Here is a 461,373-nt window from a genome sequence, read left to right as displayed (position 1 = left end):
CTGGGCGCTGCTGTGATCGCGGTAGCCATCGGTTGCAAAGCGCGAGGTATCGAGCACATAGCCCATCCCGGCCGCTTCACCCTGGGCCGATAGATCGGCCTTCCACATGCCGTAGCTGCCGGTCACCAGGCCGCCTTCAATGCTCGGCGCGCCCTTGCCGTCGGCAGTAAACATCTGGATCACCCCGCCGGCGTGATTGCCGTAGATCGACGACATCGGGCCGCGCATCACTTCGATACGCTCAGCCCGGTCAAGATTGAAAGTCGCCGCCTGTCCCTGGCCATCCGGCATCGACGCCGGAATGCCATCGGCCATCAACCGAATGCCACGTACGCCAAAGGCCGAACGTGCGCCAAAGCCGCGTGAGGAAATCTGCAGATCCTGGGCGTAGTTCTGGCGGTTTTGCACCGAAATGCCAGGCACCCCGGCCAGTGCCTCGGAGACATTGACCTTCGGCTGATCGGCACCGATTCTGGCCGCATCGACGACGTCGACCGCAGCAGACAGGTCGAACGTATTGTGTTCGATGCGGCTACCGGTCACAGCCACGGGATCAAGCGTCACATCGGCAGCCCAGGCTGTACCGAGCGAAAAAATCGGGGCTAATGCGGCGGCAATGCAGCTCAGACGGTGTTTCATGGCAGGTGTCTCGTCAATGTAGTTATAGGTCACATCATCGGCTGCCCGCGCCTGCACCGCGCCATCACATTCGCCAAAGCCACCTCATGAAAATCATGAGATGCCGGTGACAAGCAGAATCATCAACCGCTCGGCGATAATGCGGCTTGCTCATGGATCGACGTCACCGCGCCTGAAAGCCCCCTCACACGACTGCAACCAGCCTCTCTACGCCCCCCGCCCATCATGCTCACCATTCGACAAGCCCGCTTCCCGGATGAACACGACGACGTTATTTCGATTTTTCGCGAGTACGTCAAAAGTCCGACTGTCAGCCTCGATTTTCAGGATTACGAGACGGAGTTTGCAGGGCTGCCGGGCAAGTATGCGGCGCCGGAGGGGCGTCTTCTCCTGGCCCGCCAAGGGGATGCCGTTCTCGGCTGTGCCGCCCTGCGCCGGGTTGATGCGTCGACCTGCGAAATGAAACGGGTTTATGTCCGCCCATCGGCGAGAGGCCAACAACTCGGCCGTAAACTCGTCGAGCAGCTGATCGCCGAAGCCAGGCTGGCCGGTTATCGGCGCATCTGCCTCGACGTTTTACCGGAGTTCGTGGCGGCGCAGAAGCTTTACGAATCGCTCGGTTTTTCGGTCGCCGAACCAGTCAGCTTCAACCCGGTGCCCGGCACGCAATACCTGGCCTTAGCCCTGCAAGACCCGACATAAACCAAGTTCTGGCCGTTGCCAGAAAGTTTCGGCCATCAGGCTTCGATCAACCCGTTGCGCACGGCGACCAGCGTCAGTTCGGCGGCGTTCTGCAAATTGAGTTTTTGCTTGATATGGTAAAGATGCGTCCCGACGGTGCTCGGACTAAGGCAAAAATCGCTTGCCACGTCGTTGACCGAGCGCCCTTCGGCCAGTTTGAGGAAAACGGCCAGTTCCTTTTCGGTCAGGCTATCGACCGGATTGGCTGAACCGGAAAGCTGGGCCAGTGCAACGTTCTGCGCCAGCTCGGGATCAATGTAGCGTCGCCCGGCCGCAACCTGCCCGACCGCCCGCAGGAATTCTTCCGGCGCGGCACGCTTGCACAGGTAGCCACTTGCGCCAAGACGCAGGGCACGGACGGGAACGATGTCGTCGTGGTGCGCCGAAAGCATCAGCACCCGCGCTTTCGGCGCCCAGACGAGCAGCCGTTCGAGCGCAGCCAACCCGCCGATGCCGGGCATCGACACATCCATCACCACCAGATCGGGCGTGGACTCGGCATAGAGCCGGATGGCGCTCTCGCCGGTTTCCGCCTCACCGACCACTTCGGCCCCCGCCCCTTCGAGCAGCAAGCGAAAACCGAGGCGGACGATGGCGTGATCGTCGGCCAGCATGACGCGAATGCCGCGCAGATTGGAATTCATGATGCTTCCTCCATGATTTCGTGATGGGGCAGGCAAACCTGCAGACAAAAGCCGCCAGCCGCCGGCCGTGCCATCGTCAGCACGCCGCCGAGTTCGGCAATGCGCTCGGCCATGCCGGCCAGTCCGAAGCCGCAACCGGCTTGCGGTGAACGCCGGCCATCGCAACCGCGGCCGTTGTCGCTCAGCGACAGCCTGATCTGTCCGGCAACTTCGCCGAGCCGCAGCTCGACCTGGCTGGCCGCAGCATGGCGGGCAATGTTGGTCAGCCCTTCCTGGACGATACGGATCAGGGTTTGGGCCACGGCATCGCTCAACCGGGCGTGTTCAAGCTCGATCGTTGCGCGCAGTTCGATGTTTTCATGCTGCATGCGCCAGGCGACCAGCAGCCGTTCAAGGCCGGCTTCAAGCCCGGCGGCGGAGGCCGGCCGCAGGCGCTGGAGAATATTCCTGACGCCCTGCTGCATCTCGCCGGTCACGGCAACAATGCTTTCGGCCGGCAGCTTGAGTCCCGGCTGATCGCTGCTGCGCTGCACGATGGCGCCGGCCAGTGCGCGGACAGCGGTAATGCACTGGGCCAGTTCATCGTGCAACTCGCGGGCAATCAGCTGGCGCTCCTGCTGCAGGCGGCCCTGCATCTGCTCAGCCACTTCCTGTTCGGTTTCCAGCCGTACATTGTCGTTGACCGCAGCATTCAGGCGGTCGGCCATGCCGTTGAAGGCACGCGACAGGCGGCCCAGCTCCGGCGTGGCAAAAACCGGCAGGCGGGTATCGAAACGCCCCGACCCCGTCCTTTCCAGCGCGTGCATGACCTGGGCCAGCGGGCGCAGAGCGCGGTCGAGGGCGTAGCGGCTGATCAGGAACAAGCCAACGAGCAGCAGCACCGCCCAGGCGGCCATGCGCTGCAGATCGTCCCAGGCATCGATCACCGAACGCGAGGCATCGGGATAAAGCACCAGTTGCAGCTCGCCCAGCGCAACGCGATGCGCTTCGAACTCGGGCGTCAGCAGCCCGGCAAACCAGCCCGGCACCTGGCGCCCAGCCTTGTAGGTCGGGGCTGGCGAGCGGTAAAGCAGGCGCCCGTCGGCGGCGATCACTTCCAGTTCGTTGGCACGAATCCGGCCGAGCGGCTTGACCACGCCGAGGACGCGTTCGGGCAGTACGTCCGGCGGCAACTGACGCATTTCACCGACCGTCGCCCGCAGCCATTGTTCGGCCACCCGGCTGGCCGCCTCAACCTCTTCATGCGTCGCATTGCGCGCGCCGTGCGACCACAAGGCGGCGAGGACCAGCAGCAGGCTGGCCGCCAGCCCGGTAAAGACCAGGCCGACGCGGGTGTGAAGGCTGGGCCGGCGCATCATCAGTTGCCGAAGGCGTAGCGCAGGCCGATCCAGGCGGCACGCGGCGCGCCCGGCGCGACGAAAGTTTCGCGCCGCCAGTTGCCCGAATCGATCTGGAAGCTGCCGCCGGCGAAGGGGTTTTCAGCCAGCGCGGCAGCCGTCGCGTAACGCTTGTCGAAGACGTTGTTGACCTTGGCAAACATCTGCCAGCCGCCGCCCAGCCGGGCTTCGCCGTTCAGGTTGAGAATGGCGTAGCCGGCCGTCTTGCCCGGTCCGTCGAAAGTCCGGGTATTGCCCAGCGCATCGGTAAAGGTGCCGGACTGGTGCTGGTTGTTTTCATTGCCCCGGGCGTACTGACCGGAGAAGGCCTGGACATCGCCGCCGAGACGCAGCCAGTCGGTGGCTCGCCAGTTCAGGCCGAGCTTGGCGCTGTGCGTCGGCAGGCCGGGCAGACGGTCGCCCTTGCGCACTCTGATTTCATCATCCTGTCCGCCCGCCGTGCATTCCGGCGCGGTGCCGCGCGTACTGTTGTTTTCAGCCAGCAGGCAAGCGCCCGACTGGAAGGTGGCGTGCAGATAGCTGTAGTTGGCGAACCAGTCGACACGATTCTGGCGACCGTTCAAACCCAGTTCCAGACCCTGACGTTGCGTCTTGCCGAAATTGGTGAAGTAACCGGCGCTGGTCGAGGTGCCGACAAAGATGATGTCGTCGCTCGAAACGCTGCGGTAGACCCCGGCATTCCAGCCAATATCGCCGACCAGCTTGCCGCGCAGACCGGCTTCGACGGTTTGCGTGACGACCTGCTTGAGATAAGGGTCGGCCGCCATCGAGTTGGGCAAGGTGCAGGGATTGGCCGGGTCGGCACAACCCAGTTCGATCGGCGTCGGAACGCGGTTGCCCTGGCTGAAACCGGCGTAGGCATTGAGCGCCGGCACGATCTGCCAGCTCAGGCCGAGCGCCGGATTGAGCTTGCGGTAGCTGTGGTCGCCATCAAGATTCGGCGCGCTGCGGTCGAGTTCGTCGAAGGTCGTCACACGGCTCATGTTGTAACGGGCCGAGCCGGTCAGATGCAGATTGGGCAGCAGCGCATAGGTGTCGGTGGCAAACAGGCTGGCCGTGCGCGTCGTGCCGCGCAGCCGGTTCTGCTCCTGTTCGCTGGCGGGATCGGCAATGCCGCGCGTGGCGTCGATGAGGCCGAGTTGCTGGGTCTGGCGGAAGTTCATCCGGGCGTAGTCGAACGAAGTGCCGAGGGTCAGTTGATGCCGGGCGCTGTTCAGATTCCACTGCACGCCCAGGCCACTACCCTGCTGCCGGGTGCGCGTCCGGTTGTTGGCCCCCGACTCCTGGTTTGACACGCCGTCGAAGACACCGTCTTCGAACTCGTCATTGACGTCGCCGTTCAGCGTCCGCGTCGTGCTCCGCCGGTGATAGACGTTGCCGCTCAGGCTCTGGCTGTCGTTCAGCCACAGACGACCGCTGAGCGCCAGTTGGGTCATGTCGTTACGCGTCTGGTCGGGGTGGGTGAAAATCTGGTCGCGCCGCTCGGCGAACATCGAGAGCGGCAGCAGTCCGTTGCCGGTCATCTTGGTCACCGCCCGGCTCAGCGTCAGATCGGCCTCGCCGGCGGCGCTTTTATGCGACAGCTTGCCGAAAAACTGCTTGGCCTCGGATTTCGAGTAATCGCGCCAGCCGTCTTCCTTGAACCAGTCAGCCGCGACATACCAGCCGAGCGAGCCGGCGTTGCCGCCATGCTCGATCTCGACATTGCGCCGCCCGAAGCTGCCGCCGGACAGTTCGAGTTTGCTGCCCGGATGACTGAAGCCGCTCTTGGTGCGGATCGCCAGCGCACCGCCCAGCGTGTTCAAACCGAAAACCGGGTTGGAACCGGGCATCAGATCCATCCCGGCAATCGCCGAATGCGGCAGCAAATCCCAGTTGACCGTGTCACCGAACGGTTCGTTGATGCGCACGCCGTCGAGATAGACCGACAGGCCCTGCGCCGTGCCGAGCAGCGGCGAGGCGGTGAAACCGCGGTAATTCAGATCGGCCTGGAAAGGGTTGCCCTGAATCTCGTTGAGATTGACGCTGGGCAACTGGCGCAACATCGCCTCGGGCAGGTTCAGGCTCTCCTGCTCCTCCATCTGGCTGGCGCTGATCGACTGGACATTGGCCGGCAGGTGCAGGCGCGGCACGCCGACCCCGGAGAGCGGCGTACTGCCGACGACTTCAACGGTTTCGGCCTGGATTTCGCGGTCGACCGCGCCAGCATGACCAAAAGCGGCGCTCAGTGCGAGTGCCAGCAAAGTGGGCTTGTGATGTTGTCTCATGTTGTTTTTTTGAGTTTGTAGTTGATCGGGACGACGACTTGAATTTCGTTGGCTTCCAACGCTTCCGGCAGCGGCGGCAAGCCGGCCAGCGCTTCGAGCATGGCCAGCGCGTGCTGGTCGAGCACCTCGAAACCGCTGCTGCGGTCGACCTGCACACCGAGCAGATTTCCCTTGCGCGCGACTTTCAGGCGCAGCCGGACTTCACCTTCCCAGCCGCGCAGCGCGGCAACGCGCGGGTATTCCTGATGGCGGGCCAGCAGCTCACCGAGGCGACGGCGATAGGCATCGAGCACCTCGCTCTGCGGCTTGGCCGGCGCGACGACGACTTCGCGGCTGGCCACCGCTTCGCTCGGCGCCGCCACGGTCACTGCCGGCAGACGCGCGGCCTCGCTCGGTGCGGCGGGCGTCGCAACGGTGGACGGCCCGGCCGGCGCAATTGTCCGTACGCTGGATTTTTCAGGCGTATGGACGGGCACCTGCCGGACCTTCCTGGGGAGCACAGCCGCCGCCGGGGCTTGAGCCGGGGCGCTGGGTCCGGATTCTGGCGTGCTGACCGGGCGCAGCACGGCGATGATCGTCGGCAAGACGGGTGGAACGCTATGGCGCTGCCAGCTGACCAGTCCGAACAGCCCGGCATGGAAGAGCAGCGACAAGCCGAGCAAGGCGACAAATCGGCGACTCAACCCAGCCGGCACAACCGGCAGGCGCAGTTCCGGCGGAAAGTTGATCGCCATCGCCATCTCAGCGCCCTGCCCCGAGCGCATCCTGCTCCGCCGCCGGAAAGAGGTGGCCAACCGAGCGGCGGTATTCGCTGGCCGCCACCGGCAGATCGGCGAACTCGGCCGGCAGCGGCAGGGCCAGCACGTCGTTCATGTCCAGCCCGTCACGCGCTGCGGTCTGCATCGCGGCTTGCAGCCAGCGTAGCCAGGCGCGGGTCTGGCGAATCGGCGCGGCGTCGCGCGTCACTGCGCCGTGACCGGGGACCAGCACGCTGAAACCGGGTTCGCGGGTGATCTCCTCCAGCCGGTCGAGCGCGGCCAGCCAGTGGGTAATATCAGCGTGCGGCGTGGTCGCGGCGCGGCCGTTGAAAACCAGATCGCCGGCAAACAAAACGCCGCTTTTTTCATCGTAGACCGCGAGATCGGCCCCGGTGTGACCGTCCAGTCCGATCAGGCGCAGGCGGCGACCGGCGATTTCGCTGGTGCCGGCGGACAGTGCACGATTCGGCACGAGTACCTCGGTGCCTTTCATCCAGTCGCCGCTCATCCGGAACAGGTTTTCGGCAAAGGCGTTGCCCTCGGCCGAAATGCCCTCGATGGTCGCCGGCAGCGCGGCGATGGCTGTGCCGGCAAAGGCCTGGTTGCCGAGAAAATGGTCGGGATGGTGGTGGGTGTTGATGACCAGCGCCACCGGCTGCTCGCTGATTCGGGCAATCGCGCGGCGCATCTGCTCGCCGTAGCGCAGCGACGGGCCGCTGTCGATCACGACGATGCCGCCCGAGCCGGCGATGAAAGCGGTATTGACGATATTTCCGCCGTTGACCGTGGAAAAGTCCTCGTTGCGTCCGATGAAGACGTAAACCTGCTCAGCAACCGGCTGGGCCTGCAGGCCGTAGTCGAAATCGGCGGCCTCGGACGAGATGGCGAAGAGCGCCGCAGCGCAGGCGATCAGGCGCTTCATTGGGCGATCTGCGCCTTGAAGGTGTTGCCGTTGTTGTCGCGCCCGCGCGCTTCAACCGGCCCGCTGACTGCACCGCGATGCAGGGTGAACACCGGGTTCTCGGCGACCGGCTCGTAAGTCTGCAGGCGCATCAGGCGCTGGCCGGCGGCATCGCTCAATTCGATTTCTTCAAGGTGGAAGGCCGGCGTGCCAGCGACCAAGCCGGTATCCATCGGATGCACGATGCTCAAGCGGACGCGGCCGCTGTACGGGCCTTCCGACCACTGCCGGCCGCTGACCCTATTCAGTTTCTGCTGCCAGGCTTTCGAGGCCGAGGCGCCGGACGGTGCAGTGCAGCCGCCGCCCACCGTATTGACCCAGGTGCCGCCGACATGCCAGACGCCATCCGCCGTGCGCACGGCAGCGCGCACCGGTGTCGATTGTTGCAACTTGACGCGGAAACCGAGGTAGGCACCACTGGCTTCGGGGAAGAAACGCAGCACCTGGACGATCGGATTGAAATCGGCAAAAACCAGCACTTCCTGCACGCCGGGCAAGGCCGTGGCATCGATCGTCACCGGCACCTGCATCGGGTTCTCGGCGGTCGACGGAGCGATCACCTTGACGCGCGGATCGAACAGTACCGGCGCATTGCCCAGCAGGCTTTTCTGCATGTCGGCCCAGCGCGCCGAAGCGAGCGGATCACCGCTCTCTTTCAGCGCGGCGGCATCGGCCGGCGACATCAACGCGGCCAGCGCGATAGCGGCAATGGTCAAAGGAAATTTCATCGTGTCTCGCTCCTGTCGCCCTGCGGGCTGTTTGGGCAAGACTTGCGCAAAGGCCGTGCCAAAGCGCTAGCCATCGGCGGAAATGACCGTGCCAAGCGTGATTCGGCGTTTTTGCCTGAAAAATCGCGTCGACCGCAGCAGCGCGGTTGCGCAACTTTGGAGCAGTTGTGTTCATTTTGAACAGGCAGCCTGAACGCTGGCCCAAGCCGGCACAACGCCATCAAATACCCCTGAAAGGCCGGCCAGCGGGCCGATTCAAGCGGCCGGCACGGTCGTGGCACAGGGCTTGCAGATCGCCTGTCCGGCCAGGGGGGAAATTTCAGGGAATGGACGGTCTCCCCCGGTTTTCATGCCACGGCAGCGCGGCTGAACGCCCTTTGCCGTACAGCAGGAATCAATGCATAAACCAAGGAGACAAATCCATGCATCGTCACACCCGCCCCCAGCGGCGCACACTCGGCATCGCCCTGCTCATTGCAGCGGCCTTCGCCGGCAGCCCGGCCAGCGCTGAAGTTACTGACGCCGATATCCTCAATGATGCGAAGACCACCGGCGACGTCGTCAGCTTCGGCCTCGGCACGCAGGGCCAGCGTTTCACGCCGTCGACCCAGATCAACACCAAGACGGTGAAGAATCTGGTCCCGGCCTGGTCGATGTCCTTCGGCGGCGAAAAGCAGCGCGGCCAGGAATCGCAGCCGGTCATCCATAACGGCAAGATGTTCGTCACCGCTTCGTACAGCCGCCTTTTCGCGGTCGACGCGAAAACCGGCAAGAAATTGTGGAAGTACGAACACCGCCTGCCCGACGGCATCATGCCGTGCTGCGACGTGATCAACCGCGGTGCCGCCCTGTACGGCAACCTGGTCATTTTCGCCACGCTCGACGCCCAGCTGGTCGCCCTCAACCAGGACACCGGCAAGGTCGTCTGGAAGGAAAAGCTCGGCGACTACGCCGCTGGCTACTCCGCCACCGCCGCGCCGATTGTCGCCAAGGGCAAGCTGATCACCGGCATCTCCGGCGGTGAATTCGGTGCCGTCGGCCGCATCGACGCGCGCAACCCGCTGACCGGCAAGCTGATCTGGACGCGTCCGACGGTCGAAGGCCACATGGGCTACAGCTACGATGCCGACGGCAAGGCCATCGAAAACGGCATTTCCGGCACGACCAACGCCACCTGGGAAGGCGACCTGTGGAAAACCGGCGGCGCCGCCACCTGGAACGGCGCGACCTACGATCCGGAAACCAACCTGATCTTCGCCGGCACCGGCAACCCGGCCCCGTGGAACAGCCACCTGCGTCCGGGCGACAACCTGTTCTCGTCGTCCACCGTGGCGATCGACGCCGACACCGGCAAGATCACCTGGCACTACCAGAACACGCCGCACGACGGCTGGGACTTTGACGGGGTGAACGAATTCGTCTCCTTCGACTACAAGGACCCGAAGACCGGCAAGATCATCAAGGCCGGTGGCAAGGCCGACCGCAACGGCTTCTTCTTCGTCAACGACCGGACCAACGGCAAGCTGATCAACGCCTTCCCCTTCGTCAAGAAGATCACCTGGGCGAGCGGCTTCAACCTCGAAACCGGCCGTCCGAACTACATCGAAGAAGGCCGTCCGGGCGACCCGACGCAAGGTGTCGATGGCAAGAAGGGCAAGGTCGTCTTCTCCGCCCCGTCCTTCCTCGGCGGCAAGAACCAGCAGCAGATGGCCTACAGCCCGCAGACCGGCTTGTTCTACGTGCCAGCCAACGAGTGGTCGATGGACATCTGGAATGAGCCGGTGTCCTACAAGAAGGGCGCCGCTTACCTCGGCGCCGGCTTCACCATCAAGGCGCTGAACGAAGACCATATCGGCGTGCTGCGCGCGATGGATCCGCAGACCGGCAAGATCGTCTGGGAAAACAAGAACTACGCCCCGCTTTGGGGTGGCGTGCTGACCACCGCCGGCGGCCTGATTTTCTATGGCACCCCGGAAGGTTTCCTGAAGGGCGTCGATGCCAAGACCGGCAAGGAACTGTGGTCCTTCCAGACCGGTACCGGCATCGTTGCACCGCCGGTTAGCTGGGAACAGGATGGCGAGCAGATGATCGCCGTGACGACCGGCTGGGGCGGCGCTGTTCCGCTGTGGGGCGGCGACGTTGCCAAGCGTGTGAACTTCCTCGAACAGGGCGGTTCGGTTTGGGTGTTCAAGCTGCACAAGTAAGCAACAGTCTCTCCTGCGGGCGCTCCGGCGCCCGACCCCCACGGCGCGGCGGCTTCGGCCCCCGCGCCGTTTTTCATGGTTTTCAGGCAGTTGACCGGCGGAATGCATCAGCGCGCCACCGCCCGGGCTTCGACAAAGGCCTGGATCGCCCAGACCAGTTCCGGGCTGAGCACGTTTTTCCACGGCGGCATGTGCATGACGCCAACAATGGTTTTCCCGTTCGCCACCGTCTTGCTGAAATAGGCGTCGTTGTCGGCCAGGCAGGCGGCCTGCACTGCCGGCTCGCCGATGCGCCGGCAATAGCGGTTGAGCTGGCGCAGATCGGGGGCCGGGGCGCCGGCCGGATTGGCGTCGACGCCATGGCAGCGGGCGCAGGCTTGGTTGAAGGCGGATTGGCCGACTTCGATGGCCCGCGCATTGGCCCGATAGGGATTGGTCCTGACTTCGACGGCGAGGGGCGGCAGGCCGGATTGATCGACCACCGGGGCGACGGTGACTTCACCGGCGGCGGCCGCGAAGGCCAGGCAACCAGCCAGCAGCCCGAGGCTGCGCGAAAGAGAAAGCCGAAAACGAAGGCGCAGCATCATTGCCAGTCCTCCGTCGGGCAGCCGGTGCAGCCTTCGAAAAAGGCGTCGGGGAAAATGGTGTAGCGGCGATAGGCACCTGCGAGATTGGCATCTTTCAGATTGACCGTGACGAACTTGGCTTCCTGCAGATTGGCGTTGCTCAGCCGAGCCCCGGCGAACCAGGCGAAATTGAGCTTGGCCGCTTCAAGATTGGCGGCCGTGAGGTCGGCCCCGGAAAAGTCGGCCCGAAACAGGCGAGCGAATTCGAGATCGGCCCCCACCAGCCTGGCCTTGCGAAAGGTGGCGGTCGGGCCGCTGGCCTTGTTCAGGCGAGCCGCCGTCAGATCGGCCCCATCGAAAATGGCCCCGGCCAGATTGGCACCGCGCAGATCGACGCGGGCCATTTGGGCGCCGGTGAAGTCGGCGCCGGCCAGGTTCTTGCCGGCCAGGTTGGCGTGGCGCAGATCGGCACCGGGGCAGCGGGTATGCGGCCAGATGCCGCAGCCGTTGATGATCAGCGGCTCGATATTTTCCGGCGGCGCGGCGACGGCTGCGGTCGACAGGAAAAAAAGGGAAAAAATGAAATGTCGGGGCGTCATCGTTTTCTTTTCAAGAAGGTCTGCGTCGTTCCTGGAGCGGCGAGAACCCATACCGTTCGCGCTGCTGCTTGGCGACGGATGCCACAGGGAACCGGCATCCGTCGAGCACGACGCTTTCCTTGACGGTTTAGCGCTTGGCCATCTTCGGCAGCTTGAAGACCCACATCGAGCCACCCTGCGTCACCTGCTTGGTCAGGTCGGCCAGATCGCCGCCCCACAACGGCACGGCGCCGCCGTAGCCGGACTGAATGCCGATGTACTGCTCGCCATCCATTTCCCAGGTGATCGGCACCGAGACGACGCCGGAACCGGTCTGGAATTTCCACAGTTCCTTGCCGTTTTTCGCGTCGAAGGCCTTGACGTAGCCGTCCGAGGTGCCGGTGAACAACAGGCCGCCGGCGGTGGTCAGGGTGCCGGCCCAGAGCGGGAATTTCTCCTTGTGCTCCCAGGCGATCTTGCCGCTCTTCGGGTCGATGGCGCGCAGGATGCCAACGTGGTCGTCAAACAGCTTCTTGATACGGAAACCCTGGCCGAGGTAGGCCGAGCCGGCCTTGTAGGTCAGGTGCTCGGTCCAGTAGTCCATCGCCCAGTGGTTGGCCGGAATGTAGAACAGGCCGGTGTTCGGGCTGTAGGACATCGGGTGCCAGTTGGTACCGCCGAGGAAAGGCGGCGAGACGAAGACCGATTCGCCCTTTTCGGCGCCCGGCTTGGGGGCCGGCGGCCGGTTGTCCTTCTCGATCGGCCGGCCGGTCTTGAGGTCGAAGCCGGAGGCCCAGGTAATGCCATCGACAAACGGCCAGGCGCCGATCAGCGACGTCGGCTTGTTCGGGTAGCCGGCGCCGGTCGCCAGCTTTTCGCGGTCGGTGACGAAGAAGAAGCCGTTGCGGTCGGCGTGGGCCGAGGCCTTGACCAGCTTGCCGCTCTTCGGGTCCTTGTACTCGAAAAGGACCACCGAGTTGTTACCGGAGAAGTCCCAGGCATCGTTCGGCGTGTGCTGGTAGAAGCCCTTCAGTTCGCCGGTATTGGCGTCGACATAGGCCTGGCCGGAGGTGAACAGGCTGTCCCAGTTGCGCGGATCGTCGCCTTCCTTGGTCCGCTTCCAGGTATTCCACGGCGCCGGGTTGCCGGCCCCGATCACCACGGTGTTGGTTTCGACGTCGAAGCTGGCCGTCTGCCACGGGGCACCGCCACCGTGGTTCCAGGCATCAACCTTCTTGCCGTCCGGACCTTCCGGCCAGCTCGGCGCCTTGGCGTCGCCGGTGGTGACGCTGTCCTTGCCGTTCAGGCGGCCCATGTGACCTTCGACCAGCGGCCGCGCCCAGACTTCCTCGCCGGTATCCGGATCGCGCGCGAACAGCCAGCCGACCACCCCGAATTCGTCACCCGACGAACCGTGCACCAGCAGCACCTTGCCGCTCTTCTGATCTTTCACGACAAACGGCGCGCCGGTCATCGTGTAGCCAATCTTGTGGTCGCCGAATTTCTTCTTCCAGACGACCTTGCCGGTGTCCTTGTTGAGGGCGACGATGCTGGCGTCCAGCGTGCCGAAGAAAATCTTGTCGCCGTAAATGGCCGGACCGCGATTGACCACGTCGCAGCACGGGCGGATGTCGTCGGGCAGGCGGGCCTCGTATTCCCAGAGGCGTTTGCCGGTCTTGGCATCGATCGCGAAGATCCGCGAATAGGAACTGGTGGCATAGATGACGCCATCGTGCACCAGCGCCTGCCCTTCCTGGCCGCGCTGCTTTTCGCCGCCGAAGGAAAAGCTCCAGGCCGGGACCAGGGCTTCGACATTCTTCGTATTGACCTTGCTCAGCGTGCTGTGGCGCTGCGCCTTCAGGCCGAGGCCGTAGGAGAGCACGTCGCCGGGCGTCTTGTCGTCGTTCAGGATGTCCTCCCAGCTCACCTTGCTGCCGGCCATCGCCGGGGCACAAAGGGTGGCGGCCACGAGGGCGGCGAGGAGGGTCGGGCGGGGGTTGAACCGGGTTGCTTGCATTTTTTGTTTAGTCTCCAGATTGGTATCGTAACGTTCCCGATGCTGCGGGCCGGCCTGGCCATGGCGACAGGCGAGCCGAGTATAAAAAGCGGATTTGCCCGCCGTCCCGGGAGAAGCTCCCCGACAAACCGGGAAAAATTCCCGATCGCGTGCCCCTCGGTACGAAACCTGCTCTTACCTGCTCATTACAGACAAATGGACAGACGATGGATCTCAGGAGAAAACTGGTGGGCTATCTCGGCGCCCTGCTTGGCGGCCTGATGCTGATGGCGATCGTGATCCATCTGCATTCACTGCGCGCCGACCTTGATGCCGAGGTCAAGGCTTCGACCCAACTGGTCAAGGTGCTGCTCGCCGCCGGCCAGCCGGCGACCACTCAGGCCCAGTTGCAGGCGCTGTTGGACGAAGCGCCACTGCGCCACCTGAGCATCCAGCCCGGCCCCGGAGCTGACGCCGACGAGGGCAGCCGCAACGGGCTGAGCGCCCTGCTCGGCCTGGAGCCGCGTCACGAACCGGCGCAGACTATCCGGCTCGGCGAGCAGACCTTGCACATCGCGCCCAACCCGGCTTCCGAAATCGAAGAGCGCCTGGGCGACACTGTTCGACTTTGCATCACCCTGTTGTTCTATTCTGGAGCAACCCTGCTCGTTGCCTGGTGGGCAGCGCATCGCGCCCTGAGCCCGGTGCGCGAACTGGAAGCCGGCCTGCAGCGCCTGGCCCGCGGTGAAGCCGAAGCCGCCCTGCCCCCTTTCGCGCTGCGCGAGTTCAGCCGCGTTGCCGGCGCCATCGACGATCTGGCCGCCGCACTCAACGAAGGACGGGCCGCCCAGCGCCAGCTGGCCCGCCAGTTGATCGAGGTGCAGGAAGCCGAGCGCAAGACACTGGCAAGGGAATTGCATGACGAGATGGGGCAAACGCTGACCGCCATCGGCGTGACCGCCGCCTATCTCGAACGCCATGCCGGCCAGCTCGACGCCGGCCGGGTCGCCGAATGCGCGCAGGAGCTGCGCCGCGACGTCAAGACCAGCGGCGAGCAACTGCGCGGCATGCTCCGGCAGTTGCGGCCACATGGACTGGATAGCGGCGGGCTGGCCAGCGCGCTGCGCGAACTGGTCGGCAACTGGCAGCAGCGCGAGTGGTGCATCGATTTCCAGCTGGCGATGCCGCCGGTACTGCCGACGCTCAATGAGACAAGCAGCCTGGTGTTGTACCGAATCGTGCAGGAAGGGCTGACCAATGTCATCCGCCACAGCGGCGCCCGGCATTGCCGGGTGAGCATGCTTGTTGCGGCGGATGTATTGCAGTTGGTGATTGAAGATGATGGACAGGGACTGCCGGCAAGTACTCCCGCCCACCGTGGCGGCCTGCTCGGCATGACGGAACGGCTGGCCATGGTCGGCGGCCGGCTGGAAGTGAATGGCAAGCCGGGCAATGGCCTGCAGTTGCGGGCCAGCCTGCCGCTGACAAGCGAAGAACCCAAGGAGGAGCAACCGTGATCCGCATCATTCTTGTCGATGACCACGCTGTCGTCAGAACCGGCTACCGTCGCCTGCTCGACGCCGAGCCGGGGTTGCAGGTGGTCGGCGAAGCCGCCAGCGCCGACGAGGCCAACGCCCTCGTCCTGCGCACGACGGCCGATGTCGCGCTGGTCGATCTCAGCCTGCGCGGCAGCAGCGGCATCGAAGCCATCCGCGGCATGCTGGCCCGCTGCCCAACGCTGAAAGTGCTCGTCCTTTCCATGCACGAAGGCGCCGGCCACGTCACCCAGGCCCTGCGCAGCGGCGCCCTCGGCTACCTGACCAAATATTGCGAGCCGGGCGAGGTGATCGACGGCATCCGCCGCATTGCCGCCGGTAAACGCGTCTTTTCACCCGAAATTGCCCAGGTGCTGGCCGAAGAAGCGATCGACGGCGACGGCGCCCTCGCCCATCTGACGCCGCGCGAATTCGAAGTGCTGCGCATGCTGGTGCACGGCGAATCGGCCACCGGCATCGCCAGCTCGATGCACCTCAGCCCGAAAACCGTGCTCAACTACCTGACCCTGATCCGGCAAAAGCTCGACGCCGACAACGATTTCAAACTGCTCCACCTGGCCGCCCGCCACGGCCTGGTGGACATGAACCACGCGCTGGGCGCCTGAACCGCCCGCTTTCCAATGAAGACCGGAGACACTCCATGAAAAAAACCACCCTCAGATCCAGCCTGGCCGGATTACTCATGATCGCGTCCAGCGGGCTGGCCGGCGCAGCCGAGCATGCCACCCCGCGCGAAGCACAGGCGCTGTTCGACCAGGCTGTCAAATACCTGCAGGCCAACGGGCCTGAAAAATCATGGGCGGCCTTCAACAACAAGAAGGGCCCCTTCATCAAAAAAGACCTCTACGTCTATGTGATCGACCGCCAGGGCACGTATATCGCCAACGGCGCCGCACCGGACAGCCTGATCGGCCTGAAGGTGCTCGACAGCGTCGACGCCGCCGGCAACCCGCTGTTCCGCCAGATGATTGCCGTCACCGACAAGCAGCAGGAAGCGCGCATTCGCTACGTCTGGCTCAACCGCCAGAGCAACCACGTCGAGCCGAAGGTGGCCTGGCTGCACCGCGAAGGCGAATACATTCTCGGCGTCGGTTACTACGCGCCGCGGTCGACGGCTGAAAATGCCCGAAAACTGCTTGATGCGGCGAGCGCCCAGATCAAGAAGCAAGGCATGGCCAAGTCACTGGCCAGCTTCAACGACCCGCGCGGCCCGTTCGTGCATGACGATCTCTACGTTTTCGCGATCAATCTGGCGAGCGGAAAGTTCGAAGCGCACGGCATGAATCCGAAATGGACCGGGACCAACGCCAGTGACCTGCACGATGTCGAAGGTCACCCGCTGGTCAAGGAAATGCTCGAACAGGCCAAGACCACGGGCGAAGGCACCGTCGATTATGTCTGGCGCAACCCGGTCACCAACGCGGTCGAAAAGAAACGCACCTTCATCCGCCGTGAAAACGGCAGCCTGATCGGCGTGGGTTTCTACACCGAGTAAGGTTTGATCTGGCTGCACCGCGGACTTTTGCGGTCGACTGCCCGGCAGGGCAAAAAACAAAATGGCGCATCGTCCGGATGCGCCATTTTTCAATCGGCCGAGGCCGGCTCAGTCATGCGTCATTTGCTCTGACAGGCAGGCCAGCAGGACGGTGTAGAGCACGTCCGGGTCGATCGGCTTGGTCGTGAAGTAATCCATGCCCGCCGCCAGGCAGCGTGCCTTGTCCTCGGCGAAGGCATTGGCCGTCATGGCGACGATGGGCAGCGCCCTGCCGCCGGGCATCTGGCGGATGCGCCGGGTGGCTTCAAGGCCGTCCATGCGCGGCATCTGCATATCCATCAGCACGGCGTCGTAATGTTGCCGGCTGGCAAGCCTGACGGCTTCCTCGCCATCTTCGGCGCTATCGATGACCAGACCGACTTCATCGAGCAGGATCTGGGCAATCTCGCGATTGACCGGTTCATCTTCGGCCAGCAGGACGCGGCGACCGGCAAAGGCGGCTTTCAGACGTTCGCCGGCATCCGGCCGCTCCATCGGGCTGCTTTGATCCGGCAGCCGGTGCTTCTTGAGACGCACGGTCAGCCAGAACGTGCTGCCCTGCCCCGGCGTACTGCTGACACCGACCTCACCGCCCATCGCTTCGGCAATCTTGGCGGTAATCGCCAGCCCCAGGCCGGTGCCGCCGTATTTCCGGGTCGTCGAATTATCGGCCTGCTCAAAGGCTGAAAATAGCCGGGCCTGCGCTTCCGGTGGGATCCCGATGCCGGTATCGCCAACCTCGAAACGCAATACGACATGGTCCGCCTCTTCGGCCAGCACAGCCCCGCTCAGGCTGACGCTGCCTTGCTCGGTGAACTTGACGGCATTGCTGGCATAGTTGAGCAGGCCCTGCTGCAAGCGGGTCGGGTCGCCGAGCACGCTGGCCGGCAGATTGCCCGTCCGGACGACTAGTTGCAGCTGCTTTTCAGCCGCCCGCTCCTGCAGCATCGAGGCGACATTCTCGAACAGGCTGGCCGGACGGAATACCGTCTCTTCGAGGACCAGTTTGCCGGCTTCGATTTTCGACAGATCGAGCACCATGTTGATGATTTCAATCAGGTGCCGGCCAGCCGCTTCAAGCTTGTCGAGCCGGCCGATCTGCTCGGGCGGCAAACCGGCGCGGCGGATCAGGTGGGCCATGCCGCTGATCGCGTTGAGCGGCGTGCGGATTTCGTGGCTCATGTTGGCCAGGAAAGCGGTTTTGGCACGGCTGGCGACTTCGGCTGCTTCCTTGGCAATCGACAGGGCGGTTGTCCGTTCGCTGACCCGCGCTTCGAGATCGCTGTTCAGTTCGCGCAGCTCCTGTTCGATGCGGCGGAACTCGGTAATGTCTTCCAGCGCCCAGACCAGGAAGCGCTGGCCGCCCAGTTCAAGCGGCTGGACGATGATCCGGCAGAGCAGCAACTGGCCGTCGCCGCAACACAGCCAGGCTTCGGTCAGGACATTGCCACGCGCCACCTGGGCGACGACCGCCAGCCGCTCGGCCTCGGAATGCCAGATGCCGATTTCGCCGCCGGTACGCCCGATCACATCCTCGCGCTGGCGCTTGAACTGCTTGACCCAGGCTGGATTGATATCGGCAATGCGCGGTTCGCCCTCCAGCTTGCTGAACAGCATGGGAACCGGCGAGGCATTGAAGATGGCTTGCGCCTTTTGCTCGCGCTCCAGAATCGCGCTGGCCATGTGACCGATGTCGCTCGAAAGATGGTTGAACTCACTGATCCGGCCACGCGGCCAGGCCAGGATCTGCTCGCCCTGCGCCACCTGGTGCGCCTGTTCGACAATCCGGGTAAGCGGCCGCAACAGGCGGGAGGCGCCGTACACCGCGAGAAATGCGCCGATCAGCAGCGAGGCCAGAAAACCGCCACAGACGATGAACACCGTCATGCGAATTTCCGGGTGATCCAGCCCGGCCGCCTGCCGGGCGATGAATGACCAGCCAAGCGCGCTGGAGCGCGCACCGCCGACATAATAATCGCGCCCATCGAAGGTAAATTGCGTCGGTAGCGGCTTGCCGTCGAGCACCGCCTTGAGCAGCGGCGAGGAATACAGATTAAGGCTGCCGATCTGGCGCTGATTATCGGTATCGGCGAGCAGTTCACCGCGCTGGTCGATGACCCAGATCGAACGCTGCTGGCCGCCTTCCGTCTGCCGGACGACATTGACCAGGTACGACAGGGGCACCTCGGCGAGCAGCACCTTGCCCTGTTCCAGCGGCAGCGCCAGGCCGACGGTCACGACACCGGTCAGCGACGAAAGGTATTTATCGCTCCACACCGGCGTCTGGCGATTTTTGACATCGAGAAACATCGGTGCCGCAGAAAGATCGCTATCGAGCACCTCATCACGTAACTTGCCATACTGCGGCGCCAGCCCGGCGGCCATCACCCGCCCTTCCGGCGAAAGCAGGTAAAGAGCGCGAAAGGTCTGCCCATTGCCCACCGCCCGATTGACCAGGCTGCGCGTTGAACCGCCGCTCTGCAGCGCCTCGCCGATCAGGGCCAGCTGATCCTGCAGGGCGCCCATCTGCAATTCAATGCGCAAGGCCAGCTCATGAGCATCGCCCTCGGCGCGGGTGCGAATCTCGTACTCAAGCTGGGGAATGCGGTTGAGCAGGAAGATCGAACCGACGATCAGGAAAGTCAGCACCGAAGTTACGGCGAGCAGCCCGCCAAGGTAGGCGCGCAGCGGCCATTCGCGTTGTATCGCAGACGTCATTATTTGATCTGCACGAAGCGTCCACCGCGAATTTCGGTGAAGAACACCTGGCGAGCAGCATCGCCGTTGGCATCGAAGACGATGCTTTGCTGAGCGCCCCGGTAAGGACCGTACTTGAGCAAGGCCGTCTTGATGTCTTCATTGCCCTGGCGCTTTTGCATGGCTTCGATCACGACATTGGCCGTGTCGTAGGCCAGCAAGGAAAAAGAGCCGAATTCACGCTGAAAACGGGCCTTGAAGGCCGAGCGGAACGATTGGTAAGGGGGCCGCGGATCATCCCGATCGTAGGCATGGGCGATCAGCAGGCCGTCGACCGCATCGCCACCCATTTCGCTGAGCAGTTCGGCCGATGCGGCCCACTCGGTCGAACTGAGCGGCAAGGACGGCGCCAGCCGCCGCGCCTGCTGGCTCAAACGAGCGGTATCGAGCGAACTGGCGACGAAGAGCAAGGCACCCGGCTGGCTGGCCAGCAAGGGCTTGAGTACATCGGCAAAACTGGGCGATGCCGTGGAATCGAACCCTGCGCTGGCCGTCACCTTGCCACCCAGTTTTTCGAAATGACGGGTAAATTCCTCGACCCAGGTATTGGAATACGGCCCGTTCGATGCATCGAAGGCCAAGGCCACTCGCCGGACATGGCGTTCGAAAAGCACCTCGGCGTGCTGCCGCGCCGCTTCATGCGTCGTGCGGTTCACGCGAAAAAAATTATCGTCCTTGCCATAGAAGTCGGGCGAGGCAACGGTCGGGCTGATCATCACCAGGCCGGCCTGGCTCAGCATCGGCTGGACAACGACGGCCATCGAACTGGTTACCGGGCCAATCACGATATCCGGCCGCAGGGCGATCAACTCGTTGGCCGCCTTGATCGCCTGTTCACGATCCTGACCGTCATCGCGCACGACCAGCTCGATCATCCGGCCATGAATCCCGCCGGCCTGATTTTGCTGTTCGACCGCGAGGATCACGCCATTGCGGACGCTTTCACCAAAATCCGACCCCCGATCGGACAGGCCGGCCAGCAAGCCGATGCGAATCGGCTCCCTGGGCGCACAGCCGAGCAGAGCGAGGGCCAGCAGCAACGGGCTAGCGACCCTCAGAATGCTTCGTTTCATGGAAAACTCCCCGAACGCTATGACTTTAGTTTTAATTTATTTCCTGTTTTACCACTCGCCCCATAGAGGGTCAAATCATACTTTTTCCCCGAAAAATTGACGCGGCGCAGCATTTTTTCGGAAAAACCAGGCTTTTTGCTTTTTTTCAGCGGTCGACCGCGAAAAATTGAATCCTGCCCAAACCGTGTGCTCCAGATTTGAACAACTGTTGCGCATTTGATCGCTCACGACTTGTTCAGCAGCCTCAGTCAATTTCAGATAAATCAATTAATCCATTGATTTAAATGAATTAAAAAACATAGCTCAAACGCAGGCCAAGGCTGGCACACGGCATGCACTTATTCAGGCACGAGTCACGGCAGGTACCAATGCTCCAGTGAGAGCCACGACCTGCCGGTCTTGAATAAATCGTCCGCAAACATCATTCAAGAAACTGGAGACAAACATGCTTTATGCCGCCCCCGGCGCCGCTGGTGCCAAGATCGCCTACAAGGCCAAGTACGAAAACTTCATCAATGGCCAATGGGTCGCCCCGTTCAAGGGTGAGTACTTTGATGTCGTGACCCCGGTCAATGGCAAGGTTTACACCAAGGCTGCCCGCTCCACGGCCGAGGACGTTGAACTGGCGCTCGACGCCGCTCACGCTGCCTTCCCAAAATGGGGCAAGACCGATGCCGCAACACGCTCCAACATTCTGCTCAAGATCGCCGACCGCCTCGAAGCCAACCTCGAACTGCTGGCTTATGCCGAAACCGTCGATAACGGCAAGCCGATCCGCGAAACGCTGAACGCCGACATCCCGCTCGCCGTCGACCACTTCCGTTACTTCGCCGGCTGCCTGCGCTCGCAGGAAGGCGGCATCTCGGAAATCGACGAAAACACCATGGCTTATCACATCCACGAGCCGCTCGGCGTCGTCGGCCAGATCATCCCGTGGAACTTCCCGATCCTGATGGCCGCCTGGAAACTGGCCCCGGCCATCGGCGCCGGTAACTGCGTCGTGCTGAAGCCGGCCGAATCGACCCCGATTTCCATCCTGATCCTGGCCGAACTGATCGCCGACATCCTGCCGGCTGGCGTGCTGAACATCGTCAATGGCTTCGGTCGCGAAGCCGGCATGCCGCTCGCCACCAGCAAGCGCATCGCCAAGATTGCCTTCACCGGCTCGACCTCGACCGGCCGCGTCATCGCTCAGGCCGCCGCCAACAACCTGATTCCGGCAACGCTGGAACTGGGTGGCAAGTCGCCGAACATCTTCTTTGCCGACGTCATGGACAAGGATGATGCCTTCCTCGACAAGGCGATCGAAGGCATGGTGCTGTTTGCCTTCAACCAGGGCGAAGTCTGCACCTGCCCGAGCCGTGCGCTGATCCAGGAATCGATCTACGAGAAGTTCATGGAACGCGCCCTCAAGCGCGTCGCTGCGATCAAGCAAGGCAGCCCGCTCGACACCGACACGATGATGGGTGCCCAGGCGTCGCAGGAACAGATGACCAAGATCATGTCCTACCTGGACATCGGCAAGCAGGAAGGTGCCGAAGTGCTGATCGGCGGCGACCGCGCTCACCTCGGCGGCGACATCGAAGGAGGCTACTACATCCAGCCGACGCTGTTCAAGGGTCACAACAAGATGCGCATCTTCCAGGAAGAAATCTTCGGACCGGTGCTCGCCGTGACCACCTTCAAGGACGAAGCCGAAGCCCTGCAGATCGCCAACGACACCATCTACGGCCTCGGCGCCGGCGTCTGGAGCCGCAACGGCAATGTCGCCTACCGCATGGGTCGCGCCATCCAGGCCGGCCGCGTGTGGACCAACTGCTACCACGCCTACCCGGCACACGCCGCCTTCGGCGGCTACAAGGAATCCGGCATCGGGCGCGAGACCCACAAGGTCATGCTCGACCACTACCAGCAAACCAAGAACCTGCTTGTCTCCTACTCCGAGAACAAGCTGGGCTTCTTCTAACCGTTGTAGCTCCTCCCTGGCCCAGTTGCGGGCAACTCTTCGGGGGCGGGCAACCGCCCCCTTTTTTCAGGAGAAATCATGGTCGACCGCGTCATTGCCACACCCGCCACGCTCGAACTGATCGCCACACTGAAACAAAGCTACGGCCCGGCGCTGATGTTCCACCAGTCCGGTGGTTGTTGCGACAACAGTGCCGCCAACTGCTACCTGCCCACCGACCTGACCATCGGCCCTTACGACGTACATCTCGGCAATATCGGCGACGTACCCTTCTACATCAGCGCATCGCAGTACGAATACTGGAAGCACACGCAGCTGATCATCGATGTGATCGACGGCCAGGGCGGCACCTTCTCGCTCGAAGGCAACACCGGCAAAGCCTTTCATACTCGCTCGCGACTGTTTACCGATGATGAATGGGCCGAGTTGCAAGCCGCCGGCCTCGTTTAACCCAAGGATTTTCCATGAACAAAACCAGCCTTACCCTGCTCCCCCTGATCGCTGCAGCCGTCTTGTGCGTCACCAACCCGGTCCGCGCCAGCGAAGAAATCGTCAAGAAAGCCCGCTGCGTTGCCTGTCACACCGTCGATAGCAAGCGCGTCGGACCGGCCTACAAGGATGTTGCCGCCAAATACCGTAACGACAGCAGCGCCCCGGCCAAGCTGTTCGACAAAGTCCGGGCCGGCGGCAGCGGCAACTGGGGTGAAATCCCGATGCTGCCGCATGGTGCCGACAAGATCAGCGACGATGATCTGAAGGCCGCGATCAAATGGGTCTTGTCGCTCAGCTGAAGCACGGCGACCGGATCAGACGAACAAGTCAAACAAGAAGACCGGGGAGAACAGCACCCCGACTCGCCAGCCATGCCGCCGATCGACGGCAGAAGGTCGATTTTCCCGGCATGGCTGGACGATCAAATTAGCCGTTCGTGGCGCATTGCAGGTAAAGTTCACGCCCTTCGAATGTTACCGACAAGCCCCGCAATGAAAACCGCAAAACGTCGCACCAATTACCCAGCCCTCTCGATGGCTGCTGAAATCCAGGCTGTGCTGGATGCCGATATCGAGCGCCAGGGTTACAGCAACTATCCGCCAGCCATGGAAGCCTGGGCCGAATGGCTTTCCCGCTCGATCGCCTTTGAGCGCAAGCAGGCTACCGGCCGCTGAACGCCATACCTCCAGCTTGCACGCCGGCCTGTCCTCCAGAATGATGAAAGCTGCCTGAAAACGCAGGGTAATTTGCCCATCACGAATTGCACAGCAACGTAGCACCGGACAAGCACAATAGATTGCCTCGCAAGGCGGACAGCACCGATGCCTGTTTAGCCAGTCGGCTCCGGACTGGCGGATAGCAATCGCAACATCGCTACTCAGCGCCCTTGGCCAGATACAGCGCCACCGCGATCACCCCGGCGGCCAGCAGGCCGCTCCACAGCACGATGCCGATCGCCACGCCCCAACCGGCAACGCAGGGCAACAGCGCCAGGCCGAGTAGCCCCACGCCTATGCCGCGCCACCAGTGCAGCACGCCGGCCGCCGGCAAGTGCCGGAAGACCGCCTGGAAATGCCGCGTCATGCCCAGTGCCAGACCGGCCATGCCAGCGACGATCATCAACAAAGCCAGCACAAAGAGCAGTGTCATCGCCCGGTCTCCCTCCCGAAAAAGCGCCAGCCGATCAGCAGCAGCACGCCACCGAGCAGCACAGCAGTCAGATCGAAGCCCTGGCGCATGACATCCGGCCCACCGCCGGTGAACTGGTCGAGCGGCAGGATCAGCACAGCAAGCAAGCCGGCCAGCATGAACTGCTCACGCCACGCCACCCGGCCGCACCAGCCGGCGTGGGCCAGACTCAGCGCCCAGACCGCGAAAAAAGCGACGACTTCATAGCCGGCCCGGCCGTCGAGCACCACCGGCAGCAGCCGGTTGCTCCAGAAATAGCCAAGGCAGGCAAGCAGACCACCGCTGACCGAGGCGATACTGAATGCTTCCAACCAGCGCAGACTACGTGCATCGCCATGCCGCTGGCGGTACTTGCGCAAGAAGAGCACGGTACCGGCCGCCATCATCGCTGTACCGAGCAGGCCGGAAATAAAATACAGCCAGCGCAGCACCGAGCCGCCAAAATGCACGACATGCAGGCCGACCTGTGCCCGGTAGGCGTAGGCCATCGGATTCCAGTCCACCTGCTTGCCGAAGACTTCGCCAGTCACCGCATCGAAGGTGACGTGGTCGGCCACCGCCGAGAGCCGGTCATTGACGTGGCGATAAGCCTGAACCAGGCCGTTACGATCGGCGGGATTTCGGATCAGCAAGTTGCTGATCGTGCCCGCCCCGAGTTCGCGCTCGGCGGCAGCCAGGTGCTTGGCCAGCGGCAGCAACTGGCCCGCTTCGCCGCTCGCCTGGCGCTCGAATGATTTCAGCACCTCGGCCCGGTTGGCGCGCGGCTTGCCGTCGTAGAGCGCGTAGGTGGCAGCCGGCATGAAGGCTTCGGCGAGGATGACGACGCCGGTGTAGGTGATCATCAGCAGGAAGGGCAAGGTCGCGACGCCAACCAGGTTATGAACGTCGAGCCAGGCCCGGCGGCGGTTGGCACGCGGCCGCAGGGTGAAGAAGTCGCGCAGGATGCGGTGATGGATCAGGACGCCGGAAACCAGCGCTGCCAGCATGAAGATACCGACGGCGCCGACAATCCACTTGCCCGGCGTTTCGAGTAGCAACTCGGCGTGCAGGTCGGTGAAGAAATGGCCGCCCTTGGTTACCCGAACCTGCAGCGGCTGACCGCTGACCGCATCGAGGGTTTCTTCCTGCAGGGCGCGCGGGTTCTGGCCCCAGCCAATACCAATGCTCGGCGCCCGCTCAGTGGGTAGGCGCAGTCGCCAGACGGCAGCCTCGGCCCCGACCTGGCGCAGCCGGGCCTCGCCAAGAACGGCTGCGGTCGACTGTGAAAAATCGGCAAATTTCACTTCCGGCCGCATCCAGTGACTGATTTCCGGCTCAAAGACAGCCAGGCTGCCGGCAACGAAGATCGGCACCAGCAACCACGAAAAGACCATGCCGCCCCAGGCATGCAGCCCGAGCAACGCCTTGCCGAGCGCATTCATGCCAGCCGCCCGATCAAGGCAATGGCAGCAGCCCAGAGCAGCGGCCAGCCCAGCGCCCGCCAGGCCGATGGACTGACGAAGGCCCAGAGCAGGACGCCGACAAAAGGCAGCGGCGCCAGTTGGCCGGTCAGGTACCAGGCGGTGGCTTTTTCATACGGCAACCAACGACACAGCAGATAAAAAATCGCCCAGCACAGGGCGTAGCCACCGAGCGCGGCGGCCAGGATACGCAAGCACAGACGAGCCGTGTCAGCGGAAAATAAAGGCATGGAAATTCCCATTGAGCGTGCCGAAAAACGCAAAAGCCCCCGGCTGCAAAGCCGGAGGCTGTCACTATTGGAAAGGATCAGAACTTCCAGCTCAGGTCGAGGCGAACGTCGCGGCCCGGTTCGGCATAGCCGTAATAAACCGTGCTGCCGGTGTTGCTCAGGTAAGCGTAGGTCCCCTGATCGTAGTAAAACTTGTCGAACAAGTTGCGCACGCTGAAGGTGACACGCATACGGTCCTTGCCAAGCGGCAGCCAGTTGGCGTAGATGTCATGCACCGCGTAGCCGTCCTTCGACTTCTCGACCTTCGTCAAATCGGTGTATTTGTGCTCCTCGACCAGGCGGCTAGTCCAGCCGATATCCAGATTCCACGCAGCAATGTCATAGCCGGCATTGAAACTCCAGCTACGGCCGGTCGATACGCCGAGGCCATCGTTGGTTTCGCTCAGGTCGTAACCGTTCAGCTTGGGCTTGGCATGGGCCACACTGGCACCGACGCGGAATGCACCGCTGCGCCAGCCACCGCCCAGTTCGTAACCCTTCGAGACCATGTCGCCAACGTTGGTGATCGAAGTACCGCTGCCGGTCGTGATGAAATCCTCGATGTTCAGCCGGAAGATGGAACCTTTCAAGCTCCACGGGCCGCTACCGTAGTTGAAACCAAGCTCGTAGTTGTTGGCCTTTTCTTCTTTCAGGTTTGGATCGTTCTTCCAGTTCGTACTGTCGATGAAGAAAGCTTCCTTCAAGCCAGCCCCGCGCATCGTTCGCGATGCGGCAGCGCGGAAACTGAGCGCTTCGGTCGCCAGCCAGGTCAGACTGCCACTGGGACTCAGACCATTGCTCGAGAAGTTCTGATTGTGGTTATCGGTATAGCTGTACCAGTCGTAACGGGCGCCGGCACCGATGATGAACCGATCGGCAAGCGGCATGTTCCCCTCGACGAACAAACCGCTGACACCGCTTTTCTCGTTGCCGGTACTGGTCTTGTCAACCGCTCGGGAATTAATCGCGTGCGACTCGAAGCGGTGATGATTCAAGCCGTAACGGAAGGTCGCCCCACCCAGTTTCGAAGTCAGCAACAGATTGGCGCCCTGCGCATCGATCTGCTCACCCCAGGTGTAACCGGCCGGTTTGTTGAAGCGTGTTTGCGTTGTCGGCGTCGTCCGCTCGACCGTCATTTTGTCCGAAAAAACATTTAGTTCGACAGCCGGTGCGCTACCGCTGCCATCGTAGCGATAGGTCGCCGTCAGCGTATCGCGCTCGCTTTTCTGGGGCATTGCCGGACCATTATTGGCCCCCAGCCCCCACATGTTCGGCCGCAGGAAACGAACACCTTCATCTTGCACAGCCTGGTAGCCCACCGCCAGGCTATGCCCCGGCGCCATCCGCCAGTTAAATTTAGCCAAGCCACTCTTTTGTGTCGAGCCGCTGTTGACCTGCGTCTTGCCGTTGCCATCCTTGTAATCATCGGTATTGTTTTGATTGCCGGAAAGCAGGAAATCGAAATCGTCACCGGCCAACCCATATACCGAAGCACCGAAACGTTCACCGTCGTTCGACGAAACACCGCCGCGGATGATGCCGCCCAGCTTCTGGTCCGGGCGCAGCAGATCACGACCATCCTTGGTCGTCATGCGCAGCGAACCGGCCAGAGCCCCCGGTCCGGCACTGGCCGCCGAGCTGCCCCGATCCAGTTCAACCTGCTTGACCAGGTCAGGATCGATCATCAATCGCGATTGGTGATGGAAGGCCCGGCCGGTTTGTGGCGCACCGTCGAGCGTTGTACTCAACATCGTGTCTTCGACACCACGAACATAGACTTTCTGGGCAATCGCCGGCCCACCGCCCACGGTAACACCCGGCTCATCCTGCAGGACTTCACGCAAATTGCGGGCCGCCCGCTTGACGATAGCGTCGCTCAGGATCACTGAAGTTGCCTCCGGGACCATTTTTTCACTCACCACCATCGGGGCCAGTGTCTGCTCGTCGGCCGCCAATGCCGATAGCGAAAAAATCCCCAACAAGGCCAGAGTGACCGGCTTGATACGCGACACATCATTTCCTACTGACTGCATGCAGAACCCCTCTGAAAAGCAAACGCCGATAAATACCCACCGGTCAGTTGCGAATAGTTTTCATTTGTAACAAAGGGCGCTAGTATCGCAAAAACCTTCAAATCATTTGTTTGCGAGAACAACAAAGATGTTTGCCGCCAAGAAAATTTACCCGCCTCCATTCAATCCAGAACAGCCGGCTTCATTACCATCAAGCTCGGTGATCGATCTGGCCGCGCTGAGCCAACGGATCGGCCGAGGCCATCAGGCGGAGAGCAAGGTACAAGCAGCCGACGCTGCCGTACTTGAAGGCAGCTTTTCCCTGGACCGGCTGCGCGAAGGGTTTTTTCTACATTGCACGAATGTCACCCATCTGCACGACATGACGGTTCACTTTCCATTACTCCAGCCCGGGATCAAGGTTCTGCTCAAACTGGAGGGGAATGCCGAAGTCAGTTTCGGCGGCACGCCGCTGCCGCTCGATGCCGGCCAAGGCAGCAGCGCAACACCGCGCGGCGCTATCGTCACATTGAGCCAAACGGAGGATTTCGAACGACGCAGCCGGGCCGGCACTCGCGAGCGCATGGTAGTCATCACGCTAACTGCCGACTGGTTTGCCTCAGCCGGGATTGACCCGGAACCGTTCAAGCCCCATCTGTCGATCCGCGATTGGCAGCCCTCGGCCCGCGCCATCGGGATTGCCGAACAATTGGTTCGACCAAGTTCATTTACCGGCCCAATGCACGCTCTTTACCAGGAAAGCCGTGCCCTCGAACTGGTTGCCGAAGCCCTCGCCCAGGCCGACAGCCAGCCACGGGAGGCTCCGGCCGGACTACGTCCGGGTGAATACCAGAGAATCTGCCGCCTACAGCAATTTCTCGATAGCGGAGCGGCCAACCATCTTGATCTGGCGGCCATCGCCCTGGAAATGGGCTGCAATCCGAACACGCTGCAGCAACAGTTTCGCCTGGCCTTCGGCCAGACCATCTTCGACTACCGGCGCCAACGTCGGCTTCAACGTGCGGCCGCCGAATTGCAGCGAAGCGGCATCAGCGTTGCCCGTGCCGCTGAAATTGCCGGCTACAGCAGCCAGGCCAACTTTTCGACAGCCTTCCGGCGCCATTTCGGTGTGGCGCCAAAACAAGTGCGCCTGAAAATCTGATGGCGCACTTAGTATCCAGGGGCAAATGAACAATCGCTCCAGGCTGGAGCAGGTGTTCATTTATGGAGCAGTCTTTCGGGCAACATGCGCGCCAGCGTTCCGTCGCGCATCAGTGCATGCTTGATTGCTCCGGCAATATGCAACGCGATCAAGCCAGCCATCGACCAGACGAAAACCAGGTGCAGTTGCTTGAAAATGCCATTCAGTACCTCGTCCTGCCAGAACAGCCGCGGCGTTTCGATGCCGAAAAACTTGATGGCATAAGGCGTGAAGGAGGAGGCCAGATAGCCGGCCAGCGGCGCAAGCAACAGACAGGCATAGAGTGCGTGGTGCGTCGCTGTCGCCAGATAGGCTTCACGCCCCTGAGCCAGCGCCGGCGGCGGTGGATTGCGGCGGCGCCAGAAAAGACGCACGGCGAGCACCTGCCAGGCCAGCAGGCCAAGCGACTTGTGCAAGCCATACGCCGCGCTGCGTTCGGCGCCCTTGGGCAGGTCGGTCATCGTCCAGCCCAGCCACAACAGCCAGGCAATCAGGATCGCCTGCGCCCAATGCAGCGCCATGGCCTGCCAGCTATAACGTTGGATACTCATTGGATGGTCACTCCCCAGGGCAATTCGCCAACTTCGACATCCCGCAAGCGGGTGAAACTGGCGGTATCGATGACCGACAGGCTGTTCGACCGCCCGTTGGCGACATACAGCTTGCTGCCGTCCGGCGTCAGCGCCATATTCCACGGCCGCTTGCCGACTTCCACCGTAGCCACCACCGCATGGCTCGCCACATCGATCGCCATCACGCTGGGATCACGCCCATTGGAAACGAAAATCCGCTTTCCATCGGGGTGGACCGCGACACCGTTGGGATATTGGCCGGCGACGATTTCAGCCAGCACGCGTTGCTCGACGACATCGATCGCATAAACCTTGCCGGCCAGTTCGCTGGCCACATAGGCCCGACGCCCATCGGGCAGAAAAGTGATGCCACGCGGCCGTTTGCCAACCGCGATGCTGGCCACCTGACGCCGCGCCGCGACATCGATCACATCGACCTGTTCCGCTTCTTCGGCACTGACGTAGAGCCAGCGGCCATCCGGGCTGAATACGGCATGCTCCGGATTCTTGCCGTGCACCTTGATGCGCGCCATTTCCTTGCCCTGCGGTGCGCTCAGCAAAACAACGCTGTTATCGTCCTCGACCGCCACGGCGAGCAGCTTGCCGTCACGCGAAAGACTGACGCCTTCGGGCGAATCGCCGACCCGAACCGTGCGTTCCAGCTGGCCGGAACGCTTGTCGACAATCAGCAGACTGCCGGTCTTGCCGTCCGTCAGGTAGAGCCGCTGCGCATCGCCGGCAATACCGCGCGGTCGCTGGCCGATGGGAATATCACGCAGACGCTGGTCATCGGCCGTATCGATCAGGCTGATGCTGGCTGATTTTTCATTCGGCACATAAGCCAGCGGACCGGCCTGCGCAGCAGAGCACAAGACGAGCAGCCAGACGGCCACGGGAAGCAAACGAAGAGTCATGGCAACCTCAGGCAGGCAGATGGGAAATGCCGTGGCGCTTGAAAATCGCTGCCACAGTACCGTTGCGCTTCAATTCGGCCAGGGCGCCGCCGACAGCCTCGGCCAGCGCCTGCTCTTCAGCCTTGACCGCCATGCCGAGCGGCCAGCCTTCGATCTTCAACTCGGCCATCTTCGGCGTTTCAAGCACCAGCCGGGAATTGCCTTTCAGCGCCCCTTCCAGTTCACCGCGCGGGGCGAGAACCGCCGCCACCTGTCCAGCCGCCAGCGCTTTCGCCGCCTCGCCGACGTTGCTGAAATGCACCACGTTTTCGCGCAAACGGCCGTTCAGCACGCTGAGCAGGAAAGAATCGGCCAACGATGCCGTTTCAACCCCGATTTTTTCGCGGGTAAACACTTCCAGCGCCATCGCCGCCGAACCGGACAGCGCCTGAATCCGCGCCGGATCACGCGCCAGCGCCAGCGTTTCACGGTGATACGCACCAAAGATACGCACCTTGTCGTTGGCCTTGGCCAGATGCTCGTCGACCGGCACATGCATCATCACATCGGCCGGCTGGGTACCGAGGTAATGCCCTTTCCAGACCATGTTACGCAGGTCGTCGTTCATGTCCTCGTCTGCATTGAAACCGACGATTTCCGGCGCCAGGCCAAGTTTTTCAGCGATCGCCCGGGCGATATCGGCATCGATCCCCTTGCCGCCGGCCTGACCATAAGGCGGAAAGTCGTTGTAAATGGCGATCCGCAGCCGACCGCGCTGACGTATCGTTTCGAGGCCATCGGCGCGCGCCGTAACGGCGGCAGCAAGCGGCAAGGCGGCCAGCGCCTTGAGCCAGAGGCGGCGATCAGTCTTCATGGACAGTTTCCAGCCAGGTACGAATCGCCCACATGGCCTCCTGGCTCAGCGTGCCTTCGAACGGCGGCATGTAAACACGGCCGTCGCGCACCGCACCCTTGCGGATGCGCTGCAGGAAAACTTCATCGCCTTCGTCGCCCAGCGGCAGGAAACGCAGATCCGGCGCAATGCCGCCGGAAATGGCACCGAGGCCATGGCAGCGGGCGCAATTCTGGTTGAACGCGGAGTCGCCGATACGAATCGCCGTCTTGTCTTTGCGATACGGATTGCTCGGCAGAAAATCAGCACCCAGATTCTTCAGGCCGGTCGTATCGACGGCCTGCGGAACCACATCACCGTGGGCAAAAACCTGGGGCGCCGCAGCGCCGATAGCCAGAACGACGGCCAGGGCCGCGAAATGTCGCAAATTCTTTTTCACAATGTCTCCTTTATTAATGACTGGGAAGCTCCCCTGTACCGGGCAATCTGCAAGGCCTGTGCCAGGTCGCCAAAAAAGTCATCAATTGGCTGCCAATGAACGAAAATGGAGCAACAGGGTCAGAACAGCGCATTGGAAAGATGGCTTGGCACGTCAATTGCTGTACTGTTGTTGAACAGCTTTGAGCACATTGCTGACAAAATAGTCAGGTGCATCGTTATGAAACAAAAAATACAAAAAGCAGACTTTGGGACACCGGAGGAGAGATGGGACAAGTACAACTTCCGGCTGAGACGCATGATTTGCGCTTGCGTCAGGCCAGGCAGCTATTTTTCGAACAAGGCAGCGTGCCCGACGGGCTGGTGACGCAACAGATCGTCCGTTCGTGGGAACGTTGCCGACGCTTCGGCCTGACTGAAAACAATGCCCTGCCGATTGTCGAGGCACTCGACCGGATGGCTCTGAAAACCGAACAGGATCGCAACCGCTACCTGCTGCAACAGGGCCGGCCGATCATGGAACATGTTTTCGAGCACATCCGCGAATCCGGCAGCATGGTCATCCTGGCCGACGCCAACGGGCTGCTCCTGGAAACCGTCGGCGATGCCGAGTTTCTCGACCGGGCCGACCGCGTCGCGCTGGCTGCCGGTGCGTCGTGGGACGAAAACCAGCGCGGCACCAACGCCATCGGCACGACATTGCTCGAAGAAACGCCGATTGAAGTGCTGGGTGGCGAACACTTCCTTGAAAGCAATGGTTTCCTGACCTGCTGCGCCAGCCCGATCTTCGGGCCGGATGGCCGACTGATCGGCGTCCTCGACATTTCCGGCGATTACCGCGCCCCACAGCGCCATACGCTGGGCCTGGTCCGGCTGTCTTCGCTGATTGTCGAAAAACGCCTGTTCGAATCGATCCACGCCCGCGACATCATCGTCTGCTTCCACGAGCGCGCCGATTACCTCGGCAGCCCAAAGGAAGGTCTCGCCGCAGTCTCGCCCGATGGCCAGGTGCTGGCAATCAACCGCAACGGCACCGACATCCTCGGCATCCGCCAGGTCGATGCCGTGCGCCGCGATTTCTCAATGGTTTTCGAGAGCAACCTGTCGGCACTGGTCGACCGCTTGCGCAACCACCCGCAGGCCAGTTGCGAAATCAAGGTCAATGGCCGCGCTCTGCACCTCCAATTGCGCGGCCAGTTGCCGCCACAGACGGTGGCCGGCCGGGTCTACGACGAAGCGCCGGCGATACGCCCTCCCCGGCGCGCCGAGACCGTTGCTCCGCCGAAGCTCACGCTCGACACCCTGAACACCGGCGATACCCGCCTGCAGGCTGCAATCGATCGTTCGCGGCGCATCCTCGGCCGCGACATTCCGATTCTGATTCAAGGCGAATCGGGGGCCGGCAAGGAAATGTTCGCCAAGGCCTTTCACAACAGCGGTCCGCGCCAGAGCGAGCCGTTTGTCGCACTCAACTGCGCCTCCATTCCGGAAACCCTGATCGAATCGGAACTCTTCGGTTACCAGGGCGGCGCTTTCACCGGCGCCCGCAAGGAAGGCGCACCGGGCAAGATCCAGCAGGCCCACGGCGGCACCCTCTTCCTCGACGAAATCGGCGACATGCCGCTCAATCTGCAAGCCCGGCTGCTGCGCGTGCTGCAGGAACGCTGCGTCACGCCGCTTGGCAGCACGCGCTCGATCCAGGTCGACATCTCGCTGGTCTGCGCCACGCACCGCAAGCTGCGCGAAGAAGTCGCCCGCGGCACTTTCCGCGAAGACCTGTACTACCGGCTGAACGGCATGTGCGTCACGCTGCCGGCCCTGCGCGAACGAACCGACATTCGCCAGATGGTCAGCAAGATTGCCGCTGCCGAATGTAGCGGCCGGGCGCCGGTCAAGTTTTCCGAAGACGCCCTGCGGGCTATCGAGCAATACACCTGGCCGGGCAACATCCGCCAGTTGTTCAACGTTATCCGGGTCGGCATTGCCTTGCTCGACGACGACGAAATCCTGATCACCCCCAGCCATTTGCCGGAGGAATTGTTCGAGCAGGAATACAGCAAGCCAAGCCCGGCAGCTTCAGTCAGCCAACCCAGTCCGACCGCCCCGGTCGAGCAAGGCGCAGGCAGTCTTGAAGAAATCGGCCGCCTCGCTGCGCAACGTACCCTTGAAGCAGCCGGCGGCAACATCTCCGCGGCGGCCCGGCAACTGGGAATCAGCCGCAACACCCTGTATCGCAAGCTCGGCCGGCTTTAAACCCGGCTCACGGGAGGCGCAGCGAAGCAACCGGACAAGCAGCTTCGCTGCTGCCCTGCGTTTACAGCGGGGCCAGCCCGTGACGCTGGCGCGCCCGGTTGCAGGCGGCATGCTCGACATCGAATTCGCGGCAAGGCGAGGGTCGACCGTGGTAAATGGTGCAATTCACCTGCTGGCCGATCTCGCCGGCCAGCGCGACGCAGCGCGGGGCGGCACTATCGGTGCCGCACATGCGGACCATGTTCGGCGTCAGCCTGACAGTCATGTTGACGGGAACGCCGCCATCCCATGCGAAATTGCCACCGGCCAGTTCAGCCGGATGAAAATCGACGCGAAACGCGGCGCAGCAGGCGCCACAGCTCTGGCAAACACTCATTTCAGCGAAACCCGGCAGCGCCATAGTTCGTGACCGGAAGCGAGATATTTTTTCTCGAACGGCGTCATCGGGTCAGCCGTCTGCCACGGCTCGGCGACGACCGGCTGGCCGGTCAGCTGGGTCAGCGCCAAGGCCATTTCCTCGATATAGATGCGCCAGTTGCTGCGGCACTCGATTTCGCCGCCCAGCTCGCGCCAGACGGGAAAAACGGCATGGCCCTGCCAGCGCCGGGCGAGATGCCCGATTTTCGGCCAGGGGTTGGGATAAAGATTGTAGTGGCGCGCCAGACGCACGCCGTTCTCGGCCAGAAGACGCCAGAAATCGACCAGATCAGCCCGGATCAGCACGGCATTGGCCGGCATCGGCAGCGGTTTGCCGCGACTGATGCGGTCGACCGACTGATCGACGCCAAAAACAAAATGATCGGGATAAGTCTCGGCAATGCGTTGCGTACTCCAGCCGACGCCGCAACCGGCATCGAGGATCAGCGGCGCATCCGGCCGCCAGGCATCATGTGCCGCCATCGCCGCAGCGTAGGCTGCGCGGTTGTAGTCGAGAATCGGCTTGCGAAACGGGTGCGCCATGTGGCGGGCGAGCAGCGCTTCGAGATCGCGGTGCGGGCCTTCCTGGGCGCTGCTGATGAAGCGCGAGTTGCCTGTGCTTTCAGGGTTCATCCGAGGAGCGGCCTTTCTTTTAAAACACCGGCCGCAATCAGTGCCGTATCGATATCGGCTGCCTCCTTGATTGGACGCAGCACGTCGTACAGTGCACCGGCTTCAGGGTAGTTGCGCCGGAGCAAGGCCAGCCATTGCTTGATCCGTCCGCCGGCGTGGCCCGGCACGACTTTCTGGCGCACGCCGAGCCAGTAGGCGGCAACGCCGGGCTGGACTTCTTCCCAGCCGCCAACCCGATCACCGCGCACACGTCGCGCCAGCAAGGGATCGGCAATCGCCCCGCGCCCGATCATGATGTCCTGGCAACCCGTCGCCGCCTGGCAATTACGGAAATCCTCGACGGTCCACACCTCACCGTTGGCAATCAGCGGAATACCGATCGCGTTGCGCACGGTATCGATCCATTCCCAACGCGCTGGCGGCCGGTAGCCGTCGACCTTGGTCCGGCCATGCACGATCAGTTCGTCGATACCGCCGGCCTCAAGCGCCTGGGCGCATTCGACGGCCTTGCTGGTGTCGTTGATGCCGAGCCGCATTTTGGCCGTAAACGGGATGTCGACCGGGACAACCGCCCGCACCGCAGAAACAATGGCATGGAGCAGTTCCGGCTCGCCCAGCAAGGCGGCACCACCGCGATGCCGATTGACCGTCGGCGCCGGGCAGCCGAAATTGATATCGATCCCGGCCGGATTGAGCGTCACCAGACGGGCCGCGTTTTCGGCCATGAAGTGCGGGTCGGAGCCGAGCAACTGGACGCGCATCGGCGTCCCGGCCTGGGTCTTGCCGTCGTTGAGCAGTTCCGGACAAATCCGCTGGTAGGTCTTGACCGGCAGCAGGCTGTTGGAAACCCGGACAAATTCGCAGATGCCCCAGTCGTAGCCCCCGATATCGGTCAGCACGCCGCGCAGCAGATTGTCGGCGAGCCCCTCCATCGGGGCGAGAATAATACGGGACATGAAAGGTAATCCGGGCAAGGCGCTGAAGAGTCGCGCATTATAATCCGCCCCATGCTGCGCTTAGTCCTCGATACCAACGTCGTCCTCGATCTCTTCCACTGGGCCAACCTCGATGCCGTGCCGATCATGGCCGCACTGGAGGCCGGCCGGATCGAATGCTTCGCCGACGAGCGAACAATGGACGAACTTCAGCGGGTGCTGACCTACCCGCAACTCAAACTTACGCCGGACATGATCGTCGAGCGTTATCAACGCTACAGCGCGCTGATAACGCTCGTCCCGCCCGGCGAAGCCCCGCCGCTGCCGCGCTGCAAGGATCGCGACGATCAGAAATTCCTCGAACTTACTGCCCGCTGTGGCGCCGACATCCTGGTCAGCAAGGACAAGGCCCTGCTCAGGCTACGCGGTCGAACCAAGCTGGGTTTCCGGATCATGAAACCGGATGCAGCCTCGGCCTGCCTGGTGGCCTGAGAATCCGGATGGATGCTTGTCCGCACTGTGCAGCACAAAGCATCAGCCTCAGCGCAAAAATCAGCTCTGACCCGGCCAGCCCGGCCCGCTGCCCAGCTTGCCAGGGCAATAGTTACGTGGCCAACAAGGTCTCGACCAGCATCAGCCTCGGCATCGTCCTGCTCGGCTGCGCCTGGGGCCTGATCGCCGCACTGGCCAACTCCCCGCTACCGCTTTACGCCATCATGCCGAGCGCCGCCTGGTTTTTTTACCGCACCTGGCGAAGCGCCGAACTGCTGCCCATCGATAGCGACACAGTGGAAAAGCATAGACGCACCCGCCAAACGCTAACGCTACTCGCATTCCTGCTCAGTTTTTTCATGTAAAAAAGTCCGCACGCAGCGGACTTTTTTACAACGGCAAAACAGCTGCCGATTTATCGCCAGGCATCAACCAGTTCGCTGACGCTTGCCGACTGCACTTCGCTGCGCTGAGCCAGCCACTCGCGAACGGCAGTACGGTCTTCCTCAGTGGCATCGGCGCGTGTATCGCGACAAACGAAACCATACGAGAAGCTGCCGCCATACATCAGCTTGCGCACTTCGATGACCTGACCGACAAATGCATCGAGGAAAGCATCCTGAGCGGCATCGGACAAACCCTCGACAAACTGGATTTCGACCGTAAAACCGAGTTCCTTGTATTCCCCGAGATGGAGCTTCTTGCGCTGGCGATGGTTATGGCGTGTGGTCATGGATACTCCTAGGCTGGGCCGCGAGGGTACAGTAAACAGTGCCTTGATGGAAATTAATAGGACCCGCCAAGTACAGCTTTGATAACGCGGCTGGTGTAAGCGACTTCCAAAGGGGGCCAGGGCAAATCCGAACAAATTCAGAAAAACTGCTCCGGAAACACTTTTGACTCCAATGCGTCTCCGGTTATCCGAAAAAAATCATCGTCAGATCATGGGCTCAGCCCTGTTTACGATGAGCATCTCAACCTCTCCGCACAATCTGCACAATAACCGTAGAGGGTCAGATTGTGCTGGGCCAGATGAAATCCATTATCTGCTGCAATTTTCAATTGACGCTTTTCGATCAAACTGTCATCGAACTCTTTAACGCGGCCACATTGCAGGCAAACCAGATGGTCGTGATGCCCACCATTATTGATCTCATAAACTGATTTTATCCCGTCGAATACTTGTCGTGTAATTGCTCCTGCGCCATCAAGCTGGGACAAAATACGGTAGACAGTGGCTCGACCAATATCCTCCCCCTGTTCAGTCAACAGGCGAAATACCTCCTCTGCACAAAGGTGGCTTCCGGCATTATTACGAAACAAGTCCAGGACCATTGTTCGTGGATGGGTTACCTTCAAGCCCAAACGACGCAGTTCTTTTTCTGAATTGATTGCTGTCTCCCCCATGAAGGACGGCCTCGCTTTTTAAATTAAATTTTCTTCCCAAGTTCGTTAACCACACGCCCGAAACTGGTCACGCCGCTGGTCTTGACGAACATGCACGGTTTTCCCGTCCGTTTGCAGTGTTCTTTTACCCGCCAGTAAGCATTGTGGCTGATGCACCCCGCTTGGCAGATCACGATATCGGCAGCAGCAACCACGCCATCGATACGATGCATACTCTCTTCAAGGCCGCCATCGTGATGCATGAAACGCCCCCCAGACTGCTCGACCATTTCCCGATACGAATGCACCGCACCCGAACGCCCGCCGACACAAAGTACGCACTTTCCTGACAAATGGGTTTCTGGAATGGCTGACAGGGCATCATCCTCCCGCGTCAGAGAATCAATTGTTTCCTCTGCATACTTGGCAAAATCACGCAATCGACCAACCTCCTGCGCCAACTCCTCGGCCAACTGCTTCGATTTTCTGGCGCGCACCTCGCTCTCAGCCAGACGCTGGACGAGTGTCCGGTGCAACTCCGTATCCGGCACCATGGTTTCACGCAGCAAGGCCGACTCTCTTGATGCATGCGTAGCGCACGCTTCCTTGGCCACCAAATCCGCCCGCAACCGGGCGATCATCTGGGCCGCTTCATTGGCCTGGGCCGCCCGTTTCTTCCGCAATGCCTCGATATCGGCCTGCGCAGCATCAAGTCGCCGGCACAAGTCGGCATTCTCCAGTTGTAGTGCCTTCATCGCTTTCTGGTCAGTACGGACATGGGAACCCAATTGGTGCTGGATCATGTGGATATCGGCATATATCTCCTGCTCCAATTGCTCACTGCAGGCCGGATGCGTCCAGCACACCCAGAGTGCCATGGGAATATCCCGACCCTCCTTGCAAGCCGCGCGCCATGCTGCACGCAGATCGGCATCGGTCTTGAATATGGCGTATCGACGAACCATCAACTCGCAACGCTTCTCCAGTGTTTTATGCAAGATTTCAGACAGACGGCTCCGCTCCTCGCAATTCCCTACTGCAGTCGTGTGCAGCACAAAGTCCGAAGCATCGCCGGGAAGGTGCATCACCTTGTTCATCAACCGCCGCAATTCGTCGCAATCAAAGCAGACACCGATTACTGGACAATGAAATTTATGCGGGATTTCCCATAGTTTTCGTCGACGGGAACTACTGACCTTCGGCGTCGGCAATTTGAGCGGCAAGGCAACAGCATCAAGAAAAATTGAATTACCACCGCCAAACACACCACCGGCGACATGAAAAGGAAAATCAGACATCGCTATCTCCAGTGACTCGACCGTCAGGAACGTACGATTGCAATATGTTCAAGCTCTCGCAAGCAAAGCTCCTGCACCAAGACATCGCGTTCACTCGACAGCCGGGTATATTCAGCATGCGCTGCTTCGATCGTTCGCTCCAGCGCTCGAACTTGATGTGTAACGCTATCGAATCCCTCTTTTTCAGTATTGAGTTGTATCAACCGGCATCCCAACTCAACAATGGCCACACTCGACTCAAAACGAGCAAGCTGCTGACGATAGCCAGAACAAAGCGCGGAAAGACGATTGACTTCGCTGTTAAGCGCTGCAATTTGCCGAGTACTTTCCCAGGCGCTACGGCGAAGACGCGTCCGGCTTTCACGCAAGGCACAGCGCAAATCCTGTATTTCTTCAGCCGCGCTCCGACATTTCTCCGGCGATGAAATCGTCTGTACGGCTGGCGCTGCACCACCAGCGCAATCGTGAAGAGAACGCTCCTTAAGCGGCGCAAGCATCGCGACACTCCAATCCGGTTTCAAGCCGACGACTGGCACGTTCGCACAAAGTACGCACCTCCTCATCGAGATCTTCGAATTCAACCAACCGATCCAACAGCCGTATGGCATGCCGGGCCGAATGCTGACAACCGGTTTCCTGATGAATGAGCAATTGGCTCAAAACGCCCGCCCAGAAGCTGTTGGTTGGCATGATGGCCCCCTCAAAAAAAACTCAAGGCCAGCCAAAGCAGACCGGCCGCAATGGCAAGGTTGGTGTAGAGGCTGTCCGGCAAATACCGGCGCACAGGCAAAACAAATCTGACCCACCACGGAGAGCTCGAACAGAGCGGCTGCCTAACTGGAATCTGCATGATGCCTCCAGAACAAGAATTGTCGGGATGGCTGGCTACCGGGATGGATTGGCTGGCGGAGTATTGAGAATGATTCTCATAAAAAACATTGGCATTGTCAACAGAATAGGAATCATTATTATTTGCGAGGCAGTAAATTGCCTTTTCCAACCTCCTGAATCTCACAGCAAGATCACCGGCAGTCTTGATCTTGACGTAGATCCGGCAAATACCAGTTTGCCTCGATGTCACCGGCCAATCCGGCAGCCAAATTTCCGACTTGCATTTTCCATGCTCATAAATGATAATGAATCTTATTCTCAATGCCGTAATGCACCACGCTGCACATCATTGACAACCCAGATCAGGAGTCATGCCCATGCAAACCACAAAACAGATGCTTCGCGCCCCGTTTCTCGGACGACAAAACAGCGGCATCAAAGCTGCGCACGCCAGTGATGCCGACAACGCACACTACTCGCCGCAAGGTCCGGTTATTCATGTTTCAACGGGTATTGCCAAAACCTACACCAGCCATGAATTGTTTGGCTCCTGCAACGAGTTGGCAATCGCTCATCGTGGCGAGCGCTATTCGTTGCGCATCACCAGCCTCGGCAAACTGATTCTTACAAAGTAGAAAAAAACCGCTAAAACACTTGCATATCGTATTGAGAATCATTATTATCTATTCAATCAAATACACACAAGGAATTTGAAGCGTGGAAGCCCTTGATCGCCCGGCGGCACTTGAAGCCGCCAACGCCACGGTGCTCGCCAAACTGCACGACCTCTATCGTGAAGCCTTCTCGCATGATGGCTTTGCCGAGTTGAAGGTGGAGATGCGAATCCTCCGCCGCGGCCAAAAAGAAGTCATCCTGCATTGCGGCAAACAGTATCGCTACGTTATCGATTACGCGCCGGTCAACTAACGGCGCAAATGCATCAAAGCTTCCGGCCGGGGTGAGCCTGGCGGATGGCACAAGTAACAGGCTGGCGACGAGGGGTCGCAGCGAAATTATCCGGAATCGTCCGGAATCTTCGTAAACAACCTGGTGCAGGAGTCCACGGGGGAGTGGATCCGAGACCATCCGTTAGGAAACATTACCCATGTTGAACAAGCTGCTGGCCATGACCAAGGCCGAACTGAAGTCCAAAATCCAGTCCATCGACGAATCCGCAATCAAGGGCCGCGCCCTGCGCCGCCAACTGGCCGGCATGAAGAAAAAAGAAGGCGGCTTCACGCTGCTCGAACTGCTGGTCGTCGTCGCCATCCTGGCCGCCATCGCCGGCACCGCCACCATCATGCTGCAGGATACCGACCGCAAGGGCGCTGCCGCTGCCCACGTCGCGATGATGGATGAGCTGTCGAAGGGTATTCAGACCTTCCGCGTGCTGAACGCCGGTCAATATCCGGATAATTTCGATTCCCTGCTAGGCAATGCCGCCAATAATCTGACCGGCGCGACTGCTGCGACCAGTATTCTCAGCACCGACCTGTTGGGTAATTTGACGCTGGGCGCCTTTAATGCGGCTGACGTTGTTGCGCTGAATGAAGTTGGCATCAAAAAAGCTCGCGTTATCGACCCGGCAGCAGTTCCGGCCGATGCGGCAGCGGGTGATTGCGCAACTACTGCAGCAATCAAGGCATTGCTGGTCAGCAAGAAGAGCAATGTCACGCCGCAAAATATCTTCCGTCCGGCTGCGGCCAACGGTTGTGGTCATACCGGTGATGCTGCCAACTTTGCAGCGGCAGATGCTGTGTACTTCTGGAATACGGCAGGTAATGCCCGTGTTAACGCCGGGGCTGCCGACCGCCTGATCGCTTTTGGTGTCGGCCCGGACAGTTCGCTGTTCAACCCAAGCCTGATTGGTGCTTTGTCGAATACTCCGGTTTATCGCCATGTCGGCAATACCGAGTACAACCGTTTCATCGTCTTGTGGAACACCGGCACTGCTACCACTCCGGCTGGCCAGGCTACCTTCCAAGCCATTATCGACGGTGCCGGCGATACCAAAGACGAAGAACTGGGTGAAGTCGACAACATCCGCAAGACCTAATCACGGACTAGTCTGACCTGAGTTTCACCGGAGCGGGCGACTGACCCCGTTTGCTCCACCCGGAGGGCGCCGTTCACACGCCGGCGCCCTCCACCTTTCCCCGAATCAAGAATCGAGAATTTCCATGGCGCTGTCCAAGGCAGGTGATCTGCGCGACCGCGGTTTTACGCTGGTCGAATTACTGGTGGTTTGCGGCATTCTGGCCACGCTGGCTTATACCGCTTGGGGTAGCTATACCGGTATCCAGGAAGGTGCCGATGACGACATCGCCCGCGCTGAATTGCAGCGCTTGGCCGACGGTCTGAAACGATTCAAGGCCGATACCGGCTACTACCCGGGGCAAGGTCCGTTCATTCTTGCCGCTCCGGGGACGATTGAGGCGACCAATGGAAACGGCTTCAACTGCACGCCGCTGGGCGGTATCCTGCGGAGTTGGGCGGCCCCCGATACTGATGCCGACAAGGATGCCTGGCATGCATCGCCCACCAATCTCGCCTTGCTTTTTGAATCGCCGGCTTTGTGTGCCAATCACCCGCTGGCCTATCTGAACCGCTGGAACCCCGAGACCCGGCGCGGCTGGCATGGCCCTTACCTCGACATTGCTTCGCGCAAGTGGGTCGATCACGGTATCGATTTCAATGCCGATGTGGCCAATGCCGCCGGCCCTTATGCCGGCTCACCTTATGGTGCCGGCACCCCGCTGGCCGGCAGCAAGATTCTAGATATTCCTGCCTTTGGTGCCGGTACGCGCTTCCGCGCCGCCGGGCCGAGCGGCAGTAGTTGCGGCAGTCCGGAACTGACGGCTGGTACTTGCATGCTGGGCTGGCGCGAGATTCCGCGAGAAACACAGGGCTACGAAGCCGGCAAGCATGAATTGCGGGCGCATGCCCGTCCGTTCGCCGTCTTCGGTCTGGCCAATAACGACAGCCCGCGTGTCGTCTATTTCGGCCGCGATGGCAAATATGGTGGCCGCAACACGACCAATCCCTGTTTACCCAATGTCGCCGCCACGGATGGCGATGACGATGTGGTGCTCTGTCTGGCCCACTGATTCCAAGGAATTTCGATGCTTCCCCCCTTTTCCTTTTCTCCCGTCATGACCTTGGCCGGCATGGCCCTGGGTCTAGCCCTGGTTGGGCTCTCGCCGCTCAGCGGCGCAGCCGAGATGCCGGCGGAGCCGGTCAAATCCAGTCTCCAGGAGAACCCCGCCGCCTACAAGGATGTCAGCCTCAAGGATCTGGTTGCCAAGTCGCGTACCGATATTCCCGGTCAGCGCATCATCTTCGCCCCCTCGCCGATCAAGTTTCAGGCCACCCTGTCGGCCATGCCGGCACCGCAAAAGGCGGATTACCTGATGACGGCATTGTCGATGATGAAGGTATCCAACCCGCCTAAAGTCAGTCAGCGCATCGGCCTCGACTTCGGCGGCGACAAGGCCCTGGCAGCCTATATCGACGACAGCATCGCAGCCCGTCTGGCAAGTTCAGCCAAGATCGGCCAGACACTGACTTTCTACGCTTTCCACATCTACAACAACAATCGCGGCCCGGCGCTGCTGATTACCTCGTTTGGCAATTGAGCAATGCCGCGGCCGACTCTCCCCTACCCCTGGTCACGCGGTTTTACGCTGATCGAACTGCTGGTTGTCGTGGCCGTGCTGTCGGCAGCCTCATTACTTGCCTTCGGGGTTTTCTCCGAGGATCGGACGCAAATTCGCTACGACGATACCCGTCAGCGCCTGCAGGTGATTCGACGGGCCATTTTGGGGCAAAACGGACCGTCGACCGCCGCAGAAGCGAGTGCCGGCTTCGTCGCCGACAACGGGGCGCTGCCGACCGATCTGGTCACCCTGTTGCAAGCGGGTTCATTGCAGACGCGTGCGGTTCGCCCAGCGATCCTCGACCCAAAACCGGACGATGCGACTTGTGCCAACGATGGCAGCGCAGACGACATCACGCTGACCGACCCCGGCGCGCAACTGGTCAAGGGGCATGTCGGCGATTATCTGGGCGGGCTGGCGGTCAATGGACGATTCCGCGACGGCTGGGGCAATGTCTCCAGCACAGACGATGCCAGCAATTTTGGCTGGAGTACTGTATTCAACGGCACAGCCAAGACCTTGGCCATCACCAGCATGGGCATCGACAATGCTATCGGCGGGAGCGATTTTGCCACGGACTTCGGGTTGACCGCAGCAGCCAACGACTGGCTGCTGCCGATCAGTGGATGGAGCGTTCTTGTCAGGAATAGTCGCAGTAACGACATTCCCGCCAACAAGTTATCACTGAGCCTGCTGGTTTTCTTGAACAACACCAGCGGTGGCCAGTGGCTGCGCTACGCCACCGTATCGCTACCGTGCCTGGGGGCCGGGAGCGGTTGCGCCGCCAGCGCGGCTATTCCGTTTACCGATGGTTGCAAACCGGGCGAAAACGTCGCCAACAAAGGGCGTATTCCGCAAGGGCGTCACTTACTGGTACTGACCGATAACGGCACGGACGGCCTGCCCTGGACGGCTGATGACAAAGTTTCTGGGACAGCGCTGCTGCCAGCGCTTGTCAGCACACAGATCGATGCCATTGCCGGCCGCAACCTGCCGGCTGTTACCCTGGATATTCGATGAAGCGTCTGTTCGGTGGTTTGCACAAGCGCGGCGAGTTTCGGGAACCGGCAGAAAATTCATCGGCAGACGCCGCTTTCTGGCGCTCGGCAATCGATTCGCTGCGCGAAAGATTGGGTGCGAGTAGCACCACCTGGCTGCTGCTGACCTGGGATGTATCCGGTATGGAAGCTGCATTGATGCAAACCGGCAAGGACGGATCGAATTTCCTGGGCAAAGCTTCTTCGCGGCAGGGGCGCTTTGCCGCGGCACTCGACGAAGTCATGGCGCAACTGGCGAGCATCACGCCAATCCGTCCCAAGCGCGTCGCGCTGGCCGCCCGGCATGTTTTACCTGCCGTCGTCGATTTGCCGGTACATCCCGACAAACCGCGCCAGCCGGAACAGATGCGCGAATTGATCCAGGCCGATCTGGAACCGGTGCTGGCCGAATTCGGCAGTCTGTGGTCGATGGGCGCCTTGCTGCAGGCACGCGGCTATCTCTCGCCGGCCGACCGCGAACGCATCACGATGGAAGAAGCGGTACGCCGGCAGAGCCGGAGCAATCAGCTGCGCTATGGCGAAATTGCCATTGAACTGGCACTGATCGAACGTGACTTGCTGGATGAATGCCTGGACCAGCAAGTCGCCTTGCAGAATCTGGAGGCCTCGGTGATGGCCGGCTGGCGCGGCCGGATTGAGGACAAACAACCGCTGTGGCTGGTTTGCGGTGTCGGACAGACGACCTATCGCGAATGGCATGAGGCACTATCCCGGCGCGGCCTTTATCTTGCAGCCACATTACCGATTTCGTGGCTGGTCAGCGATCCGGCATCCATTGAGCCTATCGAGCCGGGTACCCGGCGCGATCAGCCGGTCCCTTCCATCGACCTGGAGATCCATGCGGAAGAGGTAGTGGCCGTATTGCGGCGCCGTGGCCGCGTCGTAGCAACGCGCAGCGAGGGAAGAATTGAACGGGCTCCGGCTGCCGACTGGGTGAACCGGATCATTGCCGACTGGACCGCAGAGTCGCGGGCCCAGATCGTCATTCATTTCATGGATGCGGCCGATGACGAATTCGGCGAACTGCTTGCCGATGCCCTGAATCTGACTACCGGACACCCATGCAGCATACGCAAGGCAGGTGAAGTACGTCTGGCAATCTGGCGAAATCTACTGCGCGAAGCCAATGCCCCCTTGTCGCAACTTCCCAGAATGGTAGCCGGCGAACTTCGCGGCTCCCTCTGGAAAGACCACGACATCCGCCGACTATTGGCACTGGGCATTGTGCTGATTGGCCTGGCGGCAACCGAAGGGGTGCAGCAGTACCGTCTCCATGGCCTGGAAAAGAAAATGGTCGACCATCAGCGCAAGGAAAAACAGCTCAGCAGCAATTCGCAAATGGAGGCCCAGGTTAACCAGAAATTGCTCGAACTGGGCAAGGGGCTGGAAACGACACGCCGCCAACTCGAACCTTTGCTCAACGACCGCTCGCGCCTGAACCGCATCATCTCGATGCGGGTTGATCTGCCCGACTTGCTCTACCTGCTGGCGCAGGCGGTGGGCAGCGATGCCGTGATGGAAGAAATCCATAACGACAACACGCACAGCGAAGGCTCAGCAATTCAGGTCATCGCCTGGTCGCCGAACTATACCGGCGCACAGGATTTTGTTAACCGGATGGCGGCACTGGCCCGTGAGAAGGGTTATGGCGTATCGCAGATGGAAATCAAGGAGCGCAAGGGGCGCGACAACCGTCGCGGCCATGAGGTGAAATTCTGGCTGCTGCTCGAAGACAGCGAACTGGAAGCTAACGAGCATCCTTCGGCTGTGCAGAATTCGGTACAGCAGCCCATGCCGGCCGGCACCGGAATTTCGTCGCAACCACCAGCACCGAGAGCGACGCCATGAGCCGGAATCTGACCGAATTACTTTCCCGCTGGCACGAGTGGCGCCGTAACTGGGAAAAATTACCGGCCAAGGATCGCAACCTGCGTACTGCAGCCGTCGCCTTCGTGCTGGTCGGACTCTATGCCGCCTTGCTTTGGCCGCTGTCCGGCAAGCAGATCAGCAAGCTTGAGTACGATCTCGAAAAAATGGCCGTGCGCGAAAAGAATGCGGCAAAAGCCGAGGCCAAGCCACTGATCCCGCCCCCCAACCTCGGCGGTAGAAACCAGCGCGATGCCGAGCTTGAGTTACAGGCAATCAAAAGCCAACTTGAAGATGTCACCCTCGAATTGCGCAAACTCAATGCCCGTTTTGTGCCGCTCGACGACAGCCTGGCGATGAATGCCTTGAAAAGCGGACTGACCAGCCTGGCTGAAGCCGGTGATATGGAAGTCATGGCCATCGAACATGTCTACAGCCGCAGCGAGGACAAGGACAAACCGCCTACGCCGCAAATGCTTCAGGAAGCAGCCAAAGGCAATCCGTTCAAGCGACCCTTGATCGTCGTCCATGCCCGCGCCAGCTTTCGCGGCCTGATGCAGTTCCTCGACGGCCTCAACCAGCTGCCTTATGTAGCAGCACCGGTCGGCAGCGACATCAAGGTCGAAGTCGAACGCAATCCACAAACCAACGCCCCCGTCCGCCAGTGGCTGGATGTACGTATCAAGTTCGCGGTATGAGCAATGACTCAAGCTTTCGGTAATTTCTGTCAATTGCTCGACCGGGTGGTCGAACACCAAGCCTCCGACCTCCATCTGGCCGAGGGGCGTGCTGCTTGCTGGCGACTGCACGGCAACCTGGCAGCCATTGATGATGTTCGCTGGACCCAGGCCATGCTGGACAGCCTGCTCGGTGAATTGCTCGGCGTGCAACAAGGGCGCGACCTGACCGAGAAAGGTACGGTCGACCTCGGTTTCACGGCAAAAAGCGGTGAGCGTTTCCGGATCAACATTTTCCGCTCACTGGGCCGCCCGGCCCTGGTTGCCCGCCACCTGCCTTCGCATTTTCTCAGCTTCAACGAATTGCGCCTGCCCGAGAGCGTTCGCCAACTCGCTTCGCTGACCGACGGTCTGGTGCTGGTTACCGGCATTACCGGCAGCGGCAAGAGCACAACACTGGCCACCATCATCAACGAGATCAACAGCAGTTTGCCAGTGCACATCTTGAGCATCGAAGACCCGGTGGAATTCGTACATACCCCCAATCAGGCAATCATCAGCCACCGTGAGCTGTACACCGACGTACCCGATTTCGCCAGCGCCGTGAAAGCCTCGCTGCGCGAAGACCCTGACGTCATCCTAGTCGGCGAATTGCGCGATACAGAAACCATGCGCGCCGCCCTGACTGCAGCCGAAACCGGTCACTTGGTCTTCTCGACACTGCACACGGCAGATACCAGCGGTGCCATCGAACGCTTCATTGGCGGATTCCCCGGCGACGAGCAGTCAGTCGTACGCCATCGCTTGGCACTGGTGCTCAAGGCTGTGGTGGCCCAGCAGTTATTGCCACAAAACGGCCGGCCTGGGCGCGTTGCGGCTGTCGAAGTGCTGCAGGTCACGCCGGCTGTCGCCAATCTGATCGCCTCAGGGCGCACGGCACAAATTTATTCGGCCATTGAATCGGGCCGCGAAGCCGGCATGCAGACTTTCGATCAGGCACTGGCCGGGCTTGCCCGCGACAGCCTGATCACCCTCGAAGATGGCCGCCGGCTGGCTCGCGACCCGAACGGCTTCGAACGCCTGATGCGGCAAGGGAGGAGCAACGGATGAGTACACTGAACGAAGCGACACTGATCAACGCCGGCTTGCAGGCCGAGTTGTTCGACCGTGACCTGGTCAATCGCCTGCGCGCCCAGGCCAGAGCGACGCGCATGACGCTGCTCGATGCCTTGTCACGCGAACTGGGTTTGCCGCGGACCGCCTTCTACCTGGCGCTGGCCCAGATCCACGGTCTTCCCTACGCCCAGTTGGAGCGATGGGAGCTTGACCTGGCTGCGGCCAGTCGCCTGCCTGGCACGCTGATCAAGCGTCACCCGATGGCACCGATGCGTACGCCGGAAGGCCATCTGGTCATTGTACTGAGCGACCCCAGTGACCAACTCGGCATTGAAACCGCAAAGCGCGTACTGACCGGCATCGAATTGAGCCTGGCCGTCGCCGACCCGGAGGCTCTGGCCCCGGTATTGGCTCGTTTTGCCCCAAGCGATGCGCGCGATAGTGCTGCCGAAGACCCGGTCGCCCTGTTCGACCGACTGCTACGCGATGCCGTTTTGCGCCGTGCATCCGACATCCACATCGAAAGTGAAAAAGAGGCTGTCAAAATCCGCCTGCGCGTCGATGGCCGCATGCAGGCCTGGGGCAGTTCGCTTGGCAAGGCGCTGGGCGAAGGCATGATTTCACGCATCAAGGTACTGTCCGGCATGGATATTGCCGAGTCGCGGGCGCCGCAGGATGGTGGACTGAATCACACGATCAACGAACAGCCGGTCGAAATGCGCGTCGCATCCGCTCCAACAAAATTCGGTGAACGGCTGACCTTGCGCATCATGAAAAGCGACCCTGGCCGGCAAACACTGGATTCGCTGGGAATGCCCTCATTCATGATCGAGCGCCTGCGCGAAGCGCTGGCCCACCCGCACGGCATCGTGCTGGTTACGGGGCCAACCGGTAGCGGCAAAAGTACGACGCTCTATGCGGTATTGCGAGAGCTCGACGCCAACGCGCTGAACATCCTGACAGCAGAAGATCCGGTAGAACAGGTAATCCCCGGCATTTCTCAGGTCCAGGTCGGCGGCAAAATCGGTTTTGCCGACGCCTTGCGCAGCTTCCTGCGCCACGACCCGGACGTCATCCTGGTGGGCGAAATACGCGATTTTGACACGGCAGACGTCGCCCTAAAGGCAGCGACCACCGGCCACATGGTGCTGTCTACGCTACACACCAACACGGCAGTCGGTGCGATCACCCGTCTCTCCGACATCGGCTGCGAACGCTTTCTGATCGGCGCCACGTTGCACGGCGTCATCGCCCAGCGTCTGGTTCGCATGCTCTGCCCGCACTGTCGGGACTCGCATCCGGCTACGGACGAGGAGCGAAGTTTGCTCAAGGTGCCGGATGGCGAAGCCTGCAATATTGCACAACCCTGCGGTTGTCCTCGCTGCCTGGGCACTGGCTATCGCGGCCGGATCGGTGTCTTCGAATCGCTCTGGCTGGACGGAGAACTAGCCGAGCGAATCGGTAATGACGCCAGCGAGCGCGAACTGATGCAGGCCGCCGGCAACTACTGGCGACTGGGTGACGATGCCCGGCAAAAAGTTCGCCAGAATCTGACCAGCCTGGCCGAAGTCCGGCCTTATCTGCGGATGAATGGGTAAGCTGCATGGCGACATTCAGCTATCTCGGCCTTAATGCGCAAGGCAAGGAGTTGCAGGGGCAATTGCAAGCAGCCGATCTCAACGAAGCGCGCACGCTGCTGCGTGGCCAGGGTCTGCGCATTCTTGAACTGCAGCAAGGCGATCTTGAAAAACGTTCGCTGCTCGACGCAATGCGTGCCTTCGGACGCTGGTTCCACAGCGGGCTCTCAGTACGCAACAGCGACATGATGTTGTTCTACCGCCAGATGCAATTGATGCTGCGGGCCGGTCACACCATTCTCGAAGCCCTGGAGGCGGCAGGCAAACTGGCCAGCCGGCCGCGGCTGACGATGCAACTTGAACGTTGTGCCGATCGTATTCGTTCCGGCAGCAGTTTTTCGGCGGCACTGGCCATGGAAAACTCAACCTTTCCGCGCATCGCCATCAAGCTGGCCGAAGCCGGTGAAGCATCAGGCGAGCTCGACTCGGTTTTTGACCGACTGGCTGCCTTGACCGAGCGCCGGGCCGACATTCGCCGGCAGTTGATGACAGCGCTGACCTATCCAAGCATCGTCATGCTGGCCGCAATTGGTGTGATTTCGTTCTTGGTCGGTTCTGTCGTACCGCGGTTTGCTGTGTTCCTGCAATCACGCGGCAAGAAAATTCCCTGGGCCGCCAAGACCATGATGGATATCGCTGACTGGCTCCAGCATTGGGGCGGATTATTGATCATGGGGATCGCCGGAACGATTGTCGGACTCGTCCTGGTACGCCGTTTTCCGATCATCTGCCTGACCATGGATCGTATTTTCCTGCACGTCCCCATCCTCGGCAGCACCCTGATGGCGGCAGCCATGGCACAAGCAACCTGGACTTTCGGCCTGCTCTTGAAAAGCCGCCTGACAGTGCTGGAAGCTCTGCGCTCGATTACGCAGATCGTCGGCAATAGCGCACTCTCATCGGCCCTCAATTCAGCCTGCGAACAGGTACTCGAAGGCCGCGCACTGGCTGTCGCCCTCGATCGTCAGCCTATCCCCCCTCTGGTTCGGCACATGGCTGCCGTCGGCGAGCGCAGCGGCGAAATGGAGAGCGTGATGGAAGCATTGGGCAAGCATTATCAGAAAGAACTGGATGCCCGCGTCAAGTTCCTGTCATCGATGATCGAGCCGGTATTGACGCTACTGATCGGCGGCATCGTCGGCTTTGTTTATTACGCTTTTTTTCAAGCCGTCCTGGCCGTATCGACCGGAGGCGGCTGAGTATATCCATGCCCCATCGTATCCCCCCAAACAAAGCCCCACACTTCGCCTGCGGTCTTCTGGTACTTGCCCTGAGCGCACCGGCATGGGCTCAGAACAAGGCGCTTGAGTTGTCGCGCGACAAGACTGTCGACCTGCAGCCGTCAATGCGCGAAAACCTCGTCACCATTGGCCGCTATGCCGAATCGGTCAACCGCCAAATCGGCAAGCTCTCAGGAGAGTCGGCTGCACCCGAAACGCAGCCGCTGGCGGAGTCGCCGGCGAGGCGTGAAATTCCGCCGGGGCGACGGATGGAGACAATGATCGACCCGTTCGAAGTCTCGCCACAATTACGCGATGGCCGTCGCTCACCGGGCAATTTCAGCGGCCTGCCGGTTGCCAGCAAGCTGGATATACAGCGTCAGGTCCAGGTCAAAGCGCTGCTGGTCACTGCACGTGGGCGCGGCGCTCAATTGCTCGTCCGCGGGCAGCAAGCCATCCTCGTCAAGGACGGCGACCTGGTCGACTTCGGCGATCTAGGTACCTTCACCATCCATGTCGGCGCTGTGGACGGCGTCACCCTGACCCATCCTGGCCTGCCCCAGGGCAACAAGATCACCTTACGATGAAAAGACTCCCCTACCCCCTGATCGTTTTCGCCGCCGGTCTGATCTCTTTTCCTGCATTTGCCGTTGAAGCGGCGAAGCCGGCGACGACTGCAAGCAAGTCATCGGCCCGTCCTGCCGGGGAAAAAAAACCGGTACCGGGCGCGCTCGGCACCTTCCAGCTATCCCAGATCCGTCTTGAAGATGTCGCACGCCTGTTGTCGCAGATCGGCAACGCGAATGTTGTCGTGACCAACAAAGTTTCAGATTTGATCGTTTCGCTCTATTTACACGACGCCAGTGTCGACGACATGGTACGTAATCTATGTCGTGCCGCCGGCGTCTGGTATCGCTTCGACTCAAGTTCAAAAACCTACGTGATCATGAGCAGCGAAGAGTACCAAAAGGACCTGGCCATCGTCCGCGACGAGAAAACGCAGGTATTTACGCTGCGCCATCACAACGTAGTTTCAACCGCCAATGCCATCAAGGCACTGTTCGGGGCACGCGTCGCACTCAGTAATCCGATCGAGGAAATGCCGCCAACGTCACTGGGCAGCGGTAACCGGACGTCTTCGGGCGGACGCGGCGGATCGGGCAACGCCTCCGGTAACCAGGCAAGGGGCGGTAGCAGCAATCAGGGGGGCAACAACAATGCCACGGGCAATGCTGGTGCGATAGGCAACACCGGCATGTTTGACTCGTCGCAGGGAGCAGGCAACCTTGGGCGCGCCGGCGGCAGCGCGCAAGGCGCCACCAATTACGATCCGACGACCGACCTCAATCGCATGAGCCAGGACAGGATCGCCGCTCAGACCAGGCTCGATGCCAACGGACAACCCTTGCTATCGGGGTCCGACATCCAGGAAATGGCTGCCCGGCAAGGACCGGCCATCCTGGTTACCTACAACAAGCTGAACAACTTGTTGATGGTACGAACCGGTGACGAACAGGCTCTCAAGGAAATTGGCAAGCTGGTATCCGACATGGACCAACCGCCCAAGCAAGTTTTGCTGGAGATGAAAATCCTTGAGGTGACGCTGGATGAAGGCTACCGCTCAGTGTTCGACATCGGGACCGGCAGCAAGGGAACGACCAATGGGCCTGGTGGCTGGGGTACGACCAACACTACCGGCATCACACCTCGCAACAGCCTGGGTTCGGGCTTGTTCGCCGTCGAGCAAAATGCCAACCTGATCTGGCAGATCATGAGTAGTTCATTGAGTTTGCGCCTGCAACTGCTGGCCAACGAGAACAAGCTGAAGGTTCTTTCTTCACCGATGCTGGTTGCCGCCAACAACCAGATAGCCCGGCTATTCATCGGCGATGAGCGCGTGCTGACGGTCGGTGCTTCATCGCAAAGCGTGACCGGGACAACTGGTGCGACCAATACGACGATCACCGTCGAGACCGAAAAACGCGATGTCGGCCAGAGCCTGGCGATCCTGCCGCGGATCAATGGCGACCATTCAATCAGCCTGACGGTCGACCAAGACAGTTCAACCGTCAAGATCGGCGATGCAACGATTCCGATCTCCACCGCCAGTGGCAACGTCATTTATTTCCCGATCGACACGGTCAACACCGCCAACCTGCAGGTTACGGCTCATGCCAAGCATGGCATGACAGTAGCCATTGGCGGCATGATCAAGGAAACCCTCACCCGGGACGACGAAAAGGTACCGGTGCTCGGCGATGTACCGGTGCTCGGCTTCTTCTTCAAGCGCGATGTCAGGGCCAAGATACGGACCCAAATCGTCCTGCTGATCACACCGACCATCATCGAGAATCCGGAAGACGGCGATAGCATCGCCGCTGCCAAGCGGCAGGATTTCAATGCTTTGACTGCGACCGTGCCAAATACGCCGATCATCCCCAAGCTGACCAACAATCCACCGGCACTTCCAGCCTCGACAATTGCCGGAGGCCAGGATGGAGATACCAGCTTCGCCGCACTGGCCAGGGCCGCAGCGACCGCCGTTCGTCAGAAAGACCCAACTGCCATACCACCTGAAGGCCTTCGCGCAGTACCACTCAACGACCATAATCGCCTGCAACTGGCTAACGGCATGGAAGCCAGGCCGAGTGCCAGTTGGCAACGCGACGGCCTCTATGTAACGGCCTTGCAGATCATCAACCCGGGAACGAAACCAGGGCAGCTGACGCCAACCCTAATCCGCGGGCGCTGGGCCGCGATGGTGCTGGAGCGCACCCAACTCGATGCCGCCCCCGGTACCGGATCGTGGACATGGGCTTATGCCATTTCCCGCCACCCATTCGAGCAAGCGGTTGAACGGCCGTGAGAATTGACTGTTTTACCTTGTCGACCGCGACAATCGTCCTGGTGTTTAGCCTGCCGGCACAGGCCGACCCGCTGGCCTCGGCGAGCATGGCTGTGTTCGATGCAGACGGGCCTCGTCATGTCGACCTCACCCCCACCGAGACCCCCGTCCTGACTGTATTTACACCGGATGGTGAACGCGAAGTAGCGCTGACAACGAGTTGGCCGGAAATCCAGGGAAGCGGTTACCTGAAGCTCTCATCCGGATATCGCCACGACAAGCTTCGGTACAACATTCCGGGCAACGGCGCCAATATCGCTTCCGAACTGACCTGGCATGTGCCTGCAAGCGAAATTCGTGTCGACGGTGACTGGACACATACCTCCGGCTTGACCATCAAGGGGCATCTGGCCTATGCCCAAGCCATCGCCGGTGGCGAGGTGCAGGACTCGGATTATCTTCTGAGCGATCGGCAAGGTGAGTTCTCCCGCTCTTATGCCAAACCGCAAGACAGCCGGATGTTCGATATCTCGCTCGGTGCCGGCTGGAAACTACCGCTGGGCAAAGGTAATTCGCTGACACCGATGCTCGGCCTGGCACGTTACGACAGCCTGTACCGCATGCGCGACGGACAGCAAGTCATATCGGCCTATGGTTTCACCACGCCCCTGGGCTCATTTCCGGGTTTGGACAGCAAGTACAACCCGGTCTGGAGCAGCGTCTGGCAAGGCCTTTCAGCCGAATTCGAACCGCTTGCCCAATTTGCCTTGCGCGCGACGATCAAACATCACTGGTTCGATTACCGGGCCGAAGCTGACTGGAATCTGCGGAGCGATCGTGCCCATCCGATCAGTTTCGTACATGAAGGCTACGGGCGCGGATGGGAAAACGAACTTGGTGCCGACTGGCGACTCTTCCAGTCACACCGCCTGACGCTGGATCTATCAATGCGGAAGTTCGAGTTGAAGGATGGCAAGCGAATCCTCTACCCCGCCAGTGGCGGAAGCATCGAAACCTCTCTCAACGAAGTCATTGCCGACAGTTGGTCGGCTCGCCTTGGCTATCGCCACGACTTCTGATCTTTCTCCCCCCTGTTTAAGGCATCCATGAAAGTATTCTCCACAAAAGACTTGCAGCGAGACAACCTCCGCTTGAAACCGGTCGCCTGGATACTTGCTGCACTCGTCGCAGCCCCGGCCAGTGCAGCCGATTTGCCTGAAAAGGAAAAGACGCTGGGTGAAATCGTTGTCGGCAACAAGCGGGAAAGCAGTGCCAAGCGCCCTTACCTGCGCAACGAAATTGCCCCGGTCGAAAGCTGCACAGTTGAAGAATTCACCAAATCCGGCGCCACCAATATTAACGAGGCACTCGACAAGCGGCCGGGGGTGGCGGTTCAGGTTGAATGCTCGATCTGTAACGCCCGGTTCATTTCACTGAATAACCTGCCCGGCCGATACACGACATTGCTGATCGACGGTGTGCCTCTGTTTTCCGCTGTCTCACAGGCTTACGGTCTGGATTCGGTCGGCCTGCGCGGACTGGAACGAATCGATCTGATGCGCGGAGCGGGTGCCTCCGGACTGACCCCGGATGCACTGGCTGGCACGGTCAATATGGTGACCCGGCGTCCAGTCAAGGATGAAGGCATGATCGAAATGGCTATCGGCCAATACGGCAGTCGCCGACTCGACGCCCAGGCCGCTAGCGCCGGCACGGCTGGCGCCGTAACCGCCAACATCCACACCAACCAGCATGATTCGGTCGATGGTGACGACAATGGTGTCTCTGAATATACCGGTTATTACCGCAAGTTGGGTGGTATCGGGTTTTTCGTCGACGATCTCGGCGGCTTCAAGCTCAAGGGGCGGATTGATGCAATCGACGAAAAGCGCAATGGTGGTGCTCTGGGCACCGATTACGATGCCATCAAAGCCAGCCGCAGCGGCAACCCTTTCAATTTTTCCAGGGGCGCCCATGCTTCGCCTTATGCCGACGGATGGGTTAATCCGGTCAACGGCAGCAAAGTCAGCTATACCGATGGCCGTACGGGGCTCTCCGAAATCATCTTCACCCAACGCCAATCGGCCTATGTCACTGGAGAAAAGCGCCTGGGCGAGGCGCTACTCAATGTTGCCGTCGGCTATGCCCGCCACGATCAGGACTCTTTTTACGAGGGCAACATCTACAAGGCGAAGCAGAACCAGGGTTACCTGATGGGCAGCCTCAAGGCCCCCCTCGCCGGAGGTGTGTGGACGGTGCTGGCCGATTGGCGCTACGAGGACCTACGTTCACAAGCGCGATTGCCGGATGGAACGCCGGCCAACGGCCTCGACAACTATACCTTCCGTACCCCGGGCCTGGGGGTGGGGGCTAACTATGCGTTGTTCGATGAGCAACTCGAAGTCGGTGTCAACTTGCGTGGTGAAAACCATAATGTTTATGGAACGCAACTGGCACCACGCGTCAACCTGCTGTGGCATCACAACGAACATGCCAATAGCCGCCTCTCGATGGGCCAGGGCTATCGCGCACCGACCAGCTATTTCGAACAGGATCACGGCATTCTCAAGACGCTGGTCATCAGGAACGAAACCGGTGGTGTCGAGAAATCGAAAAACCTGATGTACAGCTTCGACTGGCAGGATGGCGACTGGAAGTTTCTCGGCAACGCACACTACACGAAGCTCGACAAGCTGGCTTACCTCGATGTCGGCGCAACGGAATCAGTACTGAGAAGCGCCAGCGAATCCGTCAAGGTAAAAGGGCTGGACATGCAGTTGGGCTACCAGGTGAGCAAATCACTGGCAGCCAGCCTTGGACTCGAAGCGGCCCACTACGACTTCCCGGTCGGCACCCTCGCCTTCGCCCGGCCAGACCGTCGCATCTATCTCACCGCTGACTGGGACAGCGGCCCACTCGATATTTTCGTACGTGCCACCTGGACCGGTCCGCAGAATTTGAAAAAGTTCTACTACCGCGACGAGCAGCACTACAACTTCGACGGCAGTGCCAAACCGGACAAGAGCCCGGCTTTCTGGACCGTAGACACCCGCATCCAGTACGCCATCGACAAGCGCTGGGCAGTCTTCGCCGGGGCCGACAACATTTTCAACTTCAAGCAGAGCGACCACGACGGCATGTTGTGGGTCAATGCCGACGGTGCGGTCGATGTCACTCACATATGGGGACCGAACCGCGGACGTTTCGTCTATGGCGGCTTGCGCTTTGAAATCTAAGGGCCGGATACCCCTGCGCGCCCTATCAACCACCGAGGAAGACACATGAATGCTCCGCATCACCCGATCGATCAAACCATCCACAACGATCGTACTGCACTCGATGCCGCCCTTGCCGCGGTCAACAACGTTTTACTGGGCAAAAGCAATACCGTGAAACAGGCCATGGCCTGCCTGATTGCTCGTGGCCACCTGCTGCTTGAAGATCTGCCCGGCATGGGCAAAACGGTACTGGCCCATGCGTTGGCCAAAACACTGGGCCTGTCATTCAACCGAGTTCAGTTCACCAACGATCTTTTGCCGGGCGACCTGACTGGAGCGGCTATTTTCATCAAGGAACAGGGGCAATTTGTTTTCCACCCCGGCCCGATCTTCACACAATTGCTACTGGCCGATGAAATCAATCGCGCTTCGCCAAAAACCCAGTCAGCCTTGCTGGAAGCCATGGAAGAACGACAGGTATCAAGCGATGGCGCCACCCGTCCGCTGCCAGCGCCATTTTTCGTGATTGCCACCCAGAACCCGGTTGATCAGTTGTCCACCAACCCGCTACCCGAAGCCCAACTCGACCGTTTCCTGATGCGCATCTCGCTCGGTTATCCCGATGCTGCGGCTGAATTGGCCGTGCTGCGCGGAGAGGATCGCCGGAACATTCTTGAACGCCTTGCCCCCAGCCTGGACACAGCCAGCCTGCTCACCCTGCAACAGGCAGCGCGCGACATTCATGCCAGCGATGCACTACTCGCCTACATCCGTGCACTGGCTGAACACACCCGGCATGGTGCCGGGCTGGTCTACGGCCTGTCGCCCCGCGGCGCTCTGGCACTGCTGGCCGCCGGACGAGCCTGGGCAATGCTTGAAGGGCGCGATCATGTTCTACCAGGCGATATCCAGAGCATATTCCCATCGGTAGCGATGCACCGCCTGGGCCTAGGCGATGCCCGCCATGCCGAAGCTGCCGCAGCACAAATCATCGAGGCGGTGCCGCTGCCATGAGCCAGGCGCCTCGCCCAGCGAGCAGCCATCCTCCAGCTGCCGTTGATTCGCTCAAGCGGAAAGATAGACATGTCACACGCTTTCGCCACAGACCATTGCGACCGACGGCTGCCGGAATTTTCTGGCTAATGGCGGTTGCAGCCCTGATCGCCACCGCAGTCAATTACGGCAACAACCTGATTTTTGCCCTTGCCTTCCTGCTCTTGGCTGTCTGGCTGCAGTCCGGCTGGACGTGCTATCGGCATTTGGCCAGGCTTCACTGGCGTGCCAACCGCCCCATACCGGTTTTTGCGGGTGAAGCACTATGCCTCGATGGTCAACTAACGGGGGGCTGCCTGCGGGATGTCGAAGTATTCCTATCAACCAGCCACTCGACTGGCCAGCCCGAAATACTCGACTCAACGGGTGAAGCCTGCCTCGCAACGCTGTGGCCGACCGTGCAGCGGGGTGAAATCAGGATCGACACACTCAGCTTGCAGTCACGCTGGCCACTTGATCTGTGGCTGGCCAGCCGGTCCTTGCCACCGCTCATTGCCCTGGTCTATCCACATCCAGCCGGAAACACCGCCTTGCCGGACGGTCACCCGCGCAGCGCCCACCGGCAAGCAGCCAGCGACGACTTTCAGGGATTGCGCGCCTACGTCCCGGGCGATTCGCCACGACGCATCAATTGGCGGGTATTCGGACGACGCGACGAACTGGCGGTGAATCATTTCGACGGCGCGTCGGGTGGCCAGGCACTGTGGCTGACATGGGACGAGATGCCGGGTGACGGCGAACACCGTCTGGCCCAACTGACCCGCTGGGTACTTGCGGCCGACCATGCCGGCCGGGAATACGGCTTGCATCTTCCGGGTCAGTCTTTGCCGCCAGGCCGCGGCCGGTTGCATCGCGAAAAATGCCTGCGCCAGTTGGCAATCTTCAATACCACTGTCTTTTCAACGCCAAACCCATGACGACACATGCCACAACGGCTTCCCCAACCACCGGCGATGACGCCATCTTGCGCTGGCGCACGCGCGACACATCGCGCCACCTGATGCAAGGCTTCGCGGGGGCTTTCGCGATTGCCTGCTGCACCGGCCTGCTGCTTTGGCTGAATGTCGGCCACGGTAATTTCATCCAGCTTTTACTGCTCACACATCTCGCCGCCGGCACCCTGTCATTCCTCATGTTCGTGCCTTTCATCATTATTCACTGGCGTGACGGACGAGAGCCATTACGTCACCTGCTATGGCCTTTTCACCTCATTCCGGAATTGCAATGGGATGCATACGCCCGCAAACGCCTGATCGGCCATGCCTTGATGTGGCTGCTGGCACTCGTGCTACTCAGTGGCCTGCTTGTCTCCTTGCCGGCTATCGCCTATCTGGCCGGTCGGCCAGTCACTCTGCCCTATGGCGCCCACGTTAGTCTGCTGCGCCCGCATGCCTGGCTGACCGTGCCACTTCTCTTCAGCCTCATTTGGCACTTGCCAAAAAAGGTGCGCCCATGAAACTTGCCGCCCCTCTTCAACACTTGCTGCTGGTCGCGGCTGCGACGCTGGTCAGTGCCGTAGCTGCTTTTTTCATGCTGCATGAACCACAAAATCTTGCGGTCGACGGCCAAAAAGACCTGCCTTTCTACACCTTTCCTTTTGGCAAAAATCCCTTCGCTCCCGGTGAGTTGAAAACAACCGATCACGCTCTGGTCGACTGGCGCGGCATTCCCTCGGCACGCGATTGCGGCGAATGCCATAAACAGGAATTCATGGAATGGGTCACGTCGATTCACGCCGTTTCCGACAGCGACCGAATCTACGACACATCGGTACTGCAGAACACGTTGGCCGCCAAAGCTGCCGAAGCCCACGGACAGGAAAAAGGCCGCTGGTGCGAATCCTGCCACAACCCGCTGGGCATGCTCAGTGGCCAGGTAACGCCGGCCGCCAGTGTCCCTGATGTGGAAACGATGGAAGAAGGGACCAGTTGCATTATCTGCCACACCGCCGTCCATGCTGAGCCTCTGGCTGGCAATGGCGCGCTGACCATCAAGCTGAACCAGATTTTTCGCCATCTCAGCCCGGCGCTGATCATGGCCGCCCCTTCACGCCATGCCAAGGATATGCAGGCCAAACGCGATGCACCGCTAATGGGCAGCAGCGCATTGTGCGGTGCCTGCCACACCGAAATCCGGCCGACTACAGTTGCCGGCCAGGAACCGATGAACTTCCAGGATACTTATGATGAATGGCGACACTCGCCGTGGGCCGAAAAGGGTGTGCAATGCCAGGACTGTCACATGGCGCGCGACCCTGCCGCTGCGGTAGCGGCGCTGAAACGCGGCGACAAACCGCCCAAGGGCATTTCGCATCGTATTGTCGGCAATAACTACCTGCTCTCAAATCCTGATTTACCGGGCAATCTGATGGGCCATTTGCGCGGCGGCGCCCCAACCGGGGTCAACAAGATGTATAGCCGCGAGGAGTACGAAACCGAACAGCGCCGTACCCATCAACAGATCGTTGCCTTGCTCAGGGAAGCTGCTGAAATACAGCTTGAAAACGGGGTAGACCGCAGCAACAAGCCGATGTTGGGCGTTACCGTTGCCAACCGCGGAGCCGGCCATGCATTGCCGACCGGTCCGCTCGACCAGCGTTATATGTGGCTCGAAGTGGTGGTCAGCGACAGCAAGGGACGCAAGGTTTTCCATAGCGGTGCCTTTGACGGCAAAAAGGGGGAGGAGGCCCCGGACGCCGTACGTTGGGTCAAATTGCTGAAAGACAAAAACGGCAAGGATGATCGCCGCCATGTGCTTTTCGATACCGACCATCTTCATTACCCGCGCAAGCCGATTCCTGCCGGTGCCAGTGAACGGATCGACTACACCTTGCCGGCACTGCCACCTGGCCAGTACGCAGTCAACGTCCGACTATGGTACCGGCTGGCTTTCCAGGAGATTTTGCAAAACTTCGAAAGTCAGGGACAAGGCAAGGTCGAGGTCGTCATTCCACCACTGACCATGGCGGAAACCAATGGCCAATTACACATTCCCACGCCGCCGCACCCGGCCAAGGGAGAAAAGCCATGAACCGCTTATCGATACGCCGGCAACGAATCAACCTGCTCGGAGCTCTCGGCTGGCTGATTCCCCTAGCCGTCGCAATAACAGCCGTTCTCTGGCTGAATCACAGTCAGCCAACCGATCAGATGCGCAAGATTTCGAAGGCACGCGATGAAATCCGCGCTATTTCGGCTGCCTTGATTGCCCCGCGCCCAGGTGGTCAACGCATGCCCAACAGCCGCCAAGGTCTTGCTGTGCTGATCGAGGATGGCACGCTGCCGCATATTCCACATGACCCTTGGGGGCGTGCCTACCAATACCGCAATCCCGGCACCATTCGCGCCTGGGAACTCTACTCACTCGGCCCGGACGGCATTGAAAGCGCTGACGATATCGTCGGCTGGAACCTGTACGGAGGCCGTTGAACACAATGCATCTCAATCTTTCAACGCGTCCGGCCATCTGGTCGCCAAGCCTTTTGCCGCTAAGCCTGGTCATACTGGCACTCGTTGCCCATGCACCAGCCTTGCCGCCCGCAGCCTTTGCCGTATTTTTCATGGCACTGTCCAGCCGGCAGTTGCCCACGCAACGCTGGGTACCCGCGTTGCGACTCCTTGGGCTGGCTGCTTGCTATATCGTCTGCGGGCTGCTTTCCGGATGGCTGGACAGCACTACTCTGCGGATCAACCTGCTGCTCATTCTTGCCCTTAAATGGGCCGAGAGCCGTCATCAACGGGAGTTTGCCCTGCTTTCTGCCGCAGCCGTCGTTGCCGTTGCCATCGGGCTATTGCAGTGGAGTGAAGGAACGGGGCTTGTATTCGTCATCGGCTCAGCCCTCGGTTTGTTTGCTGCAGCCGGCTGGCGCTCGTCGATTGCTCCGGTCAACTTGCTGCGCACAGCCTCATTGCAGTTATTGGTCGCCTTGCCACTGGCTGGCATATTTTTCCTGTTTTTCCCGCGCATTCCCGGTCCGCTCTGGGATATCGGCCTGACATTCGGTTTGCCACTACCCGCCAGTATCGAAAAATCAAATCAAGGTCTGGGCATCTCGACCAAGCTCAAACCCGGTCAGACACAAACCGGTGCCAGCGACGGGCAAGCAGTACTGGTTGCCGAGTTCAAGGACTGGGTCCCCCCAACCAGCCTGCTTTATTGGCGCGGCCCGGTGTTCTACGATTTCGACGGTCAAGAATGGCAACTGGATGCCGACTACGCCGCCGGCAATGGGCGCCGGATCATGCAGCAGGGTTGGCGGCACAGTGCAGATTTCAAGAAAATTTTGCAGTCGACCGCGCAAGAGGTTCATTACAAGGTTCGCCTGACGCCACATAACGGACTGTGGCTCTACGGCCTCGACCTGCCTTCGCAATTGACCAGTGAATCCTTCATCGGGCCAGACTGGCAGGTGCTCTCGCACATGCCGGTTCAACAGGAAATGAGCTACGAGCTGACTTCCTGGCAGGAATGGACGGCCGGTGGCGAATTAACCGCTGCGCAGCGACAACGTGCCCTGGCTCTGCCCGAAGGCAGCAACCCGCAACTGCGCACCCTTGGTGCCGAAATGGCCAGTGCCGGCGAGGCTGATGCAATATCGCGCCAGGCCCTGGCCTCTCTGGCCCGCGGAGGTTACCGGGTACGCGACCGCTTCACGCCACCAGAGGGCGCCGATGCCCTCGATACCTTCTGGTTTCAAAGCAAGGAAGGTAATGCCGAATTTTTTGCCGCTTCGTTCGTTTTCCTGATGCGCTCGGCCGGCGTGCCGGCCCGGCTGGTCACCGGCTATCGTGGCGGCAAATTGATGGCCTTGACCGACTACGTCGTGGTCAAGCGCAGTCACGCGCATGCCTGGGTCGAAATCTGGGACGACAAAAAAGGCTGGCGACGCATCGACCCGGTCGATGTCATCGCCCCCGAACGCTTTACCGATGGACAACCCCAGCCCAAGCCAGTTACCCAGCCCCCTCCCCGACCGACACCTCCGGCCCCGGCGGGTAATGATCGTGCCGCACCTTCGCCAGTCGGTGGTTTTACTGCAACGGCAGCCTCCGGCAAAACGATGGCCGATCCCATGAAACTGCCAGACCTATCCGGCTGGCTTGGGCGCTGGGTTTTCCGTCTCGACGGAACGCAACAAAAGACACTGCTCGCCGGCAAGGGAGGGGGGGTTGCCTGGCTTTGGCTACTTGCTGCCGCTGCATTGGGCTGCGCACTATTGTTCGCAAGCAGCCTGTTGATTGCGCTCTGGCGGGAAAATCACCGCCTGCCTTTGCCTCAACGGGCCTGGAACAAGGCTTGCCGGCAACTTGCCCGGCACGGCCTGGTACCGGGAGCCAACGAATGTCCCGGCAATTTTTCCCGTCGGGTCAGCATCGCCCACCCGACCTGGGCAACGGCGATCTACACGCTTGCCGAGGCCTACACAGCCTGGCGCTACGGTCCTCAACCGGAAATGATCGCACCCCGTGTCCCTGCAGCTGCGCGCTTGATGATCAACCGAATTCTGGCGGGCTAGTCAGTGTCCCGCCATTTCCTGACTCCCGCTTTTCTTTTCCATCGACAGATCGCCATGCCACTTTTTCGCCTGTTCAACCTGCTCATTCTCGGCCTGACCTTGCTGGTCACGACCCCGCTCGTCAGTGCTGCCACCGATGGTGCTGCGGTCGTTGCCGAAATAACCCGGCGCGGAGATTCGGCAATAGACAGTTACGAGCCAAACAACCGCCTGCCCACGGCCACCGAATTTTCCAGTCTCTATTTTGAGGTTTTTGAAGGTGCCGGCATGGAGCTCGATCTCGGTCTTAAGTCCCCTGGACTGAAAAGCGAGCTGGAGGTTCAGTTCGGCATTGTTAATGGCAAAGCAATGCGCGGCGTCCCGGTTGACGACCTTAAAGCGTCCTGGTTGGATCTGCGCGGCAAACTGCAGGAGGCCGGCACCCTTTACGGCAAGGAAGAGGCCGACGGTTTTCTACCGGTTTTCATCAAATCATTGCTGATTCTGTTACGCGAAGGCGTGGAGGCCATGCTGGTGGTCGGAGCCCTGGCCGCCTATCTGCGCCGGGCCGGCGGTGGCGACCGGATCTGGGTGCTTTATGCCGGAGTCGGCATCGCAATTCCGCTGTCGCTACTCACTGGCTGGGCACTAACCGGTGCCTTGCAGGCTGCCGGTACCTCACGTGCCGTGGTCGAAGGGATCACCATGCTACTGGCCGCAGCGGTACTCTTTTACGTTAGTTTCTGGCTGTTTTCAAAGCGCGAGGCGCAGCGCTGGCAAGCGTGGATTGCCGGGCAGATTGACAGCGCACTGTCCCAAGGCTCGCTACTAGCCCTGGGAGGGGCTGCATGTCTGGCGGTCTATCGGGAGGGTGCTGAAACCGTACTGTTTTACCATGCGTTGGCAGCTGGCAGTTCAGGGAGCGGCGGTGCAATAGCGGCTGGAATTGGCGCAGCATCGACCATCTTGTTATTCATTTACCTGGCGCTTCGCCATCTTTCATTGCGACTGCCCTTCCAGTTGTTCTTTGTCGGCACAGCCGTGCTGCTCTATGGCCTGGCCATCGTTTTCATGGGGCAAGGCATCATCGAACTACAAGCCGCTGGCCATTTCGGCAGTCGGCACCTGCCTTGGGTTCCTCTGGTGCCATGGCTTGGCATTTCGCCCAGTTTGCAGGGAATCGCAGCACAAGGGGGCATGCTGCTACTCCCTGCAGCAGCCTGGGCTTGGCAACAGCGACGGGGATCCATGCGATGACAAGCGCCGATATTGCTGAAAAATTGCACGACCAGGCTCATCAATCGGCAAAAAACAAGGAAGAACGCCTGTTACCCATACCCGGCATCCGCGAAGTCCAGGCTGGCAAGCGACTGTTGCTGGCGATGACCACGGCGGGCATCTTTTCATTACTGGCCTGTGCGGCATTCTATCTTTTCGAGATGGAGCGCTTGACCAGCCGGCAACTTGCGGCGCTGGCCCACCATGCAGGCCAGACCATCCATGCTGCCGATCTAGGCTGGCAGCGTATGCTCAGCGTTGAATCCGGTGCCCGTCCTTCCGAGGTAGCCTTGTCGTGGCGAATAACTGACGGTCAGCAAATCAACCGGGTCGCCACCCTGAGACAAGCCAATGGCCAAAGCAAAATCCGCCTGATTCCGCTTGATAATGCCTGGCTTACCTCCGGTAGCCAGCCAGACTTACGCCTTTATCTGGTCTGGCGAAATCGTGTCGTTGCCTCCTCACTGGGTGAGGCCGGGGCCGGCGAGGCATCTGCTCTGGAGCCGGAAGTGATCGGCCGTATTGCACGCCAGGGAGCGCTGTTTGTCCAGGCACCGACACGCTGGGACAGTCAGGAAAACAGCCCGCTGCTGGTCGTTCAACAGCGTTTGTCGCTACCTTTCTCGTTAAGCGAGATTGCGTTGGCCGGATTATTCCTGTGGGGCATCTTAGCCGGCCTGATCTGGCTCACAGTCGGAATCTGGTTGAACAAAGCGCTCCTGCACATCCAGTTCCTCGCATATCACGACCCGCTAACCGGGCTGATCAACCGCGCCGCCTTGCGCATTGGCTTGACCCATATGTTGGCCGAAAGCCGCCGCAACCAGACACTGCTGGCAATTTTTTATCTCGACCTGGATCGTTTCAAGACGATCAACGACTCGCTGGGTCATGCAGTTGGCGACCTGGTGTTGAAAGAAACCGGGCAACGTTTGCTGGCCTGCGTGCGAGATACCGATTTTGTTGCCCGGCTTGGCGGGGACGAATTTATTGTGGTGGTTGGTGAGTTGAACGATCCGAATGATGCTGCAGCGATTGCTCGCAAGATTAACGGCAGCCTGGCCGAGCCGATCATCTTGCCCGAACATCACCTGCAGACGGGGTGCTCGATTGGCATCGCCATCCATCCTGGCTCAGCGATCGATCCGGACAGCTTGATAAAACAGGGTGATAGCGCCATGTATGCAGCCAAGCAGACAGAGCGAGGGGGTTACCATTTTTACGACGAAAGCTTGGGCGCCAAGGTAGAGCAGCATCTCTCGCTTGAATTGAAAATGCGCCGGGCAATGAGTGAAGGTAATTTTGAACTCCAGTACCAACCGGTTGTCTCCAACCAGAACGGCAATCGACTCAATGGTTTCGAAGCCCTGATCCGCTGGCCTCACAGCGACGGCCCGATCGCACCAGCAGAATTCATTCCACTGGCTGAGGAAACCGGCCTGATCGTACCGCTCGGCGACTGGGTGCTACGTCAGGCATGCAAACAGATGCAGGCATGGCATGAGCAATTTGACCCCGACAACAAGTTGTCGATTTCAGTCAATGTCTCAGTTCGTCAACTTCATGCCGGGAATTTTCCGGAACGGGTCGCCGAAGCGCTGGCCGAAAGTGGCTTGCCACCCAGTTCATTGATCCTGGAACTAACCGAGAGCCTCTATATCGATCGCCACTCCGCCATTCCCGATGCACTGCATCGACTCCGAAAAATGGGAGTCCGCCTGGCCATGGATGATTTCGGGACCGGCTATTCCGCATTGGCCAGCCTCTCTCGTCTGCCAATTAATCGCCTGAAAATAGACCGTTCATTCGTCCGCAACATTACCCGGATTCCGGAAGAGCTGGCGATCGCCCGAACCATCATTGCGATTGGCCAGCAACTGGGCCTGGAAATTGTCGCCGAGGGGGTCGAAACAACCGAGCAGGCTACGCTATTAAACGATAGCGGCTGTCATATTCTGCAGGGCTGGCTGTTTGGACGGCCTCTTGCGACCCAAGAAATCTCAACCATCCTGGATCAATTTCAATCCACCTAAGTTCGCGAGTGAGTATCTATGCGACGCCAACACACTTCGGACACAGCGCACTGATTTCGACCTCCGGACTTTCCAGACGATGCCCGGCTGCGGCCAGGCTGGTCGACAGCGCACTCATCACCGACTGCTCCTGCAATTCGGTCACCCCGCTGCATTTCGGACAGACCAGAAACAGACTGGGAATCTGATGCGAGGTGTGCCGGCAGGCCACAAAGAGATTCATCCGACCGATCTTGTGCGCCAGACCCTGCTCGATCAGGAAATCCAGTGCGCGATAGACGGTCGGCGGCGAAGCACCGGGGCGGGCTTCCTTGATCCGGGCCAGTAGATCGTAAGCCTTGACACCGGTCGGACTGCCGTAAAGCAGATCCAGCACCTCGCGGCGGATCGCCGTCAGGCTGGCACCTCGTGCGCGGCAGGCAGCTTCGGCCCGATCAAGGGCAGCGGCATTGCCACCATTTGATGGCTGACACTCAACGTCGGAAACAGGGGTGCTCATAAATTTTGCCTTGGTGGTGCAAATGCAATGTTATAACATTGCATTTCATGTATCCAGAAGCCTCTATGTTAACCCGACTGGAAAGCGTCTTTCGCGGTGCTGCTCCGGCACTCGATGATCCCCCCAAAAAAAATGACAAGCCAAGCCCACAAAATCGACCCTCGCCTTCCCGTTACCGTCCTGTCCGGCTTTCTCGGTGCCGGCAAGACCACCCTGCTCAACCATGTCCTTAATAATCGTCAGGGCTTGCGCGTCGCGGTCATCGTCAATGACATGTCCGAGGTCAACATCGACGCCCGGCTGGTTGCCGAAGGCGGTGCCGAATTGTCGCGCGCCGAGGAAAAGATGGTCGAGATGAGCAACGGCTGCATCTGCTGCACGCTGCGCGAAGACCTGCTGATCGAAATCGCCCGCCTGGCCAAGGAAAAACGCTTCGATTACCTGCTCATCGAATCGACCGGCATTGCCGAACCGCTGCCGGTCGCCGAGACCTTTACCTTCCGCGACGAGGACGGCACCAGCCTGTCGGATATTGCACGGCTGGACACCATGGTCACCGTCGTCGATGGTTTCAACTTTCTGCGCGACTACAGCTCGCAGGACTACATCGCCGACCGGGGCGAAAGCCTGGGCGAAGACGACCAGCGCACGGTGGTCAATCTGCTGGTCGAACAGGTCGAGTTCTGTGACGTCATTGTCCTCAACAAGACCGATCTCATGCCGCTGGAAGATGTCGCCCGTCTCGAAGCCATCCTGCAAACGCTCAATCCACGGGCCGATATCGTCCATGCCCGATTCAGCGAGGTGCCGCTCGAACGCATCCTGAACACCGGTCGCTTCGATTTCGAACAGGCGGCGGATGCGCCGGGCTGGCTGCAGGAGTTGCGCGGAGAGCACATTCCGGAAACCGAGGAATACGGCATTTCGAGCTTCGTCTATCACGCGCGCCGGCCTTTCCATCCGGCGGGCTTCCATCTCTGGATCAACCAGGAGTGGCCGGGCGTCATCCGCTCGAAAGGCTATTTCTGGCTGGCCTCACGCCCCGGCCTGGTCGGTAGCTGGTCGCAAGCCGGCCCGGTAACCCGGCACGAACTGGGCGGCTTGTGGTGGGTTGCCGTACCTGAGGCGGAATGGCCGCAGGACGAGGAAAACCGCCAGATCATCATGCAACGCTGGGCCGAGCCCTACGGCGATGCCCAGCAGGAACTGGTGATGATCGGCATCGAAATGAATGAAGCCGCCCTGCGCCAGGCCTTCGATGCCTGCCTGCTGAACGACGCCGAACTGGCCGCCGGGCCGGAAGCCTGGGGACGTTATGAAGACCCGTTTCCGCGCTGGGTCATCAATGAGGGGAATGAGGAGTAAGCGATGAAGGCTCAGGACATTGAATACCGTATCCCTGTCACCCTGCTCACCGGCTTTCTCGGCGCCGGCAAGACGACGCTGCTCAATCACCTGCTCAGCCAGCCGGAAATGGCCAAGGCGGCGGTGCTGATCAACGAATTCGGCAGTGTTGCGGTCGACCACCATTTAGTGAGCAAAATCGACGAAGACCTGATCATGCTCGACTCGGGCTGCATCTGCTGCACCGTGCGCGGCGATCTGACGCGCAGCCTGACCGATCTGTTCATGAAGAGCCTGCATCGAAAAATCGTCCCGATCAATCGCGTGGTCATCGAGACCACCGGCCTGGCCGACCCGGCCCCGGTGATCTTCACGCTGATGGAAGACTTTTTCATTGCCGAGCGCTTTCGTATCGACGGTGTCGTGACCGCCGTCGATACGACGCATGCCGCCGGGCAACTGGCGCAGCACCCCGAAGCGGTCAAGCAGGTGGCGATGGCCGACCGTCTGCTGCTCAGCAAGTGCGATCTGGCCGAAGGACCGGAGATCGAGCAACTCAGCCAGACCTTGCGCCGGATCAATCCGGCCGCAGCGCAGATTTATGTGCGCCGTGGCGAAGTTGCACTGGCCTCGATTACCGGCTGCGGCCTCTACGATCCGGGCAGCAAGACCCCGGATGTCGCCGGCTGGCTGGCCGAGGAGAAGGTCCGCGAGGAACGCCGCAAGGCGCACGAGCATCACCACCATCACCATCACGATGTCGACCGCCACGATGCCGAGGTCTACAGCTTCGCGCTGACTTTCGACCAACCGCTGCAATGGGTCTGTTTCGTCGACGCGATCAGCATGGTGCTGCAGGGCATGGGCGACCGCATCCTGCGCATCAAGGGCCTGCTCAATGTGATCGGCGATGACAAGCCGCGCGTTGTTCAATGCGTCCAGCACACCAACTACCCCTATACCCGACTCGATGAGTGGCCGGCTGAAGCGCCCTACAACGACAAGCGCAGCCGTCTGGTGTTCATCGTCCGCGGCATTGATCAACTCCTGATCGAAAAAGCCTTCGCCATGTTCTGCGGGGTGCTCGACGGCGAGCGCCGGGAAGCGCTAGTGGCCGAAGGGCGAATGAAATGAACATCCGCCTGCACAACACGCTGACCCGGCAGAAGGATATTTTTGTACCGGCCGATCCACAGCGCGTCACGATGTATGTCTGCGGCCCCACCGTCTACAACTACGTGCATATCGGTAACGCCCGCCCTGTGGTCGTTTTCGACGTGCTCTACCGGCTGCTGTCGCGGCATTTTCCGCAGGTGGTCTACGCCCGCAACATCACCGACGTGGACGACAAGATCAACGCCGCCGCTGCCGCCAACGGTGAGGCTATCCGCGTGCTGGCCGAGCGTTTTGCCGCCGCCTACCGCGCCGACATGACGCAGCTGAACGCCCTGGCACCGAGTATCGAACCCTGGGCGACCGACCATGTACCGCAGATGATCGCCTTGATCGAGCGCTTGATCGAGCGCGGCCATGCCTACGCCGCCGAAGGTCACGTCCTTTTTCACGTTCCGTCGTTGCCGGATTACGGCAAACTCTCCGGCCGCAACCGCGAGGACATGATTTCCGGTGCGCGGATCGAAGTCGCGCCCTACAAGCGCGACCCAGCTGATTTCGTGCTGTGGAAGCCGTCGACCGCGGCACAGCCGGGCTGGGACAGTCCCTGGGGCTTCGGCCGTCCCGGCTGGCACATCGAATGCACGGCGATGATCAACACCCACCTCGGGCCGTCGATCGACATTCACGGCGGTGGCCAGGACCTGATTTTTCCCCACCATGAAAACGAGATCGCCCAAGGCGAAGGAGCCCATGGTGGCCAGTACTGCCGCTACTGGTTGCACAACGGCTATGTCACGGTCGACGGCGAAAAGATGTCGAAATCGCTGGGCAACTTCCGCACCGTGCGCGACCTGCTGCAGCATTACCCGGGCGAAGTCATCCGCTACGCCTTGCTCGCCGGTCACTACCGCAAGCCGCTAGACTTTTCGCTGACCGCACTCGATCAGGCACGGGCAGCGCTCGACCGCCTGTACGGTAGCCTGCCAGCCACCGGCAGCGCGCCACCCAAAGTGCGTGCCGAAGCCGTCGAAGCGGCGCTGGCCGATGACCTGAACACGCCGCTGGCACTCGCCTGTCTGCACGAAACCGCCAGCGCCCTGCGTAAATGTACCGATCCGGACGAGCAATCACGCCTGCACGCCACGCTGCGTGACGGTGCCGACTTGCTCGGTCTGTTGCAAGCCGACCCATCCCAGTGGCGGCAGCAAGGGGGCATGGCGGCTGTGCAAACCAGCGGCCCGAGCCCCGAACACATCGAAACCCTGATTGCAGCCCGGCAAGCTGCCCGTGCAGCGCGTGATTTCGCCCGTGCCGATGCCCTGCGTCACGAACTCGCCGCGCAGGGCATCGGGATCGAGGACAAGGCGGCCGGCACCACCTGGCATCGCCTGCACGCGGAGCCCGTGGTATGACACGCCTGCTGACCCGTGGCCTCCAGTTGATCATTCGCGGCTATCAGTTGTTAATCAGCCCGCTGCTCGGCCCGCGCTGCCGGTTTCATCCCAGTTGCTCCCACTACGCCCAGGAAGCACTGCAAGTCCATGGCATGCGCCGTGGCGGCTGGCTGGCCCTGCGCCGTATCGGCCGCTGCCACCCCTGGCATCCCGGCGGGCTCGATCCCGTCCCGCCGGCCAGCACGGGCACCCCCACTGACAACATCAAGAGCCCCTAAAATATGCCCATCATCACGCTGCCCGATGGCAGCCAACGTACTTTTCCGCAAGCAGTCAGCATCGCCGAACTGGCTGCCGACATCGGCCCCGGTCTGGCCAAGGCCGCCCTGGCCGGCCGGGTCGATGGTCGGTTGGTTGACACCGCTTTTGTCCTCGACCGGGATACCAGCCTCAGCCTGATTAGCGCCCGCGACCCGGAAGGTGTGGAAATCCTCCGCCATTCTTGCGCCCATTTGCTGGCCATGGCCGTCAAACAGCTTTATCCGAGCGCCCAGGTCACCATTGGCCCGGTGATCGAGGATGGCTTTTTCTACGACTTCGCTTTCGAGCGCCCTTTCACCCCCGACGATCTGGCTCAGATCGAAGCCCGCATGCAGGCACTCGCCGCCGCCGATCTGCCGCTCAGCCGGCGCGAACTGCCGCGCGACGCAGCCATCGCCCATTTCGAGCAACTCGGCGAGTCCTACAAGGCCGAACTGATCCGCACCATCCCCGAAGGCGAAACCTTGTCGCTGTATGCCCAGGGCGATTTCGAAGACCTCTGTCGTGGCCCGCATGTGCCGAGCACCGGCAAGCTGCAGGCCTTCAAGCTGACCAAGGTGGCCGGCGCCTATTGGCGCGGCGATGCCAAAAACGCCATGCTGCAGCGTATCTACGGCACCTGCTGGCCGGATGCCAAGGCGCTCAAGGGCTATCTGACTCGCCTAGAAGAAGCCGGCAAGCGCGATCACCGCAAGCTCGGTGCCCAGCTTGACCTGTTCCATTTCGACGACTGCGCGCCCGGTTCGGTGTTCTGGCACCCGAAAGGCTGGACCCTGTTCCAGCAACTGATCGGCTACATGCGCACGCAGCAGGAGCGCGCCGATTATGTCGAGGTCAATACGCCCGACGTGATGGACCGCAGCCTGTGGGAAACTTCCGGCCACTGGTTCAACTACCGCGAGGCGATGTTCACGACGACCACCGAGGACGAGCGCGTCTTCGCCCTCAAGCCGATGAACTGCCCGGGCGCCGTTTCCCTCTTTGCTCAGGGGCTGAAAAGCTACCGCGACCTGCCGCTGCGCATGGCCGAATTCGGCAAGGTACATCGCTACGAACCGTCCGGCGCATTGCACGGTCTGCTGCGCGTGCGCCATTTCACCCAGGATGACGCGCACATCTTCTGCACACCGACCCAGATGCAGGACGAATGCGCGAGCACCATCGCCCTGGTCTTCGCCATCTACCGCGATTTCGGCTTCGACGATGTCGCCGTCAAGCTATCCACCCGACCGGCCAACCGCATCGGCAGCGACGACACCTGGGACCAGCTCGAAGGCGCGCTGTCCGGGGCGCTCGACCGGATGGGCATCGAATACCGGATCAATCCCGGCGAAGGCGCCTTCTACGGCCCGAAGCTGGAATTCGTGCTGCGCGACGCCATCGGCCGCGACTGGCAATGCGGCACGCTGCAGGTCGACCTCAACCTGCCCGAGCGCTTCGACATCAGCTACATCAGCGAACAGGGCGAACGCGAACGTCCCGTCATGTTGCACCGGGCGCTGTTCGGTTCACTGGAGCGCTTCACCGGCATCCTGATTGAGCATTACAGCGGCCTCTTTCCGCTCTGGCTGGCACCGCAGCAAGCCGTCGTGCTGAATATCAGCGAAGGGCAGGCCGACTATGCGCAAAGCGTGCTGAAAGTCTTGAAAAAGGCCGGGCTACGTGCCGCGATCGATCTGCGCAACGAAAAGATCGGCTACAAGATCCGTGAATACACACTGCAGAAAATGCCTTACCTGCTCGTCGTCGGCGACAAGGAAAAAGCCGAGGGTCGCGTCGCACTGCGCACGCGGGCCGGCGAAGACCTTGGCAGCTTGCCGCTGGCCGAAGTCATCGCCCGGCTGCGGCAGGAAGCGCAGCCGCCCGGCAGCGAGGCAGCATGCTGATCCGCAAACTGTTCAAGTTCGAGAACGCCCACATCGTGCGCGGCTGCAGCACGCGGCGTTGCTCGCATTCGATCCACGGCCACTCGTACAAAGTCGAACTACTGCTCGAAGCCCACGCGCTCGACCACGGCCAAATGGTCTACGACTTCGGCCTGCTGAAACACGGCCCGCGCACGCTGATCGATGCCTTCGACCACGCCGTCGCCCTCTGGTCGGGCGACGACCCGGACTACATCGCCGCCTGCCAGCGCTTTTCCGAGCGCTGGATTCTCATTCCCGTCTCGCCCAGTGCGGAGCAATTCTCACGGCTGTTCTTCTTGCTGATCGACCGCTTGCTGGACATGACCGAGAAGACCAACGGCGAGGCCGACGTGCGCCTGCACTCGGTCATCGTCCATGAAACCGAAACCGGCTACGCCCAGTGTTTTCGCGAAGATGCGGTCAACCCGAAAATGGGCCTGATTCTGCCAGGCGATATCGTATTTTCACCCGCCATACAGCAGGACTGGGCCGATGCTGCAGTGCGGAGTTTGCTGGAGCAGGCGCTTGATCAATCCGGTATCGACAAGCAGGTACAAATTGCCTCCTAGTCTGGTGACACGTATTATTCGTCCGTCCCGATACGTCTTTATTGATGCATCGGCACAAAAAACTGTCGACTCAGGCAATGACACAGCCCGACTGTTTTCAAAGGTGTCACCCCTTGCATCAGGTGCCTGTTTCGGTAACGAAACGGGTGAAACGGGAACGAGGTGCGCGATCAGCGATGATCGCAATGCCTCGGCTGCCCCCGCAACGGTAAGCCAGTGCGGCTACATCATGGTGAATCAACGATTCACCGGCCACTGCGCCATGACGTGGCGTCCAACCGGACGCGTGCGGATGGCGTGGGAAGGCGATGTAGCAAACCTGGCGAGCCCGGAGACCGGCCTGCTGCATTCCTGCTGTACGAGAAATCGGCACAGCGTATGCAATGGATCGTCTGCGGGGTTGCGGATGGTGACAGCGATGCGTCGACCATGGGTCGGTGCCGGTCATCTTTGCGCGTGCAGACGGTCAAGTTTAAGGATTTGACCATGCAAAGATATCTCCCTCGGGCAACAAATGCCTGTTTTCAACCGCGCAAATTGACGGCTACGGTGCTTGGTGCCATTGCTTTGTTGGCACCATCTGGCGTATTCGCAGATGATTCTGGGTCAGCACGTGCCAAGCAGGCAGCCTCCAACGTGGCCCCAGCCGAGCGTACTGCCGAGCTACCCACAGTGACGGTGAGTGCTGGCCAGAGCGAAATCAAGCGCATCTCCGCCGACACGTTGGATACCCGTTCTCTCGCCAACGTGCAGTCTGTTTTGCAGGACGTTCCGGGTGTCTCCTATTCACGTTCCGGCGGGCTAGGTGGCCAGATCGTGATGCGCGGGTTCAATTCAAATACGCCGCGCACCTTGCTGCTGGTTGATGGTGAGCGCTTTCGCGGGCGCAATACACTCGAATTCAACCTGATCGACCCCAACCAGATCGAGCGAATAGAGGTGTTACGCGGCCCAGGGTCAGCTTTCTACGGGCCGGATGCGATGGTTGGCGTAATTAACGTCATCACTCGCCGGGCCAAGGGTGATGTCAACGGCCCGCTTACGTTTACCCCTTTGCTCCGGGCGCTGGAGTACAACAGCGCCAGCGACATGAAATCGGTCCGGCTCGAAGGGCAGGCCATGGGCAATGGCCTGGATGCGCTGGTAGGCGTGAGCTACCGGACGGCAGGGAATTTTTCGTCGCCGGAAGGTACTGTTCCCAATAGCGATTTCACCGTTGGCCAGTTTGATTTGCGCGCCGGTTATCAACTTCAGCCCGGGCACCGCCTTGAATTGACGCTCAAGGCGGCCGATACGGAGAGCGGTCGAGCCGGCGGGATTGGCGGTGCACCTGGTTCGCCGCTGGTCGTCCAACGCGAAGACCCACTGCGTGAGCGCTATGCCCGCCTGGCTTATTCAGGTCGCCAGGAAGACTGGGGCGTGGAGCAACTCAACGCAAGCCTGTACGTGCGCAGCCTGTATTCGCGGCTGACGACGGAGAACCGCACGCAAAAAAACAAGCTGACGGTTTCCGAGAACATCGTCGACGGCCCCATCGTGTATGGCGGAAAACTCTCGGCACTGATGCCTCTTGGCCCGCATATGCTGACTTTCGGTACGGATTTTTTCCATGAAATGCGGAAAGGAGCTCAGTCCGGTTCGGAAGTCACAACGCTGAGCACGGGCAAGACAGTCATTACGCCCATCAGCCAGAACTCGCCGGATGCCGAACAGACCAATGTCGGGCTGTTCGCCCAACTCGATTATGTCTTCTCGGATGCGTGGTCGGCAAAGCTGGGGGGGCGAGCGGATTACGTAAAAAGCCGAACTGAAACCAGCCCCATCATTTCGCCGACACTGCAATCCGCTTATGAGCGCAACCGCGAGCGGACAGATCAGCCGCTGACCGGGGAGGTCAGCCTGGCCTACCACTGGAACGACAATCTCACGCTATGGAGCGGAGTCGGCACCTCGTTCCGCGTGCCATCGACTATCGAGAGCTTTGGTTCCAGTCGCCAGGGCACTGGCTACAACGTACCGAACCCCGAGTTGCGGCCCGAAGAGGGCAAGACGCTGGAAATAGGTACCCGCTACAGCGGGGCGGGCAAACGCCTGGACATCACCCTTTTCGATAGCCGTTACACCGATTTCATCGTCCGTGTGCCGATCACCTTTAATGGCCTTGCTTCCTTTCAAAACCAGAATGTGGGCAGCGCCCGGGTTCGTGGCATCGAGGTCGATGGCGGCTGGCAAATCAATCGGTCAGTTCAAGCCTATTTTGACCTTGCCTACCTGCGCGGCACGGACTCACAAACCAATCAGCCGCTGTCCTACCTGCCGCCGCTTAACGGACGTTTGGGCTTGCAGGCTGAGCTGGGTGGAAATGGGCAACTTGAACCCATCATGCGCTGGGCACGCGGCAAGCACGATGTCAACACAACGGCGGAAAGACCAACGGGCGGCTATGCGGTTTTTGACCTTTACTGGAGCAAGGATATGGGCCGCTGGTTGAATCGTGACGGGCGGACGGTTCTCAGCGTGGGGATCAGCAATGTTTTCGACCGCACTTATCGGCTGGCAACCACGGTTGAGGATATCCGCTATCCCATCTCGATGACCAACCCGTTACTCGAAACCGGGCGGGCATTCTCTGTCTCGCTGAAGTCGGATTTCTGACGCGATGAAGCCCGTAATCCTCATTCTTGGCAGCATTGCAATAATTCTGGTTTGGCTGGCATGGCGTCGTGACCCTGCGCTACTGAGCGGAGGTCTGCTCGAAGGCGGCAGGATGGCAGTTGATGTCTTGCCAATCATGCTCCTGACCTTTGTCATTGCCGGGCTGTTCACGCAACTTGTACCCAAGGAAGTTTTGCTGGACTGGATCGGTAACGAATCAGGCTGGCGCGGCATCGTTGTCGGCAGCATTGCCGGCATTCTGGCTCCTGGCGGGCCGATGACCATGTTTCCACTGGTCGGCTTGATCCAACAGGCAGGCGCTGGCATCGGCACCCTTGTAGCGCTGGTGACCGCCTGGTCGATGTGGGGCGTACGGATGATCCTGCTCGAATCAGCCTTGATCAGCCCCCGTTTTGCCTTATTCAAATTTCTGAGCTGCTTCTTTGTGCCCATGCTGGCCGGTTCCATCGCGCACCTGGCTTATGCGCGTTTTTGGAAATAACCCCAGTTTTCTTTCCCGATAGGAAAAACATGAACCCGAATTCTGAATTTTTGAAAAGCGTTGCCAACCTCGAAGTGCAGGTTGCAACAATTGCTTACTGCTGGGGTATTGATCTCGCCATGAAACGGATTGCTAAAGCGACGACCAATGACGCACTTCAGGCAACCCATCGCTGGTCACCCAAACCGGAAGCCCGTCGCTGGGATCCGCTGGAACTGGTTCGCCGACGGGACGCCTTACTCGTCCAGACTTATCCCGGTCTGGAGCAAGTGGAGGTGATCGACAAATTGGGCGACGTCACCACCAACCGCCTCGCCCTTGGGCACCACGGCACCGTCGAACCAAGCGCACAAGCCGGGAATGCCCGGATACTGGATTTCACCTGCCCCTTCATCGCCAATAGTGACAACCGTGCACGCATGCTCGTTGAGGCTGGCTACGACCTGATTCTGTTCGGCAAGCCCGGTAATCATCATTGTGAATTCGCCAAATCTGCTGCTGAGGCGGCTGGCCAGGTTGGTGTTATTGGAGAAATGGTAAGCGAGTTGCACGCACAGCTACAGGTGCCTGGACGCAACTGGGCCTGCCTGGGTCAGGTTACGGCCAATGTGGCGCTGTGGACTGCATTCATGAACGATCTGAATGCGCTGAAAATGCCGATTCATATTGTCGATACCGTATGCAGTGACAGTCATGACCGCCAGGCAGAGGGCTTACTCCTGGCCCAGCGCTGCGATGTCGTCATTCTGGTTAATGACCATGGTGGCTCGACACTCAGCATGTTTGAGACATGCCATGCAGCCAATCCAAACACCTTCCGTTTCGACCCGATGGCTGGGGAGGAACTCAATCCTGACTGGTTCGAGGAGGCTCATTCCGTTGCTGTTGTTGGCGGAATTCATGTGCCAAAGTGGATTCTCGACGAAGTTGGCGCGCGAGTTTCACGCCTGCGAAAAACTGAGGCTTAAGCGTGACAAGTCTCCACGCTTGTTCGGTAAGCCGAAACATATTGCCCCCTCTACTCAAAATCACCTGAACCATGATCCGCAAGAACCCGCGTGGCGACCTGCCGCAGATCCACGAATCCGCCTACGTCGACCAGACCGCCATCATCTGCGGCAAGGTCATCATCGAGGAAAACGTCTTCGTCGGCCCCTACGCCGTGATCCGTGCCGACGAGGTCAATGCCGAAGGCGGCCTGGAGCCGATCCGCATTCGCGCCCATTCCAACATCCAGGACGGCGTCGTCATCCATTCCAAGTCCGGCGCCCTGGTCGATATCGGTGAGCACACCTCGATTGCCCATCGCTCCATCGTCCATGGCCCCTGCGTGGTCGGCAACAACGTCTTCATCGGCTTCAACAGCGTGCTGTTCAACTGCACCGTCGGCGATGGCAGCGTCGTCCGCCACAACGCGGTGGTCGATGGCGCCCATCTGCCGGCGGGTTTCTATGTGCCATCCACCGAGCGCATCGGCCCGCGCACCGACCTCGCCGCCATGCCCCGCGTTACGGCGCAGGCCACGGAGTTTTCCGAGGACGTCGTGCGCACCAATCACGAGCTGGTGCAGGGCTACAAATGCCTGCAGAACGAATTTTGATCAATCAAACATAACTCGCCACTTAGGAAAGTCATGGACCACCCCAATTTCAAATACCGCGCTGTAACAATTGCCATTCTTGCCGCCTTCGCGCTGCCGGCTCATGCCCAGGAGGTGCAACTTCAGGAAGTCCAGGTCGTCGGCCGCAGCGAAGGCCGGCGCTATTACAGCGACGAAGCCGGCGTCGCCCGCGCCGAGACGCCGCTCCGCGAAGTGCCGCAGGCCGTGCGCGTCGTGCCGCGACAGGCCATTGACGACATCGGCGCGGTGCGGCTCGAAGAAGCCTACGATTACGTCAGCGGCGTCAATCGCCAGAACAGTTTCGGCGGCCTGTGGGACAACTTCTCGATTCGCGGTTTTGCGGGCGACCCGAACACCGGCGCCAATTTCCTGCGCAACGGCTTTGCCGGCAATCGCGGCTACAACGCGCCGCGCGACATGGCCAACGTCGAGCGTCTGGAAGTGATCAAAGGACCAGCCTCGGCGCTTTACGGCGGCAGTGAGCCGGGCGGCATCCTGAACATCGTGACCAAGAAGCCGCAGTTCAAGGCCGGCCATGCCGTGGAACTGTATGCGGGCAGCTACGACAGCTATCGAACACTGATCGATTCCACCGCCCCCCTTACCGACACGCTGGCCTATCGTCTGAACATGGCCTACGAGGACAAGGGCAGCTTCCGCGACCATATCGACAGCCAGCGCTACCTGATCGCGCCGTCCTTCACCTGGCTGCTGACCCCGAGCACGGTCGTCAATTACGACTTTGAGGCACTGCGCCAGAAAACACCGATGGATCGCGGCGTCATCGCTATCAACGGCAAGGTAGGCAGCATTCCGCGCGACCGTTTCCTGGGCGAACCGAACGATGGCGACGTGACCATCGACAACAAGACCCACAACCTGACCGTCGAGCACGAGTTTTCCAGCGACTGGAAGGCCAAAGCCGGCCTTGCCTACCGCACGACCAGCCTGGAGGGCTATTCGACCGAAGCCAGCCCGCGCACGGCGGGAAGCATCCGCTGGACGACGGCCGGTGCGCCGATCATCGAGCGTGAACGACGCTACCGGGACTACAGCTCTACCGACCTGTCTTTCCAGGGTGAAGTCCACGGCAAATTCGCCACCGGTTCGATCAAGCACGAGGTATTGGCAGGTATCGACAGCTACCGTTTTGAACTTGACCAGGTGATGAAGCGCGGACGGTCAACAAGCACCTACGGTCTGAATATCTACAACCCGGTCTATGGGCAAACGCCGCTTGCCTTGAACACGACGCCAACCAATACGCTGGAAACTCAGAACAACACAGGCTTTTTCCTGCAGGACCAAATCGCCTTCGCAACGGACTGGCGTTTGCTCGTTGGCTTGCGTCATGACCGTTTCCACCAGGAAATCGATAACCGCAGTAATGGCAAGCAGACCGAACAGGAGCATGGCGTTACGACGCCGCGCCTGGGCTTGACCTGGCTGGCGACGCCGACCCTGTCGGTTTACGCGCTGACCAGTGAATCTTTCCGGGCCAATAACAGCATCGATGCCGGCAACCAGGCCTTTGCGCCGGAGCGTGGCAAATCCAAAGAAATCGGTGTGAAGTACGAATCACTGGACAAGCGCTACGGCGGCACGATGTCAGTCTTCGAAATCGACAAAAAAAATGTGTTAACCAATGACCCGGCCAACGCAGGGTTCTCCATCGCCGCTGGCGAAGCGCGCAGCCGGGGCATTGAATTCGACTTCTCGGGCCAAGTGACCGACAAGGTGCGCGTTCTTGCCAACTACGCCTTCATTGACGCCGAGATCACCAAGGACAACAACGCTGCCCTGGTTGGTGCCCGCCTGATCAACGTGCCGAAGCAGAGCGGCAGTGCGCTGGCCATGTATGAGGACGGCTTCAGCGCCGGACGCTACGGCTTCGGGGCAGGCGCCACCTACGTCGGCAAGCGTGCCGGCAACTCGCTCGACAGCTTCGAACTGCCGAGCTACACGACGGTGCGCACGATGGCCTACTGGAAGCCGAACAAGACCCTGCGCTTCTCGCTGGATATCGACAACCTGTTCGACAAGACCTACTACGCCAGCTCCTACGACGTTTACTGGATTACGCCGGGTGCGCCGCGCACCGTCACGCTCGGTATGCAGGCCAAGTTCTGAGATGGCGCACACGATGATCGAGCTTTCTTCCTCCTCCAAGCCTCCCGTACTGGAAATTCGTGAGGTTGTGACGGGCTATGGCGCTGCCATGGTCCTGAACGGCTTGAGCCTTGCCATCCAGGCAGGCGAAATCCATGCCTTGCTCGGCGCCAACGGTGCCGGCAAGACGACCACGCTCAATCTGCTGCTTGGTTTTGTTCAGCCGCGTAGTGGTCAGGTGCGCGTCAATGGCGTCGACCCAGCTGCCAACCCCACAGCGGCACGGCGCCATGTGGCTTACATTCCGGAGAGTGTGGCGCTCTACGGGCACCTGAGCGCGCGCGAGAACATCGCCTACCTGCTGGATCTGGCAGAGCAGCACGCAGACGCCCAGGTCATCGCCGAGGCTCTGTCTGCCGCCGGCCTGGATAGCGCTGCGCACGACCGGCGCGTCTCGGGCTTTTCCAAAGGCATGCGGCAGAAGGTCGCCATTGCATTGGCGCTGGCACGCAATGTTCCGGCGCTGCTGCTGGACGAACCCACATCGGGCCTCGATCCTCAGGCGACAGCGGAATTCAACCGCTTGCTCAGTGCCCTGCGCGGTCAGGGCGTCGCAATCCTCATGGTCACGCACGATCTGCTGGGCGCGGCGGACATCGCTGACCGGATCGGCTTCCTGCGCGACGGGCGTCTGGTTGAGCAAGCCACAGCGGGCGCCGGTCCGGAGCGCTTCGACGTGCCGGCACTGCATCGCCACTACGTCAATGCCGAGGTCTCGCGATGAGCGCCGCGTTCCGCATTGCACGCGAAGAATGGCGACTGCTATGGCGGGACCGGGTCGCGGTCATGGGACTCGTACTGCTCCTGATGTTGACGGCAATGTCGGCGTTCACTGCCTGGGAGCAGCGCCAGGGGGCAGACGCGGAGCGCTCGCGCTACCAGGACCAGGCGGACCATGAGTTTGCAGCACAGCCTGACCGGCATCCTCACCGCATGGTCCACTATGGTCAATTTGCCTTCAGGCCAGTCAATCCGCTGGCATCCTTCGACGCCGGCATTGACCCGTATACCGGGCACACCCTCTATCTGGAAGGCCATCGCCAGAACAGCCCCAACTTCGGTGATGTCCGCCAATCATCCCTGATGCTGCGCTTCGGCCAATTGACGCCGGCCTTCGTGTTGCAAGTTCTGGCGCCGCTCCTCCTGATCTTCTTGGGGCACGCATCCGTGGCGCGCGAACGCGAGAGCGGCACCTTGCGATTGCTGGTCACTCAAGGCTTGCAACCCGGCCAGTTGGTGGCGGGGAAACTGCTGGTTCTGGCCGGGGTGGCGGCGCTGGCGCTGGCACCGGTGGTGCTGACGCTGCTCTGGATTGGCACGGCAACGTCGGCACCGCTCAGCCTGGCGCTGCTGTTGATCGGCGGCTACGGCATCTGGCTTTTTTTGTGGGCCGTTACCGTGGTGGGCATTTCAACGCTGGCGGCGCGCGGGCGAGACGCGCTGATCGTGCTGCTCGCACTGTGGGCCGTCAGCGTGGTACTGGTACCGCGCCTCGGGGCCGATCTGGTGGCGTGGTCGCAGCCGCTGCCGACACGATTTGAAACCGATATTTCCGTTGCCAGAGACCTCGCCGCCATGGGCGATAGCCACAACCCCGACGATCCCTACTTCAACAAGTTCCGCAAGAAGGTGTTGACGCAGTACGGCGTCAGCCGCGTCGAGGATCTTCCTGTGAACTACAAGGGCCTGCTGGGCATGGAAGGCGAACGACTGACCAGTGCGCTATTCAACCGATACGCCGACGCAAGTTTCTCCGCTCAAGAGCAACAGCTGCGGTATGTGGACGCCTTCTCGCTGGTCAGCCCCGTGATCGCCCTGCGTCGCGTCTCGATGATCGCTTCCGGTACCGACCTGCATTCATATAGAGGCTTTCTTGAGCAGGCCGAGCAACACCGCTACCAACTGATACAAGAGCTCAATCGCCTGCAGGCCGAAAAGCTCACCTATGCTGGCGACCGGTCCAGCGACAACCGCATCGGACGCGAGCACTGGCAAGACATTGCCGATTTTCGCTACGCAGCGGAGGCGCCTGCCGACACGCTGCGCCGTGCCTTGCCGATGGCCTGCGTGCTGCTGGCGTGGTTGGCTTCGCTCGTCGGCTTGCTGGTGCTGGTCTCACGCCGTCTCGGGAGGTCGACACGATGACCTGGCTAGCTCACGAATGGCGCCTGCTGTGGCGCTCACGCCTGGCCATGGCCGGCTTGTTGCTGTTGTTGATTCTGTCCACGCTGGCGGTCGGTTCTGGTCTGAGTGAAGTCTCCCGCCAGCAACAGACCATTGCCCGGTTGGCCGACCTGCAGCGGCAAGAATTGGCGACTCAGCAACCGAAACTCACGCACGAGGGCGATGCGGGAACAGTCGCTTACTACACTTTTCTAGGTACCTGGGATGAACCTTCGGACGCCGCATTCCTGGCGCTGGGCCTGCGCGATGCGGCACCCTACGTGCTGCGCGTGCGTGCGCTTGCGTTGCAGGCGCAATTGCACGACGGTGAAGTCTTCAACCCCGAACTGGCGCTGGCCGGGCGCTTCGATTTCGCCTTCGTGCTGGTCTATCTGGCCCCACTGATCCTGATCGCACTGCTCTACGATCTCGTTTCCGGCGAGCGGCACGCCGGCCGGCTGGCGACCCTGCTGGCTCTGCCAGGGGCGGCACGCGGCCTGTGGGTGCGACGGGCTGCCCTGCGCGCCGCCCTCGTCTTCGCTTGTCTTTGCCTGCCGATGCTGGGCGGTGCCTTGGCCAGCGGAATGTCGGCGGCCACGTGCGCCGTGGTACTGGTCACGGTGTTCACCTACGTCGCCTTCTGGAGCGGGCTGGCCCTGATCGTCGCGACGCGGGGCTACAGCTCGATTGCCAACGCCACGGCCCTGATGGGCTGCTGGGCAGTCCTGACGCTCGTGCTGCCTACGGTCGGCAATGCGGTTCTGGCGCAATCCGTACCTGTGTGCCAAGGCGTCGAGCTGATGCTGGCGCAACGCCAGGCGGTCCATGGTGCCTGGGACCTTCCCCGCGAGGACACCATGCAGCAGTTCTTTCGCACGCATCCGCAATGGCAACACACGGCGCCCTTGCCGGCAGGTTTTCACTGGAAGTGGTACTACGCCTTCCAACAACAAGGAGACGAGAGCGTTGCGCCGCAGGTGGCCGCCTACCGCGAGGGCCTGCTGGCGCGCCAGCGCTGGAGCAAACGCCTGGGCTGGTTGTTGCCCGGTGTCGGCGTTCAAGCCATTCTGCATCGCACGGCCGCCACCGATCTGCTGGCCCAACTCAGCTATCAGGATGCGATTGCAGCGTTTCATGCGCAGTTGCGTACTCACTACTACCCCTACCTGTTCAACGAAATCCACTTCGGAGCCGATGACTTTGCCCAATTGCCACGCTTCCAGCCAGCCCGGGCCGATGGGGTCGTACCCAGCGTTTCATTGTTGGCACTAACCCTTGTCGCAGGATTGGCTGCGATGCTCGGTATGTGTGCAGGTCGCCAAACGGAGAGGTGAAACGGGAATAGAACTCCTTCAGCATCCGAATAAAGTCGACCAGCACCTTGATGTCGGCATCCTTGCTGTAGCGTTGGGTGGCATCGGAACAGTCCCAAAGCATCGGGGTGTCAAACACTTCAATCGCGCCGTCGCTCTGTTCTCCCCCAGATACTCAATAGACATCTGAAGCTCAAGCGGATACCGTCAATCCTACCGCCAGTTACCGTCGGATACCAATGACTGTCACCGGACAAAGATGGACACAAAAAAGGCCGGAACCCTTGTTTTCACTAGGTGTTTCGGCCTCATTTGGACTGCTTTGGAACTATTTTTGGTGCTCTGGGCGAGACTCGAACTCGCACACCTTGCGGCACTACCCCCTCAAGATAGCGTGTCTACCAATTTCACCACCAGAGCAATTTGGTGCGTCCTGACGGGCTCGAACCGCCGACATTCTGCGTGTAAGGCAGACGCTCTACCAACTGAGCTAAGAACGCGAGGGGGCGCATTATAGCCTTGCCTACCCGTACCGAGTCAATACATTTTTTGATTTTATAAAACCACAAAAAAAATCCTCAAGTTCCCCTAAAACCTGCCGTTGATGAACTCGTGACTGCATCGTGCGTCTCGGGAGAGGATCATGGACATCAGCAACATCAACAGCAGTACTGTCAGCAGCCTGCGTAACAGCGACAGCGCAGCCGGCCGTATTGAACGCGAAGGCCGCAGCAGGGAGCAGGATGCGCCGGTACGCGCCCCCGAAAATAAAGCGGGACAACTGCTCAAGGCCCTGGAAAAAACACTGGATCAGTCAGGCCTGGCACCGGCGGCATCATCGCGCCCCCCGGTTGCGACCGAGACACAAGCCAATGATGCGGAAAGCGCAAGTTCAAGCACGGCCCAGAATGCCGGACAGGCCCTGCCCGAATTCATGAATGCACTCTTCCAGGCACTGAATGCGACCGGCAACAGCGCACAACGTGCCGAATCGAACGAAGCCACCGAAGACGGCGGCACCGTTTCCGCCTCGCGTCGAACGGATGCTTACAGCGATCTGGCCGGACGTTTGCAGAATCTCGCCCAGTCCCTGGGGACGCCGGCCGACAGCGGCAGCGGCACGACGGGAAGCAGCAAGACCGGCGATCTCGAAACTTCCTTTCGAAATCTGGCGCTTGCCCTGCAGGGCAAGACCAGTCCGGAAACGTCGCCCCAGAGCGCACCTGATTTGCAAAGTTTCCTCAAGACCCTGGCGCACAATCTGAACAGTACGGGCAGCAGGCTCGACAGTGCCGGCAATCTGGTCAACACCCAAGCATGAGCACTGTATTTTGGAGTATTTGCCATGAGTGAAATGAAATTGAATGCGCCGCTGCCCACACAGGGAACGCAAGCCCTGCGGCAAGGAATGGCGCCCACCGAAGAAAAGCGGATCACGGCCAGTGACAACGCGCGCCTGGCAGCCAACGAGGCGAGCAAGGAAGAGAAATCCGGCAAAACGAAGCAAACCCTGAATGCCAAGCCGAACGCCAAGGAATTGAAGCAGCTGACCGATGAGTTGCAACGCCGGGTCGGTGGGGCAGGTTCGCAGCTTGAGTTCTCGATCGACAAGGAAAGTGGCGAATCCGTCGTCAAGGTTCTCGATCGCCAGACCAAGGAAGTCATTCGCCAGATTCCTTCCGAGGAAATGCTGCGCATTGCACGCGGCCTGGATCGTTACAAGGAAGGCCTGCTGATCGACAGCCAGGCTTGAGCCCAACACAAAAGGCCCGCCGGCGCTGAATGCCGGCGGGCCTTTTTTATTTCAGACAGCCAGAAATTCAGCTTTCCCGACGACGGAAAACCCAGTGTTTTTCGTCCGACACATCCGGCGCATAGGTATAGCCGTCGCCATCGAAATCCTTCAGCCCTTCCGGATCACTCAGGCGATTCAGCACGGCATAGCGCGTCATCAGGCCACGCGCCCGCTTGGCGTAGAAACTGATGATCTTGTACTTGCCGTTCTTCCAGTCTTCAAAGACCGGCTGGATCAGGCGGCCGTTGATCTTGCGCCCGACCGCCGCCTTGAAATATTCCTCGGAAGCGAGGTTGACCGCGACAGGATGGGCCATGGCGGCCAGTTCGGCATTGATCGCGTCAAGCAACGTTTCACCCCAGAAGGCGTAGAGATCCTTGCCTGCCTTGTTGGCGAACTTGGTGCCCATTTCCAGCCGGTAGGGCTGGATCAGGTCGAGCGGCTTGAGAATGCCGTAGAGGCCGGACAGGATGCGCACCTGGCTTTGCGCAAAGTCGAGATCGGCGGCGCTCAGGGTCTTGGCGCTTAGACCGTCGTAAACATCACCATCGAAAGCAAGTACCGCCTGCTTGGCGTTGTCCGGAGAAAACGGCAGCGACCACTCGGCATAGCGGTTGAAATTGAGCAGCGCCAGCGGGTCGGATAGATCCATCAAATTGGCGATATCGGCCGGCGACAGTTTGCGCAACTGCGTGATCAGCGTCTCGGATTGTTTCAAGTAAGCCGGCAGCGTATGTGTGGCAACGTGCGGCGGCGTCTTGTAATCGAGCGATTTGGCGGGAGAAAGGAAGATCAGCATGAGGTGAATTTTGTGCATTGCGATACGCCGGATTTTACCGGCTGGTAAAATCCTGTCTTTGTATTTTCTGGAACACCCATGAAACGAACCCGCTTCGGCTCGCGTGACCGTCTTTCCCGCGATGCTGCAGAACTCCAGCGTCTGGCCACCGGTCTTTCCGAATCCGGCGGCAAGCTGGAAGACAGTTACTGGGAAGCCCAGCTTGCTGAAACCGTCGACAGCCTGCTCAAGAATGGCGCTGAAGACGACATCAATACTGCCCTGGATCGCCTGTTCGAAGCCAATCCGCGCGCCCATGACGAACTGGCCGACATGGTCGAGTCACGCGCCGAAACCGGACAACTCGAATTCAAGGGCATCGATTTCGACATCCAGCTTTTTGCCGCCCCGGTACTGGCCTGGTCGCGTTTTTCGATTCCCGCCTGTTCGCTGCCCAAAACCACGCTCGAAGCCCTGAAAGTACAACTCGGCGCCCACGTTTTCGGCGGCGATGTACGTATTGCGCTGGCCGACTTCCTGTTCAGCCCCGACCAGCTGCCGCGCAGTTTCTGCGACACCTGGCAACTGACCCGGACGCTGGGTCACGCCACGCTGGCCGGCGAGCATGTCACGGTCGACACGCAAGGTATGGCCGAAACCAACCGTTTCCTGTCTGACGTCCGTTACCTCGTCGGGGCCATCGCCATCCCGCGCGGCAAAGCGCTGTTCCGCTGGAACGAGAAGGATGGCACCAAGGAAGCCGCGCTCAAGGAGTGGATCAAGCAAGGCAGTCCGAACCTCGAACCGCTGCTCACCGGTTGTGCCTGGCAACCGCTGCTGGCCGACGCTTACCACGCCGCCTGCCGCAATGCCGACCGCCTGTCGCGCCCGTATTCGCTGAAAGCCTCGGTTGCCTTCCTGCAGACCATGCTCGGCCTGATGCCGGCTGACCTCCGCGCCGTCGTCGGCCCGTGCTACGACCGCCGGATGGAGGAATACCGCGTCGGCCTCGGCCCGAAGGACAAGGACGACACTTACCACGGCATCGTCTGGCCACTGCTCGGCGCTGAGGATGAAGCGACCGATGCGGCCGGCGAGATCGAAGCCGTGTTGCGCGAATGCGGCGTCAAGGACGTGCTTTTCCTCGACCACCATTTCCCGATGGAATTCTGCGACGACTGCGGCGCCCCGCTCTTCCCCAACCGGGACGCCGAGCTGGTGCACGCCGAAATGCCGGAGCAAGCCGGCGAAAGTTCGCAAGCGCTGCACTGATGAAAACATCGTCGAACCAGGATTGGCTGGCGCGCAGCCAGGCCGCCGTCTGGCACCCATGCACGCAGATGCAGCACCATGCGCAAACGGCCTCGCCGTCGCATCTGCCGCTTGTCCCGATTGCCCGCGGCAGCGGCGCCTGGCTCTACGATTTTGACGGCAAGCGCTACCTCGACGGCATCAGCTCGTGGTGGACCAACCTCTTCGGCCACGCCAATCCGCGCATCAACGCGGCGCTGAAAGACCAGCTGGAAACGCTGGAACACGTCATGCTGGCCGGCTTCACGCACCAGCCGGTGGTCGAGCTTTCCGAGCGTTTATCGGCGTTGACCGGGGGAACGCTCGGCCACGCCTTCTACGCCTCGGACGGTGCATCGGCGACCGAAATTGCGCTGAAGATGAGCTTTCATTACTGGCGCAATGTCGGCCGGCCGGAAAAAGCCGAATTCCTCTGCCTCGCCGGCAGCTACCACGGCGAAACCGTCGGCGCGCTGGCCGTCACCGATGTCGCACTGTTCAAGGATGCCTATGCCCCGCTGGTGCGCCATGCGGCGCACGTCCTGCCCTCACCCGATTTCCGTCTGGCCGAGCCGGGCGAAACGCCGGCCGACGTTGCCCGTCGCGCCGCCGCCGGCCTGGCCGACTGGCTGGAGAAAAACGGCACACGCACGGCCGCGCTGATCGTCGAACCGCTGGTCCAGGGTGCTGCCGGCATGGCGATGTACGCCCCGGAATACCTGCGCCTCGCTCGCCAGTTGTGCGACCAGCACGAAGTTCACCTGATCTGCGATGAAATCGCCGTCGGCTGCGGCCGCACCGGCACCTTCTTCGCGCATGAACAGGCGGAGATTGACGGCAAACCCATCCGGCCCGACCTGATGTGCCTGTCGAAAGGCATCTCCGGCGGTTATCTGCCGCTCTCCATCGTGCTGTCGAGCGACACGATCTACAACGCCTTTCTCGACGACTCGGTGGCTCGCGCCTTCCTGCACTCGCATTCCTACACCGGCAACGCGCTGGCCTGCCGGGCAGCGCTGGCGACGCTCGACATCTTTGCCGAAGACGACACTATCGCGGTCAACCGCCAGAAATCGGCCAAAATCGCCAACGCCCTCGCGCCGCTGGCGGACCATCCGCAAGTCCGCCATCTGCGCCAGCGCGGCATGATCGCCGCCTTCGACGTGATCAGCGACGATCCGCATTTTTCGCGCCGCTTCTACCGCGCCGCACTGCAGCGCGAAGCGCTGATCCGCCCGATGGGCAACACCATCTACCTGATGCCGCCGTACATCGTCAGCGACGAAGAAATCGCCCATCTCGGCGAGGCCGTTGCCGGCGCACTGGCTGCAACATTGGCCGGCTAAGGCAACAACACGCATCCGGCCAGACATCGTCCATGACCATTGCCTCCTTCACCCAGCTCGCCTGCCCGCTCGACGGCGCACCGCTGCATTGCCACGGCACCGCCTGGCGCTGCGCCTCCGGGCACAGTTTCGACATTGCCAGCCAGGGCCATACCAACCTGCTGCCGGTCCAGAACAAGCGCTCGCTCGATCCGGGCGACAGCAAGGAGATGGTCGCCGCCCGCCGCCGCTATCTCAATGCCGGCTACTACCAGCCAATTGCCGAACTGCTCAGCCGCGCCGTGCTCGACGAACTGCCACCGAACACGACGCTGAACTGCCTCGACGCCGGCAGCGGCGAAGGCTACTACCTGCGCCAACTGGCGGCGGCTGCCGAAAGCCAGGGCCAGTCGCTTGCCCTGCTCGGGCTGGATATCTCGAAATGGGCCGTGCTCACCGCCGCCAAGCAGGACAAGCGCCCTGGCTGGGTAGTCGGCAGCAACGCCAACCTGCCGGTGCTGCCGGCCACGCTGGATCGCGTGCTGTGCCTGTTCGGTTTCCCGGTCTACAACGAATTTGCCCGCGTTTTGAAACCCGGCGGCCAGTTGATCCAGATCGATGCCGGACCGGACCACCTGCGCGAACTGCGCGAAATCATTTACCCGCAACTCAAAGCCGAACGGCCGGCCGAAAATCTCGTCCCCGCCGGATTCAGCGCCCTGCCCGGTGACAGCGTGCGTTTTTCGCTGAGCATCAGCGGCCGGGAACCGATTGCCGACCTGCTGGCGATGACGCCGCACCTCTATCGGGCCAGCGCCGAAGGCCGTGCCCGTGCGGCAGCGCTGAGCGAACTGAGTTTCACCGTTGACGTCCGCCTGACGCGCTTCCGTCGCGAAATGGCCGGCTGATCGACCGATGCTGGATGTAAGCGACAATAGATAATGCCCCGGACATGGAACAAGCCACGATGATTGAATCCAGACTGCGCAGCGAAATCGGCGAACTGGCCGACCTTGGCCTGACCCGCCGCCGCCGCGTGCTGGCCTCGCCCTGCGGCCGAATGGCTACGGTCGACGGCCGGGAATTGCTCAATTTCGCCAGCAACGACTACCTCGGACTGGCGGGCAACAGCGCCATCGCCCAGGCCATGGCTGACGGCGCATTGCGCTGGGGTGCAGGCAGCGGCGCCTCGCACCTGGTCAGCGGCCATCTCGCACCGCACGAACAGATCGAACAGGAAATCGCCACTTTTCTCGGCTTTCCACGCGCCCTGACTTTCTCGACCGGCTATCTGGCCAACCTCGCCACCGTCCCGACACTGGCCGGACGCGGTGCCGCCGTCTTTGCCGACAAGCTCAATCACGCCTCACTGATCGACGCCGTGCAACTAGCCAAGGCACAAGGCGCCGAAAGCCACCGCTACGCGCACAACGATGTCACGGCGCTCGAACGACTGCTCACCGCCAGCAGTGCATCGACCAAGGTCATCGTGACCGATGCCGTGTTCAGCATGGATGGCGACCTGGCGCCGCTGCCGCTGATCCTCGAACTGGCCGAACGCCACGATGCCTGGCTGGTGATCGACGATGCACACGGTTTCGGCGTACTCGGCGCACACGGCAAAGGCAGTCTGGCGCACTTCAACCTGCCGGCCTCGCCACGCATCCTGCTGATGGGCACGCTCGGCAAGGCGGCCGGCGTCGGCGGCGCATTTGTCGCCGGCTCGGAGATCGCCATCGAATACCTGCTGCAACGCGCCCGCAGCTATATTTTCACGACGGCGGCACCACCGGCCATCGCTTGCGCACTGTCGGCCAGCCTGAACATCATTCGTCAGGGCGACGCACTGCGCACTCACCTGATGGCGCGCATCGGCCAGTTGCGCCAGGGCCTGCAAGGCCTGCCGTGGACGCTGCTGGCTTCGCCGACGGCGATTCAACCGCTCATCGTCGGCCAGAACGAAGCTGCACTGGCCCTGTCGAAAGCGCTCTGGGAACGCGGCCTGTGGACGCCGGCGATTCGTCCGCCCACCGTCCCGAAAGACACGGCGCGTCTGCGCATTTCGCTGTCGGCAGCCCACACGGCAGCCGATATCGAGCAACTGATCAACGCACTCAAGGAACTGGCATGACCGCTCCGCTTGTTTTCATTCCTGGCTGGTGCCTCGGCCGCGGCCCGCTCAATACTGCGGTCGACGCGCTTCACGGCCGCTTTTTCGACCTGCCCGGCTACGGCGATGCCCCGCTGATCGAAGATTTCGACGCCGCTGCCGCCGATGTCGCGGCTCGCCTGGCCCCCGGCAGCACGCTCTGCGGCTGGTCGCTCGGCGCGCAACTGGCACTCGCCGTTGCCGCACTGGCGCCGGAGAAGGTCGGCAAACTGGTGCTGGTCGCCGGCACCGCCTCTTTCGTCCAGCGCGATGCTTGGCCGCACGGCATGCCCCTGCCGATGCTGGCCGAATTCACCGCCGCCATCGCGGCCGATCCGGAAGCCATGCTGCCGCGCTTCGTCGGCGGCTTCAACCGCGGCGATGCCAAAGCCAAATCGGTCACCCACGACCTGCTTCAGCTGGCCGACCCGCGTCCGTCCGGCCAGGTGCTCGGCACCGGCCTGGCCTGGCTGCGCGACGTCGATCTGCGGCAAGCCGCCGGACAGGTCAAGGCACCGAGCCTGCTGCTCAACGGCTCGGCCGATCCGCTGATGCCACTACCGGCCGCCCAGGCCCTGAGCGCACTGATTCCCGGCGCCCGTCTTGAAGTGTTCAACGACTGCGCCCACGCGCCATTCATCTCGCAACCCGACGAATTCATCGCCCGGATATCGACCTTCCTGAATGACTGACTTTCCGCCACACGCAACGGACAAGCGCCCGCCCAAGCAGCGCATCCGCCAGTCCTTCGAACGCGCTGCCGCGACTTACGACAGCGCTGCCGACGTCCAGCGCCGCATCTGCTGCCGCCTCGCAGCCGGACTGCCGGTAGGACTCGCCCCCAACCGCCTGCTCGACGCAGGCTGCGGCACGGGTTATGCCCGCCACCTGCTTGAAACACGCTTTCCCGCTGCCGACTACATCGGACTCGACCTGTCACCCGGCATGCTGTCCCGGATCGATGCCGGCAAGTTGCGCATCGCCGGCGACCTGGAGCATCTGCCGCTGGCCGATGCCTGCGTTGATCTGTACTGGAGCAGCCTGGCCGTGCAATGGTGCGAACTGTCCCAAGCCCTGAGCGAAGCCCGGCGCGTACTGCGCCCCGGCGGCCGCATCGCACTGGCCAGTCTCGGCCCGAATACCTTCCACGAACTGCGCCTGGCCTTTGCCGGCGTCGATGAATATCGCCACACGCTGGCCTTCCATACGGTGGATGAAATCAAAAAACTGGCCCAAGCCAGCGGCCTTGTCGCGGTCGACGTGCAAAACAGCACGGAAATCGCCCATTACCCGGATTTCCGCAGCCTGCTCAAGGCCGTCAAGGCGATCGGCGCCAATCAACTGGGCGACGGCCGGCGCACCAGCCTGATGAGCCGCAGCAGCTTCAACCGCGCCGAAGCCGCTTTCGAAGCCAGCCGCACGCCAGCCGGACTCCCGCTGACCTACGACGTTCTCACCCTTTCCGCCCAGACATGAGCCAAGCCTACTTCCTGACCGGGACCGATACCGAAATCGGCAAGACCTTCATCACCTGCGCCCTGCTCCACAAGGCGGCGCAATCCGGCCTCAAGGCAGCCGGCCTGAAACCGGTCGCAGCCGGTACCGATGCGGCCGGTTTGAATGAAGACGTGGAGAACATCCGGGCCGCCAGTTCGCTCAAATTGCCGCTCAAGGTCGTCAATCCCTACTGTTTCAAGGCCGCCATTGCACCGCACATTGCCGCCGCAGAAGAAGCCGTCGAGATGGATTTTTCCGTGATCAAGACCGCTTGCCGCGAGGCCGGATCGCAGTCCGACCTGCTGATCGTCGAAGGTGTTGGCGGATTTCGCGTTCCGCTGGGTGTCGACCGCGACAGCGCCGATCTGGCCGTGGCGCTCGATCTGCCGATCATTTTTGTCGTCGGCATGCGTCTCGGCTGCATCAACCATGCCTTGCTGACGATTGATGCGATTGCGGCACGCGGCCTGAGCATCGCCGGTTGGGTTGCCAACCGGATCGACCCTGCCATGTCACGCTTCGACGAAAACCTGGCCACCCTGGAAAGGCTGATCCCGGCACCGCTGCTTGGTGTCGTGCCGCATGCACCGGTCGGCGGCGCTGCCGGCGCGGCGACTTTCCTGCGATTACCCGGCGACGCCTGATTCAGCCTGCAGGACGCCGGCAACCTCCAACAGACGGGCGCGCAGGGCGGCCACGTCGTCGGTCAGAACGGCCGTATTGCCGAACTTGGCTTTCTGCTCGATGGCAAATGCCATGGCGGCACCTGCGTCATCGGAAAATGTCGACAGCAGACCCTTGATCGTATGCGCTTCGCGCTGCAGGGTTTTTGCATCACTCGCAGCCATGGCGGCATCGAGCGCCGCGCAATTGTTGTCGACATCCTGCAAATACATGTCGAGCATCATTGCGAGAATATCCTGATCGCCCCCCAGCCGATCGAGAATGACGCGACGATCCAGTACAAATGCTTCAGCCACTATCTTTCTCCCGCTCGGCAATGCTTTATGCAATCTGTTGAGTGTAGCAGGCCGCAATGGCCGCCAGCAATTCGTCCAGCCTGATGGGTTTTGAAACATAACCATCCATGCCGCCGGCAAGGCAACGCTCGCGATCGCCGGCCATCGCATTCGCCGTCATCGCAATGATCGGCACATGCTTGCCGCTGCCGGCTTCGCGCCGCCGAATTTCTGCAGTCGCGGCCAGACCGTCCATGACCGGCATCTGAAGGTCCATCAGGATCACATCGAAATCCTGCCCGGCGGAGCGGTCGACCGCGACAGCACCGTTTTCCGCCACGCTCAGGCGATGACCTTGTTTGCGCAACAAGGCCAGGGCCAGTTTCTGATTGACCGGATTATCTTCGACCAGCAGGATATTCAGGCCATCCAGTGGCTGCACCGCGCTCGGCAACGATGCGTCGATACCTGCCACGTCCTTCGTTTTTTCAAGCATGCCGGCCAGCGTTTCAAACACCTCATCGCAAACCAGCGGCTTGGTCAGAAAAGCCGGCACGCCCAGTTCGCGACAACGCTGCGCATCGCGCCCGAATGTGGTCGCCGGAATCATCATCAGCACAGGCGGCGCAAAGGAAAGCTCGGCCAGGGCACCAAGCAGCGCAAAACCGTCTCCATCGGGCAGCGCCGAATCGAGCACGATCAGGCAAAACGGATCAGCCGCGTCAAATGCCTGACGCAGCGCCGCCGGCACCGCTTGTGTATGGTCAAACAGCGTTGTGCGGAATCCCCAGGCTTGCAGCATGCTGCCCATCGCTTCTCGCGTGGCCGCCAGATCATCGACAACCAGCACACGCCGCCCGTGGAATCCGGCCGGCAAAGCCTGTGCCGGCGGTGCGTTGCGTGGCTGCCCGGCGGTCAGGGTAAAGCTGAAATCGCTGCCCTGCCCTTCCGTGCTCTCGACCCAGATACGCCCGCCCATCAGGCTGACCAGCTTGCTGCAGATGGTCAGCCCCAGCCCGGTCCCACCGAAGCGGCGGGCCACCGATGAATCCGCCTGGGAAAAAGCTTCAAAAATTGTCTCCAGCTTGCCAGCCGGAATGCCGATGCCGGTATCGCTGACCGTAAACCGCAGGCTCAAACCGCCGTTCTCTTCGCCATCCAGACTGACCTTGAGCCGGATATGACCGCGATCGGTGAATTTGATGGCATTGCCCAGCAGATTGATGATCAGTTGCCGCAAACGTCCGGGATCACTTTCGATCCATGTCGGCACCGCCGGGTCGATATCGACGACCAGTTCGAGTTTTTTCTGCTCGCAGCGCAAACCGAGCGGCTTGACCACTTCGCGCAGCAAGGCCGGCAACGGGAAGCGAATCTGCTCGACGGTCATCTTGCCCGCCTCGATTTTGGAGAAATCGAGAATATCGTTGATCAACACCAGCAAGGCATCGGCCGATGAGCGGACCATTTCGAGGTATTGCCGCTGCTCGTCGTCCAGCCGTGTTTCCAGGGCCAGCGCGGTCATCCCGATGATGCCATTCATCGGCGTGCGAATTTCGTGGCTCATGTTGGCCAGGAAATCACTCTTCGCCCGATTGGCCGTTTCGGCAACATCACGGGCTTCGCGCAACTCTTCGGCCGCCAGCTTGCGGCCGGTGATGTCGTGGAACAGCCAGAGATGGCCGCGACAATCCTCCGGCTGCGGATGGAAGGGGAAAAGATAGATCGGGAAATATTCGAAAGCCAGGATCCGGCCATCGGCCAGTTGCAACTCGTGTTCGGTCGACAATTCGCCCGCCTCGACAATCCTGAGCGCATCCGCCAGAAACCGCGGGGCATCGAGGACGTTATCCCGACACGCTTCGAACAGTTCACGCGATGGCTTGCCGGCAATATCCATCGAGATATCGTCAATCCCGAAGAGGCCGAACAAAGCCTGATTGGCCATCACCGTCCGGTGCAGCTCATCCTCGACCAGCACTCCGGAATGCATGCTTTCAATCAAGGCCGAAAGACGCGAACTGGTCGACAGCAGATACTCTTCGTCCCGCTTGCGCAGCGTGATGTCCTGAAATGCAACGACCGTACCGGCAAACTGCTCGTTTTCAAAAAGCGGCACCGAGACCACCGAAATCGGGAAGACATGGCCATCGCGCGCGGTGAAGGCGTCGAATTCGGAACGGAAAGGATGGCATGCGGCAACCGGGGCATGCATCGGACATTCATCACGACTGAGCGGCAAGCCGGAAGCCGTCTTGAAATGGATCGCAGCGTGCAGATCCTGCCCCAGCAGCTCATCGCGCGACCAGCCAAGCAGCCGTTCGGCTTCGGCATTCATGAAGGTGCAACGCCCTTCGGCATCCGCCGCAACCACCCCTTCGCCGAGCGCATCGGTCAGGCTTTTCAGGAAGAGATTCTGCTTCTCGATGTGAGCCTCCTGATGCATCAGGCGAATCGAGACGCGATTCAAGGAAGCAACCAGGCTGCCAATTTCCAGATTGCCTTGGAAGTCCGGCAACTGTTTGCCGCGGTCAACATCGAGCCGGGCGGCAAATTGGGTTGCCGCCTCAAGTACCCGCATCGACCGGGCCAGCAGGAGCAACAGCAGCAAGACGGAAGCGACAATCGCCAGCGCGCCGGCAACCAGGCTGTCGCGCCACATGTGATTGCGCTGTTCGTCGAGCCGGGCCAGGCTGATTTCGATACGCACCCAGCCAGCCGCCCCTTCGCCCGGCAAAGGCTGCCAGACTACCTTCTGGCCGGCGATTTCCTGTTCATGGCCGGCACTGGCCGGCAAATCGAATGCCTTGTTGCTGATGTCGGAAAAAACCTGGCCATCGTCCTCTTTGCGAACGCCGGCCAGCGAACGTCCGTCCGGGCCGATGACATGGATCGCGCGGGCATCCGGGTAAGTGGCAATCGGGGAAAGCAGACGATTCAGTTCGCCGCGACTGGCCCGCGCAAGATCGACGGCAATGATTTCCGCCAGGCTGCGCGCCAGGACTTCGGTCTGGCGCGTCATCATCCGTTCGCCGCTCTCGCTCTGCTCATTCACCGTGTAGGCGGTGTACAGCGCGACGATAAGAACGAACAGCACGGCCACAACCAGCGCAATCTGGTGGCTGAAACGACGCAGGATCAACACAGGCGCTCCCTGGGCCTAGATCATCGGGACTTCTTCATCCCTGAAGCGCTGTCGGATATCGAGAATCTGATCCTTGCAGGCCAGGAAGGCTTCGACACACATCGGGTCAAAGTGCAAACCTCGCCCATCTTCGAGAAACTTGCAGGCATCCTCGATCGGCCAGGCTTTTTTGTAGGGCCGCTCGGAAGTCAGCGCATCGAACACATCGGCCACGGCAACGATGCGGCCGAAAATGGGAATTTTGTTCCCCTGCAATCCGTGCGGGTAGCCTGTTCCATCGAATTTTTCATGGTGCGAGATGGCGACCTCGGCCCCGGCCCGCAGGATCTCCGAGCCGCTGTCTTTGAGCAGTTCATAGCCGAGACGAGCATGCCCCTTCATGACTTCGAACTCCTCCGGCGTCAGCTTGCCCGGCTTGAGCAGGATGTAATCGGGAATGCCGATCTTGCCGACATCATGCATCGGTGCGGCTTCGAGAATCAGTTTCTGGGCATTGGCATCGAGCCCGAGAGCCCGGGCGATGACCTGCGAGTAGTGCGCCATCCGCTGAATATGGGCGCCGGTTTCCGGATCGCGGAATTCGGCTGCGCGCGACATGCGGAAAATCAGCTCTTTTTCACGATCGCGAATTTCACGGGTTTGTTCGTCCACCAGCGAAGCCAGATGCTCGGCGCGGTCAGCCAGGAACTTCTGGCCGCTGCGCAGCGAAAGCATGTTGCGGGCACGAGCTGAAAACTCGACACGGTCGATCGGCTTGGTCAGGAAATCGTTGGCACCGCCGAGCAAGGCTTCGTAGCGGATATCTTTCTGGTCATTCGCCGTGACCATCAAGACCGGGATTTCATTGCGCCCATGCAAGGCACGGAAGGCGTTGATGAATTTCAGGCCATCCATGTCCGGCATCATGTAATCGACAATCACCAGGTCGGGAATGTTTTCCCGGCACCAGTCGAGCGCCTTGAGCGGATTTTCGAAAAGAATGGGATTGCATTCCCCCAGCTTGAGCACCAGCGCCTTGATCAGGGTCAGGTTGATATCGCTGTCGTCGATGATCAGGACGGTGTGCATGGACGTACTCGCTCGCGCAATGAGGTGAAGAAGCGCAGTATATAATGCTCCGCCATGAAACTGCTTTTCGACCTTTTCCCCGTCATCCTCTTCTTTGTCGCCTTCAAGTATTCGGAAAAAAATCCCGAACTTGCGGCCAGCTGGGTAGCCTCGCTGCTCGGCTCTGCTGCGGTCGACATCAAGCAGGCCCCCATTTTGCTCGCCACGGTCGTCGTCATCGCGGCAACGGTCGCCCAGATTGCCTGGGTCTGGTTCAAGCACGGCAAAGTCGACAAGATGCTCTGGGTCAGCCTGGTGCTGGTCGGTGTCTTCGGCGGCATGACGCTGATTTTCCAGAACGAGAATTTCATCAAATGGAAACCGACCATTCTTTACTGGGTATTCGCTGGCAGCATGGCGTTTTCCGCGCTGGTCCTGAAGAAAAATGCGATCAAGGCGATGCTCGGCGAGCAAATGAAGCTGCCTGAAGCCGTCTGGGCCCGGGTCAATCTTTCGTGGGTCGCCTTTTTCTCCTTCATGGGCTGCCTGAACCTCTTTGTGGCCTTCAATTTCACGACCGATACCTGGGTCAATTTCAAGCTCTTCGGCGGCATGGGCCTGCTGTTTGTGTTCGTACTCGGCCAGGGCATGCTGCTTTCCAAATACGTTGAGGAAGAAAAATAATGCTTTACGTCATCATCGGTGAAGATCGCCCCGGCTCGCTCGACCAGCGCATGGCTGCCCGCCCGGCTCATCTCGAACGCCTGCATGCCCTGCAGGCCGAAGCCCGCCTGGTACTGGCCGGCCCCTGCCCGGCAATCGACTCGCCGGATCCAGGTCCGGCCGGCTTCTCCGGCAGCATCATCATTGCCGAATTCAGCTCGCTGGCGGCCGCACAAGGCTGGGCCGATGCCGACCCGTACATTGCGGCCGGCGTTTATGAGAAAGTCACCGTCAAACCTTTCAAGAAAGCCCTGCCGGCGTGAGCAGCGAAACCGTCGCACACCTGCGTGAACGGCTTGCCAGCTTGCAACCGCTGTCGATCGAGATCGAGGATGAATCGCATCGCCACGCCGGACACGCCGGTGCCAAAGATGGCGGACACTACCAAGTAACGATTGTTTCCAGTGCTTTTAGCGGGAAAAATACGGTTGCCCGGCATCGGCTGGTTTACGATGCGGCAGGTGATTTGATGCGCGGCCGTATTCATGCGCTCGGCATCCATGCTTTTGCACCGGGCGAAGTATAATTTTCCGGTTACCCCCTTCCACCCAAGGATCAACTACATGTTCAAGATTTCCCGTCTGGCTGCCCTGCTGATCGGTAGCGCCCTCATTTCCGCCCCGGCTTTTGCCGTTGAAAAGGGCAAACCGTTTGCCACGGTCAACGGCCAGCCGATCTCGCAAACCGTCTACGATGCTTTCTACGCCGAGCAAAAAACCCAGGGCGCTCCGGACGGAGCCGAGCTCCAGAATGCCGTCAAGGAAGAACTGGTCCGCCGCGAAGTCCTCGCCCAGGAAGCCAAGAAAAAGGGCCTCGACAAGAAGACCGACATCCAGGGTCAAATCGAACTGGCCAAGCAGGCCGTGCTGATCCGTGCCTACCTGTCGGATTACGTCCGTGCCAACCCGATCACCGAAGCCCAGCTCAAGGCTGAATACGACGGCATCAAGGCCAACCTCGGCAATACCGAATACAAGGCCCGCCACGTTCTGGTCGAAAAGGAAGATGAAGCCAAGGCCATCATCGCCAAGCTCGACAAGGGTGAAAAATTCTCCGAACTGGCCAAGCAATCCAAGGACCCAGGCTCCAAGGACAAGGGCGGCGACCTCGGCTGGAGCTCACCGAACTCCTACGTCAAGCCGTTTGCCGACGCACTGTCCAAGCTGAAGAAGGGTGAGTACACCAAGGCCCCGGTTCACTCCGACTTCGGTTATCACGTCATCCAGCTCGAAGACTCCCGTCCGCTGACCCCGCCTCCGTACGACCAGGTCAAGCCGCAGCTTCAGCAACGCGCCAGCCAGCAGCAGGTTGAAAACCTGGTCAAGGAACTGCGCAACAAGGCCAAGGTTAACTAAAACCGGCCCCGCCGGATCGATGCCCACCCGTGCGGTGGGCATTTTTTTGCCTGCTCTCCGGCGCGATACAAGACAAAACTCAAGCAAACTTGATCCATGTCCATGCCAAGCCACCATCCGAATCGCTATATTCGGCAACGATGAAATACCTTGGACTGGTCCTTTCGATACTCTGCTGCGCCTGCCTCAATAGCCAACTCATGGCCGCGCAGCCGCTCCAACCCTGGCTTGATACCGCGCTGCCCGGGACCAGCCTGCGCCTGCCTCCCGGCACCTACCAGGGGCCGGCAACCATCAACAAGCCGCTGACCCTGGAAGGCGACGGCAAGGTCATCATCGAAGCCGGCGGTCGCGGAACGGTACTCACCGTCAAAGCCGACTACGTCACATTGCGCGGCCTGACCCTGCGCGGCAGCGGCGATTCACACGATGCGATCGATGGTGGCCTGATGGCCGAAGGCAATCATTTGCTGATTGAAGATAACCGGATTGAGGATGTCCTGTTCGGCATCACCCTCCACCGCAGCAACGACAGCGTTATACGCCGCAACCGGGTGCGTTCGCGGCCAGTCGATTCTGCCGAACGCGGCGATGGCATACGCCTCTGGTACAGCACCGGCAATCGCATCGAAAACAACGACATCGCGCAGATTCGCGACATCACGGTGAGCAATTCACCCCGCAACCGGTTTACCGGCAATGTCGTCAAGGACAGCCGGCGCGCCTTGAATTTCCTGTTTGCCAATCGAACACTGGTTGAAAACAATCATTTCGAAAACAACTCGACCGGAATCATTGCACTCAACTCCGATGGCCTGATCATCCGCCGCAACCGGATCATTCACTCGATGGATGCCTCGGGGGCCGGCGTGGCGCTCAAGGAAACCTCCTCCGCCCTGATCGACAGCAACGAGATCGTGCACTGCGCCCACGGCATCATGGCCGATTCGCCGATGAACCCGATCAACCGGATCGTTTTCATCAACAACCTGATTGCCCACAACATTACCGGGATTTATTTCTACGGTGCCAAGGGGGGGCACATGGCGATCAACAATACGATTCGCAACAATCTCTGGCCCGTCAGCATCATCGGGGATGGCGATCCGATGAACGACACCTGGTGGGGCAACCTCTGGGACGACTACGAAGGATTTGATCTCAACGGCGACGGTTTCGGCGACAAGCCGCACGAACTGTACGCTTACGCCGACCGAATCTGGATGGACACGCCCGCCGCCAAGTTCTTCAGGAATTCGCCCGTTCTCGAATTACTCGACTTCCTGGAGCGACTGGCCCCGTTCTCGGCACCTTCGCTGATCCTGCGCGATACGGCGCCACGCATGAAAGCCTTACGCTAACCACTCCAGCATGTCTTCGATCAGATCGTCGACCGCCCCCAGCGACAGCTGAAAAAACTGACAGGCAGCAGAAGCGGCCTTGGCCCATTCATGTTCGCCATCGCCCTGATTGTGCAGACGGATGATGTGTTCGGCCAGGACGCAGATAGCGATCAGTCCGCGCGCATCATCGGAAACACGTCCGGGATTGGCAAGGACGCTGTAATCATGGTGGTGCAAAATGCCTTCCGAAACGAAATCCGGCAGATGCCAGCGACGGGCAAGGAAATAGCCGACAACCGCGTGATTGGTGCCTAGCGCCCTGTCTTCGACTTCGGTAAATTTCAATTCTTCCGTCGCGTTGGCTTCAGCCAATACTTCGCGACACTGCGGAAAGCGTTTCATGATCAGCGGAATCCCGCAATCATGAAACAGGCCGAAGGTATAGGCCACATCCGGCCGGACACAGCGCAACCGGCGAGCCAGTTCGGCTGAAAGATTGGCCGTCTGGGCCGATGATTCCCAGAAACGGTCCATCGAAATTCCCGAGGAATCCGACAGCGCGGCCTTCATCAGTTGCGACACCAGCAGATTGAATATCTGCTGGGTTCCCAGGACGTTGAGTGCCTGGAGAATCGACGTCAACTTATGCCCGCCCGAAAATGCCGGAGAATTGGCAATCCGCATCAACTGGCCGGAAAGCGCCACATCCTTGCTGACCAGACGAACGATATCCCGCTGGTCAGGCGCGTCCTTTTTCAATTCGGCATCCAGCGCAATCAGGACTGCCGGGCAAGGCGGAATATCGACACCCTGCAATAAAAGCTGCAACTGTTTTTCTTCGGAAACGGCGTTCATCGGGAAGCTCCTGAGCGGACGTTGAAGCTTACGCTGGGCCAGAAACCCTGAACATCAGACAAAAGTCATAACTGATACTCATCACCGCCGCCCTGCATCGCCATCTCGACCACTCGCTTCGACAGATGCGGCGCAAACAAGCCAATAAAATCATAATCGTAGCGCCGCAGATAGGTCCCGCGCCGCAAGGCCAGCCGGGTCGTGTTGGATTCGAACAAATGTGCAGCGTCAACCGCGACAAGGCCGCTGTCTCGTTGCGCATCGAATGCCAGCGCAGAAATGATGCCCAAGCCAAGCCCGAGGCTGACGTAGGTCTTGATCACATCGGCATCCAGCGCCGTGAGGGCGATGTTCGGCTGGGCAGAGATCCGCTCGAAAGCGCGATTGATCCGCGAACGTCCGGTAAATGCCGTGTCATAGGTAATCAACGGCCAGCGCACCAGTTCGTTGAGCGACAGCGGCACAGTCTTCAAAATGGGATGCGCCTCCGGGGCGATCACGCAATGGCTCCACTGCCGGACCGGCAATGTCACCAGCTGCGGGTACTGATCGAGCGACTCGGTTGCAATCCCGATATCGGCTTCACCGGCCGCCACCCATTCGGCGATCTGGGTTGGGCTGCCCTGGTGCATTTCCAGCTTGACGGTTGGATGCTGGGCGACAAAATCACGCACCACCACCGGCAAGGCGTAACGCGCCTGGGTGTGGGTTGCCGCCAGAATCAGTCGCCCGCTGTCGCCAGTAGCAAATTCGGCACTGGCCCGTTTGAGGTTTTCCGCCTCGCGCAAAATGCGTTCGGCAATCCCAAGCACCACCTTGCCGGGTTCGGTCACACCGGTAAAACGCTTGCCACTGCGTTCGAAGATGGAAATACCCAGCTCATCTTCAAGCAATTTGACCTGCTTCGAGATGCCTGGCTGCGAGGTGTACAGAGACTCGGCAGCCTCTGAAACATTGAGGCCCTGGCGCTGGATTTCAACGATGTAGCGAAGCTGCTGGAGTTTCATGGATAGACTAATAACTAAAATTTATAACAATCTAACTCAATATTCTTTTTGTTTCAAATCGCCCCCTGTACGATGCGCGCCATGGATATTCTTTACACCCTTTCCGGCTTTGCGGTCGGCGCGATTGTCGGCCTCACCGGTGTTGGCGGAGGCTCGCTGATGACGCCGCTGCTCGTGCTGGTGTTTGGCGTTCACCCGGCCACGGCGGTGGGCACCGATCTGCTTTATGCCGCCATGACCAAGGCCGGCGGCACCGTGGCACACGGTCGCAAGGGACATATCGACTGGACGATTACCAGCCGGCTGGCGCTCGGCAGCATTCCGGCTGCGGCGATCACCTTGTGGATTCTTTCGCAACTGCCCAAAGGTAGCAACGCGATAGGGGCAATCATTGCCAATGGTCTGGGTTTCGCGCTGCTGCTCACTGCCGTTGCCATCCTGTTTGGCCGCAAATTGCGCGATTACGCCGCGCAGCATGATGACTCGCCGCTGCGCCAGTGCTGCCTTGGCAAGATCACGGTGGCCGTCGGCGCGATTCTCGGTGTGCTGGTCACCATTTCTTCGGTTGGTGCCGGCGCACTGGGCGTTGCGGCCCTTTTCTTTCTTTATCCCAAACTTTCTCCGGTCAAGATTGTCGGATCGGATGTTGCCCATGCCGTACCGCTGACCCTGGTTGCCGGCCTCGGCCACTGGATGCTCGGCGGTGTCGATTGGGCACTGCTCGGCAGCCTGCTGCTTGGTTCACTGCCCGGAATCTGGCTTGGCACGCAAGTTTCTGCCAAGGTCCCGGAACACATTCTTCGCCGGATTCTGGCCTCCATGCTTGTCCTCATCGGCAGCAAGCTGGTCTTTGCTTAAGGAAATACCATGTACAAATACGATGCCATCGATCGCCAGCTCGTCAATGAGCGCGTGGCCCAGTTCCGTGATCAGGTTCGTCGCTGGAAAGCCGGCGAACTGGCCGATGACGAATTCCGTCCGCTGCGCCTGCAAAATGGCCTTTACATCCAGCGCCATGCGCCGATGTTCCGGGTTGCCGTGCCCTACGGCATGCTCAATTCTGCCCAGATGCGTACGCTGGCCAGCGTTGCACGCAAATACGATCGCGGTTACGGCCACTTCACGACGCGCCACAATCTGCAGCTGAACTGGCCGAAGATCGAGGATGTGCCGGAAATCATGGCCGAGCTGGCCGAAGTCGAGATGCATGCCATCCAGACCTCCGGCAACTGCCTGCGCAACATCACCACCGACCCGTTTGCCGGCGTTGCTGCCGATGAGGTGATCGACCCGCGCCCGCTGGCTGAAATCCTCCGCGAATGGACCACCTTCCATCCGGAATTTGCCTTCCTGCCGCGCAAGTTCAAGATCGCCATTTCCGGCACCCGGGAAGACCGCGCCGTCACCTGGTTCCACGATATCGGCCTGCACCTCAAGCAGCAGGATGGTCAGGTTGGCTTCAGCGTCATCGTCGGCGGCGGCCTCGGCCGGACACCGATCCGCGGCCAGATTGTTCGTGAATTCCTGCCCTGGCAGGACATTCTTTCCTACTGCGAAGCCATCCTGCGCGTGTACAACCGCTATGGCCGCCGCGACAATGCCTACAAGGCGCGCATCAAGATTCTCGTGCAGGCCCTGGGCATCGACGCTTTCCGCGAACAGGTCGAAGCTGAATGGGTGCATGGCAAAGGCGGCCCGATGACCATTCCGCAAGCAGAATATGATCGTGTGGCAGCGCATTTCACTGCGCCGGCATACGCCTCGTGTCCCGACTGCACCCTGCCGGATGAAAAAGCCTTCCTTCGCTGGGTAGACCGCAACACGCATGCGCACAAGGTCAACGGCTACAGCGCGGTGATCCTGTCGCTCAAGCAGCATGGCATCGCACCGGGCGACATCACTTCCGAACAAATGGAAATCGTTGCCGATCTGGCCGACCAGTACAGCTTCGGCGAACTGCGCGTCAGCCACGAACAAAATGTCATCCTGGCCGATGTCAGGAAATCCGACCTGTACGAAGTCTGGCAAAAAGCCAAGGCAGCCGGCCTGGCCACGCCGAACATCGGCTTACTGACCGGCATGATCTGCTGCCCAGGCGGCGATTTCTGCGACCTGGCCAACGCCAAGTCGATCCCTATCGCCAACGCCATCCAGGCTCGGTTTGACGATCTCGACTACCTGTTCGACATCGGCGAGATCGACCTCAATATCTCAGGCTGCATGAATGCCTGCGGTCACCACCACGTTGGTCACATCGGCGTGCTCGGCGTCGACAAGAATGACTCCGAGTTCTACCAGGTGACCCTCGGCGGCCGCCAGGGCAACGATGCCAAGTTGGGCAAGGTGATCGGCCCGTCTTTCGCCGCTGATGAAATGCCGGATGTTGTCGAGAAAATCATCCAGGTTTACCTTGAGAACCGCCACGAAGATGAGCGTTTCCTCGACACCTTTGATCGCATCGGCATCGACCCGTTCAAGAACCGCGTTTACGAAGGCCGCGCGCATGGCAAGGCCAAGGCTGCACAAAAGGAGACCGCATAATGGCCCAACTGATCAAGGATTCGGCACAAGTCACGGTCGACACCTGGACAACACTCGAATTGGCCGAAGGTGAAACACCGGAAACCGTTGCCCTGCCTGCCGGCGAAATCATTTTCCCGTTCGCCGTATGGCAAGCACGCCAGGCCGAAATCATCGCGACCCACGAGCGCATCGGTCTGTTGATCCAACCCGACGAACGCATCGAAGACGTCAGCGAAGCGTTGAGCCATTTCGCGCTGATCGCCGTCAACTTCCCGAAATTTGTCGATGGTCGCGGCTATTCGACAGCCAGCCTGCTGCGCCAGCGCTACAACTACCAAGGTGAATTGCGTGCCGTCGGCGATGTCTTGCATGACCAACTGTTCTTCATGAAGCGCGTCGGTTTCGACAGCTACGCGCTGAAGGACGGCAAGAATGCAATCTACGCACTGGAAGCGGCATTCACCCCGTTCAGCGACGCTTACCAAGGCTCGACCAACCAGCCGCAACCATTTTTCCGCCGTCGTCACTGAGAGCCCGCCATGACGCCCAGCCTGCTCAACATCACCCCGGAACTGACCGCCAGCGTCGCGGCCAAGACGACCGCAGCACAGTCGCTACTGGCCGACATCGCCGGCAACTGGTCGCCGGCCACCTTCGCCAACAGCCTCGGGGCTGAAGACATGGTGCTGACCGACCTGATTGCAAAATCCGGCCTGCCGATTGAAATCTTCAGTCTCGACACCGGTCGTCTGCCGCTCGAAACCTATGACCTGATGGCTGCGGTCGACCAGCATTACGGGCTGAAACTGAAGGTTTATTTCCCGCAAAGCAGCGCCGTCGAGACATATGTCCGGACCAACGGCATCAATGCTTTCTACCAGTCGATCGAACTACGCAAAGCCTGCTGTTTTGCCCGCAAGGTCGAACCGTTGCAACGTGCCCTGGCCGGCAAGAAAGCCTGGATCACCGGCCTGCGCGCCCAGCAGGCTGCCACTCGCGTCGGTCTGCCAAACCGTGAATACGACGAAGGCAACAAGCTGGAGAAATTCAACCCGCTGGCCGACTGGACCGAAAAGGAAGTCTGGACCTATATCAAACAGAATGCCGTGCCGTACAACGCGCTGCACGACAAATTCTACCCAAGCATCGGCTGCGCTCCATGTACCCGCGCCATCAGCCTTGGCGAGGATGTACGCTCCGGCCGCTGGTGGTGGGAATCGCCTGAGCTGAAGGAATGCGGCCTGCACATCAAGGCGGCAAGCTGATCTGAAAAAGACCGGGCCGCACGCGTGGCTCGGCCGCCTGGCTGCAAAACTTTATGCAAGGCGTGTATCGGTGCTACGATACCGTACGCATAGACCAGACGAGACATACCGTGCCAGGGAACACAAGCCGGACAAGCGCCGCACAGACAGGCCAGAAATGGCTCAGCCGCGCATTGTGCGCCAGCTTTGTGCTGACGACGCTTCAGTTGATTGCCCCGGCCGACGCGGTAGCCGAGCCCGGCACGATACAAGACCGGTTCGAGTTCAGCGGCTTCGGGACACTCGGCATCGCACGCAGCGATACCAACGATGCCCGCTTCGTCCGCGACCAGACCCAACCCAGGGGCATCGGAAAATCCCCCAACGCCAAGCTGGATTCATTGCTCGGTCTGCAAGCCTACTTCCGGGCGACCGACTCGCTCGAACTGGTCGCCCAGGCGATCAGTCGTTACGGCGCCCAGGATGATTTCCGCCCCGAATTGTCGTGGGCCTTTGCCAAATACAGCATCACCCCGAACCTCACGCTGCGTGGCGGGCGGATGGGAACCGAGTTCTACATGCTGGCCGACTCCCGGCACGTCGGCTACTCCTACCTGACAGTACGCCCCCAGGTCGACTTCTTTGGGGCGCTGGCCTTTCATCACGTCGACGGCGCTGATTTGACCGGCACCGTTGCGCTGGGCGACGGGATCGTCAAAGGCAAGGTTTTTGCCGGCCGGGCCAACGAAGTTACACCGATCGGCAGCGAATTCTTCAGCCTGCGCGGCAATCCGATGGCCGGTGGCTACCTCGACTACCAGCAAGGCAATTGGCAATGGCGAGCCACTTTTGCCCAGATGACATTCAAGCACGACCTGCCTCGCCCAGTCGCCGATCTACGTGCCGCCCTGCTCGCAACGGGTATCGCCAGCGCAGCCAGTGCCGCAGAACAAATTGCACTGGAAGACACCCGCTCACGCTTTTACTCGGTGGGAGGCGTCTACGATCGCGGCCCGCTCCAGGTCCAGGCAATGCTCAGCCGGATTCGCCATGAAAGCGCCAGTTATCAGGATTCGCAGTCAGGCTATGTACTGGCCGGCTATCGACTCGGCCAGGTCACGCCGTTCGGCGGCTATTCCTGGACGCGCTCGAAAGCGAAGGAAGTCAGCTCGGGCCTGCCCAACTTTGTCCCTGCCTTTGCCCAGATCAATGACGGGCTGGCAGGTTCGCTGGCCCGCGTTCACACCGATCAGAAAACCTACACGCTGGGTGCCCGCTGGGATTTCCGCCAGAACATGGCCCTGAAAAGCCAGCTCGACATGATTCGCGGCAAACCGGATTCGATTTTCCTCTACCCGACAAGCAATCCCGGGGCTTTTGATGGAAAACTGAATATTTTCAGCCTTGCCCTCGATTTTGTCTTCTGACCATGGGCTACCTGCCGCGACTTCTCCTGCTGCTGCACATCGCCCTTGCTTCCGGCGGGGCTCAGGCTGATCTCGTCGTCGTCACCAGCCAGAAAAGCGGCATTGAGTATTTGAGTCGCCAGGAAGTGGTCAATCTGTACATGGGACGTTTGCGCACCAATACGGCAGGCAATACAGCTACGCCACTCGATCTTGCGGTCGACACCCCGGAACGGGTCGAATTCTATCGCCTGCTGGTTAACAAGGAAGCTGCGGACATCAAGGCATACTGGTCGCGGCTGGTTTTCTCCGGCGGCGCCCGCCCGCCTCAATCGGCAGAGAACATTGACGAACTGATCCGGATGATCAGCCAGACCCCCGGCCTGGTAGGCTACTTGCCACGCAAGCAGCTGGATAACCGGCTCAAGGTCATCTACGAGTTTTCAGTTTCGCCCTGAGTCCGTTGCAGTTCGGCAGAAAAAGCCATCAGTTCGACCTCAGCACGCTGCCAGCCTGCTTCGATTTCCCGCACGAGCGCACTGACCTGCGGGGTATCACCGCACTTTGCCGCACCTTCAAGTTGATTCAGCAATTCTCCCAGCCTGGCGGCGCCCATACTCTTCGAAGAAGACTTCATCCGGTGCGCCGTGCGGGCCAGCAGTTCGAGATCCCCGGCCAATAACGCTGGGCCGAGTTCCGCTACGCCGGATGCCGTCGACCCGAGGAAATTTTGCACGAAGCGCAATATCTTCACCGTATCGTTTTTAACCAGTTTGCGGATCGCCGCCGTATCGACCTCGGTAATATAAGGGGCCACGGATTGCGGCAACATCTCCAATGCCGTGGCCGCAAGCGGTGCATCGGACACCCGCTTGACCCATTTCATCACAATCCTGAAAAACTGGACGGGATCGACCGGTTTGCTGATGAAATCATTCATCCCGGCAGCAAAACACTCGTCACGATCCTCGGTTCGGGCATTGGCCGTCATCGCAATGATCGGCAGATCGGCAAACAAGGGGTTTTGACGGATACGATGGGTCGCCTCGATGCCGTCAAGTTCCGGCATGCGAACATCCATCAGTACACAATCGAAATGCATCCGTTCCAACAACGCCAGGGCCTGCAAGCCATTGCTGGCCGCCGAAACCTTGACGCCGTATTCCTCAAGCAATTCAATCGCGATTTGCTGGTTGATCAAGTTGTCTTCGGCAAGCAGGATGTGCATGCCGGAAAGATGAATCTCGTTCCCTCCGAGCCATGTCGAATCTGCCGTTTCACTTGCCACGGCATCATCCGGGGCGATTCCCAGACGCAGGGTTGCCCAGAAAGTACTGCCGCAACCAGGCGTACTTTCAACACCGACCTCGCCGCCCATCAGATCGGCCAGTTCGCGACAAATAGCCAGCCCCAAGCCCGTCCCGCCAAATTTTCGCGTTGTCGAGATATCAGCCTGTTCGAACGATGCAAAAAGACGTTTCATCTGCTCAGCAGACAGGCCGATCCCGGTATCGCTGACCGTAAAGCGGAGGCAGCAAACCTGCTCGTCTTTGCTGACCAGCCTGGCCGACAGCCTGATCGTCCCCTTGTCGGTGAATTTGATGGCGTTGTTCAGATAATTGATCAGTATCTGGCCAACCCTGAGTTCATCGCCATTCAGGCAAGCCGGAATGTCGCGGTCGACATCGACTTCAAGCTGCAATCCCTTTTCATCAGCCCGCAATGAAGCAACCCCCTCAAGGCGCCGGATCATGTTCGGCAGGCTGAAAGGCACATTTTCGAGCGTCAATTTACCCGCTTCGATCTTGGCCACATCGAGCACATCGTTGACCAGATCAAGCAAGTGGCTGCCGGAAACCCTGATTTTTTCGAGGTAATCACGCTGTTTCGCGGTCAACCCGGTTTTCAATGCCAAATGAGCCATACCCACCACAGCATTGATCGGGGTACGAATTTCATGGCTCATGTTGGCCAGAAAATCGCCTTTCGCCCGGTTGGCCCGCTCGGCCTGCTGGCGAGCCAGCGCCAGATGCGCCGTCAAATCATTGATATCCCCGACCAGACGACCTATCTCGGTTGTTTCGTGGCCTTCGGGCACGCTCAGGACGCCGCCATCTTCCTCCTTGCTCATCTGGTGCAGACGATCCGACATGTGCTTCATCGGAAAGACTATCCAGCGCAATGCGGCATAAATGGCCGCCACCGTAATGGCAATCAGCTGGAGCAGCAGGACGGAACCGGTATACAGCAACTCCTCATTGTTCAGGCGTTTCAGCTCGCTGAGATTCGGCTCGATCAACATCTCGCCAACGGCTAGTTCCGGGTCGAATGGCGAGAATATTTTCCGGCTGATGCCTGTTTTGCGCACTTTGTCGGCATCGAGCAGCGCCGGACCACGGGAAAGGTTGGTCAGCTCGCCGGAAGTAGACAGGATGACCACGCCCTGGACAATCGTGTTCTTCAGCAAGCCCTGGGCAATATCCTTGGCCAGTCCGTGATCTTCAACGAAACAGGCGGCGCTGGTTGTGCTGGCAACCGTGTCGATCAGCCCCTGCAGACGCTGGGCCACTTCTCCACGCGTCCGTTCAAAAGCCAGGTAGCCAACCAGAGCCATCAGCAGCACGCCGGCAAGAAGGGCAAAGCCGATCACGGCCTTGGCGGCCTGGAAAGCAATGCCTCGTTTGACTGGAGCGATCATCTAGCCTCTCGTGCCTTGTCTCTCTGCCACGGTAAAAGAATCAAACGCAGCGTTGACCGTGACATTCATAGTTCATTTGTCATTCTGGCACGTTTTCCGATTCGTGCCTGTCATTTATCAAAGGCATCTCCGGGGCAGCTTTTGCTGCCTGAACAGCGCGCCAACAAACCTCCCTACTGTCACAAAAACTTTACCGGGCAGCACTTTGCTGCATTGCAGCAAAGTGGTAGTCTCTCACCTTATAAAAACCCGTATCAAGCGAGTAACAGCATGAGTGAAATTGACCTCAAACGATTTTTTCTTGAACAAGTTCGCCTGTTCGAAAACTTCCCGGCCGACAAGGTCGAGGAAATCGTCATCAAGTCCCGCCTGGCGACTTACGAAGGCAACGAAGCGATCCTCGAAACCGGTGATGAAGGGCGTTTCATCGGCGTCATGATCAGCGGCCATGCCGAAATCTCGATGACCGACAATACCGGCACACGCGCCGTCATCAGCCAGCTTGAAACCGGCGATGTTTTCGGCGTGATGTCGCTGCTCACCGGCGACCGCATCGTTGCCGACGTGATCGCCGGCAACCGCTGCTTCGTGCTGATGATTCCGCAGGAAGTTTTCAACGCCTACATCCTGACCAACCCCAAGGCCGTCGGCTACCTCTCGCGCCTGCTGGCCGACCGGACGCGTGCCATGTCGGTTGATCTGGTCACCGCCCAGGCCCGTGCCGTCACCAAGTCAGCCGACCCCTACTCGCTGTCGCTGAACACGAATACGCCGGGCAAGGTTGTCGTGCTCAACGTCGGCATCAGCCAGATTCACTTCGGCATTTACGATACGCACGAAAGCGGCGCCGATGTGCACGGCATCATCGATAACGCCGACAAGCAGATGGCCCATGTGACGGTCATGGTCGGCACGCAGGTCAAGACGGCCGAGCACACGCCGTTCAAACTGTCCGACCTGTTCAAGGTGATGCAGGAAACCACCGCCCTGCTCGGCAGCGCCTTCACCTTCCACCCGGAAGACGTGACGGCCATTGGCCACCGCGTCGTCCATGGCGGCAACAGGTTCTCCAGCTCGGTCGTCGTGACACCAGCGGTAATCAGCGACATCGAGGAGCTGGCGATTTTCGCTCCACTGCACAACCCGGTGAACGTGGCCGGCATCCGCGTTGCGCTCAAGCAATTCCCGACCATTCCGCACGTCGCCGTATTCGACACGGCTTTCCACCAGACGCTGCCGCCGTACGCCTACCTTTACGGTCTACCGTACGATTTGTACAAAAAAGACGGCATCCGTCGCTACGGTTTCCACGGCACCTCGCACCGCTACGTTTCGCTCAAGGCGGCCGAAGTCGTCAAGCGTCCGCTCGGCGAACTGGAAATCGTCTCCTGCCACCTCGGCATCGGTGCCTCGCTGTGTGCCATCGACCACGGCCGTTCGGTCGATACCACGATGGGCATGACCCCGACCGATGGCCTGATCATGCCGAGCCGTTGCGGCAGCATCGATCCGGCGGTGATGATTCACCTGATGGAACATCACAAGATTCCGGCCGATCAGCTGTCCAGCATGATCAACACCGAAAGCGGCCTGAAGGGCATTTCCGGCATTTCGAGCGACATCCACGAAATCGAGGCTGCGGCGCATGAAGGCCACCACCGCGCCCTCCTCGCCCACAAAGCCTTCTGCTACCAGGTACGCAAGAATATCGGCGGCTATGTCGCTGCCATGGGCGGTATCGACGTCCTCGCCTTTACCGGTGACATCGGCGAAAGCAGTGCCACCGTGCGCAGCCTGGCTTGCCAGGGCCTGAGCTACATGGGCATCAAGCTCGACGAGGAAAAGAACCGCAATCTCGGCAAAATCAACGGCCATGCCGTCATTTCAGCCGACGATTCTCCGGTCACCATCCTTGTCGTGGCCAATGACGACGAGCGTCTGGTCGCTTGGGAAACCTTGCGCGCCATCGAACGCAACCAGTTGCTGCTCGAAGCCAAGGCCGAACACGACCTACCGATTCCGGTCGAGATTTCCGCTCACCACGTCCATCTGTCGCAAGCCGATGTCGAAAAGCTGTTCGGCCCGGGCCACCAACTGACCCCCAAGCACGAGTTGTCGCAGCCAGGTCAGTACGCCTGCGCCGAGCAGGTTCATCTGGTTGGCCCGAAGGGGCGTATCGCCAATGTCCGCGTGCTTGGTCCGACCCGCAAGGAAACCCAGGTCGAAATTGCCATGACCGAGCAGTTCAAGGTCGGCATCCAGCCGCCGATCCGTCAGTCCGGCGACCTGGTCAACACGCCGGGAATCACGCTGGAAGGCCCCTACGGCAGCAGCACGATCGAACGTGGCGTCATTTGTGCCCAGCGCCACATCCATATGTCGCCGGAAGATGCCATGCGCTTCCGCGTGCGTGACAACTACGTCGTCCGCGTTCGTGTCGAAGGCGAGCGCGAGCTGATCTTCGGCGACGTCGTGGTCCGTGTAAACCCGGCTTTCCGCCTGGCGATGCACATCGATACCGACGAAGGCAATGCCGCCAACATCCGTACCGGCATGCTCGGCTACATCGAGGAAATCCAGAGTCGTCACTGATCGACCTGAAGATTCCTGAAGCAAAAATCAAATGACCGGCCAAGGCCGGTCATTTTTTTTGGCGCACCGGATTGCATTCAGGCTATGCCAAAAGCAGTAGAATCCACCTGTGCAGCTAAATCAGAAAAACATGAAACAGGGTGGAACAGCGTGAGCAGTAGCGGACGAACCCCCGCGCGGAACCTTCGCCGGCTTTTACTGGCCGGTCTGCTATGTTCCAACGCCCTGGTCATTTTCCTGTCGGCCTACTCGATCCAGCAAAGCCGGGAGCAGTACGAACAACGTGCCGAGGCACTGACGCAGACAGTTGCCAGCGCCCTGGAACAAAGCCTTTCGAACAGTATCGACAAGATTGACCTGGCCTTGCGCACGGTCGCCGATGAACTGGAACGGCAACTGACGACCGGGCGTCTCGATGAGGCGGCGATGAATGCCTTCATGGCCCGGCAAAAACAGCGTCTGCCAGAGCTGGAAGCTTTTCGCGTCGCAGATGCCCAGGGCTTCGTGATCCTCGGCGATGGTGTCGACAAAAATGCACGTATCAGCTGGGTTGACCGCGACTATTTCATGCATCACCGGGAACACACGGACCGTCAGCTATTCATTTCCAAGCCGGTCTTTGGCCGCGTGGCAAAAAAATACATCGTCGGTTTCGCCCAACGCTACAACTACCCTGATGGCCGCTTTGCCGGTGTCATCTCGGCGCCGATTGCGATTGATCATTTCGACAGGATCCTCTCGCATTACGACGTCGGTCCGCACGGCACGATCATTGTCCGCGACGCCAACCTTGGCCTGATCAGCCGCAAGCCGGCCATTCCCGATCACCCTGCGGGAAAAATCGGCAATACAACCATTTCTGCTGATGCACGGGCTCTTTTCGAGTCTGGAGTCAGCACGGCAACCTTCCACACCACCGCCAGCGGTGACGGGTTTCAACGGACCATTTCGTTCAGTCGACTGAGCAATGCACCGATCATCGCCATCGTCGGCGCTGCCAGCGAGGACTACCTTGGCAACTGGTACGCCGAGGCATACAAGACAGCCACGCTGGCCGCCGGTTTCCTGCTGCTCTCACTGACTCTGGGGGCTGCCCTGCTGCGCCTGCTTGGCCAGGCGGAAAAACGCCAGCAGGCGCTGGCCGAACGAGAAGACCAGCTCAAGACAGTGATCGAAGCCGTGCCCGATGCCATCCAGTTCAAGGATGGCGAAGGACGTTGGCTGGTTGCCAACAGCGTTTGTCTGAAACTGTTCGGTCTGCAGGATAGCGCCTGGCTCGGCCTGACCGACCGCGAAATCGGCCAGCGCCAGCCGCATCTGGCCGCCACCCTGACGGCCTGCGAAGTGAGCGATGCCACTGCCTGGGCTAACGGTGGAGTGACACGCCACGAAGACATCATGCACGACGAACTGACTGGTTTGCTGCATTTCGAGGTCATCAAGGTGCCGCTTTTTGATGAAAATGGGAAGCGCCGGGCAATAATCGCGGTGAGCCGCGACATTTCCGAACGCAAGCGCAACGAGGTGGAACTCGAAAACCATCGTCGCCATCTGGAAGAGCTCGTTCTTGAGCGAACAGCGGCCTTGATGGAAACCGAAGCCCGGACTACCCACATCCTCAATTCAAGTGCCGATGGGCTTTACGGCATCGACCGCAAGGGTTCGATCACCTTCATCAACCAGGCAGCCTGCAATTTGCTGGGCTATCGGGCCGAGGATGCGATCGGGCGCGATGCCCACTCCCTGTTCCATCACAGTCGCCCGGACGGCACGCCCTATCCGCCGCATGAGTGCCCAGGCCGGAATACGCTGACCCTGGGTCAGAGTGTCCGGGTCGATGATGAAGTTTACTGGCACGCCGACGGCCACCCCATCCCGGTAATGTACGCAACGCACCCGATCCTGCTGGATCATGAAATCACCGGCTCGGTCACCAGCATGGTCGATATCAGCCAGCAACGCGCCACCGCCGAGGCACGCGAACGCGCCCTGCTGGCCGCCGAAAACCTGGCACGGGCAAAGAGTGATTTCCTGGCCAACATGAGTCACGAAATCCGCACCCCGCTGAACGGTGTGCTCGGTTTTGCCGAAATCGGCCAGCGCCACAGCCACAACCCCGAACGTTCGGCCGATGCGTTCAGCAAGATACTGGCCTCCGGCAAACGCTTGCTCGGTGTGATCAACGACATTCTGGATTTCTCCAAGATCGAAGCCGGCAAACTGCGCATCGAACAAACCACCGTCGTCATCAGCGAAGTCATCGAACACGCGGTTGAACTGGTGCGCGACCGGGCCCAAGCCAAGCAGATCAAGCTCGATGTCGAACTGGCCGACAATCTGCCAGCCACCTGCCTCGGCGACTCATTGCGTACCGGACAAGTCCTGCTCAACCTGCTCTCGAATGCCGTCAAATTCACCGAAACCGGCAATGTCACCTTGCATGCCCGGCGTGAGGCCGAGCAACTCCTGTTCACCATTACCGATACCGGCATCGGGATGGATGACGCTCAGCTGGGACAGCTTTTCGATCCCTTCCAGCAAGCCGATGCATCAGCCAGCCGACGTTTTGGTGGAACAGGTCTCGGCCTGGCCATCTGCAAACGCATCCTGGAATTGATGGGCGGCGAAATAGCGGTCGAAAGCCAGTTGGGGCGAGGAACGACCGTTCGGGTCAGCCTGCCGTTCCTGCCTGCCGGCCTGATCGCACCGAGCGCGCCAGCAACATCGGCCAGCCAGCACCCGGCCACCAAGCCGCTCGCCGGCCTCCGCATCCTGCTGGCAGAAGACGATGTGATCAACCAGAAAGTGCTGATGGCCAACCTGATCGACAATGGCGCGCACGTCACCCTGGCAAATAACGGCAAAGAAGCCGTCGACCGCGTCATTGCCACCGGACGCAGCGCTTTCGACATTGTCCTGATGGACATTCAGATGCCGGAAATGGATGGCTACGAAGCGGCCCGACGCATACAGGAACTGGCTCCGGAGTTGCCGATCATCGCCCAGACGGCTCACGCCATGAGCGATGAACGTGAAAAATGCTTTGCGGCCGGCATGGTCAACCACATTGCCAAGCCGATCAAGCTGGATGAACTGCTCCGCCTGATCGTCCAGCACATCCAGACCGACTGACCCCTGGCCAGCCCGATGCGCCCGAGATCCGCCCCGAATTACCTGGCCGGCTATCCGCCGGCACTTGCCGAATCGATCATTGAATTGATCGAAACAAACCGGCTGGCCGCCATCTTGCGCTCAAAATACCCGGCAGCGCACGGCGCACGAACCGACAAGGCGCTGTACGACTACGTCCTGGCCTTGAAAAACGAATTTCTGAAAAATGCGCCGCAACTCAGCAAGGTCGCTTACGACAGCACGCTGAAAGTCATCCAGCAAGCGCTGGGCACACACACCACCATCGCCCGGATCCAAGGCGGCAAGCTCAAGGCCAAACGCGAGATTCGCATCGCCAGCATTTTTCGCGAGATGCCCGAGGCATTCCTGCGCATGATCGTCGTACATGAACTGGCGCACCTCAAGGAACGTGAGCACGACAAGGCTTTTTACCAGCTATGCCGGCACATGGAAGCCGACTACCACCAGCTTGAGCTGGAACTGCGGGCTTACCTGGCCTACCTTGCCGCCGGCGGCAAAGCCCTGTGGTCGCCTGCTGCGGTCGACGTGCCGTAAACGGTCAATCCTTGCGGCGACGGGCCGGCATCGGTTTGCGCTGGCGCTGGCCGGGACGGCTCTTCGAGGTATCGACCGACTTGGGTTTGGGCACCAGCAGGTTCTTGGCCGTACTCGCCGCCGCAGCCTTTTGCACGACCAGTGCAGCGGCAACCTCTTCGGGGGCGACGATAACCGGCGGCTGATCGGCCGGCATCGCGTAGACCGAAAGCTCATCCTTGATGAGGAACAGGCGCTCGGCCGCCTCGGCCTTGCGTGGCAAACCGGCGATGATTTTTTCAGCCGCTTCGCTCAGCCGGTAAGCACCATCAACCGCCTGAATCAGGCCATGGCGCGACAGGCGTTCGAAGGCCTCGATCAGTTTGGTATCGGCCGGCACGGCCTCCTGGATCAGATCGACCGCAGCCATGATGTCGACCAGACCGGCCGGTCGCCGTTTGGCAGACAGACCCAGCGCAAGGAGAAGCAGAGCATCGACATCGTGAACCGGGTGCATGGATAACCTTTGAATAAGCAGAATTGCGCCGCGCGACCGATTGTCGGCAGCGGATCAGGGCCGGAGTGTACCTGTTTGCCAGCCGATCAGGAGAACTTGTTCCGATGCGCTTCGACAGCCTTGAGGCGGGCCGCCTTGAGACGCTCCAGAACCGGCCCGGACAGGTCGTCGCCCGGATCGGGAACCTGATTCAGGGCATGCGCTTCCAGTGCTTTCAGCCGGGCAATCAGCAAACGCAGGCGGACGTAAGGCGAGAGCGCCGGTGCATCGTCGGCTTCGTCGGCATCCGAAATCAGTTTGGGGCGACTGTAGGAGCGGTGGAAATCGAGTTCATCCGGACCGCCCTGGAAATCATCATTCGGATTGTAGGAGTGGCCGGGCAAGCCGGGCTCGCCACTCTTGCTGTCGGCCACCAGAATCTGGGCCTGACGCCGTTCGGTCCGGCTCAGCATCATCACCGGCAAAGATTTTTTCTTGACCAGACGTTGTTTCCTGACCGCGGCCGAGCTATCCGGCTGGATCACCTCGATGACCGGCATCGGCGCCGGAATGGCTGAAATGGTCACGCCGGGGGCAGCCTCGGGCAGCGCGGCAACCGACGAGATTTCGTCGACGGCAACGTCGAGGGCATGAATTTCCAGCGGAGAGAAAGCGGCAAATACCGCGACCCATATCCAGCGCATGATGATCAAACGAACGGCAATCAATTCAGGAACAGGGAGACATTATATTGCACCGCACAAAATACTGATCGATTTACCGCCCTTGAGCCGGCGAAAATAAATGTTAAGAAAGCCTTAATCGTGCCTCGCTAGACTCGGCGGCATCTCCCAACCGAGTCGTTTCATGCCTGCTTTCCGAATGCTTCTACCGCTGCTTCTCAGCCTGTTGTCGCCTGCCTCAGGGGCAAGCGAAGGGATGACGCTGAATGTGCTGCAAATAAAATCGCTCGGCCTGGAAAGCGTGCTGGCCGGCCAGGATGCAGGCACCGGCGGCGGCACGTTGCCGGCACGCGTCATGGTGCCGAACAGTCAGATGCGGGTAATCACGGCGCCGGTTGGCGGCATGATCGAAATGCTCGCCGTGGCACCGGGAGAAACGGTGCGGCGCGGCCAGGTCGTCGCTCACCTGGCCAGCCCGCAGGCACTCGAACTGCAGCGCGATGCCTTGCAGTCAGGCAGTCAGTCGGCGCTGCTGCAACAAAATCTCAAACGGGACGAACAGCTGTTTGCCGAAGGCCTGATCGCCGAATCGCGCCTGCAAGCGACCCGCAGCGCAGCCAGCCAGGCCGCAGCCCAGGCCAGCGAACGACGCCAGGGGCTGGCGCTGGCCGGGGTGGCGCCGGGCAAATTGGGCGGTCCGCTGGCGTTGACCGCAGCAATCGATGGCGTCGTGCTGGAACAAGGCGTCCAGTTGGGGCAGCGCGTCGACAACGCGGCCTTGATCTACCGCATCGCTCGCCTGTCGCCTCTCTGGCTCGAAATACAGGCACCGCTGGCGCTGGCCGAAACGCTCAGGCCAGGAACGCCGGTCAAGCTTGGCGGCAGCACACTGCAAGGCAAGCTGGTGGCGATTGGCCGGGCGGTTGATCCGGCCAGCCAGACCGTCCTGCTGCGGGCTGAAGTCAGCCAGGGAGCCGACAGTCTGCGCCCCGGCCAGATGCTTGAAGTGGTCGTTGCCACACCGACCGGCAGCTTGCAGCGCCTGCCCGCTTCGGCTTTGGTTCGCCATCAGGGCAAGACGCTGGTTTTCATCCAGAGCGCGACGAATGAAAAAGGCAGCACCTTTACGCCACGTCCGGTACGCGTCGTCAGCCAGGGGGGCGGTAGCTTTGTTGCCGAGGGGGTAGCCGCCGGCGAACGCATCGTCAGCCAGGGCGTTTCCGGCCTGAAAGCGATGTTGACCGGGGTAGGCGCCGAATAATGCTCGCCGCACTGATCCGTTTCTCGCTGACCCAGCGCCTGCTGCTGCTCGTACTGACAGCCATTCTTGCCGCCGCCGGTATCCAGGCTTTTGCCGATTTGCCGATCGATGCTTTCCCGGATGTCTCGACCACCCAGGTCAAGATCATTCTGAAAGCACCGGGCATGACGCCGGAAGAAGTCGAAACGCGCATTGCCGTACCGGTTGAACAGGAATTGCTCGGCATTCCGCAGCAGCGTTTGCTGCGGTCGACATCGAAATATGCGCTGACCGACATCACCCTCGATTTTGCGGATGGCACCGATATTTACTGGGCTCGCCAGCAGGTCGGCGAACGACTGGCTGCGGCAATCGGTAATCTGCCGCCCGGTGTCAGCGGCGGCATGGCGCCGATCACCACGCCGCTCGGCGAAATGTTCATGTTCACCATCGAAGGCGATTTACCGCTGGCCGAACGGCGCGCCCTGCTCGACTGGGTGATCCGCCCGCAACTGCGCACCGTACCCGGCGTGGCTGACGTCAATAGCCTGGGCGGCGAAGTCCGCACTTTCGAAGTTGCCCCGAATCCGCAATTGCTTGCCGCACGCGACATCGGCCTCAAGGATCTTCAGGCCGTACTGGAAGCGAACAATCGCAATGATGGTGCGGGCCGCCTGAATGATGGCGAAGAAGCCTTGCTGGTTCGGGCCGAAGGAGCCATCCGCCAGCTCAATGACGTGCGGGCGATTGTTGTCCAGGCCAAAAACGGCCACGTCGTCCGGGTCGGCGATGTCGCCGAGGTTCGCCTTGGCGCCCTGACCCGCTACGGCGCCGTGACGCACAATGGCCAGGGCGAGACGGTGCAAGGGCTGGTTCTCGGTTTGCGCGGCGCCAATGCCCGTGCCGTTGTCGCCGGCGTCAAGCAGCGTCTGGCCGAAATCGCGCCCAGCCTGCCGCAGGGCGTCAGCATCGATGTGTTTTATGACCGCAGCAACCTGGTCGACCGCGCTGTCGGCACGGTATCGAAAGCCCTGCTCGAAGCGATTGTGCTGGTCGTCGTGCTGCTCCTCGCCTTTCTCGGCAACCTGCGGGCAGCCTTGGTCGTTGCACTGATGTTGCCACTTTCGGCCCTGGCCACCTTCATCCTGATGCGCCTTTCCGGCCTCTCGGCCAACCTGATGAGCCTTGGCGGACTGGCCATCGCCATCGGCATGCTGGTCGATGCAGCCGTCGTCGTCGTCGAAAATGTCGAAAGCCAGCTGGCCGACGCCCCGGACAATCTGCCAACACTGCACCTGATCTACCGGGCCGCCCGTGAAGTGGCCGCGCCGGTCACTTCGGGCATCGTCATCATCATCATCGTTTTCCTGCCACTGCTCACGCTGCAAGGCCTGGAAGGCAAGATGTTCGGCCCGGTTGCGCTGACCATCGTCTTTGCGTTATCCGCCTCGCTGCTGCTTTCGCTGACGGTGGTGCCGGTGCTCGCCTCCTACTTGATCAAACGCGGCGTGCATCACGAACCCTGGCTGGTCGGCAAGCTGGACGCCATTTACGACCGAGTGCTGGCCAGTGCGCTGCTGCACAGCCGGCGCTTCATTCTGGCGGCGCTCCTCGCACTGGCCGGTGCAGCAGGCGCTTTCCTGCTGCTCGGCAAGAGTTTCATGCCGACGATGGATGAAGGCGACATCATCATGCAGCTGGAAAAACTGCCATCAATCGGCCTGGAGCAAACGCTCAACATCGACAGCCGCGTCCAGCAGGCAATTCTCGCCCAGGTGCCGGAAGTCAAAGCCATCGTGGCCCGCGCCGGCTCAGACGAACTCGGCCTCGACCCAATGGGCCTCAACCAGACCGACACCTTCATGGTGCTCAAGCCACGCGAAACCTGGCGCAACCCCGATCCGGCCTGGCTGGCCGATCAGTTGCGGGCGGTGATGGCCGATTTTCCCGGCATCGGCTTTTCGTTTACCCAACCGATCGACATGCGCGTCGCCGAAATGCTGACCGGCGTTCGCGGCGACCTGGCGATCAAGATCTACGGCCCCGACCTGGCGACACTCAATCGTCTGGCCGGCGAAGTCGAGGCGAGCGTCAAGAAAGTCAGCGGCGCCGAAGATACCTTCACGCTGCGCAATGACGGCGTGCAGTACATGAATCTTGCGGTCGACCGGCTGGCAGCCGGCCGTTTCGGGCTCAATGTCGATGCGATCCAGAATGACCTGAAAGCCCTGCTCGAAGGCCGCACCGTCGGCACGGTGATCGAACAGGGACGACGGATCCCGGTCGTGTTGCGCGGCCCGGCCGACTTACGCAACTCGCCGGCCGATTTCGCGGCGCTCCGCCTCAGCCTGCCGGACGGCGGCAGCGTGCCCCTGCCGGCGATCACCAAACTTGAGCGAATCGACGGTCCGGTCAAGGTCGACCGCGAAAATGCCCAGCGCTATGTGGTCGTCCAATCCAATGTCCGGGGACGCGACCTGGTCGGCTTTGTCGATGCCGCCAGGCAGGCGGTGGCCGGCGAGGTCAAGCTGCCACCCGGCTACCGGCTGGCCTGGGGAGGCCAGTTCGAAAACCAGCAACGGGCCGCGGCCCGGCTGGCCGTGGTCGTCCCCGTCGCCTTGCTGCTGATTTTCTTCCTGCTCTTCTCGACCTTCGGATCGGTTCGCCAGGCCTTGCTCGTCCTGTCCAATGTGCCTTTCGCGATGATTGGCGGCATCTTCGGCCTGCTCATTTCCGGCGAATACCTGTCCGTACCGGCCTCGGTCGGCTTCATCGCCCTGCTCGGCATCGCCGTGCTCAACGGCGTCGTCATGGTGACCTACTTCAACCAGTTGCTGGCCCGTGGCATGGCGATAGGCGAGGTCGTCGTCGAAGGCGCCAAGCGTCGCCTGCGACCGGTCATGATGACGGCCAGCATCGCCGCCTTCGGCCTGGTGCCGATGCTCTTCGCCAGCGGCCCCGGCTCGGAAGTCCAGCGACCGCTGGCCATTGTCGTCATTGGCGGGCTGCTCACCTCGACAGCACTGACACTCGTGCTGCTGCCGATTCTTTTCCGCCGCTTCGGTCTCAAGCCGCCGATCGCTTTCCTGGACCCCAAGCATGCCTGATTTCCTGCTCTCACTGACCACCCCGGACGATGTCGCCCAGCACGTCGAAGACTTGCTGCTCAGCCGGCCCGACCTGGTACGCGGTTTTACTTCGGGCCGGGTCAATGGACACGGGGCGGCCATTCAGCTGGTTGAAGCGGCCGAACTGGTCAGTGGCCATTCACCGCGCATACAAATCCAGACGGTCGGCCCGGAATCGGACATGCACGCAGTGCTGGCGCTGATCAAGCAGGCTTTGCCGCAGGCCAATGTGTTTTACTGGCTGCTCCCGGTCGTGGCCATGGGGCGTTTATGAAATATCTGTTTCCTGTCCTGATGGCACTTTCCGGCACTACGCTGGCTGCCGAAATGCTACCCAACCTGCCGCCAACCACAGCCGTCATCCAGGTATTGCGTGCGCAGCCCCTGGTGCAAGCGGCAGATAGCCAGATTCAAGTCGAAACGGCCAACCGCAAGCGTCTGGAAGCCGGCAATCACGAATGGTCGCTGCGTCTTGGCGGGCAACAACGCAAGGCCACCCCCAACGGCAGCCCGAACGAACGCTTCACCGAATGGAATGCCGCTCTGGAAAGTCCCTTGCGCCTGCCCGGCAAGGCGGCACTGGATGCCGAAATCGGCAATCTCGGTGTCAGCCTGGCCGAAACAGCGCATGGCGACACGCTGCATGAAAGCAGTCGGAATCTGCTCAAAGCATGGTTTGTCTGGCTACGCGAAACGGCAAGTGCGACCCAGTGGCGCGAGCAATCCGCCTTGCTCGACCAGCAAGGCAAGGCGCTCAAGCGCCGCTTGCAACTGGGCGATACCAGCCGGCTTGAACAAATCCAGGCCGAGGCCGCGCAAGCACAGGCACAAGCCCAACTGGCCCAGGCCCGCACCCGCCAGCGCAATGCCCATGAAGACCTGCGCCGCCGCTTTCCCGGTCTACCGCTCCAGGAGCAGGAAATCATCACCGCGCCGGAAGCGATCGACGGTACGGCCGAGACGTGGATCAATGCCATTCTGGAGCACAACCACGAACTCGCACTGGCGCGTGGTGAAGCCCAGCGCGCCCAGAGCCTGGCCGGACGCAGCAGCCGCGAACGGGTGCCCGACCCGACCGTGGGCGTGCAGTTTTCACGCGAGCGCAGTGGTGAGGAAAACGTCATGGGCGCCTACATTTCAATTCCCTTGCCCGGCTCTGCCCGCCTGGCCGCAAGCGATGCGAGCCGGGCCCAGGTCGCCGTGGCCAGCAGTCGCGAAGCGGCCGTCAGGCAACGCATCGAAGCCGAAGCAGTCCAGCTTCATGCAACGGCTGTCGCAGCCATCGACAGCTGGCAAGCAAGCCGGATTGCGGCCGAGCAGCTGACCCGTGCCGCCGAGATGACGGCGCGCAGTTATCAGCTTGGCGAAGGAAGCCTGAGCGAGTTGCTGGCCAGTCGCCGGCTGGCCAACGAGGCCGTACTGGCCGCTCGCCTGATGCAGCTCGAGGCGCTCGAACTGCGCTACCGTTTAATGCTCGATGCCCACCGGCTCTGGGATTTCGACTAGGCTGAAGCGACCAGCCCCATGTCTTTCAGGACTTCGTGGGCCGAACGGAAGGCGTCGATCGCCAAGGGCATGCCGCAGTAGATGGCGGCATGCAGCAATACTTCCTGAATTTCTTCCGGCGTTGCGCCATTATTGACGGCACCGCGCACATGGCCCTTGATTTCAGTCGCCCGGCCCAGCGCCGTCAGCATTGAGAGCGTCAGCAGGCTGCGGGTTTTCAGATCGAGTCCGTCGCGGCACCAGGTCGTTCCCCAGGCGTTGCGCGTCACGAACTCCTGCAACGGTGCCGTAAAGGCATCGACATTGGCAAAAGCCTTGTCGACAAAGGCCTCGCCCATGACCTGCTTGCGTCGCTGCAAACCCCGCTCGAACTGCTCGTCCCGACTCATCGTTTTCCTCCGGAAGTCATCGATTTCCGGCCTGATTGCCGGTCGACCGCGATTTGAACATGGATTGAGCCGCACGAAAACCGCTCATCACCCAATCAATATTCATCCGAAATATTCCGTCCCACAGCGCAGGGCGGTGGGATATTCTTTACCCTGCACGGCCACGATCAAAATAAAAACGGAGACAAGCATGACGCTGGGAATGATTTCGCCAACCGGAACAACACCTGCCCCACAGGAAAACCACCTGAACTTCGCGATTACCCTGATGGAACACTTGGTCGTCCCCACCTTCGTTCTTGATGCCGATTGCCGCGTGGTCATCTGGAACCGTGCCTGCGAACGCCTGACCGGCCTGCCGGCCAGCCAGGTGATCGGCACGCGGGAACACTGGCGCGCCTTCTACGACAGCCCGCGGCCCTGTCTGGCCGATCTGGTGGCCAGCGCCGATTACACCCGGATCGAACATCTCTACAGCCTGCACGACGATCCGTCACAACCGTCTTTCGGCGTCCATGCCGAAAACTGGTGCATCATGCCGCAACTCGGCCAGCGCCTTTACCTCGCCGTCGATGCCGGCCCCGTTTACGACGAGAGCGGACGCCTGATCGCCGTTGTCGAAACCTTGCGCGACATTACCGAAAAACATCTCGCCCAGAACAAGATTGCCGAACAGGCCGGCATCCTCAAGGCGCACTACGACGAGCACCAGCGCGAGGCCGACCTGGCGCGCCGCATCCTCGCCCATCAGATCAGGACCGACCTGATGGCGGAAACCGGCATCAGGCACTCGGTCACGCCGGCCACACAGTTTTCCGGTGACATGATTCTTGCCGCCCGCTCACCACGCGGCAAGCTCTACGCCACCTTGGCCGATGCCACCGGGCATGGCCTGGCCGCGGCGGTCAGCGTGCTGCCGATGGTGCAGGAGTTCTATCGCCTGGTTGAACTCGACCACCCGCTGATCAGCATGGTCGAATCGATCAACTTCATGCTAGTCAATTCGCTGCCACTCGGTCGCTTCGTGGCCGCCAGTTTCATCTGTATCGATGAAACGACACAAGGCGGTGAAATCTGGGTCGGCGGCATGCCGGATGCGCTGCTTCTCGATGTCTCCGGCGAGGTGCTCCAACGGTTCACGTCGAAAAACCTGCCACTCGGCGTCAGCGCCGCCAGCGAAACGCTGAGCCTTCCGGAAACCTTCGACTGCGCCAGCATCGCACACCTGGTCCTGGTATCGGATGGCGTGATCGAGGCAAGCAGTCCGGGCGGGACGCTGTTCAATGAAATCAGCCTGCTTTCAGCCCTCGCCCAGGCACCGTCGTCCGATGCGATGATTGCCTCGATCCACCAGGCGCTGGCCGCCCATTTGCACGGCGGTGCCGCCCACGACGACATGTCGGTCCTGATCATCGATTGCCCGTCCCACCAGCGAGTGCCGCACTGAAGAAGCAAAGCGCGAAAAACGGCCGGCGCGCAGCGTCGACCGCGTTAATCCTGCCTTAAGCTCGCCTAATCCAGCGTTAAGACTGGCCGCCTAGACTCCATTCAAGACAAATTGAAAGGAGTCTTCCAATGCGAACCCACATCGCCCTTTGCCTGCTTGCCGTCAGCAGCATCACGCTGGCAGAAACCCCGCCACAGATTCGCCAGGCCTATACGGCTGAAGCGATGGCTACCGACAAGAATTTCTCGGCTTCGGCCAAACGCGGTGAAACCCTGTTCCGCCAGCGTTTCGCGATCAATGACAAGATGCCGGCGTGCACGACTTGCCACACCGACAACCCGGCCGCCACCGGCAAACATGCGATCACCGGCAAGGACATCAAACCCCTGGCTGCACAAGCCAATACGGAACGCTTCAGCGACCCGGCCAAGGTTGAAAAATGGTTTGGCCGCAACTGTCGGGAAGTGGTCGGACGGCTCTGCACGCCGGCCGAAAAAGCCGATGTCGTGGCTTACCTCAGCGAGGTACGTTGAAATGAAAAGCCGACTTTCCACTCTCCTCCTGATCGTCGCCCTGCCGGCCATGGCCGACAGCCTGCCTTTGCCGAAGGACACGCCAGCCAGCTACCGTAGCGAATGCGGCAGTTGCCACCTGCCGTTTCATCCCGCCCTGCTCGCTGCAAGCGACTGGCAGCAGACGTTGAATCAGCTCGACCAGCATTTTGGCAGCGATGCCGCGGTCGACCGCAAGACTCGGCAGGAAATCAGCCCGTTCCTCGAACGCTACGCCGGCGACCCGGCGCGCCTGGGCTGGGCCGGCAATCCGCCGCGGCTCACCCAGACCAGCCGCTTTATCCGCAAGCACCGCGAAATCCCGGCCAAAACCTGGAACGATCCACGCATCAAGTCGGCCACCAATTGCGAAGCCTGTCACCGCAATGCCGCCAGCGGTCGATTCAGCGAACACGAAATCAGCATTCCGGGCCAGGGGAAGTAAGCCATGCCAAAGATCCTCGTCTGGGACTGGCCGGTTCGCATCGGCCACTGGTTGATGGCCACCGGTTTCGGCCTGGCCTGGCTGACGGCCGAAAGCGAAACCTTCCGGCTGGTCCATGTCATCTCGGGGGCGACCGTTTTCGCCATCGCCACCTTCCGCCTGATCTGGGGGGTGGTCGGTACGCGTTACGCCCGCTTCGGCGATTTCGTATTCGGCCCGCAGACTGTCCGGCGCTATCTGGCATCGCTGCGCCACGGCCAGCCGGAACACCGGACAGGCCACAACCCGGCCGGTGGCTGGGCCATCATCGCCCTGCTCGGCCTTGGCATCCTGACCAGCACAAGCGGCTGGGCGATCTACAACGATGTCGGCGGCCATCTGCTTGAAGAATTGCACGAAGGGCTGGCGGCAACCCTGCTGACGGTCGTCGTCATCCATCTGGCGGGCGTCATTTCTGGCAGCCTGCTACATGGTGAAAACCTGGTTCGGTCGATGATCACCGGCTGGAAAAACGGCCAGCCGGGTGAGGCGATTGCTTCAAGCCGCCCGCTCGCCGCCCTCCTGCTGCTGATCTGGATAGCACTGGCCGGCTGGCTCGTCATCAACTGATAGAATCGTTCCCCATGCGCATACTCCTCGTTGAAGACGACCTCCAATTGGGTGACGGTTTGACCGTCGGCCTGCGTCAATCCGGTTTTGCGGTCGACTGGGTGCGCGATGGCGAAATGGCCGATCTGGCCCTGAGCACGGAAACCTTCGATCTCCTCGTCCTCGATCTCGGCCTGCCCAAACTGTCCGGCATGGAAGTGCTCAAGCGCTTGCGCGGCCGCAGCCAGATGCTGCCGGTGCTGATCCTGACGGCGCGTGATGCAACCGGCGACAAAGTCCTCGGGCTCGATGCCGGAGCCGACGATTACCTGGTCAAGCCGATCGATCTCGATGAACTGGCCGCCCGCATCCGTGCCCTGACGCGACGCACCGCCGGCCGTGCCGCCCCCTTGCTGACGCACGGCGATCTGGCGCTCGACCCGGCGGCACATACCGTCACGCTGGCCGGCCAGATCGTCGAACTGTCGTCCCGCGAGTTCTCGCTGCTGCAGATGTTGCTCGAAAATACCGGCCGCGTACTCAGCCGCAGCCAGCTCGAACAGTCGGTCTACGGCTGGCACGACGAGCCGGAAAGCAACGCCCTCGAAGTGCATATTCACCATCTGCGCAAGAAGCTGGGCAGTCACCTGATCCGCACGCTGCGCGGCGTCGGCTACACCATCGCCAAGCCATGACCACGCTCTGGTTCTCACTGCGCCGCCGTTTGCTCGGCCTGTTGCTCGGCGGCGTTTCAGCCGCCTGGCTGGCCACCATGGTGTTCAGCTATGTCGATGCCCACCACGAAGTCGACGAGCTGTTCGACGCCCAACTTGCCCAGGCGGCGCAAGCCCTGCTCGCCCTGGCCAGCCATGAGGATGGCGAGGATATCCAGGATATCGGCGATGCGGCCCACAAATACCAGCGCCGCTTGCGTTTCCAGATCTGGCGCAGCGACGGCATCCTGCTGCTGCATTCGAATAATGCCCCGCAAGCACCGTTGACCGCAGCACCCGGCTTTTCGGAAACACACGACGATGACGGCCACTGGCGTCATTTCAGCCAGTGGAACAGCCAGCACAGCCTGCAGGTACAGGTCAGTGAAGATCACCACATCCGCGACGACCTGATCGGTCACATCACCTGGCGCCTGATTTTCCCCGCCCTTTTCGGTCTGCCGCTGATCGGCCTGTGGGTCTGGCTGGCCACCCGCCATGGCCTGGCGTCGCTGGACGACATTGCCAGCCAGATTGCCAGCCGGGAACCGCAGCAATTGCAGCCTTTGACCCCGGCCTCGGCGCCGGTCGAATTGAAGCCGATTCTTGTCGCGCTCAATGGCCTGTTCCAGCGTGTCGAAGCAACGCTCGACGCCGAACGGCGCTTCACCGCCGATGCCGCCCACGAATTGCGCACGCCGCTCGCCGCACTGCAGGCGCAACTGCAAGTCACCCAGCGCGCCCGCAACGATGTCGAACGCCAGCAATCCCTTGAGCAGTTGCAGGTTGGTCTGAGCCGCTCGGTTCACCTGATCGAGCAAATGCTCCAGCTGGCCCGGCTCGATCCCGAATCCGGTCTGCCCACGCCCCAAACCGTCGATCTCGCACCACTGGCCGAAGCCGTCTGCGCCGAGCTGGGGACGCAAATTCTGGATCGCGACCTCGATTTCGAACTGGACGCCTTGCCGGGCAGCCGGGTTACCGGCCAGCCGGAATGGTTGCGCGTCCTGATTCGCAACCTGGTCGACAACGCGATTCGCTACACCCCGGCCGGCGGACGCATTCGCGTCACCCTGCACCGCGACGGACAACAGATTCTGTTCGCCGTGACCGACAGCGGCCCGGGCATTCCGCTGGCCGAGCGCGAGGCCGTGCTGCGTCGCTTCCATCGGCTGAACCAGAGCGACCAGCCGGGCAGCGGACTCGGTCTGTCGATTGTCCTGCGCATTGCCGAACTGCATGCGGCGCCGCTTGCGCTGGATGATGCGCCGGAGGGCGGGCTGCGCGTCAGTCTGCGCTTTGCTGCGGTCAACGGCTGAAAATCTGTAAAAATGGCCGGGTATAGATTCCGGCCATCAAAATCATGTCAGAAACGCAAGCCAACAACCCGCTGCACGGCATCACCCTGGAAATGATCCTCAACCAGCTGGTTGCCCATTACGGCTGGGAGAAGCTCGGTCAGGAAATTGAAATCCGCTGCTTCAACCTTGATCCGAGCATTGCCTCCAGCCTGAAATTCCTCCGCCGCACGCCCTGGGCGCGCGAGCGGGTCGAGTCGCTCTACGTTCACATGCTGAACGTCAAGGCCCGCCAGAACTGAAGCTCAGGCCTCGGGCCTGCCGCCATCGGTATCGGTGATCGAATGGCCTTCCTCGTCGGCGGCCTGCAACAACCAGCACAGATCGCTGCCCTGCACGGGCATCGGAATCATCTGGTTCTTGCGCCAGCGAAAAACCGGCCCGAACGGAATGTAACGGGCCAGCACATCACCCTGCGGGCTGACGCCAAAAAACGGCCACGGTGAAGTTACCGCGTTTTTCAATTGTTCATTGGTCATGCTTGTCGCTCCCAGGCGCACTTCGCCTGTCTCTCAGTGTGCGCCGGATCAAGCCGGACAGGCAAGCCCGCCCGGCCCAGGTGCCACCCGGCTTAACGGGCGATTTCCAGCAACTCGACTTCGAAAATCAACGGCGCATCCGGCGGAATCGTTCCCGGAATGCCACGGCTGCCATAAGCCAGGTTGGATGGGCAAAGCAGCTTGGCCTTGCCGCCGATTTTCAACTTCTGCACACCCTCGGTCCAGCACGGGATAACCCGGTTCAGCGGAAAAGTGGCCGGCTGGCCGCGACGGTAGGAACTGTCAAATTCGGTGCCGTTTTCCAGTGTACCGCGGTAATGCACACGGACCGTGTCGGTCGCCTTGGGGCTGGCGCCCTCGCCTTCCTTGAGCAGGGTGATGACGATACCGGAGGCGGTCTTTTCCTCTTTCGGCGTCGCCTGAGCCGACAGCGAAACAGCGAGAAGCAGCGCAGCGGCGCCGGTGGTAAGCATTTTTTGCATGAACAGGCCTTTAGGCGATGGTAATCAGTGGGGCCGTACGGTAACGCGATTCGCCCTTTGAGCTCAAGCCATGCAAATCAAACATCCGGCGAAAAAGATTTTGATATTTATAGACAACCGGTCTAATATTTTCCAATGCCTTCATCTCCCCCACTTCCGCGCCGTCCGCGTGGCCGCCCCGCTCGCAACGGCATTGGTTTTGCCGATACCCGGACGCTGCTCATCCGGCGGGCGATCGAAATGCTCACCGAACGCGGCGTCAGCGCAACGGCCCTGGATGACATCCTGAAATCGGCCCAGGTTCCGAAAGGCTCGTTCTATCACTACTTCGCCAGCAAGGACGAGTTCGTCGCCGCCGCGCTGGATGCCTATGCCGACTACTTCGCCGACAAGCTCGACCGGCACTTTCTGGATGTCACCCGCTCTCCACTGGCCCGTCTCGCCGCCTTCGTCGACGACGCCTGCCACGGCGTGGCGCGACACGATTTTTGCCGCGGCTGCCTGGTCGGCAATCTCGGCCAGGAAGTCAGTACGCTGGACGACAAGCTGCGCCGGAGGCTGGAAGCGATTTTCAACGACTGGGAACAGCGCCTCGGCACCTGCCTGTCGGCCGCCGTGGATGCCGGAGAACTGGCCGCCGGCAGCGATTGTCCGGCACTGGCCCATGCCTTCTGGGTCGGCTGGGAGGGCGCCATCCTGCGCGCCCGATTGCTGCGGTCAACTGCTCCAATGCAGGCTTTTTTCAAACTGTTCCAGGCCGCGCTGCCCCGGCCCTGAAACCCCCTATTCACCTCAAGGAGAAACACCATGTTCAAAGGCATTCTGATCACCAAGGATGACGCCGGCTACCGCGCGGAAGTACAACAGATCGACGAAGCCGTCTTGCCGGATGGCGATGTCACCGTGCGTGTCGAATGGTCCACGCTGAATTACAAGGATGGCCTGGCGATTACCGGAAAATCGCCCGTCGTGCGCCGTTTCCCGATGATCCCGGGAATCGATTTCGCCGGGACGGTGACACAGAGCAGCCACCCGGACTGGCAAGCGGGCGACAAGGTCATCCTCAACGGCTGGGGCGTGGGCGAAACCCACTGCGGCGGACTGGCTGAGGTAGCACGCGTCAAGGGCGACTGGCTGGTCCCCTTGCCGAAAGCCTTCACGACGCGTCAAGCCATGGCGATCGGCACTGCCGGCTATACCGCGATGCTCTGTGTCCTGGCCCTGGAAAAGCACGGCATCAAGCCGGAGGACGGTGAAATTCTGGTCACCGGTGCGAACGGCGGCGTCGGCAGCGTGGCCATCGCCCTGCTCGCCCGGCTGGGCTATACGGTCGTTGCCTCAACCGGCCGGCCGGCCGAGGCGGAACACCTGAAAGCGCTCGGTGCCGAAACCCTCATCGAACGCAGCGAACTGGCCGCACCGGGCAAGCCGATTGGCAAGGAACGCTGGGCCGGGGTGGTCGATACAGTCGGCAGCCACACGCTGGCCAATGCCTGTGCCACGACGAAATACCGCGGTGCAGTCGCTGCCTGCGGACTGGCGGGCGGCATGGATTTTCCGGCCACCGTGGCTCCTTTCATCCTGCGCGGCGTAACGCTCTACGGTATTGATAGCGTCATGGCACCGCGTTCTGTTCGCCAGGAAGCCTGGGACCGACTGGCTCGCGACCTTGATATTGGCAAGCTCAACAGCGTCACACGTGAAATCGGGCTGGCTGAAGCCATCCAGGTCGGGGCCGAATTGCTCGACGGCAAGGTACGCGGCCGTGTCGTGGTCAACCTCGCCCAATAGGCAATTTTGAAAACCGGTCCGGGAGTGGGCCGGTTTTTCAGTTTCAAGCAGGTGAGCGCGGAAGCACCATGACGAATTCGGTGCCTTGCCCTTCGTGGCTCGTCACCCGGATCGTGCCGCCCAACACCTTGCTGACCACACCAAAGACGACATGCAGACCGAGTCCGGTCCCGCCTCGCCCCATGCGTGTGGTGTAGAAGGGATCGAAGATCCGGCCGACACGGTCGGCCGGAATGCCCTTGCCGTCATCCCTGACGCTGATCGCCACCTGGTCAGTAGAAAAAGCTTCGGCAACAATTTTGATCCGTCCTTCATGCCGTCCGTCAAAACCGTGAATCACGGCATTGTTGATCAGATTGGCCAGCGCCTGACCCAGGGGGCCGGGATAACTGTCGAGCATCAAGCCGGAAGGAACATCCGTCTCGACAATGAATGGCGTACGTTTCAGGGTTGGTTTCAGGGTCAGCAAAATTTCGTCGACCACCTCGGCGACCTCGAAAGCCCGGCGTTGCGAACTGGTCTGATCGACAGCCACCTGCTTGAAGCTGGTCACCAGTTCAGCCGCACGACGCATATTACGTTCGGCAATATCGCTCCCGGCATCGACACCCGCGACAAATTCATCAAGGACGGAACGACGCAATCCCGCCGCACTGGCCTGGCGGAACTGGCCGAGATTGTCGCGCATGGTGGATACCGCCATCAGGCCATTGCCGATTGGCGTGTTCAACTCATGGGCGATGCCGGCCACCAGATTCCCCAGCGAAGCCAGCTTCTCGGACTGGACAAGCTGCTCCTGCGTGGCTTTCAGGTTTTCGACCGTCGCCTCCAACTCATCATTGGCCTGCGACAACTCCTCCGTACGTTGCATCACCCGCTCTTCAAGCTCGCTGTTGAGCAAGCGTATCTCGGATTCGATGCGGCGCTGCTCGGTAATATCGGTCGCCATCATCAGCATCAGCCGATCATCGCCGACCTCGGCCACCATCGATGAAATCCGGCACAACAGGTGCTGACCGTTGCCCGTCACCAAGTCGGCCTCGATATCGTCAACGCGGCCATCTTCGAGCAAGTGCGCGAGAAAATCGACACGCAGCGCAGGATCGGCCCACAAACCGATTTCCAGGCCACATTTCCCGATCACATCAGCCCGCTGACGGGCAAACTGTCTTTCCCAGGCCGCATTGACGGTCACAATGGAAAATCCGTTATTGATATCGGACACGGACATCGGCGCCGGGGAAGCGTTGTAAATCGCCTCCAGCTTCTTTTCACTGCGTTTCAACGCACGTTCAACCTGCTTGCCGTGCGTGATATCGACATCCATGCAGACAAAAATCGAGGCCCCGTTTTCTCCTGGAATTTCAAAAGTACTGGCCAGCACCATGACAACGCGCCCCGATTTATGGCGCAAGGGATATTCCGACAAAGGCAGGGGCTTGCCCGACTGCCTGATTTCAGCCAGGCCATCCATGAATGCCCGGACCTGATCGGCATCCATGTACAGCAGTGTATGGTCGGTAATGCTCTTACCCACCACCTCTTCCGCCGTGAATCCGTACATCACCTCGGAAGCCTTGTTCCAGTACAGAATCCGGCCGCTTGCGTCATACCATTGCACGGCAACCGACGGCGTTCCCTCCAGCGTCGCCCGAAGCCGCTCTTCGCTGCGCTCGGTATCGTATTCCCGCGAGCGGATCACCGAAACCATGCTGGCCAGGTCGTTCGATAACTGATTCAGCTCGGCAACCGTCCCTTTCTTGGGCCAGGCGGACAGGTAATCCCCCGCACTGGCCGCATGGGTGCGGGCGATCAGGGCGTTGAGCGGACGAACCATGCGTGCCGACCAGAGCGGCGCGAGAATCAGGCTGATCAGCAATGCACCAAAAAACCCACCGATGACCAGCACGATGACCACCCGGTAACTCGGATTTGCCCAGCCCCCCGGCATCGCACTGACCACCACCCATTCCAGCTTGGCTGACTGGACGCCGCCGAGCACCATGCTGCGCCCCATGAACAACTCGTCATCCGAAACCTCGCGGCCGGAAAGCACCGTCTTGAACAACGGAAAACCGCTGAAATCGATGAATCGCCCCGGTGGATTGCTCGCCCTGGACGAAGAAGCCAACCATTGGCCATTACGATCGATGATCGTGGTCAACGGCCATTCTTCCTGGGTCGACTCCTTCAAAACGCTGAGGATGTGCTCGGCCGACACTTCGGCGACCAGGGTCCGCTCACCGGCAGAAAGCGCAATTCCCACCGTGTTCTTGCCGCCCAGGGCCGAGAGATATTTATCGCTCCAGATGGGTCGTGCCGCCTCCCCGTTCGCCTTGGCAATCCGGGCCAAGCGAAATACCCGGTTGCGTGAAAAATCAGCTCCGCGTAACTCGCCTGCAACCGCCGCATGCCGGGGTGGCAGGCTGATCGATTCGACAATGCCGTCGCCCGCCACCACAAAGACGGCTTCAAATCGTTCGCCGTTCCCGACGATCGCATCGGTGTAGCGTCGCAACTCATCGCGCGACAGAGTCGGTGCCATGTTGGCCAGCGGATACAGCTCAGCTTCGATGCCGCTGGTCACGAAATCGATCAACCGCGAGGTGTTTCTGGCCTTTTCGAGCATCGATGCCCGGGTTTGCCCATCCAGTTGAGGCAATCGATAAACCAGGATGCCACTGCCGATGATCCCGAAAGTCAGCATCACGCTGACGATCATCAATGTAATCAGCCAGGTTCTCAGGCGATATTCAGGAGCGCCGGATGAGTTGCGGTTATTTGACAATCGAAAGTCGGCCATTATTTACCACGGTCATATAGGTTGCGCGCTGAGCATCGCCATAACGATCAAATTGCCATTTTTGTTGCAAACCATCGAACGTCGTACCTGACAGCAGAACAGCTTTCAATGCAGCGCCACCCTGACCTGAAGACTGAGTCAGCCCGCCCAGCGTGGCACGCGTCGCATCGTAGGCTGCAACACTGGCAAAACCCGGTTCCTGCTTGAAGCGCGCCCGGAAAGTATCGGCAAATTTCCGATAGCCGGGCGAACTGTCCGAACGATCAAAAAACTGGGTCAGCGTCACACCTTCCACCGTTCTCCCGCCCAGTTCGATGAAATGCTCGGTCGCCGCCCACGGAGATGTCGTCACAGGCAAATTGAGGCCACGGTTACGCACAATCTGGATCAATCTGACCGTATCAACCGCATTCGAGATAAAAAGAAAGGCATCCGGCCGGGCATCGATCAATTGCTGGACCGCATGGCCATAGCCCTGTTCATCGCCGGAAGTAAACGTCGCCTCGGCAACAACCTGTCCGCCCAGCCCGGTAAAGTCACGCCGGTACTGTGCCGCCCAGTCAGCACTGAACGCCCGGTTGCTCAAATCGTAGGCAATGGCCAGACGACGGGCGCCTCGATCGAAGAGATGGCGTGAACTGATTCGGGTGTTTTCTGAGATCGGTGGTGCCACCTTGAAAAACAGGTCGTCCTTTCCGGAAAGCGACGTGGCCGTGACCGTCGGGCTGACAGTCACAATGCCGGCACGTTCGATCGCCGGCAGAATGGTCTCGGCAACGGAACTGGTCATGGGTCCGATAATCGCCGAAACGCCCGCAGCGACGAGGGCATCAACCGCATTCAGCGCGCTTTCCTGCTGCTGGGCATCATCCTGAACGATCAACTCGACCTTGCGCCCATTGACCCCACCCAAGCCGTTGATTTCCTCAACAGCAAGCAAGGCACCGCTACGCCCGGCTTCTCCGAGATCGGCTACTCGCCCGGAAAGCCCACCCAAATACCCGATTTTCAGAGGCTCTGGCGGCGCACAGCCAAAGAGCATGAGCGACAAAACAAAACATGCAGAGAATTGCCTCGATCCCATTTCTCCTCCCGGCCCCCATCCCTCTGGCTAGTCACGATCCAAGACATGACTTGAAACTTACTGAAACACGATTACCGAAAGCATGCGAATCACACAAACATGGCATAAGTCATTGAGCTGACGAAACTTTACATATCTGCGCCACATTGTATATAGTCGATCCACTCTTGCAAGGCACACCGGCAAGCTTCCAGATGAATTGATTCAGCAAGCAGGGAGTCGCAAATGCACCTCCAGATCAAACAAAAACTGGTTCTTCTTGTCGTGCTGGCCTTGTTTGCCTTGCTCAGCGTCGGCACTTTCGCATTTATTCAGGCCAGCAAGCTCAACACCGCACTAACCGGTGCCATCGAGCGTCACGCACTCATTGTCGATGCGGTCGACAAGGCACGAGCCGGGCAAGTGCACTTCAAGACGCAAGTCCAGGAGTGGAAAAACATTCTGCTGCGGGGCAAGAATGCAGAAGCCTTTGCCAAGCACATGCAAGGCTTTGACGGCGAAGAAAAGAAGGTCCGGGAGTTGCTGGCACAGGTACGCACCACAGCAAGCAAGCTCGGCATTGCCGAACGACTCAAGATTGATGACGTCATCGCCAATTTCGACAAGCTGGGGCCCAATTACCGCGAAGCGATCAAACAATATGATCGTAGCCAAATCGACCCCGCCAGCACGATTGACAAACTGGTTCACGGCCTGGACCGCGCGCCAACCAAGGCAATCGACGATCTGGTCATCGAGATGCAAAAAATCTCCACCGAATTCAATGCCAACGAGGCGATCCAGGCAGACGAAGTATTTTCTGCAGTGAAAGTCGGACTGGTCAGCTTCTCATTCGGTGCGATGGTGATTCTGGTTGTACTGGCCGTTTTCTTCATCCGCTCGATCACACACCCCTTGAGTGCGCTGGAAAATACGATGAGCCACATTGCTGCCAGCGGCGATCTGACGCAAAGAGCCGAAATAGTTCATCAGGATGAAATCGGTCGCATGGCCTCTGCGTTCAACATCATGATGACGCAGTTGCAGAAGATCATCGGCGAGGTGAACGGGGCCAGCCAGATGGTCAGCAGCGCCTCCGAGAATTTGGCGGAATCTTCGCGGGCCCTGGCTAATGTTTCGGAACAACAGTCCAACGCGGTAGCGAGCAGTGCGGCAGCCATCGAAGAATTGACGGTCGCCATCACCTCGGTTTCCGAAACAGCGGCAGATGTCCATCAACAGACCCAGGAAAGTGTCGACCAAACCGTTCATGGCTCCCAAAAAGTCTCTCATTTAGTCGGTGAGATAGAACACATCCAGCAAAACATGAATGACATTTCACGTACCGTTCATGAGTTTGTCCGAAGCACCAGGATCATCACCGACATGACCAAGGAAGTCAGGGATATTGCCGACCAGACCAATTTGCTGGCACTCAATGCAGCCATCGAGGCTGCCCGCGCAGGTGAGGCCGGCCGTGGATTTGCCGTTGTTGCAGACGAAGTCCGCAAACTGGCTGAAAAATCAGGCAAATCTGCGGTCGAGATTGATACGGTGACACAGCAGATCATGTTGCAATCGGATGCCGTTCAGACGGCCATCCAGGCTGGGGAGCAGTCGATTTCAGCCAGCACCAGGCTTGCTGCAGAAGTTGAGAGCGTACTCGACCACTCACGCAGCTCCGTCGAGCAGTCGCGTTCCGGCGTGACCGAAATCAACGATTCGGTCACCGAGCAAAAAATTGCCTCGACCGATATCGCCCAGAGCATGGAAAGAATCGCCAACATGGTCGAGGAAAACAATGCTGCAGCCCAAAGCATCAGTCGCTCGACCAGCGAACTCCGGGAATTGTCGCAAAACCTGTCGTTGACCGTAGCAGGCTTCCGTGTCGCCTGAAGCAGGCAAAATATTTTCAGGTTGAAGTTGTTACAGCCAAGTTGAGCAAACAATGGCCGCTGGCAACAAAGCGGCCATTATCTTGAGTACCTTGGGCCGACTTATTCCTATTCGAAATAACACAATGCGCACTTGTTCTTAATCGAATATTAAGGACTTGCTACAATAGCGCCCATTCGACAATCCCCGCGGATTACCCAAGCAATGACCCAACGTTCCACCCTCTCCCATCTCGACTGGCTCGAAGCCGAAGCCATCCACATCATGCGTGAAGTGGCCGGCCAGTGTTCCAACCCGGTGCTGCTCTTCTCCGGCGGCAAGGACTCGATCTGCATGCTGCGCCTGGCCGAAAAGGCTTTCCGCCCGGGCAAGTTCCCCTTCCCGCTGATGCACATCGACACCGGCCACAACTACAAGGAAGTCGTTGCCTTCCGCGACAAGCGTGCGGCTGAACTCGGCGAACGCCTGATCGTCCGCTCCGTCGAAGATTCGATGAAGCGCGGCACGGTCGTCCTCAAGCATGAAGGCGAGTCGCGCAACAAGCACCAGTCGGTGACGCTGCTCGAAGCCATCGAGGAATTCGGCTTCGACGCCTGCATCGGCGGCGCCCGTCGCGACGAGGAAAAGGCCCGTGCCAAGGAACGCATCTTCAGCTTCCGCGACGAATTCGGCCAATGGGACCCGAAGAACCAGCGCCCGGAACTGTGGAGCCTGTACAACGCCCGCAGCCACAAGGGCGAGAACATCCGCGCCTTCCCGATCTCGAACTGGACCGAAATGGACGTCTGGCAATACATCGAGCGCGAAGGCCTCGAACTGCCGTCGATCTACTTTGCGCACAAGCGCCCGATCGTCATGCGCCAGGGCGCCATCGTGCCGGTCAACGTACCGCTGGTCGACGGCGGCATTGCCAATCCATCCAGGGACGGTGAAGAAATCATCGACCTGCAGGTTCGTTTCCGCACCGTCGGCGACATTTCCTGCACGGCGCCGGTCGAATCCGATGCCGACGACGTCAGCAAAATTGTTTTCGAAACCGCCACCACCACCATCACCGAGCGCGGCGCTACCCGTCTGGACGACCAGACCAGCGACGCCTCCATGGAACAACGCAAGAAAGAGGGTTATTTCTGATGAGCGCCCATCAAGTTGAAGATCATGGCCTGCTGCGCTTCCTGACCTGCGGCAGCGTCGATGACGGCAAGAGCACGCTGATCGGCCGCCTGCTGTACGACACCAAGACCATCCTGGCCGACACGCTGTCGGCCATCGCCAAGACCTCCGAAAAGCGCGGCCTCGGCGCTGTCGACCTGTCGCTACTCACCGACGGCCTGCAAGCCGAGCGCGAGCAAGGCATCACCATCGACGTCGCCTACCGCTATTTCTCGACCGGCACCCGCAAGTACATCATTGCCGACGCACCCGGCCACGAGCAGTACACCCGCAACATGGTGACCGCGGCCTCCACGGCCAACCTCGCCATCATCCTGATCGATGCACGCAAGGGCGTCCTGACCCAGACCCGCCGCCACTCCAAGCTGGCCGCATTGGTCGGTATTCCGCATCTGATCGTCGCGATCAACAAGATGGACCTGGCCGATTATTCGCAGGAAACCTACGAGCGCATCAAGGCCGAATACCTCGAATTCGCCGCCAAGGTCGGCATCGAAGATATCCGCTTCATCCCGCTCTCGGCACTCAATGGCGACATGATCGTCGACCGTGGCGACAAGCTGAACTGGTACGAAGGCCCGACCCTGCTTGAAATGCTCGAAGCCGCCCCGGCCGCGCACACCGAGCACACCGAGAAGTTCCGCTTCCCGGTGCAGTACGTCTGCCGCCCGCAGGATTCGGCCAACCCGGAACTGCACGACTACCGCGGCTTCATGGGCCGTGTCGAAGCCGGTTCAATCAAGGTCGGCGATGCCGTCACCGTTTTGCCTTCCGGCCGCGAGTCGACCGTGAAAGCGGTTCAACTGGGTGGCGTCGATATCGGTGAAGCCTTCTGCGAACAATCGATCACGCTGCTGCTGGCCGACGAAATCGACACCTCGCGCGGCGACATGATCGTCAAGTCGAACGAAGTGCCGGCCGCAGTCAAGCAGATCGAAGCCACCGTCTGCTGGATGGCCGAACAGCCGATGGACCGCGCCCGCACCTACCTGATCCGCCACACGACGCGCGACTCGAAAGCCAAGCTGGCCGCCATCGACCATCGTCTGGATGTGAACACCCTGGAAAAAGTCCCGGCCGAAAAGCTGGCGATGAACGACATCGCTCAAGTCACCTTCAAGCTGGCCCAGCCGCTTTTCGCCGATCCCTATCTGGAAAACCGTGGGACCGGCGCTTTCATCATCATCGATGAGAGCAACAACAATACGGTGGGCGCGGGGATGATTCTCTGACCCCTGGCGGGCAAACGCGCCAAACAAAAAGCCTCCGGAATCCCCGGAGGCTTTTTTACGTTGACGACACAATCAGCCGTCGGCGCAACTACAAATCGTAATTCAGCTGGAACCAGTAAGTCCGGCCATCCATGCGCAGCGAATCCTGGGGATAGCCACTGTCGGGGCGCCAGTCGAAAGGCGAAACGGCATCGTATTTCTTGTCGAACAGATTGCGGATGCTGAACGAGGAGGACAGTCCATACCATTTCCGCTCACTGGAAAAAGTCAGGTTAGCCAGCGCCACACCCGGCAGGCGCTGCCGTTCGAGGGTCTGGCGGGCGCCCATGTACTGCGCCTCGATACCCGTCCGCAAGGCATTCGCAACGATGGGGAATGTCAGATTGAACTTGCCCAGCAAATTGGGGGAATTGACGGCATCTTCGCCATTCACATCCTTGGAGCTCTGGAAAGCCACGCTGCTGCGCAGACGGGTTCCGTTTTCCCAAGAGCTTTCGAATTCCAGTTCAACGCCTCGGGTATAGCTCGAACCGGCATCGACGTAATCGTTCAACGCATTGTTGAATACCATCTGCCGGGTCCGGTGATAGCGATACATCGAGCCGGTCAGGCGGGTTTGGGGCGACAGATCGTGCTGCACAACCAGCTCACTGGCCGTGACGAATTCCGGCGCAGCGGCGGCACCGTAGAAAGAGCGTTCATAGGCGTGCGGCATGCGGAAAGCTTCGCTCCAGGAGGCTTTCACGGTCGTACTCAGGCTGGGATGATAAATCGCGGCGAGGCGCGGGCTCCAGTTGCCGGCCAGATCGCTGGCGTTATCGTGGCGCGCGCCCACATTGAGCGACCATCGATCATTGATCCGAAATTCGTCGGTCAGGTAAAAGCTGGTTGTCCGCCGTGCATACATTTCCTCGCTTTCCCGCACGGTCACCCGCGACGGGGAAAGGTAGCTCCAGTGAAAGCGCTGGCGAAAATCATTGCGATACTCGAAGCCAAAAACGATTGAATGGCTGGCGAACCAGTTGGCAACAAATTTCTGATCGATACCCCACCAGTCGGCATCGAACTGGCGACGCCCGAATTTCTCACCGTCGCTGAAATCGGCAAACTGGCGAAAACCGTCGTAAGCGTAGTGTCCGTAGTAAAAACGCGAAGCGGAATGCAGCTTGTGGGCCAGGTCGGTTTCGTAACGCGCATTCAGGAAGGCGTTGGTATCCTGCACGGTAAAGGGCGTATTAAATGCGGTATAGGCATTCGGATTGGTCGGCACCGTCTTTTTCCGGTCCACATAAGCCGCTTCGACCGTCCAGCCTTCATAGGAAAACTTGCCGAACAGACGGTTGTTGTGCTCCGCATCGACATTCTGCGCCATGCCGTTGTTGGTGGCCGGCGTATCGTAGGCCGGGAAATACAGGCTCTGGCCGCGCGCATCAAGCGCCGAGGCCGACAACAGCAGATCCGCCCCGTTGTCGAAATACTTGCCGTAGGTCACGCGCTGTTTCCGCCCGCCGTAACTGGCGACTTCGCCGGACAACTGGGTGGCGTTGAAATCGCGTCCATGCCGGGTCACAACGTTGATGATGCCGAGCAAGGCATTATTGCCGTAAGTCACCGAGCCGGTGCCCGGCACGTACTCGACGCGCTCGACCAGTTCGAGATCGATCAGTCCGCCTTCGTCGATATAAGCCTGATTGAACAGGCTGTCCTGAGTCGCATAGCCGTCGATCAGCAGCATCACCCGGCCGGCGTAATCCTCCGGAGCACCAAAGCCACGCCCGCCCATGTATTGATAGCGGCGGTCGTTGGTCGTGTACAAGCCACGCATGCTGTTGATCACATCGGCCAGCGTCCGGTAACCGTAAGCCCGGATATCGGCAGCCGTGACAATCGCCACAGCCGACGGGGAATCACTGACCTGACGGGCAATTTTCGATGCCCAGACTACTTCCTGCTGGGTCAGTTGTTCGAGCGTCAGATCGGCCAGTGCGCCGGCCGAATCAGTCGCCTGGAGCGAACCGGAAGCCAGTAACAGAAGCATGCCCAGCACGCTCAGCCGGCATGGTTTTTCGCGGTTCGCTCGCAACTGCCCGGACATCACGCGCAACTCCGGCAGGACAGAACGAAGCTGACTGAACTCATATTTCTGACACGAAGTGGAAAAGTCTGAAATTCGACGACATGGCCGATCATAGCAAGAAGATCGGGAACCTGCTGAGCGACATCCTTGTCGACGAGGAAAACACCGCAAGCCGGCGTCTTCCTGGCCACAAAGCAGCCGCTTCAGGCTAGGATTCAGTCACGCGGCATTCAACAGGAATCGACGATGACCACTCCGATACGCAAATCAGTTCTCATGGTGCTGCTCGCCCTATCGATTGACGCGGGTGCCGAGGTTTACAAGTGCCGGCTGCCCGATGGCCAGATGGAAATCACCAACGCCCCCTGCCCGAAGGGAAGCGGCACCGTCACGGTTCGCCCGGATGAAAAAGTATCCGAGGCCGACCGCCTGCAAGCCGAACGTGAAGTTGAGCGTATGCGTCTTCAGGCGGACCGCATGGAAGCCGCGCAACGCACGGCCGAAACCGAGCGGATCGCAGCGCAAAAGCGGAACACTGCGGTCAACGCACCATCGGCGACCGAAACGAGAACGGTCGAAGAATGCCTGCACGATGTCGGACAGCTGGCGCTGGATCCCCACCAGCGTGCCGAACAGGAAGCGGCCTGCCGCGCCGGTGGACGGACCAGCCAGCCGGTTTATGTCCCGGTGCCGGTGTATGCCGGCAATCCGATCAGCGTCTGCATTGAAAATGTATTGCGACTGAAACTGCCGCCCGCCGAACAAAGCCAGCGACTGGCCCAGTGCCAGGGCCACCTGGCGCCCCCGCCGCCGACAATCAGCCAGCCGGCACAGCCGGTTCAACCGAAACCGACGGCCCCGGCACCGGTCGAAAGTTCGCGGGTGATTTGCCCGCCCAACAACAAGAACTGCGTGCGCTGATCAGGCGACTTCGTGCTTTTCGCCGTCCTTGCTCTGGCTGCCCAGCGTCAATTCGCTGTTCTCGCTGAGCGCGAAGAAAAAGGCATCGACCGCTTTCGGTTCGCCGGAAGCGGCAAAAGTCGTCTGGCCGCATTCGCACTGGCCGACCCAGATCGCTTCGATGCCGCGCAAACCACGCGTATCGACCGGATGAATCGTCGTCACATCGGCGCCGCAACCGTTGCAGACCAGTTTTTCCGGGCGCGTCGCCTCGATCTTGGCCTGCGCCTTTGCAATGCGTTCGGCCTGGCTGCCGCGTAGTTTTGCCTGTCCCATCGAATTCCCCGGAATAATCGCTCAAAACGCGGAGGATAGCCGCCCGCGCCCGGGCTGTCGAATGCTTCGCCTTCTGTGGCACACTCGGCGATGCTTCGGGCATGACCGCCCCTGACCAAAGAATTCGCCGATGAAAACACGCTCAATCCTTCTCGCCAGCCTGCTGCTGGCCAGCACCGCCAGCCAGGCCGCCAGCATCCAGCAATTCATGCCGCAGGGCAAAGTGGCCGACCAGACACGTGTCACCGTGCGTTTCAATACAGCGATGACCAAGCTCGGTGAAACCGGGGGCGCCGCGCCGTTCAGCATCGACTGCCAGAACATTGCCGGCGAAGGCCGCTGGATCGACGAGCGAAGCTGGGCCTGGCAAATGAGCCGGGCGCTGCAACCCGGCGAACGTTGCGTTTTTGCCCTGAAAAGCGGGTTGACCGCAGCAAACGGCGAAGCGGTCAGCGGCAAGAACCGCTTCGAATTTTTCGGCGCCGCCCCGCGTCCCTGGGCGATTCGCCCGGCGCCCGGTTCGGGCATCGAGGAAGACCAGGCTTTCGTCATCAACGGCGGCGGCCCGCTCAATGTGAAATCGCTCGAAAATAACCTGTGGTGCGAGGCTGATGGCGTCGGCCAGCGCATCCCGGCCCGTCCGGTCAGCCAGGCCATCCGCAACGAAGTCCTCAACCAGATCGGCGGACTGGGTTCGGCCCCCATCGTCGTCACCTGCGCCGAACGTCTGCCGGCCGGCAGCAAAATGAAACTGGTCTGGGGCAAAGGTATTCAGGCGGCCAACGGCACGCCGGGCGAAAAGGATGAAAGCTTCGTGTACAAGGTGCGCGAACCGTTCAAGGCGACGCTGAGTTGCGAACGCGAAAAAGCCGGTGCGCCCTGCTCGCCGCTCTCGGCCATCAGCCTGACTTTCAATGCGCCGTTCGAGGCCAGGTTTTTAAGCAAATTCCGCCTGTTGACCGCGGAAGGCCCGCGCAGCCCGGTCGATCCGAACAAGGACAGCAGCCATCAGGAGCCAAGCTTCCAGTCGATCAGCTTCGCCGGCCCCTTGCCGCAGAATGCCGATCTGACCTTAGAAATCCCATCCGGCTTCAAGGATGAAACGGGTCGCCCTTTAAGCAATGCGGCCAGTTTTCCGCTCAAGACGCGAACCGGCAGCCTGCCGCCTTTGGCCAAGTTTCCCGGCAGTTTCGGCATCATCGAGCTAAAGGAAGGCGGCCTCTTGCCGGTCACGCTGCGCAACGTCGAAGCCAGCCTGAAAACGAAGCAACTCGCCCTGCCCGGCAGTCACCGTTTCAGCGAGCAGCGGCTGACCGAAGATGCCGACGTGATCGCTGCGATGCTGGCATTGCAAAAATTCGAGCAGCAGACGCAGCAGGTCAAACTCAATGTCGACGGTGAAATGCGCACCATCACCGACCCGTATTACGCCCGCGAACTGCCCTTCCTTGCCAGGCGCAACGGCGTCACCCGCCAGGAACTGCCCAAGCCGGGCGGCAGCAACGAATTCGAGGTGGTCGGCATTCCGCTCGCCAAGCCGGGTTACCACATTGTCGAGATCGAGAGCCAGTTGCTCGGCAAGGCGCTGCTCGCCACGCCCAAGCCGATGTATGTCCGGACTGCCGCGCTGGTCACCAACATGGCGGTACATCTGAAGACCGGCAAGGACAATGCACTGGTCTGGGTGACCGCGCTCGACAGCGGCAAGCCGGTGGCCGATGCCGAGGTGCGCGTTTCCGGCTGCGACGGCAAGTCGCTGTGGCAGGGCAAGACCGACAGCCTGGGCCGGGCGGCGATCAATCAGCGGCTGGAAAACAGGAATTGCCGCGACGCCTACTTCCTGTTTGCCAGCGCCCGCCTGAATGGCGATTACAGTTTTGTCCGCTCAGACTGGAACGAAGGCATTGAGCCGTGGCGCTTTGGCGTCGAAACCTGGGGCGAGACCGGTGATTTCAAGATACACAGCATTGTCGACCGCAGCCTTTTCCGCCTCGGCCAGACGGTGTCGATGAAACATCTGGCGCGCAGCCGCAATAGCCGGGGTTTCCAGTTGCCCGAAGCGGCCGGACTGCCGACCAAGCTGGTCATCCGCCACCGCGAAAGCGGCACCGAATTCAGCCAGCCGGTCCAGTGGGATGCGCAGGCTTCCGCGGTCAACAGCTGGAAAGTGCCCGAATCGGCCAAGCTCGGCACCTATGAGATTGCCCTGAGCGGCGGCAAGCGTGGCGAAATCTACAGCGGTGAAATTCGCGTTGCCGACTTCCGCCTGCCGGTGTTTACCGGCAGCGTGCAAGGCGTTCCAAGCCGCCAGATCGCCCCCGCCAAGGTGCCGCTGGCGCTCGGCCTGTCCTTCCTCAACGGCGGCCCGGCCAAGAACGCCGAAGTTCAGGTTTCCGCCACGCTGCGCCCACGCTGGCCGACCTACAAGAATTACGAGGCTTACAATTTTCATATCGATTTCGACGATGCGGCGATGGCCGCCTTCAAGGTCGACGCCGGCCGCGAAGAAGAAAGCCTGATTCTCGACAAGCAGGCGCTCAAGCTCGACAAGGCCGGCGCCGGCAAGCTCGATGTGGTGCTGCCCGGCAAGCCGAAAGGCCCAAGCGAGGTCTATGCCGAAATGAGCTTTGCCGATCCGAACGGTGAAATCCAGACCCTGCGCGGCCTGGTCGAACTGTGGCCGGCCGGTGTGACGCTCGGTATCAAGGTGGCCGACTGGGCCTCGGCCGGTGGCAAGAACCGGGTTGAAGTCGTCGTCCTCGACACGGCCGGCAAGCCGCTCGCCGGGCAGGCGGTCAGCGTCAAAGGCAAGCGCCGGATCGACACCAGCCATCGCCGGCGCATCGTCGGCGGCTTCTACGCTTACGAAAACAATGCGGAATACAAGGATATCGGCGACGTCTGCAGCGGCACCACCGATAGTCGCGGTCTACTGCTCTGCGAGCCGAAATCCGGCGAATCCGGTTCGGTCTACCTGCTGGCCGAAACGAAGGACGCGGCAGGCAATATCGCCCGCGCCAGCACCAGCTACTGGGTGACCGGCGCCGGCGATCTGTGGTTCTCCGCCGGCAACCAGGACCGGATCGACGTCATTCCGGAAAAGAAGGCATGGAAACCGGGTGAAACCGCCCGCTTCCAGGTGCGCACGCCTTTCCGTGAGGCAACGGCGCTGATCTCGGTCGAGGCCGGCGGCGTGATCGACACTTTCGTCCAGCCGCTATCGCGCTTCAAACCGACGATTGAACTGCCGGTCAAGGCCGAATGGGGGCCGAATGTCTTCGTCTCGGTGCTCGCCGTGCGCGGCCGCGTCGAGCCGCTGAAATGGTATTCGCTGTTCCAGTGGGGCTGGCGCGAACCGGTCGCCTGGTTCAAGGAATGGTGGAACCCGGAACAACCAACCGCCATGGTCGACCTGGCCAAACCGGCCTATCGTCTCGGACTGGCCGAAATCGCCGTCGGCACCGAAGGCTTCAAACTCAAGGTGGATATCAGCAGCGACAAGACCGACTACCGTCCGCGCGAAGAAGCGACGGTGAAGATCAAGGTCACGACGCCGGATGGCAAACCTGCCCCGGCCGGCACCGAAGTCGCCTTCGCCGCGGTCGATCAGGCGCTGCTTGAACTGCGCTCGAACGATAGCTGGAACCTGCTCGACGCGATGCTGCAAAAACGCGGCTACGAGGTGGAAACCGCCACCGCCCAGTCGCAGGTCATCGGCAAGCGCCACTTCGGCAAGAAAGCCCTGCCACCGGGTGGCGGTGGCGGTCGTGCGCCGGCCCGCGAACTGTTCGACACCCTGCTCAAATGGCAGCCACGCGTCGTCCTCGACGCCAATGGCAGTGCCACACTCAAGGTGACGATGAACGACTCGCTGAGCGAATTCAAGCTGGTCGGCGTGGCCACCGCGGGTGCCAGTCTGTTCGGTACGGGCAGCAGCAGCGTCAAGACCCGGCAGGACTTGCAGATCATCTCCGGCCTGCCGCCGCTGGTCCGCGAAGGTGACAGTTTCAAGGCGATGCTGACGCTGCGCAACGGCACGGCGCGCAAGATGGTCATTGCGGTCAACGGCAAAAACGGGGCCAATTCGCTGACCGAGCAAAAACTGACGCTCGAACCGGAAGGGGCCGGCGAACTGAGCTGGCCGCTCAAGGCCGGCGAAGGGATCAGCAGCCAGCAGTGGGAATTCAGCGCCAGGGAAGAAGGCGGCAACGCCCAGGACACGCTGCGTATCACGCAGCAAATCGCGCCCGCCGTGCCGGTCACCGTGCAACAGGCGACGTTCACCCGCATCGCCGGCAGTTTTGCCGTACCAGTCATGCAGCCGGCCGGCGCCCTGCCCGGCAAGGGCGGGCTGGAAATCAGCCTGTCGCCCAAACTGGCGACGCCGCCGCCCGGCCTGACGCGCTTCTTCGAGGAATATCCGTTCAGTTGCCTGGAGCAGAAAACCTCGGTGGCCATCGGCCTGCATGACGAAAAACGCTGGCAGGCGATTGCCGAAACCCTGCCCGGTTATCTCGACCACAACGGGCTGGCCGCTTACTTCCCCGGCAGCAGCGGCAGCACCACGCTGACAGCTTATCTGCTCGATCTGGTCACGCTGGCCGGCTTCACGCTGCCCGAAGACAGCCGCCAGCGCATGCTGCAAGGCCTGACCGCCTACGTCGAAGGGCGCATCAAGACCGGCGAATGGGCACCGTCCTACGCCGGCGACCCGCTGCTGCAACGCCGTCTGAACGCTTTGCAGGCACTGACCCGTCAAGGCCTGCAGCCGATCCGGGCGGCAGCCGCACTGGAAATCGACCCGCTGCGCCTGTCGACCGCAGCATTGATCGACTGGACGCTGATCGTGCGCCGCCTGGCTGAACTACCGCAACGCGACAAAAAACTGGCCGAAGCCAAGCAGGAACTGCGCAACCGCCTGAGCTACGCCGGCAGCCGCCTGGTATTCACCACCGAACGCGACGACTACAGCTGGTGGCTGATGCTCAACGCCGACGCCAACGCTTTCCGGCTGATCGAAGCCATGCTCGACGATGCCGAATGGAAGGACGATTTACCGCGTCTGCTGCAAGGCGCCATGGAACGCCAGGTGCGCGGCCGCTGGCTGACCACCACGGCCAACGCCTGGGCACGCGTCACGCTCGACCGCTTTGCGCAGAAGTTCGAGCGCGAGACGGTCAGCGGGACTACCGTCGCCACACTCGGCAAGGCACGCACAGAACTTGACTGGAAAAAAGCGGCCGGCGAAACGTTCAAGCCACTTGCCTTGCCCTGGCCAGCAGCACCGGCCAAGGACGACAAGCTGGACATCCGTCACGACGGCAGCGGCAAGCCTTGGGCCACAGTTCAGGTACTCGCCGCGATTCCAGACGGACCGGCGCGCAACGCCGGTTACCGGATCACGCGCAAGGTGACGCCGACCCAGGAAAAGAGCGCCGGCAAGATCAGTCGCGGCGACCTCTGGCGCGTCACGCTGACGGTCGATGCCGACAACGACATGAGCTGGGTGGCGCTGACCGATCCGATTCCCGCCGGCGCCAAGATCGTCGGCGATGGAGACGGACGCGATTCGGCCATCGCCGGCCTCGGCGAAAACCAGCAGCAGCGCGGCATTTCACCCACCTACGTCGAACGCAGCTTCAGCGCCTACCGGGCTTATTACGCGATGCTGCCGAAAGGCCGTTTCAGCATCGAATACACCGTGCGCCTGAACAACGCCGGCAATTTTGCCTTGCCGCCTAGCCGGGTCGAAGCGATGTATGCCCCCGATGTGTTCGGTGAGTTGCCGAACGGACGCGTCGTAGTGGGCGACTGAACTTCCTCCGTCTGCCCGGCCGATCTCCCGAACTGCCCGCCCGAAGGGCGGTTCGGGCCATGCGAATATCCCTTAGGTCGTATTGAGCAAGATTTTTCTTGTCGGTATCATGCGCGCACCACAAGGAATCGCCATGAAAACATCCCACTACGACACACTTCAGGTCAGCACGCGGGCCAGCACTGAAATCATCGACGCCGCCTACCAGCGACTCAAGCCCAGCCTGACTGAAGCAGCCAGGAATGGCGATTTTGAAGCACGCAACCAGCTGCTTTTCCTTGAAGAAGCCTACAGCGTGCTGGTTTCGCCCGAGAAGCGTGCCGCTTACGATGCCGCCCAGTCTCCTGCCCCGGCCCAGGCACCGGCCTACCAGCGCACTTACGCCTATGAAGCGGCCAGCAGCGCGCCAAGCGGCATGTTCGCTTCGGGCACGGCACGGCTGGTGCTCGGGCTTGGCCTGTGCGCGGCAGTTTTCTCGGTTTACAAATTCATGGGCCAAAGCGGTCAGCAGAAAAACCAGGCCAGCCAGATCGAAGCCAGCGCCCAGCGCGGCACCGGCGAAGTGCGCAACGATGCCTACCGGGCCGAAAATGAACGCATGCTCGTCCAGGGGGCGGTGCACAACCAGGGCAAGCAGATCGACAACTCCTACAATATTGCCGACCGTGAAGCCGAACGTCGCCAACGCGAACTCGACTACCGGGCCAATGCCGATGCCCAGGTGCTCGACATGCAGCGCCGCCGGCTGGAAGCGCAACAACAGCAACAGCAATGGCAGCAGGAGCAGTACGAAAAGGATCGCAAACTGCGCGAAGCGAAAATCGCAGCCGATGCACCGAAGAAGCAGCTGTGCAATATGTACGCCCTGAGCGGCAACACACGCGACGCCCGCGCCGCCGGTTGCTACTACTGAGCGCCACGGCCGGCTAGCGGCCGGCCGCCGCCTGACGCCAGGGCATCTGGCCGAACGTATCGACCAGGAAATCGATCATCGCCCGGACCTTGGGCGAAACGTGCCGACCACCGGGATACGTGGCATATAGCGGTACCGGCTCGACGTGGTGCCAGTCAGTCAGAATCGGGACCAGCGCCCCGCTGCGCAAGGCTTCTCCGGCAACGATATCGGTCAGCCGGGTAATCCCGACACCGGCCAGTGCCAGCTGGAGAACGGTTTCCGTATTGTTGGCAACCACATTGCCGCCAATGTGCACCACGCGCACGCCGTCATCGGTATCGAAAGGCCAGCGCCGCAAGGCAGGCAAACTGGTGATCCACAGACAGTTGTGCTGCTGCAGGTCATCCGGCGTACGCGGTGTGCCACAGCGCGCCAGATAAGCCGGTGCGGCACAAATCACCCGCTCGACATTACAGATCCGCCGGGCGATGGCAGAAGAATCGTCCAACGCACCGATGCGCACGATCAGATCAAAATGGTCTTCGCCCGGCCCCGGCAACTGATCGCTGATCGTCAGTTCCAGTTCGACATCGGGATAAGCCTCAAGAAACAGGGGAATGGCCGGCGTCAGTTGGTGCATGCCAAAGGCGGAGCCACAATGCAGGCGCAGCAGGCCGCGCGGATATTGACCGGCCTGGGCGATTTCCGCCTCTGCTTCATCGATCGCACTCAAGATCGGTCGGGCGCGATTGAAAAAAGCTTCGCCCTCCGCCGTCATTTGCTGGCGCCGCGTACTCCGTGTCAGCAAACGCACGCCCAGTCGGTCCTCCAGCCGGCTGACCAGCTTCGAAAGCGCCGAAGGCGTCAGTCCCATCTCACGTGCCGCCGGGGTAAATCCGCCCAGTTCAACGGCACGGACAAAAGCCGTCATTTCCGCAGTTCGATCCATGGCTTGATTATGGACCAAATTTCACAGATGTTTTTCCATTTCAATGGATTGTTGCTTGGCAGATTGGTAATTAGAGTAGCGGCCTGTTAATGCTGCATCGCAACACCGAAAGGAAACATCATGCGAATCATCGATATTCAACGCATCGAACGCGAAGCCCGCGCCCTGCGCGCCCAGGAAATCCAGCGCCTGCAAGGCCTGTTCGCCGAGCGCCTGAGCCTCTACGCGGTACTGATGGGTCACAGCCTGCTGGCGCTGGCCACAAGCATCGGCGAAATCATTCGTCCGGCGTTTTCGTGGAATCCGCAAGCAGATGTCCGGCGCCCGCGCATTGCCCTGAGCAAACGCCTGAATCGTCGGCTGCGCGCACTGTTTGCCTGGAATCCACGGCGCGGCGCCTGCTGAGCTTTTGCCGCAACGCAGCTCAAGTCGCCGCCTGGGTGCGGCGGCACAACGGCCCGGCTAGCGGGTCTCGTCCACAATCTGGATCAGCTTTTCCTCGACTTCGGTCAGCACTCGGGCCAAAACCGGGTTTTCATCCGGACGCTCGGTAAGCGACGCCGGCCGGACGATCCCCAGCTTGGTCGCGCCGTCTTCGGTAAATACCGTAATCCGCCAAGGCAGGGTGAGTGCCAGCCGGATGTCGATGGCCAGTATTTTTTCCATCTGGCGGTAATTGCACACGTCAAAAACCTGGCACTCCTCGTCCAGGTCGATTTCCTTGCGACGCAGCATCTCGCCCGTATCCTGCACATTCAGGATGACAAAGCCCAGACGCTGAACGACCGGCGGCAAATCGAAGGTGGCTTCGTAGAATGACTTGCTGCTTTCGACGATATAAAACACGCGCTTTCCTTGTGACAAAAACCAGAACAAGGGCGAATGATAGGGCCTGCGAAACATTCACGCTCGCCCCTTGCCTATAATGATGTCGCCCCCAGCCACGGAAAACGCCATGCTCGCCAGCCTGCAGACCTGTTTCGAACTGCCCGACCACGCCGCACTTGCGGCCATGAGTCACGTTCTTATCGCACTCCCGGCCAGCACCGACATTCCCGAAGACTGCCCCGAGCGCGCCCTGCTGCTCTCCACCCTTGCCCGCCGCCGGCTCGACCCCGAAGCGCTGGCCGACGAACCGGTCATGGCCAACTCGGCCGAAGGCGGCTTGCGTGTCTGGCTGATGCTCGACCGCAAGCAATCGACCTTCGCCAACCACAGCCTGCTGTGCGATGGCATGACGATTCTGCTCGACGAGGAGCCTGCTGCGGTCGACCTGCTGATTTGCAGCAAAACCGGCGATGCCGACTGGATGGCGGAACAGGCCGGCTATGTCGCGCTGGCCAACGGCACGCCGCTGCCCAACCAGAAAAAGAAGGATGCACCGCGCCGCCTCGAACAATTGAACATCCGGGGCGTCAAGCCACTCCCCGAACGCCCGCGTTCGCTGGCCGAAGGCAATCTGCTGGCCCGCACCCTGATTGCACTGCCGCCCAACAGCCTGACGCCCAGCGCCTACCGGACACGAATCGCCACGCTGGCCAACGAAAACGCCTGGCAAGTCGAGGAATTCGATCTCTCCCGCTTGCGGACCATGGGCGCCGGCGCCTTTGTCTCGGTCGCCCAGGGCAGCGAAGCCAACGACGCGGCGATTGTCCGCATTTCCTTCATCTCCCCGCAGCCGCAAGGCCACATCGCGCTGGTCGGCAAGGGAATCTGCTTCGATACCGGCGGCCACAATCTCAAATCGGCTGAGACCATGATCGGCATGCACGAAGACATGGCCGGCTCGGCCACCGTCCTCGGCATCCTGCTTGCCGCCACCAGGCTGGCACTGCCGCTGCGCATCGATGCCTGGCTGGCATTGGCCAGCAACGATATCTCGCCGCGTGCCAGCCGCCAGGGCGACGTCGTCACGGCGCTCGACGGCACGACCATCGAAATCGTGCATACGGATGCCGAAGGCCGCATGGTCCTGGCCGACACGCTGGCGCTGGCTGGGCGCAGCGAACCGGATCTGATGGTTGATTTCGGCACGCTGACCTACACCATGATCCAGGCCCTCGGCTGCCGCTATTCGGGCGTCTTTGCCAGCAGCGACGAACTCGCCGGCCTCGCCGTTCAAGCCGGCAGCCGCAGCGGCGAACGCGTCGCCTGCTTCCCGATGGACGACGATTACGAAGAAGCCCTCGACAGCACGCAGGCCGACATCTGCCAGTGCAGCCTCGACGACGATGCCCCGGACCACATTCACGCCGCACTTTTCCTCAAGCGCTTCGTCGGCGAACTCCCCTGGCTGCATGTCGATCTGTCGGCCGCCAGTTGTGACGACGGCCTCGGCGCCATTGCCACCGACCAGACCGGATTCGGCGTCGCCTGGGGCGTTCAGCTATTGCAGGATTGGCTGCAAACGAGCCGTTGACCGCGACAAACCGCGCCGCTTGCATCAACCCGAACCACCACAGCCGGACAAGCCGGTACGTTAAACTCTTCCATCAGGCACATCCTGCGCCGACTCAGCGAATACCCCCATGCCCCAGACCCTGACGCCCTACACCGACACCACCGCCGCCGAGCAAGTCCTCGACGAAACAAAAACCTGGCTGGAACGCGCCGTGATCGGGCTGAATCTCTGTCCGTTCGCCAAAAGCGTTTTCGTCAAAAAGCAGGTTCGGTACGCGTTGACCGCAGCAAGTACGGCTGACGAATTGCTCGCCGAGCTGGAGCGCGAATTGACCCGTCTGGCCGAAACCGATCCGGCCGAACTGGATACCACGTTGCTGATCCACCCGCTGGCGATGACCGATTTTCTCGACTATCACTTTTTTCTCGCCGAGGTCGATGCACTGAACCGCAACCTCGGCTACGACGGTGTTTTCCAGATCGCCAGCCTGCACCCGCAGTACGAGTTTTCCGGCAGCGAACCGGACGACATCGCCAATTTCACCAACCGCTCGCCTTACCCGACCCTGCATCTTCTGCGCGAAAGCAGCATCGACCGGGCCGTTGCTGCCTTTCCCGATGCGGCGGACATTTTTGAACGCAATATCGAAACCATGGAACGGCTCGGCCACGCCGGCTGGAAAAAACTCTGGCTAAGCTGAGCGTCCGGCAACCATCCGGTCGCGCCCGGCCAGCTCGGGAAACAACCTGATCCAGCCAGCCGCTACCAGCAAGGTGCCGACACCGCCGAAAACCACCGAGCCAACGGCACCGAACAAGGCCGCAGTGGCTCCCGACTCGAATTCGCCAAGCTGGTTGGATGCCCCGATGAAAATCGAATTAACGGCAGAAACCCGGCCGCGAATTTCATTCGGCGTTTCCAGCTGAACCAGCGTCAGGCGCATCACGACGCTGATGTTATCGGCCGCTCCGCTGAACACCAGCGCGCCGAGCGACAGCCAGAACGAATTCGACAGGCCGAAAACCACCGTCGCCAGCCCGAATATGCCGACCGAACCAAACAGCCAGCGACCGACCCGGCGCTGAATCGGCCAGCGCAGCAAGGCCAGCGACATGAGCAAGGCCCCGACTGCCGGGGCGGCGCGCAACAGGCCCAAACCTTCCGGCCCGACATGCAGGATGTCGCGGGCAAAAATCGGCAGCAGCGCCGTCGCCCCGCCGAGCAGCACGGCAAACAGGTCGAGCGAGGTGGCACCGAGCAGCAGCTTGTTGTTCCAGACAAACTCGACGCCGGCCAGGATGCTGCGCAAGCCGGGCGGTTCAGTCGAAGGCTGGTGCGCTTCGTGCACACCGAACATCAAGCTGAAAGCAACCATCAGCAAGCCGGCCGAAGCGGCATAAACCACTGTCGCCCCGCCGACATACAACAAACCGCCCAAAGCCGGGCCGCAGATAACGGCAGCCTGCATGCCGGTCGAGCCAAGCGTCACGGCACGTTCGAGCAGATGCACCGGCACCAGCATCGGAATCAGCGCCTGCTGGGTCGGCATCTGGAAGGCACGCGCCGCACCGAGCACGACAGACAGCAGCAAAATCAGCTCGCGCGACATGAACCCGCCTTGCGTACCGCCGACCAGCAACAAGGCCACCGAGGCCTGCACCAGCATGCACACGGCAAAAATCCGGCCGCGCCGCCAGCGGTCGACCAAATGGCCGGCCGGCAAGGTCAGCAGCAGGGCGGGAACAAACTGGAACAGCCCGACCAGACCGAGATCCCAGGCGCTTCCGGTGATGTCGTACATCTGCCAGGCCAGGGCAACCATCAGCATTTGCTGGGCAAAAACACCGGCCAAACGGGCCAGCCAGAAAAACATGAATTGCCGCTGGGCGAACAGTTCGGTCAGTGTGGGACGGGTCATCGGCGAAGCATAGCAAACCGGGCTGCGCCCGAAGCGATGGGGCGGGTTAAAATACGCCCCCCATTAAGCGCCCCCACGGATAGACACCATGCTGCGCCTGACAGAGATCAAGCTCCCGCTCAAGAAATACACCGACGACGATCTGCGTAACGCCATCGTCGAACGCCTGGCCATTGCCCCGGTCGACCTGCTGAATTTCACGGTTTTCCGCCGTGGTTACGATGCCCGCAAACGCAGCAACATCCTCTTCGTGTTCACGCTCGATGTCGAACTGAAGGACGAAGCTGCCGTCGTCAAGCGCCTCAAGGCGGCCAATAACGACGCCCACATCGGCCCGACACCGGACACCCGCTACAAATTCGTCACCCAGGCGCCAGCCAACCTGCCGAGCCGCCCGATCGTCATCGGCACCGGCCCCTGCGGCCTGCTGGCCGGGCTGATCCTGGCCCAGATGGGTTTTCGCCCGATCATCCTCGAACGCGGCAAGGCGGTGCGCGAGCGGACCAAGGACACCTGGGGCCTGTGGCGCAACCACAAGCTGAACCCGGAATCGAACGTCCAGTTCGGCGAAGGCGGCGCCGGCACTTTCTCGGATGGCAAGCTGTACAGCCAGATCAAGGACCCGCAGCACCACGGTCGCAAGGTGCTGGAAGAATTCGTCAAGGCCGGCGCGCCGGAAGAGATCATCTACGTCAGCAAGCCGCACATCGGCACCTTCCGGCTGGTCAAGATGGTCGAGGCGATGCGCACGACGATTACCGAACTGGGCGGTGAAATCCGCTTCGGCAGCAAGGTCGACCGCGTCATCATCGAGAACGGTCAAGTCGAAGGCGTCGAACTGGCCGGCGGCGAAACGATTGCCAGCCAGCATGTCGTGCTGGCGATCGGCCACAGCGCCCGCGACACTTTCCAGATGCTGCACGAGCAGGGCGTTTATATCGAAGCCAAGCCCTTCTCGATCGGCTTCCGCGTCGAACACCCGCAGGCGCTGATCGACAAGGCGCGTTTCGGCCCGAATGCTGGTAACGAACTGCTCGGCGCGGCCGACTACAAGCTGGTCCATCACTGCGCCAACGGCCGTTCGGCCTACAGTTTCTGCATGTGTCCCGGTGGTCAGGTGGTCGCGGCAACGTCCGAAGAAGGCCGCGTCGTGACCAACGGCATGAGCCAGTATTCGCGTGCCGAGCGCAATGCCAATGCGGCGCTCGTGGTGAACGTCAATCCCGAGGATTTCCCCGGTGATTTCAAGATCAATCCGCTGGCCGGCATCGATTTTCAGCGCCAGTGGGAGTCGGCCGCTTTCGTTGCCGGTGGCAGCAGCTATGCCGCGCCGGCCCAGCGTATCGGCGATTTTCTGGCTGGCCGGCCGTCGACCGCGCTGGGCGAGGTCGATCCGTCCTACCAGCCCGGCGTGCACATGACCGATCTGTCGAGTTGCGTGCCGCCTTACGTGATCGAAGCGCTGCGTGAGGCGATTCCGGCTTTCGAGAAGCAGATTCGCGGTTTCGCGATGGCCGATGCGGTGCTGACCGGCGTCGAGACGCGCACCTCGTCGCCGATCCGCATCACGCGCAATGCCGAGTGCCAGAGCCTGAACACGCGCGGCCTTTACCCGGCCGGCGAAGGTGCCGGTTACGCCGGCGGCATCCTGTCTGCTGCGGTCGACGGCATCAAGGTGGCCGAACAGGTGGCCTTGAGCATCGTCGGCCAGAAATCCGCCGGCTAAGCCCCCGGACAGGCCAGCGTCGGGTGCCGGCGTTTATCGGACAAGACCTGCCCCCGCCGGCCCGGCCAATTCGGCCAATTCGGCCAATTCGGTCGATCCTGTCCGGGCTGCGGGCGGCCCCCCTGCGGCTGGTGCTGCTGTTGGCACTCCCGCTGCCGGCGCTGGCCCTGCCCGGTTTTGCCGAGGTCAAGGCCGGCTACCGAACATCCGATGCCACGCTGCTGGCCCGCGACGGTCAGCCGCTGCACCGCTTGCGGCTCGACAAGTCGGTTCGTCGCCTGGACTGGACGCCACTCAAGGAAATCTCGCCGGCCCTGCTGCGCGCGGTGATTGTTTCCGAAGACAAACGCTTCATGGAGCACGACGGGATCGACTGGCAGGCGGCCGGCAAGGCGGCGTGGACCAACTTCTGGGGCGGCCGGACACGCGGCGCCAGCACGCTGACCATGCAACTGGCCGGACTGCTCGACGAAGATGGCCAACGGCGCGGTCGACGCAGCTTTTTGGGCAAAATCAGCCAGTCGACCGCAGCACTACGCCTGGAAGGTTTCTGGCGCAAACAGGAGATTGCCGAGGCCTATCTCAACCTGGTCAGCTTCCGCGGCGAACTGGTCGGGGTCGGGGCCATGAGCCGCCAACTGTTCGGCAAATGGCCGCACGGCCTCGACGAACGCGAAGCGGCCCTGGCCGCTGCCCTGCTCCGCTCGCCCAATGCCGCGCCGGCACTGGTCGTCAAACGCGCCTGCAATCTGCTCAAGGAAATGAACCGGGCCGGGGAATGCGAGGGACTCGACGGTTTTGCCACGCAGGCGCTGAGCGGAAATCTCCGATCGACCGAGGTCGACCGCAGCGAACTGCCGCAAAGCGCGCCCCATCTCGCCCGCAAACTGCTCAAACAGCCCGGCGAGCAAATTCGCTCAAGCCTCGATGCCGATTTGCAGCAATTTGCCGGCGATGCCTTGCGCCGCCACCTCACGGCACTGCGCCGGCAGAATGTGGAAGATGGCGCCGTGCTGGTGCTCGACAACGCCAGCGGTGAAATTCTCGCCTGGGTTGGATCAAGCGGCGATCTCTCCGGGGCCGCCGAGGTTGATGGGGTCACGGCGCTGCGCCAGGCCGGCTCGACGCTGAAACCTTTTCTCTACGCCCTGGCTTTCGAACGCCGCAACCTGACGCCGGCCTCGCTGCTTGAGGACGCGCCGCTGACGCTCGATGCCGGCAACGGCCTCTACGCCCCGCAAAACTACGAACCAGATTACAAAGGCTGGGTCTCGGTCCGCCGGGCCTTGGGCGGTTCGCTCAACGTCCCGGCGGTCAAGACACTGGTTCGCCTCGGGCCGGAACGCTTTCATCAGCGACTCAAGCAAACCGGCTTCGCAAGCCTGAAGGAGAGCGGCGACTGGTACGGCTACAGCCTGGCGCTCGGCTCGGCCGATGTTTCCTTGCTGATGCTGGCCAATGCCTACCGCACGTTGGCCAATGCCGGCCAGTGGGGGCCGCTGCGCGCCACGCCGGGCAAGACAGCCAGTCCGCCCCCCTGCCAGCGCGAAGGGTGCAGCGGCGTGTTCAACGCACCGGTTCGCGCGGTCTACAGCCCGGCCAGCAGTTTTTTGATCGGCCACATCCTGTCCGACCGCAGCGCCCGGGCCGGCACCTTCGGGCTGGAGTCGTGGCTGGCAACGCCCTACTGGACAGCCGCCAAGACCGGCACCAGCAAGGACATGCGCGACAACTGGTGCGCCGGCTGGTCACGCCGCTACACCGTCGCCGTCTGGGTCGGCAATGCCGGCGGCAGCCCGATGCACGATGTTTCCGGTGTCAGCGGCGCGGCGCCGGTCTGGCGCGAGGTGATGGACTGGCTGCATCGCGGCGATGCCCGGCACGGCCGCTCAAAAATCGACAGCCGCCCACCATCGCCACCGCCCGGTGTGGTCAGTCGCTCCATCCGCTTTGAGCCACCGCGCGAACCGGCACGCGAGGAGTGGTTCATGGCCGGCACCGAAAGCAGCCTGATCCGTGCGGCCGACAACCGTGCACTGGCCCGTATCGCCTACCCGGCCGAGGGCAGCATCATCGCGCTCGACCCGGATATTCCACCGCAGCACCAGCGCATCCCGCTGCGTCTCTCAGCCCCTGCTGGCAACCACTGGCGCTGGCAACTCGATGCACAACCGCTCGGCCCGGCCGACCGCCTCAAGCACTGGCTGCCGCAACCCGGCAAACACCGGCTGACCCTGCACGACGCGCAAAACGCCCTGATCGACAGCGTCACCTTCGAAGTCCGGGCCCTGCGCAGCCGTCGCTGAAGCAGCCGTATCGACCAATATAAAACATGAACAAATTTGTAGAATAATCTACATTTTATTAAACTAACTTCCATGAACACATGGATTGCACTGATCACCAGCCTGCCCACCGAAAACGCCACGGCACGCATGCGCGCCTGGCGCAGCCTCAAAGCCTCCGGTGCTGCGGTTCTCCGGGATGGCGTCTACCTGATGCCGGAGCGACCGGATTGCCGGGCAACGCTGAACACGGTTGCTACGGAAATTCGTGAGGCGGCAGGAAGCGCGCTGATGACTCGCCTTGACGAGCCCGACAATGGCAATTTCATCGCGCTGTTCGACCGCAGCGCCGATTTTGCGAGCCTGCAGAGCGACATTGCGCTGGCCCATGACGGACTGAATGCAGGCTCAGCCAACGAGATCCAGAAGCAGGCGCGCAAACTGCGCAAAGCGTTCACCCATCTGGCAGCGATTGATTTTTTCCCCGGCGAAGCCCAGAAACAGGTCGACGAATCATTGCGCCAACTCGAACAACGGACAGCCCGCTCCTTGTCGCCCGATGAACCGCATCCGGTCGATCAAGCCATCGTCCGCTTGAGTCGGCAGGATTACCAGGGACGGCTCTGGGCAACCCGGCAACGCCCCTGGGTCGACCGGCTGGCCTGTGCCTGGTTGATCCGTCGGCTCATCGACCCGCATGCCGAAATCCGCTGGCTGGCGACACCGGCGGATTGCCCCGCCGAGGCGCTGGGCTTCGATTTCGACGGTGCCCGGTTCACGCATGCCGGCGCCCGTGTCAGCTTCGAAGTGCTGCTGGCCAGCTTCGATCTGCAAACACCGGCCCTGCAACGACTAGGGGCCTTGGTCCATTTTCTTGACGTGGGCGGCATACAGCCGCCGGAAGCCGCCGGCATCGAAAGCATACTGGCCGGTTTGCGCGACACCATTCCCGACGACGATCGGCTTCTGGCCATCGCCAGCAACATTTTCGACGGATTGCTCAGCACCTTCGAGAAAGACCGGCCATCATGACCTCGCCCCTGACCGACAACAACGACCCGCATGCAATGCAAGCCGCCGAGGTCAGCCTCTGGCAAGCCTTCATGTTCTGGCTGAAGCTTGGCTTCATCAGCTTTGGTGGCCCGGCCGGGCAGATCGCCATCATGCACCAGGAGCTGGTCGAGCACCGCCGCTGGATATCGGAACGCCGTTTCCTGCACGCGCTCAACTATTGCATGGTGCTGCCGGGGCCGGAGGCCCAACAGTTGGCCACCTACATTGGCTGGCTGATGCACCGCACCTGGGGCGGCATTATTGCCGGCGGCCTGTTCGTGCTGCCTTCGCTGTTCATCCTGATCGGCTTGTCATGGGTCTATATCGCCTTCGGCGACATGCCGCTGGTCGCCGGCCTGTTCTACGGCATCAAGCCAGCCGTCACCGCCATCGTCGTTCAGGCGGCACACCGTATTGGCTCGCGCGCCTTGAAAAACAATGTGCTGTGGGCCATTGCCGCAGCCTCCTTTGTCGCCATCTTTGCCCTCAATGTCCCGTTCCCGGCCATCGTCGCAGTTGCCGCAGCGATTGGTTACTGCGGTGGACGCATCGCACCGGGCAAATTCCAGGCCGGCGGCGGACATGGCCAGAGCCATAAATCCTTCGGCCGGGCGTTGATCGACAACGATACGCCAACCCCGGAACATGCCTTGTTCGCCTGGCACAAGATGATCAAGGTTGCACTGATCGGCTGCCTCCTGTGGCTGGTCCCGATGGGCATGCTGACGGCCGCTTGCGGTTGGGAACACACCCTGACGCAGATGGGCTGGTTTTTCACCAAGGCAGCGCTACTGACCTTCGGTGGCGCTTATGCCGTGCTGCCTTACGTCTATCAAGGGGCGGTCGGTGGCTATGGCTGGTTGTCCCCAACCCAGATGATCGACGGTCTGGCACTCGGCGAAACGACGCCAGGACCGTTGATCATGGTCGTCACTTTCGTCGGCTTCATCGGAGGCTACCAAAGTGCAGAAATGCGCGCCGCATTCGGCCCGGACGGCCTGTTTCTGGCCGGCGCCGTCGCCGCCACGCTGGTCACCTGGTTCACCTTCCTGCCGTCCTTCGTATTCATCCTGATGGGTGGCCCATTCATCGAAACGACCCACAACGACCTGAAATTCACCGCACCGCTAACAGCCATTACTGCTGCAGTGGTCGGCGTCATCCTGAACCTGGCCTTGTTCTTCGGTTATCACGTCCTATGGCCGAAGGGGTTCGAAGGTTCGTTTGAGTGGGTATCAGCACTGATTGCGCTGGCTGCCGCAATTGCCCTGCTCCGCTTCAAGGCGAACGTCATTCATGTAATTGCCGGCTGCGCCGTGATCGGCTTTGCACTGAAAACACTGGGGTATTGAAACGGAGCCTCAGCCAGCGAAATATTGCGGGAGTTGACTGTCCAATCTCATCACAACTGGCCGCAGAATATCTGTGTAGTGAGTAGAAGCAATCAGGCAAGAATCGGCCACAAGCAGACGTTCTGTACGAGCCCGGGATACAATTCCAAATCACTATCTTTGGCAATAGATATGCGTTCCTTTTTTGTATTCACGTACCTCCTCATGTCTCTTGCACAAGCACAAGCCACCAGACTTGAGGATTTAATCGAAACAGAAGGACCTTTAGAGGAACTTATTCTTAGGGCCGAGGCTGGCGAAACCAACGCACAATTGAAGCTTGGAGTACGTTATCTCGACGGTAAAGATGTCGAGCAAAATTCTCTTACAGCTATTACTTGGCTGGAACGCGCATCACAGCAAGGTAGTGCTCAAGCGATGTTCACTCTGGGTAATATTTACTATTTTGGACTACAAGGTTTACAAGAAAACCGAACGAAAGCTTTAAGTTGGTATGAGAAAGCTGCAAAGGTCGGTCATCCGGAAGCGGCTTTTAGGCGTGCAAAATTAGGCCATTCTTTTGAAGCATTGAGTTGGTTTCTTATAGCGGCAAACGCGGGACATGCCTCAGCACAATATGAAGCAGGTATGGCTTACTACCAGGGGAGGGGCACATCGACAAACTACCCTGAGGCTGCCCGGTGGCTTAAAGCTAGTGCTCAACAACAGTCCCCGGAGGCAAGTTTTGCTCTTGGGATGCTGTACCGGTTTGGTCAGGGGGTGCCACAAGATTACAGGGAGGCTTTTTCCCTATTTCAAACAGCTACAAAACTTGGGCATCAGGAAGCAATACTGCAAGCTGGTTTGGCCACGCAATCTGGCAGGGGGACACCACAGGACAGATTTGCTGCTTTCAAAATTATTCGGACGTTGGCGAAGACAGGGCACCTTGAGTCAATCATCGAATTGGCAAATTGCTATGAAAAAGGACTCGGAGTCAAAAAAATGCCCTTTGTTGCACATTCTGTCTATAACTATTTAGCAACAAAGTATCCTTATTACCAGCTGGTTGTTGACAAGAGGTCAGCATTAACAACAACGCTTTCAAGTTCTGATATAAATAAGAGTCAGGACCTGACACGCTATATGCTGAAAGTAGAGAATGTAGTCGATGCACTTGACATCGCCCTCCTAGACAAACCAACTCCAATAAAGAGGCACTCGCTTTAGTGCCTTTTTTTTGGGATGCATAGTTTCCGAATTCCTGATTGGCAGTTTTGGATCGATTTAAGCCAACCAAGTCGAATGCAATCCGGCACTCAACAGAACGCAACTTCACATCCGCCACCCCGGCAGCCAGACCAAGGCGACCAAAGGGCGCTCACCGGCTGGCCATCAAGCGCAGGCCCAGTCCGACAAAAATTATGCCGCTCAGGCGATCCATCGCTACGCCGACACGCGGGCTGGCATTGACCCACTGGCCGACCGCCCCGGAGAAGTAGCCCAGCAAGCCAAAAATGACTGCTGCTTGCAGGGTGAAGAGAATGCCCAGCGTCGCCATCTGGACGGTCACACTGCCATTGGCCGGGACAACGAACTGGGGCAGGAATGACAGGAAAAACAGGATGACTTTCGGGTTGATCACGTTGGCCAGAATGCCTTTCAGAAACAGCGCCCCGGATGTCTTTCGATCACTGCCATCACCCTTGATGCTTGCGCCCCCTGCACTGCGCAGCGCATTGATACCGAGCCACACCAGATAAAGCCCGCCGCAAATCTTGAGCACGCTGAAAGCCTCGACGGAAGAGGCGATCAACGCGCTGACGCCGACAACCGCCAGCAGAGTGTGACTGAGGCACCCCAGCGCACAGCCCAATCCGAAGGCAATCCCTTCCCGGCGCCCCTGGGACATGCCGATGCTCAAGACCATCAGGTTATCCGGGCCCGGCGCAAGGGTAATCAAGGAGGCGGCCAACAGGAAACCGAAAAGCTGTTCGACGGATAGCATGGATAACTCGGCACGAATGAATCCGGCCAGTGTAACGTTTCTTCTCTTGGCGCAGGATCAAGTCCCGAAACGCTTATTGGCCGCCCGCCACAAGTTTGCGCTTACAGCTCGTAACCGAAGGAGCGAATGATGCCTCTCGCTTTTTCGCCCTTCAGATAGCCGATCAACGCCACGGCTCCCGGATTGTTGCGGCCCTTGTTCAACAGCACCGCATCCTGGCGAATCGGCGAGTAATGCCTGGCTGGTACGATCCACGCCGAGCCGCCCGTCAGGGTGCCATCCTTGAAGACCTGCGAGAGTGCGACAAAGCCGAGTTCGGCGTTGCCCGTGCTGACGAACTGATGGGTCTGGGTAATATTTTCCCCCTGGACCACCCTGGCTTGCACCTTGTCGGCAAGCCCCATGGCTTTCAGGGTTTCCATCGCGGCAGCGCCGTAAGGTGCCGTTTTTGGATTGGCCAGCGCAATGTGCCTGAAATTCCCTTTGGCCAGAACATCCCCCTGGCTATCGACATAACCGGGGGCGGCAGACCAAAGCACAAGCTTCCCGATCGCGTAGGTAAAACGAGTTCCCTTGACGGCCTGGGCTTCGTTTTCGAGCTTGGCCGGGGTCTCGTCGTCAGCCGACAAGAACACTTCGAAGGGCGCGCCATTGGTGATCTGGGCGTAGAACTTTCCGGTTGCACCGAAGGCCAGCGTCACCTTGTGCCCCGTATCCTTCTCGAATTCGCTGGCAATTTTCTGCATGGGAGCAGTGAAATTGGCTGCTACGGCAAGCGAAACTTCCTCGGCCGTGGCTGCTTGAGCCATCAGAAAAGTCGCCGCCAGGACTGACAGGGTTGAGTAAAAACGGATCATGGCTGTTTTTTCCTTACGAAACATTCAGGCCGGCACCCCAAGGATGACGCTCGATGCCTTGAAGACAGCGATTGCATCGACACCGACCGCCAGTTCGAGACGGGTGACACTTTCATTGGTCACCATCGCCGTGATGCTGGTGCCGCCGGGCAGCTCGATCAGCACTTCGGTGTTGACGGCCCCGGGATGCAGGCGGGAAACCTTGCCGGCCAGCTGGTTGCGCGCCGAGAGTCGCAAGCCGGCGTGCGGTGACATGACCATGACCGACGGCGCCTTGATCAGCGCGTAAACCTCGGATCCCGCGGTCAACGCCAGATTTTGGGTACTTTCGCTGGTGATGGTAGCCACCAGGCGTTCGCCACCGGGCAGTTCGACGTCAATCTCGTCATTGACCGCCCCGAATTTGATGGCAGCGACAGTGCCGAGGAACTGATTGCGGGCGCTGGTTTTCATGCTGAGTCTCCTGATCATAATAAAGTCATCGACGAGGCCTTGGGCCTGTGCGCTGAGTTGCTCGATAAAGCGTTTGTGCTCTTCCTCGATATGGCGGAAATTGGTGATCAGTTGCCGACCGCGCTCGGTCAGCCGCGTCGATCCGCCGCCCTTGCCGCCTGTCGTACGCTCGACGAGTGATTCTCCGGCCAGCGAATTCATCTGGTCGATGGCATCCCAGGCCGCTTTGTAGCTCATCTTCATCGCCTTGGCGGCCTTGGTGATCGACCCCAGTTCGGCAACCAGGGCCAGCAGTTGCACCCGGCCATGCCCGCCGAAACTATGCTCACCGACCGACATCCAGAGGCTGCCCTTCAGGGCAATAGCTTGTGCGTCATCCATCATGCTCAATTCCCTGAAAAACAAGTTCGATACGAATCACATTCCCCGCAGGCATGGCCCACACGGGTTCATGCCTTGCGCATGATGAACTGCCTCCGGTGTTTCGTTATATATAAAATAATATAACGAAATCCAGCCAAAATAACGCCAAGCCGCCATCAATCGATCCCGATCAACGCTCGGCCGCAGCCTGGGTGCTGGATGCAATTGCCCTGACCAGTCGCTGCACGCACGCTGCGATCATGCCTTCCTCAAGGTTTCCGTAGCCGAGCACAAGCCCGTTACAACGCAGCGGCGCTCGCGTGTAGTCACCCAGCGCGCGAACGCCCAGCCCCAAACCCGCCGCATGCCTGACCACGTCGGCGTCGCGTATCTCGTTCGGCAACCACATCACCAGATGCAGTCCGGCTTCACCGCCCGAGAGTTCGAGGGATGGCCCGAAGGCATCGCGCAGCGCCGTGCGCAATGCAATTTGTCGCGCCGCATAACGTGTGCGCATGCGACGTAAATGCAGGGTGTAGTAGCCACGCAGGATGAAATCCGCCAGTGCGCGCTGTTCGACCCCCTGCCCGGCACGCGTCGCCTGACCGGTGGCCCAGGCAAAGTCGGCAGCCACGGCACGCGGCAGCACGAGATAGCCGAGACGCAGGCCGGGGTACAGCGTCTTGCTGAACGTACCGACGTACACAACAGGAGCATCCGCTTGCAAGCCGAACAATGCAGGTGGTGCCGGGCCGGCACGACGAAATTCACTGTCGTAATCATCCTCGATGATCCACGCACCGATGCGCTGCGCACACTCGATCAATGCCAGGCGGCGGGCCAGCGACATGACGCGACCGGTGGGATACTGGTGCGATGGCGTGATCGTGATCAGGCGGGGAGGATGCTCGTCCCAGTCCTTCTCGTCGGGAGCCAACCCTTCGGCATCGACCGGAATGTCATGCACACGCAGCCCGGCCAGACCGAATGCGACACGGGCGGCAAGATAACCGGGGTTCTCGGCCCAAACGATATCGCCGTGATCGCCGAGCAGTCGGGCGCAGAGGTCGAGAGCCGCCTGCGTTCCACTGGTAATGACGATTTGCGCGGCGTCGACCGCGAAACCGCGAACTGTGGTGAGATGGCCGGCCAGCGCGGCACGCAATACCGGATCACCGCCATGCGCCGCATAGCCCAACTGGCGCCAACCGGCGTCATGCCACGCACGCTCAAGACAGGCGCGCCAACGGCGGAAGGGAAAAGCGCCATAGTCCGGCGCACCGGGCGCAAAGGGCAGCACCGCAGCTTCACGCGCCGGTTCGGGTTGCAATGCGGCAGCAGCGCGGCGGGAGAGTTGCAGCGCGGTGGCAGGCGCCGCCGGACTATCCGTCGAGGCAAGGCCCCGGAGCGGAAACGAGGCCACACGCGTTCCCTGGCAATCGGCCAGCAGACATCCCTCGGCAAGCAGTTGCTCGTAGGCAAACAGCACGGTGTTGCGCGCAATGTTCAACGACGCAGCCAGGCTTCGACTGGCCGGCAGACGCGTGCCCGACACGAGTTGGCCCGACAGGATGGCGTCACGCAAACGGTGATAAATCACGCGTTGGCGCGACATGCGTTCGGGCAAAGGCGGGGCAAGCAGCCAGTCAAGCTCCATCGTGGCTCCATAAATAAGCAGAATCGTGGCACTGCAAAAGGTACCACGATCTCCTTAGAGTACGGCCATCGACACCTCTTGGAGCACTACCATCATGACTGACAAATCGACAGCCCCTTCGCCACGCACCCGCATCCGTCGCAAACCCGAGCGCGCAAACTACGACACCGACACCATCGCAGCCATCGTCGATGCCGCGTTGATGTGCAACGTTGCCTTCCAGATCGATGGATCGGTACACGCCATTCCCACGCTCCACTGGCGCGATGGCCAATACTTGTACATCCACGGCGCCAAGGCGTCACGCATGCTCAAGGCACTGACCGAAGGCGAGGCCTGCCTCACCATCGCGCTGGCCGATGGCCTGGTACTGGCACGTTCAGCCTTGCACCACTCGATGAACTACCGCTCGGTGGTGATTTATGGACGTTTTGAAGCCGTCACCGAGCCGCTGGAAAAACAACGCAGCCTGCAAGCGCTGATCGATGGCCTGTATCCCGAGCGGTGGGAGACGCTGCGCCCAATCAGCGACAAGGAACTGAACGCCACCAGTGTGTTGCGGATAGCGCTGGACGAAGCCTCGGCCAAGGTGCGCAACTGGGGCGTGAAGGACGACGAAGAGGATCTGGCCTGGCCTGTCTGGGCCGGGGTGATCCCGTTGCACACTCGGCCTGGCACACCGCTTGTGGAGCCGGACAGCAAGGTCGGCGCAGTTCCCGCCACCCGCTTTGACTGGCGGAGCGAAAACTCATTTGAATCCGAATGAATGCTCAGGCTTTTGGCGTATCGGTGGCTGAGGAATCTGCCGTTGGGTCCGGGGCATCCTCGATGCCCCAGTCGCCCCACAGGTACCAGTCGTCGCCCAGCATTTCAGCCGGATGCTGGGTACGTCCCGAACCATTTCCACACTGCAGATCCTTGGTCGGGCAATATTTATCGCACCCCCAACAAATACGTTCAGGGTGTTTGGGATGCAGGGGAAATTTCTTGGCCATCGAACGCTTTGAATATCCGGCAGAAGAGACTTTCAATCGATACAGCAATACTAGACCGGCCAGGCGGCAAAAGATTTGATGCCCAGCACAAAACAGAACGCACCCAGCGCTTAACCATTAGCGTATATATAACTCATTGATGTACTTAGCTGAGTCACAATCGTGACTGACGGCACAACGATGGGAAGAAAAAAAAATGGACCTTCAAAAAAAATTCAGCAATCGCGAGCTGGAAAAAATAGTCGAAGAAGCGGGTATTTACATGTGCGCTTGCCCCGGGCAGGTTGCCAGTGAAATTCGCGGACTACGCAGCCTGATTCGTTATCAGCGGGACTGCATCCAGAATGGGAAAACACAGGAAATAGTCCATCGGACTATCGAGGCATCCGCCAAGGAAGCGCACACCGTGATGGAGAGCTGCCTCGAACAGGTGCTGGCGTTAGAAGGCTGGGACCGTGAAACGCTCAAGATGCCAGCGGGCCTTCGCAAATTGAGGGATGACCTGATCAACGAGGCCGAGTAGAAATTCTGTATCGTCACAAATTCGACACGGCCTTGACCAAAGGACATCGCCAGCCTTGACAGCATTGTGCCGCGCACAACCTTCAGGGTTTGACCACCACGCTTGCCAAGGATTTTTGCCATGCCGCATCACCGACGCCTGATTTTTCTGGTTGCCCTGGCCATGACGGCTTTTGCCGCCAATTCGCTGCTCTGCCGACTGGCGCTGAAAACAAGCGGAATCGATGCCGGCAGCTTTACCGGCTTGCGCCTGGCCAGCGGGGCGCTGGTACTCTGGCTGATCGTCCGCTGGCGCGGACCGGCCGGTCCGGCTGGCGGCAGTTGGGCGGCCGCGACGGCGCTCTTCATCTACGCTGCCGGTTTTTCTTATGCCTACATCCAGTTGCCGACCGCGACCGGCGCCTTGCTGCTGTTCGGGGCCGTGCAGGTGACGATGATTGGCGTCGGCCTGTGGCGCGGCGAGCGTTTGCAGGGCTGGCAAATGGCCGGACTGGGGCTGGCCGTCAGCGGCCTGCTGGCGCTGCTGACCCCGGGACTCAGCGCACCGCCCCCCGATAGCGCAGCCCTGATGCTGAGCGCCGGCGTAGCCTGGGGAATTTACTCCCTGCTCGGCAAGCGGCTGGGCAACCCGACACTGGCGACGGCCGGCAACTTTCTGCGCACCCTGCCGTTTGCCGCCCTGCTCAGCCTGGCCACACTGCCGCTGGCCCGCCTCGACAGCGCTGGCGTGATCTATGCCCTGGCCTCGGGCGGCCTTGCTTCCGGCCTCGGCTACGCACTGTGGTACGCCGTATTACCGAGCCTGGCCGCAACCCACGCGGCCACCGTGCAACTGAGCGTGCCGGTGCTCGCCGCCCTTGGCGGCATCCTTTTTCTCGGCGAGACGGTCAGTTGGTCCCTGGCCCTGAGTTCGGCAGCGATTCTCGGCGGCATTGCACTGGTCATCGGCGGCAAGGAGCGCCCGCGCTGAACCGAAACGGGCTGCGCGGCCTGCCTGCCTTGTGGCACACTGCCGGCCATGCATGCACTTCCTCACCTTTCCGCGGTCGACTGGCTTTCGCTGGCCATTTTCTTTGGCAGCTGGGCCGGTTACGGCTGGTTTTCCGAACATAGCCGCTGGGGCGCCAAGGGGCTGATCGGCACCAGCCGGAACTTTCGCCTGCAATGGGCTTACCAGATGCTGGCCCGCGATACGCGGGTGATGGATTCAACGCTGATCGGCAATTTGATGACCAGCGTTTCCTTTTATGCCAACACGACGATCTACATCATCGCCGGCATGGTGGCGGCACTGGGCGCCGCCGACAAGCTGATCAGCGTCACCGCCGAACTGCCTTTCGGTGGCGCGGGCAATCGTGAATTGCTTGAAATCAAGCTGATGTTGCTGCTCGCCAGCTTTGTATTTGCCTACTTCAAATTCACCTGGTCGCTGCGCCAGTTCAATCTGCTCTCGATCCTGGTTGGCGCCGCGCCGATGGGGCAGCAAGGCGACCCCAAAATCGATGCTTACGCACAGCGAGTTGCTGGTGCCAACAATCTGGCCGGCGACGACTTCAATCGCGGCATCCGCGCCTACTATTTCGGGCTGGCCGGCTCGGGCTGGCTGCTCCACCCAGCTCTGCTCGGTGCGCTGGCCATCGGCGTCCTGATCATTCTCTACCGCCGCGATTACGCCTCGCCGGCCCTGGCCGTACTACGCGACTAGGCCGGCAACGCCGTGAATTCAAAAACCCATCTGGCCGGCATCGGCTTCGGTCTGCTGGCCTACGGCATCTGGGGCTTTTTCCCGCTCTTCTTTCGCCAGCTGGCGCATGTTTCGCCGATGGACGTACTGTCGAACCGCGCTGTCTGGGCCTGCCTGTTTGTCGGCCTGCTGCTGTCGCTGCGCGGCAACTGGGGCAAGGTCCGCGCCGTTTTCCGCCAACCCAGACAGTTCGCCATGCTCGCCCTGGCCGCCCTGCTGGTCGGCAGCAACTGGCTGGTTTTCCTGTGGGCCGTGGCCAACCAGCAAGTCGTTGCCTCCAGCCTCGGCTATTTTCTGACGCCGCTGGTCAATGTGCTGCTCGGCCTCGCTGTCCTCAAGGAAAGACTGAACCGGCTGGAGTGGATTTCAGTCGGACTGGCACTGGCCGCCATTGCCAATGAAATCATCACGCTCGGCAGCCTGCCCTGGGTCTCGTTGATTCTGGCCGCCACCTTCGGCACCTACGGGCTGGTGCGCAAGCAAGTGCCGGTCGATGCCTTGTCTGGTCTATGGCTCGAAACCCTGGCGATGCTGCCGGTCTGCCTGCTGTATGCCCTGTGGCAAAGCCAGCAGGGCCACAGCGTTTTTGTCACGGCGGACACGTCGACCGCGCTATTGCTGGTTGGCGCCGGGATTCTGACTGCGCTGCCGCTGATGGCTTTCGCCGCCGCAACACAACGACTCGACCTGGCCACGGTCGGCATGCTGATGTACATCAACCCGACAATGCAATTCTTCACCGCCGTCTGGGTATTCGGCGAGCCGATGCAAAGTGCGCGGCTGGTCAGTTTCGGCCTGATCTGGATCGGCCTGTTTTTCTTCAGTTGGAGCGCCTGGCAGAAATACAGGAATCTCGGCTGATGTCGCCCCGCCTGATCTACGCCATCGTCTTCATCGAGGGATTCTGCTCGCTCGGCGCCGAAGTCATTGCGCTGCGCCGGCTGCTTCCACACATCGGCAGTTCGATCATTGTCACCGCGCCGACCATCGGCTTCTTCCTGCTTGCGCTGGCCCTCGGCTACGCCGCCGGAGCGCGCGTAACCGGCAACTACAGCGCCATCGTCGGGCGCAATTTCCTGATTGCGGCACTGCTGGCCGGACTGGGCCTGGCCAGTATCAGTGTCGATGGGCTGTTTGCCCACCTGCAACCGGTCCTCGTCGCTTACCTGTTTTTCATCGGCGGCATCCTCTGCCCGCTCGCCTGGCTGCTTGGCCAGACCGTCCCGATCCTGACCAACTTGATGCAGCACGCCCGAACCGGCGAAGCCAGCGGCACAGCACTTTACTGGTCTACGCTCGGCTCCTTTCTCGGCTCGCTCAGCCTGTCGCTGCTCGTCATGCAATGGCTCGGCGTCTCTGCCGCCATCCTGGCCTGTACGCTGTGCCTGCTGATCGGCGCCGGGCTGCTCGAACGGGGAAATCCGAAATTTGCCCTGGCAACGGCGTTGACCGCGGCACTCGCCATCGGCTTCAACATGCAGCAGGCCGTCACCGCCGACACCGCCTATGCCGATTACACGATCAGCCCGGTCGACCTGCCAAAACAGCAGAATCCGCGCGCTTTCTGGGTCAACCAGTCGGCCGCCTCGCTGATCGACGACAGCGAACCGCCCAACTACACGCGCTATATCCGACATCTGCGCCAGATCCTGCTCGACGATCTGGGCTTCAGGGACAAACGCATCCTCGTCCTCGGCGCCGGCGGTTTCACGTTGTCGCACCGTGAGCCGCTCAACCACTACACCTACGTCGATATCGACCCGGCGATCCGCGAAATTGCCGAAAAACACTTCCTGCACGAAGCCGCGCGCGGCGAGTTCATCGTGGACGATGCCCGACGCTTCATCGCCACGACAGACCAGCGTTTCGATGCCGTCGTGGTCGACGTTTTCAGTTCGCACACCTCGATCCCAAGCCACCTCGTAACCCAGGAATTCTGGCGCGCGACACGCCGCGTCATGGCGCCGGATGGCGTATTGCTGGCCAACCTGATCCTCGACGGCAAGCTGGAAACACCGTACGCCCGCAATCTGCTGGCGACCATCGAACATGTTTTCGGACGTTGCGCGGTCGACGTGCTGCACAAGGCAAAAACGCTGGCGAACGTTGAACTTACTTGCTTTGCCTCCAGCCAGCCGATTGCCACCGGCATTTATGCTGACGAAAAGAACCGGGCCGACCTCGACCGCCTCCGCTGAACCACCCGAAACAAGGGAAATCGCCAATTGACGCGCCCGGCAAGGCTCATGGATACTTAGCCAACGCCTCCATGACTCACCCTGTTTTCGGCCCGTGAAAGGTGTTCACCGTGACGATCTGCTTTCTGACTGCACAGCGACTGGTTCGCCCACTCTTCGCCGCGGCGCTGCTGATCTGTTCGCTTGGCACCAGCGCTGCCGGCCCTGATTGCTCGCGCAGCTACACGCTCGCCCTGCACGACCACGGCCTGCTCTATTCGGCCGACACCAATAGCGGCATCGACAAGGATTTTTCCGACGAACTGATCCGGCGCAGCGGCTGCAAAGTCACGGTCAGCCTGATGCCACGTGCCCGAATCTGGCAACTGATCGAATCCGGCGCCCTCGATTTCAGCCTCTCCGGCATCACCAACCCGGAGCGCAAGCGCTTCGCCGGTTTTGCCTGGTATTTCACCAACAAATATTACCTGCTGGTTCGCAAGGACAGCGGGGTTCGGACGCTGGCCGATTTTGAACGCAACGACAAGCTTCAACTCGGCATCATCCGCAGTTTCCGCTACAGCGAAACGGCCAACGGCCTGGTCGACCGCCTGCTCGAAGCCCGGCGCGTCACGCAAGCCGGCGGACTGTCTCCGCTGTATCAAACCTTGATGCTCAACCACATTCAGGGAATGATCATCGAACCTTTCGATTATCCGGCACTCGAAGAACGCAATATCCGCGACCAGAGCCAGATCATCGAATTCCCCGACCCGCCCGTCCTGCATGGCCTGATCATGTCGAACAAGGCACTTTCTGCGGCAGAACAGGCGCAGTGGAAAGCCCTGGTCGATGCGATGCGGGCCGATGGCAGCGTCCGGAAAATATTCGAAAAATACTTCAAGGCCGACCTGGCCGCCGCCTTGGTCAATTTCTGAAGCCACCATGCGTTCCTGGCGCCTGATCCTCTTACCTTGGCTGATACTGGTTGCGACGCTCGGCACCACCTGGCTGAGCTGGAACCACGAACAGCAGGCCGCCGACAAGGAATTACGCTCGCGCTTTGATTTTGCCCTGCGCGATGCCGGCAGCCGGATCGAACAACGCATGGCCGCCTACGAACAGATGCTGCGCGGCGTCCAGGGCTTGATCGCCGCAACCGGCACGATCAATCGCCGGGTATTTCGCGACTATGTCGATGCCCTGCGCCTGGATGCCAATTTCTCCGGCGTCCAGACCATCGGGATTGCCGAACAGGTCACCGCCGCCCGCAAGGAAAGCCATATTGCCGCGATGCGCCGGGCCGGATTTACCAATTACCGCATCGAACCGGACGGCGCGCGCGACATGTACACCCCGGTCATCCAGCGCGAACCCTATATCGGACGCAACCAGATCAACCCCGGGTTCGATCCCTGGTCAGACCCGGTCCGCCGTGAAGCACTGGTCAGAGCGCGCGACTCGGGCACGGCAGCCATTTCCGGCAAGGTCAGGCTGGCGGTGGACAACGATACCGATGTCCAGCCCGGCTTCATCATGTACATCCCGATCTACGCCCCCAACCAGCCGACCGAAAGCGTCGATCAACGCCGGGCCGCCCTGATCGGCTGGGTTTTTGCCTCATTCCGGCTGAACGACCTGATGGCCAGCCTTTATGGCGAACAAGCGGCGGGACTTTCCCTGACCCTGCACGATGGCGTGATTGCCACCGATGCCACCCTGCTTTTCCGTTCCGGACAACCCGACCGCCCCCCGCAAAACAGCGCACTCAAGGCACAGGAATATCTAGTCATCGCCGGCCACAGCTGGACGTTGAGCATGAGTGCCAGCGAGCAATTCAAAAATCATTTCGGGCGCGATGCGGCGAAATTGATTGCGCTGGCCGGCATTTCGCTCAGTTTCCTGCTGACGCTGCTGGCCTGGCTGCTCGCCAGCGGCAAGGCGCGCGCCGTCGCCCTGGCCGCAGCAATGACCGATGAATTGCGTAAAAGCGAGCGGCGCTGGGCCTTTGCCCTTGAAGGCGCGGGTGACGGCGTGTGGGACTGGAACCTGAGCAGTCGCCAGGCCCTGACATCGCAACGCTGGGATGAAATCCTCGGATGCCCGCCCGGCAGGGCTCACAGCATCGATGAATGGACCGAGCGCATGGCGCCGGATGAACGGACGAGCGTCATGGCGGCGATCGATCAGTGCCTGTCCGGCCCGCCAGTCCGGAATGCCACCTGCGTCATCGAACACCGGATTCGCTGCGATGACGGAACGTGGAAATGGATTCTGTTCCGCGGCATGGTGGCCGAACGCGACGCCGATGGAACGCCGCTGCGGATGATCGGCACGATTTCCGACATCAGCCAGCGCAAGGCCAGTGAAGAACGCATCCGCCACATGGCCCAGCACGATGCGCTGACCGACTTGCCCAACCGGGCCTTGTTCAGCGACCGCCTGCAACTGGAGCTTGAGCGCGCCAAGCGGCACGGCGAGCAAGTTGGGCTGATTTTTCTCGATCTCGACAATTTCAAGCCGATCAATGACCATTTTGGCCATGCCGTCGGCGACCGCGTGCTGCAAACCGTGGCCCTGCGCCTGAAAGAATCGATCCGCGCCTCCGACACCGCCGGCCGGATTGGTGGCGACGAGTTCATCATCCTGCTACCCAGCCTGAGCCACCCGAATGATGCCGCTGCCCTGGCCGAAAAAATTCGCTTGGCCTTGCGTCAGCCTTTCGCGGTCGACGGCTTTGAAATGCGGATTTCCTGCAGTCTCGGCGTCGCGGTTTTCCCCGAGGATGGCGAGGATGAAGTCACGCTGACCAAGCATGCCGACCAGGCACTCTATCGCGCCAAGGAAAATGGTCGGGACGGCGTCGAGCTGGCAGCCAACCGCAACCACTGAATCAGCAGCGGCGCAACGCCATGTGCGTCGAAATCATCTGCGGAATCTGACGGACCATTTCGCTGTCGAGCTTGCAACCCAGCAGCAGGTGCAACAAACCGCTGGTAAAAGCCCAGGTGTCGCGTGCGGTGGTCGCCGGATCGAGTCCGGCGCGTAGCGCTCCCTTGTCGGCCGCCCGGAAATAAACCCGCTGAATACGTTCGAGATATTCAAGCGCCGGACGATTGGCTTCAACCTGGACCCCGGCAAACTCGGCGACATACTCGCAGCGCAGGATCATGATTTCAAAAACTTCGCGGACAACCGGACAATCTTCAAGCACGCGAAAGAATTCAATCTGCGATGCCTCGATCGCATCCAGTGGATTTTCGTAGTTCTCCGAAAACAGGATCGCGTCGATCCGCTCGTGCATCGGCACGAACACATCTTCGCGCATGGCAAAGAACAACTCCGCTTTGTCCTTGAAATGCCAGTAGACCGCACCACGCGTCACCCCGGCCGCTTGAGCGATCTTCTCCAGAGTCGACCGACCAACCCCATGCTGATGAAAAACGGCACGCGCTGCATCGATAATTTGTTTGCGGGTTTTTTCAGCTTCTTCCTTGGTTTTACGGACCATTTTTTTCTCCCTGCAGCACTATTTCAGCTAGGCTTGCTCAAATCTTAAGCCATACCAGCATGACTATCGAAACATTTACATACATCCCTGAATGTATATAATAAGCGAAAACAACGTTTGGAGTAATCCCCATGAATGTCGCAAACCTGCCACGCCGTAGCACTCTTTCGCTCATCATCAGCGCCGCACTCGGTGCCGCCGTGCTGGTCGGCTGCTCCGACAACAAAGCCCCGGCCGCCCCGCCGCGTGGCCCGCTGCCTGTCACCGTGCTGGAAGTGCAACCGCAGCGTGTACCCAGTTCGATCGAGATCATGGCCCAGACCGAAGGCGCACGCGAAACCGAAGTCCGTGCCCGCGTCGGTGGCATCCTGGTCAAGCGCCTTTATCAGGAAGGCGAAACCGTCAAGGCCGGCCAGCCGCTTTTCCAGATCGATCGTTCAACTTATGAAATCGCCCTGGCCGATGCCAAGGCCAAGGCCGAGCAATCTGCCCGTGAAATGAACCGCCTGAAAGGCCTGATCGAAGCCAAGGCCATCAGCCAGAAAGATTACGATGACGCCGTTTCGGCCAATGCAATTGCCCAGACCGCACTGCGTCAGGCTGAGCTGAATCTGTCGTGGACGACCGTGACTGCCCCGGTCAGCGGCACAACCGGCCGTGCTGCCAAGTCGGAAGGCAACCTGATCAGCATCGGTGCCGATAGCCTGTTGACCTCGATTTACCAGATGAATCCGCTGTGGGTCCGCTTCAGCCTTGGTGAAAGCGATCTGGCCAAGTTCCCGAACAGCCGCCTGACGAGCAAGAACGTGACCGGTGTTGAGCTGATCCTGCCGAATGGCGAGGTTTATCCGAATCCGGGCAAGCTGAATTTCCTGGCCAGTAATATCGATACTACGCTCGGCACCCAGCAACTGCGTGCCGAATTCGACAATGCCGACAATCAGTTGCTGCCCGGCCAGTTCGTCCGCATTCGCCTGCTCACCGGCGAACGCGACGGCGTCTTCCTCGTTCCGCAACCAGCCGTGATCCAGACCGAACAAGGTCCGATCGTCATGCTGGCCGGCGCCGAAGACAAGGTTGCTCCGCGTCCGGTTCAGCTCGGCGAATGGCGCGGCAAGGACTGGATCGTCCTCGGCGGCCTGAAGGCTGGCGACAAGGTGATTGTCGACAACCTGATGAAGCTGCGTCCAGGCGCACCGGTAGCACCGCATGGCCCGGGTGAAAAGCCGGGCGCACCGGCCCCGGCGGCTGCTCCTGCCAAGGAAGCACCGGCTGCTGCCGCCCCGGCGAAGAAAGACTAAGGAGCAGTCATGTCCAGATTTTTCATCAACCGACCCATTTTTGCTTCGGTCATCTCGATCATCATCGTGATTGCCGGCCTGGTTGCTTCGCAGGTATTGCCGATTGCGCAGTATCCGCAAATCGCACCGCCCACCGTCCTGATCACCGCCACCTACCCGGGTGCCTCGGCCGAAACATTGGCCCGCACCGTCGCCGCCCCGATTGAAGAACAGCTCAACGGGGTCGAGAACCTGAGTTACTTCACCTCGTCGGCTGCGGCAAACGGTGTCGTGACGATCACGGCGACCTTCGATGTCGGGACCAATGTCGACATTGCCTCGGTCAACGTCAATAACCGGGTCAAAGCGGCCGAGCCGCGTCTGCCGGAAGAAGTTCGCCGTAACGGGGTGATTGTCCAGAAGCGTTCGAACGACATTCTCCAGGTGGTTGCACTAGAGTCGGACAAGGGCAAATACAACACCCTCTTCCTGTCCAATTACGCCAGCCTGAACATCGTCGATGAATTGAAGCGGGTCAAGGGCGTCGGTGACGTCACGATTTTCGGCGCCCAGGATTACTCGATGCGCGTCTGGCTGAAGCCGGACCGCATGGCGCAACTGGGTTTGACGACCAGCGACGTGTCGACCGCGATCAAGGCGCAGAATGCCCAGAATGCAGCCGGCAAGATCGGCCAGGAGCCGGCGCCGGGTGACCAGATGCTGGTCTATACCGTAACCGCCAAGGGCCGCCTGCTGACACCGGAAGAGTTCGGCAATATCGTCATTCGTGCCAGCGGCCCGAGCGGCGTGCTGCGCTTGAAAGACATCGCCAATATCGAACTCGGTGCCTACAGCTACGACCAGCAGGTCACGCTCGACGGCCAGCCGACCATCGCCATGGGTGTTTTCCTGCAGACCGGCGCCAATGCGCTGGAAGTGGCCGAAAAGGTCACCAAGCGGATGGACGAACTGAAGAAGAAATTCCCGGAAGGCATGGGTTATGTCATTCCGTTCGACACGACACGCTTCGTCTCGGCCTCGATCAATGAAGTGGTCAAGACGCTGATCGAAGCCATGGTGCTCGTTCTGGCCGTGGTCTACATCTTCCTGCAAAGCTGGCGCGCCACGCTGATCCCGATGGTTGCCGTGCCGATTTCGCTGATCGGCACCTTCGCCGGCCTGTGGCTGTTTGGTTTCTCGATCAATACGCTGACCTTGTTCGCGATGGTCCTGGCCATTGGTATCGTGGTCGATGATGCGATCGTCGTGCTTGAAAACGTTGAACGCCTGATGGCCGAAGAAAAGCTGCCCCCCCGGGAAGCGGCCATTCGCGCCATGCAGGAAGTTTCCGGCGCGCTGATCGCCATCGTGCTGGTGCTCTGTGCGGTATTCATCCCGGTCGCTTTCCTCGGCGGCATTGCCGGTCAGCTGTACAAGCAGTTTGCCGTGACCGTGGCCGTCGCCGTGGTGCTTTCCGGCGTCGTCGCACTAACCCTGACGCCAGCGCTGTGCGCCCTGCTGCTCAAGGCCCAGCACACGGAAAACAAGCTGTTCGCCCCCTTCAACCGGGCCTTCGAGCGTTTCACCGAAAGCTATACCAAAACGGTCGGCCTGACGCTGCGCCACGGCATCATCGGCACGCTGATTTTTGCCCTGGTGATCGGGTCGACCGCGCTGTTCTTCCGCATCATTCCGGGCAGCTTCGTTCCCTCGGAAGATCAGGGCTACCTGATTTCCGCACTGATGCTGCCGGACGGTGCAACCTTGAAGCGCACCCAGAAAATGGGTGAGAACATGCGTCAAATGGTGGCCAGCGACCCGGCCGTCAAGCACACCTTCGTCGTTTCGGGCTTCGACCTGATCGGCGGCGGCAACAAGCCGAATGCCGGCACCATGTTCATTCCGCTCAAGGACTGGAGCGACCGCGAAGCCAAGGCGCAGGATCTGGCCGGCAAGTTCATGGGCATGGGTATGATGCAGTCGGATGGCATGGGCCTGGTCTTCAACCCGCCCCCGATCATGGGCCTGGGTACTGCCGGTGGTTTCGAAGTCTATGTCCAGAATCGCGTCGATGGCGATGCAGCCAAGCTGAACGAAGTCACGCAGGCCTTCATGGCCGCCTTGCAGACGCACCCCGAGTTCACCCGGGTCAGCACCTTCTTCCGCCCGACGGTACCGCAGCTTTTCGTCGAAGTGGACGAACCCAAGGCGCTGGCGCTCGGCATTCCGCTGGCCAGCATCTACGAAACCCTGCAGAGCACGATGGGTGCCCTCTACGTCAATGACTTCAACAAGGCCGGCCGTGTCTATCGCGTTCAGCTCCAGGCGGAACAGAATTACCGCATGAAGCCGGACGATCTGGGCAAGGTCTATGTGCGCAGCACGACCAGCAATGCGATGATTCCGCTGTCGGTCGTCAGCAAGATCAAGAACGTCGTCGGTCCGGAACAGGTCGAGCGCTTCAACGGTTTTGTTGCAGCCAAGGTGATGGGCGACAGTAAGCCGGGCGTCAGCTCGGGCGATGCGATCCGTATTGTCGAAGAAGTTGCCGCCGAAGCACTGCCCAGCGGTTATGAAATCGCCTGGACCGGCCAGGCCTTCCAGGAAAAGCGCAGTTCCGGCTCGTCGCTGCAGGCATTCGGCTTCGCCATCATCATGGTTTTCCTGATTCTGGCCGCCCAGTACGAAAAGTGGTCGCTGCCCATCGCCGTCGTGATGGCCGTCCCCTTCGCCCTGATGGGTGCCCTGACGGCGATCTGGCTGCGTGGCATGCCGAACGACATCTACTTCCAGATCGGTCTGGTCGTGCTGATTGGCCTGGCGTCCAAAAATGCCATTCTGATCGTCGAGTTCGCCGCCCAGAAATACGCTGAAGGCATGAGCGCGGCAGAAGCGGCACTCGAAGCGGCCCGTCTGCGTCTGCGTCCGATCATCATGACCTCGCTGGCCTTCGTGCTCGGCGTCTTCCCGCTGGTCAAGGCCAGTGGTGCCGGCGCCTCGGCCCGTCAATCGATGGGTACCGGTGTTTTCGGCGGGATGCTCGCGGCCACATTCATCGCTACCATTTTCGTCCCCCTCTTCTTCAAGTGGCTGGAACGCGGCAAGCAGATTTCGCCCTCCCACCTGACCGAAGAACCGAACGTTGCCAAGGAAGAACAGGCATGAAATTGATTTCCACTCCCCTCGCCCTGGCCATCAGCCTGGCACTGAGCGGTTGCGCCATCGGCCCGGACTACCTGCGCCCGAGCAGCCTGCTGCCTTCTGTTTTCAGCAAAGCCTCGCCGGAACCGGTCAGCCTGCCGGAATCGACCATCGTTGATACTGCCTGGTGGCAGCGTTTCGGTGACAGCACCTTGAACAGCCTGGTTGAACAGTCGCTCGAACAGAACGCCAATGTACGTACGGCCGTCGCCCGCCTGGAACAGGCCGAAGCGGCCGCTCGCGAAGCCGGCGCGGCATTCCTGCCGGAAATCGATGGGCAAGCCAGCGGCAGCAACAACAAATTGAGTACCAAAACGGCCACCTGGTCGGCCAATTCACCCAAAATCGTGCATTCGCGGGGTGCTTCTCTGACCACGTCCTACGAGCTGGATGTCTGGGGCCGTGTCCGGCGCAGCAATGAGGCGGCACGAGCCAGCCTGCTGGCCAGCCGCTATTCGCGCGATTCCATCCGGTTGACCGTGGCAGGCCAGGTGAGCAGCAATTACCTCGCGCTGCGCGCCGCCGATGCTGAAATCGCCATCACCACCGCCTCGCTGGAAAGCCGTCAGGAAAGCCTGAAGCTGGTCAAGACGCGCGTCGATGCCGGTCTGGTTTCGCCGCTCGACCAATATCAGGCTGAGGGGGCGCTCTCGGCAATGCAGGCGCAGATCGCCGACCTGCGTCGTCAGCGCGCCTTGTTTGCCCATCAACTGGCCTTGCTGAGCGGCAATCCTGAGTTGGAAATTCCTGCCGGTGACCTGCGCCAGTTGCCGATGCCGCCGATTCCGCCGGAAGGTTTGCCTTCGGCACTGGTCGAAGGCCGACCGGATGTCCGCCAGGCAGAAGAAAACCTGATTGCCGCCAATGCCGGCATCGGCATTGCAAAAGCCGGTTACTTCCCCCGCTTTTCGCTGACCGGCAGCCTGGGCAGCGAAAGCAAGAGCCTGTCCGACCTGTTCGGTGCAGGTGCAGGCACCTGGTCGCTCGGGCTTGGCCTGCTCATGCCGGTGATCGACTTTGGCCGCACCTCTGCCCGCGTAGACCAAGCGGCAGCAATCAACAAGCAGTCCCTGATCAGCTATCAGAACACCTTGCAGACCGCATTCAAGGAGGTCCGCGATGCCCTGGTCAGCCTGCGTGAAAATGCCGACAGCGACAACGCGCAGACCCGTCGCGTCGAAAGTACGGAAAAGGCACTGGATCTGGCCCAACGACGCTATGCCGCGGGCTACTCCGGCTATCTGGAAGTACTCGATGCGCAGCGCAGCAACAACGATGCCCAACTGGCCATGATCGCTACCCGTCAGGCTCGCCTGGCGTCTGCCGTTGATCTGTTCAAGGCCATCGGTGGCGGCTGGAAGGATGACGCGGCGAACAGTCGCTGAATCCGGACACCCCGGTCGATTCGCCGCCTGTTTCGCGGTCGACCGGGCCAATCGGCCCAAAACCGGGACGCTTTCAGTTCACCCGAAAAGGCAAGAACTCGGAATTGATCCGGTCATAGACGCCATTCCGCTTGATCTTGTCGATCGCCTCATCGAGCGGTCCCTTCAGATCAGCCCGGCGCAGATTGATGCCATAACAGGCCAGACCATCCAGCTCGGCCACCTGCATCACCCTGGGCGTCAGCCCAAGCTTCAGAAAACGCGGGTCCTTTTGCAGGTTGAGGAGGGTCATCAAAGGTGCAATGACGGCCTGTGCGACACCGGCCCCCAGCTGATCAACCATCTGGATATCGGTATGCGCCCCAACCACATCCCAGCCCCGTACCCGGGCATAACTTTCCTGCGCCGACCCTTTGAAGGCAGCAACCCGCATTCCGGGCTGGCCGGGTTCGGCCCCGGCACGCGCCAGCCAGACAGTCACCGAGCGATAGACAGGTTTGGTAAAAGCGATTTTTTGACGGCGCTCCGGCGTGTTGAGCAAACCGACTGCCGCAATATCGAAATGCCCGGCGGCGAGATCATCCACCAGATAATCGAGCCGGGTGACGATCAATTCGCAACGCACACTCAACTCGGCGCACAGTGCCTGCGCAATCTTGATGCTGAAACCGGTTAGCTGGCCGTTGCCATCGCGATAAGCCAACGGCGGCGCATCCTCCAGCACGCCAATCCGCAGCGCAGATGCGACCTCAGCCCTGGCTGCCGGCAATGAAAGCAGCGGCAGCAAAGAAATCAGAAAGAAGCGGACAAACCGACCGGGAGTCATCTATCGCTAAGGTCATAGGGGGATGAGCCGAGTATATCCCGGATATTTCCTGCCGCCTATCGCGATTCGAAATCTGGAAGAACACCAACAGGAAACGTATCAATTACCCCGACGCAGCCCCAGCGCCTCATTCATCACCAACGCCCCCAGCACCAGTGAGCCCCCCAGCAGAACGGGGCTTGAAGGCTGCTCGCCCGCCCCCAGCCAAGCCCAGGCCACGCCAAAGATGACTTCGAGGAGCGCCAGCAAGGCAATTTCCGGCGCCGGCAACTGGCGACTAAGACGAACCATCAGCAGACAGGGAATAGCCAACTGAAAGACCCCCAGCAGAGCCAACCAACCCAGATCGTGCAAGGAGGTATCGAGCGGCCAGGCCACAGGCAAGGTTGCCGCGGCCGAGAGCAAGGCGCCGATAAAAACGGCAGGCAACATGTCCGGCGCCCCAGCCCCGCGGCGGCTGACGCGTTGCAAAAGCGTCAGGTTGACCGAGCCTGCCAGCGGCACAATTGCCGCAACCAGAACCCCGCCTTGAGAAACACCACTGACGGCTTGTCCACCAAACATCCAGACGATCCCCAGAGCCGCAATAAAGATTGCGGACCAGGTACGCATCGGCAACGCCTGCTTGAGAAAGAGACGCGAGAAGACGGCCGTGACCATCGGGCCCAGCGCCATGGTGAGCAAGACATTGGCGACCGTGGTCAAGGTCAAAGCCAGCATGAATGCCGTGAACATCAAGGCCCAGCAGACACCCGACATCCAGACAACGGGATTGGCACGCAGCAATTCGCGCCAGACCACCGGACCGCGCATTGCGCTCAAGGCAACGATCAATGCCAGGGCATTGAAGATGCTGCGCCAGAAAGTGACTTCAACCCCCTGGGCCGACTGGAGCTGCCGGGTAACCACGCCCGCAATACTCCATAACAGGGTGACCAGCACCATTAGCGCCACCGCACGGCGATGTGTCATCCGGCAGTGCCTGTCCAGCCAGCGATCATGGGCGGCGACGCCGTGCCTCATAGAGACATACGCCGGCTGCAACCGAAACATTCAGGCTCTCGACACTGCCGTGCATCGGAATACTGACCAGCTGATCACAGTTTTCGCGTGTCAGACGGCGCATCCCCTCGCCTTCCGCACCAAGCACCCAGGCCGTCGCAACAGGCCAGTCGGCCGCATAAAGATCGCTCGGTGCCTCGCCGGCTGTCCCGAGAACCCAGATCTCGCGTTCCTTGAGTTCCCGCAGCGTCCTGGCCAGATTGGTCACCATCACGTAGGGCACGCTCTCTGCCGCGCCACAGGCGGTCTTTGCTGCAACATCGGTCAGGCCGACGGCTCGGTCTTTCGGTGCGATCACGGCGTGGACACCGGCAGCGTCCGCAACGCGAAGACAGGCGCCGAGATTGCGCGGATCGGTAATGCCATCAAGAACCAGAAGAAATGCCGGTTCCTCCAGGGTATCCAGCACATCGTCGAGATGAGCCACTTTGCGGCTGCCTTCAACCCGTGCAATCACCCCCTGATGCTTTGCCCCCGGCGCCATGCCGTCAAGCCGCTTGCCATCACTACCGATAATCTTGATGCCTTGCAATTCGGCATGCTGCAACAAATCACGCACCCGCGCATCCTGCCGGGAAGCATCAATAATGATTTCCTTGAGCGATTCAGGATCATGGCGCAACTTGGCGGTTACGGCATGAAAGCCGTAAATCAGGCGGGAAGACATGGAAACTTTCGAGGTAATGGAAGGCTGATTTTAACGCGTGGCACTCGATTCAGTGCCGAGGATTGAATCGTCGGGCTACTTCTGACGAAGGACGGAGTCCTCGCGTTCAACCCAGCGAGCCAGAATATTGTCGTGCAGGGCCATATGATTATTCAGCCACTGCTCAAGCAGAACATCGAGCTGGCGAATACGTCCCACCGTATTGAGGGGGTCGAGCGCGGCAACGATCTCAAGCACTTTGCCGGAAATTGCTGCATGGTCTTCCATGTGGGCTTCGCAAATTTCGCGGTCAACGACCAGCAACAGGGAATCCCGCATGATTTGCGTTTCAACCTTGAAGTGATCGAGCACGAAGGCCAGCAAATCTCCCAGCATGCTGACCAATTGATCTTCACACTTGACCCGTGCTCCACCACCGCACCCGGTGCATGACCGGAAATTCCGGTGATCGATGCAAATTCGACGCAGGCCCTCGACACAAGCCAGCAGGTGCGCGTGACCGGCATCGAGGAGCGGGTGCCCGGTTTTCAGGTCAGCCGGCAACGCCTGACTTGACAAAAAAAATGGCAAATCGGCGCAGTCAGCACTGACCCCTGACTCTGCTTTCGCAAGAATCCGGGTCAATTGAATTTCCGCCATGCTGGACACCCATATCTCAGAATCTTGCTATTTTATCGTTTACCCCTAAAAAAAGAGCCTTTTCCTACAGTTATCACAACTTTTTACGTTAACCTGAACAGGCGATCAACAACGAGAAGACGCTTGATCAAGGAACACCAACGACGCTGGGGCGTGGATCAATGGGCCGCTTACCTGAGTGGGCACCCGTTGCCTTGCATGCCCAGATCGAAGATTCAGTTACTGGAACTCGAATCCAGCCAAGGCGAAAAACTTTCGCCGCTCGAACTGGCTGACATCGCCGCAGCCGATCCTTTTCTGTGCCTGCGCCTGCTGCGAGAAGCCGAAGGACGACGTGTCCAGCGCCTTGCCCACGAAACGACAACCCCACTTGCCGCCGTAATGCAGCTCGGCTCAGATACCTTCCGAAAATTGTTGATGGCCTGCCCGGAAACCAACGAAGCCAATCCAGGGCTGGCCGAATGCGAGGCACGCTCGCACCTTGCCAGTCGCCTGGCCTTGCGCTGGGGGAGTGCCAGAGCCGATATATCGCCAGATGAAATAGCCATGGCAGCCCTGCTGGCCGAAATAGGTGAACTGCTGCTGTGGTCATTTGCGCCGGAACTGCCGATGGCAGCTCAGGCAGCACTCCGCTCAGGCCACTCGCCTCGCTCGGTTCAAGCGCAGGTTGACAGCTGCGGCTTTCGCTTCAAGGATCTGACGCTGAAATGTGCTGCCATCTGGAATCTGCCATCGTTACTTCCCCAGCTGATTCGGGGCATTGAAAGCACCCGGGCCAATCTTGCACGAATCAGCATCGACGCCGCTCGCCATCTTTCAACAGAAGGCCCGGACAGCCCAGCCTTGCCGGCAGACATTGCCGAAGCCAAGCATGTCATTCCAGGCGCTTCACTGGAGTGGCTGACAGAACAACTCCCGGAACTGGACAGCGAACAGGTATCGCGGATTGCATTCAAAGCGTCGGATCTGATCGATCCGACGCACCTTTAACCAGCTTGCTACGGTCAACGCCGCTTGGCTGTCTTTTTTGTCGCCGGCTTGGCAACGGCCTTGCTTGACCGCTTGGGTGCCGCCTTGCCGGTTGATTTTGCTTTCGGCAACGCCTTGGCCGGACGTTTGGCCGGCGTCTCTGCCTGCGCCTTGCGTACCGGCTTGACCGAGGCCTTGAGCGGCGCCCGGGCGCTGACTTTCTGCCCTCCTCTCGCCACAGACTTGTGCCCGTTCGCTGGCTGACCCTCACGAATCAGGACAAAATCGATCTTGTTCGTTTCAAGATCAGCCCTGACCAGCTTGACCTTGACCCGGTCGCCAAGCCTGAAGCGCTCACCGGTCCGCTCACCCAGCATCTGATGCTTGATGTTGTCGAACTGGAAATAGTCCTGGCCCAGCTCTGAAACATGGACCAGCCCCTCGACATAGACTGCATCGAGCGCAACAAAAATACCAAAGGCAGTGACGGCCGAAATGGTCCCGTCGAACACCTCTCCGACACGCTCCTTCATATAGAAGCATTTCAGCCAGTTTTCGACATCGCGGGTTGCTTCATCAGCCCGCCGTTCGGTACCGGAACAATGCAGGCCGATATCCTCCCAGCTTTCATCCGGCACGTACTTTTCCTTGGCTAGTACCGCCTTGATCGCCCGATGCACCAGCAAATCCGGATAGCGCCGGATCGGCGAAGTGAAGTGGGTGTAGTGCTCGTAAGCCAGACCAAAGTGACCAACGTTGTCCGGGCTGTACATTGCCTGCCGCAACGAACGCAACATGACCGTTTGCAGCAGATGGAAATCCGGGCGCTGTTTCACTTTTTCAAGCAAGACAGCGTAATCCTTGGCGCGCGGATCGTCGCCCCCGCCCAGTGCCATACCAAACTCACCCAGGAAGGCTCGCAGGTTCTTGAGCTTTTCATCGCCCGGTGCTTCGTGAATGCGGTACAGGCAAACCTGCTTATTCGTGGCCAAAAAGTCCGAAGCGCAGACATTGGCTGCCAACATGCACTCTTCGATGATGCGATGCGCGTCATTACGGACAACCGGCACGATATTCTCGATCTTGCCCTGCTGATTGAACAGCATCTGCGTTTCGGTCGTTTCGAAATCGATGGCTCCGCGCAAACCACGCGCCTTGTGCAAGGCGGCATAAAGCTTGTACAGATTTTTCACCTGCGGCTGAATGGCGATATGAACCTCGCTCTCCGGCACCGCTTCACCTGACAACCATGACCAGACCTGGTTATAGGTCAGCCGGGCATGCGAACGGAAGACGGCCGGGTAAAAACGATATTCGCCTATTTTCCCGGCGGCGCTGATGTCCATATCGCAAACCATGGCCATTCGTTCAACATCGGGATTCAGCGAGCAAATACCGTTCGACAGCTTTTCCGGCAGCATGGGAATGACGCGACGTGGAAAATAAACCGAATTGCCCCGCTCCCTGGCCTCCTTGTCGAGCGCCATGCCTGGCCTGACGTAATGGGAGACATCGGCAATCGCTACAACCAGACGCCAGCCACGGCCTTTCTTTTCACAGAAGACAGCGTCATCGAAATCGCGCGCTGTTTCACCATCGATGGTTACCAGCGGCAATTCACGCAGATCTTCACGCCCCTTGATATCCGTTTTCTTGACCTTGTCAGGCAATGCCTTGTTTTCGGCCAGCACAGCCTTGGAAAACTCAAACGGCAGATCGTGCTTACGCAAGGCAATTTCGATCTCCATACCCGGATCGGCGTAATTGCCCAGGACTTCGATGATGCGACCAATCGGCTGCGAGAATTTACTCGGCTGCTCGATAATCTCAACCATCACCACCTGGCCTGACTCAGCCTTGATCTTGCCCTTCTTTTCGGGCGGCACCAGAATATCCTGGGCAATCCTCTTGTTCTCGGGGATGACAACAACCACGCCATGCTCAATCAGGACGCGACCGACAACGCGCGAATTGGCTCGTTCAGTCACCTCGACAATCGAGCCCTCCGGACGACCACGCCGGTCCAGGCCGGTAACCCGAACCAGGGCACGATCCCCATGGAGAACTTTGCCCATCTGGTGCTGATCGAGAAAGATATCGGCACCTCCATCATCCGGCACCAGAAAACCATAACCATCCTGATGCCCCTGAATTTTCCCCGGGGTCAAACTCGCCCGCTCGGGCAGGATGTAATCGCCTTTGCGATTGCGCAAAAGCTGCCCTTCACGTTCCATAGCACCCAGGCGCCGCAGAAACATTTCGCGCTCACTCGGTGCAATATCCAGCAACTCAACCAGGTCGTCGAACAACAAGGGGCGCCCCGCATCAGTCATCACTTGAGTGACGTACTCCCGGGATGGCAACGGAAAATCATAGCGTGCCGATTCACGCTCAAAAAATGGGTCTGACTTACGAATTTTTGAAAGTTTTTTTCTTGACATCAACTACTGTTCCTTTATAATTTCGGCTCTTCGCACCTGCCCAGGTGGCGGAATTGGTAGACGCACTAGTTTCAGGTACTAGCGGGTAACTCCGTGGGGGTTCGAGTCCCTTTCTGGGCACCAGTAATATTGATTGAAGGCCTTGTTCAAACAAGGCCTTTTTTCATTTCTGCTCAGGTTTCGTGGCACGGGAAAGATTGTCTCACACTCCTCCATCCTCACGACAAAAGAAAAGTTTTTGCCCGGAATAGTCGACCGCAGTACAAGCAAGACTTGCCCACTCTGAAAATCCATGTATAATCGCGGTCTTCACACCTGCCCAGGTGGCGGAATTGGTAGACGCACTAGTTTCAGGTACTAGCGGGTAACTCCGTGGGGGTTCGAGTCCCTTTCTGGGCACCAGTAATATTGATTGAAGGCCTTGTTCAAACAAGGCCTTTTTTCATTTCTGAGCACACTGACAGCAGCCTCACGAACATCCGAAGCGTTGCGTCCGAGTAACAATTACTCACACTTGCTTACGCAACAGCGGTCATCGAACTCTTTCATGCAGCGTTAATTGGCTATCGCAACCGATATTGCAGCCAATCATGAAAAAGACCATCGCCATTAGCCTTGCCTTCAGTCTCGTACTTGGCAGCGTCACCAGTGCCCATGCCGACTGGGGCCGACATGAACGTGATTACCGCCATGATCGCCATGACTACTACGGCCACCGCCACCAGGAGCATCGCAGAGGACCCGGCTGGGCCGGCCCGGCAGCCCTGCTGGCAATCACCGGACTGGCCATTGGTGCCGCAGCTTACAGTCAAGCCAATGCGGCACCGGTCTACGCCGCGCCGGCATACACCCCACCACCGCGCCCGGTTCAGATTCAACCGGAGACAGGTAGCTGGTATTACTGCGGCTCATCCGGCCAGTATTATCCGTATGTCCGCTACTGCCCGGAAGGATGGCAAGCCGTCATGCCTCCGCGCTAAAAAAAACGGGCCCATTGGGCCCGTTGACCGCAGCACTGACAAAAATCAGTTAAACGGATGCTGCTTCAGAATCGTTTCATCGCGCTCCGGGCCGGTTGAAACGATCGCAATCGGTACCTGGCAAAGCTGCTCAAGACGATTCAGATAATTCTGCGCATTGAGCGGCAAATCTTCCCAGCGCTTGACACCAAATGTCGTGTCGCTCCAACCCGGCATGGTTTCGTAGATAGGCTCGCAGCGGGCAACCTCATCAGCACCAATCGGCAAAAGGTCGATCACCTTGCCGTCGAGCTTGTAGCCGGTACAAATGTTGAGTTCCTTCATTCCATCCAGCACATCGAGCTTGGTGATGCACAGGCCAGTAAGGCCGTTGATTCGCCCAGAACGACGCAAAGCTGCCGCATCGAACCAACCACAACGGCGTTTGCGCCCGGTCACCGTGCCAAATTCTCGACCAACCTGAGACATCTGGTAACCCGGAACACCTTCGGTTTCAATATCAAGCTCACTCGGGAAGGGGCCTCCACCAACACGCGTACAGTACGCCTTGGTAATACCCAGTACGTAATGGAGCATGCCCGGCCCAACACCGGAGCCTGCAGACGCCTGACCCGCAACACAGTTCGATGAAGTAACGAACGGATAGGTGCCGTGATCGATATCCAGCAGCGTACCCTGCGCACCTTCGAACAACATGTTCTGACCAGCTTGATTCGCTTCATACAGTGCGGCAGAAACATCAGCCACCATCGGCTTGATATGCTCGGCATCGGCCAGAGCCTGCTCAAGCACAGCCTGGTAATCAACGGCTGGCGCCTTGAAATACTGGGTCAATACGAAATTGTGATACTCCAGGACTTCCTTGAGCTTCTCGGCAAAGCGCTCTGGATTGAACAGATCGTAAACACGCAGGCCACGACGCGAAACCTTATCTTCATAAGTCGGCCCAATCCCCTTGCCGGTCGTACCAATCTTCTTGTCTTCGGACTTGGCGCATTCGCGCGCCTTGTCGATGGCCGAATGGTACGGAAGAATAACGGGGCATCCCGGGCTGATTTTCAGGCGCGAACGAACGTCGATACCGCCTTTTTCCAACTCGGCGATTTCGGATAGCAGATGGTGAATATCAAGCACGACACCATTACCGATATAGCACTGCACTCCATCACGGACAATACCGGAGGGCACCAGATTCAGTTTGTAAACCTGCTCGCCAACGACCAGCGTATGACCGGCATTGTGTCCGCCCTGAAAGCGAACCACGCCCTGTGCATGATCCGTCAACCAGTCGACGATCTTGCCCTTACCCTCGTCGCCCCACTGGGTTCCCACCACGATGACATTCTTGGCCATTTTTATTAATCCTCTTGTATTGCTTCAATAATCCATTGCCCACCGACCTGGGCGAGTTTTCTGTCACAGAGCGGGCCTTCGCAGGCAGACTCACCCGGCAGCAACTCGACAACAATTTCGTCTTGTGCGCGCAAGGCTGCAATGTGGGCAGCCAGTACTTTGTCATGCGCTGCATAACTGGCCAGAATTGCCCCCTTGGATCCGCTTGGCGCGACGAGACGCGCAACCTCGCGCAAATCCATCGAAAATCCGGTTGCCGGACGTGCTCGCCCGAAAGTCTGGCCCGCGCCATCATAACGGCCACCCAGAGCAATGGCAGCCGGATAACCGGGGCAATATGCAGCGAAGACCACACCGTTATGGTAGTGATAGCCGCGCAAATCCGAGAGATCAATAGAGAACGGTAGCTCGGGCGCAGCCTCAAGAAGATACTGCAAACCATCAAGCGCCGCAGTAATTTCAGGCAATGCAGGCAGCTCTGCACGAGCACGAGCCAATGTTTCAGCTCCACCATAAAGCATCGGCAAAAGCTGTAGCGCTTCACGATAAGGTACAGGCACTTCGGCACACGCCTCGATCAAGCCGGGAATATCCTTTGATTGAAGCAGGCTAAGGACATTCTCCTCGGCCTGACGCGGCAATCCCGCAGCCTCAGCCAGCGCACGGAAAATACCGACATGCCCCAGATCAATCCGGCTGATTGACAAACTGATGCGATCAAACCCTGTCGCCATAAGACGGATGATGTCGAGATCGGCCTCGATACCGGCATATCCATACAATTCAGCACCGATCTGCAGCGGCTCCCGCCCCGCAGAAATACTCGCGGGCAATGTATGCAGAACGCTACCGCAATAGCTCAGGCGGGTGACGCCCTCGTGGTTAAGCAGATGCGCATCAATTCGAGCAGCCTGTGGCGTAATGTCGGCGCGCACACCCATCGTCCGTCCGGACAACTGATCAACCAGCTTGAATGTTCGCAAATTGAGATCCTGGCCTGCGCCAGTCAACAGCGAATCGAGATACTCAAGCATCGGCGGCATGACGTACTCAAAACCGTGAGTACGAAAATGATCGAGCACGCTGCGACGAAGGGATTCAATACGAGCAGCTTCAGCCGGCAAGGCATCGGCAAGGTATTCAGGTAACAACCAGTTCATGCAAAGACCATGAGCAGGACAAGGCCGATAATCATCGACGTGAGGCCGACAAAACGGACTTGTCCATCCGAGAATTGAATAAGGCGGCGAAAGGTTTCACGCCAAGCCGCCGGGGCGATAAAAGGCATTATGCCTTCAAGCACCAACATCAGTGCGAAGGCCAACAGCAAGGTCGACGTCATTTACCTTTGTCGTTCCCGCGGCCGATACTCTTCATGTACTTGAAGAAGTCGGAATTGGGCTCAACCACCATGACATCATTTTTACTCTTGAAGCTACCGCGGTAAGCCTCAAGACTGCGGTAAAACGCGTAAAACTCAGCATTCTGGCCAAAAGCCTGACCATAGATTGCCGTTGCCTTGGCATCGCCTTCACCCTTGATTTTCTGGGCGTCACGATAAGCGTCGGCAACGATGACTTCGCGCTGGCGATCCGCATCGGCACGAATTTTTTCTGCCTCGGCCGAACCTTCGGAGCGCAGCTCGTTAGCCACGCGCTTACGCTCGGCTTCCATCCGGCGATAAACCGCTTCGCTGACTTCGGTCGGCAGTTCAACACGCTTCAGACGGACATCGACAATCTGAACACCAATCTTGCGAGCATCGGCATCTGCTTTCTCGCGCATCTGGTCCATGATTCGCTCACGCTCACCGGAGATGACGTCATGCACCGTGCGCTTACCGAATTCCTCACGCAAACCAGCGTTGACCGTCTGATTCAGACGCGTCTTTGCCCGAGATTCATCTCCACCGACCGAAATGTAGTAAAGCTTGGGATCGATGATCCGCCACTTGATGTAGGAATCGACCAGGACATTTTTCTTTTCCGAAGTAATGAAGCGCTCCGGCTCGTTGTTATCCAGCGTGATGATCCGCTTTTCAAAGAACCGGACGTTCTGAATCAACGGGATCTTGAAACTCATGCCGGGCTCAGTGATGACCTGCTTAACCTCTCCCAACTGGAAGACAACAGCATACTGGCGTTGATCGACAGTAAAGATCGACATCGCCACCACGACAAAGAGGGTGGCAACGATCAAACCAAGAATATTGCTACGCGGGCTCATGGGCGGCTCTCCCGATCACGCGAACGCAACGGAGGTTCGCGTCGGGGTGGATTGTTCAATGAATTATCCAATTGCGGCGGCGCTTCATTGGATAAAGGGGCGATTGCCTTGGCACCAGACTGCTGGGCCGATGCAATTTCCGATGCACCGGCTTGCGACTGGACAAGCGGCACGGTTGCCTGCATCAGCTTGTCGAGCGGCAAATAGAGCAGATTACCCTGCCCCTTGGCATCAACCATGACCTTGCTGGTATTCGAGTAGATCTGTTGCATCGTTTCCAGATACATGCGCTGACGCGTCACTTCCGGTGCCTTGGCATATTCGGCCTGGACCTGCTTGAAGCGCGAAGCATCGCCCTCTGCCGTCGCGATAACGCGCTGGCGATGACCATTGGCCTCTTCCATCAAGCGCGCAGCCGTCCCCTTGGCTTTCGGAATGACGTCATTAGCGTAGGCCTGGCCCTCGTTTTTCTGCCGCTCACGATCCTGACCTGCCTTGACGGCATCATCAAAAGCGGACTGGACCTGCTCCGGCGGCTGAGCATTCTGCATCGTGACCTTGGAAATAAGGATGCCGCTCTTGTAGCGATCGAGAATATCCTGCATCAATTTGGCAGCCTGGGTCGCGATCTGCTCGCGCCCTTCGTAGAGCACGAAGTCCATCTTGCTCTTGCCGACGATTTCGCGCACAGCGGTTTCAGCCGCACCCATTACCGCTTCGTCAGGATGACGGTTGTTAAACAGATATTCGACCGGATCCTTCAGGATGTACTGGACAGCAAACTGGATGTTCACGATGTTTTCATCATCGGTCAGCATCAGTGCTTCCTTCAGCACCTTGTTGCGTTCGCTGCCACGATAGCCGATTTCAATCGTCCGTACGCCGGTCAGATTGACCAACTCATGTGACTGGATCGGATATGGAAGACGCCAGCGCAAGCCAGGCTCTGTCGCCTCCTTGTAGCTCCCGAACTGGAGCACGATACCGCGCTGCGAAGCATCGACAATGTAGAAACCGGAAGCCAGCCAGACAACTGCGACCAAACCGGCAATCAGGCTAAGCCCACCGCCGAGAAATTTGGGACTGAAGTCAAACTGCGGCATCCGTGGACCATCGCCACCGCCGCCATTGTTGTTGCCGCCCCCTTTCTTGCCAAACATATCGGAAAGCTTGCGGTTGAAGTCACGCCACAAATCTTCAAGATCAGGCGGACCATCGTTTGGCCGGCGTGGACCGCCGGATTTGTCACCGTCATTACCGCCACGGTTGCCCCACTGCGGGTCATTAAGCGACATGAAAATACCTAGGGTCGGAATCATGGATATTGGGGATTCAGCTTATGTAATCGTATTGTCGGGCTTCGAGCTCTGCTGCCGCCATTTCGTTCCGGCGACTTTCAGCTTTTGCCCGGGCATATCCGGCCAAGGATTCACGCAACAAATCCAGACCATCACCTGAGCGCGCACTGAGGCGAACGCGCGCGATATTACCATACTCGTCCTGCTCCACTCCCGGAGAGGCTTCGGTCAAGTCTATCTTGTTCCAGATAATAACCTGCCGTACATCACGGGCACCGATTTCCTCAAGAACCTTGTTGACCTCACTGATCTGCTCATCGCGCGCATGACTGGCACTATCCACGATATGCAACAGAAGGTCAGCATCGGTCGCCGCTTCGAGCGTCGCATGAAACGCATCGATCAAGGCGTGAGGCAAATCCCGAATAAAACCCACCGTATCGGAAACCACGATATTACCGGCGCCTTCAATCCACAGTTTGCGGGACGTGGTATCAAGCGTGGCAAATAACTGATTGGCCGCAAAAACACCTGCGTGGGTCAAGGCATTGAACAAGGTCGACTTGCCGGCATTGGTGTAGCCGACCAACGAAACACTCAGCACATCACCCCGCGAACGGGCCTTGCGCTGAACACCACGCTGACGGGTGAGGCGCGCCAGACGTTCCTTAAGCAACTTGACACGGTTTCCCAACAAACGACGATCAGTTTCCAGTTGTTTTTCGCCTGGGCCGCGCATGCCGATACCACCGCGCTGACGCTCCAGGTGAGTCCAGCCACGAACCAGGCGCGTCGAAAGATGCTCGAGCTGTGCCAGTTCGACCTGCAACTTCCCTTCGGCACTCGATGCCCGCAAGGCAAAAATATCAAGAATCAGGCTCGTTCGGTCAACAACCCGACATTTGAGTTCCCGCTCAAGATTGCGTTGCTGGGCCGGTGAAAGTTCATGGTTAAAGATAACCAGATCGGCATCGGCCGCTGCCAGCATTGCAGCCACTTCCTGGACCTTGCCTTTGCCGGCAAATAATTTGGGATCGGGGCTTTGCCGTCGGCCGCCAATTTCAGCGGCAACAATACCGCCCGCCGACTCCGCCAACAATCGGACCTCTTCCAGCTGATCCTCTAGATCAGCTTGTCCGAGATCCAGCTGAACGATGACCGCACGTTCGCCGCCAGCCGGCCGTTCATTCATGATTTTTTGTAGCTATCGGGAGAAACAGCCCGCCCGAAGGGCGGACTTGTCGACAGGCAGGAATTACTCTGCTGCCTGATCTTGCTGCAGGCTGACCGGACGAGCCGGGACAACCGTGGAGATGGCGTGCTTGTAAACCATCTGGGTGACGGTGTTCTTGAGCAGAACAACGTACTGGTCAAACGATTCAACCTGGCCCTGCAATTTGATCCCGTTGACCAGGTAAATCGAAACGGGAACGTGCTCGCGACGAAGAGCGTTGAGGAAGGGGTCTTGTAAAAGTTGCCCTTTGTTGCTCATGGTGTGGACTCCATGTGTGTTGTTATGAGGTGCCTAATGTACCGAAAATTACTTCAGCGTGGCGAAGAATTTGCTGATTACTTTTTATCCTTGTCAGCAAACGGATTTTTTGCCGTAACAAATTGAATCCGCAAAGGAGTTCCCTGCAATTTGAAGGCTTCGCGGAAAGTATGTTCGAGGTAACGACGATAACTGTCAGCGATCTGATCCACCGCATTGCCGTGCACCACGATAATCGGCGGATTGGATCCCCCCTGGTGCGCATAGCGCGGCTTGGGACGAAACACACCATGCTTCGGTGGCGCCTGCTTGGCAACGGCATCGGCCAGAACACGGGCCAGGCGCGGCGTCGACATCTTGGTCATGGCGGCGGCAAATGCACTATCAACCGAGCGGAAGACAGATTCCAGGCCGATATTTTCCTTGGCCGATACAAAATGGAATTTGGCAAAGCTGAGGAATTTCAGTTTGCGCTGCAGTGTTTCACGCGTTTGTTCGCGCGTGTAGGCATCGAGGCCATCCCACTTGTTGACCGCGACAACCAAGGCTCGGCCAGACTGCACGATGAAGTCGGCAATGTGCGCGTCCTGATCGGAAACGTCGGCCTGGGCATCGACCATCAAGATGACGACATTGGCATCTTCAATCGATTGCAGGGTTTTAACCACCGAAAATTTCTCGATCGACTCGAAAACCTTGCCGCGCTTGCGCATCCCGGCCGTATCAACCAGCACATACTGTTTGCCGCCACGCTCGAAATCAATTTCGATCGAATCGCGCGTCGTCCCCGGCGCATCAAAAGCGATGACCCGCTCTTCACCCAGCAGCGTATTGATCATTGTTGATTTGCCGACATTCGGACGACCGACGATGGCAACACGAATGGCGGACGATTGCTCTTCATGCTCATCCGGTTCAGGGAAGGCTTCAAGTGCCAGCTCGACCAAACCACGCACACCTTCGCCGTGTGCTGCCGAAATCGCATTCGGCTCACCCAGACCCAGCTCATGAAAATCCGCTTCGACCATGCCGGAATTCATGCCTTCGGCCTTGTTGACCGCGACAAACACCGGACGAGCCAGGCGGCGCAATTTATTGGCAATTTCCTTGTCGTGCGGCGTCAGGCCGGAGCGGCCATCAACAACAAAAATGACCGCATCGGCTTCTGCGATGGCCTGCTCGGTCTGGCGCGCCATTTCATGCAGGATGCCTTCTTTGACCAGCGGCTCGAAGCCCCCGGTATCAACAACCAGATAGGGCTTTGTCCCTAATTTGCCGTGACCGTAATGTCGATCACGCGTCAACCCGGGCATATCGGCAACGATAGCGTCGCGCGATTTGGTCAGGCGATTGAAAAGAGTGGATTTACCGACATTGGGTCGGCCCACGAGAACAATAGTAGGCTTCATTGAGGCTCGATCAGGCTCACGTTGCCGCCACTGGTTTGCACCAGAAAGCCGGAACCGAGCGGTTGTACGGAAGTACGGACAGGTGTGCCATCAGTTTTCTGACGGGCAACGAAACTGCCATCTTCGCGGGAAAGGAAGTGCACGATGCCTTCGGCGTCGGCCACTGCCACATTGCCGCGCCGAACAGCTGGCGCAGATACTCGGCGATTCAGCAATTTATCCTGTTTCCACAGGCTGCTGCCGGAAAGCCGGTCAAGTGCGTGGACCGCGCCACGCTCATCGGTTACGAAAAGATACCGACCATCAAGGGCCAAACCGGCAGCCGACGAAACGTCGCGCGACCAGATCATTGCGCCCCCCTGGCTCATGTCAAAGCAGGCAACTCGCCCTTGAAAGGCCACGGCACAAATCTGGGTGCCATCGATGACCGGCGTTGCCACAATATCGGCCACCCGATCAAGTTCGGTCGCGCCTTTCGGCAAGGCTACGGCGCCTTCCCAGACAGGCGCGCCGTTCTGGATAGCCAGGGCAACCAGTTTCCCACCAGGGAAACCGACAAAAATAAAACGGTCGGCAAAAATCGGGGCACCGGCGCTGCGGACCGACAAAGCCGGGGTGGATCGCTGATAAACCCACTTGCGCCCGCCATCGGCAGCATCCAGCAGGAAGACACGATTATCGCCGCTCTTTACAGCAACGCCCTCGGCACCGACGACGGGTGCGGCCAGAACTTCGCTCGACACCGGAGCACGCCACAACAGTTTCCCATCCTCTGCAGAGAAGGCCAGGACTTCACCCTTGGGCGTTCCAACGACAACCAGACGCTCGTTGGCACCGACACCGGCAGAAACCGGCTGACCTGCATTGATTTTCCAGACTGCCTTGCCGGCAACCAGCTTCTGGATGGCACCATCGCGCCCGGCCACATAAACTGCGTCGCCAACCACCGCTGGGGCAAAAGTGTAATCACCGGCCTTGCCGGCGCTGGCAGACCAGACTGTCCGCACATCCAGGCTGGCCACAATCGGCTTGAGTTCGGCCTTCTTGGGGCCGGCACTCGTGAACGGATTCAGCGAATCAACCGTATCGAAAATTGTCGCACAACCGGACAGCATGAATCCGGCAGCGGCCAGCAAGGACATCAGGCGCGGGGACATCAGGCGGCCTCACCCAGGCTGTCGAGCTTTTGTTGGAGCAACTCACGCGCAGGGCCCGGCTTTTCCTCTGTTTTTCCGAGAGCAGCCTTGTAAGCAGTCCGTGCATCGGACTTTTTGCCCTGAGCCGCAAGGACATCGCCCTTGAGTTCCTGGAAACGTGCGTCAAATGCTGGTGCATGGGCTACATCGAGGTTTTTCAACGCATCATCGTAGGCTTTTTCATCAAGCTGGATTGCGGCCAAACGCAGACGTGCCATGTCTTTCAGTTCATCCTTGGCATTGTCGGCAGCCCAGGACAATTGGGCAATCGCCGTCTTGTTGTCGCCCGCATCGAAAGACTGGCGGGCAGCCTGCAAAGCGCCCAGAGCGGCATAGCTGGTGCGACCGAATTTTTCAGCCAGTTCGCCTGCTGCTGCCTTGACTTTGGCTGTATCACGCACGGCAGCAGCTTGTTCGAGGACCGCATAAACTGCCGATGCTTCAGCCGTCTGTTTGCCCTGATACCAACTCCAGCCCCGCCAGCCGACTGCTGCAATTGCGATGGATGCCACTACGGCAGTGACCAGATTGCCATACATGTTCCACCAGGTTTTCAGGGTTTCAATCTGTTCCTGCTCTTCGAGGTCGTAATGCGCCATGAGCTTATTCCTCTTCGCTATCTTCGTCTGAATCGATCAACTGGCCGATGATGGCTTCTGCCAGATCATCGACCTTGAGTTTTTGCTGCGCAACACCTTCGGCACGCAACGATTTGAGTTGGGCTTCCCCGGTCAACGCTTCATCATCGCCAATAATGACAGCAAAACCGGCACCACTGCCATCGGCCTTTTTCATCTGCGACTTGAAGCTGCCGCCGCCGCAATGCAGCAGCACATCGATGCCCTGATCGCGCAACCCTTCCGCAACACGGAAAGCCAGACGACCGGCCGCCTCGCCCTGGTGCACCAGATAGACATCCGGCGCAGGTGCGGCTGGCTCACCACCGGAATCCTTGATCAAGGCAATCAGGCGTTCGATGCCCATGGCAAAACCGCAGGCTGGCGTCGGTTTGCCGCCCAGTTGCTCGACCAGGCCGTCGTAACGGCCGCCGGCACAGACCGTCCCCTGGGCACCAAGCTTGTCGGTGACCCATTCGAAAACAGTCAGGTTGTAATAATCGAGGCCGCGAACCAGGCGCGGATTCACCGTGAAAGCGATACCGGCATCACGCAGGATGCGCTGGACGCCTTCAAAATGGGCCAACGATTCAGCCCCGAGATAATCGATCAGCTTGGGTGCTGCGGCACAGAGTTCCTGCATGGCCGGATTCTTGGTATCGAGAATGCGCAGCGGATTAGTGTGCAGGCGACGCTTGGCATCTTCGTCGAGCAGTTCGGCATGGCCTTCGAAATAGGTGATCAGTGCCGCACGATGCAGAGCGCGCTCGGCTGGCTGGCCCAGGCTGTTGATCTGCAAAGCAATATCTTCCAGGCCGAGATCGGCCCACAGGCGAGCCCCCATCAGGATCATTTCGGCATCGATATCCGGCCCGGCAATACCGAAGGATTCGACACCCACCTGGTGGAACTGGCGATAACGCCCTTTCTGCGGCCGCTCGTGGCGGAACATCTGACCGATGTAGTAGAGGCGCTGCGTCTGGCGTGCAGCCAGATTGTGTTCGATCACGGCGCGGACACAACCAGCCGTACCTTCCGGACGCAGGGTCAGTGCTTCGCCGTTCAGGCCGTCGATGAAGGAATACATTTCCTTTTCAACGATATCGGTCACTTCGCCAATGGCACGCTTGAAGAGCGGCGTCGGCTCGACGATGGGCATGCGGATCGGGCGATAGCCATAGGCTTTCAGCCACGAACGGATGGTGTCCTCGAACAGCTCCCAAAAGGCGGCTTCGTCGGGCAGGATGTCGTTCATCCCACGCACGGCTTGCAATGTTTGACTCATGACTTCAGTTTCTTGGTGTAGGTGCGCTCGACATAGCGCTCGATGATTTGCTTGAATTCGTTGGCGATATTGTCGCCCTTGAGGGTGACCGTCTTCTCGCCATCTTCGTAAACCGGGGCCGAAGGGGCCTCGCCGGTACCCGGCAGGGAAATGCCGATATTGGCATGCTTCGACTCGCCCGGACCATTGACAATACAGCCCATGACGGCCAGCGTCATGTTTTCGGCACCGTCGTAGTGCAGCTTCCATTCCGGCATCTTGGCGCGCACGAAATCCTGCACCTCGCCGGCCAGTTCCTGGAAGAAGGTCGAGGTCGTCCGGCCGCAACCGGGACAGGCCGCAACCATTGGCGTGAAGGCCCGCAGACCCATGGTCTGCAGGATTTCCTGGGCGACGATGACTTCCTGCGAGCGAGAACCGCCCGGCTCCGGCGTCAGCGAAACGCGAATGGTGTCACCGATGCCTTCCTGCAGCAAAACAGACAATGCCGCGGTCGACGCGACAATCCCCTTGGATCCCATCCCGGCTTCGGTCAAGCCAAGATGCAGGGCGTAATTGGCCCGCAGCGACAATTCGCGGTAAATCGCAATCAGGTCCTGAACGCTGGACACCTTGCAGGAGAGAATGATTTTCTCCCCGGCCATGCCAACTTCCTCAGCCTTGGCTGCTGACTCCAGCGCCGAGGTCACCATCGCATGCCGCATCATCTGCGTTGCATCGAGCGGTTCGGCCTTGCGGCTGTTTTCATCCATGATGCGCGCCAGCAGCTCCTGGTCAAGGCTGCCCCAGTTCACGCCGATGCGCACCGGTTTGTCGTATTTGCAGGCCAACTCGACCATCTGGGCGAATTGCTCATCTTTTTTCTTGCCGAACCCGACATTCCCCGGATTGATCCGGTACTTGGCCAAGGCTTCGGCACAGGCAGGATGCTCGGTCAGCAAACGATGGCCGTTGTAATGGAAATCGCCAATCAACGGCACATTGCAATTCATCCGGTCCAGATGCTCGCGAATACGGGGAACTGCCGCCGCTGCTTCAAGCGTATTCACCGTAATACGCACCAGTTCGGAGCCTGCACGGGCCAACTCGGCACACTGGATGGCGGTAGCCAGATAGTCGGCGGTATCGGTATTGGTCATCGACTGGACGACAACCGGCGCATCGCCGCCTATTTTTACATGGCCAATCGCAGTCGACCGCGTCAAACGCTTGCTCAAAGCGGACATAACTTACTCCAGCACCAGACGGGCCACATCGCCACGGGTATGCGGGACCAGATCAATCAACTCTCCACGCCAGTAGAGCTTGACGCCCGGCGCGTAACCAATCACCAGAGAAAGTGGCCCCTGCCCTGCAACCTGACGCTCGGCACCACTGCCCGGACGCTGGGAAAAAATGATCCGGTCGTCACGATCACGGACCTCGACCCAGGATTCCTTATCAAAAACAAAACGCAACTGCGCCGCACCGGGAACCGGTGCTTTTTGCTCGCTGGCAACCGCAGCCACCGGCGCTGCGGCAGGAGCGGCAGGTGCAGGTGCAGGCGCAGCCACTTCGGCTGGCGCAGGCGGCACCGGCTCAGCTTGCGGATTCATGATTTGCTGCGGCGTCGAACCTGGCGGGAAAACCGGTTCCGGCGCAGATGCTGCAACCGGCGCAGGCGCTTCCTTGCGGGCAAAAGAATCGAGCAAACCCTGCGTACTTTCGCGCAGCGAAGACAAATCATTCGGCAACAGGAAGTAAACCAGCCCAGCCACGGCAACCAGGCCGATTCCAGAGAGAATGACGGCACGGTCACGACGTGAAATCGAGCCACCGGTCTGCGGCATCGAACCCAGACGGCCTTCAGGCACAGCCAGTGTCTTGGCCGGCTTTTCAAGAATGCTGTCGAGTTGCAGCATCAGCGGCCCCGCATCGACCTGAAGCAGCCGTGCGTAATTGCGCACAAAACCACGAATGAAGGTTTGGCCCGGCAAGCCTTGCCAATCACCATTTTCAAGCGCTTCAATCTGTCGCACGCCCAATTTCAGCGTCTGCGCCACATCGGGCAAGGCAAGACCACGGGCCAACCTTGCACTACGCAACTGCTGGCCGACACTGACCGTCGGCGGTGCCTCGACTTCAACATTGAGGACCGGAATTTCTCCCTCGTTAAGCTGCTCACTCATTAAAAATTACCTTTGAGGAATTCCTGATATTCGGGCGATGTCGGGTGACGACTACGCAATTGCGCCGCATAACTACCTTCGGCAACCCGATTGCCGAGCTTGCGCTCAAGGCGGACACCGAGCCACAAGGCTTCGGCGGAGGGTTGCCCCATCATTTTCAAAGAGTCGGTCAGATAAACCCGTGACTCTTCAAGATTTCCGCGCTGATAAAACAGACTGGCCAGCTGGAAACGGGCAGAAACAGCCTCGTCGCGAGCAAAACGCAGTGCTTGCAGCAAATAATTCTGTGCCCCGTCGAGATCACCGGCCTTGAGTGCGCACGTTCCGGCATTCGTATAAGCCCGGTCCGGTGTTTCGTAGAGGGAGCTCTTGAGGGCATTCAGGAAGTAGGCAATCGACTGCCGTTCCTTGCCCGTCTCGCACAGATACCAACCGTAGTTGTTATTGACTTCCGGGTCGTTCGGCGCAATCTCCAGCGCCCGCCTGAAATCGGCTTCGGCGCGGGCATATTCCTTGAGATTGGCATACACCAGGCCACGCACGCTGTAGGCCTGCACGTATCCCGAATCGGCTTCAAGAGCGATGCGCAACTCATCGAGTGCAACCGACATGTTGCCCCCCTGGAAATACATGGAGCCCAGTTCAGTATGGATTTTTGCCCGATTCTTGGGGTCGCTTGAACTTTGATTACGCGGATTGGAAGGCGCGTCAAAATTACTCTGTGCCTGCACCCCGAAGGCACACAAGATCAGCAGGCAGGTTCCGACCGCGTGCCGGGACAAAGAGAACAGTTTCACGCGCTTTCCTCCTTGATTCGAATAACACGTCCGGCCGTCCGCTTGGTCTTGTCCTGAACCTGGCCGGCCAACTGGCCGCATGCGGCGTCGATATCATCACCCCGCGTCTTGCGCGTCGTCGTAATGATGCCAGCCTGCATCAGGATATCGGCAAAGCGGCGCACCCGCTCAGCCGGGGAGCGCTTGAACGGCGACCCCGGAAAGGGGTTGAACGGAATCAGGTTGAACTTGCACGGCACATGCTTGACCAGCGCCAGCAATTCGCGGGCGTGGGCATCGCTGTCGTTGATGCCGTCGAGCATGACGTACTCGAAGGTGATGAAATCGCGCGGCGCTTTTTCCAGATAACGCTGGCAAGCCGCCATCAATTCCTTGAGCGGATATTTCTGGTTGATCGGCACCAGCTCATCGCGCAGCTTGTCATTCGGCGCGTGCAGCGAGACAGCCAGGGCGACCGGACATTCGTCGCGCAGTCGATCCATCACCGGCACCAGACCGGACGTGGAGACCGTGACGCGGCGACGCGACAGACCATAAGCGTTGTCGTCGAGCATCAGCTTCAGAGCGGCAACGGAATTCTCAAAATTGGCCAGCGGCTCGCCCATGCCCATCAGCACGACATTGGAAATGACCCGTTCGTCGCCGTGGACCGCGCCAAGCGCATTGTTGGCCTGCCATACCTGCCCGATGATTTCGGCCACCGTCAGGTTGCGGTTGAAACCTTGCTTGCCGGTTGAACAGAAGGCGCAATCGAGCGCACAACCAGCTTGAGTCGACACGCACAGCGTGCCGCGATCGTCTTCGGGAATGAACACCGTTTCGACGGCATTGTTGTTGCCGACATCGATCAGAAACTTGCGCGTGCCGTCATCCGACAGCTTGTCGGAGACGACGGCAGGCGGCGCCACGACCGCCATCACCTTGAGCTTCTCGCGAAGACTCTTGGCAATATCGGTCATGGCGTCGAAGTCCGCCACCCCGGAACGATGCATCCAGCGCAAAACCTGCTTGGCCCGGAAGGGTTTTTCACCCTGCTCGGCAAACCAGGCAGTCAGGCTTTCGCCATCGAAATCCAGCAGATTGACGGTCATCGATTACTGCTTAGCGGCCAGCGTAAACGTTCAGGCCCGGGAAGAAGAACGCAACTTCAACAGCGGCGGTTTCCGGAGCGTCAGAGCCGTGCACGGCGTTGGCATCGATCGACTCGGCGAAGTCAGCACGGATGGTGCCCGGCGCGGCTTCCTTCGGGTTGGTGGCACCCATCAGTTCGCGATTCTTGGCGATGGCGTTTTCGCCTTCGAGAACCTGAATCATGACCGGACCGGAGGTCATGAACTTGACCAGATCAGCAAAGAACGGGCGAGCCTTGTGCACGGCGTAGAACTGGCCGGCTTCCTGTTCGGACAACCAAACCATCTTGGAAGCAACGATCTTCAGACCGTTGGATTCAAAACGGGAATAAATCTTGCCAATAACGTTCTTGGCAACAGCATCGGGTTTGATGATGGAGAGGGCGAGTTCGATAGCCATTTAATTGCTCCGCAAAAGCTAGTCAGTTGAAAAACCGGTAATTTTAGCAGATAAGCGGCAGAAAAACCCGGCTCACTGACCGGCCGTTTTGCCGGCCTCAAGGCTGCGCAAGGGCTCACGCAAGGAAGCAAAATCACGTGGCGCGACGTACTGCAGCAATTCCTTGCCCTCCGTATCGACCACGACATCCAGACCACGCGTCGGATAGAGCAGATGCACCCGCTTTTCAGAAACAACAAGACGCTCGTCCGGCTGACCAAAACGCTGGACGATCGTTGCTTCGTCCAGATTGATCGTCGGCACCACGCTGATCGCCTTGATGCGCATGCTGCCGGCCGCAGCCAAGTCATCTGGATGAAGCGTGATCTTGCGTGTCGTACTTTCCATGTGCTTGGCCTTCAAGGCGCGTTCGCGCATGGCAGAAACCGCATCGGCCGGCAGGTCGACCGTGACAATCACCTTGGCCATGACAAAACCCAGCGAAACCTGGGCGTAGTAACCTTCGAGCATCCCGATTTCGTTTGGCTCGGCAACAATTGCCACCTCGATTTCGCTACCCAGCTGACGACGAACATCGGCCAGCGTGCTACTCCCTGGCTGCAGGCCGAAAACACGACTCCCGCCCTGACCATCCGTCTCGATTTGCCAGGGCAGATTGCTGTTCGGGTCGACTCCTTCCACCTTGCCGGCGGCCGGCAGGAAAAATGGAACAATCAGCGCAACAAGGACGAAGGCAATCAGCGAGAAGGCAAATTTCATGATCAGTCGATTCGGTTCGGGACGCCGGATTGTGCCACAGCAACCCTCTGCCCTCCGCGCCAATCAGCGGGCAGGCCGTACCACCGGATAGTCCTGCAGGTACTGGGCCGTCACGGCCGCCAGCATCTCCTGGATTCGCTCGCTGCTGCTCGCCACATCCCTGGCGGCCCGACCATCTGCTGAGCGGACGCGCAACTGACTGACCGCTGCATCGAGAAAAACCCACTGGTTTTTGGCCAGAACCAGCGCATCGCGGCTGGCTGACGAACTTTCGGCAGCCGATTCGATGGCGCTCAATCCTGCCGCAAACTCCTTGCGCGTCTGCTCGAGGTCGACCAGCAAGCCTTGCGACTGATCACCCGCCTGAACCTGCATGTAGAGTCGAGCCAAACGCTGGGCCAGCATGTTTTGCCGGGAAGAAAGATCGAGCAAGCGGCCAACCGGTGTTTCCGCCTCGGCCTCGATTTGCATCGCCAGCTTTCCGGCATGAATCGACAACTCTTCAGCCAATTGAGTAGCGCGCTCGGCATTGCTTCTCGACACTTGCCGGACAACAACCTGGCGCAGCTCTTGCCAAGCCGCATCGCAACGCCCGAAAGTTCGCTGAACACCGGGTTTTCTGGCATATCCGTCAAGCCGCCGAAGCTCGGCATCAACCAGAACGATGGCCGAGCCAATCTGGCGCTGGGCCGCAACTTCGCCAACCTTCAATCCAAGCTGCAAATACAGCTTGGCAATCCGCTGCGCCTGCATGCGGAGCGAGCCAGCGCTGGCAATATCGCGCGCAATCGGAGGGGCGTCTGCGGCATGTGACAACGAACTGCCCAATAAAGCCCAGCAGATGCCTGCGATAAGAACACACACAAAACGACCATTCATGACGACACCGCACCGGCAAAGGGCGGCAATTTGACCATGCAAGGATTACATTTTTGTGACACGGCAGGAAATCAGACCCATTCCGTCTGTCGACCGCAAGAGAGCCGACACAAAAAAGCCCCGGCCGCAGCCGGGGCTAAACGAGTCAATCGATGACTAGAGCATGCCCATGGTACGCGGCAACCACAAGGACAAGTCAGGCCAGTAGGTGACCACAACCAGGAAACCAAGCATCGACAACAGCCACGGCCAGACCGCGATGGTCAGCTCGGTAATCCCCATCTTGGTAATCCCGGAAGCCACGTAGAGATTGAGACCAACCGGCGGATGACACATGCCGACCTCCATGTTGACCACCATCAGGATGCCGAAATGCACCGGATGAATGCCAAGCGCCACCGCAACCGGGAAAAGGATGGGCGCGAAGATCAGCACGATCGACGACGGTTCCATGAAATTACCGGCCAGCAGCAGGATCACATTCACTGCGAGCAGGAAGGTGATGACGCCCAGGCCATTGCCCAGCATCCAGTCGGCCAGGGCCTGCGGGATGTTTTCATTGGTCATGATGAAGGAGAACAAGACGGCATTGGTGATGATGTAAAGCAGCATCGCCGACATGTTGGCCGAATTGAGCAGTACCTTCGGCACATCCTTCAGCCCCAGATCCTTGTAGATGAAAACGGCGCAAATAAAGGCGTAGACCGCGGACATTGCTGCCGCTTCGGTCGGCGTGAAGATGCCGGAGTAAATCCCACCCATCACGACGACGATCAGCAACAGCCCCCAGACGGAAGCCCGGAAGGCCTTCCAGCGCTCCCCCCAGGTCGCCTTCGGTTGACGCGGATAGTCGTACTTCTTGGCGCGATACCAGGTCACACCACCAAGCACGCCCGCCAGGGCCAGACCGGGAATCACCCCGGCCATGAACAGGGCGCCGACCGAGGTATTGGTTGCCACCGAGTACATCACCATGACAATGGATGGCGGAATCAGGATGCCGAGCGCCCCCGAGGTGGCAATGACGCCCGCCCCGAACTTGTTCGGAAAACCCGCCTTGACCATTGCCGGCAACAGGATCGAACCAATCGCCACCACCGTCGCCGGGCTGGAACCCGACACCGCAGCGAACAGCGCACAGGCCAGCACGCCAGCCAGACCGAGACCGCCATACCAGTGACCGACCATCGACGTGGCGAAATTGATCATCCGCTTGGCCACCCCGCCATGGGTCAGGAAATTCCCGGCCAGGATGAAGAAGGGAATGGCCATGATCTCAAACTTCTCGATGCCCGTGAACAACTTGAGTGCAACCGACTCAAGCGGCACCTGGGTCATCGTGAACAGGAAGCTGAGCACCGTCAGACCCAGCGAAATCGAGATCGGCATGCCGGTCAGCATGAGCACTGCCAGCAGGGTAAAAATCACAAGGGCGTTCATGATTGGTCGCTCCCTTTTTTGTCATTCTGGTGCTCACCAACCATCGGATGCTTGAGATCGTGCATGTGCAGATTGTCGTCCATGCCGTAAAGATTGACGTTAACCGGTGGTTTTTCATCCTCCAGACCATCGACATGGCCATGATCGTGATGCGGCAGCTCCCCGGTTCTCAGGAAGCTCCAGGTCACCTGCAGGAAGCGGAAACTCATCAGCGACGAGCCCAGCGGAATGGCGCTGTAAACGATCCAGGTCGGCCACTCAAGGTCAGGCGTCGTCGGCCCTTCGTAGTTGTCGCCGGTATCAATCCCGAAGAACTGGAAAATAGCGTAGTGCGCACCGTTTTCCCAGACAAAATTCGCGCCGAGGGTGGCCACGATGCCGGTGAAGGTCGCGCCGGCCAGCAGGCCGAAAACGATGAATTTCCCGCGTATCTTGTCATCGAGTCGATTGATCAGCACATCGACGCCAACGTGGATACCGGTCCGCACGCCATAAGCGGCGCCGAATTTCGCCATCCAGACGAACATGATGATGCACAGTTCCTGCGCCCAGCTGAAATTGAGCGTCAGCAGCCAATCCTGCAAGACAGGAATCTCGACGCCCGCCATATAACGGTGCGCCACCGAGATGAAGATGATGACGGTCGCCGCACCCATCAGCAGCGTGACCAGCAACTCTTCAAGATGATTGAGTGCCCTGTTCAACATAGGTTATTCCCCCATTCGTGACTCGGGGGCCTGCGCCCCCGATTTTGTTGCACTGGCGCTTAGAGACTGTCCGGCTTGAAGCCGGTGTCCTTGTAGACCGCTTGAATGACATCCTTGCCCACGCGGCCTTCCATCTTCTGATGGACCGGCACCAGGGCTTTCTTGAAAGCCAGGCGCTCTTCCTTGGTCGGCACGTAGACCGTCGTCTTGCCGCTCTTCTTGACTGCTTCGAGAGAGCTGTCGTTCTCAACCTTGGCGATCTGGTTGGCATAACGCGTAGCCTGCTCCATGGCATCTTCCAACTGCCCGCGCACATCGGCCGGCAAACCGTCCCAGAACTTCTTGTTCACGATGACGGCGTAACCCAGGTAACCATGCTCGGTCAGCGTCAGATGCTTCTGGACTTCATGCATTTTCTGGGTGTAGAGGTTGGAAATCGGGTTTTCCGTACCGTCGACCACGCCAGTCTGCAAAGCCTGATACACCTCGGAGAAAGCCATCACCTGCGGCAGACCGCCAAGCGCACGCACTTCCTCTTCGAGCACCTTGGAGGACTGAATGCGCAGTTTCTTGCCTTTCAGATCAGCCGGGGTCTTGATCGGCGTGTTCAGCGAGAAGGACTTGAAACCGTTGTCCCAATACCCCAGACCGCGAATACCCTTGGGTTCAAGCTTGGCCAGCAGTTGCTTGCCGACGGCGCCATTGGTCACCTTGCGCAGCGCATCGTAGTCACTGAAGATAAACGGCAAGTCGAAGACTTCGAATTCCTTGACACCCAGCGGGCCAAACTTGGCCAGCGACGGCGCCAGCATCTGGACGGCACCCAGTTGCAACGCCTCCATCTCTTCCTTGTCCTTGTACAAGGTTGAGTTGGCATAAACCTCAACCTTGACCTTGCCCTTGGTCAGTTCGCCAGCCTTCTTGGCAAACATTTCGGCGGCCTTGCCCTTCGGCGTATCGGCAGCCACAACGTGGCTGAACTTGATCACGATCGGCTGCTGGGCATAAGCGGCAATCGAGACCATACCGGCAAACAGCCCGATCATCAGTTTTGAAATTTTCATGTTTTTCTCCTCCAGGGGTTAACTAACGCTGCATTCAGATTTGCAACTGAGTGAAATTATTACTAAATAGATAACCGCCGCGTATTGTGGTTATCCACAACATCCTGCTGCCACGCAAATTTCAGGCATAAAAAAACCGCCGGACCAGCCGGCGGTTTTTCTGACGCTTGAATGTCTTAGTGGTGCTCGACAATCGGGCGCGGACTATGAGGAATCGGCGGGATATCGTTATCATCCAGCACCAGTTCGGGGTAGTCGGCCTCATCCTGCGTTTCACCATTAAGCACGGCATTGAGCTTTTCGGCATCCAGCGCCTTGCACCACTTGGCAACAACCAGCGTGGCTACGCTGTTACCAATGAAGTTGGTCAGCGCACGGGCTTCGGACATGAAACGGTCGATACCCAGAATCAGGGCCAGACCGGCCACTGGCACGGTACCGACGGCAGACAAGGTTGCCGCCAGAACGATGAAGCCACTCCCTGTAACGCCAGCGGCACCTTTTGAGGTGAGCAGCAAAATGACCAGCAAAGTGATCTGATGCTGCAAATCCAGGGGAGTGTTGGTTGCCTGGGCAATGAAGACGGCAGCCATCGTCAGATAGATCGAGGTGCCATCAAGATTGAAGGAGTAGCCGGTCGGTACAACCAGACCGACGACCGATTTTTCAGCGCCGGCATTTTCCATCTTGGCCATCAGACGCGGCAAAGCAGATTCCGAAGAAGAGGTGCCGAGCACCAGGAACAGCTCTTCCTTGATGTACTTGATCAGCTTGATGATCGAGAAGCCATGGAATGCAGCAATACTGCCCAGCACGCCAAAGATAAAGATCACGCAGGTCAGGTAGAAAGCACCCATCAGACTGGCCAGTTGGGTCAGGCTGCCGACACCATGCTTGCCGATGGTATAAGCCATCGCACCAAACGCACCGATCGGGGCCACTTTCATGATCACACCGACAATGCCGAACAGCACATGCGACAGTTTTTCGATCAATTCGAAAACCGGCTTGCCCCGCTCACCAAAGGCATGCATCGAGTAACCGAACAGGATCGAGAAAAACAGGACCTGCAGCATGTCGCCCTTGGCAAAAGCGTCAACCACGCTGGTCGGAATGATGTTCATCAGGAAGTCGGCGGTCGACTGCATCTGGCCCGGCGCAGCGTACTTGGCGATTCCCTTGGTATCGAGTGTCGAAGGATCGACATTCATGCCAACACCCGGCTGCCAGAAATTGACCACGATCAGGCCGATGATCAAGGCGATCGTGCTGACGACCTCAAAGTACAAAACGGCGAGACCACCCGTCTTGCCGACTTTTTTCATGTCTTCCATGCCGGCAATGCCGACCACGATGGTGCAGAAGATGATCGGTGCAATGATCATCTTGATCAGCTTGATGAAGCCATCGCCGAGCGGTTTCATCGCCGCACCGGTTTCGGGGTAGAAATGCCCCAGCGAAACACCAATGATGATCGCGATGATCACCTGAAAATATAGACTTTTATAAACCGCTTTTTTTGCCATGGAACCTAGCCCCTTTGGTGACAACCCTCGAATAACTCACGATTTTGCGGGCGCAAGTATCGTCAGATGCAACTCATTTCACCATTGTGGATATCCGTATTGTGGATACCCACAATAGGCAGCAAGACAAACTGCGTGGTGTACCATCTGCGCCATGAGTTCGACCACTCCGATCATTCCTCCCGGCACCCGGCGCCTGCGCATCCTGCTGGCGCTTCCGAAACTTGGCGTCGTCTTGCTTTTGGCTGCGGTTATCGCGCTGCTTTGGCTGCTCCAGCAAAATGAAATAGACGAGGAACGCACCAGCCTGATCAAGGATGTTCTCTGGCTCGAACAAAACGTCCGCTTTCATCTCAGCGGCACAGAAGAACAAATGCAGGAACTGGCCTCGGAATTAAGTATGGGGCCCGAGTCAAAGAAAACATTCCGGCTGCGTGCCGGACACATACTCAAAAACAACTCAGATGTTTCGCAAATACTGTGGTTCGACAAACGCCGCAATGTCGTCGATGCCATTCCGGCCGCCGGCCCGCCTGATGGGGAAATAGAATCATTCGGCCCACCCGTCACGCAAAAGGCATTCGAACTGGCCGCCCGGCTTGGCAAGCGCATTTACAGTGAACCATTCCTGTTGACCGGCAATACAGCGCACTTTGAAATTGCCGTGCCTATTTTCGTCGACCGCGAATTTGTCGGCGCACTGGTTGCTGTGTACAGCTTCGACACCTTGCTGGCCGATCTCGTGCCTTGGTGGTTTGCCGAAAAATATCAAGTCACCATCATCGATGACAACGATATCCAGTACGCCGCAAAATCGAATATTCAGGGCACGCCGAACATCAGCTACAACCTGCCGTTCGAACCCCCCGGCTACGGCCTGCAATTTCGCGTCACCAGCTACCAGACCGCTGCCAACCCCCTACAACGCCTGCTGGCCGGCGCCATTCTGCTCCTGGCTGGCGGCGTATTCTGGAGTCTCTGGCTGGTCCGCGACCTGATGAAAAAACGCTCGCGAGCCGAGGAAGCCCTCAGAGCCGAACACGCCTTTCGTACCGCCATGGAAAATTCACTGACGGTTGGCATGCGTGCGCGCGACCTGAAAGGCGAAGTCATCTACGTCAACCCGGCCTTCTGCAAGATCACCGGTTTCAGCAGCGAAGAGCTGGTCGGCAAGGTTCCGCCGATGCCCTACTGGGTCCCCGAGCAGATCGATGAAACGTTCGCTGTTCACCAGGCCGTCATGGCCGGCGAAGCCCCGCCCGACGGCTTTGAAATGACTTTCATGCGTAAAAGTGGCGAGCGTTTTCACGCACTGGTCTACGAAGCAAAATTGATTGACGGCAACGGTCTGCACACCGGCTGGATGGCATCCGTACTCGACGTTACCGAGCGCCGGCGGGCCGAAGAACTGGCCCGGCAACAACAAGAACAACTCCAGTTCACTGCCCGCCTGGTCACCATGGGCGAAATGGCGTCGACGCTGGCTCACGAACTGAATCAGCCACTTGCCGCCATTGCCAGCTACAACAGCGGCTGCCTGAATTTGCTCGAACGCCCCAATGTTGCGGCACAAGAAATCCGGCCCGCACTCGAAAAACTGGGCGTCCAGGCGCAACGAGCCGGCAAGATCATCCGCCGGGTCCATGACTTCGTACGCAAGAGCGAACCCAAGCGCGCGCCCTGTGCCGTCGGCGAAGTTATCGAAGACTGCCTCGGTTTTGTCGAGGCGGATGCCCGCAAGTACCACATCCGGATCGACTGCGAGATTCCCCGTCTCCCGCCTATCCCGGCAGACCGCCTGATGCTTGAACAGGTGCTGCTCAACCTGATCCGCAACGCCATGGAAGCCATGAGCGCCACCCCGGAACCATACCGAACCCTGCGCATTGCAACCGAACTCAGCGAAACCGAGCTGAGCGTCAGCGTCAGCGATCACGGCAGCGGCATCAGCCCCGAAATCCGCGACAAGCTATTCACCGCCTTCTTCACAACCAAGCCCGAAGGCATGGGTGTTGGCCTCTCGATCTGTCGCTCGATCATCGAATTTCATCGCGGTCGACTGTGGGCTGAAGACAATATTCAGTCACCCACAGGCACCGGTACGACATTTACGTTCACACTTTCCCTGGAAGCCGCATGAACACGCCCCAAGCCCATCTGGTCGATGACGACGAAGCCATTCTTGACGCGCTCGCCTGGTTACTTAAAACACGGGCCATTCCCTGCACCACCTACTCATCGGCCGAAGCCTTCCTTGCCGCCTGGAGCCCAAGCACGAATGGCTGCGTCGTACTCGACATGCGCATGTCCGGGATGAGCGGCCTCGATTGCTTTGATCAGTTGCGCGAACGCCAATCCACACTCCCTGTCATTTTCCTGACCGGCCACGGCGATGTTCCCCTGGCCGTCGCCACGCTGAAAAAAGGCGCTTTCGATTTCTTCGAAAAACCGCTGAACGACAACGAACTGGCGACGCGCATTGAACAAGCCATGGAGCTCGATGCACGGCAACGCGCAGCCAATGCCACGGTCGACTCGGTCAAAACCCGACTTTCCAGCCTGACAACACGCGAGCGCCAGATCATGGAACTGGTCCTGGCCGGTAAGTTCAACAAGGTCATCGCTGACGAACTGAATATCAGCATGCGCACCGTCGAAGTACATCGCGCCAACCTTTTCGACAAAATGCAGGTCAAGACCGCAGTCGAGCTGGCCAATTTGCTAAAACCCGGACAGTAACGCTTCCCTAAGCCCTTTTTTTTCGCTAGCATCTTGCCAAATTGACCCGCGCCCTCCCGGGCGCAAACCTGATATTCGTCACACCCCATCCCACGAGGCATTTAATGAGCGAGCACATCCATTACGTCACCGACGACACCTTTGAAGCCGAAGTGCTGCAGGCGCAGCAACCGGTTCTGGTCGACTACTGGGCAGAATGGTGCGGTCCGTGCAAGATGATTGCACCCATCCTCGACGAAATCGCCAACGAATACGCCGGCAAACTCAAGGTCACCAAGGTCAACATCGATGACAACCAGGCCACCCCGGCCAAGTTCGGCATCCGTGGCATCCCGACCCTGATGATCTTCAAGAACGGCAATGTCGAAGCAACCAAGGTTGGCGCACTGTCCAAGTCGCAACTTGCCGCATTTATTGACAGCAACCTGTAATCTCCGTAGTCTCCCGGCCTGAAGGTACGTTCTGTACCTTCAGGCAGACGTCTAGAGCCACCGGCCGGCGTCAATCACTCCCCTCTCCAGGAAAATCGCACCCCCTCCGGCCCGGATTCCGTCCGTCCCGCCCAGGTGCCACATATTCGCACACATGCAACTTTCCGAACTAAAGACGCATCACGTCAGCAAACTGCTCGACATGGCCACCGAGGCCGGCATCGAGAATGCCAACCGGATGCGCAAGCAAGAACTGATTTACGCCATCCTCAAGCACGAAGCCAAAAAGGGCGTCACCATCTACGGTGACGGCACCCTTGAAGTGCTCTCCGATGGTTTCGGCTTCCTTCGCTCGCCGGATACGTCATACCTGGCCAACACCGACGACATCTACGTTTCTCCCTCCCAGGTCCGTCGTTTCAACCTGCGGACCGGCGATACCATCGCCGGTGAAATCCGGACACCGAAAGACGGCGAACGCTATGTCGCACTGACCAAGCTTGAATCGATCAATGGTTTCCCGCCGGAAGCCAACAAGAACAAGATCATGTTCGAGAACCTGACGCCGCTGCATCCGACGCGTCATCTCAAGCTCGAACGCGACATCAAGTCCGAAGAAAACATCACCAGCCGCGTCATCGACATGATTGCCCCGATCGGCTGCGGCCAGCGCGGCCTGCTCGTCGCGCCGCCGAAGACCGGCAAGACGGTGATGCTGCAAAACATCGCGCACGCCATCACGGCCAACCATCCGGAAGTCGTGCTGATCGTGCTGCTGATCGATGAGCGCCCGGAAGAAGTGACCGAAATGACCCGCACCGTCAAGGGCGAAGTCGTTGCCTCGACCTTCGACGAACCGGCTTCACGCCACGTTGCAGTGGCCGAAATGGTCATCGAGAAGGCCAAGCGCCTGGTCGAACACAAGAAGGATGTCGTCATCCTGCTCGACTCGATCACCCGCCTTGCCCGCGCTTACAACACCGTCCAGCCGGCTTCCGGCAAGGTGCTGACCGGCGGTGTTGACGCCAATGCCCTGCAAAAGCCGAAGCGCTTTTTCGGTGCCGCGCGCAACATCGAGGAAGGCGGCTCGCTGACCATCCTCGCCACCGCGCTGATCGACACCGGCTCGCGTATGGACGAAGTGATCTACGAAGAATTCAAGGGTACCGGCAACTCGGAAATCCACCTCGACCGTCGCATGGCCGAGAAGCGGATGTACCCGGCGGTCAACGTCAACCGCTCCGGCACCCGCCGCGAAGAGCTGCTGCTCAAGCCGGACGTGCTGCAGAAGATGTGGGTCCTGCGCAAGCTCTGCTACCCGATGGACGATCTGGAAGCCATGGAATTCCTGCTCGACAAGGTCAAATCGACCAAAGGCAACCAGGAGTTTTTCGACGCCATGCGTCGCGGTTAAGCCCAGCAAAAACCATATCCCGATTTATATTGCAAGCGCGTGATTATTAGAGGATAATCACGCGTTTTCCAGGTCGGCCACATCCGCCGGTCGCGTAACGAAAGGACACAAAATGAAAGCCGCCATCCATCCTGAATACAATGATCTGAAGGTTTCCTGCTCCTGTGGCAGCAACTTCACGACCAAGTCGACCATGAAGAAAGACCTTCACGTCGAAGTTTGCTCGCTCTGCCACCCGTTCTACACCGGCAAGCAGAAGATCGTCGACACCGCCGGTCGCGTTGAAAAGTTCAACCAGAAGTTCGGCGCCATGCGCGGCAAGGCTGCTGCCTGATCGCTCTGAACAGGACGCAAAAAGGCAGCCATTCGGCTGCCTTTTTCATTTGTGCAAAAAATGCCTGATCACACCACACACCCGCTCTCACTGATCCGGCGTGGCATCAGCCTACCTCCGGCCGGCTGGGTGCTGGCTGCAATCCTGGCTTTTTATGTCTTGGCGGGCCTGTTTGGCCGCGACCCATGGAAAGGCGAAGACGCCATCCATATCGGCACGGCCTGGCACATGCTGTCCTACAGCGACTGGCTGTCGCCCGACCTGGCCGGTCGCGCTTTCCACGAACCCCCGCTCTATTACTGGAGCGCCGCACTGACCGGCAAGCTGTTCGGCTGGCTGTTGCCGCTGCATGAAGCCATGCGACTGGCCAGCGGCATCTGGGTCGCCCTCGCACTGACCGGCCTGTACTATGCCGGCCGCGAGTTATACGGCCAGGACAGTGCAGCGGCCAGTCCGCTGCTGCTGGCGGGTTGTGCCGGCCTGCTTTTCCATGCTCACGATGCCCAGCCGATGCTGATCGGCCTGGCGGCTTATGCCGGCACACTGGGCGCACTGGCGGCGATTGGCCGCCGTCCGCGACTGACCGGCGTTTTCTACGGCATCGCAATTGCTGGCTGCCTGCTGGGTACCGGTATCGCCCCAACACTCCCCCTGCTTGCCATCGCCCCGCTCGCCTGGTGGCTCTCGCCGGACCGCCCGAAAGCATTGCAGACGCTGCTTGTCGGCCTGGTCATTGCCGGGCTGCTCATATTGCCCTGGCCGGCCCTGTTGCTCTACTTTGAACCGGCCCGTTTTCATGGCTGGCTGGCCACCGAACTGGCTCCGCTGAAAACCCCATTTTCACCAGGCGGGGCCGGTCGCTTCCTCTCCATGCTGCCCTGGTTTGCCTTTCCTGCCCTGCCCCTGGCCGCCTGGACGCTATGGACCCGGCGCAAAGCCATCTCGGCCGCACCGCAATTGCTACCCCTGGTGTTTTTGCTGATCACGTTATTACTGCTCGCCCTGGCTTACCGCCCGCGTGAAATTCCCGCCTTGCTGATGCTGCCGCCACTCGCCCTGCTTGCCACACCGGGTGCGCTCACACTGCGCCGCGGGGCAGCCAATGCATTTGACTGGTTTGCGATGATGACCTTCAGCCTGTTTGTCGGGCTGGTCTGGCTTTGCTGGTCGGCCATGGCACTTGGCTGGCCAGCCAAACTGGCTACTCGCGTCACCATTCTGCGCCCCGGTTTTATCGGCCATCTCGACGGCTTCGCCTTGCTCATCGGCCTGGCTGCAACATTCTGGTGGGCCTGGCTGATCGTCACCGCACCGCGCTCCCCCTATCGCAGCCTGACACACTGGACACTGGGCTTCACGACTTTGTGGCTGCTGGCAACGACGCTGATTCTGCCGTGGTTCGACTACGGCAAAAGCTATCGCCCGGTTGCCCAGGCCATCGCCCGCGCCCTGCCGGATGATCATGGCTGCCTGGCCGAACGCGGCCTGACCGATGCCCAACGCGCTTCGCTCGCCTACTTCGTCGGCATTGAACCCGCATCATTCGATACGCCAGCCGGTAAATCCTGTGACTGGCTGCTTGTCGGAGGAGATACCAAACGCGAACTGGCCGCACCGGGAGGCCACTGGACCAAGGTATGGGAAGGCAGCCGTCCGGGTGACCGCAAGGAAAAATTCCGCTTGTTGCAGCGTTGACCGCAACCGAACACCCAAAAAAAATTCCCGCCGCAGCGGGAATCCTGATTTCAGCGAATGACGATCACTGGCCACCTTGCGGCTTGGCCAGGAAATGCTCGCGGTAATACTTCAACTCATCGATCGACTCGTAAATATCGGCCATCGCCGTATGTTTGCTCTTCTTCTTGAAGCCCTTGTAAATCTCGGGCTGCCAGCGCTTGCACAACTCTTTCAAAGTGCTGACATCAAGATTGCGATAGTGGAAAAAGTCTTCCAGGGTCGGCATGTAGCGCGCCATGAAACGGCGATCCTGGCCGATTGAATTGCCGCACATCGGGGAATTTCCCTTGGAGGAATACTTCTTCAGGAACTCCAGCGCGGCCTGCTCGACCTCGGCCTCATTCATGGTCGACGCCTTGACCTTGTCGATCAACCCGGAACGGCCGTGCGTCTTCTGGTTCCACTCATCCATCGCTGCCAGTCGCTCATCGGACTGATGCACCACCCACGAAGGCGACTCTGCGACCATTTCAAGCTCGGAATTGGTCACCACCATGGCCATTTCGATGATCCGGTCGCCATCCGGATTCAGACCGGTCATTTCCATATCCAGCCAGACGAGGTTGTTTGCATTCCCTGCCATATAATTGCCCGAATTCGTAAAAACCCAGATTTTCTCACAGCTTCGGCCTTCACTCAGTGACATCCCAATTTACCCTCCTGTTTCTTGCCGCCTTCACGCTGACCCTGTCGGCCCGCCTGTGGCTGACCCTGCGTCACATCCGCTTTGTCAGCGCCCACCGCACCAATGTACCGGGTGAGTTTGCCGAACGGATCAGCCTGCCGGCTCATCAAAAAGCAGCCGATTACACCGTCGACCGCAGCAAATTCAGTTTGCAGACCACGCTGGTTGATGCCGCCCTGCTCCTCGCCCTGACCCTGGGTGGCGGACTGGCATGGCTGCACGATTTCTGGACGAGCCGGCTGGATGGCCTGAGCTACGGGCTGGCCATCATTTTCAGCGTCATGCTTGTCTCGGCAATCATCGACCTGCCTTTTTCGCTTTATCGCCAGTTCGTCATCGAAGCCCGCCACGGCTTCAACCGGATGAGCCTCGGCCTGTTCTTCTCCGACCTGCTCAAGCAAAGCCTGATCGGCCTGCTGATCGGCACACCGGTGATCCTGGCCGTACTCTGGTTGATGACGGCCATGGGTAGTGCCTGGTGGTTTTACGTCTGGCTCTTCTGGTCCGCTTTCAATCTGCTGATCATGTTCATCTACCCGACCTGGATCGCGCCGCTGTTCAACAAATTCTCGCCGCTCGAAGATGGCGAGATGAAAACCCGGATCGAAGCCCTGCTGGCCCGTTGCGGCTTTCGCTCGAGCGGCCTGTTCGTGATGGACGGTTCGAAACGTTCAAGCCACGGCAACGCCTACTTCACCGGCTTCGGCAACAACAAGCGGATCGTCTTCTTCGACACCCTGCTGTCGCGCCTCGCACCGACCGAAGTCGAAGCCGTTCTGGCCCATGAACTGGGCCACTTTCGCAAACGCCACATCCTCCAGCGCATCGTACTGATGTTTGCCGTCTCGCTCGGCTTCCTCTGGCTGCTCGGACAACTGATCGACGCCGCCTGGTTCTACAACGGTCTCGGCGTACCGGCCCAAAATACGGCGCTGGCCCTGGTCCTGTTCTTCCTCGTCATCCCGGCCTTCACCTTTCCGCTGGCACCGCTCGGCAGCTACCTGTCGCGCCGCAACGAATTCGAAGCCGATGCCTACGCCGCCGAACACGCCAGTGCCGGCGACCTGGTCCGGGCACTGGTCAAACTGTACGAAGACAATGCCTCGACACTGACGCCCGACCCGCTGCACTCGCTGCTCTACGACTCGCACCCACCAGCCGCCCAGCGTATCGCCCACCTGCAAGGACACACAGCATGATGGAAGGTCGCGTCATTGCCGCCCACGGTCGTCAATATGTTGTCGAACTCCCCGATGGCACGCGCCTGCCTTGCGTGCCGCGCGGCAAGAAAAGTGAAGTCGTCTGCGGCGACCGGCTCGATATCGAGCGCACCTCCGACAATCAAGGCGTCATCGAAGGCATCCAGCCTCGCTCCAGCCTGCTGTACCGCTCGAACGAGCACAAACAGAAGCTGATCGCCGCCAATGTCGATCAACTGGTGGTGGTGGTGGCGACCGAACCGGCGTTTTCCGACGAGTTGCTGACGCGGGCGCTTCTGGCCGCCGAGAGCGAAGAAATTCGCCCGCTCATCGTTCTCAACAAATGCGATCTGAGCGACAAGCTCCCGGCCGCTCGTGAGCGCCTGAAAATATTTGCCGAGATCGGCTACCCCATTCTCGAACTCTCGGCCCTGGCACACGCCGAAGACCTCCGCCCATCGCTGCACGGCGTCACCAGCGTGCTGGTTGGCCAGTCCGGCATGGGCAAATCGACACTGGTCAACGCACTGGTCCCGGAAGCCAACGCCGCAACCCGTGAAATTTCACTGGCGCTGGATTCCGGCAAACACACGACAACGCACGCCACGCTTTACCACCTCGACAGCGAAAGCCACCTGATCGACTCCCCCGGCCTGCAGGAATTCGGCCTGGGCCACCTGGATCGCCAGGACATCGAATATGCCTTCCGCGAATTTCGGCCCTTCCTCGGCCAGTGCCGCTTCCGCGACTGCCAGCACAACCGCGAACCCGATTGCGCCCTGACTGCCGCGGTCAACGCCGGAAAAATCAACGAAAGGCGCTTTGCGGTTTATCACCGGCTGATGGGAACACTACGTCCAAGCTGAAAATTTCCGGCAAATCATCGGCGCAGAGATAAAGCAACTTCGATCAGTAGCAATATTGGCAGTTCAAGGTGATAATTCTGACAAAGTCGCCACTCTTGGCATGACTGGAGAAAACACATGGCCGCCAGGCAGCCGACCGTACTGATTGTCGATGACACACCGGAGAATCTCAGCGTTCTCGGTGAGCTGTTGCAACCGGCCTACCGCGTCCGTGCCGCCAACTCCGGCCGACGTGCGCTCCAGATTGCCCACGGTACGCCACAACCGGACCTCATCCTGCTTGATGTGATGATGCCGGAAATGGACGGCTACGATGTGCTTGCAGCACTGCGTACCGACCCCGAAACCCGCCACATTCCGGTCATTTTCGTCACCGCCATGGATGCGACCGAGGATGAGGAACACGGACTGGCCTGCGGCGCCGTCGACTACATCACCAAGCCGCTGCGCCCAGCCATTGTGCTGGCCCGGATCAGGACCCACCTTGAACTCAAGCAGGCACGCGATTTCCTGAAAGACCAGAACAGCTTTCTCGAAGCCGAAGTCTCGCGCCGGATGGGTGAAAACCAGCTGATCCAGCAAGTCAGTATCCACGCCCTGGCCCGACTGGCTGAAACGCGCGACCCTGAAACCGGCAATCACCTGCGCCGAACCCAGGAATATGTCCGCACCCTGGCCAACAGCCTGAAATACCACCCGCGCTTTGCCGGCTATCTTGATGACCGGACGATTGATGCGCTCGCCAAGTCGGCGCCTCTGCACGACATCGGCAAAGTCGGCATTCCCGACCATGTGCTGCTCAAACCGGGCAAACTGACGCCGGAAGAGTGGGAAATCATGAAAACGCATGCGATTCTGGGCAGTAATGCCATTGCCCAAGCAGAAAAAGATGCGGAAAAACCGGTTGAATTTCTTGCCATCGCCAAGGAAATTGCCCATTTCCATCATGAAAAATGGGACGGCAGCGGCTACCCGGAAGGGCTTTCCGGCGACAGGATTCCGATTGCGGCAAGATTGATGGCCCTGGCCGACGTATTCGATGCCCTGATCTGCCAGCGCGTCTACAAGCCGCCCATGCCTTACGAACAGGCACGGCAAATCATTCTTGACGGCAGCAGCAAGCATTTCGATCCTGATATCGTGACCGCATTCAATCAGGAATTCGAAAAATTCACGATGATCGCCAACACCTACGCGGAATAAACCCGCCGGACGAGCAAGGGATACGTGACAATGAACGAACGCCCGCTCAAGGGATCAAGTACAACCGGCGAGATATTGCTGGTCGTTGTGCCTTACGTTATTTTTTCTTCGCTCTGGATCCTCATTTCGGATCAGCTGGCCGAGCAACTCTTCCCTGACCCCAAGCAGCACGTCCTGGTCAACATCCTGAAAGGCTGGCTTTTCATCGCCGTCACGGCAAGCCTGCTTGTTCTGCTGATCCGGCGCCTGCTCGGGCGCAGCGAACGCCGCCAGCAAGGCGAACTGGCTGCCCGCGAGCTGGCCGACCGTGCCGCCGAGGAACTCGACGCCGAACGGGCCCAACTGCGCACCCTGCTCGATACGCTGCCCGATCTGATCTGGCTGAAAGACCCTGACGGGATTTATCTCAGCTGCAACAAGCGCTTCGAACAATTCTTCGGCGCTGACGAGGCGAGCATTATCGGAAAAACCGATTTTGACTTCGTCGACCGCGAACTGGCCGAGTTCTTCCGCGCCAACGACCAAGCCGCGCTGCACGCCAACGGCCCACGCAGCAATGAAGAATGGGTCAGCTTTGCCTGCGACGGCCATCGCGAATTACTCAATACGACCAAAGCCCCGATGCGCGATGGCGAAGGTCGCCTGGTCGGCGTTCTCGGCATCGGCCGCAACATGACCCAGATGCGCGAATTACAGGAGCGCTTTGAAGTTGCTTTCAACGCCAGCCCGGCGGCTGTTTCGCTGAGTACGGTGGAGGAAGGGATCTATCTTGAAGTCAATACACGCTACGCCGAGCTGATCGGCTGCAAGAGTGAAGGACTGATCGGCCGCAGCGCCCCCGAACTCAACCTCTGGCTCAACGCCGAGGAGCGCAACAACTGGCGCGCCGCACTGAAAGAAAGCGGCCGGATTCAGGATTACCAGACCGAATGGCTAAGGAGCGACGGGCGCACGATCTTCGTCAGTATTTCTGCCGAAATCGTCACCCTGAGCAATATTCCCTACGTGCTTGCCTTCATTCTCGACATCTCCGAACGCAAACGCGCCGAGGCAGCCGTTTCCGATTTGCAGAAGCGGCTGGCCACAGCCTTCCGGGCGGCACCGGTGGCTTCATGCATCACGCGCATGAGCGACGGCAAGCTGGTCGATGTCAATGAACGCCTGCTGCGCGAATATGGCTGGACGCGCGAAGAACTGCTCGGCAAGACGACCACGGAAGCGGGCCTTTGGGGTAGCCCGGAAGAGCGCCGTAAAATGGTCGAAATTCTCCGCCGCGACAAGCGCGTACTCAATTTCGACAGTGTCGGCATCGGCCGTGACGGACGCAAACGCCTGATTAGCCTGTCGGCCGAAATGGTCGACATGGAAGGCGTACCGCATCTGGTCGTTTATATCGATGACATTTCAGAGCGCCGGGCGGCTGAAGAAGCCCTGCGCGAGCGCGAGGAACTGTACCGCAGCATTGTGACGCACGCACCGGACGGCATTTGCCTGATCGATCCGGAAACGCTGGAATTCCTCGAAATCAACGAATCGGCAACGCGCAGCCTGGGCTACACCCGGGAAGAATTTGCCGGCAAGAACCTGCTCGACATTCAGGTCGACCTCGATGAAGCAGCCCTGCGCGGCTACCTGAAAGAAATCATCGTTCATGGCCGGCAGGTCTTTGAGAATCGCCACAGGCGCAAGGATGGCAGCATTCAGATCGCCCGCATCGGCGTCGCGGTCGTCGACGTTGGCGGCAAGCCGATGATCAGCTCGATCTGGCAGGACATCACGGTTCAAAAGCAGAATCAGCAGGAATTGGAAAATCATCGCAACCACCTTGAAATGCTGGTCAGCGAACGCACCGCTGAGCTGGCCGCTGCAAAAGAAGCTGCCGAACAGGCCAGCCAGGCAAAAACCACGTTCCTGGCCAACATGAGCCACGAAATCCGCACACCGATGAATGCCATCATCGGCCTGACGCATCTGGCCGAACGCAGCACACGAGACCAGAACCAGCTGCATCGCCTCAGCAAGGTCAGCGATGCGGCGCGCCACTTGCTGACGATCATCAACCAGATTCTTGATATTTCAAAAATCGAAGCCGGCAAGCTCGAACTCGAGCCACTTCATTTCAGCCTCAACCAGATCGTCGACCACAGCACCCAGATGATCATCGATCGCTTGCAGTCACGCGGTCTTGAATTCAACAAAACGATCGATCCGGCCTTGCCCGAAGTCTTGTTTGGCGACCCCTTGCGGATTCGCCAGATACTGCTCAACTACCTGACCAATGCGATCAAATTCACCGAGCGCGGGAGCATTTCGCTGAGCATCAGCCTGGTTGCCCAGACAGGCAACGACTTGCTCGTCCGCTTTGCCGTCAGCGACACCGGGATCGGCATTCCCGATGCCCACCAGGCTCGCATTTTCGATGCCTTCGAACAGGCGGACAGTTCGACGACACGGCGCTTTGGCGGCACCGGCCTCGGCCTGGCCATTGCCCGGCGGCTGGCAGAGTTGATGGGCGGTGAAACCGGCCTGAACAGTCGTGCCGGCCGGGGCAGCACGTTCTGGTTCACCGTGCGAGTGCAACGTGGACAATCCGGACAGCAGGAAAGCCTGCCCGCCTTGATGGACGATGCCGACCAGATTCTGGCCGACCACTTCCGGCAATCCCGCATCCTGCTGGCCGAGGACAACCCGATCAATCAGGAGGTCGCCCTCGACCTGCTGCGCAGCGTCGGCCTGCAAGCCGATCTCGCGGTCAACGGGGCAGAAGCCGTCGAAATGGTGGGGAAAAACGACTACGACCTGATCCTGATGGACATGCAAATGCCGGTGATGGATGGCATCACCGCGACGCGCCACATTCGCCAGCTACCGGTCGGTCACCGCATTCCGATTCTGGCCATGACCGCCAATGCCTTCGACGACGACCGAAACACCTGCCTCGCCGCAGGCATGAACGACCACATTCCGAAGCCGGTCAATCCGGACGTATTGTTTGCCGCACTGGCCCACTGGCTCTCAACCGACCTCACCTCACCGCCCCCGGAAGCGAGCAGCGCAGCCGTTGTCTTTGCACCCGCCACCCTGGCCGAGATTCCTGGTCTTGACTACGCTTTCGGCCTGAATGCCGTGCGTGGCCGGGTTGCCAGTTACGAGCGGCTGCTCGGCAAATTTGCCAGAAATCATACGGGCGATTTCGATCTGATTCGCCAGCACCTGCGTGATGGCAACATCGACGAAGCACGCCGGCTGGCACATTCCCTGAAGGGGGCCGCCGGCGCACTGGGGGCCGCCGAAATACAGAAAATAGCCGCCCAACTCGAAATGGCGATTCGCGACAAAATAGAAATGTCCGCCACCGAAGTCCTGCTCAAAAACACCGAACAAATCTACGGCACGCTCAGTCAGCAGTTGCACGCCCTGCTCGACACGGCTGCCCTACCCGACCCTGAACAGGCCCTGCCACAGCACCACGCCCGTCTGCTGGCCGATCTGCGCAAGCAACTGCACGAAGGGGAAATGAGCGCCCAGGAGTTGATCGAGCATCAGACCGAAACGCTGCGAGCGCTGTTCGGCCCACGTTTTCGCCTGTTCGAAGAAAAGGTTTCGGCCTTCGATTTCGAAGCTGCCCTGGCGCTGCTTGACGAAATCACGGGGAAAAACGCTTGACCAAGAACACCATCGACTCCGTTCCTATCGGCCGCTGGGCGCTGCCGGCACTGTTCGCCATTTGCAGCTTTCTGCTGATCGGCGGCATCCTGCTTTATCAAGCCGAACGCCAGTACCAGTTGCATCAGGTCGGTGCCCAGTTGCAGGCCATCAGCGAGCTCAAATCGGAGCAGATTACCAACTGGCGCAATGAACGCATCGCCGATGGCCAGGTCCTGGCCGAAAGCGAATATTTCATTGCTGCGGTCGACGCCTTCCTGCAGGGCAAAACCAATGCCGACAGCCTGCGCCGTCACATGACGTCGCTCAAAAACAACTATCGCTACAGCGACATCCTGCTGCTCGACGCCAACGGCGAAGCGCGGCTCAGCCTGAATGCACGGAATATCGCCATTCCCGACAGCATTCACCTGGTCCTGGAAGTTTCCCACCACATTCATCGCGCCACACTGAGCGACCTGCACATTGCCCCGGATAACGGTCAGGTGCATGCCGACGTGGTTGTTCCGCTACAGTCGGGAACGGGCAATTCGGCACGCCGGGTCGGTACGCTATTGATGCAGATCGACCCCAGTATCCATCTGTTTCCCATCTTGAACGCATGGCCGCACCCCAGCCTGAGTGCAGAAACCCTGCTGGTCAGGCGCGATGGCGACCATGTGCTGTTTCTCAACGAGTTACGCCAGCGCAGCGGTACCGCATTGCGCCTCAGGTTGCCCGACAGTCGCCAGGACATTCCCTCGGTGATGGCCGTCTTTGGCGGCGTTCGCGGCATTGTCGAAGGCATCGACTACGAAGGCAGCCCGGTCCTGGCCTCGATCCAGCCCGTCCCCGACACCAGTTGGTACATGGTGGCCAAGATCGCCAAGGATGAGGCGCTGGCCGAGTGGCAATACGCCTCGCGCCTGATCATTGCACTGACTGCCGGCCTGCTGCTCACCGCCTTGATCGCCAGTGCCTTCGTTTACCAAAGACGCGGTCTACGCCGCTACCGCATGCTGTTTGAAACCGAGGCCGCAACCCGTGCCGAACACCAGCGTTTCCAGGTTGCCTTCAACTCAAGCCCGCTCTGCGCCTCGATCACGCGGGTGAGCGATGGCCGGATTGTCGATGCCAACGATAATTTCCTGAGCAACTTCGGCTGGCGAAGAAGCGAAATGATCGGCCTGACTTCGATGGACGTCGGCCTCTGGCCAAATACTGAAATTCGCCAGACCTTTCTCGATTCGCTTGGCCCCGATGGACGGGTGATCAATCATGAAAGCATCTGGAAAGACCATGACGGCAAGATTCACCATGTCGAAATTTCCGCATCGCTGATCGACATTGCCGGCACGACACACATCCTCGCTTTTACCGCCGACGTCACCGAACGCCGCCTGGCACAAGCCGAGCTGGAACATTACCGGCGCCGTCTCGAAGCCATGGTCGACGAGCGGACTTACGAACTGGCCATTGCCAAGGAGCATGCCGAACGCGCCAGCCGGGCCAAGAGCTCCTTCCTGGCCAACATGAGCCACGAGATCAGGACACCACTCAATGCCGTGATCGGCCTGACGCACCTGCTGCTGCGCGACTCGGACGACCCTCACCAGCAGGAAAGGCTGGGCCGGATCACCGAGGCTGCACGTCATCTGCTCAGCGTGATCAATGACATTCTCGATATCTCGAAGATCGAAGCCGAGAAACTGGAGCTTGAAGAAACCGATTTCTCGACCCAGCAAGTCATCGATGAAACACTGAAGATGGTCGAATTCAAGGCGCGCGACAAAGGGCTCGCCTTGATTGCCGAAATTTCCCCCGATTTGCCGCCCGGCTTGCATGGCGATCCGCTGCGGGTGCAACAGATTCTGCTCAATTTCCTGACCAATGCCGTCAAATTTACCGAACGCGGCCACGTTCGCTTGCGGGTTCGCGTCGTCAGCCGGCAGGGCAGCGAAATCATGCTGCGCTGCGAAGTCGAGGACACCGGCGTCGGCATTCCGGCAACCATCCGGCCACGCCTGTTCAAACCCTTCGAGCAGGCAGACGACTCAACGACCCGCCACTTCGGTGGCACCGGACTGGGTCTGGCAATCTGCCGTCGGCTGGCCCAGAAAATGGGCGGTGAAGCAGGCGTTGACAGCACGCCTGGCGAAGGCAGCACCTTCTGGGTCACGCTCCGCCTGCAGCTTGCCAAACACGCCTTGATTGCCCGGAGCACCAAGGCCAACGACGATGGCGAAGCCGAGATTCGCGAGACACGCAGCAGCGCACGCATTCTGCTGGCCGAAGACAACCCGCTGAACCAGGAAGTGGCGCTCGACATGCTGGCGCATGCCGGCCTGATCGCCGACCTGGCCGAAGATGGCCAGCAAGCCGTCGCCATGGCCAGTGAAACCGATTACGACCTGATCCTGATGGACATCCAGATGCCGGTGATGAACGGACTGGAAGCGGCCCGAACCATTTTGGCCCTGCCCGGACGGTCGACCGCGACAATCGTCGCCATGACCGCCAATGCCTTTACCGAAGACCGGCTGGCCTGCCTCGCTGCCGGCATGGTCGATCACCTGGCCAAGCCGGTCGAACCGGCGGCACTGCACGATCTGCTGCTGCGCTGGCTGCCGGCCACCGAACTGTGCCCACCGGCAAGTGCAGTTACCCCGCCGCTTGAAGTCCACGTCGCCAGCGGCCCCGAGAAAATTGTCAGCCAACTGACCGCCCTGCCCGGCTTCGATATCGTCACGGGCCTCGCATCGCTGAACGGCAAGCCGGACAAATACGTCAAGCTGCTCGAACATTATCTGCAACATCACACGGATGTAGACCGCGCCATTCGCCAAGCGCTCGACAACGGCGATTACCCGGCCGTGCGTCACCAGGCACACACGCTGAAAGGGGCGGCAGCCGCACTTGGGCTGAGCGATACCCGCCAGGCGGCAGCCGAGCTGGAACAGGCGGTACGCCACGAAGAACCGTTGGCAAAACTGGAAACGCTGTTTGCTGACCTGAGCCTCCGGCATGCCGCGCAGCGCGAAGCACTGGCCGGCGTTCTCGGACAATCGCCCGTCGTCTCGAAAACGGCCGACCAGAACCCGGAAAACGCATTGCCTATCCTCCGGCAAATCGGCGCCCTGCTGGCCGAAGACAATATCCGCAGCATCGAACTTGCCCGCGACAATGAATCGCAACTGCGCAGCCTGCTCGGCAAGGATTACGCACGAATGATCGATCATCTCGAGACATTTGACTTCCCGGCAGCCCTGAAAATCTTCAAACATTATCTGGCGGCACACCCGGAACTGGCAGAGGAAGCAACAACATGGCACTGATGAACTGGAATGCCCACTTTGTCACCGGCATTTCCATCGTCGACGAGCAACACCAGCATCTGGTTCGCCTGATCAATCAAAGTGCGCCGGTTCTGGCGCTGTCCTATGCCCGCAACCCCGACAAGGCCGAATTACTGCTCGCCGAACTGACGCATTACGCGATCTATCACTTCCAGAGCGAGCATGAGCTGATGGCGCAACACGGCATCGACTCGCGGCACCACCTGCATCACCTGAAATCGCACGGGGAATTCGCTAGCACGGTGGCCGCCATGAAGGAAATGTACCAATGCGGTGAAGAAATCACCGGCGGCAAGCTGCTCAGTTTCCTGGCCAACTGGCTGGTTTTTCATATTCTGGGCGAAGATCAAGCCATGGCCCGCCAGATTCATGCCATCAGCAGAGGCATGAATCCGGTCGATGCCTACGACAGCGCCGAAGGCTATCGCAACGATCCGAAGCAGGAGGCGCTGACCCAGGCGCTGGTCGATCTCTACGCCTTGATGACCGAACAGAATCGCAGCCTGCTGGAGCTGAATCACGAACTGCGCGAGCACCGCGAACATCTGGCCGAACTGGTCAGCCAGCGTACGCACGAGCTGGAAATTGCCCGCGATGCGGCCGAAGCAGCCAATCGGGCGAAAAGCCGCTTCATCGCCAATCTATCGCACGAAATCCGTACGCCGATGAACAGCATCGTCAGCCTCGGCTGGATACTGCACGAAAAAATCATCGACCCGGAGCAGCGTGAAAAGCTCCAGCAAATGAGCGGTGCAACGCAGCAACTACTCAGCGTCATCAATGATCTGCTGGATATTTCACGCATCGAATCCGAACAACTGAAACTGGAGACGCTTGATTTTTCACCTCACCGGATGATCGAGCAGCTGATTGCCGACCACAAGGGGCGAGCCCTCCAGAAAGGCATCGACTTCCAGGTCAAGCTACCGGAAAAGCTGCCGCTGCTCTTGCATGGCGACCCGATCCGGATTGGTCAAATCATCGGCAATTTCGTCAGCAACGCCATCAAATTCACGAGTCAGGGCGAAGTCGCACTCAGCCTCCAGCAAAAACCGGGGCATCGGCCGGACCGCACGCTGCTGCACTTTGCCGTACGCGATAGCGGCAGCGGTATTGCCGACGAATTCCAGGAGCGTCTGTTCCAGCCATTTGAGCAAGGTGACGTCTCATCACGCCGAAAGCACGGTGGAACCGGCCTCGGGCTGGCCATCTGCAAACGCCTGAGCGACATGATGGGTGGAGAAATCGGGGTCAGCAGCAGACTCGGCGAAGGCAGCATTTTCTGGTTTGAAATCGAGTTGACCGTGATCGCCGCTGCCGCCGCTTCGCCGAACAGCAAAACGCCCGACCAGTCATCCGAGACGTCTGTTCCAGCGGCGATCAACTGGCAGCGCATCAACGAAGCACTACGTCGCCTTGAACGACTGCTGGCGGAAGACGACATTCAGGCGCTGACATTGTGGCGCGACATGGCGGATCAGTTTCACCCGGCGCTGGGTAGCGATGCCGTCCGTCTGGAAGGGGAAATCAAACGCTATGCCTTCGATGACGCCCTGCTCGTCACCCGGTCGATCCTGGCAAAACTGCCGAACGATCAGGTCGGCAAGGGCAAGCGGACAGACGCCTGAACCTCGTTGCCGCAACCGCGATAATCGAGCTGGTCAAAACTGACCATGGCCGACATGGCAATACCGCGTCCGTGCGTATCGAAAACACGCTCAGGGCTCATTTCAAGATAAGGCCGCCAGTCAAAACCGACGCCCTGGTCACGAATCAGGAAATGCACGGCCTGTTCGCTGCGACTGATTTGCAGCTCGGCAACGCGGTCGCGGTAAGCCGGCAAGGCCAGGCGGCGCCGGATTTCGGCATTCAGGTCGCCACTGTCGATCAGCGCCGATTTACCGGCATAACCGATCGCCAGGTTGCCATGCTCGATGGCGTTATCCATCAACTCCGACAAACCCAGCGCGACGCGGGCCGGCTCGGGGGCTGCATTGGCAACCAGCGCGGCCAGATTGCGCGCCTCTTCCGGCGTACGAAAGGCAAAGCGTCCTTCGATCAGGCTGGCCAGTGTCCTGTCCTGGGCCATGACCTGCTCGGCCAAGGCCTGGTAGCCCCGGTAGTCGCGCGTTGCAGCAGCCACGATAGCCAGCAGGGTGGAGGCTGAGAACGGTTTGATCAGATAGTAATAAGCGCCGGCCTGCAGCCCTTCAAGCACATCGCTTTCGCTGCCCATGGCGGTCTGCATGATGACCGGCACATGCATCATGTCCGGTCGCAACTTGAGGCGACGCAAGATTTCGATGCCATCCATGTCGGGCATCATACGATCCAGCAGGATGGCGCTGAAGCGCCCCGGACAAGCGTCGATCAATTGCCATGCGGCCGCGCCACTCCCGGCATCGGCCACGATGTAGCCGTTGTCTTGCAGATTATCGACCAGGATTTCCCGGCTGACCGGTTCATCATCGACAACCAGAATGCAAGGCGGCGTCATCGGCATGCTTCGTTCAGCGCCTTTGCAACCAGTCAGCCATGCCCAGACCGGCCTGTCGGCCGCTGGCCAGGCAGGCCGTCAGCAGATAGCCCCCGGTCGGCGCTTCCCAGTCGAGCATTTCGCCAGCGCAAAAGACACCGGGCATCTGGCGGAGCATCAGTTTTTCGTCCAAACCTTCGAAACGCACACCGCCCGCCGTGCTGATCGCTTCGTCAATCGGCCGCGTTGCCGTGACCGGCACAGGCAGGGCCTTGATCCCGGCGGCCAGCAGGTTTGGCGCGGTCAACGCGGCGGGCGGCAGCAATTCGCGCAGCAGCCCGGCCTTGACCCCTTCCAGCCCGATCCTGCGGCGCAGATGGTTGGCCAGCGAATCGCGACCCTGCGGACGCGACAGTTCGGCGCTCAAGCGTTCAAGCGAACGCCCGGGGGCCAGGTCAAGATGCAGGATCGCCTGCCCATCCCGCTCCAGCGCATCACGCAGCGGCGCCGAGAGGGCATAGATCAATCCGCCTTCAATGCCGCTGGCCGTGATGTTGAACTCGCCCTGCTGGGCGCAGGCAGCGACCGAAGCGACGACCGGCTTGACCGGCTGGCCGGCAAAACGACGGCTGAAATGATCGCTCCAGGCGACATCGAAGCCGCAATTGCTCGGGCGCAGTGGCGCGACATCGACACCGCGTGCAGCCAGCAGCGGCAGCCAGGCGCCATCGGAGCCGAGCTTGGCCCAACTGCCGCCGCCCAGCGCCAGGATCACCGCATCGGCAACGACATCGCACTCGCCATCGGGCGTCGAAAAACGCAGCTCACCATCCGCCGTCCAGCCCTGCCAGCGATGCCGGACATGGAAATGGACACCGGCCAGGCGCAGTCGATGCAGCCAGGCGCGCAACAACGGCGCAGCCTTCATTTCGGTAGGAAAAACCCGCCCCGAGGTACCGACAAATGTGTCGATGCCGAGGCGATGAATCCACTCACGCAGCGCCTGCGGATTGAAACCATCGATCAGGCGACCGACCTCCTGCTGACGCGCACCGTAACGACGGACAAAATCCGGCAGCGCTTCGGCATGCGTGATATTCATCCCGCCTTTGCCAGCCATCAGGAACTTGCGGCCGACGGAAGGCATGGCATCGAAAACGGCGATTTCCAGCCCGTCGACCGCAGCATCGGCCAGCACCTCGGCCGCCATCAGGCCGGCCGGGCCGCCGCCGATAATGGCAACGCGGCGCATCATTCGGCCTCCTTGACGATTTCGGCCAGGTTGTCCGGCAACGCTTCTTCGTCGAGTGGAATCACCGTGACAGCCACTTCCGGCTCGGCCCCGCCGCCACCGAGAATGATGCCGCGCAGGGGCGAAATGTCACCGAAATCACGGCCGATGGCGATGGTGATGTGCTCGGTATCCGGCAGCAGGTTGTTGGTCGGATCGAAATCAACCCAGTTGCCGGGAAAACCCGGCGCATAGACGGAAACCCAGGCATGCGAGGCATCGGCACCGATCAGGCGCGGCTTGCCGGGGGGCGGGCGGGTCAGTAGATAGCCGCTGACATAACGCGCCGGCAAACCCAGGGCACGCAGGCAGGCAATCATCAGATGGGCAAAATCCTGGCAGACGCCGCGTTTCTTTTCGAGCACTTCCATGACCGGCGTGGAGACCGTCGTCGCCTCTGGATCGAACTTGAATTCGCGGAAAATCTTGGCCATCAGGGCTTCGGCCCCGACCAGCACGGGCGTCTCCGGCGCAAAGCAATCGGCCGCGTACTCAGCCAGTTCATGCTTGATGCGGACATGGGCGCTTTCGAACAGGAAACGCGTCGCCGCAATGTCATCCGGGTCCGGCTCGGTCGCATCGTAAGCCAGGCGATCGCGCAAGATTTCCCACTCGACCGACTGCTCAAGGGCCTCGGGACGATGTGGCGTGACGGCCACACGCATCGACGAACGGATGCACAAATTTTCATGCGGGGCATGAAAGGCAATCCAGCTCACCGGGTTGCCGAAAGCATCCTGACCATCCCGCCGCCAGTTGGGCGGTGGATCGATTTCGATGCGCTGCTCTTCGATCTGCTGCCAGTCAAGAATGCGGGGCGAAAGATGCAGTTGCTGCTGCGACAACGATACCGGGCTGCCGTAGTCGTAACTTGTCTCGTGCAGGACATGATAGCGGACGGGTGAATCTGCCATGCTCACAGTGCCATGGTCTGCCGGCTGACATCGCCGACATGGGTGAAGTAGTGACGGCCAAGCCAGTCGGACAATTGAACGGCAGCCGCATCAAGCGCCTGCAACAGATCGGCCAGTTCATCGCAAGGAGAACCGCTGCGGCATTGGCTGAACGGCTGTTGCTCAAGGCGTTCGAGATCAAAGGCACGTAATTGGCCGAGTACCTCCGGCAAGCGGCTTTCGCTGTTTTCATCCAGTTCGCGCGCCATGCGGTCAAGATAACGCGCCAGCACGCTGGCCTGGAAAACAACGCCATGCGGATTGCTGTCGTCGAAAACCAGCAGATCGAGCACCGGCAACAACTCCGGCAGACGCGAATAGCGCGAACGATAGGTGATGATCGAGTCGGTCAGTTCGAGCAACCATTCCAGGCTGCCCGGCCCGCGGCTCGACTGCATGCGCAGGAAATGCGCCAGGCCGTTGCACAGGAAGGACATGCGTTCGAGGCGACGGCCGATGATCAGGAAACGCCAGCCGTCGTCGCGCGTCATGTTATCCATCGCGAAGCCGGTCAGCGATGACGATACGCCAAGCACCCGGTCAAGGAAGGCGATCGCCTCGGTCAAGGTCGGATGCGCCTTGAGCGCGGCCTGTTGCTCACGTTGCAGGCGATTCAGCGAATGCCAGTGATCGAGCGACAGACGTTCGCGCACATGGGTCGCCGACCACATCAGGCTGCGGATATTGCCGGCCAGGCTGCCCGGCTGGTTGGGGTCGTAAATCGCTTCAAGCAGCACATGTTCGCTGCCTTCGCGCACCTTCTCGTCCTCTTCCGGACTGGGCAGGATACCGAGATGCAGGGCCAGTTCCATGGCCGAGGCGACAGCCGGGGTTTTCGAACCACCGGATTCGACGACGCGGCTCAGGGCAACGCGCAACATCCGCGCACTATCGTCGAAACGCTCGGAATAACGACCGAGCCAGAACAGATTCTCGACGACACGCGAGGTCAGGTTGGCCCCGGCACGCACCAGATCGCGTACACCAACCGAAGGTTTGAGCAGGGTAAATTCGCTGACCGGGCCATCGGTCAGCACCCAGGCATCTTTCGAGGCACCGCCGCGCTGCATCGAGATGATCCGGGCATTGGCGCCGGTCGCAACCCGTGCCAGACCGCCCGGCATCACCGAGTAACCGTCCGGCGAGGCAACGGCGTAGGCGCGCAGGCCGACCGGTCGGGCCAGCAGGCGACGTTCGTGCGAGCGACTCCAGGTCGGCCCCTGTGACAGATTGACCATTTCCTGAGCGACGTAGGCATGCGGCCGGGCTTCGATGCGGCGCAACATTTCCTCGCGCTCCTTGCCCTTCAGCTCATGGCCGAAAACCGGGTCCATGCGCTGGGTCGGGTAAGTCGGCTTGATGACCAGGTCGTCAAAGTTTTCGCGAACGTATTCGAGGGCCGGTTTTTCGCCGCACCACCAGGTCGCGACGGAGGGCATGGCCAGTTCCTCGCCGAGCAGTTTGCGGCAGATGGCTGGCAGAAAGCCCATCAGCGCCCCCGAGGCCAGCAAGCCACTGCCCAGGGCATTGGCGATGACAACGCGGCCGGCACGGGCGACATTGAGCAAGCCGGGAATGCCCAGCGCCGAACCGCCGCGCAGTTCGAGCGGATCGCAATAATCGTCATCCTGGCGGCGCAACACGACGTGCACCCGCTTCAGGCCGCGCAGCGTCTTGAGATACAGCGTGTCGCCACGCACCGTCAGATCCTGCCCCTCGACCAGCGGGAAGCCAAGGTAACGTGCCAGGTAGGCATGTTCGAAATAGGTTTCGTTGTACGGTCCCGGCGTCAGCAAAACGATATGTGGCTGTTCGTCGCCGTCGACCGGGGCAAGCGCGGTCAGGCCATCCTGCTGGTCGTGGAAAAAATCGGCCAGATGCTGGACGCGCAGGTCGCGGAACATTTCCGGAAAGACATGCGAGACGACCAGCCGGTTTTCCAGCGCATAGCCGGCACCGGAAGGCGCTTGCGTACGGTCGGCGATGACCCACCATTTGCCATCCGGCGAGCGCGCCAGATCGACCGCATACTGGTGCAGCCAGACATCGCCCGGCGGCTTGATGCCCTGGCACGGCCAGAGATAACCGTGCTGGCCGTAAATCAGCGCCGGCGGCAGCATGCCTTCGTTGAGCAAACGCTGCGGGCCGTAGAGATCGGCCAGCATGGCATTGAGCAAGGTCGCCCGTTGTGCGACGGCGGCCGAAATCTCGGCCCATTCGTCCGGCGGGATGATCAGCGGCAGCGGATCAAGCGCCCAGGGACGATCCGCTCCGGACGGATCGGCGTAAACATTGTAAGTAACGCCGTTTTCCTGAATCCGCCGGTCGACAAAATCGAGGCGACGATGCATGTCCTCCGGCGCAATCCCGTCCAGATGCGAGAAAAATTTCTGCCAGTGCGGACGCACCTCGCCCTCCGCCGTGAGCATTTCATCGTAGCGGCGAGCGTTGTGCGGGTAAATTGCGAGGAGTGTACGGGCCATTCAGCCTGGGAAGCAGTGCGGGCGGGCCTTGACGGCCCTATCCTGCGACCATCGAGGCCGCAAACCCGCATTCGAGGGGTTAGAAACGGCGCAAGTCTAGCGTAAACGGGTGCTCGGCGCTGTGTTCCGGCGCCCGCACCTGAACCCGTCCGGGCGTGTGCCCAAAGCGGAAGAAACGGGCCAGACGACGACTTTCGGCTTCGAAGGCATTGACCGGGAAGGTATCGAAATTACGCCCGCCGGGATGCGCCACATGGTACTGACAACCACCGAGCGAACGCTGCATCCAGGTATCGACCAGATCGAACACCAGCGGGGCATGCACCCCAATCGTTGGATGCAGGCAGGACGCCGGCTGCCAGGCCCGGTAACGAACCCCGGCGACGAATTCGCCGTTGATGCCGGTCGGCTGTAGCGGTACGGCGACACCGTTGCAGGTCAGCTGGTAACGGTCCGGCGGCAAGCCGCGCAGTTTGACCTGGACGCGCTCGACCGAAGAATCGACGTAGCGCACGGTACCGCCCGGTGCGCCCTCCTCGCCCATGACATGCCAGGGCTCGAGCGCGTGGCGCAACTCGAACTCGATGCCCTTGACGGCAAAGTCGCCGTATTTCGGGAAACGGAATTCGAAATGCGGCGCAAACCATTCGGCCTTGAAGGGATAGCCGGCGGCGCTCATTTCTTCCATCACATCGCGGAAATCCTGCTCGGCGTAATGCGGCAGCATGAAGCGATCGTGCAACTCGGTGCCCCAGCGGGCCAGACGGGCCGGCTCGTAAGGCGTTTCCCAGAAACGCGCGATCATGGCGCGGAGCAACAACTGCTGGGCCAGCGACATGCGCGCGTGCGGCGGCATTTCGAAGGCGCGCAGTTCAAGCAGGCCAAGGCGACCGGTCGGGCCGTCCGGCGAGAAGAGTTTGTCGATGCAGAATTCTGAACGGTGCGTATTGCCGGTCACATCGGTCAGCAGATTGCGCAGGATGCGGTCGACCAGCCAGGGCGGCACATTTTGGCCAGCCGGCGGAATTTGCTTGAAGGCGATTTCCAGCTCGTAAAGGCTGTCGTTACGCGCCTCGTCGATACGCGGCGCCTGGCTGGTCGGCCCGATGAACAGCCCGGAGAACAGGTAGGACAGGCTGGGGTGATTGTGCCAGTAGGCGATCAGGCTCTTGAGCAGATCCGGCCGGCGGAGGAAAGGCGAATCGTTCGGTGTCGCGCCGCCGAGCACGAAGTGATTGCCGCCGCCGGTACCAGTGTGGCGCCCATCGACCATGAATTTCTCGCTGGTCAGCCGCGAATGGTGCGCGGCGTCGTACAGGTGCGTCGTCTGCTCGACCAGTTGGTCCCAGTTGCGCGAGGGATGAATATTCACTTCGATCACGCCGGGATCGGGTGTGACGCGGAAATTGGTCAGGCGCGGGTCGGACGGCGGCTCGTAACCTTCGATGATGACCGGCATGGCAAGGTCTTCCGCGGTCGACTCGACGGCGGCGAGCAATTCCAGATAATCCTCAAGACAGCCGGTTGGCGGCATGAAGATGTAGAGCCGGCCATTGCGCGCCTCGGCACACATCGCCAGACGCGTGATCCAGCCGGCCGATTCCTTGAAACCCGGGCGGCTGTCGCTGGCTCGCCCCTTGCCTGAAACGGCGGCGCTGCCCGGAACGACACGCTGTGCCGCGGCACCAAACTGGCGACGAATCTCGGCATGGCTGCGCAACGGGGCCAGCGGCTGGCTCGGGTCGACCGGATTGACGTAGGGGTAATCGCCCTGCGTTGCCCACGGTTGCGAATCGAGCGGCAAACGATAGCCCATTGGCGAATCACCCGGATGTAGATAGCAACGTTCGGCGCGCAAGAACCACGGCCCGGTCTGCCACTGCCCGGCCGCATTCTTCATGATCGGGAAAACGTGGCCGACGGTGTGCGTCAGGCCCTGGGTGAACACCTTCATCAGCCGTTCGCGCTCCAGCACATCGTCCAGCCGCGAATCAAAGGGATCGACGTTGCCCGGCAGGCGGCGCTCGCGCCACAGGTAGTAATAGCTGTCTTCAAAGGTCGGGAAGACGTGCTGCGGATCGAGTTCGAGCTTTTCGGCCACACGGCGCATGAACTGCACCGAATGAGCGCTGGTCGCACCGTAATCGAGCTTCTCGCTGGCGTAGAGCGTCGGCTTGTTCCACAGCGGCTCGCCGTCGGTCCGCCAGAAGCAGGACAGGCTCCAGCGCGGCAGTTGCTCGCCGGGATACCACTTGCCCTGGCCGAAATGCATCAGGCCGTGCGGTGCATACTTTTCACGCAGGCGATGGAAGAGATCAGCCGCCAGCAAACGCTTGGTCGGGCCCATCGCCGCCGTATTCCATTCTTCGCCATCCGGGTCGTCGACCGCGACAAAGGTCGGCTCGCCGCCCTGTGTCAGGCGGACATCCATGGCTTGCAGTTTTTCGTCGATCCGGTGGCCCAGCCCCTCGATTTCGACCCACTGTTCATCGGAATAAGGCTTGGTGACGCGTGGCGCTTCCCAGATGCGGGTCACCTGCATGCGATGCTCGAATTCGGTTTTGCATTCATCGATACCGCCGGTCACCGGGGCCGCCGAAGCCGGTTCGGGCGTGCAGGCCAACGGAACATGACCTTCGCCGGCAAACAGGCCAGAGGTTGGATCAAGACCGACCCAGCCGGCGCCCGGCAAATAAACCTCGCACCAGGCGTGCAGGTCAGTGAAATCGGCCTCCGGCCCGCTCGGCCCATCGAGCGATTTGACGTCTGCGGTCAACTGGATCAGATAGCCCGAAACGAAACGTGCGGCCAGGCCGAGGTGACGCAGTATCTGGACCAGCAACCAGGCTGAATCGCGGCACGAGCCGGTGCGCTTGGTCAGCGACTCTTCGGGCGTCTGGACGCCAGGTTCGAGACGGATCGTGTAGCCGATATCGGCCTGGACACGGGCGTTAAGGGCGACCAGGAAATCAACGCTCGGCGTTTTTTCAAGCGCAATACTGTCGACGTACTTCTTGAACAAGGGCGTTGCCGGCAACTTGTAGAGGTAAGGCGTCAGCTCGTGACGCTGCCAGTCCTCGTAGGCGAAGGGAATGTGTTCGGCGTGCGGCTCCAGGAAGAAATCGAAGGGATTGATCACCGACATTTCGGCGACCAGATCGACCTCGATACGGAATTCCTTCGTTTTTTCCGGAAAAACCAGGCGAGCCAGGTAATTGCCCTGCGGATCCTGCTGCCAGTTGATGAAATGCGTTTCCGGCCCGATTTTCAGCGAATACGACAAGATCCGGCTGCGCGAATGCGGACAAGGGCGCAGGCGAATGATTTGCGGACCCAGATTGACCAGGCGGTCGTAAGTGTAGTGAGTGACGTGATTCAGGGCGACGTGGATCGACACGGGCTTGCTCCGGAGAGAGGGATTACCTCCCTCAAAGCAAGACACGAACCAGCCTATAAGCCACTGATTTAATTGAGCCCAAATCAGGTTTTGCACCAATCCAAGGAGCATTTTACCGGGCAGCGCACCAAACACGGGCACCCCGCCACCCGGTACTCAGCCGATGAAGCGGGAAATATCGACGTCGTCCACCTGCTCCGGCTTGAGGAAGCGCTGGCCATAAAGCCGGTAGGCGCCGGAGGTCAGGAAAAGATCGAACAGCTCCGGATCAATGTGCTTGTCCTTCTTGAAGAAGGAAAGAATCTTGATCGCCTCGGACAAGGTCTTGCCCTTCTTGTAGGGTCGGTCCGATGCGGTCAACGCCTCGAAAATATCGGCAATTGCCATGATGCGCGACGGAATCGACAGGCTTCCGGCATCCAGCCGGCGCGGATAACCGGTGCCGATCATCGTTTCATGGTGAGTCCCGGCATATTCCGGAACACGGCGCAGATGTTTCGGGAAAGGCATCTGATCAAGCATGACGATCGTCTGCATGATGTGTTCGTTGATCTTGAAGCGCTCTTCTTCAGTCAGCGTTCCCTTGCCGATGGCCAGGTTGTAAAGCTCGCCGAAGTTGTAGAGATTCTCCGGCACGGTCACCTGGAAACCGTGCCTGGCGTCGAACGCTGCGCCGTGCAGACGCGGCACGACATGCCACGGCTTGTCGGCCAGCAAGGTTTCGACGGCGGGCGTTGCGACAGGCGCCAGTTCGGCATAGCGCATCAGTTCATCGTTGCTCAGACCGAGGCGATCATCGAAATGGCGCACCCAATGCCGGGCGCCGATCTGTTTGATGCGGTCGACGCGCTCTGCGGCCATGAATTCGCCGCCGACATTGCATTCGGCAACGAAGGCAAAATCATCGAGCAATTGCTGTTTGCGCTCGGCAAACTCGGCCGCCGCCCGGTTTTCCGGACAACCGGCCTGCAGCGCTTCGAGTTGCGCAATCCGGGCATCGCGCAGCAGCACCTCGAAGCGAGTACGAATTTCGTGAATCCGGTTGTAGATCGTTTCCAGCTTGGTGGCTTTGTCGACGACAAATTCCGGCGTTGTCACCTTGCCGCAATCGTGCAGCCAGGCACCGATCCTGAACTCACGCCACTCGTCATCCGTCTTGAAGCTGAACTCGGCCAGGCTGCCGGTCGTCGCCTCGCACGCTGCTTCGGCCAGCATCACGGCCAGTTCGGGCACCCGTTCGCAATGCCCGCCGGTATAAGCGCTCTTGGCGTCGATTGCGCCGGCGATGATCTTGATCAGCGAGTCCATCAGGACTTTCTGCGCCTCCAGCAAATTCTGGTTTTCCAGCGCGACAGCCGATTGGGCGGCCAGTGCCTCGACATAGCCGACGATGTCGGGATGGAAGGGGATCACCTCGCCGGTTTCCGGATCAAGCGCATTGAGCAACTGGATCAGACCGATCACCTCGCCTTCGCGCGGCGACAATGGCACGGTCAACATCGAAATCGTGCGGAATCCGGAATCCTCGCTGAATCGCCGGGTGCCGCTCAGATCAAACCGGGTTTCAGCGTAGACGTCGTCAATGATCACCGTCTGGTTACGCAAGGCGGCGTGGGTAACGACGTAGTGTTCGTTCGGGGCGCCGCTGAGCGGATCAAAGAGTGGAATTTCCTGCGCCGGCAGTGCATCGTCGCTGGTCCGCAAGGCAAAACGCAGCGTGTTCTGCTCGGTTTTAAGGTACAAGGTCGCCGCAGCACAGTGGGCGATATCGCGCGCACCGAACAGGATGTGCTTGAGCAGGACCGTGCGATCCTGCTCCCTGGAAAGCAACAAACCGTTATCAACCAGGCTGGCCAACTTGTTTTGCGCCTGTTCCAGAGCGGTTGTCCGCCGCCGGATCGCCTCCTGCATCACCACCTGGGCTTCGCCAAGCGCCTGTATTTCGTAGAGAAAGGTATCCGGCTGGTGCGGCTGGCCGGAGAAATCAAGCCGCTTGATCCGTTCCGAATCGCCGGCCATGGCAACCAGGGAGCGGGATACCTGCCGCGAACCGATCAGGGAAAGCGGCAACAGCAGGAGCAGCAGCAACCCGGAAACGATCAGCACATTGCGTTCGGCCCGCATGAACGGCTCTGAGAAATCGCTCAGCGGCGCCAAGACGACCACCCTGAAGGCCTGCCCCCCGAGAACCTCGGAGCGATATTCGGTGACCACGAATTTTTCGTTGGCCCGCCCCTCGCCCAGACGCATGACCGATGCCCCACCCAGACTGATGCCGCTCTGCAGGAAACCGAGATAGGGACTGCCAAGGCTGTCCGGCAGACTCAAGGCAGCCGGGGAAAGTGCGGAAAACCGCTCGCCCTTGCCATGAAAGGCAAGCAAGCGCCCGGCACTGTCCTGCATCAGGATGGCCGCATTGGGCGAAAGGCTCAGGCGAGAAAGAAAACCCTGCAAGGAGTGCAGGCTGAGATCGGTAGCCAGCACGCCAGCCTTTTCCGGCAAGGGCGTCGAGACAGTAATCCCCAGTTGACCGGTCGAGGCAAAAAGGTAGGGCTCGGTCAGCGCAATGCTGTTTCGCTGCAAGGCGCCGTTGTACCACGGACGAGCGGTCGGCAGGAAAATAGCCACGGCCTCGCGCCGTGACAGGTAGCGCCGGTTAGCATCCAGAAATTGCCAACTTTCCTGACGCCCGCCCTGCGCGCTGCGTGTGATGCGCCGGACCGCAAAGGCTGCTTGCTCAGGAGCGCCGACTGCCTGACGGATACGCGCTTCGTCGCGCATGGCAATGACTTGCAGGAATTCATCGTTGGCCAGGCCGAAATGGTGCGAGTAAAGACTGGTATCGGCTTCCAGCGAACTGATGAAGGTTGACACCATATCCCGCTGATTGAGCTGACCACGCGTCACGAACTGATCGAGCTCGGCACGAGCCTGAGTGGTGACGAAGCGCGCATTGTGATTCAACAACGTTTCCAGTTGCGTCGACGCCTGCCGGGCGATCAGGGAAAACTGCGTTACTGCGTTTTCCTCGGAGATATGCGAAAAACTGCCGACCAGGGTGGCCAGGAATGCCGCGGTCAACAAGCCGACAAGCAATGTTGTCGTGCCTAGAACCCAATTTTGAAAACTGATGTTGAATCGCGACAGGATCGACACTTTTGATTTTTTCTCACGGCAGAAATCAAGCAACCATCAAATTGCAACAAGAACAATCTGACTGAAAAACCACAATTTTCAGAAAAATAGCATTACCCAAAATAAATGTATAAATGAATTTACAATTCTCCGATCGAGAAAAGTCACCACTACGAATCAAGGCCCATCGCCCATGAACAAAATCCACGGCAGCCGCCTGGCGTTGCTTTTGCCCGTTCTGCCGGCGCTCTGCGGACTGCTGCTGCTGATTTTCGATCCCCTGCCCTTGCAGGCCCTGCGCAACAACCTGTTCGACCAGTATCAGCGCTGGTCGCCTCGCGAATACCAGGCTGCGCCTGTCCGCATCATCGATATCGACGACGACAGCTTGAGCCACTTGGGTCAATGGCCATGGCCGCGGACCCGCATGGCCGAGATGGTCGACCGGCTCAGCGAGGCCGGTGCGGCAGCCATTGTCTTTGATGTGATGTTTGCCGAAGCCGACCGGACTTCGCCACAAATTGTTTCGGCTCACTGGCCGCTGAACGAACGGCAAGCCCGGGAAATTGCCGCATTGCCGGATCACGACACGATATTTGCTAAACATATCGAACAAGCCAGTGTCGTACTCGGTTTCGCCACGACGCATAACAATTTCCCGGTCAACGCCGCGTCGACCGCAGCAACCGAGGCGACGCCCAAAGCGGCACGCTTTGTCTACGCCGGCGATCCGCCAGGCCACTGGCTGCATGCTTTCGACAATCCAATCAGGGCCTTGCCGGTTCTTGAACAGGCCGCACACGGCAACGGTGCCGTCAGCTTTGTGCCGGATAGCGACGGCGTGGTCAGGCGCGTCCCGCTGGTTCTCCAGATTGCCGGACAAGTCCAGCCCACACTGGCCAGCGAAGCCTTGCGCGTTGCCCAGGAGACGCACAACATCATTCTCAAATCAGCCGGCCATGGCGCCGGACTGACCCAGATACGAATTGGCGAGCAAATCATCCCGACCACTGCCCACGGCGAAATCTGGGTGCATTACAGCCGCCCGGTTCGCGAGCGCTACATCCCGGCCTGGGAGCTGTTCGACGAACGAATTCCGGTCGACAAACTGGCTGGGCACATCGTACTGATCGGCAGCTCGGCCCAGGGCCTGATGGACCTGCGCTTCAGTCCGCTCGGCCAGATCATTCCGGGGGTCGAAGCGCATGCCCAGGCACTCGAACAAGTCCTGACCGGCCATTTCCTGCAACGACCGGGCTGGGCCCGTGCCATCGAAGCCATCGTCTTGCTCGCCAGCAGCCTGCTCGTCGGCCTGCTTGCCCTGCGCATGCGCGTTCTTTATGCCGCTGCCGCCAGCCTGCTTCTGCTGAGCGCACTGCTCGGCGCAGGCTGGTATGCCTTTGCCGACCATCAACTGCTGCTCGATTCGGCCACCCCGGCGATCGGATTGATCCTGAGCTTTTTCCTGTGCAGCCTGTTTCAACACTTCACCAGCGAGCGTGAACAACGCTGGATCAAAACCGCCTTCACCCGCTACGTTTCACCCAACCGGGTATCGCATCTGATTGAACACCCCGACGCCATGGCTCTCGGCGGTCGACGCCAGGAATGCAGCTTCATTTTTACCGACCTGGCCGGATTTACCCATTTGATGGAAAGCATCGATCCAGCCGATGCGGTAGCGCTGCTCAACAACTACCTCGATGCAATGATTGCCATCGCCTTCCGTTACGAAGGCACCCTCGACCGGATTGTCGGAGACGCCGTCGCCATCATGTTTTCTGCCCCCGTGTTCCAGGCCGACCACCAGGCCCGCGCCCTGGCCTGCGCGCTGGAGATGCAGGCTTTTGCCAGCCACTACGCCAACGAGCAGCAAGCCCGGGGAATTGCCTTCGGCCAAACCCGGATCGGCGTGCATTCCGGCGAAGTCATCGTCGGCAACTTCGGTGGAAAAACGATGTTTGATTACCGGGCGCTCGGTGACGCGGTCAACACGGCATCGCGCCTGGAAAGCGTCAACAAGCACCTGGGGACGCGCATATGCTTGTCGGCCACGACGCTGGCCGGCTGCCCGAATGCCCGGACCAGGCCGGTCGGACGAATCATTCTGCTGGGCAAGAGCGAAGCACTGAGCGTCCATGAACCACTGGGTGCCGATCTTGCACCTTGCCAGGCACCGGAAGAGGCTTATCGAACCGCCTTTGCGGCGATGCAGCAGGAACGGCCGGAAGCGGCAGCGCTATTCAACCAGCTGGCAAGCGACTTCCCCGATGATCCTTTGGTCAGGCTGCATTCGAACCGCCTGAACCGTGGAGAAAGCGGCGACCTGATTGTGATGAACCAAAAATAAAGCCCGGTCGAAACCGGGCCTGGGTGCTTTGTCCTGCCGCCGTTTCAGCGCACAGAAACCTCGACGCGACGATTTCTCGGCTCTTGCGTATTGTCTGGCGTCTTGACCAGTTGGTTACGTTCGCCATGCGACTCAACCGTCAGTTCGCGAGCTTTCAAGCCTTTTTCCTTGAGCATTTCCGCCACGGCCTTGGCACGTTTCAGGGAAAGTGCCTCGTTGGTCTTGTCATTGCCCGCCGTATCGGTGTGACCAATGACTGAAATATCGGGGGCCGGGCGTGTGTTTGCATCCTCAAGAATCTTGGCAAGCAAGGCCAGCGACTCCTTGGTCAGCTTGATGCCGCCACTCTCGAAGTAGAGCAGGAAGTGCGCCGGCAATTTGGGGCGAGCCGCCATGGCATCGCCAAAATCCTTTTCGAGTTTGACCAGATCGACGGCAACCGGCGGTGCCGAACCATCGGCTGGAACAGCGTGGCGTGCAGTGCTGATGACCTGCTCACCCTTTTGTCCCTTGACGATAACCTGCCCCGTCGTACCATCCGGACTCTCCAGCAGGACAACATAGGATTTCGGGGCGCAGGCGGTCAGGGCAAGAATGCACGAACCGGCCAGAAAGCATTTGATAAGTTTGGTCGGCATGGCTTACTCCTCGACCTTGACCAGAAACTGGGTTCCCCGAACCCCGATCGAACCGCTGGGCGTCGCAATCGTCACGGCGTCCGGCTTGAGCTTGGCAATCACGCCGGACACATAATTCAGGCTGCCCTTGCCCAGCTTGCTGCCCATTTTCAATTTACCCTGGGCCGGTGCGTAGAGATATTCATCAACCGTCAATTCGCTGTCGGCGCCGAGCGACATCATGGTTTCATCCTTGAAAGTCACGCCCATGCTGCTTTTCGGGCCCGTCTTGAGCTTGCTGCCGAGCATGACCGGCGTGCCAACCTCGGCCTTGACCTGCTTGCCGGCCGTCGTGACGCTTGCCTCGCCTGTCACAGTTTTGACATAAGCAATCACCGCATCGTCTGCCCAGACAGAAAAAGCGGAAAACAGGATCAATACAAAAGCAAGAATATGCCGCATGGCATCCTCCATGGATTAGCAAACCAGCCGCCGGCCAAGCATCAACAGCTCGCGTATGGCAAACGGCATATTCAACAACAGCATGATTATGCACATTTCACATTGTTTCGCCATCAGATCAATTCGCCGGACAGGGCACAAGTCGCTCCGAGCCGCTAAAATTGGCTCATGAACGAAATCCGTATCGACCCCAGCCAGCACTCTCCTTTGGGCAAAGCCACGGCCTACCAGGCTGAATACGCCCCCGAACTGCTTTTCCCCATCCCACGCCAGATCAAGCGTGACGAGTTGGGTATCGGCCCCGGCCCCCTGCCCTTTGTCGGCGAAGACCTGTGGAATGCCTACGAACTTTCCTGGCTCAACCCGAAAGGCAAGCCGGTCGTCGCCCTCGCCACCTTCCGGGTCCCAGCTGACAGTCCATACCTGATCGAGTCGAAATCATTCAAGCTCTACCTCAATTCGCTCAACCAAACACGCTTCGATTCGACCGAAACGCTGGCCGCTACCCTGGCAAACGACCTCTCGGCCGCTGCCGGCGCGACAATCAGCGTCAAAATTGACGAACTGGGTAGTCGACCACAAGTCGAGGTCGGTTATCCGCAAGGCGAATTGCTCGACACCCTGGACATTGCCTGCGACAGTTACCAGCCGATGCCAGAAGCGCTTGCCACGGTCGACGGCCCGATTATTGAAGAAACGCTGTATTCGCACCTGCTCAAATCGAATTGCCTGGTCACCGGCCAGCCGGACTGGGCCATGGTCGTCATCCGCTATCGCGGCAAACCGATCGACCGCGCCGGCCTGTTGCGCTACATCATTTCCTTCCGCGGCCACAACGAGTTTCACGAACAGTGCGTCGAGCGCATTTATACCGACCTCGAGCGTCAATGCGCGCCACAGTCGCTGGCCGTCCATGCTCGCTACACCCGGCGCGGCGGACTGGACATCAACCCGTTCAGAAGCAGCGGCGAATTTCCGGCGCCGGGCAACCAGCGCGAAGTTCGCCAATAAAAAAGGGAGGTCGCGGTCGACCTCCCTTGTTATGTCAATTTGACTGGCTCAGGCGGCTTCAGCCATCGGCACCAGGAAATCCTTGCTGATCCCGTCACCCAGCGCGTAGATGCGGTCCATGAAATCGGTCAGCCACTTGTGCAAGCCTTCGGCCAGGATATCCTCGACCCGGGCGTAGTGCAGTTGGGCGTGCAGCAAGCCGGCCTGGCGCTGCGTTTCGCCGGAATGACTGTTGGCGATCAACTCAAGGTTCTTGACCACGCCATTCATGCAGAAATGCAGGGAGCGCGGCATGTCGTTGCGCAGGATCAATAGCTCGGTGACGCGTTCCGGCGTGATGACGTCGCGGTAAACCTTGCGATAGACCTCGAAAGCGGACACCGAACGGAGCAAAGCCCCCCACTGGTAAAAGTCGGTTGCCCCTTCGTCACCGTGCGGCCGCAGGACGTGATATTTGATATCGAGAATGCGCGCCGTATTGTCCGCCCGCTCCAGCAGCGTCCCCAGGCGAATGAAGTGGAAGGCTTCGTCCTGCAACAAGGTTCCGATCGTCACGCCGCGCGACAGCGAGGAGCGCATCTTGACCCAGTCGAAGAACTCGCCGATGCCGGCGTTGAGAATCTGCTCGAAACTCTTTTCGCGCGCCTCCAGCCAGGTTGAATTCAGCGTTTCCCACATTTCACTGGTCACCGTGCCACGCACGGCATGGGCATTCTCGCGTGCCAGGCGCAGGCAACTGTAGATCGACGAATAATTGTTCGGATCTGTGACCATGAAACGCAGCACATTTTCGGCGTTGACCGTGTCGTAATGCTCGGCATAGGCCGTTTCCAGACTGTTCAGCGCGATGATCGCATTCCAGTTCTGGTTGGCTGCATCGAGCGATTGCGGGACGAGCGACATTTGCCAGGTGACATCGAGCAAACGGGCGAGGTTCTCGGCCCGTTCGATATAGCGGGACATCCAGAACAGGTGGTCGGCAGTACGTGAAAGCATGATCAGTCCTCCAGAATCCAGGTGTCTTTGGTACCGCCACCCTGAGATGAATTGACGACGAGGGAGCCCTCGGTCAGCGCAACGCGCGTCAAGCCGCCCGGCACCATGTTCACGCACTGCCCGGAAGACAACACGAAGGGGCGCAGGTCGAGGTGACGCGGCGCCACACCGGCCTCGACGAAAGTCGGGCAATTGGACAAGGCGAGCGTCGGCTGCGCAATGTAGCCATCCGGTTTGGCGATCAGCAGCTGGCGGAAACGCTCGATTTCATCCTTGCTTGCGGCCGGACCGACCAGCATGCCGTAGCCACCGGCACCATGCACTTCCTTGACGACCAGCTTGGGCAGATTGGCCAGCACATAAGACAGCTCGTCCGGCTTGCGGCACATATAGGTCGGCACATTGTTCAGCGTCGGTTCTTCGCCGAGATAGAAGCGAATCATCTCCGGCACATAGGGGTAGATCGACTTGTCGTCAGCCACACCGGTCCCGATGGCATTGGCCAGCGTCACATTACCCGCCTGATAGGCACGCAGGATGCCGGGCACGCCGAGGGCGGAATCAGCCCGGAAAACGAGCGGATCAAGGAAGTCATCGTCGATTCGGCGATAGATCACATCGACACGCTGTGGACCCTGCGTCGTCTGCATGTAGACGACTTCATCCTTGACGAAGAGATCGCGCCCTTCAACCAGCTCGACGCCCATCTGCTGAGCCAGGAAAGTGTGTTCGAAATAGGCGCTGTTATACGCGCCGGGTGTCAGCACGACGACTGTCGGGTCGCTCACGCCATTCGGCGCCACGGCACGCAGTTTTTCGAGCAACAGGTCGGGATAATGCTGAACCGGGGCCACCTTGTGCTTGGCGAACAACTCGGGGAAGAGCCGCATCATCATCTTGCGGTCTTCGAGCATGTAGGAAACACCGGAAGGAACGCGCAGATTGTCTTCGAGTACGTAAAACTCGCCGGCGCCGGCCCGCACGATATCGACACCGGCAATGTGGGCATACACCCCCCCCGGCACATCGACGCCCTTCATGATCGGGCGATACTGGGCATTGTTCAGGATCTGCTCTGCAGGAATCTTGCCCGCCTTGAGGATTTCCTGATCATGGTAGATATCGTGCAGGAACATGTTCAGCGCCTTGACCCGCTGGCGCAGCCCTGCCTGCATGGCCTTCCATTCGGCCGAAGGAATGATGCGCGGAATGATGTCGAAGGGAATCAGCCGCTCTTTGCCGGCTTCTTCACCGTAGACCGCGAAAGTAATGCCGACCCGGTGGAAGGCCAGATCCGCCTCGGCCCGCTTTCGGGCAATACGCTCCGGCGGCGTCGCCTTCAGCCATTCATCGTAACCCTGATAGTGGGCTCGTACGCCACCATTGGCGTCGATCATTTCGTTGTAGAAGTTCATAGTGGGCTCTTCGCTGAGGATGCTCTCATTAGTGATTCAGCAGGTTCCATGCCACTGTCAAAAACATTGATAAATCAGTGCATTAGAATTCAAAGCCGGAGACTGATGCCCCATGGCAGTGCGCGCACAGATCAAACTGGTGCAAATAAAAAACCCGCCGGATCGCTCCGGCGGGTTTTGGGTAAAGCAGCTTACTGGAGCGATCAGGCGCGTTCGAAGATAACCGCGATACCTTGACCACCACCGATACACATCGTGACCAGTGCGTACTTGCCGCCGACGCGTTCCAGTTCGTACAGCGCCTTGGTGGCGATGAAAGCACCGGAACAACCGACCGGGTGGCCAAGCGCGATGGCGCCGCCGTTCGGGTTGGTCTTGGCCGGGTCGAGACCGAGCAGCTTGGAAACAGACAGAGCCTGAGCCGCGAAAGCTTCGTTCGACTCGATAACATCCATCTGGTCGAGCGTCAGGCCAGCCTTCTTCAGTGCCAGCTTGGTGGCCGGAACCGGACCTTCGCCCATCACATCGTTCGGCACGCCGGCAACAGCGTAGGAAGCGATACGAGCCATGGCCTTCTGACCGGCCTTGGCAGCCACGTCAGCAGCAGCCAACACGAAGAAGGCAGCGCCGTCGTTGATACCGGAAGCATTACCCGCGGTGACGGTACCGTCCTTCTTGAAAGCCGGCTTCATCTTGGCCAGGGATTCCAGGGTGGTACCGGCCTTGACGTATTCGTCGGTGTCAAACACCACTTCGCCCTTGCGGGTTTGCTTGACGATAGGCACGATCTGCGACTTGAAGTGGCCGGCAGCGATGGCGGCAGCAGCACGACGCTGCGATTCGACAGCGAAGGCATCCTGGGCTTCACGGGTAATACCGTGCTTGGCAGCCAGGTTTTCTGCGGTGATACCCATGTGGCCAACGCCAAACGGGTCAGTCAGCACGGCAACCATCGAGTCAACTGCCTTGGTGTCACCCATACGGGCGCCGGAACGCAGTGCCGGCATCAGGTAGGCGGCCTTGGACATGACTTCGACGCCACCGCCGATACCGTAGTCGGCATCACCCAGCATGACGTTCTGGGCGGTGGTGACAATGCCTTGCAGGCCGGAAGCGCACAGGCGGGAAACCTGCATGGCGACGGAGTCCATCGACAGACCGGCCTGGATGGAGGCGACGCGGGAAACGTAAGCGTAACGGGAGTCGGTCGGCATCGTCGTGCCAACGGTTACATAATTGATTTGCTGCGGATCAACGTTGGAACGGGCAACCGCTTCCTTCATGACGATACCGGCCAGTTCGGTCGATTCGAAATCAGCCAGGGCACCACCAAAAGAACCAATCGGGGAACGAACTGCACTCAGAACGACAACATCTCTGCTCATGTAAACCTCCTGAAAAGAATTATTCAGCCCACCAGACTGGCAAGCCCCAACAAAAACAGCAACAACATCCACAGCACCGTAGCTCGCCAGACGAGACCGACGGCACTTTGCATGAAATCCACATCGGCCGGATCACCCAGACCAAGTTCGGCACGGTCGGAAACCTCGCCGTCATCGACCACTGGCCGACCAAGCTGCACACCGAGCGCACCGGCACCGGCGGCCAGAACGATACCGAGATCACGGTCCGGCCACTGACCCGCCTGAGTACGCCAGCAATAAGCGGCATCCTCGAAATCGCCCACAATGGCGAAGGCTGCAGCAGTTGCGCGAACGGGCAACCACTCGATCATACCGAAAACCTGTCGTGAGAACACGGAGAAATCATTCCCTTCGACTAGATGGTTCTTCTTCCACTGGACATAAACGATGGCGGAGATACGGTAAAGAACCGCTCCGCACGGGCCTGGCAGCAAGACAAACCAGAGCAGCACGGCAAAAACGTGGCGATGCGAAGCGGCCAATGCGCCCTCGATCGACAATCGGGCAATATCTTCCGAGCCAAGACCATCCGTCGAGCGCCCCTGCCACTGGGCGAGCAGGCTGCGCGCCCGCTCAAGCTCACCCAACCGCAAAGCGAGCTGGATTTCAGTGTAATGGTGGCTGAACTGGCGAAAGCCCATTGTCAGGTAAAGCACACCCACATTGAAACCCAAAGCAAACAAGGGATTCAGTGAGTACAACAGGCCATAAAGCAGGGCAACCAGCCCGACCGGGAGCAAGACAGCCAGACACCAGGCCAGGACGCCGTGGCGATAAGCGCCGGCATTACAACGCGATTCGACAAAATCAGCCCACGCGGCAAGCGGGTCGGCAACCACGCGACGATAATGCAGGGGCTGTAGCTGTTCGATGAGGAAAACGGCGATCAGCGAGAGAAGGCTCATGGGGGACGAAAAATGCCGTATTCGGCTTATTTTCTTGTGCTAAAACGCCACGATACCACAAGCTCAGGCCGGATGCAGGCCAAGCCGGGCGGTCAGGGAGCGGATCATGCCGGCCGTAGCTCCCCAAATGAAATACTCTCCGTACGGCATGGCAAAAAAGTGACGCAAGGCCCCACGGTAGTGCAGAGAATGACGCTGATGATTGGCCGGGTCGAGTAAAAAGGCCAACGGCACCTCAAAGACCTCGGCAACTTCGAAAGGATCGGGGGCCAAATCGAATGGCGGTTGCACGAGGCCAACCACGGGAATAACCCTGAACCCTGTCCCTGTCCGATATTCCGGCAGGAATCCGAGGATTTCGATTTTCTCGCGCGTCAGCCCGATTTCTTCTTCCGTTTCTCGCAAGGCCGTATCGGCCGGCGACAAATCATCGTCTTCGACCCGTCCGCCAGGAAAGCTGATCTGCCCGGCATGATCCTTGAGATGAGCCGTGCGCTGGGTCAGCAGCACGGTGTAGCCGGTGGCATGCGTAACAATCGGCACAAGCACCGCCGCCGGGGTTAGCGGCTGATCCTCGGCGCCATCTTCGACAACGAAGTGACCAGACTGCGCCTCAGGCAGCAAACTGGCCCGCAAATGCTCTAGATCGACACTCATGCGCCCGGCAATTCATCCTCAATTTCAGCGTTGACCGCGGACAAGGCATCCTGCAGCGTTTCTTCCGACAGGCAGTTGATCGACGTCGCCAGCATATCGGCGGCCTCGACTGCACCCACCGGCAGACGCTTGCTGTCGAGCGAAGCAATCAGCGCGGCAGAGATACCGACAACGCGCAAAATAGCCTGTCGCTCTCTCATCAGCATTTCAAGCTCTTCGCGTAAAAGCGCTATTTCCTGATCACGTTGCGGCATTTTTCTCTCCTAGAATCGTTTTTTAAGTGTCATTGTCCCGCCGTCGCGCTGCATTTCCATCCGGTTGAGGAAACTCATGCCCAGCAGCGCCGGCTGCATGTCGTGCCCCATGACCACCGCATCGACGTTGTACAAGGTGATGTCACCGACACGCACCGTATCGAGTTTCAAGCGGGTGACGGTCGTCCGGCCGTTGGCCGTACTCACTGTCCCTTGCTCCCCGCGGCTCGTATCGAGCCCGATCCGGCGAGCATCGGAAGCGCCGATGGCGATCGACGTCGCCCCAGTATCCACCATAAAGCTGAGCGATGTGCCATTAACTTGCCCGGTGGTCACGAAATGACCACGGGCATCTGCCGTCAGGCTGACTCTGCCGGAACCATCGCCCAGATTGGCACCGACGGCATGCTGACCGATGCGCAGCGGCCGCTTTTTGCCACCGACTTCGACAATCGCCTGGTCTCCCTGGATAGCGATCAACTTGACGCCATCGAGCGATTGCCCAATGGCAACAGCCTGCGGCTCGCCACCATTGATCATCAACATCGCCTTGCTACCCATCAAGCCTGCCAGGCCCACATTCTGGGCTGACGCCAAGCCTGAAAAAAATAATAAAGCGCAGGCCAGCACCGTAGAATGACGCATCACTTTTCCCGACATTTGTCCTGCCATGAAACCTGTCGCCATCTTTCGCCACTCCCCAACTGAAGGTCCGGGCTATTTTGCCATATTCCTTGAACAGCAAGGGATTCCATGGACATTGATCGCCATTGATGAAGGCGAATCCGTCCCTGCTACGGTCGACGGCTTTTCCGGCCTGTGTTTCATGGGCGGCCCGATGAGCGTGAACGACGCCCTTCCCTGGATCACCCCCGTCTGCGAACTGATTCGCCAAGCCGTTGCAAGCAATATTCCGGTCCTCGGACACTGCCTGGGTGGGCAACTGATCAGCAAAGCACTGGGCGGCGCCGTGACACGCAATCCGGCCAAGGAAATCGGCTGGAGCGAAGCCTTTGCCTCGGACAGCGATATCGCCCGACACTGGCTGGGCCGTTTTGCCAGCGAGAAGAGCACCGTGTTCCATTGGCACGGAGAAACATTCAGCCTGCCGCCAGGGGCAACGCGCCTTTTATCGACGAATTACTGCACCAACCAGATGTTTGCTCTCGGCCCCCATCTCGGGATGCAGTGCCATGTTGAAATGACGCCGGAAATGATCGCCACCTGGTGTGATGACTGGGTCAATGAAATCATCGCCGCGGGTGATCAACCCAGCGTCCAGCCACCGGCAACCATACAGGCCGAAATCAGCCAGCGCCTGCCAAGCATGCGCCAACTGTCCGAACAGCTTTACTCGGTGTGGATCAAGGGGCTGTCTCGCCAGCCCGGCTAAAAGCAAAACGGGCAGCCTGGCTGCCCATTTTTACCTGCATTTCGCGGTCGACCGCGAAATGCAGCCTTAATCGCGGAAGTTGCCGTACTTGATCGGGAAGTCGGTAATCGACTTGGTGACCAGCGCGATACAACCCTGCAGATCATCCCGCTTGGCGCCCGTGACACGCACGGTATCGCCCTGAATGGCCGCCTGGACCTTGAGCTTGCCATCCTTGATCAGCTTGACGATCTTCTTGGCCAGATCGCTGTCGATCCCATCCTTGATCTTCATTTCCTGCTTGACCTTGTTGCCTGAAACACTGACCACCTTCTGGTGATCGAGGCGCTTGACGCTCTCTTTTTCCTTCTTTTCCATGGCCGGGAAAAGCAGGTCCTTGATCTGGTCCAACTGGAAATCGGAATCGCCCCACAGGGTGATGACCTTGTCCTTCTCGTTCAACTCGACCTTGGCCGAGGTGCCCTTGAAGTCATAACGATTGTCGATCTGGCGTGCAGTCACGTCGATGGCGTTCTTCAACGCCACCAGATCCGCCTCGGAGGTGAAGTCAAAGCTCGGCATGGCGCTTACCCGAAATGACAGACGTAGTGGTAAGCATCGCCTTCAGCGACGGAAATCTCGAAGGACGAGTTGCCCGGCACATTGAAGGATTGGCCTTCGCCCCAGGTCGTCCATTCGGTTTCGCCCTTGAGCTTGACCTTGCACGAACCACCGACGCCTTCCATGATTTCCGGCGCGCCGGTGTTGAAGGTCAGTGCGGACGGCAGGATCACGCCGACCGTCTTCTTCGTACCATCGGCCAGCACCACGGTGTGGCTGACACATTTGCCATCGAAATAAACATTGGCCTTCTTGACCACGGAAACGTTGTCGTATTGCGACATTTAAATACCCCAGAGTTTTTGAATGATGCCTTTGGCGACAAAACCGACCATGCCGAAAGCCAGCACGAAGAACAGGACAAACGTCCCGGTCTTGCCAGCCTTCGACTTCCAGGCGATCTCGCCAATGATGAAGAGCATGAACAGGATGAAAGCGGCAACACCCCAGGTTGAGCCGAAATCCGCAATCTGTTCTTCGGTCAGGCCAAAAAGAGTGCTGCCTTCCATCGCTTAGGCCTTCCCGTTCTTGGCGCGCAGGTTGGCGGCAATGCGCAGGCGCAGCGCGTTGAGCTTGATGAAACCGGCCGCATCCTTCTGGTCGTAGGCACCGGCATCGTCCTCGAAGGTGGCGATGGTCGGATCGAACAGCGAATCGGTCTTGGAATCACGGCCAACGACGATAACGTTGCCCTTGTACAGCTTGACGCGAACGAAGCCGTTGACGACGCTTTGCGTGTGGTCGATCAGCGTCTGCAGCGCGATGCGTTCCGGGCTCCACCAGTAGCCGTTGTACACCAGGCTGGCGTAACGCGGCATCAGGTCGTCCTTGAGGTGGGCGACTTCGCGGTCGAGACAGACGGATTCGATGGCACGGTGGGCACGCAGCATGATCGTACCGCCCGGGGTTTCGTAGCAGCCGCGCGACTTCATGCCGACGTAGCGGTTTTCGACCAGATCGAGACGGCCGATGCCATGCTGACCACCCAGCTTGTTCAGCGTGGCAAGCACCTGGGCCGGCGTCATGCGCTGACCGTTCAGGCCGACGATGTCACCCTTCTCGTATTCGATATCGAGGTATTCGGCCTTGTCCGGCGCAGCTTCCGGGGAAACCGTCCAGCGCCACATCGACTCTTCGGCTTCAGCCGCCGGGTTTTCCAGGTGACGACCTTCGTAGGAGATGTGCAGCAGGTTGGCGTCCATCGAGTACGGCGAACCGCCCTGCTTGTGCTTCATATCGACCGGAATGCCATGTTGTTCGGCATAGGCCATCAGCTTCTCACGGGACAGCAGATCCCACTCGCGCCACGGGGCGATGACTTTGATGCCCGGCTTCAGCGCGTAGGCGCCAAGCTCGAAACGAACCTGGTCGTTACCCTTGCCGGTTGCGCCGTGCGAAATGGCATCGGCACCGGTGGCATTGACGATCTCGATCAGACGCTTGGCGATCAGCGGACGGGCAATCGAGGTACCGAGCAGGTACTCGCCTTCATAGACCGTATTGCAACGGAACATCGGGAAGACGAAGTCGCGCACGAACTCTTCGCGCAGGTCGTCGATGAAGATGTTTTCCGGCTTGATGCCGAATTGCAGCGCCTTGGCGCGTGCCGGCTCAAGTTCTTCGCCCTGGCCAAGATCGGCGGTGAAAGTCACCACTTCACACTGGTAGGTATCCTGCAGCCATTTCAGGATCACGGAGGTATCGAGACCACCGGAATAGGCCAGCACTACTTTCTTGACGTCGCTCATTTCTGTTCCCTTACTTCGTTTCAATCCTGCCCAGGAGCAGGTATTCCATTAATGCTTTTTGTACGTGCAGACGATTTTCAGCCTCATCCCAGACCACGGATTGCGGCCCGTCAATCACTTCTGCAGTGACTTCCTCGCCACGGTGGGCCGGCAGGCAGTGCATGAACACCGCACCTTCGTTGGCGATGCGCATCATGTCGCCATCGACACACCAGTCGGCAAAAGCCTTCATGCGCGCTTCGTTTTCGGCCTCGAAGCCCATCGACGTCCACACATCGGTCGTCACCAAATCGGCTCCGCGACAGGCATCCATCGGGTCGGCAAAGACCTCGTAGTGCGCAGCATTGACGCCCTTGATCAGATCAGCCTGCAGCTCGTAGCCCGGCGGGGTCGATACATTGACCTTGAAATCAAGAACCTCAGCCGCCTGCAGCCAGGTGTTGCACATATTGTTGGCATCGCCCACCCAAGCCACCGTCTTGCCCTGAATGCAGCCACGATGCTCGATGTAGGTGTAAATATCGGCCAGGATCTGGCACGGATGGTATTCGTTGGTCAGGCCATTGATCACCGGCACGCGGGAATTGGCCGCGAAACGCTCGATGATTTCCTGCTCGAAGGTACGGATCATCACGATGTCGCTCATGCGCGAAATGACCTGTGCCGCATCCTCGACCGGTTCGCCGCGTCCCAACTGGGAATCACGCGTATTCAGGTAGATCGCAGCACCACCCAACTGGTGCATGCCGGCCTCGAACGACAGACGCGTCCGGGTGCTGGCCTTTTCGAAAATCATGACCAGCGTGCGGTCGCTCAGCGGCCAGTACTTCTGGTAGGACTTGAACTGGTTCTTGATGCAGCGCGTACGTTCGAAGACGTATTCGAGTTCGTCGCGCGAAAAATCGTTGAATTGCAGGAAATGTTTGATCGCCATAATCAGGCCGCCAGGAAGTCCTTGATGAGGGGAGCAACGCGGTCAACTAGCTCGCGCGCCTCTTTTTCGCCAAAAATCAGCGCCGGCAACAAGCGAACCACCTTGTCTGCCGTGACATTGAGCAGCACACCCGCTGCCATCGCTTTTTCAACCAGTTCGCCACAGGGGCGATCCAGTTCGATACCGATCATCAGGCCATGGCCCCGAATTTCCTGGACGCCCTTGCTGCCAGCCAGTGCTTCAGCCATCAATTGCCGAATCAGCCCGCCGATACGCTCGGCATTGACCATCAGTCCATCCTGCTCGATGGTATCGATCGTCGTCAGCGCCGCCGTACAAGCCAGTGGATTACCGCCGAAAGTGGAACCGTGGTTACCCGGCCCGAACAGGCCAGCCGCCTTGCCGCTGGCCATGCAGGCACCGATCGGCACTCCGGACCCCAGGCCCTTGGCCAGGGTTGCGATATCCGGCTGAATGCCGGCATGCTGATAGCCAAACCATTTGCCGGTCCGGGCCATGCCGCACTGGACTTCATCACAGATCAACAGCCAGCCTTGTTCGTCGCACAATTTGCGCAGGCCCTTCTGGTAATCCAGAGAAGCCAGATGAATGCCACCTTCGCCCTGAACGATTTCAAGCATCACGGCAACGATGTTCTTGTTGTGTTCGGCGACCGCCTTGACGGCATCCAGGTCATCGTAAGGCACACGCACGAAGCCTGACACCAGCGGTTCGAAACCGGCCTGGGCCTTGCGATTGCCGGTCGCGGAAAGAGTTGCCATGGTCCGGCCATGGAATGCCTTTTCCATCACGATGATGGTCGGCGATTCAATCCCCTTCTTGTGCCCGTAAAAACGGGCCAGTTTAATGGCCGCTTCATTAGCTTCGCAGCCGGAATTGCAGAAAAAGATCTCCTGCATGCCGGAAACTGCGGCGAGACGCTCAGAGAGTTGTTCCTGTTCGCGAATTTGATACAAATTTGAGGTATGCAGCAGGCGTCCAGCTTGTGCAGCAATCGCCGAAACAAGTTTCGGGTGCGCATGGCCCAGCGTGGAGACAGCAATCCCGGACAAAGCATCGAGATATTCCCGACCTTCGACATCGGTCATCCGGCAGCCTTCACCGTGACTGAAAGTCACCGGCAACCGGGCATAGGTATTCATGACGTGCGACATGGTCATCGACCCCAAAAACGAAAACGGCGGCCATCGCCGCCAGAACGACTACCTCTCAAACGGGGAATATTCCCGAAAGAGTTGCAGAAAGCTGAATGTTAAGTGAAAAATAGAGCCTTGTATAGAACGACCAGACCATGCGTATTGCCATATTCAACCAGAAAGGCGGCGTTGGAAAAACAACGACTGCACTCAATCTCGGCGCTGCGCTGAACCGTGCCGGCACGCCTCCGTTGCTGCTCGACCTTGACCCCCAGGGGCATCTTTCGAGCATTCACGGCCAGGCTCCAATGGAAGCCAATCGCAGCCTGTTTGCCTTTTATCAGGACCTGCGTGGACTCGACCAACTGGAACTTGACTGGGAGCACATCGGCCAACTAATCCCCGCACACCAGCAACTGATCAAGGTCGACTCGATCTTCGGCAAGGGCCCGGCCATTCTCAACAAGCTCAGACACGGCCTGGAACAGCTCGAAAGCACCACCGCTCCACGCCACTGCATCATTGATTGCTGCCCCTACATTGGGGTCCTGGCGCTCAATGCCATTTTTGCCTGCGACCGCCTTCTGATCCCGATCTCGACGGACTATCTGTCCTTGCAGGCAGCCGACCACATTACTCGCACCCTGCAGGTACTCGAACCCGTTCTCAAACGTCGCGTCGAGCGTCGTTACCTGCTAACCAGGTTTGACCGGCGGCGACGCATGAGTGACGATGTACGCAACAAATTGCGTGAGCGCTACGGCGCCGACGTTCTCGAAACGGTGATTGCAGAAAATGTCGCTGTCGCGGAGAGCCCATCCCTGAACCAGGATGTTTTCCGCCACAATGCATCAAGCCCGGGCGCCCATGACTATAAAAACCTGCTGGCTGAACTGGTCGACCGCGGCGATTTATAGCTCAGGCTGAAATGATCAGGTCAACGACATCCTCGTAATTCAGATGGTTGCCGCGACCGAGAACGCTGGACTGCACCAGCTGGCAATCCAGAATTTCGCAATCCTTGTACATTTGACGCAATTTACAGCCAGCCTCATCTTCCGACTTGCCAAAAATGGCAACATTTTCGACGATCGCCCCGGTGCGCGTACGGATGCGGAAGTGATATTTGGTAATCGAGGAAGCCAGCATAGAACCCCCATCAGATCAAAGCGATAGGGCCAGTATATGCAACCGTTTCTGGAAAAACAACGTATCGCATTCAGGGAAAAGAAGTTTTACCCCTCAAGATGGCAAGTACGCCACAGCCGGAAGGCTTCTGCTAGAATGCGGCAACCAGAGGTCGCAACGCCCGCTAACGCAGAGTAGAACAATGACAATACAAGAATCGACCACCTTCATCATTGTTGGCCTGACCAAACAGGGACGCAAATTCCGCCCCAGCGACTGGGCCGAACGACTCTGTGGCGTGATGTCAGCCTTCGGCGCAGAACGCAAGATGAAATACTCCCCTTACGTCGGCCCAGGTGACTACAACGGCGAAAAAGCTGTTTTCGTCGATGGCCGCCTCGGCGAAATCGAGCCGATGGCTTACCGCTTCATGCTCAATTTTGCCCAGGATAACGACCTGCAAATCATCGATGGCGTCTGCTCGCTGGAAGACAAGAAAAGCACCAGCTAAAACATCGCAAGATCCGGCAAATCCAACGTTAAAACACCAGAAACAAAAAAGGCACCCGAAGGTGCCATTTTTATTTCAACCACCAGCAGGATCAGGCTGCAGCAAGTGCCTTGATCTGTGCAGACAGGCGGCTCTTGGTACGAGAAGCCTTGTTCTTGTGGATGATTTTCTTGTCAGCGATGCGATCAAGCACGGCGACGGAGGTCTGGAAGACACCCTGAGCGGCGGCCTTGTCACCGGCTTCGATTGCCTGACGAACACGCTTGATCGCGGTACGCAGGGTCGAACGCAGGCTGGCGTTGTGGGAGCGCTGCTTGTCAGCTTGACGGGCGCGCTTGCGGGCTTGTGCGCTATTGGCCATAAAGTTTCCGAAAGACGGTGAAAAGTAAAACGAGGATTATAGAGTAAAACCGGATCGACAATCAAGCAAAAAATCACAGCTGGATGTTCGCATTGAAGTGATGCCAATCCATCCCGGACGAGAAAACCGCCCTCCCTCAACCAGCAAGCAATTCCTTCGGCAAGGGGAACGACACCCCCTCCTCGACACCCGCCAATTGCTCAACAGAGGCCCCGGTCAGCAGCTTGACGCGGTCTACCACGCGTTCGACGAGAATTTCCGGGGCGGAAGCGCCTGCGGTCACGCCAACCCGTGATTTGCCGAGCAGCCAATCGGCCGAAATTTCCTCCGGCCCATCGACCAGGTAGGCATCAACCCCACGAGCCAGTGCGACTTCCTTGAGACGACGGGAATTGGAGCTGTTCGGACTGCCGACAACGATCAGCATGTCACACTGCTCGGTCAGCGCCTTGACGGCATCCTGACGATTTTGCGTCGCGTAACAAATATCATCCTTTTTCGGCCCCTGAACCTCCGGGAACTGAGCCCTGAGGGCATCAATCACAACCGAGGCATCATCAACCGACAGGGTCGTCTGGGTCACAAAGGAAAGCTGCTCCGGTGAATTGACCTTGAGACGACGGACATCGTCCGCCGTTTCCACCAGATACATACCATCCTTGCTCTGCCCCATGGTTCCCTCGACTTCGGGATGCCCCTTGTGGCCGATCATGACCACCTCGCGGGCCTGGTGGCGCATCTTGCCGACCTCGACGTGCACCTTGGTGACCAAAGGACACGTTGCATCAAACACTTTGAGCCCGCGCGTTTCAGCCTCGTCGCGCACGGCCTTTGAAACACCATGGGCACTGAAAATCACCGTGCTGCCGGACGGCACTTCATTGAGCTCCTCGATGAATACGGCGCCTTTGGCGCGCAAGTCATCGCAGACGAACTTGTTATGCACGACTTCATGCCGCACATAGATCGGCGCACCAAATTTCTGAAGCGCCCGTTCGACAATGGCAATGGCCCGCTCGACACCAGCACAGAAGCCACGGGGATTGGCAAGAATGACCTGCATTTACATGATTCCGATAATTTCCACCTCGAAGCGGATCGTTTTTCCAGCCATCGGGTGATTGAAGTCGAACAAACCATGCGTTGCATCCAGCTCACGCAGGAAGCCCGCAAACGTGCCGCCGTTAGGGGCGGTGAATTCGACGACGGAATTCTCCTTGAGTTCCATTCCGGCCGGCAGACCGGCCCGCGCAATGCGCTCGACCAGACGCGGATTATGCTGGCCGAAAGCCTCATTCGGCTCCAGTTGGAAAACAAAGCGCTCATGCGCCGGCAGTCCGACAAGGACGGACTCCAGATTTTCTGCCAACTGGCCGCTACCCATCTGCAGGGTCGCCGGGCTCATGTCGAAAGTAGACAGGAACTCCTCACCCTCAAGCGTGGTAATGCGGTAGTGCAGCGTCAGGAAGCTATCGGAACGAACGGTAGTCATCAGGTGTTTTCCCCGGTTTTCTTGGCTGCTGCGGTCAACTGCTCGACCACCAGCAAAATGGCCCCGACCGTGATGGCCGAATCGGCAACGTTGAAGGCCGGCCAGTAATAGCCGGCAACGTGCCATTGAATGAAATCGACGACCGCACCAAAACGAACGCGATCAATCACATTGCCCAGCGCGCCGCCCATCACCAGAGCCAAAGCCAGCGAAAGCAATTTGAGTTCTGGATGCTTGCGGAGCTCCAAAGCGATCCAGCCGGATACGCCGAGCGCCAGCACGGTAAAAAACCAGCGCTGCCAACCCGGCTGATCCGCCAGAAAGCTGAATGCCGCCCCCGGATTCCAGGTCAGCACCCAGTTCCAGAACGGCGCGACGTAGATCGTCTGGCCGAACTGGATGCTGTCCAGCACGACCCACTTGCTCAACTGATCAAGGATGACCACCAGTATCGCCAAGGCATACCAGCGCTTGACATCAGGCACTGCGACGCACCTCGCCCTCGCCGTTCAGGTTGCTGACGCAACGCCCGCACAAGCCGGGATGCTCGACATCGGCACCGACATCCTCGCGGACGTGCCAGCAGCGCTCGCACTTGGCATGCGCCAGCGGTGTTGCCAGCACTTGTTCGGCCTCAGCCTGGACCACCGCGGTCGACGAGCAAATAAAGACAAATTTCAGATCGTCGCCCAAAGCGGACAACGCTTCGAATTTTTCGCCGGCACAATGAATTTCAACCGCAGCCTGAAGTGCCGAACCGATCTTGCCAGCTTCGCGCTGCGCTTCCAGCGCCTTGGTGACATCGGCCCGGGCCGTGCGAACCAAGGCCCACTTGGCCAGCAAACCGGCCTCGCCTTCCGGCTTCGGCAAGTCATGCCAGAGCTGGAACATCACGGAGTCGTCAGCCTCACCACCCAGCACCTGCCAGACCTCTTCAGCCGTAAAGGCGGTAATCGGCGCCAGCAGACGGACGAAACTCTGGGTGATGTGCCACAGCGCAGATTGCGCCGAGCGACGAGCCTGCGACTTGGGTGCCGTCGTGTACAGTCGATCCTTGAGAATGTCGAGATAGAAGCCGCCAAGGTCTTCCGAACAGAAGGTTTGCAGGGCCTGGACGACACGATGGAACTCGTAGCGGTCGTAATCGGCGCGGCAAGCATCCTGCAACTGACGGGTCAGGGCCAGCGCATAGCGATCGATTTCCAGCCACTCACCGACCGGCAGCATGTCGGCCGCCGGATCGAAGTCGGACACATTGGCCAGCAGGAAACGCAGCGTATTGCGGATGCGGCGGTAGCCTTCGACAACGCGCTTGAGGATTTCATCGGAAATGGTCAGTTCGCCGGAGTAATCGGTCGACGCCGTCCACAAACGCAGGATGTCAGCACCCATCTTGTCGGAAACCTGCTGCGGCGCAATGACGTTGCCCTTCGATTTGGACATTTTGTGGCCCTTGCCATCGACCACGAAACCGTGGGTCAGCAGCGCCTTGTACGGCGCGCGGCCATCAATTGCACAACCGGAGAGCAGCGAGGACTGGAACCAGCCGCGATGCTGGTCCGAACCTTCAAGATAGAGATCGGCGACGTAACCCAGATCGGCGGCATGCGTGCCGCGCAGCACATGCCAGTGCGTCGTGCCGGAGTCGAACCAGACGTCCAGCGTATCCTTCATCTTGTTGTACTGATCAGCCTCGGCGCCGAGCAACTCGGCCGGATCGAGACTGAACCAGGCTTCGATGCCAGCCTGCTCGACGCGCAGCGCGACCTGTTCGACCAGTTCAGCCGTACGCGGATGCGGCAAGCCGGTTTCCTTGTGCAGGAAGAACGGGATCGGCACGCCCCAGTTACGCTGGCGCGAGACGCACCAGTCCGGACGGGTCTTCATCATGCCTTCGAGGCGGGCACGGCCCCAGGCTGGGAAGAACTGGGTTTCATCAACGGCGCGCTCGGCAATCCAGCGCAGCGTCGGCTCGGATTCGCTCTTGCGGTTTTCCATGCCGATGAACCACTGCGTCGTGGCGCGGAAAATGATCGGCGTCTTGTGGCGCCAGCAGTGCGGGTAGCTGTGCTGGATTTTCTCTTGTTTGAGCAGTCGACCGCGCAATTCGAGTTCCTGCAGGACCAGCGGATTGGCTTGCCAGACGGTCAGACCGGCCAACGCACCAACCGACAGCGCCGGCGTGTTGCCGAGGAACTTGCCGTCGTTACCGACCGGGTTGTTCACCGGCAGGCCATATTTCCGGCCGATGTTGTAGTCGTCCACACCATGCGCCGGCGCCGTATGCACCAGGCCGGTACCGGCCTCGGTCGTCACGTGCGTACCGCAGATGATCGCCACGTCGCGTTCCTGGAACGGATGCTTGAGCAGAATCTGGTCGAGCTTGTCGCCGGTCGTCGAGGCAACCGTCGTACCTTCCAGCGCATAGCGCTTGAGCGCCGACTCAGCCAGTTCACGCACCAGGATCAGCGCGCCCTTTTCGGTTTCGATCAGGTCGTAGGTCAATTCCGGATGCACGCTGACCGCTTCGTTGGCCGGCAGCGTCCACGGCGTTGTCGTCCAGATCACGGCAAAAGCCGGGCCGCGCAAATGCGTCAGGCCAAAAGCCTTGGCCAGCTTTTCGGCATGATTGGCATGCACTTCGAAAGCCACATCGATCGCCGGCGAAGTCTTGTCTTCGTACTCGACTTCTGCCTCGGCCAGCGCCGAACCACAGTCCAGACACCAGTTCACCGGCTTCAGGCCCTGATACAAATAGCCTTGCTCGAGAATCTTGCCGAGCGCACGGATTTCACCGGCTTCGGCTGCGTAATTCATCGTCAGGTAAGGATTACCCCAGTCACCCAGCACACCAAGGCGGATGAAATCCTTTTTCTGGCGCTCGACCTGCTCGGCCGCATAGGCACGCGACAATTCGCGAACCTTGTCGGCCGGAATGGCCTTGCCATGCAGCTTTTCAATCTGATGTTCGATCGGCAGGCCGTGACAGTCCCAGCCCGGCACGTAAGGGGCATCAAAGCCGGACAAGGTTTTCGAGCGAACGATAATGTCCTTCAAAACCTTGTTGACCGCATGACCGATGTGAATATCGCCATTGGCATAAGGCGGACCATCGTGCAGCACGAAACGCGGCCGACCGGCGCTGATCTCGCGAATGCGCTGATAAAGCTTCTTTTCCTGCCACAGGGCAACCCATTGCGGCTCCCGCTTGGGCAGATCGCCACGCATCGGGAAAGCCGTATCCGGCAGGTTCAGGGTATCTTTGTAATCAGCCATTTTGCATGCTCACAGCTTGAAAAACGCCCGGGCTGCTGCGGCATCTGCCGCAATCTGTGCCTTCAGGGCGTCAAAATTGGGAAAACGTTGTTCGTTGCGCAACTTGTGCACAAAACGAACGGAAATATGCGTACCGTAGATATCACGGTCAAAATCAAACAAATGCACTTCCAGCAAAGGACGCGTTCCGCCCACCGTAGGGCGGATGCCCAGATTGGCAACCCCGCATAACGGAGCCTCACCCAGACCGCTCACCTGAACGGCAAACACGCCGGTCATCGGTAAGGGATTGTGGCGAATGCGAATATTGGCGGTTGCAAAACCGAGCTGGCGACCAATCTTGTCACCATGAGCCACCTGGCCATCAATGATATAAGGACGACCAAGCAGGCGGGCTGCGTGCGCCATATCCCCATCGGCCAGCGCACGCCGCACACCGGAACTGGACACGCGCTCACCGTCGACCATGACACTCTGCATCGACTCGACGGTAAAGCCGTAATGCAGGCCAGCAGCCTGGAGCAGCGAGAAATCGCCAACCCTGCCGCGCCCGAAACGGAAATCGTCGCCAATGATCAGGTGCTTGACCCGAAGCGCGCCAACCAGAACCTGTTCGATGAACTGATCTGCCGACAACGCCGCAAAAGCAGCGTTGAAGGGGCACACCATGACCTGTTGCACACCGGCGTCGGCCAGCAATTCAAGCTTTTCACGGAGCGTGGTCAAACGGGCGGGCGCCGACTGCGGCGCAAAAAACTCACGCGGGTGCGGCTCGAAAGTCAGCACCGCCGGCTGGACCTGAAATTTCCCAGCCGCAGCGAGCAGTTGCTCCATGAGCGCAGCATGCCCCAAGTGCACGCCATCGAAATTGCCAATGGCGAGAACAACTGGATCAGGAACGGGACGCGAGTAGCCGCGAAAGACGCGCATGGAATTGCTAGCGAAAAACGTTGGATTATAACGGTCTACGTCAAATAGCGGGGGTCCGGAAACTCATTAAATTTCAACCATTCAGGCCGAAATGTCATAAACATTTGGCTATAATCCTTCACCGCACTCAAGGCAAGCAGCACACAAAGCGTCATGCTTCAACTTATCGGCCATATTGTTAAAATTTCAGCACGCAGAGATCGCACCGAGATCAATGCTGCCATGGTCGACGCGCTGCTTAAGCTGTTTTCCCCCCGCCGCCTGACCATCCACCGTTGCTACATGACAAAACGGAAAATGGTTGTCTTTGCCTGCGCCGGGGTATCGCCCGAAGGCCGCTTTGTCCGCAACGCCTACCTTCCCGATCGCCACTACTGCCAACCGATCAGCAACAACCCCCTGCTGGCCCGCTGCGCCCGGGAAATGTCGGTCGTCATGGAAACGCAGCACAACGGTGATCACCGCCTGGTTTTCCCGGTAATGAGCCAAGACCACCCGTTATATATGGTGGACTTGGTCCTCTCGGATGACTTCCCCGCCGACCAACGCATCAGCCTGATGGGCTTGATCGAGTATTTCGGTAACCACATTGCACTGCTCGACTACGGTGAAGCAGATACGCTGACCGGCCTTTTGAGTCGCAAGACATTCGACAAGCACCTGTTCGAACTGCTCGGACAGGCCGACAGCGACGAAACCCGCTTCCTCGGAACACACAGCGACGAACCGCTTCGTCGCAAGAATTCGACCGACAGTTGCCACTGGCTGGCGGTTTGCGACATCGATCATTTCAAGCAGGTCAATGACAACTTCGGCCACCTGATCGGCGACGAAGTACTGATCATGATCGCGCAAGTCATGCGCCAATCCTTTCGCTTCGACGACCAACTCTTTCGTTTTGGTGGCGAAGAGTTTATTGCCTTGCTCCAACCGGCCAGCATGGAATCTGCCATCAGCACGCTGGAGCGTTTCAGGCAGGATGTCGAAGCCCAGCGATTCAGCCGCGTCGGTCATGTCACCGTCAGCATCGGCTTCAGCCAACTGCTGCCCAATGACACGCCAACCGATGTGATCGATCGCGCCGACGAGGCGCTTTATTACGCCAAGCAACACGGGCGTAACCGGATCGAAAGCTACGAAGCACTCATTTCTGGCGGCCAACTGACAGCCAGGGATCTCAACAAGGGTGAAGTCGAGTTGTTTTGAGCGCGCTCAACCCAACGAGGCCAGCTTCGATTTTGGCCCGGGGGGATGCTTGATGAAATACTGTCGAATACCCCTGACAATCGCCTCGGCCAACTTTTCCTGATAAGCATCGTCATTCAGCCGACGCTCTTCCTCGGGATTCGAAATAAAGGCCGTCTCAATCAGCGCAGACGGAATATCGGGGGCTTTGAGAACGGCAAAACCGGCCTGTTCAACATTGTTCTTGTGCAGGGTATTGATTGTTCCCAATTCGCCCAGCAAGTATTTGCCAAGTTTCATGCTGTCGTTGATCGTTGCCGTTTGCGACAAGTCGAGCAACGTCCGCGCCAGAAAGAGATCCTTCGCACCGAGATTGACACCACCGACCAGATCCGCCTCGTTTTCGCGCTGGGCCAACAAGCGGGCCTGCGTGCTCGACGCCCCCTTTTCGGACAGCACAAAAACCGACGAGCCTCGCGCATCCGGCTTGATCCAGGCATCGGCATGAATCGACAGGAACAGGTCTGACTGCACACGGCGAGCCTTCTGCACCCGCATCTGCAACGGCACAAAGAAGTCGGAATCGCGCGTCAGTACGGCACGCATGTTCGGCTCGGCATCGATCCGTGCCTTGAGGCGCTTGGCCACTTCGAGCGTAACGTTTTTCTCGTAAGACCCACCCTTGCCGACGGCACCGGGGTCTTCGCCACCATGACCGGGATCCAGGGTGATCGTCACCAAGCGATCGACAATCGGCTTGCCTGGTTTCTTGGTGGTATGCACCTCGGGAGCTTCCGGCACTTTTTCAGTGCGCTCTGCACGCTTCGACAAATCTTCGGCTGGTTTCTCTGCTGTCCGGAAATCCTGATCCATCTTCAGCGGCTCGACCGCATCCTTGCGCCCCTCGAGCAGGGCCATCAAGGGATCGGGCGGGTTCAGCGGATAGACATCAAGCACCAGTCGGTGACCATATTCGCCAACCGGCTTGACTTCAAAAACCTGCGGATTGACGCGGGTTTTGAGTTCCATGACCAGACGCACCACACCGGGCTTGAAGCGGCCGGCACGCAACAGCTTGATATAGGGATCGTCGGTAGCCACCTTGCGCGCCAGGCTATCCAGCACGCTATTGAACTCGACCCCTTCGATATCGACCACCAGACGATCCGGATTTTCCACCGTGAAATGGGTGTACTTGAGCGGGCCGTCGTGTTCCAGGGTAACGCGCGTGTAATCGGCAGCCGGCCAGATTCGCACCGCCAGCACCGAGGGCAGTTTGGCCGCGGCACCCGCCAGCGGCGAAACCGAGAGAATCAGCGAGGCGCCGGCATAACGGAGGAGTTGTCGTCGCCCCAGGCTGAGGTGAGCGCCTTTATACATTGCGCCCCTTCCGGTGTATCTGCCACGGCTTCGAGGACACGCCCGAAACCTGCATGATGAAGGCGCAGCCGCAGGTCTGGCGACGGAACGCAGCCTTCAGCACGCTCCGGCCACTCAACCAGGCAGACTGCATTTTCATTAAAGTATTCACTAAAGCCCGCATCGAGAAACTCCTCGGGTGACTCGAAACGATAAAAATCAAAGTGATATAAGTATAAGCTCGAAATTACGTAAACTTCAACCAGAGAATAGGTCGGGCTTTTGACCGGCCCCGCGTGGCCAAGCGCGCGGATCAGCGAGCGGGCCAAGGTTGTTTTACCGGCCCCAAGATCGCCTTCAAGAAAAACAACCCGCCCGCCACTCAGCAGAGGGGCAAGACATTCGCCCAATCGCTGGGTCGCAGGTTCGTCGGGCAATTGGAAAACAGCGGTAACATCGGGGCTATGCACGATCAGGACTCCAAAATCGATTACGCGGCACTCAAGGAAAAAATCCGTCAGGCCGGAGAAAAACTGGGCTTTGCCGTTGTCGGCGTGGCCCGCGCCGAAGTCAGCCAGGCCAGCGAGCACCTGCGCGCCTGGCTAGCTGCCGGCTGTCACGGCGAGATGAATTATATGGCTCGCCATGCCGATTTGCGCGCTGATCCGGCCGCACTCCAGCCGGGAACCCTGACAGTTGTCTCTGTCGCGGTCGACTACCTGCCACACGACAAAATGGCCGACGATCCGCAACAGGCCGCCATTTCGCGTTACGCCCAAGGCCGCGACTATCACAAGGTCGTGCGCAGCCGGCTGCAAAAAATGGCCGACGCCATTGCGACGCTTGCCGGCCCTTTCGGCTACCGCGTCTTTTCGGACTCGGCTCCGGTCATGGAAGTCCACTTTGCAACCCAGGCCGGCATCGGCTGGCGCGGCAAGCACACTTTGCTGCTTTCGAAGCAGGGCTCCTGGCGCTTTCTGGGGGAAATCTACTGCGACCTGCCGCTGCCGCCCGACGAGCCGATCAAGGATCATTGCGGCAGTTGCAACGCCTGCCTCGACGCCTGCCCGACACAGGCCATCATTGCGCCCTACAAAGTGGATGCCCGCCGCTGCATTTCGTACCTGACCATCGAACTGCCCGGCGCCATCCCGGCCGAGTTCCGTGATTTGATCGGCAACCGGATCTATGGTTGCGACGACTGCCAGACCTGCTGCCCATGGAATCGCTTCGCCCAACTCGGCGACAGCGAATTCCAGCCGCGCCACCGACTCGATTCGGCCAGCCTGATCGAACTGTTCGCCTGGACTGAAAGCCAGTTCAACGACCGTCTGGCCGGCAACCCGATTCGCCGCATCGGCCATGAACGCTGGTTGCGCAATATCGCCGTCGCACTGGGCAACGGCCCTGCCACGGTCGACGCCCTGAATGCCTTGAAAAGACGACAGGATGACGCCTCGCCGCTGGTCAGGGAACACATTGAATGGGCGCTGACCAAGCTGAAAAACAGGCCACAACCGGGCCAAGCCAGCATTAACCCGACGACGGCCGAGTGAAGAAATTCCCGGCCACGAAAATCAGTCAGCGAGCCACCGGGCGTGCTGGGTCGGCACACCATTCACTCCATGAGCCGGCATAGAGCCGGGAAGCGGTCAGCCCGGCAACCTCCATGGCCAGCAAATTATGGCAGGCAGAAACGCCGGAGCCACACTGATGCACCACCTGCTCCGGCACCACGCCATCCAGCATGGCCAACCACTCGGTACGCAATTCAGCCGCCGGCTTGTAGCGCCCATCAGCCTGCAAATTGTCCCGGAAAAAGCGGTTGACCGCGCCAGGGATGTGCCCACCGACCGGATCCATCGTCTCGTTTTCACCGCGAAAGCGATCAGGGCTGCGCGCATCGACCAGGCAGATCTGCGCCGCCTCAAGGCCGGCCGATACATATTGCGCATCAACCGGTGGCAAACCTTCGCCACGCACAAAATGCTTCGGCCGCAAAACCGGGCGCTCCGCATCCATCGCCCTGCCTGCCGCCAACCAGGATTGCAAACCACCATCGAGCAAAGCCACACGGTCATGCCCCAACCAGCGCAACAACCACCACAAGCGACCGGCAATCATGCCCTGTGCATCGTCATAAACCACCACCTGCGTGGCAGCATCGATCCCAATCTCACCCAGCCGCCGAACCAGGGCATCAACAGCCGGCAGCGGATGACGACCGTTAATACCGGTCATCGGCCCCGATAAATCACGGTCGCAGTGCAGAAAGACTGCGCCGGGGATATGCGACTCGACGTACGAGCGCTCACCGTAACCGGTATCAGCCAACTGATGACGGACATCGACGATCAACCACGCCGGATCATCGAGATGCGCCGCCAGCGTCGCGGCATCAACCAGCGCGGTGTAGCTCATTCAGCGTCGAGCCAGGCCTTGGCCTCATCGACATTGGCGAAGACTTCGACATCGGCATTGACGAAAGTCTGCGACAACCAGGCGCTCCAGGTAACCCACTGACTGTCGGTGACAACGGCTACGCGCTTGAAATCGTTGGCATGGGCGCGCGAAAACTTGATCTCTTCCAGTGCCACATCGATGGTCAGGTCAGCCATCTGGCTCAGGTCGAAGGAAAGGTCGACCGGACCTTCGAACTTGACTTTGTAATTGACGAGCTCTTCGAATTCCTTGTAATCGGCCAAAGTGAATTCACCGAAGACGGAAACGCTGACGCGGCTGGGTTGGTGGTCGATAACGATCATGATCAGACTCCCTTGTTGTTTGTCTCAGTTTAACGCCGTTTAATCCTGTTCCACCGGGCTGGCGCGGGAAAAATGCGTTGCCGCAATGCCCGACAGGATAATCAGTCCGATGGCGAACCAGGCCGACGCATCCATCACCTCGCCCCAGAAAACTGCACCGAACAGACTGGAAAAAATCACCGTGCTGTAGGCCAGCGCGGCGGACATCAAGGTCTTGCCACGCGTGTAGGCGCGCGTCATGGCCAACTGCGCCACCGTGGCAAAACTGGCAACACCAAGCAAAAGCAGGCCGCTACGCAGGTCGACAGCGTGCAGGCTGCTGAAATACAGCCAGATGCCGGCGCAAATCGACGACACCAGGGAAAAATAGAAAACGGTACGCGTTTCCGGCTCGCCACGTGCGCCAAGCTCGCGCACACTGAAATAAGCCATCCCGGCCACCACGCCGGAAGCCAGCCCGATCAGGCCACCGACCAGTTGATCGGCATTGAGCGTCGGCTTGAGCAGCAGCACGACACCCACCAAGCCGACCGCCAGCGCCCCGAGAATACCAAGGCGCATCTTCATGCCGGCCAGTGCCAGGTAAAGCGCCAGGAAAATGGCCGAGGTGTAGTTCAGCGTCACAGCGGTCGCCAGCGGCAACAGGGTAATCGCGTAGAAATAAGCAAACAGCGCGCTGAACCCAACGATGCCGCGGCTGATCTGCCAGCGCCAGTGCGGCGTGGCGAGCGGAACACGCTGCAGGCGGACCAGCCCGAACATCAGGATGAGCGAGATGAAGCTGCGGTAAAAGGTGATTTCAACCGCCGAATGCGTTTCAGCGGCAAATTTGACACACACCCCCATACAGGCGAACAGCAGGCTGGCGACCAGCATCCAGAGGGATTGCATGCGTGAATAGACTCAAATAAAAAAGGCATCGGATTCTACCCCGATGCCTGTGTCGACCGCGACGTTCAGCGCGTTTCGATGGCTGACTGCATGATCCGCCGATAGAACTCATGGAAGTGCTGCATGCCGTCTTCCATCGGGCTCTGGTACGGCCCGACCTCGCTGCGCCCTTCCTTCATCAGCGCGTAGCGGCCACGATCCATGCGTTCGCCGATATCGTCGTCCTCGATCGCCGTTTCCATATAGGCGGCGCGTTCGGCTTCGATAAAATCGCGCTCGAAATCGACGATTTCTTCCGGGTAATAGAACTCGACGACGTTCAGCGTCTTGTTAACACCTTGCGGGATCAGCGTCGACACGACCAGCACGTGCGGATACCACTCGACCATGATGTTCGGAAAATAGGTCAGCCAGATGGCCCCATGTTCCGGCGTCTTGCCTTCGGCACCGTAGATGTCACGGACCGCCTTCTGCCAGCGCTCGTAGGCCTTGGAGCCGGATTTCTGCAACGAAGTAATCCCGACACGCTGCACCGAATACCAGTCGCCGAATTGCCAGGTCAGGTCGTCGCAGGTGACGAAATTACCCAGCCCCGGGTGATACGGCGCAACGTGGTAATCCTCCAGATAGACCTCGATGAAGGTCTTCCAGTTGTAATTGCACTCGTGCATCTCGACGTGGTCGAGCTTGTAGCCGGTGAAATCGAGTTCCGGCGCAACCTTCATGCCGGCCAGGTCGGCATTGGCCGAACGCGGGCCTTTGAAGAGCAGCCCGTTCCAGTTTTCCAGCTTCGCCTTGTTCAGGTTGAGACAGGGGTTCTGGGGGAAATGCGGCGCCCCGATCAGTTGACCGCCGGTATCGTAAGTCCAGCGATGGATCGGACAGACAATCGGCCCGCTCAACGTGCCGGAGCCCTGCAGCATGATCGCCTGGCGATGCCGGCAGACGTTCGACATCTGCCAGTTGCCGGCATTCGGCCCCTCGTTGCCGCCGTTGAGCAGCATCTGGCCGTGATCTTTCCATTCGAGCGAACGATAATTGCCCGCTTCCGGCACCATCAGCTGGTGACCGACGTAACCCGGCCCGGCATCGAAGATGAGCTTTTTCTCCAGCTCAAAAATCTTTTCATCGAAATACCAATCGACCGGCAGTTGGGAAACTGCTGGGGCCAAACGGGACAAGGTGGCCACGTCGGACATTCCACGCCTCCAGCGGGTTGAAAAAACAGGATTTTACCCTTCCATCAATTTGACCAGAAGCCCCCAGATGGAGTATTTTCGCGTGTTTCCCTGAACCCCGTTGACATGGATCAATCCCCCATCGCCGGCATGAAATTCGAGACTGCCCTCAGTGAGCTCGAAAACATCGTTTCCAGCATGGAAGGCGGCAAGCTCGAACTTGAAGCCTCCATCGCCGCCTATCGCCGCGGCATGGCGCTGATGAAGCACTGCCAGACACAACTGAACGACGCCGACGAACAGATCCGCATCCTTGAAAATGGCGAGTTCAAGGACGTTGACCGCGACACGCTGGAAGCACCATGAACCCAAGCCCGTTTGCCGAATGGATGGCAGCCACCCAGGCCCGCGTCGAAACCGCCCTGGCCCGACACCTGCCCGGCGCCGAGAGCATTCCCGCCCGCCTGCATGAAGCGATGCGCTACGCCACGCTCGGCGGCGGCAAGCGCGTCCGTCCGCTGCTCGCTTTCGCAGCCGGCGAACTGAGCGGCGCCCAGCCTGAACAACTCGATACCGTGGCCTGCGCCGTCGAACTGATCCACGCCTATTCGCTGGTCCATGACGACCTGCCGTGCATGGACGACGATGTACTTCGTCGCGGTCGACCGACCTGCCACGTCGAATTCGACGAACCGACCGCCCTGCTGGTCGGCGACAGCCTGCAGACGCTGGCCTTCGAACTGCTCGCCAGCCAGCCGCTCGGCGACGCCCGCCAGCAACTCGAAATGATCAACCTGCTGGCCCACGCCAGCGGCTCACGCGGCATGGCCGGCGGCCAGGCGATTGATCTCGGCTCGGTCGGCAAGGCATTGAACCAGCCTGAACTCGAATTGATGCACGCGCTCAAGACCGGCGCCCTGATCCGCGCCGCCGTATTGCTCGGCGCCCTCGCCGGGCAGCCACTTTCGGCCGACGAACGGAGCAACCTCGACCGCTTTGCCAAGCGCGCCGGCCTGCTCTTCCAGGTGGTCGACGACATTCTCGACTGCACGGCGAGCACCGCTACGCTCGGCAAGACGGCCGGCAAGGACGAAGCGGCCGACAAGCCGACCTACGTCAGCCTGCTCGGCCTCGACGCCGCCCGCCAATACGCCGACGAACTGCGCAACGATGCACTGGAAGCACTGTCCATTTTCGGCGAACGCGCCGGCCGGCTGACCCAGCTCGCCGACTTCATCTGCCATCGGCAATTCTGAAATGACCGCCTTCTCCCTGCTTGAAAGCATCGACAGCCCGGCCGACCTGCGCCGCCTGGACCGCAAGCAATTGCCGCAACTGGCAACCGAACTGCGCGCCTTCCTGATCGACTCGGTCTCGCAGACCGGCGGCCACCTGTCGTCCAACCTCGGCACCATCGAATTGACGATTGCGCTGCATACCGTGTTCAACACCCCCGAAGACCGGCTGGTCTGGGACGTTGGCCACCAGTGCTACGCCCACAAGGTACTGACCGGGCGCCGCGCCGGCATGAGCACGCTGCGCATGCACCACGGCGTCTCGGGCTTCCCGAAGCGCAGCGAAAGCCCCTACGATACCTTCGGCGTTGGCCATTCATCGACCTCGATCTCCGCCGCACTGGGCATGGCGCTGGCTGCCAAGCTGAAAGGCGAGGATCGCAAGGCGGTGGCCATTATCGGTGACGGCGCAATGACCGCCGGCATGGTCTTCGAGGCGATGAACAATGCCGGCGTCGGCGATACCGACATGCTGGTCATCCTCAACGACAACGAAATGTCGATCTCGCCGCCGGTCGGCGCACTGAACAACATCCTGACTCGCCTGATGTCGGGCAAGACCTTCAATGTCGCCCGCTCGGCCGGTCGCCACATGCTCGGCTTTGCGCCGCCGCTGCTCGAACTGGCGCGCCGCGCCGAGGAGCACGTCAAGGGCATGATCGCCCCTGGTACGCTGTTCGAGGAATTCGGTTTCCATTACTACGGCCCGATCGACGGCCACGATCTCGATGCGCTGATCCCGACGCTGGAAAACCTGCGCGACCTCAAAGGCCCGAAGTTCCTCCACGTCATCACCAAGAAGGGCCAGGGCTACAAGCTGGCCGAAGCCGACCCCATCCTCTATCACGGCGTCGCCAAGTTCGCACCGGATGAAGGCATCAAGGCCGGCAAGGCTGGCAAGCTGACCTATACCCAGGTTTTCGGCGACTGGCTGTGCGATCAGGCCAAGGCCGATTCGCGCCTGATCGGCATCACCCCGGCGATGCGTGAAGGCTCCGGCCTGCTGCGCTTCTCCAGCGAATTCCCGGATCGCTACTACGATGTCGGCATCGCCGAGCAACACGCTGTCACCTTCGCGGCCGGTCTCGCCTGCGAAGGCCTGAAGCCGGTCGTGGCAATTTATTCAACCTTTTTGCAACGCGCTTACGATCAACTGATCCACGATGTCGCCCTGCAGAATTTACCGGTCATTTTCGCGGTCGACCGCGGCGGCCTGGTCGGTGCCGATGGCCCGACCCACCACGGCACCTTCGACCTGTCGTTTGTCACCTGCATCCCGAACATGGTCGTCATGGCGCCGGCCGACGAAAACGAATGTCGCCAGATGCTGTCGACTGCCTACAGCCTTGATTGCCCAAGCATGGTGCGCTACCCGCGCGGCGGCGGCACGGGCGCCACGCCCGGAAACGGCCTTGAGACACTCCCCCTTGGCAAAGGTGAAATCCGCCGCCAGGGCAAGGATATCGCCCTGCTCGCCTTCGGCAGCATGGTCCCGACCGCGCTCGCTGCCGGCGAAGAGCTGGATGCCACCGTGGCCAACATGCGCTTCATCAAGCCGCTCGACATCGACCTGATTGTCGAACTTGCCGGGAACCATTCGCTGCTTGTCAGTATCGAAGAGAACTCGGTCATCGGTGGCGCAGGCTCGGAAATCGAACGCGCCCTCGCCGAACGGGGCATCCGGATACCTTTCCTGCAACTCGGTCTGCCAGATCGCTTCATCGATCATGGCGAGCAAGGACAACTGCTGGCCGAACTGGGCCTCGACAAAAATGGCATTGTGCGCGCCATCCAAGCCCGCACCTCAACACAATAAATCAACGAAGAACAGCTTATGACAACCCCCACCCCGATTCCTGACGTTCAAAACTCTGCCGATACGCGCCAGATCGCAATCAACAAGGTCGGCATCAAGTCGATTCGCCACCCGGTCAAGGTCCAGGACAAATCTTCCGGCATCCAGCACACCATTGCCGTCTTCAATATGTACGTCGGGCTGCCGCACAACTTCAAGGGCACCCACATGTCGCGCTTCGTCGAGATTCTGAACAGCCACGAGCGCGAGATCTCGGTCGAGAACTTCCCGGCCATGCTCAGCGACATGGTGGTCAAGCTCGAAGCCGAAACCGGCCACATCGAAATGAACTTCCCGTTCTTCATCAACAAGACTGCCCCGGTTTCCGGCGTGCAGAGCCTGATGGACTACGATGTCACCTTTATCGGCGATATCTGCCACGGCAAGGTCAGCACCTCGGTCAAGGTTGTTGTACCGGTCACCAGCCTGTGCCCCTGCTCCAAGAAAATCTCCGAGTACGGCGCCCACAACCAGCGCTCGCACGTCACCGTAACAGCCCGGACCAACGACTTCATGTGGATTGAGGAAATCGCCCAACTGGTCGAACAGGAAGCCTCCTGCGAGCTTTACGGCCTGCTCAAGCGCCCGGATGAGAAATATGTCACCGAACGCGCCTACGACAATCCGAAATTCGTCGAAGACATGGTGCGCGACGTAGCGGCACGCCTCAATGCAGAAGCCCGGGTCGATGCCTACGTCGTCGAGTCGGAAAACTTCGAATCGATCCACAACCACTCGGCTTACGCCCTGATCGAGAAGGACAAAACGGCCGCTTAAAGCGGGTTACCGCGGTCAACCACCCGGATTTGAACAAATCCGGGCAAGGAAAAAGGGCGCCGAAGCGCTAATGCCGTTCACTTAGGTGAGCGGCATTTTTCATTTTGGGGCTTGTGGACAGTTCGCCGAATGGTTAACGTGGCGAACGATGTTGTCCAGCCAGCTCTCCATTACGACAGATGTCATGCCGACGATCGGATTCGATCGTCTGGCGGCTCATTTGCCGTATGAGTGGATTGAGCAGGCGCTCAGCGCGCATGGGGTGGCGAGTGTTCGCCGCCGTCGTTTGCCGGCGGAGCAAGTGGTCTGGCTGGTGATCGCCCTGGCGTTGTTTCGTCGCCAGTCGATGGAAGAAGTACTCAGCACCCTGGATCTGGCCTTGCCCGACACCCGAATCGAGGCGGTCTGCAAGAGTGCGATCACGCAGGCGCGGGCTCGCCTTGGCCAAGCCCCGCTGCAATGGTTGTTCGAGCAAACGGCCCAAGCCTGGTGCGCACAGGAGAAGGTCGCGAATCAGTGGAAGGGACTTTCGCTATGGGCGGTCGATGGCACCACCTTTCGGGTGCCGGACAGCCCCGAGAACCGCGAATTCTTTGGTGCCCAACGCTACGCCAGCGGCAAAGTGGCCTCCTATCCTCAGGTGCGTGCCGTCAGCCTGACGGCACTGCCCACCCATCTGGTCTCGGCCATCGAGTTTGGCCAATACGGCCAGAACGAAATGCTTTACGCCAAGGCGCTGATCGGTCGGATCGAGGACCATTCCCTGACCGTCTTCGACAAGGGCTTTGTTTCTGCGGAAATATTGTTGGGCTTGAGTGCTGCGGGCACCGAGCGGCATTACCTGATCCCCGCCAAGTCCAACACGCAATACGAAGTCCTGTCGGGAACGCCCGAGGATTGTCGGGTTCGTTTGCGTATATCTCCTCAAGCGCGCGTCAAGGTCCCTGATCTGCCCGAGGCCTGGGAGGCCCGTGCCATTCGAGTCGAGTCGGCCAATGGTCAAAGCCGGGTACTGCTGACCTCATTGTTCGATCGCCGCCGCATCAAAGCGCAGGATCTGGCGGACTGCTATCGCCGGCGCTGGGAAATTGAAACCAGCTACCGCGAGCTCAAGCAATCGATGCTGGGCGAAGCGCTGACCTTGCGCTCGCGTTTGCCCGAAGGGGTCAATCAGGAAATCTGGGGGGCCTTAATTGCCTACAACCTGATCAGACTTGAAATCGCCAAGGCGGCCACTGAAGCGCGCGTCGCTCCGACCGATCTGAGCTTCCTGCGCGCACTGCACATCATCCAGCACGAACTGATCTGGGCGGCGGGAATGAGTCCGGGGAAACTGCCGTCCCATCTGGCGCGCCTGCGTTTGCAGTTGCAGATGGCTATCGTGGAAAAACGACGGGGGCGAAAATGCCCCCGTGTCGTCAAAGCCAGACCGGCTCGTTACGCCGTTCGTCACCTAAAAGAGCCTTAACTGAACTGCATTAGCGCCGAAGCGCCCTTTTTTGCAATCTCAAACTGCTGATTAAGCAGCTGCGACCGGCTTTTCCTTGCGAACCAGCTTTTCCTTGATACGTGCAGACTTGCCCGAACGCTCACGGAGGTAGTACAGCTTGGCACGACGCACATCACCACGACGCTTGACTTCGATCGAAGCAACCAGCGGGGAATAGGTCTGGAAAGTACGCTCGACGCCTTCACCAGAAGAAATCTTGCGGACGGTGAAACCGGAGTTCAGACCGCGGTTACGCTTGGCGATAACAACGCCTTCGTAAGCCTGCAGACGCTCGCGGTTACCTTCCTTGACCTTGACTTGCACGACGACGGTGTCGCCTGGCGCAAATTCAGGAATGGTCTTGCCCAGACGGGCGATTTCTTCTTGCTCGAGTTGTTGAATCAGGTTCATGTGAGATCCTTAAATTTTATAAACACTTACTCACCGCATTGCTCCTCTCCGGAAATTTCCGTGAGTAGTTGCGTTTCTTCCGCAGACAAGCTGCGGTGCGCCAGCAAATCCGGCCGGCGCTTCCGGGTCCGCGCCAACGACTGCTTGAGTCGCCAGCGACGAATTTTTTTGTGGTCACCTGACAGCAAGACCTCCGGCACCGCCTCACCCTCATAGACCTCGGGGCGGGTGTAGTGCGGACAGTCAAGCAAACCACCGACAAACGAATCTTCGACCGCCGAAGCGGCATCACCCAGCACTCCCGGCAACTGGCGGACAACGGCATCAATCAAGGCCATCGCCGGCAACTCGCCACCGGAAAGCACAAAATCTCCGATCGAAATTTCTTCATCAACGCAACGCTCGATCAGACGCTCGTCAATTCCTTCATAGCGGCCGCAGAGAAGAATCACCCCTTCCCCGCCCTGCGCCAGCTGCATTACCCGCTCATGAGTCAGCGGAGCACCTTGCGGCGAGAGGTAAATGACCCTACTTTTCGCCAGTCCAGCCTCCTGCTGCTGCGCTTTTGCAGCCATGATCGCTTTTTCCAGCGGCCCAGGCTGCATCACCATGCCAGGCCCGCCACCAAAGGGACGATCATCCACCCGTCGCCAGGCATTTTCGGCAAAATCACGAGGATTCCAGCCCTGCCACACCCAGCGCTGCTCTTCAAGCGCCCGACGGGTAATACCGCACTGCGTCACGGCAGCAAACATCTCCGGAAACAGCGTGATGCAATCAAACCGGATCACCAGTCGATGCCCCACTCCACCCGAACAATCCCTGCCTCTTTTTCAACGGCTAGAACCACCGCGGAAACGAACGGCAAAAGACGCTCTACCTCGTCATCACCGACAACGCGCAGAACGTCATTGGCGCCGGTTTCGATCAGCCCGGCAACTTTACCGAGCTTTTCACCAGCACTATTCACCACTTCCAGGCCGATCAGATCGTCCCAGTAATACTCACCCTCTTCGGGAACCGGCAGTGCATCTTTCGTCGCACCAACCAGAACACCTTTCATGGATTCAGCGGCTGTACGATCATCGACACCATCGAGCAGCACAACCAAGCCATGGCCGTGGACTTTGAGGCCTTTCAGCCTGCATTCGCGCCACGGCTCACCTTCCCTGCAGATCCACCAGACAGGCATTTCAGCCCAGTCCAGCGGGTCATCGCCAAAGGCATGCAGCTTGAGCCAGCCGCGAATTCCGTAGGGGTCGGCAAGCCGCCCCAGGACAACGATCTCGCTGCTGGTCAAAGCGGATACGACTTAAGCAGCCTGCTGGGCAGCGTGTTGCTTGACCAGACGGGCAACGGTCGGCGACAGCTGGGCGCCGTTTTGCTGCCAGTAGGACAGACGATCAACGGCAATACGCAGGGACTCTGCATTACCGGAGGCAACAGGGTTGTAGAAACCGATGCGCTCGACGAAACGGCCATCACGGCGGTTACGGGAGTCGGTCACGACCATGTTGTAGAAGGGACGCTTCTTGGCGCCGCCACGGGCAAGACGGATAACAACCATGGTAATTCTTTCGTTGCTTGAAAAAAGACCCGAGATTATAGCGCTTTATCAAGGAAAAACAAGCCACTTAGAATACTGTCCGCGCATCGGAAAAATTACGCCGCCTGGCGCCTGATCAAAGGCAAAGCGAGGTTTTTTTGCTATTCTGCAGCGCACAATGAACAGCACACTGGAAAAATCCTTGCCCGTCACCGCTGAAGCCAACATCAAGAGCATTCTTGAATGGCTTGCGCTGGCGCACGGCCACCACGGCCCTGAATACATCGATCAACTACTGCGCCAACTGCTCCTGCTGCGTGAAACCCCAGTTCCCAACTCTCAGCGGACAAAATTGCTTGACCTGCTTTACGCCCAGGCCGAGCGCATTGTCTGTGCAGAATTGCCGCTATTGCACGAAGTGTCATTGCCGATTTCCCGGCGACTTCGTTTGCGTGTTCGACTCATCCTTGAGCTTCTTGAAATGCTCACCCAGGATTATTTCAACACGCTCTCCGAACTGTTCGACCCACTGAGCAGCGCACCATCACGCTCGCCACAAACCTCGCTACGCCGCGTCATGCATTGCATTGCATGGCAAATAAAGGTCAATCACCTGGTTGCCGCGCCGAGTTGCCTGGGTTTGTGGCAACAACTGCACGCAGCTTACGGCACGGCTCGCCGCCTTGGACTGGCCAACACACCGGAAACATCCAGCGCCCAGTCAATCGAGCGAATCTATCTTTCAATCCTGCTGGCAGCCATTGCCCAACCAGCATCGTTTTGCTCGGCCGAACTCGAGTTCATTGCCCAGTACATCGATCAAATCGACAAACTTCCAACGCTATCAGACCTCCCCCCTGAAGACAGCGAAAGTGTCTTCTGGATTGATCTCGACAAGGATATTCCTGCGCATGCGCTGATTCGCCGCTCACCGGGCGCCGAAACCCAGGCCCTGTACTTTTCCTGCAGAGCCATCGCAGAACACGCACTCGCCCGGCGCAAAGAACTCAACAAGGGACGCACAGCAGCCGAACTGGGCATTCCTGCTTTTGCCGACAATCATGCCGGACGCGGCGTTCTGCTCCGTCTGCATCACCTGTGGGGCCAACCGGCAAAACGACGCTTCCCGCGCCGCCGCCAATCCTACCGTGCAAACCTGTGCTCAGGTCTGGCACAACTCTGGTTGCTGAGCAAAGCTCCGGCCAGCGCAATCGAACACAGCGAATGGATGGTCACCAACGAAAGCCCGGAAGGCTATGCGTTGATGCATATCGCCGGCGACACTGAAAACCTCAGGGTTGGCGACATTATTGCCCTGCAGTCCCAGGATGAAGCCCCCGACAACAACCAGGCTTGGCGGATATGCATTATTCGCTGGGCCATATCAGAGAATCCCGAGCACATTGAACTGGGTCTGCAACTACTCGCATCCAGCGCAATTGCAGCGGAAATCTTCCTTCCCAAAACCCCCGACGCCGGAAAAATTGCAGCACTCATGCTGCCCGAGACGCCGCCACTGCGCCCCTATCCGGCACTTGTTGTGCCGACCGATACGCTCAAGGAAAACTCTGAAAGCATCATCGTCCTGATTGAAAATGCGAATCTGGAAATCCGCCAGGTCCGCACCACCCACATTGATGAACAAACCAGCAGCATTGAGGTTTTCAGCGTTTTGCCGGACGACTCACAGTAGCCGCGATCAATCCGCCAAAAAGCACGACGGCCCATGAAAGATGCAGCCAAATCAGAAACACCGGGAATGCTGCAAATGCCCCGTATATGTTTTTGAGCATCGCCGAACTGCCGAGATAAAACTCAAATATTTTCTGCATGCCAGAAAATGCGAGCGCTGCAAAAACACCGCCACAAAACGCTGCACGACGGGACACATCGGCATTCGGCACCGCGTAGTAGAGAAACGAAAAAAACAGGCCAAGCATCGCGACTGAAACACCTTTCAGTGCAATACGCCTCATCCAGGCCGGCTCATCGAACAAGCCCAGCGAACTGGTTACGGCAAAAGATACCGCCAGGGCGATCGCCCCAAGGATGAAAGGCCAGACCGCCATAACAAAGGCATAGAGACGTAAGCGCGCCAAAAATGGACGCGGCTCGACCAACCACAGATGATTGAAGGCGCGCTCTATCGTATTCATCAACAAAAATGCCGTAACGCCGAGGACAGCCAGGCCTGCCACGGTCAACTGCTGCGCCTTGTGCGAAAAGCTGCTGATGCTACCGGCAATCGTCCCCGCCGCACCTGCCGGCAACAAGGTTTCACGGATCAATAGATCAAGGCGTTTGGTCAACAGATCAAAGTATGGAATGGCCCCCGCCACCGACAAAACGACGGTAACCAGCGGAACAAGCGCCATCAACGTCGTAAAAGCCAGTGCCGAACTGGTCTGCAGCATGTTCTCATTCAGAAAACGCTGAAAGATACTGGCCGTCTTGCCCGGCCTGGCCTTGGTACGGCGATAACGAGAGTGCGTCGGCATGGGGCCGTATAATAGCCCACCATGCAAGATATCCTCGTTCTCTATTACAGCCACCGCGGGTCAGTTCGCAGCCTGGCGGAACGTATTGCCTGCGGCATCGAATCGGTGCCCGGCATGCAAGCCAGACTACGTACCGTACCGCGCGTCTCAACGGTCTGCGAAGCCAGTGAAACAGCCATTCCCGAGAGTGGCGCCCCTTACGTCGAAGCATGCGACATTGAAGAATGTGCCGGACTCGCCCTGGGCAGCCCGGTCCGTTTCGGCAACATGGCGGCCCCCATGAAATATTTCTGGGACGGCACGATTGCCGCTTGGCAAAATGGCTCCCTAGCCGGCAAACCAGCCTGTGTATTCACCTCGAGCAGCAGCCAGCACGGGGGCAATGAAACAACGCTGATCTCGATGATGCTGCCACTACTTCATCACGGCATGCTGCTGATGGGATTGCCCTTCACCGAAACCGATCTTTCATCCACCACAAGTGGCGGAACGCCTTACGGCCCAAGCCATATCGCAGGCCACGATGGCAATCCACGACTCTCCGAAACAGAAAGTCGCCTCGCCTTCGCCCAGGGAAAACGCCTGGCCATTCTTGTTCAAAAACTGAGTCGACCGTGACAGCATCCCGATATCAATTCATTGCCAGTACCAGCCTGATTGCCCTGATTTTTCTTTGTCTCGCCTGGGAAGCCTGGCTCACACCACTCAAGCCGGGCGGCTCATGGCTGATCCTCAAGGCCGTATTTCTTCTTGCACCACTGTTCGGCATCCTGCGCGGCAAACGTTACACCTACAAATGGGTGTCGCTATTCATCCAGTTCTACCTGCTGGAAGGACTAACCCGCTCAACCAGCGAACACGGCCTGTCACAATGGCTGGCTGCAGGCGAGACCGTGCTGGCGCTCATCCTGTTCACATCGACCATCCTTTACATCCGTGCGACACGCCCGGCCCCAGACGAAACAAAGGCCGCCCAGCAAAGCTGAAGCGGCCTTTGGCAGAGACTAAGGGCGATCAGACGTCGCCCTGAGCCTTGACCTTGTCCAGCGTCGAATGCAGCTTGTTCAATGCATTCAGGTAAGAACGGGCCGATGCGATAACGATATCCGTATCGGCGCCATTGCCATTGACGATACGCCCCCCCTTGGCCAGACGGGTCGTTACCTCACCCTGCGCATCAGTCCCGGTCGTGATCGCATTGACCGAATAAAGCAGCAATTCGGCACCGCTGCCGACAATCCCCTCGATTGCCTTGAATGTCGCATCAACCGGCCCGCCACCATCGGCCTCACCTGATTGCTCGACACCGCCGACACTCACGATCACCTTGGCGTGGGGCATTTCACCGGTTTCGGAACAGACCTTGGAATAAAGCAACTTAAAATGCTCTTGCTCCGGAGCGACCACATCATCGGAAACCAGTGCATGCAAATCCTCATCGAAGATTTCGTGCTTACGGTCGGCCAACTCCTTGAAGCGAGCAAAAGCTGCATTCAGCGCCTCATCCCCTTCAAGCTCAATCCCGAGCTCCAGCAGGCGACTCTTGAAGGCATTGCGCCCGGAATGTTTGCCAAGAACAAGCTTGTTCTGCGTCCAACCCACATCCTGCGCACGCAGGATCTCGTAGGTTTCGCGATGCTTGAGCACGCCGTCCTGGTGAATACCCGACTCATGCGCAAAGGCATTGGCACCGACGACCGCCTTGTTCGGCTGCACGGGATAACCCGTAATCTGGGAAATGAGCTTCGACGCAGGCACGATCTGGGTTGTCTCGATACGCGTCTCAACGGGAAACACATCGGCGCGCGTCCGCACGGCCATGACTATCTCTTCCAGCGCCGCATTCCCTGCTCGCTCGCCCAGACCATTGATCGTGCATTCGACCTGTCTTGCACCGGCCAGCACGGCAGCCAGTGAGTTGGAAACGGCAAGCCCCAGATCGTTATGGCAATGTACCGACCAGATCACCTTGTCAGAATTCGGCACCCGCTCAATCAGCTGACGCATTGTTTCAGCGTACTGCGAGGGGATGTTATAGCCAACGGTATCCGGCACATTGATCGTCGTGGCACCGGCCTTGATGACCGCATCGAAAATCCGGCACAGGAAATCGATATCAGAACGCCCGGCATCCTCGGCCGAGAACTCGACATCGTCGGTATATTCCCGCGCCCAGGCAATCGATTTGACTGCCTGCTCAACGACCTGATCAGGCGTCATGCGCAGCTTCTTTTCCATGTGGATCGGCGAGGTGGCGATAAACGTATGAATCCGCCTGGAACTGGCTGGCTTGATCGCTTCACCGGCACGGCGAATATCGTTTTCATTGGCCCGTGCCAACGAACAGATGGTTGAATCCTTGATCGCCTGGGCGATCGCATGGATGGAATCGAAATCACCAGGCGATGCAGCAGCAAAACCCGCCTCGATCACATCAACCCGCATTTTTTCAAGCTGGCGGGCAACGCGCAGCTTCTCTTCCTTGGTCATCGATGCACCGGGGCTCTGCTCACCGTCGCGCAAGGTCGTATCAAAAATTACCAGATGCTGCTTCATATTTTGCTCCGACAACTCAGGCAGTCTTGCGCTTGAACAAACCCAGCGCAGCCAGCACGTAGCCAGACAGACCGTAAAGGACAAAGAAACCGAACAAGGCGATTTCAGGACTATAGGCAACCAGCGCGAAGCCGAGAGCAATTGCTGCAATCACAAAAAACGGCACGCTCTTTTTCAGGTTGACGTCCTTGAAACTGTAATAACGGACATTCGACACCATGGTCACACCGGCAAAGATGGTCAAGCCACACGCCAGTGCACGCACATCGCTGCCTGCAACACCCGTGGTAATCATCACCCAGACCAAGCCGGCAACCAGTGCTGCAGCCGCCGGCGATGGCAAGCCTTGAAAGTAGCGCTTGTCCATCACCTCAAGGGTCGTATTGAAGCGTGCCAGACGCAAGGCCGCACCGGCGCAGTAAATGAAGGCAGCAATCCAGCCAAGGCGGCCGAGATCACGCAAAGCCCACTCGTAAACGACCAAGGCAGGCGCTGCACCAAAGCTGACCATATCTGAAAGAGAGTCATATTCGGCACCAAAAGCAGACTGGGTATTGGTCATGCGAGCCACCCGTCCGTCAAGCCCGTCAAGCACCATGGCAATGAAAATCGCCATGGCTGCACGCTCGAAATCCCCTTGCATCGCCTGAACGATGGCAAAGAAACCAGCAAAGAGCGCGGCAGTCGTAAATAAATTGGGCAGCACATAAATACCGCGCCGTTTGAGTTCGGGATTGAACAGGGCTTTACGGGGCTTGAGTTCGGTCATTGATCACTAAAATCCAGCCAAATGGGGAATTGAAGAATACACCCAATCACCCAAGGCACTTTCCGGAAATAACAAGGGCGGTGCGGAAAACCACACCGCCCGAAAGCGAAGACCGGGTCAGGCAAAAGCGCACTGTCCCGGCGAGCTGACAACCAGATTAGTTCTTGGTCTGGTCAACCAGCTTGTTCTTCTTGATCCACGGCATCATGTCGCGCAGCTGGCCACCGACCGTTTCGATCGGATGGACGGCGTTCAGGCGACGACGAGCCGTCATGCTCGGGTAGTTGGTACGACCTTCGAGGATGAACATCTTGGCATATTCACCGGTCTGGATGCGCTTCAGGGCGTTACGCATGGCAGCACGGGACTCTTCGTTGATGACTTCCGGACCGGTCACGTACTCACCGTACTCGGCGTTGTTCGAGATCGAGTAGTTCATGTTGGCGATGCCGCCTTCGTACATCAGGTCGACAATCAGCTTCAGTTCGTGCAGACACTCGAAGTAGGCCATTTCCGGAGCGTAACCAGCTTCAGTCAGGGTTTCAAAGCCCATCTTGACCAGTTCAACGGCACCACCACAAAGCACAGCCTGTTCGCCGAACAGGTCGGTTTCGGTTTCTTCGCGGAAATTGGTTTCGATCACGCCACCCTTGGTGCCGCCATTGGCAGCAGCGTAGGACAGAGCGATATCCTTGGCTTTACCGGACTTGTCCTGGTAAATGGCGATCAGGGAAGGCACGCCGCCACCCTTCAGGTACTCGGAACGCACGGTGTGGCCAGGGCCCTTTGGAGCAACCATGATCACGTCGAGGTCGGCACGCGGCACAACCTGGTTGTAATGCACATTGAAGCCGTGAGCAAAAGCCAAGGTAGCGCCCTGCTTGATGTTCGGCTCGATGTCGTTCTTGTAAACCTCAGGGATGTTCTCATCCGGCAACAAAATCATGACGACGTCAGCAGCAGCAACGGCAGCTGCAACTTCAGCAACCTTGAGGCCAGCGCCTTCGGCCTTGGACCAGGAAGCACCGCTCTTGCGCAGGCCAACCGTCACATTGACGCCGGAGTCGCGCAAGTTCTGTGCGTGGGCGTGACCTTGGGAGCCGTAGCCAACGATGGTGACGTTCTTACCCTTGATGAGGGAGAGATCAGCGTCCTTGTCGTAATAAACTTTCATGAAATCCTCTTTATATATAGATAGTTAGATCTTGAGAATGCGATCGCCACGACCAATGCCACAGACACCGGTACGGACGGTTTCGAGAATCAGGCCGGCATCAAGCGCGGCGATGAAGGAATCGAGCTTGGAGCTTGCCCCGGTCAACTCGATCACATAGGTCGATTCCGTAACATCGATGATGCGGCCACGGAAAATATCGGCCATACGCTTCATCTCTTCGCGGTCCTTGCCGGTTGCACGAACCTTGATCAACATCAGTTCGCGCTCGACGTGAGCAGCTTCGGAGAGATCGACCACCTTGACGACATCAACCAGCTTGTTGAGCTGCTTGGTGATCTGCTCGAGCACTTCGTCGGAGCCCGAGGTCAGGATAGTCATCCGGGACAGCGAGGGATCTTCCGTCGGTGCCACGGTCAGCGATTCAATATTGTAACCACGTGCAGAAAACAGGCCTGCAACGCGGGAAAGAGCACCTGACTCGTTTTCGATCAGGATGGAAATGATGTGTTTCAACATGTTTTTTTCCTTCCCCGCTTACAGATCTTCAGCGAGGATCATTTCGGTCAGGCCCTTGCCGGCAGCCACCATCGGGAAAACATTAGCCCCCGAATCGATGATGAAGTCGAGGAAAACCAGGTCATCCTTGTGTTCAACAAACGCCTTGCGCAGCGCCGGTTCGACATCCTCAGGGCGCTCGACCTTGATGCCGACGTGACCGTAGGACTCGGCCAGCTTGACGAAATCAGGCAGCGAGGTGACATAGGACTGCGAGTAGCGCTTGGAATAGAACATCTCCTGCCACTGACGCACCATGCCGAGCATGCCGTTATTCAGGTTGATGATCTTGATCGGGAAGCCATATTGCTTGCAGGTCGAGAGTTCCTGGATGCACATCTGGATCGAGCCCTCACCCGTCACACAGGCAACCTGTGCATCCGGATTGGCCATCAGCACACCCATGCCGTACGGCAGACCGACGCCCATGGTACCCAGGCCGCCCGAGTTGATCCAACGGCGTGGCTGGTCGAACTTGTAGTACTGCGCGGCAAACATCTGGTGCTGACCGACATCGGAAGTGATGAAGGCCTTGCCCTCGGTCACTTCGTAGAGTTTTTCGATGACAAATTGCGGCATGATGTTGCCCGTCTGCTTGTAACGCAACGAGTCGCGACCACGCCAGCCGTCGATCTGCTTCCACCAGTCCGCCACTTCTGGATTGGTTTTGAAGCTGCCATCCATCAACTTGAGAATTTCGTCGAGCACATCGGAAACATTGCCAACAATCGGCACATCGACCTTGACCCGCTTGGAGATCGACGATGGATCGATATCGATGTGAATGACGCGACGCTTTTCTTCACCGAAGTGCTCCGGATTACCGATCACGCGATCATCGAAACGAGCACCGACGGCGAGAATCACGTCGGAATAGTGCATTGCGTTATTGGCTTCGAAGGTGCCGTGCATGCCGAGCATGCCGACGAACTGCTTGTCGGTTGCCGGATAACCGCCCAGACCCATCAAGGTGTTGGTCACCGGGAAGTTAAGCTTGCGGGCCAGTTCGGTGAGCTTTTCGGCCGCATCGGACAGGATGACACCGCCGCCGGTATAAATAATCGGGCGCTTGGCTTCCTGCAGAATCTGCACAGCCTTCTTGATCTGGCCGAGATGGCCCTTGACGACCGGATTGTACGAGCGCATCTGGATCGACTTCGGATAGTCGAACTCGAACATCTGGGCCGTAATATCCTTTGGGATATCAACGACAACAGGGCCAGGACGACCGGTAGCGGCAATATGAAATGCCTTCTTGATCGTCACTGCCAGATCCTTGACATCCTTGACCAGGAAGTTGTGCTTGACGCAAGGCCGGGTAATACCGACGGTGTCGCACTCCTGGAAGGCATCCTGACCGATGTACTGGGTCGGCACCTGGCCACACAGCACAACCATCGGAATCGAATCCATATACGCGGTCGCAATCCCCGTCACCGTGTTGGTTACGCCAGGACCGGAAGTCACCAGCGCCACACCGACTTTCTGAGAGGAACGCGAATAGGCATCAGCCGCGTGCACGGCCGCCTGCTCATGGCGGACGAGAATGTGCTTGACCTGATCCTGCTTGAAAAGTGCATCGTAAATGTGCAAAACGGAACCACCCGGGTAACCGAAGACACAATCGACCTTTTCTTCCTGCAGGCACCTGATTACAATTTCTGCACCGCTGATCATCATTCTTGAGCCCAAAAAAGCTGTTGCCTAAAAGGGCGTAACCTTAATCGACCGCCCCTTTTCGGTCAAGGTTTGGCATCATAGCCACTTCTTGCTCAAGACAATTACTGGAAGAGACGACCCTGGCAACACCCCGAGAGTTATCAAGCTTTCTTGAATCCGTAGAACGCCGAGCCTTCAAGCAAGCCATGTTTGCAGTCCGCGAGGAAGAAGCAGCCCTGGATATCGTCCAGGACAGCATGCTCAAGCTCGCCGAAAAATACGGCGACCGTCCGGACGAAGAGTTTCCCATGCTCTTCCAGCGCATTCTGCAAAACACCATTCGTGATTATTACCGACGCAGCAAAGTCCGGTCGATGTGGACCACCCTTCTGTCGGCCTTCTCGTCAGACGATGACGATGATCACGACCCACTGGAAACGCTGGCGGCAGATGAAGATGATGCAGGACCGCGCACCCCTGAAAGCAAACTGCTGCAAGCGCAAACACTGAATGCGATTGACGACGAAATAAAAAAATTGCCGGCACGTCAACGGGAAGCCTTCCTGATGCGTTATTGGGAAGACATGGACGTAGCCGAGACCGCGGCTGCGATGGGCTGCTCAGAAGGCAGCGTAAAAACCCATTGCTCGCGCGCCACTCACGCGTTGGCAGCCGCCCTGTCGGCGAAAGGCATAAAACTATGAACGAAGAACGTTTCGCATCCCGTATCAGACAAGCGCTCAATCACGGCGCCAAGGACATCCCTCCTGCCGCCGCACGACGCCTGGAGGCTGCGCGCCATATCGCGCTATCCAGGCAAAAACAGCCTGTCGTCCAACTCAGCCTTGCTGGCACAGGCACATCCACGCTCAAGAACGGCGGACATAACGCTCCTTACCTGAAGCAAATATTGGCCATACTGGCTCTTCTGCTCGGCATGTGGATTTCTTTTTACTGGCACAGCGTCCAGTACATCACGGAACTGGAAGAGGTGGATAGCGCCCTGCTGTCTGACGACCTTCCGCCGGAAGCTTTCATGGACAACGATTTCTTCGAATGGCTCAAAGACGACACATCGGAGGAGTAATCCTCTGTTTGGCGCTAGCCTGCCCTATCCAGGCTGCCCCACCCACCACGGCAGTCATTGGCACCCCGCCGCAACCCGGCTGGGGCCAGTTGAATAACGAGCAAAAAAAGACGCTCGCACCACTCGCCAGCGAGTGGGACACAATGGAAAACATCCGGCGCAAAAAGTGGCTGGGGATCGCTGACCGCTACCCAAAAATGACGCCGGATGAGCAACAACGCATGCAGGACCGGATGCGGGAATGGGCGTCCCTCAAGCCCGAGCAAAGAGCAAAAGCCCGCGACACGTACAAAGACTTCAGCAGCCTCCCCCCCGAGCAGAAGCAGGTCATGAAACAAAAATGGGAGGCCTACGCCAACCTGCCACAAGATGAAAAACAGCGAGTTCGCGAAAGTGGGAAGTCGGCAAAATTACTGAATCCCCCGGTCGACCTCACAAAAACAGCGAATCCTGAGCAACCAGAAAATACGCCACAACCTGTGAGCGACCCTCAAAAACAATAAATGAACAACAAAATTCCCGGCCTGGGTCGTCGCCTCGCCAGCATGCTATATGAAAGTCTCGTTGTATTTGCAATATTGCTCATCGGATTTTTGATGCCGCAAATTGTTTTCTCAGGCTTTGGCTTCAGCGCGCCCCCCCAGTTTCTCTGGGTTCACGTCATCGCCCTGCTGATGTTTTATTTTGTGTGGTGCTGGCTGCACGGCGGGCAAACCTTACCCATGAAAACCTGGAAACTGCAGGTTGTGAATGCAAATGGCAGCCCGCTACGCCCGATGCAGGCAGTTCTGCGCTACCTGGCCGCCTGGCCGAGCATCCTGTTTTTTGGGGTCGGTATTTTTTGGGCTGTTTTTGATCGCGACAAACAGTTTCTGCACGACAGAATTGCAGGCAGCTGCATCATTGCGATTCCGCCACAAGCTTGACGCTAACGCCGCTCGACCCACCACAACATCCCCGCAGCGGCCAGCATGAACAAAGCTGATGGCGCGGTTGCACTGGCAAAGGGTGGCCAGGCGTTGATGATCCCCAGATTAGAGAAAAGTCCGTTCAGGGCGTAGAAAAGTATACCGAGCATGACGCCGGCGAATATTTTGAGACTAACCCCTCCGACGCGATCATGCGAATAGCCGAATGGCAAGGCCAAGGCCACCATGACCAGAGCGGCCAACGGATAGATGATTTTTTTCCAGATCGCAATTTCGTAACGTTCGGTCTGCTGCTTGTTTTCGGACAAATGCTGCCGGTAATTCAACAAGCCAAGCAGGGACATGCGCTCCGGGGAAACCATCAGCACCGACAGCAAGTCCGGGTTGACCGCGGAATGCCATTCCACCGTTTCACGACGCTCGACCCATGAGTTGTCAGCTTCAAGGACAGTCCGAACGACGCCACTCAGCAACCAGCGATCCGGCTGCTGAAAAACTGCATCCTCCGCTTCCATCACCGATTCCAGCGTATTGGCCGATGTGAACTTATAAATCCTGACGCCTTTCAGGCTGGAATCCGGCATTGCCTTGCGGATATTGATGAAGCTCCGCCCATCCTTGATCCACAATCCCGTTTCAAAACCTTGCTGAGCGATCACTTTGCTCAAGGCTCGCGCCCGTAGTTCCTGAGCGGTTCTCTCGGCAAAAGGCACCAACCCTTCGCCAACGAAAAGCGTCAGCAGTGCAAGCAAGCCGGCGACACGAAACAAAGTCATCAGCAAATCTTTGGTTGCCAGCCCCGAAGCGCGCAGAACCGTGATTTCAGAATGGCGCGCCAGCGTTGAGAGGGCGTAGAGACTGCCAATCAAGGTAGCAATCGGAATCAATTCGTAAATCAGCCCCGGCAGGCTGAGTGTGACAAAAAGCAGGGCATGGTTCAGTTGATAACCGCCCCGCCCAACGCTGCGCAACTCATTGATCAGATCGAAAAAACTGAACAGCGCGAGAAATGCCGCAAGCACCAGAAACACAGCCGCAAAAACTTCGCGCATCAAATAGCGCTGATACAAAGCGATACGGAACATCAGCTGTTTCTCCGCTGCCAGGGCATGCGAATGGCAATTCTGCGATAAAAGAGCAGGACCAGAGGCAGCAGCATGACGACATGCACGGCCCAAACGCCGATCCAGAAAGACAACTTACCTTGCGCCACCCAAGCCTGACTCACCGAAATCAGATTGCTGTAGATGGCATAGATCAGAATCGCGATCAACATGTTGGCCGAACGCCCGGCCCTCGGATTGACATACGACAGCGGAATTGCCAACAAGGCAAGAATCAGGGCCGAGACAGGCACGCCAATACGCCACAGCAACTCTCCGCGAGCCGGAGCACTGTCATCGAACAATAAATCCGTGATGGGCAGGCGATTTGGCGAACGATCGGCTGGCCTGGCCTCACCATCCTCGGTACGGACCTTGTAACGTTCGAACTCCATGACCTTGAACTCAGGCGTACCCGGCTCTACCTCGTAGCGACGACCATGTTCGAGAACAACAAATTTATCACCATTGGCAGCCACTTCCTGATGCCCGGCATCGGACATGACGACACCTAATTTCCCATCCTGGAAAGAGGCGACAAAAACATTGCCCATCTGGCTTGCGTCTTCCGTCACCGCCTCGACAAAAAAGACCCGCTGGCCGCGCTTTGCTTCACGAAAAGCCCCTGGAGCCACTTGCGAAACATCACTACGGGCAGAAAGCTTCTGCTTGTACTGTGCAGTGCTGTAGTTCGCCCACGGCGAAAGAAAGCCGGAGAGGGCGGCAATCGCCAGAACAATCGGCAAGGCAAATTTGAGCACCGGCGAAACCCATGCGGTTAATGAACGGCCACACGAGAACCAGACCACCATTTCCGAATCGCGATAGGCGCGCGACAAACTGAGCAGAATGGCGACAAACAGCGTCAGGGAAAGCAAAACCGGCATGAAGTTCAGCGCGGCAAACCCAAGCAGCGAAGCAACGGCTTCGGGCGCAATATGCCCACCCGCCGCATCTTTCAGCAAACGGATTAATTGTGTGGAAGTCAGGATGGCCAGCAAGGCAACACTAATGCCAGCAGCTGCCTGAGCGAACTCACGCCTGAGGGCGCGCTCAAATATCATGCTTTGACGAAACCGAAAAAATGCGGGGATAATCCCGCGGATACTGATATTTCCCTGAACAGGAGCAGCCTGTGGAATTTAGCATAAAAAATGGTAGCCCGGAAAAACAGCGCGGCAGCTGTGTTGTTGTCGGTGTTTTTGAACCCGGCAAGCTGACCTCTCCGGCAGCACTGCTCGACAAGGCAAGCAACGGTTTTATCGCCAAGATCATCCAGCGCGGCGACATGGAAGGCAAGCCAGGCAGCACACTTCTGCTCCACGACGTACCGGGTGTACTCAGCGAACGTATCCTGCTGGTTGGCCTGGGCAAGGAAAAGGATTTCCGCGACAAGGGGTTCACCAGCGCTCTCCGCAGCACATTCAAAAAGCTGAACGAGATCAGTTTGTCGGACGCAACCCTGTACCTGACTGAACTAGCCGTGAAAAAACGGAGTGTTGCCTGGTGCGTACGCCAAGCAGCAAGCATTGCGCTGGATACGACTTACAAATTCGAGCAATTCAAGACCCAAAAGAGCGAATCCCACCGCCAGCTGGAAAAGCTCAAAATCGGCATTGAGCGCCGCCGTGAACTCTCCGACGCCACGACGGGCCTGGAACAAGGCATCGCAATCGGGGAAGGCATGGCACTGGCCAAAAACCTCGGCAACCTTCCGCCCAATATCTGCCACCCCAGCTACCTGGCCGAGCAAGCCCAAGCCATGGCTGCAGAATTCAAGCTGGAATGCAGCGTTCTTGAGCGTGCTGACATGGAACAACTCGGCATGCACTCACTGCTCGCCGTGGCCAAAGGCTCGCACCAACCGCCCAAGCTGATCATCCTGAATTATCGAGGCGCCAAAAGCAGCCAGAAACCGATTGTTCTGGTTGGCAAGGGCGTCACTTTCGACACGGGCGGCATTTCTCTCAAGCCCGGTGCCGAGATGGATGAAATGAAGTACGACATGTGCGGTGCAGCCAGCGTCCTGGGGACACTTCACGCCGTCGCACGGATGGCCCTGCCGATCAACCTGACGGTGATCGTACCGGCCACTGAGAACATGCCGGGTGGTGCAGCCACCCGACCGGGCGACATTGTTACTTCGATGTCCGGCCAAACCATTGAAATTCTTAATACCGATGCCGAAGGTCGCCTGATTCTGTGCGACGCACTGACCTATGCCGAACGCTTCGAGCCGGAGACGGTGATCGATGTTGCCACGCTAACGGGGGCCTGCGTTGTCGCTCTCGGCAACATTGCCACCGGCCTGTTTGCCAACCAGGACGACCTGGCCCGCGAACTGCTGGACGCTGGCGACGAAGCTTTCGACCGTGCCTGGCACATGCCGCTTTGGGATGATTACCAGGACCTCCTGAAAAGCCCGTTCGCCGACATGGCCAACATTGGCGGGCGCTGGGGCGGTGCAATCAGTGCCGCCTGTTTCCTCTCGCGCTTCACCAAGAAGTTCACCTGGGCTCACCTCGATATCGCCGGTACCGCCTGGAAATCAGGCAGCGACAAAGGCGCAACCGGCCGCCCGGTCCCGCTGTTGACGCACTACCTGCTGCAACGCGCCGGAAAGCTCAATTGACCCAAGTCTTCTTTTATCACGGCGCAACCGACAAGATAGCCGCTGCCTGCGCGCTGCTCGGTGGCGCCTACGCCAAAAAGAAAGCCATGCTGGTCTACGCCACCGACAAGGAAATTGCCGGTGGTGTCGATCGCTGGCTGTGGACACACCCCGCACTCAGTTTCGTCCCGCACTGCCGGGCTGACTCGCCGCTGGCGGCAGAGACGCCGATCCTGATTACCGACCGGCTGGACAGCCCCGCCCAGCAGGAACGCCTGATGAACCTCAGCCACGACATCCCCCCCGGCTATGCGCGTTTTCAGAACCTGATCGAAGTGGTCGGGCAAAGCGATGAAGACCGTTCGGCGGCTCGTGAACGTGTCAGGTTTTACAAGGAACACGGCTGCGAAGTCCGCTACTTCGACCTGAGCGAACGTTAAGGAGCACAGCGTGCCCAGTCCCATCCTTGCCCGAGCCGACGCCCTGATGCAACGGCGTCGTGCCAATACACCGGAAGGCGAAGACGTTCCCATCCTGACCGATGCGATCGTCGAGGAAGATGACTTTCCCGTTCTGCTCGACATCGAGACGCCGGCAGACGTCGCATCGTCAGTTCTGGCAACGCAGGAAGACCCGCCGCCATCGATCGATGCGGCCATGCTTGACATCATCACGCACGAATTGACTCGGCGGATCAATGAGCGCCTTGCCGCTGAACTCCCAGGCATGATCGAGGCTACCGTCCGCGATTTCCTGGCCGAGCGGGAAGAACTGGCCAGACTCCAGCCTGCCGAGCCAGATCCCATCTGAACCGGGGCTATGCTCCGGTATAATTGTCGGTTTCCCCATTTCCGACAAGCCCATGGAACTCGCCAAAGCCTTCGAACCAGCCGATATTGAACGCCGCTGGTACCCCGAGTGGGAATCTCAAAATTACTTTGCTGCCGGCGTCGACCGCAGCAAGGCTCCTGACGAAAACTTCTGCATCCTGCTGCCGCCGCCCAATGTGACCGGCACGCTGCACATGGGCCACGGTTTCAACCAGACGATCATGGACGCGCTGACCCGCTATTACCGGATGCGCGGCCACAACACGCTGTGGCAGCCGGGCACCGACCACGCCGGCATCGCGACGCAGATCGTCGTTGAACGCCAGTTGGACGCCCAAGGCATTTCGCGCCACGACCTCGGCCGCGAGAAGTTCCTGGAAAAAGTCTGGGAATGGAAGGAATACTCCGGCAACACCATCACCAAGCAGATGCGCCGCATGGGCACCAGCCCAGACTGGAAGCGCGAACGCTTCACGATGGATGCCGGCCTCAACACGGTGGTCAACGAAACCTTCGTCCGCCTGTTCAATGAAGGCCTGATCTACCGCGGCAAGCGCCTGGTGAACTGGGACCCGAAACTGAACACCGCGGTGTCCGACCTCGAAGTCGTGCAGGAAGAAGAAGACGGCTTCATGTGGCACATCCGCTACCCGCTCGCCGACGGTTCGGATAGCCTGGTGGTCGCCACCACCCGTCCGGAAACCATGCTCGGCGACACCGCCGTGATGGTCCACCCGGAAGACGAACGCTACAAGCACATGATCGGCAAGCTGGTGAAACTGCCGCTGACCGGCCGTGAAATCCCGATCATCGCAGATTCCTACGTCGATCTCGAATTCGGTACGGGCTGCGTCAAAGTGACGCCGGCGCATGACTTCAACGACTATGCCGTCGGCCAGCGCCACGGTTTGCCGATGATCTCGATCCTGACACTGGATGCGAAGATCAACGATGAAGCCCCGGAAAAATACCGCGGCCTGGACCGTTTTGACGCCCGCAAGGCCGTCGTTGCCGACCTCGAGGAACAGGGCATCCTGATCAAGGTCGACAAGCACAAGCTCAAGGTGCCGCGCGGCGACCGGACCAATGTCGTCATCGAGCCGATGCTCACCGACCAGTGGTTCGTCGCCATGAGCAAGCCCGGCGAGGACGGCAAGTCGATCACCGAGAAGGCGCTCGACGTCGTGCATTCCGGCGAGATCAAGTTCTACCCGGAAAACTGGGTCAATACCTACAACCAGTGGCTGAACAACATCCAGGACTGGTGTATTTCGCGCCAACTCTGGTGGGGCCACCAGATTCCGGCCTGGTACGGCGACAACGGCGAGATCTTCGTTGCCCGCAACGAGGAAGAAGCCCGTGCCGAAGCCGCCAAGCAAGGCTACAGCGGCGCCCTCAAGCGTGACGACGACGTCCTCGACACCTGGTTCTCCTCCGCCCTGTGGCCGTTCTCGACCCTGGACTGGACCGGCGATGAGGCAATCGACGCAGCCAACCCGATTTTGCAGCAATATCTGCCGTCGACCGTGCTGGTCACCGGTTTCGACATCATCTTCTTCTGGGTCGCGCGCATGGTCATGATGACCAAGCAGATCACCGGCCAGATCCCGTTCAAGCATGTTTACGTGCATGGCCTGATCCGCGATGGCGAAGGCCAGAAGATGTCGAAATCGAAGGGCAATGTGCTCGATCCGATCGACCTGATCGACGGCATCGACCTCGAAAAGCTGATCGAAAAGCGCACCACCGGCCTGATGAACCCGAAGCAGGCCGAAAGCATCGCCAAGAAGACCAAGAAGGAATTCCCGGAAGGCATCGCCTCCTTCGGTACCGACGCGCTGCGCTTTACCTTCGCTTCGCTCGCCTCGCCGGGCCGCGACATCAAGTTCGACCTGAATCGCTGCGACGGCTACCGCAATTTCTGCAACAAACTGTGGAACGCCACGCGCTTCGTGCTGATGAATGTCGAAGGCCATGACCTGGCCCTTGATCATCAACAAGGCGGCGATGGTGCTTGCACGGTCGACGGCGAAAAACGCCTCAAATTCAGTTTTGCCGACCGCTGGATTGTCAGCCAGCTGCAACGCGTCGAACAGGAAGTCGAGCGTCACTTCACCGACTACCGTTTCGACCTGATCGCCCAGGCCATCTACAAGTTCGTCTGGGACGAGTTCTGCGACTGGTATCTGGAAATCGCCAAGGTCGAGATCCAGACCGGCGACGAAGCACAGCAGCGCGGCGCCCGCCGAACCCTGATCCGCACGCTGGAAGCCGTGCTGCGCCTGGCGCATCCGCTGATCCCGTTCATCACCGAAGAGCTGTGGCAGACTGTCGCACCGATCGCCGGGCGCAAGACACACGATTCGATCATGCTCGCCGACTACCCGCGCGCCGATCTGGCCCGCCTCGACCCGGCTTCCGAAGCCAAGGTCGAGCGCCTCAAGGCACTGGCCTACGCCTGCCGCAACCTGCGCGGCGAGATGAACGTCTCGCCAGCCCTGCGCATGCCGCTGCTGGTTGCCGGTGGCGGCGACGAGATGGCCGACTTCGCCCCCATCCTGCAAGCTCTGGGTAAGCTCTCCGAGGTACAACTGGTAGACGACATGCCAACCGATGCCGTGGCACCGGTCGCCGTGGTCGGCGAAACCCGCCTGATGCTCAAGGTGGAAATCGACGTTGCGGCTGAAAAGGTGCGTCTGGCCAAGGAAATCGAAAAGCTCGAAAAGCAGATCAGCATCGCGCAGAACAAGCTGGGTAACGAAGGTTTTGTTGCCCGCGCTCCGGCCGCCGTGATCGATCAGGAAAAGCAGCGAGTTGCCGATTTCACGGCCACGCTGGAAAAACTCAAGCCCCAGCTTGCCAAGCTGGGCTAAACGAAAAGGAAAGCAATGTCCGAAGACAAACGCGGTTTTTTTGCCCAGATATTCATCGCCTTGATGATTTTTACCGCCCTGGTATGGGCCTGGACGGTGGCCTTCATCATTTCATGGCCCTGGGAAAAGAACTCGACCTGGAAACCGGAATTCCGTGTTGCCGCAGTGTGTGCCAACAAGGAACCCTGCGGACTGGCTTACAGCGAATTGGCCGAAGCCAAGGCCAAGGGCCTGTACACCACGCTTGAAATGCCTGAGCCGGCCGGCGATATCGAGGAAGCCGCCAACTGGCTGAAGTGGAAGAAGGAAAATGGCATTTATGAAGTCAAGGCTTCTTCCTGGCACTTCCAGACCACCATCCGCTACAAAGTCGAAGATGATGTACCGGTTCTGGTCGAATATCAGGATGTCGCAGCCAAGGCTTTCTATTACGGCGTGGCAGCAGGCCTGTTCTCGCTGATCGGTATTTACTTGCGCAAATTGCGCAACTGACCTGCATTACTGCGGTCGACGGCCTGGAAACGAAAGTTTTCAGGCCGTTTTGTTTGGGGGGTTATTGCTCCAGCTCGGCCCGGAGCAAACCACGCAGCGAATTGCCCAGCCAGAATCCGGCCGCCAGATCTTCCGGCCTGAGCACGGCTTCGCGAGCACGCCCGGCCGCCAGCAAGCCGGCCCGCAACACTCCCGGCAAACAGCCGCTGCTCAGTGGCGGCGTCAACAGCATACCGTCCCGCTCGACAAAGATATTGCTGCGCGCACCTTCCGCCAGTTCGCCACGCTCGTTCAGAAAAATCACATCAAATACGGCCGAATCGGGCGGCAACGAGGCCAGCGCCGCGTCGTAAACCTGGCGCTCGGTGGTTTTATGGCGGCGCAGAATACTGCTGGAATCAATCGTCTGCAGCGCAATTCGGGCCAGATGGCCTGTCTCTGGCAAATCAACAAGCGGGAAAGCAGCCACTTCCAGATTGCCCGCCTTGTCCAGCGTCAATCTGACACGCCAACATCCATGTGTCGGCTGTGCCTCAAGTTGCCGAGACAACTCGGCAACATCCAGCTTGAATCCGAAACATTGAGCAGAATGCTGCAAACGGCTCAGATGCAGGGCTCGGCGCAGATAAACCCCGCCTTCCAGACGCAGTGTCTCGATCAGCTTCAAACCGGGATCACAACGATGTAAGAACTGGCTTTTCAACAAGCATTCCTGCCACTCGGCTTCGGCCACCGAGTCAGCCACGATCCCGCCGCCTACACCCAGCTTGCCACGACCATCGGCGGCAAGTTCCAGCGTCCGGATCGCCACGTTGAGCCGGAAATCGCCATTCGGTGCCAGCCAGCCCAAGGCACCGGTATATAAACCGCGCGGGGCAAGTTCAAGCTCGGCAATGATTTGCATGGCACGAATTTTTGGCGCACCGGTAATCGAGCCGCAGGGAAAAAGCGCTACCAGCACATCCGCCAGGCTGGACTGGCCGATCCGTGCAGAGATTTCCGAAACCATCTGCCAGACGGTCGGGTAATCCTCGATATCGAACAAACGGTCGACCCTGACACTGCCGGGCTCGGCAATCCGCCCAAGATCATTGCGCAGCAGATCGACAATCATCAGATTCTCGGCCCGGTCCTTGGCCGATGTACGCAAGATTTCCGGCGCTTTCGAACGGGCGGCAGTCCCCTTCATCGGGCGCGTCACCAGGCGTTCGCCCTGCCGTTCAAGAAACAGCTCGGGAGAAAGCGAAACAATTGCCGCCCGGTCATGGCCGACAAACCCGCCATAGCGCACCGGCTGCACGGCCCGTAAACGGGCATAAAGCGCCAAAGCCGAGCCGAACCAGGAAAAATCGGTGGGAAACGTCAGATTGACCTGATAGCAATCGCCATCCGAAATCAGCTGTTTGATGCGGTCGACCGCAGCAGCATGCTCATTTTGCGAAATAGACGGACGAATTTCGCCAACGCCACCCGCCGCCTGAGCAAGCTGCCCGGCCAGCCAGAGATCGGCTTCGGAAGCGGTCAGCGGAGTACATCGTGCGAAATGCCAGAATCTGGCCAACGGGCGCTCGACCGAAGCCTGCCATGACAGCGGCGCAGCTTTCGGCTCGAAAACATAGCCAAGTTCGTAATCCAGCGCAACGACGCGCCAACCCGGCTTGTCTTCCAGGTCAACCAGTGCGCAAGCGAGCGTTGCCGCATCGTGCGCCTCCCGAGAATCGACCAGATCCTCGAAAAGCCAAGCGGCGGGCTCACCGGCTGGCGCCCGCCTGTCTTCAAGAAAAGCGTAAAACAGGGGAATTACTTGCGCTTGAGGTAAAACTCGAAAATCCGATTTTCCTCTTTGTGTGCCAGCAGCTCGTTATCGGTCTGCTTGGCGAAAGCCGGAAAATCCTTGAGCGCACCGGGGTCGGTCGCCAGGACGCGCAACACCTGTCCTGATTCCATCTCGGCAAGGGCCTTCTTGGTCCGCAAAATGGGCAACGGGCAATTCAGCCCTTTAACGTCGAGATCGCGATCAAATTCCATGGTCGATTGGCCAGTTGATGAGGGTGGGAATTTTACCCTTAATTGCGGCGTTCCTTGAGTTCATCCAGCTGGCGACGTTTCATTTCACGCAGACGAGTGTCGATCACCGACATCTCATAAAAATTGGCATCGCCCGCCCGCTGCGCCAGCTGCAACTGCTCGATGGCCGCCGCCGTCTGCCCCTGCAGGGAAAATGATTCGGCCAGGGCCTGGTGTTGCTGGGCGCGACGCCCCTGCCCGGCAAAGCTCTCGGCCCGCATCTTGTGCAGACGAATATCCTGCGGATAGCTCTGCAACTGGGTTTCGACAAAGCGTAGCGCATCGTCAAAACGCCGGGCGCCAATCAAGGCGCTGGCATAACCGTAGAGCAGCCCCTGGTGGAAGGGATAGCGCTGCATCGCCTCGCGGTACAGGGCCAGGCCGGCATCCGCATTCCCCTGGGCAATTTTTATCTCGGCCAGCATGCGTTCAAGTATGGCCGATGAAACCTTCAGCTTGCGGGCCAGCAAAATCTCCTGCTCGGCTCCGCCCCAATCCCGGGCACGAAACAAGGCATACGCCAGACCAAAATGCACGGAGGCCTCGGAGGCATACTTCTTCTCGCGGACAAGCTCATCGAAATCTTTCACCGCCTCGCGTGGCGTCCCCCGCATGGCGCGCAATTTTGCACGCACCAATTGGAAATCCGGACTATCAACATACTGGCGATACGCCACCGATTGCTCGCGGTTCTGCATATCGGTCAGGCGCTCGCTACTCAGCGGGTGAGTCCGCAAATACGCTGTCGCATTGTTTTCATACAAGCGAACCGCCTTTTGCAGGCGCTCGAAGAACAAGGACATGCCGCGGACATCAAAGCCGGCACGCCGAAGAATCTCGAAACCGAGTCGATCGGACTCCCGCTCGAAATCACGGGAAAACGCCAGCTGGGCAGAAATCGCCCCGGCCTGCGAGGTGGCAATTGCCGCCCCCGCGACCTGCGAGCTGGAGCGTGCCGCCAGCAGCGCCAGCCCCATGGCCAGCATGGAAGCCATGCTCAGTTTCTTCGACTGGAATACCTGGCGGGCAATATGGCGCTGGGTGACATGGGAAATTTCATGCGCCATGACACCGGCCAGCTCGGACTCACTCTGGGCCGACAACAAAAGGCCGGTGTGAATCCCGATGTACCCACCGGGCATGGCAAAGGCATTGATGCTCGGATCATTGATCGGGAAAAAGACGAATCCCATGCCCGGGTCGTTGCTTACGGCCGTGAGACGCCCGCCAAGCTGATTCAGATAGGATTCGACATCGGCATCATCGAGATATGCATGATCCCGCCAACGAATCTCGTTCATGATCTGCTGGCCGATTTTCTTCTCGGTCGCCAGGGAAAGATCATTACTCGCCACATCGCCCAATTCCGGCAGATCGTCGGCCAGCACAGGCTGAGTCAGCAGGGACAGGGCGAGCAGACCGGCGACAAGGCGTTGAGCGAAGGGCATGGTGCTATGATAGCGCAGCCTCTCGAATCGACGCTTCCGCCGCAACGTAACCCTTTGTAATCTCCCGTGACGAACCAGCCTCTTACTCATTTCAACAGCGCCGGCCAGGCTCATATGGTCGACGTCGGCCAGAAGGCCGAAACCGCACGCACCGCCCGCGCCGGCGGCAGCATTTTCATGAACCCTGAGACGCTGCAACTGATTGCCGATGGCAGCGCAAAAAAAGGGGATGTCCTCGGCATTGCCCGCATCGCCGCGATCCAGGCATCAAAGCGGACAGGCGACCTGATTCCGCTCTGTCACCCCATCGCACTGACGCGCGTCACCGCTGACTTCGTCATTGATCAAGCCAACGCCGCAGTCCATTGCGAAGTCACCGCCGAATGCTTTGGCAAAACCGGTGTTGAAATGGAAGCGCTGACGGCCACCTCGGTTGGGCTGCTGACCATTTACGACATGTGCAAGGCCGTCGACCGCGGCATGCGCATTGAAAACGTCCGCCTTCTGGAAAAGAAGGGTGGAAAATCAGGCCACTGGCTGGCCGACTGAACGTCAGAAACCCTCATGCTTGAATTACGCCGCAAACTACTCAAAGGTGCCAGCGCCACACTGCTCGCACCGCTTATCGGCAGTGGCCTGCTCATGCCGGGCAGACTGATCGCAGCCGAGTGGAACCGCAGTGCCTTTACTGCACGGACCATTAACGAAGCGCTGAAGGCCCAGGGCTACGCCGGTGCAACCGAATCGCGCGATATCCTGATCACTGCGCCGGAAATCGCCGAGAACGGTGCAAAAGTTGAAATCGACATCACCAGCAATATTCCCAACACACGCAGCCTGGCACTTTTTGCCGACAAAAATCCGATGCCGCTGTGCAGCAATATTGACTTCACGCCACCTGCGTTGCCCTACGCTCGCATCCAGATCAAACTCGCCGAAACCACACGTCTGCGCATTGCCGTGAAGACCGGTGACGGCAAAACCCATATCGCTTTCAGGGAAGTCAAAGTCACCCTGGGCGGTTGCGGAGGGTAATCAAGCATGGCCGACCAGATCAAGATCCGCACCCTGACCCAGGGCGAAATCACCGACATCCGGGTACTCATGCAGCACCCGATGGAAACAGGGCAACGCAAGGATGAACGAGGCCAGACATTGGCGCTGCATTTCATCCAGAATTTCACGGTCAACCTGAATGGCAAGCCACTTATCGATGGCCAGCTGAATACATCGGTCTCGAAAAATCCGCTATTCACCTTCAAGGCCAAAGGCATCAAGGCCGGCGACAAGCTGGCAGTGAACTGGACGGACAACACCGGTGACAAGCGCCAGGATGAAATAACCGTCAGCTGATGCTGCTTTGACGGACACAAAAAAAGCCCGCCTGGCAACAGGCGGGCTTTTAGTTTGGTGCTATTCGGTGCTTAGGCGCGCTGAATGTTGGACGCCTGCTTGCCCTTGGGGCCTTGCACGACATCGAAAGAGACTTTGTCGCCTTCTTTCAGGGTCTTGAAACCATTCATATTGATGGCGGAGAAATGTGCGAACAGATCTTCGCTGCCATCATCAGGAGTGATAAAGCCAAAACCTTTGGAATCATTAAACCACTTGACGGTGCCAATTGCCATGTCTGAAACTTTCTTACAAAAAACTATAAATTACGGGTCTCCCCGACTCCCTGTTTGAGTTCAGCGACCCGATGCCTTGGGCAATCCCGGTACAAATGAATCCAAACACGATTGCTTTCTACGCGACTTGAATTGCAGCGTCAACGATTTTCGATGCCGCAATGCAGCATAACCAAAGCATAAAGTCAGACTTATTTTTCCCGGTTGCACAATGGACCGGACTGTATAGAATCGAACGCATGGCTACAAAGTATCAGGAAGATGGACTCCACGAGGCGCAACGCGCCGGACTGGAACCTCCAAAGATGTTCAAGGTGATGTTGCTGAACGACGATTTCACACCGATGGAATTTGTCATTACCGTACTGCAGCGTTTTTTTTCTCTGGACACTGAACAAGCGACGCGAATCATGCTCAAAGTTCACAACGAAGGCCGTGGCGTGTGCGGGATATTCACTCGTGACGTGGCGGCTACCAAGGTGGAACAGGTGAGCGCCTTCGCCCGCCAGCACCAGCATCCGCTTGCTTGCATCATGGAGGAAAACTGATGATTGCCCAGGAACTCGAAGTCAGCCTGCACATGGCTTTTGTCGAGGCGCGTCAAAAACGCCACGAGTTCATTACCGTTGAACACCTGCTACTGGCGCTGGTCGATAACCCGTCAGCCGCAGATGCCTTGCGTGCCTGTGGTGCGAAACAGGATTTGCTGCGCAAGGACCTGAGCAATTTCATCATTGAACATACGCCGACCGTTTCAGGTGAAGATGACATCGACACCCAGCCGACACTCGGTTTTCAGCGGGTCATCCAGCGCGCCATCCTGCACGTTCAATCATCGGGCAAGAAGGAAGTGAACGGTGCCAACGTGCTGGTTGCCATCTATGGTGAAAAAGACTCTCACGCCGTTTATTTTCTTCAAAAGCAAGGTGTTACACGACTTGATGTGGTGAACTACATCTCGCACGGCATCAGCAAGGTACCGCAACAAAAAGCCCCTGCCGAAGGTGAACCGGAAGCTGAAGGCGAGCAGGCGCAGGCCGGCCCGCTCGAGCAATACACGATCAATCTCAACGCGCTCGCGCTGCAAGGCAAGATCGACCCGCTGATCGGCCGTGACAAGGAACTCGAACGCGTCATCCAGACCCTGTGCCGCCGGCGCAAGAACAATCCGCTGCTGGTCGGCGAAGCCGGTGTCGGCAAGACGGCCATTGCCGAAGGCCTGGCCCGCCGCATCGTCGAGGGCGACATTCCGGACATTCTTGCCAAAGCGAATGTGTACGCACTCGACATGGGCTCATTGCTGGCTGGCACCAAATACCGTGGCGATTTCGAGCAGCGGCTGAAGGGCGTGCTCAAGGCGCTGCAGGAAAACCCGAACGCGATTCTGTTCATTGACGAAATCCATACCTTGATCGGTGCCGGGGCCGCATCCGGCGGCACGCTGGACGCTTCCAATCTGCTCAAGCCGGCGCTTTCCTCGGGCCAGTTGAAGTGCATCGGGGCAACCACCTACACCGAGTTCCGCGGCATTTTCGAAAAGGACAGCGCACTTTCTCGTCGCTTCCAGAAGATCGATGTCAACGAACCATCGGTGGCTGAAACGATTGAAATCCTCAAGGGTTTGAAAGCCCGCTTCGAGGCCCATCACGGCATCAAGTATTCGGCAACGGCACTCTCTTCGGCGGTCGAGCTGGCCGCGCGCTATATCACTGATCGCCATTTGCCGGACAAGGCCATCGACGTGATCGACGAAGCCGGTGCGGCACAACGCATCCTGCCGAAATCGAAGCAAAAGAAAGTGATCAACAAGACTGACATCGAGGAAATTGTCGCCAAGATCGCCCGCATCCCGTCGCAGCATGTGTCACTGGATGATCGCGGTGCGCTGAAAAACCTGGATCGCGACCTGAAAGCCGTGGTTTTTGGTCAGGACAAGGCCATTGATGCGCTCGCCAAGGCCATCAAGATGGCTCGCTCCGGCTTGGGCAATCCGGGCAAGCCGATTGGTTCCTTCCTGTTCAGCGGCCCGACCGGCGTCGGCAAAACCGAAGTAGCCAAGCAATTGGCCTACTGCCTGGGCATCGAACTGACCCGCTTCGACATGTCGGAATACATGGAGCGCCACGCAGTCTCGCGCCTGATCGGCGCCCCGCCGGGTTATGTCGGATTTGACCAGGGTGGCCTGTTGACCGAGGCTGTGACCAAGAAACCTTACTGCGTACTGCTGCTCGACGAAATCGAAAAAGCGCATCCGGACATCTACAACATCCTGCTGCAGGTGATGGATCACGGCACGCTGACCGACAACAACGGACGCAAGGCTGACTTCCGCAACGTCGTCATCATCATGACGACCAATGCCGGTGCTGCTGATTTGCAAAAATCGAGCATGGGCTTCACGGCCAACAAGCAGGCCGGCGACGAGATGGCCGAGATCAAACGCCTGTTTACGCCGGAGTTCCGCAATCGCCTGGATGCAACCATTTCCTTCGCGCCGCTCGATCGGGAAATCATCCTCCGCGTGGTCGACAAATTCCTGATGCAACTGGAAGAACAGTTGCACGAGAAAAAGGTTGAAGCGCACTTCACCGAGACGGTCAAGAACATGCTCGCCGACAAGGGTTTCGACCCGCTGATGGGTGCCCGGCCAATGTCGCGCCTGATTCAGGACACGATTCGTTCAGCCTTGGCTGACGAGTTGCTGTTCGGCAAGTTGGCCAGTGGCGGTCATGTCACGGTCGACCTCGATAAAGAGGGCAAAATCAAACTCGATTTCGAGGAAGAAAAAGCCGAAGCAACTGTCTGACAATTGCCAGCCACCCCGAAAGCCGTGCAAGATTGCACGGCTTTTTTATTTCCGGAGACAAACCCATGAGTTTCAAGACCCCCGACCTGTGCGATGAATTTGAAGGCGACATCGGCAAAAGCCTGCGCATCGTGAGCCCGATGTTCCAGCGTTATGGCGCTCGCGCCACTTTTAGCGGCGAAATCGTTACCCTGAAAATTTTCGAGGACAACTCCCTGGTCCGCACTGCTTTTGCAGAGGACGGCAAGGGCAAGGTCCTGGTGATTGATGGCGGCGGCTCCTTGCGTTGCGCCCTGGTCGGTGATCAGTTGGCCATCCTGGCCCAGAAAAATGGCTGGGAAGGTGTCGTGGTTTATGGCTGCATCCGTGACTCGGGCGACATCAACGGGATCGATATCGGTGTGCGTGCGCTGAACACGCATCCCCAGAAAAGCATCAAAAAGAATGTCGGCGACCGCGACATTGCCGTCACGTTTGGCGGCGTGACCTTCAATCCGGGCGAGTGGCTTTATGCCGATGAAGATGGCGTTCTGGTTTCAAGCAAACCGCTCATCTAAAACGACCAAGGGGGCCTATAGGCCCCCTTGATGAATCAACCGTCGAGCAGCACGCTGCTTTCGCAGCCGACACGCAGGCCACCCCAGTGACGGCCATCGACAATGATCGGCAAATTGATTTCCGAAAGCACCTCCCCCGTATCCCGCGCGTATGTCTGGAGCAATAGCGGCTGGGTGTTCTTGGCGGCACGCTGGCCCGTCTGATCGTCCCAGATCCGTCGGGTACGATTACCAACCAGATCGACCTCGTAATTTCCGGTCAGCGGCTTCGAGTATTTCAGATTGTGAATCGCACCGTAGCCGCGCAAGTCGATCATCAGCGCGTATACGCCCCCTTTCAGGTTGGCCAGCGCCTCTTCGGCAAGCGGCTGGATGTCCCGTTCAAATGCTGCAGCATAGGAAACATCGTATTTCTGGGGGCTGGTTTTCGGAATCGGACGATAGTTCTGATCCCAGATATCGACGCCCTGCTGCGACAACGCCGACATTTTGGCCTGCATGCGTTCAAGCATCCGGCGTGCCTGATCAACGTTGAAGTCAAAAGACCCACGACCGATCTTGAAGCGCGAGACCAGTTCCTGAACACTTTCTGTCGCCCGGCTCAGCGTAAGCGTCGATGTTTCCGAAGACTTCATGCTGCCCGACACCTCGTCAGACAGGGTATGAACCTGCATCACCGCTTCATGCACCTGGCCGTTTGTCGCGGTCAACTGCTCCATCGCAGCAGCAATCTGGTTCAACTGATCGCCCGTCCGCTCAAAATTGCTGACCATCCGGTTGAACTCGGAAGACGATCGCTCGACCACTTCGCGGGTTTGTTGAATGTCGCCATTGATGACGTCATTTTCGCGCTGGGTATCGCGAACCAGGGTAATCATGCCGCCGATGTTGTCGGTGATTTCCTGTGTCGCCACATTGACCCGTTCGGCCAGTTTGCGCACTTCGTCAGCCACCACGGCAAAGCCTCGACCCATTTCACCGGCGCGGGCAGCCTCAATCGCGGCATTCAGCGCCAGCAGATTGGTCTGGTCAGCAATATCCTTGATCAGGCCGGCAATCTGGCGAATGCTGTCCGAACGCTGCGCCAGATGTCCGACGGTGTCATTGAATGATGAGAGCTTGGCACTCACATTCTGCACCTTGCTGACAATCTCGAACATTTCCCCCAGAGAACCGCGCGCGGTCTGCAGATTGGCTTCCGTCGACTGCGAAATCAGCTCGGCCGAGGCTGAAACTTCATCAATCGCCTTGATCGCCTCGGTGCTGGCGCCAAAAACCGCATTGGCAATATCCCCCTGCCGGGTGGCCTTCTCTGCGGTGGAAGCGACCGTTTTTTTGACCAGCACAGCCTCACGGGCAATATTCACACTCATCTTGCGTACTTCGCTGATGATTTCGCGCATCTTGTCGGCGAAGCGGTTGTAGGACTCGGCCAGAGTCCGAAGTTCATCATGCGAGATTGTCGGCAGGTTGCGCGAAAAATCGCCTTCGCCGCGCGCGATTTCGTCAAAGATCGTTGAAATAATACGTACCGGACGCAGAATCAGATGACGAATGTAAAGAATCTGAAGCACATTCCAGAGCAAGGCAAATGCCGTCATGGCGATCATCAGGCTCAGACCGTAATCCATCCCGCTGGAAATGCGTTGCATCACAGCGCTACTGACCTCGCCATTCCTGAGTGCTTCGGTCACCAGGTTTTTCTGATGAATGTAGATACCGAGGTACACCACGTCGATAAAGAACAAGAGCAGGAAACTCATCAATTTCTTGGTCAAAGAGTTCCAGAAAGTACGCTCGTTCCATTCGTACAAACGTCGCAGTGTCTCCATTTTGTGTCCCAATTGTTATTTAGTGGGTCGCATTCAACAACCATCCGACTAGGGCGTCAAGCACGCCAAATTCCGGAATATCTGATCGTCACATCAGCAAATCGACCGACAAATGCTGCATTGCATTTCACAAACGCAAACAATATTTCACATCGTGAAATCGCAACAATAATTCATTGTTTATAAAAAATAAAATATTGTCTTATGTCTTATATAAGACTATTGCTGCTCTGCAAAAACTTCTCTATACTTTCTCACATCGGCGCTGCACCAGAACATTGGGCAAGAAAGCCGTAACCCCAACTAAATCTCTTGAGGAATTCACCATGAGCACACGCGAACAGCAAATCGCCGAACTGGAAAAAGACTGGGCAACCAACCCCCGCTGGAAGGGTATCAAGCGCGGCTACTCCGCTGCTGACGTCGTCCGCCTGCGCGGTTCCTTCCAGGTTGAGCACACCCTGGCCCGTCGCGGTGCCGAGAAGCTGTGGGATCTGGTCAACAACACCCCCTACGTTAACTGCCTGGGCGCCCTGACCGGCGGTCAAGCCGTTCAGCAAGCCAAGGCCGGCATCAAGGCCATCTACCTGTCCGGCTGGCAAGTTGCTGCCGACAACAACGAATACGCCGCCATGTACCCGGACCAGTCCCTGTACCCGGTTGACTCCGTGCCGAAGGTTGTCGAGCGCATCAACAATGCCTTCAACCGCGCTGATGAAATCCAGTGGTCGAAGAACATCAACAAGGGCGATGCCGGTCACGTTGAATACCACCTGCCGATCGTGGCTGACGCTGAAGCCGGTTTCGGCGGCGTGCTCAACGCCTACGAACTGATGAAGGCCATGATCCGCTCCGGCGCTGCCGGCGTGCATTGGGAAGATCAGCTGGCTTCCGTCAAGAAGTGCGGCCACATGGGCGGCAAGGTTCTGGTTCCGACCACCGAAGCTATCCAGAAGCTGATCGCTGCTCGTATGGCTGCTGACGTCTACGGCGTGCCGACCCTGGTTATCGCCCGTACCGATGCCGAAGCTGCCGACCTGCTGACCTCCGACTACGACGAAAACGACAAGCCGTTCCTGACCGGCGAGCGTACCGCTGAAGGCTTCTACAAGACCAAGAAGGGTCTGGACCAGGCTATCTCCCGCGCTATCGCCTACGCTGACTACGCCGACCTGGTGTGGTGCGAAACCGGCACGCCGGATCTGGAATTTGCCCGCAAGTTCGCCGAAGCCGTGCATAAGGTTCACCCGGGCAAGATGCTGGCCTACAACTGTTCGCCTTCCTTCAACTGGAAGAAGAACCTCGACGACGCCACCATTGCCAAGTTCCAGAAGGAACTGGGCGCCATGGGCTACAAGTACCAGTTCATCACCCTGGCTGGCATCCACAACATGTGGTACCACATGTTCGACCTGGCCCAGGACTACGCCAAGCGCGGCATGTCTGCCTACGTCGAGAAGGTTCAGGAGCCGGAATTCGCTGCTCGTGACCGTGGCTACACCTTCGTCTCGCACCAGCAGGAAGTTGGCACCGGTTACTTCGACGACGTCACCACCGTGATCCAGGGCGGCAAGTCCTCGGTGACCGCGCTGACCGGCTCGACCGAAGAAGAACAGTTCCACTAAGAACTGACCGCTTAAGCTTGCTGCCTTACCTGGCAGCAATAAAGGCCGGCTCCCACAAGGGGCCGGCCTTTTTCATTTCGAGCAAAAACGGCACGTAGACCGCAGGATCTGTTTTCTATCGTTACACCGACGGCCGAGTCCACATCCAGGACAAAACGCATGCACCGATTGCGAGCGGCAGATAACACCAGGGAGAAGGCAGCGTCAGCAAGCCGCCAATGGCACTGATGGCCATCAACAGCGTGGCCAGTCGTTTGGCCAGCAGTGGAATTGCGCCGTGGTCACGCCAGGCGCTGATCGCCGGTCCAACCGTCGGATGAGCCAGAAGCCTGGCCTCCCACGCCGGATGCGAGCGGGCAAAAAAATAGGCGGCCAAAATCATGAACGGCGTTGTCGGCAACAAGGGCAGGACGGCACCGATCACCCCCAGCACCACCGAAACCACGCCAAGCACCCGATAAACCGGTCGTTTCATCTCAGCTCCCAATAACTGGCGCGACTGTAGTTGTCTTTCAGCAAATCGATAAAAAAACGAACGCGCAGCGGCAGGTGACGGCGCTGCGGAAAGACTGCGTAGATACCCATCGGCGGTGCCTGCCAGGCATCGAGCACCGAGGCCAGACGGCCTTCCTTGAGATCCTGCCCGACCTCCCACAACGAACGCCAGGCCAATCCACGCCCGGCCAGCGCCCACTCATGCAACACGGCGCCGTCATTACATTCGAACGAGCCGCCCACCTTCCAGTTCTGCACCTCGCCGCTTTGCGGATCCTTGAACACCCAGCCACGCTGTTGGCCGAGTGACAGGCAATTATGGCCGACCAGATCGGCTGGTTCGCGCGGTACGCCATGCGCGACAAGATAAGCCGGGCTGGCAACAACCATCCGGCGCATTTCGCCGAGGCGCACACTGACCATGCTCGAATCGGTCAACTCGCCGATACGGATCGCGCAGTCGATGTTTTCGTTGATCAGATCGACCAATCTATCGCTCAAACCGAGGTTGACCGTGACTTCCGGATTGGCTTGCATGAACTCACCGACCAAGGGCGCGACATGGCGGCGACCAAATCCGGCTGGCGCCGAAACACGCAAGTAACCGTTGGCCTGCAAACCACCGAGCGACACGGCGGCCTCGGCATTGGCCAGGTCGTTGAGCAAGCGCTGGCAGTCTTCCAGGAAAGCCTGTCCTTCGAAGGTAATGGTCAGCTTGCGCGTCGTGCGCAGCAGGAGCTTGACGCCCAAGCGCGACTCCAATGCATCGAGCCGGCGGCCGATCATTGCCGGCGTTACGCCTTCGGCCCGGGCTGCGGCAGAGAGGCTGCCGCGCGTCGCTACCGAGGTGAACGCTTCAATCTGTTTTAGCTTATCCATTTGATACTTAAAGTACAAAATGAAATGATTTTATCCCTATTTTTCCTAACTCAAATGATCAATACAATGCACTCCATCGTAATATTTTCCCCAAGGAGTTTTCATGAGCCTCAACCTGCCCGCTGGTGTTCAGATCACCGCCCCCCTTCAGCCCGGTTACGAATCCATCCTGACCTTTGAAGCCCTTGAACTGGTTGCCAAGCTGCACCGCGCCTTCGAAGGCCGCCGCCAGGAACTGCTCAAGGCTCGCGTTGAGCGCCAGGCACGCATCGATGCCGGCGAAATGCCGGATTTCCTGCCGGAAACCAAACACATCCGCGAAGGCGACTGGAAAATCGCCCCGCTGCCGAAGGCACTGGAGCGCCGCCGCACCGAAATCACCGGCCCGGTTGAAGCCAAGATGATCATCAACGCCTTCAACTCGGGCGCTGACTCCTACATGACCGACTTCGAAGATTCGAATTCGCCGAACTGGGACAACCAGATTCAGGGTCAGATCAATCTGTACAAGGCAATCCGCCGCGAACTGTCGTTCAAGAACGAGAACGGCAAGGAATACAAGCTGAATGACAACATCGCCACGCTGCAGATTCGTCCGCGCGGCTGGCACCTCGACGAAAAGCACGTGCTGATCGACGGTCAGCGCGTTTCCGGCGGCATCTTCGACTTCGGCATCGTGCTTTTCCACAACGCCAAGGAACAGATCGCCCGCGGCGCCGGCCCCTTCTTCTATCTGCCGAAGATGGAAAGCCACCTCGAAGCCCGCTTGTGGAATGACATCTTCGTCATGGCCCAGGATCACATCGGCCTGCCACAAGGCACCATCAAGGCCACCGTGCTGGTCGAAACCATTCTCGCCACGTTCGAAATGGAAGAAATCCTCTACGAACTGCGCAACCACTCGGCTGGCCTGAACGCCGGTCGCTGGGACTACATCTTCTCGTGCATCAAGAAGTTCAAGAAAAACAAGGACTTCTGCCTGGCCCAGCGCAGCGCCATCACCATGGAAGTGCCGTTCATGCGCGGTTACGCCCTGGCGCTGGTGCAGGCTTGCCACAAGCGCGGCGCCCCGGCCATGGGCGGCATGTCGGCCCTGATCCCGATCAAGAACGATCCTGTCGCCAACGAAAAGGCGCTGGCCGGCATTCGCCACGACAAGACGCGTGACGCCAACGACGGTTTCGACGGCGGCTGGGTGGCTCACCCGGGCCTCGTTGCCATCGCGCATGAAGAGTTCGTCAAGGTGCTCGGCGACCGCCCGAACCAGTGGGACAAGCAAGTTTCCGGCAACTTCGGTCCGGCCCAGTGGCTCGACTTCCAGCCGACCACCCCGATCACCGAAGCCGGCCTGCGCAACAACATCAACGTCGGTATCCATTACCTCGGTTCCTGGCTGGCCGGCAACGGCTGCGTGCCGATCCACAACCTGATGGAAGATGCGGCCACCGCCGAAATCTCCCGCTCGCAGGTCTGGCAGTGGGTGGTATCGCCGAAGGGCGTGCTCGACGACGGCCGCAAGGTCACCGTTGAAATGGTTCGCCCGATGATTGCCGAAGAACTGGCCAAGGTGAAGACGACTGTTTCTGCCCAGGGCGAAGACACCGCTTCCTACGACCAGGCAGCCGTCATTTTCGACCAGATGTCGCTGACCCCGGAATACCCGGAGTTCCTGACCCTGCCGCTGTACGAAGCGATGGTTTAAATCTCGCGGTCTACGCCCGGTAACGGGCAAAAATGAAAACGGCGCGAGGGCAACCTGGCGCCGTTTTGTCTTCATCGGGTTGTCCGCAATAGCGCCCCCGCCCAGGCCACCCGATACTCTGGCTCTACCCACCTCGACGACGCATCATGGAAATCCTCATCGACATCATTCTGAAAGCCGGCCGCTCGGCCGTCGAGCTTTCACTTTTCGTCCTGCTGCCGGTGATGGTGGTCATGCTTTCGCTGATGCGATTGCTCGAAGCACGCGGCGTCCTTGATCGACTCGTCGTTCGCCTTGCCCCTTTGCTCAAACCCTTCGGCCTGACCGGCCTCGGTGTTTTTGCTGCGCTGCAGATCAACTTCGTCAGCTTCGCAGCACCGATGGCGACGCTGACCATGATGGATCAGCGCGGCACCTCGGACCGCCACATCGCCGCGACGCTGGCCATGGTCTTTGCCATGTCGCAAGCCAATGCTGCCCTGCCGATGATGACCATGGGCCTTGATTTCGGCCTGACACTGATCTGGTCACTGGTCGGCGGACTGGCCGCCGCCGCCAGCACCTACTACCTGTTTGGCCGGACGCTCTCGGGCCTTGAAGGCCAGCTTGACGAAACCTTGCATCACCCGGTGGCCGAAAGCGCCAAGGGCATTCTCGACGTCATCAACCGGGCCGGTGCCGAAGCCTTCAAGATTGCCGTTGGCGCCATTCCGATGCTCGTTCTCTCACTGGTCGCCGTCACCGCACTCAAGCGTTTTGGCGCACTCGATCTGCTGACCGCCTGGCTGACGCCGCTACTTCAGCTGGCGGCGATCGATCCAATCCTGATTCTCCCGGCGCTGACCAAATACCTGGCCGGCGGCACGGCGATGATGGGCGTCATGGATGACATGCGACGGGCCGGCCAGGTCAGTGTCGAGCTGCTCAACGCCAGCGCCGGATTTCTCATTTCCCCTTTCGATTTGCCCGGTGTCGCCGTGCTGATTTCAGCCGGCCGCCGTGTTGCCACCGTCTGGAAACCGGCCGCCTGCGGCGCCTGTATCGGCATTGCGGTGCGCACCCTTGGCCATGTTGTTTTCTGAACGGAGAGAAGCTGCATGCTTTCAGCCCTGACCCAACTCCTTTTATGCCAGCTGGCCGGGGAAGTCATTGCCCGTGGCATTGATCTCCCGGTCCCCGGCCCGGTGCTCGGCATGTTGCTGCTCTTTCTTGTGCTGACCCTGCGCGGCGGGCCGGGACACGATCTGCAGACAACCAGCCAGACCCTGCTTCAACATCTGTCGCTACTCTTCGTGCCGGCCGGCACCGGCATCATGGTGCATCTGCATCGTGTCGCCGACGAGTGGCTTGCACTATCGATTTCACTGCTGGTCAGCACCTTGATGACCTTGCTGGTCACCGGACTGGTCATGCAGCTTTGCGCCCCGCGCAGCACGGCCCCGGGAGAAAATCCGTGACCCCGCGCATCAACGAACTCTGGGTTTATCTTTCAGCCTCGCCACTGCTCGGTCTGACCATCACGCTGCTCGCTTACCAAGGGGCATTCTGGATTTACCGACGTTCCGGCAATCATCCGCTGGCCAATCCGGTACTCATCGCCGTCAGCGTTTTGGTCTGTTTTCTACTGTCGACCGGGACAAGCTACGAAACCTACTTTGCCGGCGCCCAATTCGTGCATTTTCTGCTCGGCCCGGCCACTGTCGCGCTCGCCATCCCGCTGTACACCCAACTCAAGCGCGTCAAGGCCATGTGGCTACCCGTTCTGGTTGGCCTGCTGGTCGGCAGCCTGAGCGCCGCACTTTCGGCCGTGGCCATTGGCCGACTGTTCGGCGCCAGCCTGCCCAGCCAGCTCTCACTGGCACCCAAATCGGTCACGACGCCGATTGCCATGGGCATTGCCGAACGAATCGGCGGCATACCTTCGCTCACCGCCGTTCTGGTAATCATCACCGGCATTATTGGTGCCGTTGCCGCACGCTACGTTTTCGATGCGGTGCGCCTGCACGACCCGGCAATTCGCGGCTTTGCCATCGGAATCGCCTCGCACGGCATTGGGACCGCCCGTGCATTCCAGGTCAATGAGCAAAGCGGCGCCTTCGCCGCATTGGCCATGGGATTGAATGGTGCTCTGACGGCATTGCTGGTGCCATTGATCGCCCGCTGGATCGGACTTGGCTAAATCTTGCACAGCGCAGGCGCTTGGCGCAAACTGCTCGGAACAAATCAGCTTATTTTGAAAATAACGGGAAAACCCCGGCCACATCCACACCACTAAGGATTGCCCATGAACCCGTCGGCCAGCGACGATCTGGTTTTCATCGAAGACGAGCCAATCCCGGAGAAATGCCAGGCGGAGGATTCGCGGTGGCGGATATTGGTCGTCGATGATGATCCCGATGTTCATGAAGCCACCGAGTTTGCGCTGGCCAGTATCCGCATCCTTGGCCGGCGCCTGGAAATTCTCCATGCACACTCCGGCCGCGAAGCCATCAAGCTGCTGACGCATGAAGACGATGTCGCACTGATTTTGCTCGATGTCGTCATGGAAAGTGAAAACGCCGGCCTGCAGACGGTAGATGCCATCCGTAACGAACTGCTGCTGGTCAATACGCGGATCATTTTGCGCACGGGCCAGCCCGGCCACGCGCCGGAAGCGGAAACGATCACCCGTTACGACATCAACGATTACAAAACCAAGAGCGAACTGACCCACAGCAAATTATTCACGACACTGACGACGGCAATTCGCTCGTACCAGCAATTGCAACGCCTCGATGCCAGCCGCAGCGGGCTGGAAAAGATCGTTGCGGCCAGCAATCAGTTCATGGCCGAACAGGGGCTGCAAGCCTTTGCCGAAGGCGTCATCACCCAGATTGCCGGGCTGATCGGCGTTTCACCGGAAGGACTGGTGTGTGCGGCCGCAGAATCGGCAGAAAGCGGCACCCGTTTGCAGGAATACCGGATCATTGCGGCAGCCGGCCCCTATCGTCACCTGATCCAGCGCCGCCTGTCAGAAATCAATGATTCGCATCTGGTACACAACCTGAGTCAGGCGCTACGCAATCGCCACAGCATCATTGGCGAACACGATGTCACCCTTTATTTCCGCAAATCCCCCGGCGAGGGCTTTGCCGCTTTTATCAATGCCAGCCAGCCGATTTGCGAAGTCGATCAGCATTTGCTCGAAGTGTTCTGCACCAACATTGCGTTGTGCGCCAAAAATGTCGATCTGGTATCCGCCCTGCGTCAGGACGCTTTCTTCGATCGCCAGATCGGCCTGCCAAATCGCGTCGCCCTGATCGCCGAACTCGACGAGCGCATTGCCCGTCAGGCACAAGACGATGCCCTCCTGGCCTTGATTGATATCGACCAGTTTTCGACGACCAACGACATTCTCGGCCATCAATATGGTGACGGATTGCTCAAGCTGGTTGCCAAGCGCCTGCGTACGCTGTTCGACCCGACGGTTTATCTGGCGCGCCTCTCGGCCGACACCTTTGCCCTGCTTGGCAAGCAAGGCCAGATCGGATCTGCCCAGATCCAGAAGTGCTTTACCCTGCCGTTCATTGTTGAAGAAGTCGAACATGCCATTTCGATTTCAATCGGCCTGGTCGTTGTCGACCATGAGTACCAATCCGGTGCCGAGATACTCAAGGACGGTTATCTCGCGCTACGCCGCGCCAAGCGTCAGGGCATGGGGCAAAGCATCACCTTTTCGCGCGACATCGGTGCCGAAGCCCGCGAACGCGCCCAGTTGCTACGCGACCTGCGCAGCGCCTTTGACAACCGGCAACTTTTTCTCGCCTATCAGCCGCAAGTCGATCTGCTCAGCGGTCGCCTGCTCGGTGTCGAAGCCCTGCTCCGCTGGCGCCTGCCGGATGGCAGCTTTGTCCCGCCGGATCGCTTCATTCCGATTGCAGAACAATCCGGGCTGATTGTCAGCCTTGGCAACTGGCTCCTGCACGTTGCGCTTCACACGCTGAAACGCTTCCAGGCAGCCGGCTTTCCCGACCTCAAGATGGCCGTCAATATTTCGCCCGTCCAGATTCGCCAGCCGGGCTTTCAGGAAAGCATCCTGCAGGCCCTGCAAGAGACAGACTGCCCGCCATCCCGCCTGGAACTTGAAGTCACAGAATCCGTCGCCCTGGCCGGCCTCGATGCCGCCATTGCAGCCTTGAGCGCCTTGCGCCAGCAGGGAATCGGTATCGCAATCGACGACTTTGGCACCGGTTATTCCTCGCTTTCCTACCTTGACCAACTCCCTGCCAACCACCTCAAGATCGATCGCAGCTTTGTCTCTGCCCTGAGCAAGGAAGGGCACGGGGCTCGTATCGCCAGAACGATCATTATTCTCGGTCACGAACTGGGCATGCGGGTCATTGCCGAAGGAGTCGAGGATGAAGGCGTCGCCAGCACCCTGCTTGAACTGGGCTGTAATGAAGCGCAAGGCTATTACTACGGTCGACCAATGCCGGAAGTCGAATTTCTCGCCTGGCTGGCTGAGCCGACGAGAAAAAGAGCCTGAACCCTCACTGCCCCGGTAGACCGACAAACGCGGCCAGATTTGAAAAAAACAGGCCGGGCAGCAATGTCCCTACCCTGAGTTAGGGTAAGTACCTATGGTCGGCCGGCCCGGGTGGGCGAAAAATCAAGCCATGTTCATCCGCCCCCCTCCCAGCCAGCCCAAGCAAACCTGGCTCTGGTTCGCCCCCTACATTGCCATTGGCATTTTTTCCATTGCCATGCTGGTCGTCACCGCGCTACTGCAGTGGCGTGAGCAGGATACCGCCCACTCGGCGCTCGAAGGCGACATGCACTGGGCCGAACGGACCATTGAAAATCGCCTCCACGCGCATCAGGATTTCCTCGCGGAACTTGGGCGCGAACAGGAATTCAAGCAACTAACCTACGAAACCTTTCAGGTTCGTGCATCACGCTATGTCCGGGACAATCCCGAACTGGCAGCCATTGTCTGGGTCAGCACCGAAGGCAAGGTCGAATGGGTCTCGCCAAACGAGTCGACCGCGACATTTGTCGGCGAGCAACTAACCGACACTCGCCTGGCCGCCCTGCAGGAAGCACTGCGCACGCGTCGCACCTTGTTCAGCAGCAATTATCCCGACGCCTACCAACGCCAGGCCAACGACCTGATTTTCCCGGTCCAGCAAGGCAGCAGCGACCTGGGCGCCTTCATCGCCCTGCAATCGCTGGAAACACTGCTGCGCGCAACCTTGCCGGCGGTGTTCACGGCGCGCTACAGCCTGACGGTTGTCGATGCAACGAACCAGGAGGTTTACAGCAATTCCTCGGTCAAGCCGACCGACCGCAAGATTTCCGGCAGCATCAGCCTCGACATGCCGGGCAATCGGCTGGGCCTGAACATCATCGCCTATCGCGGCGGCGGCGCCTGGCTGCCCTTTGTGCCGGCCGGCCTGATCGTCATTCTGACCCTGATTGCGACAGCCACGCTGGTTCAGCTTCGGCGCCACGCCCACCGCCGGGCAGAAACCGAAGAGCAACTGCGCGCCGCCTATGCCTTCCGCCAGGCGATGTCCCAATCACTGATCACCGGCATGCGCGCCATTGATCTTGAAGGCCGGATCACCTTCGTCAATGCCGCGTTCTGCCGCATGACCGGGTTTGACGAGTCAGAGCTGGTCGGTATCTCCCCACCTTACCCTTACTGGCCCGATGAAGAGTTCGACCGCCTGCAAAACAATATCGACCAGGCACTGGCCGGTCAGGCACCGGCGGCCGGTTTTGAAATGCGCATCATGCGGAAAAATGGCGAACGCTTCGATGTCCGTCTCTATTTCTCGCCACTGATCGATGCCAACGGCCTGCAAATTGGCTGGATGGCCTCGATGAACGACATTACCGAACCGAAACGCGCCCGTGTCGAACTGGAACGGGCGCACGAGCGTTTTGTCACGGTGATCAACGGTCTGGATACCGCAGTGCACGTCGCCGACGCCGACTCAGGCGAAATCCTCTTCGCCAACCGCGCCTTCCAGAACATTTTTGGCTTCGATACCGTCGGGCGCGACTCGGCCCAGGTAACCGCAGCCTGCCGCCCGATGAACGAAGCCTTGAGCGCCAACCCGGCCGAACTGTCGAGCGAGGAATTGCCCTGCGAAATCTACGACGGTGAAATCCAGCACGCCCTCTCGGGACACTGGTACCACCTACACGAACGGGCAATCCGCTGGGTCGACGGACGCACCGTCCGGGTCCAGATTGCCGCCGACATCACCGACAAGAAGCACATCGACGAAGTCAATCTGCAACAGCAGAAACGCCTTGAGCAGACCTCGCGCCTGATCACCATGGGCGAAATGGCATCTTCGCTGGCCCACGAGTTGAACCAGCCCCTCTCGGCCATCGCCAACTACTGCGCCGGGTGCATCAAACGCATGCAGGCCGGTAACTATCGCTTTGAAGACCTGCTGGCGGCCATGCAAAAAGCAGCCGACCAGGCTGAACGTGCCGGCAAGATCATTCGCCGGATGCGCGACATGGTGAAAAAGAGCGACCCAAAACGCGAACCCATTTCACTCGACGAACTGGTGGACGAAGCACGTGCCTTTGCCGACATCGAAGCCCAGCGAACAGGTACGCAGATCATCGTTGAGCTGCCTGAAAATCTGCCCAAAATCGTGGTCGACCGCATCATGATTGAACAAGTGCTGCTTAATCTGGTGAAAAATGGCATCGAATCGATGCACAATATCCCCTTCGAACGTCGCCGCCTGTTCATCAATGCCCGACTGGCCGATGAGCGCATGCTGGAAATCAGTGTCGCCGACCAGGGGCACGGACTGGCCGAAGAAGATGTCGAGAAGATTTTCGCCCCTTTCTACACCACCAAACCGGAAGGAATGGGCATCGGGCTGGCAATCTGCCGCTCGATCATCGAATTCCACCAGGGCCGGCTTTGGCTGGAAGCACGCCGGGAAGGCGGCACGACCTTCCGTTTCACCGTACCGATAGAGGAAGAACATGAGTGAGTTGCCGCAAACGATTTTTGTCGTCGATGACGACGAGGCCATGCGTGACTCGATGACCTGGCTGCTCGAAGGGGAAGGCTATCGGGTAGCCTGCTTCGACTCGGCTGAAAATTTCCTGGTGGCACGCCATGACAAGATGCGTGGCTGCCTGGTGCTTGATGTCCGGATGCCCGAGATGAGCGGGCTTGAATTACACGAAAAGCTCGATACGCTCGGTTCGGAATTGCCCGTCATCTTCGTCACCGGCCACGGCGACGTGCCGATGGCAGTTGGCGCCCTGCAACGTGGCGCCTGCGACTTCATCGAGAAACCCTTCCACAACGAGGACCTGCTTTCGCGCATTCGACGCGCGCTCGAACTGGATAGCGAAATAGCAGCGAGGCGTCAGCGGGACAGCGCCATCTCCCTGCGCATGGAGCAACTGACCCAACGCGAGCGCGAAGTGATGACGCTCGTTGTCGCTGGCAAGCTGAACAAGCAGATCGCCGATGAACTCGATATCAGCATGAAGACCGTCGAGGCGCACCGCGCCCGGGTCATGGAGAAAATGGGTGTCCGCACGCTGGCCGAACTGGTCAAGGCCGTGATGACCTTGAATTAATCGCCCTTAAAGCTGAATGATGTCGTCGTTGCCCATCCGGAAAGCACCGTCGTCATATTGCTTTTCACGGATTTCCTTGCGGCGCAACAGCTTTTCCTGAACCTTGGGCGGCAGGTCGGTAAACAGGATCAAATCCTTCGACATCAACAGCTCGATCATGTCCTCGATAACGCGAACAAACTCGCGATCAAGCTGATCCAGTTCATTTTGCCGCCACCGCTCGTGAATGAACTGCAGCACCTCGGGATTATCTGCCGGCAAAGCCTCATGCGCGTCGCCCACTGCCATGGGATGCAATTCGCAAATTTGCCCGGCACTGTCTCTTGACACATAAAGCATGCACAACCCCTCCTTGTTGATCGGCGAAGTCTGCATCAGGAAACGACGCTTGGCAATTGGATCGGCAAGCAAGGCGGGCGATAATGCCTCTTTTTTCGCCCCGGAAAATCCATGAGCCCGCCTGAATCAACCAAGAGCATCCAGAAAAAAGTGGTGATTTCCGCCTGCTTCGGCACATTTCTGGAATGGTATGACTTCCTGACCTTTGCTTCGCTAGCCATTTATTTCAGCGTGCTCTTCTTCCCGGCTGATGATCCGGTTGCCGCACTGCTCGCCAGCCTCGGCACATTTGGCGTCGGCATGATCGTACGGCCGCTCGGGGCGGCCATTTTTGGCTCGCTCGGCGACCGCCACGGTCGACGTACGATTTTCCTCGCCACGATTGTGCTGATGGGTGTTTCGACCGTTTGTGTCGGGCTGTTGCCAACCTACGAACAGGCTGGCTTGCTGGCCCCGGCCCTGCTGCTTGTACTGCGCATGCTGCAAGGCCTGTCGGTCGGCGGAGAGGTCGGCGGTGCGGCGGTCTACCTGACGGAACACGCGCCCGAAGGGAAACGGGGGATTTACACCAGCGTCCTGCAATTGATGGGCCCGCTGGGCATGATGGCCTCGACCTTGCAAATCGTTGTCCTGCAGCACTTTCTCAGCGAAGCCGACTTCAAATCCTGGGGCTGGCGAATTCCTTTCCTGCTCTCGGCCCTGTTGCTGGCCATCTCGATCAAGAGTCGCCTGAGCCTGCACGAATCACCGATTTTCAGTCAATTGCGCACCAGGAATGCATTGGCCAAAACTCCCCTGCGCGAATGCTTTGCCGACCGACACACGCTGGGCCGGATGGGTCTGCTTTTTTTCTGCATTTCAGCCGGCGGTTCATTGCTCTTTTTCTCGGCCCAGGTTTATACCGGTGTTTTCCTGAAAACAGTCGTCAATCTGCCCGCTTCGCAAGCCAGCACGCTGGTCATGATATCGACCCTCGCCCTCTTCCCGGCAACCCTTTTCTGCGGCTGGCTATCGGACCGGATCGGCCGTCGCCCGGTCTTGCTGACCGGCCTGATCACCGGCGCCATCACCATCCTGCCAGTTTTTCACGGACTGCTGCATTACGGTAAACAAGCCACGCCGGACACGACGATGATCACGCTACTGCTGCTGGTCCTGGTCATCCCGCTGGCGTGCATTACCGGACCACAGACAGCAACCCTGCCCGAACTTTTTCCAGCACGCACGCGTTATACCGCCGTCGCTCTGCCCCACAACCTGTCGGCCGGCTGGATCGGTGGCATGTCACCCTTGATGGTTACCTGGCTTGGCGTTCATTTTGGTGATCCACTGGCCGGCCTGTGGTATCCGGCAGGGCTGCTCATTCTGGCCAGCCTGATCGGCCTGCGTTTCATGCCTGAAGTAAGAAACCGGCCACTCGATCAATAACCTCGGATGTTCCCGGCCGGCGGCATTTTCGGTTTCCCGAAATAAGTTGCCGGCGGAACCTTGTAGCCGCTGGGTTTGCCATTTTCATCGTAAACAATATTGGCCGACTGCTCGCCCGGCTTCTTGCGGCTGGCAGTAATTTCCATCGTCGCGGCCTTGGCCGGCTTGTTCGATCGATCCATTTCACTACGCACAATACGGACCCGCTCGGCAGCAATCCGCTTGTCGATGGCCTCGGTCGACAATTTGCGCTCAAGCAGCGTTTCCCGCATTTTCAACAACCCCTCCAGCTCCTTGGACATGCGCATGGAACGTTGCGGCTCTCCCCATTTTTCCTTGGGTTGGCTGACCGCAATATTGAATTCTTCGGGATTGGTCAGCATCCGGGCGATATTCAAATGGTTGTAGCGCATCGACCACTCCAGGGCGCCATCGCCCCAATCATTGCTGGGGGTACGATCGGCACCTTTTTCGATGAGCATTCTGGCCAGATCCTCACGCCCCTCATAAATTGCCATCATCAGGACGCTGGAGCCATTCGTGCTTTTGGCATTGATATCCGCCCCTTGCGCCAACAAATAATTGGCGACTTCCGTGTGCCCGGCAAAAACGGCGTAATGCAGTGCCGACCAGTGGCGTTCCGGCGCATTGATCTTGGCGCCTCGCTCAAGCAGCCATTTGACAGCATCAAGATTGCCACGCCAAGCCGCGAAAACGATGGCTGACTCGCCATTGGCATTAAGCCGGTCAATCTCGGCCCCACGCGAAATGAAGAGGCGCATCAGTTCCAGATTCCCTTCCCAGGCACCGATCATCAGGCCGGTTCCGGTTCGGCTGCCCATGAAGTCGACGGGCAATCCGGCATCAAGCCAGGCTTCCGCCTGCCTGACATCGCCCAGTTCCATGCTGTGCACAAAAGAAAGCGGCGTCGGCAAAATGGCGGCAGCCTGAGCGGCTACCGGCAAAATCAGGCTCATCCCGATTATCATTGCAGCCAGACTTTTTCTGACCAAGCACTTTGTTGCTCTTTTCATTGCGAATTTCATCCCTCAGGCCAGCCCGCATTTTCTCATGACCCGGACCAATTTCCGACTTCTGCTGGCCCTGACGCTTTCTCTGCTGCTGCACATCGCTCCATTCATCCGCGATTTTGTGCCACAACCCAAGAAACAACCGCCCCCCACACTGCAGGCAAGCCTGAAACCTTCCCTCCCGGCCCCACCGCCTGTGCCACTGAGCCTTGAAAAGCCGGCCCCGGCAGCCAAAGCCGAACCCAGCAAAAAATCAGTAACAACAAATTCATCAAAAACTCCAGCGGAAACAAAAAAATGGCTGGATAATGTCAAGCAGCAATTAAAGAAACAGCACGAACGTGGGGAGTTTTATCCTGCCGAAGCCATTGCTCAAGGGCTGGAAGGTGAAGTGCTGGTATTGATGCTTCTCGATAACGATGGGCAGGTTGCAGCAAGCCGGGTCGAACAAAGCAGTGGCTACAAAATCCTCGACAATGCGGCCCTGCAGGCGGTTCGCGCCTTGCGCTCGGTACCTGCCGACGCCCCCCGGGAAACATTGCTGCCGGTACGCTTCCGCCTGCGCTAAACTGGGTAAATTCGCGACAGCCCCTGCGTATCGGGTGCACTAAAAGTCAGCTTCGGGATGCTGCGGTCGACCATCCCTGAGGAACAAAATGAGGAGAGAACAATGTTCAAGTTTAGCCAAACCCGCATTTCAACGCGCATGCAATCGCTCATTGGGCTGGCTTTGCTCGGCCTGCTGGCACTTTGCCTGACCGCGCTGTTCCAGCTGAAGTCTGCGATGCTGGAAGACCGCAAGGAAAAAACCCGAAATCTGGTCGAAATCGGTCTCGGTGTACTTACCCATCACCAGAAGCTGGCCGCCAGCGGCAAGATGACTGACGACGAAGCCAAGAAAGCCGCCAAGGAAACCCTGCGCGGCATTCGCTATGGCAGCAACGATTACTACTTCATCGTAGACACCGACCACAACTACGTACTGCTCCCGCCCAAACCCGAAGGTGAAGGCCAGAATCGGGCAGACATGAAAGACGCCAACGGCAAGTTCCTGATCCAGGAAATCGTCAAGGCAGGCAAGACGGGTGGCGGTTTTGTCGATTACTGGTTCCCGCGAGCCGGCCAGCAGATCCCCGAACCGAAACTGTCTTACGCCAGCGTGTTCGCCCCGTGGAACTGGGTCATCGGCACCGGGATTTATATCGACGACATCGATCGTGAATACAAGGCAAATGCCCTGTTGCTCGGCGGCATTGCAGCCGGCCTGCTCGTTCTGCTCAGCCTGATCGGCTGGCAGGTCAGCAGCAGCATCCTGCGCCAACTCGGCGGAGAGCCGAAGGATGCAGCCGAAATCATGCAACGCGTCGCCAGCGGCGACCTGACCGCCCGACTCGATCATGCGCCAGCCGGCAGCCTGCTCAGCGCACTCGGCAACATGGTGGCTTCGCTGCGCCAGCTGGTCAATGAAATCAACAGTGACGCCAACCGCCTGGTGACCAATGCCGAACAGATCGCCAGCGCGTCCGATGATGTCGCACGTGCCGCCGAACACCAGGCAGACTCAACCTCCGCCATGGCGGCGGCGATCGAGGAACTGACCGTCAGTTCGAATCACATTTCCGACAGCGCCCGTGAAACCGCCCGCGAGACCAATGAAGCAGTTCAACTGGCCGACCAGGGCAGCGACCGGGTCCAGCGCGCCTCCGAAGCCATCCAGAAAATCTCCGGCACGGTCAGCAGCACCTCCGAACGCATCAAGGCGCTTGAGGAGCGCGCCAACCAGGTTTCCTCGATTGCCAACGTGATCAAGGACATTGCCGGACAAACCAATCTGCTGGCACTGAATGCCGCCATTGAAGCGGCGCGCGCCGGCGAGCAGGGGCGTGGTTTTGCGGTGGTTGCCGACGAAGTACGCAAGCTGGCTGAGCGCACCTCATCGGCCACGCTGGAAATCGAACAGATGATCAGCGGCATCCAGAACGACACGATCGGTGCCGTTTCGGCGATGAGCGCGGTCCTGCCGGAGGTTCAGGAAGGGGTCGATCTGGCGGGAGCGGCAGCAGAGTCGCTCAGGGCCATCGAGGAAGGTGCGCACCGGACGCTGGCTCGCGTTGGCGAAGTCGCCGATGCAACGCAGGAACAAAGTTCGGCCAGCACCTCGATCGCCCAGCGCGTCGAACAGATCGCCAATATGGTCGAAGAAACAACGACGACCATTCGCGGCACGGTCGAAACGGCTCACCAGCTTGAAGCCATCGCCAACAACCTCAAGCGACAGATCGAGAAGTTTTCAGTTTGACCGGCAACGGGGCGGCTCAGACCGCCCCGTTTTCTTTCAGGGCAGCAATCTCTTCCGGCGTGTAACCCAAGGCCGACAACACCTCGACGGTGTGCTCGCCCAAGGCCGGACCAATCCACTCGGTACCGCCCGGCGTCGCCGACAACTTGGGCACGATGCCCGGCATCTGGAATGGTTTGCCATCCGGCAAGGTGGCCTGGGCAAACATCTGGCGGGCGATGAATTGCGGGTCGGAAAACATGTCGACCGCGGAATAGACGCGCGACGATGGCACCTCGGCGGCAGCGAGAATCGCCAGCACATCTGCTTCATCATGGCCGGCGCACCAATCGTCGATCAGACCGTAAATTTCATCGCGCCGTGCATCCCGGCCGGCATTGTCGGCCAGCCCCGGATCGTTCGCCAGATCATCGCGCCCCATCGCTTTCATGAAGCGTTTGAAGATGGCATCGCCGTTGGCACCAATGGTGACGTGCTTGCCGTCGCGCGTGGTGTGCGTATTGGAAGGCGTGATGCCGGGCATGATGTTGCCGGTCCGTTCGCGGACGAAACCGAACACATCGAACTCGGGAACCATCGACTCCATCATCGCGAAAATGCCTTCGTAGAGCGCCACATCAACGACCTGGCCGGCACCGCCATTGACTTCCTTGTGGCGTAACGCCATCAGCGCCCCGATCGCGCCCCACAGCGCCGCAATCGAATCACCGATTGAAATGCCGGTACGCACCGGCGGCCGATCCGGAAATCCGGTGATATAACGCAGCCCGCCCATCGATTCGCCGACCGCACCGAATCCGGGTTGATCCTTGTACGGCCCGGTCTGGCCGAAGCCCGACAGACGCACCATGACCAGGCCTGGATTGAGCACCTTCAGCTCATCCCAGCCCAGCCCGAGTTTCTCAAGCACGCCGGGGCGGAAATTTTCGACCAGGATGTCGGCTTCGGCAATCAGCCTGCGGACGAATTCACGGCCTTCCGGATGTTTGAGGTTGGCGGTGACCGACTTCTTGTTGCGCGCCTGGACGTACCACCACAGCGACGTTCCCTCATGCAGCTTGCGCCACTGGCGCAGGGGATCGCCGCCCTCCGGCGCTTCAACCTTGATAACCTCGGCACCGAATTCGGCCATGATCCGGGTACAGAACGGCCCGGCAATCAGCGTACCAAGCTCGACGACCTTCAGGCCGGCCAGCGGTTTTTGTGTTTCGTTCAACTCACGGCTCCCAATGTTCAACGGGCAAATTCTCGCCCCACAAGCGGTTGACCGTGGCATTGACAGTCACCGGAGCGCCGCTCGTCGCGACCGCCAAACGGCCATGACCGCCGCCCAGCAAATGACCGGCCGAAAGCAGGCGTTCCAGCTGGCGGGCAACCGGTTCGCCGGTATCCAGCAGGCGAACACCAGGCGGCATGCGTCGGGCAATCGCCTCGGCCACCCAAGGGTAATGCGTGCAACCAAGTACCACCACATCGGCTTCGGCAGCCGCTAACGGCGCGACGAAAGCATCGAGCAAGCCGGCGACGACAGCGCTTTCCGGTCCTTCACTCTCGATGGCCTCGGCCAGGCCGGGGCAAGCCACCGGAATCACCTTGAGGTGCGCTGCGTGGTTGCCGACCAGACGCTGGAAACGCTCGCTGGCCAAAGTTCGGGTGGTGGCAAGAACACCGATCACCCCGCAGCGGGTTTGCCCAACGGCCGGTTTGACGCCCGGTTCAAGGGCAACAATCGGTAAATCTATGGCCGCCCGAATCGCTTCAGCTGCTGCTGCCGTGGCTGTATTACAGGCAATCACCAGCGCCTTGGCGCCACGCTTGGCCAAAGCCTCGGCAATCAATACGCCACGCTGCTTGAGAAAAGTTTCCGGTCGATCGCCGTAAGGCAGAAAACGGGTGTCGGCGAAATAGAAAAAGTCTTCCTGCGGCAGTCGACCGCGCAAGGCACGCAACACCGTCAGGCCGCCAAGGCCGGAATCGAAAACAGCAATCGGTTGAGTGTTCACGGGAACATCCAGGGCAAGAAGCGAGAGCGGATCATTTTTCGCGGTCGACCGGGGCAAGGAGGCAAGTTTACTCGGGAATCAAGCCGTCAGCCTGCTTCGTCATGCAAATTGCCGGGCGGGCGTTCAATCCGGCGTACGGAATTCATCCTCGATCCAGGCCCGCGCGCTGCTTGCACTGAGCTTGAAATCCGGACCGACACGAACTTCGGCCAGCAGTTCGCCGGCCGCATCCTGCGCGCCCAGCGTGGCGTAGGGATCATCTTCATCGGCAACAATGTCGAGTGTCACCAGAATTGGCCCGTTTTTGCTGTCGACCGTGACTTTCTTGTGCAACATCGCATGCAACTGATGCTCATGCCGACGCAGCACCTCGGAAGCGGTCTTGACCAGCGTCTGGAAAGACGGCGGATCGAGCGGCTTGGGATTTTTCTTGTCCCGCCCCATGGTCCACGGCCCGACCAGCGCCGGCTCGGACTCACCTTCCTTGATCATCTCGACGGCCCAGCCTTCATCATCTTCATTCTTGATGACGCGCGCCGTCCAGCCGTTGCTGCGCCACAGGCGTGGCTCATTGATCTCTTCGGGCAGCTCGCCCTCACCTGTCTCGTTGATTTCGCTCACTGTCATACCTTGCTTTGCTTCCTGCCGCCGGGCCGGCACATGTTGAGCCCGGAAAAACAGAAGCCCCCAAGCGGGGGCTTCGAGTCGCCGAAAAGCGGCCAATTACATGCGTTCGATCATCGCATCGCCAAACTCGGAGCACGACAACTCATCGGCACCATCCATCAAGCGGGCAAAGTCGTAGGTCACTTTCTTGTCGCCGATTGTCGCTTCCATCGCCTTGATGACCCGATTGGCCGCCTCTTTCCAGCCGAGGTGCCGCAGCATCATTTCTGCCGAAAGAATCAGCGACCCCGGATTGACCTTGTCCAGCCCGGCATACTTCGGCGCGGTGCCGTGCGTTGCTTCAAAACAGGCGTACTGGTCGGAAATATTGGCGCCGGGTGCAATGCCGATACCGCCAACCTGGGCAGCCAGCGCATCGGAAATGTAGTCGCCGTTCAGGTTGGTCGTCGCGATCACATCGTACTCGGCCGGGCGCAGCAGGATCTGCTGCAGGAAGGCGTCGGCAATCGAATCCTTGACCGTCACTTCACGACCGGTGTTTGGATTGGTGAAATGGCACCACGGGCCACCATCGATCAACTCGGCACCAAACTCCTCCTTGGCCACCTGGTAGGCGATGTCACGGAACAGACCTTCCGTGAATTTCATGATGTTGCCCTTGTGCACGATGGTCAGCGACTTGCGGTCGTTGGCAATGACGTACTTGAGCGCGGCACGCACCAGGCGAGTCGTCCCTTCAACCGAAATCGGCTTGATGCCGATACCGGAGCTAGCCGGGAAACGGATTTTCTTGACGCCCATTTCATCCTGCAGGAACTTGATGACCTTCCTGGCCTGTTCCGAATCGGCCGCCCACTCGACGCCGGCATAAATATCTTCGGTGTTCTCGCGGAAGATGACCATATTGGTCAGTTCCGGGTGCTTGAGCGGCGATGGTACGCCCTTGAAATACTGAACCGGGCGGACGCACTGGTAGAGGTCGAGCTCCTGGCGCAGCGCCACATTGAGCGAGCGGATACCGCCGCCGACCGGCGTCGTCATCGGCCCCTTGATCGAGACGGCATACTCCTTCAGCGCATCGAAGGTTTCCTTGGGAAACCACTCGTCCGGACCGTACAAACGCGTCGATTTTTCACCGGCGAAAACCTCCATCCAGTGAATTTTCCTTTCACCGCCATAAGCCTTGTCGACCGCAGCATCGATCACCTTGATCATGACCGGCGTGATATCGATACCGATACCGTCACCCTCGATGAAGGGAATGATCGGATTGTTCGGAACCGGCTGGCCGGGAACGATTTTCTGGCCACCTTGCGGAATCTTGATGTGCGATGTCATATCCACTCCATGTCTGTTTGTGATCGGACAATTTGAATTTGCCTCGCCGGCCCTTTCCAGGCGGCGTCCGGCATCCGACAGTGGCGGCAATTATGCGACAGAAAACGGGACACTGTCAGGCAATTCTCCCGTTTTGAAGCGCTGGCCGCGCTTCGTATCCGTTTCTGAAGACGAAAAAAAACGAAGGCCGTAAAGGCCTCCGTTTCTGGTTTTGGGCAAGTCCGCAGACCGCCCGGCAATCAACCGGCGCGTGCTGCCTTCAGTGCCGCGTTGAGCGTCGGGCTCGGACGCATCACAGCCTTGCACTTCTCCGGATCAGCCTTGTAGTAGCCACCGATATCGACTGGCTTGCCTTGCACCGTCTTCATTTCGGCCACGATCTGACCTTCGTTGTCGGACAGGGTCTTGGCCAGCTTGGCAAAGTGAGCTGCCAGTTCCTTGTCTTCGGTCTGGGCAGCCAGCTCCTGCGCCCAGAACATGGCGAGGTAGAACTGCGAACCACGATTGTCGAGCTCACCGGTTTTCGGCGACGGCGACTTGTTGTTGTCGAGCAGCTTGCCGGTAGCAGCATCCAGGGTCTTGGCCAGCAGTTTGGCGCGGGCGTTGTTTTCCTTGATGCCCAGCTCTTCCAGCGAAACAGCCAGGGCCAGGAATTCGCCGAGCGAATCCCAGCGCAGGTGGTTTTCCTGGGTCAGCTGTTGCACGTGCTTCGGGGCCGAGCCGCCGGCACCGGTTTCGTACATGCCGCCGCCGTTCATCAGCGGGACGATCGACAGCATCTTGGCCGAGGTGCCCAGTTCCATGATTGGGAACAGGTCGGTCAGGTAATCACGCAGGATGTTGCCGGTCACCGAGATGGTATCCAGACCGCGGGCGACGCGCTCAAGCGTGTAGCGCATGGCGCGGACCTGCGACATGATCTGGATGTCGAGACCGTTGGTATCGTGATCCTTGAGGTACTTCTGGACCTTCTTGATCAGCTCGTTTTCGTGCGGACGATAGGCGTCCAGCCAGAAGATGGCCGGCATGCCGGACTGGCGGGCGCGGGTAACGGCCAGCTTGACCCAGTCGCGAATCGGCGCATCCTTGACCTGGCACATGCGCCAGATATCGCCAGCTTCGACGTTTTGCGTCAGCAGCACTTCGCCGGTCGCGTTATCGACGATGTTGGCAATGCCGTCTTCGGCGATTTCGAAGGTCTTGTCGTGTGAGCCGTATTCTTCGGCCTGTTGGGCCATCAGACCGACGTTCGGCACGGTGCCCATGGTCTTCGGATCGAAGTTGCCATGCCACTTCACGAAATTGATCATTTCCTGATAGATACGGGCAAAGGTCGATTCCGGCATGACGCACTTGCTGTCGTACGTTTTGCCATCGGCGCCCCACATCTTGCCGCCCTGACGGATCATCGCCGGCATCGACGCGTCGACGATGATGTCGTTCGGCGAGTGGAAGTTGGTAATGCCCTTGGCCGAGTCGACCATGGCCAGACGCGGACGGTGTTCCTGGCAAGCGTGCAGGTCGCGGATGATCTCATCACGCTTGGATTCCGGCAGGTTCTTGATCTTGTCGTAGAGATCGACCATGCCGTTATTGACGTTGATGCCCAGTTCGTCGAAGGTCTTGCCGTGCTTCTCGAAAGCATCCTTGTAGTAGATCTTGACGCAGTGACCGAAAACGATCGGATGCGAGACCTTCATCATCGTTGCCTTGACGTGCAGCGAGAAAAGGATGCCGGACTCGCGGCAGTCTTCCAGCTGGGCTTCGTAGAAGTCGCACAGCGCCTTCTTGCTCATGAACATCGAGTCGATGATCTCGCCTTCGAGCAGCGACAGCTTCGGCTTCAGCACGGTGGTCTTGCCGCCCTTGGCGATCAGTTCCATGCGCACTTCACGCGCCTTGTCGAGGGTCAGCGACTTTTCGCCGTGGTAGAAGTCACCGTGTTCCATGTGGGAAACGTGGGTCTGCGACCATTGTTTCCATTCGCCCATCGAGTGCGGGCGCTTCTTGGCGTAATTCTTGACGGCACCCGGCGCGCGGCGGTCGGAGTTACCTTCGCGCAGCACCGGATTGACGGCGGAGCCAAGACACTTGCCGAAACGGGCCTTGAGCGCCTTTTCTTCGTCGGTATTGGCTGCTTCCGGGTAATCAGGAACCGCGTAGCCCTTTTCCTGCAGCTCCTTGACACAAGCCTTGAGCTGGGCGACGGAGGCCGAAATGTTGGGCAGCTTGATGATATTGGTGTCCGGCAACAGACATTTCTTGCCCAGTTCGCCCAGCGTATTGGGCATTTTCTGGTCATCCTTGAGGAATTCGGAGAATTCGGCCAGGACGCGGGCGGAAACGGAGATATCAGCCTTTTCAACTTCGATGCCGGCCGGGCCGGTGAAGGTGCGGATGATCGGCAGGAATGCGCAGGTAGCCAGCAGCGGCGCCTCGTCCGTAAGTGTGTAAATGATCTTCGACTTCCCAGCTGCCATGCTACCCCCTCAAAAGAAATTGAAAAAAGCCGGCGGACTTTACGCTTCACGCCTTGCGCCATACTTACAAAATCATCAGCAGCCCGTATCGGCAAAGCCGTTTAGAACAGCCGGATAATGTAATTATGGATTACTCGCAATTATCGGTGATTTGCCGTCATAACGGTAGCCGCATAAGGCAAATGCTAGAATCCGAAGCCTATTTCGGAGCGATGACGATGAAGATTTCGGTCGGCCTCTACGGCACGAATGCCCACCAGATCGCCTTGGCCTTGATTCAGGGCTTCAATAAGCATTACACGCTGTTTCGCGCCACCAGCCGGGAAGCCAAAACCCGCTTCGAAAATGCGGACTGGCTGGCCGTCCACACCGCGGTCAAGGAGCGCATCCGGTTTTATGAGGATCGTGTCGATGAGTGCGTCGAGCGGCTGCACCGTGATTTCGATGCCAGCCAGATCGACCAGCCGACCTGGCAACAAATCAAATTGCTTTATATCGGGCTGCTGCTCAACCACAAACAGCCCGAACTGGCGGAAACCTTCTTCAATTCAGTCACGACGAAGATTCTCCATCGCCATTACTTTCACAACGATTTCATTTTCGTGCGTCCCACCGTGTCGACCGAGAATATCGAAGCGGATGGCCCGCCGACCTACCGCAGCTATTACGCCAGGGAAGATGGCTTGCGCGGCACGATCCGCCACATCGTCGCAGACTTTGACTGGCTGCGTCCATTTGCCGATCTTGAGCGCGATGTCGACCACGTTTACCACGCAACTCGCCGTTTTTTGAAAGGCATGCCGCAGCGCGAGGTAAATTTCCAGATACAAGTGCTGGCCTCGGCTTTTTATCGCAACAAGGCGGCCTACATCATCGGCAAAGCCATCAACGGTCCAGTTGAATACCCGTTTGCAATCGCCGTCCTGCACGATGAAAACGGACAGCTCCATCTCGACACCGTGCTGCTCGATGCCTGGCGCATCGGCTTGCTGTTTTCGCTGTCTCGCGCCTATTTCATGGTCGACATGGAAGTTCCGTCGGGCTACGTCCAGTTTCTGCGTTCTATCCTGCCCAACAAGCCACGCTCCGAGATTTACATCATGCTGGGCCTCGGCAAGCAGGGGAAAACCATGTTTTTTCGCGACTTCATTTATCACCTGCATCACTCGGAAGACAAATTCATCATGGCTCCCGGCATCCGGGGTCTGGTCATGCTGGTTTTCACGCTGCCCTCCTACCCTTACGTATTCAAGTTGATCAAGGATGTTTTCGGCAGCTCGAAAAACATGGACCGGGCAACGGTCAAAAAGAAATTCATGATGGTCAAGCAAGTCGACCGCGTCGGTCGGATGGCCGACACACTGGAATTTTCCAACGTGATGTTCCCGCGCGACCGCTTCGCCCAGGAAGTACTCAACGAACTGGAAACCCTGGCGCCGGACTGCTACGAGATAGACGGCGACCAGTTGATCATCAAGCACCTTTATATTGAACGTCGGATGGAACCGCTCAACATCCACCTCGACCGGATGGAGCGCAGCAACAACCTTGACGGACTGGAGCATGCCATCAAGGAATACGGCAGCGCCATCCGCGAAATGGCGCTGGCCAACATCTTCCCCGGCGACATGCTGTGGAAGAACTTCGGCGTCACGCGCTACGGCCGCGTCGTGTTCTACGACTACGATGAAATCGAGTACATGACTGACTGCAATTTCCGGAAAATTCCGCCCGCGCCGGACTATGAAACCGAAATGTCAGGCGAGGTCTGGTATCCAGTCGCCAGGAACGATGTCTTTCCGGAGGAGTTCAGCACCTTCCTGCTTGCCTCGCCGGTGCTGCGAAAAATTTTTCGCAAACATCATGCTGACCTCCTGACGCCGACTTTCTGGCAAACTGCACAGCAAAAAATTCGCCAAGGGCATGTTGAAGACTTTTTCCCCTACCCTGAGGAAATTCGTTTTCGTCATGGCAAGCCCGATGCGAGCTAAGTACGACCGTTTTACCTACTAATCAAATAACAAGGGCATCAAGCCCACCTCTCTGGAGAAACAGCCATGCCGTTAACCATTGCGGTTGCGCGGGAGCGCGCGCCCGGCGAACACCGGGTCGCCCTCGTCCCCGAAACCGCCAAGAAATTTGCCGCGCTCGGCGCCAACCTGCGCATGGAGCAAAGCGCCGGCACCGACAGCCACCTGCTCGACCCCGACTACACCGACGTCAGCATGGTGAACGGCATTGCCGAAGCCTATGGCACGGCACAACTGATTTTGCGCGTTACGCCACCGTCGACCGAGGAAATCAACGCCATGCCCGAAGGAGCGGTGCTGATCGGCCTGCTCAAGCCGTTCGAGGACAAGGCCCGGCTGGCTGCCCTCAACGCCCGGAAAATCACCGCTTTCGCACTTGAACTCCTGCCACGCATTTCGCGCGCCCAAAGCATGGATGCGCTGTCCTCGCAAGGCTCCTGCGCCGGCTACCAGTGCGGACTGATCGCCGCTGCCCGGTGCACCAAGTTTTTCCCGATGCTGACCACCGCCGCCGGCACCATCCGCCCGGCTCGCGTACTCGTCATCGGCGCCGGGGTGGCCGGTTTACAGGCGATTGCCACCTGCAAGCGTCTTGGCGCCATGGTTGAAGCCTACGATGTGCGCGCCGCCGCCAAGGAGCAAATCGAGTCGCTCGGTGCCAAGTTCGTGGATACCGGAGTCTCGGCCGATGGCGCCGGTGGCTACGCCCGGGAACTGACTCCGGAAGAAAAAGCGGCACAGGCGGAAAAACTGGCCAAGGCCGTTGCCATGTCGGATGTCGTCATCACGACCGCCGCGATTCCCGGCAAGAAAGCGCCGGTGATTATCACGGTCGACATGATCAAACGCATGAAATACGGGGCGATCATCGTCGACATGGCCGCCGAATCGGGCGGCAATTGCGCGCTGACCCAGCCGGGCGAACATGTCGTTGCCAATGATGTGAATATCCATGGCCCGCTCAATCTGCCGTCACGCATGCCGACGCATGCTTCCGAGCTGTACGCCAAAAACCTCTACAACTTCCTCTCGCCGTGGATCAAGGACGGCAACCTCCAGTTCGACTGGAGCGATGAAGTGGTGGCCGGCACCTTATTGTGCAAGGACGGTGCAACGGTGCACGCCACCGTGAAACAGGTTTTGGGAGACGCATGATGGACGGTTTGCTCGCTTTATACATTTTCATGCTCGCGGCTTTCACCGGCTACGAGATCATCGCCAAGGTACCGGTCATCCTGCACACACCGCTGATGTCCGGCTCCAACTTCATTCACGGCGTCGTCGTGGTCGGCGCAATGATCGCGCTCGGCTCGGCCGAAACGGTTGTCGAACAAGCCATCGGCTTCTTCGCCGTCGCCCTCGGCGCAGCCAATGCAGCCGGCGGCTACGTCGTTACTGAACGCATGCTGGCCATGTTCAAGAAAAAGGAAGGTGCATGATGAACTTGCCCGCCTACGTTCAAGGAGCCTGGTTCCTCGGTGCACTGCTCTTCATTCTCGGCCTCAAGGGCATGAGCTCTCCGGCCAGCGCCCGCAAGGGGATCGTCTGGGCCGGTTACGGCATGCTGATTGCGATTGCCGGCACCTTCCTCATCCCCGGCCTGAAAAACATCGCCTTGATGGCATTGGCGCTGGTCATTGGCTCTGCTGCTGCCTGGATCTCGGGCAAGCGGGTCAAGATGACCGACATGCCGCAGATGGTTGCCATTTATAACGGCATGGGTGGCGGTGCCGCTGCCGCCATCGCGGCGATCGAATTCGCCCGTGGCGAGACGCACAGCCTGGTCACGATCATCCTTGCCGTGATCGGCGCATTGATCGGCGCAGTGTCCTTTACCGGCTCCTGCGTTGCCTGGGCAAAACTGCAAGGCGTACTCAAGAAAGCCTACCGGCTGCCGGCACAAAACGCGGTCAACGTCGTTCTGGCCAGCATTTCCGTTGCGCTGGGCATCGCCATGGTCATGTTGGCGCCGGCCAATCCCGAGCTGATTTACGGCTTTTTCATCGTCGCACTGGTCCTTGGCCTGATCGTCACCCTGCCAATCGGCGGTGCCGACATGCCGGTCGTGATTTCCCTGTTCAACGCCTTTACCGGCCTGGCAGTCGGCTTTGAAGGCTATGTCCTGGGCAATCCGGCCCTGATCATCGCCGGCATCGTGGTCGGGGCGGCCGGAACGCTACTCACCCAGTTGATGGCCAAGGCGATGAATCGTCCGATTTCCAACATCCTGTTCACCCCGATGGTGGCCAGCGGTGGCGGCGAAGCGATTGCCGGAACGATGAAGGAAGTCGGCGCGATCGATGCCGCCGCCATGATGCGCTACGCCAGCAAGGTAATCATCGTGCCGGGCTATGGCATGGCGGTCGCCCACGCCCAGCACAAGGTCTGGGAAATGACCTCGATTCTGGAGGAAGCCGGGGTCGAAGTGAAATTTGCCATCCATCCAGTCGCCGGCCGCATGCCGGGCCACATGAACGTACTGCTGGCCGAAGCCGGCGTGCCTTACGACAAGATTTTCGACCTTGAGGAAATCAACGGTGAATTTGGTCAGGCTGACGTTGCATTGATCATCGGCGCCAACGATGTGGTCAATCCGAGTGCGCGCACCGACAAATCAAGTCCAATTTACGGCATGCCGATCCTGAATGCCGACCAGGCCCAAAATGTCATCGTGATCAAGCGCGGCAAGGGTACCGGTTACTCCGGTGTCGAAAATGCCTTGTTTTATACCGACAACTGCCGGATGCTCTATGGCGATGCGCAGCCAATGGCTGGCGAAATCATCCAGCACCTCAAAACAATGGGCTAAAAATAAGCGATAGCCGCCTTACAATGGCGGCCTATCGGCTGCTTTCGGAAAACAACGAATGAAACGAATCGACGACCTGCTGATCTGGATTGCAACAGCACTCTGCCTGGTGATCTGGGGATGGTCACAAACTGGCGGCAGCGTTTCGCCCCATTTGTTTCTCCTCGTTGCGGCGACGCTGGCTGGCGCAGTCCTGCTTTCTTTCGGGGAGCGCAAGCGCTGGAAGACAAAACAGCAAAGATACATTGCCGAACTCGACAAGGTCATGTCGGAATATCACACGCTATCAAGCGATGCGATGGCCCATGCCGAAATGCAGTTCTCCTCGCTCGAAAGAGAAATGGTCGATGCGCAGGAAATCATCCGGGCTTCGGTCAACAAACTTTCCGGCAGCCTGACCGGTCTGGAATCGCAATCATCCGACCAGCGCCAGATTCTGCGCTCGCTGATCGATGAAATGCTGCAGATGACAGGCTCCGAGAATAGCCATATTCAGGAACAAGCCGGGCTGCAGCGCTTTTTCGACGAAACCAACGCACTGATCGGCGAATTCGTCCGCAAGATGGTTCAACTCCGGACAACCAGCCTGGGCATTGCCAGCAGCTTCGAGCAAATGCAGAACCAGGTCTCGCTGATCAACACGATGCTCAACGATGTGGCCGGGATTACCAAACAGACCGACCTGCTGGCGCTCAATGCGGCCATCGAAGCAGCCCGAGCCGGAGAAGCCGGCCGCGGTTTTGCCGTCGTAGCCGATGAAGTCCGCAATCTTGCCGCCCGAACCGGCGATTTCAATACCGACATTCGCAAGGCGCTGGCAGACATTCTCGGTTCGCTGCACGATGTAGGCACGCAGATTACCGAAGCCAGCCAGATGGACATGAGCATCGCCGACAAATCCCAAGCCATGTTGCGTGATCTTGGCAATGAATTGATGGAATTGACCGGCAAGGCTCGCGAACACTCCCAGCACATCACCGAAGTCACCGAACAAATGCATCACCTGACCCAGGAAGGGGTAATGGCCATGCAGTTCGAGGACATCGTCACCCAGATGATGTCCCGTATCAGCCAGCGCACCCTGAATGTCGGCGAGTACATGCACGCCTTCCTCAGCCTGCACGATGACCAGAACCAGACGGATGGACTGCAACGTTTTCGTACGCGCAGCCAGCGCCTGGTTGAGCTGCTGGTCAACTCGCACGTCAAAACCGATGCCATTCGTTCGGGAGGCGGTTCTGCTGCGACTTCCGGCGGCAGCAACGATGGCGATATCGAACTTTTCTAGACGTAAAAAAAGCGCCTGAACGGCGCTTTTTCGGCCACGGTCGAATTTCAGGACTTTCCGGTACTGCCAAAGCCACCCTCTCCGCGCTTGCTGGCATCGAACTCATCGACGATATTGAAGCCAACCTGCAGGACAGGGACAACCACCAGCTGGGCAATACGATCGAGCGGATTGAGCGTGAATGCATCGCTGCCGCGATTCCACATCGAAACCATCAATTCCCCCTGGTAATCGCTGTCGATCAGCCCCACCAGATTCCCCAGCACGATACCGTGTTTATGGCCCAAGCCCGAACGCGGCAGAATCATCGCTGCCAGGCCCGGATCAGCCAGATGAATGGCCATCCCGGTACGCACCAGGATCGTTTGCCCTGGAACGATTTCAAGCGGTGCGTCAAGGCAGGCTCGCAGGTCGAGGCCGGCAGAACCCGGCGTGGCGTATTGCGGCGGGTTGTCGCGCAAACGATCATCGAGAATTTTTACATCGATACGGTGCATCAGTTATTTCCTGTCAAATGAGCAATATGTTGGATCAACTGGCGGGCCAGCACTGACTTGGGGGCCGGAGCCAGAGGATGAACCCCGGCATCATCGAACAAAACCAGCCGATTGTCGTCACCACCAAAACCATCCTGAATCAGATTGCCGGCAATCAGCGGAATCTTCTTCTTGCGCCGCTTGGTCTGGGCGTACTCCTCCAGATTGCGACTTTCCGCTGCGAAGCCAACGCAGAACGGGCCATCCGGCAAAGCTGCCACTTCCGCCAGGATGTCCGGATTCTCGATCAGTTCGATCGGCGGAATTCCGCCGCTATCCTTCTTGAGCTTGTGCTCGGCCGAGTTAGCCACGCGATAATCAGCAACCGCCGCCACGGCAATAAAGATATCGGCCTTACCGGCATGCGCCATGACTGCCCGATGCATATCGAGCGCACTCCGCACATTGATGCGGTCGACACCCTGTGGAGCGGCAAAACCAACCGGTCCCGAAACCAAGGTCACCTCAGCGCCCGCCTGGCGTGCAGCACGGGCAAGTGCATATCCCATGCGTCCGGAAGACAGATTGGTAATGCCGCGCACTGGATCGATGGCCTCAAAAGTCGGCCCGGCGGTCAGCAGAACCTTTTTCCCGGCCAGCACCTTTGCAGCAAAGAAGGCGATCATCGACTCGACAATCTCTTCAGGCTCCATCATTCGGCCCGCACCGACCTCGCCACACGCCTGCTCGCCACTGTCCGGACCAAGAATGCTCACCCCGTCGGCCAATAGTTGGGCCACATTGCGCCGGGTTGCCGGGTTTTCCCACATCTGGCGGTTCATCGCCGGCGCAACCAGCAACGGGCAATCACGGGCCAGGACCATGGTGGCCAGCAGGTCGTCGGCCTGCCCTTGCACAGCACGGGCCAGAAAATCGGCCGACGCCGGGGCCACAAGAATGCAGTCAGCCTGGCGCGACAAATCAATATGCGCCATCGCATTCGGCATCCGCGCATCCCATTGATCCGTAAAGACCGGTTTGCCTGAAAGCGCCTGGAAGGTCGTCGGCGTTACGAAATGCGTGGCGCCTTCCGTCATCGCCACCTGAACATCAGCGCCTTGTTTACGTAAAAGACGAACCAGTTCGGCGGCCTTGTAGGCGGCAATCCCGCCGGTCACACCGAGAACGATACTTTTTCCCTGTAATTCCATTGTCATTAACACTAGAATGATAGCTTGACCATTCTACTGGAATTAGCATGGCAATCACCGATTGGCCGGCCGGCGAACGCCCACGGGAGCGCCTGCTTTCGCATGGCCCCGAAGCTCTGTCGGATGCGGAATTGCTGGCTATCTATTTGCGGGTTGGCGTCCGCGGCAAAAGTGCCGTCGATCTGGCGCGTGATTTGCTGCTGCGTTTTGACGGCAATCTGAATGCGCTGGCCGAAGCAACGCCTGCGCAACTATCCAGTGTCTCCGGCATCGGAATCGCCAAGGCCGTCCAGCTCAAGGCGAGCTTCGAACTGACCCGGCGGGCGCTCACGCAGGAAATGGTCAGACGGGACAGCTTTTCATCGCCAAGCCAGGTTCGCGACTGGTTACGACTGAAACTGGCCAACCGGCAGCACGAGGTTTTCATGGCGCTCTGGCTCGATGCACAAAATCGTCTACTAAAAGCCGACGAATTATTTACCGGCAGCCTGACGCAAACCAGCGTCTATCCACGCGAAGTGGTCAAGACTGCCCTCGCCCACAATGCGGCAGCCGTCATTCTGGCGCACAACCATCCATCGGGCGTTGCCGAGCCATCGAGAGCCGACGAATTACTCACCAAAAACCTCAAAGACGCCCTTGCCATGGTCGATGTGAAACTTCTTGACCACTTCATCGTGGCCGGAAATCAGACCCCGATTTCATTCGCCGAACGTGGACTTATCTAACAATACGCAAAAATAGCTTGAAACAAACAGGGTTTATTCGTTAAAATCGCGGGCTTTCTTCTAGCGAATTCTGGAGCACCAATCATGGCGCGAGTCTGCCAAGTAACGGGAAAAGCCCCGATGGTTGGGAACAAGGTTTCCCACGCCAACAATAGAACGAAACGCCGCTTCCTGCCGAATCTGCAGTATCGTCGTTTCTGGGTCGAATCTGAAAACCGCTTCGTGCGCCTGCGTGTATCCAACGCCGGCCTGCGTGTGATCGACAAGAACGGTATCGACTCCGTCCTCGCCGACCTGCGCGCACGCGGCGAAGTTTGATTAAGGAAGGATAAATAAAATGGCTAAAGGCGGTCGCGAAAAGATCAAGCTTGAATCCACGGCAGGTACCGGTCACTTCTACACCACTTCCAAGAACAAGCGTACTACGCCTGAAAAACTGGAAATGATGAAGTATGACCCGAAGGCCCGCAAGCACGTTGCTTACAAGGAAGTGAAGCTGAAGTAATCAGCCTCCCTCCAGCTTTCGACAAACCCGCCTCTGGCGGGTTTTGTTTTTTCTAGCTGGGGAAAACTCACCGCATTCGCTCAGCGCCACTTCCGACGCAACAGAATGACGGCGTAGGCAGCGATCCCGGCAAAGACAAAGAATGACCAGTTAGCCATCGAAAGCCCGAGGAATACCCATTCCTTGCTGGTGCAGAAACCGGTTGCCAGGAAAAGAGAAGGCCACTGCATGCCGAGCATATCGACCAGGCGCTCAAGCAAAGTGGGATCGGTAAAACCGCACTCGGTCGCCAGCTCGGGAAAAGCCTGCATCCAGCTTTGCTGTGCAGCCACCCCGGCCCCCAGCAGGGCAGACCCGGCAACCAGCACAAGCCAGACGGGGTGAGCGGCGGGCAAGATGAAACCGAGCAATGCCAGCACACCAATCACCAGGTACAGCAAACGCTGGAAGATGCACATCGGGCATGGCGACAGACGCAACAAGGCCTGTAATTGCATGCCGAAAGCGACCAGACCGAAACAGCCCAGCGACAATGTCGCAAACCATGCGCGCAAGGGAACTTTTGAAAAAATCATGCGAAGTGTCCAGATTGAAATCGAGTCCGGGCATTCTAAGGCAAGCCACTGAAAAACAGGCTACCCAGCAGGTCGACCGCGACAAAGTGGACCGGCAGCCCGCGCCTCGTTAAGATTGGCACATGAATACACGCATCCTTCTCGTCGAAGACGACGAACGCCTGGCCGAGCTGACTGCCGAATACCTGACCAAGAACGACCTGCAAGTCAGCATCGAGCCACGCGGCGACACTGCCGAAGCCCGCATCCTGAACGAACAGCCGGATCTGGTCATCCTTGATGTCATGCTTCCCGGCAAGGATGGTTTCGAAGTATGCCGCGCCGTACGCCCGCATTACCGCGGCGTCATTCTCATGCTGACCGCGCGCGACGAAGATTTCGACCAGATTCTCGGCCTTGAAATGGGCGCTGACGACTACATTGCGAAGCCGGTCCAGCCACGCGTCCTGCTCGCCCGCATCAAGGCGCTGCTGCGCCGGCTGCCGACCCCGGCCGAAGGCGGCAGCACAGATGCCGAGCAGATGGTCTTCGGGCAATTCAGAATCAGCCAGGCGACCCGCACCGCGGCACTGAGCGGTGAAACAATCGATCTGACGACGGCAGAATTCGACCTGCTCTGGCTGCTTGCCTCACATGCCGGCAACGTGCTGTCGCGCGACGACTTGCTGCAGGAACTTCGCGGCATCGGGTTTGACGGCCTCGATCGTTCGATCGATGCCCGCATTTCCCGTCTGCGCAAAAAGCTCAATGACGACCCGGAAAACCCGACCCGGATCAAGACCGTGCGTGGCAAGGGCTATCTATTTAGCAAGCATGACTGGAACTGACCTCCCCAGCCGGACAAAGGGCGAGAAAGAACACAACCAGGGCCTGGCCCGCTCGCTCTTCCGCGTCACCCTGCCACGCTGGCGCGGCGGCCGCTACAGCCTGTCGAAGCTGTTTTTCAATTTCTACCTGCTGGCGATGGGTTCGTTCGTCGCCATCGCCTTCACTGCCGACTTTGTCATCTCGACCGCCCAGCGCGGCATTACCGATGACTACGCACGTCGCTTCATGCGCGGCACGATCACCCTGATTGAAGATGAACTGTTTCGCCAGCCACGCAGCACCTGGCCGCGCAAGATTCGCGAACTGGACGAAAAATTCTCCTACAAGCTCGGCATTGTTGAACGCATCAGTCTCGACCGGACACTGACGCCGACACAAGTCGACAAGCTTGATGCCGGAGATATCGCGATCGACCACGACGGCGACATCATGTACCACCGCCTCGGCACCAGCAGCCAGGTTCTGGTCGTCGGCCCGCTGGCCTCGAACCGCAACCCGGAACTGAAAGACAGATTGCCGCTCGAATTGCGCCTGCGCCTACTCACCTGGAGCTTGACCGGGCTGATTTTCGGTATTGCACTGTGGTTCTGGGTACGCCCCGTCTGGCGCGATCTCGAAGCGCTGCGCCAAACGGCACGCGACCTCGGAGACGGCAACTTCGAAGCACGCTCCCCGGCGGCTCGCAGCCAACTGTTCGCACCGCTCTCCGACACCATGAACAATATGGCCGAGCGCGTCCAGCAACTGCTGGCCACCCATCGCGAACTCGCCTGCGGAATTTCGCACGAACTGCGCACCCCGATTGCACGCATGCGCTTTGCGCTCGAAATGCTGACCGAAACGGATGAACTGGCCGAACGCGAACGCCTGTGGGCGATGATGGAAGGCGATCTCGAAGAGCTCGACCACCTGATCGATACCAGCCTGACCTATGCCCGCTTCGAGCGCGAAGCCCCCGAACCGCACTTCTCCAGCGTTCAGTTTGCCAGCTGGCTGGTGGCGGAAGTCGATGCCGTTCGCCTGCTCGGCCGCAACCTCGATATCACGGTCGACACCTCGGAATTGCCGGAAAAGCTTTGCGTCGACCTCGACCGGAAGGCCATGCCCTATGCACTGCGCAATCTGCTGCGCAATGCCTTCAAGTACGCCAGCAAGGAAATCCGGGTCAGCACGGAAATACTGGCCGAGCAAATCCTCATCCACGTCGATGATGACGGGATTGGCATTCCGCCCGAAGAACGCGAGCACATATTCTCCGCCTTCACACGACTCGATCGCTCGCGCGACCGCTCAACCGGTGGTTACGGCCTGGGTCTGGCGATCACTCGCCGCGTCCTTGAACTGCATGGCGGAACAGCCATCGCCGGCGCTTCGCCACAAGGCGGCGCACGTTTCACCCTGAGCTGGAAAGCCTGTCAGTAACGGCCTTGGCAGCCGTTACAAAGCGTCACAGACGATCATTGGCTGTTACCTCCAGCCCACGCTTGCGCAACAGACAGCTTGACCATGCATCTCTAGAATGCGATGCATGGATCAACAGCAAGCCCGTAAAGAGGAGAAACTCAAAATGACCGAAACGAATATCAAGCAATTTCTTGCCGCTGCCCGCAGCTACTTCTTTGAACTGATGCCGACCCAGCCGATGTTGGCCAGCATCCCGACCCGGTCAATCCGCTAATGGCTTTTGCCGACAACCTGCCGATCAATGAAAGCCTGGGTGTTTTCATTGGTGTCGCCGGTTTTGACTGGCTCGCCGAAGGTCAGGCCGAACCACTCAAAGCCATTGCTGCCGCAGTCGCCACAGGTGCCGTCATTGTTGCAACCCGCCACTGGCTGAAGAAACGCCGTCGCGACTGAAGGAACCGATTTACCCTCCTCTCGAAACTCCCCCGTTCGAGAAACTCCCTGTTACCCCGCCCTTGAGGCGGGGTTTTTTTTGCTCAAATATTGCAAGCAGCAATAATGTATCAACAGTATCAAAAGTGGGTGATAATCCAATAACAATATGCCCAGCTACCGGGCAACCCAATCAAACCTCATGGGGAGACACACCATGTTTCGCTCCTTGCAATCTCGCTTGCTGGCCTTTTTGATGGTACTGCTCGTCGGTACCGTGCTATCGCTTGGTATGCTGTTTTATCAACAACTTCGCGGTCTACTGCTTGAAGACATCGAAAATGAAGCGCGTAGTTCGAGTAATGGCTACGCCTTTGCCGTTAGCGAATGGCTGGCAACGCGTTCAGCAATGATCGCTTCACTGCGCCCGGTTGTCGGACGCAACGATGCCCCGGAAATCTTTGCCCGTTATGCCGAGGCAGGCGGATTCGACCTGGTCTATGCCGGCTCGCCCGACAAGCGCATGGTGTTTTCCAAGCCGCAGAACGTCCCGGCCGGCTATGACCCGACGCAGCGGCCGTGGTACCAGGGCGCTGAAAAAATCGGACCCCAGTCGATCTTTGTTTCCAAACCTTATGTCGATGCCTTTACCGGTAGCCTGATTCTTTCCCTTGCCGCAGTCGTCCAGGAAGATGGCAAGACCAAGGGCGTTGTGGCCAATGACATGTCGATTGCCCAGGTCGCCAAGGAAATCCTCTCGGTGCGTCTGCCTGGTGAAGGATATGCCTACATCCTGCACAAGGATGGGACAGTGCTGGTGCACCCGAACAAGGATGCGATTCTCAAGCCAGTATCGAGCATTGCCCCGGAACTGACCCCGGAGCGCCAGGCCAAGGCAGTGGAAGAAGGCAAGCTGTTCAGCATCACGCGGGAAGGTGAAGAACGCTTCCAGTTCCTCACCCCCGTCAAGAACAGCGACTGGGTGCTCGGCGTTTCGCTGTCGAAAAAAATTGTGCTTGAGCCGCTCAACCGCCTGCTTGTCACGCTGGCCGGTGCGCTGCTTGTCGTCGTTGCGGTTGCCGCATTGCTGGCGGGCACGATCACCAGCCGGATGCTCTCCGGCTTGCGCCAGATTCGCGACCGGATGCAAGACATTGCCAAGGGCGGCGGCGACCTGACGGTTCGTCTGCAGATCGACAGCAAGGATGAAATCGGCGAAACGGCCAGCGCCTTCAACCGCTTCCTTGAACAACTCGGCCAGATGTTCGCCTCCTTCCGCACCGAAGCCAACAGCCTGGCCGAAGGTGTGCAGCGGCTCAATCAAGTCATCGACACGATTGCCAATGAATCGATGCACCTTTCCGAAACCGCCAGCGCCAATGCCGCTTCGATCGAGCAGATTACCGTCGCTGTGTCGCACATCGCCGACAATGCCGAAGATGTGGATCGCATGATGCGCGACACAGGCAGCCTGTCACGCGCCAGTGTTGCGGAAATCGCAGCGGTATCGACGGATGCCGAACGCTCGGTCTCCCAGGTTGAAGAAATGTCGAGCATCCTGCACAGCCTGGATTCCCGCTCGCAGGAAATTCACGGCATCGTCAATGTGATCAAGGGCATCGCCGACCAGACCAATCTGCTGGCGCTGAATGCGGCCATCGAAGCGGCACGGGCCGGGGAACAGGGCCGTGGCTTTGCCGTGGTGGCCGACGAGGTACGCAAGCTGGCCGAAGGCACGGCCAAGGCCACCGTGGAGATTGCCGGGATGATCGATGCCGTCCGCAACGAGACATCGCAAGCCGGCAAGACAATGACGGCCACCGTGGAAACCGTTCGCCGCGGCGTCGACATGTCGCGCGAAGCAGCCAGCCGGATCACCGAAATCGAGCAAAAAATCCACGAGGCCGTCGAGCGGGTCGGCGATATTGCCTTGTCGACCAATGAGCAGCGCGGCGCAACGACAGCCATGGCGCAGACCACCGAGCACATCAACAACCGGGTCATGGCCGAAGATGAAGCGATCCAGATCGCCCGCCAGGAGCTGGCCCAACTGGCGCGTACCGCAGGCGACACGCGCCAGCTACTGGCCGGCTTCCGGCTTTAAGGCAGCACCATTCGGTGAGGCTGCCCTCAGGCAGCTTCACCGAACCAGTTAACCCCCAGACAGGCACGCAGCGCGAGCCGTGCGCGGTGCAGCTGAACCCAGCAGTTACTGTTGGTGATGCCCAGCGTCTGGCAGATTTCGTCGGTATCGAAGCCCATCACCTCACGCATCGTGAAAATACGGGCACTGGCTTCCGGCAAGCGATACAGGCACGTCTCGAAAACTTCCCAGAAGCGCTTGTTTTCCATCGACTGATCCGGCGTAGCCCAGCTTGATGGACGCGTATCTTCGGCCCAATGTTCGCGATCATCGAAATAGGCATTCAAATCGCTGTCGTTTTCGGCGTCGACCATGACATCGTCGCGCCCGCGCTGGCGCAGGGTGTCGACAATCTTGTTTTTCAGGATGGCCAGCACCCAGGTGCGCAGCGATGCTTTTGAAGCAAATTTCTCACGCCCCTGAAATGCTGCGGTCAACGCCTCCTGCACCGCATCTTCTGCCTGCGCCTTATTGCGCAGCTGAAGGTCGGCAAAACGGACCATGTCACGACGCAGGCTGCCGAGAAACTCCGGGTCGAGCAAAGGGTCTGTTTTTGGGTCTGTTTTCATTTCGAGGGACAGCCATGAAGAGGTGGCCGATAATACTGTAAAAATATTTGTAAGGTTTTTGGCATCGCTCCGACTAATCGAACAGGCACCCCGCCTGCGTTGCACCCACAGGAACAGAAATGATCAGTTGCAAGGAAGCAACCCGTCTGGCGTCACTACAACTCGAACGCAAACTCAGCCTCTGGGAACGCATTCAGTTTCGGTTTCATCTGGCGTATTGCGCAAGCTGTCGACTGACCGAAAAACAATTTCAGTTCCTGCGCAAGGCAACGGGAGCCTGGATCAATCATCAGGATTGATCCACCTCACCCTCGACCACAACGGAGATAAATCATGAAAACCAAGCCAATCCTTTCCCTCGCCATCGGCTCCGCCTTTGCCGCCGCCACCCTGAGCCCGCTTGCTCACGCCGCAGACAATCCGTTCGGCGCAACCCGACTGGAGGCTGGCTACCAACTGGCCCAGGCTGACACCAAAGGCAAGGATGGCAAGTGTGGCGAAGCCAAGTGCGGCGCGGACAAGAAAGCGGCTGAAAAGAAAAAAGACGGCAAGTGCGGTGAAGCGAAATGTGGTGCCGACAAAAAAGCCGACAAGAAGAAGGATGGCAAGTGCGGCGAAGCCAAGTGCGGGGCTGACAAGAAGTAATTGCAGCATCAGGCTGGCGGTGCAGGCTACGGCCTGACCGCCGCCCCCACTGGCCAGGAGCCATTCATGACACACCGCCCGCTCGGCGGCGCCGGTCTCGGCTTTCGCCGCGAACTGATCGACGCGCTGAAAACTCACGTCCCCGAGGAAATCGCCTTCTTTGAGCTGGCACCGGAAAACTGGGCCGGCATGGGGGGCAAATCCGCCAAGGACTTGCACCACTTTACCGAACGCCACGCCTTTGCCTGTCACGGGCTGTCGCTCTCGCTCGGCGGCATTGCCCCGCTCGACATCAAGCTATTGCAACAGATCCGGCGCTTCATGCGCGAACACGGCATGAGGCTGTACACAGAACATCTTTCCTGGTGCGCCGACGACAGCCATCTCTACGATCTGCTGCCAATTCCGATGACGGAAAAAGCCGTGCGATGGACGGTCGACCGCATCAAACAGACGCAGGACATTCTCGAGATGCAGATCGGCATCGAAAATGCCTCGTATTATTTTTCACCGCCGGGCGCCGAGATGAGCGAGCCGGAATTCATCAGTCGCATCGTGCACGAAGCGGACTGTCTGCTGCATCTCGACGTGAACAACATTTACGTCAATAGCCGGAATTTCGGCTTTGATCCAGCCGCATTCATGGCCGCCCTGCCGCTCGAAAAAACCTGCTACATCCATGTTGCCGGCCATTACGTCGAACCCGACGGATTGCTCGTCGACACACATGGCGCCATGGTCATCGATTCGGTCTGGCAGCTACTGGAAACAGCGTATCAGCGCACCGGCGTGGTTCCCACCTGCCTCGAACGCGATTTCAATATCAGCGATTTGGCGGCGTTGACCGCGGAAGTCGCGCACATTGCACGCCTGCAAGCCGGAGCCACCCAATGAGCGCAACTGACTTTCAAACTTTCCAGCGCGCCCTCGGCCGCCATCTGCGCGACCCGCGGCGCAGCCCACGCCCCGCCGGCATCCCGGCTCGCCGGATGGCGATCTACAACGAGTTGCTGTTCACCAACATCTGCGGCTTTCTCGACTCATGTTTTCCGGTATGCCGCGCCACGCTCGGCGAGCAACGCTGGCGCCGCCTGAACCGCCACTTCTTCCGCGACTGGCCGAGCCATACTCCCTGGTTTCGAGAAATCCCACAGGAATTTGTCCGCTATCTGCAGGCAGCAGAAATTCGCCAGCCGCTTCCAGCGTGGTTCACCGAACTGGCTCATTACGAATGGGTGGAGCTTGCGGTCGACATCATGGATTGCCCGATTCCGCCGCACGATCCGGCCGGCAATCTGCTGATCGGCCAGCCACTGCTCAATCCGACGTTGATGAACCTGGATTACCAGTGGCCGGTGCATCTGATCGGCCCGAACTACAGGCCGCGCAAGATCCAGCCCAGCCAGTTGCTGGTTTTTCGCGACCGGGAGGACAAGGTCCGGTTTGTCGCCAGCACCCCGGTCACCTCGCGCCTGCTCAAGCTGATTGGCGAGCACGGATTGAACGGCCGTGCCGCCTGCCTGCACATTGCCGCGGAACTGCACCACCCGGCCCCCGAAGCACTGGTCAGCCACGGCCACGCCATGCTCAGCCAATTGCGCGAGCAAGGCATCATCCTGGGAACAAAATCATGAAAACCATGCTCGCCCGCAGCTTTTCCGCCCTTGACTGGCTCGGACTATGGCTTGCCATGCTCAGTCTGCGCATCCTGCTCGGCTGGGATTTTTTTGAATCGGGCCTGGAAAAGTTCAACGGTGAAAACTGGTTCATGGACATCCAGGAACGCTTCCCCGCCCCGTTCAACCTGATTCCGCCGGAAATCAGCTGGCAGATGGCCACCTGGTTCGAACTGCTCGGCGGACTGGCCCTGGTCATCGGCCTGGCCACCCGCTTTTTCTCGATCTCGCTATTCGTCCTGACGCTCGTCGCGATTGCCAGCGTGCACTGGCCGGATAGCTGGGCGACCTTGAGCCAACTGATGCAGGGCTATGGATTTACCGACAAAGGGTTTGGCAACTTCAAGCTTCCGGTCCTCTTCCTCGGCATGCTGTTGCCCTTGATCCTTGGCGGACCGGGAAAGCTGTCGCTCGATCACTACCTGCGCCGACGCTGGCTCAAGTCGTGAAACAAAGCGGCTACAAACCAGAAACAACCGTCAACCAAGGTTACAAAGCCCATCCACAAGCAGAACAGACGCCGGCTACCCGGTTCGCTACAGTGATTTCACCCTCAAACACTGAAGGAAAAATCATGGAAAAGACCCGCAACAAGGTTCGCAAGTTTCTGAAACTGGACAAACTCGGTCAGCGTGTCGCACAAGCGGCACGTTCCATCAACCGGCAGCGCAAGGAAAGGGCGATCCGGGCATTTGAGCGCAGCCTGATGCCGATTGCCTGAGCCACACACCCTCTTACTAAACCGATGGCGGACAACCCGAAACCGGGTTATTCCGCCGTCGTCGTATTGAGCAGGCGCACTTCGCGCTGGGGAAAGGGAATCTCGATCCCGTTCTCGCGGAAACTGCGCCAGATACCGAGATTGATGTCCGACAACACATTGCCGCGCCCTTCTTCCGGGTCGGCGATCCAGAAACCGAGTTCAAGATTGATGCTGCTGTCACCAAACTGAGTCAGCATGACACGCGGCGCCGGATCAGCCAGTACCCGCGCCTGGGCGCTCGCCACATCGGTCATCAACCGCATGACCCGATCGAGATCGCTGTTGTAAGCCACCCCGACCGTCGTCGCCAGACGCATGCGGCTGTCGGAATAAGTCTGGTTCTGGACCACGCTGCCGATCAGCGTCTCGTTCGGCACGATGAACTCCGTCCCGCCGGGGTGCTTGAGCACCGTGTAGCGCGTCGTGATCTGGGTGACCTGCCCGCTATCCGCCCCCACCTGGACAATGTTGCCCAGTTTGATCGAGCGATCGAGCAGGATGATGAAGCCGGAGACATAATTGCTGGCGATTTTCTGCAAGCCCAGCCCCAGGCCAACACCCAGCGCACCGGTAAAAACCGAAAGCGCCGTCATGTCGATCCCGACCAGCGACAAGCTGGTGACAATTGCGAGAACCGTGAGCAGCGCCTTGGCCAGGCGCACGCCGACAATCCGCAGGCTGGAGTCGAGACGATCGAGGCGCATCAGCTTCGCTTCGATCAGACCGGCAATCCAGAGCGCCAGCACGACAGTCAGGAAGACCGTGACAATACCGTGCAGGATCATCCACAGATTGATCCGCTGCTTGCCAATCGCGAACTCGACCTGCTCAAGCGAATCGATCACATACGGCGCAACATCGGTGATGTAAAGCGCCAGCCAGCCCCAGACCACGGCGGCAATAATCCGCTCCCAGGCCGACAACCAGGCTGCGCGGGGAAAAGCCTGGCGCAGGACGAAAATAACGCTGCGTACCAGCGCCATCGAACCGAGCAAAGGCAAAGCCAGCTTGAGCAGATTGACGTGGAAGAACGGCTTGAGCGCCAGTCTTGCCACGCCGACCAGCACCATGCCGGTGACCGGAAAGACCAGACGGGCACCGGCATCGCTCAGGCGACCGGCCCCCTCCTGGTGACGCCCGTGCCAGAAGCGGGCAAACAGATAAGCCCCACCCAGGCAGAAGAGCAAGGCCAGCACCTGCCAGATGAAATTCGGATCGTTGATGTCCGCCCAAATATCATTGAGCAGCTGCAACGCCGGATTGTTCTGGCTCATGCCTTCTTGTCCAGCACGGCCGCAAAGAAACCGTCGGTCAGATGCTGATGCGGCAGCAAACGCAGCAAGTCACCTTCCAGCGAGACGCCGTGACGAGCCAGCACGGTCGACGCCGGAACCAACTCGAAATCGGGGTGACTGGCCAGGAAAGCTTCGATGATCGCATCGTTTTCCGCGGTCAACAGGCTGCAAGTGGCATAAACCACACGCCCGCCCGGACGCACCAGCTTGGCTGCGGCGGCAAGGATGGAAGCCTGCTTGACGGTCAGTTCGGCAACCGATGCTTCGCTCTGACGCCATTTCAGATCAGGGTTGCGCCGCAAGGTACCCAGGCCGGAACACGGCGCATCGACCAGCACGCGATCGACCTTGCCGGCCAGACGCTTGATCTTGGTATCGCGCTCGTGCTCGATGCGGGCCGGATGCACATTCGACAGGCCGGAACGGGCCAGGCGCGGCTTGAGATTGCCCAGCCGCTTGTCGGAGACATCGAAGGCGTAAAGACGGCCGGTATTCTTCATCAAGGCCCCCAGCAGCAGCGTTTTGCCACCGGCTCCGGCGCACAGGTCGACGACCATTTCGCCGCGTTTCGGCTCGAGCAGGTAGCCGAGCAACTGGCTTCCTTCGTCCTGCACTTCGAACGCCCCTTCGAGGAAGAGCGGGTGCTTGGCCAGCGCCGGCTTTTCACGCAGACGGATGGCGGTCGGCGACAAGGTACCGGCCACACCTTCAATGCCATCGGCCGCGAGGCGCTCAAGAACGGCATCACGATTGCTCTTGAGCGTATTGACGCGCAGGTCGAGCGGTGCCGGCTGGTTCAGGGTGCGCGACAAGGCCAATACTTCATCGGCTCCGAACTGGGCTGCCAGACGCTCGTACAGCCAATCCGGCAAATCACAGCGCACGGCCGGGGCAAAGTCGGTTTCCGGCATCGATTTGGCTGCGGCCAGCCATTCTTCCTCGCTCGCCTTGAGCACGGGGGCCAGTTCGCGCTGGCTCCAGCCGCGCGTCACAGCCAGCGCAACCAGCAACAGGCGACGGTCGGAAATCTGACCGGCACAGCGTGCTTCCAGACTACGGCCGCGGCGCAGCACGGCAAAAACCGTTTCGGCGACAAAGGCCCGGTCGGCATGACCCAACTGACGATTTTCGCGGAAATAGCGCGAAACAACGGCATCAGCCGGGTGGTCGAAGCGCAGCAACTGGCCGAGAACGGTTTCAGCGTGGGCGAACAGGGCGGGAGTGAAACGAGCTTTCATCATTTTCCTAAATCAACAGCTGTGGTTGGGCACCACGGGTACTCAAAACATCAAGGGTCAGCCGGTTTGGCCGGCAGGCCGATTTCGGCGGCCATCTGGGAATAGCTGTCGCCTTTTTTATCCGTAAACCGGATTTTAACCGGCAAGCGGTGAAGATCGAGCGCAATCCAGATTTCTGTCGTGTTATCGGTCATCGCGCGCAGGTGCAGCGTACGAAAACGACCCGCCGGCGTCTCTATTTCTTCTTCGCCGAGCGAATCGAGGTTGTAACGCTCATATTTCTTGCCGGTCACCACGCCAAGCGCCGTGCCGGCCTCCAGGCGGGCAACGTAGGCCAGCTGGTAATTGAGCGACAGGATGTCCTGCGTTCCCGGCGCAATCTCGCGCACGCTGCCGTCACGCGACAACCTGACAACCGCGGTCGACCAGTCAAAATCGGCATTTTCGTTGGCGTCGACACCATTCTTCAAGCTGCGGAATGTTTCCGGCTGCAAACCGCCTGCCACCAGCCGGCCCCGGCTTTCAATGTCGAGGCGTACCGGCTTGAGCAAGGCGGCCAGACCGCTGGTTTCCGTCGTCCCGGCAAGGCGGTAGCTGCCATCGGCGGCAAATTCCCAGCGATGCTCCGCTCGTCCGACCTGCAAATCGAGCGAATCCTTGAAAATGACGAAACGAATCGCCCCTTGCGTCGGCAGGAGCGGCTGGGCTGGCTCGGGGGCCGCAACTTCCGCGGTCGACGCTTGTTCCGGAGCGATTTCCACGACTGGCTCGGGTTGGGGGGCAATCGACGGCGGCGTCGCTTGCCGGCTGGTCAAATGCTTTGGCACAGGCTTCCGGGCAATCCGTCGGGGCGCTTCAGGCTTTGCGGCGGGCGCTGCCGGTAAAGGCCGCAGCTCGGCTTCCAGCCTGGGCGACTCACTCCCCTGGCCGGGCAAGACCAGATCCGTACCGAACAAGGCCGCGGCATGCAGCACCAGCGACCCGGCGAGGGCGACCAGCAGCGCAATCGGCATCGTGCTTCAGCGCACCTCGGGCGAAATCAGGACCGATTGATCGACCAGATCGGCCGCCAGCCTGACCCGGCCGTTTTCAAGCCGCAGCTTGTCTTCGGCAAACCAGCGCACGGCCTGCGGATAGACCTTGTGCTCCTGAACCAGAATGCGGGCTGCCAGCGCCGCTTCATCGTCGCCATCGAGCACCGGCACGGCAGCCTGGATGACGACCGGACCATGATCCAGCTCAGCCGTGACGAAATGCACCGTGCAACCGTGGATCCGCACGCCTTCCTCAAGCGCCCGCTGATGCGTGTGCAGGCCGGGGAAGGATGGCAGCAGCGACGGGTGGATATTGAGCAGGCGACCTTCGTAATGACGCACGAAATCGACCGTCAGAATGCGCATGAAACCAGCCAGCACGACCAGATCGGGGACAAAACCGTCGATGCATTCAGCCAGCGCGGCATCGAAGGCTTCGCGCCCGGCAAATGCCTTGTGGTCGATGTAGTACGTTGCGATGCCTGCCTTGGCGGCCGTCTCCAGGCCTTGGGCATCCGGCCGGTTGCTGATCACGGCGGCGATATTGACCGGCAGTTTGCCGGCATCGCGGGCGGCAATCAGCGCTTCCATATTGCTGCCACGGCCGGAAATCAGGATGACGATATTCTTCATTTCAAAAAACTCACAGGCAAAAAGATCGTGCTGACTACCGTTTGAGTCAGCCGTGAAAGAGTGCGGCCATTGCGATCGGCAACCACCTTGGCCATCAGGTCGAGCAAGCCCATCAAACGACCGAATTCGCGCTCGAAAGACAGATTGCGATTGGCCGGATCAAGTTCATTCGAGAGCAGGTAAAGCTCTCCGCCGGGCATCCGGTCATTGCCCAGCTTCCAGACTGCAACTTCCATGTTGCGGGCGCAGTTGAACAGTTTCAGCTCATTCAGGCTATCCAGCACATAAAACTCTTCCTTGTGCTCGAAAGCCGCATCAGCCATGGTCAACAAGCCCAGCATCAGCGCGGCAACCCGGTCGCCGCCGTAGTTTTCACTGAAAGCCAGCGCCGCTGCCTGTCCTTCGCGCAAGCCGCCGAGTTCGGGCAGGCTGCGGTAGTGACGCATGCGCAAACGTTCCAGCGCCGCCTCCCGGCTGACCACACCGGCTTTTTTCCATTCTTTCGGATTCCGCCGGTACAACTTGTCGGCAATCAGCATCAACCCGGCCATCACCTCGGCCCGATTGGTATCGGCGATGCGGTCGACTTCCGATTTGGCCAGATATTTGAGGTCGACCGCAGTGTCCGTCCGGCCATCCTTCCCCAATTTCGTCGTGCACGCCATCAGGCCAAGCGCAACGAGAAGGAGGAAGAACCAGCGCATCAGGCTTCCCGCGTTTTCAGATAACCAACACCAATCGGAATCAGTGAGGAAACGACAATCCCGACGATGATCAGCGACAGATTGGTTTTAACCCAGGGAATATTGCCCAGCCAGTAACCGGCGGCACACAGCGAAACCACCCAGCCAATCGCGCCGATCAGGTTGAACAGCGTGAACTTGGCGTAGGACATTGCACCAATGCCGGCGACAAACGGCGCAAACGTACGGAACAGCGGCAGAAAACGCGAAAGCACCAGCGTCTTGCCGCCATGCTTTTCGTAGAAAGCGTGCGTCTTGATCAGCGCGTTGCGGTTGAAGAAACGCGAATTTTCCCAATGAAAGACCTTGGGGCCAAAAAAACGGCCGATCTGGTAATTCAGCATGTTGCCGAGAATGGCTGCCGCCGAAAGCACGCCGATCAGCACAAAGATATCCATGCCGCCCTCACCCAGCGCAGCCAGCGCACCGGCCACGAAAAGCAGCGAATCGCCCGGCAGGAAAGGGAAAACGACAAATCCGGTTTCGGCAAAAATGATGAAGAAAAGAATGCCGTAGATCCACAAGCCATGTTGCTGCACCAGCAAAGCCAGGTGCTTGTCGAGATGAAGCACGATGTCGAGAAACTGCGCGAAGAATTCCATGCGGCAAGGCCAAGGCGGATAAAGGCGTCATTTTACCTCAAGGTATAATCGCACCATGCCCACGATTGCCCGCCTCCCCGACCTGCTGATCAGCCAGATTGCTGCCGGCGAAGTCGTAGAACGTCCCGCCTCGGTTCTCAAGGAACTGCTCGAAAACAGCCTCGACGCCGGCAGCAAGGCCGTCCAGGTGCATCTTGAAGAAGGCGGCGTCAAGCTGATCCGCATTACCGATGACGGTTGCGGCATCGCCAAGGAGCAGCTTGCCCTGGCCCTGACTCGCCACGCCACGTCGAAAATCGTTTCGCTCGATGACCTTGAACGGGTTGGTACGCTCGGTTTTCGCGGTGAAGCGCTGGCCTCGGTCGCTTCGGTCGCCCGGCTGGCGATCAGCAGCCGCGAACGCGGCGCGGGCCATGCCTGGAAACTGAAAGCCGAAACCGGCGCCGAGCCGGAACCAGCGGCGCTGATGGCCGGCACCGTGGTCGAAATGCGCGACCTGTATTACAACACCCCGGCCCGGCGCAAATTCCTCAAGGCCGAGGGCACCGAGTTCGCCCATTGCGCCGATGCCGTCAAACGCCTGGCGCTGACCCGGCCGGATGTCGCCTTCAGCCTGACCCACAACGGTCGCAACCTGTTCCAGCTGGCCCCGGCCGACAGCGCCCGCCGCATCGCAGACATTCTCGGCGACGACTTTCTCGGCGCGGCTCGCGCGGTCGACGCCGCCAGCGGCCCGATTTCCATCGCCGGCTTTGCCATCGACCCGACCCGCGCCAGCGACGCCAAGGATGGCCAGTACGTCTTCGTCAATGGCCGTTTCGTGCGCGACAAGATCATCAGCCATGCGCTGCGCGAAGCCTACCGCGACGTGTTGCACGGCAGCCGCCAGCCGGCCGTCTGCCTTTTTGTCAGCATCGATCCAGCACTGGTCGACGTCAATGTGCATCCAGCCAAGACGGAAGTCCGTTTCCGCGATTCACGCGCCATGCACCAGTTCGTTTTCCACGCCATCCAGCGCACGCTGGCCGCACCGGTACAGAACGACAATCGCGACCTGGCCGTGCCGGCCGATACCTTGCCCGGCACCGCTCCTCAGGCCTACACAGTCAGCCCGTCAGCATCGACCGGCCACACCGCCCCGGCTTACGCCCAATACGCGCCGCCCCTGCGCCACCAGGGCAGCCTCGGCGTGGCCGAACCGGCCGCCGCCGCTTACCTGGCCTTCGCCAAGGCCACGCAAAATATCGGGACAATGACCTACGCGTCAGGCAACCCGGCGAGCACTCCGCAATTCAGCCCGAATGAGACAGTCGACCGCGACGGTCCGCCGCTCGGCTACGCCCTGGCCCAGTTGCACGGCATTTACGTGCTGGCCCAGAATGCACGCGGCCTGGTCCTGATCGACATGCATGCAGCGCACGAACGCATCCTCTACGAAAAGCTGAAAACTGCTTTCGACAATCGCCAGATTGCGACGCAAGCCCTGCTCATTCCCGCCGTTTTTTCGGCCGAGCCGCTCGATATTGCCGCCGTCGAAGAACACAGCGAAGCACTGGCCGAACTCGGCTTCCAGATCACCGCACTCGGCCCGAACCAACTCGGCGTGCGCAGCGTGCCTGCCTTGCTCCAGTCCGGCGATCCCGCCGCGCTGGCCCGTTCGCTGATCGGCGAACTGCGCGAGCACGGCATCACCCAGTTGGCCACCGCCCGCCGCAACGAGTTGCTCGCCACCATGGCCTGCCACGGCGCGGTACGCGCCCGTCGCCAGCTCAGCGTGCCGGAAATGAACGCGCTGCTGCGCCAGATGGAAGAAACCGAACGGGCCGGCCAGTGCAACCACGGTCGCCCGACATGGACCGAATTGCCACTGGAACAGCTCGACAAGCTCTTCCTGCGTGGCCAGTAAACGCCCCGCACCCGCCCTTCAACATACCGAGAAAAATTCCATGGCGATTTCCTGGCTGACCGTACTGCAAAGCGTTCCCTGGTCCGACGTGATCAGCAATGCCCCGAAAGTGGCCGACGGCGCAAAAAAACTGTGGGGCTCGATGGGCCGGAAGTCCGGTGCGACGGCGCCAGCTGGCAGCGACCTGAGCCCGGCCGAAGACCAAAGCATCGCTTCGCTGCATACCCGTTTGCTTGCCGTCGAGGCTGAACTGGCCAGCCAGCATGAACAATTGCTCGCTTCGTCCGAGCTGATCAAGGCACTAGCCGACCAAAATGCACTGCTCATCGCCCGCGCTGAAGCGGCGCGGGTCCGCATCGGGCGACTCTGGATCAGTGCGCTGCTGCTCGGCGGCATCGCTGCGGCCGGTCTGGTATTGCATTTCGTCCGGTAAAAAAGGCGCTTTAAAGAATCAACGGGCGATCCGGCAATTCATTCGGATTGCGTTCGCCTGCCGGGAAATGTCCGGCCAGCAGGCTGCCGGCCTGGCGAATAGCCCCTAAGGCGCCGTCACGATAGTCGCCGGCCTTGAAGGCGGCTTCCATGCCACGACAAATGGTGTCCCACTCGGCCTGTGCCACTTTGGCGGCAATGCCGCGATCCGCCAGGATTTCGACCTGCCGGTCGACCAACTGGACGTAAATCAGCACACCACTGTTGCCCTCGGTATCCCACACCCCCAGACGGGCAAACAGGTCTGCTGCCCGCTGTCGCGCCGTACGCCCCCGCCGCAAATCGGCCCAGGGCATCGGCCCTTCGACGACAAAACGGATTTCGCCGCGCTGCCCGGCTTCGGCCACCTCGACTGCGGCGCCGATTTCCGCCGACAGTGCCGGACCGAAGCGCCGGGCCGCCAGCCAGGGCGGGGTCAGCAGGTGTTTGAAGATTCGTCCGACATTCATTTACCAGCTCCCCGAGGCACCACCGCCGCCACCCGAACCACCGCCCCCGCTGAAGCCACCACCGCCCGAACCGCCGCCCGAGCGACCGTTCAGGACGCCGCTGAGCAAGATATCCAGTCCGAAGACCGCCAGCAGGATACCGATCACCGCCCCGCCGATCACTCCGGCCAAGCCGCCGACCAGCAGCCAGCCCAGCCCGGCGCTCAAGCCACCGGCTACCGTACAGCCGAGCAAATTACCGAGCAACTGACGCAGGATGGTGCCGCCGACCACAATGACCAGCGCCACGCCGATCAGCATGGTTTCGGGAATATCGGCCAGCCGCCCAAATGAAGGCCCGCTGCCTTGCGGCGCAGAAGGCTCCGGCAATGATTCGCCGTCCACCACCTTGAGGATGGCATCGACACCGGCTTCGATGCCGCCGGGAATATTGCCGGCCTTGAACTGCGGCGTGATGGTTTCCGAAATGATCCGTTTGGCAGTCGCATCATTCAGCGCGCCCTCCAGGCCGTAACCAACTTCGATGCGCAGCCGGCGATCATCCTTGGCAACGATCAGCATCACGCCATCGTCAATCCCCTTGCGCCCGACTTTCCAGGCATCGAACAGGCGTATCCCGAATTGCTCGATCGTTTCCGGCTGCGTACTCGGCAACACCAGGACAACGACCTGCGCCCCTTTGCTGGCTTCGAAAGCAGCCAGTTTCTGCTCCAGGCCGGCGCGCTGCGCGTTATCCAGCGAGCCGGTCAGATCGGTCACCCGCGCCGTCAGGCCAGGCAGCGCAACCAGCCCGGTCGCCTCCGGTGCCGCCCAGGCGAACACCGAAAACAGGCAGAGCAGTAGCGCGGCGAAATGGGCAGCCAAACGTTTCACTCAGGTTTTACTGTGCGGCCGCCGGTTTCGGCGTGTTGAAGTCGATCTTCGGTGCGGAACTGATCGCTTTTTCGTCGTCGACCGTGAAATTGGCCTTGGCCTTCCAGCCCATCACCATCGCCGTCAGATTGTTCGGGAAGGTACGCACTGAAATGTTGTATTCCTGAACCGCCTTGATGTAACGGTTGCGCGCCACGGCGATACGGTTTTCAGTCCCTTCGATCTGCGCCTGCAGATCGCGGAAATTGGCATCGGCCTTGAGTTGCGGGTAATTTTCGGAAACCACCAGCAAACGACTCAGTGCGCTGGACAATTCGCCCTGGGCTTTCTGGAACTTGGCAAAGGCGGCTTCATCATTGACCAGCTCCGGCGTCGCCTTGATGCCGCCAACGCTGGCGCGCGCTTCGGTCACCCGGGTCAGGACTTCCTTCTCGTGGGCCGCGTAGCCCTGGACGATGGAGACCAGATTGGGCACCAGATCGGCCCGCCGCTTGTACTGGTTGAGCACCTCGGACCAGGCGGCATTGACGCCCTCGTCATTGGTCAGTATCTGGTTATAGCCACAGCCTGAAAGCAGCGAGCTAATCATGGCAATCAGGACAAACAGGCGAAATTTCATGGCGGAACGCTCCCGGTAACAAAATCAATGCGATCAATATGGGGCAGGCTCGGGCAAAGCTCAAGACCATCCGTGTAACGTTTCGTATGGCCGATCCGGCATTTGCCGGCCAGAAGCCGGGTTGACCGCAGCAGTCCAAAGAGGATGGCATCGTTTATCATCAAGCCTCTGCCACTGCTCTGGAATGACTGACCATGCCCCGCCCAACCCTCCTTGGCCTGCCGCCGAGTACCGTTGCCACGCCGCTTGCTGCTTGCGCCTTGCTGGCCGCCAGCTGGGGACAGGCGCTGGGCTGGATGATGCTGCTGGCCGTTTCCGGCGTGTTGATCGCGACCGTCCTGGTCGCCGTCTTTCATGCCGAAGTGATTGCCCACCGCGTCGGCGAACCCTTGGGGACGCTGGTCCTGGCACTGGCGGTCACCGTCATTGAAGTGTCCCTGATCGTTTCGATGATGCTCTCCGGCGGGTCAGACGTCGCCGCACTGGCTCGCGATACCGTCTTCGCCACGGTCATGATCATCTGCAATGGCGTGATCGGCTTGTGCCTGCTGGCCGGCGCCATCCGCCACCGTTTTGTTTCCTTCCGGGTCGAGGGAACCAGTTCGGCCCTTTCCGTGCTGGCCGCCCTGACCACGCTGACCTTGATTCTTCCCGAGTTCACAACAACCACGCCCGGTCCGACCTACGCACCGTCGCAACTGGCTTTTGCCGGACTGATGTCCTTGTTGCTCTACGGCGTTTTTGTGTTCGTCCAGACCGTTCGCCATCGGGACTTTTTCCGTCAGCCGGAAGGTGTGGCCGAAGAGGAAGACCATGCGGCACCGGGCAATCCAAGCGCCCCACTCAGCCTGGGTCTGCTGCTCGCCTCGCTGGTTGCTGTCGTCGGGCTGGCCAAGATGCTCGCCCCGGCGATCCAGCGTGGTGTCGAAGCAGCGTCGGCGCCGCCCGCCGTGGTCGGCATCGCCATCGCCATGCTGGTCCTGCTGCCGGAAACCTGGGCAGCACTGCGAGCGGCGCTGCGCAATCGGATGCAGACCAGTCTCAACCTTGCGCTCGGCTCGGCGCTGGCGACGATCGGTCTGACCATTCCGGCGGTCGGATTGCTCTCGATCATGCTCGACGTTCCGCTGGTTCTCGGTTTGCCGGCCAAGGAAATCGTCCTGCTCTTCCTCACCTTGCTGGTCAGCACGATCACGCTGGCCAGCGGCCAGGCCACCGTACTGCAAGGAGCCGTTCATCTGGTCCTGTTTGCGGCCTTTCTTTTCCTCGCCATCATTCCCTGAGAACAAGCCAAGGGCCGCGGTCAAACTGCACCGCGGCCTCCTTGCCTTACCGCTGCGTATCGCGGCTTACCACTTCATTTCGCCTTTATTGACCTTGGCGCCGATGTCGAGCGCAATCCCGAGACCGGCCTTCGGATAGGCGGTTTTCATCGTTTCGATCAGAGCGGCAGCATTGCTGCTGCTTGCTGCGGTCGACTCGAACTTGACCAGGTAATTCCGCGTATAGCCGATGGCCGACGCATCGAGCGGCGTACCGGCTTGCATGTGACCGGGGACAACGACCGCCGGTTGCAGTGCGGCCATTTCATCCAACTGGGCGAGCCAGGCCTGGCGCTCGGCGGGCTTCTGGGTGTCTGCGGTCCACACATGCAGATTGCCGAAAACGCCAATGTTGCCGACCACCGCCTTGAGTGACGGAATCCAGACGTAAGGACGGTGCGCCAGCAGACCTTCGCTGCCGCGGATTTCAATCGTTTCACCATCGACCGTCAGGCTGTGGCCGCTGAAAGCCTGCGGCAGCACAGCTTGCCGTGGCGCATTGGCTCCCATTTTCGGCCCCCAGAAAGCCACCTTGCCCTGAACCTTGGCCTTGATTTTCTCCAGCACGGCAGGGCTGGTCAGCACCTCGGCCTGCGGGAAAACTTCCTTCAGTACGTCGACACCGAAGTAGTAATCGGGATCGGCCTGGCTGACGTAAATCGTTTTCAGTTGCTTGCCGCTATCGAGCACATTGGCGGCAATCCGGTAGGCATCGGCACGGGTAAAACCGGCATCGATCACCACCGCTTCCTTTTCACCGGTCACCAGCACCGAATTGACATGAAAGCTACCGGCTTCGGCGTTGTAGACCTTGAGTTGCAGCGGTTGGGCCGCTTCGGCACCGGCAAAGGACAGGGCCAGCGTGGCGGCGATGAGTGTTTGGCGAATCATGGTGAGCTCCTTGGGTTGAATGTGTTGCGACGGGAGCCACTTTAATTTCAAATATCAGACAAATAAATCAGGTAATCTGCGCATAATTATTTCAAAAAAAGAAACAATGGACAGACTGACCGCCCTCCACATCTTCAGCGACATTGCCGAAACCGGCAGTTTCACCGCCACGGCGGAACGTCTGGAACTGTCGCGCGCCATGGTTACGCGAGCCATTGCCGAACTTGAACAATGGCTGGGCGCCCGCCTGCTGCAACGAACTACCCGACGCGTCACGTTGACGGAGGCCGGCATCCAGTGCCTGCGCCGCAGCCAGCAAATGCTCGCGCTGCGCCAGGACATGGAAGAAGAAATCACCCCGACAGACAGCCAATTGCGCGGTCAACTACGCCTGACCAGCAGCATGTCCTTTGGCCATGCGCATCTGGCGGCGGCGCTGGGGGATTTTCTTGAGCGGCATCCGCAACTGAAAATCGACCTCGACGTCGGCGACCGTGCGGTGAACCTGGTCGAAGCGCGTATCGACCTTGCCATCCGGATCAGCGCCGAGCCCGATCCGGCCTTGATCGCCCGGCCACTGGCCGAATGCACATCGATGCTGGTGGCGTCCCCCGGCTACCTGGCACAACATCCAGCCATTCTGCAGCCCGGCGATCTGTTGCAGCACCGTTGTCTCGGCCACAGCAATTTTGGCCGCAGCGAATGGCGACTCAGCCGTGCCGAGGAAAGCATCGAAATCGCGGTCAGTTGCCGCTTTACGGCCAACGAAGCAACCGTGCTGCGGGAAGCCGCCTTCGCCGGCAGCGGCATTGCCCTGCTACCGACCTATCTGGTTGCTCCGGCAGTCAGTGCAGGCCATTTGGTCCAGGTCCTGCCGGCCTGGCAACTGCCCCGGCTGACCATCCATGCCTTGTATGCCTCACGCCGCCATCTCTCGCCGGCAGTCCGGGCTTTGGTCGACTTTCTGGTCGAGCGCTTCGCCACCCCGCGCTGGCAAGAGGCTTATTGAGGCGGTTTGGCGAGCTGGGCCTTGACGATAGGCCCGACCGAATTCCAGACCCAGGAACTGGCCCCGACCACCAGCGCCGTACCGACGATCAGTTGAATCAGCAAAACGATCAAATCATGCTGCTGGCGGCTGAGTTTGCGCGCCGGATTGGTCGCTCCGCATCCCGGACAAGCTTCGGCTGAGGTATCGACTTTGTGGCCGCAGGCGCGGCAGGGAACGAGGGACATGGCTACTCCACTGGGTTTTGCCCGATTATAGGCCGGAGCACCGCGCCCGGTGCGTGGTAGCATTCGCCGCCATGAATTCGCCTCGCCTGCCTCCCGCCATCCTGATCATGGGCCCGACCGCCTCGGGCAAGACCGCGGCCGCCATGGCACTGGCCGACCGTTTCCCGGTCGAGCTGATCAGCGTCGACTCGGCCCAGGTTTTCCGCGACATGGACGTCGGTACCGCCAAGCCGGACAAAGCCACGCTGAGCCGCTATCCACACCACCTGATCGACCTCATTTCGCCGGAAGAAAGCTATTCGGCAGCCCGTTTCCGGGCCGATGCGCTGGCCGCCATGGCGCAGATCACGCAAGCCGGCAAGGTCCCCGTTCTGGTCGGTGGAACCATGCTTTACTTTCGCGCCTTGCTCAATGGCCTGGCCGAACTGCCGCAGGCCGATGCCGCACTGCGCACCGAAATCGATGCCGAAGCGGCACGCGAAGGCTGGCCGGCAATGCATGCCAAATTGGCCCTGCTCGACCCGTCGACCGCAGCACGCCTGCACACGACCGATAGCCAGCGCCTGCAACGGGCACTCGAAGTCTGCCGCCTGAGCGGCCGGCCGATGTCCGAACTGCTGGCCGAGAGCGAACAGCAAAAACCGGCCTACGACTTTCTCTCGATCAGCCTGCTGCCGTCAGACCGCGCCGTGCTGCACGAACGTATCGCCCGGCGCTTCGATGAAATGCTGCTCGGTGGCCTGGATGAAGAAGTCCGGCGCTTGCGCGAAAAATACCAACTGAATCTCGGCCTGCCATCGATGCGCTGTGTCGGTTATCGCCAGACCTGGGAAGCCCAGGATGGCCTGCTGCCGAAGAAGGAATTGCGCGACCGCGGCATCTTCGCCACGCGCCAGTTGGCCAAGCGACAAATCACCTGGCTGACCAACTCGTTCGAATCCGAACAGTTTGACTGCCTCGATGCCGCGCTGAGCGAACAAGTCGCCCGGCGCGTCAGCGAATTCCTTACTTCCTGAGCAAACCCTCCAGGCTCTTGGCCAAGGCTTCAAGCTGGCCGACGATCTGCAGGCTTTCGTCCTGCGTTCCGACCATGCGCTGCATGAACTCACTGGCCATCGCCGTCATGCGCTCCTCCTGGTCTTCGGTCAAGCCGAGGTGCACATAGGATTTCATCAAGGCTTCCTGAAACTCGATCATTACCTGGGTCAGCGAAAAACAATTGCGCCGGTAATTCGACTGCACGGCATCCAGCGTGTCATGCAGGCGCGGCAAGGCTGACTCGATGCCGCTACGCCGGCGCTGGGTCAGGATTTCCAGCTCGATGGCGCGCAAGCGGGCCTCGGCACCTTCGGCCAGCAAAGCACCGTTATCGCGAATCCGGCCACAACGGTCGGCATCATCGACCGGCATGTTGTTCACCATCAAGGTGACCTGGCCGTAGTTGAAGACGCAACGCGATTTGAAATGAAAAATCCGGCCAGAGTGCTGCACATGGTTGAGTACCGACACCTCAAGCGGCAGGTTGACCCCGTTCTGGCTGACCGACAACACCTCGCCCCCCAACCGGAACTGAACCGCGGCCTGCAAATCGTATTGCTGCATCGCCTCAAGCACGGCGGCAGCCAGTTCATCAGCCGTTGCGCAGGCAAAGGACTTGCTCAGAAATTGCAGCACGACCCCCAGTTCGCCCATGCTGACCATGGCTGACATGGCGGTTTTCTGGGCATAGCCAGCCTGCTCGTGGAGCGCCTTCTTTTCAGCCAGCAAGCGCCCGGCAACCGCCAGCTTGCGCTGCAGTTCGGCTGGTTCAAAAGGCTTGATGATGAAATCGTCGCCCCCTGCTTCGTAACAAATCAGGCGCGTCTCGATATCGTCATGGCCGGACACGAAATAAACCGGAACGTCCTGCGTATCCCAATCTTCCTTGAGATGACGGCACAGGGCATAACCGTCGATTTCCGGCATCGAGACATCGAGTAAAAAAAGATCGGGCTTTTGTTCGGCGACGCGTTTCAGGCAAAGGTCGCCGGAACTGAAGGTTTCAAGCTGGCAAAAACCATCAAGAATACCCGTCAGGATATCGAGAATCAGTTGATCATCGTCGACGGCATAAACACGCAATGCAGCATCCATTGAAAGCCTCGGCAAAATGACTTTGGAAAATCCATTTTCCTTTGCTTGGCCGCAGCTGACAAGGTGTTTTGTCAAATTAGGCAAATTTTCAATAGACCACTTACATACGACTTATTCCCGCCCCGGCACCTCAGTACCGATTTCCGGCAAACGCGGCGGTCGACCGCAGGAAAGGCATTCTTTTTCAATCTCGAATGCCGCATGACATGCCGCCATGCCCTGCCTTTCCCAACCATGTTTCATGGCCGCAACCCGCACCAGCACGACACCGGCGCGCAGCATTTCGAGATATTCAGCAACGCCGCGCGAGACATCGATGACTCGCTGCCGGTGTTTGGCATGCATCCGGTCGTTAACCTTGACGATGGCACACAGGTCATTGTCGAGGCGGCGCACAGCCACCATCGAACCGAGTGGAAAATGATTGCTTGCCGCGGTGAACTTCCTGACATCGAAGGATTCGCCGGTCGAGGTTTTACGCCCCCGAAAACCATGGCCGTAAAAGCTGGCAGAACCTTTCAGTCCGACGCTCTCCGACTCAATGATGTCGGCCTGCCCGACCTCGGCAAAGGTCGCCCTGGCTGCACGCTGCTTCTTTTTGGTTTTTTTCGATGATTTGACCGATGACGGCCTGGCAACCGCCCTGCCTGCAACGGCCTTGACGGATTTACCGACCACCGGCCTGGCCGGTGGTTTCTTGTTCGCTGCCCAGACAGCCGGCGAACCATTCAGTAACAGCAGGCCGCAGACGAATGCCGCGACCCACCGCAACCGGTCAGACCACGAGGGTCTGCGCTTCGTCACCCTGGCGGGCCCGAATGACACCAATTTGATAAACCGCTTCGCCCTGTGCCTTCAGTTCGGCCAATGCAGCAGCGGCATCGGCAGCGGCAACGACGACCACCAGGCCGATACCGCAGTTGAAGGTGCGATGCATTTCGTTTTCGGCAACGTTGCCTTCCTTCTGCATCCAGTCGAACAGCTTCGGACGCGGCCAGGCAGCCTTGGTCAGTTCGGCCACGGTGTTTTCCGGCAGCACGCGCGGCACGTTTTCAAGCAAGCCGCCACCGGTGATGTGAGCCATGCCCTTGATATTGACCTTCTCCATCGTCGCCAGCACCTGCTTGACGTAGATACGGGTCGGCGCCATGACGACGTCGGCCAGCGAACGGTCGCCGTCGAACGGAGCATTCATGTCCGGATTGGAGCGTTCGATGATCTTGCGGACCAGCGAGTAGCCGTTGGAGTGGGCGCCGGAAGAAGCCAGGCCGAGCACAACGTCACCCGGCGCAATGGTCTTGCCGTCGATCGCCTTGGACTTTTCGACAACGCCGACCGCAAAACCAGCCAGATCGTATTCGCCCGCCGGGTACATGCCCGGCATTTCGGCGGTTTCGCCACCGATCAGGGCGCAGCCGGCCAGTTCGCAACCCTTGGCGATACCGCCAACGACGGAAGCGGCGGTGTCTACATCGAGCTTGCCGCAGGCGAAGTAATCGAGGAAGAAGAGCGATTCGGCACCGAGCACCAGGATGTCATTGACGCTCATGGCGACCAGATCCTGGCCAACGGTGTCATGGCGATTCAGTTCGAAAGCCAGCTTGAGCTTGGTGCCGACGCCATCGGTACCGGACACAAGCACCGGCTCCTTGTAGCGCTTCGGCACTTCGAACAGGGCGCCAAAACCGCCGATGCCGCCGAGCACGCCTTCGCGCAGGGTTTTTTTGGCAAGCGGCTTGATACGATCGACGAGGGCATCGCCCGCATCGATATCGACGCCGGCATCACGGTAGGAAAGGGAAGTAGTCTGGGTCATGGTCGGGAGAAATCTGCCAGGCGCGGAAGAAGTCCGCTGGGAAAAAAAAGTGATTTTACCCGAAACCGACTGAGCGCCCTAACTGACTGGCAGGCAAAGGAAAAAAGCAGGAACCCGATTACCAGCTGGAACGGCTCTGATTCGGACTATCGGCATGCTGGCTCAGGTAATCGCGCAGATGCTCGACAAAATAAGCCACCTTGGCCGACAGGTTCAGACGTTCGAGATAGACCGCATAAACGTCGGCAGCGGGCGTATCGTAATCCGCCAGCAATTGCACCAGGCGGCCGCTGCGCAGATATTTGGCGACATCCCACTCGGCACGCATCAGGATGCCGTGACCTTCCAGCGCCCAGTTGAGTGCAACTTCGCCATCATTGGTACTCAATTTGCCATGCACCTTGATGGTTTCCGTCTGTTTCCCCTTGATCAGGCGCCAGTGGCCATAGGCTGATTCGTTCTGGCGCAGGACGATGCAGCGATGTTGCGTCAGGTCGTGCGGGTAGACCGGCTGGCCGGCAGCACGCAAATAAGCCGGCGAGGCGCAGAGCAGTCGTCGATTGGCAGCAACCTTCTTGGCAATCAGGCGCGAGTCAGGCAGATCACCGAAACGAATCGAGACATCGACCGCCTCGTCCGGCAGGCTGATCGGACGGTCGGTCAGGTGCAGTTGAACCTCGACATCCGGATACATCCTCGTGAATGCCGAAATTGCCGGGCCAATGTAGGAACGGCCGAAACCCAGCGGTGCGTTGACCCGCAACAAGCCTTTCGGGGCCGCCCGGCTGCTTGAAACCAGGCGCTCCATGTCGTCGATATCGCTCAGGATGCGTTGCGCATTTTCGAAATAAACCTCCCCCTCACTGGTCAGACTGATCCGCCGTGTCGTCCGGTTCAGCAGACGTACGCCAAGGCGCTCCTCCAGTTGCGTCAGGCGACGAGAGACCGCCGGCGGCGTCAGGTTCAGCTCTCGCGCTGTTGCTGCAAGGCTGCCCTGTTTGATCAGCAGACAGAAAAACGCCAGTTCGGAATCGGTATTCATTATTAAGTTTTTTGCAATGATGAATTAACTTTACATCGATTCATCTATTTTCAAAAGATCCTAATCTCCGCTCCACGCAACATATAACGGAGACAAAAATGGAAATGGATATCGAGAAAAGGACCTTGCGCCGAATTACCTGGCGCATCGTGCCCTTCATCATGCTGCTGTATTTCGTTGCCTACCTGGATCGAGTCAATATCGGTTTTGCGGCCCTGACCATGAAGCAGGACCTGGGTTTTACCGCATCCATCCTCGGCTTTGGCGCAGGCATTTTTTTCTGGGGTTACTTCATGTTCGAAGTCCCCTCCAACATCATTTTGCACAAAGTCGGCGCACGACTCTGGATTGCCCGCGTGATGGTCACCTGGGGAATCATTTCGGGCTGCATGGCCTTTGTCGAGGGGCCAACCAGCTTCTACGTGATGCGTTTCCTGCTCGGCGCCGCCGAGGCCGGTTTCTTCCCCGGCATCATCCTGTATCTCAGCTACTGGTTCCCAGCCCGGCATCGGGCTGGCGTGACGGCCTTCTTCATGGCCGCGGCACCGATCTCCACCGCGCTGGGCTCGCCGGTTTCCGCCGCACTGCTCGAAATGAATGGCGTGATGGGGCTGGCCGGCTGGCAGTGGATGTTCATCCTCGAAGCGATCCCGGCGCTGATTCTCGGCGTGGTGGTTTTCTTCTACATGACCGACCGCCCGGAAAAGGCCAAGTGGCTGCCGGACAACGAGCGCGCCTGGCTGGTGAATGCGATGAATGCCGAAAATGCCGCCAAGGGTGACGGTGCCAAACACGGCGTCCTGGCTGGCCTGGCCAATCCTCGCGTACTCGCCCTGGCGATGATCTATTTCGGCACCTCGGCCGGCTTGTACACACTCGGCATTTGGGCACCGCAAATCATCAAACAGTTGGGCGTCTCGTCGATGACTGTCGGTTTCCTGAACGCTATTCCGCCCATCGTCTCGGTCGTCGCCATGGTCTTGTGGTCGCGCCATTCGGACCGCACCGGCGAACGTACCTGGCACGTCATCCTGGCATGCCTGGCCGCCGCCATCGGCCTGGTCATCGCCGCCGGCGCCAACAGCGTGGTCGGCCTGATTGCCGCGCTGACCATCGTCAACGTCGGCATCAGCTGCGCCAAGCCGCCCCTGTGGAGCATGCCGACCATGTTCCTGTCCGGCGCCGCAGCTGCCACCGGGATCGCCACCATCAACTCGATCGGCAACCTCGGCGGCTTCGCCGGCCCGGCCATGATCGGCTGGGTCAAGGATCAGACCGGCAGCTATGCCGGCGGCCTTTACTTCGTCGCCGGCCTGCTCGTGATCTCTGCCGTTCTGACACTGCTACTGGGCCGTTCGCAGAAACCAGCGATGGCCAACACCGCCGAAGCCGCAGCGCACTAACCCCTCCCCCACCCCAACAAATTTCAAAGGAGCACCCAATGGACAAGGAAGCAGCAGTACAGTCCTTGACGGACACCATGGCCAAATTCACGTCGTACATCGGCAAGCGCCTGCCCAAGGACGTGAAGGCAAAGCTGGCCGACCTGCGCACGTTGGAAACCAATCCACTGGCCAAGTCGATCTACGACTCGATGCACGGCAATCAGGAAGCGGCCGACAAGCTGAATCGCCCGAGTTGCCAGGACACCGGCGTCATCCAGTATTTCATCGAGGCGGGCGCCAATTTCCCGCTGCTCGGCGAACTGGAAGATATCCTGCGTGAGGCGACGGTCGGGGCAACAGCGATGGGCCCGCTGCGCCACAACGCCGTCGAAACCTTCGACGAGAAAAACACCGGCACCAACACCGGCACGCAGATTCCCTGGCTCGACTGGCGCATCACGCCGGAACTGGATAGCTGCACCATCGACGTGTACATGGCCGGCGGCGGCTGCACGCTGCCCGGCGCGGCCAAGGTGCTGATGCCGGGGCAAGGTTACGAAGGCGTCGCCGAGTTCGTCATGGATGTCATCACCGAACGCGGCGTCAATGCCTGCCCGCCGCTGCTGGTCGGCGTCGGCGTGTCGACCTCGGTCGAAACGGCGGCTCGTCTGTCCAAACTGGCGATCCTGCGGCCGGTCGATTCGAAGAGTTCGAATACCAAGGCCGCGCTGATGGAAGAACTGCTCGAACAGGGCCTCAACGAAATCGGCATCGGCCCGCAAGGCCTGACCGGCAACAACAGCGTGATGGGCGTCAATATCGAATCCTCCGCCCGCCACCCCTCGACCATCGGCGTCGCCGTCAATACCGGCTGCTGGGCGCATCGCCGCGGCAAGATCAAGATCAACGCCGACATGTCCTACGAAATCATTTCCCACGAAGGAGTCGTCCTGTGAAAAAGATTCTGACCACCCCGATCAAAGACGAAGACCTGGCTGACCTCAAGGTTGGCGATGTGGTTTATCTGACTGGCCGCCTGGTGACCTGCCGCGACGTGGCGCACCGCCGCCTGATCGAGCAGGGTCGCGAACTGCCGGTCAACCTCGAAGGCGGGGCGATTTTCCACGCCGGCCCCATCGTCCGCAAAAAGGACGACGGCAATTTCGAGATGGTCTCCATCGGCCCGACGACCAGCATGCGGATGGAAAAATTCGAGCGTGAGTTCATCAAGCAGACCGGCGTCAAGCTGATCGTCGGCAAAGGCGGCATGGGGCCGGAAACGGTGGCCGGCTGCCAGGAAGGCGTGGCCGTCCATGCAATATTCCCGGGCGGCTGCGCCGTGCTGGCCGCAACGCAGGTCGAGGAGATCGAAGGTTACGAGTGGCCCGACCTCGGCATGCCGGAAACGCTGTGGATCAACCGGGTCAAGGAATTTGGGCCGCTGATCATCTCGATCGACACCCACGGCAACAACCTGATCTCGCAGAACAAGGTCGGCTTCAATGAAAAGAAGAAACCGGTGCTTGAACGGATCAGCCAACAACTCAGCTTTATCAAATAAGCACGCAGGATAGCGGGCAGGCGCTTGCAAAGGCGCCCTGCTCGCTCTATCAAACAATACTGCACACGAAACTGACTTAAACAAAAAATAAAAACACTTCAAAACAAAGGTCGAAAAGCTTAATATCGGAGAAAAACCATGTTTTGTCCTAGACAAAATAAGTCCGCCGATATTTCACCAGGGATTCATGGAGCCGCTCGATGGCCACATTCCGCTCCACCTTTTTCGCCCTGCTGCTCCCCCTGCTGCTGAGCGCCTGCTCGACCAGCGTACCCAGCGGCCTGCACCCCATTACGCCATTCGAGCTGAATCGCTACCTCGGGCAGTGGTACGAAATCGCCCGGCTCGACCATTCCTTCGAGCGCGGCATGAGCGACGTCAATGCCACCTACCAGTTGCTGGACGATGGCAGCGTCAAGGTCATCAATCGGGGCTACAACACACAACGCCAGGCGTGGAAGGAGGCCATCGGCCGCGCCCTGTTCATCGGCGATCCCGCAACCGCTTCGTTGAAAGTGTCGTTTTTCGGGCCGTTTTATGGCGGCTATCACGTGATAGCCCTGGACCCGGACTACCGCTGGTCACTCGTTGCCGGGCCGGACCGCGATTACCTGTGGATTCTTGCCCGTGACAAGACCCTGCCGGTCGAGGTACGCGAGCAATTGCTCAGTCAGGCCAAGGCGCTTGGTTTCGCGACCGACAAGCTGATCTGGGTCGAGCAAACCCGCAGCGACACGAACTGAACCCGGCGCTTATTCAATGCACGCCCCGAAAAAATCCGATCTGCCGAGCAAAATCTGCCTTTGCTGCGGTCGACCGTATTTGTGGCGCAAAAAATGGATGGCCGTCTGGGATGAGGTCAAATATTGTTCCGAACGTTGCCGGCGAAATCGCAGGAAAGCATCATGAGCACGCTGCGCCTGATCCTTGGCGACCAGCTCAACCCGGCACATAGCTGGTTCTCGGCCCCCGATGCGCACGCCGTTTACGTGCTGATGGAAATCCGCCAGGAAACTGACTACGTCCTGCACCACGCTCAGAAGATCATCGCCATTTTCGCCGCCATGCGCGACTTCGCCCGGCAACTTGGCGAAGCCGGCCATCGCGTGCATTACCTGGCGATTGACGACCCGGCCAACCACCAATCGCTGCCGGCCAATCTGGATGCGCTGATCGCCCAATATACGGCCAGCACCTTCGAGTATCAGGCACCGGACGAATGGCGGCTTGACCGACAACTGGCCGACTATGCGGCCCAACTCGCCATCCCCGCCCGGAGGGTCGATAGCGAACATTTCCACACCCGGCGCGACGAAGCCGCCCAGCTTTTTGCCGGACGCAAGCAATGGTTGATGGAGCATTTCTACCGCCAGATGCGGATGCGGCATGGCGTGTTGATGGCCGGCCCCGGCAAGCCGCTCGGCGGCCAATGGAATTTCGATCACGACAACCGCAAGCCCTGGCCCGGCCTACCGCGTGAACCGACCGACTGGCGCGGTGAGCATGATCATTCGGCGCTCTGGCAGAGCATCGAAAAGGCCGGCGTGGCCAGCTTTGGCGAGCCGAATGCCAAACGCTTTCGCTGGCCGCTGAACCGGGACGAAGCTTTGCAGCAACTCGATGATTTCATCGCCGAGGCACTGCCACATTTCGGCGATTTCCAGGACGCGCTGACGATTCGTGCCTGGCGCCTGTTCCACTCGCTGCTCTCCTTCGCGCTCAACACCAAGATGCTCAATCCGCGCGAAGTCGTTGCCCGGGCGGCGGAAGCCTACGAATCAGGCGACGTGCCGCTGGCCGCAGCGGAAGGTTTCATCCGCCAGATTCTCGGCTGGCGCGAATACGTGCGCGGCGTGTACTGGGCCAATATGCCCGGTTACGAAACACAAAATTATTTTGATCACCGGCAGCCGCTGCCCGCATGGTTCTGGACCGGAAACACCAGAATGCGCTGCCTGGCGCAGGCCATCGGCCAGTCGCTCGAACATGCCTATGCCCATCACATTCAGCGCCTGATGGTGATCGGCAACTTTGCACTACTCGCCGGGCTCAATCCGGCGGCGGTGCATGGCTGGTATCTCGGTGTTTATATCGATGCCTTCGAATGGGTCGAGCTGCCCAACACGGTCGGCATGAGCCAGTTTTCCGACGGCGGCCAACTGGCGACCAAGCCCTACGTGTCGAGCGCTGCCTACATCGACCGGATGAGCGATTATTGCAAGGGCTGCCATTACGACAAGAAGGCACGACTTGGCGAGCGGGCCTGCCCGTTCAATGCGTTGTACTGGGATTTTTTTGCCCGCAATGGCGAACGGTTGGCGGGTAACCCAAGGCTGGGCATGGTTTATCGCCAACTGGCCAAAATGCGGCCCACCGATTTGCAGGCCGCGCAGGATAAGGCGAGCGAGATCCGCAAGCACCTCGATCTTTTGTAGGACGCAAAACCCAGGATCGACCAGCCCGGCGTCAACAGCCGACCAATTCTGCCCAGCCCTTCGCCCTGTCGCTCAAGCCGCACCCCGAAATCATGCGCCGGACTCCGGTCGACCGCGGCAGGCTCTGCTAAAATCGCGGGTCCGAATTTCCGGCGCCACTTTTATCCATCCGGCGCCCACCCAGTGGAGAGTTTTGCCATGTACCAGTCCCCCCTCATCCAGGATCTGCACGAGCGCGGCCTGATCGCCCAGATCACCGACGCCGAGACGCTCGACAAACTGCTGACTGAGGAATCGGTAACGCTCTATTGCGGTTTCGACCCGACGGCCGACAGCCTGCACCTCGGCCACCTGGTGCCGGTGCTCATCCTGAAGCGCTTCCAGGAAGCCGGCCACAAGCCGATCGCCCTGGTCGGCGGCGCCACCGGCATGATCGGCGACCCGAGCTTCAAGGCGACCGAGCGCAAGCTCAACACGCCGGACGTGATCGCCAGCTGGGTCGACAAGATTCGCGGCCAGGTTGAACCCTTCCTCAAGTTCGAGGGTGCCAATCCGGCGATCATGGCCAACAATCACGACTGGTTCGGCGGCATGAACTGCCTCGAATTCCTGCGCGACATCGGCAAGCATTTCTCGGTCAATGCCATGATCAAGAAGGAATCCGTGCAGCAGCGCCTGACCCGTGAAGACCAGGGCATTTCCTACACCGAGTTCTCCTACAGCCTGCTCCAGGGCTACGACTTCGCCGAACTCAACAAGCGCTACGGCTGCGTGCTGCAGATCGGCGGTTCCGACCAGTGGGGCAACATCGTCGCCGGCACCGACCTGACCCGCCGCCTGCACCAGAAGCAGGTCTACGGCCTGACCCTGCCGCTGATCACCAAGGCTGACGGCACCAAGTTCGGCAAGACCGAATCCGGCGCCATCTGGCTCGACCCGAAAAAGACCTCGCCCTACGCCTTCTACCAGTTCTGGCTCAACACCAGCGACGCCGACGTCTACAAGTTCCTCAAATTCTTCACCTTTTTGCCGGTCGACCGCGTCAATGAGATCGAAGCCACCGACCAGGCCAGCGGCACCAAGCCGGAAGCCCAGCGCATCCTGGCCGAAGAAGCAACCCGTCTGGTGCACGGCGAAGTCGCGCTGATGGCCGCACGCCGCATCACCGAATGCCTGTTCAGCGGTCAACTCGCCGATTTGACCGAAAACGACCTCGAACAACTCGCCCAAGACGGCATGCCCGGCGTGCAGATCGACAAGGCCAATGCCGGCCTGATCGACGCGCTGGTCGCCGCCGGTCTGGCCAAGTCGAAGTCGGAAGCACGCACCTTCATCCAGAGCGGCAGCGTGACCGCGAACGGCAACAAGATCGACGCGCTTGACCATATCCTGGCCGGCGACGACCTGCTCTACGGCCGCTTTACCATCCTGCGCCGCGGCAAGAAGAACTACGGCCTGATCAGCTGGATCTGACCGGTTCCGAATGCGGGGAGGCAGCCAGAGGCACCTCTCCGCTAGCCGAAAGACAGAGGGAGCTGGGGTGAAATATCCGCCTGGCTCACCACTTCGGCTTTCAACTCGCAAGACGAAGGATTCTCCAGCAGCGCCGCAAAAGCTTCGGCTGGAAAATCAGGATAAGCACCGAGCCAGAAGGCACTTTCCTGCGCATTGAGGATCAGGGGCATCCGGCCATGCACCGCCCCGACCACCGCATCGGCCGGCGTAGTCACCATGGCACAGGTCGTTCCAGCCTGCGGATGGTGATCAAACACCCCGGCAAACATCAGCGCCTTGCCGCTCGCCGAACTGAAACGAACTTGCTGCCGGTGACCATCGGCCAGCATCTGCCATTCAAAAAATGCCGTCGCCGGCATCAGGCAGCGGTTTTTTTGCAAGGTCTTGCTATAAAAAGGCTTGGCAACCAGCCCCTCGGCACACAAGGTACTCGGCGGGCGCAGCGGTTCGGCATTCAGAAAACTGCCGACCAGCCCCCAACGCGCCCGGCGTGCAACATGGCCTTCGGCCTGGCGAGCCAGCATCAGCACCGGTGCAGCCGGCCGCATTTCGTCGCCATAGGGCAGATCGCGCCTGGGCAGATCCAGATCGCGGCAATACCTGAGCAGATCCCTGGTGCTCGCCTTGAGCTCGTAGCGACCACACATGAAGTACCTCCCGCGTTACGATATACAGTACTTTATACAGTATATTGCAAACGATCAACCCAACCTCTTGACCGGACAGACACCCGCCGACCGATTTATTCCGGGTCGAGAAGGCCGGGCCGGATGCAGGACAAATGCTAAAATCGCTCCCCCTGTTTCGTTCCAATGCTCCGATGCGCCAGCTGATTCTCGATTTGCTGCCAGAAAGCCCCCCGACGCTGGACAACTTCGTCGCCGGCTGCAATGCAGAAACGGTCGCAGCATTCACCGAATGGCTGGCCGGCGGGCTGAGCGCAACATCGTTCTGCCTCTACGGCGAATCCGGCTGCGGTCGCTCGCACCTGTTGCTGGCCAGCGGCTTCAGCCTGATCGACGCCGGACTCAATCCCGGCCTGAGCGGCGTCACCGCCAGCGATCAACTGGCTATCGACAATGTCGACCTGCTCAATGCCGACGGCCAGATTGCCTTGTTCGCACTGTTCAACCAGATCAAATTGGCCGGTGGACAGCTGTTGACCGCAGCAACCCAGCCGCCGGCCCATCTTGCCTTGCGCGAAGACCTGCGGACCCGCCTCGGCTCGGGCCTGATCTACCGCCTGCAACCCCTGACCGACGCCGAGAAAGCCGAAGCCATCGCCGCCCAGGCGCGCGAACGCGCCCTCAAGCTCTCGCCGGAAGCAATCAATTACCTGCTGCGCCACGCACCGCGCGACATGCGCACGCTGTCGATGCTGGTCGTCGCACTTGATCAATACACGCTCGAACAAAAACGCCCGGTCACGCTGCCGCTGCTGCGCGAACTGCTCAACATGGAAACCGCCTGATGAATCTCGCTCTCTTTGACCTCGACAACACCTTGCTCTCCGGCGACTCGGACTTTGAATGGGCACAGTTTTTGATCAGCAAGGGCGTCGTCGACCGCGAAATCCAGGAAGCCAAGAATGTCCAGTTCTACGAGCAATACAAGGCCGGCACGCTCGACATCCATGAGTTCCTCGCCTTCCAGCTCGCCCCGCTCGCCCGCCACAGCCGCGCCGAACTCGATGCCTGGCACGCCGAGTACATGGAAAAACACATCCGCCCGATCATCAGCACCGAGGCACTCGATATCGTGCGCCAGCACCTCGACAACGGCGACCTGTGCGCCATCGTCACCGCCACCAACACTTTCGTCACCGGTGCGATTGGCCGCGCTTTCGGCATTCCGCACCTGATCGGCACGATTCCCGCGGTCGACGTGCAAAGTGGCACGTTTACCGGGGCCCCGAGCGGCGTGCCATCCTTCCGCGAAGGCAAGATCGTCCGCGTCGAAGCCTGGCTCGAATCGCTCGGCCTGTGGTGGGGCAGCTTCGAAGACAGCTTTTTCTACAGCGATTCGCACAACGATTTGCCGCTGATGGGCAAGGTCAAGACGCCGGTCGCGGTCGATGCCGACGAAAAACTGCAGGCTCACGCCGACGCACACGACTGGATTTCCCTCAGCCTGCGCAACGCCTGATGCTGCGCATCCCCTTGTTCAGCCACGAGGCACCGCTCAGCTTCGTGGCACTGGCGCTGTTGCTGCTGTTCATCTGGCAGCCGCTGAAACCGCTACGCCGCTCGCTGATCAACACCAGTGTCTTTTACGCTGCCTGCCTGTGCGGCGATCTGCTGGCCGGGATTCTGCTCGCCGACCACAACATGACGGCGGCCGCCAGCTGGCTGCGCCAGATGACCGTATTCGGCGAAGGCCTGGCGGTCATCCGTTTTGCCGGCCTGGCCCTGTTCAACGTCGCCCTGCCGCGCATCCACATCCACATCGCCGGCATCCTGGCTGACATCCTGGTCATCATCGGCTACATCGGCTGGGGCTTCTTCCGCCTCAACCAGGCCGGCGTCGAATTGACGCACCTGTTCGCCACCTCGGCCATCCTGACCGCCGTGCTGGCGATATCGATGCAGGACACGCTGGGCAACCTGCTTGGCGGTCTGGCGCTGCAGATGGACAATTCGCTGGAAATCGGCGATTGGATCAAGATCGACGATCTTTCAGGCCAGGTGACCGACATCCAGTGGCGCTATACGGCACTGCTCACCCGCAGCGGCGAAAAAGCCATCGTCCCGAACAGCCAGTTGATGAAGGGGCGCTACTACGTAATTTGCGACAAGCACAGTGCCAATCCGGTCTGGCGGCGCAGCATCGACTTCAACGTCGACCTCGCCGTATCGCCCGGGCGCATCGTGCAGATGATCGAAGCCGACATTTCAGCCGCGACCATTTCCAATGTTGCCGGCACACCCGCACCGAGTTGCGTCCTGCTCAATTTCGGTCCCGGCTATGCTCACTACGTGCTCCGCTACTGGCTGCAGAATCCGCAGTTGGATGACCCGACCGACTCCGACGTGCGCACGCACATCCTGGCCACACTGCAGCGCAACGGCATTCGCCTCGCCACTGATGACCACACCATCCACCTCGTCGAGGAAGGCGCCGCGCACCGTGAAGATGTACAAAACCGCGAGCTCAAGCGCCGGCTTCAGGCCATCAACTCGATCGAACTGTTCGCCCGTCTCGACGACAACGAGAAACAGCACCTCGCCGAGCACCTGATCAATGCGCCTTTCGCACCCGGCGACATCCTGACCCGCCAGGGCGCCATCGCCCACTGGCTGTACATCATTGTCAATGGCGAAGCCGAAGCCTGGTGGCAACCGCCGGAAGGCCCCCGTCGCCTGCTCGAAAAACGCGGCCCGGGCAGCGTCTTCGGCGAAATCGGCCTGATGACCGGCGCACCGCGCCGGGCAACGGTCATCGCGACCAGCAATGTCGAAGCCTATCGCCTGGACAAGGAAGGCTTTCAGGAGATCATCCGGCAACGTCCGGCACTGGCCGACAGCCTGTCCGGCATCCTCGAAGCGCGCCTCCAGCGCTTTGCGGAACTCGAACAGGGTTACCACCAGGGACGCAACGAAACCCAGCAAAAAGTCCCCGGCAGTGCCGCAATCGGCAAGAAAATACGCGAGTTCTTTGGGCTCGACTGAGGCCAATCCAATGGAAAATCATCGCTTTGCGGTAGAATTCCTTCTTTTCCGCAGCGCAGCAAGCGCTCACTGAACGGTAATTCGTGATCCGCAAATTCATTTCCCGCGTCCTTGGCGGCAAAAAGCCCAAGGCAGGCCACAACGAGCCCGCCATCATTCCTGTTTCCACCCACGGCATTACCCGCGACCGTATCAGTTCGGGTAGCCGGCGTGTCTGCGAAACCCTGCAGCAGCACGGCCACAAGGCTTATGTCGTCGGCGGTGCCGTGCGCGACCTGCTGATCGGCGCCGATCCGAAGGACTTCGACATCGCCACCGATGCCACGCCGGAAGAGGTTCGTCGCCATTTCCGCCGCGCCCGCATCATCGGCCGCCGCTTCCAGATCGTGCACGTGATGATGGGCCAGGAGACGCTGGAGGTCACCACCTTCCGCGGCACGCTGGACGAAAAAACCAAAACCGACGCACATGGCCGCGTGTTGCACGACAACGTTTTCGGTTCGCATGCCGAAGACGCCGAGCGCCGCGACTTTACCGCCAATGCGCTGTATTACGACCCGGCCAGTGAAGCGGTGATCGACTATCACCGTGGTGTCGGCGATCTCAAGCAGAAAACCCTGCGCATGATCGGCGAACCGCGCACCCGCTACCGCGAAGATCCGGTGCGCATGCTGCGCGCCGTGCGCCTCGCGGCAAAACTCGGACTCACGATCGATCCGGAAGCGAGGAAACCGATCCGCGAAATGGCCGGCCTGCTCGAAAATGTGCCGGCGGCCCGCCTGTTCGACGAAATGCTCAAGCTGCTGACTTCCGGGCACTCGGTCAAATGCATCACCCAGTTGCGTAACGAAGGTCTGCATCACGGCCTGTTGCCACTGCTCGACGTCATTCTCGAACAACCGATGGGCGAAAAGTTCGTCATGCTCTCGCTGGCCAACACCGACGACCGCGTGCGCAAGAACAAGGGAATTTCACCCAGCTTCCTGTTCGCCACCCTGCTCTGGCACGAAGTGTTGGCCAACTGGGAAAAGATCAAGACCAAGGGTGCCCCAAAAACCCCGGCACTCTACGAAGCCATGGACGACGTGCTCAGCGTGCAGGGCGAAAAATTGGCGATCACCCGCCGTATCGCCGGCGACATCAAGGATATCTGGGCCCTGCAGCCACGCTTCGAACAGCGTGCCGGCAAGCGCCCTTACGCCCTGCTCGAACAGCCACGCTTCCGCGCCGGTTACGACTTTCTCGTACTGCGCGCCGAATCCGGCGAGATCGACCGCGAAGTGGCCGACTGGTGGACGCTCTTCCAGAGTGTCGATGGCGATGAGCGGGCCGAAATGCTGATGCCTGAACAACCGGGCGACAAGAAAAAACGCCGGCGCCGCAAAAAACCGGCCGCCAGCAACGTCGACCACGGCAACACCGAATGAATCTGGCCTACGTCGCGCTCGGTGCCAATCTTGGCGACCCGGCCAGTACCGTGCGTGCGGCCTTCGGCGCCCTGGCCAACCTGCCGGAAAGCCGTGTCGTACATTGCTCCTCGCTATACCGAACGGCACCGGTCGGGATTACCGAACAGCCTGATTTCATCAATGCCGTTGCCGCACTCGAAACGACCTTGGCGCCCGAAGCCCTGCTCGATGCGCTGCTCGACCTCGAACAACGCTTCGGTCGCATCCGGGCCGAACGCAACGGCCCGCGCACCCTCGATCTTGACGTCCTGCTCTACAACGACCTCGAAATCGACCTGCCACGCCTGATCCTGCCACACCCGCGCCTGCATCTCAGGGCATTCGTCCTTCAACCGCTGGCCGAAATCGCACCCAACCTGCAACTGCCACGGCGCGGCCCGATTTCCGCCTGGCTGCCCGCCGTCGCCAATCAGGGCTGTACCCGGCTGTGAACCTGTTCGGTTTCAACATCCCGGTGCTCTGGCAGACCGTGGTGCTGCTGGCGCTATCGAATGTCTTCATGACTTTCGCCTGGTACTCGCACCTCAAGAACCTGAACGACAAGCCATGGTGGATCGCGGCCCTGGCCTCCTGGGGCATCGCACTGTTCGAATACCTGCTGCAGGTACCGGCCAACCGTATCGGCCACAGCGAGCTTGATCTCGGCCAACTGAAAATCCTGCAGGAGGTGATCACGCTTGCGGTTTTCGTCCCTTTTGTCGTTTTCTACATGGATCAACCGCTCAAGCTTGACTATTTATGGGCGGCCCTGTGTATCCTTGGCGCCGTCTATTTCGTTTTCCGTTCATAAATGTCCGCTCAAACCATTACCCGCCGCCTGACCCAAGCCGATCTCGCCAAGTTGTACCAGGCGGGCGAGAAGGTCGTCATGTTCACTTGCTACGACGCCAGCTTTGCCCGTCTGCTCGATGATGCCGGCGTTGAAACCTTGCTGATCGGCGACTCGCTGGGCAATGTCATTCAAGGGCACGACACGACGTTGCCGGTCACGGTCAGCGATATCGCCTATCACACGGCTGCGGTCAAACGCGGTTCCAGCCGCGCCTTCATCATCGCCGACATGCCTTTCGGCAGCTACCAGGAATCGCCGGAACAAGCCTTCCGCAACGCCGTAACGCTGATGGCGGCCGGCGCCCAGATGGTCAAGCTGGAAGGCGGCCGCGAAATGGCGTCGACCGTGGCATTCCTCGTACAGCGCGGCATTCCGGTTTGCGGCCACATCGGCCTGACACCACAATCGGTGCACGCACTGGGCGGCTACAAGGTGCAGGGCAAGGGCGAAGCAGCGGCGCAACGCTTGAAGGACGACGCCCTGGCATTGCAGGAAGCCGGTGCAACCATGATCGTCATCGAGGCGGTGCCGGCAGCACTGGCTACCGCCGTCACCGCCAGCCTGCACATCATCACCATTGGGATCGGTGCCGGCAAGGAAACTTCTGGCCAGGTCACCGTACTGCACGACGCTTTCGACATCCCGCCGGGCAAGAAAGCCAAGTTTGTCCGCAATTTCATGGACGGCGCAACCAGCATTGCCGATGCTGCCGCCCGCGCTGTAACCGCCATCAAGGATGGCAGCTACCCCGGCCCGGAACATACCTACGCCGGTTAATCCTCCAGCGAGCCTGACATGCAAATTCACTCCAGCATCGCCGACCTGCGTTCGGCGCTCAAGGGACGCGGTCGCGTCGTTTTCGTTCCCACCATGGGCAACCTGCACGCCGGCCACATCAGCCTGATGCAGCAAGCCCGGGCGCACGGTGACACCGTGGTGGCCTCGATTTTCGTCAATCGGCTGCAATTCGGGCCGAACGAGGATTTCGACAAATACCCACGCACCTTTGCCGACGACTGCGCCAAGCTCGAAGCAGCCGGCGTCGACGTGCTGTTTGCGCCAACCGAAACCGACCTCTACCCGGAACCCCAGGAATACACGGTCGAACCGCCGGCCATCCAGAATGTGCTCGATGGCGAATTCCGCCCCGGTCACTTCCGCGGCGTCGCCACCGTCGTACTCAAGCTGTTCAACATTGTCCAGCCGCAGACCGCGTTGTTCGGCAAGAAGGATTACCAGCAACTGATGGTCATTCGCAACATGACCCGCCAGTTCGCCCTGCCGATCGAAATCATCGGCGGCGAGACGGTGCGTGCCGACGATGGCCTGGCCCTGTCTTCACGCAACGGCTACCTGACGCCGGCCGAACGGGCCGAAGCGCCGCGCCTCAGACAGGAGCTGGAGAAAATTCGCTCGGCGCTGCGCAACGGCGAGTCCGATTGCGTCAAACTGGAAAATGCCGCAATCGAAGCGTTGACCGCAGCAGGCTGGAAAACCGATTATGTTGCGGTGCGACAACAGTCTGACCTGGCCAGGCCAAACAGCGTAAACGTCCCACTGGTGGTGCTTGCCGCCTCCCGGCTTGGCGCAACGCGGCTCATTGATAACATTGAGATTTGAGCAAGCGACAATCATCATAATTACGCGCGTTGACACTAGGGATTTTGTCGTTACAATGCGCTTCCCCCAACCTTCTGGATGATTGAAACCATGCAGAGAACGATGTTGAAATCCAAGCTGCACCGTGTAACGGCCACCCATGCCGATCTGCACTACGAGGGTTCCTGCGCCATCGATGAAGACCTGCTCGAAGCGGCCAACATCAAGGAGTATGAACAGATCGACATCTGGAACGTGAACAACGGTGAACGCTTCACGACCTATGCGATCCGGGCCGAACGTGGTTCAGGCGTCATCTCGGTCAACGGTTCGGCAGCCCGCCGCGCCGCACCTGGCGATATCCTGATCATTGCCACCTTTGCGGTGTATAACGAAATCGAACTGGCCAAATACGAGCCGGACCTGATTTACGTTGATTCGCAAAACCGCATCACCCGTCGTGGTCACAAGATCCCGACGCAAGCCGCCGCCTGATTTTCCGGCCCGCGCTGACCCAGAAACCCGCCCTCCGGCGGGTTTTTCTTTTTCTGTACAATGCCCGGCACAATTACAAATCCACCGGAGACAAACGATGGGCGTAGCATTCGCCAAGACCCCGAAGGGGCAGGCAGAAATCACCAGCAAAACGGGCGGGCTGACACCCCGTCAGCGACGGGTCCTGATCATGATCGACGGCAAACGTACCGTCGATGAACTGCGCGACATGCTGCAATCCGACGATTTGCAGCATACCCTGGGCATGCTTGAAGAAGATGGTTACATCATGGCAGCCAGCATGACCGATTCGAGCGGTGCCAGCCAGAAGCTGTCCGCACCCCTGCCCCCGATCACGGCTTTCCGCGAACTTTCCGGCGCAACCGATCCACTCAAATTGCAGCAGGCGCGCAATTTCATGAGCAACACCCTGAATGCCTTTGTCGGCACGCTCGGCAACAGCTCACTGCTCGGCAGGATAGAACAGGCAGAAGGCCACGCCGGGCTGCGTGCCTTGTACGACGAGTGGTACCACGCACTGGTCATGTCACGCGAAGGCAAGCGTGAAGCAGAAGCGCTGCGCGCCAAACTGCTACTTGTCATCTAATCCTGGGACGGCAATCGATGCCGTCCCTGAAGCCTTGTTACTCGGTTGCCGCCTTCGGCTTGCGGGCCCGCGGTGCCCGCTTGGGTTTAGAGACAACAGCCTCGACGACCGCCGCAGCCGCTTCCTGAACCGATGTGCTCTCTTCTCCAGCCGGCTTGCGGGAACGGCGCACCCCGCGTCGTGCCGGGGCTTTGGCCGGGGCAGTTTCTTCGACAGGGGCAACAACAATGGCTGATGATTCGGCGGGTGACGCCAAGTCTGTCGCGGTCGACCTGCTTTCAGGCTTGCCATTGCGGCGCCCACCACGACGGCGCGATGCTGCTGCAGGGGCTTCTTCGGCCGCGGCCGGCGACGCCTCAGGCTGAGGCTCCGGCTCGACGGCAGGCGCCTCAGGCGCAACGGAATCGAGCTGACGAGCGGCACGGGTATCGCCATCCTTGCGGGTCCGACGGCCACCGCGACGACGCGGATTGCCACTCGTTCCCGACTCGGCCGCCGGCTCCATTTGGGGCTCGGCAAGCACGTCGACCGCAGCAACCTCAAGCGCAGACTCCGGCTTGGCCGCTTCATTCTCGACAACGACCGGCCGTGGCTGCGCCCGTGTCACGTAAGCACCGGACTTGTCATCGCGACCGAAGCCCAGCAAACCGCGATTAGCGGCTTCTTCAAGCAGATTGCCAAAACTGCGGAAGCCATAATAATTTTCATTGAAGCCTGGATTGCGGCGCTTGATGACTTCCTTCAGCACCGATGCCCAGATCCGCTCGGTATCGCCACGATCGGCGAACAAATCGGCAAACGTTGTCGTCGCCAGCTCGATCGCCTTGTTCTTGCGCGCCTCAAGCTTCTCACGCCGGCCATTTTCCTCTTCCGGCGTACGGCGCGGCGAAGGCTCACGATTTTCACGACGCGAGGCCGGACGATCGCGGACCAGATCGTCGTAATAAATGAACTCGTCGCAATTGGCGATCAACAGGTCGGAACATGACTGCTTGACGCCCACGCCGATAACCCGCTTGGCGTTCTCGCGCAATTTCGAAACCAGCGGCGAGAAGTCGGAGTCGCCGGAAATGATCACGAAGGTATCAACGTGGGATTTGGTATAGCAAAGATCGAGCGCATCGACGACAAGGCGGATATCCGCTGAATTCTTGCCCGACTGGCGGACATGCGGAATTTCAATCAGTTCGAAGTTGGCTTCGTGCATGGCCGACTTGAAGCCCTTGTAGCGATCCCAGTCGCAATAGGCTTTCTTGACGACGATACTGCCTTTGGCAAGTAGACGTTCAAGCACGGGCTTGATGTCAAATTTTTCATACTGAGCATCGCGCACACCGAGTGCGACATTCTCGAAATCACAAAAAAGTGCCATGCTGGCGGTATCGGCTGGTGCGGCCATGGAATGCTTTCAACTTGAGGAGGGCGCAGTATACCGCCCCTCGGCAAAATGACCGCCACACCACCATCCCGGCCAATTCGACCGGAATATATATTCTTCGACAATCGAGGTTTTTTAGCAGGCATCAAAGCCCGCCAGCCCCCCAAGAAACTAACATCGGCGCGCCAAACAATTTCCGAAAGGGGGAAAAACAATGAGTGGCGCTTTCACCAAATCGATGGCGCGGAACATTTTCTACGGGGGGACGACGTTCTTCTTCCTGCTGTTCCTTGCGCTGTCATTCGATACCCATTCGCAACTTCCCAAACGTGACATGCGGCAGAACATTACGCCGCAAGTCGTCGAAGGCAAGAAGCTGTGGGAAGTCAATAACTGTATCGGTTGCCACACCCTGATGGGTGAAGGTGCCTACTTTGCCCCTGAACTGGGCAATGTAATCGTTCGCTACGGTGACGAAGGCGTCAAAGCCTTCATCAAGAGCCGTCCGAAAGATGGCATCCCGGGTCGCCGCAGCATGCCTCAGTTCAACTTCACCGACGAGCAACTGGATGCCATCGTGGCCTTCCTGAAGCACGTCAATTCGATCAACGATGCTAACTGGCCGCCTAACAGCCAGGGCTGATCGAGAGGAGATACTGAACATGCAATTCAAATCCCAAGCGGTTGCAAAACCCTACTTCATCGCGGCAATCGGTCTGTTTGTCGGTCAAATCCTGTTCGGCCTGATTCTTGGCCTGCAGTATGTGCTCGGCGACTTCCTGTTCCCCGCCATCCCGTTCAACGTGGCCCGCATGGTCCATACCAACCTGCTGATCGTGTGGCTGCTGTTTGGCTTCATGGGCGGCGCGTACTACATGATCCCGGAAGAATCCGAGACCGAACTGTTCAGCCCGAAACTGGCGCTGCTGATGTTCTGGATCTTCCTGGTCGCTGGTGCAGCAACGATCGTCGGCTATCTGGCCGTCCCGTATGCCACGCTGGCTGAACTGACCGGCAACAACATCCTCGAAACGATGGGTCGCGAGTTCCTCGAACAGCCGCTGCCGACCAAGCTCGGCATCGTCGTCGTGGCACTGGTATTCCTGTTCAACATCACCATGACGGTGCTGAAGGGCAAGAAGACCTCGATTTCGATCGTGCTGCTGCTCGGCCTGTGGGGTCTGGCTGTCTTCTTCCTGTTCTCCTTCTACAACCCGGCGAACGTCGTTCTCGACAAGTTCTTCTGGTGGTGGACGGTGCACCTCTGGGTAGAAGGCGTGTGGGAACTGATCCTCGGCTCCTTCCTGGCCTTCGTGCTGATCAAGACGACCGGTGTTGACCGTGAAGTGATCGAAAAGTGGCTGTACGTCATCGTCACCCTGACGCTGATCACCGGCATCATCGGTACGGGTCACCACTACTTCTGGATCGGTACGCCGGAATACTGGCAGTGGTGGGGTTCCATCTTCTCCGCTCTGGAACCGATTCCGTTCTTCGCCATGACCGTCTTTGCCTTCAACATGGTGAACCGTCGTCGTCGCGAACATCCGAACAAGGCCGCTGTGCTGTGGGCCCTGGGTACCGGCGTGATGGCTTTCCTGGGCGCTGGCGTGTGGGGCTTCCTGCACACCCTGGCTCCGGTCAACTACTACACCCACGGCACGCAGATCACCGCTGCTCACGGTCACATGGCTTTCTATGGCGCCTACGCCATGGTCAACCTGATGATGATCTCCTATGCCATGCCCATCCTGCGCGGCCGTGCTGCCAACAGCAACAAGTCGCAAGTGCTGGAAATGTGGTCGTTCTGGCTGATGACCACGGCAATCGTGTTCATCACCCTGTTCCTGACCGCCGCCGGCATCCTCCAGGTCTGGCTGCAACGTGTTTCCGACACGCCGCTGCCGTTCATGGTGGCTCAGGACAAGATCGCATTGTTCTACTGGATGCGTGAATGGGCCGGTGTGGTCTTCCTGATCGGCCTGATCATCTATATCGCCAGCTTCTTCGTTGGCGGTGAAGAAAAGGCTGCATAAGCCCACTCTTCCGCTAGCAAACTAGCCAAAGGCGCAGATCGAAAGGTCTGCGCCTTTTTCCATTTTTGGGCCAGATCAAGTTCCGCTGATGCGCCTGCCGCTACCATAGGCAGCATGAGTGAAACACAGACCATCACCGGCACGACAACCGGCCCAGCCCCTGCCAGAAAACTCCCCGGCGATCTTGCCATCTGGTTTTTCATCCTGGCAGAAATGCTGGCTTTTGCCGTTTTTTTTGCCTCCTACGCCTTTGCCCGGGCGCACGATCCGGCACTGTTCAATCTTTACCAGCAGACGCTGGACCGGAACGCCGGAGCACTGAATACCGTACTGTTGATCACCGGCTCATGGTTTGTCGTACTCGCAGTCCAGGCTGCACATCGCGACGACATCCCGGCCGTGGCACGCAACATTCTGCTCGGCTTCCTCTGCGGCGGCGGCTTTCTGGTCGTCAAGGTATTCGAGTACGCGGCCAAGTTTGGCGCCGGCATTTCGATGTCGACCAATACTTTCTACATGTTTTATATTTCACTGACCTTTTTTCACTTCATGCACGTCATACTCGGCATGGTGATTCTTGCTGTCCTCTGGTTCCAGGCACGTCAAGGTGCGTACACCAGCCAAAATGCCAACGGGCTGGAAAGCGGCGCGGCGTACTGGCACATGGTCGATCTACTGTGGATCATTCTTTTCCCGCTTGTTTATGTGATGCGCTGATGAATCACCTGCTTAACAACCCCGCCCATCGAGCCTGGCTCGTTCTTCTTGTCGCCACGGCGATGACCTGGTATCTCGGTGAGGTCGGTGCCGCCGGCACCTGGGCCATTGTCACCATGCTGCTGATCGCCTTTATCAAAGGCCGACTAGTCATTCTCGACTTTATGGAACTGCGCGAGGCGCCCCTGATGTGGCGCCTGCTGCTCGAAGGCTGGCTGATTCTTGTTTCCAGCCTGATACTCTTGGCTTACTGGATATCTCTCAAATGAACGAACTACCTTTCTACGAACCGTCCGGCAACGAAATCGCACTGTTCGAACATGCCTACAAGCAACGGCTCCCGCTGCTCATCAAGGGACCGACCGGCTGCGGCAAGACACGCTTCGTGGCGCATATGGCAGCCCGCCTCAAGTTGCCGCTGTACACCGTCGCCTGTCACGATGACCTGACGGCGGCCGACCTGGTTGGCCGCCACCTGATTTCAGACAGCGGCACCTACTGGTCCGATGGTCCGCTGACCCGTGCCGTACGCGAAGGTGGCATCTGCTACCTTGATGAAGTGGTCGAAGCGCGCAAGGACACCACCGTCGTGCTGCACCCACTGGCTGACGATCGCCGCATCCTGCCGATCGACCGGACCGGGGAAACGCTGGAAGCACCGGACAATTTCATGCTGGTCGTTTCCTACAACCCTGGATACCAGAATCTGCTCAAGGGCCTGAAACCCTCAACCCGTCAGCGCTTTGTCTCGATGCGCTTCGATTTCCCCGGAGCAGAACGGGAAATTTCGATCCTGATCGGGGAAACCGGCTGCGACGCCGATCTCGCCAAGCGTCTGGTGGGTATCGCCAAGGCTTTCCGTGCGCTCAAGGATCGCGACCTGGAAGAAGTGGCCAGCACCCGTTTGCTGGTCTACGCCGCAACGCTGATCAAATCCGGCTTCGATATCAGCGCAGCCTGCCGCGCCTCGCTGGTTGAAAGCCTGACCGATGATGAAGAAACGGTCGAAGCACTGATGGAAATCGTCAATGCCACATTCGGACGATAGTTTCGGCAATGAGGACAGCACACCAGGACTCAGCCTGGCCGTGCTGTCCGAAGCCCTCTATCTGGCCAATCTCCTGCTCGCGCCAGGCATTGCCTTCGGGCTGCTTGTCTGGCTCTGGCTGAAATACAAAGACAGCGCCCCGCCGCTCGCCAAGCACCACCTCAGGCAAACCACTTTTGTCAGCCTGTATGGCGGCCTATTGATCACCACGCTCTCCGCCATTTTCATCCTGGCCGGCGGCCTCGACTGGGAATGGACCTGGGTCATGGTGATCATGTATTTCACCTGCATTCATTCGACGCTGGTCATGTTCGGCATGTTCGGGCTGGCCAAAGCCATGGCCGGCCAGATCTGGCGCTTCCCGCTGATTGGTCCTGCGGTCGACCGCGACAAGCAATGAAAAAACCCGCTCTTCAACGTTACCGCCTGCTTGCGCAGATGGCGTTCTTCGCCTTGTTCACCGTCACGCCGATTTTCGACCTGTTTCGCTACGACCTGACCGAGAAGCACGCCTACTTCCTGACCTTCCCCTGGCACTTGGGAATCGACGAATTAATCGCTGGAACAGGTGATCCCCGGTCTGCCGCGGTCAACATCATTCTTTACCTGTTTTTGCCGGTACTCGGCACCCTGGCCGCCATCATCGCCGTTGCCTGGAAATGGGGCCGACTCTACTGCGGCTGGCTTTGCCCACACTTTTCAGTCGTCGAAACAATCAACCGGCTGATGCTTTTTGCGACTGGCAAGCACTCCGTCTGGGACAAGAAACAAACGCCGCCCTGGGAACCGGATGGCACACCTGCGCCACGCGACAAACGTTACTGGCTGATCGTCGTTCCGGCCGCCATCGGCTTTGCCTTTGCCTGGGCCGTCGTCGGACTGACTTACCTGATGCCGCCGTTTCAGGTCTACCACGGCCTATTCACCTTTAATTTGTATCGTGGCGAAGTGATTTTCCTGAGCGCGGCAACGACGGTGTTAAGCCTGGAATTCCTTTTCGCGCGCCATTTATTTTGCCGCTACGGCTGCGCCATCGGCATTTTCCAGAGCTTCGCCTGGATCGTGAACAAGAAAGCGATGGTCGTCGGCTTCGAACGCAAGCGTGTGCTCGACTGTGCGAACTGCCTTGAAGGCCGGGGTTCAGCCTGCGATGCCGTTTGTCCGATGCGACTCAAACCGCGTAACGTCAAACGCTGGATGTTTGCCTGCACCCAGTGCGGCCAGTGCATTTCGGCCTGTGGCACCGTCAATCGCGACAATCCACAGGGACAACTGCTGCGCTGGGTCAGCAACGATGCGGCCAAGCGTAATGAAGCCGGTTTTTCATCGCTATCAAATACCGACGAAGACGCCGGTGGGAAAATTTAGGTCATGGAAGAATTCATCGGAAAACTCTGGCATAACTGGGTGACCAAGGCGGCTGCCGGGCATTACCCGGAGGCCGCAGTCAAACTGGCCGAAGTTGAAAAAACGGCAGGCATTTTGTTTCGAGCCTTTGGTGGCGACCCCGGACTCAAAGTTGCCGCCGCAACCATGGACACACATGGTGCCCGTCGGCGCTGGCTGCAGGGTCTGGCAGCCAGCGGGGAAAAAATTGCACAAGCCCGACGCGATGCCGAAACCCTGCGCCTGCCGCCGGAAATCGCAGCCTTTCCCGACAAATCGCTGAACCGCGACCTTTACCTCTGGCTCGCCGCACTGGCAGCCAGCGATGTGGCGCCCGATCGCCCCTGGTTCATTCGCAATCAACTGGCGACCCAGGCGGCGCTTGAAAAATACCCCGGGCTGCGTTCACGTTACGAACGTCTCGTCAGCGCCCACATTGCCGGACGAATCAACCCGGATGAACTGCAATCCGATGAAGCTGCGCAAGAAACAGCCATCCGCCAGGCACTGCTCACACCTGCTGCGGTCGACGGGCTGCCACCGCTGAATTCGCGTAAATCCCGGCCACCACAGCCTGTACTCCTGTGGATGATCGAAGTTGAAGAACGTCCGGCCGGCAAACTCGATGCCGAATCGGGCAACAACCTGCCGCACGAAGGCAGTGGCAATAACGCCGAACCAGAAAAGGACGCCCACAAGGCCGAACAGGTTGATACGCCGGACAACAAGAATCCGATGCTGGCCATGTTCCGCGCCGAGAGTTTGCCGACCTGGGCGGAATATGTCCGGGTCAACCGGGCTTTTGATGATGATGAAGATCCCAATGCCCGCAACGCGGCCAAGGATCTTGATCAACTGTCACTGATCCGCGATGCAGAAACCTCGGTCTCACGCGTCAAGTTTGATCTTGACCTCCCTTCGGCGGCAGAAGATGACACCCCGGTTGGCCCCGGCATCCCGCTGCCCGAGTGGGATTACCGCAAAACCGTGATGCTGGCGGACCACTGCCGCTTGCAGCCGATGATCGCTCAGGATGCATTGCCGGCAGGCCTGCCGGAGGAGCTGGTTGCCACGGCCAAGAAACTGCGCGGCCAGTTCGCCGCCCTCGCGCCACAACGCCGCTGGCTCAAGGCACAGGCCGACGGCTCGGAGCTTGATGTCGAAGCCTGCGTACGCAATCATGCCGATCGCGCCTCAGGCCATACGCCAGAAAGTGGCAACTACCTGGCCCAGGCACGCTGCGAACGTGACCTGGCCTGCCTGCTACTGGCCGACTTATCAATGTCAACGGATGCCTGGATCTCGGATACGCACCGGATTGTCGATGTCGTCCGCGACTCGCTTTTGCTCTTCTCCGAAGCGTTGACCGCGACAGGCGACCGTTTTGGGATCTACGGATTTTCATCGTTGCGTCGCCAGAACATCCGCTTCCATTTGCTCAAGGATTTCAACGCCCGTTACGATGCGGCTGCCCGAGGCCGAATTCTGGCCATCAAACCCGGTTTCTACACCCGCATGGGTGCCGCACTACGCCAATCGGCCAAAATACTCTATGAACAACCGGCCAGTCGTCGCCTTCTACTGATCATCACCGACGGAAAGCCCAACGATCTCGACCTGTATGACTCACGCTACGGCATCGAAGACACCCGAATGGCCGTCCATGAAGCCCGCCGCATGGGACTCACCCCATTCTGCGTCACCATTGACCGCGAAGCAGGCGCCTACCTGCCCTACCTGTTTGGCCCCGCAGGTTTTTGCGTCATACGAAATCCGGAAGAACTGCCGCGCCGGCTACCACTTCTTTATGCACAACTGACTCGGTAGTAGTTATTATTGCGTATTGCCGGTGGATTACCCCGATGCCACCATCGGCCAGCTTTTTTAACGAGTCCAGCTATGCAGTCGAACCACCCGATCAATGTCGAAGCACTACTCACCCACATCCCGCTTTTCAATGGCCTGGCGCCAGAGGAAATTGCGCGGATAGCCCGTTCAACCCGTGAAATCCACATCAGCAAGGGCGACATCCTGTTTCACAAGGGAGACCCCTGCAATGGTTTTCACCTGCTGGTTTATGGGCAGGTCAAACTCGCCTTCACCTCCCAGCAAGGCAGTGAGAAAGTCGTCGAAATCCTGACACAGGGCCAGAGCTTCGGCGAGGCCGTGATGTTCATGGAAAAGCCTTACATCGTCTTCGCCCAGGCGCTGACCGACTCACTCCTGTTGCATGTTTCCAAAGCGGCCGTTTTTGACGAGCTTCAGCGCGACCACAATCTCTGCCGCAAGATGCTGGCCGGCATGGCCATGCGCCTGCACCAACTGATGAATGACGTTGAGTCGTATTCCCTGCACTCCGGCAAACAACGCATCATTGGCTACCTTCTGCGTGAACTGCCTGATACAGAACTCAACGGCACCAACGTGGTCATCACCCTGCCAACCAACAAGGGGGTCATTGCCTCGCGACTGAACCTGACCCAGGAACATTTTTCCCGCATCCTGCACGAGCTCTCCGAGCTTGGCCTGATCGTGGTCGAAGGTCGCAAGATTCACATTCCCTGCGTCGCCAACCTGCGCAAGCACGAAGGCTGATAGAAACAGTACAGGCCGCGACCTAAAAAGGGACGGTTTTATACCGTTCCTTTTTTATTTCCGAGCCCCTTGGACAAAAAAGAGCCGGCTTTCGCCGGCTCTTTGCATGTTGCCCGTTTTCAGAATCAATCTGTACGAAGATTGTTCTTCAGCAATTCAGTAATGATCTGGGCATCTGTTGCATTAGCACCGGCAATCGAGCTCAGAGCAACACCCTTGAGCAGAATTTCCTGATCCGCGGCTGTTGCCGAGTTATTGCCATTGAAAGCACCAGTACTGCTGATTTGGACCAGAGTGTCGCTACCACTGGCAGAGAAGTGCAGGAACTGCGTCAAATTGCCCGAGTTTTCACCCTGTAGCAAATCGCGCAAATCAAGCACATCGCCACCGATCCCCTTGGTGAAGTCTTCGATCGTGTCACGAACCGGTGTCCCAGCCGTACCGTGATCAGCCAATCCCCACTTGAAGGTATCAACGCCCAGCCCACCTCCCAGCAAATCACTACCCAAGCCCCCAGTAATGGTGTCGTTGCCATCACCACCATAGAGTTTGTCGTTACCGACACCGCCATTGATGATGTCATCACCTGCACGGCCCAGAATCAAATCCGGCTGGTCTGTACCATTCAAAGTTTCAGACCCGGTCGTACCGATAACCACATTGGTGCGCTCGACGTTCACCGTCACGGTTGCAGACTGAGTATCACCATCACGATCAGAGACGGTGTAATTCATCGTCTCTACCGCCTTGGTCGATATCAGCGTAGCCGGCGCCTTGTAGGAGTAGGTTCCGCCATCCATATCAACGACAAAGGTGCCACCAGCGACTGTCGTTATGGTCCATTCCTTGGTTGTTGTATTAAAGGTACCGCCAGCTTGGGCTGGTGCCGTTCCTGTTACCAGATCGAAGGAGAATGTATGGCCGTCGACCACCACGGATTGGATATGACCACCACCATCAGCACCAATGGCTCCGCCTAGCAAACCACCACTGACCAACTGGCCACCGACCGGCTGCTGGATGGTCCCGGCCAGAACGCTATCAAGCTGATCAAAGGCGGTCACACGAACACCATTGGTATCGATCGACGCCTGTCCATCATAGGCAATCGGATGCAGGTAGCTGGCATCAGTAATCCCTGACCCCATGCCAATCGCGAAAGCCTTGACCTGATTGTTATTCAGGAAACTCTTCCAGAGGGCCTCCTCACCTGCCTGAATACCAGAATCAGGATCGCTGCTGTTACCACCGTTGCCATTCTGCGTACCCGTCAAGGTATTCACATCTCCAGAACCAAAGGTGGGGACACCGTCGGTGAAGAAGTACGAAACATTCTGGGCATTGGTCAGTTTGCCAGCGGTATTGAATGCATTCATTGCAGAATTAATGGCTGCATCATAGTTAGTGCCGCCATTGGCAGAGAGACTATCGAGGTATGTCTTTGCCTGCGCCACAGTCAACCAGGTCGTACCTTGCTGAGCAGAACCCGTTGAGAAAGTTACCAATGCAACCTTCACATCACCGAATTCGTCGTAGCGATCAAGCAACGTCTTGATAGAAGCAATCGAGCTTGCCAAACGAGTCTGCCCATTGACGCCATCTGTCGTCCCCATGGAGCCGGAGACATCGAGCGTAATCAACAGATTGGTATTGGTCATTGCAATGTCGCCGGTCAGCGGAGCAACTGCAACAGGAGCATCGTCCTCAATCGAGACCTGGAAGGAACCCGTTGTGGTCTGACCACCTGCAGTCGCCTTCACACCGACATTGAACGACAGTACATTTTCACCTTGTCCTGCCGGATGATCGATCGGCTTGAGCAAGTTGACCGTGTAAGTCCCTGTCGCGGTGATGCTGATTGTCGCCACCGTTTGCCCACCAGCAGTCGCCGTCAACGTACCGGTGTTGTCGCCACTCCAAGTAACAGTCTGACCACCACTGGTCAGAGGGGTTGCAAAAGTCGGGACAGTCAGGACAACAGAAGAAATTGCATCGCCATCCGGATCGGCAATCACTATCGTACCGGTTGCCGACTTGGCATTGGTCACATCTGTCGGATTGCCCGTCGAGTCCGGCAAACCACCAGCCAGGCCCTCTTCAGAAACAGTCGCTGCAACACCTGACTGAATCGTTGGAGCATCTGCAACCGGCGTAACCTTGAGAGTCACAGTTGCAGTATCGGAACCACCCTTGCCATCAGAGATGGTATAGGTAAAGGTCGCATCTCCGTTGTAATTCGGATTTGGCGTAAAGACTACCTTCCCATTGACAAGCGCAACGGTACCGTTCGTAGCATTCTGGACAGAAGTAATCTGCAGCGGATCACCGTTCTGATCCTTGTCATTCCCCAGCAGAGTTGCCGGATCAATTGTCAGAGCCTTATCTTCCAGCGTAACAAGCGGACCAGACCCATACTGCGAATTAACATCAAGCACCTGATATGCGCCACCCTCTGGACGCAATTCAGCCTTGAAGACAGCGTTGCCAGCCTGATCCCAATAGAAGACTTCGATCGTGTGTTCACCGCTGGTTGCAATGTTGAAATTGGCAAACTCACGAGTCGTTGCTGATTGAATCCCATCAAACTTACCGACTTCAACACCATCAACTCGTATGACAAAACCATCGTCAGCATAAACACGGAAATTGTAATTTCCAGCAGCCAAATTGATTTTTCCTGTCATTTTGACAATCGCATCAGACGTCGTGCCGTAAGCAGCAGTCGTTTGCAAGTTTGTGGCGCTAGCCCCCAAGAATGTAGCAAGGTTCCCTGCCGTACCCAGATTATTGGTAATCGCCGTTTGACCAAGATTCAGGCTATTGACGTCAAAGGTAGCCGTTGCTGCATGCGTGTTAGCAAATGTTTCAACTTGAGCAACCGTAGTCAGGTTTGCACCATCGGCCCCCTCGTTGTAGCCCCAGTACTGGCTCTTCAATGAAGTCAAGATATAGCGATCATCAATCGCATCTGGAACATTGTTCAAGGTCAGTGAAGCTGCTGAACCGGCATTCCCGGCAAGGTCGGAATAGCTACCAGCTGCAACACTGATAACCGGTGTTGCAGCTCCTGTTTGGGCAAAAGTCGCTGCCCAGGTTTTGCCACCATCGGTACTCGTCAAGCTCGCAGCATCAAGCGTTCCACCGGTGACGGATATGTCGCCAGCCACAAAATCCTTGACCGGCTCACTGAAAGTAAAGGTCAGCGTTACAGCCTCTCCTGGCGAGAGAACACCATCAGATGAAGTAATCACCAGGCTCGGATTAGAGGAATCAGCTTTGGCTGTATCGCTTCCCGATGCCGTTGCATTTCCTGCGGCATCGACGATCTTGGCAGTGACCGTCATCGTCGCGCCTTCGGCAACCGGCGGGAAGCTCGTCGTCACGTAATTATTGGCCTTGTCCGTGGCCGTGATCGTCACCGTGTTCGTCACACCACCCGAGGTGATCTGAACCACATCACCCACTACAACCTTCGTGCCGTCGAACTCAACCTTCACGTCCGCATTGCCCACCGCTTCCGTCTTGTTGATCCAGCCGTCGTTGTTGGCATCTTCCGTGATCGTCACGGTCGGTGCGACACCTCCATTCGGCGGTGTCGTATCAACCACGGCACTATCCGAACCATCCAGAGTGCTGTTACCTGCGGCATCGACGATCTTGGCAGTGACCGTCATCGTCGCGCCTTCGGCAACAGGAGCAAAGCTGGTCGTCACAAACCCAGCAGCCTTGTCTGCTGCCGCGATTGTCACGCTGTTCGTCACACCACCCGAGGTGATCTGAACCACATCACCCACTGCAACCTTCGTGCCGTCGAACTCAACCTTCACGTCCGCATTACCAACTGCTTCCGTCTTGTTGATCCAGCCATCGTTGTTCGCATCTTCCGTGATCGTCACGGTCGGTGCGACACCTCCATTGGGCGGTGTCGTATCAACCTTCGCACTGTCGCTGCCTTGCGTCGACACATTCCCCGCCGCATCAACAATCACCGCCGTCGCCGTCATCGTCGTACCGCTTGCCTGCGCCGCAAAGCTGGTCGTCACAAACCCGGCAGCCTTGTCCGCCACCGTGATCGTCACATCATGCGTCACGCCACCCGACGTGATCTTCACCACATCACCCACCGCAACCTTGCTGCCGTCGAACTCAACCTTCACGTCCGCATTGCCCACCGCTTCGGTACGGTTGATGAAACCATCGTTGTTCGCATCTTCCGTAATCGTCACCACCGGCGCATTGCCATCATTCGGCACCGTGGTATCAACCTTCGCGCTGTCGCTGCCTTCCGCGCTGCTGTTCTGCGCCGCATCCACAATCTTCGCCGTCACCGTCATCGTGCTGCCATCGGCCGGCTGTGCAAAGTTCGTCGTCACGTAGTTGTTGGCCTTGTCGGCCGCCGTGATCGTCACCGTGTTCGTCACACCACCCGCGCTGACCAGGACCTTGTCACCCACATCAACCTTCGTGCCGTCAAACGAGACCTTCACGTCCGCATTACCAACCGCTTCTGCCTTGTTGATCCAGCCGTCGTTGTTGGCATCCTCCGTGATCTCAACCACCGGGGCGACACCACCATTCGGCACCAGCGTATCAACCTTCGCGCTGTCCGATCCAATGCCGCCCAGATTGCCAGCCACGTCCTTCACCTGGGCTGTCACGGTCAACGTTGCGCCTTCGCCCGGATTCGAAACATTCGGAATCGAAATGCTGTTCTTGTCGATATCGGCCTGGGTCAGAACAATCGGCGCCAGCGGCGTACCGTTGATCGTCACCAGCATGCTGTCGCCTGCCTTCGCCGTCGCCGGGACGCTGATCGAGACGTCGATCGGCCCGTTCAGCTCGGCCTGGTTGATGAAGCCGTCGTTGTTCGCGTCTTCTTCAATCGTCACGATCGGCGCGCCCGGGGCCGTCAGTTGCAGGCGGGCCGTGTCGCTGACCGGACCCGCACTGTTGCCGGCCGCATCAACGATCGAGGCCTTCGCCACAAAGTCGGTGTTGTTGCCCGTCGGGTTGAACGAGACGTCAATGTAGCCCGTCGCCAGTTGCGCTGCGGTCAACACGAAGGTCTGCGCCACATTGCCCGAGCCTTCAACCGTCAGCGTGTCACCTGCCGCCGCACCCGCCGGCAGCGCAACGCGAACGCCAATGTCGTTGCCTTTCAGTTCCGACTGGCTGATGAAGCCGTCGTTGTTTTCATCTTCAGTGATGCTGATCGCCAGACCCGTGAAGTTGGTGATATCCACCTTCGCCGCATCACTGCCCTGGGCAGTGCTGTTGCCTGCGGCATCCACGATGACGGCGGTGACCGTCATCGTCGTTCCATCCGCCTGGGCCGGGAAGGTCGTCGTCACAAAGCCGTTCGCCTTGTCCGCCGCCGTGATCGCCACATCGTTGGTCACACCAGCCGAGGTGATCTTGACGATGTCACCCACATTGACCAGGTTGCCGTTGAACGACACCTTGACGTCGGCGGCTCCTTGCGCTTCGGCTCGGTTGATCCAGCCGTCGTTGTTGGCATCTTCGCTGATCGTCACGGTCGGGGCGGTGCCGTTGTTCGGCACACCCGAATCGATGGTCAACGGCACGGTCGTGCTGATGCTGTTCCCTGCCGGGTCGGTTTCCTTCACATTGACCACGATCGGACCGTCCGCAACGTCCTGGGTCGGCGTCACCGTCCAGCTGCCGTCCGGCTTCACCGTCGTCGTCAGTTTCTCGCCAGTCGGCATCGTCACTTCAATCTTCGCGCCCGGATCTCCCGTGCCGCTGATCGTCGGGGTCTTGTCGTTCGTGATGCTGTCGCCCTTCGTGCCGCTGTCCGAGGTCGGATCCAGCTTCGCCGTCAGCGTCTGCGGGGCAATCGTGTCGATCGTCGCGCTGTCGCTGCCCGTCGCTCCCGTATTGCCAGCGGCGTCCTTGACGGCTGCCGTCACGGTCAACGTGACGCCTTCGCCCGGATTCGGGACGTTCGGTACCGAGATGCTGCCCTTGTCGATATCGGCCTGGGTCAGAACGATCGGGGCCTGATCAACCCCGTTGATCGTCACCAGCATCTTGTCGCCCGCCTTGGCGGTCGCCGGGACGCTGATCGATACGTCAATCGTGCCGTTCAGTTCCGTGCCGTTGATCCAGCCGTCGTTGTCGCCGTCTTCGGTGATCGTCACGATCGGGGCGCCCGGGGCGCTCAATTGCAGACGGGCCGTGTCTTCGACCGGACCCAGCTTGTTGCCGGCCGGATCTGCGATCGAGGCGGTCGCCTTGAAGTCGGTGTTGTTGCCGGTCGGGTTGAAGGTCACATCAATGAAGCCGGTCGCCAGTTGGGCTGCCGTCAGGGTGATCACCTTGTCCACATTGCCCGAACCGCTCACCGTCAGGGTGTCGCCCACGGCGGCTCCCGCCGGCAGAACAACGCGCACGCCAATGTCGTTGCCCTTGAGTTCCGCCTGACCAATGAAGCCGTCATCGTTCTCGTCTTCGGTAATGCTGATGGCCAGACCACTGAAGGTCGTCGTGTCGATCTTGGCGCTGTCGCTGCCGACGGCACCCAGGTTGTTCGCCACATCCTTGACTTGGGCCGTCACGGTCAACGTGCTGCCTTCGCCCGGATTGGTCACGCCGGTAATCGCCACGCTGCCGGTACTGATGTCCGCAGCCGTCAATACGATCGGCGTACGTGCCACGCCATTAACCGAGACCAGCAGGCTGTCGCCCGCCTTGGCCGTGCCCGGCAGTTCGACGCTGACGCCAATCTCGCCATTGAGTTCGGCCTTGTTGATCCAGCCGTCGTTATTGGTGTCTTCGGTGATCGTCACCTTCGGCGCACCAATGTCGTCGGTCGCGATCGTCGCCTTGTCGCTGGCCACCGCGGATTCGTTACCGGCCGGGTCCTTGACCTGGGCCGTCACGACCATTTCGGTACCACTGCCCGGGGCCGTCAGTTCGACGGTCACCTGGCCAGCATCAATCTGCGATTGCGTCAGAATGATCGTCTGCGTCGCATTGCCCGTCGCCGTGATGGTCAGGGCGTCGCCGGCAACGGCTGTCGCCGGCAGCTTGATTTCTGCACCCACCGTGCCTTGCAGTTCGGCCTTGTTGATGAAGCCGTCGTCGTTCGCGTCTTCCGTGATTTTCACGGTCAACCCGTCCAGCGGGCTCAAATCCAGCTTGGCGCTGTCGCTGCCTTCTTGCGTCGTGTTGCCTGCCGCATCAACGATCACGGCCGTTGCCGTCACCGTCGTGCCAGCGGCCTGCTGCGGGAAGTCGGTGGTCACAAAGCCGTTCGCCTTGTCCGTCGCCGTAATCGCCACATCCTTCGTCACGCCACCCGAGGTGATCTTGACGATATCGCCCACATTGACCAGGTTGCCGTTGAACGACACCTTGACGTCGGTCGGCCCTTGGGCTTCGACGCGATTGATGAAGCCATCGTTGTTGGCATCTTCCGTGATCGTCACGGTCGGTGCGGTGCCGTCGTTCGGCACGCCAGTGTCGATGGTCAGCGGTACCGTCGTGCTGATGCTGTTCCCTGCCGGGTCGGTTTCCTTGACGTTGACCACGATCGGACCGTCCGGAACGTCCTGGGTCGGCGTCACCGTCCAGCTGCCGTCCGGCTTCACCGTCGTCGTCAGTTTCTCGCCGGTCGGCATCGTCACTTCAATCTTCGCGCCCGGATCTCCCGTGCCGCTGATCGTCGGTGTCTTGTCGTTCGTGAGGCTGTCGCCCTTCGTGCCACTGTCCGAGGTCGGATCCAGCTTCGCCGTCAGCGTCTGCGGGGCAATCGTGTCGATCGTCGCGCTGTCGCTACCCGTCGCTCCCGTATTGCCAGCGGCGTCCTTCACGGCTGCCGTCACCGTCAGGGTGACGCCTTCGCCCGGGTTACTGATCCCCGTCAGTGCCACCGTGCCGCTTTGAATATCGGCTGCGGTCAGAATGATCGGCGTTTGGGCGGTACCATTGATGCTGACCAGCAGGGTTTCGCCTGCCTTGGCCCCCGTGCCGGCCAGGCTGACCGTCACACCAATGTCGCCATTGAGTTCGGCCTGGTTGATCCAGCCGTCGTTGTTGCCGTCTTCGGTGATCTCGACCACCGGTGCGCCCGGGGCTTGCGTATCAATCACCGCGCTGTCGCTGACTTCGGCCGACTTGTTGCCTGCCGGGTCCGTCACCTGCGCCTTGACCACCAGGGTTTCACCATTGGCCGGCGCCGCCACTTCAAAGACCACGCTATGCGCGTCAATCTGGGCCTGCGTCAGCGTAATCGTCTGCGCTGCGCTACCGGTCGCGTTCAGCGTCAGCAAATCACCCGCGACTGCGCTCGCCGGCAGATCGACTCGAACGCCCACCGTCCCCTGCAATTCCGCACTGTTGATCCAGCCGTCGTTGTCCGCGTCTTCCGTGATCGTCACCGCCAAACCTTCCAGCGTGCTCAAATCAACCTTCGCACTGTCGCTGCCTTGCGTCGACACATTCCCCGCCGCATCAACAATCACCGCCGTCGCCGTCATCGTCGTACCGCTTGCCTGCGCCGCAAAGCTGGTCGTCACAAACCCGGCAGCCTTGTCCGCCACCGTGATCGTCACATCATGCGTCACGCCACCCGACGTGATCTTCACCACATCACCCACCGCAACCTTGCTGCCGTCGAACTCAACCTTCACGTCCGCATTGCCCAACGCTTCGGCTCGATTGATGAAACCGTCGTTGTTCGCATCTTCCGTGATCGTCACCACCGGCGCATTGCCATCATTCGGCACCGTGGTATCAACCTTCGCGCTGTCGCTGCCTTCCGCACTGCTGTTCTGCGCCGCATCCACAATCTTCGCCGTCACCGTCATCGTGCTGCCATCTGCCGGCTGTGCAAAGTTCGTCGTCACGTAGTTGTTGGCCTTGTCGGCCGCCGTGATCGTCACCGTGTTCGTCACACCTCCCGAGCTGACCAGGACCTTGTCACCCACATCAACCTTCGTGCCGTCAAACGAGACCTTCACGTCCGCATTACCAACCGCTTCTGCCTTGTTGATCCAGCCGTCGTTGTTGGCATCCTCCGTGATCTCAACCACCGGGGCGACACCACCATTCGGCACCAGCGTATCAACCTTCGCGCTGTCCGATCCAATGCCGCCCAGATTGCCAGCCACGTCCTTCACCTGGGCTGTCACGGTCAACGTTGCGCCTTCGCCCGGATTCGAAACATTCGGAATCGAAATGCTGTTCTTGTCGATATCGGCCTGGGTCAGAACAATCGGCGCCAGCGGCGTACCGTTGATCGTCACCAGCATGCTGTCGCCTGCCTTCGCCGTCGCCGGGACGCTGATCGAGACGTCGATCGGCCCGTTCAGCTCGGCCTGGTTGATGAAGCCGTCGTTGTTCGCGTCTTCTTCAATCGTCACGATCGGCGCGCCCGGGGCCGTCAGTTGCAGGCGGGCCGTGTCGCTGACCGGACCCGCACTGTTGCCGGCCGCATCAACGATCGAGGCCTTCGCCACAAAGTCGGTGTTGTTGCCCGTCGGGTTGAACGAGACGTCAATGTAGCCCGTCGCCAGTTGCGCTGCGGTCAACACGAAGGTCTGCGCCACATTGCCCGAGCCTTCAACCGTCAGCGTGTCACCTGCCGCCGCACCCGCCGGCAGCGCAACGCGAACGCCAATGTCGTTGCCTTTCAGTTCCGACTGGCTGATGAAGCCGTCGTTGTTTTCATCTTCAGTGATGCTGATCGCCAGACCCGTGAAGTTGGTGATATCCACCTTCGCCGCATCACTGCCCTGGGCAGTGCTGTTGCCTGCGGCATCCACGATGACGGCGGTGACCGTCATCGTCGTTCCATCCGCCTGGGCCGGGAAGGTCGTCGTCACAAAGCCGTTCGCCTTGTCCGCCGCCGTGATCGCCACATCGTTGGTCACACCAGCCGAGGTGATCTTGACGATGTCACCCACATTGACCAGGTTGCCGTTGAACGACACCTTGACGTCGGCGGCTCCTTGCGCTTCGGCTCGGTTGATCCAGCCGTCGTTGTTGGCATCTTCGCTGATCGTCACGGTCGGGGCGGTGCCGTTGTTCGGCACACCCGAATCGATGGTCAACGGCACGGTCGTGCTGATGCTGTTCCCTGCCGGGTCGGTTTCCTTCACATTGACCACGATCGGACCGTCCGCAACGTCCTGGGTCGGCGTCACCGTCCAGCTGCCGTCCGGCTTCACCGTCGTCGTCAGTTTCTCGCCAGTCGGCATCGTCACTTCAATCTTCGCGCCCGGATCTCCCGTGCCGCTGATCGTCGGGGTCTTGTCGTTCGTGATGCTGTCGCCCTTCGTGCCGCTGTCCGAGGTCGGATCCAGCTTCGCCGTCAGCGTCTGCGGGGCAATCGTGTCGATCGTCGCGCTGTCGCTGCCCGTCGCTCCCGTATTGCCAGCGGCGTCCTTGACGGCTGCCGTCACGGTCAACGTGACGCCTTCGCCCGGATTCGGGACGTTCGGTACCGAGATGCTGCCCTTGTCGATATCGGCCTGGGTCAGAACGATCGGGGCCTGATCAACCCCGTTGATCGTCACCAGCATCTTGTCGCCCGCCTTGGCGGTCGCCGGGACGCTGATCGATACGTCAATCGTGCCGTTCAGTTCCGTGCCGTTGATCCAGCCGTCGTTGTCGCCGTCTTCGGTGATCGTCACGATCGGGGCGCCCGGGGCGCTCAATTGCAGACGGGCCGTGTCTTCAACCGGACCCAGCTTGTTGCCGGCCGGATCTGCGATCGAGGCGGTCGCCTTGAAGTCGGTGTTGTTGCCGGTCGGGTTGAAGGTCACATCAATGAAGCCGGTCGCCAGTTGGGCTGCCGTCAGGGTGATCACCTTATCCACATTGCCCGAACCGCTCACCGTCAGGGTGTCGCCCACGGCGGCTCCCGCCGGCAGAACAACGCGCACGCCAATGTCGTTGCCCTTGAGTTCCGCCTGACCAATGAAGCCGTCATCGTTCTCGTCTTCGGTAATGCTGATGGCCAGACCGCTGAAGGTCGTCGTGTCGATCTTGGCGCTGTCGCTGCCGACGGCACCCAGGTTGTTCGCCACATCCTTGACTTGGGCCGTCACGGTCAACGTGCTGCCTTCGCCCGGATTGGTCACGCCGGTAATCGCCACGCTGCCGGTACTGATGTCCGCAGCCGTCAATACGATCGGCGTACGTGCCACGCCATTAACCGAGACCAGCAGGCTGTCGCCCGCCTTGGCCGTGCCCGGCAGTTCGACGCTGACGCCAATCTCGCCATTGAGTTCGGCCTTGTTGATCCAGCCGTCGTTATTGGTGTCTTCGGTGATCGTCACCTTCGGCGCACCAATGTCGTCGGTCGCGATCGTCGCCTTGTCGCTGGCCACCGCGGATTCGTTACCGGCCGGGTCCTTGACCTGGGCCGTCACGACCATTTCGGTACCACTGCCCGGGGCCGTCAGTTCGACGGTCACCTGGCCAGCATCAATCTGCGATTGCGTCAGAATGATCGTCTGCGTCGCATTGCCCGTCGCCGTGATGGTCAGGGCGTCGCCGGCAACCGCCGTCGCCGGCAGCTTGATTTCTGCACCCACCGTGCCTTGCAGTTCGGCCTTGTTGATGAAGCCGTCGTCGTTCGCGTCTTCCGTGATTTTCACGGTCAACCCGTCCAGCGGGCTCAAATCCAGCTTGGCGCTGTCGCTGCCTTCTTGCGTCGTGTTGCCTGCCGCATCAACGATCACGGCCGTTGCCGTCACCGTCGTGCCGGCAGCCTGCTGCGGGAAGTCGGTGGTCACAAAGCCGTTCGCCTTGTCCGTCGCCGTAATCGCCACATCCTTCGTCACGCCACCCGAGGTAATCTTGACGATATCGCCCACATTGACCAGGTTGCCGTTGAACGACACCTTGACGTCGGTCGGCCCTTGGGCTTCGACGCGATTGATGAAGCCATCGTTGTTGGCATCTTCCGTGATCGTCACGGTCGGTGCGGTGCCGTCGTTCGGCACGCCAGTGTCGATGGTCAGCGGTACCGTCGTGCTGATGCTGTTCCCTGCCGGGTCGGTTTCCTTGACGTTGACCACGATCGGACCGTCCGGAACGTCCTGGGTCGGCGTCACCGTCCAGCTGCCGTCCGGCTTCACCGTCGTCGTCAGTTTCTCGCCGGTCGGCATCGTCACTTCAATCTTCGCGCCCGGATCTCCCGTGCCGCTGATCGTCGGTGTCTTGTCGTTCGTGAGGCTGTCGCCCTTCGTGCCACTGTCCGAGGTCGGATCCAGCTTCGCCGTCAGCGTCTGCGGGGCAATCGTGTCGATCGTCGCGCTGTCGCTACCCGTCGCTCCCGTATTGCCAGCGGCGTCCTTCACGGCTGCCGTCACCGTCAGGGTGACGCCTTCGCCCGGGTTACTGATCCCCGTCAGTGCCACCGTGCCGCTTTGAATATCGGCTGCGGTCAGAATGATCGGCGTTTGGGCGGTACCATTGATGCTGACCAGCAGGGTTTCGCCTGCCTTGGCCCCCGTGCCGGCCAGGCTGACCGTCACACCAATGTCGCCATTGAGTTCGGCCTGGTTGATCCAGCCGTCGTTGTTGCCGTCTTCGGTGATCTCGACCACCGGTGCGCCCGGGGCTTGCGTATCAATCACCGCGCTGTCGCTGACTTCGGCCGACTTGTTGCCTGCCGGGTCCGTCACCTGCGCCTTGACCACCAGGGTTTCACCATTGGCCGGCGCCGCCACTTCAAAGACCACGCTATGCGCGTCAATCTGGGCCTGCGTCAGCGTAATCGTCTGCGCTGCGCTACCGGTCGCGTTCAGCGTCAGCAAATCACCCGCGACTGCGCTCGCCGGCAGATCGACTCGAACGCCCACCGTCCCCTGCAATTCCGCACTGTTGATCCAGCCGTCGTTGTCCGCGTCTTCCGTGATCGTCACCGCCAAACCTTCCAGCGTGCTCAAATCAACCTTCGCACTGTCGCTGCCTTGCGTCGACACATTCCCCGCCGCATCAACAATCACCGCCGTCGCCGTCATCGTCGTACCGCTTGCCTGCGCCGCAAAGCTGGTCGTCACAAACCCGGCAGCCTTGTCCGCCACCGTGATCGTCACATCATGCGTCACGCCACCCGACGTGATCTTCACCACATCACCCACCGCAACCTTGCTGCCGTCGAACTCAACCTTCACGTCCGCATTGCCCAACGCTTCGGCTCGATTGATGAAACCGTCGTTGTTCGCATCTTCCGTGATCGTCACCACCGGCGCATTGCCATCATTCGGCACCGTGGTATCAACCTTCGCGCTGTCGCTGCCTTCCGCACTGCTGTTCTGCGCCGCATCCACAATCTTCGCCGTCACCGTCATCGTGCTGCCATCTGCCGGCTGTGCAAAGTTCGTCGTCACGTAGTTGTTGGCCTTGTCGGCCGCCGTGATCGTCACCGTGTTCGTCACACCTCCCGAGCTGACCAGGACCTTGTCACCCACATCAACCTTCGTGCCGTCAAACGAGACCTTCACGTCCGCATTACCAACCGCTTCTGCCTTGTTGATCCAGCCGTCGTTGTTGGCATCCTCCGTGATCTCAACCACCGGGGCGACACCACCATTCGGCACCAGCGTATCAACCTTCGCGCTGTCCGATCCAATGCCGCCCAGATTGCCAGCCACGTCCTTCACCTGGGCTGTCACGGTCAACGTTGCGCCTTCGCCCGGATTCGAAACATTCGGAATCGAAATGCTGTTCTTGTCGATATCGGCCTGGGTCAGAACAATCGGCGCCAGCGGCGTACCGTTGATCGTCACCAGCATGCTGTCGCCTGCCTTCGCCGTCGCCGGGACGCTGATCGAGACGTCGATCGGCCCGTTCAGCTCGGCCTGGTTGATGAAGCCGTCGTTGTTCGCGTCTTCTTCAATCGTCACGATCGGCGCGCCCGGGGCCGTCAGTTGCAGGCGGGCCGTGTCGCTGACCGGACCCGCACTGTTGCCGGCCGCATCAACGATCGAGGCCTTCGCCACAAAGTCGGTGTTGTTGCCCGTCGGGTTGAACGAGACGTCAATGTAGCCCGTCGCCAGTTGCGCTGCGGTCAACACGAAGGTCTGCGCCACATTGCCCGAGCCTTCAACCGTCAGCGTGTCACCTGCCGCCGCACCCGCCGGCAGCGCAACGCGAACGCCAATGTCGTTGCCTTTCAGTTCCGACTGGCTGATGAAGCCGTCGTTGTTTTCATCTTCAGTGATGCTGATCGCCAGACCCGTGAAGTTGGTGATATCCACCTTCGCCGCATCACTGCCCTGGGCAGTGCTGTTGCCTGCGGCATCCACGATGACGGCGGTGACCGTCATCGTCGTTCCATCCGCCTGGGCCGGGAAGGTCGTCGTCACAAAGCCGTTCGCCTTGTCCGCCGCCGTGATCGCCACATCGTTGGTCACACCAGCCGAGGTGATCTTGACGATGTCACCCACATTGACCAGGTTGCCGTTGAACGACACCTTGACGTCGGCGGCTCCTTGCGCTTCGGCTCGGTTGATCCAGCCGTCGTTGTTGGCATCTTCGCTGATCGTCACGGTCGGGGCGGTGCCGTTGTTCGGCACACCCGAATCGATGGTCAACGGCACGGTCGTGCTGATGCTGTTCCCTGCCGGGTCGGTTTCCTTCACATTGACCACGATCGGACCGTCCGCAACGTCCTGGGTCGGCGTCACCGTCCAGCTGCCGTCCGGCTTCACCGTCGTCGTCAGTTTCTCGCCAGTCGGCATCGTCACTTCAATCTTCGCGCCCGGATCTCCCGTGCCGCTGATCGTCGGGGTCTTGTCGTTCGTGATGCTGTCGCCCTTCGTGCCGCTGTCCGAGGTCGGATCCAGCTTCGCCGTCAGCGTCTGCGGGGCAATCGTGTCGATCGTCGCGCTGTCGCTGCCCGTCGCTCCCGTATTGCCAGCGGCGTCCTTGACGGCTGCCGTCACGGTCAACGTGACGCCTTCGCCCGGATTCGGGACGTTCGGTACCGAGATGCTGCCCTTGTCGATATCGGCCTGGGTCAGAACGATCGGGGCCTGATCAACCCCGTTGATCGTCACCAGCATCTTGTCGCCCGCCTTGGCGGTCGCCGGGACGCTGATCGATACGTCAATCGTGCCGTTCAGTTCCGTGCCGTTGATCCAGCCGTCGTTGTCGCCGTCTTCGGTGATCGTCACGATCGGGGCGCCCGGGGCGCTCAATTGCAGACGGGCCGTGTCTTCAACCGGACCCAGCTTGTTGCCGGCCGGATCTGCGATCGAGGCGGTCGCCTTGAAGTCGGTGTTGTTGCCGGTCGGGTTGAAGGTCACATCAATGAAGCCGGTCGCCAGTTGGGCTGCCGTCAGGGTGATCACCTTATCCACATTGCCCGAACCGCTCACCGTCAGGGTGTCGCCCACGGCGGCTCCCGCCGGCAGAACAACGCGCACGCCAATGTCGTTGCCCTTGAGTTCCGCCTGACCAATGAAGCCGTCATCGTTCTCGTCTTCGGTAATGCTGATGGCCAGACCGCTGAAGGTCGTCGTGTCGATCTTGGCGCTGTCGCTGCCGACGGCACCCAGGTTGTTCGCCACATCCTTGACTTGGGCCGTCACGGTCAACGTGCTGCCTTCGCCCGGATTGGTCACACCGGTAATCGCCACGCTGCCGGTACTGATGTCCGCAGCCGTCAGTACGATCGGCGTACGTGCCACACCATTGACCGACACCAGCAGGCTGTCACCAGCCTTGGCCGTGCCCGGCAGTTCGACGCTGACGCCAATCTCGCCATTCAGTTCGGCCTTGTTGATCCAGCCGTCGTTATTGGTGTCTTCGGTGATCGTCACCTTCGGCGCACCAATGTCGTCGGTCGCGATCGTCGCCTTGTCGCTGGCCACCGCGGATTCGTTACCGGCCGGGTCCTTGACCTGGGCCGTCACGACCATTTCGGTGCCACTGCCCGGGGCCGTCAGTTCGACGGTCACCTGGCCAGCGTCAATCTGCGATTGCGTCAGAATGATCGTCTGCGTCGCATTGCCCGTCGCCGTGATGGTCAGGGCGTCGCCGGCAACCGCCGTCGCCGGCAGCTTGATTTCTGCACCCACCGTGCCTTGCAGTTCGGCCTTGTTGATGAAGCCGTCGTCGTTCGCGTCTTCCGTGATTTTCACGGTCAACCCGTCCAGCGGGCTCAAATCCAGCTTGGCGCTGTCGCTGCCTTCTTGCGTCGTGTTGCCTGCCGCATCAACGATCACGGCCGTTGCCGTCACCGTCGTGCCGGCAGCCTGCTGCGGGAAGTCGGTGGTCACAAAGCCGTTCGCCTTGTCCGTCGCCGTAATCGCCACATCCTTCGTCACGCCACCCGAGGTAATCTTGACGATATCGCCCACATTGACCAGGTTGCCGTTGAACGACACCTTGACGTCGGTCGGCCCTTGGGCTTCAACACGATTGATGAAGCCGTCGTTGTTGGCATCTTCCGTGATCGTCACGGTCGGTGCGGTGCCATCGTTCGGCACGCCCGAATCGATGGTCAGCGGTACCGTCGTGCTGATGCTGTTGCCGGCCGGGTCTGTTTCCTTGACGTTGACCACGATCGGACCGTCCGGAACGTCCTGGGTCGGCGTCACCGTCCAGCTGCCGTCCGGCTTCACCGTCGTCGTCAGTTTCTCGCCGGTCGGCATCGTCACTTCAATCTTCGCGCCCGGATCTCCCGTGCCGCTGATCGTCGGTGTCTTGTCGTTCGTGAGGCTGTCGCCCTTCGTGCCACTGTCCGAGGTCGGATCCAGCTTCGCCGTCAGCGTCTGCGGGGCAATCGTGTCGATCGTCGCGCTGTCGCTACCCGTCGCTCCCGTATTGCCAGCGGCGTCCTTCACGGCTGCCGTCACCGTCAGGGTGACGCCTTCGCCCGGGTTACTGATCCCCGTCAGTGCCACCGTGCCGCTTTGAATATCGGCTGCGGTCAGAATGATCGGCGTTTGGGCGGTACCATTGATGCTGACCAGCAGGGTTTCGCCTGCCTTGGCCCCCGTGCCGGCCAGGCTGACCGTCACACCAATGTCGCCATTGAGTTCGGCCTGGTTGATCCAGCCGTCGTTGTTGCCGTCTTCGGTGATCTCGACCACCGGTGCGCCCGGGGCTTGCGTATCAATCACCGCGCTGTCGCTGACTTCGGCCGACTTGTTGCCTGCCGGGTCCGTCACCTGCGCCTTGACCACCAGGGTTTCACCATTGGCCGGCGCCGCCACTTCAAAGACCACGCTATGCGCGTCAATCTGGGCCTGCGTCAGCGTAATCGTCTGCGCTGCGCTACCGGTCGCGTTCAGCGTCAGCAAATCACCCGCGACTGCGCTCGCCGGCAGATCGACTCGAACGCCCACCGTCCCCTGCAATTCCGCACTGTTGATCCAGCCGTCGTTGTCCGCGTCTTCCGTGATCGTCACCGCCAAACCTTCCAGCGTGCTCAAATCAACCTTCGCACTGTCGCTGCCGCGTTCGGTCGTGTTGCCGGCCACATCAACGATGATGGCTGTAGCAACAACCGTCGTCCCACTGGCCTGTACCGGGAACGTCGTGGTCACAAAACCATTAAGCTTGTCTGCCTCGGTGATTGCAACATCCTTCGTTACACCACCCGAGGTGATTTTTACAACATCTCCAACGCTAACCAGGTTTCCGTTGAACGACACTTTGACGTCCGTTGGCCCATCGGACTCCAGTCGATTGATGAACCCGTCATTGTTAGCATCCTCGGTAATTTCCACGATTGGTGCCTTGCCATTGTTTGGCACTTCCGCATCGATCACCAATGGGACTTTTGCCGTCGCGACATTACCCGCCGGGTCAGTCGACGTAACAGCAACGGTGGCCGGGCCGTTCGGCAAATCGAGGGTCGGCGTCACACTCCAGCTACCATCCGGCTTAACCGTGGTGGTCAGCTTTTCGCCAGTTCCTGGCATGGTGACAAGAATGGAAGCCCCTGGCTCTCCTGTACCGCTGATCGTCGGTGTCTTGTCATTTGTAATCCCATCTCCCTGAACTCCGCTATCAGATGCGGAATCCAGTTTTGCGGTCAATGCCGGAGGAGTGACATCAACCAGAACCCCCGGCTGCTCAATCGTCCCAAGCACACGTCCTGCACCCGTACCAAACTGAAACGCCAGCGGATCGACCGTTTCAACGACACGCAAGAACTCAACGAAGGTATGGCCCTCATTACCGCCAGTACCGACTGCGCCAGCTGCTGGCGCCTCTTGTTCGAGCAGGGAGTCGAGATCACCGCCACCGGTAATTGCCTTGGCAATCTTCTGGAAGCCCTTCGGGTTATTGATGACCGCACTATCTGCCGCATCAGGCTTGATCGGTGCAGCAACCTCAGCATCGATCCGTGCCACCTCACCGGGACGAACCGTCATCTCACGGCCATCAGCCAGTTTAAGGACAACCTGAGAGCCATCAGAGCTGACGACTGACTCGCCTTCGCGTACGGAGTCACCGACCTTCAAACGACGCATTTTGCCGGAACCATCCCGGGCAAATGCCTCACCAGACATAGATGAGACTTTAGCGATAACTTGAGCTTGGGCCATGGTAAAACTCCATACAGCATTAGTGATTGTGCCAGTGTAAGGAGCTTCAAGTTTGTTGGCTATTGCACCAAAGTACAATCCAGCCATTCAGGAGAGACAAGGCTCTCCTGGGAATCAAGGTAGCCGACCGTTGATCCGGAGAGAAAGCTGTAAACGATCACGTATCCCCAGCTTCTCGAAAGCAGCCGTCAGATGGGCTTTGACTGTGCGCTCTGTAATTGCCAGCTGATTCGCCACTTCCTTGTTGCTGGCTCCTCCAGCAACCAGCCGAGCAACCTGCACCTCGCGCTCGGAGAGCAAAGCGACCCAGGCACTGCCCTCGGCTGCTTTTTCCTCTACGGAAGCTCGTTGACCGAGAAGTCGCGAAGTCGTCCCGACCAGACGCTGCAAAAGCGACTGACCGATCCACAAACCACCATTACCGACGACCAGCGCAATCTGCCTCAACACCTCAGGTGCAGCATGTGTATTACAGCAGCCGGCCGCCCCCAGCGAAAGAGCCTGCATGACAAGCTCCTCGTTCAGATCATCACAAAGAATAACTACCTGATGAGATGCCGCATGTGCCATGTCACGAGCCAGCACGGCAAAATCCTCACCGGCACGCAACCGGCACCAGACGATCCCTGGCTCATCCAGAGAAATGCTTGGCAGACCATTGCGGACCAACAACGCAGCCCCGGGCATTGCCTCCAGCCAGGTTGGCAGCGCATTTTTGTCGACATCGATAATCCAGTGTTTCATCAACGCTCCGTCAACGCCACGCTTTTGGCTCGCAAAACCGGCTTCAACAAGTAGGCCAGTACGCTTTTCTTACCTGTCAGGATATCAACTTCGGCAACCATACCCGGAATAATCGGGAGATTAGCGTCACCGAATCCAGGTTTATTGGTCCTGACACGAACGGTGTAGAAAGCATTGCCCTTGTCATCCATGACGCTGTCGGCACCAATATGCTCCAAAGTCCCTTCAAGCCCGCCATAAACAGAAAAATCATAAGCGGTGAATTTAACCATCGCCGCCTGCCCTGGACGCAAGAAAGCGATGTCACGAGGCTGAACACGCGCTTCCAGCAACAAGGCATCCTCAAGCGGCACGATTTCAATCATGTCCTTGCCGGGCTGAACCACGCCACCCACCGTATTTACCAACAAGCGCTTGACCGTCCCTTTGACCGGAGAGCGAATGGAGGATTGTTTGACGCGATCAGACAAGGCAATACTTCCTTCAGCCAAGCTATTCAGCTTGCCAGAGGTTTCCGAAAGTTCCTTGCCTGCATCGTTACGAAAAGTCAGCTCAACCTCTTCGATTTTGCGATGGGCTTCGTTAATCGCCGCCTGAATACGGGTGATCTGAGCCGTTGCCATATCGCGCTCACCACGATAGCGCGAGACATCACGCTCAAGACGCAACAATTCGACTTCGGAGACGGCTCCCGAATTAATCAGAGGCTTGGTTACGGTCAATTCGCGCGACGTCAGCTCATATCCTTGCAACGCCTGAGCCTTGCGGGCCTGCGATTCATTAAGTTCCTGCTGGCGCTGCGCCAACTGCTGGCGAGCAATCGAAACCGCCGCCTGCATCTCTTCCCGCTTTGCCTCATAGAGCAGACGCTCCTGCTCGACAAGTTCGGGGACTTCCTTCAAAACATCCGCCGGAGGAATGAAAGGTTTGCCATCCGACATCGCCTTGAGGCGAGCTGCTTTGGCAACCAGCCCGAGGTATTGGGAGCGATTTTCCTTGACCGAAGAAACGAAGCGGGTTTCGTCAATTTTCACCAGCAACTGGTTGGCCTGGACGACGTCACCCTCACGAACCAGGATTTCGGACACCAAGCCGCCATCGATGCTCTGCAAAACCTGCAGTTGCTTTGACGGGATAACTTTGCCATCACCACGCGTTACCTCATCCAGTTGAGCCACCGCAGCCCAAATAATGAAGATAACCAGAACGATACCGATTGAGCGCAACAGAACCCGCGCTCTCAACGGCTCCTGGCGGAGAATGGCCAGATCGGCATCCGTTGCAAAATCAACGACGTCGACATCCTCCTTGCTGGGTAAACGTCCAAGCAGTTTTTCAACACGGGGCGCACTGCGTGCGGCCACCCCTTCCAGCCAGCCATGCAGCGCCACACCGATTGCCTTGATGCGACTCATGAAGCTCTCCCGATCCGGCCGCTCTGCAGGGCCTGGATCACCTGATCACGCGGACCATCAGCCACGATCCGACCGTCATCGACCACGATGACGCGCGTCGCCAAGTCAAGAAGGCTATTGCGGTGCGTCACGATCAAGACTGTCTTGTGCGCAGCCATTGACTTGAGGCGCTGTTTGAATTGCTGCTCCGATGAAAAGTCCATTGCACTGGTCGGCTCATCAAGCAGCAAGATCGGCGGGTCCATCAAAAATGCTCGGGCGATGGCAACGCCCTGACGCTGGCCTCCGGACAAAGAATCCCCACGTTCACCAATCATCATGTCAAAACCATCCGGATGACGATTGACGAACTCGGTCAGGCCGGCCGCCTCTGCCGCCGCCATGATGGCAGTATCATCGGCATACGGCGCACCGATCGAAATATTGTCACGCAACGTGCCGTAAAAAAGCGTCACATCCTGCGCCACATAGCCGACGTTGCGTCGCAAATCTGCTGGGTCCAGCTGGCGAACATCGACGCCATCGATCATCAGCGCACCACCGGTCGGCTGATAAAGCCCCAGCAGCAATTTTTGCAGAGTTGTCTTACCCGAACCGATCCGCCCGATCACAACCACTTTTTCACCGGCAACAATCTTGCAGCTCAAGCCCTTCAGGGCAGCAATCGAACTATTCGGATAACTGAACTGCACATCGCGGAATTCGATGTTTCCCTTTAATTCCGGACGATGCACGAAGGCTGCATCGGTCGGACGCTCGACTGGATTGGCCATGATGGTTTCCAGCGAAGCCAGGGAAACTTTTGCACTGTGATACTGCATGAGCAGGCCAACCATCTGGCCCAGCGGCGCTACTGCGCGGGAAGTCAGCATGGTGCAGGCAATCAGTCCGCCCATACTGAGCTTGCCATCACCAATCAGGTAGACGCCGCAGATAACGACCACGACACTGACCAATTGCTGGACTTCCATCGCCCCATTGGTTGCTGCCGCAGAAAGAAAGCGCATCTTGTTATTGACTTGGGAGACGAAAGCAACCGACTTCTCCCACTTTGACTGCATGACCCCTTCCGCCCCTTGTGTCTTTATCGTTTCAAGTGCGGTCAGGCTTTCAATCAAGGTGGCGTTACGCAATGCCCCTGCACGATACGTTGTCTCAGAAAGCTCGTGCATTTTGTGCTGAAGAATGTAGGCATAAATCACGACGAAAACAATTGCCAGCAATACCGGGATAACCAACTGCCAGGCAATCAGCGCAATCACCAGAATAAACAGCAGGGCAAATGGCAAGTCGATAAATGCCGTCACCGAAGCCGAAGTAATGAAATCACGGACCGACTCGAATGAGCGCAAATTGGATGAAAATGCGCCCACAGCGGTTGGCCTTGCTTCCATGCGAACACCAAGCACCCGCTCCATGATTTTGGCGGATAGCTGCATGTCGATTCTGGCACTCGCCAGATCAATGAAATAGCCCCGCAACGAACGCAGGGTCAAATCAACCGCAACCAGCAAAGCCACCCCCAGCGCCAGGACCCACAACGTCTCCATGGCACGATTGGGAATAACCCGGTCATAAACATTCATTGAAAACAGGGGCATCGCCAGTGCAGCAATATTGATCAACAAGGCTGCAGCCAGAACATCGCGGTAGAGCGGCCACTGATCAGCAAGCGCCCCCCAGAACCAGTGGCGGAGCTTGACATCCCCAACCTGCGGCGTCCGTTTGTCGAAGCGGAAATGCGGGCGGCAGAAGATGGCGATACCGGCATAGCGCGCAAGAAGCTCGTCGCGGGCCATCAATACCGTACCTTGACCGGTCTCCGGGAAAAGCAGGCGGGCATTTTCTCCCGCATCATCCCACCCGAGCAGGACGCAAGCTTCCTCACCCTTGGTCAGCAGGACAGCAGGCAACAAGACCGGATCGATACGCTCGATCTGGCGCCGCATCAGCTTGGCGGACAAGCCGGCACGACTCGCCGCCCGGGCGAAAAGCGAAGGGGTCAATACCCCTTTCTCAAGCGGAAGCCCCGCAATCAATGCCGCGCGCGTGCTGGGGCGGCCATGAATCCGGGTTAACTCGACCAGACAATCAAGCAGCGGATCGTGATGCAGCAGATCCTCGCGCACGACTGATTTACCAAGCTCAGCAGTGCTGGCAGCAACTTCCTGATTCATAACTCCCCAGACAGCAATTTTTTTCAGATTCTAACGTGATAAAAAAATCGAGTTCTGAATAAATGTAAAAAGGCGGCCAAGGCCGCCTCAGACTGCTGACGAACCCCCGATTTTTCGGGGGTTTTGTTTTTCTGGTTGGAAATCAGGGAGACTCCTGGCTTCAAGCCGAAGCGAGGCGGATTCTGAAATTCAGGTTAGGAACCCCGATCTGCCAAAGATGGCGGGCGAATGGGGCGGCAAAACGGGTTCGTGCGAGGATTTTGGCCAATAAGGCTGCCGCCTTGCGGGCCAGCAACAGGGCCATCTTCTTCATGTTCTGACAGGCCGCCGAGAGCAGGCACTGCGCTTGCACCTTGGCCAAGCCACGGAAACGGGCGTAACGGTGGCCGTGCAACTCCTTGGCATCGGCAAAACTGCGCTCCACCGTTTCCTTGCGCCGGGCGTACAGCCGTTTGCCCAGGTCGCTCAGGCGATTGGCGTTGATCGCTTCCTTGAAACCTTCCCAGAGATGCCGGGTCACGAGCTTCTGATGGTTCCGGCTCTGCGTGCATTGCCCGCGCACGCCGCAATCGGCACACCGCGCCGGGTTCGAGGCGTATTCGCGATAACCCAGCCGGTTGGTCGTCCGGTACGGTAGAACCTCCCCGGCCGGGCAGCGGTAGCAGTCCTGGACCGCATCGTAGAGATAGTCCCGTTTGTAGAAATAGCCATCGCGGTGTGTGGGTCGCTTGTAGCCCATCACCCCGAACAGTGCCCGCTCGAGAATGCCCTTGCAGACTTGCGGGGTGAAATACCCGGCATCCAGCCCGACGGCGCCCACGGCCAGATCAAAGCGCTCCATGACCCGATCCAGGCGGGCAAGGTAGGGCTGGCTGTCATGGACATTGCCCGGCGTGACATGGGTATCGACGATCAAAGCATGCACGCCATCGACAGTCCGGTGATCCAGATAGAAGAAGCCGGTCGGCTTGTTGTCGCGGGCCATGAAACCTGCGTCGGGATCGACCGTGCTGACCTTGACCTCCTTCATCGGCGGTGTCGAATCATCGTCATCACGCTTGAGCGGCTTCTTGCCCGCGGCGGCTCGGTCCGTTTCGATGGCTGCATCCAGTTCGGCCAGGTAGGCCGCAGGGGTTTGCTCAACCTGATGCACTTCAAAGTGCCGCTTGTTCGCGTTCGCCTTCAGGTGGGTACTGTCGGTGTACAGCACCCGCCCGCCAATCAGCTTATGCTCAATGGCTTGCTCGACAATCCCGTCAAAGATGCGTTGCTCAATGTCCGTCCCGACAAAGCGGCGACGGCGATTCTGCGACAGCGTCGAGGCATCTGGCACTTTGTCCGTCAGCCGAAAGCCGAGAAACCAGCGGTAAGCCACATTGACCTCGATTTCCTTCACCAGCCGGCGCTCGGAGCGAATCCCGAACAAGTAGCCAATAAACAGCATCTTGAACAACACCACCGGATCAATCGCCGGTCGGCCATTGTTCTCGCAATACAGGTGCTGGGTCGCTTCACGAATGAAATCAAACCGGATGTGTTGGTCGAGCAGCCGGAGCAAGTGGTCTTTCGGGACCAATTGCTCCAACGTCACCATCTCCAGTTCCGTTTGGGCGGGGTAGGCAGGTTTGAGCATGCCGACATTATAAAAAATAAAGCCCCCAATCGCTTGGAGGCTTTGTCAGCGGTCTGAGGCGGCCAAGGCCGCCTTTTACTCTGCCTCACGGCCTTTCAGGTTATCAACGGAACGATCAGCAAGGCAACCAGATTGATGATCTTGATCAGCGGATTGACCGCTGGCCCGGCCGTGTCCTTGTAGGGATCACCGACGGTATCTCCGGTCACCGCCGCTTTGTGCGCATCAGACCCTTTGCCGCCGAAATGGCCATCCTCGATATATTTCTTGGCGTTATCCCAGGCGCCTCCGCCGGTTGTCATCGAGATGGCAACAAACAAGCCGGTAACAATGGTTCCGACCAGCAAACCGCCCAAGGCCTGCGGACCGAGCAGCAGACCGATGACAATAGGCACGGCGACCGGCAAGATCGACGGAATCATCATTTCCTTGATGGCTGCCGCGGTCAACATGTCCACAGCACGGGAATAGTCCGGCTTGGCAGTTCCTTCCATGATGCCCGGAATCTCCTTGAACTGTCGGCGAACCTCCATCACCACCGCACTGGCAGAGCGACCAACGGCCTCCATGGCCATGGCACCGAACAGATAGGGAATCAAGCCACCGATGAAGAGACCAATGATGACCAGATGGTTCGACAGATCAAAGGTAAAGACCTTGCCGGAGGCTGCCTCCAGGCCGTGCGTGTAGTCAGCGAAGAGAACGAGAGCAGCCAGACCAGCGGAGCCAATCGCGTATCCTTTGGTGACGGCCTTGGTGGTATTGCCGACAGCATCGAGCGGATCGGTCACATTGCGCACCTCTTTCGGCAGCTCGGCCATTTCGGCAATCCCGCCAGCGTTGTCGGTAATCGGACCGTAGGCATCAAGCGCCACAACGATACCGGCCATCGACAGCATCGACGTTGCCGCAATCGCAATACCGAATAATCCACCCATGGCAAAAGCCGCATAAATTGCAGCGCACACCGCAATGACCGGCCAGGCGCATGCTTTCATCGAAACACCGATGCCGGCAATTATATTGGTTGCATGCCCCGTCTGACAGGAATCGGCCACATGCTTGACCGGTGCGTAGTCCGTCCCAGTGTAGTACTCGGTAATCCAGACCAGCGCCGCGGTCAACAACAGGCCAACGACAGAACAGCCGAACATGGTCGCCGTATTGATCACCGAGCCATCCGGCAATATCGCACCGGCGCCAATCAACCAGGCGGTCACCGGATAGTAGGCTGCCAACGCCAGGAGCGCCGCGACGATCAAGCCGCGATAAAGAGCCGACATGATTTTTCCGCCTTCGGTCGCCTTGACGAAATAGCAACCGACAATCGAAGCGATGATCGAAACCGCACCCAGCGCCAATGGATAAAGCACCAGATTCTCACCCAGACCGGTCGCCGTCTTGATCGTCAGGGCTGCCAACACCATCGTCGCCACCACTGTCACGGCATAGGTTTCAAACAAGTCGGCCGCCATGCCGGCGCAGTCGCCGACGTTATCACCCACATTGTCAGCAATGACAGCCGGGTTACGCGGATCATCTTCCGGAATGCCAGCTTCGACCTTGCCGACCAGATCCGCACCAACGTCAGCGCCCTTGGTGAAGATACCGCCACCCAGACGAGCAAAAATGGAAATGAGCGAGGAACCAAAAGCCAGCCCGACCAGCGGCTCGATCACATGGTGAAGATCGGCGCCAGCTGGATTAACCGACTTGAGAAAGGCAAAGTAGCCGGCCACGCCGAGTAGCCCGAGGCCGACCACCAGCATGCCGGTAATGGCCCCGCCCTTGAACGCGACATCGAGAGCGGCAGAAATACCTCTACGCGCAGCCTCCGCGGTACGTACGTTCGCCCGCACCGAAACATTCATCCCGATGAAACCGGCAGCACCTGAAAGCACGGCACCGACCAGAAAACCGAATGCAGTCAGCCAACCCAGTTTGGGAATCAAACCAATAGCCAGGAAGAGTACGCCCCCCACCAGGGCGATAGTCCGGTACTGTCGGCTGAGATAGGCTTCAGCCCCCTGCTGGATCGCCCTGGCGATCTCCTGCATGCGCTCGTTACCGGCTGGCAACGCGAGGATCTGTCGGCTGGAAACCCAGCCATACAGGACAGCCAACACGGCGCAGGCTAGCGCCAGCAACAACGGTGTAGACATTACTCCCCCCTCTTCAGGCTAACAAAAAATCAGACTTTGAACGCCTCCAGCTTTTTGGCAATGGAGATGTTCTGCAAGCGAACATAATCGGGCAAGCCGTTGCGATACGGCGGCGGTTCCTCGCCCTCGATCAGTGGCTGCAAATAGGTGCGACAGGCATCGGTGATGTGGAAGCCATCAGCCGTAATGAATTCGGCTGGCATCTTGCGCTCGACATTGGCGACATCCTTGAGCGGAGCTTCGCCGATTTCCCAGCGATACGGCGCATCGGCCAGGCGATCAATGGTCGCCATCACGGCATTTTTACCCTGCAAGGCCAGGTTGACCGCAGCAACACCCAGCGCATGCGCCTGCTCGACATCGGTCCGCGATGCAAGGTGGCGAGCGGAACGCTGCAGATAATCAGCCAGCGCCCAATGGTATTTGTAACCCAGCTTATCCTTGATCAGTTGAGCCACAATCTGCCCGACGCCACCCAGTTGCGAATGGCCAAAAGCATCCTTGCTACCGGAATCCGCAATCAACTTGCCGTCGGCATCCGACAAACCTTCGGAGACAGCCACCGTGCAATAGCCGTATTGCTTGACGCACTCATCGACGCGCGCCAGAAAACGCTCTGGATTGAACGGCACTTCAGGGAAAAGCAGGATGTGCGGCGGCTCGCCGACATTTTCGGAAGCCAGCCCGCAGGCGGCGGTAATCCAGCCAGCGTGCCGCCCCATGACTTCAAGCACAAAAATCTTGGTCGATGTGCGAGCCATCGAGGCCACGTCGTAGCCGGCTTCACGGATCGACGTCGCGACATACTTGGCGACTGAACCAAACCCCGGGCAGCAATCGGTCAGCGGCAAATCGTTATCAACAGTCTTTGGTACGCCAACACAAACCACCGGATAACCCATTTTTTCAGCAATCTGGGAAACCTTCCAGGCGGTATCCATGGAGTCGTTGCCACCGTTGTAGAAAAAATAGCCAATGTCGTGCGCCTTGAACACATCGATCAGACGCTCGTATTGAGCCCGATGATCTTCCAGGCTTTTCAGCTTGTAGCGGCAGGAACCGAAAGCGCCACCCGGCGTACTGCGCAGGCGGGCAATGGCCTCGTCGGTTTCGAGGCTGGTATCGATCAGGTCTTCGGTCAGGGCACCGATGATGCCGTCGCGACCGGCATAGACTTTCCCGATCTTGTCGGGATGTCGGCGTGCTTCCTGGATCAGGCCGCACGCCGTCGCATTGATGACGGCAGTCACGCCCCCTGACTGCGCGTAGAAGGCATTCTTGACCGTCATCTCAGGCTCCTTTTACTTCAATGCGTCGAAAACGCTCTTGGTAATGGTGTCGACCGTACCAACGCCGGCCACCTTGCGAACCTTGGGTGCCTTGGCATCGCCGGCAGCTGCCCACTTGGTGTAGAAATCAACCAGCGGCTTGGTTTGCGAATGGTAGATATCGAGACGCTTCTTGACGGTTTCTTCCTTGTCATCATCGCGTTGAACCAACTCTTCACCGGTCACGTCATCCTTGCCTTCGACCTTCGGCGGGTTGAACTTGACGTGGTAGGTGCGGCCCGACGACAGGTGGGCACGACGGCCAGCCATACGTTCGATGATGTCGCTGTCCGGCACGTCGATTTCAAGCACGAAATCGATCGCCACGCCGGCATCCTTCATGGCGTCAGCTTGCGGAATGGTGCGCGGGAAGCCATCGAACAGGTAACCGTTCTTGCAATCATCCTGGGTCAGGCGATCCTTGACCATGCCGATGATGACTGCATCCGGCACCAGGCCGCCTGCATCCATGTGCTTCTTGGCTTCCAGACCGAGGGCGGTGCCTGCCTTGACTTGAGCGCGCAGCATGTCGCCGGTGGAAATCTGGGGAATGCCGAATTCCTTGGAGATGAACGTGGCTTGCGTGCCCTTACCGGCGCCCGGAGCGCCCAACAAAATCAATTTCATGGAAAGTCCCTCGGTTTATGTATCGAAAAATCTTTTTATCGGCCTGACTTGAAGCCGCTGACTTGAAGCCGTCATGTAAGCCCGAAAAATTACTCGCTATTTCAGGCCCGGTCAAACAGTTTGCGCATCCGCTCGGCATCTTCGGGCGTATCGACCCCCGGCGCCGGCGCCGCATCGATCAGCGTGACGCTGATCCGGTAGCCGTGCCAAAGGGCACGCAATTGCTCGAGTGATTCGAATTCCTCGGTCGGTGCCACGGTCAACCCGGCGTAAGCCTTCAAAAAGCTGGCCCGATAGGCGTACAGACCGACATGTCGATAAGCCGGAAAATTGGGCGGCAAGCTATCGCCGCCTTTTTCGCGGGCGAAGTGATCACGCGCATAAGGAATCGGGGCGCGCGAGAAATAGGCGGCATCGCCATCGGCCCGACAAACCACCTTGACCACGTTCGGATTAAAGAAATCGGCCGGATCGTGAATCGGATGTGCCACCGTCGCGATGTCGGCACCGCTGGCGGCCAGTTGGCGAGCCGTCTGGATGATGACTTCAGGCTCGATCAACGGTTCGTCGCCCTGCACATTGACGATGATCGTATCGCTGCTCCAGCCACGCTGCTCGACCACTTCGGCCAGGCGGTCAGTGCCGGTCGGATGATCGGCCCGCGTCATCAGCGCAGCCACTTCATGCGCCTCGGCCGCCGCCCGGACATCGGCATTGTCGGTCGCCACCCAGATTTCTTCAGCGCCGGACAGCCTGGCTCGCTCGGCAACCCGCACAACCATCGGCTTGCCACCCAGATCGAGCAAAGGCTTGCCGGGCAGCCGGGTCGACGCGAAACGCGCCGGGATGACCACCTTGAAAAGCAGGCCGGGCATTACTCGTTGTCCGCTGACAGTTGGCGCGCTTCGTCTTCCAGCATGATCGGGATATCGTCGCGGATCGGGAACGCCAGCTTGCAGGGTTTGCAAACCAGTTCCTTTTCAGCTTTGCGGTGTTCGAGGTTGCCCTTGCAAATCGGGCAGACGAGGATATCAAGCAGCCTGGCGTCCACGGAATTTCTCCAGAATAAGATCAATAAGGGCCGGCGAAAGCTCGGCCTCGACGGGCAAAACCCAGGTTTCCCCCGCCACAAGACCGGCGCATTTTACTGCATCCTTCTCGGTCATCAGCAGAATGCTGTCCTTGGCGAAGACAAGATCCTCCGCCGTATAAGCATGGTGATCGGCAAACGGGTGAGCCTCGAAGTCCAGCCCAAGCCCTTCAAGGGTGCGGAAAAAGCGGCCCGGATCGCCGATACCGGCCAGCGCATGCAGATTTTTGCCGAAAAAAGCCCCGGCCTCGCAGTGTTCAGTCGGCGCATCGAGGCGATAAAACAGGCCGGGCTGCAGGCGCATTTCAAAGCGCGGCACATCGGCTGGCAGGCGGGCATCCGGCAAACCATTGCAAATAATCGCGTCGACCGCAGCAAGGCGCGACAAGGGCTCGCGCAACGGCCCGGCCGGCAAACGCCAGCCGTTGCCGGCTCCACGCCCGTCAAAAACAGCCAGCTCGACATCGCGTGCCAGGCGGTAATGCTGCAACCCGTCATCGCAGAGAATCACATCGACCTCAGGATGCGCGGCCAGCAATGCGCGCCCTGCCGCCGCACGATGACGCCCCACCCAGACCGGAACACCGCTGCGTCGGGCAAGCAGAATCGGCTCATCGCCTGCCTCGGCCGGCAGGGAGTCACGGTCGACCCGGCGCGGCACGGCATTTTCACCGCCGTAACCACGACTGACGATCCCCGGACGCCAGCCGCGTTGCTGCAAGACACGGGCAAGATGAAGGGTGAGCGGTGTCTTGCCGGCCCCACCGACGGTGATATTGCCGATGACGATGACCGGCACCGCCAGTTTTTCCGGCCGGGTACGCCGCCGAACCCAAGCAGCGAGAACGACAAAAAGGCCGCTCAGCGGCAGCAGAAGCCACAACGCCGGCGCAAGCCGGCGTTGATCAAACCATTGACGCTGCAGCCACGCAGAAAACATCAGCGCGGCGCTTGAGTGGCAAAGGAAATGTGCGGATAACCTGCCGTTTGCGCTGCCTGCATGACATCGACCACGCTCTGGTGCGTTGCCTTGGCATCGGCATTGATCACGATCACCGGATCCTGGCGGGAGCCTGCGGCACGACGCAGGCCATTCGAAATGCTGTTGACGTCTGCTGCGGTCAACGGCGATTTGTTGATCAAAATCTGCCCGGATGCCGTGACCGCAACATCGATCTCGTTCGGCTGCTCGGCCTGTTTGCTGGCATCAGCCGTCGGCAAATTGATTTCCAGCCCGGAAAACTTGGCGTAGGTCGTCGTCAACATCAAGAAGATGATGATGACGAGCAGCACGTCGATCATCGGGATCAGATTGATTTCCGGCTCTTCCCGGCTGCGCCCGCGTTGAAAGTTCATCGCTTACTTCCGATCGCCGTGCATGTATTCGACGAGGCGAACTGCCTGCTGCTCCATCTCGACGACAAAGCCATCGACCAGTGCGCGGAAATGGCGCCAGGCAATCATGCTCGGGATGGCGATGACCAAGCCGAAACCAGTGTTGTACAGCGCAATGGAAATACCGTGCGCCAGTTGCTGCGGATTCGAACCGGTCGGCGATTGCGAACCGAAAATCTCGATCATCCCGACCACCGTACCGAACAGGCCCATCAGCGGGCTGATCGAGGCAATCGTGCCGAGCGTCGTCAGATAGCGATTCAGTTCGTGAGCCACGCCACCACCCGCTTCCTCGATCGACTCCTTCATGATCTCGCGCGACGCATTGACATTGCGCAGGCCGGCGGAGAGTACGCGGCCGAGCGGCGAATGGCGCTCCAGATCATCGAGCAGCTTGTCATTGTTGGCGCCGCGCTTGAACTCGCCGACCGCCCGTTGCAGCAAGCCATTCGGAACCACCTTGGAGCGGCGCAAGGCAACCAGACGCTCGATAATCAGGGCGACAGCAACGATGGAAGCGAAGAGCAAAGGCCAGATTGGCCAGCCGGCGGCCTGAACGATAGCAAACACGTGAGAAATCCTTGGTGGAATGTTAGCCCGTGATTCTGCCTCTCCCCCCGTCGCGGGGCAAGCCCCATGAAATCGACGGTTTTTTTCTTATCCCCAAAATCTGTGGATAAGTCTGTGAATGAATTGTCATCAAGTGCGCTAACCCCATTCCGGCAAAGGCTTTTTTATACTCTGCCAAAAAACAAGGCATATTCTTTAGATTCAATAAAATCAATAAGTTAAGAATATTTTTGACTGTCAACAGTCTGCCTCGAATATTTTTCACGGGTTACAATCCGGGCATGCAAAATATCGCTTCGCCTGTCAATAATTCAGTGCTGACCGTCGCCGGGCTCAATCGCCTGGTACGCGAATGTCTTGAAACCGCCTTCCCACTCACCTGGATTGGCGGAGAAATTTCCAATCTGACCTATGCCGCTTCGGGTCATGTTTATTTCTCATTGAAAGATGCCAGCGCGCAGGTTCGCTGCGTGATGTGGCGAAGCCGCGCCCAATTGCTCGGCTGGCGGCTGGAAAATGGCCAGAAAATCGAAGCGCGTGCGCTCGTTTCCTTCTACGAACCACGCGGCGAATTCCAGCTGAACATCGAAGCCGTCCGTCGGGCTGGTCAGGGAGACCTGTTCGAACGCTTCCTCCGCCTCAAGGCACAGCTCGAAAATGAAGGTTTGTTTGCCGTCGACCGCAAGAAACCACTGCCGAGCTTCCCGCGCTACCTGGCCATCGTCACCAGCCCGCAAGCTGCCGCCTTGCGCGATGTGCTGAGTACACTCCGGCGCCGCTCGCCACATATCAGGCTGACACTTTTTCCGACGCCGGTGCAAGGCGAAGGTGCCGGCGAGAAAATTGCTGCTGCATTGAATGCGGCCAGCACCAGCGATTGCGAGGCCATCATCCTGTGCCGGGGCGGTGGCAGTATCGAAGATCTCTGGGCCTTCAACGAAGAATGTGTTGCCCGGGCGATTGCTGCGGCGCCTATCCCGGTTGTTTCCGGTGTCGGTCACGAAACCGATTTCACGATTGCCGATTTTGCTGCCGACCTGCGCGCGCCGACACCGACCGCCGCTGCCGAACTGCTGGGCCCGGATCGCGAGGCATTGCGCCTCAGCCTGGCACGCTTGCAGCAACAGCTTGTTCGCCAAATTGAGCGCAACCAGGCTGAACAGCAGCAGCAACTGGACTGGCTGGCCACACGCCTGATTCATCCAGCCGAGCGCCTGCGTCAACGGCACAGCGATGTCAGCCAACTCGGGCTGCGCCTGCACCATGCCATGGCGCATCAAAACCAAGCCGCCCACATGCATCAAGCCAGCCTCCGGCAACGACTGCATGCGGCCCGCCCGCAGCCATCCGCCCAGCGGGAAAACATCGCCCACCTGGCCTACCGGCTGCACAGCCAGGCCAATTGGCAAATTTCCCGACAAACCGGGAAACTTAATTCACTGGCCAGCAGTCTCAAGCAACTCGATCCACATGCCGTACTGGCGCGCGGTTACGCCTTGGCGATCGGTGCAGACGGCAAGGCAATCCGCGATGCCGGCACACTGGCATCCGGCGCGTCGCTGAATATCAGTTTTGCCCGAGGGTCAGCATCCGTTACCGTCAAGCAAGTTGTCGCCACGCCGGAAGCTGACTAGAATTTTCGTTTTACCCCTTTACACATACAACGGAGAAAACAATGGAACATCAACTGCCGCAACTGCCGTACGCCAAAGATGCACTCGCCCCGCACATGTCGGCCGAAACCTTTGACTACCACTACAGCAAGCACCATCAGGCTTATGTCACCAACCTGAACAACCTGATCAAGGGTACCGAGTACGAAAACCTCGACCTCGAAGCCATCGTCAAGAAGGCCCCGGCCGGCGGCGTTTACAACAATGCAGCCCAGGTCTGGAACCACACCTTCTTCTGGAACTGCATGACCCCGAACGGCGGCGGCGCACCGGCTGGCGCGCTGGCTGCAGCCATCGATGCCAAGTGGGGCTCGCTGGATGCCTTCAAGACCGCCTTCCAGACCTCCGCTGTCGGCAATTTCGGTTCCGGCTGGACCTGGCTGGTCAAAAAGGCGGATGGCTCGCTCGACATCGTCAACATGGGCGCCGCCGGCACCCCGCTGACCACCGGCGACAAGGCTCTGCTCTGCGTCGACGTCTGGGAACACGCCTACTACATCGACTACCGCAACATGCGTCCGAAGTTCGTTGAAACCTTCCTGGCCTCGCTGGTCAACTGGTCCTTCGTCGAAGCCAACTTCGCAGGCTAATCGTCCCCAGGGCGACCGGGGTTTCCCCGAAAAACAACAGGGCACCGCGGTGCCCTCAGACTGCTGACGAACCCCCGATTTTTCGGGGGGTTTGTTTTTCTGGTTGGAAATCAGGGAGACTCCTGGCTTCAAGCCGAAGCGAGGCGGATTCTGAAATTCAGGTTAGGAACCCCGATCTGCCAAAGATGGCGGGCGAATGGGGCGGCAAAACGGGTTCGTGCGAGGATTTTGGCCAATAAGGCTGCCGCCTTGCGGGCCAGCAGCAGGGCCATCTTCTTCATGTTCTGACAGGCCGCCGAGAGCAGGCACTGCGCCTGCACCTTGGCCAAGCCACGGAAGCGAGCGTAACGGTGGCCATGCAACTCCTTGGCATCGGCAAAGCTGCGCTCCACTGTTTCCTTGCGCCGGGCGTACAGCCGTTTGCCCAGGTCGCTCAGGCGATTGGCGTTGATCGCTTCCTTGAAACCTTCCCAGAGATGCCGGGTCACGAGCTTCTGATGGTTCCGGCTCTGCGTGCATTGCCCGCGCACGCCGCAATCGGCACACCGCGCCGGGTTCGAGGCGTATTCGCGATAACCCAGCCGGTTGGTCGTCCGGTACGGTAGAACCTCCCCGGCCGGGCAGCGGTAGCAGTCCTGGACCGCATCGTAGAGATAGTCCCGTTTGTAGAAATAGCCATCGCGGTGTGTGGGTCGCTTGTAGCCCATCACCCCGAACAGTGCCCGCTCGAGAATGCCCTTGCAGACTTGCGGGGTGAAATACCCGGCATCCAGCCCGACGGCGCCCACGGCCAGATCAAAGCGCTCCATGACCCGATCCAGGCGGGCAAGGTAGGGCTGGCTGTCATGGACATTGCCCGGCGTGACATGGGTATCGACGATCAAAGCATGCACGCCATCGACAGTCCGGTGATCCAGATAAAAGAAGCCGGTCGGCTTGTTGTCGCGGGCCATGAAACCTGCGTCGGGATCGACCGTGCTGACCTTGACCTCCTTCATCGGCGGTGTCGAATCATCGTCATCACGCTTGAGCGACTTCTTGCCCGCGGCGGCTCGGTCCGTTTCGATGGCTGCATCCAGTTCGGCCAGGTAGGCCGCAGGGGTTTGCTCAACCTGATGCACTTCAAAGTGCCGCTTGTTCGCGTTCGCCTTCAGGTGGGTACTGTCGGTGTACAGCACCCGCCCGCCAATCAGCTTGTGCTCAATGGCTTGCTCGACAATCCCGTCAAAGATGCGTTGCTCAATGTCCGTCCCGACAAAGCGGCGACGGCGATTCTGCGACAGCGTCGAGGCATCCGGCACTTTGTCCGTCAGTCGAAAGCCGAGAAACCAGCGGTAAGCCACATTGACCTCTATTTCCTTCACCAGCCGTCGCTCGGAGCGAATCCCGAACAAGTAGCCAATGAACAACATCTTGAACAACACCACCGGATCAATCGCTGGTCGGCCATTGTTCTCGCAATACAGGTGCTGGGTCGCTTCACGAATGAAATCAAACCGGATGTGCTGGTCGAGCAGCCGGAGCAAGTGGTCTTTCGGGACCAATTGCTCCAACGTCACCATCTCCAGTTCCGTTTGGGCAGGGTAGACAGGCTTGAGCATACCTGCATTATAAAAAATAAAGCCCCCAATCGCTTGGAGGCTTTGTCAGCAGTCTGAGGGCACCGCGGTGCCCTGTTTTCATTAGAAGAGCGAATACGCCGGATCGCTAGCGGCAATAACAATCCGGCAAGACCATTTCTTGTTGCAACAAAGTAACTGGCGGCAAAAACACCTCGGTCACCAGCACCCGCTGCGCTGCCAGTACGTGGAGCGAACGGCGAGCCCAGAGGTGGCGCGGTGCGCGGACAAGATCTGCCGCCCGAACGGCCCGGACAAAAAGTGGATGGCGCGGGTCGAGACGGATGAATTCGATGACCCCGCGGTTGAAGCCTGGATGTGCAAAAAGCAGGGAACCCAGCGAGCGTGTCCCCAGGCGGGCCAACCAGCGCCCTAGCCGGCCGTTTGTCGCGGTCGACAACATGGTATGGGCAAAAATCACCGGGACGGCATCGCATTCCAGCAAGACTTCGCGAACGTGCGCCAGATGGCGGCCGGCTTCGAGCTGGATGGCCTCGTCGGGCAAGGGTTGGCCGAGACGATAGCTGAGCAGACGCACCCGAAACGACCGGCTGCAGCGCTGGAGTCGGGTCGTCAGCGAGCCCGGCTCGACCAGCCAGGAATAAAGTTGCGGATCAAGCCGCCCGCGCGGCAAATGCTCGCGCCATTTGCTGCGTTTCATTACTGGGGACGCGGTGCCTTGTCGATGCCGTTGAGCTTGCTGCCGGGCTTGATGCCGCGCTGGGCGAACCAGCCAAGATTCATTTCCAGGGCGTAACGGGCCGGCTTACGGGCGCAGTGGTTGTCTTCGGTCTGCGGCTGCATGTCCTCGATATTGATGATGTAGCCATCGGCATCGACAAAAGCCACTGACAAGGGCAGCAAGGTATTGCGCATCCACATGCAGTGCGTGTTGTTCTGAGCGAAGACAAACAACATGCCATGCTGCTGCGGCATGCTCTTGCGATTCATCAGGCCCACTTGGCGATTCTGGTCGTTGGCGGCAACTTCAGCCTCGATGCGGTGGAATCCCGTGGTCAACTCCATGACCGGCATCGAACTCTGGGCCAGCGCAGCACCGCTGAGCAGCCCGGCGGCCAGCAGGCCGAAAAGGGGTTTATTCATTGATTTTTCCTTGCAAATCCTTGTAACTGCCTTCGAAACGCCGCCACTCTCCCTGCCCCAAGCCTGCCACCGTCAATCCACCAATCGCGGCACGCACCAGGCGCAGCGTAGGATACCCGATGGCCGCAGTCATCCGCCGGACCTGGCGGTTCTTGCCTTCGGAAATCCGGATTTCGAGCCACGAGGTCGGAATCGCCTGGCGGAAACGGATCGGCGGATCGCGCGGCCAGAGTTCGGCCGGCGTGTCGATCAGCCGCACCTTGGCTGGCTGGGTGGTGAAATCGGAGAGCTTGATACCGGCCCGCAAACGATCGAGCGCCACCTCATCCGGCACGCCTTCGACCTGAGCCCAATAGGTTTTTTCCAGCTTGTACTTCGGGTCGGCGATGCGCGCCTGCAACTTGCCGTCATCGGTCAGGATCAGCAAACCTTCGCTGTCGGCATCCAGCCGGCCAGCGACATAAACATCCTTGAGCGGAATGAACTCGTCGAGCGCCCGCCACTTGCCTTCCGGCGTGAACTGGCTGAGAACGCCGTAAGGCTTGTTGAGGAGAACGATGGTGGACACGCGCTCAGGCTTGAATGGAAAAACGCGATTTTGACCGATTTTCATCGTCGACCGCAGCATTCTCAGTGATAAAAGGCATAGCCGATCAGAATCGCCCCCACCAGCCCGACCGCATCGGCAATCAAGCCGCCGGCCAGCGCGTAGCGTGTCTTGGTGATGCCGACGCTGCCAAAATAGACCGCCAGCACGTAAAACGTCGTTTCCGTCGATCCCTGGATGATCGCCGCCAGCTTGCCCTGGAAGGAATCGACGCCGTAGGTGGTCATCACATCGACCATCAGGCCGCGCGCCCCGCTGCCGGAAAGCGTCTTCATCAAGCCGACCGGCAAGGCCGGCACGAAGTCGTCGTTCATGCCGAGCGCCAGCACCAGGCTGCGAATCCCGCTGATCAGGTAATCCATGCAACCGGTGGTGCGAAACACCGAGATAGCGACGAGCATGGCGATCAGGTAAGGAATGATCTGCACGGCAACGCCAAAGCCTTCCTTGGCCCCCTCGACGAAACTTTCGTAGACATCGATGCCGCGCCAGGCGGCGACGGCGACAAACAGGACAATGATCGACACGATCAGGCCGCTGCCGAGCAAACCGATCATTTGCGCCATCTGTTCCGCCGGCATGCCGGCCAGCCAGAAATACAAGCCGGCCATCAGCGCGGCAAAGCCGGCGAAAAATGCCAGCACCGGCTTGCAGAACAGGTTGATACGCTGCCAGATGGCGACCGCGATCAGCCCGGCGCAAAAGGAAACGAAAGTGCCGAGCAGCGTCGGCAGAAAAATATCGGCGGCATTGAAACCGACCAGCCCCTGCTTCAGCGCAATGCTCTGGCGAATGGCGATCACCGAGGTCGGGATCAGCGTGATGCCCGCCGTGTTGAGCACCAGGAACATGATCATCGGGTTGCTCGCCGTATCCTTCTGCGGATTGATCTCCTGCAGCTCGCGCATCGCCTTAAGACCGAGCGGCGTCGCTGCATTATCCAGCCCCAGCATGTTGGCGCTGACATTCATCACGATGCTGCCGCTCGCCGGATGACCGGCCGGAATATCGGGAAAGACGCGGCGAAAGAACGGCCCCAGCGCACGCCCGAAAAGCTGGATCAACCCGCCTTTCTCGCCTATTTTCATGACCCCCAGCCACAAGCTCATGACACCGACCAGGCCGAGCGAAATATCGAAACCGGTTTTCGCGGTATCGAACAAGCCGTTCAGCACGCGCGAAAACACCGCCAGATCGCCCTGCAGCAACTGCAGCACGGCCGCCGCAAAACCGACAAGAATGAAAGCAACCCAGATTCGATTCAGCACGGGAAAAGGCAGGCAGGTTGAAGGTGCGCCAGTCTAGCCCAGTCGCCGGCGACTGTCGCCGTCGGCCCATGCCGACCGATCATGGCTGCAGGTCGCCCAGTGCCGCCCCGCCCCACAGCGGCAAGGCCCAGTCCGCCCGCAAAGAGGCGTATACCTGGCTCGGCAACTGGACCAAAACAGGCGCTGCCGCACCATCCAGCCAGGCAACGATACGGCGCATATCGGCCAGTGCCATGGCAGTACAACCCGCCGTCGGCACGCCCGGAGCTTCCCAGACATGCAGAAAAATACACGAGCCGCAGCCGGCCTTCGGTGCATCGGCATTGTGGGCCACCACGGCGCCCAACTCGTAACGGGCATCGGTGCGCAACATCGCCTCGCTCGACGTCCAGTCCACCGTGCAGGATGCTTGATCGACCAGGCAGTTGTAGTGCGCCGAGGCGGGATCGTCGACACATCTCAGCCGAGGGTGGGCCGACAGATAAGGCAGGCCGTTCACGCAGGCAGCGGGCGCATAACCGAATATTGCGCTGATCGAAAACACGCCGGCCGGCGCGCGTCCATCCCCCTCCTGCTTGACCAGGCCGCTCATTGCCGGATGCCGGCCACGCCCCCAAGCCAGGCCGTTGCGCCCCAAAGTCACGGGCAGGGCTTCGCCTTCCGGTTCCCATGCACCGCCCGGCAAACGCCTGAAGCACTGCAAATGCCCGTCCGGGGCATCCCAGGCCGGGGCCAGGCAGAGCAGGATTTGGCGGCAATCAGCGGGAATCGGCATCATCGGAAAATTTCAGACTGTCCATACGAATTCAGGCTTGTTGCTGCGGTCGACCGCAGCAACAAGCCCAAAATGCAACGCGCCGGATTGAGGCCGGGGCGTTATTGCACTCGCCGCAAACTCAGGCCGCAGCCTTTTTGCATTCCTTGACGCAGGCCGCGCAGGAGTCGGCGCAGGCCTTGCATTCAGCGTGGTGATCAGCATGCTTGCGACACTCTTTCTCGCAGGTCGCACACACTTCAGCGGCCAGCTTGGCGAATGCCGGCACATAACGGGAATCCTGGCCGGCCAGCTTCATCAGCGCCGTGCAGGAAGCAAGCAGTTCGTTGACCGACTGTGCGCAGGCTGCCATTTCCTTGTCGCCCGTCCCCAGCAAATAAATGCAGTGGGCCAGACAGGCCTCGCCGGTTTTGAGGCAATCCGCGCTGGCCGCGATCAGACCGGCGTTGCGCTTGGTCATATTGCCGTGATCGTGGTGGTCATGCTGCCCTGCCGCCATCGCCGTCCCCGACAAGGCACCAGCCATCGCTGCGGCCACCGTTTTCAATACATCACGTCGTTGCATCGTCTTTCCTTTTCTGAAGAAGCCATTGGGCGCCGGACAAGCGGCTCGCGAAAAACTGTTCATGGGGTGGGCGATTGTATTTCAGGCTTTGTATTTTCAGTTTGCGCTAGCGCAAATCGCCGGCCCTACGGCCTTGTTATCCTTGCCGCAAGCGGATCGGCATTCCCATTGCCGCGCCCGCCCTATACACTGGGGCTGTCAATGCCTCACAACCTGGAGAATGAAACATGCAAGGATCGTTCGAGTACAAGGTCAATGCCCATGGCGACAAAGTGGCGCTCAGTATCGAGATGGATACGATCAGCGCCAACGCACTGGTCCGGCTTGATCGTTACATCAATTGGGCTGAAATCCTGAAGCAAACCGAAAACGACCCGGAAGCAGCGTACGCAGCTGAACGCCTGCACACCGTATTGCATCATCTCGGGCGCTAATCCCCAAGCTACAGACAACGAGGCCGGCCAGGCCTCCCGCTGGCGCCGGCCATGAAATTCTCGCGCATCTTCCTGAATCGACTGCATAACCAGCCTGATCCACAGGACACCGTCGTGGTCATCGACGTATTGCGCTCGTTCACGACCGCCGCCGTCGCCCTGTCCAAGGGAGCGTCGGCGATTTACCCGGTCGAGGCGATTGCTTCGGCCATTGCGCTGCACGACCGATTGCCCGACGCCGTATCGATCGGCGCCATCGGCGGCGGCGATCCGGTTCCCGGTTTCAATTACGGCAACTCTCCGTCGCAACTGATCGACGCCGAGCTGTCCGGCAAACCCGTCGTCATGACGACGGCAGCAGGCGTCCGCGGTTTGCAGCGTTTCCATCACGCACGCCGGCTTTACGCCGCCAGCCTGGTCTGCGCTCGGGCCACGGCAGAAGCCATTCGCCGCACGGGGGCCAGTGAAATCTGCTTTGTCATTACCGGTGAGTGGGTAGACCGCGACGGCGATGAAGACATCGCTTGCGCCGACTACATCGAAGCCCTGCTGCGCGGGGAACAACCGAGCGCGCAAGTATTTGCCGAACGCGTCAGGCATTCCGATTTCGGCCGGCGCTTCAGTGCCGGCACCTGGCCGAACTTGCCGCTGGCCGATCTCGATCTCTGTGCCGAACCGGATCGTTTCGACTTTGCCATGCCGGTCACCCGCGACGGCACCCAACTGATCATCCGCTGAAACCGGAGCAGCATGGCGACCGGGCGGCATGCCGCGGTCGACCACTCATTTCAACCCGAAACGATGTCCGGCACCAGCGCTCGGAGCGCCTAGTGGCTGGTACCTTCCGACTTCGTGATCTTGTTCCAGATGTTGTATTTGCCGACCGGTTTTTTCATCGGCAGGCGCTTCACTTCCTTGAGCGTCACCGCGTCGTACACGATCAGCGCGCCGTCCATTTCCCACAGGCTGGCCAGCACGTACTTGCCATCCTTGGTGAACTCGACGTGGGCGAAGGTCTTGCCTGGTGCCGGCTTGAGTTCGGCAACGATTTCCAGCTTGTCCTTGTCGATAATCTGCATGGTGTCCTTGAACTCCTTGCTCATCATCGAATCGGTCCATGCATAACGGCTGTTTTCATGACTGCGCATGAAAAATCCGGGGCCGCGGGTCTTGATCTGCTTGATCGTCTTCCAGGTTTTCATGTCGATGATGCTGATCAGCCCTTCGTTCAGGTTCGGCGTCGCCATCACGGTCCTGTCCTGTCCGTTTTCATCCTTCCACGTCCAGCTGATGCCGGAACCGAGATGCGGCATGCCGGGCAACTCCAGGTCGGCAATTTTCTTGCGCGCATCAAGATTGACCACCTGCCCCGTGACGGCCGCCTTGGCATCGTTGCGCGAAGCGCCCATGACCTCGTCGTAGCCCTGCGTGAAATAGAAATCATCGAGGTAGTCATCAAGCTGGCTGCGCTGCGGATTGAGGAAGCCGGAAACAAACGCACCTTCCTTGTATTTGAAATCGTGAATCATGCCGGCCGGGATGTCGTCGGCCTTCGGGTTGTACGAGACCTCCCAGACTTCCTTCACGTCCTTCAGTGCGGCCACAAAGCTCTGGCGCGGGCTGGCGTCATAGACGGCCGAGACGCGCGAAGTCGTCTTACCATCCTTGTCGGCGACCGGCAGGATCTTTTTCAGATTGAGATCGGCATCGAGGATGACCAGGCTGTGCGGCAGGTAATTGGCTACCGCGACCCATTTACCATCGCCGGAAACCGCGGCGTTGCGCGTATTGATTCCGGCCCGCACTTCGGCAATCACTTTCAGGTTCCACAGGTCAAACTTGGTGATCCAGCCATCGCGCGAAGCGAAGAAGACGTAACGCCCCTCCGGCGTGAATTTCGGGCCGCCATGCAGCGCAAAGCGTGACTGGAAGCGATGAATCGGTTCCAGCTTGTCACCGTCGAGAATCGACACATGGTGGTCGCCGCTTTCAACCACGACGAACAGATTCATCGGATCAGACTTGAACTGCGGCTTGTCCGGCAAACTCCCCGGCGCATGATTGACGATGCGCGAAGCCTTGATCGCGGCCTCATCCCACACCGGCATCGGCATGATCGGCGTGTAGGCGTACTCAACCAGCGCCTTGACTTCGGCCGGCGAAAGTTTCTCGCCGAAGGCCGGCATCTGGGTAGCCGCCCGCCCTTCCTTGATCACCTTTTCCGCCTCACCCTTGCGCAGGCGCGCCAGGTTTTCCGGAATCAGGGCCGGGCCGACACCGCCGAGCCGCGCTTCGCCATGACAAGCTGCGCAATGCTCCTTGTAGGCAGCCGGCACATCAGCCGCTTCTGCCATCTGCGCCATGCCCAACAGAAAATACGCTGCGAAACCGGCCGGGATCAGGATTTTCCAGCCCAAAGCACCGGATGCCGCGTTTGCTTGATCGTCTTGCTGCATGTTCATAACCCGATTTCCTCATCGACCAGATAACAGCCCGGATCTTCCGCCCAGGCATCGCCGGTCATTTGCTGGGCGCGCACACGGGTGTTGCCGTTGCAGATCCCGAGGTAGGCACATTCGCCGCAACGCCCCTTGACGGCCCGCGGGTGCTGCTTGAGGCCGGCCATCAGTTCGTCCGACGTATCCGGCCAGATTTCCGAAAACGGCCGATCCTTCACATTGCCGAGCTTGTGATGCCACCACATGGTGTCCGGGTGCACGTTGCCCAGATTGTCGATGTTGGCGACATTGACGCCCGATGAATTACCGCCCCACTGGCGCAGCTTGGCCTCGACGTGTGCCGCCTTGTCCGGAAAACGGCGACGCACCCAGTGCAGAAAGTAAACGCCGTCAGCATCGTTGTTGCCCGTGGTGAACTCTTTCTCCAGCCCACGCTGCTTGTATTCCCAGCAGGTGTCGAAGAGCAGGTCCATCGCCCAGCGCGTCAGCTTGTGCTGGGCATCGTCCTTGCGATTTTTGTTACCGCGCCCGGCATAGTTCAAATGCGAGAAATAGAAACGGTCGATTCCCTCGTCTTCGACCAGCTTGAGCAGGCCGGGCAGGTCGTGGGCGTTGTCCTGCGTCATGGTGAAACGTACGCCGATCTTCAGGCCGAGATCACGGCACAGGCGGATGCCTTTCAGCGAAGCCTCGAAAGCGCCGTCCATGCGGCGGAATTTGTCGTGCGTTTCACGGATGCCGTCGAGCGAAACGCCGACATAGTTGAAATCGCACTCGGCGATCTGGCCGATATTGTTTTCGTCGATCAGCGTGCCATTCGACGACAGGCCAACGTAAAACCCCTTGGCCTTGGCGCGCTTGGCGATGTCGTAGATATCCGGGCGCAGCAGCGGCTCGCCGCCGGAGAGGATAAGCACCGGCACATGGAAACCTTTGAGGTCGTCCATGACCGTATAAACCTGCTCGGTCGTCAGTTCACCGGGGAAATTGGTGTCGGCCGAAATCGAATAACAATGTTTGCAAGTCAGATTGCAACGGCGAATCAGGTTCCAGATCACCACCGGGCCGGGCGGATTGCGCTTCGGACCGAGCGGACTTGGCTCGGCGATTTCCTGCATGTACTGGGAGATTCGGAACATGAAATGCCTTCAAAAAGTGTTGGCGCTATTGCACCCGAAGGCCGGAAGCCAAGCCTTGACGTGCATCAACGGAGAAAGACCTTATGCCCGCCCCGGGCATTTCGAAAATTAAAAATATAACCAAAATAACAACGCCAAACCCACTGGCAAAATCATGGAAACCCTCCGCCCAGAACAATCCGGCGATACGCCGCTGGCCCGAGTGCTGGTTGTCGACGACTCTGCCTCGATGCACGAAGGAGTTTTGGCCATTCTTCGTCATATGGGCTGCGCTGTCGAGATGGCGCACGACGGCCTTGAAGGCTACCAAAAAGCGCAGTATCTATCGCCTGACTTGATCATCAGCGATCTGGAAATGCCGAAAACCAACGGTTTCGACCTGCTATCCAGCGTCATGTCGGACAGCACACTGACCAGGGTGCCATTCATCATGATCACCGACGTTTCCGACCGCTCCAGCATCCGTCTGAAATGCCGCGAAGACCTCTTGCGCACGCTGATTCAATAGCCGCCGGATGCGTTGCGGTATACTGGCCGGATGACCCCAAAAGCAAACACCCTTGCCAGCACCGAGCTGGCGTTGCCCGGTCGCTGGGCCGCTGAAGTCGAGCCTAAACTGGCAAGCGACGAAAAGATCCAGGCCTGGCTTGAAATTGACCTCGACAGTCGTTTGCAATTTTCATCCGGCCTCGTCCTTGTCACCAACCGACGCCTGCTGGCATTTGCGCCCGGCCAGACCCGTGCCGAAGAGTGGCCGCTGCGCGAGGGGCTGACACTGGATCACCACGATCATGCGGGTGTCGGCGCACTTGAGTTGGTCGACACCGATGGCCGGCTCGCAACGTGGCGCTACACGCTGGCCAAGAACCTCACCGCATTGCGTGTCATCAATGAATTCAACCTGCATCGCGACAGCGTTGCCAAGGGCCAGCCGGTACTGCGGTCTACCGAGGATTGTTGCCCGAAATGCAAGGTGCAGTTGCCGCCCGGCGAAGAGGAATGCCCGGTATGCAACCGTGAATCGAGCGTTGCCCCATCGACCTGGACGCTGTTCCGGCTATGGCGCTTTGCCCGCCCCTATCGCTGGCAACTGTTCTTCGGTTTTGCCCTGACCCTGGCGTCGACCGCAGCAACGCTGGTCCCGCCCTATCTGACCATGCCGTTGATGGACAACGTGCTGATCCCCTTCCAGAACGGCAAACCGATCGACTGGCCGCTGGTCTCGATGTACCTCGGCGGCCTGTTCGGCGCAGCGCTGCTCGCCTGGGTGCTCGGCTGGATTCGCACCTACATCCTGTCGCTGGTTTCCGAGCGCATGGGCCGCGACCTGCGCACGCAGACCTACGACCACCTGCTCGGTCTGTCGCTCGAATACTTCGGCGGCAAGCGCACCGGCGACCTGATGGCGCGGATCGGCAACGAAACCGACCGGATCAACATCTTCCTCTCGCTCGACTTGCTCAACTTCGCCACCGATGTGCTGATGATCGGCATGACCGCCGTCATCCTGTTCAGCATCAACCCGTGGCTGGCGCTGGTTACGCTGCTGCCGCTGCCGATCATCGGCTGGCTGATCCATTACGTACGTGAAAAACTGCGCACCGGTTTCGAGAAAATCGACCGCGTCTGGGCCGAAGTGACCAACGTGCTGGCCGATACCATCCCCGGCATCCGCGTCGTCAAGGCCTTTGCCCAGGAAAAGCGCGAAGGCGAGCGTTTCCGCGCCGCCAACGAGCACAACCTGCAGATGAACGACAAGCTGAACAAGACCTGGTCGCTGTTCACGCCAACCGTCACGCTGCTCACCGAAATCGGCCTGCTCGTCGTATGGATCTTCGGCATCTGGCAGATTTCCAAGGGCGACAGCTCGGTCGGTGTGCTCACCGCCTTCCTCGCCTACATCGGCCGCTTCTACACCCGCCTGGATTCGATGAGCCGCATCGTTTCGGCCACGCAACGCGCCGCCTCCAGCACCAAGCGGATTTTCGACATCCTCGACCACGTTTCCAGCGTGCCTGAACCGAGCAACCCGGTTCACCTCGACAAGGTCACCGGCCGGCTTGAGTTGAAAAAAGCCAGCTTCCGCTACGGTACCCGCTCAGTGACGCGTGACGTCGATCTGGTCATCCAGCCCGGCGAGATGATCGGTCTGGTCGGCCACTCCGGCTCCGGCAAATCCACGCTGGTCAATCTGATCTGCCGCTTCTACGACGTGTCCGAAGGCCAGGTGCTGATCGACGGCGTCGATGTCCGCTCCGTGCCGGTGGCCGAATTCCGCCAGCACATCGGCCTGGTGCTGCAAGAGCCCTTCCTCTTCTTCGGCACCATCGCCGACAACATCGCCTACGGCAAGCCGCAGGCGACGCGCCAGGAAATCATCGCCGCCGCCCGCGCCGCGCACGCCCACGAGTTCATCCTGCGCCTGCCGCACGGCTACGATTCGCTGGTCGGCGAACGCGGCCAGGGGCTGTCCGGCGGCGAACGCCAGCGTATCTCGATCGCCCGCGCCCTGTTGATCGACCCGCGCATCCTGATCCTCGACGAGGCCACTTCCGCGGTCGACACCGAAACCGAGAAGGAAATCCAGAAGGCGCTCGACAATCTGGTCAAGGGCCGCACCACCATCGCCATCGCCCACCGCCTGAGCACGCTGCGCAAGGCCGACCGGCTGGTCGTCATGGATCGTGGCCAGATCGTCGAAATCGGCAATCATGACCAGTTGATGGCCATCGAAGGGCATTACTACAAGTTGTATCAGGCCCAGGCGCGCAATGTGGACACCGAGCCGGAACTACCGCGCACCCCCGACCTCCCGAAAACCGTCACGGTCTGAGAAATAACACCCATGTCGAATTGCTCCTTTCAGCTTTTGCGCGATGCCTACGGTCAACTGGTTTTCATTGCCGAAAACGGTGACCGTCATGAAGGCATCACGCCCGTGCGTGCCTTTCCGATCGCCGCCCCCGACGAAGGCTTGTCCCTGGTCAATTACGAAGGCCACGAAGTCGCGTGGATCGAAAACCTGGCCGACCTGCCCGCCCCGATCGGTGCGCTGCTCGAAGAAGAACTGGCCAGTCGCGAATTCGTCCCTGAAATCAGGGGCATCACCGAAGTCTCCAGCTTTGCCTGCCCCAGCACCTGGCAGGTGCTGACCGACCGCGGCAGCACCGAGTTGATCCTCAAGGGGGAAGAAGACATCCGCCGTTTGAGCGCCAGCCGCCTGCTGATTGCCGACACCCACGGTATCCAGTTTCTGGTACGCGACATGAGCCAGCTTGACCGCCATAGCCGCAAACTGCTTGACCGCTTTCTCTAAACCAACGGATGTGACGGGTTGTAGCGATGTGTGACATTTTTTTGTCGCCGGTAATCCATCCTCCGCTGAAAGCGTTAATAATTCACAACTGCCCCAATAACAAACTTTGACCGTGGAACGGAGCCGGGCGATACAAGTATGAGCAAAAAAGAAATCATCATTCGGGACATCATTTCCCTGCGTGGCCCAAGCATCTGGACCTACCCGCCCGCCCTCGAAGCCTGGATCGACATTGGCGAATTCGAAGACTATCCGAGCAACAAACTGCCCGGCTTCACAGAGCGCCTGAAAGCCTGGCTGCCCTCGCTGGTCGAGCACCGCTGCAATTACGGCGAACACGGTGGTTTCCTGCGCCGGCTCGACGAAGGCACCTGGATCGGCCACGTCCTTGAACACGTCGCCCTTGAACTGATGACCCTGGGCGGCCTGCCCGACGGCTTCGGACGGACTCGCGAAACGACAACGCGGGGCGTCTACAAACTGGTCGTCAGCAACTGGCAGGACGACATCACCCGCACGGCGCTCGACATCGGGATTGCCCTGATCATGGCCGCCGTCGAAGACAAGCCTTTCGACATGGCCGAAGCGATCACGACCATGCGCCGCCGGGTCGACCGCAAATACCTCGGCCCATCGACGGCCGCCATCGTCAATGCCGGCGAAGCGCGCGGCATTCCGGCGATTCGCCTGCTCGAAGACGGCAATCTCGTTCAACTGGGCTACGGCGCCTCGGCCCGCCGCATCTGGACAGCCGAAACCGACCAGACCAGCGCCATTGCCGAAACGATTTCCCGCGACAAGGACCTGACCAAGGAACTGATTTCCTCGGTTGGCGTACCGGTGCCGGAAGGCCGCGAAGTGGATAGCGCCGACGACGCCTGGGATGCCGCCGAAGACATCGGCGTGCCGGTCGTCGTCAAACCGACCGACGGCAATCATGGCCGCGGCGTGTTCATCGACCTGACGACCAAGGAAGAAGTCGCCAAGGCCTACGCCATTGCCGTTGAAGAAGGCTCCGGCGTCCTCGTCGAACGCTCGATCCAGGGCATCGAACACCGCCTGCTGGTCGTCGGTGGCAAACTGGTCGCCGCCAACCGCAGCGACCTGATCACCATCACCGGCGACGGCAAATCCTCCGTCCAGGCCCTGATCGACAGCCAGATCAACATCGACCCGCGGCGTGGCACGACCGAATTGCATCCGCTCTCGATCATCCGCATCGACACTGCCGCCAAGATCGAACTCGAACGCCAGGGCCTGGATGCCGACAGCGTCCCGGCCAAGGGCCGCGAAGTGCTGATCCAGCGCAATGCCAACCATGCCTTCGACTGCACGGACGACGTTCATCCCGAAACAGCCCAGGTTGTTGCACTTGCGGCCCGCGTCGTCGGCCTCGACATTGCCGGCATCGATCTGGTCTGCAAGGACGTTTCCAAGCCACTCGGCGAACAAGGCGGCGCGATTGTCGAAGTCAATGCCGGCCCCAGCCTGCTGATGCACATCAAGCCCGGCATCGGCAAGCCGCGCCCGGTCGGCCATGCCATCGTCAACAACCTGTTCGGCGCGAGCGCCACCGGTCGGATTCCCTTGGTGGGCGTCACCGGCACCCACGGCAAGAATGCCGTCGCCAAGCTGGTCGCGCACCTGATCTACCTCTCCGGCCAGCACGCCGGACTGGCCTGCAAGGACGGCATTTACCTCGGCCGCCGCCAGGTCCAGAAAACCAATGCTGCCAACTGGGAAGGCGGTCGTCGCCTGCTGCTCAACCGCGCCGTCCAGGCTGCGGTGATCGAGAACGGCGCGCCGGTCATTCTGGGCGAAGGTCTGGCCTATGACCGTTGCTCGGTCGGCATCGTCACCAACATCGTGCCGGAAGACGAAGATCTGTCACGCTGGGATGTCCAACCGACCGGCGGCGAGTATTACACCACCCACCGCTCGATTTTCCGCACCCAGGTCGATGTCGTCCTGCCCAGCGGTCATGCCGTGCTCAACGCAGAAGATGAACTGGTCGCCGATTTTGCCGATCTGTGCGACGGCGAAGTTGTCCTTTTCGCGGTCGACCCGGCTAATCCGACCTTTGTCGCGCACCTTGCCGCCGGCAAGCGTGGCGTCACGGTGGCCGACAATCGGGTTGTCTTGCGCAACGGCAGCGATGAAATCCGTCTTTGCCGCCTGATTGATGCCCCCTATATCGGCAAAACCAAGGCTCCCAAGCAGGTCGCCAACTTGCTGGCCGGCGTCGCCGGTGGCTGGGCCATGGATTTAAGCCAGGAAGTGCTGACGACGGGGATCAAGACTTTCGGGCTGGAACAACTCGATCCGTCTGCTCTGCTCCTGCTGCGCGCCAAAAAATCGCAACCTGCCAAAAAGCCGGCTAACGGCCGAAAATAACAAGGACCAAGCGTCATGGACGTTTCCCGCATTCGCGCCCTGCGCGGCCCCAATTTGTGGAGCCGGCATACCGCCATTCAAGCCATCGTCACCTGCGAAGGTGCCGAGTGCGCCATCGCCAACCTGCCCAATTTCGAAGCCCGCCTGCGCGAACGCTTTCCGGAACTCGGCGACCTGATTCCTTCGGACCATCTCGATACCGTATCGATGGCCCATGCGCTGGAATTCGCTGCGCTCGGCCTGCAAGCACAAGCCGGCTGCCCGGTCACTTTCAGCCGCACGGCACAGACGGTTGACCAAGGTGTTTACCAGGTCATCGTCGAATACACCGAGGAAGATGTCGGCCGCCTGGCTTTCGAGCGCGCCGAACAACTCTGCCAGTCCGCTCTCGATGACACGCCTTTCGATCTGGATGCCACGCTGAAGGAACTGCGCGATCTCGATGAAGATATTCGCCTTGGCCCCTCGACCGGCGCCATCGTTTCGGCCGCCATCGCCCGCGGCATTCCCTTCCGCCGCCTGACGCAAGGCAGCCTGGTTCAATTCGGCTGGGGCAGCAAGCAAAAGCGCATCCAGGCGGCTGAAACCAGCCTGACCAGCGCCATCGGCGAATCGATTGCCCAGGACAAGGAACTGACCAAGAAGCTGCTGCACGCCTCGGGCGTTGCCGTACCGCATGGTCGTCCGGTCGAAGATGAAGACGACGCTTGGGTTGCCGCTCAGGAAATCGGCCTGCCGGTCGTCGTCAAGCCGCAGGACGGCAATCAGGGCAAGGGTATTTCGGTCAATCTGACGACCGAGGAGCAGGTCCGCCGCGCCTATCGCGTCGCTATCGAGTTCCGCGACGACATCATGGTTGAGAAATTCCTCTCCGGCCACGACTGGCGCCTGCTGGTCATCGGCGACAAGCTGATCGCCGCCGCCCGGCGCGACCCACCGCTGGTCATCGGCGATGGCACGCATACCGTCCGCGAGCTGGTCAATATCGTCAATAGCGACCCGCGCCGCTCGGATGGCCACGCCACCTCGCTGACCAAGATCCGCTTCGATGAAATCGCCCTCGCCCGCCTTGAAGAGCAGGGTTACAGCGCCGAAACCATTCCGCCACGTGGCGTCCGCGTCGTATTGCGCAACAATGCCAATCTGTCGACCGGCGGCACCGCTACCGACGTGACCGATGACGTGCATCCGGAACTGGCTGCCGCTGCCGTCGCCGCCGCCCAAACCGTCGGCCTCGACATCTGCGGCATCGATGTCGTCTGCGACACGATGCACAAGCCGCTCGAAGAACAAGGTGGCGGTATCGTCGAATGCAATGCCGCCCCCGGCCTGCGCATGCACCTCGACCCGTCCTTCGGCAAAGGCCGCCCGGTCGGTGAAGCGATTGTCGGCATGATGTTCCCGGATGGTGACAATGCCCGCATTCCGGTCGTGGCCATCGCCGGCACCAACGGCAAGACGACGACCAGCCGCCTGATTGGCCGCATTTTCGAAAGCAATGACCTGCGTGTCGGGATGACCAGCACCGACGGCATTTATGTCGAAGGTCGCCGGATCGACAGCGGCGACTGTTCCGGCCCGCGCAGCGCCCGCAATGTACTGATGCACCCGGACGTCGACGCTGCCGTTTTCGAGACGGCCCGTGGCGGCGTGCTGCGTGAAGGCCTGGGTTTCGACATGTGCGACGTCGCCGTCATTACCAATATCGGTATCGGTGACCATCTTGGCCTGAATTTCATTACCACGGTCGACGAGCTCGCCGTCGTCAAACGCGTCATCGTCGAGAACGTCGCACCGAGCGGCACCGCAGTGCTCAATGCGGCCGATCCCGTCGTTGCCGCCATGGCTCATCACTGTCACGGCAACATCATTTTCTTTGCCCGCGACCGCGCCAACCCAGTCCTCGCCACACACCGCGCCCAGGGCAAACGCGTCGTTCATGTCGAGCGTGACGCGATCATCTGCAGCGAAGGTCGCAAAAAGCATCGCATTCCGCTGGCCAATGTGCCGCTGACCCGCAATGGCACGATCGGTTTCCAGATCGAGAACGCGATGGCCGCCACGGCCACCGGCTGGGCCCTCGGTTACAGCTGGGAAAGCATCGAGCGGGCACTCGCCTGCTTTGTCAGTGATGCCGCCACGGCTCCAGGTCGTTTCAACGTATTTGACTACAAAGGAGCAACGCTGATTGCCGATTACGGCCACAATCCGGACGCCATCCAGGCGCTGGTCGGTGCGATCAACAATATGCCGGCGGTGCGTCGCTCGGTCGTCATCAGCGGTGCCGGTGACCGGCGTGACGAAGACATCCGCCAGCAGACCGAAATCCTTGGCGAAGCTTTCGACGACGTCATTCTGTATCAGGATGCCTGCCAGCGCGGCCGCGAAGACGGCGAAGTGATCGGCCTGTTGCGCGAAGGCCTGGCCAATGCCAGCCGGACCAAGCAGATCGAAGCCATCACCGGCGAATTCATTGCCATTGATACGGCCCTTGCTCGTTTGCAACCGGGCGATCTTTGCCTGATCCTGATTGATCAGGTTGAAGAGGCGCTAGCCCACATCGCGCAGCGCATCTCTGAAACAAGCTGAGAGCGCAACGCTAAAAAGCAAAAGGCCCGGTCACCCCGGGCCTTTTGCTTTGGTTGCTGCTTCAGGCGACCGGCGCGATGGCCGGGCCTTGCTGCTGGCGAAAGAAATCGACGTATTTAGTGTCGACTTCCTTGATGTGCCTGAGCAACCACTCGGTCAAAAAAGTTGCCAGGGCCGGCGAGGTATCCTCGGAGAGCAATTTGGTGCGCAACAGGCCAAGGCTATCGATGAAATAGGCATGTTCGTTGCGGTGCGTTTCAAGGTCCGGGTAATCGAACATCCGCATCAAACACTCTTCAACCCGAAAATGGGTCCTTGAGTAGTCCGTCAGGCGTTCGAGCGACTCAAATACCTGGGAATCCCTGAAACTGGTGTTCTGCGAATAGACAATGGCATCCAGGCAATCAAAGAGCACCTGGTGTTCTTCATCGATTTCATGAATACCCAGCGCAAAATTTCTGGCTCCCACACTGAGTGCTTTGTTCATCTGTCTCTCCACAAGCCGACCATTCATGGCAAAGACAAATATTATACATTAAACACTTATATTGCATTTGTTAAATATTGAACTTAATGCATTGCCGGAGCAACGACTTACCCCCCAATCCGCAACCCTGTTTTCTTGAGAATTCGCGTCGAATAAAGAACGTCATTCCCCAGGCAATCCTCACCCAGCAAGCGACGAATATCGTCAGCCTTGGCAGAGCACTCCTCGCGCGAACTCCCGTGCACCATGGCGAACAAATTGTAGGGCCAGGCTGGCAAAGCGCGCGGTCGACGGTAGCAATGCGTCACAAATGGCAAGGCACCGACGCGCCCTCCCAGCTCATCCACCTTGTCATCCGGCACATTCCAGACGGTCATGCCGTTTGCGGTCCAGCCGATGGCGTAATGGTTTGGAACAACGCCAATGCGCCGGATCAGACCACGATCGAGCAAGCCTTGCAGGCGCAACATCACATCGGCCTCACTGAGGCCAAGCTGTTCGGCAAGCCTGGCGTAGGGACGAGCAACAAGCGGCAAGCCGCCTTGTGTCGCCAGGACCAGCTGGCGGTCAATGGTATCCATCACAGCCTGGCCTCCAGTTTCATTTCAACAAAGTATTCACGCTCTTTCGGGAAAGCAAAAACCGGCAAGCCGGTATCCGCCTCGATACGCGCAATCGCCTCGGCAATACCTGCCTGATTTTCCGTCGCCAGTACGAACCACATATTCAAGGCATGCTCCCGCCGATAATTGTGGGCGACCTGCGGCAAGGCATTGACCAGTTCGGTGACTGTCTCGTAGCGCGCCTCGGGAACAGCCAGCGCCGCCAGGACGAATGCTCCGCCCATTCGCTCGATCTGGAACATCGGGCCGAAGCGCGTCAACACTTTGTCGGCAAGCAGCCCGTCAAGACGACTAATCAGTTCATCTTCATCGATGCCGAGTTGCCCGGCAACGACCGCATAAGGTCGCTCGCAAATCGGAAAATCGCCCTGCATTGTGTCGATAATCCGACGGTCGACCGCATCAAGCTCACGCATAACGCGCCCCGTTCTGTTTGAAACGCGTTAACGAAAAAAGTGTTTCATGCGCACAGGCCTCAAGCCCGTGGCGCAGACGCAGATCAGCGATCAGACTCTCGACCTCGGCTCGTTCGCGACCATGGATCATGCAGAACAGGTTGTATGGCCAGTCCGGCAAGTGACGCGGTCGCCGATAACACAAGGTAACCGCCGGCTCTTCGGCGAGCGCCCGGCCGATTTCGCTGACCCGATCATCCGGAATGTCATGAACCACCATGGCATTGGCCCGAAAACCCAGTTCGTGATGGCGGACGACCACACCGAAACGCTTGATCGCACCATCATCGAGCCAACGTCCGATGCGGCCGAGAACATCCGATTCAGAAGCGCCGATGCGCTCGGCGATCATCGCAAAAGGACGCATGAACAGTGGCAGGCCTTCCTGCAACACAGCCACCAGACGTCGCTCGGCTTCATCGATCAGCGCGGCAGGACGTACCGGGCGAGCAATCGCCGCTTTCTTGGGGGCGTTATCGTTCAGGGAAAAACCCAGGTCGATATGAAACTCTTCGACCAGCGGCAAAGGCATCAATGGATAGCCGGCCGCCTGTTCAATGGCCCCCAATGTTGCCTGCAATCGACCTTCGCTGCCCGCGGTAACGACAAACCACAAGTTGTAATGATGCTCCCGCTCGTAGTTGTGATTCACCTCCGGAAAGCGGTTGACCGCAGCAGCCACCGCATCAAGCTGTTCCGCCGGAACCGCCATGGCGGCCAGTGTCGAGGCGCCGATCCGCTTCGGAGCAAAGACTGCGCCGACGCGTGAAATCTTGCCCTCGCGACGCAGTTTCTCAAGGCCACCGAGGACCACTCGTTCCGCCACCCCAAGTCGGGCTGCCAATTCTGCAAAAGGCGCCGGGCAGAGCGGAAAATCTCGCTGAAACTCGTTCAGCAGACGAAATTCAAAGGTCTCGTTCATCAAAAACCAATACGCGTCGCACGCGATGTAAAGAAAATACCAGACGGGCTTTCGGCCGGCACTTCGCCAATCCGGCGGAAACTGGCCGTATCGTGAATCAGCACCTTGTTATCGTCGCGGGCTGACAGCCATACATTTTCGCCACGCGGCGCAAACTCCATGTGCAAAATGCCTTTCCCCGGCTCGAAAGCATGCACCACCTTGGCGGCAAGCGTGTCGATCACGTCAATCTTGCCGTTATCGGGAAATGCAAAATTAACCCAGATCTGACGACCATCCGGACGGGCCATGACAAATACCGGCTGGCCACGTACCGGAATGCGCCCAACCTCTTTCCAGCTGGCCACATCGACGACCAGCACTTCATGCCGCCCGATGGCCGGCAGATAAGCCTTGCCTTGAGCCACGGACCAGCCGCGCAGATGCGGCATCTTGAATACCGGCAGCTTCTCCTGACCGCGACCGTAGTTCTCCAGCACCTTGCGGGCGCCCTTTTCAGGCTGCCACAGGTCAAGCAGGGCAATACCGTCCTCACCGAAGAGGCCGGCCATGAAGTAGCGCCCATCCGGCGTGACCAGACCATCGTAGGGCTGTTTACCGGCAGGATAACGCTGCGTTACCGGCTGGCGTGGATTGGAAAAATCGGAAACCCAGATTTCACCCGCATCAAACAGCGCATAGGCAAACTTGTTGCCCGCCGTATCAGCCAGTCCGACGACTTTCGAGAATTGCCCTGGCGCGTATTCGGCAGGCACTTCGGAAAGCAGCTCAAGGGTTTCGGCATCAAATGCCTTGATGCCGCCCGGCGTGTAATTCTGGGCCACGACAATCCGGCCATCCTGCGAGATCGAACCACCGATGGCGTTGCCGGACTGGATGATCCGCTTGACGATCTTTGCTTCCAGCAGATCGATCTTGGTCAAACCGCCATCACGACCAAAGATGAAGGCGTAGCGACCATCGCGGGAATAAACGGCGGAAGCGTGCGACAGATCGCCCAAACCAGCGATGCGCCCGTACGGCTCACGGGAACTGGTATTGATCAGGGTGACATGACCGGTCGCCCGTTCGATGATCAGACCAAGATCGCCCGTTCCGCGCAATTGAGGGCCAGCACAGGCATTAAGCAACAGCACGGCAAGACTGCCGAGAATCAGGCGCATGGTTTTCATTGGGGAAATCCGCTCATCAGTTGATCGACAATCCAGCCGGCTTCCGCTTCCGACATGAACTGTTTCCATGGTGGCATCGGCGTACCTGGCCGACCGTAGTAAATCGTTGCGACCATCGCTTCCACCGGTTTGTCACGCAGATTGGCCGGCAACAATCCCGGCCCCAAGCCGCCCTGCAGGGTCATGCCATGGCAGGAGCCGCAATCCTGGCGGACAAGGTGGACCAGTTCCCGCTGGCGCGCAGCATCGGGCTCCGCCGCCAGTGCTGCGGTCGACAGACAACAAAGGGCAAAAATCAGCCTATTCGACAAAGACGACACCTTTCATTTCAGGATGCGGCCCACAGCGATATTCATGTCTGCCTGGCTGCGTAAATTGCCGGGACCAGCTTTCATCGGGAAACAGGCGATCCGACTCCAAACCACCTTCCGCGGGGAAAAGGACGGAGTGGCTGGTCCGTTTTTCATGATTGGTCCAGCGCACCGTATCACCAACCTTTATGTGCAACTCGGCAGGATCAAAGCGGTAATGTTCCATTGTCGCTTGAAACGTCGTCTGCCCCAAGGCAGAAAAACAAACGAGCACCAGCATTGCGGGTGCTCGTTCGAGAAAAGGCCGTCCGGTCGTCCTTGCTACTCCGGAAGGCATGATGCTTACTGCTTGACTGCCTTCACGTCACCATCGGCACCAAGGCCAAGGGTATGGCCGAAGGAAACGTGGTGGAAACGACCGGCAGCATTGTCAGCGTGAATGGCGATACCGAACGGCACGGCTTTACCCGGTGCCAGATTGACGCCGCCAGCCAGCTTGCGGGTAAAGGTCACGGTGTAGGTATCGCCAGCCTTGGCGCCTTCTGCAGCCACGCCAGCCTTGCCACCTTCCATGTTGCGCTTGTCGGTCACGGTACCGTCAACCGCCTTGCCACCACCGCCACTCTTCCACTGCATCAGGTCCATAGCCCCGGGGGTTGCGTACTTGGTCTTGGTATCAGAAGCACCCGGCATGGTTCTGGCATCCTTGTGACAAGTTGCCCAGCAACCGACCTGCTCAGCCATCGGCACCTTGTCATTCGGGAACATGATGCTGGCCTTGACTTCATTGTCCTTGTCGCCATGATCGGCACCGCCGGCCGGCGCCTTGAATGTCAGACGAACGTACAGATTACTGGCATCAAACGCAGCCTGAACGCCAACCGGGTAAGTCATGGTCTTCGGCGCGCCCTTCGGCTCCATTTCCTTGCTGGCCAGACGCTTCAGGTCGAGACTGAGCTTGCCATCCTCAATATGGCAACCGGCACAAGCCTCGCCCTTCTTGAGACCGGCTGCACCACTATGATCGCCCTTGCCGGTTGCCCATTCGATCGGGTTGGCTGCCGGATGGAAAACATGGATTTCTTTCTTTGGCACCTTGCTCCAATCAGGAGCAGCCAAAGCAGCCTGCGAAGCAAAGGCAACAAATGCGCCCATCACGGCGAGCGAAACAAAATTTTTCTTCATTGTGGATCTCCACTTGATCATGCCCGGTTATCACCAGACCACTGGGTTGATTATTGCGACGCTGGATATGCTACGGGGGCTTTCGCCCCCGTAGCTTTGTCACGAATCAAATAATCAAAAACGATTAGTAGATGTCGTGCTGGGTGTTGAAGACGTTGAACTTACCGGTCGGGGTAATCATCTTCGGATCAGTAATCACCTTCTTCAGCTTCAGCGTTGCGTCATCATAGACAACGATAGCCGACTGGTCGGTCTTGCCGCCCCACAGGGAGATCCAGACTTCCTTGCCGTCAGCCGAGTACTCCGGATGCACAGCGCGCTTGGTTGCCTTGGTAGCCGGCAGACCGGAGTCCTTGGCCACGTTCAGGACAGCCTTCGGCTTGGACAGATCGGACATGTCCCAGACGGAAACGGACTCAGCCAGATCCTTGTCCGGATTCTGCGGCGAATCGGCCCACAGGTTCTTGGACTTCGGATGGGTCTTGACGAACAGGTTGCCCGGAACGTGTTTGACTTCCTGCACAACCTTCCAGTTGTAACCCTTGAACTTGGCGTTCTTCTTGTCGTCGGACGGCGTCGAGATCAGCGTCACGACATCGGCACCGAGGTGACCCGTGGCCCAGACCGGACCGAACTTCGGATGCGTGAAGTTGGCGCCGCGACCCGGGTGCGGGATCTTGGCGACATCGACCAGCGCAGCCAGCTTGCCGGTTTTGGTGTCGACCGCAGCAATCTTGTTGGAGGCATTGGCTGCCACCAGGAAGTAACGCTTGGAAGCATCCCAGCCGCCGTCATGCAGGAACTTGGCGGAACCGATGGTGGTCGTCTTCAGGTTCTTGATGTCGGAGTAATCGACCAACAGGATCTGGCCGGTTTCCTTGATGTTGATAACCCATTCCGGCTTGGTGAAGGACGCAACGATGGAAGCAACGCGCGGTTCCGGATGGTATTCGCCATCAACGGTCATACCGCGGGTCGAAACGACCTTGAGCGGCTTCAGGGTGTCGCCGTCCATGATCACGTACTGGGGCGGCCAGTAGGAACCGGCAACAGCGTACTTGTCTTCGAAGCCCTTGAACTTGGAGGTATCGACGGAGCGTGCATCGAAGCCGATCTTGACTTCAGCCACAACAGACGGCTGCTCCATCCACAGGTCGATCAGCGACAGACGACCGTCGCGGCCGATCACATAAACATAGCGACCAGAAGCGGACATACGTGAAATGTGAACCGCATAACCAGTCTTGACGATGCTGCGGATTTCCTTGGTATCGCCGTCGATCAGAGCCACTTCACCGGTATCACGCAAGGTGACCGAGAACATGTTCTTCAGGTTGTACTTATTCATTTGCTTGGTCGGACGCTGGTCGACCGGAACAATCACCTTCCAGGAATCCATCGTGTCCTTGAAGCTGTACTCTGGCGGCACATCCGGGGTGTTCTGGATGTACTTCGACATCAGGGAGATTTCTTCCTTGGTCAGGATGTCGTCAAAGTTGACCATGCCGCCATCGGTACCGTAGCCGATGATCTTTTCGAGGCGCTGCTGGCCCAACTTGAGCGTGCCGCCCTCGGTGACGTTGCCGTCCTTGTCCTTCTTCGACCAGTGCGGCTCGAGGTTCTTGCCGGTTGCGCCTTTGCGCAGAACGCCGTGACAACCAGCACAGCGTTCAAAATAAATCTTCTTGGCCGTTTCCTTCTCGGCTGCCGTCATCTCCGGGCCCTTGGCGGCATCCTGAGCGAAAGCGGAGCCCATGGCCGCAGCCATAGCAGTTAAAGCGAGCATCCCCACAACAGTTTTTTTCATCTTTTCTCTCCTAGAAAAAAATTAAACGCGTCCGTTCCCCAACGCGATGGGCGCTAGGTTGAACCTGACGCCGCCTCCCATCCTTGATCCGAGTCAATCTTTTTGCTCAGAAGAAAATGTTTATATTCATACATATAGTTAGCCATATATAACTATCAATATACGTCTTTGGTAGTACAAGGCCGCCGGTAAACCCCGCCCCTATTGGCACATCCCATTTCCCGCATTAGGATGGCCGCCCAAAGGTACAAAATGATCATGGACAAAAAAAATACACTCCCCGCCGGCAAAGTCTGGCTGATCGGCGCCGGCCCGGGTGACCCGGAACTCCTGACCGTCAAGGCTGCACGCCTGATCGGCCTGGCAGATGTCCTGGTCTTCGACCACCTCGTGGGTGACGGCATCATGGATCTCGCCCGCAGCAATGCGCGCCGAATCTATGCCGGCAAAGAAGCCTCCAAGCACACCTTGCCGCAGGACTCGATCAATCAGTTGCTGGTCGAACTGGCACAGGAAGGACTTTCCGTCGTTCGCCTCAAAGGCGGCGACCCGTTCATTTTCGGACGCGGCGGTGAAGAACTTGAAACGCTGGTTGCCTCCGGCATTCCATTCGAAGTCGTTCCAGGCGTCACTGCCGCCGCAGGTTGTGCGGCATATTCCGGCTTCCCGTTGACGCACCGCGATCATGCCCAGTCAGTCACCTTTGTGACCGGCCACCTGAAGGACGGAACCGTCAACCTCGACTGGCCTGCGCTGGCTCGTCCGAACCACACGGTCGTCTTCTACATGGGCATAGGTGCGGCCGATGAAATCTGTCGCCAGATGATCAATCACGGCCTCCCGTCGCTGACGCCGGCCGCCGTCATCCGCAACGGCACGATGCCAAGCCAGAAAACCCTGCTCGCAACGCTGGGAACATTGCCGCAGCGTATTGCCGAATCCGGCATCAAGCCACCGGCACTGATTGTCATTGGATCCGTCGTCGGACTCCATGAAAAACTGAGCTGGTTCGAAAAAGCATGAAGCACCCGGCCGGCCTGATGGCACTTCTGCTGGCCTCCTCCGCCCACGCCTACTCAGGCAAGGAGTTGCGGGAGGACTGCCAGGCAGCAGAAGCTTTTTTTGCCCAGAAAAAACATACCGACCCTTACGACTCAGTCAAAAGTGCCCGCTGTATTTCGTATATCGCCGGATTCGCCGACGGGTACGCGGTTGGCGACTATCTTTCCGACAAGGTTGGCGTAAAACTCAACGCTTTCTGCCTGCCCGCCGAGGGCGACATGTCTTTTCGCCTGGTTCGTGCCGTGCAAGCCCAACTTGACCGCCAGCCTCCAAACAGCAGTGCCAACACGGCAGCAACCGTCGCTGCCGCACTGTCAAATGCATTTCCTTGCACGGAGACACTTGAACGAAAGAAGTGATTCGTGGATAATCCGGCCTCCATTCGCCCCGATGGCGGAATCGGTAGACGCAGCGGATTCAAAATCCGCCGCCGAAAGGTGTGCCAGTTCGAGTCTGGCTCGGGGCACCAGTAACAGCAAATCGGCTTTCCCTGCGGAAAGCCTTTTTTGTTTTCAAAGCGGATACAGCCCATGTCGTTGACCGTCGACGACTTCGACTTTCATCTCCCCACCGAACTGATTGCCCAACATCCGGCGACAGAACGTAGTGGCAGCCGTTTGCTGCATGTCTGCGGTCAACAGCACTTTGACCGCCAATTTGCCGAACTGCCGCAACTGCTGAAGGCCGGCGACCTGCTTGTCTTCAACGACACTCGCGTCATCAAGGCCCGCTTTTTCGGGCACAAGGACAGCGGCGGACGAGTCGAGATCATGCTTGAACGCATCATCGATGCGACCCATGCGATCTGCCAGATTCGCGCCAGCAAGGCACCAAAGGCCGGCAGCACGATGATGCTGGCGGATGCTTTCACCGTCAGGATGACCGGCCGAGCCGGAACAGATGGTGATTTCTTTGCGCTGGAACTGGTCGACCGCGACAACTTCTGGGAGGTCGCCGAGCAATACGGCAAGCTTCCGCTGCCGCCCTACATCGAACACCCTGCCGAAGGTGCTGACGAAACGCGTTACCAGACGGTCTACGCCCGTCAGCCAGGTGCGGTTGCCGCACCGACAGCCGGTCTGCACTTCGATGAAGCGATGCTGGAAAAGCTGCAGGCGCAAGGCATCAACAGCGCATTCGTCACGCTGCACGTCGGGGCCGGCACCTATCGGCCGATGCGCGTCGAAAAAATTGCCGATCACCGCATGCACAGCGAGCGCTTCGAAGTCACCCAGGCCACGGCCGATGCCATTGCTGCAACACGTGCCGCCGGCGGCCGGATCATCGCCGTTGGCACAACCAGCCTGCGCACGCTCGAATCAGCCGGCAACGATGACGGCACGATCTGCGCCGGCAGTGGCGAAACCGACATCTTCATCACCCCGGGCTACCGCTTCAAAGTGGTCGACCGGCTGATCACCAATTTCCACTTGCCGAAATCGACGCTGATGATGCTCGTTTCAGCCTTTGCCGGTTACCAGCCGATCCGCGCCGCCTATGCACACGCAGTGGCCGACGGCTACCGCTTTTTCAGCTATGGCGACGCCATGCTCCTGGAGAAATCCGATGCAGTTTGAACTCCACAAGACCGACGGCGCAGCCCGGCGCGGCACTGTCACACTGGCCCACGGTCAGATCCAGACCCCTGTTTTCATGCCGGTCGGCACCTACGGCACGGTCAAGGCGATGACGCCGACCTCGCTGCACGAAATCGGCGCCCAGATCTGCCTCGGCAACACCTTTCACCTGTGGCTGCGCCCGGGCCTTGAAGTCATCGCCGCGCACAAGGGCCTGCATGATTTCATGAACTGGCAGAAGCCGATCCTGACCGACTCGGGCGGCTTCCAGGTCTTTTCACTCGGCGCGATGCGCAAGATTACCGAGGAAGGCGTCAAATTCTCGTCGCCGCACGATGGCGCCAAGCTTTTCCTGACACCGGAAATCTCGATGCAGATCCAGAAGGTGCTCAATTCCGACATCGTGATGATCTTCGACGAATGCACGCCCTACCCGGCGAGCCGCGAAGAAGCCGCCAAGTCGATGCGCATGAGCATGCGCTGGGCGCAGCGTTCGCGCGATGAGCACAACAAGCTGGAAAACAGCAACGCCCTGTTCGGCATCGTCCAGGGCGGCATGTACGAAGACCTGCGTGACGAATCGGTCGCCGGTCTGTGCGACATCGGTTTCGATGGCATGGCCATTGGCGGCCTGTCGGTTGGCGAACCGAAGGAAGACATGGCGCGCATCCTGGCCCACACAGCACCCAAGCTGCCGACCGACAAGCCACGCTACCTGATGGGTGTCGGCACACCGGAAGACCTGGTTTATTCGGTCAAGGCCGGCATCGACATGTTCGACTGCGTGATGCCGACCCGCAACGCCCGCAACGGCCACCTGTTCACCCGCTACGGCGACGTCAAGATCAAGAACGCCCGCTACAAGATGGACACCGGCCCGCTCGATCCATCCTGCTCGTGCTACACCTGCAAGCAATTCACACGCAGCTACCTGCACCACCTGTTCCGCAACGGAGAGATTCTCGGCGGCATGCTCAACACCATCCACAACCTGCATTTCTACCAGACCATCATGGCCGAAATGCGGGCTGCCATCGAGACCGGCACTCTGGAGCAATGGTCAACTGCCTTTGCCCACGACCGTTCCTCGGGCCAGTGATAGAATCCTGCGTTCTGAACTTTTTAGTTATCCGGAGTTTTCTTAATGATTAGCCTTGCCCACGCCCAGACCGCTGCTGCATCTGCCGACCCGACCGGTGGCCTGATGCAGATGCTGCCGATGATCCTGATGTTCGTCGTGCTGTGGTTCCTGATGATTCGTCCGCAAATGAAGAAAGCCAAGGAACACAAGGCTCTGCTCGCCGCACTGGCCAAGGGTGATGAAGTCGTCACCCAGGGTGGCATCGTCGGCAAGGTGGTCAAGGTTGGCGACAACTACATCACCGTCGAGATCGCCGAAGGCACCGAAGTTGTTGTGCAAAAACCGTCGATCGGCCTGGTCTTGCCGAAGGGCACGCTGAAGTCCCTGTAATCCCCAAAAGGCGGCCGCTGGCCGCCTTTGTTGCTTTGAAGCCATCATGAATCGCTACCCTCTCTGGAAGTACATCACCGTTGCCATCGCATTGGTGCTGGGCTTCGTCTACACCCTGCCGAACTTTTTCGGCGAATCGCCGGCCGTGCAGGTTTCCAGCGCCAAGGCAACGATCAAGATCGATGACAAGGCCAAGGCCCGTGTCGAAGAATCACTCAAGCTGTCAGGCATCACCCATGATGGCATCCAGCTTGACTTCAATGGCGTCAAAACCCGGTTCAAGGACACGGACACCCAGTTGAAGGCCAAGGACATCCTGGAAAAAACCTTCAATCCGGTCGCAACCGACCCGCAGTATGTGGTTGCCCTGAACCTGCTGGCCGCCTCGCCCCAATGGCTCACCTCGCTGCATGCGCTGCCGATGTACCTCGGCCTCGACCTGCGCGGTGGTGTGCACTTCCTGCTGCAGGTTGACATGAAGGGGGCGCTGACCAAGCGCCTCGACTCAACCTCGGCCGATTTGCGCAGCGTTCTGCGTGACAAGAACCTGCGTCACGGCGGCGTCAACCGCGAAGGCGAGCGTCTGGTCATCAAGTTTCGCGAGCAGGAAACGCGCGACAAGGCACGCAATGCCATCGCCGATAGCCAGCCGGACCTGACCCTGACCGAGCAGGGCGATGCCAGTGAATTCCGCCTGGTCGCCACGCTCAAGCCTGAAGCGCAAAAGCGTATCGGTGAATTTGCCCTCAAGCAGAACATCACGACCCTGCACAACCGGATCAACGAACTCGGCGTCGCCGAACCAGTCATCCAGCAGCAAGGCGCCGACCGCATCGTCGTCCAGTTGCCCGGCGTACAAGACACCGCCAAGGCCAAGGACATTCTCGGTCGTACCGCAACCCTCGAAATCCGCATGGTGGACGACGCGCCCGGGGCACTGGAAGCTGCCATTGCAGGCAATGCGCCTTTTGGCACAGAGGTTTACAACGAACGTGGCGGCCAGCCACTGCTCGTCAAGAAACAGGTTGTCCTGACCGGCGACCGTCTGACCGATGCGCAGCCTGGCTTCGACAACCAGACGCACGAAGCCGCCGTTCACTTGACGCTGGATTCGGCCGGCGCCCGTATTTTCAAGGACATCA

At 59.5% G+C, this 461,373-nt stretch carries 426 protein-coding genes, 5 tRNA genes and 1 riboswitch (2 of these 432 running past the window's edge); of the genes, 233 read left to right on the top strand and 198 right to left on the bottom strand.

The features are described from left to right. On the bottom strand, window positions 1-639 hold the 5' portion of the coding sequence (locus KI614_RS06225) for a TonB-dependent receptor family protein (RefSeq protein WP_226408636.1). The gene continues 1,491 nt to the left of window position 1, outside the view; 639 of the gene's 2,130 nt are visible here — the first part of the coding sequence; it begins with the start codon at window positions 637-639; its stop codon lies beyond the left edge, outside the window. Between the two features lie 225 nt (window positions 640-864). On the opposite strand from KI614_RS06225, the gene KI614_RS06220 reads away from it, so the two are divergent. Then, window positions 865-1,341 (top strand): GNAT family N-acetyltransferase, encoded by a 477-nt coding sequence (locus KI614_RS06220; RefSeq protein ID WP_226408634.1) that lies wholly within the window; start codon window positions 865-867, stop codon window positions 1,339-1,341. 35 nt (window positions 1,342-1,376) lie between these two features. Here KI614_RS06220 and KI614_RS06215 read toward each other — a convergent pair whose 3' ends face one another. From KI614_RS06215 to KI614_RS06190, 6 genes are read right to left on the bottom strand one after another with little or no spacing between them, the layout of a single operon-like run. Beyond that, a complete protein-coding gene (locus tag KI614_RS06215) occupies window positions 1,377-2,024 on the bottom strand; it encodes a response regulator (protein ID WP_226408632.1) in 648 nt (215 codons plus the stop codon). Then, window positions 2,021-3,382, bottom strand: a complete 1,362-nt coding sequence (locus KI614_RS06210) for a HAMP domain-containing protein (RefSeq protein ID WP_226408630.1) — start codon at window positions 3,380-3,382, stop codon at window positions 2,021-2,023. Before KI614_RS06210 ends, KI614_RS06215 begins: the two co-directional genes overlap by 4 nt. After that, window positions 3,382-5,688 carry a TonB-dependent receptor gene (locus KI614_RS06205; protein WP_226408628.1) on the bottom strand — a complete coding sequence of 769 codons (2,307 nt, stop codon included), beginning with the start codon at window positions 5,686-5,688 and terminating at the stop codon, window positions 3,382-3,384. Before KI614_RS06205 ends, KI614_RS06210 begins: the two co-directional genes overlap by 1 nt. Beyond that, the gene (locus KI614_RS06200) at window positions 5,685-6,422 is read right to left on the bottom strand and encodes an energy transducer TonB (protein WP_226408626.1); all 738 of its coding nucleotides are present in this window, start codon (window positions 6,420-6,422) and stop codon (window positions 5,685-5,687) included. The genes KI614_RS06205 and KI614_RS06200 overlap by 4 nt, the downstream gene beginning before the upstream one ends. Before the next feature lie 7 nt (window positions 6,423-6,429). Then, window positions 6,430-7,368 carry a quinoprotein relay system zinc metallohydrolase 1 gene (locus tag KI614_RS06195; protein WP_226408624.1) on the bottom strand — a complete coding sequence of 313 codons (939 nt, stop codon included), beginning with the start codon at window positions 7,366-7,368 and terminating at the stop codon, window positions 6,430-6,432. Beyond that, entirely contained in the window at window positions 7,365-8,135 is a 771-nt protein-coding gene (locus tag KI614_RS06190; RefSeq protein WP_226408623.1) for a quinoprotein dehydrogenase-associated SoxYZ-like carrier, read from the bottom strand. The genes KI614_RS06195 and KI614_RS06190 overlap by 4 nt, the downstream gene beginning before the upstream one ends. A 422-nt stretch (window positions 8,136-8,557) precedes the next feature. Between KI614_RS06190 and KI614_RS06185 the strand changes: the two genes are divergently transcribed. Next, a complete protein-coding gene (locus KI614_RS06185; protein WP_226408622.1) occupies window positions 8,558-10,339 on the top strand; it encodes a PQQ-dependent methanol/ethanol family dehydrogenase in 1,782 nt (593 codons plus the stop codon). 107 nt (window positions 10,340-10,446) lie between these two features. On the opposite strand, the gene KI614_RS06180 is transcribed toward KI614_RS06185, so the two are convergent. From KI614_RS06180 to KI614_RS06170, 3 genes are all read right to left on the bottom strand, one after another. After that, a complete protein-coding gene (locus tag KI614_RS06180; RefSeq protein ID WP_226408621.1) occupies window positions 10,447-10,926 on the bottom strand; it encodes a c-type cytochrome in 480 nt (159 codons plus the stop codon). Next, window positions 10,923-11,504, bottom strand: coding sequence for a pentapeptide repeat-containing protein (locus KI614_RS06175; protein WP_226408620.1), 582 nt, complete (start codon window positions 11,502-11,504; stop codon window positions 10,923-10,925). Before KI614_RS06175 ends, KI614_RS06180 begins: the two co-directional genes overlap by 4 nt. Window positions 11,505-11,631: 127 nt before the next feature. After that, window positions 11,632-13,500: a methanol/ethanol family PQQ-dependent dehydrogenase gene (locus tag KI614_RS06170; RefSeq protein ID WP_226408619.1), complete on the bottom strand. Its 1,869-nt coding sequence runs from the start codon at window positions 13,498-13,500 to the stop codon at window positions 11,632-11,634. Between the two features lie 206 nt (window positions 13,501-13,706). Between KI614_RS06170 and KI614_RS06165 the strand changes: the two genes are divergently transcribed. Genes KI614_RS06165 through KI614_RS06155 form a run of 3 tightly spaced genes read left to right on the top strand, consistent with a single transcriptional unit; the run spans window position 13,707 to window position 16,530 of the window. Beyond that, window positions 13,707-14,996, top strand: coding sequence for a sensor histidine kinase (locus tag KI614_RS06165; RefSeq protein ID WP_226408618.1), 1,290 nt, complete (start codon window positions 13,707-13,709; stop codon window positions 14,994-14,996). Further along, complete coding sequence (locus tag KI614_RS06160) at window positions 14,993-15,640, top strand: response regulator transcription factor (protein WP_211371120.1); 648 nt, start codon at window positions 14,993-14,995, stop codon at window positions 15,638-15,640. The genes KI614_RS06165 and KI614_RS06160 overlap by 4 nt, the downstream gene beginning before the upstream one ends. Window positions 15,641-15,675: 35 nt before the next feature. Next, window positions 15,676-16,530: a cache domain-containing protein gene (locus KI614_RS06155; RefSeq protein ID WP_226408617.1), complete on the top strand. Its 855-nt coding sequence runs from the start codon at window positions 15,676-15,678 to the stop codon at window positions 16,528-16,530. 108 nt (window positions 16,531-16,638) lie between these two features. Here the strand turns inward: KI614_RS06155 and KI614_RS06150 are convergent, their stop codons facing one another. From KI614_RS06150 to KI614_RS06140, 3 genes are all read right to left on the bottom strand, one after another. Then, window positions 16,639-19,287 carry a response regulator gene (locus KI614_RS06150; RefSeq protein ID WP_226408616.1) on the bottom strand — a complete coding sequence of 883 codons (2,649 nt, stop codon included), beginning with the start codon at window positions 19,285-19,287 and terminating at the stop codon, window positions 16,639-16,641. Further along, window positions 19,287-20,399: an ABC transporter substrate-binding protein gene (locus tag KI614_RS06145; RefSeq protein ID WP_226408614.1), complete on the bottom strand. Its 1,113-nt coding sequence runs from the start codon at window positions 20,397-20,399 to the stop codon at window positions 19,287-19,289. The genes KI614_RS06150 and KI614_RS06145 overlap by 1 nt, the downstream gene beginning before the upstream one ends. 75 nt (window positions 20,400-20,474) lie before the next feature. Continuing rightward, window positions 20,475-20,666 carry a hypothetical protein gene (locus KI614_RS06140; protein WP_226408612.1) on the bottom strand — a complete coding sequence of 64 codons (192 nt, stop codon included), beginning with the start codon at window positions 20,664-20,666 and terminating at the stop codon, window positions 20,475-20,477. Window positions 20,667-20,844: 178 nt separating this feature from the next. On the opposite strand from KI614_RS06140, the gene KI614_RS06135 reads away from it, so the two are divergent. The 4 genes from KI614_RS06135 (at window position 20,845) to KI614_RS06120 (ending at window position 23,531) form a co-directional block, all read left to right on the top strand. Next, entirely contained in the window at window positions 20,845-22,365 is a 1,521-nt protein-coding gene (locus tag KI614_RS06135) for an aldehyde dehydrogenase family protein (RefSeq protein ID WP_226408610.1), read from the top strand. A 78-nt stretch (window positions 22,366-22,443) separates the two neighbouring features. After that, window positions 22,444-22,815 carry a DUF779 domain-containing protein gene (locus KI614_RS06130; protein WP_203469209.1) on the top strand — a complete coding sequence of 124 codons (372 nt, stop codon included), beginning with the start codon at window positions 22,444-22,446 and terminating at the stop codon, window positions 22,813-22,815. 14 nt (window positions 22,816-22,829) lie between these two features. Continuing rightward, on the top strand, window positions 22,830-23,156 hold the full coding sequence (locus tag KI614_RS06125) for a c-type cytochrome (RefSeq protein WP_226408608.1): 327 nt from the start codon (window positions 22,830-22,832) through the stop codon (window positions 23,154-23,156). Window positions 23,157-23,348: 192 nt separating this feature from the next. After that, window positions 23,349-23,531, top strand: coding sequence for a hypothetical protein (locus KI614_RS06120; RefSeq protein WP_203469207.1), 183 nt, complete (start codon window positions 23,349-23,351; stop codon window positions 23,529-23,531). Window positions 23,532-23,730: 199 nt separating this feature from the next. On the opposite strand, the gene KI614_RS06115 is transcribed toward KI614_RS06120, so the two are convergent. The 4 genes from KI614_RS06115 to KI614_RS06100 all read right to left on the bottom strand — a co-directional run bounded on the left by KI614_RS06115 (window position 23,731) and on the right by KI614_RS06100 (window position 27,807). Further along, window positions 23,731-24,006: a DUF3325 domain-containing protein gene (locus tag KI614_RS06115; protein ID WP_226408606.1), complete on the bottom strand. Its 276-nt coding sequence runs from the start codon at window positions 24,004-24,006 to the stop codon at window positions 23,731-23,733. Then, the gene (locus KI614_RS06110) at window positions 24,003-25,466 is read right to left on the bottom strand and encodes a PepSY-associated TM helix domain-containing protein (protein ID WP_226408604.1); all 1,464 of its coding nucleotides are present in this window, start codon (window positions 25,464-25,466) and stop codon (window positions 24,003-24,005) included. Before KI614_RS06110 ends, KI614_RS06115 begins: the two co-directional genes overlap by 4 nt. Next, window positions 25,463-25,735 carry an iron transporter gene (locus KI614_RS06105; RefSeq protein ID WP_226408602.1) on the bottom strand — a complete coding sequence of 91 codons (273 nt, stop codon included), beginning with the start codon at window positions 25,733-25,735 and terminating at the stop codon, window positions 25,463-25,465. The genes KI614_RS06110 and KI614_RS06105 overlap by 4 nt, the downstream gene beginning before the upstream one ends. A gap of 77 nt (window positions 25,736-25,812) precedes the next feature. After that, on the bottom strand, window positions 25,813-27,807 hold the full coding sequence (locus KI614_RS06100) for a TonB-dependent receptor domain-containing protein (RefSeq protein WP_226408600.1): 1,995 nt from the start codon (window positions 27,805-27,807) through the stop codon (window positions 25,813-25,815). Between the two features lie 199 nt (window positions 27,808-28,006). On the opposite strand from KI614_RS06100, the gene KI614_RS06095 reads away from it, so the two are divergent. Further along, a complete protein-coding gene (locus tag KI614_RS06095; RefSeq protein ID WP_226408598.1) occupies window positions 28,007-28,948 on the top strand; it encodes a helix-turn-helix transcriptional regulator in 942 nt (313 codons plus the stop codon). A 56-nt stretch (window positions 28,949-29,004) separates the two neighbouring features. Here the strand turns inward: KI614_RS06095 and KI614_RS06090 are convergent, their stop codons facing one another. The 4 genes from KI614_RS06090 to pedF are packed head-to-tail and all read right to left on the bottom strand — an operon-like array spanning window position 29,005 to window position 31,744. Next, window positions 29,005-29,538 carry a cytochrome b gene (locus tag KI614_RS06090; RefSeq protein WP_226408597.1) on the bottom strand — a complete coding sequence of 178 codons (534 nt, stop codon included), beginning with the start codon at window positions 29,536-29,538 and terminating at the stop codon, window positions 29,005-29,007. After that, window positions 29,535-30,473 carry a beta-propeller fold lactonase family protein gene (locus tag KI614_RS06085; protein ID WP_226408596.1) on the bottom strand — a complete coding sequence of 313 codons (939 nt, stop codon included), beginning with the start codon at window positions 30,471-30,473 and terminating at the stop codon, window positions 29,535-29,537. The genes KI614_RS06090 and KI614_RS06085 overlap by 4 nt, the downstream gene beginning before the upstream one ends. Window positions 30,474-30,480: 7 nt before the next feature. Then, window positions 30,481-31,326 carry a substrate-binding periplasmic protein gene (locus tag KI614_RS06080; protein ID WP_226408595.1) on the bottom strand — a complete coding sequence of 282 codons (846 nt, stop codon included), beginning with the start codon at window positions 31,324-31,326 and terminating at the stop codon, window positions 30,481-30,483. Next, window positions 31,316-31,744: a cytochrome c-550 PedF gene (gene pedF / locus KI614_RS06075; RefSeq protein ID WP_226408594.1), complete on the bottom strand. Its 429-nt coding sequence runs from the start codon at window positions 31,742-31,744 to the stop codon at window positions 31,316-31,318. Before pedF ends, KI614_RS06080 begins: the two co-directional genes overlap by 11 nt. Before the next feature lie 266 nt (window positions 31,745-32,010). Here pedF and KI614_RS06070 point away from each other — a divergent pair, with 266 nt between their 5' ends. After that, complete coding sequence (locus tag KI614_RS06070; RefSeq protein WP_203469195.1) at window positions 32,011-33,996, top strand: sigma-54-dependent Fis family transcriptional regulator; 1,986 nt, start codon at window positions 32,011-32,013, stop codon at window positions 33,994-33,996. 61 nt (window positions 33,997-34,057) lie between these two features. On the opposite strand, the gene KI614_RS06065 is transcribed toward KI614_RS06070, so the two are convergent. The 3 genes from KI614_RS06065 to KI614_RS06055 are packed head-to-tail and all read right to left on the bottom strand — an operon-like array spanning window position 34,058 to window position 36,002. Next, window positions 34,058-34,372 (bottom strand): YkgJ family cysteine cluster protein, encoded by a 315-nt coding sequence (locus KI614_RS06065; RefSeq protein ID WP_226408593.1) that lies wholly within the window; start codon window positions 34,370-34,372, stop codon window positions 34,058-34,060. Beyond that, window positions 34,369-35,046 (bottom strand): tRNA (guanine(46)-N(7))-methyltransferase TrmB, encoded by a 678-nt coding sequence (trmB, locus tag KI614_RS06060; RefSeq protein ID WP_226408592.1) that lies wholly within the window; start codon window positions 35,044-35,046, stop codon window positions 34,369-34,371. Before trmB ends, KI614_RS06065 begins: the two co-directional genes overlap by 4 nt. Beyond that, window positions 35,043-36,002 carry a tRNA dihydrouridine synthase gene (locus tag KI614_RS06055; RefSeq protein WP_226408591.1) on the bottom strand — a complete coding sequence of 320 codons (960 nt, stop codon included), beginning with the start codon at window positions 36,000-36,002 and terminating at the stop codon, window positions 35,043-35,045. Before KI614_RS06055 ends, trmB begins: the two co-directional genes overlap by 4 nt. A gap of 51 nt (window positions 36,003-36,053) precedes the next feature. On the opposite strand from KI614_RS06055, the gene KI614_RS06050 reads away from it, so the two are divergent. Together KI614_RS06050 and KI614_RS06045 are read left to right on the top strand one after the other, a co-directional pair. After that, window positions 36,054-36,473: a putative toxin-antitoxin system toxin component, PIN family gene (locus KI614_RS06050; RefSeq protein ID WP_226408590.1), complete on the top strand. Its 420-nt coding sequence runs from the start codon at window positions 36,054-36,056 to the stop codon at window positions 36,471-36,473. A 116-nt stretch (window positions 36,474-36,589) separates the two neighbouring features. Further along, window positions 36,590-36,838 carry a hypothetical protein gene (locus tag KI614_RS06045; RefSeq protein ID WP_226408589.1) on the top strand — a complete coding sequence of 83 codons (249 nt, stop codon included), beginning with the start codon at window positions 36,590-36,592 and terminating at the stop codon, window positions 36,836-36,838. A 50-nt stretch (window positions 36,839-36,888) separates the two neighbouring features. Here the strand turns inward: KI614_RS06045 and KI614_RS06040 are convergent, their stop codons facing one another. The 6 genes from KI614_RS06040 to KI614_RS06015 form a co-directional block, all read right to left on the bottom strand. Next, on the bottom strand, window positions 36,889-37,206 hold the full coding sequence (locus tag KI614_RS06040; protein WP_226408587.1) for a YggL family protein: 318 nt from the start codon (window positions 37,204-37,206) through the stop codon (window positions 36,889-36,891). A gap of 227 nt (window positions 37,207-37,433) precedes the next feature. Further along, a complete protein-coding gene (gene fur, locus KI614_RS06035) occupies window positions 37,434-37,880 on the bottom strand; it encodes a ferric iron uptake transcriptional regulator (protein ID WP_226408585.1) in 447 nt (148 codons plus the stop codon). A 23-nt stretch (window positions 37,881-37,903) separates the two neighbouring features. Then, window positions 37,904-39,157: a DUF2325 domain-containing protein gene (locus KI614_RS06030; protein WP_226408583.1), complete on the bottom strand. Its 1,254-nt coding sequence runs from the start codon at window positions 39,155-39,157 to the stop codon at window positions 37,904-37,906. Window positions 39,158-39,180: 23 nt separating this feature from the next. Beyond that, window positions 39,181-39,654: a hypothetical protein gene (locus KI614_RS06025; RefSeq protein ID WP_226408581.1), complete on the bottom strand. Its 474-nt coding sequence runs from the start codon at window positions 39,652-39,654 to the stop codon at window positions 39,181-39,183. Beyond that, on the bottom strand, window positions 39,638-39,847 hold the full coding sequence (locus KI614_RS06020; protein WP_226408579.1) for a hypothetical protein: 210 nt from the start codon (window positions 39,845-39,847) through the stop codon (window positions 39,638-39,640). The genes KI614_RS06025 and KI614_RS06020 overlap by 17 nt, the downstream gene beginning before the upstream one ends. A gap of 10 nt (window positions 39,848-39,857) precedes the next feature. Next, window positions 39,858-40,310 (bottom strand): hypothetical protein, encoded by a 453-nt coding sequence (locus KI614_RS06015; protein ID WP_226408577.1) that lies wholly within the window; start codon window positions 40,308-40,310, stop codon window positions 39,858-39,860. A gap of 55 nt (window positions 40,311-40,365) precedes the next feature. On the opposite strand from KI614_RS06015, the gene hemP reads away from it, so the two are divergent. The 23 genes from hemP (at window position 40,366) to KI614_RS05900 (ending at window position 67,139) form a co-directional block, all read left to right on the top strand. Further along, on the top strand, window positions 40,366-40,623 hold the full coding sequence (gene hemP / locus KI614_RS06010) for a hemin uptake protein HemP (RefSeq protein WP_226408575.1): 258 nt from the start codon (window positions 40,366-40,368) through the stop codon (window positions 40,621-40,623). A gap of 82 nt (window positions 40,624-40,705) precedes the next feature. Then, window positions 40,706-40,915: a hypothetical protein gene (locus KI614_RS06005; RefSeq protein ID WP_226408574.1), complete on the top strand. Its 210-nt coding sequence runs from the start codon at window positions 40,706-40,708 to the stop codon at window positions 40,913-40,915. A 178-nt stretch (window positions 40,916-41,093) separates the two neighbouring features. Beyond that, window positions 41,094-42,044, top strand: a complete 951-nt coding sequence (locus tag KI614_RS06000) for a type II secretion system protein (RefSeq protein ID WP_226408571.1) — start codon at window positions 41,094-41,096, stop codon at window positions 42,042-42,044. Between the two features lie 124 nt (window positions 42,045-42,168). After that, window positions 42,169-43,095: a type IV pilin protein gene (locus KI614_RS05995; RefSeq protein WP_226408569.1), complete on the top strand. Its 927-nt coding sequence runs from the start codon at window positions 42,169-42,171 to the stop codon at window positions 43,093-43,095. Window positions 43,096-43,110: 15 nt separating this feature from the next. Then, a complete protein-coding gene (locus KI614_RS05990) occupies window positions 43,111-43,623 on the top strand; it encodes a hypothetical protein (protein ID WP_226408567.1) in 513 nt (170 codons plus the stop codon). Window positions 43,624-43,626: 3 nt separating this feature from the next. After that, on the top strand, window positions 43,627-44,664 hold the full coding sequence (locus KI614_RS05985) for a type II secretion system protein (protein ID WP_226408565.1): 1,038 nt from the start codon (window positions 43,627-43,629) through the stop codon (window positions 44,662-44,664). Further along, a complete protein-coding gene (locus tag KI614_RS05980; protein ID WP_226408563.1) occupies window positions 44,661-46,550 on the top strand; it encodes a hypothetical protein in 1,890 nt (629 codons plus the stop codon). The genes KI614_RS05985 and KI614_RS05980 overlap by 4 nt, the downstream gene beginning before the upstream one ends. After that, window positions 46,547-47,266 (top strand): hypothetical protein, encoded by a 720-nt coding sequence (locus KI614_RS05975; RefSeq protein ID WP_226408561.1) that lies wholly within the window; start codon window positions 46,547-46,549, stop codon window positions 47,264-47,266. Before KI614_RS05980 ends, KI614_RS05975 begins: the two co-directional genes overlap by 4 nt. Window positions 47,267-47,269: 3 nt before the next feature. Further along, a complete protein-coding gene (locus KI614_RS05970) occupies window positions 47,270-48,355 on the top strand; it encodes a type IV pilus twitching motility protein PilT (protein ID WP_226408559.1) in 1,086 nt (361 codons plus the stop codon). Then, window positions 48,352-49,959: a GspE/PulE family protein gene (locus tag KI614_RS05965; protein WP_226408557.1), complete on the top strand. Its 1,608-nt coding sequence runs from the start codon at window positions 48,352-48,354 to the stop codon at window positions 49,957-49,959. Before KI614_RS05970 ends, KI614_RS05965 begins: the two co-directional genes overlap by 4 nt. 5 nt (window positions 49,960-49,964) lie before the next feature. Then, complete coding sequence (locus KI614_RS05960) at window positions 49,965-51,197, top strand: type II secretion system F family protein (RefSeq protein ID WP_226408555.1); 1,233 nt, start codon at window positions 49,965-49,967, stop codon at window positions 51,195-51,197. A gap of 8 nt (window positions 51,198-51,205) precedes the next feature. Further along, entirely contained in the window at window positions 51,206-51,805 is a 600-nt protein-coding gene (locus tag KI614_RS05955) for a hypothetical protein (protein ID WP_226408553.1), read from the top strand. Further along, a complete protein-coding gene (locus tag KI614_RS05950) occupies window positions 51,802-54,084 on the top strand; it encodes a hypothetical protein (RefSeq protein WP_226408551.1) in 2,283 nt (760 codons plus the stop codon). Before KI614_RS05955 ends, KI614_RS05950 begins: the two co-directional genes overlap by 4 nt. Continuing rightward, window positions 54,081-55,142 (top strand): hypothetical protein, encoded by a 1,062-nt coding sequence (locus KI614_RS05945; RefSeq protein ID WP_226408549.1) that lies wholly within the window; start codon window positions 54,081-54,083, stop codon window positions 55,140-55,142. The genes KI614_RS05950 and KI614_RS05945 overlap by 4 nt, the downstream gene beginning before the upstream one ends. A gap of 27 nt (window positions 55,143-55,169) precedes the next feature. Then, window positions 55,170-57,299, top strand: coding sequence for a TonB-dependent receptor plug domain-containing protein (locus tag KI614_RS05940; RefSeq protein ID WP_226408547.1), 2,130 nt, complete (start codon window positions 55,170-55,172; stop codon window positions 57,297-57,299). A 45-nt stretch (window positions 57,300-57,344) separates the two neighbouring features. Further along, entirely contained in the window at window positions 57,345-58,295 is a 951-nt protein-coding gene (locus tag KI614_RS05935) for an AAA family ATPase (RefSeq protein WP_226408545.1), read from the top strand. Between the two features lie 128 nt (window positions 58,296-58,423). Next, window positions 58,424-59,251, top strand: a complete 828-nt coding sequence (locus KI614_RS05930) for a DUF58 domain-containing protein (protein WP_226408543.1) — start codon at window positions 58,424-58,426, stop codon at window positions 59,249-59,251. Then, on the top strand, window positions 59,248-59,790 hold the full coding sequence (locus KI614_RS05925; protein WP_226408541.1) for a hypothetical protein: 543 nt from the start codon (window positions 59,248-59,250) through the stop codon (window positions 59,788-59,790). Before KI614_RS05930 ends, KI614_RS05925 begins: the two co-directional genes overlap by 4 nt. After that, window positions 59,787-61,364, top strand: coding sequence for a multiheme c-type cytochrome (locus KI614_RS05920; RefSeq protein WP_226408539.1), 1,578 nt, complete (start codon window positions 59,787-59,789; stop codon window positions 61,362-61,364). The genes KI614_RS05925 and KI614_RS05920 overlap by 4 nt, the downstream gene beginning before the upstream one ends. Continuing rightward, window positions 61,361-61,762: a type II secretion system protein GspG gene (locus KI614_RS05915; protein ID WP_226408538.1), complete on the top strand. Its 402-nt coding sequence runs from the start codon at window positions 61,361-61,363 to the stop codon at window positions 61,760-61,762. Before KI614_RS05920 ends, KI614_RS05915 begins: the two co-directional genes overlap by 4 nt. A gap of 5 nt (window positions 61,763-61,767) precedes the next feature. Beyond that, window positions 61,768-63,849 carry a DUF3488 and DUF4129 domain-containing transglutaminase family protein gene (locus KI614_RS05910; protein ID WP_226408537.1) on the top strand — a complete coding sequence of 694 codons (2,082 nt, stop codon included), beginning with the start codon at window positions 61,768-61,770 and terminating at the stop codon, window positions 63,847-63,849. A 54-nt stretch (window positions 63,850-63,903) separates the two neighbouring features. Next, entirely contained in the window at window positions 63,904-65,085 is a 1,182-nt protein-coding gene (locus KI614_RS05905) for an FTR1 family iron permease (RefSeq protein ID WP_226408536.1), read from the top strand. After that, complete coding sequence (locus tag KI614_RS05900; RefSeq protein WP_226408535.1) at window positions 65,082-67,139, top strand: putative bifunctional diguanylate cyclase/phosphodiesterase; 2,058 nt, start codon at window positions 65,082-65,084, stop codon at window positions 67,137-67,139. Before KI614_RS05905 ends, KI614_RS05900 begins: the two co-directional genes overlap by 4 nt. Window positions 67,140-67,155: 16 nt before the next feature. Here the strand turns inward: KI614_RS05900 and KI614_RS05895 are convergent, their stop codons facing one another. After that, window positions 67,156-67,638 (bottom strand): transcriptional repressor, encoded by a 483-nt coding sequence (locus tag KI614_RS05895; protein ID WP_226408534.1) that lies wholly within the window; start codon window positions 67,636-67,638, stop codon window positions 67,156-67,158. 132 nt (window positions 67,639-67,770) lie between these two features. Between KI614_RS05895 and zigA the strand changes: the two genes are divergently transcribed. The 14 genes from zigA (at window position 67,771) to KI614_RS05825 (ending at window position 84,733) form a co-directional block, all read left to right on the top strand. Continuing rightward, a complete protein-coding gene (zigA, locus tag KI614_RS05890; protein WP_226408533.1) occupies window positions 67,771-69,003 on the top strand; it encodes a zinc metallochaperone GTPase ZigA in 1,233 nt (410 codons plus the stop codon). Between the two features lie 3 nt (window positions 69,004-69,006). Continuing rightward, window positions 69,007-70,116, top strand: a complete 1,110-nt coding sequence (locus KI614_RS05885) for a CobW family GTP-binding protein (protein WP_226408532.1) — start codon at window positions 69,007-69,009, stop codon at window positions 70,114-70,116. Next, window positions 70,113-71,510, top strand: a complete 1,398-nt coding sequence (gene cysS, locus KI614_RS05880; protein WP_226408531.1) for a cysteine--tRNA ligase — start codon at window positions 70,113-70,115, stop codon at window positions 71,508-71,510. Before KI614_RS05885 ends, cysS begins: the two co-directional genes overlap by 4 nt. Continuing rightward, a complete protein-coding gene (yidD, locus tag KI614_RS05875; protein ID WP_226408529.1) occupies window positions 71,507-71,770 on the top strand; it encodes a membrane protein insertion efficiency factor YidD in 264 nt (87 codons plus the stop codon). The genes cysS and yidD overlap by 4 nt, the downstream gene beginning before the upstream one ends. A 3-nt stretch (window positions 71,771-71,773) precedes the next feature. Then, window positions 71,774-73,699: a threonine--tRNA ligase gene (thrS, locus tag KI614_RS05870; RefSeq protein ID WP_226408527.1), complete on the top strand. Its 1,926-nt coding sequence runs from the start codon at window positions 71,774-71,776 to the stop codon at window positions 73,697-73,699. Beyond that, window positions 73,693-74,289 carry a 6-pyruvoyl trahydropterin synthase family protein gene (locus KI614_RS05865; RefSeq protein ID WP_226408525.1) on the top strand — a complete coding sequence of 199 codons (597 nt, stop codon included), beginning with the start codon at window positions 73,693-73,695 and terminating at the stop codon, window positions 74,287-74,289. The genes thrS and KI614_RS05865 overlap by 7 nt, the downstream gene beginning before the upstream one ends. A 103-nt stretch (window positions 74,290-74,392) precedes the next feature. Continuing rightward, a riboswitch (cobalamin riboswitch) is annotated at window positions 74,393-74,648 on the top strand. A 19-nt stretch (window positions 74,649-74,667) separates the two neighbouring features. Next, window positions 74,668-76,944 carry a TonB-dependent receptor gene (locus KI614_RS05860; protein ID WP_226408523.1) on the top strand — a complete coding sequence of 759 codons (2,277 nt, stop codon included), beginning with the start codon at window positions 74,668-74,670 and terminating at the stop codon, window positions 76,942-76,944. A gap of 4 nt (window positions 76,945-76,948) precedes the next feature. Continuing rightward, window positions 76,949-77,446, top strand: a complete 498-nt coding sequence (locus KI614_RS05855) for a permease (RefSeq protein WP_226408521.1) — start codon at window positions 76,949-76,951, stop codon at window positions 77,444-77,446. A 29-nt stretch (window positions 77,447-77,475) separates the two neighbouring features. Next, window positions 77,476-78,414, top strand: coding sequence for a hypothetical protein (locus KI614_RS05850; protein ID WP_226408519.1), 939 nt, complete (start codon window positions 77,476-77,478; stop codon window positions 78,412-78,414). A 71-nt stretch (window positions 78,415-78,485) separates the two neighbouring features. After that, window positions 78,486-79,046 carry a carbonate dehydratase gene (locus KI614_RS05845; RefSeq protein WP_226408517.1) on the top strand — a complete coding sequence of 187 codons (561 nt, stop codon included), beginning with the start codon at window positions 78,486-78,488 and terminating at the stop codon, window positions 79,044-79,046. A 33-nt stretch (window positions 79,047-79,079) separates the two neighbouring features. After that, window positions 79,080-81,197, top strand: a complete 2,118-nt coding sequence (locus KI614_RS05840) for a TonB-dependent siderophore receptor (RefSeq protein WP_226408515.1) — start codon at window positions 79,080-79,082, stop codon at window positions 81,195-81,197. A 13-nt stretch (window positions 81,198-81,210) separates the two neighbouring features. Next, window positions 81,211-81,960, top strand: coding sequence for an ABC transporter ATP-binding protein (locus KI614_RS05835; protein WP_226408513.1), 750 nt, complete (start codon window positions 81,211-81,213; stop codon window positions 81,958-81,960). After that, on the top strand, window positions 81,957-83,381 hold the full coding sequence (locus KI614_RS05830) for an ABC transporter permease (RefSeq protein ID WP_226408511.1): 1,425 nt from the start codon (window positions 81,957-81,959) through the stop codon (window positions 83,379-83,381). The genes KI614_RS05835 and KI614_RS05830 overlap by 4 nt, the downstream gene beginning before the upstream one ends. Next, on the top strand, window positions 83,378-84,733 hold the full coding sequence (locus KI614_RS05825; RefSeq protein WP_226408509.1) for a DUF3526 domain-containing protein: 1,356 nt from the start codon (window positions 83,378-83,380) through the stop codon (window positions 84,731-84,733). Before KI614_RS05830 ends, KI614_RS05825 begins: the two co-directional genes overlap by 4 nt. Before the next feature lie 314 nt (window positions 84,734-85,047). Here KI614_RS05825 and KI614_RS05820 read toward each other — a convergent pair. Together KI614_RS05820 and KI614_RS05815 are read right to left on the bottom strand one after the other, a co-directional pair. Continuing rightward, window positions 85,048-85,132, bottom strand: a tRNA-Leu gene (locus KI614_RS05820). A gap of 4 nt (window positions 85,133-85,136) precedes the next feature. Continuing rightward, a tRNA-Val gene (locus tag KI614_RS05815) sits at window positions 85,137-85,212 on the bottom strand. Between the two features lie 143 nt (window positions 85,213-85,355). Between KI614_RS05815 and KI614_RS05810 the strand changes: the two genes are divergently transcribed. Both KI614_RS05810 and KI614_RS05805 read left to right on the top strand, forming a co-directional pair. Further along, window positions 85,356-86,033, top strand: a complete 678-nt coding sequence (locus tag KI614_RS05810; protein ID WP_226408507.1) for a hypothetical protein — start codon at window positions 85,356-85,358, stop codon at window positions 86,031-86,033. Between the two features lie 24 nt (window positions 86,034-86,057). Next, window positions 86,058-86,465: a flagellar protein FlaG gene (locus KI614_RS05805; RefSeq protein ID WP_226408505.1), complete on the top strand. Its 408-nt coding sequence runs from the start codon at window positions 86,058-86,060 to the stop codon at window positions 86,463-86,465. Between the two features lie 67 nt (window positions 86,466-86,532). On the opposite strand, the gene yaaA is transcribed toward KI614_RS05805, so the two are convergent. Beyond that, the gene (yaaA, locus tag KI614_RS05800) at window positions 86,533-87,306 is read right to left on the bottom strand and encodes a peroxide stress protein YaaA (protein ID WP_226409256.1); all 774 of its coding nucleotides are present in this window, start codon (window positions 87,304-87,306) and stop codon (window positions 86,533-86,535) included. 78 nt (window positions 87,307-87,384) lie between these two features. Between yaaA and KI614_RS05795 the strand changes: the two genes are divergently transcribed. Genes KI614_RS05795 through bioD form a run of 7 tightly spaced genes read left to right on the top strand, consistent with a single transcriptional unit; the run spans window position 87,385 to window position 94,190 of the window. Continuing rightward, a complete protein-coding gene (locus KI614_RS05795) occupies window positions 87,385-88,557 on the top strand; it encodes a DUF2863 family protein (RefSeq protein ID WP_226408503.1) in 1,173 nt (390 codons plus the stop codon). Next, a complete protein-coding gene (gene bioA, locus KI614_RS05790; RefSeq protein ID WP_226408501.1) occupies window positions 88,557-89,921 on the top strand; it encodes an adenosylmethionine--8-amino-7-oxononanoate transaminase in 1,365 nt (454 codons plus the stop codon). The genes KI614_RS05795 and bioA overlap by 1 nt, the downstream gene beginning before the upstream one ends. Window positions 89,922-89,953: 32 nt before the next feature. After that, window positions 89,954-90,808: a putative RNA methyltransferase gene (locus KI614_RS05785; RefSeq protein WP_226408499.1), complete on the top strand. Its 855-nt coding sequence runs from the start codon at window positions 89,954-89,956 to the stop codon at window positions 90,806-90,808. Window positions 90,809-90,867: 59 nt separating this feature from the next. Beyond that, on the top strand, window positions 90,868-92,031 hold the full coding sequence (gene bioF / locus KI614_RS05780) for an 8-amino-7-oxononanoate synthase (RefSeq protein ID WP_226408497.1): 1,164 nt from the start codon (window positions 90,868-90,870) through the stop codon (window positions 92,029-92,031). Continuing rightward, on the top strand, window positions 92,028-92,741 hold the full coding sequence (locus KI614_RS05775; protein ID WP_226408495.1) for an alpha/beta fold hydrolase: 714 nt from the start codon (window positions 92,028-92,030) through the stop codon (window positions 92,739-92,741). Before bioF ends, KI614_RS05775 begins: the two co-directional genes overlap by 4 nt. Next, a complete protein-coding gene (gene bioC, locus KI614_RS05770) occupies window positions 92,734-93,525 on the top strand; it encodes a malonyl-ACP O-methyltransferase BioC (protein WP_226408493.1) in 792 nt (263 codons plus the stop codon). Before KI614_RS05775 ends, bioC begins: the two co-directional genes overlap by 8 nt. Next, window positions 93,522-94,190 (top strand): dethiobiotin synthase, encoded by a 669-nt coding sequence (gene bioD, locus KI614_RS05765; RefSeq protein ID WP_226408491.1) that lies wholly within the window; start codon window positions 93,522-93,524, stop codon window positions 94,188-94,190. Before bioC ends, bioD begins: the two co-directional genes overlap by 4 nt. Here the strand turns inward: bioD and KI614_RS05760 are convergent. From KI614_RS05760 to KI614_RS05750, 3 genes are read right to left on the bottom strand one after another with little or no spacing between them, the layout of a single operon-like run. Continuing rightward, window positions 94,173-94,526, bottom strand: a complete 354-nt coding sequence (locus KI614_RS05760; RefSeq protein ID WP_226408489.1) for an Hpt domain-containing protein — start codon at window positions 94,524-94,526, stop codon at window positions 94,173-94,175. The genes bioD and KI614_RS05760 overlap by 18 nt on opposite strands. 25 nt (window positions 94,527-94,551) lie before the next feature. Then, complete coding sequence (locus tag KI614_RS05755; protein WP_226408487.1) at window positions 94,552-97,650, bottom strand: PAS domain-containing hybrid sensor histidine kinase/response regulator; 3,099 nt, start codon at window positions 97,648-97,650, stop codon at window positions 94,552-94,554. A 15-nt stretch (window positions 97,651-97,665) separates the two neighbouring features. Beyond that, on the bottom strand, window positions 97,666-98,718 hold the full coding sequence (locus KI614_RS05750; RefSeq protein WP_226408485.1) for an HD-GYP domain-containing protein: 1,053 nt from the start codon (window positions 98,716-98,718) through the stop codon (window positions 97,666-97,668). Window positions 98,719-98,772: 54 nt separating this feature from the next. On the opposite strand from KI614_RS05750, the gene KI614_RS05745 reads away from it, so the two are divergent. From KI614_RS05745 to nosD, 5 genes are all read left to right on the top strand, one after another. Beyond that, on the top strand, window positions 98,773-99,381 hold the full coding sequence (locus tag KI614_RS05745) for a septation protein A (RefSeq protein WP_226408483.1): 609 nt from the start codon (window positions 98,773-98,775) through the stop codon (window positions 99,379-99,381). Beyond that, window positions 99,381-99,683 carry a YciI family protein gene (locus KI614_RS05740; RefSeq protein WP_203469150.1) on the top strand — a complete coding sequence of 101 codons (303 nt, stop codon included), beginning with the start codon at window positions 99,381-99,383 and terminating at the stop codon, window positions 99,681-99,683. The genes KI614_RS05745 and KI614_RS05740 overlap by 1 nt, the downstream gene beginning before the upstream one ends. Further along, a complete protein-coding gene (locus KI614_RS05735) occupies window positions 99,680-99,946 on the top strand; it encodes a BolA family protein (protein ID WP_226408482.1) in 267 nt (88 codons plus the stop codon). The genes KI614_RS05740 and KI614_RS05735 overlap by 4 nt, the downstream gene beginning before the upstream one ends. Before the next feature lie 37 nt (window positions 99,947-99,983). Then, entirely contained in the window at window positions 99,984-100,775 is a 792-nt protein-coding gene (locus KI614_RS05730) for a peptidyl-prolyl cis-trans isomerase (protein ID WP_226408479.1), read from the top strand. Between the two features lie 200 nt (window positions 100,776-100,975). Next, window positions 100,976-102,136 carry a nitrous oxide reductase family maturation protein NosD gene (gene nosD / locus KI614_RS05725; protein ID WP_226408477.1) on the top strand — a complete coding sequence of 387 codons (1,161 nt, stop codon included), beginning with the start codon at window positions 100,976-100,978 and terminating at the stop codon, window positions 102,134-102,136. Here the strand turns inward: nosD and KI614_RS05720 are convergent. After that, complete coding sequence (locus KI614_RS05720; protein ID WP_226408475.1) at window positions 102,128-102,973, bottom strand: HDOD domain-containing protein; 846 nt, start codon at window positions 102,971-102,973, stop codon at window positions 102,128-102,130. The genes nosD and KI614_RS05720 overlap by 9 nt on opposite strands. Window positions 102,974-103,038: 65 nt before the next feature. Next, on the bottom strand, window positions 103,039-103,980 hold the full coding sequence (locus KI614_RS05715; RefSeq protein WP_203469145.1) for a CysB family HTH-type transcriptional regulator: 942 nt from the start codon (window positions 103,978-103,980) through the stop codon (window positions 103,039-103,041). Between the two features lie 81 nt (window positions 103,981-104,061). On the opposite strand from KI614_RS05715, the gene KI614_RS05710 reads away from it, so the two are divergent. The 6 genes from KI614_RS05710 to KI614_RS05685 all read left to right on the top strand — a co-directional run bounded on the left by KI614_RS05710 (window position 104,062) and on the right by KI614_RS05685 (window position 109,611). Beyond that, window positions 104,062-104,838 carry a sulfite exporter TauE/SafE family protein gene (locus KI614_RS05710; protein ID WP_226408473.1) on the top strand — a complete coding sequence of 259 codons (777 nt, stop codon included), beginning with the start codon at window positions 104,062-104,064 and terminating at the stop codon, window positions 104,836-104,838. Window positions 104,839-104,847: 9 nt separating this feature from the next. Further along, window positions 104,848-106,521, top strand: a complete 1,674-nt coding sequence (locus KI614_RS05705; protein ID WP_226408471.1) for a nitrite/sulfite reductase — start codon at window positions 104,848-104,850, stop codon at window positions 106,519-106,521. Continuing rightward, complete coding sequence (locus tag KI614_RS05700) at window positions 106,521-107,033, top strand: DUF934 domain-containing protein (RefSeq protein ID WP_226408469.1); 513 nt, start codon at window positions 106,521-106,523, stop codon at window positions 107,031-107,033. Before KI614_RS05705 ends, KI614_RS05700 begins: the two co-directional genes overlap by 1 nt. A gap of 9 nt (window positions 107,034-107,042) precedes the next feature. After that, on the top strand, window positions 107,043-107,768 hold the full coding sequence (locus tag KI614_RS05695) for a phosphoadenylyl-sulfate reductase (protein ID WP_226408467.1): 726 nt from the start codon (window positions 107,043-107,045) through the stop codon (window positions 107,766-107,768). A 110-nt stretch (window positions 107,769-107,878) separates the two neighbouring features. After that, window positions 107,879-109,174: a hypothetical protein gene (locus KI614_RS05690; RefSeq protein WP_226408465.1), complete on the top strand. Its 1,296-nt coding sequence runs from the start codon at window positions 107,879-107,881 to the stop codon at window positions 109,172-109,174. Between the two features lie 2 nt (window positions 109,175-109,176). After that, complete coding sequence (locus tag KI614_RS05685; protein ID WP_226408463.1) at window positions 109,177-109,611, top strand: hypothetical protein; 435 nt, start codon at window positions 109,177-109,179, stop codon at window positions 109,609-109,611. Here KI614_RS05685 and KI614_RS05680 read toward each other — a convergent pair. Beyond that, entirely contained in the window at window positions 109,587-111,851 is a 2,265-nt protein-coding gene (locus tag KI614_RS05680) for a response regulator (protein WP_226408461.1), read from the bottom strand. The genes KI614_RS05685 and KI614_RS05680 overlap by 25 nt on opposite strands. A 270-nt stretch (window positions 111,852-112,121) precedes the next feature. Between KI614_RS05680 and KI614_RS05675 the strand changes: the two genes are divergently transcribed. The 3 genes from KI614_RS05675 to KI614_RS05665 all read left to right on the top strand — a co-directional run bounded on the left by KI614_RS05675 (window position 112,122) and on the right by KI614_RS05665 (window position 118,130). After that, window positions 112,122-114,443: an acetate/propionate family kinase gene (locus KI614_RS05675; protein ID WP_226408458.1), complete on the top strand. Its 2,322-nt coding sequence runs from the start codon at window positions 112,122-112,124 to the stop codon at window positions 114,441-114,443. Window positions 114,444-114,593: 150 nt separating this feature from the next. Next, window positions 114,594-117,575, top strand: coding sequence for an ATP-binding protein (locus KI614_RS05670; RefSeq protein ID WP_226408456.1), 2,982 nt, complete (start codon window positions 114,594-114,596; stop codon window positions 117,573-117,575). A gap of 15 nt (window positions 117,576-117,590) precedes the next feature. Further along, window positions 117,591-118,130, top strand: a complete 540-nt coding sequence (locus KI614_RS05665) for a M48 family metallopeptidase (RefSeq protein ID WP_226408454.1) — start codon at window positions 117,591-117,593, stop codon at window positions 118,128-118,130. Window positions 118,131-118,134: 4 nt separating this feature from the next. On the opposite strand, the gene KI614_RS05660 is transcribed toward KI614_RS05665, so the two are convergent. Next, window positions 118,135-118,626, bottom strand: a complete 492-nt coding sequence (locus tag KI614_RS05660; RefSeq protein WP_226408452.1) for a hypothetical protein — start codon at window positions 118,624-118,626, stop codon at window positions 118,135-118,137. 86 nt (window positions 118,627-118,712) lie between these two features. After that, window positions 118,713-119,309 (bottom strand): hypothetical protein, encoded by a 597-nt coding sequence (locus KI614_RS05655; RefSeq protein WP_226408450.1) that lies wholly within the window; start codon window positions 119,307-119,309, stop codon window positions 118,713-118,715. Window positions 119,310-119,472: 163 nt separating this feature from the next. On the opposite strand from KI614_RS05655, the gene KI614_RS05650 reads away from it, so the two are divergent. The 4 genes from KI614_RS05650 to KI614_RS05635 are packed head-to-tail and all read left to right on the top strand — an operon-like array spanning window position 119,473 to window position 125,162. Then, entirely contained in the window at window positions 119,473-120,549 is a 1,077-nt protein-coding gene (locus KI614_RS05650) for an efflux RND transporter periplasmic adaptor subunit (protein ID WP_226408448.1), read from the top strand. Beyond that, window positions 120,549-123,635: an efflux RND transporter permease subunit gene (locus tag KI614_RS05645; protein ID WP_226408446.1), complete on the top strand. Its 3,087-nt coding sequence runs from the start codon at window positions 120,549-120,551 to the stop codon at window positions 123,633-123,635. Before KI614_RS05650 ends, KI614_RS05645 begins: the two co-directional genes overlap by 1 nt. After that, window positions 123,628-123,930: a DUF3240 family protein gene (locus tag KI614_RS05640; RefSeq protein ID WP_226408444.1), complete on the top strand. Its 303-nt coding sequence runs from the start codon at window positions 123,628-123,630 to the stop codon at window positions 123,928-123,930. Before KI614_RS05645 ends, KI614_RS05640 begins: the two co-directional genes overlap by 8 nt. After that, window positions 123,927-125,162: a TolC family protein gene (locus KI614_RS05635; protein WP_226408443.1), complete on the top strand. Its 1,236-nt coding sequence runs from the start codon at window positions 123,927-123,929 to the stop codon at window positions 125,160-125,162. Before KI614_RS05640 ends, KI614_RS05635 begins: the two co-directional genes overlap by 4 nt. Here KI614_RS05635 and pcaC read toward each other — a convergent pair. Beyond that, a complete protein-coding gene (gene pcaC / locus KI614_RS05630) occupies window positions 125,159-125,551 on the bottom strand; it encodes a 4-carboxymuconolactone decarboxylase (RefSeq protein WP_203469128.1) in 393 nt (130 codons plus the stop codon). The two genes, KI614_RS05635 and pcaC, sit on opposite strands and share 4 nt — an antisense overlap. Window positions 125,552-125,741: 190 nt before the next feature. Here pcaC and KI614_RS05625 point away from each other — a divergent pair, with 190 nt between their 5' ends. The 7 genes from KI614_RS05625 to KI614_RS05595 all read left to right on the top strand — a co-directional run bounded on the left by KI614_RS05625 (window position 125,742) and on the right by KI614_RS05595 (window position 130,895). Next, window positions 125,742-126,998: a SpoIIE family protein phosphatase gene (locus KI614_RS05625; RefSeq protein WP_226408442.1), complete on the top strand. Its 1,257-nt coding sequence runs from the start codon at window positions 125,742-125,744 to the stop codon at window positions 126,996-126,998. Between the two features lie 128 nt (window positions 126,999-127,126). After that, window positions 127,127-127,531, top strand: coding sequence for a DUF1924 domain-containing protein (locus KI614_RS05620; protein ID WP_226408441.1), 405 nt, complete (start codon window positions 127,127-127,129; stop codon window positions 127,529-127,531). 1 nt (window position 127,532) lies between these two features. Further along, window positions 127,533-127,994, top strand: a complete 462-nt coding sequence (locus tag KI614_RS05615; RefSeq protein ID WP_226408440.1) for a diheme cytochrome c — start codon at window positions 127,533-127,535, stop codon at window positions 127,992-127,994. Between the two features lie 3 nt (window positions 127,995-127,997). Next, window positions 127,998-128,603 carry a cytochrome b/b6 domain-containing protein gene (locus tag KI614_RS05610; protein ID WP_226408439.1) on the top strand — a complete coding sequence of 202 codons (606 nt, stop codon included), beginning with the start codon at window positions 127,998-128,000 and terminating at the stop codon, window positions 128,601-128,603. Between the two features lie 14 nt (window positions 128,604-128,617). Next, a complete protein-coding gene (locus tag KI614_RS05605) occupies window positions 128,618-129,277 on the top strand; it encodes a response regulator transcription factor (protein WP_203469123.1) in 660 nt (219 codons plus the stop codon). Beyond that, on the top strand, window positions 129,274-130,614 hold the full coding sequence (locus KI614_RS05600) for an ATP-binding protein (protein WP_226408438.1): 1,341 nt from the start codon (window positions 129,274-129,276) through the stop codon (window positions 130,612-130,614). Before KI614_RS05605 ends, KI614_RS05600 begins: the two co-directional genes overlap by 4 nt. A 44-nt stretch (window positions 130,615-130,658) precedes the next feature. Further along, window positions 130,659-130,895: a VF530 family DNA-binding protein gene (locus KI614_RS05595; protein ID WP_226408437.1), complete on the top strand. Its 237-nt coding sequence runs from the start codon at window positions 130,659-130,661 to the stop codon at window positions 130,893-130,895. Window positions 130,896-130,898: 3 nt separating this feature from the next. Here KI614_RS05595 and KI614_RS05590 read toward each other — a convergent pair whose 3' ends face one another. Together KI614_RS05590 and KI614_RS05585 are read right to left on the bottom strand one after the other, a co-directional pair. After that, window positions 130,899-131,132: a hypothetical protein gene (locus KI614_RS05590; RefSeq protein WP_203469120.1), complete on the bottom strand. Its 234-nt coding sequence runs from the start codon at window positions 131,130-131,132 to the stop codon at window positions 130,899-130,901. 92 nt (window positions 131,133-131,224) lie between these two features. Next, window positions 131,225-131,635 (bottom strand): FKBP-type peptidyl-prolyl cis-trans isomerase, encoded by a 411-nt coding sequence (locus KI614_RS05585; protein WP_226408436.1) that lies wholly within the window; start codon window positions 131,633-131,635, stop codon window positions 131,225-131,227. A 135-nt stretch (window positions 131,636-131,770) separates the two neighbouring features. Between KI614_RS05585 and KI614_RS05580 the strand changes: the two genes are divergently transcribed. Next, the gene (locus KI614_RS05580; RefSeq protein ID WP_226408435.1) at window positions 131,771-132,412 is read left to right on the top strand and encodes a TetR family transcriptional regulator C-terminal domain-containing protein; all 642 of its coding nucleotides are present in this window, start codon (window positions 131,771-131,773) and stop codon (window positions 132,410-132,412) included. Between the two features lie 30 nt (window positions 132,413-132,442). Beyond that, complete coding sequence (locus KI614_RS05575; RefSeq protein ID WP_226408434.1) at window positions 132,443-133,426, top strand: MDR family oxidoreductase; 984 nt, start codon at window positions 132,443-132,445, stop codon at window positions 133,424-133,426. Window positions 133,427-133,469: 43 nt separating this feature from the next. On the opposite strand, the gene KI614_RS05570 is transcribed toward KI614_RS05575, so the two are convergent. Both KI614_RS05570 and KI614_RS05565 read right to left on the bottom strand, forming a co-directional pair. Next, window positions 133,470-136,229 (bottom strand): PAS domain-containing sensor histidine kinase, encoded by a 2,760-nt coding sequence (locus KI614_RS05570; protein WP_226408433.1) that lies wholly within the window; start codon window positions 136,227-136,229, stop codon window positions 133,470-133,472. Continuing rightward, window positions 136,204-137,271, bottom strand: a complete 1,068-nt coding sequence (locus KI614_RS05565) for an ABC transporter substrate-binding protein (RefSeq protein WP_226409254.1) — start codon at window positions 137,269-137,271, stop codon at window positions 136,204-136,206. The genes KI614_RS05570 and KI614_RS05565 overlap by 26 nt, the downstream gene beginning before the upstream one ends. 267 nt (window positions 137,272-137,538) lie before the next feature. Here KI614_RS05565 and KI614_RS05560 point away from each other — a divergent pair, with 267 nt between their 5' ends. From KI614_RS05560 to cysN, 3 genes are all read left to right on the top strand, one after another. After that, window positions 137,539-139,188, top strand: coding sequence for a methyl-accepting chemotaxis protein (locus KI614_RS05560; RefSeq protein WP_226408431.1), 1,650 nt, complete (start codon window positions 137,539-137,541; stop codon window positions 139,186-139,188). A gap of 204 nt (window positions 139,189-139,392) precedes the next feature. Next, entirely contained in the window at window positions 139,393-140,322 is a 930-nt protein-coding gene (gene cysD, locus KI614_RS05555; protein WP_413464179.1) for a sulfate adenylyltransferase subunit CysD, read from the top strand. Further along, complete coding sequence (gene cysN / locus KI614_RS05550; protein ID WP_226408429.1) at window positions 140,322-141,593, top strand: sulfate adenylyltransferase subunit CysN; 1,272 nt, start codon at window positions 140,322-140,324, stop codon at window positions 141,591-141,593. Before cysD ends, cysN begins: the two co-directional genes overlap by 1 nt. Window positions 141,594-141,681: 88 nt before the next feature. Here cysN and KI614_RS05545 read toward each other — a convergent pair whose 3' ends face one another. Beyond that, a complete protein-coding gene (locus tag KI614_RS05545; RefSeq protein ID WP_226408427.1) occupies window positions 141,682-143,631 on the bottom strand; it encodes a TonB-dependent receptor plug domain-containing protein in 1,950 nt (649 codons plus the stop codon). A 285-nt stretch (window positions 143,632-143,916) separates the two neighbouring features. Here KI614_RS05545 and KI614_RS05540 point away from each other — a divergent pair, with 285 nt between their 5' ends. After that, window positions 143,917-144,591: a DUF4124 domain-containing protein gene (locus KI614_RS05540; RefSeq protein ID WP_226408425.1), complete on the top strand. Its 675-nt coding sequence runs from the start codon at window positions 143,917-143,919 to the stop codon at window positions 144,589-144,591. Here KI614_RS05540 and KI614_RS05535 read toward each other — a convergent pair whose 3' ends face one another. Beyond that, complete coding sequence (locus KI614_RS05535) at window positions 144,592-144,906, bottom strand: hypothetical protein (RefSeq protein WP_203469110.1); 315 nt, start codon at window positions 144,904-144,906, stop codon at window positions 144,592-144,594. 130 nt (window positions 144,907-145,036) lie between these two features. Between KI614_RS05535 and KI614_RS05530 the strand changes: the two genes are divergently transcribed. Next, the gene (locus KI614_RS05530) at window positions 145,037-150,721 is read left to right on the top strand and encodes an alpha-2-macroglobulin family protein (protein ID WP_226408423.1); all 5,685 of its coding nucleotides are present in this window, start codon (window positions 145,037-145,039) and stop codon (window positions 150,719-150,721) included. A gap of 133 nt (window positions 150,722-150,854) precedes the next feature. Then, window positions 150,855-151,634 carry a DnaJ domain-containing protein gene (locus tag KI614_RS05525; protein ID WP_226408421.1) on the top strand — a complete coding sequence of 260 codons (780 nt, stop codon included), beginning with the start codon at window positions 150,855-150,857 and terminating at the stop codon, window positions 151,632-151,634. Window positions 151,635-151,647: 13 nt separating this feature from the next. Here the strand turns inward: KI614_RS05525 and KI614_RS05520 are convergent, their stop codons facing one another. Then, the gene (locus KI614_RS05520; RefSeq protein ID WP_226408419.1) at window positions 151,648-152,565 is read right to left on the bottom strand and encodes a LysR family transcriptional regulator; all 918 of its coding nucleotides are present in this window, start codon (window positions 152,563-152,565) and stop codon (window positions 151,648-151,650) included. A 120-nt stretch (window positions 152,566-152,685) separates the two neighbouring features. On the opposite strand from KI614_RS05520, the gene KI614_RS05515 reads away from it, so the two are divergent. Next, the gene (locus tag KI614_RS05515; protein ID WP_226408417.1) at window positions 152,686-152,970 is read left to right on the top strand and encodes a hypothetical protein; all 285 of its coding nucleotides are present in this window, start codon (window positions 152,686-152,688) and stop codon (window positions 152,968-152,970) included. Window positions 152,971-153,027: 57 nt separating this feature from the next. Here the strand turns inward: KI614_RS05515 and KI614_RS05510 are convergent, their stop codons facing one another. Continuing rightward, window positions 153,028-153,411, bottom strand: a complete 384-nt coding sequence (locus tag KI614_RS05510; protein ID WP_226408415.1) for a DUF302 domain-containing protein — start codon at window positions 153,409-153,411, stop codon at window positions 153,028-153,030. Between the two features lie 109 nt (window positions 153,412-153,520). On the opposite strand from KI614_RS05510, the gene KI614_RS05505 reads away from it, so the two are divergent. Beyond that, the gene (locus KI614_RS05505) at window positions 153,521-154,984 is read left to right on the top strand and encodes a M17 family metallopeptidase (RefSeq protein WP_226408413.1); all 1,464 of its coding nucleotides are present in this window, start codon (window positions 153,521-153,523) and stop codon (window positions 154,982-154,984) included. Window positions 154,985-155,093: 109 nt separating this feature from the next. After that, complete coding sequence (locus tag KI614_RS05500; protein WP_226408411.1) at window positions 155,094-155,666, top strand: DUF1415 domain-containing protein; 573 nt, start codon at window positions 155,094-155,096, stop codon at window positions 155,664-155,666. Here the strand turns inward: KI614_RS05500 and KI614_RS05495 are convergent. Continuing rightward, window positions 155,658-156,884, bottom strand: a complete 1,227-nt coding sequence (locus KI614_RS05495) for an MFS transporter (protein ID WP_226408409.1) — start codon at window positions 156,882-156,884, stop codon at window positions 155,658-155,660. The genes KI614_RS05500 and KI614_RS05495 overlap by 9 nt on opposite strands. 88 nt (window positions 156,885-156,972) lie before the next feature. Here KI614_RS05495 and KI614_RS05490 point away from each other — a divergent pair, with 88 nt between their 5' ends. From KI614_RS05490 to KI614_RS05470, 5 genes are all read left to right on the top strand, one after another. After that, a complete protein-coding gene (locus KI614_RS05490; protein ID WP_226408407.1) occupies window positions 156,973-158,610 on the top strand; it encodes an NAD(P)/FAD-dependent oxidoreductase in 1,638 nt (545 codons plus the stop codon). Window positions 158,611-158,741: 131 nt separating this feature from the next. Then, window positions 158,742-160,916, top strand: a complete 2,175-nt coding sequence (pbpC, locus tag KI614_RS05485) for a penicillin-binding protein 1C (RefSeq protein ID WP_413464178.1) — start codon at window positions 158,742-158,744, stop codon at window positions 160,914-160,916. A 72-nt stretch (window positions 160,917-160,988) separates the two neighbouring features. Beyond that, on the top strand, window positions 160,989-161,927 hold the full coding sequence (locus tag KI614_RS05480; RefSeq protein WP_226408405.1) for a chromate resistance protein ChrB domain-containing protein: 939 nt from the start codon (window positions 160,989-160,991) through the stop codon (window positions 161,925-161,927). After that, entirely contained in the window at window positions 161,924-163,300 is a 1,377-nt protein-coding gene (gene chrA / locus KI614_RS05475; protein WP_226408404.1) for a chromate efflux transporter, read from the top strand. The genes KI614_RS05480 and chrA overlap by 4 nt, the downstream gene beginning before the upstream one ends. Before the next feature lie 204 nt (window positions 163,301-163,504). After that, window positions 163,505-164,509 carry a tetratricopeptide repeat protein gene (locus KI614_RS05470; RefSeq protein ID WP_226408403.1) on the top strand — a complete coding sequence of 335 codons (1,005 nt, stop codon included), beginning with the start codon at window positions 163,505-163,507 and terminating at the stop codon, window positions 164,507-164,509. 151 nt (window positions 164,510-164,660) lie between these two features. On the opposite strand, the gene KI614_RS05465 is transcribed toward KI614_RS05470, so the two are convergent. The 4 genes from KI614_RS05465 to KI614_RS05450 all read right to left on the bottom strand — a co-directional run bounded on the left by KI614_RS05465 (window position 164,661) and on the right by KI614_RS05450 (window position 168,617). Continuing rightward, window positions 164,661-165,287 carry a LysE family translocator gene (locus KI614_RS05465; RefSeq protein ID WP_226408402.1) on the bottom strand — a complete coding sequence of 209 codons (627 nt, stop codon included), beginning with the start codon at window positions 165,285-165,287 and terminating at the stop codon, window positions 164,661-164,663. Window positions 165,288-165,388: 101 nt separating this feature from the next. Beyond that, window positions 165,389-166,144, bottom strand: coding sequence for a molybdate ABC transporter substrate-binding protein (modA, locus tag KI614_RS05460; RefSeq protein ID WP_413464177.1), 756 nt, complete (start codon window positions 166,142-166,144; stop codon window positions 165,389-165,391). 24 nt (window positions 166,145-166,168) lie between these two features. Then, a complete protein-coding gene (locus tag KI614_RS05455; protein ID WP_226408401.1) occupies window positions 166,169-166,981 on the bottom strand; it encodes a TOBE domain-containing protein in 813 nt (270 codons plus the stop codon). Between the two features lie 169 nt (window positions 166,982-167,150). After that, a complete protein-coding gene (locus KI614_RS05450; RefSeq protein WP_226408400.1) occupies window positions 167,151-168,617 on the bottom strand; it encodes a PLP-dependent aminotransferase family protein in 1,467 nt (488 codons plus the stop codon). A 94-nt stretch (window positions 168,618-168,711) separates the two neighbouring features. Between KI614_RS05450 and KI614_RS05445 the strand changes: the two genes are divergently transcribed. Further along, window positions 168,712-169,383 carry a pyridoxamine 5'-phosphate oxidase family protein gene (locus tag KI614_RS05445; protein ID WP_226408399.1) on the top strand — a complete coding sequence of 224 codons (672 nt, stop codon included), beginning with the start codon at window positions 168,712-168,714 and terminating at the stop codon, window positions 169,381-169,383. Between the two features lie 4 nt (window positions 169,384-169,387). Here the strand turns inward: KI614_RS05445 and KI614_RS05440 are convergent, their stop codons facing one another. Further along, window positions 169,388-169,612: a DUF3079 domain-containing protein gene (locus KI614_RS05440; protein ID WP_203469090.1), complete on the bottom strand. Its 225-nt coding sequence runs from the start codon at window positions 169,610-169,612 to the stop codon at window positions 169,388-169,390. Window positions 169,613-169,808: 196 nt separating this feature from the next. Here KI614_RS05440 and KI614_RS05435 point away from each other — a divergent pair, with 196 nt between their 5' ends. The 7 genes from KI614_RS05435 to KI614_RS05405 all read left to right on the top strand — a co-directional run bounded on the left by KI614_RS05435 (window position 169,809) and on the right by KI614_RS05405 (window position 176,947). Continuing rightward, a complete protein-coding gene (locus tag KI614_RS05435) occupies window positions 169,809-170,135 on the top strand; it encodes a hypothetical protein (RefSeq protein ID WP_226408398.1) in 327 nt (108 codons plus the stop codon). Between the two features lie 120 nt (window positions 170,136-170,255). Beyond that, window positions 170,256-171,104 carry a DMT family transporter gene (locus KI614_RS05430; protein WP_226408397.1) on the top strand — a complete coding sequence of 283 codons (849 nt, stop codon included), beginning with the start codon at window positions 170,256-170,258 and terminating at the stop codon, window positions 171,102-171,104. Window positions 171,105-171,152: 48 nt separating this feature from the next. Further along, window positions 171,153-171,839 (top strand): DUF599 domain-containing protein, encoded by a 687-nt coding sequence (locus KI614_RS05425; RefSeq protein WP_203469088.1) that lies wholly within the window; start codon window positions 171,153-171,155, stop codon window positions 171,837-171,839. A 12-nt stretch (window positions 171,840-171,851) separates the two neighbouring features. Beyond that, complete coding sequence (gene rarD / locus KI614_RS05420) at window positions 171,852-172,739, top strand: EamA family transporter RarD (RefSeq protein WP_226408396.1); 888 nt, start codon at window positions 171,852-171,854, stop codon at window positions 172,737-172,739. Then, complete coding sequence (locus tag KI614_RS05415; protein ID WP_226408394.1) at window positions 172,739-174,076, top strand: fused MFS/spermidine synthase; 1,338 nt, start codon at window positions 172,739-172,741, stop codon at window positions 174,074-174,076. Before rarD ends, KI614_RS05415 begins: the two co-directional genes overlap by 1 nt. 110 nt (window positions 174,077-174,186) lie before the next feature. Continuing rightward, entirely contained in the window at window positions 174,187-174,993 is an 807-nt protein-coding gene (locus tag KI614_RS05410; protein WP_226408392.1) for a substrate-binding periplasmic protein, read from the top strand. A gap of 7 nt (window positions 174,994-175,000) precedes the next feature. Continuing rightward, a complete protein-coding gene (locus KI614_RS05405; RefSeq protein WP_226408390.1) occupies window positions 175,001-176,947 on the top strand; it encodes a GGDEF domain-containing protein in 1,947 nt (648 codons plus the stop codon). Between the two features lies 1 nt (window position 176,948). Here KI614_RS05405 and KI614_RS05400 read toward each other — a convergent pair whose 3' ends face one another. After that, the gene (locus tag KI614_RS05400) at window positions 176,949-177,566 is read right to left on the bottom strand and encodes a TetR family transcriptional regulator (RefSeq protein WP_226408388.1); all 618 of its coding nucleotides are present in this window, start codon (window positions 177,564-177,566) and stop codon (window positions 176,949-176,951) included. A 131-nt stretch (window positions 177,567-177,697) separates the two neighbouring features. On the opposite strand from KI614_RS05400, the gene KI614_RS05395 reads away from it, so the two are divergent. The 3 genes from KI614_RS05395 to KI614_RS05385 are packed head-to-tail and all read left to right on the top strand — an operon-like array spanning window position 177,698 to window position 183,432. Next, complete coding sequence (locus KI614_RS05395) at window positions 177,698-178,867, top strand: efflux RND transporter periplasmic adaptor subunit (RefSeq protein ID WP_226408386.1); 1,170 nt, start codon at window positions 177,698-177,700, stop codon at window positions 178,865-178,867. 9 nt (window positions 178,868-178,876) lie between these two features. Then, entirely contained in the window at window positions 178,877-182,011 is a 3,135-nt protein-coding gene (locus KI614_RS05390) for an efflux RND transporter permease subunit (protein ID WP_226408384.1), read from the top strand. Continuing rightward, window positions 182,008-183,432: an efflux transporter outer membrane subunit gene (locus KI614_RS05385; RefSeq protein WP_226408382.1), complete on the top strand. Its 1,425-nt coding sequence runs from the start codon at window positions 182,008-182,010 to the stop codon at window positions 183,430-183,432. The genes KI614_RS05390 and KI614_RS05385 overlap by 4 nt, the downstream gene beginning before the upstream one ends. A gap of 73 nt (window positions 183,433-183,505) precedes the next feature. Here KI614_RS05385 and KI614_RS05380 read toward each other — a convergent pair whose 3' ends face one another. From KI614_RS05380 to KI614_RS05365, 4 genes are all read right to left on the bottom strand, one after another. Further along, entirely contained in the window at window positions 183,506-184,258 is a 753-nt protein-coding gene (locus KI614_RS05380; protein ID WP_226408380.1) for a substrate-binding periplasmic protein, read from the bottom strand. Between the two features lie 99 nt (window positions 184,259-184,357). After that, window positions 184,358-185,230 (bottom strand): DMT family transporter, encoded by an 873-nt coding sequence (locus KI614_RS05375; protein WP_226408378.1) that lies wholly within the window; start codon window positions 185,228-185,230, stop codon window positions 184,358-184,360. Between the two features lie 25 nt (window positions 185,231-185,255). After that, window positions 185,256-185,987, bottom strand: coding sequence for a 23S rRNA (guanosine(2251)-2'-O)-methyltransferase RlmB (gene rlmB / locus KI614_RS05370; RefSeq protein WP_226408377.1), 732 nt, complete (start codon window positions 185,985-185,987; stop codon window positions 185,256-185,258). Window positions 185,988-186,062: 75 nt separating this feature from the next. Beyond that, complete coding sequence (locus KI614_RS05365) at window positions 186,063-186,371, bottom strand: hypothetical protein (protein WP_203469077.1); 309 nt, start codon at window positions 186,369-186,371, stop codon at window positions 186,063-186,065. Window positions 186,372-186,749: 378 nt separating this feature from the next. Here KI614_RS05365 and KI614_RS05360 point away from each other — a divergent pair, with 378 nt between their 5' ends. After that, on the top strand, window positions 186,750-187,616 hold the full coding sequence (locus KI614_RS05360; RefSeq protein WP_226408376.1) for an HDOD domain-containing protein: 867 nt from the start codon (window positions 186,750-186,752) through the stop codon (window positions 187,614-187,616). A 14-nt stretch (window positions 187,617-187,630) separates the two neighbouring features. On the opposite strand, the gene rnr is transcribed toward KI614_RS05360, so the two are convergent. After that, window positions 187,631-190,036, bottom strand: a complete 2,406-nt coding sequence (gene rnr, locus KI614_RS05355; protein ID WP_226408375.1) for a ribonuclease R — start codon at window positions 190,034-190,036, stop codon at window positions 187,631-187,633. A gap of 38 nt (window positions 190,037-190,074) precedes the next feature. On the opposite strand from rnr, the gene KI614_RS05350 reads away from it, so the two are divergent. The 3 genes from KI614_RS05350 (at window position 190,075) to KI614_RS05340 (ending at window position 191,016) form a co-directional block, all read left to right on the top strand. Next, a tRNA-Leu gene (locus KI614_RS05350) sits at window positions 190,075-190,159 on the top strand. A 194-nt stretch (window positions 190,160-190,353) separates the two neighbouring features. Then, window positions 190,354-190,438: transfer RNA gene (locus tag KI614_RS05345), tRNA-Leu, on the top strand. Between the two features lie 188 nt (window positions 190,439-190,626). Further along, the gene (locus KI614_RS05340; protein WP_226408374.1) at window positions 190,627-191,016 is read left to right on the top strand and encodes a hypothetical protein; all 390 of its coding nucleotides are present in this window, start codon (window positions 190,627-190,629) and stop codon (window positions 191,014-191,016) included. Window positions 191,017-191,061: 45 nt separating this feature from the next. Here KI614_RS05340 and KI614_RS05335 read toward each other — a convergent pair whose 3' ends face one another. The 22 genes from KI614_RS05335 to KI614_RS05230 form a co-directional block, all read right to left on the bottom strand. Next, window positions 191,062-192,369 carry an adenylosuccinate synthase gene (locus KI614_RS05335; RefSeq protein ID WP_226408373.1) on the bottom strand — a complete coding sequence of 436 codons (1,308 nt, stop codon included), beginning with the start codon at window positions 192,367-192,369 and terminating at the stop codon, window positions 191,062-191,064. Window positions 192,370-192,374: 5 nt separating this feature from the next. Then, a complete protein-coding gene (locus KI614_RS05330; protein ID WP_226408372.1) occupies window positions 192,375-193,529 on the bottom strand; it encodes an ATP phosphoribosyltransferase regulatory subunit in 1,155 nt (384 codons plus the stop codon). Then, on the bottom strand, window positions 193,526-193,711 hold the full coding sequence (locus tag KI614_RS05325) for a DUF2065 domain-containing protein (protein ID WP_226408371.1): 186 nt from the start codon (window positions 193,709-193,711) through the stop codon (window positions 193,526-193,528). Before KI614_RS05325 ends, KI614_RS05330 begins: the two co-directional genes overlap by 4 nt. After that, window positions 193,708-194,595, bottom strand: coding sequence for a protease modulator HflC (gene hflC, locus KI614_RS05320; RefSeq protein ID WP_226408370.1), 888 nt, complete (start codon window positions 194,593-194,595; stop codon window positions 193,708-193,710). Before hflC ends, KI614_RS05325 begins: the two co-directional genes overlap by 4 nt. Next, window positions 194,592-195,890 carry an FtsH protease activity modulator HflK gene (gene hflK / locus KI614_RS05315; RefSeq protein ID WP_226408369.1) on the bottom strand — a complete coding sequence of 433 codons (1,299 nt, stop codon included), beginning with the start codon at window positions 195,888-195,890 and terminating at the stop codon, window positions 194,592-194,594. The genes hflC and hflK overlap by 4 nt, the downstream gene beginning before the upstream one ends. 37 nt (window positions 195,891-195,927) lie before the next feature. Beyond that, window positions 195,928-197,085 (bottom strand): GTPase HflX, encoded by a 1,158-nt coding sequence (gene hflX / locus KI614_RS05310; protein WP_226408368.1) that lies wholly within the window; start codon window positions 197,083-197,085, stop codon window positions 195,928-195,930. Between the two features lie 63 nt (window positions 197,086-197,148). Next, the gene (hfq, locus tag KI614_RS05305) at window positions 197,149-197,385 is read right to left on the bottom strand and encodes an RNA chaperone Hfq (protein ID WP_203469067.1); all 237 of its coding nucleotides are present in this window, start codon (window positions 197,383-197,385) and stop codon (window positions 197,149-197,151) included. 77 nt (window positions 197,386-197,462) lie between these two features. Beyond that, the gene (gene der, locus KI614_RS05300) at window positions 197,463-198,794 is read right to left on the bottom strand and encodes a ribosome biogenesis GTPase Der (protein ID WP_226408367.1); all 1,332 of its coding nucleotides are present in this window, start codon (window positions 198,792-198,794) and stop codon (window positions 197,463-197,465) included. Next, window positions 198,791-199,951 (bottom strand): outer membrane protein assembly factor BamB, encoded by a 1,161-nt coding sequence (gene bamB, locus KI614_RS05295; protein ID WP_226408366.1) that lies wholly within the window; start codon window positions 199,949-199,951, stop codon window positions 198,791-198,793. Before bamB ends, der begins: the two co-directional genes overlap by 4 nt. Then, a complete protein-coding gene (locus KI614_RS05290; protein WP_226408365.1) occupies window positions 199,951-200,589 on the bottom strand; it encodes a YfgM family protein in 639 nt (212 codons plus the stop codon). Before KI614_RS05290 ends, bamB begins: the two co-directional genes overlap by 1 nt. A gap of 4 nt (window positions 200,590-200,593) precedes the next feature. After that, on the bottom strand, window positions 200,594-201,892 hold the full coding sequence (hisS, locus tag KI614_RS05285; RefSeq protein WP_226408364.1) for a histidine--tRNA ligase: 1,299 nt from the start codon (window positions 201,890-201,892) through the stop codon (window positions 200,594-200,596). Next, complete coding sequence (ispG, locus tag KI614_RS05280) at window positions 201,889-203,118, bottom strand: flavodoxin-dependent (E)-4-hydroxy-3-methylbut-2-enyl-diphosphate synthase (protein WP_226408363.1); 1,230 nt, start codon at window positions 203,116-203,118, stop codon at window positions 201,889-201,891. The genes hisS and ispG overlap by 4 nt, the downstream gene beginning before the upstream one ends. A 3-nt stretch (window positions 203,119-203,121) precedes the next feature. After that, window positions 203,122-204,060 (bottom strand): helix-turn-helix domain-containing protein, encoded by a 939-nt coding sequence (locus KI614_RS05275; protein ID WP_226408362.1) that lies wholly within the window; start codon window positions 204,058-204,060, stop codon window positions 203,122-203,124. Further along, window positions 204,060-204,857, bottom strand: a complete 798-nt coding sequence (gene pilW / locus KI614_RS05270) for a type IV pilus biogenesis/stability protein PilW (RefSeq protein ID WP_226408361.1) — start codon at window positions 204,855-204,857, stop codon at window positions 204,060-204,062. Before pilW ends, KI614_RS05275 begins: the two co-directional genes overlap by 1 nt. Beyond that, complete coding sequence (gene rlmN, locus KI614_RS05265) at window positions 204,854-205,948, bottom strand: 23S rRNA (adenine(2503)-C(2))-methyltransferase RlmN (RefSeq protein ID WP_226408360.1); 1,095 nt, start codon at window positions 205,946-205,948, stop codon at window positions 204,854-204,856. The genes pilW and rlmN overlap by 4 nt, the downstream gene beginning before the upstream one ends. A gap of 10 nt (window positions 205,949-205,958) precedes the next feature. Next, window positions 205,959-206,387 (bottom strand): nucleoside-diphosphate kinase, encoded by a 429-nt coding sequence (gene ndk / locus KI614_RS05260; protein ID WP_226408359.1) that lies wholly within the window; start codon window positions 206,385-206,387, stop codon window positions 205,959-205,961. A gap of 72 nt (window positions 206,388-206,459) precedes the next feature. Further along, a complete protein-coding gene (locus KI614_RS05255; RefSeq protein ID WP_226408358.1) occupies window positions 206,460-207,146 on the bottom strand; it encodes a hypothetical protein in 687 nt (228 codons plus the stop codon). Window positions 207,147-207,209: 63 nt separating this feature from the next. Next, window positions 207,210-207,962, bottom strand: coding sequence for a type IV pili methyl-accepting chemotaxis transducer N-terminal domain-containing protein (locus tag KI614_RS05250; protein ID WP_226408357.1), 753 nt, complete (start codon window positions 207,960-207,962; stop codon window positions 207,210-207,212). A 219-nt stretch (window positions 207,963-208,181) separates the two neighbouring features. Continuing rightward, entirely contained in the window at window positions 208,182-209,465 is a 1,284-nt protein-coding gene (locus KI614_RS05245) for a TRAP transporter large permease (RefSeq protein ID WP_226408356.1), read from the bottom strand. After that, complete coding sequence (locus KI614_RS05240; protein WP_413464176.1) at window positions 209,462-210,172, bottom strand: TRAP transporter small permease; 711 nt, start codon at window positions 210,170-210,172, stop codon at window positions 209,462-209,464. Before KI614_RS05240 ends, KI614_RS05245 begins: the two co-directional genes overlap by 4 nt. A gap of 59 nt (window positions 210,173-210,231) precedes the next feature. Beyond that, a complete protein-coding gene (locus KI614_RS05235) occupies window positions 210,232-211,236 on the bottom strand; it encodes a TRAP transporter substrate-binding protein (RefSeq protein ID WP_226408355.1) in 1,005 nt (334 codons plus the stop codon). Window positions 211,237-211,412: 176 nt separating this feature from the next. After that, on the bottom strand, window positions 211,413-212,762 hold the full coding sequence (locus KI614_RS05230) for a dicarboxylate/amino acid:cation symporter (RefSeq protein WP_226408354.1): 1,350 nt from the start codon (window positions 212,760-212,762) through the stop codon (window positions 211,413-211,415). 154 nt (window positions 212,763-212,916) lie between these two features. On the opposite strand from KI614_RS05230, the gene KI614_RS05225 reads away from it, so the two are divergent. The 6 genes from KI614_RS05225 (at window position 212,917) to KI614_RS05200 (ending at window position 219,375) form a co-directional block, all read left to right on the top strand. Beyond that, window positions 212,917-214,902 carry a PAS domain-containing sensor histidine kinase gene (locus KI614_RS05225; protein ID WP_226408353.1) on the top strand — a complete coding sequence of 662 codons (1,986 nt, stop codon included), beginning with the start codon at window positions 212,917-212,919 and terminating at the stop codon, window positions 214,900-214,902. Then, a complete protein-coding gene (locus tag KI614_RS05220; protein ID WP_226408352.1) occupies window positions 214,899-215,501 on the top strand; it encodes a response regulator transcription factor in 603 nt (200 codons plus the stop codon). Before KI614_RS05225 ends, KI614_RS05220 begins: the two co-directional genes overlap by 4 nt. A 104-nt stretch (window positions 215,502-215,605) precedes the next feature. After that, the gene (gene trxA, locus KI614_RS05215) at window positions 215,606-215,932 is read left to right on the top strand and encodes a thioredoxin TrxA (protein WP_203469050.1); all 327 of its coding nucleotides are present in this window, start codon (window positions 215,606-215,608) and stop codon (window positions 215,930-215,932) included. Window positions 215,933-216,086: 154 nt separating this feature from the next. Beyond that, window positions 216,087-217,346, top strand: a complete 1,260-nt coding sequence (rho, locus tag KI614_RS05210; protein ID WP_203469049.1) for a transcription termination factor Rho — start codon at window positions 216,087-216,089, stop codon at window positions 217,344-217,346. Window positions 217,347-217,458: 112 nt separating this feature from the next. Further along, window positions 217,459-217,680 carry a 50S ribosomal protein L31 gene (gene rpmE / locus KI614_RS05205; protein WP_203469048.1) on the top strand — a complete coding sequence of 74 codons (222 nt, stop codon included), beginning with the start codon at window positions 217,459-217,461 and terminating at the stop codon, window positions 217,678-217,680. 60 nt (window positions 217,681-217,740) lie between these two features. Next, a complete protein-coding gene (locus tag KI614_RS05200; RefSeq protein ID WP_226408351.1) occupies window positions 217,741-219,375 on the top strand; it encodes an ArnT family glycosyltransferase in 1,635 nt (544 codons plus the stop codon). A 64-nt stretch (window positions 219,376-219,439) separates the two neighbouring features. Here the strand turns inward: KI614_RS05200 and orn are convergent, their stop codons facing one another. Then, window positions 219,440-220,000 (bottom strand): oligoribonuclease, encoded by a 561-nt coding sequence (orn, locus tag KI614_RS05195; RefSeq protein ID WP_203469046.1) that lies wholly within the window; start codon window positions 219,998-220,000, stop codon window positions 219,440-219,442. 56 nt (window positions 220,001-220,056) lie between these two features. On the opposite strand from orn, the gene KI614_RS05190 reads away from it, so the two are divergent. The 6 genes from KI614_RS05190 (at window position 220,057) to KI614_RS05165 (ending at window position 231,999) form a co-directional block, all read left to right on the top strand. After that, on the top strand, window positions 220,057-221,301 hold the full coding sequence (locus KI614_RS05190; RefSeq protein ID WP_226408350.1) for a M48 family metallopeptidase: 1,245 nt from the start codon (window positions 220,057-220,059) through the stop codon (window positions 221,299-221,301). After that, window positions 221,298-222,167, top strand: coding sequence for a ribosome small subunit-dependent GTPase A (gene rsgA, locus KI614_RS05185; RefSeq protein WP_226408349.1), 870 nt, complete (start codon window positions 221,298-221,300; stop codon window positions 222,165-222,167). The genes KI614_RS05190 and rsgA overlap by 4 nt, the downstream gene beginning before the upstream one ends. Before the next feature lie 117 nt (window positions 222,168-222,284). Next, entirely contained in the window at window positions 222,285-223,370 is a 1,086-nt protein-coding gene (locus tag KI614_RS05180; protein ID WP_226408347.1) for a two-component system response regulator, read from the top strand. Window positions 223,371-223,400: 30 nt separating this feature from the next. Then, complete coding sequence (locus KI614_RS05175) at window positions 223,401-227,036, top strand: PAS domain-containing hybrid sensor histidine kinase/response regulator (protein WP_226408345.1); 3,636 nt, start codon at window positions 223,401-223,403, stop codon at window positions 227,034-227,036. Continuing rightward, complete coding sequence (locus tag KI614_RS05170; RefSeq protein WP_226408343.1) at window positions 227,033-230,350, top strand: ATP-binding protein; 3,318 nt, start codon at window positions 227,033-227,035, stop codon at window positions 230,348-230,350. Before KI614_RS05175 ends, KI614_RS05170 begins: the two co-directional genes overlap by 4 nt. Then, window positions 230,341-231,999, top strand: coding sequence for an ATP-binding protein (locus tag KI614_RS05165; protein WP_226408341.1), 1,659 nt, complete (start codon window positions 230,341-230,343; stop codon window positions 231,997-231,999). Before KI614_RS05170 ends, KI614_RS05165 begins: the two co-directional genes overlap by 10 nt. On the opposite strand, the gene KI614_RS05160 is transcribed toward KI614_RS05165, so the two are convergent. From KI614_RS05160 to KI614_RS05135, 6 genes are all read right to left on the bottom strand, one after another. Next, entirely contained in the window at window positions 231,966-232,874 is a 909-nt protein-coding gene (locus tag KI614_RS05160) for a response regulator (protein ID WP_226408339.1), read from the bottom strand. The two genes, KI614_RS05165 and KI614_RS05160, sit on opposite strands and share 34 nt — an antisense overlap. 7 nt (window positions 232,875-232,881) lie before the next feature. After that, window positions 232,882-234,102 (bottom strand): TIGR03862 family flavoprotein, encoded by a 1,221-nt coding sequence (locus KI614_RS05155; RefSeq protein WP_226408337.1) that lies wholly within the window; start codon window positions 234,100-234,102, stop codon window positions 232,882-232,884. Then, complete coding sequence (locus tag KI614_RS05150) at window positions 234,099-235,052, bottom strand: transglutaminase family protein (RefSeq protein WP_226408336.1); 954 nt, start codon at window positions 235,050-235,052, stop codon at window positions 234,099-234,101. Before KI614_RS05150 ends, KI614_RS05155 begins: the two co-directional genes overlap by 4 nt. A gap of 2 nt (window positions 235,053-235,054) precedes the next feature. Further along, complete coding sequence (locus tag KI614_RS05145) at window positions 235,055-237,574, bottom strand: circularly permuted type 2 ATP-grasp protein (RefSeq protein WP_226408335.1); 2,520 nt, start codon at window positions 237,572-237,574, stop codon at window positions 235,055-235,057. Between the two features lie 79 nt (window positions 237,575-237,653). Further along, window positions 237,654-240,971 carry a DUF2126 domain-containing protein gene (locus KI614_RS05140; RefSeq protein ID WP_226408334.1) on the bottom strand — a complete coding sequence of 1,106 codons (3,318 nt, stop codon included), beginning with the start codon at window positions 240,969-240,971 and terminating at the stop codon, window positions 237,654-237,656. Window positions 240,972-241,127: 156 nt separating this feature from the next. Continuing rightward, entirely contained in the window at window positions 241,128-244,127 is a 3,000-nt protein-coding gene (locus KI614_RS05135; RefSeq protein ID WP_226408333.1) for an HD domain-containing phosphohydrolase, read from the bottom strand. A 172-nt stretch (window positions 244,128-244,299) separates the two neighbouring features. Between KI614_RS05135 and KI614_RS05130 the strand changes: the two genes are divergently transcribed. Next, window positions 244,300-246,456 (top strand): CHASE2 domain-containing protein, encoded by a 2,157-nt coding sequence (locus KI614_RS05130; protein WP_226408332.1) that lies wholly within the window; start codon window positions 244,300-244,302, stop codon window positions 246,454-246,456. Window positions 246,457-246,500: 44 nt separating this feature from the next. Here the strand turns inward: KI614_RS05130 and KI614_RS05125 are convergent, their stop codons facing one another. Together KI614_RS05125 and KI614_RS05120 are read right to left on the bottom strand one after the other, a co-directional pair. After that, window positions 246,501-247,094 carry an OmpA family protein gene (locus tag KI614_RS05125; RefSeq protein ID WP_226408331.1) on the bottom strand — a complete coding sequence of 198 codons (594 nt, stop codon included), beginning with the start codon at window positions 247,092-247,094 and terminating at the stop codon, window positions 246,501-246,503. A 3-nt stretch (window positions 247,095-247,097) separates the two neighbouring features. Further along, a complete protein-coding gene (locus KI614_RS05120) occupies window positions 247,098-247,535 on the bottom strand; it encodes a FecR domain-containing protein (protein ID WP_226408330.1) in 438 nt (145 codons plus the stop codon). A 168-nt stretch (window positions 247,536-247,703) separates the two neighbouring features. On the opposite strand from KI614_RS05120, the gene queF reads away from it, so the two are divergent. Further along, window positions 247,704-248,546: an NADPH-dependent 7-cyano-7-deazaguanine reductase QueF gene (gene queF, locus KI614_RS05115; protein ID WP_226408329.1), complete on the top strand. Its 843-nt coding sequence runs from the start codon at window positions 247,704-247,706 to the stop codon at window positions 248,544-248,546. A 48-nt stretch (window positions 248,547-248,594) separates the two neighbouring features. Here the strand turns inward: queF and KI614_RS05110 are convergent, their stop codons facing one another. The 7 genes from KI614_RS05110 to KI614_RS05080 form a co-directional block, all read right to left on the bottom strand. Next, the gene (locus KI614_RS05110; protein WP_226408328.1) at window positions 248,595-249,542 is read right to left on the bottom strand and encodes an alpha-E domain-containing protein; all 948 of its coding nucleotides are present in this window, start codon (window positions 249,540-249,542) and stop codon (window positions 248,595-248,597) included. 2 nt (window positions 249,543-249,544) lie between these two features. Beyond that, entirely contained in the window at window positions 249,545-250,957 is a 1,413-nt protein-coding gene (locus KI614_RS05105) for a circularly permuted type 2 ATP-grasp protein (protein WP_226408327.1), read from the bottom strand. Between the two features lie 203 nt (window positions 250,958-251,160). After that, complete coding sequence (locus KI614_RS05100) at window positions 251,161-252,342, bottom strand: acetyl-CoA C-acyltransferase family protein (protein ID WP_226408326.1); 1,182 nt, start codon at window positions 252,340-252,342, stop codon at window positions 251,161-251,163. A 23-nt stretch (window positions 252,343-252,365) separates the two neighbouring features. After that, on the bottom strand, window positions 252,366-253,289 hold the full coding sequence (locus KI614_RS05095; RefSeq protein WP_226408325.1) for a CobD/CbiB family protein: 924 nt from the start codon (window positions 253,287-253,289) through the stop codon (window positions 252,366-252,368). Window positions 253,290-253,352: 63 nt separating this feature from the next. Further along, window positions 253,353-253,946 (bottom strand): CoA pyrophosphatase, encoded by a 594-nt coding sequence (locus KI614_RS05090; RefSeq protein ID WP_226408324.1) that lies wholly within the window; start codon window positions 253,944-253,946, stop codon window positions 253,353-253,355. Then, entirely contained in the window at window positions 253,943-254,200 is a 258-nt protein-coding gene (locus KI614_RS05085) for a hypothetical protein (RefSeq protein WP_203469024.1), read from the bottom strand. The genes KI614_RS05090 and KI614_RS05085 overlap by 4 nt, the downstream gene beginning before the upstream one ends. Before the next feature lie 9 nt (window positions 254,201-254,209). Continuing rightward, on the bottom strand, window positions 254,210-254,761 hold the full coding sequence (locus KI614_RS05080) for a TIGR02281 family clan AA aspartic protease (protein ID WP_226408323.1): 552 nt from the start codon (window positions 254,759-254,761) through the stop codon (window positions 254,210-254,212). A 109-nt stretch (window positions 254,762-254,870) separates the two neighbouring features. On the opposite strand from KI614_RS05080, the gene KI614_RS05075 reads away from it, so the two are divergent. Continuing rightward, window positions 254,871-255,593 carry a type 1 glutamine amidotransferase gene (locus tag KI614_RS05075; protein ID WP_226408322.1) on the top strand — a complete coding sequence of 241 codons (723 nt, stop codon included), beginning with the start codon at window positions 254,871-254,873 and terminating at the stop codon, window positions 255,591-255,593. Between the two features lie 66 nt (window positions 255,594-255,659). Here KI614_RS05075 and KI614_RS05070 read toward each other — a convergent pair whose 3' ends face one another. Genes KI614_RS05070 through KI614_RS05045 form a run of 6 tightly spaced genes read right to left on the bottom strand, consistent with a single transcriptional unit; the run spans window position 255,660 to window position 260,050 of the window. Beyond that, entirely contained in the window at window positions 255,660-256,154 is a 495-nt protein-coding gene (locus KI614_RS05070) for a YajQ family cyclic di-GMP-binding protein (protein WP_226408321.1), read from the bottom strand. A 5-nt stretch (window positions 256,155-256,159) separates the two neighbouring features. After that, on the bottom strand, window positions 256,160-256,477 hold the full coding sequence (locus KI614_RS05065; RefSeq protein WP_203469021.1) for a pyrimidine/purine nucleoside phosphorylase: 318 nt from the start codon (window positions 256,475-256,477) through the stop codon (window positions 256,160-256,162). After that, window positions 256,478-256,702 (bottom strand): DUF2788 domain-containing protein, encoded by a 225-nt coding sequence (locus KI614_RS05060; RefSeq protein ID WP_203469020.1) that lies wholly within the window; start codon window positions 256,700-256,702, stop codon window positions 256,478-256,480. Window positions 256,703-256,705: 3 nt separating this feature from the next. Next, on the bottom strand, window positions 256,706-257,941 hold the full coding sequence (locus tag KI614_RS05055; RefSeq protein WP_203469019.1) for an argininosuccinate synthase: 1,236 nt from the start codon (window positions 257,939-257,941) through the stop codon (window positions 256,706-256,708). A gap of 10 nt (window positions 257,942-257,951) precedes the next feature. Next, on the bottom strand, window positions 257,952-258,875 hold the full coding sequence (argF, locus tag KI614_RS05050; protein WP_371810509.1) for an ornithine carbamoyltransferase: 924 nt from the start codon (window positions 258,873-258,875) through the stop codon (window positions 257,952-257,954). Between the two features lie 2 nt (window positions 258,876-258,877). Further along, window positions 258,878-260,050, bottom strand: coding sequence for an aspartate aminotransferase family protein (locus KI614_RS05045; RefSeq protein ID WP_226408320.1), 1,173 nt, complete (start codon window positions 260,048-260,050; stop codon window positions 258,878-258,880). A 137-nt stretch (window positions 260,051-260,187) separates the two neighbouring features. Between KI614_RS05045 and KI614_RS05040 the strand changes: the two genes are divergently transcribed. Beyond that, window positions 260,188-260,949, top strand: coding sequence for a ParA family protein (locus KI614_RS05040; protein WP_226408319.1), 762 nt, complete (start codon window positions 260,188-260,190; stop codon window positions 260,947-260,949). 1 nt (window position 260,950) lies between these two features. Here the strand turns inward: KI614_RS05040 and KI614_RS05035 are convergent, their stop codons facing one another. Further along, complete coding sequence (locus tag KI614_RS05035) at window positions 260,951-261,181, bottom strand: hypothetical protein (RefSeq protein WP_226408318.1); 231 nt, start codon at window positions 261,179-261,181, stop codon at window positions 260,951-260,953. 181 nt (window positions 261,182-261,362) lie between these two features. Between KI614_RS05035 and KI614_RS05030 the strand changes: the two genes are divergently transcribed. Further along, complete coding sequence (locus KI614_RS05030; protein ID WP_226408317.1) at window positions 261,363-261,671, top strand: DUF3579 domain-containing protein; 309 nt, start codon at window positions 261,363-261,365, stop codon at window positions 261,669-261,671. 91 nt (window positions 261,672-261,762) lie between these two features. Here the strand turns inward: KI614_RS05030 and rpsT are convergent, their stop codons facing one another. From rpsT to KI614_RS05000, 6 genes are all read right to left on the bottom strand, one after another. Further along, window positions 261,763-262,032, bottom strand: coding sequence for a 30S ribosomal protein S20 (rpsT, locus tag KI614_RS05025; RefSeq protein WP_203469014.1), 270 nt, complete (start codon window positions 262,030-262,032; stop codon window positions 261,763-261,765). A gap of 136 nt (window positions 262,033-262,168) precedes the next feature. Then, on the bottom strand, window positions 262,169-263,095 hold the full coding sequence (gene ispH / locus KI614_RS05020) for a 4-hydroxy-3-methylbut-2-enyl diphosphate reductase (RefSeq protein ID WP_226408315.1): 927 nt from the start codon (window positions 263,093-263,095) through the stop codon (window positions 262,169-262,171). After that, entirely contained in the window at window positions 263,096-263,524 is a 429-nt protein-coding gene (locus KI614_RS05015; RefSeq protein ID WP_226408313.1) for an FKBP-type peptidyl-prolyl cis-trans isomerase, read from the bottom strand. Next, window positions 263,524-264,009: a signal peptidase II gene (lspA, locus tag KI614_RS05010; protein ID WP_226408311.1), complete on the bottom strand. Its 486-nt coding sequence runs from the start codon at window positions 264,007-264,009 to the stop codon at window positions 263,524-263,526. The genes KI614_RS05015 and lspA overlap by 1 nt, the downstream gene beginning before the upstream one ends. Next, window positions 264,002-266,800 (bottom strand): isoleucine--tRNA ligase, encoded by a 2,799-nt coding sequence (gene ileS / locus KI614_RS05005; protein WP_226408309.1) that lies wholly within the window; start codon window positions 266,798-266,800, stop codon window positions 264,002-264,004. Before ileS ends, lspA begins: the two co-directional genes overlap by 8 nt. 9 nt (window positions 266,801-266,809) lie before the next feature. Further along, window positions 266,810-267,730 (bottom strand): bifunctional riboflavin kinase/FAD synthetase, encoded by a 921-nt coding sequence (locus KI614_RS05000; RefSeq protein ID WP_226408307.1) that lies wholly within the window; start codon window positions 267,728-267,730, stop codon window positions 266,810-266,812. 153 nt (window positions 267,731-267,883) lie between these two features. Between KI614_RS05000 and KI614_RS04995 the strand changes: the two genes are divergently transcribed. Beyond that, complete coding sequence (locus tag KI614_RS04995; protein WP_226408305.1) at window positions 267,884-268,936, top strand: GGDEF domain-containing protein; 1,053 nt, start codon at window positions 267,884-267,886, stop codon at window positions 268,934-268,936. Between the two features lie 6 nt (window positions 268,937-268,942). Here the strand turns inward: KI614_RS04995 and KI614_RS04990 are convergent, their stop codons facing one another. Beyond that, a complete protein-coding gene (locus tag KI614_RS04990) occupies window positions 268,943-270,295 on the bottom strand; it encodes an N-acetylmuramoyl-L-alanine amidase (RefSeq protein WP_226408303.1) in 1,353 nt (450 codons plus the stop codon). Continuing rightward, a complete protein-coding gene (gene tsaE, locus KI614_RS04985; protein ID WP_226408300.1) occupies window positions 270,229-270,744 on the bottom strand; it encodes a tRNA (adenosine(37)-N6)-threonylcarbamoyltransferase complex ATPase subunit type 1 TsaE in 516 nt (171 codons plus the stop codon). Before tsaE ends, KI614_RS04990 begins: the two co-directional genes overlap by 67 nt. Here tsaE and queG point away from each other — a divergent pair. Further along, on the top strand, window positions 270,739-271,830 hold the full coding sequence (gene queG / locus KI614_RS04980; RefSeq protein ID WP_226408298.1) for a tRNA epoxyqueuosine(34) reductase QueG: 1,092 nt from the start codon (window positions 270,739-270,741) through the stop codon (window positions 271,828-271,830). The two genes, tsaE and queG, sit on opposite strands and share 6 nt — an antisense overlap. 25 nt (window positions 271,831-271,855) lie before the next feature. Here the strand turns inward: queG and KI614_RS04975 are convergent, their stop codons facing one another. From KI614_RS04975 to KI614_RS04960, 4 genes are all read right to left on the bottom strand, one after another. Then, window positions 271,856-272,695: a sulfurtransferase gene (locus KI614_RS04975; protein ID WP_226408297.1), complete on the bottom strand. Its 840-nt coding sequence runs from the start codon at window positions 272,693-272,695 to the stop codon at window positions 271,856-271,858. Continuing rightward, a complete protein-coding gene (locus KI614_RS04970; protein ID WP_203469005.1) occupies window positions 272,692-273,039 on the bottom strand; it encodes an STAS/SEC14 domain-containing protein in 348 nt (115 codons plus the stop codon). The genes KI614_RS04975 and KI614_RS04970 overlap by 4 nt, the downstream gene beginning before the upstream one ends. Window positions 273,040-273,078: 39 nt before the next feature. Continuing rightward, on the bottom strand, window positions 273,079-273,930 hold the full coding sequence (locus tag KI614_RS04965) for a DMT family transporter (RefSeq protein ID WP_226408296.1): 852 nt from the start codon (window positions 273,928-273,930) through the stop codon (window positions 273,079-273,081). Between the two features lie 65 nt (window positions 273,931-273,995). Then, entirely contained in the window at window positions 273,996-275,129 is a 1,134-nt protein-coding gene (locus tag KI614_RS04960; RefSeq protein ID WP_226408295.1) for an aromatic ring-hydroxylating oxygenase subunit alpha, read from the bottom strand. A gap of 105 nt (window positions 275,130-275,234) precedes the next feature. Between KI614_RS04960 and xseB the strand changes: the two genes are divergently transcribed. From xseB to KI614_RS04935, 5 genes are all read left to right on the top strand, one after another. Next, window positions 275,235-275,474 carry an exodeoxyribonuclease VII small subunit gene (gene xseB, locus KI614_RS04955; RefSeq protein WP_203469002.1) on the top strand — a complete coding sequence of 80 codons (240 nt, stop codon included), beginning with the start codon at window positions 275,235-275,237 and terminating at the stop codon, window positions 275,472-275,474. Continuing rightward, window positions 275,471-276,364 carry a polyprenyl synthetase family protein gene (locus KI614_RS04950; protein WP_226408294.1) on the top strand — a complete coding sequence of 298 codons (894 nt, stop codon included), beginning with the start codon at window positions 275,471-275,473 and terminating at the stop codon, window positions 276,362-276,364. Before xseB ends, KI614_RS04950 begins: the two co-directional genes overlap by 4 nt. A gap of 1 nt (window position 276,365) precedes the next feature. After that, the gene (gene dxs / locus KI614_RS04945; protein ID WP_226408293.1) at window positions 276,366-278,219 is read left to right on the top strand and encodes a 1-deoxy-D-xylulose-5-phosphate synthase; all 1,854 of its coding nucleotides are present in this window, start codon (window positions 276,366-276,368) and stop codon (window positions 278,217-278,219) included. 18 nt (window positions 278,220-278,237) lie between these two features. Then, complete coding sequence (gene folE2, locus KI614_RS04940) at window positions 278,238-279,035, top strand: GTP cyclohydrolase FolE2 (protein ID WP_226408292.1); 798 nt, start codon at window positions 278,238-278,240, stop codon at window positions 279,033-279,035. A 148-nt stretch (window positions 279,036-279,183) separates the two neighbouring features. Beyond that, complete coding sequence (locus KI614_RS04935) at window positions 279,184-280,503, top strand: IS4 family transposase (protein WP_226405073.1); 1,320 nt, start codon at window positions 279,184-279,186, stop codon at window positions 280,501-280,503. Window positions 280,504-280,554: 51 nt separating this feature from the next. Here KI614_RS04935 and rplS read toward each other — a convergent pair whose 3' ends face one another. From rplS to rpsP, 4 genes are read right to left on the bottom strand one after another with little or no spacing between them, the layout of a single operon-like run. After that, window positions 280,555-280,935, bottom strand: coding sequence for a 50S ribosomal protein L19 (gene rplS, locus KI614_RS04930; RefSeq protein WP_203468992.1), 381 nt, complete (start codon window positions 280,933-280,935; stop codon window positions 280,555-280,557). Window positions 280,936-280,961: 26 nt separating this feature from the next. Next, on the bottom strand, window positions 280,962-281,726 hold the full coding sequence (gene trmD / locus KI614_RS04925) for a tRNA (guanosine(37)-N1)-methyltransferase TrmD (protein WP_226408291.1): 765 nt from the start codon (window positions 281,724-281,726) through the stop codon (window positions 280,962-280,964). Continuing rightward, the gene (gene rimM, locus KI614_RS04920; RefSeq protein WP_226408290.1) at window positions 281,723-282,235 is read right to left on the bottom strand and encodes a ribosome maturation factor RimM; all 513 of its coding nucleotides are present in this window, start codon (window positions 282,233-282,235) and stop codon (window positions 281,723-281,725) included. The genes trmD and rimM overlap by 4 nt, the downstream gene beginning before the upstream one ends. 12 nt (window positions 282,236-282,247) lie before the next feature. Further along, entirely contained in the window at window positions 282,248-282,502 is a 255-nt protein-coding gene (gene rpsP, locus KI614_RS04915; RefSeq protein WP_203468990.1) for a 30S ribosomal protein S16, read from the bottom strand. A gap of 157 nt (window positions 282,503-282,659) precedes the next feature. Between rpsP and KI614_RS04910 the strand changes: the two genes are divergently transcribed. Beyond that, window positions 282,660-284,174, top strand: a complete 1,515-nt coding sequence (locus KI614_RS04910; RefSeq protein ID WP_226408289.1) for a hypothetical protein — start codon at window positions 282,660-282,662, stop codon at window positions 284,172-284,174. Here KI614_RS04910 and KI614_RS04905 read toward each other — a convergent pair. Then, window positions 284,146-284,895, bottom strand: a complete 750-nt coding sequence (locus KI614_RS04905; RefSeq protein ID WP_264178119.1) for a YihY family inner membrane protein — start codon at window positions 284,893-284,895, stop codon at window positions 284,146-284,148. The two genes, KI614_RS04910 and KI614_RS04905, sit on opposite strands and share 29 nt — an antisense overlap. 105 nt (window positions 284,896-285,000) lie before the next feature. Here KI614_RS04905 and wrbA point away from each other — a divergent pair, with 105 nt between their 5' ends. Together wrbA and KI614_RS04895 are read left to right on the top strand one after the other, a co-directional pair. Next, the gene (wrbA, locus tag KI614_RS04900; protein WP_226408288.1) at window positions 285,001-285,597 is read left to right on the top strand and encodes an NAD(P)H:quinone oxidoreductase; all 597 of its coding nucleotides are present in this window, start codon (window positions 285,001-285,003) and stop codon (window positions 285,595-285,597) included. Beyond that, window positions 285,594-285,965, top strand: a complete 372-nt coding sequence (locus KI614_RS04895) for a DUF2069 domain-containing protein (RefSeq protein ID WP_226408285.1) — start codon at window positions 285,594-285,596, stop codon at window positions 285,963-285,965. Before wrbA ends, KI614_RS04895 begins: the two co-directional genes overlap by 4 nt. Before the next feature lie 28 nt (window positions 285,966-285,993). Here the strand turns inward: KI614_RS04895 and KI614_RS04890 are convergent, their stop codons facing one another. From KI614_RS04890 to ilvB, 5 genes are all read right to left on the bottom strand, one after another. Further along, the gene (locus tag KI614_RS04890; protein WP_226408283.1) at window positions 285,994-287,535 is read right to left on the bottom strand and encodes a 2-isopropylmalate synthase; all 1,542 of its coding nucleotides are present in this window, start codon (window positions 287,533-287,535) and stop codon (window positions 285,994-285,996) included. Window positions 287,536-287,551: 16 nt separating this feature from the next. Then, window positions 287,552-288,304 carry a CDP-diacylglycerol--serine O-phosphatidyltransferase gene (gene pssA, locus KI614_RS04885; RefSeq protein WP_226408281.1) on the bottom strand — a complete coding sequence of 251 codons (753 nt, stop codon included), beginning with the start codon at window positions 288,302-288,304 and terminating at the stop codon, window positions 287,552-287,554. Window positions 288,305-288,461: 157 nt separating this feature from the next. Beyond that, window positions 288,462-289,478, bottom strand: a complete 1,017-nt coding sequence (gene ilvC, locus KI614_RS04880) for a ketol-acid reductoisomerase (RefSeq protein WP_226408279.1) — start codon at window positions 289,476-289,478, stop codon at window positions 288,462-288,464. A 24-nt stretch (window positions 289,479-289,502) separates the two neighbouring features. Next, window positions 289,503-289,994, bottom strand: coding sequence for an acetolactate synthase small subunit (gene ilvN, locus KI614_RS04875; RefSeq protein ID WP_203469324.1), 492 nt, complete (start codon window positions 289,992-289,994; stop codon window positions 289,503-289,505). Window positions 289,995-290,015: 21 nt separating this feature from the next. Further along, on the bottom strand, window positions 290,016-291,716 hold the full coding sequence (ilvB, locus tag KI614_RS04870; RefSeq protein WP_203468982.1) for a biosynthetic-type acetolactate synthase large subunit: 1,701 nt from the start codon (window positions 291,714-291,716) through the stop codon (window positions 290,016-290,018). A gap of 74 nt (window positions 291,717-291,790) precedes the next feature. Between ilvB and KI614_RS04865 the strand changes: the two genes are divergently transcribed. The 4 genes from KI614_RS04865 to KI614_RS04850 all read left to right on the top strand — a co-directional run bounded on the left by KI614_RS04865 (window position 291,791) and on the right by KI614_RS04850 (window position 293,708). After that, entirely contained in the window at window positions 291,791-292,399 is a 609-nt protein-coding gene (locus KI614_RS04865) for an RNA polymerase sigma factor (protein WP_319002849.1), read from the top strand. Continuing rightward, on the top strand, window positions 292,396-292,782 hold the full coding sequence (locus KI614_RS04860; protein WP_226408277.1) for a DUF3619 family protein: 387 nt from the start codon (window positions 292,396-292,398) through the stop codon (window positions 292,780-292,782). The genes KI614_RS04865 and KI614_RS04860 overlap by 4 nt, the downstream gene beginning before the upstream one ends. An 89-nt stretch (window positions 292,783-292,871) precedes the next feature. Continuing rightward, window positions 292,872-293,285, top strand: coding sequence for a DUF3106 domain-containing protein (locus tag KI614_RS04855; protein WP_264178102.1), 414 nt, complete (start codon window positions 292,872-292,874; stop codon window positions 293,283-293,285). Further along, window positions 293,286-293,708: an RDD family protein gene (locus KI614_RS04850; protein ID WP_226408274.1), complete on the top strand. Its 423-nt coding sequence runs from the start codon at window positions 293,286-293,288 to the stop codon at window positions 293,706-293,708. Window positions 293,709-293,710: 2 nt separating this feature from the next. Here the strand turns inward: KI614_RS04850 and lptG are convergent, their stop codons facing one another. After that, window positions 293,711-294,796, bottom strand: coding sequence for an LPS export ABC transporter permease LptG (gene lptG / locus KI614_RS04845; protein ID WP_203468978.1), 1,086 nt, complete (start codon window positions 294,794-294,796; stop codon window positions 293,711-293,713). Further along, window positions 294,796-295,878, bottom strand: a complete 1,083-nt coding sequence (gene lptF / locus KI614_RS04840; protein WP_203468977.1) for an LPS export ABC transporter permease LptF — start codon at window positions 295,876-295,878, stop codon at window positions 294,796-294,798. Before lptF ends, lptG begins: the two co-directional genes overlap by 1 nt. A gap of 71 nt (window positions 295,879-295,949) precedes the next feature. On the opposite strand from lptF, the gene KI614_RS04835 reads away from it, so the two are divergent. Genes KI614_RS04835 through KI614_RS04815 form a run of 5 tightly spaced genes read left to right on the top strand, consistent with a single transcriptional unit; the run spans window position 295,950 to window position 301,620 of the window. Next, window positions 295,950-297,446: a leucyl aminopeptidase gene (locus tag KI614_RS04835; protein WP_226408273.1), complete on the top strand. Its 1,497-nt coding sequence runs from the start codon at window positions 295,950-295,952 to the stop codon at window positions 297,444-297,446. Beyond that, window positions 297,443-297,865, top strand: coding sequence for a DNA polymerase III subunit chi (locus tag KI614_RS04830; protein WP_203468975.1), 423 nt, complete (start codon window positions 297,443-297,445; stop codon window positions 297,863-297,865). The genes KI614_RS04835 and KI614_RS04830 overlap by 4 nt, the downstream gene beginning before the upstream one ends. A 10-nt stretch (window positions 297,866-297,875) precedes the next feature. Next, window positions 297,876-298,235, top strand: a complete 360-nt coding sequence (locus KI614_RS04825) for a hypothetical protein (RefSeq protein ID WP_226408272.1) — start codon at window positions 297,876-297,878, stop codon at window positions 298,233-298,235. A 52-nt stretch (window positions 298,236-298,287) separates the two neighbouring features. Then, entirely contained in the window at window positions 298,288-301,128 is a 2,841-nt protein-coding gene (locus KI614_RS04820) for a valine--tRNA ligase (RefSeq protein WP_226408271.1), read from the top strand. Between the two features lie 15 nt (window positions 301,129-301,143). After that, window positions 301,144-301,620, top strand: coding sequence for a hypothetical protein (locus tag KI614_RS04815; protein ID WP_226408270.1), 477 nt, complete (start codon window positions 301,144-301,146; stop codon window positions 301,618-301,620). A 61-nt stretch (window positions 301,621-301,681) separates the two neighbouring features. On the opposite strand, the gene pabB is transcribed toward KI614_RS04815, so the two are convergent. The 3 genes from pabB to KI614_RS04800 form a co-directional block, all read right to left on the bottom strand. Next, window positions 301,682-303,211 (bottom strand): aminodeoxychorismate synthase component I, encoded by a 1,530-nt coding sequence (gene pabB / locus KI614_RS04810; RefSeq protein ID WP_413464194.1) that lies wholly within the window; start codon window positions 303,209-303,211, stop codon window positions 301,682-301,684. Between the two features lie 209 nt (window positions 303,212-303,420). Continuing rightward, a complete protein-coding gene (locus tag KI614_RS04805) occupies window positions 303,421-303,648 on the bottom strand; it encodes a sulfurtransferase TusA family protein (RefSeq protein ID WP_203468971.1) in 228 nt (75 codons plus the stop codon). A 38-nt stretch (window positions 303,649-303,686) separates the two neighbouring features. After that, window positions 303,687-305,135 (bottom strand): M48 family metalloprotease, encoded by a 1,449-nt coding sequence (locus KI614_RS04800; protein WP_226408269.1) that lies wholly within the window; start codon window positions 305,133-305,135, stop codon window positions 303,687-303,689. A 114-nt stretch (window positions 305,136-305,249) separates the two neighbouring features. On the opposite strand from KI614_RS04800, the gene moaC reads away from it, so the two are divergent. From moaC to soxZ, 3 genes are read left to right on the top strand one after another with little or no spacing between them, the layout of a single operon-like run. Continuing rightward, the gene (moaC, locus tag KI614_RS04795) at window positions 305,250-305,684 is read left to right on the top strand and encodes a cyclic pyranopterin monophosphate synthase MoaC (RefSeq protein WP_413464193.1); all 435 of its coding nucleotides are present in this window, start codon (window positions 305,250-305,252) and stop codon (window positions 305,682-305,684) included. Between the two features lie 15 nt (window positions 305,685-305,699). Next, window positions 305,700-306,170 carry a thiosulfate oxidation carrier protein SoxY gene (gene soxY / locus KI614_RS04790; protein ID WP_226408267.1) on the top strand — a complete coding sequence of 157 codons (471 nt, stop codon included), beginning with the start codon at window positions 305,700-305,702 and terminating at the stop codon, window positions 306,168-306,170. 6 nt (window positions 306,171-306,176) lie between these two features. Then, window positions 306,177-306,488 (top strand): thiosulfate oxidation carrier complex protein SoxZ, encoded by a 312-nt coding sequence (soxZ, locus tag KI614_RS04785; protein WP_226408266.1) that lies wholly within the window; start codon window positions 306,177-306,179, stop codon window positions 306,486-306,488. Window positions 306,489-306,559: 71 nt separating this feature from the next. On the opposite strand, the gene KI614_RS04780 is transcribed toward soxZ, so the two are convergent. Further along, window positions 306,560-306,763, bottom strand: a complete 204-nt coding sequence (locus tag KI614_RS04780) for a cold-shock protein (protein ID WP_203468966.1) — start codon at window positions 306,761-306,763, stop codon at window positions 306,560-306,562. A gap of 239 nt (window positions 306,764-307,002) precedes the next feature. Between KI614_RS04780 and clpS the strand changes: the two genes are divergently transcribed. The 3 genes from clpS (at window position 307,003) to rraA (ending at window position 310,126) form a co-directional block, all read left to right on the top strand. Beyond that, window positions 307,003-307,311: an ATP-dependent Clp protease adapter ClpS gene (gene clpS / locus KI614_RS04775; RefSeq protein ID WP_203469322.1), complete on the top strand. Its 309-nt coding sequence runs from the start codon at window positions 307,003-307,005 to the stop codon at window positions 307,309-307,311. Then, window positions 307,311-309,569 carry an ATP-dependent Clp protease ATP-binding subunit ClpA gene (gene clpA / locus KI614_RS04770; protein ID WP_226408265.1) on the top strand — a complete coding sequence of 753 codons (2,259 nt, stop codon included), beginning with the start codon at window positions 307,311-307,313 and terminating at the stop codon, window positions 309,567-309,569. The genes clpS and clpA overlap by 1 nt, the downstream gene beginning before the upstream one ends. 65 nt (window positions 309,570-309,634) lie before the next feature. Then, entirely contained in the window at window positions 309,635-310,126 is a 492-nt protein-coding gene (rraA, locus tag KI614_RS04765; protein ID WP_226408264.1) for a ribonuclease E activity regulator RraA, read from the top strand. Between the two features lie 35 nt (window positions 310,127-310,161). Here the strand turns inward: rraA and KI614_RS04760 are convergent, their stop codons facing one another. Beyond that, window positions 310,162-311,958: a methyl-accepting chemotaxis protein gene (locus tag KI614_RS04760; RefSeq protein WP_226408263.1), complete on the bottom strand. Its 1,797-nt coding sequence runs from the start codon at window positions 311,956-311,958 to the stop codon at window positions 310,162-310,164. A 326-nt stretch (window positions 311,959-312,284) separates the two neighbouring features. Here KI614_RS04760 and aceA point away from each other — a divergent pair, with 326 nt between their 5' ends. Further along, a complete protein-coding gene (gene aceA / locus KI614_RS04755) occupies window positions 312,285-313,583 on the top strand; it encodes an isocitrate lyase (protein WP_226408262.1) in 1,299 nt (432 codons plus the stop codon). Between the two features lie 121 nt (window positions 313,584-313,704). On the opposite strand, the gene KI614_RS04750 is transcribed toward aceA, so the two are convergent. Further along, window positions 313,705-314,058: a YbaN family protein gene (locus tag KI614_RS04750; protein WP_226408261.1), complete on the bottom strand. Its 354-nt coding sequence runs from the start codon at window positions 314,056-314,058 to the stop codon at window positions 313,705-313,707. Then, window positions 314,055-314,957: a LysR family transcriptional regulator gene (locus KI614_RS04745; protein WP_226408260.1), complete on the bottom strand. Its 903-nt coding sequence runs from the start codon at window positions 314,955-314,957 to the stop codon at window positions 314,055-314,057. Before KI614_RS04745 ends, KI614_RS04750 begins: the two co-directional genes overlap by 4 nt. A gap of 103 nt (window positions 314,958-315,060) precedes the next feature. Here KI614_RS04745 and aceB point away from each other — a divergent pair, with 103 nt between their 5' ends. From aceB to KI614_RS04710, 7 genes are all read left to right on the top strand, one after another. Beyond that, window positions 315,061-316,659 carry a malate synthase A gene (gene aceB / locus KI614_RS04740; protein WP_226408259.1) on the top strand — a complete coding sequence of 533 codons (1,599 nt, stop codon included), beginning with the start codon at window positions 315,061-315,063 and terminating at the stop codon, window positions 316,657-316,659. 146 nt (window positions 316,660-316,805) lie between these two features. Continuing rightward, window positions 316,806-317,741, top strand: a complete 936-nt coding sequence (locus KI614_RS04735; RefSeq protein ID WP_226408258.1) for a nucleoside recognition domain-containing protein — start codon at window positions 316,806-316,808, stop codon at window positions 317,739-317,741. 15 nt (window positions 317,742-317,756) lie between these two features. Further along, entirely contained in the window at window positions 317,757-318,116 is a 360-nt protein-coding gene (locus KI614_RS04730) for a CidA/LrgA family protein (protein WP_226408257.1), read from the top strand. Next, window positions 318,113-318,838 carry an LrgB family protein gene (locus tag KI614_RS04725; RefSeq protein ID WP_226408256.1) on the top strand — a complete coding sequence of 242 codons (726 nt, stop codon included), beginning with the start codon at window positions 318,113-318,115 and terminating at the stop codon, window positions 318,836-318,838. The genes KI614_RS04730 and KI614_RS04725 overlap by 4 nt, the downstream gene beginning before the upstream one ends. 105 nt (window positions 318,839-318,943) lie before the next feature. Further along, complete coding sequence (locus KI614_RS04720) at window positions 318,944-321,184, top strand: EAL domain-containing protein (RefSeq protein WP_226408254.1); 2,241 nt, start codon at window positions 318,944-318,946, stop codon at window positions 321,182-321,184. A 130-nt stretch (window positions 321,185-321,314) separates the two neighbouring features. Continuing rightward, the gene (locus KI614_RS04715; RefSeq protein ID WP_226408252.1) at window positions 321,315-323,666 is read left to right on the top strand and encodes a PAS domain S-box protein; all 2,352 of its coding nucleotides are present in this window, start codon (window positions 321,315-321,317) and stop codon (window positions 323,664-323,666) included. Next, window positions 323,659-324,267 (top strand): response regulator transcription factor, encoded by a 609-nt coding sequence (locus tag KI614_RS04710; protein ID WP_226408250.1) that lies wholly within the window; start codon window positions 323,659-323,661, stop codon window positions 324,265-324,267. Before KI614_RS04715 ends, KI614_RS04710 begins: the two co-directional genes overlap by 8 nt. Before the next feature lie 6 nt (window positions 324,268-324,273). On the opposite strand, the gene KI614_RS04705 is transcribed toward KI614_RS04710, so the two are convergent. Further along, window positions 324,274-324,678: a hypothetical protein gene (locus KI614_RS04705; RefSeq protein WP_226408248.1), complete on the bottom strand. Its 405-nt coding sequence runs from the start codon at window positions 324,676-324,678 to the stop codon at window positions 324,274-324,276. Window positions 324,679-324,717: 39 nt separating this feature from the next. Between KI614_RS04705 and KI614_RS04700 the strand changes: the two genes are divergently transcribed. Further along, window positions 324,718-326,034, top strand: a complete 1,317-nt coding sequence (locus tag KI614_RS04700) for an MFS transporter (protein WP_226408245.1) — start codon at window positions 324,718-324,720, stop codon at window positions 326,032-326,034. On the opposite strand, the gene KI614_RS04695 is transcribed toward KI614_RS04700, so the two are convergent. Continuing rightward, window positions 326,028-327,011 carry an ankyrin repeat domain-containing protein gene (locus KI614_RS04695; RefSeq protein WP_226408243.1) on the bottom strand — a complete coding sequence of 328 codons (984 nt, stop codon included), beginning with the start codon at window positions 327,009-327,011 and terminating at the stop codon, window positions 326,028-326,030. The two genes, KI614_RS04700 and KI614_RS04695, sit on opposite strands and share 7 nt — an antisense overlap. Before the next feature lie 94 nt (window positions 327,012-327,105). Here KI614_RS04695 and KI614_RS04690 point away from each other — a divergent pair, with 94 nt between their 5' ends. Further along, on the top strand, window positions 327,106-327,633 hold the full coding sequence (locus tag KI614_RS04690; protein ID WP_226408241.1) for an energy transducer TonB: 528 nt from the start codon (window positions 327,106-327,108) through the stop codon (window positions 327,631-327,633). Between the two features lie 102 nt (window positions 327,634-327,735). Further along, complete coding sequence (locus tag KI614_RS04685; protein ID WP_226408239.1) at window positions 327,736-329,364, top strand: methyl-accepting chemotaxis protein; 1,629 nt, start codon at window positions 327,736-327,738, stop codon at window positions 329,362-329,364. 16 nt (window positions 329,365-329,380) lie between these two features. On the opposite strand, the gene KI614_RS04680 is transcribed toward KI614_RS04685, so the two are convergent. The 5 genes from KI614_RS04680 to KI614_RS04660 all read right to left on the bottom strand — a co-directional run bounded on the left by KI614_RS04680 (window position 329,381) and on the right by KI614_RS04660 (window position 335,812). Continuing rightward, the gene (locus tag KI614_RS04680; protein WP_413464175.1) at window positions 329,381-330,640 is read right to left on the bottom strand and encodes a CaiB/BaiF CoA transferase family protein; all 1,260 of its coding nucleotides are present in this window, start codon (window positions 330,638-330,640) and stop codon (window positions 329,381-329,383) included. Then, window positions 330,582-331,367, bottom strand: coding sequence for a glutamate racemase (gene murI / locus KI614_RS04675; RefSeq protein ID WP_226408235.1), 786 nt, complete (start codon window positions 331,365-331,367; stop codon window positions 330,582-330,584). Before murI ends, KI614_RS04680 begins: the two co-directional genes overlap by 59 nt. Window positions 331,368-331,490: 123 nt before the next feature. After that, window positions 331,491-331,994, bottom strand: coding sequence for a hypothetical protein (locus KI614_RS04670; RefSeq protein WP_226408233.1), 504 nt, complete (start codon window positions 331,992-331,994; stop codon window positions 331,491-331,493). Window positions 331,995-332,090: 96 nt separating this feature from the next. Beyond that, on the bottom strand, window positions 332,091-333,332 hold the full coding sequence (icd, locus tag KI614_RS04665) for an NADP-dependent isocitrate dehydrogenase (protein WP_226408231.1): 1,242 nt from the start codon (window positions 333,330-333,332) through the stop codon (window positions 332,091-332,093). Between the two features lie 239 nt (window positions 333,333-333,571). Further along, window positions 333,572-335,812, bottom strand: a complete 2,241-nt coding sequence (locus KI614_RS04660) for an NADP-dependent isocitrate dehydrogenase (protein ID WP_226408229.1) — start codon at window positions 335,810-335,812, stop codon at window positions 333,572-333,574. 218 nt (window positions 335,813-336,030) lie between these two features. On the opposite strand from KI614_RS04660, the gene aceK reads away from it, so the two are divergent. The 5 genes from aceK (at window position 336,031) to KI614_RS04635 (ending at window position 341,939) form a co-directional block, all read left to right on the top strand. Then, entirely contained in the window at window positions 336,031-337,803 is a 1,773-nt protein-coding gene (gene aceK, locus KI614_RS04655; RefSeq protein ID WP_226409238.1) for a bifunctional isocitrate dehydrogenase kinase/phosphatase, read from the top strand. Between the two features lie 66 nt (window positions 337,804-337,869). Beyond that, window positions 337,870-338,997, top strand: a complete 1,128-nt coding sequence (locus tag KI614_RS04650; RefSeq protein WP_226408226.1) for an NAD(P) transhydrogenase subunit alpha — start codon at window positions 337,870-337,872, stop codon at window positions 338,995-338,997. Beyond that, entirely contained in the window at window positions 338,997-339,281 is a 285-nt protein-coding gene (locus KI614_RS04645; RefSeq protein WP_203469319.1) for an NAD(P) transhydrogenase subunit alpha, read from the top strand. The genes KI614_RS04650 and KI614_RS04645 overlap by 1 nt, the downstream gene beginning before the upstream one ends. Continuing rightward, window positions 339,281-340,651: an NAD(P)(+) transhydrogenase (Re/Si-specific) subunit beta gene (locus tag KI614_RS04640; RefSeq protein WP_226409235.1), complete on the top strand. Its 1,371-nt coding sequence runs from the start codon at window positions 339,281-339,283 to the stop codon at window positions 340,649-340,651. Before KI614_RS04645 ends, KI614_RS04640 begins: the two co-directional genes overlap by 1 nt. Before the next feature lie 58 nt (window positions 340,652-340,709). After that, window positions 340,710-341,939, top strand: coding sequence for a methyl-accepting chemotaxis protein (locus tag KI614_RS04635; RefSeq protein WP_226408224.1), 1,230 nt, complete (start codon window positions 340,710-340,712; stop codon window positions 341,937-341,939). A gap of 47 nt (window positions 341,940-341,986) precedes the next feature. Here the strand turns inward: KI614_RS04635 and dut are convergent, their stop codons facing one another. Then, window positions 341,987-342,436, bottom strand: a complete 450-nt coding sequence (gene dut, locus KI614_RS04630; protein ID WP_226408222.1) for a dUTP diphosphatase — start codon at window positions 342,434-342,436, stop codon at window positions 341,987-341,989. Further along, window positions 342,436-343,626, bottom strand: coding sequence for a bifunctional phosphopantothenoylcysteine decarboxylase/phosphopantothenate--cysteine ligase CoaBC (gene coaBC, locus KI614_RS04625; protein ID WP_413464192.1), 1,191 nt, complete (start codon window positions 343,624-343,626; stop codon window positions 342,436-342,438). Before coaBC ends, dut begins: the two co-directional genes overlap by 1 nt. Before the next feature lie 47 nt (window positions 343,627-343,673). On the opposite strand from coaBC, the gene radC reads away from it, so the two are divergent. From radC to rpmG, 3 genes are all read left to right on the top strand, one after another. Continuing rightward, window positions 343,674-344,354, top strand: a complete 681-nt coding sequence (radC, locus tag KI614_RS04620; protein WP_226408218.1) for a RadC family protein — start codon at window positions 343,674-343,676, stop codon at window positions 344,352-344,354. A gap of 84 nt (window positions 344,355-344,438) precedes the next feature. After that, a complete protein-coding gene (gene rpmB / locus KI614_RS04615; RefSeq protein ID WP_226408216.1) occupies window positions 344,439-344,672 on the top strand; it encodes a 50S ribosomal protein L28 in 234 nt (77 codons plus the stop codon). A 19-nt stretch (window positions 344,673-344,691) separates the two neighbouring features. Beyond that, window positions 344,692-344,859, top strand: a complete 168-nt coding sequence (rpmG, locus tag KI614_RS04610; protein ID WP_066883653.1) for a 50S ribosomal protein L33 — start codon at window positions 344,692-344,694, stop codon at window positions 344,857-344,859. An 80-nt stretch (window positions 344,860-344,939) separates the two neighbouring features. On the opposite strand, the gene KI614_RS04605 is transcribed toward rpmG, so the two are convergent. Then, the gene (locus KI614_RS04605) at window positions 344,940-345,434 is read right to left on the bottom strand and encodes a disulfide bond formation protein B (protein ID WP_226408215.1); all 495 of its coding nucleotides are present in this window, start codon (window positions 345,432-345,434) and stop codon (window positions 344,940-344,942) included. Window positions 345,435-345,556: 122 nt separating this feature from the next. Here KI614_RS04605 and KI614_RS04600 point away from each other — a divergent pair, with 122 nt between their 5' ends. The 4 genes from KI614_RS04600 (at window position 345,557) to KI614_RS04585 (ending at window position 350,202) form a co-directional block, all read left to right on the top strand. Beyond that, the gene (locus KI614_RS04600) at window positions 345,557-346,261 is read left to right on the top strand and encodes a winged helix-turn-helix domain-containing protein (protein ID WP_226408213.1); all 705 of its coding nucleotides are present in this window, start codon (window positions 345,557-345,559) and stop codon (window positions 346,259-346,261) included. Continuing rightward, window positions 346,248-347,684 carry an ATP-binding protein gene (locus KI614_RS04595; protein WP_226408211.1) on the top strand — a complete coding sequence of 479 codons (1,437 nt, stop codon included), beginning with the start codon at window positions 346,248-346,250 and terminating at the stop codon, window positions 347,682-347,684. Before KI614_RS04600 ends, KI614_RS04595 begins: the two co-directional genes overlap by 14 nt. A gap of 255 nt (window positions 347,685-347,939) precedes the next feature. Beyond that, a complete protein-coding gene (locus KI614_RS04590; protein WP_203468934.1) occupies window positions 347,940-348,119 on the top strand; it encodes a hypothetical protein in 180 nt (59 codons plus the stop codon). A 196-nt stretch (window positions 348,120-348,315) separates the two neighbouring features. Then, a complete protein-coding gene (locus KI614_RS04585; RefSeq protein ID WP_226408209.1) occupies window positions 348,316-350,202 on the top strand; it encodes a methyl-accepting chemotaxis protein in 1,887 nt (628 codons plus the stop codon). Between the two features lie 26 nt (window positions 350,203-350,228). On the opposite strand, the gene KI614_RS04580 is transcribed toward KI614_RS04585, so the two are convergent. Further along, complete coding sequence (locus tag KI614_RS04580) at window positions 350,229-350,810, bottom strand: sigma-70 family RNA polymerase sigma factor (RefSeq protein WP_226408207.1); 582 nt, start codon at window positions 350,808-350,810, stop codon at window positions 350,229-350,231. A 119-nt stretch (window positions 350,811-350,929) separates the two neighbouring features. Between KI614_RS04580 and KI614_RS04575 the strand changes: the two genes are divergently transcribed. The 6 genes from KI614_RS04575 (at window position 350,930) to KI614_RS04550 (ending at window position 353,852) form a co-directional block, all read left to right on the top strand. Beyond that, window positions 350,930-351,109 (top strand): zf-HC2 domain-containing protein, encoded by a 180-nt coding sequence (locus KI614_RS04575; RefSeq protein WP_226408206.1) that lies wholly within the window; start codon window positions 350,930-350,932, stop codon window positions 351,107-351,109. Between the two features lie 34 nt (window positions 351,110-351,143). Then, window positions 351,144-351,455 carry a hypothetical protein gene (locus KI614_RS04570; protein ID WP_226408205.1) on the top strand — a complete coding sequence of 104 codons (312 nt, stop codon included), beginning with the start codon at window positions 351,144-351,146 and terminating at the stop codon, window positions 351,453-351,455. A gap of 66 nt (window positions 351,456-351,521) precedes the next feature. Beyond that, entirely contained in the window at window positions 351,522-352,349 is an 828-nt protein-coding gene (locus tag KI614_RS04565; protein ID WP_226408204.1) for a DUF692 domain-containing protein, read from the top strand. Beyond that, the gene (locus KI614_RS04560; RefSeq protein WP_226408203.1) at window positions 352,346-353,089 is read left to right on the top strand and encodes a DUF2063 domain-containing protein; all 744 of its coding nucleotides are present in this window, start codon (window positions 352,346-352,348) and stop codon (window positions 353,087-353,089) included. The genes KI614_RS04565 and KI614_RS04560 overlap by 4 nt, the downstream gene beginning before the upstream one ends. Beyond that, on the top strand, window positions 353,086-353,580 hold the full coding sequence (locus KI614_RS04555) for a DoxX family protein (RefSeq protein ID WP_226408202.1): 495 nt from the start codon (window positions 353,086-353,088) through the stop codon (window positions 353,578-353,580). The genes KI614_RS04560 and KI614_RS04555 overlap by 4 nt, the downstream gene beginning before the upstream one ends. A gap of 125 nt (window positions 353,581-353,705) precedes the next feature. Further along, window positions 353,706-353,852 carry a hypothetical protein gene (locus tag KI614_RS04550; protein ID WP_203468926.1) on the top strand — a complete coding sequence of 49 codons (147 nt, stop codon included), beginning with the start codon at window positions 353,706-353,708 and terminating at the stop codon, window positions 353,850-353,852. Between the two features lie 47 nt (window positions 353,853-353,899). On the opposite strand, the gene KI614_RS04545 is transcribed toward KI614_RS04550, so the two are convergent. From KI614_RS04545 to KI614_RS04520, 6 genes are read right to left on the bottom strand one after another with little or no spacing between them, the layout of a single operon-like run. Then, complete coding sequence (locus tag KI614_RS04545) at window positions 353,900-355,168, bottom strand: mechanosensitive ion channel family protein (protein WP_226408201.1); 1,269 nt, start codon at window positions 355,166-355,168, stop codon at window positions 353,900-353,902. Next, window positions 355,165-356,427: an RsmB/NOP family class I SAM-dependent RNA methyltransferase gene (locus KI614_RS04540; RefSeq protein WP_226409233.1), complete on the bottom strand. Its 1,263-nt coding sequence runs from the start codon at window positions 356,425-356,427 to the stop codon at window positions 355,165-355,167. The genes KI614_RS04545 and KI614_RS04540 overlap by 4 nt, the downstream gene beginning before the upstream one ends. 50 nt (window positions 356,428-356,477) lie before the next feature. Continuing rightward, a complete protein-coding gene (locus KI614_RS04535; protein WP_226408200.1) occupies window positions 356,478-357,440 on the bottom strand; it encodes a DUF3108 domain-containing protein in 963 nt (320 codons plus the stop codon). A gap of 6 nt (window positions 357,441-357,446) precedes the next feature. Then, a complete protein-coding gene (gene purN / locus KI614_RS04530; RefSeq protein WP_226408199.1) occupies window positions 357,447-358,094 on the bottom strand; it encodes a phosphoribosylglycinamide formyltransferase in 648 nt (215 codons plus the stop codon). Beyond that, entirely contained in the window at window positions 358,091-358,798 is a 708-nt protein-coding gene (locus tag KI614_RS04525; RefSeq protein ID WP_226408198.1) for a hypothetical protein, read from the bottom strand. The genes purN and KI614_RS04525 overlap by 4 nt, the downstream gene beginning before the upstream one ends. Further along, a complete protein-coding gene (locus KI614_RS04520) occupies window positions 358,798-359,439 on the bottom strand; it encodes a DedA family protein (RefSeq protein ID WP_226408197.1) in 642 nt (213 codons plus the stop codon). The genes KI614_RS04525 and KI614_RS04520 overlap by 1 nt, the downstream gene beginning before the upstream one ends. Window positions 359,440-359,494: 55 nt before the next feature. Between KI614_RS04520 and mutL the strand changes: the two genes are divergently transcribed. Together mutL and KI614_RS04510 are read left to right on the top strand one after the other, a co-directional pair. Next, window positions 359,495-361,345, top strand: coding sequence for a DNA mismatch repair endonuclease MutL (mutL, locus tag KI614_RS04515; protein WP_226408195.1), 1,851 nt, complete (start codon window positions 359,495-359,497; stop codon window positions 361,343-361,345). Window positions 361,346-361,385: 40 nt separating this feature from the next. After that, window positions 361,386-361,778, top strand: a complete 393-nt coding sequence (locus tag KI614_RS04510; RefSeq protein ID WP_226408193.1) for a hypothetical protein — start codon at window positions 361,386-361,388, stop codon at window positions 361,776-361,778. 10 nt (window positions 361,779-361,788) lie between these two features. On the opposite strand, the gene KI614_RS04505 is transcribed toward KI614_RS04510, so the two are convergent. The 3 genes from KI614_RS04505 to KI614_RS04495 are packed head-to-tail and all read right to left on the bottom strand — an operon-like array spanning window position 361,789 to window position 363,778. Continuing rightward, window positions 361,789-362,286, bottom strand: coding sequence for a TPM domain-containing protein (locus tag KI614_RS04505; protein WP_226408191.1), 498 nt, complete (start codon window positions 362,284-362,286; stop codon window positions 361,789-361,791). Then, window positions 362,287-363,159 (bottom strand): TPM domain-containing protein, encoded by an 873-nt coding sequence (locus KI614_RS04500; RefSeq protein WP_226408189.1) that lies wholly within the window; start codon window positions 363,157-363,159, stop codon window positions 362,287-362,289. 7 nt (window positions 363,160-363,166) lie between these two features. Beyond that, a complete protein-coding gene (locus KI614_RS04495; protein WP_226408187.1) occupies window positions 363,167-363,778 on the bottom strand; it encodes a LemA family protein in 612 nt (203 codons plus the stop codon). Between the two features lie 194 nt (window positions 363,779-363,972). Between KI614_RS04495 and KI614_RS04490 the strand changes: the two genes are divergently transcribed. Beyond that, the gene (locus KI614_RS04490; RefSeq protein ID WP_226408185.1) at window positions 363,973-365,061 is read left to right on the top strand and encodes a calcium:proton antiporter; all 1,089 of its coding nucleotides are present in this window, start codon (window positions 363,973-363,975) and stop codon (window positions 365,059-365,061) included. Window positions 365,062-365,127: 66 nt separating this feature from the next. On the opposite strand, the gene KI614_RS04485 is transcribed toward KI614_RS04490, so the two are convergent. Next, window positions 365,128-365,991, bottom strand: a complete 864-nt coding sequence (locus KI614_RS04485) for an MBL fold metallo-hydrolase (RefSeq protein ID WP_226408182.1) — start codon at window positions 365,989-365,991, stop codon at window positions 365,128-365,130. Window positions 365,992-366,097: 106 nt separating this feature from the next. Here KI614_RS04485 and KI614_RS04480 point away from each other — a divergent pair, with 106 nt between their 5' ends. Beyond that, the gene (locus KI614_RS04480) at window positions 366,098-367,000 is read left to right on the top strand and encodes a LysR family transcriptional regulator (RefSeq protein ID WP_226408180.1); all 903 of its coding nucleotides are present in this window, start codon (window positions 366,098-366,100) and stop codon (window positions 366,998-367,000) included. Here KI614_RS04480 and KI614_RS04475 read toward each other — a convergent pair. After that, complete coding sequence (locus tag KI614_RS04475; protein WP_203468912.1) at window positions 366,994-367,227, bottom strand: hypothetical protein; 234 nt, start codon at window positions 367,225-367,227, stop codon at window positions 366,994-366,996. The genes KI614_RS04480 and KI614_RS04475 overlap by 7 nt on opposite strands. Before the next feature lie 71 nt (window positions 367,228-367,298). On the opposite strand from KI614_RS04475, the gene miaA reads away from it, so the two are divergent. Further along, window positions 367,299-368,243 (top strand): tRNA (adenosine(37)-N6)-dimethylallyltransferase MiaA, encoded by a 945-nt coding sequence (miaA, locus tag KI614_RS04470; RefSeq protein WP_226408178.1) that lies wholly within the window; start codon window positions 367,299-367,301, stop codon window positions 368,241-368,243. Here the strand turns inward: miaA and KI614_RS04465 are convergent. From KI614_RS04465 to KI614_RS04450, 4 genes are all read right to left on the bottom strand, one after another. Further along, the gene (locus KI614_RS04465) at window positions 368,233-369,360 is read right to left on the bottom strand and encodes a response regulator (protein WP_226408176.1); all 1,128 of its coding nucleotides are present in this window, start codon (window positions 369,358-369,360) and stop codon (window positions 368,233-368,235) included. The genes miaA and KI614_RS04465 overlap by 11 nt on opposite strands. 111 nt (window positions 369,361-369,471) lie before the next feature. After that, window positions 369,472-370,131: a septal ring lytic transglycosylase RlpA family protein gene (locus tag KI614_RS04460; protein ID WP_226408174.1), complete on the bottom strand. Its 660-nt coding sequence runs from the start codon at window positions 370,129-370,131 to the stop codon at window positions 369,472-369,474. Window positions 370,132-370,135: 4 nt separating this feature from the next. Continuing rightward, complete coding sequence (purM, locus tag KI614_RS04455; protein WP_226408172.1) at window positions 370,136-371,176, bottom strand: phosphoribosylformylglycinamidine cyclo-ligase; 1,041 nt, start codon at window positions 371,174-371,176, stop codon at window positions 370,136-370,138. A gap of 118 nt (window positions 371,177-371,294) precedes the next feature. Continuing rightward, entirely contained in the window at window positions 371,295-372,218 is a 924-nt protein-coding gene (locus tag KI614_RS04450) for a LysR family transcriptional regulator (RefSeq protein ID WP_226408170.1), read from the bottom strand. Between the two features lie 98 nt (window positions 372,219-372,316). On the opposite strand from KI614_RS04450, the gene KI614_RS04445 reads away from it, so the two are divergent. From KI614_RS04445 to tyrS, 7 genes are all read left to right on the top strand, one after another. Continuing rightward, the gene (locus KI614_RS04445) at window positions 372,317-373,621 is read left to right on the top strand and encodes an MFS transporter (protein WP_226408168.1); all 1,305 of its coding nucleotides are present in this window, start codon (window positions 372,317-372,319) and stop codon (window positions 373,619-373,621) included. A gap of 38 nt (window positions 373,622-373,659) precedes the next feature. Then, window positions 373,660-374,559, top strand: coding sequence for a L(+)-tartrate dehydratase subunit alpha (gene ttdA / locus KI614_RS04440; protein ID WP_226408166.1), 900 nt, complete (start codon window positions 373,660-373,662; stop codon window positions 374,557-374,559). Continuing rightward, on the top strand, window positions 374,556-375,164 hold the full coding sequence (gene ttdB / locus KI614_RS04435; protein WP_226408164.1) for a L(+)-tartrate dehydratase subunit beta: 609 nt from the start codon (window positions 374,556-374,558) through the stop codon (window positions 375,162-375,164). Before ttdA ends, ttdB begins: the two co-directional genes overlap by 4 nt. 200 nt (window positions 375,165-375,364) lie before the next feature. After that, window positions 375,365-375,907, top strand: a complete 543-nt coding sequence (locus KI614_RS04430; protein ID WP_226408162.1) for a lipocalin family protein — start codon at window positions 375,365-375,367, stop codon at window positions 375,905-375,907. A 16-nt stretch (window positions 375,908-375,923) separates the two neighbouring features. Beyond that, entirely contained in the window at window positions 375,924-376,073 is a 150-nt protein-coding gene (locus tag KI614_RS04425; RefSeq protein WP_226408160.1) for a DUF2256 domain-containing protein, read from the top strand. After that, window positions 376,070-377,599, top strand: coding sequence for a cryptochrome/photolyase family protein (locus KI614_RS04420; protein WP_226408158.1), 1,530 nt, complete (start codon window positions 376,070-376,072; stop codon window positions 377,597-377,599). The genes KI614_RS04425 and KI614_RS04420 overlap by 4 nt, the downstream gene beginning before the upstream one ends. A gap of 198 nt (window positions 377,600-377,797) precedes the next feature. Next, the gene (tyrS, locus tag KI614_RS04415) at window positions 377,798-379,072 is read left to right on the top strand and encodes a tyrosine--tRNA ligase (protein WP_226408156.1); all 1,275 of its coding nucleotides are present in this window, start codon (window positions 377,798-377,800) and stop codon (window positions 379,070-379,072) included. A 41-nt stretch (window positions 379,073-379,113) separates the two neighbouring features. Here tyrS and KI614_RS04410 read toward each other — a convergent pair whose 3' ends face one another. Then, a complete protein-coding gene (locus KI614_RS04410) occupies window positions 379,114-379,761 on the bottom strand; it encodes an SOS response-associated peptidase (protein ID WP_226408154.1) in 648 nt (215 codons plus the stop codon). A gap of 173 nt (window positions 379,762-379,934) precedes the next feature. Here KI614_RS04410 and hda point away from each other — a divergent pair, with 173 nt between their 5' ends. From hda to KI614_RS04360, 10 genes are all read left to right on the top strand, one after another. Then, entirely contained in the window at window positions 379,935-380,585 is a 651-nt protein-coding gene (gene hda / locus KI614_RS04405; protein WP_226408151.1) for a DnaA regulatory inactivator Hda, read from the top strand. Beyond that, on the top strand, window positions 380,585-381,259 hold the full coding sequence (locus KI614_RS04400; RefSeq protein WP_226408149.1) for an HAD family hydrolase: 675 nt from the start codon (window positions 380,585-380,587) through the stop codon (window positions 381,257-381,259). The genes hda and KI614_RS04400 overlap by 1 nt, the downstream gene beginning before the upstream one ends. Continuing rightward, on the top strand, window positions 381,259-382,782 hold the full coding sequence (locus tag KI614_RS04395) for a mechanosensitive ion channel family protein (protein WP_226408147.1): 1,524 nt from the start codon (window positions 381,259-381,261) through the stop codon (window positions 382,780-382,782). The genes KI614_RS04400 and KI614_RS04395 overlap by 1 nt, the downstream gene beginning before the upstream one ends. Before the next feature lie 83 nt (window positions 382,783-382,865). Beyond that, entirely contained in the window at window positions 382,866-384,209 is a 1,344-nt protein-coding gene (gene pcnB / locus KI614_RS04390) for a polynucleotide adenylyltransferase PcnB (RefSeq protein WP_226408145.1), read from the top strand. Continuing rightward, complete coding sequence (folK, locus tag KI614_RS04385) at window positions 384,206-384,682, top strand: 2-amino-4-hydroxy-6-hydroxymethyldihydropteridine diphosphokinase (protein WP_226408143.1); 477 nt, start codon at window positions 384,206-384,208, stop codon at window positions 384,680-384,682. The genes pcnB and folK overlap by 4 nt, the downstream gene beginning before the upstream one ends. 68 nt (window positions 384,683-384,750) lie before the next feature. Next, the gene (locus KI614_RS04380; RefSeq protein WP_239003267.1) at window positions 384,751-385,041 is read left to right on the top strand and encodes a DMT family protein; all 291 of its coding nucleotides are present in this window, start codon (window positions 384,751-384,753) and stop codon (window positions 385,039-385,041) included. After that, the gene (gene panB, locus KI614_RS04375; protein ID WP_226408141.1) at window positions 385,042-385,860 is read left to right on the top strand and encodes a 3-methyl-2-oxobutanoate hydroxymethyltransferase; all 819 of its coding nucleotides are present in this window, start codon (window positions 385,042-385,044) and stop codon (window positions 385,858-385,860) included. Window positions 385,861-385,878: 18 nt separating this feature from the next. Next, window positions 385,879-386,703, top strand: a complete 825-nt coding sequence (gene panC / locus KI614_RS04370; protein ID WP_226408138.1) for a pantoate--beta-alanine ligase — start codon at window positions 385,879-385,881, stop codon at window positions 386,701-386,703. A gap of 90 nt (window positions 386,704-386,793) precedes the next feature. Next, a complete protein-coding gene (panD, locus tag KI614_RS04365; protein WP_066882792.1) occupies window positions 386,794-387,177 on the top strand; it encodes an aspartate 1-decarboxylase in 384 nt (127 codons plus the stop codon). A gap of 97 nt (window positions 387,178-387,274) precedes the next feature. Then, window positions 387,275-387,784 (top strand): hypothetical protein, encoded by a 510-nt coding sequence (locus tag KI614_RS04360; RefSeq protein WP_226408137.1) that lies wholly within the window; start codon window positions 387,275-387,277, stop codon window positions 387,782-387,784. A gap of 37 nt (window positions 387,785-387,821) precedes the next feature. Here the strand turns inward: KI614_RS04360 and KI614_RS04355 are convergent, their stop codons facing one another. After that, complete coding sequence (locus KI614_RS04355) at window positions 387,822-389,183, bottom strand: NYN domain-containing protein (protein ID WP_226408136.1); 1,362 nt, start codon at window positions 389,181-389,183, stop codon at window positions 387,822-387,824. Between the two features lie 193 nt (window positions 389,184-389,376). Here KI614_RS04355 and KI614_RS04350 point away from each other — a divergent pair, with 193 nt between their 5' ends. The 9 genes from KI614_RS04350 to KI614_RS04310 all read left to right on the top strand — a co-directional run bounded on the left by KI614_RS04350 (window position 389,377) and on the right by KI614_RS04310 (window position 396,944). Then, window positions 389,377-389,805: a c-type cytochrome gene (locus KI614_RS04350; RefSeq protein ID WP_203468891.1), complete on the top strand. Its 429-nt coding sequence runs from the start codon at window positions 389,377-389,379 to the stop codon at window positions 389,803-389,805. Window positions 389,806-389,824: 19 nt separating this feature from the next. Further along, a complete protein-coding gene (locus KI614_RS04345; protein WP_226408135.1) occupies window positions 389,825-391,198 on the top strand; it encodes a cbb3-type cytochrome c oxidase subunit I in 1,374 nt (457 codons plus the stop codon). Window positions 391,199-391,312: 114 nt separating this feature from the next. After that, window positions 391,313-391,915, top strand: a complete 603-nt coding sequence (locus KI614_RS04340; protein ID WP_226408134.1) for a cytochrome c oxidase subunit 3 family protein — start codon at window positions 391,313-391,315, stop codon at window positions 391,913-391,915. Then, window positions 391,915-392,184, top strand: coding sequence for a cytochrome C oxidase subunit IV family protein (locus KI614_RS04335; protein ID WP_226408133.1), 270 nt, complete (start codon window positions 391,915-391,917; stop codon window positions 392,182-392,184). The genes KI614_RS04340 and KI614_RS04335 overlap by 1 nt, the downstream gene beginning before the upstream one ends. Beyond that, entirely contained in the window at window positions 392,181-392,963 is a 783-nt protein-coding gene (locus tag KI614_RS04330) for a CbbQ/NirQ/NorQ/GpvN family protein (RefSeq protein WP_203468887.1), read from the top strand. Before KI614_RS04335 ends, KI614_RS04330 begins: the two co-directional genes overlap by 4 nt. Then, a complete protein-coding gene (locus KI614_RS04325) occupies window positions 392,944-393,363 on the top strand; it encodes a hypothetical protein (protein ID WP_226408131.1) in 420 nt (139 codons plus the stop codon). The genes KI614_RS04330 and KI614_RS04325 overlap by 20 nt, the downstream gene beginning before the upstream one ends. Next, window positions 393,360-394,331: a 4Fe-4S binding protein gene (locus KI614_RS04320; protein ID WP_226408129.1), complete on the top strand. Its 972-nt coding sequence runs from the start codon at window positions 393,360-393,362 to the stop codon at window positions 394,329-394,331. The genes KI614_RS04325 and KI614_RS04320 overlap by 4 nt, the downstream gene beginning before the upstream one ends. Window positions 394,332-394,334: 3 nt before the next feature. Then, window positions 394,335-396,176, top strand: coding sequence for a nitric oxide reductase activation protein NorD (locus tag KI614_RS04315; RefSeq protein WP_226408127.1), 1,842 nt, complete (start codon window positions 394,335-394,337; stop codon window positions 396,174-396,176). Between the two features lie 72 nt (window positions 396,177-396,248). Then, window positions 396,249-396,944 carry a Crp/Fnr family transcriptional regulator gene (locus tag KI614_RS04310; RefSeq protein WP_203468883.1) on the top strand — a complete coding sequence of 232 codons (696 nt, stop codon included), beginning with the start codon at window positions 396,249-396,251 and terminating at the stop codon, window positions 396,942-396,944. Window positions 396,945-397,069: 125 nt separating this feature from the next. Here the strand turns inward: KI614_RS04310 and KI614_RS04305 are convergent, their stop codons facing one another. The 13 genes from KI614_RS04305 to KI614_RS04245 form a co-directional block, all read right to left on the bottom strand. Continuing rightward, window positions 397,070-415,411 (bottom strand): Ig-like domain-containing protein, encoded by an 18,342-nt coding sequence (locus KI614_RS04305; RefSeq protein ID WP_226408125.1) that lies wholly within the window; start codon window positions 415,409-415,411, stop codon window positions 397,070-397,072. A 189-nt stretch (window positions 415,412-415,600) separates the two neighbouring features. After that, window positions 415,601-416,230, bottom strand: coding sequence for a helix-turn-helix transcriptional regulator (locus KI614_RS04300; protein WP_226408123.1), 630 nt, complete (start codon window positions 416,228-416,230; stop codon window positions 415,601-415,603). Next, a complete protein-coding gene (locus KI614_RS04295) occupies window positions 416,230-417,645 on the bottom strand; it encodes an HlyD family type I secretion periplasmic adaptor subunit (protein ID WP_226408122.1) in 1,416 nt (471 codons plus the stop codon). The genes KI614_RS04300 and KI614_RS04295 overlap by 1 nt, the downstream gene beginning before the upstream one ends. Further along, window positions 417,642-419,822, bottom strand: a complete 2,181-nt coding sequence (locus KI614_RS04290) for a type I secretion system permease/ATPase (RefSeq protein WP_226408121.1) — start codon at window positions 419,820-419,822, stop codon at window positions 417,642-417,644. The genes KI614_RS04295 and KI614_RS04290 overlap by 4 nt, the downstream gene beginning before the upstream one ends. A gap of 160 nt (window positions 419,823-419,982) precedes the next feature. Next, window positions 419,983-421,455 (bottom strand): IS1182 family transposase, encoded by a 1,473-nt coding sequence (locus KI614_RS04285; RefSeq protein ID WP_226405571.1) that lies wholly within the window; start codon window positions 421,453-421,455, stop codon window positions 419,983-419,985. Window positions 421,456-421,550: 95 nt separating this feature from the next. Beyond that, window positions 421,551-423,617: a sodium-translocating pyrophosphatase gene (locus tag KI614_RS04280; RefSeq protein WP_226408120.1), complete on the bottom strand. Its 2,067-nt coding sequence runs from the start codon at window positions 423,615-423,617 to the stop codon at window positions 421,551-421,553. A gap of 29 nt (window positions 423,618-423,646) precedes the next feature. Further along, complete coding sequence (locus tag KI614_RS04275; protein WP_226408119.1) at window positions 423,647-424,906, bottom strand: 6-phosphofructokinase; 1,260 nt, start codon at window positions 424,904-424,906, stop codon at window positions 423,647-423,649. Window positions 424,907-424,918: 12 nt separating this feature from the next. Further along, a complete protein-coding gene (adk, locus tag KI614_RS04270; RefSeq protein ID WP_226408118.1) occupies window positions 424,919-425,572 on the bottom strand; it encodes an adenylate kinase in 654 nt (217 codons plus the stop codon). A gap of 101 nt (window positions 425,573-425,673) precedes the next feature. Beyond that, a complete protein-coding gene (gene kdsB / locus KI614_RS04265; RefSeq protein WP_203468875.1) occupies window positions 425,674-426,447 on the bottom strand; it encodes a 3-deoxy-manno-octulosonate cytidylyltransferase in 774 nt (257 codons plus the stop codon). Further along, window positions 426,447-426,623: a Trm112 family protein gene (locus tag KI614_RS04260; protein ID WP_203468874.1), complete on the bottom strand. Its 177-nt coding sequence runs from the start codon at window positions 426,621-426,623 to the stop codon at window positions 426,447-426,449. The genes kdsB and KI614_RS04260 overlap by 1 nt, the downstream gene beginning before the upstream one ends. Further along, the gene (gene lpxK, locus KI614_RS04255) at window positions 426,604-427,602 is read right to left on the bottom strand and encodes a tetraacyldisaccharide 4'-kinase (protein ID WP_226408117.1); all 999 of its coding nucleotides are present in this window, start codon (window positions 427,600-427,602) and stop codon (window positions 426,604-426,606) included. Before lpxK ends, KI614_RS04260 begins: the two co-directional genes overlap by 20 nt. Further along, a complete protein-coding gene (locus KI614_RS04250) occupies window positions 427,602-428,018 on the bottom strand; it encodes an ExbD/TolR family protein (RefSeq protein ID WP_226408116.1) in 417 nt (138 codons plus the stop codon). Before KI614_RS04250 ends, lpxK begins: the two co-directional genes overlap by 1 nt. Window positions 428,019-428,021: 3 nt before the next feature. Further along, window positions 428,022-428,627, bottom strand: a complete 606-nt coding sequence (locus KI614_RS04245; RefSeq protein ID WP_203468871.1) for a MotA/TolQ/ExbB proton channel family protein — start codon at window positions 428,625-428,627, stop codon at window positions 428,022-428,024. A gap of 281 nt (window positions 428,628-428,908) precedes the next feature. Here KI614_RS04245 and xseA point away from each other — a divergent pair, with 281 nt between their 5' ends. Beyond that, the gene (gene xseA / locus KI614_RS04240; RefSeq protein WP_226408115.1) at window positions 428,909-430,261 is read left to right on the top strand and encodes an exodeoxyribonuclease VII large subunit; all 1,353 of its coding nucleotides are present in this window, start codon (window positions 428,909-428,911) and stop codon (window positions 430,259-430,261) included. Between the two features lie 41 nt (window positions 430,262-430,302). Next, window positions 430,303-430,890 carry a superoxide dismutase gene (locus KI614_RS04235; protein WP_226408114.1) on the top strand — a complete coding sequence of 196 codons (588 nt, stop codon included), beginning with the start codon at window positions 430,303-430,305 and terminating at the stop codon, window positions 430,888-430,890. A 128-nt stretch (window positions 430,891-431,018) separates the two neighbouring features. Here the strand turns inward: KI614_RS04235 and KI614_RS04230 are convergent, their stop codons facing one another. The 7 genes from KI614_RS04230 to KI614_RS04200 all read right to left on the bottom strand — a co-directional run bounded on the left by KI614_RS04230 (window position 431,019) and on the right by KI614_RS04200 (window position 436,828). Next, a complete protein-coding gene (locus KI614_RS04230; protein ID WP_226406936.1) occupies window positions 431,019-432,491 on the bottom strand; it encodes an IS1182 family transposase in 1,473 nt (490 codons plus the stop codon). A 106-nt stretch (window positions 432,492-432,597) separates the two neighbouring features. Continuing rightward, window positions 432,598-433,170, bottom strand: coding sequence for a chorismate--pyruvate lyase family protein (locus KI614_RS04225; protein WP_226408112.1), 573 nt, complete (start codon window positions 433,168-433,170; stop codon window positions 432,598-432,600). Beyond that, entirely contained in the window at window positions 433,170-433,613 is a 444-nt protein-coding gene (locus KI614_RS04220; RefSeq protein WP_226408110.1) for a DUF192 domain-containing protein, read from the bottom strand. The genes KI614_RS04225 and KI614_RS04220 overlap by 1 nt, the downstream gene beginning before the upstream one ends. Further along, on the bottom strand, window positions 433,606-434,226 hold the full coding sequence (locus KI614_RS04215) for a pseudouridine synthase (protein ID WP_413464174.1): 621 nt from the start codon (window positions 434,224-434,226) through the stop codon (window positions 433,606-433,608). Before KI614_RS04215 ends, KI614_RS04220 begins: the two co-directional genes overlap by 8 nt. 17 nt (window positions 434,227-434,243) lie before the next feature. After that, window positions 434,244-435,488, bottom strand: coding sequence for a nucleoside recognition domain-containing protein (locus KI614_RS04210; RefSeq protein WP_226408108.1), 1,245 nt, complete (start codon window positions 435,486-435,488; stop codon window positions 434,244-434,246). A 79-nt stretch (window positions 435,489-435,567) separates the two neighbouring features. Continuing rightward, complete coding sequence (locus KI614_RS04205) at window positions 435,568-436,266, bottom strand: L,D-transpeptidase family protein (protein ID WP_226408106.1); 699 nt, start codon at window positions 436,264-436,266, stop codon at window positions 435,568-435,570. Window positions 436,267-436,384: 118 nt separating this feature from the next. Continuing rightward, entirely contained in the window at window positions 436,385-436,828 is a 444-nt protein-coding gene (locus tag KI614_RS04200) for a four-helix bundle copper-binding protein (RefSeq protein ID WP_226408104.1), read from the bottom strand. Between the two features lie 227 nt (window positions 436,829-437,055). Here KI614_RS04200 and KI614_RS04195 point away from each other — a divergent pair, with 227 nt between their 5' ends. Both KI614_RS04195 and KI614_RS04190 read left to right on the top strand, forming a co-directional pair. Then, on the top strand, window positions 437,056-437,262 hold the full coding sequence (locus KI614_RS04195; RefSeq protein WP_226408102.1) for a hypothetical protein: 207 nt from the start codon (window positions 437,056-437,058) through the stop codon (window positions 437,260-437,262). Window positions 437,263-437,313: 51 nt separating this feature from the next. Continuing rightward, window positions 437,314-438,000, top strand: a complete 687-nt coding sequence (locus KI614_RS04190; protein WP_226408100.1) for a 2-phosphosulfolactate phosphatase — start codon at window positions 437,314-437,316, stop codon at window positions 437,998-438,000. A gap of 89 nt (window positions 438,001-438,089) precedes the next feature. Here the strand turns inward: KI614_RS04190 and KI614_RS04185 are convergent, their stop codons facing one another. Both KI614_RS04185 and nirJ read right to left on the bottom strand, forming a co-directional pair. Further along, window positions 438,090-439,718, bottom strand: coding sequence for a cytochrome D1 domain-containing protein (locus KI614_RS04185; RefSeq protein WP_413464191.1), 1,629 nt, complete (start codon window positions 439,716-439,718; stop codon window positions 438,090-438,092). A gap of 2 nt (window positions 439,719-439,720) precedes the next feature. Beyond that, complete coding sequence (gene nirJ / locus KI614_RS04180; RefSeq protein WP_226408096.1) at window positions 439,721-440,860, bottom strand: heme d1 biosynthesis radical SAM protein NirJ; 1,140 nt, start codon at window positions 440,858-440,860, stop codon at window positions 439,721-439,723. A gap of 154 nt (window positions 440,861-441,014) precedes the next feature. Here nirJ and KI614_RS04175 point away from each other — a divergent pair, with 154 nt between their 5' ends. The 5 genes from KI614_RS04175 (at window position 441,015) to cphA (KI614_RS04155) (ending at window position 449,159) form a co-directional block, all read left to right on the top strand. Beyond that, window positions 441,015-441,368, top strand: coding sequence for a response regulator (locus KI614_RS04175; protein ID WP_226408094.1), 354 nt, complete (start codon window positions 441,015-441,017; stop codon window positions 441,366-441,368). 30 nt (window positions 441,369-441,398) lie between these two features. After that, complete coding sequence (locus tag KI614_RS04170) at window positions 441,399-443,693, top strand: ABC transporter ATP-binding protein (protein WP_226408093.1); 2,295 nt, start codon at window positions 441,399-441,401, stop codon at window positions 443,691-443,693. A 12-nt stretch (window positions 443,694-443,705) separates the two neighbouring features. Continuing rightward, the gene (locus KI614_RS04165; RefSeq protein WP_226408092.1) at window positions 443,706-444,176 is read left to right on the top strand and encodes a DUF1854 domain-containing protein; all 471 of its coding nucleotides are present in this window, start codon (window positions 443,706-443,708) and stop codon (window positions 444,174-444,176) included. A gap of 138 nt (window positions 444,177-444,314) precedes the next feature. After that, window positions 444,315-446,570 (top strand): cyanophycin synthetase, encoded by a 2,256-nt coding sequence (cphA, locus tag KI614_RS04160; protein ID WP_226408091.1) that lies wholly within the window; start codon window positions 444,315-444,317, stop codon window positions 446,568-446,570. A 15-nt stretch (window positions 446,571-446,585) separates the two neighbouring features. After that, window positions 446,586-449,159: a cyanophycin synthetase gene (cphA, locus tag KI614_RS04155; RefSeq protein WP_226408090.1), complete on the top strand. Its 2,574-nt coding sequence runs from the start codon at window positions 446,586-446,588 to the stop codon at window positions 449,157-449,159. A 61-nt stretch (window positions 449,160-449,220) separates the two neighbouring features. Here the strand turns inward: cphA (KI614_RS04155) and KI614_RS04150 are convergent, their stop codons facing one another. The 9 genes from KI614_RS04150 to KI614_RS04110 form a co-directional block, all read right to left on the bottom strand. Next, complete coding sequence (locus KI614_RS04150) at window positions 449,221-449,646, bottom strand: bacteriohemerythrin (RefSeq protein ID WP_226408089.1); 426 nt, start codon at window positions 449,644-449,646, stop codon at window positions 449,221-449,223. Window positions 449,647-449,753: 107 nt separating this feature from the next. Beyond that, the gene (locus KI614_RS04145; RefSeq protein WP_226408088.1) at window positions 449,754-450,227 is read right to left on the bottom strand and encodes an AsnC family transcriptional regulator; all 474 of its coding nucleotides are present in this window, start codon (window positions 450,225-450,227) and stop codon (window positions 449,754-449,756) included. Further along, on the bottom strand, window positions 450,227-450,685 hold the full coding sequence (locus KI614_RS04140) for an Lrp/AsnC family transcriptional regulator (protein ID WP_226408087.1): 459 nt from the start codon (window positions 450,683-450,685) through the stop codon (window positions 450,227-450,229). The genes KI614_RS04145 and KI614_RS04140 overlap by 1 nt, the downstream gene beginning before the upstream one ends. Continuing rightward, a complete protein-coding gene (locus KI614_RS04135) occupies window positions 450,678-451,646 on the bottom strand; it encodes an Lrp/AsnC family transcriptional regulator (RefSeq protein WP_226408086.1) in 969 nt (322 codons plus the stop codon). The genes KI614_RS04140 and KI614_RS04135 overlap by 8 nt, the downstream gene beginning before the upstream one ends. Beyond that, window positions 451,646-452,818: a cytochrome D1 domain-containing protein gene (locus tag KI614_RS04130; protein WP_413464173.1), complete on the bottom strand. Its 1,173-nt coding sequence runs from the start codon at window positions 452,816-452,818 to the stop codon at window positions 451,646-451,648. The genes KI614_RS04135 and KI614_RS04130 overlap by 1 nt, the downstream gene beginning before the upstream one ends. After that, window positions 452,815-453,129, bottom strand: coding sequence for a c-type cytochrome (locus KI614_RS04125; protein ID WP_305852116.1), 315 nt, complete (start codon window positions 453,127-453,129; stop codon window positions 452,815-452,817). Before KI614_RS04125 ends, KI614_RS04130 begins: the two co-directional genes overlap by 4 nt. Next, window positions 453,119-453,409, bottom strand: coding sequence for a plastocyanin/azurin family copper-binding protein (locus KI614_RS04120; protein WP_226408085.1), 291 nt, complete (start codon window positions 453,407-453,409; stop codon window positions 453,119-453,121). The genes KI614_RS04125 and KI614_RS04120 overlap by 11 nt, the downstream gene beginning before the upstream one ends. Before the next feature lie 62 nt (window positions 453,410-453,471). Beyond that, entirely contained in the window at window positions 453,472-454,314 is an 843-nt protein-coding gene (locus KI614_RS04115) for an ethylbenzene dehydrogenase-related protein (RefSeq protein ID WP_226408083.1), read from the bottom strand. A gap of 124 nt (window positions 454,315-454,438) precedes the next feature. Then, window positions 454,439-456,121 carry a cytochrome D1 domain-containing protein gene (locus tag KI614_RS04110; RefSeq protein ID WP_226408081.1) on the bottom strand — a complete coding sequence of 561 codons (1,683 nt, stop codon included), beginning with the start codon at window positions 456,119-456,121 and terminating at the stop codon, window positions 454,439-454,441. A gap of 258 nt (window positions 456,122-456,379) precedes the next feature. Between KI614_RS04110 and cobA the strand changes: the two genes are divergently transcribed. From cobA to secD, 7 genes are all read left to right on the top strand, one after another. Then, the gene (cobA, locus tag KI614_RS04105; protein ID WP_413464172.1) at window positions 456,380-457,144 is read left to right on the top strand and encodes a uroporphyrinogen-III C-methyltransferase; all 765 of its coding nucleotides are present in this window, start codon (window positions 456,380-456,382) and stop codon (window positions 457,142-457,144) included. Continuing rightward, entirely contained in the window at window positions 457,141-457,542 is a 402-nt protein-coding gene (locus KI614_RS04100) for a Rap1a/Tai family immunity protein (protein WP_226408077.1), read from the top strand. Before cobA ends, KI614_RS04100 begins: the two co-directional genes overlap by 4 nt. A 25-nt stretch (window positions 457,543-457,567) precedes the next feature. Beyond that, a tRNA-Leu gene (locus KI614_RS04095) sits at window positions 457,568-457,652 on the top strand. A gap of 61 nt (window positions 457,653-457,713) precedes the next feature. Beyond that, window positions 457,714-458,760: a tRNA preQ1(34) S-adenosylmethionine ribosyltransferase-isomerase QueA gene (queA, locus tag KI614_RS04090; RefSeq protein ID WP_226408075.1), complete on the top strand. Its 1,047-nt coding sequence runs from the start codon at window positions 457,714-457,716 to the stop codon at window positions 458,758-458,760. Next, window positions 458,750-459,859: a tRNA guanosine(34) transglycosylase Tgt gene (gene tgt / locus KI614_RS04085; RefSeq protein ID WP_226408074.1), complete on the top strand. Its 1,110-nt coding sequence runs from the start codon at window positions 458,750-458,752 to the stop codon at window positions 459,857-459,859. Before queA ends, tgt begins: the two co-directional genes overlap by 11 nt. A 45-nt stretch (window positions 459,860-459,904) precedes the next feature. Continuing rightward, entirely contained in the window at window positions 459,905-460,231 is a 327-nt protein-coding gene (gene yajC, locus KI614_RS04080; RefSeq protein WP_226408073.1) for a preprotein translocase subunit YajC, read from the top strand. A 46-nt stretch (window positions 460,232-460,277) separates the two neighbouring features. Then, window positions 460,278-461,373 carry the 5' portion of a protein translocase subunit SecD gene (gene secD / locus KI614_RS04075; RefSeq protein ID WP_226408072.1) on the top strand. It continues 788 nt past the right edge of the window, so the window shows 1,096 of its 1,884 coding nt (coding positions 1-1,096); the start codon lies at window positions 460,278-460,280; its stop codon lies off the right edge, out of view.

The sequence above is a fragment of the Dechloromonas denitrificans genome, assembly GCF_020510665.1.
GTDB lineage: Bacteria > Pseudomonadota > Gammaproteobacteria > Burkholderiales > Rhodocyclaceae > Azonexus > Azonexus denitrificans_B.
This window is presented reverse-complemented; position numbering and strand designations above follow the sequence as displayed.

What these genes read in the sequence shown, in the direction of transcription:
- KI614_RS06190 (WP_226408623.1), bottom strand. Translation starts at nt 8,135, where the DNA reads ATGAAATTTCCTTTGACCATTGCCGCTATCGCGCTGGCCGCGTTGATG.
- KI614_RS05745 (WP_226408483.1), top strand. Translation starts at nt 98,773, where the DNA reads ATGAAACTGCTTTTCGACCTTTTCCCCGTCATCCTCTTCTTTGTCGCC.
- bioA (WP_226408501.1), top strand. Translation starts at nt 88,557, where the DNA reads ATGAAAACATCGTCGAACCAGGATTGGCTGGCGCGCAGCCAGGCCGCC.
- KI614_RS04540 (WP_226409233.1), bottom strand. Translation starts at nt 356,427, where the DNA reads ATGAAAGCTCGTTTCACTCCCGCCCTGTTCGCCCACGCTGAAACCGTT.
- KI614_RS05385 (WP_226408382.1), top strand. Translation starts at nt 182,008, where the DNA reads ATGAAATTGATTTCCACTCCCCTCGCCCTGGCCATCAGCCTGGCACTG.
- KI614_RS04720 (WP_226408254.1), top strand. Translation starts at nt 318,944, where the DNA reads ATGAACCCGTCGGCCAGCGACGATCTGGTTTTCATCGAAGACGAGCCA.
- KI614_RS05165 (WP_226408341.1), top strand. Translation starts at nt 230,341, where the DNA reads ATGGCACTGATGAACTGGAATGCCCACTTTGTCACCGGCATTTCCATC.
- KI614_RS06200 (WP_226408626.1), bottom strand. Translation starts at nt 6,422, where the DNA reads ATGGCGATCAACTTTCCGCCGGAACTGCGCCTGCCGGTTGTGCCGGCT.
- KI614_RS05995 (WP_226408569.1), top strand. Translation starts at nt 42,169, where the DNA reads ATGGCGCTGTCCAAGGCAGGTGATCTGCGCGACCGCGGTTTTACGCTG.
- aceA (WP_226408262.1), top strand. Translation starts at nt 312,285, where the DNA reads ATGAGCACACGCGAACAGCAAATCGCCGAACTGGAAAAAGACTGGGCA.
- KI614_RS04975 (WP_226408297.1), bottom strand. Translation starts at nt 272,695, where the DNA reads ATGAGCTACACCGCGCTGGTTGATGCCGCGACGCTGGCGGCGCATCTC.
- KI614_RS04555 (WP_226408202.1), top strand. Translation starts at nt 353,086, where the DNA reads ATGAAAACCATGCTCGCCCGCAGCTTTTCCGCCCTTGACTGGCTCGGA.
- KI614_RS04110 (WP_226408081.1), bottom strand. Translation starts at nt 456,121, where the DNA reads ATGAAAAAAACTGTTGTGGGGATGCTCGCTTTAACTGCTATGGCTGCG.
- KI614_RS05640 (WP_226408444.1), top strand. Translation starts at nt 123,628, where the DNA reads ATGCCTGATTTCCTGCTCTCACTGACCACCCCGGACGATGTCGCCCAG.
- KI614_RS05290 (WP_226408365.1), bottom strand. Translation starts at nt 200,589, where the DNA reads ATGGCGCATTACGACCTCGAAGAGCAGGAACAGATTGAAACCCTGAAA.
- KI614_RS06065 (WP_226408593.1), bottom strand. Translation starts at nt 34,372, where the DNA reads ATGAGTGTTTGCCAGAGCTGTGGCGCCTGCTGCGCCGCGTTTCGCGTC.
- KI614_RS04420 (WP_226408158.1), top strand. Translation starts at nt 376,070, where the DNA reads ATGAGCACGCTGCGCCTGATCCTTGGCGACCAGCTCAACCCGGCACAT.
- yaaA (WP_226409256.1), bottom strand. Translation starts at nt 87,306, where the DNA reads ATGCTGATCTTCCTTTCTCCCGCCAAATCGCTCGATTACAAGACGCCG.
- KI614_RS05015 (WP_226408313.1), bottom strand. Translation starts at nt 263,524, where the DNA reads ATGACTACCGTTCGTTCCGATAGCTTCCTGACGCTGCACTACCGCATT.
- hda (WP_226408151.1), top strand. Translation starts at nt 379,935, where the DNA reads ATGCGCCAGCTGATTCTCGATTTGCTGCCAGAAAGCCCCCCGACGCTG.
- adk (WP_226408118.1), bottom strand. Translation starts at nt 425,572, where the DNA reads ATGAAATTGATTTTGTTGGGCGCTCCGGGCGCCGGTAAGGGCACGCAA.
- purN (WP_226408199.1), bottom strand. Translation starts at nt 358,094, where the DNA reads ATGAAGAATATCGTCATCCTGATTTCCGGCCGTGGCAGCAATATGGAA.
- aceB (WP_226408259.1), top strand. Translation starts at nt 315,061, where the DNA reads ATGAGCCTCAACCTGCCCGCTGGTGTTCAGATCACCGCCCCCCTTCAG.
- KI614_RS06215 (WP_226408632.1), bottom strand. Translation starts at nt 2,024, where the DNA reads ATGAATTCCAATCTGCGCGGCATTCGCGTCATGCTGGCCGACGATCAC.
- argF (WP_371810509.1), bottom strand. Translation starts at nt 258,875, where the DNA reads ATGGCGATCAAACATTTCCTGCAATTCAACGATTTTTCGCGCGACGAA.
- hflK (WP_226408369.1), bottom strand. Translation starts at nt 195,890, where the DNA reads ATGTCGCTTAATGACCCGCAGTGGGGCAACCGTGGCGGTAATGACGGT.
- KI614_RS04480 (WP_226408180.1), top strand. Translation starts at nt 366,098, where the DNA reads ATGGACAGACTGACCGCCCTCCACATCTTCAGCGACATTGCCGAAACC.
- KI614_RS06020 (WP_226408579.1), bottom strand. Translation starts at nt 39,847, where the DNA reads ATGCCAACCAACAGCTTCTGGGCGGGCGTTTTGAGCCAATTGCTCATT.
- KI614_RS05980 (WP_226408563.1), top strand. Translation starts at nt 44,661, where the DNA reads ATGAAGCGTCTGTTCGGTGGTTTGCACAAGCGCGGCGAGTTTCGGGAA.
- KI614_RS06165 (WP_226408618.1), top strand. Translation starts at nt 13,707, where the DNA reads ATGGATCTCAGGAGAAAACTGGTGGGCTATCTCGGCGCCCTGCTTGGC.
- KI614_RS04605 (WP_226408215.1), bottom strand. Translation starts at nt 345,434, where the DNA reads ATGATTTTTTCAAAAGTTCCCTTGCGCGCATGGTTTGCGACATTGTCG.
- KI614_RS05935 (WP_226408545.1), top strand. Translation starts at nt 57,345, where the DNA reads ATGAATGCTCCGCATCACCCGATCGATCAAACCATCCACAACGATCGT.
- rpmG (WP_066883653.1), top strand. Translation starts at nt 344,692, where the DNA reads ATGGCTAAAGGCGGTCGCGAAAAGATCAAGCTTGAATCCACGGCAGGT.
- bioC (WP_226408493.1), top strand. Translation starts at nt 92,734, where the DNA reads ATGACTGACTTTCCGCCACACGCAACGGACAAGCGCCCGCCCAAGCAG.
- bamB (WP_226408366.1), bottom strand. Translation starts at nt 199,951, where the DNA reads ATGTCCCCGCGCCTGATGTCCTTGCTGGCCGCTGCCGGATTCATGCTG.
- KI614_RS05860 (WP_226408523.1), top strand. Translation starts at nt 74,668, where the DNA reads ATGCAATGGATCGTCTGCGGGGTTGCGGATGGTGACAGCGATGCGTCG.
- KI614_RS05060 (WP_203469020.1), bottom strand. Translation starts at nt 256,702, where the DNA reads ATGGAAGGCAGCACTCTTTTTGGCCTGACCGAAGAACAGATTGCGGAT.
- queG (WP_226408298.1), top strand. Translation starts at nt 270,739, where the DNA reads ATGCACGATCAGGACTCCAAAATCGATTACGCGGCACTCAAGGAAAAA.
- KI614_RS04680 (WP_413464175.1), bottom strand. Translation starts at nt 330,640, where the DNA reads ATGCCACGGTCAACCGCTTGTGGGGCGAGAATTTGCCCGTTGAACATT.
- wrbA (WP_226408288.1), top strand. Translation starts at nt 285,001, where the DNA reads ATGCAAGATATCCTCGTTCTCTATTACAGCCACCGCGGGTCAGTTCGC.
- KI614_RS06210 (WP_226408630.1), bottom strand. Translation starts at nt 3,382, where the DNA reads ATGATGCGCCGGCCCAGCCTTCACACCCGCGTCGGCCTGGTCTTTACC.
- KI614_RS05255 (WP_226408358.1), bottom strand. Translation starts at nt 207,146, where the DNA reads ATGAAATTTGCCTTCTCGCTGATTGCCTTCGTCCTTGTTGCGCTGATT.
- KI614_RS04570 (WP_226408205.1), top strand. Translation starts at nt 351,144, where the DNA reads ATGAAAACCAAGCCAATCCTTTCCCTCGCCATCGGCTCCGCCTTTGCC.
- KI614_RS04340 (WP_226408134.1), top strand. Translation starts at nt 391,313, where the DNA reads ATGAGTGAAACACAGACCATCACCGGCACGACAACCGGCCCAGCCCCT.
- KI614_RS05230 (WP_226408354.1), bottom strand. Translation starts at nt 212,762, where the DNA reads ATGGCAAAAAAAGCGGTTTATAAAAGTCTATATTTTCAGGTGATCATC.
- KI614_RS04550 (WP_203468926.1), top strand. Translation starts at nt 353,706, where the DNA reads ATGGAAAAGACCCGCAACAAGGTTCGCAAGTTTCTGAAACTGGACAAA.
- ttdA (WP_226408166.1), top strand. Translation starts at nt 373,660, where the DNA reads ATGGACAAGGAAGCAGCAGTACAGTCCTTGACGGACACCATGGCCAAA.
- KI614_RS05730 (WP_226408479.1), top strand. Translation starts at nt 99,984, where the DNA reads ATGTTCAAGATTTCCCGTCTGGCTGCCCTGCTGATCGGTAGCGCCCTC.
- rnr (WP_226408375.1), bottom strand. Translation starts at nt 190,036, where the DNA reads ATGTCAAGAAAAAAACTTTCAAAAATTCGTAAGTCAGACCCATTTTTT.
- KI614_RS06155 (WP_226408617.1), top strand. Translation starts at nt 15,676, where the DNA reads ATGAAAAAAACCACCCTCAGATCCAGCCTGGCCGGATTACTCATGATC.
- pcaC (WP_203469128.1), bottom strand. Translation starts at nt 125,551, where the DNA reads ATGAGTCGGGACGAGCAGTTCGAGCGGGGTTTGCAGCGACGCAAGCAG.
- KI614_RS04250 (WP_226408116.1), bottom strand. Translation starts at nt 428,018, where the DNA reads ATGAACTTTCAACGCGGGCGCAGCCGGGAAGAGCCGGAAATCAATCTG.
- hfq (WP_203469067.1), bottom strand. Translation starts at nt 197,385, where the DNA reads ATGAGCAACAAAGGGCAACTTTTACAAGACCCCTTCCTCAACGCTCTT.
- KI614_RS04660 (WP_226408229.1), bottom strand. Translation starts at nt 335,812, where the DNA reads ATGGCAGCTGGGAAGTCGAAGATCATTTACACACTTACGGACGAGGCG.
- KI614_RS04145 (WP_226408088.1), bottom strand. Translation starts at nt 450,227, where the DNA reads ATGGATACCATTGACCGCCAGCTGGTCCTGGCGACACAAGGCGGCTTG.
- KI614_RS04215 (WP_413464174.1), bottom strand. Translation starts at nt 434,226, where the DNA reads ATGAAAATCGGTCAAAATCGCGTTTTTCCATTCAAGCCTGAGCGCGTG.
- KI614_RS05560 (WP_226408431.1), top strand. Translation starts at nt 137,539, where the DNA reads ATGCACCTCCAGATCAAACAAAAACTGGTTCTTCTTGTCGTGCTGGCC.
- KI614_RS04425 (WP_226408160.1), top strand. Translation starts at nt 375,924, where the DNA reads ATGCACGCCCCGAAAAAATCCGATCTGCCGAGCAAAATCTGCCTTTGC.
- KI614_RS05910 (WP_226408537.1), top strand. Translation starts at nt 61,768, where the DNA reads ATGCATCTCAATCTTTCAACGCGTCCGGCCATCTGGTCGCCAAGCCTT.
- KI614_RS04170 (WP_226408093.1), top strand. Translation starts at nt 441,399, where the DNA reads ATGACCCCAAAAGCAAACACCCTTGCCAGCACCGAGCTGGCGTTGCCC.
- KI614_RS05440 (WP_203469090.1), bottom strand. Translation starts at nt 169,612, where the DNA reads ATGGCCAAGAAATTTCCCCTGCATCCCAAACACCCTGAACGTATTTGT.
- KI614_RS04805 (WP_203468971.1), bottom strand. Translation starts at nt 303,648, where the DNA reads ATGGAATTTGATCGCGATCTCGACGTTAAAGGGCTGAATTGCCCGTTG.
- KI614_RS05575 (WP_226408434.1), top strand. Translation starts at nt 132,443, where the DNA reads ATGTTCAAAGGCATTCTGATCACCAAGGATGACGCCGGCTACCGCGCG.
- KI614_RS05085 (WP_203469024.1), bottom strand. Translation starts at nt 254,200, where the DNA reads ATGCCGCAACGTGATCAGGAAATAGCGCTTTTACGCGAAGAGCTTGAA.
- KI614_RS05615 (WP_226408440.1), top strand. Translation starts at nt 127,533, where the DNA reads ATGAAAAGCCGACTTTCCACTCTCCTCCTGATCGTCGCCCTGCCGGCC.
- panB (WP_226408141.1), top strand. Translation starts at nt 385,042, where the DNA reads ATGTCCGCTCAAACCATTACCCGCCGCCTGACCCAAGCCGATCTCGCC.
- KI614_RS05705 (WP_226408471.1), top strand. Translation starts at nt 104,848, where the DNA reads ATGTACAAATACGATGCCATCGATCGCCAGCTCGTCAATGAGCGCGTG.
- KI614_RS04485 (WP_226408182.1), bottom strand. Translation starts at nt 365,991, where the DNA reads ATGATTCGCCAAACACTCATCGCCGCCACGCTGGCCCTGTCCTTTGCC.
- KI614_RS06115 (WP_226408606.1), bottom strand. Translation starts at nt 24,006, where the DNA reads ATGACACTGCTCTTTGTGCTGGCTTTGTTGATGATCGTCGCTGGCATG.
- rlmN (WP_226408360.1), bottom strand. Translation starts at nt 205,948, where the DNA reads ATGACCGTCAATCTGCTGGATTTCGATGGCGAAAGCCTGACTGCCTGG.
- KI614_RS05430 (WP_226408397.1), top strand. Translation starts at nt 170,256, where the DNA reads ATGCCGCATCACCGACGCCTGATTTTTCTGGTTGCCCTGGCCATGACG.
- KI614_RS04590 (WP_203468934.1), top strand. Translation starts at nt 347,940, where the DNA reads ATGGCTTTTGCCGACAACCTGCCGATCAATGAAAGCCTGGGTGTTTTC.
- KI614_RS05480 (WP_226408405.1), top strand. Translation starts at nt 160,989, where the DNA reads ATGAACACATGGATTGCACTGATCACCAGCCTGCCCACCGAAAACGCC.
- cphA (WP_226408091.1), top strand. Translation starts at nt 444,315, where the DNA reads ATGAGCAAAAAAGAAATCATCATTCGGGACATCATTTCCCTGCGTGGC.
- KI614_RS04730 (WP_226408257.1), top strand. Translation starts at nt 317,757, where the DNA reads ATGCTTTCAGCCCTGACCCAACTCCTTTTATGCCAGCTGGCCGGGGAA.
- KI614_RS05960 (WP_226408555.1), top strand. Translation starts at nt 49,965, where the DNA reads ATGGCGACATTCAGCTATCTCGGCCTTAATGCGCAAGGCAAGGAGTTG.
- KI614_RS04135 (WP_226408086.1), bottom strand. Translation starts at nt 451,646, where the DNA reads ATGAACGAGACCTTTGAATTTCGTCTGCTGAACGAGTTTCAGCGAGAT.
- KI614_RS05580 (WP_226408435.1), top strand. Translation starts at nt 131,771, where the DNA reads ATGCCTTCATCTCCCCCACTTCCGCGCCGTCCGCGTGGCCGCCCCGCT.
- KI614_RS05150 (WP_226408336.1), bottom strand. Translation starts at nt 235,052, where the DNA reads ATGGCAGATTCACCCGTCCGCTATCATGTCCTGCACGAGACAAGTTAC.
- KI614_RS04850 (WP_226408274.1), top strand. Translation starts at nt 293,286, where the DNA reads ATGAACAACAAAATTCCCGGCCTGGGTCGTCGCCTCGCCAGCATGCTA.
- KI614_RS05425 (WP_203469088.1), top strand. Translation starts at nt 171,153, where the DNA reads ATGCATGCACTTCCTCACCTTTCCGCGGTCGACTGGCTTTCGCTGGCC.
- KI614_RS04780 (WP_203468966.1), bottom strand. Translation starts at nt 306,763, where the DNA reads ATGGCAATTGGCACCGTCAAGTGGTTTAATGATTCCAAAGGTTTTGGC.
- KI614_RS05865 (WP_226408525.1), top strand. Translation starts at nt 73,693, where the DNA reads ATGCTGATCCGCAAACTGTTCAAGTTCGAGAACGCCCACATCGTGCGC.
- KI614_RS05380 (WP_226408380.1), bottom strand. Translation starts at nt 184,258, where the DNA reads ATGACTCCCGGTCGGTTTGTCCGCTTCTTTCTGATTTCTTTGCTGCCG.
- dut (WP_226408222.1), bottom strand. Translation starts at nt 342,436, where the DNA reads ATGCACCGTATCGATGTAAAAATTCTCGATGATCGTTTGCGCGACAAC.
- KI614_RS06195 (WP_226408624.1), bottom strand. Translation starts at nt 7,368, where the DNA reads ATGAAGCGCCTGATCGCCTGCGCTGCGGCGCTCTTCGCCATCTCGTCC.
- folE2 (WP_226408292.1), top strand. Translation starts at nt 278,238, where the DNA reads ATGACAACCCCCACCCCGATTCCTGACGTTCAAAACTCTGCCGATACG.
- KI614_RS05695 (WP_226408467.1), top strand. Translation starts at nt 107,043, where the DNA reads ATGACGCCCAGCCTGCTCAACATCACCCCGGAACTGACCGCCAGCGTC.
- miaA (WP_226408178.1), top strand. Translation starts at nt 367,299, where the DNA reads ATGAATTCGCCTCGCCTGCCTCCCGCCATCCTGATCATGGGCCCGACC.
- KI614_RS05830 (WP_226408511.1), top strand. Translation starts at nt 81,957, where the DNA reads ATGAGCGCCGCGTTCCGCATTGCACGCGAAGAATGGCGACTGCTATGG.
- KI614_RS04345 (WP_226408135.1), top strand. Translation starts at nt 389,825, where the DNA reads ATGCAATTCAAATCCCAAGCGGTTGCAAAACCCTACTTCATCGCGGCA.
- yajC (WP_226408073.1), top strand. Translation starts at nt 459,905, where the DNA reads ATGATTAGCCTTGCCCACGCCCAGACCGCTGCTGCATCTGCCGACCCG.
- KI614_RS05540 (WP_226408425.1), top strand. Translation starts at nt 143,917, where the DNA reads ATGACCACTCCGATACGCAAATCAGTTCTCATGGTGCTGCTCGCCCTA.
- KI614_RS05925 (WP_226408541.1), top strand. Translation starts at nt 59,248, where the DNA reads ATGACGACACATGCCACAACGGCTTCCCCAACCACCGGCGATGACGCC.
- KI614_RS04220 (WP_226408110.1), bottom strand. Translation starts at nt 433,613, where the DNA reads ATGAATAAACCCCTTTTCGGCCTGCTGGCCGCCGGGCTGCTCAGCGGT.
- KI614_RS06175 (WP_226408620.1), bottom strand. Translation starts at nt 11,504, where the DNA reads ATGACGCCCCGACATTTCATTTTTTCCCTTTTTTTCCTGTCGACCGCA.
- KI614_RS04330 (WP_203468887.1), top strand. Translation starts at nt 392,181, where the DNA reads ATGAACGAACTACCTTTCTACGAACCGTCCGGCAACGAAATCGCACTG.
- KI614_RS04670 (WP_226408233.1), bottom strand. Translation starts at nt 331,994, where the DNA reads ATGACAGTGAGCGAAATCAACGAGACAGGTGAGGGCGAGCTGCCCGAA.
- KI614_RS05975 (WP_226408561.1), top strand. Translation starts at nt 46,547, where the DNA reads ATGAGCCGGAATCTGACCGAATTACTTTCCCGCTGGCACGAGTGGCGC.
- KI614_RS04735 (WP_226408258.1), top strand. Translation starts at nt 316,806, where the DNA reads ATGGAAATCCTCATCGACATCATTCTGAAAGCCGGCCGCTCGGCCGTC.
- KI614_RS04115 (WP_226408083.1), bottom strand. Translation starts at nt 454,314, where the DNA reads ATGAAGAAAAATTTTGTTTCGCTCGCCGTGATGGGCGCATTTGTTGCC.
- KI614_RS04935 (WP_226405073.1), top strand. Translation starts at nt 279,184, where the DNA reads ATGTTGTCCAGCCAGCTCTCCATTACGACAGATGTCATGCCGACGATC.
- KI614_RS05680 (WP_226408461.1), bottom strand. Translation starts at nt 111,851, where the DNA reads ATGATCGCTCCAGTCAAACGAGGCATTGCTTTCCAGGCCGCCAAGGCC.
- rpmB (WP_226408216.1), top strand. Translation starts at nt 344,439, where the DNA reads ATGGCGCGAGTCTGCCAAGTAACGGGAAAAGCCCCGATGGTTGGGAAC.
- KI614_RS04355 (WP_226408136.1), bottom strand. Translation starts at nt 389,183, where the DNA reads ATGGCCGCACCAGCCGATACCGCCAGCATGGCACTTTTTTGTGATTTC.
- KI614_RS05685 (WP_226408463.1), top strand. Translation starts at nt 109,177, where the DNA reads ATGGGCTACCTGCCGCGACTTCTCCTGCTGCTGCACATCGCCCTTGCT.
- KI614_RS06050 (WP_226408590.1), top strand. Translation starts at nt 36,054, where the DNA reads ATGCTGCGCTTAGTCCTCGATACCAACGTCGTCCTCGATCTCTTCCAC.
- KI614_RS05105 (WP_226408327.1), bottom strand. Translation starts at nt 250,957, where the DNA reads ATGAACTTCTACAACGAAATGATCGACGCCAATGGTGGCGTACGAGCC.
- lpxK (WP_226408117.1), bottom strand. Translation starts at nt 427,602, where the DNA reads ATGTTTTCTGCGTGGCTGCAGCGTCAATGGTTTGATCAACGCCGGCTT.
- KI614_RS04175 (WP_226408094.1), top strand. Translation starts at nt 441,015, where the DNA reads ATGGAAACCCTCCGCCCAGAACAATCCGGCGATACGCCGCTGGCCCGA.
- KI614_RS05155 (WP_226408337.1), bottom strand. Translation starts at nt 234,102, where the DNA reads ATGATGCGCCGCGTTGCCATTATCGGCGGCGGCCCGGCCGGCCTGATG.
- KI614_RS05505 (WP_226408413.1), top strand. Translation starts at nt 153,521, where the DNA reads ATGCTCGCCAGCCTGCAGACCTGTTTCGAACTGCCCGACCACGCCGCA.
- radC (WP_226408218.1), top strand. Translation starts at nt 343,674, where the DNA reads ATGGCAATCACCGATTGGCCGGCCGGCGAACGCCCACGGGAGCGCCTG.
- KI614_RS05375 (WP_226408378.1), bottom strand. Translation starts at nt 185,230, where the DNA reads ATGACACATCGCCGTGCGGTGGCGCTAATGGTGCTGGTCACCCTGTTA.
- KI614_RS05950 (WP_226408551.1), top strand. Translation starts at nt 51,802, where the DNA reads ATGAAAAGACTCCCCTACCCCCTGATCGTTTTCGCCGCCGGTCTGATC.
- rho (WP_203469049.1), top strand. Translation starts at nt 216,087, where the DNA reads ATGCAACTTTCCGAACTAAAGACGCATCACGTCAGCAAACTGCTCGAC.
- coaBC (WP_413464192.1), bottom strand. Translation starts at nt 343,626, where the DNA reads ATGGAATTACAGGGAAAAAGTATCGTTCTCGGTGTGACCGGCGGGATT.
- KI614_RS04200 (WP_226408104.1), bottom strand. Translation starts at nt 436,828, where the DNA reads ATGCAACGACGTGATGTATTGAAAACGGTGGCCGCAGCGATGGCTGGT.
- KI614_RS05160 (WP_226408339.1), bottom strand. Translation starts at nt 232,874, where the DNA reads ATGCCGATGACGCCGCCTTGCATTCTGGTTGTCGATGATGAACCGGTC.
- KI614_RS04995 (WP_226408305.1), top strand. Translation starts at nt 267,884, where the DNA reads ATGCTTCAACTTATCGGCCATATTGTTAAAATTTCAGCACGCAGAGAT.
- KI614_RS05710 (WP_226408473.1), top strand. Translation starts at nt 104,062, where the DNA reads ATGGATATTCTTTACACCCTTTCCGGCTTTGCGGTCGGCGCGATTGTC.
- KI614_RS05400 (WP_226408388.1), bottom strand. Translation starts at nt 177,566, where the DNA reads ATGGTCCGTAAAACCAAGGAAGAAGCTGAAAAAACCCGCAAACAAATT.
- KI614_RS04990 (WP_226408303.1), bottom strand. Translation starts at nt 270,295, where the DNA reads ATGTATAAAGGCGCTCACCTCAGCCTGGGGCGACGACAACTCCTCCGT.
- KI614_RS04690 (WP_226408241.1), top strand. Translation starts at nt 327,106, where the DNA reads ATGACCCGGACCAATTTCCGACTTCTGCTGGCCCTGACGCTTTCTCTG.
- KI614_RS05000 (WP_226408307.1), bottom strand. Translation starts at nt 267,730, where the DNA reads ATGCGCGTCTTTCGCGGCTACTCGCGTCCCGTTCCTGATCCAGTTGTT.
- panD (WP_066882792.1), top strand. Translation starts at nt 386,794, where the DNA reads ATGCAGAGAACGATGTTGAAATCCAAGCTGCACCGTGTAACGGCCACC.
- KI614_RS05660 (WP_226408452.1), bottom strand. Translation starts at nt 118,626, where the DNA reads ATGCACCCGGTTCACGATGTCGATGCTCTGCTTCTCCTTGCGCTGGGT.
- KI614_RS05965 (WP_226408557.1), top strand. Translation starts at nt 48,352, where the DNA reads ATGAGTACACTGAACGAAGCGACACTGATCAACGCCGGCTTGCAGGCC.
- rsgA (WP_226408349.1), top strand. Translation starts at nt 221,298, where the DNA reads ATGATGGAAGGTCGCGTCATTGCCGCCCACGGTCGTCAATATGTTGTC.
- aceK (WP_226409238.1), top strand. Translation starts at nt 336,031, where the DNA reads ATGAAGATTTCGGTCGGCCTCTACGGCACGAATGCCCACCAGATCGCC.
- KI614_RS05455 (WP_226408401.1), bottom strand. Translation starts at nt 166,981, where the DNA reads ATGATGGATGACGCACAAGCTATTGCCCTGAAGGGCAGCCTCTGGATG.
- KI614_RS05700 (WP_226408469.1), top strand. Translation starts at nt 106,521, where the DNA reads ATGGCCCAACTGATCAAGGATTCGGCACAAGTCACGGTCGACACCTGG.
- KI614_RS04185 (WP_413464191.1), bottom strand. Translation starts at nt 439,718, where the DNA reads ATGCAGCAAGACGATCAAGCAAACGCGGCATCCGGTGCTTTGGGCTGG.
- KI614_RS05585 (WP_226408436.1), bottom strand. Translation starts at nt 131,635, where the DNA reads ATGCAAAAAATGCTTACCACCGGCGCCGCTGCGCTGCTTCTCGCTGTT.
- KI614_RS05720 (WP_226408475.1), bottom strand. Translation starts at nt 102,973, where the DNA reads ATGAACGCCGTTTCCGAAGAAAAACAGTTGCAGCTTTTATTGCAGGGT.
- KI614_RS05655 (WP_226408450.1), bottom strand. Translation starts at nt 119,309, where the DNA reads ATGCGCTGGATATGGGTCGCGGTATTTGCCGCTTTCTCTCCGCTGGAA.
- KI614_RS05130 (WP_226408332.1), top strand. Translation starts at nt 244,300, where the DNA reads ATGAACAAAATCCACGGCAGCCGCCTGGCGTTGCTTTTGCCCGTTCTG.
- KI614_RS04100 (WP_226408077.1), top strand. Translation starts at nt 457,141, where the DNA reads ATGAAGCACCCGGCCGGCCTGATGGCACTTCTGCTGGCCTCCTCCGCC.
- ilvB (WP_203468982.1), bottom strand. Translation starts at nt 291,716, where the DNA reads ATGATGATCAGCGGTGCAGAAATTGTAATCAGGTGCCTGCAGGAAGAA.
- KI614_RS05500 (WP_226408411.1), top strand. Translation starts at nt 155,094, where the DNA reads ATGCCCCAGACCCTGACGCCCTACACCGACACCACCGCCGCCGAGCAA.
- orn (WP_203469046.1), bottom strand. Translation starts at nt 220,000, where the DNA reads ATGGCAGGGAATGCAAACAACCTCGTCTGGCTGGATATGGAAATGACC.
- KI614_RS05495 (WP_226408409.1), bottom strand. Translation starts at nt 156,884, where the DNA reads ATGACCCGTCCCACACTGACCGAACTGTTCGCCCAGCGGCAATTCATG.
- lptG (WP_203468978.1), bottom strand. Translation starts at nt 294,796, where the DNA reads ATGTTCCGTATCGCTTTGTATCAGCGCTATTTGATGCGCGAAGTTTTT.
- KI614_RS05090 (WP_226408324.1), bottom strand. Translation starts at nt 253,946, where the DNA reads ATGAGTGTCGATCTAGAGCATTTGCGGGCCAGTTTGCTGCCTGAGGCG.
- KI614_RS04290 (WP_226408121.1), bottom strand. Translation starts at nt 419,822, where the DNA reads ATGAATCAGGAAGTTGCTGCCAGCACTGCTGAGCTTGGTAAATCAGTC.
- KI614_RS05040 (WP_226408319.1), top strand. Translation starts at nt 260,188, where the DNA reads ATGCGTATTGCCATATTCAACCAGAAAGGCGGCGTTGGAAAAACAACG.
- KI614_RS04490 (WP_226408185.1), top strand. Translation starts at nt 363,973, where the DNA reads ATGCCCCGCCCAACCCTCCTTGGCCTGCCGCCGAGTACCGTTGCCACG.
- mutL (WP_226408195.1), top strand. Translation starts at nt 359,495, where the DNA reads ATGCCCACGATTGCCCGCCTCCCCGACCTGCTGATCAGCCAGATTGCT.
- rpsP (WP_203468990.1), bottom strand. Translation starts at nt 282,502, where the DNA reads ATGGTTGTTATCCGTCTTGCCCGTGGCGGCGCCAAGAAGCGTCCCTTC.
- kdsB (WP_203468875.1), bottom strand. Translation starts at nt 426,447, where the DNA reads ATGCCCGGCCTGCTTTTCAAGGTGGTCATCCCGGCGCGTTTCGCGTCG.
- hflC (WP_226408370.1), bottom strand. Translation starts at nt 194,595, where the DNA reads ATGAGCCCGCGTAGCAATATTCTTGGTTTGATCGTTGCCACCCTCTTT.
- KI614_RS05610 (WP_226408439.1), top strand. Translation starts at nt 127,998, where the DNA reads ATGCCAAAGATCCTCGTCTGGGACTGGCCGGTTCGCATCGGCCACTGG.
- KI614_RS04580 (WP_226408207.1), bottom strand. Translation starts at nt 350,810, where the DNA reads ATGAAAACAGACCCAAAAACAGACCCTTTGCTCGACCCGGAGTTTCTC.
- KI614_RS05810 (WP_226408507.1), top strand. Translation starts at nt 85,356, where the DNA reads ATGGACATCAGCAACATCAACAGCAGTACTGTCAGCAGCCTGCGTAAC.
- KI614_RS05490 (WP_226408407.1), top strand. Translation starts at nt 156,973, where the DNA reads ATGCTGCGCCTGACAGAGATCAAGCTCCCGCTCAAGAAATACACCGAC.
- KI614_RS05515 (WP_226408417.1), top strand. Translation starts at nt 152,686, where the DNA reads ATGCGAATCATCGATATTCAACGCATCGAACGCGAAGCCCGCGCCCTG.
- KI614_RS04195 (WP_226408102.1), top strand. Translation starts at nt 437,056, where the DNA reads ATGCAAGGATCGTTCGAGTACAAGGTCAATGCCCATGGCGACAAAGTG.
- KI614_RS04325 (WP_226408131.1), top strand. Translation starts at nt 392,944, where the DNA reads ATGCCACATTCGGACGATAGTTTCGGCAATGAGGACAGCACACCAGGA.
- KI614_RS05645 (WP_226408446.1), top strand. Translation starts at nt 120,549, where the DNA reads ATGCTCGCCGCACTGATCCGTTTCTCGCTGACCCAGCGCCTGCTGCTG.
- KI614_RS04545 (WP_226408201.1), bottom strand. Translation starts at nt 355,168, where the DNA reads ATGAGCCAGAACAATCCGGCGTTGCAGCTGCTCAATGATATTTGGGCG.
- KI614_RS04960 (WP_226408295.1), bottom strand. Translation starts at nt 275,129, where the DNA reads ATGTCCGACGTGGCCACCTTGTCCCGTTTGGCCCCAGCAGTTTCCCAA.
- KI614_RS04750 (WP_226408261.1), bottom strand. Translation starts at nt 314,058, where the DNA reads ATGAAACGACCGGTTTATCGGGTGCTTGGCGTGGTTTCGGTGGTGCTG.
- KI614_RS05065 (WP_203469021.1), bottom strand. Translation starts at nt 256,477, where the DNA reads ATGTCGCAATACGACAACGTTTCCGTGGTCAAGAAGGCCAATGTTTAT.
- KI614_RS04700 (WP_226408245.1), top strand. Translation starts at nt 324,718, where the DNA reads ATGAGCCCGCCTGAATCAACCAAGAGCATCCAGAAAAAAGTGGTGATT.
- rraA (WP_226408264.1), top strand. Translation starts at nt 309,635, where the DNA reads ATGAGTTTCAAGACCCCCGACCTGTGCGATGAATTTGAAGGCGACATC.
- KI614_RS04585 (WP_226408209.1), top strand. Translation starts at nt 348,316, where the DNA reads ATGTTTCGCTCCTTGCAATCTCGCTTGCTGGCCTTTTTGATGGTACTG.
- KI614_RS04130 (WP_413464173.1), bottom strand. Translation starts at nt 452,818, where the DNA reads ATGAAAACCATGCGCCTGATTCTCGGCAGTCTTGCCGTGCTGTTGCTT.
- KI614_RS05775 (WP_226408495.1), top strand. Translation starts at nt 92,028, where the DNA reads ATGACCGCTCCGCTTGTTTTCATTCCTGGCTGGTGCCTCGGCCGCGGC.
- KI614_RS05535 (WP_203469110.1), bottom strand. Translation starts at nt 144,906, where the DNA reads ATGGGACAGGCAAAACTACGCGGCAGCCAGGCCGAACGCATTGCAAAG.
- KI614_RS06145 (WP_226408614.1), bottom strand. Translation starts at nt 20,399, where the DNA reads ATGAAACGAAGCATTCTGAGGGTCGCTAGCCCGTTGCTGCTGGCCCTC.
- ndk (WP_226408359.1), bottom strand. Translation starts at nt 206,387, where the DNA reads ATGGCTATCGAACTCGCCCTCTCCATCATCAAACCCGATGCTGTTGCC.
- KI614_RS04445 (WP_226408168.1), top strand. Translation starts at nt 372,317, where the DNA reads ATGGAAATGGATATCGAGAAAAGGACCTTGCGCCGAATTACCTGGCGC.
- KI614_RS05525 (WP_226408421.1), top strand. Translation starts at nt 150,855, where the DNA reads ATGAAAACATCCCACTACGACACACTTCAGGTCAGCACGCGGGCCAGC.
- KI614_RS04275 (WP_226408119.1), bottom strand. Translation starts at nt 424,906, where the DNA reads ATGACGGTCAAGAATGCCTTCTACGCGCAGTCAGGGGGCGTGACTGCC.
- KI614_RS05740 (WP_203469150.1), top strand. Translation starts at nt 99,381, where the DNA reads ATGCTTTACGTCATCATCGGTGAAGATCGCCCCGGCTCGCTCGACCAG.
- KI614_RS04280 (WP_226408120.1), bottom strand. Translation starts at nt 423,617, where the DNA reads ATGTCTACACCGTTGTTGCTGGCGCTAGCCTGCGCCGTGTTGGCTGTC.
- KI614_RS05035 (WP_226408318.1), bottom strand. Translation starts at nt 261,181, where the DNA reads ATGCTGGCTTCCTCGATTACCAAATATCACTTCCGCATCCGTACGCGC.
- KI614_RS04165 (WP_226408092.1), top strand. Translation starts at nt 443,706, where the DNA reads ATGTCGAATTGCTCCTTTCAGCTTTTGCGCGATGCCTACGGTCAACTG.
- KI614_RS04800 (WP_226408269.1), bottom strand. Translation starts at nt 305,135, where the DNA reads ATGCCCTTCGCTCAACGCCTTGTCGCCGGTCTGCTCGCCCTGTCCCTG.
- cobA (WP_413464172.1), top strand. Translation starts at nt 456,380, where the DNA reads ATGGACAAAAAAAATACACTCCCCGCCGGCAAAGTCTGGCTGATCGGC.
- ispH (WP_226408315.1), bottom strand. Translation starts at nt 263,095, where the DNA reads ATGCAGGTCATTCTTGCCAATCCCCGTGGCTTCTGTGCTGGTGTCGAG.
- KI614_RS04335 (WP_226408133.1), top strand. Translation starts at nt 391,915, where the DNA reads ATGAATCACCTGCTTAACAACCCCGCCCATCGAGCCTGGCTCGTTCTT.
- KI614_RS05075 (WP_226408322.1), top strand. Translation starts at nt 254,871, where the DNA reads ATGAAACCTGTCGCCATCTTTCGCCACTCCCCAACTGAAGGTCCGGGC.
- KI614_RS05855 (WP_226408521.1), top strand. Translation starts at nt 76,949, where the DNA reads ATGAAGCCCGTAATCCTCATTCTTGGCAGCATTGCAATAATTCTGGTT.
- tyrS (WP_226408156.1), top strand. Translation starts at nt 377,798, where the DNA reads ATGTACCAGTCCCCCCTCATCCAGGATCTGCACGAGCGCGGCCTGATC.
- KI614_RS05045 (WP_226408320.1), bottom strand. Translation starts at nt 260,050, where the DNA reads ATGTCGCACGTCATGAATACCTATGCCCGGTTGCCGGTGACTTTCAGT.
- KI614_RS05470 (WP_226408403.1), top strand. Translation starts at nt 163,505, where the DNA reads ATGTCTCTTGCACAAGCACAAGCCACCAGACTTGAGGATTTAATCGAA.
- KI614_RS04305 (WP_226408125.1), bottom strand. Translation starts at nt 415,411, where the DNA reads ATGCGTCGTTTGAAGGTCGGTGACTCCGTACGCGAAGGCGAGTCAGTC.
- nosD (WP_226408477.1), top strand. Translation starts at nt 100,976, where the DNA reads ATGGCCGCGCAGCCGCTCCAACCCTGGCTTGATACCGCGCTGCCCGGG.
- KI614_RS04475 (WP_203468912.1), bottom strand. Translation starts at nt 367,227, where the DNA reads ATGTCCCTCGTTCCCTGCCGCGCCTGCGGCCACAAAGTCGATACCTCA.
- KI614_RS04815 (WP_226408270.1), top strand. Translation starts at nt 301,144, where the DNA reads ATGTCCGAAGACAAACGCGGTTTTTTTGCCCAGATATTCATCGCCTTG.
- KI614_RS05175 (WP_226408345.1), top strand. Translation starts at nt 223,401, where the DNA reads ATGAACGAACGCCCGCTCAAGGGATCAAGTACAACCGGCGAGATATTG.
- clpS (WP_203469322.1), top strand. Translation starts at nt 307,003, where the DNA reads ATGGCTACAAAGTATCAGGAAGATGGACTCCACGAGGCGCAACGCGCC.
- KI614_RS06185 (WP_226408622.1), top strand. Translation starts at nt 8,558, where the DNA reads ATGCATCGTCACACCCGCCCCCAGCGGCGCACACTCGGCATCGCCCTG.
- KI614_RS06110 (WP_226408604.1), bottom strand. Translation starts at nt 25,466, where the DNA reads ATGAATGCGCTCGGCAAGGCGTTGCTCGGGCTGCATGCCTGGGGCGGC.
- KI614_RS05520 (WP_226408419.1), bottom strand. Translation starts at nt 152,565, where the DNA reads ATGGATCGAACTGCGGAAATGACGGCTTTTGTCCGTGCCGTTGAACTG.
- KI614_RS05030 (WP_226408317.1), top strand. Translation starts at nt 261,363, where the DNA reads ATGACAATACAAGAATCGACCACCTTCATCATTGTTGGCCTGACCAAA.
- KI614_RS05125 (WP_226408331.1), bottom strand. Translation starts at nt 247,094, where the DNA reads ATGCCGACCAAACTTATCAAATGCTTTCTGGCCGGTTCGTGCATTCTT.
- KI614_RS05715 (WP_203469145.1), bottom strand. Translation starts at nt 103,980, where the DNA reads ATGAAACTCCAGCAGCTTCGCTACATCGTTGAAATCCAGCGCCAGGGC.
- KI614_RS05245 (WP_226408356.1), bottom strand. Translation starts at nt 209,465, where the DNA reads ATGAACGCCCTTGTGATTTTTACCCTGCTGGCAGTGCTCATGCTGACC.
- KI614_RS05570 (WP_226408433.1), bottom strand. Translation starts at nt 136,229, where the DNA reads ATGGCCGACTTTCGATTGTCAAATAACCGCAACTCATCCGGCGCTCCT.
- hisS (WP_226408364.1), bottom strand. Translation starts at nt 201,892, where the DNA reads ATGAGTCAAACATTGCAAGCCGTGCGTGGGATGAACGACATCCTGCCC.
- KI614_RS05590 (WP_203469120.1), bottom strand. Translation starts at nt 131,132, where the DNA reads ATGACCAATGAACAATTGAAAAACGCGGTAACTTCACCGTGGCCGTTT.
- KI614_RS05465 (WP_226408402.1), bottom strand. Translation starts at nt 165,287, where the DNA reads ATGCTATCCGTCGAACAGCTTTTCGGTTTCCTGTTGGCCGCCTCCTTG.
- KI614_RS06090 (WP_226408597.1), bottom strand. Translation starts at nt 29,538, where the DNA reads ATGAGTATCCAACGTTATAGCTGGCAGGCCATGGCGCTGCATTGGGCG.
- KI614_RS06205 (WP_226408628.1), bottom strand. Translation starts at nt 5,688, where the DNA reads ATGAGACAACATCACAAGCCCACTTTGCTGGCACTCGCACTGAGCGCC.
- KI614_RS04600 (WP_226408213.1), top strand. Translation starts at nt 345,557, where the DNA reads ATGAATACACGCATCCTTCTCGTCGAAGACGACGAACGCCTGGCCGAG.
- zigA (WP_226408533.1), top strand. Translation starts at nt 67,771, where the DNA reads ATGACAAGCCAAGCCCACAAAATCGACCCTCGCCTTCCCGTTACCGTC.
- KI614_RS05795 (WP_226408503.1), top strand. Translation starts at nt 87,385, where the DNA reads ATGAAACGAACCCGCTTCGGCTCGCGTGACCGTCTTTCCCGCGATGCT.
- KI614_RS06055 (WP_226408591.1), bottom strand. Translation starts at nt 36,002, where the DNA reads ATGTCCCGTATTATTCTCGCCCCGATGGAGGGGCTCGCCGACAATCTG.
- KI614_RS05340 (WP_226408374.1), top strand. Translation starts at nt 190,627, where the DNA reads ATGAAAAAGACCATCGCCATTAGCCTTGCCTTCAGTCTCGTACTTGGC.
- KI614_RS05080 (WP_226408323.1), bottom strand. Translation starts at nt 254,761, where the DNA reads ATGGGTAGCAAGGCGATGTTGATGATCAATGGTGGCGAGCCGCAGGCT.
- KI614_RS04695 (WP_226408243.1), bottom strand. Translation starts at nt 327,011, where the DNA reads ATGAGCCTGATTTTGCCGGTAGCCGCTCAGGCTGCCGCCATTTTGCCG.
- bioD (WP_226408491.1), top strand. Translation starts at nt 93,522, where the DNA reads ATGAGCCAAGCCTACTTCCTGACCGGGACCGATACCGAAATCGGCAAG.
- rpsT (WP_203469014.1), bottom strand. Translation starts at nt 262,032, where the DNA reads ATGGCCAATAGCGCACAAGCCCGCAAGCGCGCCCGTCAAGCTGACAAG.
- KI614_RS05900 (WP_226408535.1), top strand. Translation starts at nt 65,082, where the DNA reads ATGACAAGCGCCGATATTGCTGAAAAATTGCACGACCAGGCTCATCAA.
- KI614_RS05450 (WP_226408400.1), bottom strand. Translation starts at nt 168,617, where the DNA reads ATGGAGCTTGACTGGCTGCTTGCCCCGCCTTTGCCCGAACGCATGTCG.
- KI614_RS04140 (WP_226408087.1), bottom strand. Translation starts at nt 450,685, where the DNA reads ATGCGTGAGCTTGATGCGGTCGACCGTCGGATTATCGACACAATGCAG.
- KI614_RS04315 (WP_226408127.1), top strand. Translation starts at nt 394,335, where the DNA reads ATGGAAGAATTCATCGGAAAACTCTGGCATAACTGGGTGACCAAGGCG.
- KI614_RS04230 (WP_226406936.1), bottom strand. Translation starts at nt 432,491, where the DNA reads ATGCTCAAGCCTGTCTACCCTGCCCAAACGGAACTGGAGATGGTGACG.
- KI614_RS04820 (WP_226408271.1), top strand. Translation starts at nt 298,288, where the DNA reads ATGGAACTCGCCAAAGCCTTCGAACCAGCCGATATTGAACGCCGCTGG.
- hemP (WP_226408575.1), top strand. Translation starts at nt 40,366, where the DNA reads ATGCAAACCACAAAACAGATGCTTCGCGCCCCGTTTCTCGGACGACAA.
- modA (WP_413464177.1), bottom strand. Translation starts at nt 166,144, where the DNA reads ATGATCCGTTTTTACTCAACCCTGTCAGTCCTGGCGGCGACTTTTCTG.
- folK (WP_226408143.1), top strand. Translation starts at nt 384,206, where the DNA reads ATGAATCTGGCCTACGTCGCGCTCGGTGCCAATCTTGGCGACCCGGCC.
- KI614_RS06080 (WP_226408595.1), bottom strand. Translation starts at nt 31,326, where the DNA reads ATGAAGACTGATCGCCGCCTCTGGCTCAAGGCGCTGGCCGCCTTGCCG.
- KI614_RS04520 (WP_226408197.1), bottom strand. Translation starts at nt 359,439, where the DNA reads ATGGAATTCTTCGCGCAGTTTCTCGACATCGTGCTTCATCTCGACAAG.
- KI614_RS05885 (WP_226408532.1), top strand. Translation starts at nt 69,007, where the DNA reads ATGAAGGCTCAGGACATTGAATACCGTATCCCTGTCACCCTGCTCACC.
- rpmE (WP_203469048.1), top strand. Translation starts at nt 217,459, where the DNA reads ATGAAAGCCGCCATCCATCCTGAATACAATGATCTGAAGGTTTCCTGC.
- KI614_RS04760 (WP_226408263.1), bottom strand. Translation starts at nt 311,958, where the DNA reads ATGGAGACACTGCGACGTTTGTACGAATGGAACGAGCGTACTTTCTGG.
- KI614_RS04950 (WP_226408294.1), top strand. Translation starts at nt 275,471, where the DNA reads ATGAACCCAAGCCCGTTTGCCGAATGGATGGCAGCCACCCAGGCCCGC.
- clpA (WP_226408265.1), top strand. Translation starts at nt 307,311, where the DNA reads ATGATTGCCCAGGAACTCGAAGTCAGCCTGCACATGGCTTTTGTCGAG.
- KI614_RS04860 (WP_226408277.1), top strand. Translation starts at nt 292,396, where the DNA reads ATGAACGAAGAACGTTTCGCATCCCGTATCAGACAAGCGCTCAATCAC.
- trmB (WP_226408592.1), bottom strand. Translation starts at nt 35,046, where the DNA reads ATGAACCCTGAAAGCACAGGCAACTCGCGCTTCATCAGCAGCGCCCAG.
- KI614_RS05605 (WP_203469123.1), top strand. Translation starts at nt 128,618, where the DNA reads ATGCGCATACTCCTCGTTGAAGACGACCTCCAATTGGGTGACGGTTTG.
- KI614_RS04285 (WP_226405571.1), bottom strand. Translation starts at nt 421,455, where the DNA reads ATGCTCAAACCTGCCTACCCCGCCCAAACGGAACTGGAGATGGTGACG.
- KI614_RS04465 (WP_226408176.1), bottom strand. Translation starts at nt 369,360, where the DNA reads ATGGATGCTGCATTGCGTGTTTATGCCGTCGACGATGATCAACTGATT.
- KI614_RS06150 (WP_226408616.1), bottom strand. Translation starts at nt 19,287, where the DNA reads ATGACGTCTGCGATACAACGCGAATGGCCGCTGCGCGCCTACCTTGGC.
- KI614_RS05825 (WP_226408509.1), top strand. Translation starts at nt 83,378, where the DNA reads ATGACCTGGCTAGCTCACGAATGGCGCCTGCTGTGGCGCTCACGCCTG.
- KI614_RS04360 (WP_226408137.1), top strand. Translation starts at nt 387,275, where the DNA reads ATGGGCGTAGCATTCGCCAAGACCCCGAAGGGGCAGGCAGAAATCACC.
- KI614_RS05650 (WP_226408448.1), top strand. Translation starts at nt 119,473, where the DNA reads ATGCCTGCTTTCCGAATGCTTCTACCGCTGCTTCTCAGCCTGTTGTCG.
- soxZ (WP_226408266.1), top strand. Translation starts at nt 306,177, where the DNA reads ATGGCCGACCAGATCAAGATCCGCACCCTGACCCAGGGCGAAATCACC.
- KI614_RS04310 (WP_203468883.1), top strand. Translation starts at nt 396,249, where the DNA reads ATGCAGTCGAACCACCCGATCAATGTCGAAGCACTACTCACCCACATC.
- KI614_RS05595 (WP_226408437.1), top strand. Translation starts at nt 130,659, where the DNA reads ATGTCAGAAACGCAAGCCAACAACCCGCTGCACGGCATCACCCTGGAA.
- soxY (WP_226408267.1), top strand. Translation starts at nt 305,700, where the DNA reads ATGCTTGAATTACGCCGCAAACTACTCAAAGGTGCCAGCGCCACACTG.
- xseA (WP_226408115.1), top strand. Translation starts at nt 428,909, where the DNA reads ATGCAAAATATCGCTTCGCCTGTCAATAATTCAGTGCTGACCGTCGCC.
- KI614_RS04350 (WP_203468891.1), top strand. Translation starts at nt 389,377, where the DNA reads ATGAGTGGCGCTTTCACCAAATCGATGGCGCGGAACATTTTCTACGGG.
- KI614_RS05850 (WP_226408519.1), top strand. Translation starts at nt 77,476, where the DNA reads ATGAACCCGAATTCTGAATTTTTGAAAAGCGTTGCCAACCTCGAAGTG.
- KI614_RS05530 (WP_226408423.1), top strand. Translation starts at nt 145,037, where the DNA reads ATGAAAACACGCTCAATCCTTCTCGCCAGCCTGCTGCTGGCCAGCACC.
- bioF (WP_226408497.1), top strand. Translation starts at nt 90,868, where the DNA reads ATGATTGAATCCAGACTGCGCAGCGAAATCGGCGAACTGGCCGACCTT.
- KI614_RS05970 (WP_226408559.1), top strand. Translation starts at nt 47,270, where the DNA reads ATGACTCAAGCTTTCGGTAATTTCTGTCAATTGCTCGACCGGGTGGTC.
- KI614_RS05395 (WP_226408386.1), top strand. Translation starts at nt 177,698, where the DNA reads ATGAATGTCGCAAACCTGCCACGCCGTAGCACTCTTTCGCTCATCATC.
- KI614_RS04535 (WP_226408200.1), bottom strand. Translation starts at nt 357,440, where the DNA reads ATGCCGATTGCGCTGCTGGTCGCCCTCGCCGGGTCGCTGGTGCTGCAT.
- KI614_RS05600 (WP_226408438.1), top strand. Translation starts at nt 129,274, where the DNA reads ATGACCACGCTCTGGTTCTCACTGCGCCGCCGTTTGCTCGGCCTGTTG.
- der (WP_226408367.1), bottom strand. Translation starts at nt 198,794, where the DNA reads ATGAAGCCTACTATTGTTCTCGTGGGCCGACCCAATGTCGGTAAATCC.
- ileS (WP_226408309.1), bottom strand. Translation starts at nt 266,800, where the DNA reads ATGGCTGATTACAAAGATACCCTGAACCTGCCGGATACGGCTTTCCCG.
- KI614_RS04965 (WP_226408296.1), bottom strand. Translation starts at nt 273,930, where the DNA reads ATGCAATCCCTCTGGATGCTGGTCGCCAGCCTGCTGTTCGCCTGTATG.
- KI614_RS05055 (WP_203469019.1), bottom strand. Translation starts at nt 257,941, where the DNA reads ATGAGCGACGTCAAGAAAGTAGTGCTGGCCTATTCCGGTGGTCTCGAT.
- yidD (WP_226408529.1), top strand. Translation starts at nt 71,507, where the DNA reads ATGACACGCCTGCTGACCCGTGGCCTCCAGTTGATCATTCGCGGCTAT.
- KI614_RS04745 (WP_226408260.1), bottom strand. Translation starts at nt 314,957, where the DNA reads ATGGATAAGCTAAAACAGATTGAAGCGTTCACCTCGGTAGCGACGCGC.
- KI614_RS05955 (WP_226408553.1), top strand. Translation starts at nt 51,206, where the DNA reads ATGCCCCATCGTATCCCCCCAAACAAAGCCCCACACTTCGCCTGCGGT.
- KI614_RS05335 (WP_226408373.1), bottom strand. Translation starts at nt 192,369, where the DNA reads ATGGCCAAGAATGTCATCGTGGTGGGAACCCAGTGGGGCGACGAGGGT.
- KI614_RS04410 (WP_226408154.1), bottom strand. Translation starts at nt 379,761, where the DNA reads ATGTGTGGTCGCTACGAGCTCAAGGCGAGCACCAGGGATCTGCTCAGG.
- KI614_RS05095 (WP_226408325.1), bottom strand. Translation starts at nt 253,289, where the DNA reads ATGAGCCTTCTCTCGCTGATCGCCGTTTTCCTCATCGAACAGCTACAG.
- KI614_RS04565 (WP_226408204.1), top strand. Translation starts at nt 351,522, where the DNA reads ATGACACACCGCCCGCTCGGCGGCGCCGGTCTCGGCTTTCGCCGCGAA.
- ispG (WP_226408363.1), bottom strand. Translation starts at nt 203,118, where the DNA reads ATGTCCGCTTTGAGCAAGCGTTTGACGCGGTCGACTGCGATTGGCCAT.
- KI614_RS04635 (WP_226408224.1), top strand. Translation starts at nt 340,710, where the DNA reads ATGAAACGAATCGACGACCTGCTGATCTGGATTGCAACAGCACTCTGC.
- KI614_RS06000 (WP_226408571.1), top strand. Translation starts at nt 41,094, where the DNA reads ATGTTGAACAAGCTGCTGGCCATGACCAAGGCCGAACTGAAGTCCAAA.
- purM (WP_226408172.1), bottom strand. Translation starts at nt 371,176, where the DNA reads ATGACCCAGACTACTTCCCTTTCCTACCGTGATGCCGGCGTCGATATC.
- tgt (WP_226408074.1), top strand. Translation starts at nt 458,750, where the DNA reads ATGCAGTTTGAACTCCACAAGACCGACGGCGCAGCCCGGCGCGGCACT.
- icd (WP_226408231.1), bottom strand. Translation starts at nt 333,332, where the DNA reads ATGACATCGCACATCAAGATTCCGCAAGGTGGCCAGAAAATCGTTCCC.
- KI614_RS06030 (WP_226408583.1), bottom strand. Translation starts at nt 39,157, where the DNA reads ATGTCTGATTTTCCTTTTCATGTCGCCGGTGGTGTGTTTGGCGGTGGT.
- KI614_RS05330 (WP_226408372.1), bottom strand. Translation starts at nt 193,529, where the DNA reads ATGAACTGGTTGTTACCTGAATACCTTGCCGATGCCTTGCCGGCTGAA.
- KI614_RS05665 (WP_226408454.1), top strand. Translation starts at nt 117,591, where the DNA reads ATGCGCCCGAGATCCGCCCCGAATTACCTGGCCGGCTATCCGCCGGCA.
- KI614_RS05985 (WP_226408565.1), top strand. Translation starts at nt 43,627, where the DNA reads ATGCCGCGGCCGACTCTCCCCTACCCCTGGTCACGCGGTTTTACGCTG.
- KI614_RS05220 (WP_226408352.1), top strand. Translation starts at nt 214,899, where the DNA reads ATGAACACGCCCCAAGCCCATCTGGTCGATGACGACGAAGCCATTCTT.
- KI614_RS04905 (WP_264178119.1), bottom strand. Translation starts at nt 284,895, where the DNA reads ATGCTGCAGACCAGTTCGGCACTGGCTTTTACGACGTTGATGGCGCTT.
- KI614_RS05415 (WP_226408394.1), top strand. Translation starts at nt 172,739, where the DNA reads ATGTCGCCCCGCCTGATCTACGCCATCGTCTTCATCGAGGGATTCTGC.
- KI614_RS06025 (WP_226408581.1), bottom strand. Translation starts at nt 39,654, where the DNA reads ATGCTTGCGCCGCTTAAGGAGCGTTCTCTTCACGATTGCGCTGGTGGT.
- KI614_RS04715 (WP_226408252.1), top strand. Translation starts at nt 321,315, where the DNA reads ATGTTCATCCGCCCCCCTCCCAGCCAGCCCAAGCAAACCTGGCTCTGG.
- KI614_RS04400 (WP_226408149.1), top strand. Translation starts at nt 380,585, where the DNA reads ATGAATCTCGCTCTCTTTGACCTCGACAACACCTTGCTCTCCGGCGAC.
- rlmB (WP_226408377.1), bottom strand. Translation starts at nt 185,987, where the DNA reads ATGTCTTCCCGCCTGATTTACGGCTTTCATGCCGTAACCGCCAAGTTG.
- cysN (WP_226408429.1), top strand. Translation starts at nt 140,322, where the DNA reads ATGAGCGCCCATCAAGTTGAAGATCATGGCCTGCTGCGCTTCCTGACC.
- KI614_RS04295 (WP_226408122.1), bottom strand. Translation starts at nt 417,645, where the DNA reads ATGAGTCGCATCAAGGCAATCGGTGTGGCGCTGCATGGCTGGCTGGAA.
- KI614_RS06220 (WP_226408634.1), top strand. Translation starts at nt 865, where the DNA reads ATGCTCACCATTCGACAAGCCCGCTTCCCGGATGAACACGACGACGTT.
- nirJ (WP_226408096.1), bottom strand. Translation starts at nt 440,860, where the DNA reads ATGTTCCGAATCTCCCAGTACATGCAGGAAATCGCCGAGCCAAGTCCG.
- KI614_RS04235 (WP_226408114.1), top strand. Translation starts at nt 430,303, where the DNA reads ATGGAACATCAACTGCCGCAACTGCCGTACGCCAAAGATGCACTCGCC.
- KI614_RS05635 (WP_226408443.1), top strand. Translation starts at nt 123,927, where the DNA reads ATGAAATATCTGTTTCCTGTCCTGATGGCACTTTCCGGCACTACGCTG.
- KI614_RS05805 (WP_226408505.1), top strand. Translation starts at nt 86,058, where the DNA reads ATGAGTGAAATGAAATTGAATGCGCCGCTGCCCACACAGGGAACGCAA.
- KI614_RS04190 (WP_226408100.1), top strand. Translation starts at nt 437,314, where the DNA reads ATGAAATTCTCGCGCATCTTCCTGAATCGACTGCATAACCAGCCTGAT.
- KI614_RS05200 (WP_226408351.1), top strand. Translation starts at nt 217,741, where the DNA reads ATGCCTGATCACACCACACACCCGCTCTCACTGATCCGGCGTGGCATC.
- KI614_RS05100 (WP_226408326.1), bottom strand. Translation starts at nt 252,342, where the DNA reads ATGAGCAGAGATGTTGTCGTTCTGAGTGCAGTTCGTTCCCCGATTGGT.
- KI614_RS05835 (WP_226408513.1), top strand. Translation starts at nt 81,211, where the DNA reads ATGATCGAGCTTTCTTCCTCCTCCAAGCCTCCCGTACTGGAAATTCGT.
- KI614_RS06130 (WP_203469209.1), top strand. Translation starts at nt 22,444, where the DNA reads ATGGTCGACCGCGTCATTGCCACACCCGCCACGCTCGAACTGATCGCC.
- KI614_RS04395 (WP_226408147.1), top strand. Translation starts at nt 381,259, where the DNA reads ATGCTGCGCATCCCCTTGTTCAGCCACGAGGCACCGCTCAGCTTCGTG.
- KI614_RS04890 (WP_226408283.1), bottom strand. Translation starts at nt 287,535, where the DNA reads ATGAAGCAGCATCTGGTAATTTTTGATACGACCTTGCGCGACGGTGAG.
- KI614_RS06100 (WP_226408600.1), bottom strand. Translation starts at nt 27,807, where the DNA reads ATGCAGTCAGTAGGAAATGATGTGTCGCGTATCAAGCCGGTCACTCTG.
- dxs (WP_226408293.1), top strand. Translation starts at nt 276,366, where the DNA reads ATGACCGCCTTCTCCCTGCTTGAAAGCATCGACAGCCCGGCCGACCTG.
- KI614_RS05920 (WP_226408539.1), top strand. Translation starts at nt 59,787, where the DNA reads ATGAAACTTGCCGCCCCTCTTCAACACTTGCTGCTGGTCGCGGCTGCG.
- KI614_RS05895 (WP_226408534.1), bottom strand. Translation starts at nt 67,638, where the DNA reads ATGAGCACCCCTGTTTCCGACGTTGAGTGTCAGCCATCAAATGGTGGC.
- KI614_RS04640 (WP_226409235.1), top strand. Translation starts at nt 339,281, where the DNA reads ATGAACTTGCCCGCCTACGTTCAAGGAGCCTGGTTCCTCGGTGCACTG.
- queA (WP_226408075.1), top strand. Translation starts at nt 457,714, where the DNA reads ATGTCGTTGACCGTCGACGACTTCGACTTTCATCTCCCCACCGAACTG.
- KI614_RS04380 (WP_239003267.1), top strand. Translation starts at nt 384,751, where the DNA reads ATGACTTTCGCCTGGTACTCGCACCTCAAGAACCTGAACGACAAGCCA.
- KI614_RS05110 (WP_226408328.1), bottom strand. Translation starts at nt 249,542, where the DNA reads ATGCTTTCACGTACTGCCGACCACCTGTTCTGGATGTCCCGCTATATC.
- KI614_RS04910 (WP_226408289.1), top strand. Translation starts at nt 282,660, where the DNA reads ATGAACAGCACACTGGAAAAATCCTTGCCCGTCACCGCTGAAGCCAAC.
- KI614_RS04120 (WP_226408085.1), bottom strand. Translation starts at nt 453,409, where the DNA reads ATGCTGGTGCTCGTTTGTTTTTCTGCCTTGGGGCAGACGACGTTTCAA.
- KI614_RS04575 (WP_226408206.1), top strand. Translation starts at nt 350,930, where the DNA reads ATGATCAGTTGCAAGGAAGCAACCCGTCTGGCGTCACTACAACTCGAA.
- KI614_RS05930 (WP_226408543.1), top strand. Translation starts at nt 58,424, where the DNA reads ATGGCGGTTGCAGCCCTGATCGCCACCGCAGTCAATTACGGCAACAAC.
- KI614_RS04205 (WP_226408106.1), bottom strand. Translation starts at nt 436,266, where the DNA reads ATGATGCCGATTCCCGCTGATTGCCGCCAAATCCTGCTCTGCCTGGCC.
- KI614_RS06180 (WP_226408621.1), bottom strand. Translation starts at nt 10,926, where the DNA reads ATGATGCTGCGCCTTCGTTTTCGGCTTTCTCTTTCGCGCAGCCTCGGG.
- KI614_RS05325 (WP_226408371.1), bottom strand. Translation starts at nt 193,711, where the DNA reads ATGACGTCGACCTTGCTGTTGGCCTTCGCACTGATGTTGGTGCTTGAA.
- KI614_RS05990 (WP_226408567.1), top strand. Translation starts at nt 43,111, where the DNA reads ATGCTTCCCCCCTTTTCCTTTTCTCCCGTCATGACCTTGGCCGGCATG.
- lptF (WP_203468977.1), bottom strand. Translation starts at nt 295,878, where the DNA reads ATGATATTTGAGCGCGCCCTCAGGCGTGAGTTCGCTCAGGCAGCTGCT.
- KI614_RS04495 (WP_226408187.1), bottom strand. Translation starts at nt 363,778, where the DNA reads ATGAAATTTCGCCTGTTTGTCCTGATTGCCATGATTAGCTCGCTGCTT.
- thrS (WP_226408527.1), top strand. Translation starts at nt 71,774, where the DNA reads ATGCCCATCATCACGCTGCCCGATGGCAGCCAACGTACTTTTCCGCAA.
- KI614_RS05435 (WP_226408398.1), top strand. Translation starts at nt 169,809, where the DNA reads ATGGACCTTCAAAAAAAATTCAGCAATCGCGAGCTGGAAAAAATAGTC.
- KI614_RS04710 (WP_226408250.1), top strand. Translation starts at nt 323,659, where the DNA reads ATGAGTGAGTTGCCGCAAACGATTTTTGTCGTCGATGACGACGAGGCC.
- KI614_RS05240 (WP_413464176.1), bottom strand. Translation starts at nt 210,172, where the DNA reads ATGTTGAACAGGGCACTCAATCATCTTGAAGAGTTGCTGGTCACGCTG.
- KI614_RS05545 (WP_226408427.1), bottom strand. Translation starts at nt 143,631, where the DNA reads ATGCTTCTGTTACTGGCTTCCGGTTCGCTCCAGGCGACTGATTCGGCC.
- KI614_RS04450 (WP_226408170.1), bottom strand. Translation starts at nt 372,218, where the DNA reads ATGAATACCGATTCCGAACTGGCGTTTTTCTGTCTGCTGATCAAACAG.
- KI614_RS05235 (WP_226408355.1), bottom strand. Translation starts at nt 211,236, where the DNA reads ATGAAAATTTCAAAACTGATGATCGGGCTGTTTGCCGGTATGGTCTCG.
- cysS (WP_226408531.1), top strand. Translation starts at nt 70,113, where the DNA reads ATGAACATCCGCCTGCACAACACGCTGACCCGGCAGAAGGATATTTTT.
- KI614_RS04300 (WP_226408123.1), bottom strand. Translation starts at nt 416,230, where the DNA reads ATGAAACACTGGATTATCGATGTCGACAAAAATGCGCTGCCAACCTGG.
- xseB (WP_203469002.1), top strand. Translation starts at nt 275,235, where the DNA reads ATGGATCAATCCCCCATCGCCGGCATGAAATTCGAGACTGCCCTCAGT.
- KI614_RS05445 (WP_226408399.1), top strand. Translation starts at nt 168,712, where the DNA reads ATGACTGACAAATCGACAGCCCCTTCGCCACGCACCCGCATCCGTCGC.
- KI614_RS04595 (WP_226408211.1), top strand. Translation starts at nt 346,248, where the DNA reads ATGACTGGAACTGACCTCCCCAGCCGGACAAAGGGCGAGAAAGAACAC.
- KI614_RS05905 (WP_226408536.1), top strand. Translation starts at nt 63,904, where the DNA reads ATGCCACTTTTTCGCCTGTTCAACCTGCTCATTCTCGGCCTGACCTTG.
- KI614_RS05275 (WP_226408362.1), bottom strand. Translation starts at nt 204,060, where the DNA reads ATGAGTGAGCAGCTTAACGAGGGAGAAATTCCGGTCCTCAATGTTGAA.
- fur (WP_226408585.1), bottom strand. Translation starts at nt 37,880, where the DNA reads ATGGGGGAGACAGCAATCAATTCAGAAAAAGAACTGCGTCGTTTGGGC.
- panC (WP_226408138.1), top strand. Translation starts at nt 385,879, where the DNA reads ATGCAAATTCACTCCAGCATCGCCGACCTGCGTTCGGCGCTCAAGGGA.
- KI614_RS05915 (WP_226408538.1), top strand. Translation starts at nt 61,361, where the DNA reads ATGAACCGCTTATCGATACGCCGGCAACGAATCAACCTGCTCGGAGCT.
- KI614_RS05405 (WP_226408390.1), top strand. Translation starts at nt 175,001, where the DNA reads ATGCGTTCCTGGCGCCTGATCCTCTTACCTTGGCTGATACTGGTTGCG.
- KI614_RS05225 (WP_226408353.1), top strand. Translation starts at nt 212,917, where the DNA reads ATGAGTTCGACCACTCCGATCATTCCTCCCGGCACCCGGCGCCTGCGC.
- KI614_RS04650 (WP_226408226.1), top strand. Translation starts at nt 337,870, where the DNA reads ATGCCGTTAACCATTGCGGTTGCGCGGGAGCGCGCGCCCGGCGAACAC.
- KI614_RS04430 (WP_226408162.1), top strand. Translation starts at nt 375,365, where the DNA reads ATGGCCACATTCCGCTCCACCTTTTTCGCCCTGCTGCTCCCCCTGCTG.
- KI614_RS05845 (WP_226408517.1), top strand. Translation starts at nt 78,486, where the DNA reads ATGATCCGCAAGAACCCGCGTGGCGACCTGCCGCAGATCCACGAATCC.
- KI614_RS05390 (WP_226408384.1), top strand. Translation starts at nt 178,877, where the DNA reads ATGTCCAGATTTTTCATCAACCGACCCATTTTTGCTTCGGTCATCTCG.
- moaC (WP_413464193.1), top strand. Translation starts at nt 305,250, where the DNA reads ATGGTCGACGTCGGCCAGAAGGCCGAAACCGCACGCACCGCCCGCGCC.
- KI614_RS04525 (WP_226408198.1), bottom strand. Translation starts at nt 358,798, where the DNA reads ATGCGCTGGTTCTTCCTCCTTCTCGTTGCGCTTGGCCTGATGGCGTGC.
- KI614_RS06135 (WP_226408610.1), top strand. Translation starts at nt 20,845, where the DNA reads ATGCTTTATGCCGCCCCCGGCGCCGCTGGTGCCAAGATCGCCTACAAG.
- KI614_RS06105 (WP_226408602.1), bottom strand. Translation starts at nt 25,735, where the DNA reads ATGCCTTTATTTTCCGCTGACACGGCTCGTCTGTGCTTGCGTATCCTG.
- KI614_RS04505 (WP_226408191.1), bottom strand. Translation starts at nt 362,286, where the DNA reads ATGAATGTCGGACGAATCTTCAAACACCTGCTGACCCCGCCCTGGCTG.
- KI614_RS04685 (WP_226408239.1), top strand. Translation starts at nt 327,736, where the DNA reads ATGTTCAAGTTTAGCCAAACCCGCATTTCAACGCGCATGCAATCGCTC.
- KI614_RS05840 (WP_226408515.1), top strand. Translation starts at nt 79,080, where the DNA reads ATGGACCACCCCAATTTCAAATACCGCGCTGTAACAATTGCCATTCTT.
- KI614_RS05675 (WP_226408458.1), top strand. Translation starts at nt 112,122, where the DNA reads ATGAGTGAAATTGACCTCAAACGATTTTTTCTTGAACAAGTTCGCCTG.
- KI614_RS05565 (WP_226409254.1), bottom strand. Translation starts at nt 137,271, where the DNA reads ATGCTCTTTGGCTGTGCGCCGCCAGAGCCTCTGAAAATCGGGTATTTG.
- KI614_RS05145 (WP_226408335.1), bottom strand. Translation starts at nt 237,574, where the DNA reads ATGGCCCGTACACTCCTCGCAATTTACCCGCACAACGCTCGCCGCTAC.
- KI614_RS04320 (WP_226408129.1), top strand. Translation starts at nt 393,360, where the DNA reads ATGAAAAAACCCGCTCTTCAACGTTACCGCCTGCTTGCGCAGATGGCG.
- KI614_RS05070 (WP_226408321.1), bottom strand. Translation starts at nt 256,154, where the DNA reads ATGCCGAGCTTTGACTTCACCTCCGAGGCGGATCTGGTGGCGTTGAAG.
- KI614_RS06085 (WP_226408596.1), bottom strand. Translation starts at nt 30,473, where the DNA reads ATGACTCTTCGTTTGCTTCCCGTGGCCGTCTGGCTGCTCGTCTTGTGC.
- KI614_RS05750 (WP_226408485.1), bottom strand. Translation starts at nt 98,718, where the DNA reads ATGCACACCGTCCTGATCATCGACGACAGCGATATCAACCTGACCCTG.
- rplS (WP_203468992.1), bottom strand. Translation starts at nt 280,935, where the DNA reads ATGAACCTGATTCAACAACTCGAGCAAGAAGAAATCGCCCGTCTGGGC.
- KI614_RS05940 (WP_226408547.1), top strand. Translation starts at nt 55,170, where the DNA reads ATGAAAGTATTCTCCACAAAAGACTTGCAGCGAGACAACCTCCGCTTG.
- KI614_RS04510 (WP_226408193.1), top strand. Translation starts at nt 361,386, where the DNA reads ATGGCGATTTCCTGGCTGACCGTACTGCAAAGCGTTCCCTGGTCCGAC.
- KI614_RS06070 (WP_203469195.1), top strand. Translation starts at nt 32,011, where the DNA reads ATGGGACAAGTACAACTTCCGGCTGAGACGCATGATTTGCGCTTGCGT.
- KI614_RS05785 (WP_226408499.1), top strand. Translation starts at nt 89,954, where the DNA reads ATGACCATTGCCTCCTTCACCCAGCTCGCCTGCCCGCTCGACGGCGCA.
- KI614_RS05120 (WP_226408330.1), bottom strand. Translation starts at nt 247,535, where the DNA reads ATGCGGCATATTCTTGCTTTTGTATTGATCCTGTTTTCCGCTTTTTCT.
- pssA (WP_226408281.1), bottom strand. Translation starts at nt 288,304, where the DNA reads ATGACCGAACTCAAGCCCCGTAAAGCCCTGTTCAATCCCGAACTCAAA.
- KI614_RS04560 (WP_226408203.1), top strand. Translation starts at nt 352,346, where the DNA reads ATGAGCGCAACTGACTTTCAAACTTTCCAGCGCGCCCTCGGCCGCCAT.
- KI614_RS04150 (WP_226408089.1), bottom strand. Translation starts at nt 449,646, where the DNA reads ATGAACAAAGCACTCAGTGTGGGAGCCAGAAATTTTGCGCTGGGTATT.
- queF (WP_226408329.1), top strand. Translation starts at nt 247,704, where the DNA reads ATGAACGAAATCCGTATCGACCCCAGCCAGCACTCTCCTTTGGGCAAA.
- KI614_RS05620 (WP_226408441.1), top strand. Translation starts at nt 127,127, where the DNA reads ATGCGAACCCACATCGCCCTTTGCCTGCTTGCCGTCAGCAGCATCACG.
- cphA (WP_226408090.1), top strand. Translation starts at nt 446,586, where the DNA reads ATGGACGTTTCCCGCATTCGCGCCCTGCGCGGCCCCAATTTGTGGAGC.
- hflX (WP_226408368.1), bottom strand. Translation starts at nt 197,085, where the DNA reads ATGAATGAACGGCCGGCTGGCGGCGAACGTGCGGTCATCGTTCAGCTG.
- KI614_RS06120 (WP_203469207.1), top strand. Translation starts at nt 23,349, where the DNA reads ATGAAAACCGCAAAACGTCGCACCAATTACCCAGCCCTCTCGATGGCT.
- ilvC (WP_226408279.1), bottom strand. Translation starts at nt 289,478, where the DNA reads ATGAAAGTTTATTACGACAAGGACGCTGATCTCTCCCTCATCAAGGGT.
- KI614_RS06125 (WP_226408608.1), top strand. Translation starts at nt 22,830, where the DNA reads ATGAACAAAACCAGCCTTACCCTGCTCCCCCTGATCGCTGCAGCCGTC.
- chrA (WP_226408404.1), top strand. Translation starts at nt 161,924, where the DNA reads ATGACCTCGCCCCTGACCGACAACAACGACCCGCATGCAATGCAAGCC.
- KI614_RS05625 (WP_226408442.1), top strand. Translation starts at nt 125,742, where the DNA reads ATGACGCTGGGAATGATTTCGCCAACCGGAACAACACCTGCCCCACAG.
- KI614_RS04970 (WP_203469005.1), bottom strand. Translation starts at nt 273,039, where the DNA reads ATGATCGTTATCGACCACCAACCCAGCCGCGTCAGCGTTTCCGTCTTC.
- trxA (WP_203469050.1), top strand. Translation starts at nt 215,606, where the DNA reads ATGAGCGAGCACATCCATTACGTCACCGACGACACCTTTGAAGCCGAA.
- KI614_RS04225 (WP_226408112.1), bottom strand. Translation starts at nt 433,170, where the DNA reads ATGAAACGCAGCAAATGGCGCGAGCATTTGCCGCGCGGGCGGCTTGAT.
- KI614_RS06040 (WP_226408587.1), bottom strand. Translation starts at nt 37,206, where the DNA reads ATGACCACACGCCATAACCATCGCCAGCGCAAGAAGCTCCATCTCGGG.
- KI614_RS06170 (WP_226408619.1), bottom strand. Translation starts at nt 13,500, where the DNA reads ATGCAAGCAACCCGGTTCAACCCCCGCCCGACCCTCCTCGCCGCCCTC.
- KI614_RS04645 (WP_203469319.1), top strand. Translation starts at nt 338,997, where the DNA reads ATGGACGGTTTGCTCGCTTTATACATTTTCATGCTCGCGGCTTTCACC.
- cysD (WP_413464179.1), top strand. Translation starts at nt 139,393, where the DNA reads ATGACCCAACGTTCCACCCTCTCCCATCTCGACTGGCTCGAAGCCGAA.
- KI614_RS05180 (WP_226408347.1), top strand. Translation starts at nt 222,285, where the DNA reads ATGGCCGCCAGGCAGCCGACCGTACTGATTGTCGATGACACACCGGAG.